Origin of the sequence: Marinobacter sp. CP1 (genome assembly GCF_001266795.1) — a bacterium.
Taxonomy (GTDB): domain Bacteria; phylum Pseudomonadota; class Gammaproteobacteria; order Pseudomonadales; family Oleiphilaceae; genus Marinobacter; species Marinobacter flavimaris.
In genome coordinates this window covers 287,065-745,682 of the sequence record NZ_CP011929.1, presented here as the reverse complement: position 1 = coordinate 745,682, position 458,618 = coordinate 287,065, and the positions used below count along the sequence as shown (strand labels likewise).

Sequence of the window (458,618 nt, the reverse complement as noted above, 5' to 3'; positions counted from 1 at the left end):
TACGGATGTCGACATTTCTCCTCCTCGGCAACGGGTTGGCCGGTTCGTGGACCCGTTGTCCGTTTGTTGTTTTTGGCATTCGGTGGTTGTATGTGTCATTACCGATGTCTAAAAAGTAGACAGATAATCTCAAGCGCGCCGTTGTAAAAAAGTTACTGCTTTGTAACGGCCGGTAAGCAGCCAGACCAGGGGCAGGAAGAGCGTCATGAATCAGGACAATGGCTTCGAGTTGCAGAGAGCGTCCATGGTGGATTATCAGCTTCGAGCCCGTGGAATCGGGTCGCCGCTGGTGCTGGAGGCCATGGGTCGGGTGCCGCGTGAGCGCTTCATTCCAGAACGTATGAAGGACTGCGCCTACGATGATGGTCCTCTTCCGATCGGTGCGGGGCAGACCATTTCACAGCCTTACATCGTGGCGTTGATGACGGAAGCACTGGATCTGGAGGGTGGAGAAAGGGTTCTGGATATCGGCACAGGTTCGGGTTACGCGGCTGCCGTTCTGGGCTGTATTGCAAGCGAGGTGTTCAGCATCGAACGGGTTCGGGAACTGGCCGATCGCGCAGCCCGAACGCTGGCCGCCGAGGGTTTTGACAATGTCCGGGTTCGCTGTGGCGATGGCACAATAGGTTGGTCCGAGCACCAGCCTTTCGATGGCATCATCGTGGCTGCCGGTGCGCCATCGGTGCCGGAATCATTGAAGCATCAGCTGGCGGTTGGCGGGCACCTGGTCATACCGGTGGGGTCGGAGCATTCGGTTCAGTCGCTGGAACGTATTACCCGGCTGACAGAGAACGAATTCCGGACCGAGGACCTCGGCGCAGTCCGGTTCGTTCCCCTGATCGGTGAACAGGGGTGGTCGTGACCGCGAGTCTTTGCACGCAGACTCAGCTGCCGGCGTTCGTGCTCTCGAAGATCTTGTCGGCCGATGCCGCTACGAAGCCCGAGTAGAGCCGGCCATCCGGTTTCGGATAACGCAGGGCAAATTCGTAGAAACAACTGGGTATGGTTACCGTCTCGTCGGTAAAGGTAACCGGCACCCGGTCGGCCATGGTTGAGGACTGCTCCAGCAAGTCTTCCGGGGAGCCTTTTACTTCACCGCCGGATGAATTCACCGTATAGCCATGATCTTTCAGCAACTGATTGATTTCCGGAACCGAACCGAACTGTTCCAGATGGTTGATGCTGACCGTGAAATGGTTTGCGCGGTAGCCCCAGGCGGCCATCCAGGCGGCGTACTCGCTTTCCTTCATCAGCTGGCGGTAGGTGTCGTAGTCGACCGCCCAATGGCGACCCGAATAGAGAAAATCATCGGCAGTAACCGCCTCCGGCTTTACCTGGCCGACAAGACTTTTAACCACCGATTGCAGCTCCGGCGAGCATTGCTCTACAAGCAGCTCGGAAATAAACACCTTGGGCAGTTCCCGGGAGGGGTGCTCATAGTGGCGGGCATAAAGCTTTTTGGCCTCGAAGTGGTATTCGCCACCTTCTTCATAGCCGAGGCTGAGAAAATGCTCTGCCAGAGCGTCCAGCCGAACAGGGTCCAGGTTGAAGGTGCGAAGCGCAATGTGGTCGTTGACGATGGCCTGCCCCTCTTCGGCGCCCAGGATTTTATGTATGCGATCGGCCGAAGGGGTTACCTGGCGGTACGACTCCCAGAGTCTCGCAAACAGGGTGTCCGGATCAGTGTGCATAGCGAATCTCCTCAGTAACCGGTTTTTGGCAGGGCTGTTGACGCCCCTGTGACTCTTCCCTGGACTGGCTCAGTGGCAGATAGCAGGCCAGGCTATATCCGCCAAGGTTCAGTTCGTTCGCCAGTTGCTCTGGCACTGACAGGCTATTGGCATCGGGGTTCGGCAGGACCTGCTCGGTTACCGTAGCCCTGAAGCCTGAACAGCCAGCATTGGCAACTATAGCGGATCCAGCGGTGTTTCCAGCAATATTCCAGGAACTCCGGTTGCCTTTCTGTAGCCTTGCGCGGGTAAGAAGGGTATCGCGCACGCTGGCGATGTCCGATCTGGCGCACTCCAGTGTTGGCCCCCCGTCCAGAAGATCCACTAAGCCCCGGTGGCGAAAACCTTCGCGCTCCAGCATGTGCCGGGCAGGGCGCGTATCTTCATGGACCTGGCCGATAACCGCCCGGGCTGCATCGGTCATCTGCCGGGTAAACAATGGCGTTGCGGGGATAAAGCGTTCAACAAAACCGCTCTGGCCACAGCAGGCCAGCTGTGTGGCAGACATGAAATCAAGATCTGCTACGTGATGTTTGAGCCAGTCCCAGAACGGGGATTGGCCGGCATGGTCTGAAACGCCGCGCATTTCTGCAATAACGGTGTCCGCAAAACGCTCCGGGTGCAGTGCCATGAACAGAAAGCGAACCCGTGACAGGAGCTTGCCCGCATTGGCCCGGCGAAATCCGGGCCGAAGATACAGCGAGCATACCTCGGTGCAGCCGGTGTAATGCTGGCATCGGGTAAGGCTTTCCTCGACGTGACGTTTCCGGGGATCTTCCTCGTGATGGATAACCGCGTTACGGCGGAAATGCTCGAGCGGGCGGGATAAGCCAGCAGCAGCTTCTATGCCGGTGGTCCCCATAATCTGGCCGGTCGCACTGTCTTCAAGCACAAAAAGATAATGCTCATCGCCGGGAGTGGTCACAGTCCGTGCGAAGCTCTCAACCGAATGATCGATCTTGCGGCTCAGGGCATCGCGATCCGGCATCAGCGAGGTGAAGCCGGGGCCGGATTCCACTGCGATCTGCATCAGGGCGTCAAGATCTTTGGGGGTAATCGGTCGAATAATCATGGCGATCTTCCTGGGAATTGTTTTGGGCCCAGTATGAAAGCCGTCAGCGCCATAATGCAGCTGCAGAATGATCGAAATGATCTACAATGGATGCAAATTGTAAAGTAGGTTTGGCAATATGATCAATTCACGGGACCAGAAACTGCTAATGCTGCTGCGGCAGAATGCCCGGACCAGTGTCACCGAGCTCGCCAAAGCCATGCATGTGTCACGGTCGACGGTGCAGAACCGTATCGCGCGGCTGGAGGCCAGCGGTGTCATCCGTGGTTACTCGGTTCAGTTGGGGGGTGAGTTTTCGGCGAGCCAGGTGGAGGCTCACGTGTCGATCAAGGTGTTCCAGAAGCTCACCGGCAGAACCAATGCTGCCCTGGAGCAAATCAGCCAGGTATCGCAGCTGTTTTCCGTCAGTGGGGAGTACGACCTTATTGCCATTGTGCAAGCCCAGTCCCTGGAGGAACTGAGCGCCGTGCTGGATGACATTGGCAACCTTGAGGGAGTTGAGAGGACCAACTCTGCCGTTGTCCTCGAAACCCGGTTTCGGCGTTAAAACGGTTTTCCCGGGTCAGGTGCCCAGCATGCCCGCATAGGCGCTGTAGAAAAAGGCACCGGAACCCAGAAGAATGATGCCCCAGGCCGGAAAGATTAAAAACGAACGTTTTGGTTTGCTCATGGCTACATCCAATTTGCTCGAAAAGAAGGGTGTACACCCTTCACACTAGCTCAAACTTGACAAATGTTACGAAAAATTTTGAGTAACAGTTCTCGGGCGAGGATTAATTTGCCAATGGCGCGGGCACTAATTGCTATTGAGCAGGTCTGAAATGACGCTAGTATGAATCGCAATGGCATGACCTAAACACGAAGGACAATAACAAAAAGGAGCCGTTTATGGCGGTAGACCCCCGGAAGCAGACCTCACTCCATTGCCTGTATTACTGGGCAGAGGAAACCCCCGACAACGTTTACCTTACTCAGCCTTACCCGGATGGCCGGGTGGAAGATATTACCTGGAGAGAAGCAGCCGATCAGGTATCCCGCATGGCGGCTTACCTGGACAGCCTGAAGCTTCCGGAACCCAGCAATATCAGTATCCTCGGAAAAAACAGCGCGCACTGGATCCTGGCCGATCTGGCGATCTGGGCGGCAGGCCATGTTTCGGTGCCACTTTATCCCACGCTCAACGGAGATACTGCTGCCTACGTTCTCGAGCACAGTGAGGCAAAGCTCCTGTTCCTCGGAAAACTGGACGGGACCGCGGACGGCTGGAACGACATCAAGAACCACATTCCGGCAGACTTGCCGCTCATTTCCCTGCCCCTGTCGCCACGGGACGATACGCCCAAGTGGTCGGAGATTGTGGCCGAACAGTCGCCTGCGCAGCCCAAGCTGCCGGATCCGGATAACCTGGCCACGATTGTCTATACCTCCGGCAGCACCGGCCGCCCCAAGGGCGTCATGCACAGCTTCCGGACCATGATTTCAGTAGCTGATGGCCTGCAGCAGCTGTTCCCGGTTTCCTCTGACGAGCGCATGCTTTCTTACCTGCCCCTGGCTCACGTGGCTGAGCGGGCAGCTGTCGAAACGCAGTCCCTCTACTATGGCTTTCATCTCTATTTTGCGAATTCCCTGGATACCTTCCAGGAGGACCTGCAGCGGGCAAGGCCGACGCTGTTTTTCTCGGTCCCGCGCCTGTGGATGAAGTTCTATCTTGGTGTAAACGCCAAACTGCCGCCCAAAAAGCAGAAGCTGCTCTTCAGTCTCCCCATTATCAGCGGCCTTGTGAAGAAGAAGGTCTTGAAACAGCTGGGGCTGGATTATTGTCGGGCAGCCCTGACCGGCGCAGCGCCGCTGTCAGCGGACATCGTTAACTGGTATCGCAACCTTGGGCTCGAGCTGCTGGAAGTGTACGGGATGTCGGAAAACTTCGGCTATTCCCACGCCAACCGACCAGGCCAGGCTCGCGCCGGTTCGGTAGGTATGGCGAATCCAGGGGTCGAGCACCGCATCGGAGAGGGCGGAGAAGTCCAGGTGAAAAGCCCGGGCCAGATGCTGGGTTACTACAAGAATGAGGAGAAAACCAAGGAGGACCTCACCGAGGATGGCTTCCTGAAAACCGGAGATATGGGCGAGATCGACCGGGACGGCACCCTCCGTATCACAGGCCGGGTAAAGGATCTGTTCAAAACCTCCAAAGGCAAATACGTGGTACCGGTGCCCATCGAAAACCGGTTTAATCATCCAAAGGCCGAAGGGGTCTGTGTGGCCGGTGCCAACCAGCCGCAGCCTTGCCTGATGGTCCTGCTGTCGGAAGAGGCCAGGGATGAACTGGAGACCGGAATGGATCGCGGTGAGCTCGAGCAGGAACTTGCGGCCGAACTGGAGGCGGTGAACGCGGAGTGCGAGTCCCACGAGAAGGTAGCTTTTGTCGTGGTGGTTCGGGAGCCCTGGACTATGGAAAACGGCATGCTGACGCCGACCATGAAGATCAAGCGGAATGTGATAGAAGATTTCTACAACCAGAAGATGGACGACTGGTTCAGCCAGAAGAAAAAAGTCGTTTGGGAATTCTGATCCGCTAACGTAAAACGCCGTTGGTTCCCTGGGAGCCAACGGCGTTTTCAAATCCTTATGTTCTTTCTGTTCTCAGCCTGAGCGATCTCCCCGCTCATGCCAGATTCGGCTGCCGTTTTAGTGGCCGCCCTGCATCTGGCTCATGTCCGGAGCAACGTTTGCTGCTTTCCGGTTGAAGCTCCGCATCTTGCGACTGAAAAACTGTACCGCCTGCTTTGCCGCAGCACGGGTATACTGGCGCCTGACCTCAGCACTGTTGTGGAGGATACTGGACGGCAGCGGGTTTACGGTTGCGATATGGTTCTGAGTCATAGCGCCTTCCTCCTTTTTAATGAGTGTATTGATTTTGGTAGGTAGGTTAGTTAGGGATCTACCTTTAATTTAAAAGCGATTCTAAGGGTTCTTATTTGCAGTTTGAATACGTTAAAATCCGTACTCACGTTGCAAATATGCAGTAACTATGGATTGGGATTATCTTCGATATATACGGGCGCTGGCAATAGGCGGAACGCTAGCCAAGGCCGGCGAATTACTGGGTGTGCACCAAACCACAGTTTTACGGCGACTCGACCAGATGGAAGAGTCGATGGGTGTACAGTTTTTTGAACGCAGCCGGGATGGACTACAGCTCACCCCCGTGGGGGAGACCGCGTTCCGGGAGGCGGATCGGCTGGCCATCGAGATGGAAAATCTCGAGCGCAAACTGGTCGGGCAGGATTCGGCGCCGGTGGGTAAAGTCAGGCTGGCGGCTGAAGACGCAATGATGAGCGCGCTGCTTAGCCCGATCCTGGCCGAGCTGGTTCGGGAGTTCCCGGATATCGAGCTGGAGACGCTTACTGATAACGATGTGGCGAACCTCAGCCATCGGGAAGCGGATCTCACCTTGCGGCCCGAGAACAAGCCGCAGGCAACTCTGGAAGGCGAGCGAATCGCCTCCATCGAATCCGCCGTTTACGGGTCGGCCCGCTATTGCCGGCGGCATCGTGACATGGACGTGGAAAACCGTCCGGAAGGTTGCCTCTGGATCATACCGGATGAAACCTTCAGCCATCTGGCGACGGGCCGGTGGTACAGAAAACAGTTGAAGAACGTTACCTCTTTCATTCGCTGCAACAGCCTGCAATCCATGCACGCGCTGGCGAAAGCCGGTGCCGGCCTGGCGGTTTTGCCCTGCTACCTGGGGGAGAGCACTCGTGAACTCCGCCGCCTGTCGGACCCGCTGGAGGGTGAGAGCGTGGATCTCTGGCTGCACGTCAACCAGGATACCCAGCAAATGGCCCGGGTCCGTATCGTTATGGAGTATCTGGTGGAGCGCCTGCAGTCACTGGAGTCCCAGATGGAGATTTCTTCCGCTTTCTGACGAGCGTCAGCCGCAGAACGGCCAGAACTGGTACCAGCGCCAGCACTGGAATTCCTGCTCGCAGGTTTTCAGCTGATTGTCGTATCGGAAAGCCCGGGTCTGTACCCGGGCGGCCAGATCCATCACGTCCGGTTTCTCTTCGAAGCTTCTGCGGGCATATCCGCCCCGGCCTTCGTGGTAGGCAAGGTACAGCTTTCTGGGGGCCGAGAAGGGAATGCCAAGCTGCCGGTGGCTTAGCTGGTTGTACCAGCCCACGAAATCCAGCGCGTGTTCCATGTCGGTGCGAACGGTGAACCAGCCTTCGCCATTGGCCTGCAGGTATTCCCGCCACGCCGGGTCGAGGGCCTGGGCATAACCGTATGCGGTTGTGGGCCTGGTCCAGGGAATAAAGCCCCAGAGCAGTGTGCGTGGTGGACGCGCATGGCTGCGGAATGACGACTCGTAATAGACAAACGCTAACTGGGTGGCGATGGGTGTGCCCCAGCGTTGCCTGGAGTCGTTGGCGTAGTCATACCACACCGGGTGTTCCCGGAAGATTTCACAGATGTTCTCCGGGTTTGCCGGAGGATCCGGTGCCAACAGGCTGAAGCGGAGCGTTGCCCAGAGACCCATCAGCAGCCCCAGCATTGGAAGCCCATACCATCTTGCCCGGCTTTTCCAGGTTTCCAGAGCCAGTTGCCGACTTTTGGTCTTGCGGGTACGTTTCTTTCGCATTCCTACCAAACCGTCATCTCCAGGGCCGCGGGATTGCTTGCTGCCTGCCTCGAACCCATGGCATAAGGGAATCAATGATTCACTCGGGATGATAGGTAAATGACGCGATTTCCCATAATTAAACCTCTTTTAATCACAGCACTTCTTGTTAATGGTAATGCCCAGGCAGCGCCGGATGCCCGCCAGGTGCTGGAAGTATCGCCTGTTGACGATATCGTGGCCCGTTACCCGGCCATGATGAGCCAGGGAATCCGGGAAGGACTCAAACAGAATGGTCAGCTTCCTCCAATGATGGCCAATACCATCGGGAACATCGTGAGCAGCGGTTTCAATTCCGTGGATATCGAGCAGCAGATCATTAAAGATCTGCAAGCCAAACTCACGGATTCGCAGCTCCAGGCAGTTCATGACTGGTACGAAACCCCTGTGGCCAGAAAGATTTCTTCGGCCGAGATTGCAGCTTCGGAACCCTCGGCCTGGCCGAAAATCCAGTCCAGTGCCATGGAATTGAACAGCCGGTACAAGGGCACGCGCAAAGCGGAAATGTTCGATCGGTTTGATCGGGCTGCGCGGGCCACAGAAAGCGCGGTGGATACAACGATCGCAGTGCAGCTCGGCCTGGCAACGGCAATGGCGGCGTTCAGCAGTGATTCGGCCAATTACGAGCAGCTGCGCCAACGCATTGAAAGCCAGCGCAGCATGCTCAGGGGCGTGGTGGGTCAGCAGGTTTACGACAGCTATCTGTATACCTACCAGAACATCGGTGGCCAGGAGATGGATCTCTACCTGGAGTTCCTGGAGAGCTCTGCCGGCTCGGCTTTCTCGAAAGTTGTAACCAACAGCATCCAGCAGGCGATTACCGAGCCGGTGGAAAGCATAGGCAAGCAGATGTCGCGGTTCTTCAGTCCGGAATCACCAGGCGGTCAGTGAATCCCCTCGGTTGCCGTTCTGAGTCAATGTGATGCTGGAATAATTTCTTGCTCGGGGTTTGTGCAAAGCCAGAATAGGGTCCAATCTCCCTAGTATATGCGAGTGAGGAGTGTCGTTATGGATTTCAATGCCTATCAGGAAGCCTTGTCCTCACAACTGAGGGGGCTGGAGTGTCCGTTTCCGGAGCAGGAGTTCGACGAGCGTCTTGCTCGTGTCCGGGACGGGATGGCCCGGGAGGATTTTGGCGCCCTGCTGTTGACCGATCCTTCGGATATTTTTTACCTGACCGGCTATAGCACTTTTGAAGTATCCGTTCACGTGGCCCTGGTGGTTACCCAGGAGGACCTGCTTTTGCAGGTGCCGTCTATCGAGATGGGGCCTGCGATGATGACAACCCGGGTCGCCCGGGTCAGCGGATACCGGTGGGAAGGCATCGGCGAGGTATTGGAACCACTGGTTCAGGCCCTGAACGACGGCGTGGAGACCGTGGGTATTGATGCCTGGCATGGCTCTCTGCGCCAGGGCGTGCTGGAAGGCCTGCAAGCTCGGATGCCCGGAGTAAGATTTCTGAATAACGGCGGTCTGTTGAAGCAGATCCGGATCGTCAAGTCCGATGCCGAAATCCGTTGCCTGCGTGAAAGCGCCCGGATAACAGCCGAAGGTTTCAGGGCGGCCGTGGCCGCGGTCCAGCCGGGCGTAACTGATAATGACATTGCCGCCGAAGGCGCGAGGGCGCTGCTGGCGGCCGGCAGTGAATTCATGAGCATGCAGCCAATTGTTGTTACCGGCCGTCGCAGCAGCGTGATCCACTGCAATCACAAACGTACGGTGGTGCAGAAAGGCGACCCTGTTTTTCTGGAATTCGGCTCGGCCTGGAACCGCTACACCGCACCCATGATGCAGACCGTGGTTGCTGGTGGCGAGCCATCGGCTGAAATGCGTCGGGTCCATGACGGCTGCCGTCGGATTGTGGATACCCTGCTGACGTCGATCCGCCCGGGAGTCACTTTCGACCAGGCCGCCCAGAACGCCGAGAAGGCGCTTCAGCCATTGGCCGGAAAGGTGTTTTTCTCCGGGGTATTTGGCTACACGGTGGGCGCGCAGTTCCCGCCATCCTGGGTGGAGGGCTCGGGCTTCATCGCCAGGGGTGGCAATGTGGAATTTCGACCGGGCATGGTTTTCCACCTGCCCATCTGTTTGCGTATTCCCGGGCAATGGGGCATTGGGTGTAGCGAAACGATTCTGGTCACCGACGCTGGCGCCGAACCGATAACCGATAATCCCTGGACGCTCGGTTAGTCCAGTCTCAGATCCAACAGATAAACAGTGCGTGGCTCGGGCAGGCGAACCGCAAAAAGCCCCATTCTTCTGACTTGGGACATATCCATGGACCGGCCATCGGGAGCGTTTTCGATGTCGGCCAGTTTCCGGGTGAAGGTATTGGAACCAGGACCCAGTGTCAGGCGGGTGTTGTAGCGGTCGTTGTAGGCATGATCGCTGCGGTCATGGGCTACGTCATTGATTCGAAGCGTCAGCGTCAGGGGAGCGGTAGAGGGATTGAACAGGGTAATGCTCAGTGTTTCGTAATCACGCCAATCGGGCGGGAGATTGTTGAGTGAGACCCCCGAGTAGGTTTCAGTGCCCAGATCAAGTTTCAGGCTCTGCGCATTATTCAGCGAGTGGTCGGCAGAGACCGTGAGCCTGCCGGTCCAGAATGCGCCGGGATCCCGATGGGTGAAATCGTACAGCAGAGGAAGTTGTTGGTGTACCTGCCATTGCCGGGCAGCCACCATGCCGGTAGCTCCCAGCTCAAAACACATTAGCAGCGCAACGGATGCGGCCACCAAGCCTTCGCCGAGAGAGTTTCGCCGCTCTGATGTAAGCAAGGGGCGCCATGCGATAACCAGCCAACTGCCAATCAGGTTGCGCAGGAGGTCCCGCCCATCCATGTCGCGATTGTGTCCGCCCTGGATCAACTCGATACCAATTCCGAGCACCAGCAAGACGACGGTAACCGCGAGCCAGAGACGCCAGCCACTTAGCCACTGCCAGGGTCTGACCGCCAGAGTGAGTAGTGCAAACAGAAGGATGTGGCCAAGGTTCCAGGCCGATTTGAGGAGTGGCCCCGAGGCCCAGTCAGGCCCGCCGACAAACAGGAAAGGCGCGATGAGCAGAGAAGCGGCACCGGCCAGCAGCGGTAGCCGCCGGCCGGTGGTTTGCAGTCCCGGTATGGAACCAGGAATCATCAGCTGCGGCTGGTCACTTCCAGCAGGTGATAACCAAACTGGGTCTTGACCGGACCGATAACGGTGTTCAGTTCACCGTTGAAAACCGCCTTGTCGAACTCGGGAACCATCTGGCCCGGGCCAAAGGAGCCAAGATCTCCGCCGTTGCGACCGGAGGGGCAGGAGGAGTGCTGCTTTGCCACTTCGGCAAAGTCCTGTCCGCCTTCAATCGCCTTTTTCAGTTCTTCGCATTTCGCTTCGCTGTCTACCAGAATGTGACGCGCTGTAGCCTGTGCCATGATCAATGTCCTTGTGTCGGATGAATGTATACATCAGAACCGGAATGCTGCCCGCAGAGCTCGTCAGAGGCAAGCCCTTTTTATCCGTGTTTCTGCGGCCTCACAGTCCACCGGGCAAACCTGTACAATGCCGGCTTTCTTTTCGCCGGCGCATGCCCGGCCCCACATCGACAGGTTTGTTTCTTGATCTCCACCGCCAATATCACCATGCAATTCGGGGCTAAACCCCTGTTTGAAAACGTCTCCGCCAAATTTGGTAACGGTAATCGCTATGGCCTGATCGGGGCCAATGGCTGTGGCAAGTCCACACTGATGAAAATCCTGGGTGGCGATCTCGAGCCCTCCGCCGGCCAGGTCATGCTGGAGCCCAATGTCCGTCTGGGTAAACTGCGCCAGGACCAGTTTGCCTATGAGGATTGCTCGGTGATCGATACCGTGATCATGGGCCATGAGGAACTCTGGAACGTCAAGAAAGAGCGTGATCGGATCTATTCCCTGCCCGAGATGAGCGAAGAAGACGGGATGGCGGTCGCGGACCTGGAAGTCCAGTTCGCTGAAATGGACGGCTATACCGCCGATGCCCGCGCCGGCGAGCTGTTGCTTGGCCTGGATATTCCGCTGGAGCAACACAACGGCCCAATGAGCGCGCTGGCACCGGGCTGGAAGCTGCGGGTGTTGCTGGCCCAGGCGCTGTTCTCCGATCCTGATGTGTTGCTGTTGGACGAGCCCACCAACCACCTGGACATCAACACCATCCGCTGGCTGGAAAACATACTGGTGGCCCGCAACAGCACCATGATTATCATTTCCCACGACCGCCACTTCCTGAACAGCGTGTGCACCCACATGGCGGATCTGGACTATGGCGAACTGCGCCTGTTCCCGGGCAACTACGACGAATACATGACCGCCGCCACCCAGGCTCGCGAGCGTATGCTGTCGGACAACGCCAAGAAAAAGGCGCAGATTGCCGAACTGCAGCAGTTTGTCAGCCGCTTTTCGGCCAACGCCTCCAAGGCCAAGCAGGCTACCTCCCGTGCCCGCCAGATCGACAAGATCCAGCTGGAAGAGGTGAAGCCCTCAAGTCGGGTGAGCCCGTTTATCCGTTTTGAACAGGGCAAGAAACTTCACCGTCAGGCGGTGACTCTCAAGAACATGACCAAGGGCTTTGATGATAAGCCCCTGTTTAAGAATCTGAACCTGCAGGTAGAAGCCGGTGAGCGAATCGCCATCATTGGTCCCAACGGCATCGGCAAAACCACGCTTCTGCAATGCATGTCAGGGGCCTACACGCCCGACAGTGGCGAGGTGAAGTGGACCGACAGCGCGGAAGTGGGCTACTTCGCCCAGGACCACACGGCGGACTTTGCCGAGGATGAAACCCTGACCGACTGGATGGCCCAGTGGACCAAGGGTGGCGAACAGCTGGTGCGCGGCACCCTGGGCCGCATGCTGTTCTCCGGTGACGATATCGGGAAATCGGTGCGGGTGATCTCGGGCGGCGAGCAGGGCAGGATGCTGTTCGGCAAGCTGATTCTGCAGAAGCCCAATGTGATGCTGATGGATGAGCCCACGAACCACCTGGATATGGAGTCCATCGAGGCATTGAACCTGGCGCTGGAGAACTATCCGGGTACACTGATTTTCGTCAGCCATGATCGGGAGTTTGTTTCTTCGCTGGCTACGCGAATTATTGAGCTTAAGGCTGATGGGGTGACTGATTTCAGTGGCTCTTATGATGATTATCTTCGGAGCCAGGGGTACTTCTAAGGCTCAGGGTTTGGTGCAGGCGGTCATGTGGGACTGGCTTTCCAAAACACGCTCCTTGCGGCCCATCCATGGGGCGCTTGGGCTCCGCCCCTCTGCGCTTATTGCTCCTGCGTCGCGCAGAGGGTCCTGGGCAGGCCGTCCATGGCCTGCCCGTGAAGAGCTTTTCGCTCTTCACCCCTGGCTCCGCACAGTTTTGGAAAGGCCTACCCGCCCATCCGCTCGTGCCTATGAGTGGCCTTCGAATAACTGAGGAAAAGAACATGGGCGAGACCGAAATTATTGCAGCAACCCGAAAATGGGTCGAAGACGTTGTCGTCGGCTATAACCTGTGCCCGTTCGCCAAACGGGAACTGGTCCGGAACCGGGTTCGGTTTGTGGTGTCGGAAGCCGAAACGGAAGACGAGCTGTTACAGGCCTTGCACTCGGAGCTCCAGCGTCTGGAAGATGAGCCGGAGATTGAAACCACGCTGTTGATCCATCCGGGTGTATTGCAGGATTTCGGGCCCTACAATGAATTCCTTGATGCGGCTGATGGTTTGCTGGCGTATCTGGATATGGAAGGCGTTTACCAAATCGCCAGTTTCCACCCGGATTACCAGTTTGCGGGCACCGAGCCCGATGCGGCGGAGAACTACACCAATCGTTCGCCATTTCCCATGCTGCACCTCTTGCGGGAAGCCAGTCTGGAAGCGGCGATTGACAGTTATCCTGATGTGGATGGGATCCCGCAGAGAAACATTGAACTGATGAACGAGCTGGGCTCGGAGAAGATGCGGAGTATTCTGCGTTCCTGTCTTGATGAATCCACTCGCAAGGTCTGAACAGATGGGACTGCTTTTCGAACAGATTGACAGCCAGCCTTCGGTGATTGGTGAGATCACGCTTCGCAGACGCCGGATTCCGGCGATTGGCGACAGGGATATCTACGAGGTGAAGCTGGGCGAGGAATTCCTGATGTCCAGCATGTTCGTGGATGCCGAAGTGGCTCTCTCTGATATCGGGCTGGGCGAAACCGAGGGCGATGATCTCCGGGTAGTTGTTGGTGGCCTGGGCCTGGGTTACACCGCGGTGGCGGCGCTCAGGCACGAGCGTGTTGCCGAACTGCTGGTGGTTGAGTATCTGAAACCCGTTATCGGATGGCATCAGCAGGAGCTGGTGCCTCTTGGTAAAGATCTGAATGCCGATCCCCGGAACCGCTACGTCCATGGCAGTTTCTTCGACCTGGCAATTGCCGATCCGGCAGAGGGTGGTTTCGATCCGAAGAACCCCGGCAAGCCATTCGATGCCATTCTCCTGGACATCGACCATTCACCCCGGGCGCTGCTGCACGATTCCAGTGCCAGCTTCTACACCGCCAAAAACCTGCGGCTGATGGCGCGGCAACTGAAGCCCCGAGGGGTGTTTGCCATGTGGTCAAACGAGGGCGAGGACGACGAGTTCATGGCCGTTCTCAACGAGGTGTTCACCGATGTGGCCTGCCATGTCGTATCCTTCTTCAATCCATTTCAGAACAGGGAATCGTTCAACACCGTGTATGTGGCCCGCAAGCCGGGTTGAGAAACCGGAGTCTGTATGTCTTTAACCACGCACCGCAGCCGACCCTTCAGCTCCAGCCAGCGTCTGCCTGAGCCGGATCAGCCGCCGGTGCTGCATGAACCGAACGAGGCCGGGGCGTTGCTGGCGGAGTTTATCCATCGCCACCCTCGCTTGCTGATACTGACCGGCGCCGGGGTCAGTACCGATTCCGGTATTCCGGATTACCGGGATGGCGATGGCGCCTGGAAGCGCAAACAGCCGGTTCAGCACAAGGCGTTCATGGAAGATGTGTACACCCGGCAACGCTATTGGGGGCGCAGCCTGATTGGCTGGCCGGTGATGCGTAATGCCAGGCCCAACCCTTCCCATCATTACATCTCTGACCTGGAACTGCTCAACCACAGCAGCCTGGTGGTTACCCAGAACGTTGACCGTCTGCACCAGAAGGCCGGCACCCGGGCGGTGACGGACCTGCACGGACGGGCCGATGAGGTGGTGTGCATGACTTGCGGTTACCGTTGCCCTCGGGATGAGGTACACGACCGCTGCGCGGATCTGAACCCTGGATTCCAGAAATATACCGCCGATACGGCACCGGATGGCGATGCCGATCTGGATGTGGATTTCGAGGATTTCCGGCTGGCGGACTGTCCGAAGTGCGAGGGGATTCTGAAGCCGGATGTGGTGTTCTTCGGTGACTTTGTTCCCAAAGACCGGGTGTATTCGGCCCTGGATACGCTCAAAGCCAGTGATGGCCTTCTGGTGATTGGTTCGTCGTTGATGGTGTATTCCGGCTTCCGTTTCTGCCGGTACGCCAACGAGTGGAACAAGCCCATTGCCACCCTGAACTTGGGGCGGACTCGGGCTGAAGATCTGGTGGATCTGAAGTTGAACGCAAGGATCGGGGAGACCCTGAAGGCCTCCCTCGATCAGTTATAGCGGTGGTTACATCAGGTTGTAGATAAACACCACAGCCACGGCCACCGGAGTCACAAAGCGCACGGTGATCAGCCAAAGATTGAACATGCCCGGTGACAGGGCCAGTTCCTTCTCCATGGCCTCGCGCGACATCACCCAGCCTGCAAACAGGGCAACCAGCAAACCACCCAGCGGCAGCATGATGTTGGCGGTGAAGAAGTCCAGCAGATCGAAGATGGTCTTGCCTTCCAGCATGGGCACAAAGCCGAGGGGAGCGAAGTCAGCCCAGAGGTTCAGGGACAGAATCGAGGCGATACCCAGTCCCCAGCAGACAAAACCTGCGCCCAGTGTGCTGACGGTGCGGTTCATGCCTTTACGCTCCTCAAGCCATTCCACGATCGGTTCCAGCAGTGAAATCCCGGATGTCCAGGCGGCGAAGATGAGCAGCACGAAAAACAGGGTGCCGAACAGGGAACCCATGGGCATCTGACCGAAGGCCAACGGCAGGGTCTGGAAGATCAGGCCCGGGCCGGCGCCCGGCTCAAGGCCATTGGCGAACACAATCGGGAAAATGGCCAGACCCGCAAGCAGTGCCACACCGGTGTCGATGACCGACACAGTTATGGAGGTCTTGGCGATGGAAATATTCTTGGGCAGGTAGGAGCCGTAGGCCATCATCACCGCCATACCCAGGCTCAGGGTGAAGAATGCGTGGCCCAGCGCCACCAGGATCCCGGACGTTGTGAGCTTGGAGAAATCCGGCTGGAACAGGAACGCAGCAGCCTGGCCAAAGTGCCCTGTTGTCATCGCATAGCCCACGACAATCAGCAGGAGCACGAACAGGGCTGGCATCAGGATGCTGACCGCCCGCTCAAGGCCCGAGCGAACCCCCCGCACAACCACAACCATCACCAGCGCCATGAACAGCGTATGCCAGGCGAGCAGGGTGGTGGGATCACTGAGAAGGCCGGAGAAGATCGCGCCGATGGCATCTGCCGACTGACCGGCAATCTGGCCGCTGGCGGTTGTGCCCACGTAGGAAATCGCCCAACCGCCAATGACCGAATAGAACGAGAGAATCAGGAAACCCGCCAGAATGCCGATGGCACCGACCACCTTCCAGACCGGGTTTAGGCCGTCCCGTTCGGCAATCAGGCTCAGGCTCTTGACGGGGCTTCAACCACCGCGACGGCCGATCATGACTTCCGCCATCATGATCGGAATACCGACGACCGCGATGCACAGCAGATAAACCAGAACAAAGGCGCCGCCCCCGTTCTCACCGGTCACATAGGGGAATTTCCAGATATTACCCAGGCCTACGGCGGAGCCGGTGGCGGCAAGAATAAAGGCAAGACGTGATGACCAGAGCCCGCGTTGGGCGTTTGAACCTTCAAGCGCTCCTGAATGGCTGGCGGCATCTGATGAAGTGACAGACATAACTATCTCCCGGAGTATTTGTTTTTGTGTCAGGGTTTGAGAAGGAAGCTGCAGTCAGCCACAGCTTCCTGAGGGGTGCGCCGGTGTCAGCTCAGCCGGTGCGAGCCAACCGCTCGGGTGCCAGGCGGGCTCCGGCGGTGTGCTTTTTGAACCGTTCCTCGGCCAGTTCGTTGGCGATCTCCCCGGTGGGGCGCCCCGAGCGGTCGGAACGGTTGAAGATTTCGGTCAGGGTGTCGCCGATGGTCTCGACGTGGGCACGAACCGTTTCTGGTGTGGCCCCGGTGCGCTCGTAGAACACGTCGATGATGCCGCCGGCGTTGATGGCAAAATCCGGCGCATAGAGAATGCCCCGGTCCCGCAGCATGGCATCATGCTCCGGGTGTTCCAGCAGATTGTTGGCGGCGCCGGCGACAATGCGGGCCTTCAGTTGGGGAATGCTGTCATCGTTCAGTACTGCCCCCATGGCACAGGGCGCTACCACGTCCACAGGCAGTGACAATATGTCTTCGGCAGCCGCTGGCTTGGCTCCCAGCTGATCCACGGCCCGCCGCATATTGTCGTCATGGATGTCATAGACCCAGAGATCAGCGCCGGCATCCTTCAGGTGTCTGGCCAACCGGAAACCGACATTACCGATGCCCTGAATGGCTACCTTCAAACCGTTGAGGTCGTCCCGCCCAAGTTTGTGTTTTACCGCTGCTTTGAGGCCGATAAAGGTGCCGTAGGCTGTCGCCGGTGACGGGTCGCCGTTGCTTGGGTTGCCGTCGAAGCCGGTGCGCGAGGCAATTCCCGCAACGTGGCTGGTGTGTCGGCCCATGACCTTGAGGTCGGGTACGCTGGTGCCCGAGTCTTCCGCCGCAATGTACTGCCCGCCAAGACTTTCCAGATGCCGGCCCATGGCCTCCATCAGCGCTTCGGTTTTCTGTTTGCGCGGGTCGCCAATAATCACTGACTTGCCGCCACCCAGATCCAGGTTGGCGAGGGCCGATTTGTAGGTCATGCCCCGCGAAAGGCGCAAGACATCGCGAACCGCCTCTTCATCGGAGGCATAGGGAAACATTCGGCAGCCTCCCAATGCGGGGCCGCGGGAAGTGTTATGGATGGCAACGATGGCCTTCAGGCCGGTTTCGGGATCGCAGAAAAAGGACAGATGTTCGTGGTTATCGAACTCGGGATGGCTGAATAGCATTGTGAAATCCTCTCCCACCGGCCGGATCTCGGCATGAGCGGGTATCTTGTTCTTGTCTGCCGGCTTGTGGCCGGCGTTCCGATTTCAGGTGTCCGGTATATCCGCTGGGGGGTGGCCCACCGAAAGTGCCCTTTTGGGGCTGGACGAAAAACAAACTAGCGGCAATTGACGTTAACGTCAACATGCGAAAGTGAACTATCCGATACAAGGCTCATCCCCGGATTCGGGCGCCTCCCCGGTAAACATTTGGGGCAATCATGAGGTTAAATGCCCTCTTGCGTTGCGCGGATCTGGTCCATTAGTCGCAGATATGCCCCTTTCTGCGGAAACTACCTATACGCGGATCGGAGAAACTGACCTAGCTTCCCCGGATGTCTGTCGCTTCCTATTCTTATCAGCTACAGCCGGCCCGGGTACGGGTGGAGTTTTTCCGGCTGCTTCCCATCTCGTTATTCGTGGTGGCATTTGGCGCTGCCTTTGGATTGGCAGCTACCCAGAAAGGCCTTGAGCCGCTCCAGGCGGTGCTGATGAGTGCGACGGTGTTTGCCGGGGCCTCCCAGTTTGCCGCCGTCGATATGTGGGGCACCGAGGTATCTGTACTTCCGATGATCGCGGTGGTCTTTGCCATCAATTCCCGCCATCTGCTTATGGGCGCTTCGCTGTACCCGATGCTGAAAGATGTATCGCCGGGCAAGCGCTATGGTCTCTTGCTGTTGCTGACCGATGCCAACTGGGCGGTTTCGGCCCAGGAATACCAGAGTGGCCGACGAAACCTGGAGGTTATCCTTGGTGGCGGGTTGGCTCTTTGGCTGGCCTGGATCATCGGGACCGGTCTGGGCGTCTATTTTGGTGGCCTTCTGCAGGATCCCAAATCCCTGGGCCTGGACATGGTTCTCGGCTGCTTCCTCCTGGCCATGGCACTGGGCGGCAAGAAATCCCCGAGAGTGCTCGTGGCCTGGACCGTCACAGCGCTGGCTTCATTGGCGGCCTGGAAATGGTTGCCGGCGAATACCCACGTCGTCGTGGGCGCGCTCGCCGGTGGTGCGATCGGGTTCTTCTGGCTCGAGCGAAAGCCTGCGCCTGCTTCTGACGCGGAGGACAGCACCCATGACCGTTGAGACCACCACAGCCGGTATTCTGTTCCTGATTGCGATCATGACCGCCGTTACACTGGTAACCCGTTTTGGCGGCGTGTTCATCATGTCGTTCGTGAAGATCAATCCTCGTATCGAGAGCTTTATCAACACCATGGCCAGCTCGGTCCTGATTGCCATCATTGTGCCCATGGCCGTGACGGGGGACGCTGGTGCGCTGGCGGCCCTGACCACGACGGCGGTTACCATGCTGGCGTTGCGTAAACCTCTCCCGGCCATTGCCGCCGGGATTGCCGCTGCCGGAATCGTGCGGTTTCTGGCCTAACCTCTCGAATCTGAAGTGATTAAAAAGTGCTCAAGTCCGGGGGGCTGCGGCCGATATACCTGTGTAGTAATTACAGGTGCCCAAAGCCATGATTTCCTCCAGCCAGATTTCGCTTTTCCAGGACAGTTCCCGCCAGGTATCGGCTTTCGACAGCACGCAGCTCCGCATCAACCGGCAATCTGCCGCTGCGCCGCAGGCCAATGAGAACGCGGTTGGCTCAGAGTTAACGCTCATGCGCCAGGCTGCCTATCGTTACAGCAGCCAGGAGCAGCTCGCCTTCAGCGGCAGCAGCACCGTGACGGATGGCGGTCAGCAGAGCGTCTTTACCAGTGCGCAGCTTGCCGAGAAAACCTCGGAGTTGTTTCTGATGGGCCAGCAGGCACTGAGCGTTAGCCGTGCCGCGCTCGGTGGTGATGCGGGTGTTGAGGGTCGGGGCAGTGTCTCGGTTTCTGCCGGACGCTATATGTTTTACTCGGAGAGCGAATCCAGAAGCTTTGCCTCCACTGGCACCATCGCATTGGAGAATGGTGAGACCATCGACTTCACCCTGTCACTGCGACAGTCCCAGTCCCGGACCTACGAGTACTCGGAACTGGTGCAGATTCAGGAACGGCCACTCACCGACCCTCTGGTGATCAACTTCGGCTCTGCCACAGCCCGCCTGACCGATACCCTCTTCGAGTTCGACCTGAACGGTAACGGTGAAACCGGGCAGTTTGCCACCCTGGGCAGCGGTAGCGGCTACCTGGTGCTGGACCGAAATGGCAACGGCAAAGTGGACGACGGCTCCGAACTGTTTGGTCCCCGGAGCGGCTCCGGCTTTGGCGAGCTGGCCCGGTTCGATGACGACGGTAACCGCTGGATTGATGCCAGTGATGAGATCTTTAAATCGCTGTCCGTGTGGGTGCAAACCGCGGACGGCTCCCAGGCTTTGAAATCCCTGGAGGAAGTCGGGGTTCAGGCGCTGTACGTGGACAATGTAGAAGACCGCTTCACGCTGGCCAACAGTCAAGGTGTGCCGCTGGGCCAGATCAAGGGTTCGGGAATCTATCTGACGACCGACGGTGAGGTTCGCACCCTGGAAGAAATTGATCTTGCCGAGCAGAACACCGCCGACGCGCCGGCCGCCGAGACGGTACTGAGTCGCGACAGTGGCTCGCCGGATCGCGGTGGTAACGGTCTGGTTGAGGCCCGGGTGGAAGCGATCCGCTCCGCGCTTGAGAAGCTCAATGAAATCCGCGAGAAGCAGAAGGCATTTATCGAAGAGTCAAAGGATTCCGGTAAGCCGGAATCTCCCATCGTCGATTACCTGAAACTGATCGACAAGATGCGCTTGGAGATGCTGAACAGCCAGGATGAGAAGAAGCAGGCGGCGAGCCGGTATCTGGAGTTTGCCAGCTTGTAGGGATTGACTCCGAGGCAGGTCCGGTCGGGGGCAAGGCTCCCAAAAATGTGCGGAGCCAGGGATGGCGGAGCCAAGCGTACACGGACGTATTCACAGCGTTTTTTGGGAGCCTTGCCCCCGGCCGGGCCGTCTGTTTACTCCATGGAGGGCTTGGTCATTGGATTGGTATTTATCAGGGCCAGCTCTCCAATGCCGGGTAGTTTTACCCCCAACGCCAACGGGTTAATACCGAAAGAGAGGCCTAGAAGGTTCAATTCCAGTCCCTCGCGAATGCCTGCCAATACGCCAAAATACCCGCCCAGCGAGACCTGATAACCCGCGCCACCCGGAACCTCTGCGATAATACGGTCGCCGAGGTAGTCCTTGCCGATCGCGTGGTTCGGCAGAGCCACATCGAGACCCTCAACCTCCCTGATTACCCAGGCCACGAAGGTGTTGCTGTTGGGGCCGGGCCAGGCTTCGTATTCGGTCGGGTAGGGGTAGGACGCCACTGCCTGGTAGATGTCGGGAATCAGCTTTTCGGCTTCTTCGCCGCGGATATCGGCATAGAGGTCCGGCTTTGCACCGTACCAGTGTCTGTCGGGCTCACCGGGCCGTGAATTTACCACGTAGCTGCGCCAGCCAGTCACCTCATGAACCCGATAATGGCTGGCCCCTTTTTCCTTGGTGGCTATCCAGGTATGGACAGCAAAGTAACCTCGCCAACTCCAGGCCCGGGCGCCGTATACCTGAACGATGGCTTCCTCGGCCTGTTCTGGCAGAGGGGCAATTCGGGCGCTTTCCCGGGTGGCTGTTTGCCAGCTCTCGGCTCCCTGCAGGCTGCCACTGGTGGCCAGCAGAATCGGGCCAGCCAGCAGCAGGAGCACGGCGCCGAAGAACCAGCCGGTGTATCTGAAAAATCGTTTCATGAACTCAGTCCGAAGCGTGGGGTAGACGGGACCCTCTGAGTGACAGAAAGTTCCTCACGACTACCTGGATTATAGGGGACAGATACGCCAGCCGTGGGTTGGCGGATGAGGCTTGTACCGGTCTGTGGTTTGCCGTGAGGACGCTTGTCTTCTAGGCTCAGAAATACAAATCGCAATTCCCAGGAGGCTTTAATGTCTGACCATCACGTGTACAAAAAAGTGGAAATTGTCGGGTCTTCCAAGAAAAGCATTGAAGACGCCATTGAGAATGCACTTGAGGAATGTGGTAAAAGCGTTCGCAACATGGAGTGGTTTGAGGTAACCGAAACCCGCGGCCATATCGTTGATGGCAAGGTGGGCCATTATCAGGTCGTAATGAAAGTCGGTTTCCGTATCGCCAACAGCTGAACAGGCGCTCCCTAGTTACTGCGAATTGCCCGGTGCCGAATGGACGAGACCAGCTGGTTCATCAGCTCCCGGGCCTCGCCCTCGTGCAGGCTTTGGCATTTGTCCTGCAAGACCCGGCGATCGTGATTGGATGAGTCGCTAGGGACATCTTTTAGCAGGTCCAGATACTGGCAGGCCGCAAGGTGCGCCTTGATCTCGGCATCAATCAGCCGGGTAACCAGTTCATCGACGGACTCTGTGCAGAAGGGGCGGTTCCGGTTAAGCAGCTCTCGGGCCTCCAGGGCCGCATTGCGAGCTTCCAGTCTGAGTTCGCCGGCCGCTTCGCCGCCTTCAACCGCCCTCAGGAACATGCCCAGGCGTTCATGAAGATTCCATACCTGTGGCCAGATCCTGGCGTAGGCTTCCACTTCTTTCTGATAGCGGGCTTCTTCAACTGGGGAGCCTGAAGCGCCATTGCCGGACTCACCCGGACGATTGAATTGTGCTACCCGTATGTCGTCAACTTCCCGCCACAGCGTATCGGAACGCTCCCGTAATGCGGTCAACTGGTCCTCGCTACGCCGGCGAGCGCCCGATCCGATGAACAGGGCAATCACGGCCAGGCCCAGGGCGGCCGCTGAAAGCAGAAGCGGCAGGCCGCCTGCCGATAACATGCTCCACAATGGGTCTGTATCCATGGTGTCTGACCCCCGCGTAAATCCAGTCTGGGTCTATCAGTATAGAAGTTAATCCGGCGTCTGCTGTCGGAAGGGCAGGGCGGATTCCGCATCGCTGAAATAAGCACGCACGTGGTCCGCCTCCTCTCGGGTGAGGTTTTCTATGGCTTCGCGGAAGCCGGGGTGCAGAACGCCATGCCAGGAGTGGGTGATTACCGGCTCAAAGCCACGTACCAGTTTGTGTTCGCCCTGGGCGCCGGCATCAATATGGCTGAGGCCGAGGTCCATCGCCAGTTCGATGCCCTGGTAGTAGCAGGTTTCAAAGTGCAGGTGGTTATATTCGTCAAGGCAACCCCAGTAACGCCCGTAGAGGGTGGTTTTGCCCGCCAGGAACAGGGCACCGGCAATCATTTCGCCCTCGCGCACTGCCATCACCAGATGTACGTGTTCGGGTAGCTGTTCCAGAAGCAGCTCAAAGAATCGCTTGTTGAGGTAAGGTCGTTGGCCCCGTTTCAGATAAGTCGCCTGGTAAAACACATAGAACGCGGAAAGCACGTGCTCCGGAATATCCCGGCCATGAAAGCGTGTAAAGGAAATTCCCTGGTCCGCAACCTGGCGACGTTCCTTGCGGATGGACTTGCGCTTGCGGGAAGTCAGCGCCGCCAGGAAGTCCTCGAAATTACGGTAATCATGGTTATGCCAGTGGAACTGGCATCCGATGCGATGTAAGGCCTGCTCGTGTTGAAGCAGCTCCTGGTCCTCTTTGCCGGGAAACAGCAGGTGCCAGGAGTGGGCTCCAAGTTCATCGGTCAGCCTGTCCAACAGGTGATGAACCTGTTCCGGTACCAGCTGTTGTCGAATGTCCGGATCCAGCAGCAGCCTTGGGCCTGAGGATGGCGTGAAGGGAATGGCGATCAGTAATTTTGGATAGTACGCCAGCCCATGCCGCTGGTATGCATCGGCCCAGGCCCAGTCAAACACATATTCCCCCATGGAGTGGCTCTTCAGAAAAGCCGGCGCAAGGCCGACGATTCTGCCAGCCTTTCGGAACACGAGGTGACGTGGCGACCACCCGGTCTCCGGGGATGTGCATCCGGACGCTTCCAGTGCCTGGAAAAACTCGTAACGAAGAAATGGATTGCTATGCCCAGCCAGCCGCTCCCACTCAGGGGCGGGAATATCATTGATGCTGGTGCAGGTTTCCAGTGTGAGAGTCGCTGGTCCGGGTTCTGACATGGTGAGGGAAAACTCCTTTATGTACCCGATACCATACGTCAGAAGACGGCTTTTGATCACCCCGGGGTCAGTGTAAAGGTTCTGCAAAGTGGCCTGGCCCGAATCAGTGGTTTGCGGGTAGCGTGTTAGACTTCAGCAGCAACTGTGGTCGGCACGACAGGTGGAGAAGCGACATGCAGAACAGGGTGTTACTGGTCGAGGACGATGATGAATTGCGGGAATTGCTTGCCCGTTACCTGACCAATCAGGGATTTACCATTCGGGAAGCTGCCAATGGCCGGGACGGCCTCGCCCTGGCGCTGGGTCAGGACTGCGATATTGTCGTGCTGGACATCATGCTGCCGGATATCAGTGGCCTCGAGGTGTTGCGGGAACTGAGGGCAGAGACCCATCTGCCCGTGGTATTACTGACCGCCCGGGGCGACGAAACGGATCGAATCGTCGGTTTCGAGGTTGGTGCCGATGACTATATTCCCAAACCCTGTAATCCGCGCGAGCTGGTGGCCCGGCTGCAGGCGCTTTTGCGGCGGATTGCCTGGGACCAGAAAACCGAAGTCAATGCGGCCCGGACCTATGGCGACCTACGTGTCGAGCCGGGCCATCGCCGAATTTACCAGAATGATGTGGCGATGGAGTTGACCGCCACCGAGTACGAGGTTCTGCAGGTTCTTCTGGCACACGCAGGCAGCGTGGTCCGCAAAACCGATCTCATGCAATGGGCGCTGGGCCGGCGCCTTGAAGCTTACGACCGCACCCTTGATATGCACATCAGTAACCTTCGCAAAAAACTGGGCAACGACGACCCGCCCCGTATCGAAACCGTTAGGGGGCTGGGGTACAGCTATCGGGTGCCAGAATGAAACAGCGGCCCATGTTCCCTCTGTTCTGGCGGATCTTCCTGTCGATCTGGCTGGCTATGGCGGTCACCGTGGTGGCCAGTAACCTTGCAACCAGGATGCTTCTGGACCGGGAGCGGGAAGCCATCGAGCGCCAGGCAGGTCTAAGGGATCTGGCCGAAGAAGCTATCGCAATTCGCGAGGCCGGCGACCGTGGCGAAGCGTGGCGTTTTCTGCGGGACGAAGGCGAGCGTCTTGAACTGTTTCTGGTGTTGCTCGAACAGGATGAAAACGATGGCAAGCTGCCCTCGTTCATCCGCGACCGCATGAAATCCGGCTGGTACCCGCAGAAACCCGCGGTACTGGACGTTGGCGGCGGTTACCGGTTGGTGGCCTGGCCACGGGTGCAGGGCGCCGGCTGGCTCAACCCGAGATTCTTCAGGGCCATCGAGCTCGGGCTGGCCCTGCTGATGATTTCACTGGCGTGCTGGTGGATCGCCCGCCTGGTATCGCGACCGTTGAAACACATGGAAAGCACCGCCCAGGCGATTGCGGCCGGTGATAATTCTCTGAGAGTCAGCGAAAAGATCGCCCAACGCCGGGATGAGGTGGGGCAACTGGCCACGGCTTTCAATGCCATGACCGAACAGCTCTGCAGTCTGCTGGAACGCCAGAAACATCTGCTTCGGGATATTTCCCACGATTTGCGAACGCCGCTCACCCGCCAGCGTATAGCCATTGAGCTGGCAAACGAGGCCGGTGCAGATGAAGAGCTGATGGCCAGCATTCTGCGCCAGAACGAACGGCTTGAAACCATGACCGGTCAGATACTGACGTTATACCGGGTTACCGAAGCCGGCGGCGATATCGAGCGCGAGCCCCTCCGGCTGGTGCATGTGATCAATCAGGTTCTCAAGGATGCAGCGGACTATGCCGAACACCAGGGTGTGGACTGCAAACTCGTGGTGTCGCCGGAAAGTTCAAGGGCGTCGGTGCTGGGTGATGAAGGGCTTTTACAGCGAGCCATCGACAACATCCTGCAGAATGCCCTCGACCACACGCCACCTGGCAGGGCTGTTCATCTGGCCGTGACGGTGGCCGATGACTGGTTGACGCTAACGGTTGATGACGAGGGGCCGGGCGTTCCGGATGAGCTGATCGGCCAGCTTTTCGAGCCGTTCTTCCGCGCAGACAAGTCTCGCGGGGGCACGGGCTGGGGGCTTGGCCTGGCCATTGCCAGAGACATCGTAGCGGCCCACGATGGCGTGATCGGGGCAGCAGCGGGAGAAACTGGCGGCTTACGGGTGACGCTTCGCCTTCCGGTGTTTTTCGGGGGCGGCTGACTCCGGCTCCGGGTCGGAAGGTTTCAGTTTTTCGGCGCCGGAAAAGTCGATACCCTCCTGCAGCTCGTCTTCGTCAAAGCGGATTCCGCAGGCCGCTTTCCGAATCTTCGCGGGCTTTGCCGTGCCCGGGTTGTTGTATTCGTCTTCAGAGGCCATAGGTCGTTGTCCATGAAAAAAGATTACCCCGTTCCGGCAGGATACCTTGAGCGTGAAACGGAAGTGAAGAAAAGCCGGTTCATTGCCCGGGTAGCCCCGGTGAGTTCGCGGGAGGAGGTGAAGGACTGGCTGGAACAGGCCCACCAGGACCACCCGGACGCCCGGCATATCTGCTGGGCCTACCAGATCGGGCGTCCCGGTTCTGCCGCCGAAGCTGGTATGAACGATGATGGTGAACCGTCCGGAACGGCCGGAAAGCCGATTCTCAACGTGATTCAGCACAAGGATATGGGGGATGTGCTGGTGATGGTGGTCCGGTACTTTGGTGGCATCAAACTGGGCGCAGGTGGCCTGGTGCGAGCCTATGCCGGAGCTGCAGAGAGCGTGCTGTCGGCTGTTGATCGGGTGGTCCAGAAGCCCATGGTGGACGTGCTGGTGCTCCTGTCATTTGCTGACGAGCAACCGCTGCGGCACTGGTGTGAGATGAACGGGGCATCGGTGGAATCGGTGGATTACGGGGCCTCGGTACGGGCTGGTGTTCTGGTCCCCGAGGATCAGGTCGAGGCATTCGGAGCCTTCTGCGATGCCCATAAACTGGATTACAGTTTAGAAAGGTGACGGATCCCGGGGGCATCGTTGTGCGTCTGCGAGGCGTATACTGTTCGTAAATCTGAGTCTCAATCGAGGACAGGAATCATGATGCGTTTTCTGATGTTAGCGGTTGTTGCACTGGCCATGACCGGTTGTGCCAGCAACGTGGTGACCGACTACAACTCTTCCGTGGTTTTCGGTAATTATGCCTCCTGGGCGTTTGCCGGTGGCACCGATTCGTCTTCCTTTACCTCACTCGACGGCACTCGGGTGCGCAGTGCCGTTGAGCGAGAGTTGAATCGCAAAGCGCTGAAACAGGTCCCTGAAGCAGAGGCCGACTTGCTGGTGAGCTGGCAGATCGTGCCCGAGGAGCGTCTTGAGCAGACGGGGCTGGGACTCGGATTTGGTTTTGGTAGCGGGAATTTCGGCTGGGCCCTGTCTGCGCCGCCACCCGTACGTGAAATTGAAGAGGGAAAGCTGGTTGTAGAGCTGGCAGACAGCAAGTCGAAAGAAGTTGTCTGGCGCGCCGCCAGTCGGCGCTATCTCAATGAAAACCAGTCACCCGAGACCCGAAGAGAACTGATCGACGAGGTCGTGGCCGAAATGTTTACCAAGTATCCTCCTGGTCTCGATTGAAGGCGTTACAAGACAGGAATAGCACGGAGACAGAATGAAGAAGCGATCTGAGGGCGGTCTGGTTTTTTCGACCGAGCAGGGGCGTATGTGCCCGGATTGCCGTAACCCCGTGAATGAATGTACCTGCGTTACATCATCACGGCCTGCCGGGGATGGCATTGTCAGAGTGAGCCGGGAGACCAAGGGTCGCAAGGGTAAGGGTGTCACCCTGATTACCGGCATTCCACTGGACGACAAAGAACTGAAAGCCTATGCCAAGGTGTTGAAAGCCAAATGCGGCACCGGTGGCACGGTAAAAGATGGTGTGGTCGAAATCCAGGGCGACCAGCGGGATCTTCTGGTTCCGCTGCTTGAGCAGAAGGGGTGGACGGTTAAGCGCGCCGGTGGCTGATGGTATAACACGCAAATCCCCCACGCTCACGTTACAATAGAGCCCGCGTTAACAAATCCCGAGTTTCATACCAACCGGAATCTGCCCAGAAATCCCTGCAATTATGCCGTTGGATGGCGGATTCTGTTCGACCGGAGGCAAGCATGCATATACTGGTTTTGGGCGCAGGCGTTGTGGGTACTACCACGGCCTGGTATCTGCAGAAGCAGGGGCACCAGGTAACTGTGGTTGATCGCCAGAACCAGGCCGGCCTGGAAACCAGTTATGCCAACGGCGGTCAGATCTCCGTTTCCCATGCGGAGCCGTGGGCCAACCCGTCCGCCCCTCTGAAAGTCATGAAATGGCTGTTCCAGCCCGACGCGCCCCTGCTGTTCCGGCCAAGACTGGATCCCGCCCAGTGGCGCTGGGCGCTCTCTTTTCTGGGACAGTGCACCTCGGCCCGGGCTGCCCACAACATCCGCCAGATGGTGAATCTCGGCACCTACAGCCGCAGCCAGTTGCAGGCTCTGCGTAACGAAGCGGGCATCGAGTACAACCATCTCGAGAAGGGTATCCTGCACTTCTACACCAATCCTGCGGAGTTTGATGGTGCCATGGAGCCGACCCGGATCATGCAGGATCTGGGGTGTGACCGTCAGATTATCGATGCAGACCGGGCGGTAGAGTTGGAGCCGGCACTCAAGCCGATCCGCAACCGGATTGCCGGGGCAACCTACACCTCGGAAGACGAATCCGGTGATGCCCGGATGTTTACCCAGAACCTTGCAAAACGCTGCGCGGAGGCCGGCGTAGAGTTCCGGTACGGCACTGAAATCCTGGGCTTCGAACGCGCCGGCGAGCGGGTACTCGGTATCCAGACGCTCCGGGACGGCCATCATGAGACGCTGCGCGCGGATGCCTACGTGCTGAGCATGGGCAGCTTCAGTGCGGCGCTCGCCAGTCAGCTCGGTATTTTCCTCAACATCTATCCGGCCAAAGGCTATTCGATTACGGTACCGGTGAAGAACGAGGAGGCGGCGTTCAATGTCAGCCTCACTGACGACGAGTACAAGCTGGTTTATTCCCGCCTGGGTGATCGCATGCGCGTGGCGGGCACGGCCGAACTGAACGGCTACAGCCGGAAACTGAACTATACCCGCTGCCGCGCTATCGTGCGCCGCACAGCGGAAGTCATGCCCGAAGCAGGTTACTGGGATCAGGCGGAGTTCTGGACCGGCTTACGGCCTGCGACGCCTTCCAACGTGCCGTACATCGGAAAAAGCCACTTCGCCAACCTCTACCTGAATACCGGACACGGCACCCTTGGATGGACCCATTCCTGTGGTTCCGCCGCGGCCCTTGCGGACATTATTGACGGCCGCAAGCCTGAAGTGGATTTTACGTTTTCCGGGCTATAAAAAAGGGGCCAGATGAGGTGTGTCATCTGGCCCCTTCCCAAACGCCTCACTGATTACTGCAACTGATCCCGAATCAGTTTCTTGTTGATCTTGCCAACACTGGTCTTCGGAATATCTTCCACGAAATCAATATGCTCCGGGATCGCCCATTTATTGATCTCGCCGCTTTCCACAAACTGCTTCAGATGGTTCTGGATATCCTCGGCACTGGCTTGCTCGCCCGGCTTCAGGGTGACCAGAGCATGCGGGCGTTCGCCCCATTTCTCATCGGGCACGCCAACGACCGCAGCACCGGCGACAGCGGAATGCTGGCTGATCAGGTTTTCCAGATCCAGTGAAGACAGCCACTCACCACCGGTCTTGATCACGTCCTTGATGCGATCCTTGATGGTGATGGTGTTGTCCGGCTCCATGGAAGCTACGTCGCCGGTGTGTAGCCAGCCACCTTCCCAGAGCTGTTCGCCTTTCTCGGGCTCCTTGAAGTAACCCTGGGTCAGCCATGGCGCGCGGGCCACGATCTCTCCCTTGGCCTCGCCATCATGGGGGACCGGATTGCCTTCGGGGTCCACAATTTCCAGCTCAACCATGGGCGTCGCAATACCGGTCTTCACCCGGATCGCAGTTTGCTGCTCAAGAGGCAGTTCCAGGTCTTCGGGTTTCAGGTGCGACGCGCAGAGCAGCGGACAGGTCTCAGACATGCCGTAGGCGGTGTAAAGTTTGATGCCGAGCTTGGCCCCGGCGTCGCAAAGCCCTTTGGTAAGCGCGCTGCCGCCAATCAAGACGTGCCAGTTGCTCAGATCAGCCGTCTTGATGGATTCGGTGGCCATCATCATCTGCATGATGGTGGGCACGCAGTGAGAGAAAGTCACTTTGTGTTCCTTGAGCAGATCCACCAGCAGCTCCGGCTCATAGCGGCCCGGATATACTTGCTTGATGCCCATCATGGTGGCGGCATAGGGCACGCCCCAGGCATGCACATGGAACATGGGCGTCACTGGCATGTAGACCGACGAGGAACGCATCAGCGGCATCTCGTCGAATGACGCAACGGTGCCCGTCATGGCCAGCGTGTGCAGCACCAGCTGGCGGTGGCTAAAGTAGACGCCTTTGGGATTGCCGGTTGTGCCCGTGGTGTAGAAGGTGGTCGCTACACTGTTTTCGTCGAAATCGGGGAAGTCGAACTTGTCATTGGCCCTGGCGAGAAGGTCCTCATACTCCCCGACAGCCTCAACAGGTGCCTGTTGTGCGGTATTGCTGTCGGTGAGCTGAATCCAGGTCTTGACCGTTTTGATCTCGTCTTTGACCGCCTCAATGATCGGGAGGAAGTCGTCGTGAACCAGAACCACATCGTCTTCGGCGTGGTTCATGGTGTAAACGATCTGGTCCGGCGACAACCGGATGTTGACGGTGTGCAGAATGGCGCCAATCATCGGAATGGCAAAGAAGCACTCCAGGTACCGGGGGGTATCCCAGTCCATGACCGCAACGGTATCGCCCGGTTTCACGCCGGCATCGGTCAATGCGTTTGCCAGGCGGTGAATGCGTTCGACGAGATCCGTATAGGTGTACTTGCTGCGGTTGGAGTAGACAATTTCCTGGTCTGGATTGTACCTGGGGCCCGAGAGCAGGAGTCGTTTGATCAGCAGCGGGTACTCATAGGCGTTTTCAGCCGGGGGTAGAATGCGTGTCTGTGCCATTACGTGTGTCCTCTTTCCCAGTTGTTGGTGTTATCGCGAGAAACAGGGATAAATCTGACACAGTTTGGCTGAAACAGGAACCGGTAATAGTGAAAAAATGCAGAGCGAACGGTGGCTTAGGTGCGAAGTCCGTTTCGCTCTGCGGACGCGCCCGTCAGGGGCGGGGATATTACTCGTAGGTGCAGAGGTAAGCCGTGTCGATGTCGGTCTTTGCCTTGAAGCTGGCCTGGCCCGCTACATCAAAACTCTCGCCGGCACCGTAGGTCATCCACTCTTCCATGCCTGGGAGCAGCACAGTGAGGGCTCCGCTGATGACGGTCATGGTTTCTTTCTTGCTGGTACCGAACTCGTACTCGCCCGGGCTGATCACACCAACGGTGGCTGGCAGAGTCGAGGTCTGGAAGGAGATGGATTTTGCCTTGCCGTCGAAATATTCGTTCACTTTCAGCATTGGCTGAGCTCCGTTAATTGATGGGGAGGCTACTATACGGGAATTTCATGCACTTCCAATGACAAATCACGAATCGATTCGATCTGACTCCTTGCTTGACCCGTCCGGTTTGTCCTGATTCTCAAGACCGCTTTCCAACGTGTGCAGGTGAGTATCGTAGCGCTCCCTAAGCTCATCCTTGACCGTGCCTTCCCAAAGCTCAATGCCGGTAAAGTACCCGGCACGCCCTATCACGTGGGCGGCAATCGGCGCTGTCAGGAAAATGAAGACCACAATGGCAATTGCCCTGGCCGCCACGGTACTGTCGCCGAAGTGGAACGCCACGCTAGCCATGATCAGCATGGCGCCCAGCGCACCGGCTTTGGTGGTGGCGTGCATGCGGGTGGGCAGGTCCGGTAGCCTCAGGACCCCGATGGAGGCCAGAACCATGAACGCAGCGCCCAGGATCAACAGGAAGGAAACCAGCAGCTCACTCATCCTTAACCCCTCCACGTTCGACAAACCGGGCGAAACCAATAGCCGCCAGAAAGGCTGTCAGCGCAATCACAATGGCCACGTCCAGAAGGCTGGCGACGCCTGTTTCTATCGCATGAACGCCCACGTAGCCAACCACAATTGAGGTGATCAGCTCCAGCGCTACCACACGGTCCGGCAACGAAGGCCCTCGGGTCAGGCGAATAAACGCGAACAAAAGCGCGAGAGACAGCATGAAATAGACAACGTTTATTGATACGGAAAGCATTGCAACCCCCTAGCGCATGACCTTCAGCACACGGCGCTCCAGCTCCCTGAGATCATCTCTCAGTTGCTCTTCATCGTGCAGGAACATGGTGTGTATGAACAGTACCTTTCGGTCGTCGGAGACATCCAGGCTGAGCGTGCCAGGTGTTAGTGAAATCACGCTGCTGACAAACAGGATCTCCATGTCGGTTTCCGCGTTCAGAGGAAACGCAATCACGCCTGGCCTCATGTGCCACACTGGTGTGGCCACGTCGTAGGCCACCTTAAGATTGGACTTGACCAGCTCCTTGAGAAAGAAAACGAGAAAAGCCGCAAGGCGGGGGATTCTCCGGGAATAGCCTTTCAGTGCCGGCACCTGCTTTTGCAGCACCATCAGTGCAGCGTAGCCAAACAGTAGGCCGGCCAACAGGTTCATGGCCGTCACGCTGCCGGTGAGGGTGACCCATGCCAGCGCCAGCAGCAAATTCCAGAACAGACCAATCACTGTGACTGCCCTCCAAGCACTGCTTCAATATAAAGCTGTGGATTCATCAGCTGGTCCGCCGCCGTTTCCGCCAGAACGTAAATCGGCTGGCCATATAAACCAATAATCAACGTACACACTGCAAGGCCTGCGACCGGCAGGTACAGGGCCCAGCTTCTCGGCTCCTTCATCTCGCCTTTGAGCGCGCTGTCATCGGTGACGTGCTCCGGCAGCTTCTTCCAGAACACTTCCGCCCAGATCTTGATCATCGAATACAGTGTTAGCAAGCCAACGAGGAGCGCAATCCCCGCAACCAGATACTCGCTTGCCTCAAGACTCGCTCGGACGACGATGAACTTGGCGAAGAAGCCGGACAGTGGCGGAATGCCCGCCAGCGACAGGGCAGGAATCAGGAACAGCAACGCCAGATAGGGGCGCTGGCGGTAGACACCGCCGAGGTCTTTAAGCTCGTAGCTGCCCAGTAGGCGGTAGGTAATGCCGCTGACCAGGAACAGGTTCGTCTTAACAATGATGTGGTGCATGATATAGAACACTCCGCCGATGAGGGCGAGGGGTGTAAACAGGGCGAGCCCCAGGATCATGTAGCCGATCTGGCTGATGATGTGGAAGGATAGTATGCGCCGGAATTCGAACTGCGCGGCCGCTCCCAGAACCCCGGTGAGCATGGTCAGCGTGGCTCCCCAGAGCAGTATCGTATGGGTATAGCCGACATCCTGGGTAAATATCAGCGTAAACACCCGGTAGAGCGCATATACGCCCACCTTGGTCAATAGTCCGGCAAACAGGGCGGAGACGGCCACCTGGGGCGTGTGGTAGGACGCTGGGAGCCAGAAAAAAAGTGGAAACGCCGCAGCTTTGATACCAAAGGAAATCATGAACATCATCGAGACCACGGTCACCATGCCCGGGTCGTCGACGCTGCTCACCTTCTGGGCGATATCGGCCATGTTCAGGGTGCCCACCATGCCATAGAGCAGGCCCACTGCGGACAGGAACATGGCCGATGAGAACAGGTTAAGGGTGACATATTTGATGGCACCTTCCATCTGCGCCCGCTCGCCCCCGAGGGTCAGCAGGGCGAACGACGCCAGCAGCATTACCTCGAACCAGACGAACAGATTGAAGATGTCGCCGGTGAGGAAGGCGCCACCGACACCGGCCAGGAGCAAGTGCATCAGGGGAAAGTAGCCGAACCTCTGGTGCCCGTTGGGAATGGACGCCAGGGAGTAGATGGCAATAGCCAGGCCGATAATACCGGTCAGTACGATCATGATGGCGCTGAGTACGTCGGCCACGAACACAATGCTGAACGGTGCGGGCCAACTGCCCATTTCTACCACCAGGAAGCCTTGGTCCACTGTGAGCAGCAACAGCCAGATACTTGCTGCCAGCAGCAGGCCGGTGGCTACTACGCCAATCAGCCGCTGGAGCCGGATGGAACGCCAGCATGCCAGTGACAGCGCGCCGGCGACCAATGGAATAAGGATCGGGAGAACAGGTGCCAGGTTCAAGTATCAGTATCCTTCATCTGGTCCAGGTCATCGGTGCCAACCACCTCGTATGCGCGCCGTATCAGAACCACGGCAAAAGCGAGAACACTGAAGGCGATCACGATGGCGGTCAGGATGAGCGCCTGAGGCAATGGGTCAGCGACTGTCCCGGTGATTTGCTGTGCGCCCTCGGCAATCAGCGGCGGAGCGCCGCGGGTAAGGCCGGCGACCACGAAGATCAGAAGGTTGGCTGCGTTGCTAAGGATGATCAGACCAATCACCAGTTTGACGATGGACCGTCGGAGCATCATGTAGATGCTGGCTGTGAACAGCAATCCAATCACATAGGCCATCAAGGTTGCCATCTCAGAGCCTCCCCGGGATCAATGGACAGACATGAAAGATGATTAGGCTCATTCTCTGACCTCCATCAGACTGATTACAAAGGTCATCAGCGTGCCCAAAACCGCGAGGTACACGCCAATGTCGAAGATCAGCACCGTTGACAGCTTCAGGTAGCTCTCTCCGGGTAGGGGAAACTGCCACCAGTGGGCCGTTAGCAGTGGTTGGCCCGACAGCAGAGCGGGAATAGTGGACGCCAAGGCAAATAGCAGCCCGGCGGCGAGGATATCTCGGGGACTGACGCGCAGCAGTCGAAGAGTTGACCGGGCGCCGAAGGCGAAGGCATAGAGCACGAAGGCGCTGGCCGCAACCAGCCCACCGATGAATCCGCCGCCGGGCTCGTCATGGCCGCGCAGCAGCAAAAACACCGAAAACATCAACTGAAGCGGGACAATAGCCAGGGCGGCTGTGTTCAGAATCAGGGAGCTGGATCTCATGGTCTGTGCTGGTCCTCCGCCCTAAATTTGATCATGGAAAAGACGCCGATGGCAGCCAGGCCAAGCACGAAGATTTCACCCAGTGTATCGAGCTGTCGGAAGTCAACCAGGATCACGTTCACAATGTTTTTGCCGAAGGCCAGTTCCGAGCTGTTTTCGATGTAGTAGCTGGAAATGCTTTCAAAGAACTGTATATCCATTGCAGCCAGAATCAGCAGGGTCATCACTATGCCCGCGAAAACGGCCACCGCCAGGTCCCGATAGCGTTCCAATGGGGACGAAAGGTTGACGAAAGGCGGCAGTTTGAAGAGCACCAACACCAGAAGAATTACGGTCAGGGTCTCCACCAGCAGCTGGGTAATACCCAGGTCCGGGGCGCTGAAGTGGATGAAGATGAGGGCGACGCCAAAGCCAGTGACCCCAACGGAGGCAACTGAACCCAGGCGGGACCTGGTGGCGCAGGCGAAGAGCGTGGAAACCACCAGCAACAGAGCAATACCGAATTCATAGAAATAGCCGTCGCTGAAATCAAAACTCAGTTCGAAGCCGTGACGCGTGAGCAAGGTGTAGCCGGTCAGACCGAAGGTCACCAGCACAAGAATCAGCAGGTAAATCCCGAGGACGCCGTTCTGCAGAAGCCGGGTTTGCCAGTCGGCCACCTGGGTGATGCCCAGCATGAACCGAAAATAGCCAGCCTCCGGACCAAAGCGGCTGCCGGCGGTGTTAAGGGCGCAGAGATTGGGTTGCAGGCGCTGCCACTTGTAGAGCAGCAGCGAACCGATCAGCAGACTGACCACTGAAAGAATCAGCGGTACGTTCACCCCGTGCCACAAGGCGAGGGCGGTCTCAACCGCTGCGCCATGAACTGACGAAATCGCGGCGTCCAGCAGGATGCCAGCTGGTACAAAGGGAACCACGCCAAAAATCAATGCCAGGAGCGACAGCACGGCGGGGCCAATCAGCATGGCAAAAGGCGCCTCGTGGGGCTGCTTCGGGGTCTTGAGTACTTCGCCAAAAAACGGCTTGATGGCAACCAGCCCTGCGACCGCAACCACCAACATGGCAGACGCGACGGCCACCACCAGGAGGCCCAAGGACCACGCCGGAGCCTTGAGCAGTGATTCGAGCATTAGTTCCTTGGCAACGAAACCAAACAGGGGCGGCAAGCCTGCCAGCGAGAGCGCGGCCAGGCAGGTGATTGCCGCGGTAAGAGGCATGCTTTGCCTGAGACCTCCCATTTTTGTGATGTCCTTGGTGCCGGTCTCATGGTCCAGTGCACCGGCGAGCATGAACAAGGCGCCCTTGTAAAGGGAATGGGCAAGGAGGAAACAGATGAAAGCGGTGATAGCCAGCTCTGTACCGACCCCGATCAGCATGGTCAGGGTACCCAGGGCCATGACCGTGGAGTAGGCCAGTACCTTTTTGATACCAGTGCTGCTGAACGCCAGATAAGCACCGGTCAGCATAGTTGCAGCACCGAAAAGCATCAGTGAGCCACTCCAAAGCGCATCTCCGCCCAAGGATGGATTGAGACGGGCCAACAGATAAACGCCCGCTTTGACCATCGTTGCCGAGTGTAGGTAAGCAGAAACCGGCGTAGGGGCCGCCATGGCATTGGGCAACCAGAAATGGAAAGGCACTTGAGCTGATTTCGTGAAAGCGCCGATGAGAATGCAAATCGTCGCTGCGGTGTAAAAGGCGTGTTCTTGAATTTGCAGATCGGAAGCAAGTATTTCAGTAAACGAGTAACTTCCGGTAATGAAGCCGAGCAATATCAAACCTGCCATCAGGACGAGCCCGCCCCCGGCGGTAACGAAAAGCCCCTGAAGTGCACACTTGCGCGCTTCCTCGTCCTCGTGGTTGAAGCCAATCAGCATGTAGGAGGTGATGCTGGTTAACTCCCAGAAAACGAAAAACGCGATGAGGTTATCGGATAAAACCAGCCCCAGCATCGACGCCATGAACGACAGCATGATGACGTAGAATCGTCCCAGATCTTTGTGGCCTTTCAGATAGGAGCCGGCATAAATCAGGATGAATGTACCGATGCCACTGATTAGAAGGGCAAAAACCAGAGACAGGCCGTCTACCATGAAATCGAGGGTTATGCCGAGGCCCGGCATCCACTGGTTCTCAATCAGAAGGATTTCACCACGGCTGATTGAGGGAACAAGGCTGGCAAAGTATACGGTAAGCGATGCCGGAAGAAGCGCCAGAAGCCATCCAATGTGTTGGCCGGCGAAGCGGCGGAGCGCCGGCACGGCAAATGCCATTAAAAAACCCGATAGTACAGCCAGTAACATCATTTAAGGGTGCTCCGTTAGAACCCAGTTCTTAGCGTTATGCAGTTATCAGATTCCGGCCTTTGCACTTGGATCATACGCTGTTAAGCGGCAATCGACTCAACAACTCTTTGGGTTGAACCTTTTATTGATCCCAGGTCTGGCCGCGGGTGTTTTCTGTGGTTTTGACCTCCAGGTGCATGGCGGCTTTGGCCAGGAAATTAGCGCTGACGGGTGCCGTCATGAACAGAAAGGCTGTGATCAGAACCTCTTCAATGCCGATGCCCCTGCCGAGGGTACTGAAATAAATCACCGAGCTGACAACAATGGCGCCCACGCCGACCGTGGTTGCCTTGGTCGGGCCATGCAGGCGGGTGTAAAAATCCGGCAGGCGGGCCAGGCCAATCGCTCCGATCAGGGTAAAGGCGCCGCCTACAAGCAGCAAAGCGGAAACGGCATATTCGGCGAAGGTGCTCATCAGGTTTTCTCCGGGTTACTCAATAACGCTGCCGCGCTTGAGGTATTTTGCCATTGCAACGGTTCCGACGAATCCCATCACCGCAATGAGCAGGGCGGACTCGAGGTACATCCGTGTTTGTAGCGTTATACCAAGCAGCACGATAAGTGCGATGGCATTGACGTAAAGAGTATCGAGTGCCAACACTCTATCGGGCGCATCCGGCCCCTTGATCACGCGATAGACGTTCAGTAAGGCTGCCAGCGTGACCATGGCGATGGTGATGTAGAGCGCAATAAGAATCATCGGAACATCTCCAGCAGTGGCCTCTCATAACGGGCTCGAATCGTGTCGATGACTTCCTGCTCATCCTCGGCGTCCAGTGAATGGATGAGAATCAGTTTGTTGTCATCACTGACATCGGCGCCGACCGTTCCGGGCGTCAATGAAATAGTGCTGACCAGTATGCTGATGGCGAGTGGGTGATCCAGCTCAAGAGGATAACAGATGAACATCGGGCGAGGCTGCCGCGGGCTGAGTATGAGCTTTGCTACTTCAACACTGGCAACAATAATATCCCAGAGAACCCGCAACGCGTAGGCTGGCGCCCGCCAGCCCCTGATTACAGCGGGGCGGTCGGGCCAGAACCCCCGGGTCAGTTGGGGTATGCCCCAGGCAAGTACAATGCCCAGGACGACACTGCCCCCGCTTATGCCGTCACTCAGAAACTGCCAGGTGGCGAACAAGGTAAGACTTAGCCAGGGCTGAGGAAAACTGAGGCGATCGAGCATTAACTGCCCTCCCTGACCATGGGTGTTTGCAAGATTTCGATGTAAGCGTCGCTGTTGTGCAATTGCGCTGCAGTTGCATCGGTATAGTTCATAATGGGGCCAGCCAGCACTACCATGACAATGGCCATGGCAGTGAGTGCTCCCGCTGCCACGGAAATTCGGCCATTGAGCGGATCCGGTTTTTCCAGATGACCATCCACGGTGCGCCAGAACACGATGCTACCAGCGCGGCTGTAGGCAATGAGGGTCAGGAAGCTGCCGATCAGCAGTACTGACCATAGCCAGGCCATCTCGGTTCCCGATTCAACAGACTGCAAAATCAGCACCTTGCCAAAGAAACCGCTCAGGGGCGGCAGGCCGGCCGCTGCCACGGCACCCACCAGGAAGAGGACACTGAGGAAGGTGCGGCTCTGCATTTTAGGCGCTGTAACAATGCGGTCTTTCGCCGAACCGCGCTGGTTAGCGACCAGCTCAGAAACAAGGAACAGGCCGCCCACCGTCCACGTTGTGCTTAGCAGGTAGAAAAGCGCCGCAGACAATCCGGCCTGAGAACCAAGTGCAATCGGCGCCAGCAAGGTGCCCACCGAAATGATGACCTGCCAGGCGACCAGGGTCTTCAGAGTGCCGGAGCCCAGTGCGCCGATAACGCCCATGGCCAGGGTGGCCAGGGCGATCGGGAACAGCCAGTCCATGCCGAGATTGGCGAGCTCGCCTGCATCGTCGCCGAAGATAAGCAGATAGACCCGTAAAATGGCGTAGATGCCAACTTTGGTCATAACCGCAAACAATGCCGCAACCGGCGCCGTCGCTTTTGAGTAGGCCCGTGGTAGCCAGAAGCAAAGGGGCAGAATGGCTGCTTTAAGGCCGAAGACCACCAGTAACATCATGCCTCCGGCCTTGACGATGTTCAGGCCTTCTCCGGAGATTTGCGGAACCTTGACCGCGAGATCTGCCATGTTCAGAGTGCCGGTAACGCTGTAGATCATGCCGACGCTGATCAGGAACACGGCAGAGCCGATCAGGTTAAGCACGACATAGTGCAGGCCCGGAACGGTTCTGACTGTCCCGCCGCCATGCATCAGCAGACCATATGAGGCGATGAGCAGAACCTCGAAAGCAACAAACAGGTTGAACAGGTCGCCGGTGAGGAAAGCAATGTTTAGCCCCATGAGCTGGAAGAGGAACAGGCCATGGAACTGACGGTTTCCTTCATCGGCACCGCCTATGGCGAAGAGGTGGCAGAAAAGGGCCAGAATGGCAGTCATTATCAGCATCAGGGCGGCCAGTCGATCCAGCACCAGCACGATCCCGAAAGGTGGTTGCCAGTTACCGAATGCATAGATCCGATAACTGCCATCGTTTGCCATTACGAGGAGCACAACGGCGGATACTAGCATCAATACCGTTGTGGCCAGCGCCAGCGTCCGCCTCAGGTGGATAGGCGCGTAGCCCATAAAAGCCTGGAGAATGCCGCCGAGCAGGGGAATAAGAACAGGAGCGGTAAGCCAGTGGTTCATTTACCGGTAACCTCCGATTCTTCCTCCGGTGCGGGTGATTTGTAAGGCTGCTTCCCATCCACATGATCGTCCTCATTGTCCGCCAGGTTGCGCAGGGAGAGCACTACAACAAACGCAGTCATTGCAAAGCCAATCACAATGGCTGTAAGTACAAGGGCTTGTGGTAGAGGGTCAGAGTAACTGGCTGCAGTGCCGATGATCGGCTGCTGACCGGTCGCCAGGCGTCCACTGGAGAACAGAAACAGGTTGACGCCATAAGAAAGAAGCGTCAGGCCGACCACTACCGGAAAGGTCCGAGCACGCAGAATCAGATAGACGCCGGACGACGTCAGTGCGCCAATAACCAGTGCGAAAACGAGCTCCATTACGCACTCTCCTGTTTGGGTTTAATCGCAGAATGGGGCGACAACCGGCCGACAGTCACCAGCGACAGAAGGGTAGCACCGATAACTGCCAGGTAGACGCCGAGATCAAAGATCAGGGCCGAGGCAACCTCGAACTTGCCCACCACCGGCCAGGTGATGTAATCGAAGGTGGATGTGAGGAACGGGTAGCCGAAGGCGAAACTGCCAAGCCCGGCAACCGTTGCGAACAGCAGGCCCAGCCCGATGACGTTGTGGTAGCGCAGACGGATTCGATCCTCTGTCCACTCCATGCCGCTGGCAATGTATTGGAGAATCAGCGCAATCGAGGTAATAAGACCGGCGATAAACCCGCCGCCCGGCAGGTTGTGGCCGCGCAGGAAAATGAATGCGGACACCATCAGGGCAAGCGGTAACATTGGCCGGGCAATCAGGCTCAACATCAGCGGGTGCGCATCCCGGGCCCATGCGTGGCCGGCGCCATCGCTGGGCGGTGGCGTCAATACGGTGTCTTTGAGCATGGCGTAGATGCCCAGGGCGGCAATGGCCAGGACCGTGATCTCGCCCAGGGTATCGAAGCCCCGGAAGTCCACGAGAATGACGTTGACCACGTTAGTGCCGCCTCCGCCCGGCTTGCTGTTCTCCAGGAAGAACTCGGAGATCGAGCTGAATGGCTGGGTCAGCATGGCAAGCGTCACCAGTGTCATGCCAATACCTGCGACCGCCGCAATGGCCACATCGCGGAGACGACGTTTGAGAGGTGTTTCGACTGGCGTCCAGGGATGCATGTAGTAGATGGCCAGCATCAACAGAACAATCGTCACCACCTCCACAGAGAGCTGGGTCATGGCCAGGTCCGGTGCCGAAAAGCGGGCGAAGGCCAAAGCTACGACCAGTCCTACAACGCTCAACAGTACCAGTGCATAGAAACGCTGTCGGTGCAGTCCTGCCGTTGCAAAAGCGCAGAGTATCAGCACAGCGGCCGCAATCGCCGTTGGCGCATCCACCGGGCTCAGGCCGTTCTCACCGACAAAGACCCCCAGATCAAGCAATGGCATTGCTGCAACAGCGATCACACTGACAAACAGCAGCAGAGCGTAGCGCTGTAGCGAGCCGTTCTCCAGCCGTGAAGTCACGCTGTTGGCAAAGTCTACAATCCGCAGAACAACGCTCTCGAATACGGCCTTTTCATCGATTTCCCGGAACCGTGCGTGAAAATCGAAAAAGCGCTGGCGTTGGCTGTACATGAGCAAACCGCCGGCAAAAGCGAAAAAACTCATCATCAGCGGGAGGTTGAAACCGTGGAACGCCGCGAGTTGGTAATCCGGCACATTGCCGCCAAATGTGGCGGATGCCGCCATGTAAAGCAGCGGGCCGACCGAGATGGCCGGAAAGATGCCGATCATGACGAGCGCAAACACGAGAATCTCCGCCGGGATCTTCATGTAACGGGGAGGCTCGTGTGGAGGGTAGATCGGAAGATCAACCGGCTTGCCGTTGAAGAAAACGTCGTGGATAAAACGTGCGGAGTAAGCCACCGTGAAGACGCCCGCCAGGGTCGCCACGATTGGTGGCAGCCAGGCCCAGAGCCCCGGCAGGTTCAGCGCCAGTGATTCGGCGAAGAACATTTCCTTGCTCAGAAAGCCGTTCAGCAGCGGCACCCCGGCGTTCGATGCGGCAGCAACCATGGCCAGGGTGGCCGTGTGCGGCATGAAACGCCAGAGCCCGTTAATGCGGCGCATATCCCGGGTGCCGGTTTCATGGTCGATGATACCGGCGGCCATAAACAGGGAGGCTTTGAACGTGGCGTGGTTGATCACGTGGAAAATCGCCGCAACGGCCGCAAGCTGGGTGCCCATGCCGAACAGCAGGGTAATAAGGCCCAGTTGACTCACCGTTGAATAGGCCAGCAGGCCTTTCAGATCGTGCTTGAACATGGCGGTGTAGGCGCCCAGCAGCATGGTGGCCATGCCGGTAAAGCTGACCATGTAGAACCACTGTTCAGTACCTGCCAGGGCCGGATACAGCCGGGCCATGAGAAAGATGCCGGCTTTGACCATGGTAGCCGAGTGCAGGTAGGCAGATACCGGTGTCGGTGCCTGCATGGCGTGAGGCAGCCAGAAATGGAACGGGAACTGGGCCGATTTGGTGAACGCGCCCAGCAGAACCAGGGTCAGGGCGACCGGATACATGGCATGAGCCTTTATCTGGTCTCCGGCTGCCAGCACGTCATCAAGCTCGAAGCTGCCAACAATGTTGCCGATGATCAGGATGCCGGCGAGCAGTGCAAGGCCGCCGCCGCCGGTTACCGCGAGTGCCATCCGGGCGCCACGGCGGGCGTCCTGTTTATGGGTCCAGAAACTGATCAGCAGGAACGAGGTCAGGCTGGTCAGTTCCCAGAAAATCATCATCAGGAGGAGGTTGCTTGAGAGCACGATGCCGAGCATCGATCCCTTGAAGCACAGCAGCAGGGCGTAGAACTTGCCGACGTTTTCATGGGCTTTCAGGTAATAGCGGGCGTAAAGAATGATCAGCAGCCCGATGATCAGGATCAGCAGAGCGAACAGCAGGGACAGCCCGTCCAGACGAAAACTGAAGGAGAGGCCGAGCGCGGGGAGCCATTCGTAGCTGTGCAGCACAACGCCGCCGTCAGCAAGGGTTTCCCAATGGGGGAAAAGGGCAGCGAGTGCGATCAACGCGGGTACAGAAGATGCAACGGCAATCGCCGTTCTGCCGCCCTGGGCGAACAGCGGTGCGGCTAAAGCACCCAGAAAAGGCAGTAAAACAACCAGCGGTAGCGACATCGCAACCTCGTTATTGGTTTTCTTTTACGTGAGTATTGAAGGCATGTTTGCCTGAGTCTAGTCTCCGGCCGGCCACCCTGCACATTGAGCACCGATGCCCTTACGGCATGGAAGGTGGGGTGGATCAGCAGAAAACAGGCGGGTCCGGGAAGTACGGTAAACGTCCCCGGTGCCGCGCTATGTCAGCGGTCACAGGTGGGCGGGTAACTCTTGTGCAGCCGAAGGACCTTGCGGTCATGGTTGCTCCGTCAATGAAACTTGATTGCCGATGATACGTGCCCCGTCTGGAAGGTCAAGTCAACTTGCCATTGATCAAGTGTATACTCGCGATAAATATTTACTGAGAGAGTCCCATGAGCGACATCTATCCCAACCTTCTGAAACCCCTGGATCTCGGCTTCACTGAACTTAAGAACCGAGTGCTGATGGGGTCCATGCACACGGGCCTGGAAGACAGGTTCTGGAACATCCACAAGTTCGCGCGGTACTTTGCCGAGCGCGCAGAAGGTGGCGTGGGGCTCATGGTGACGGGCGGTTTCTCGCCCAATCTGGTTGGGCAGCTGGCCCCGCTTGCCTCAACCATGAACAATCGGGCAACGGCTCTTTTGCATCGTCATGTGACCGGTGCGGTGCATGAGGCAGGCGGTAAGATCTGTATGCAGATCCTGCACGCAGGGCGTTATGGCTATCAGCCGTTGATTGTCTCGGCATCGGCAACCAAGGCCCCGATAAGCCCGTTCAAGGCCCGCGCCCTTTCCTCGAAAGGGGTTGAAAGGCAGATCAACGATTTCGTCAGTGCCGCGAAGCTCGCCAAATTTGCGGGTTATGATGGCGTTGAGGTGATGGGCTCCGAAGGCTATTTCATCAACCAGTTTTTGTGTGAGCGGACCAACAAGAGAACGGACAAGTGGGGTGGCCCTTACGAGAACCGTATGCGCCTGCCCGTGGAGATTGTCCGCCGTATGCGCGAAGCTGTTGGGCCTGAATTCATCATTATCTACCGGCTGTCCATGCTGGACCTGGTCGAGGGTGGCCAGACCTGGGAACAGATTGTGACACTGGGCAAGGCCATTGAGCGGGCAGGAGCCACCATCATCAATACCGGGATTGGCTGGCATGAAGCCCGGGTGCCCACCATTGTTACCTCGGTGCCCCGTGGCGGCTTTGCCGATGTCACCGCCAAGTTCTATGGCGAAGTGGATATCCCGGTGTGCACGACCAATCGAATCAACACCCCGGAGAAAGGCGAAGAGATTCTGGCGGCGGGCAAGGCGGACATGGTGTCCATGGCCCGGCCTCTGTTGGCGGATAGCGAGTTTGTTCGCAAGGCCGAGCAGGGCCGTAGCGACGAAATCAACACCTGCATTGCCTGTAACCAGGCCTGTCTGGACCATGCGTTCCAGGCCAAGCGGGCTTCTTGCCTGGTGAACCCCCGAGCCTGTCACGAAACCGAGCTGGTATTGACGGTAGCGCCTGTTGTTCGTTGGGTTGCCGTTGTAGGTGCCGGGCCGGCGGGACTGGCGGCGGCGACAACCGCTGCGAAACGGGGCCACAAAGTGACCCTGTTCGAAGCGGATGACCAGATCGGCGGCCAGTTCAACTACGCCAAGCGCATCCCGGGCAAGGAAGAGTTTTACGAAACCCTTCGCTATTTCCAGCGCCAGATCGAGCTGCTGGAGATTGACCTCAAGCTCGGCACTCGTGTGGATGCCGAGTCACTTAAGGCGCAGGGTTTCGACGATGTCGTCATCGCCACCGGCGTGAAGCCGAGAACTCCGTCCATTGAAGGCATTGATCATCCCAAGGTGCTCGGCTACCTCGATGTACTTCGCCATAACAAACCCGTTGGCAAGAATGTGGCGGTTATCGGCGCCGGCGGCATCGGTTTTGATGTCAGCGAATTCCTGACCCATGACTTCAGCCATCATCCCGAAGGCGAGCAGGTCAGCGTTGCCGACTGGCAGGCAGAGTGGGGCGTTCATCCGGATTTTGATGGCCCCGGAGGCTTGGCCGAGCGCCAGCCAACACCGTCGCCCCGAAAGATTTACCTGATGCAGCGAAAAACCGGCAAGGTCGGCGGCGGTCTGGGCAAGACGTCGGGTTGGGTGCACCGCAACAGCCTGAAGCACCGTGAAGTCGAGATGCTGAGGGGCTGTCGCTATGAGCGGATTGACGACCAGGGGCTGCATATCTCCCTGACCGACAAAGATGGCAAGGTCACGGAGAGCCGGGTGTTGGCCGTGGACAATGTGATTATTTGTGCAGGCCAGGAACCTTATCGGGAACTTTTCGACGAGTTATCGGACTCTGGGGTGACCGCGCATCTGATCGGCGGTGCAGACGTCGCCGAAGAACTGGACGCCAAACGGGCCATCCGGCAGGGAACGGAAGTCGCAGCCAAATTATGACATTACTAATTGCCTTCGCAGTGCTCTCGATTGGCTTCTCCTTTTTATGCTCCATTCTAGAGGCGGCCCTGCTTTCGGTGACTCCGAGCTACATCGCCTCACTGAAAAAAGAGAAGCCGAAGCTTTTCGCCCGGTTGCGAAAACTGAAAGACGATGTGGACGATCCCCTGTCTGCAATCCTTACACTGAACACGGTTGCCCACACCGTGGGCGCCACCGGCGTTGGCGCCCAGGTGACGGTGGTTTTTGGGGAAGCGTGGCTCGGAATTGCCTCTGCGGTAATGACCCTGGCTATCCTGATATTCTCGGAAATTATTCCCAAAACCATTGGCGCCAAATACTGGCGGAGTATTGCGCCACGGCTGCCAGCTATTCTGGGATTCATGATCAAGGCGCTGCTGCCGTTCATCTGGTTGTCCAAACAGGTCACCCGTCGAATTGGGTCTGGTGAGGCCGACGTTGATATCCGTGCGGAGATCAGCGCCCTGGCGGAGATCGGCAAGGATCAGCAGGCCCTGGACGAAGACGAACGGCGCATGATTCACAACGTCCTGCGATTCCACGAGATCAAGGTCAGTTCTGTGATGACACCAAGGACGGTCTGCAAATACGTTGATCCGGGAATCACTTACGACCAGTTCCGGGAGCAGGTCAGCAAATCACCGTTCTCCCGATACCCTGTAATCGATGAGGAAGGCGAGGCGCTCGGGTACCTGCATCGGGCAGACCTGATCAACCTCGATTCCGATGTCGACCTGCTCGACCACATGCGCAAGATCAAGCGAGTGAAAGGCAACACCAACATCGAATTCCTGTTTTCGGACATGCTGCGAGAGCGGCAACACCTGGCCGTCGTCTATGACGAATTGGGAACCTGGCTGGGAATAGTGACGCTGGAGGACATACTGGAGACACTTTTGGGCACGGAAATCATGGATGAAACCGATAATGTCTCGAACCTCCGCCGGTATGCGAAGCAGCGCTGGAGCCGGCGTTTGAAGAAGTATGGCTCCGGATAGAAGGGTTTGGTTAGCGGGAGGCTTTCAAGGCATTTGAAATCGCCTCGGCTTCAGCTTCAAGTACCTGACTTCGAAGGCTGTTTCCCTGCTGCAGTGCCTGCTCGATCTGCTTGCGCTTCATGTCGTACAGCCTGCTCAGAATCTCTGCCTGGCTTTGTCTGATCGGTGCATTCATGGCGGACCTCCCCATAGTGACACCTGTCGGTATTCTTTACGTTTCAGGCCGAACATTGGCCTTCACTGGAAACCAATGCATAACCCGGGCCAGTCAGGACCGACCAGACATTACCTGACAAAGCGAGAGCGGTAGGCACCCGGTGAAAGCCCGGTATGTTTGCGGAACAGACGCGTGAAGGAACTCACGTCTTCGTAGCCCACCAACTGAGTGATTTCATCAATCGGTAGCCGCGATTTCTCCAAATGCTGACGTGCCACCTCAATCCTGAGAAGTTGTAGATACCCGGTGGGCGTGTCGCCAGTGGCTGCCTTGAATCGGCGAATCAGAGAACGCTCGGTGAGTCCGCTGAGTGAAGCCAGGCGTTGCAGGGTAACAGGGTCCCGGTAATGACTGTCCAGCCAGTCCTGCAGCTTCAGAATGGCGGCATCAGAATGGTAACGGCGAGCCTGCAAGGCACTATAAGGCGCCTGACTGGTCCGCCCCGCATCAATCACAAACGCCTTCGCCAGCTCCCGCGCCACCTGAGCCCCCGCGTAACGTTCGACCAGATAGATCCCCAGATCCCACCAGGCCATGCCGCCCCCGGCACAGGCGATGTCGCCGTCCACCGTTACCAGCTTGTCCGGCTGAAGGTTCACCGCCGGAAAGCGCTGGCGGAACTGATGGCTGAAGCCCCAATGCGTCGTCGCCTGACGACCATCCAGCAGCCCCGCCTCGGCCAGCATGAACGCCCCGGTACAGTTACTGGCTACCCGCACCTGCCCGGCGTCTGAAGACCGAAATGCGCTCAGCCATTCAATAAGCTCCGAATTCCCCGCCAGAACGACTTCGATAGGACCACCAATAGTCGGTATCACCACCAGATCGCTGTCGTCGCCACCCGGTAACAAATCGTTCCAGGCTCCGTCTGGCTGAATGGTCAGTCCGTTAATGCAGCGGCAGGGCGCTCCGTCCTTCGTCAGAAGCCGGGTTGTGAACCGGGGTGTCGGCGCTTCATCGTTAATCCGCGCCCAGGTAACGCCGGCAAGACGGAAAAGATCAATAATGCCAGTGATGGCGCTGGCTAAAGCGCCATCAAAACCGATAACAGAGACCGTTCGCATGCAAACTCCAAATTAGGTCATCAGTGGCAATGTTGACCATAATTATGTCATAAACGCCGGTTTCCAGGAAAAACCAGTTGTGAGAGGCTAACGACATCAAACAGGAGACCAAGCATGACCGACACCCTGATCGACCGCCGCGACCTGGCGTTCCAGCTCTACGAAGTTCTCGATACCGAAAACCTCACCACCCGCGAGCGCTTCAGCGAACACAACCGCGACACCTTCGATGCCGTCATTGAAACCGCCGACAAGATGGCACGGGAAAAGTTTGCCACCCATAACAGCGCCGCCGACAAGGACGAACCAAAGTTCGTCAACGGCCAGGTCGAGATGCTGCCGCAAGTGAAGGAAGCCTTCGACGCCTATGCGCAGGCCGGCTTTATCGCAGGACGTTACGACTATGAACTGGGTGGCATGCAGTTGCCTGAATCGGTCATGGCCGCCTGCAACGGTTTCTTCACAGCTGCCAACCCCGGCACCGCCGGTTACCCGTTTCTGACCACAGCTGCCGCCAACCTCATCCGGGTTTTTGGCAACGAACAGCAGAAAACCACCTTCCTTCCGAACATGCTCAGCGGTCGTTTCAGCGGCACCATGGCCCTGACCGAGCCCCACGCCGGGTCCTCCCTCGCGGATATTCGGACATCGGCGTCGCCCACAGATGAAGGTCACTACCTGATCAAGGGCGCGAAGATTTATATCTCCGGTGGCGAGCAGTCCATCACTGACAACATCGTTCACATGGTGCTGGCCAAGATCAAAGGGGCGCCGGCGGGCGTGAAAGGTATCTCCCTGTTTATCGTGCCCAAGTTTCTGGTGGATGACGAAGGCAATCCCACTGAACGCAATGGCGTCAGCCTCGCTGGCCTGATTCACAAGCTGGGCTACCGTGGAACCACCTCCACCGCCCTGAGCTTCGGTGATGATGCTCCCTGTCACGGCTATCTGGTTGGCGAGCCCCACCAGGGCCTGAAGTATATGTTCCAGATGATGAACGAAGCGCGGGTTGGCGTGGGTTTCGGCGCCGCTGTGATCGGTTATCGCGGCTACATGCACAGCCTCGAATACGCCAAAGATCGCCTGCAGGGCCGTAGGGCCAGCGAGAAGAACCCGGAATCCCCACAGGTGCCGATTATTGATCACGCCGATGTCCGTCGCATGCTGCTGGCCCAGAAAGCCTACAGTGAGGGTGGTTTGGCTTTGTGCCTCTACGGCGCCCGGTTGATGGATGACCAGCACACCCATCCCGATGAACAGAAACGCCAGGAAGCCGGAAAGCTGCTGGACCTCCTCACTCCGGTGATCAAAGCATGGCCTTCCGAATATGGCCCCAAGGCTAACGACCTGGCTATCCAGGTATATGGCGGTGCGGGTTACACCCGAGAGTATCCGGTAGAGCAGTGCTGGCGTGACAACCGTCTGAACCCGATTCACGAAGGCACCAACGGTATCCAGGCCATGGACCTGCTGGGCCGTAAGATCTGGCAGGATCAGAGCCACGGTTTGCAGCTGCTCATGCAGGAGATGCAGGTAGATCTGCAGGCAGCCACCACCGATCGTTGCCAGCAATGGGCCCTGTCCCTGAGTGAAACCCTGCAGCAGGCAGTGAAGGTTACCCAAAGCCTGGGTAAATCCCTGATGGAAGGCGATCCCGACAAAACCCTGGCCAATGCCTCCTGCTACCTGCACCTGTTCGGGCACATTATGGTGGCCTGGATGTGGCTGCGTCAGGCCAATGCCGCCTCCCATGCCCTGGGTTCCGCGAATACCGATGATGAACGCAATTTCTACCAGGGCAAACTGCAGGCGGCCCAATACTTCTTCCACTGGGAATTGCCAACCGTGGCTCAGGATCTGGTGCTGCTGCGCAATCAGGACGATACCTGCCTGAACATGAAATCGGAGTGGTTCTGATGGCTCTGGTAAATGTTGAGAAGAAAAATTACATCTTGCTGATCGGGCTGAACCGCCCGGAAAAAATGAACGCCATGAACCGCGAGATGTACCACCAGATTGCGGCGGCCTACCACCAGCTGGAAAACGACCCGGAGCTACGGGTCGGGCTGATGTACGCCGAGGGCGACCACTTCACCAGCGGCCTGCAACTGGACGACTGGGCGGGTGTGTTTGCCAACGGCAAGGGCATTGAACCGGGTGAGGGCGAACTGGATCCCTTCCACATTACCGGTCAGGCGCTGACCAAACCCGTGGTCTTCGCCGCCCAGGGCATCTGCTTCACCTGCGGCGTTGAGATGATGCTCAACACCGACGTGCGCGTCGCGGCCAAAGGCACTCGCTTTGCCCAACTGGAAGTCAAACGCGGCATCTTTGCCTGCGGTGGTGCCACCATCCGCCTCCAGCGTGAAATCGGCTGGGGCAATGCCCAGCGTTACCTTCTGACTGGCGATGAGTGGACCGCCGATCAGGCGTATCAGTGGGGGTTGATTCAGGAACTGGTGGAACCCGGCGAGCAGTTCAACGTCGCGTTGGAAATTGCCGAGAAAATTGCCAGGGCGGCGCCATTGGGTGTCCAGGGCAGTCTTAAATCCTCAAAAATTGCTGTCAGCGAAGGGCAGGAGGCTGCGAAGCAGCGTTTGTTCCCGGACCTTCAGCCGGTTATGGCCAGTGAGGATGTAAAGGAGGGAATTCAGTCATTCCTGGAACGTCGAGAGGCCGCTTTCAAAGGTAAGTAACGGCTCAACTTGGTCAGAAATCACGGGTTTTAGTGCTTATAAAGAAACCTGACTATATCGCCAGAGCTCAGGGCAGCCGACCGGGGTCTTCCTTCCGGGAGTGTGAGCAGCAAGGATGCTGCGATCAAGCCCCCATGGATGGGTTCACGGCGTCTCCCGGAAGGAAGACTCCGGTTGGCTGCATGCTCTATAACGTCAAGGCTTGGGGGCAAGACTTCAGGCGGCCTCGGAATTCCCGGGTTCGCGACGAGCCTTCGCTTCAGCCGCTACCTCCGCAGCATAATCCGAATACTTGGCCATCAGCTCCTCCTTCCGATCCGGATCCCAATTGATTTTACTCAGATCCCCCTCGTAGTGGTCAATCACCCGCTTATCCATGGTTTCATACCACCATTGCGGCAGGTAAGCCGGCAACAGCATCGACGCATAACCACCCGGCAACTGCGGCGCCTTCTCGAAATGCCTCAGGGCCTGGAAGCTGCGTTGTGGGTGGGCATGATGATCCGAATGCCGCTGCAACTGGTACAGGAACAGGTTGGTCACAATATGATTGCTGTTCCAGCTGTGCTCCGGCTGGGTACGCTCGTACTTGCCGTTCTTGTCCTTCTGACGGAGCAGGCCATAGTGCTCAATGTAATTCACACTCTCCAGCAGGCTTGCGCCATACACCGCCTGGGCCGCCAGGAATGGTACTGCCCGTGGGCCGCAAACCAAGGTTGTCGCGCCAAAGAACCCGGCGCTCATGGCCCAGCCCTGCAACAACTCATTATCCAGGCTCCAGAAGCCCTTGCCTTTGCGGGCAAGCCGCGCCTTCTCAATCCTGATGGAGGATTTGATGCCACCCAGCACCGTACGGGGAAGGAACTTCCAGAAACTCTCGCCCATGCGGCTGCTGGCCGGATCCTCCGGTGTGGCCACCCGCTTATGGTGGCCGAAGTTGTGTTCGACAACGAAGTGGGTATACCCGGTGGGCGCCAGAGCCGCCATCGCCAACAGCTTGTTCAGTCTGTTCGATTTGTGACCCAGCTCATGGGCCGTGTTGATGCCTACGCCATTGATGGCACCAACGGTAAGCGTCAGGCCGATTTTATCGTCCAGGGGCGTATCCTTGCGGCTGGCCAGCCAGGCGCCCATGAGGGTCATGGCGTACTGGGTCGGAATAAAGGCCTTCACGATCCGGTCGTAGTACTTGTCCCGTTCCAGGGTCTCCACTGCGGATTCCGGCGGGTTGCTCTGGTCCTCACCAATGGCCCTGTCCAGCGCCGGAATGATGCCGTGCACCAGAGCAGGGCCGGTCCAGGCCAGGGCTTTCAGTTTTTTGGGGGCCAGGGCGTAACCGGTCAGGGCCGCGAGCCCGATGCCCGGCAGGACAGGGCCGAGTAACCACATATAGCGTTTCGGATCCTTCCAGTTGCCAGTGGAGCCGGATTCGGCGGGGGAAACGACATTATGCGATTCCGGGTTGTCGTGGGTCTTGGCGTTCATTGTGTTCTCCCGTTCGGTGCGCGTAATGTCAATTTATGTCGGACAATCTGGCAATGCAACGACCGTCCGGCAGAGCGGGGTAGCTTGGCGCAAAATGACAAATATCATTCTTTTGGCGAAATCCCGTTTTCTGAGCCAGACTTCGGGGAAAACAAGAATTCGACGGTAGTGAAGAATCAGCTATGCCAAATTTTCCCTCCACTCCCTCCGCTACGGCTTCGTACTCAGTTCAGGGTATGCTTCAGGAGTATCTGGGCTCAGGGCAACTGACCGAGGTGGTTTACCGGGACAGCGCCGGCCAGATATGCACGGTGCACGATGTTATTCGTGAGCTTTGCAGTCGCGCAGGGCAGGATTTCCTGCTGCTCGGACGAGGCACCATGCTCCCGCTCGATCATGTCATCACCATTAATGGCCGGCTGCTGGCAGGCAGCACAGGCTAACCAAAGGGTAATCGCCGGGTAATTGCCTTTGGGCCGGGCCTCGCCGTACCCTGTTTCGCGTTGTAAATATTTATCAACAGAGGGATATGGTATGAACAAGCTCACGCTGGGTGCGCTTTTGGTGGTTCTGACACTGGGCCTTGCTGCCTGCGGTTCGGAGGACAACGAAGGCGTGGATGTCGAGCAGGCTGCGGACAACGCCGGAAACATGATGGAAGAGGCTGGCGATTCAGTCGAGGAAACCTACGAGGATGCTACTGGCCAGAACGAAAGCGTCATGGGAGAGTTACAGGAAGGAGCGGAAAACGCAGCTGAGGAGATGGGAGATGCCGCTGAGGAAGCGGGTGACAGGGTAGAGGAGGCTACTCAATAACTCTCCGATAACTCTCCGATAACTCTCTAATTTCCGCCGGCGCGCCTCTGTTTGCGCTGGCGGGTCCTGGTCATCAGCGTCCGGGGAGGAGAGTGAGTCGAATCTTTTGCGGCCAGACAACCTTAATGCCTGAGTAACACAAATGTAGGATTAACGTCATAACCAGCCCCTATCTTTTTAGCGGAGTCGATCCGGAATTCTGTTCGATGAACAGGTTGTACCGGAGTGGCAGACAACAACACCGTTGAAAGGATATGCGCTATGAATCTGGAAAGAGCGTTAATTTCCGTGGCGATCGGGCTGGCATTGTCCGCCAGTGTCGTCGCAGAGATACTACCGACCTCACAAAAGGGCAATACCTGGTTTATTAACGCCGCGGCACAGCTTCAGCAGAAGCTCTCCCTGAAGTCCTCGGATAAGGCGAAAAACGTCATTCTGTTTGTGGGCGATGGCATGGGGGTGTCCACCCTTACCGCTGCGCGCATTCTGGAAGGCCAGAGGCAGGGCAGTCCGGGCGAGGAAAATCTGCTGAGCTTTGAGAGTTTCCCCTTCACGACACTCGTGAAAACCTATAACACCGATGCCCAGGTTCCGGATTCAGCGGGCACCATGACCGCCATGATGTCTGGTTTGAAAACCGATGCGGGCGTGCTGGGCGTGGACGAGGATGTCCAGCGGGGTGATTGCAGCACGGTTGCAGGCAATGAAGTAGTAACCGCTCTGGAGCTTGCGGAAATCAAGGGTTTATCCACTGGTGTGGTCTCCACCGCACGCATTACCCACGCCACACCCGCCGCTGCCTATGCCAAATCGGCAGATCGCAACTGGGAAGACATTTCGGATATGCCTGCTGAAGCGGTTCAGGCCGGTTGCAAGGACATTGCCGATCAGCTGGTCAGTTTCGAGCAACTTCTGGAACAACGTTACGCTGGCGTGGATACCGATGGGATTGACGTGGTCATGGGCGGCGGCCGTCGCCACTTCCTGCCAAATGATGCCAGGTTCAACAGCCCGGATGCGCGATCCAGTGTCGAAGGCGACCGCACCGATGGCCGCAACCTGGTCACCGAGTGGCAGGCTCAGTATCCACAAGGCGTATACGTGTATGACAAGGCCGGTTTCGACAGCGTCAACGCCGCAACCACGTCCAGGTTGTTCGGCCTGTTCAACGAGTCGCACATGCAGTACGAGGCTGACCGTGGCAACGATGTTGCCGGTGAGCCGTCACTGAGTGAGATGACTGCCAAGGCCATCGACATTCTGGATAACGATCCGGACGGGTTTTTCCTGACCGTCGAAGCGGGCCGCGTTGACCACGCCCACCACGCCGGCAGTGCCAATGGCGCCTTAACCGATACCATTGAACTGGCCGAAGCCGTAAAAGTGGCCGCGGATCAAACCAACCCGGAGGATACCCTGATTATTGTCACCGCTGATCACAGCCATGTGTTCACGATGGCCGGTTATCCGAAGCGGGGCAACCCGATTCTGGGCAAGGTGGTTAATGTTGGCGAGACGCAGCCGGCACTGGCCGCCGATGGCATGCCCTACACCACCCTGGGGTACGCCAACGGACTCGGTTTCCGTAATCTTGGTATGGAAACGGATTCAGACGTGGCCTACAGCCAGGCACCTAACGCCGGACGTCAGAATCTTACTGGCGTGGATACCACCACCACTGGTTATCACCAGGAGGCGCTGGTTCCGCTTGGTAGCGAGACCCATTCCGGTGAGGACGTCAGTCTGCATGCAAAAGGACCGGGTGCTCATCTGGCGCAGGGAACCATCGAACAAAGCACGGTTTTTCACCTGATCGACCAGGCTCTGGGCTTAATCGAAGAATAAGGAGCAAGGCAATGAACAAATTCTTTTACAGCGCACTGACGGCTTCAATGTTTGTCCTGACCGGGTGCACGGATGACGACGATAACAGCCCCGTGCAGCCAGCCGATGAGGCTGTGACCAGCCTTTCCTCGCAACAACTGGAAACGTCGCTGACCAACCCCTGGTTCCAGCAGGGCCAACAGGATATCGAAGCGGCGAAAGCGGCCTGGGCCGAGGTTACCGGTACCGTGGCCCCTGTCACTCAATCGGGCTCCCTGCAGGCGGCCATCGCCGATGCACGGGGCAAGGCAAAGAACGTTATCCTGTTCGTGGGCGATGGCATGGGCGTTTCAACCGTCACAGCGGCGCGTATTCTGGATGGCCAGAATCAGGGCAAGCCGGGGGAAGAGCATCAACTGAGCTTCGAGCGTTTTCCGTTCGCCGGCTTGGCCAAAACTTATAACGTAGATGCGCAAGTGCCCGACTCCGCTGGCACAATGACAGCCATGGTGTCTGGTGTAAAAACCGATGTAGGCGTGCTTGGCGTGGACGAAGACGTTAGCCGGGGCGATTGTGGTTCGGCCACGGGTAACGAGCTGATGACACTGACGGAGCTGGCGGAACTTGCTGGCAAGGCCACCGGGGTGGTATCGACTGCCCGTATCACTCACGCCACGCCGGCAGCCACCTACGCCAAGTCGGCAGATCGTAACTGGGAAGACATCTCCGATATGCCTCCCGAGGCAGTTACCGACGGCTGCCAGGATATTGCCGACCAACTGGTGAACTTTGAAGCAAACCTCGAAGCACGCACCGGCGCGGATATTGACGGCCTTGATGTGGTCATGGGCGGCGGCCGTCGCCACTTCCTGCCAAATGATGCCAGGTTCAACAGCCCGGATGCGCGATCCAGTGTCGAAGGCGACCGCACCGATGGCCGCAACCTGGTCACCGAGTGGCAGGCTCAGTATCCACAAGGCGTATACGTGTATGACAATGCCGGTTTCGACAGCGTCAACGCCGCAACCACGTCCAGGTTGTTCGGCCTGTTCAACGAGTCGCACATGCAGTACGAGGCTGACCGTGGCAATGATGTTGCCGGTGAGCCGTCACTGAGTGAGATGACTGCCAAGGCCATCGACATTCTGGATAACGATCCGGACGGGTTTTTCCTGACCGTCGAAGCGGGCCGCGTTGACCACGCCCACCACGCCGGCAGTGCCAATGGCGCCTTAACCGATACCATTGAACTGGCCGAAGCCGTAAAAGTGGCCGCGGATCAAACCAACCCGGAGGATACCCTGATTATTGTCACCGCTGATCACAGCCATGTGTTCACGATGGCCGGTTATCCCAAGCGCGGCAACCCCATTCTCGGTAAGGTGGTGAGCATTGGGGCGGAGCAGCCTGAACTGGCGTCGGATGATCTGCCATACACCACCCTGGGGTATGCCAATGGCCTCGGCATGCGCGACTATGGAAGCGAGACCGATGCGGACCGTACCTATGGCGACCCCATCAACGCCGGCCGAAAGGACCTGACCAACGTTGACACCACCACGCCGGGCTTCCACCAGGAGTCATTGGTGCCACTGGGCAGCGAGACACATGCCGGTGAGGATGTGGGCATTTATGCCAGGGGGCCGGGTGCCCATCTGGTAACGGGCACCAACGAGCAGAACATGATCTATCACATAATGGATTATGCCTCGGATATCAGCGGGGCTGCCAACCTGGCTGTGCGATAAATCCCGGGATTAATAGCTAAAAACGCGCTAAACACCGCAAGCCCTGCCCACTTGGTAACAGAGTGAGTCGGGTTTGCGGTTTTTTGTTTCAGAAACCCCTTTTCCTGCCGATAAGCCAGTTACATACACTAAAGTATGAGTTATAAACTCATATCAATTTATTAGTCTCCATGATGGCCTTAAATAACAAAATATTGGTAGAAGCAACGATAAAGAAGAGGTTCCTATGGGGTTGCTGGATCGGGCTTCAATAATATTGGGGGTGGTGAGTGCTGTTGTTCTTGCGGTCATCAGTGCAGTGGTGGCGCCTTTGCTAGGCCTTGAACCGGCATCAATACTGGTTGGACTGGTGGTTGGCCTTGCAGCCGCCGCCGGCTTTCTGGTCATCCGGGTGCTGGAGCCTGCCGAACGCGGTCTCAGGGCTCTGGATAAGGGCACCCTGGCAGAAGATCATCCGCTCCGGGCCCATTGCCGGCAGCTGCTTTCCGATGCGAAAGCCGGGCGGGCTCTGGTGGAAACCCTCTCCGGAAGCGCTGACAGGAACGCTATTTCCGCCGCCCAGGTCTCCTTTGCCGCAGACCAGCTCAAGATCCGGCTGGACCGTCAGGTTGAAGAAACCGCCCAGATGGCCGATTACGCGGGCCAGATTACCGAGACCGTGCGGGAATCCTCCGAGCAGGCGACCGATGCCGCCACCATGGCTCTCCAGAATAAGCAGGTCAGTACCGAGGGGCGCGAAGCGCTGGTCTCGGCCATCGATAGTGTGCGCGCGGTACACCAGCAGTCCGGTGAGAATCTCCGGCTGATCCAGGAGCTGAACGAGAAATCCAACAAGATCCAGGGCGTGACCGCCACCATTCAGGGTATTGCCGAGCAAACCAATCTGCTTGCACTCAATGCGGCCATTGAGGCCGCCCGTGCGGGTGATCAGGGTCGCGGATTTGCCGTGGTGGCGGATGAGGTGCGTCAGCTGGCGGGCCGCACGGCCCAGGCGACCGGTGAAGTGGCGGAAACCCTCGAGGAAATACGGTCCGATACCACACTGATTGTATCCCGCATTGAAGATCTTGCCCGCAGCATTGAGGAGGGCCTGACGTCTGTGGAAAGCGTGGGTGAGCGTCTGGAACAGATCAGCGAACAATCTGATCGGGTCCAGCAGCAGGTTGCCCGGATAGCCGAAATAGATCAGAACAACGAGCAGAGTCTGGCCCAGGTGTTCTCCGCCATTGAAACGGTGCGTGACCAGATTTCCGAGAGCGATACCAGCGTTTCCTCGCTGGCGGAGCAGGCTGCTACTTTGATGGAGCTTGCGGAAAAAGCCAATGCTTCATTTGCCCTGAACAGCGAAGCCAGTTATCACCGGCCGTTCTTCGATCAGGCCAGAGCGGGCGCTGACCAGATCGGCCAGATGTTCGAGCAGGCAATCCGGGATGGCAAGCTCTCAGAAAGCGCGCTGTTCGACAAGAGCCGGACTCCCATCCCGAACACGCACCCGCCAAAGTACTCAAGCAGCTTTGACAAATTTACCGATCAATACCTGCCGACCATCCAGGAGCAGGTGAAAAACGCCCATGAGGCCATTGTCTTTGCCATAGCCGCTGCGCCTGACGGGTATGTACCGACCCACAACAGGGATTTCGCCCACGCACCGACCGGAGATCCGAAGGTGGATCTGGTCAAGAGCCGGAGCAAGCGGCTGTTCAACGACCGAACGGGCATTCGTTGTGGCACGCACACCGAGAACATGCTTTTGCAAACCTATCGCAGGGATACCGGCGAAATCATGCATGATCTCTCCGTACCTATTTATGTGAATGGCAAGCATTGGGGCGGTTTCCGCCTGGGCTACCGTCCGGACAATCACTGACCGCGGCGGGATTTTCGGCCACGGGGGCTGTGGTAGACTCCGATTAATAGATCAATAGGAGACTTGTCTTGGCTGAACCGGAGTTTATTCCTGCCGACACGGACCCCGCCTCCCGCCGAAGTGATCCGGCGCGTAACCTGGCGGTGGTGGTCTACATCCTTCAGGCGCTGTCGTTTTTCGTAGGAGGCATTACCGGTCTGGTGGGCGTGATCATCAATTACGTCAAACTGGACGACGTCCGTAATACCTGGGTGGAGCGGCACTTCCGCTGGCAGATTCGCACCTTCTGGATCGGCCTGCTCTGGACCGTGATTGGCATAGTGACCACGCCGATCATCATCGGATGGTTTATTCTCCTTGGTATTTCTATCTGGATCATCTACCGGATCGTGAAAGGGGCTCTGGCCCTGAATGACGGCAAGGCGCCCTCCTGAACGGGCGACCGTTATCAGTCTTCGGTCACTTCCTTCAGCCCCATGGCACTGAACATCCCAGCCAGCCCCATCAGGCCCAGAACGATGATGACCGCCACTTCTGAGATCATTGACACGAGGGCGGTGAGGCCGCCGGTAACAAGCAGCAGAACACCGATGACCGTGTTGCTCACCGCCGTGTAATCGGTACGCTTGTTGCCCCCTGCCATGTCCACCAGATAGGTTTTACGCCCCAGCCTGACGCCCGCATGGGCAATGCTCAGTACGAAAAACGCAATCGGGTAAAACCAGACGCTGCCGATTTCCGTCCCGATAAACAGCGCGGTGAAGCCGACGATCAGGCACACACCGCTGGCCATTGCCGCCCCACGGATCATGACTCTCCGACTGGAGGTGTCTGCAGCCCAGCCCCAGAAGCTGGCACTGAGCGAGCTGGCGAGGCTGCTGGCCAGCAGGAAAACGCCCAACATCCAGCCAATGTCGGATTCTTTCTGTGCCAGTACGACCAAATAGGGTGAAGCCAGTGCCGAGCTGAGCAGCAGGGCCCGGGTAATCACGAAGTTCCGGAACGGAACGTCATCCCGGAGCAGGGACAGGCTTCGAAATGCCTCGTTGATGGCATTTCCGCCGCCACCGGTTTCACCGTCGTATTCTTCCACTCCGGCAAACAGCAGGCCGGCGATCACCCAGAGTGCCGCGGCCAGAAGTAATAATACGGTGTAAAAGGCGAGGGTGGGGTCGCCGCGTTCCCAGAACAGCAGCGCGGTCAACACAACGGTGGCGGTGCCGCCAATGGTGGAGGCGAGCCCGCCGAGCCTTCCCCGGCGGGTTTTCGGGATGCATTTGCCCTGTACATCTTTCATGGATACGGAGCAGAATCCACGGGCGAGGGAAAATACAATGAGGGCTGCAATGATCCCGGAACCTGCGGCATACCCCTCGAAAAACCAGATGCTGGCCGCCATGGCCACAACACTGGCGGCCTGTCCGAAGCTTCCAAGAGTCCAGAACCACTTGCGAACAGGTTTGCGGCGGACCCAGGCCGCAATGACCATCTGTGGGACGAGGGAACCGGATTCCCGGATCGGCACCAGCCAGGCCACCAGCGCGGGTGCACCAATGGCGCTCATCAACCAGGCCAATACGGTTTTGGGACTGATCAGCAGGTCGCCCAGTTTGGTCAGGACGTTGCTGGCAAGAATCAGAAAGAAATTGCGCGGCACTTCGCGACAGGCGTCATCGGAGATGTCGGTACAGACCCGTGCATCCTCTTCGTTGGCAATCAGGCCATAAAGTTGTTCGATGGTGTCCTTTCCGCTCTCAGGCAAACCGCTATCCTCCGGAAAATGTGTCGAAAGGATACCAGTGTGGCGCGGTATCCTTAAGTCCGGATTACGGCAACTGCGAGCGATCAGACCAGATGGTGGTCCCAGTGAACGGATAGATCTGCGAGTTCTCTGGCGGGTTTGCCGGCGCCGAGCCGGATAAGTTTTCCCCGTCCGGAGGAAACAAGAAAATCCCCTCCGGCAAGGGTCTGGATGCCCGCGCAATCGGCGATGTGTGCGCGGCTGACCAGCTCACCGGTCTTGCCCCGAAAGATAATGGCCGTTCCACCAATCGGCGAAGCCGCAGCCACGAGGTCGTTTTCCGGATGCGCAACCACGCTGGAGATGTAGTTGGCCAACGCTGTCCGGGTATCCTCATCGAACCGGTATTCCCGCAAAGTTCCCTCTTCAAGACGTGCCAACAAAGGCGGCGTTTCGTAGAGTGGGCCCTGGTGCTGATAGGCCACATACACGCGGCCATCGCCGCTGACGCTGACATGGCGGGCGCTTTGCTGGTGGTGGGGCGGCCTGAAACGGCCAACGATTTTGCCGGAGTGACGATTCATAAGTACCAGGGCTGGATCCATGGTGTCCAGATTCAGTTTCATGCGGTCGTAATCCGGGTGAGTGAGGATGCCTCCGAGACCGATCACCAGGGTTTCGCCGTCGGGGTGCAAGGTCAGCTCATGGGGGCCGATTCCCGCCAGATCAAAGGTTTTTGTCCGCCGATAACCCTTTTCGGCATCGTAGACTGCGATGATCCCCGCGCCCTGATCGTACCGGCTGGCGGTGACGTAGAGGCGTCGGCCATCGGTCGAGAACACACCGTGGCCAACAAAGTGTTCGCCCGGCTCGGCTGAAATATGGTGTTTCCGGGCACCTGTAGTGCTATCGAAAACGTAGAATGACCAACCCGGGCGGCGCTCGAAAAACAGGGTCTCTTGCTGGTGCGGTCGGTTGCAGCCGCTATGGCAGCGGGAATCGACAGGCGCCTGCCACACTATCCGGCCGTTGCGGTTGAATGCGCTGACTCCAAAACTGCCATCCGGGAACCCGACGGCGCCGGCATAGCCATCAGGTTGGACTGACGCTTTTCGGGGCAGCAGGGAACAGCCGGTCAGGCCCACGGCAACGCCGCCGGCAATGGACACCTTGAGAAGGGCTCTCCGGTTCAAAAGCATAGGATCAGGTTCCTCAGTCGCCATCGCTCGAGTTGAAGCCTCGTACTACGCCAAGTGCCACTGCCGCCTGGTCATTCACCAGCGTGGTCAACTGGGAAATATCAACGTAAAGGCTCTGCAGAGCCCGGAACTGGTCTTCTTCTTTCAAAGCCGTTGCCAGGGGTAGGTGGGCTCCGGGAAAGTTCTGCTGAACCTCGTTGAATTGTTTGCGAATGCGGTCTGCCAGGTCGGACGCCCCCTTTGCTTCCAGCGAAATTTCGAGCCCTGGTAAAAAGTACCGGTTCAGGCCGTCGACAGTCGCCGCGACAGTCTGCAGGCTTTTGCCGCTGCGCCAGGCGTCCGCGATGTAAGGATTGCGTTTGTTACTGCCGCGAAGACCCATGGGTTGGGCCAGCCTTCTTTCTTCCAGAATTTCCAGTGTTGCCATACCCGCTCGGATAGTGGTGTCGAAGTACTGCTCGGTCTCCAGATAGTGCGGTCTGAAAGCCTGCCAGCCAGCCATCAATGCGTCACTGTTGCTTTTCAAGTGTCCCGCGACGTTCGTTAGCAGCTCGCAGGTCCGGGCGACTGGGAGTGAAGTTTCCCCGGCATTGAACTCTTGGTCGAACAGCAGATATTCGATCATCGGGAAGCCTTGCACAGCGACACCGGACTGATTGATCACGCTCGGGGTGATCGGTTCGTCGTTTCCGATCAGGTAAGCCGCTTTCCGTGCAATCAGATTCTTCGGATCCGGCCAGAACTGGAACTGCCAGGAAAGGTTGTTGTTTTCGACCGGGCCGAAATCGACTAAGCGCACCTTCTGCCAGGCCAGGAAGGCATTCAGCCAGGCGGCTTCCACGTGTTCCCGGCTTCCCTCGGCTGGATTCTGGCAGTAGTCACGGGCGGATTCAGCCAGCTCTCCCGCTTCTGTGGTCAACGATTGATAGCCGGTCGCAATGCCTTCATACCACTGCTGGCGGGCCTGGGTGTTGGCATCGCTTGCCCACGCCAGGGGCGAGGTTAGTGTCAGGATAGATGTGCACAGCAGTCTGGTGATCCCTTGCATGGCTGATCCTCAGAGTGAATTCAGGAAATCGATCAGAGCGGATCGATCTTCGGGCGACATCTGGCGGTATCGGTCGGCGGCCGCCTGAGCCTCGCCACCGTGCCAGAGCACGGCTTCTTCCAGAGTTCGGGCGCGGCCGTCGTGCAGGAACCCGGCTTGCGGATTCACCACTTGGGCCAGGCCAATGCCCCAGAGCGGCGGGGTTCGCCATTCATTGCCATTGGCCAGGAATTCATCGCGGCCGTCGGCCAGGGCAGGACCCATGTCGTGCAGCAACAGATCCGAATAGGGCCAGATAGTCTGATTGCTAAGGTCCGGGCGATCGGCAACCTCGCCGGTCTGATGTCTCGGCGTATGGCAGCCAGCGCAGCCACTTTCGTTGAACAGCCTTGCTCCCTGCCGGACGGATTCAGACTCAATATCTCGACGCGCGGGTATTGCCAGACTCTTGGCGTAGAAGGTCACGAAGTTGGCGACCTTGTCGCTTACTTCCGGTTCACCGCCATGGGTAAACCGCTCACAATTCTGCTCGGGCATGCAGTCGGTTTTAGGTTTCAGAGTAGAGGTCAGTCCCATATCTCCGGCGAACGCACCCATGCTTTGCTGGTGGACATCGGGCTCGGCTGCCTTCCAGCCGAATCGACCGGGCACTGTCTGTTCCGTTGCCAGATCCCAGACCTGGTTAAGCTTTCCGGAGATGCCGTTTCCGTCCGCATCATCAGTGTCTTGGAGGGCTTGCAAATCTTCGATGGGGATGGCTTCCAGCAGACCCATTCCGATCATCTGCGGTGCTACCCGGGGCGATACCAGAAGGTCCTCGGGCAGTGGCCCATAATTTGGGTTCTCAATGCGGTACACGGGCTTGCGCAGTTCCACCACCGTCCCATCCGCGAGTGTTTCCTTCACTGGCGTCCATTCGACTATCAAATCAGCCTCTGGTTTGGCTGCAGGAAGCGCGGCTGTCTGGAGCTGGCTGCCATATACTGGCGCCGGTTTAAAACCGTGTTTGCGCAGAATGTCCGCGTCCAGCTCCGGATCAGCAGGGACTGCCAGTCTCAAAAACAGGGAGACCGGCGGCTCGTCGACACCGGGTGGGTGTCCGCGACCATCCTTGATATGACATCCCTGGCAGGAGTTGGTATTGAACAGCGGGCCCAGGCCGTCACGGGCGTCAGTGCTTGCCGGGGCTTCGACCCAGGGGTTCCGGAAGAAACTGTTGCCGACACTGAAGTCCAGACGTTTGGTCATGGACAGATTGCCCTGGGGAAGCGAGTAGGCATTGGTGTCTGACTGTTGTACGGTGCCCTCACCACCAGAGGCCGGAGATGTCTGGATCGGATAGCCCTCGTGAGTCTGGGCACAAACGTGGGCGCTGGCGATCGCCAGCGCCCCGATTAAGGCAAGCGGTTTCATCATGCTCAGGACGCGTGGCCGGCATCATCGGGAGACAGGGCTTCAATGCCCAGGTCGCGCGCAGCCTGCTCAATGGAACCGGTCTGTGCGACGAGCGCCATGATAGCGCCGTTGACGATACGAGTGCCCTCGGCATTCCCGGGTGCAATCATGGTGTCAAAAGCCATGGGATTTTCGCTGCTCTCCGCGCGGGCCTTCATTAGCGCCAGGGCTTCCATGGAGGCGTCCAGCTGGTTGTTAAGACGCGCGTCCAGCTCTGGGTCGCTCTGCTGAACCAGATCAGACAGGGAAGGGCCGGTCACCAGGCTGCCATCCACGCGACGATAGGTACCCGTGTAGACGTTCTGGATACCCTGGCCGTTGTAGTAGTGCGAATTGTGGGTATTGTCGCTGAAGCAGTCGTGCTCGTCCTCATAGGAGTTGGCTTCCAGAGCAACCTTCATTCGCTCGCCGGCCAGCTCGCCCAGAGACAGTGAACCCATGCCGAACAGCATTTTCTGAACACCCTGATTGGCGTCTGCAGCGGTCAATTGCGCCCGGTAGTTGTCACTGTCGCCCGGGGCCCACTGGGCCACCATCCACTCGAGGTCGGATACCAGAAGGTCTGTTACCGCATCCAGGTATTCGCCACGACGCTCACAATTGCCATTGGTGCAATCAGCGCCCTTCGCGTAATCCGTGACCGGACGCTCACCGGCGCCGCTTTCAAAACCGTGGAGATCCTGACCCCAAAGCAGGAATTCAACCGCGTGGTAGCCGGTAGCAACGTTGGCTTCAGAGCCGCCAACTTCGTTCAGATCTGCGAGCAGTGCAGGGGAAAGAGATGCCACATTCAGAGTCTCACCACCCACATTGATACTGTTGCTTGCGATGATGTTTGCGTTGGCACCGGCGTTGCCCAGCTCGTGCTGGTACCCGTCTGCCTTCACATAATCGATCAGGCCTTCATCGAGCGGCCAGGCGTTCAGCTGGCCTTCCCAGTCATCGACAATAGCATTGCCGAACCGGAACACTTCTGTTTGCTGATAAGGAACCCGCGCTGCCAGCCAGGCTTCTTTTGCGGTCGCCAGATTGGCTTCGGTCGGATTGGCGATCAAGTGGTCAGTTGCTTCGTCCAGCGCGCGGGCGGTGATCAGCGCATCTTCGTAGTTGGCATGAGCCAGATCGGCGTAGTGATCGACCACTGAGTCTTTGGTTGCTGGCTGATGGTCCTTGGTGAACCAGGGATGATTAGCGCAGCCTGCAGTGAGCAGAGCGGTTACTGTCAATGCCAGGGGGGCTGGACGAAACATGGACGTCATTCCTTTCTCCAAGTTCTGTTAATAGTGGTAATAATAAGAAGCATTATCGTTAAATATTATGAGTTCCGTTTTATCGAAACGCAAGCGGGAAACGGACTCGATCGATCAGGTTTGACGATTGTGCTCTTGCCCCGGGCAACCGTGATCGGGCTTAATGGCCCCGTCACCAGGGAGCTATTCTTGTATGTTGAGTTATTTGCACGCCTTCCACGCCGGCAATTTCGCCGATGTCCAGAAACATGGAGCCCTGGCACTGGTCCAGACCATGATGCGGGCGAAGGCCTCCGGTATTGCCTGTTTCGATACCCATGCCGGCAGTGCCATATACGACCTGCGAAGTGAGCGGGCCCGCAAGACTGGAGAAGCCGACCACGGAGTTCAGAGACTTTGGGGCGCCAGAGATCGGTTGCTGTCCGGGGACTGGAAGCCGTTTCTGGACGTGCTGACGGGATTCAATGCCGGCGGTGGTGAGCTGTCCGTTTACCCCGGTTCTCCTGCGTGGTTTCAGCATTTTCTACGGGATGGAGATGCGCTGACACTGTTTGAACTGCATCCGTCTGAGGGCGAGCAACTGGCGGACTGGGCTTCCGAGGCTCCCATTCGCGTGCTCAGACAGGACGGCCTGGCAGGTCTGCTAAGACAGTTGCCTCCCAGACAGCCGCGCCTGCTGACGCTGATTGATCCCTCTTACGAGGTCAAAACCGACTACATTGAAGTGGCGCACACTTTGGGGAAAGCATGGCATAAGTGTCGTCATGGCATTTTTCTTGTCTGGTATCCGATATTGACCAGTGGCCTGCAGGAACAGTTGAAAGATGCGGTCAGGGGCACTGATGCGCGCAAGATACTCTGCAGTGAGGTGCATCTGAATAATTCGCCGGAGCGAGGCATGGTCGGATCGGGCATGCTGGTGGTAAACCCACCCTGGGGTTTTGACTCCCGGTTTGGCGCAATGATGAGCGATGTTGCCGGGTCGGACGTTTTGAATTTGTCTCACGATATTGGTTGGCTGGTTCCTGAGTAATTGAAGGGACGGCAAGCAAGGGAGCGATGAGGTTGAAGGATAAGCCAGTAAACAAGGCAGGATCCGTGTGGATGCCCGGCGGCCTGATTCCGGTTGAGCAGTGGAAAGTGCCTGAAACGTCCGTGAGACGTTCACTCAAAGATGCGTTGCGCCATGCCCTGGCCCAGATTCGGGCGGGCGTGGTTGCAGAAAAGGAAGTGTTTGAAAGCCTCGATAACCTTCCGGAACTTTCAGCCGCCCGGCTTGAATCCTTTGCACCGCGGCCAGATCCAAGCGTGCTGGCGGAAGTGCTATCAAGGGCCCTTGAAGAGCTTGGGCTAAACCATGATTCCGGCAAGAGAGTTGCGTTACTGGTGGCTCCACCGTTCTCGGGTATTCGTTCTGCCCTTGAGTGTTTTCCCGAGTTTGAATTGCAGCAAGAGGGCGAGGCGGGCCGGTGGTCGCTGATCCTGCCACCCGAGAATCTGCTTCTTGATGAACAGGGCGCCAGGGAGTGGTGGGACACGCAGGATCTTTCCAGGCCGTGGGTGATTCCGGAACTGGCTGATTTCTGGCTGCGCCATCTGTCCGGACTGGCTCTGGTTCGGGAATTACTCCGTCGGGTTGCCGCGGGAGGCACTGCTCCTGGTGCTATTGGTTGCTCGAGCTGGTGTTGGCAATTCTGGTCCTCTTACTTCAGGGATGCGCACTTTTCGCCGATGACACCTTCGCCGATGGCAGCAGTCGAACTTGGTGAATGGTTCGAATCCCTTGCTGCCGGTGATAGTGATTACTCAATCACGGCCCGAATGGCAGACGATGGCCTTTGGGTATTGCCGATGACGGAAGGAAATGACGGGAAAAAGCGCAAACACAGTGGCTTTCTCCGGGATCTCGCCTCAGTAGCAAGAGGTAATCCCGGTGTTGCGCTGGCCATATGGCGACGCGCGCTGAGAGCCCGCCCTGAAGAAGAGGCGGGCACGGAGGAATCCGGCCCGGGTTCTTCAGACGGCGGTTCAGTCACCCGGGCCTGGGTTATCCCTTTTGATCAACTGGGTTTGCCAGCGGTCCCCCAGAGCCAGGGCGACAACATTGGCCTGCTATTGCACGCCCTGCTGTTGCACGATGGACTGGACGCCTCTCATCTGCAGTTGGTAACAGGGGTCGCGGAACATGAGGCAGGGTTTGTGCTGGCACGTCTGGCCCGCGCGGATCTGATTGAGCAGCAGTCATCTGGTGGTCGCTGGCAAGTCACCGCTCAGGGATACCCCTCGATTCGTCGGCATTTGCAGAGCTGGGGATTTCCGGTCGACACTTTCTAGGAGATGAGTGATGGGTGATCTTGGCATTCGGGAGGCGTTTTCAGCGATCACGTCGGAAGCGTTGCTGGAATCGTTGATGGTTGTGCTGCTGGCGACGGGCCTGATCATCGTAATACAGAAGCTGTTTCCGAGAATCGCAGTGAAACTCGGGGGCAAGCCCCGGTTTTATATCCTGGCGTCGGTGCCCTTGCTGCGATTGATCATTATCGTGGTGACCATCATCGTTGTGGTTCCGATCCTGGTGGAACCTTCGTTCGAGAACATGGTTGCCATTTTCGGAGCCCTGGGACTGGCTCTCGGGTTTGCCTTCAAGGATTACGCGAACAGCCTGATTGCCGGAATCGTAACCCTCTACGAAATGCCGTATCGGCCCGGCGACTGGATCGAGGTGGACGGGCAGTACGGAGAGGTCCGTTCGATTGGCACCAGAGCCGCGGAACTTGTTACGCCGGATGATACCGTGGTGGTGATACCCCACGGCAAACTCTGGGCGTCCCTCATTGCCAACGCCAACAACGGAACGGATAACCTGATGTGCGTGGCGGAGTTCAACCTTGAACCCCACCATGACGTCAGCCGGGTTATGGCGCTCTTGCGGGATGTGGCCTACACCTGTCCTCTTACCCGCACGTTCCGGCCTGTCGTGGTGGTGGTCTCCAACAAACCCTGGGGCATGTGTTATCGGCTGAAGGCATACCCGATCGAGTTGAAGGATCAGTTCCGGTTTATTTCCGAGCTCACTGCAAAGGGCGCAAGTGCGTTGGCTTCAGAGGGCGTCAGGTTTGTCTCAGTCCCCGTCACCGGAAACCTCTGAGCTTTGCTTGCGGGTTTCCGTTTGCTCAATCAATTGATTCAACCTGCCGAGAATACGCTGCCCGCTTTCACCGGTGCGCTCGAGGTAAATGTCACGCACCGGCATGCTGGCTTCCCGAAACGCCTCGCGTTCTGAATCGGTCAGGCGGACCACTTTCATGTGGCCCCCTTCCAGCATCTGCTCGAGCCGGGTCTGATTTAGCTCCTCCTGAGTCTCCCAGGCGATCTGCGCGACGTCCTTGAGTCCGTTGTCGAGCCATTGTTGCTGGTTTTCGGGCAAGGCGTCGTACCACTCAAGATTCGAGACCACTGAAGCGACGAACTGGGCCGGTCGCGCCAGGGTCATGGTGGTCTGCACTTCGTAGAAATCCATTTCCTCGATGGCGAAAACCGGATTGCTCTGGCCATCGATCTTGCGCAGCTGCAGGTCACTGTATACCTGGGAATAGGGGATCTGGCTGGGCTCGGCACCATAGGCCCGGAAGGTTTCTTCCGCCATGTCGGAGGTCATGGTTCGGATTCGCTGTCCGGTGAAGTCTTCCGGCGACCGCAGCGCCTTGTTAGCTGTCCAGGCCATCCAGCCTTCAGGCACGAAACCCAGCAGTTTCATGTTCTGGTTGGCATAGGGCGATTCAAACAATTCGAGCAATTCTGCGCTGGCCAGAATCTCTCGTGTAACGTCGGCGTCGTCCGGAAGAACATAGTGCAGCGTGAAGAGACCGACTTCAGGGATGGTGTTGGCAAGATGCCCGGGGGAGGCGAACGCCAGGCTTATGGAACCATTGCGAACCAGTTCAGTAAGCTGTGCCGAGGTTCCCAGAGAACCGTAGGGAAAAATATCGATTTCAATCCTGCCGTCGGAACGCTCCTCAATCCGTTCCTTCAACGCTTCGGCATAAGCATGCTGAACGCTACCCTCGATCTCCTCAAGGGCAAAACGCCAGGTAACCGGGTAATCGGGGGGTTCCGGGACATCGGCGGTCTCGTCCTCACCGCTGGTCTGGCTGTCTGAACAACCGGTCAGTGCAATGGCCAATGCCAGGCTCAATGGCCAGAACCTGAAACGGACGGTGGGCATAACGGGAACTCCAGTTTTCTCGATCCTTGGTTGATATTGCCATACAAGGTAACACAAGAATGCGCACTGCCGTGGGTTACGGGGTTGGATTGAATTACACTGTCGACCCAGACGATCAAGTGCATATAGGAGACAGTTCATGGAGTTTCAGTGTTGGGCAGGAGGCCGGGAATGACAAACCAGAAGCAGGCGATGCTCTATGGCCTTGGCACGGTGCTGTTGTGGTCTACCGTGGCAACCGCGTTCAAGCTCTCCCTCAGAGAGCTCGCGCCCGTTCAGATGCTGCTGATTGCGTGCAGTGCGTCGGTGGTTGTGATGGCCGTCATCCTGATGCTTCAGGGGCGCTGGCACCTGGTGTTCTCGCTCAGTCGCAAACAGTATGCCCAGTCTTTTGGCATGGGGCTGATCAATCCCTGTCTGTACTATTTCCTGTTGTTCGGTGCCTTTGACCGACTACCCGCCCAGGAAGCGCAACCGCTGAACTACACCTGGGCTCTGGTGCTGGCCTATATGTCGGTACCCTTTCTGGGGCACCGGCTACGCAAACTGGATATTGTCGCGGGCCTGATCTGTTATGCCGGGGTCGTGGTGATTGCCACCCGCGGGGCTGTCACTTCGCTGAGCTTCGAGGATCCACTTGGCGTTTCTCTCGCCCTCGGAAGCACAGTGGTCTGGGCGTCCTACTGGATTATCGCCACACGGGATACCCGGGATCCGGTGGTTGGCCTGTTCCTGAATTTCCTGTGTGGATTGCCGGTGATTCTGCTGATTTGCTGGTGGACAGAGGGGCTCAGTTTTGCCCCGGGCACGTCGCTGGTTGCAGCGCTCTATGTAGGCGTGTTCGAGATGGGTATCGCTTTCGTGCTCTGGTCCTATGCCATGAAAAAAGCGGAGAATACTTCGAAAGTCAGCAACCTGATTTTTATCTCTCCGTTCCTTTCGCTGGTGTTCATCTACTTTATTCTGGGCGAGCATATCCTGCCCTCCACATACATTGGCCTGGTTCTGATCATGATGGGGCTATGGATTCAGCAGAAAAAAGTGAAGGATCGGGAAGAGGCCCTGAACCTTGGCTGACTGGTTTGTCTACATGGTTCGAACCGCCAGAGGTTCGCTCTATACCGGCATAACCACTGACGTTGAGCGGCGGTTCAATGAACATCAGGGAGGCGCTCCCCGGGGGGCGCGTAGTCTGAGGGGGAAGGGGCCACTGGAACTGGTGTTCAGCGCGCCAGCCGGAGACAGAAGCCGGGCTTCACGGTTGGAGTGGCGCATCAAGCAATGGCCCCGGCCCAGGAAAGAGGCCCTGGCCCGGGGCGAGCTCAGTCTGCCAGATGACGTTTGATGTGTTCGCCTGCGGTTTCCAGCGCGGCAGTGGCTCGATCCAGCTGACCACTGTGTACCTGGAAAACGTGCCAAAGACTGTTATAGACCTCAAGGCGGGTTTCCACATCGTTCCGGCTTGCGGCCTCGGCCAGCCGTTCGGCGTCGTTCAGCAGGATTTCCTGGCTGCCTACCTGGATCAACAAGGGTGGCAGGCCGCTTAAATCCCCGAAGATCGGCGAGATCAACGGGTTGGTAAGGGGTTCCTTTCCGGCGTAAAGCCTCGCGGCCTTACTGGTCCAGCTGGCCTGAAGTACCGGCTCAATTTCCGGCGCATAAAGCTGCTCCTGGGTGAGGTCTATCCAGGGTGAAAACGCCGTGAGCGATGCCGGAAGCTGCAGGCCCTTATCGCGCAGTCGCATCGCCAGGGCAACAGAGAGCCCCCCGCCAGCGGAATCGCCGGCGACGGCAATCTGGTCCGGTTTCAGGCCAGCCTCCAGAAGCCCGTTCCAACAGGCTTCGGCATCATCCAGCGCAGCGGGAAACGGAAACTCGGGCGCCAGCCGGTATTCCGGCGTAACGATGGCGCAGCCGGTTGTTTTCGCCAGATGCCCGGTTATGCCACGGTGGGTACTAGAGGACCCGATGATGTAGCCTCCGCCGTGGAGATAGAGAACGGCGCCCCGGGGGTCATTGCCAAAGGTTGTCCGGGTTGCTGGCACTCCCCCAATGGTTATGTTCTCGAATTTCGCGCCTCTCGGTGGTGTCGAACTCCGATAAGCCTGGCGCACAATGCGTCGCTGAAGTGGCACCGGTACCGCCGGGTTGAGAACCGGTCTGACCAGCCGGTTCATGGTCTGGCGCAACGCACTCTCTAAAACGTGTTGCAACATCTGTGTCTTTCCCCTGCTATGGGTTAGGCCCGCTATAGGTTAGGATTGAAACCCCGAAATAGATAACTCATTCATGACAGGCGTTTAACTCTACGTGTACTGGAAAACGGATACCATAGAAATACCGGATTGGGACAGGCACTCACTTCTGGACAGACTCGAACCCTTCGACCCGACCCGCTCGCGTGATCTTAGTGATGAAATGGTGGCCTATTGTCGTTTTTATGGGCTGGATCTCTGGGTGGAACATCCGGACGTTGCTTATCATCAGGGTTACGTCAAAGCCTGCGGTCATGAAGTCATGGTGCATTATTTCCGATTGCCGGACCAGTCAACAGAGCGTGGCACGGTGTTCATTCTGCACGGCTATTTCGACCACGTCGGGTTGTACAGTCAGTTGATCGATCGGTGCCTGGGAGCCGGGTTTGATGTGCTGGCCTACGATCAGCCTGGCCATGGCCTTTCCAGCGGCACGCCCGCAGCCATTGGCAGTTTTCTTGAGTATCAGGGCGTTCTGTCAGACGTGATGGCTCAGGTCAGGGGCAAGTTGCGTCAGCCCTGGTTCGCGGTTGGGCAGAGCACCGGTGGAGCGATCCTGATTGATTATCTGTTGTCCAACCATCACAGCCAGCAAACCTCCGACTTCCGGAAAGTGGTGCTTCTGGCGCCCCTGGTGAGGCCGGCCGGCTGGTTGGGCGCAAAAATACTGCATAGCATGGTGAAGCCGTTTATTTCCCGCTGGCGCAGGGTATTTGCAGAGAACAGTGGCAACGGTCGTTTCCTCAGGTTCTTGCGGGAGTACGACCCGCTTCAGGCGAGGGCAGTGCATGTCGACTGGGTGAGTGCACTCCGAAAATGGGTCCCCCATATTGAATCTGCGCGGCCGGTCGACTTTCCTGTGACCGTCGTGCAAGGTGAGAAGGATCTGACAGTCGACTGGCAACACAATTTGCGTATTATCCGGAATAAATTTTCCTCGGTTGAGGAACGGAAAATCCCTGACGGACGTCATCATCTTGTGAACGAAGCTCAGGATTTGCAGGCAACCGTATTCAATACCATTATTGATACATTCACGAACTCGGCGGAAAAGACCCGTTAGACGGGTTGGCTGAAGAAACCAGGCACAGGAGAAAGCTGTGAAGAAGATGATTCTTGTATTTATGGTGGCAACTTTCGGTCTCGGCGGTTGTATGACCTATGACCCCTACACCGGTGAAGAGAAAACTTCGAATGCGACCAAGGGAAGCATCATCGGCGCGATTGGCGGTGCGGCTATCGGTGCGGCAACCTCCAGCAAGAGTGACCGCGGAAAAGGTGCCCTGATTGGTGCGGCCAGCGGCGCGGCCATTGGCGGTGGTGTTGGTTACTACATGGACAAACAGGAAGCCGAGCTGCGTCGCCAGCTGGAGGGCACTGGTGTTCGCGTGGTGCGCAACGGCGATGAGATTGAACTGGTGATGCCAGGCAATATCACCTTTGATCTGAATGAATCGAGCATCAAGCCGTCATTCAGCGGAACACTGGAATCCGTGGCTCTGGTGCTGAAGGAGTATGACAAGACCATCATCCAGATTGAGGGGCACACCGACAGCTCCGGCTCTGACAGCTACAACCAGCTGCTCAGTGAGCGTCGCGCCTCATCCGTGCGTGACTTCCTCCTGAACCAGGGTATTGAGCCGAAGCGTACCCGTGCTGTCGGTTACGGTGAGCGCTACCCGGTGGCCTCCAACGATACCGCAGCGGGTCGTGAGCAGAATCGTCGCGTTGAGCTGACGCTGGTGCCCATGCAGTAAGCTGGCTGCTCTACCGACATAAAAAAACCGGAGCAAATGCTCCGGTTTTTTTATGTCAGGCCGTGAATCAGAACAGGACGCGGCAGCGAATCGTTCCTTTCACCTTGAGCAACTTTTCCAGAGCCAGTTCGCCGTACTCTTTGTCCACATCCACGACCACGTAACCGATGTCTTCCTTGGTCTGCAGGTACTGCCCGCATACGTTGATGCCGTTCTCGGAGAATACCTGGTTGATTTCGGACATCACACCCGGCACGTTCTCGTGAATGTGCAGCAGGCGGTGCTGGTTCGGGTGGGACGGCAGTGCCACTTCCGGGAAGTTCACGGAAGAAACGGACGTGCCGTTGTCGCTGTACATGGCCAGCTTTTCTGCCACTTCCCGACCGATGTTTTCCTGGGCTTCGATGGTGGAACCGCCCACGTGGGGGGTCAGGATCACATTGTCGAATTCCCGCAACGGAGAAACAAACTCCTCATCGTTGGATTTGGGCTCAACCGGGAATACGTCGATGGCAGCGCCCAGCAGCTTGCCGCTGCCCAGCGCGTCGGCCAGGGCGTCGATGTCGACAACCGTACCACGGGAAGCGTTCATCAGAATGCTGCCGGGTTTCATTTGAGCGAACTGTTCAGCCTTGAACATGTACTTGGTGGCGGGGGTTTCCGGCACGTGCAGGCTGACCACATCGGCAATGTTCAGCAGCTCCTGGAGCGTACCAACCTGGGTGGCGTTGCCGATCGACAGTTTGGAGACCACATCGTAGAAATACACATCCATGCCCAGACCTTCGGCCAGGACACTGAACTGGGTGCCGATGTTGCCGTAACCGATGATGCCCAGCTTCTTGCCACGGATCTCGTAGCTGTCCTTGGCGGACTTCAGCCACTCGCCGCGGTGGGCCTTGGCGTTCTTCTCCGGAACACCGCGCAGGAGCAGGATAGCCTGGGCCAGAACCAGCTCCGCGACGCTCCGGGTGTTGGAGAAGGGCGCATTGAATACGGCAATGCCGCGGCGGGTAGCTGCCTGCAGATCCACCTGGTTGGTGCCAATACAGAAACAGCCCACGGCCACCAGCTTGTTGGCGGCTTCAAATACTTTCTCGGTCAGCTGGGTGCGCGAGCGGATGCCGATGAAGTGCGCATCGGCAATCTTCTCGATAAGCTCTTCCTCAGCCAGCGAGTGAGTCAGATACTCGATGTTGGTATAGCCCGCAGCATTCAGCGTATCAATGGCAGATTGATGCACGCCTTCCAGCAGCAGGATACGGATTTTGCTCTTCTCAAGAGACGTATTTGACATGGGCTTGCTTCCGAACCTTTCGTCACGTGAAATGACCTGTAGCCAGTGATCGTCGGGGCTGGCTCACAGAACAGGGGCGGTATGATACCATAAACGCAGATTTTCACAGCGCGCCGGTTCGCCTGAATCAACTGTCTGTGATTCCTGTTGCAGGATGCTCCGGCCCAAACCTGACGAGACCGAAAAATCCATGAATCCCGAACAGATCATTGCTTCCCTCAGAGACCTCATGGCTTCCGGTGACGCCCCCGGTAAAGTACTGACCGATCCGGCGGATCTGGACACCTACGGCAAGGACTGGACCAAGATCTACCCGCCCAAGCCCCTGGCGATCGCGTTGCCCAAGACCACCGAGCAGGTGCAGGCGCTGGTGAAGTTCGCCAACGAGAATCAGGTGGCACTGGTGCCCTCTGGCGGCCGAACAGGTCTGAGTGCCGGTGCTGTGGCCGCCAATGGTGAGGTGGTTGTGGCGTTCGACAATATGAACCAGATTCTGGACTTCAATGCCAGCGACAGGACGGTTCGGTGTCAGGCCGGTGTTGTGACCGAGCAGTTGCAGAATTGTGCTGAAGACAACGGTCTTTACTATCCGGTTGATTTTGCCTCCGCCGGTTCCAGCCAGCTCGGTGGCAACCTCTCCACCAACGCCGGCGGTATCAAGGTAATTCGCTATGGTATGAGCCGGGACTGGGTTGCCGGCCTCAAGGTCGTGACCGGCAAGGGCGATATTCTGGATCTGAACAAGGATCTTGAGAAGAACAACACGGGTTACGATCTGCGTCATCTGTTCATCGGCGCTGAGGGCACACTGGGCTTTATTACCGAAGCCACCATGAAATTGTCCCGGAAGCCGGATAACCTGACGGTGCTGGTGCTGGGTCTGAATGACCTGACCAACACCATGGATGTGCTGCAGACTTTCCAGAAAAAGATTGATCTCACCGCCTACGAGTTTTTCTCCCATCAAGCCATGGGACACGTGCTGGCCCACGGTCAGGTTCAGGCGCCGTTTGAAACCGAGGCGCCGTATTATGCGCTGCTGGAGTTCGAATCTGTCTCCGATCAGGTGATGGACGATGCCATGGCTCTGTTTGAACAATGCGTGGAGAACGGTTGGGTGCTGGATGGCGTGATCAGCCAGAGCGAAACCCAGGCCCAGAACCTCTGGCAACTGCGCGAGCGCATTTCCGAGTCCATCGCGCCCCGCACGCCCTACAAGAATGATATTTCCGTGGTCGTATCCAAGGTGCCGGGCTTCCTGCAGGAAATTGATGCCGTGGTCACCGAGCACTATCCGGATTTCGAGATTATCTGGTTCGGGCACATCGGCGATGGCAACCTGCACCTGAATATCCTCAAGCCAGAGGACATGGCCAACGAGGATTTCTTCGAGAAGTGCCAACAGGTCAACAAATGGGTGTTCGAGATTGTCGAGCGCTATCAGGGCAGCGTGTCAGCCGAGCACGGCGTGGGTATGACCAAGAAGCCTTATCTGCAGTACACCCGTAGCGAGGCAGAAATCGCTTACCTGAGGGGAATCAAGCAGGTATTCGATCCCAACGGAATCATGAACCCGGGCAAGATTTTCGACTGATGCAGGATCATATCGTAGTGCTGACAGGCGCGGGCATAAGCGCCGAAAGCGGTCTCTCCACCTTCCGGGACAACGGTGGGTTGTGGGAGCAGCACAGCGTCTACGATGTGGCTACGCCCGAGGCGTTTGCGCGCAATCAGGAGCTGGTGCTGCGGTTCTACAATGACCGACGCCGCCAGCTCGCCTCTGCCCAGCCGAACCGGGCCCATCAGCTGCTGGCGGAGCTTGAGCAGCGCTACCGGGTCACCGTGGTCACCCAGAACGTGGACGATCTTCACGAACGGGGTGGCGCGAGCAACGTCATTCACCTTCACGGTGAGCTTACCAAGGCGCGCAGTTCAAAATATCCGGAGCTGGTTTATGACATCGGTTATCGTGATATTAACCCTGGCGACACCTGCGACCGTGGCGCCCAGCTTCGTCCTCATATTGTCTGGTTTGGCGAGGAAGTGCCCATGCTGGACAAGGCTGCAGAAGTTGTCCGCACGGCCGATCACCTGCTGATCGTGGGAACGTCTCTGCAGGTATACCCGGCTGCAGGACTGGTTTACGAAGTGGACAGAGATGTCCCCATCACCGTGATTGACCCGGGCGAGCCGGCGTCAGTGTCACGGGCCCGGTTTATTCGCAAGGGTGCCGTCGAGGGTGTTGCCGAATGGGTTGCCCATTACCTGTAGGGTTCAGGCTTTCAGGTACCTTTCCAGTTCTTCCCTGAACGCAGCCTGAACACCCAGCCGCTTCAGCATCCAGTAATGACCGGCAATCATCCGGTCGATAAAGATGCTTTCCACCGGCGGCTTGAAGTAGTCGAGGTATTTGAACACGGTGCTGGTTTTCTCGGCCACGCGCTTGTGGATGTCGGCTTCTGCGAAGTTATAGGGCACCTCCCGATCCTCGAAGGGCACCACCAGAATGTCCCGCCACATAGCGTAGTAGGCTTCATCCACGGCTGGCTGGCTTCCGACACGCGCGCCCAGGTCAATCAGATGACGGTCAAGCGCTTCGTAGTCTTCCTCGAGGGCAGAAACCAGGGCGTTGCGGTAGGCGGCGATGATTTCCGGTTTCAGCTTCTTTACGCAGCCGAAGTCGTACATGACGATGGAGCCATCAGGCCGGTAGGCGAAGTTGCCGGCGTGGGGATCGCCATGGATGCACTGGAAACGGAAAAGCTGGTCCGCCATGAGCATGAAGATCCGGTGACCTATCAGGTTGATGGTGTCCTGGTCGTACCGGTCTCTCGTAACCTTGCTGACGTGATCTCCCTCAACCAGTTCCATCGTCAGGACACGTCGGGTTGAGTGGCTCTTCGCCACGGAAGGGATGAGCACCCAGGGCTGATCCTTGTGAAACTCCCGAAAGAGTTCGATATTTCGTGCTTCGTTCTCGTAATCCAGTTCTTCTTTCAGTCGCTCCCGGATTTCGGCGAACAGCCGGTCGACCGACTCCTTGGGCATTTTCAGCAGGCCGCCCAATCTCAGTGCCATGCGCAGTTGCTTGAGATCTGAATCGCAGGATTCGTCCACGCCGGGGTACTGGATTTTCACAATAACATCGGTGCCATCGTGGAGTCTGGCGCGATGCACCTGGCCGATGGAAGCCGCAGCGTAGGGTGTCTCCTGCAGGTACTCGAAAAGCTCGGAGACCGGTTTGCCCAGTTCCGATTCGATCTGCCCCACGATGACCTCAAAAGGCATGGGCGGGGCTTCTTTCTGAAGCTTCTCGAGCGCGTCCGAGAATTCCTTGGGCAGAAAGTCCTGGGTCTGGGAAGCGATTTGCCCGACTTTCATGACCGCCCCTTTCAGCTCGCCCAGGGTATCGGCGATCTGGTCGGCCATGCGTGTGTAGCTTTCGCTCTGCGCGCCCTCGTCATTTTCTGAGCGGAACAGGCGGCGCGCACGCTGGCCGGCATATTGCCCTGCCACAGAGGCAGTCATGCCAGCGAGTTTGAAGAAGCGACCACGTCGGGAGGTTACCGGTTTCTTTGCCATAAACAGATGTACGCCTTTGACCGGATTTGGGTTTAGCCGGCCCTGCACGTTAAACCACTTTGGTCTCCACGAACAGCAGGTCTTCCAGTTCAAGCGACAGGGTCTGGCCAGAAACCAGCGGGCCCACGCCTTTTGGTGTTCCTGTCAGCACCACATCGCCGGGCAGCAGAGTGAACTGGCTGCTGATGTGAGCGATCAGGGGAATGATGGGGTTGAGCATATCGCCGGTATCGCCGGTTTGCTGGCGGTTGCCATCAATGTCCATTGTGAAGTGAATGGGGGCATCGGGAAACTTATCGGCCGCGACAAACGGCGAAAGCGGACAGGCACCATCGAACCCCTTCGCTCTTTCCCATGGCTGGCCTTTTTCTTTGAGTTTGCCCTGTAGATCCCGCAGAGTCAGGTCCAGTGCCAGACCGTAGCCCAGTATTGCGGATTCGGCTTCGCTGGCTGAAGCTCGGGTCAAGGGGCGACCGATCAGAACCGCCAGTTCGGTCTCGAAGTGAACCGCCCCCTGGTCTCTTGGAAAATCCAGGGGACGGGTGATATGCACCGCCGAGGTTGCGGGTTTGATGAACAGCAGCGGTTCATCCGGCACCGGGTTATTGAGCTCCCGGGCATGCTCGGCGTAGTTGCGACCAATGCAGACGATCTTTCCCAGTGGCAGATGGACGGGTGTGCCATCCTTCCAGTGGTGTTGGTAATCCGGCATGGTCGCCTCCTGATTGCTGTTGATTATTCCCCTTCAAACGAGCAAACAGTATAAACCTGAAGGCCTTCGTCCTGCAGCTTGCGGGAGCCGCCGAGATCGGGCAGATCAATCATGGCTGCCACTTCCACAATTTCCGCGCCAATCCTGCGGATCAGACGGGTCGCGGCGAGCATCGTGCCGCCAGTGGCAATCAGATCATCCACCAGAACCACGTTGTCGCCCGGCTTGAACGCGTCCTTGTGTAGCTCCACGGAGGCGGTACCGTATTCAAGCTCGTAGTCCTCCACCAGCGTATCGAACGGCAGCTTGCCTTTTTTGCGGACAAGTACCAGGGACGCGTTGAGCTCATAGGCCAGTGCCGAGCCAATGATAAAGCCGCGCGCATCCACCGCTGCCACGGCATCAATCTTGTGGCCGTGGTAGCGGTGTACGAAGGCATCAATCAGTTTACGGAAGGCAGTCTTGTCCTGCAGTACCGTGGTTATATCGCGAAAGGCCACGCCCGGCTTTGGCCAGTCCGGGACCGTGCGAATGGCCTTTTTGATGCTTTCAGAAAAATAATCCATAAACGTTCCGTTTAATGCCCTGGAAGCGGATCAGGCCGCATCCAGGAAAATGAATTTCAGAACAAACACAACCGCAATGATAACAACACTGGCGTTCAGATCTGCCCAGCGGCCACTGAGTGCCTTCAGAATGGCGTAGGTGATGAATCCCAGGGCGATGCCGTTGGCAATGGAGAAGGTCAAAGGCATCATCAGGGCGGTGACAACAGCCGGGGCCGCATCAGTGACATCCTCCCAATCAATCAGTTTGAGGCCGCTGGCCATCAGAACCGCCACGTAAAGCAGTGCCGGTGCGGTGGCGTAGGCAGGGATGATGCTGGCGATCGGTGACAGCAGCAAACAAGCAAGAAACAGCGCGGCAACCACGACAGCGGTCAGGCCGGTTCGGCCGCCGGCGGAGATGCCCGCGGTGGATTCGATGTAGCTGGTGGTGGTTGAGGTGCCGAGGGCGGCACCGGACATGGTCGCAACCGAGTCCGACATCAGGGCCCGGCCGAGGCGCGGCAGTTTGCCGTCCTTGTCGAGGAGACCACCGCGCTGTGCGGCGCCGATCAGGGTGCCGGATGTATCAAACAGATCGACGAACAGAAACGCAAAGATCACGCTGATCATGCCGATATTCAGGGCGCCCGCCAGGTCCAGCTGCATGAACGTCGGCGCTATGCTCGGGGGTGCTGAAACCAGACCGTTGTACTCCACCATTCCCAGTGCCATGGCTACGCCGGTAACCGCAATAATACCAATCATGACGGCGCCGGTTACCTGGCGGAAGGACAGTGCGCAAATCAGCACGAAGCCGCCGAAAAACAGCAGGCTCTCTGCCACTTTCACTTCACCCAGCCCCACAAGCGTGGCGGGGTGATCCACAACAATGCCGGCATTCTTCAGGGCGATCAGGGCCAGGAAGAAGCCAATGCCCGCGGAGATGCCGAAGCGCAGGGACATGGGAATGCTGTTGATGATCCATTCCCGCACCTTGAAGATGCTCAGCAGGAAGAACAGGAAGCCGGAAATGAACACCGCTCCGAGCGCTATCTGCCAGCTGTAGCCCATGCTGCCGACGACCGTGAAGGAGAAAAAGGCGTTGAGCCCCATGCCTGGTGCCATGGCGATCGGGTAATTGGCCCATAGCCCCATGATCAGGGTGCCGATCACGGCTGCAAGACAGGTAGCAACAAAGACAGCCCCGAAATCCATGCCGGTCGATGACAGGATGCTCGGGTTGACCACGATGATGTACGCCATGGTCAGGAAGGTGGTAATGCCCGCAACCACTTCTTTACGAACAGTGGTGCCGTGGGCCTGGAGTTGGAACAGTCGTTCAAGCATGACGGGTGTCTGCCTCACAGGATGCTGAAAGTTTGTGTTTGGGGGTCTGGTCTGGACGGAATTCTTGAATTGCGTGAAAAAACGGCAATATTACCGGCTCAGCCTCCTGAGGCCAAGGGATGATTGACAGTTCGTCAAAGCGAATGTGGCGTTAGTTGCTGTGAGAGTCACGCTGGAGCCGGATATCGAAGCGGACCGCCAACATCCGCACGATGACGATAAAAAGCAGGCCAATGGTCAGCGGCAGGACCTCGTTGTCGAGGAACCACTGGCAGACAAAGTACAGCCAGCATCCGGCAAATGAAATCGAGGCGTAGATCTGGTCTTTGCGAAAAATATAGGGGACCTCGTTACAGAGGGTGTCCCGCAGGGCGCCGCCAAAGGTGCCTGTCATCACTCCCAGCAGGGAAGCGACAAACCAGGAATGTCCCAGATCCAGGGCCAGTTGGGCGCCAAGGATGGAAAAAACGCCGAGTCCGATGGCGTCGGGGAACACAATTCTTGACTCCCGCAGCCGCTCTGCTTTTTTCCAATAGCTGAAGACAACCGCCATGGCCAGAATCAGCATCGGTTGCTCTTCGTGCTTGATCCAGTAAAGAGGGTGGTTGTCCATGATCAGGTCGCGCAGGGTGCCACCCCCGAGTGCCGTGATGAAGCCGATGGTAAATACGCCCACAGGATCCATATTTTTGGAGCGCGCCACGATCATGCCGGAAATCGCAAACGCGACGATTCCAACCATTTCAAGCACGTAGATGATGTCGATCATGGCGAGCCCCGAGATAGGCCAGGAGTGGCCGGATGCCTAAAGTCAAAGCGCGCAGGATAGCGAAAAAGCGGATGGCTTTCACCTGAGGCCAGATAGGTGTCAGGAAGCGCGGGCCTCCGGACTGTGATCCATAGCGACAGTTCTGAACGTATCTTGCATTCAACTTACCTGTATCCTGTTGTACGGAGTTGCTATGTCCCTGATGCGCCTGGCCTATGCCAGTGAAGCCACGTTTGAAGCCAAACCGGTGGAAAAGGGTGTTGAACCCCACGTTGCACGAATTCTGATGACCTCCCGTAAGAACAATGCCAAAGACCAGTTGGTCGGTGGCCTCTACTACGGAAACGACCGGTTTTTCCAGTATCTGGAAGGTGAAGAGGACGCCGTCCGTCGCACGTATGACAGGATCCTGAAGGATGACCGCCACCGCAACATCGTCACCTTGATAGAAGAGCCCCTGAAGAGCCGAACGTTCAGTAACTGGTCCATGAAATACGTGCCGCTTTCGAGGGACGTTCGGGCATTTCTGGATGATCAGGGACTTGAATCCTTTGATCCGGCCGCGTTCACCTCTGAACAGTGCGAGAAAATGATCGAGCTCGTTCGCAACTCCAGCCAGGAACAGAATCTGTCTACCCGTGATGATCCTAAATCTGTCGGCGACGCGCCTCAGGTGCTGTCCTCAGGAATGAAAACTGGCCTGATTGTGGCCGGGGTGGTTTTGGTTGGCGCTCTCGTGATCGGCGGGACCATGCTCTGAATGGACTCGCTCTGAGAAATAAGCGCCGCTTATGCGCTTAGATAAAAGAACTTTATTTGCTTCATGTTAAGACTCTGTTTAGCTTGACGGATAACAATCACAGGCGCCTGTCGCCTGGAATCCGATCGAACAAAAACGGAGCACTCATGAAAGCCATCCTCTGCAAGGAATATGGTCCGGCCGAGAAGCTGGTCATCGAAGAAGTTCCCAGCCCCGAAGTGAAAGGCCGCGGTGTCAAAGTGCGCGTTAAAGCCGCCGGCCTGAATTTTCCGGACACCCTCATCATCGAGAACAAATATCAGTTGAAGCCAAGCCTGCCTTTTTCCCCGGGTGGCGAAATGGCGGGTGAGGTTATCGAGGTTGGCGACAAGGTAACCCGCTTCAAGGTAGGCGACCGTGTTGCTGGGCTGACAGGTTATGGCGCCTTTGCCGAAGAAGTCATCGTGCCGGAGCAGAATCTTCTCCCCGTCCCCGATGGCATGTCCGACGAGAAGGCTGCGGCCTTCACCATGGTTTATGGGACTTCCTATTATGCCCTCAAGCAGCGCGGCAACCTTCAGCCTGGCGAATCGCTTCTGGTTCTGGGCGCCAGCGGTGGCGTGGGCCTGGCAACGGTTGAGCTCGGCAAGGCCATGGGCGCAAAGGTTATTGCAGCCGCCAGTTCGGCGGAAAAGCTAGCGGTTGCCAAGGAAGCTGGCGCCGATGAGCTTATCAATTATGCCGAAGAGCCTCTTAAAGACGCGGTGAAGAAGCTTACTCACAGCAAAGGCGTGGATGTCATCTACGACCCCGTAGGCGGTGACTTCACCGAACAGGCTCTCCGCGCCATGGCCTGGAATGGCCGCCACCTGATCATCGGCTTCGCGGCCGGCGAGATTCCGAAAATCCCGGCAAATTTGACTCTTCTGAAAGGTTGTTCCGTTGTTGGCGTATTCTGGGGCAGTTTCACTCAACGCGAGCCGGAAGCCAGCGCCCAGAACATGATGGAGCTGATGAAGCTCTATGCCGAGGGCAAGATTGATCCGAAGATCAGTGCCGTCTATGACTTCGAGGATTACGCCTCTGCCCTTGGAGCCCTTACTGAACGCAAAGCGACTGGCAAGGTTGTGCTTAAAGTCGGCTCCTGAGTTTTATCGAAGCCTGAAAGCTTTGGGAGGTTGCCGGTTGGAAGCACCTCCCAAAAACCGCTACGAGCACATCCATGTGCGCTTGGCGTCGGCCATCCATGGCCGCCGACATTTTTGGGAAGTGCTTCCAACCGGCAACTTCTGGAATCAGTGGTATCTCTGAGTATCAAGACTATAACGCAATAGCCCGGTGGTGAGGGTGGGCACCTCCTCCCAAAAATGTAGAGGGCCATGGACGGCCCGAAACAAGCGCACACGGACGTGCTTGTAGCGGTTTTTGGGAGGAGGTGCCCACCCTCACCAATCCGCTAATCCATAAGGCTAGGGCCCAGACAAAAGGCCAATCATCAAAACCGGACCGAACCCGAGTCAATCTCCGAAACCAGCTCCGGCGTCAGCAGGGTATACCCATCAGTCCCGGGCAACCAGGCATAGACTTCCTCGCCGTCCCTAAGCGAATAGCCCAGCTTCTGGATATCCACCTTGCGGTATTTGAAGGTTCCGGTTTTCTCGATGGCGTGGGTGATGCGCACAAACACCGGTACTGCATAGGCCGGCAGATTGTCCCGCAGATAGGCGAATAATCTGTTCACATCGAACTCTTGGCCATTACTGTGGGGAACCAGGGTCACCATGCCGGCCTTACCGTTGGAGCCGGGGATCTCGACGCCGTAGACGATGGCTTCCTCGACCATCCCCGAGCCGTCGATGATGTTTTCCACTTCCGTCGTTGAGACGTTTTCGCCCTTCCAGCGGTAGGTATCGCCCATACGGTCGACGAACTGCAGGTGGCCGCACCCGATTTCCTTCAGGACATCGCCAGTGTTGAACCAGGCGTCCCCCTTCTTGAAAGCGTTGCGGAGGATCGATTTTTCCGTGGCCTCTTTCTGGGTGTAACCCTCGAACGACCATTTCTTGGTGATCTCGCCGATCAACAGGCCGGGCTCGCCTTTTGCGACTTCCTGCATGAAGCCTTTTTCGTTACGAACTGGATCCCGTGTGCCGTCGTGGAATTTCACCAGCTTGTAGGGGGCGGTGGAAAAGCCCACGGTGTTGTCCATATTGAAAAAGTTGCTGAAGCCGATGTTGCCTTCGCTGGAGGCGTAGAGCTCTGCGACTGTCTCTATCCCGAAGCGCTGCTTGAATTCCTTCCAGATGGAGGGGCGGAGGCCGTTGCCGATCATTTTGGTGAGGCTGTGGTTCCGGTCCTGTTTGCTGGGTGGCTGGTTCAGCAGGTAGCGGCAGAGTTCGCCGACGTAGCCGAAGGTGGTGGCGTGGTAATAGCGAACGTCGTCCCAGAAGGCGCTGGCGGAGAACTTGCGGCGCAGGGCAATGGCGGAGCCGCCGGCCAGGACGGACCCCCAGCAGACCAGCAGAGCGGTGCCGTGATAAAGGGGGAGCGTGCAGTAAAGAACGTCCTCCGGCTTCATGGCCAGAGACATCAGGCCAAACCCGCCGTAGGCCATTATAAATTTGCGGTGTGAGCCCGGGGCGGCCTTGGGCAGGCCGGTGGTGCCGGAGGTGAACAGGTAGATGGCGGTATCGCCCATTTTCGGCGCATCGCTCAGAACCGGGGCGTCGCTGTTGAAGGTGCTGACCTGCGCGGCCATGTTGGCGTAACCGGTCGGTGCGTCCCCAAAGGCGTTCAGCGTGTTGGTGTCTGCCAGAAACTGGAATGGCTGGGGATGGGCGGTCTTGAGATCTGTCTTTATGCCGTCGAACGCTTCGATCAGTTCCTCGCCAACCACCACCATTTTGGGCTCGATCAGGTTGATGCTGTGTTCGAGTACCTTGCCTCTCTGGGAGGTGTTGAGCATGGCGCAGGCGACCCCGAGTTTGGCTGCGCCGGCTACCACGGCCAGCAATTCGGGGCGGTTTTCAAGGAAGATCGCAATGGCATCCCCTTTGGCAAGCCCCTGGTCCTGCAGGTAGCGGGCGATGCGGTTAGCCCAGCCATTCAATTCGCTCCATGTGATCGAGCGGTCTTCAAACAGAATGGCGGGCCGGCTGCCCAGGTTCCGGGCGTTGTTCTCGATGAGTGTGCCGAGCGTAAGCTCACGGTTCTCGTTTTTCAGGGCATAGTAATACAGCCCCCGGGTTATGGCCGGCAAACGCCGGAATATTCCGGGCAGGCTGCGGGCAATGTCCAGTGCGGATACGTTGTCTTGGCTCATGGTGTTTCCATTGGTCCCTTTTATTGTGTGGACGTTGAACCCGGAACAACGCATGCCTCGGGTTCAGTCCAGAAACAGGTCCGGCATCAGGGGCTTATCGCCCGGCTCATACCGGTAATGCTCGAAGTCGGTGATACCGTCCTGCCGTAGCAGGTCCTCGTCGATCAGGGTCTGACCAGTCATAGTCTCAGACGACCGGTTGAGGATGCTGACAGCAGCATCGGCCATGATGTCCGGCTTCCTGCCCTGGGCCATCATCTGGGGCCCGCCAACTTCAAATTCGATGGCTGCCGTGGCAATCAGCGTTTTCGGCCACAGCGTGTTAACCGCAATGCCGTACCGCCTGAACTCCTCCGCCATGCCCAGGCTCAGCATGGTCATGGCGTATTTTGTGGTGGTATAGGGGCCATATTGGGCGAACCACCGGGTATTCAGATTCAGAGGCGGCGACAGGCTCAGGATGTGAGCCCGGTCCGACTGTTTCAGCCAGGGCAGTGCGGCCTGGCTGCAGGCCATGACGGCCCGGGCATTGACCTGATGCATCAGGTCGTACCGGCTGACCTTAAGGTTTTCCACACCGGTTAGCCGAATGGCGCCTGCGTTGTTTACCAGTGCGTCGATGCCGCCAAAATGCTCGCCGGCCTCATCAATGCGCTGGCGGATCTGCTTTTCATCCCGGACATCCAGAACCAGCGGTAGCGCTTTGCCTCCAGCATCCCGAACTTCCTCCGCCACCGTATGGATCGTGCCTGGCAGCTTCGGATGAGGCGTGTCTGATTTGGCGGCAATCACTACGTTCGCGCCCTGACGGGCGGCGGCGAGGGCGATGGCCCGGCCGATGCCACGGCTGGCGCCGGTGATAAAAACGGTACGATCACGCATGGTACTCATGCCTCGTTCTCCTGTTCGGCCGTCTCGTTGGCGGTTATCTGGACCAGTAACTGACTGCGTTTTACCTGGTCGCCTTTGCTCGCAAGAATCTCGGCGACTCTGCCGTCGCGGTCTGCTTTTACCGGATGCTCCATCTTCATGGCTTCCAGTATCACCAGCGTATCGCCCTGGTGAACGCTCTGACCAGCTTCAACTAACACATCAATGATGGCACCATCCATGGTCGCCTGGATGCGACCGCTGCCCGCGCCACCAGCAGTCCTGGCTGGTTGGTGGGTAACATCGCGCACCGACCAGGATTGCCCGAACGCCTGCAAATATAGGGAATCGCCCTGGCGGTGATATTGGCAGGCCTGACGAACGCCGCTGTCGATAATGCACAAATGGCCATCCCTCTGGCTCTCAAGTACCAGGGAATGCCGGGTTTCGCCCATACTGACAGACAACCGGCTGCCGCTGCGGGTCACCAGTAGCTCGACAGTGGTGTCGCCGGTTTCCAGCTTGATGGGGGTCATGGTGGCCGGCGCATTGCTCCAGGCGCTCTGGCCCGAAATGTCATGGTCGAGCACGCAGGCGGCCAGGGCCAACTGGCGAATGGTCAGGTTTTGCGGCTGAAGGGACGGATCGTCCTTGAAGGCCTGCTGCAGGAAGGCCGTGGTCGCCCCGCCGGCCCCGAAAGTCTCGTCTGCGATAATCCGGCTCAGGAAATGGCGGTTGGTGGTCACGCCGAACACGGTTGTGTCCTCAAGCGAGCGGATCAGCCGCCGGCGGGCTTCATCCCGGTTTTGGCCCCAGGCAATTACTTTTGCCAGCATCGGGTCGTAGTGGGGAGTGATAGCATCTCCAGATCGTACCCCGGTATCAAACCTTAAACCTTCGCCTTCGGCTGGTTCAAAGGCGTATAGCGGTCCGGTCTGGGGTGTGAATCCGTGGGCAGGGTCTTCTGCATAGAGTCGAACCTCAATGGCATGGCCATTCAGGTGAATATCGTCCTGGCCGAGCGGCAGCGGGCGTCCCTCAGCCACGTTGAGCTGCCAGGCGACCAAGTCCTGGCCGGTAATGAGTTCGGTGACCGGATGCTCTACCTGCAGGCGGGTGTTCATTTCCAGAAAGTAGAAGTTTCGGTGCTTGTCGACCAGGAACTCGACGGTGCCGGCGCCTTCGTAGTTGCAGGCCAGAGCCGCTTTGACTGCAGCCTCACCCATGGCCTGTCGTAGTTCCGGCGTGACAAAGGGGGAGGGTGCTTCTTCCACTACTTTCTGGTGTCGGCGCTGTACTGAGCAGTCCCGTTCGCCGAGGTAGACCGCATTGCCGTGGCGATCCGCAAACACCTGGATTTCCACGTGGCGGGGCTCAATCACGGCTTTTTCCAGGATCAGTTCGTCGTCGCCGAAGGCCTGTTTTGATTCGGAACGGGCCCGTTTGATGTTGTCGGCCAGTTCGGATTCACTCTCAACCAGGCGCATGCCGCGGCCACCACCGCCGGCAGAGGCTTTGATCATGAGGGGGTAGCCGATGTCTTTGGCGGCGGTGATCAGTTCGTCGTCGTTGGCGTTGTCGCCTTCATAGCCAGGCACCACTGGCACGCCGGCCTCCTGCATGGCGATTTTGGATCGGCGCTTGCTGCCCATGAGTTCGATGGCCGAGGCGGGAGGGCCAACAAACACCAGGCCGGCGTCTTTGCAGGCGTTGGCGAAGGCGGCATTCTCGGAGAGGAAGCCGTAACCCGGGTGGATGCAGTCGGCGCCGGTTTTGCGGGCGGCTTCAAGAATTGCATCGCTGTTCAGGTAGGAGGCGGATACCTGTGCCGGGCCAATGCAGACGGCCTCGTCGGCCAGTTCCACGTGCATGGCCCTGGCGTCGGCCTCGGAGTAGACAGCTACGGTGCGGTAACCAAGGGCTTTCGCGGTGCGGATGACGCGGACTGCGATTTCGCCGCGGTTGGCTACTAGTAGTTTCTTTAACATGTTCTTGTTCTCTCCTTTGGAGTAAGCCGCGAGGCTGAGTGCCGTCTGGCTTCCAGAAAACCGCTACGAGCACATCCATGTGCGCTTGGCGTCGGCCATCCATGGCCGCCGACATTTTCTGGAAGCCAGACGGCACTCACCCTCGCTCCGCATCAGTCCGATTCGCTTGCCCAGGCTGGTGGACGTTTTTGCATGAAGGCCATGGTGCCCTCCGTTCCTTCGCTTCCCCGGATGGCTTCCGCAAATTTTTCAGCCGCGCTGTCCAGCAAACCGCTCATGGGTTCATGGCCAACCCTGTGTAGCAACGCTTTGGTTTCTGCCGTGGCAACCGGTGCGCAGTGGCGGACACGATCCAGAGCGCTTGTCAGCATCTCTTCCAGTTCATCCTCTGAAGAAGCCGCCTGGTGAACGATGCCAAGACTGCATGCTTCGTTCGCATCGATTCTCAAACCGAGCAGGGCCAGCCGCCGGGCCTGAGTGAGGCCGATTCGTTCAACCACAAACGGCGCAATCTGGGCTGGAATCACGCCGAGGGAGGTTTCCGGCATGCCGAACTTGGCGCTCGGCCCGGCGATGGCGACGTCGGAAACGCAGGCCAAACCGAATCCACCGCCCATGACGGCGCCTTCGGTGATCGCGATGACCACTTTCGAGGATTCGTTGACCTGTTGAATCATCTGACCGAAAGCGCGGTTCAGACGATAGAACGGGTCCGCCTCACCCTCGGCCGCTTTCTGGCCGCGGGCTCCGGCCATGTCTTTGATATCACCACCGGCGCAGAAGTGCCCACCGACGCCCCGGATGACGACGGCGCGAATGTGCAGGTCGTTTTCAATCTGGGTGAACACCGCGGACAGTTCCGCCACCATCTCGAGGCTCATGGCGTTGCGCACGTCTGGTCGGTTGATGGTGATAAACAGGGTGGGGCCCTGTTTTTCCAGAATCAGTGTTTCGCAATGTGGTACTTGGTCCATAAGTGACTCCACCGTCCGTTTGTTAGTCGCGCTTCTTGCCCGGAAGGGTGCCCATCATCTTGCAGATAATTCCCAGCATGATTTCGTCGGCACCACCGCCGATGGAGACCAGCCGAACATCCCGATGCGCCCGGGAGATCGGGTTGTCCCACATGTAACCGTTACCGCCCCAGTACTGCAGGCAGCTGTCTGTAACCTCACGTCCAAGACGCCCGGCCTTGAGCTTGGCCATGGAGGCAAGGCGAGTCACATCCTTGCCTTCGACGTGCAGCTCGCAGGCCTGGTAGGTGAGGGCGCGCAGGGCCTCGACTTCGGTTTGCAGTTCGGCCAGGCGGAAGTGGATTACCTGGTTGTCGATCAGTGGCTGGCCGAAGGTCTTCCGCTCGCGACAGTACTCGATGGTCTTGGTGATGCAGTTCTCCAGCGCCTTGATAACGTTCGCCGCGCCCCAGATCCGCTCCTCCTGGAACTGCAGCATCTGCATCATAAAGCCGGTGCCCTCGGCGCCGATCCGGTAGCGCTGGGGCACACGGACGTCGTCAAAGAAAATCTGCGCGGTTTCGGAAGAGCGCATGCCGAGCTTGTTCAGATGCGGGCTGAAGGAGATGCCCGGCGTTTTCGTGGGCACGATAATCAGGGACTTGTTCTTGTGGGGCTTGTCGTCCGAGGTGTTGGCCAGCAGGCAGATAAAATCCGATTTGGGGCTGTTGGTAATCCACATCTTGGAGCCGTTGATGATGTAGTCGTCGCCGTCTTTCTTGGCAGTGGTTTTCATTCCCGCTACATCAGAACCTGCGCCAACTTCACTGACGCCAATACATCCCACCATGTCGCCGGCAATGGCCGGCGCGAGGAAACTGCGTTTCAGTTCATCGGAACCAAACCGGGAAATGGCCGGGGTACACATATCGGTCTGAACCCCGATGGCCAGCGGCACACCACCACAATGGGCCATGCCAAGCTCTTCCGCAGCCACGAGGTTGTAGCTGTAATCCAGCCCCATACCACCGTATTCTTCGGGCTTCTGGATCCCGAGGATTCCGAGGTTTCCGAGCTTTTTGAACAGTTCATGAATCGGGAATTCCCCGGCGGCTTCCCATTCGTCGCAGTGGGGATTGATTTCCTTCTCGACGAAATCGCGGATGGTTTTTCGAAGGGCTTCGTGTTCGGCTGTGAATTTCACGTTCTTGTTCTCCTGCTTTTAGAGAGTTCGTGCCTTATTTTGTTAGGTGCACGTTCTTTAGCTTGGGTGGCAGGTGGGTGGGGCCGCTTCCAGAAAACCGCTACGAGCACATCCATGTGCGCTTGGCGTCGGCCATCCTTGGCCGCCGACATTTTCTGGAAGCGGCCCCACACACCTGCCTATGTCTGTAAATTTGATGCTGCCTGCTGGCAGTTTTGTTCTTCCAAAACGATAACTCGTGGTTGACCCGAACCGGGGCGGAGGGCTTCCCAAAAACGTGGAGCGCCAGGGATGGCGCGACCGAGCCCTACAGGGACGTATTTACGGGCGTTTTTTGGGAAGCCCTCCGCCCCGGTTCCAGCCCCAAAGCTCGAAGGCCTACAGGCGGGCCACACCAAAGGTATTGGGCCGCAACTGCCGAGCCTCGGCTTCCCGGCAAACGTCCAGAACCAGGGACAGAACGCGCCGCGTATCCCGCGGGTCGATTAGCCCGTCATCCCACAATCTGGCCGTTCCGAACAGCGCCGTTGAGCCTTCCTCCAGTTTCTTCGCCGTGGCCTGCTCCAGAAAATCCAGTGTCTTCGGATCCGGCTCCATGCCGCCGCGGCGCTGCTTGTCTTCAGCTACGATACGCATCACCTTGCCTGCCTGTGCCGGCCCCATAACCGCGGTTCGGCTGTTGGGCCAGGCGAAGATGAACCTCGGGTCCAGGCCACGTCCGCACATGGCGTAGTTACCTGCACCATAGGAACCGCCGATGACAATTGCGACCTTTGGCACCCGACAGTTGGCCACAGCCTGGATCATTTTCGAGCCGTGTTTGATGATGCCGTTCTGCTCTGAGTGAGTACCCACCATGAAACCGGTGGTGTTATGCAGGAACAAAAGGGGCGTTCCGGCCTGGTCGCAGAGCTGGATGAACTGGGCGGCCTTGGCGGATCCAGCCGGGGTGATCGGGCCGTTGTTGCCGATGATGCCGACTGAATGACCTTCAATTCGGATGGTGCCGCAGACGGTCTGGTCGTCGAACTCGTTCTTGAAGTCCATGAACTTTGAACCGTCGGCAATGCGGGCGAGGATTTCGCGCACATCGTAGGGCTTTTTGGAATCCGCCGGGATGACACCCAACAGCTCCTCGGCCGGGTAGAGCGGTTCCTCCCATTGAAGTTCGCGCCGGGGTGGCAGCTGCTCGTTCCAGGGCAGGGCTTCGAGGATGTTTCTGGCCTGGCGGATGCCATCGGCGTCGTCTTCGGCCAGGTACTCTGCCGTTCCTGCCACGGTCGCATGCATCTCCGCGCCGCCAAGTTCCTCATCGGTGGCAACTTCGCCGGTTGCTGCCTTCAGCAGTGGTGGGCCGGCCAGGAACATCTTGGCTTGTTCGCGCACCACGATCACGTAGTCGGACAGGCCCGGCTGGTAGGCGCCGCCAGCCGTGGCGTTGCCGTGGACCACGGTGACCTGGGGAATGCCGGCCGCGGACATCCGCGCCTGATTGGCAAAGCCCCGGGCACCTAGCACGAAAATATCAGTGGCGTAGTTCAGGTTGGCGCCGCCGCTCTCGGAAAGGGATACCACCGGCAGCTTGTTTTCCATGGCGATCTGCTGCAGGCGCAGCGTCTTGTCCAGGCCGGCAGGGGTAATGGTGCCGCCTTTGATGGCGCTGTTGCTGGCCACCACCAGACAGCGGATGCCGCTCACATAACCGATACCGGCGATGATCCCGCCGCCGGCGAGGCTGCCGTCCTTGTCGTCGTGCATCTTGTAGCCTGCCAGGGAGCAGAGTTCCAGAAAGGGCGTGCCGCGGTCCAGCAACCGGTTAATACGGTCCCTCGGGAGCAGCTTGCCCCGTTTGATGAACTTCTCCCGGGCGGCTTCCGCCAAATCCAGAACCTTTTGCTCAACGTCCCGGAACGTGGTGATGTGGGCGTCCATGGCTTCGGCGTTGGTGCGGAAGTCCTCGGACGTGGAGCTTACCGTGGATTCAAGTACCTGCATGGTCGGCTCCTCAGTCGTCGCTCAGAACTTTCGGGGTGATGGCCCGGTGAAAGCCGTTGTAGGGTTCGTTGTTCTTGGCTTTCGGTAGCGGCCAGACCCGACCTCCCTGTGACGCACCGCCGTCGATCCGCAGACAATCCCCGCTGATAAACGCTGCGCCAGGGCTGAGTAAAAAACAGATGGCCGAGCTGACTTCGGATTCGGTGCCCATGCGTTTGATCGGGACGTTATCACCAAGGCTGCGAATCCACTGCTTCATGTGTTCGGGGTAGTTATCCATGCCACTGGAGGCAATCCAGCCCGGAGCGACTGCGTTTACACGAACCCCGGACGCGCCCCACTCAACGGCGGCTGTCTGGGTAAAGTTCACCATGCCGGCCCTGGCGGCGCCGGAGTGTCCCATGCCGGGCATACCACCCCACATATCGGCCACGATATTTACAATAGCGCCCCCGGTTTTTGACAGCGCCTGGGTGTAGGATTCCCGTGCCATCAGGAAGCCGCCGGTCAGATTGGTTCGAACCACCGTCTCCCAGCCCTTCTGGTTGATCCCGGTCAGCGGCGCCTGGAACTGCCCGCCGGCATTGTTCACCAAACCATTCAGGCCTCCGTGTTCGGCAATGATCGCCTTCACCGTGGCCTTGACCGAGTCCTCTTCACGGATATCACAGACATGGGCGGACGCAATGCCGCCGTCCTCGGTGATCTCTGCTTTCACAGATTCCACTTTCTCGGCCTTGCGGCCGACCAGGGCAACCCGTGCGCCCAGGGCAGCGAGTTCATGGGCCGTACACCGGCCAATACCAGAACCGCCGCCGGTAACAATATACACCTGGCCCTTAAACAAGTCGGGATGAAACACAGACTGATAGCTCATAGTAACGAAGACCCTTTCAAAGTTCTGGCGCTCTGGTTGGTAGCGCGTTTCGGGACTGTGAGCAGCAAGGATGCTGCGATCAAGCCTACATGGATGTATTCACGGCGTGTCCCGGAACGCGCTATCAACCAGAGTGCATGCACCAATAAATCAATCTTTAACCAGACCAGAAGGAACAGGCACCGGAAACTCCAATAGCTGCTGCGCAAACGCCTTCCCTTGTGGATCAATCCGCAGGCTGGCCACGCCACCGCCGCCAAGGCTGTGCTCCAGCAGGAAATTGATGGCCTTCAGCCCGGGCATGGCCCAGCGGGTCACCCGGCCGGTTTCCGGATTCAGGGTATGGGCCATCCAGTCCGCAACCGCCGCTTCCGTTAGCGCGGTTTCAATGAACGGCAAAAATTCCGGTTTGCGGGCGATTATGCCAATGTTGGTGTGGTCGCCCTTGTCGCCGCTGCGGGCCCAGGCAAGCTTCACCAGCGGCACAGTGGTATCTGTTTCGTCTGTCTCGTGTGTGAACGACTGGGGCTGGAGGTCGCTGTTATCGAAACCGCCGCTGGTTTCGACTCCAACGGTTTGCCGCTCGCCGCCCAGATCCACGGACACATCGACTTCCGTTTTCGGCACCAGGCATGAATACAACCGGATCTTCGGCCACACGGTCGGTCGGCCACCCACAATCCCGGTGATGCCCGGTGCCATACCCGTGGCTGCCTGGGCAATCTCGCGGGAAAACAGTACAAGGGCCTCTTTCTTGGCATGGGCGGTGCTGATCTTGACCACTACTTCGCGGCAATCCTCGCCACGGCCATGAGCACCGTAGGTCGTTTCCGTACCCAGAAGCTCAATACTGGTTTCGCTGTAATCAGGCAGGCCACGTTCGCTGAACATGCGTGAGGTCTTGGCCAGAATGGCCTGTGCGACAGTCTGGGCCTTGGCCCTGGCATTCATGCCTGCCAGCAGGAAGGTAACCGTGCACTTGAAACCATCCGGCCAGGTGCCCGATACCTTGTAACTGTCGGTGGGTGGTAGCCCCCGTGCGCCCCGCACCTGTACACGGTCTTTACCGGTTTCCTCCAGCTCTACACCTGTGAAATCGCAGGTAACGTCAGGCAGCAGGTAGGCCCTTGGGTCACCGATTTCGTAGACCAGCTGTTCCGCAACTGTGCCACGACTAACCAGCCCGCCGGTGTCTTCGGGCTTGGTGATAAAAAAGTCGCCGTTGGCACTCACTTCGGCTATCGGGAATCCCATGTTGGCGTAGCCGCCAGCTACCGCTTCCCAGTCGGTAAAGTTGCCGCCGGTGGCCTGGGCACCGCACTCGAGCAGATGCCCGGCCAGGCTGCCCTGCGCCAGTTTGTCGTAGTCTTGCCAGCTCCAGCCGAACTCGTGCACCAGCGGTGCCAATACCAGAGCACTGTCTGCCACCCGGCCGGTAATAACGATGTCCGCGCCCTGTTCCAGAGCCGCAACCAGACCTGGCGCTCCCAGATAGGCATTCAGGCTGACCATCATTGCGGGCATCGGTTGGCCGGAACCCATCTCCTTGACGCCCATATCTGCGAGATTTTTCTTTTTCATCAGAAGGTCGTCGCCCAGAACCAGGGCGATCTTCATGTCCACGCCGGCTTTTTCACAGAGAGCCTGAAGGGCGTCACGACAGGCCACCGGGTTGACGCCGCCGGCGTTGGCCAGCACCCGAATGCCCTTTTCCTTGATGTCACCGAGCAAGGGGCCCATGACCGTCTGTACGAAATCCCGCGCATACCCCTGGGACGGGTCCTTCATTTTCTGGCCCGCCATGATCGACATGGTGATTTCGGCCAGATAATCGGCCACCAGATAGTCGATATTGCCCTTGTGGACCAGCTGCGCGGCAGCCGTTTCCGTGTCGCCCCAGAAGGCGGCGGAGCATCCGATGCGAACAGTGTTGGGGGATTCAGCCATCTTCCTGTGCCCTGTAAATGATTGCTGATTGAAAACGGGAGCGGTGGCGGTTTTGCCACACGATGGAGATGACAATACCAAGCAAGCGCTTGGTTTGTAAACAGGCATGTTTCAGGTAGAATTAAAGGCCTCTTATGCCAACCGGGTAGCCGTAGTGAGCCAGAACCAGATCCTCCAGTCCCTGATCGCAGAAAACCTTGTGTCAGACCCCAAAGGCGCTCGCGGCCGTCTGCTCACTGAAGCGGCACGGCTTTTCCGGGAAAAAGGCTACGAGCGCACTACAGTTCGTGATCTTGCCGCTGCCGTGGGTATTCAGTCAGGCAGCCTGTTCCACCACTTTCGAACCAAGGAAGAGATTCTCAAGGCAGTGATGGTAGAAACCATCCGGCTGAACACCGCGCTGATGCAGGCGGCTCTGGAGGCCGCCGATACCAGCAGGCAGAAGCTTCGTGGACTGATCCGCGCGGAACTTGAATCTATCAATGGCCAGACCGGCGAAGCGATGGCGGTCCTGGTATTTGAATGGCGGAGCCTGTCGGCCCCGTCCCAGGGCGAAGTGCTGGAGCTTCGGGACATCTACGAGAAACTGTGGCTGGATGTGCTGGAATCATTGAAGCGCGAGGGCGCGCTGGAGGCGGATCCCTTCGTTGTTCGACGGATGTTGACTGGCGCTCTCAGCTGGACAGTAACCTGGTACAAACCGGAGCGGGGAGGGCTGACACTGGATGGCCTGACCGATCAGGTAATGGCAATGATGGCTCTGTAAGCGGATTGCCGTTTTCAAAAGTCATTGTTTTATATCAATAATATTCTGGCAAATTCCTTTCCTTCTGGGCCATTGGCCCGATCGGCATAACAAAATCGGCATTCGAGCCATTTTTGTAGGACAGTTTTCACCGCATTCTTGCACCCGTTGACAAAAACCGACTTCAGATCGGGCAAACAAAAACAACGTGATGCAGGGTGAAATATGATCTCCTCTCTGGCAAAGCTCGGACCGCATGTCTTTGCGGCTCGCCTCAAAGCTCTCTCGCTGGCAGCCGTTGCCATACTCACAGGTTGCTCGGCCAACCCCATCTACACCACCACCGGCGTTGTGCTCTCCAATTATTCGGAGGGCGAAGCCACGCCCTACGTGTTGCAGATGTCCGACACCCAGATGGCGTGTGCGCTGGGCGAGGGCGTGGATCCGCTGCTCTATTCCTTCTCGCGGGTCACCGATGCACCTGACACCACCGGCTCCCTGTTGATGCTTCTGGCAGGCAACTGTGCCGAGTACAAGGCCTGGGAAGCTGAGCTCGCCTATCTCAGAGCGGATTATGAGGGAGATGTGGAAGCGGCAAAGGACGCCAGGGAAGTGGCAAAGCGATTGAATGCGCTGACCGCGAAACGCCGGTATGCTTCCTTCAAACGAGCAATGGCCGCCTACGAGTTTGATCCCACTGCTGAGCCCCTCGAGTGCCCCTTTCTGTTCACCGAACAGGACGAAATCACCTTCCTGCTGGGCTTGCTGACCGGTATGCAGGCAATCGTAAACGATGCCAATTCCGGCGCCATGGCCGGAGTCCCCAGGAACATCGCTCCCCAGGCCGAGCGTGCCGCTACCTGTCTGGACAATGAAAAGTGGGGCGGTATGCCAAACGCCATCCGGGCCCTGGTCTGGCTGCTCCTGCCCGACACCCGTCCGGCTCTGGCGCCGGACCCCTGGCAGGTGCTTGAGCACAGCCGGGAACTGGGGGTTGAAAAAGGCATGCGGGTTCCGCACGCGCTTCAAGCGGTCGCCGCCGAAACCTTTGGTCGCCCGGAAAAGCTTGAGCAAGCCATCGCCAGTTTCGCCGAGGCCGATGCAACTATGGAGGTCTGGGACGAGTACCGTCTGGTGGATGAAGTCGCGGCGGGTGTGGTGCGCTTTTCCTCTGACAAACACTGGACCGCCAATTTCGGCTATCGGACGCCGCAATCCTTCTTCGGCAGGATGAGCCCCGAGCGGCAAACCGACAACGTCGAAACCATGAATCTGGACGACCTGCTGTGAGGCAGGTTGCCGACATCCTCTGAAAACTGACAAACACAAGAATGACCCGGAGGTCGATATGATCCGCAAATCCCTCGCTGCCATGGCCCTTGTGGCCGCCGCTCCGCTGGCATCGGCACAGTCTGTTTCCATGTGCGTGTTCGATGTGATCGGCGCCAATGGCGACTTCTACAACTTCGTCAAAGACTATGCGCTTGAGATGAAGGGCCACGGCGTGGATTTCGAGCTTAAACCCTACACCGATGAGGGCGTGGCGATCGGTGATTTTAACGCCGGACAATGCGATGCCGTTGCCGCCACGGACATTCGGATTCGTCCATTCAACAAGTTCACGGGCAGCATCAGCGCTGTGGGAGCGCTGCCCACCTACGACAACCTGAAAACCTTGTTGGCCACGCTGGCACAACCGAAAGCCGCGCCATTGATGAAGGATAACGGGTACGAAGTGCTCGGGATCATACCAGTGGGTGCCGGTTACCTGTTTGTAAATGATCGCAGTATTGATACCGCCGGCGAGCTGGCGGGCAAGCGAATGGCGACCCTCGACTATCAGAAAGACGCGATTCACATGGTGAATTACGTCAAGGCCACGGTCGTGCCCTCCGACATCACCAACTTCGCCGGCAAGTTTAACAACGGTTCGGTGGATACCGCCTATGCGCCGGCTTTTGCTTACGAAGCTCTGGAACTCTATAAGGGCATCGGCGAGAGCGGCGGGGTTGTGGACTATCCGCTGGCACAGCTGACGCTTCAGATGGTTGCCCGTGATGACGTGCTGGACGACGACACAGCCCAGAAAGCCCGTGAAGTTGCCTGGAATATGTTTCCTCAGGCCATGGGGCTGATTGAAGGCCAGGAAGCAGCCATTCCCGAAGAAAAATGGGTGCGCATTCCTGAAAAAGACATCCGCGGCTATCAGGAGATGTTCCGGGAGAACCGGATCGAGATGCGCGATGGCCTGAACGGGGCGCCGGATGTGTATCACCCGAAAATGATGGGGCTGCTCAGCAAGATCCGCTGTGCAAGTAACCCTGCTGCAGCCGAGTGCACCGCGGACAACCGCGAATAACGGGGCGGAACCATCATGAACTGGCGAGCAATTACCGCTCCGGCAGCACGGACCCTATACCCCGTACATCGCATGTACGGGGCGGTTCTGCTGCTTCTCCTGCTGTTTACCCTGCTGCTGGGGATGGGCAACTCGCTCCATTCCCGGTTGCTCTGGGTCGGAGAACAGACCTGGCCGAACTATTATCTGCTGAATCCCGATGCGACAGAGCCGTCCTGTCAGCTGGAAATGGATGTTGATGCCGAAGTGGCTCGCCGGGTGGCCAATTACAAGCCTGACCCCGATGATCTGTTCAGCTCACCGCCCAATCCCGATGCCATCCGCAAATCGCTACAGAGCAATCTGGAACTCTGCCAGCAGCAATACGACGTCTATGAACAGAACCTGGCCCACGCTACGCCAGCCCTAGGGGCGTTCAAGACGCTAGAGCAGGGACTTGCGAACTTCCTGCTGGAGAACATTGAGCTGACCAAGTACCTGTTCATTGCGATGTTCGCGATGGCTGCGGCAATCGCTGCGCTGGACACGGACCACATAGCGTTGCGCCTGCCCCGCAATCGAGCTGAATGGCGGCTGAGCCAGGGTGTGCAGTTTGTGGTTAATGGTCTGATGGTGCTGTCGCTGAATGCTTACCTGGGCAAGCTGGCCACGTCGCCGGGTTCGGAGGGTACGATGAGCCTTCAATATGCCTGGGGCGGGGTCTTCGGCCTCTTTATGGTGATCAATGCAGTGCGTTTCCTGAACGTTCCGGAACGTATCCGCCCCGGCGGTCTTTCCGCTTCGTCCGGTCTGGTGATTCCTCTGTACTGTGCCATGGGCCTGATCGCCATAAGTTATTTCTTCCTGGTAGACGGGTATGCCTCGGGCCTGGCGATCTACTTTGGAATGATGTCCAACCTGTCATCCATGTTCATCAATATCGGCCTTTACGTGCTGGTGGGCATGATGCTGAAGCAGACCAGAATTCCCGAGCTCCTGCTCAATCTCATCAAACCTTTTAATCTGCCAGCGCCGATGCTGGCTTCGGTGATTATCTTCGCAACGGCGTTTCCGACAGCGTTCACCGGCGCATCGGGCATTTTCATCCTGGCCGTGGGTGGTGTTGTGTATGACGAGCTGCGCCGAGCCGGGGCAGGGCGGCAGCTTTCCCTGGCAACGACTGCCATGTCCGGAAGCCTCGGCGTGGTGCTCAACCCGTGCCTGCTGATCGTTGTTGTGGCGGCTCTCAATAAGGAAGTGACAACCACTGAGATGTACAGCTGGGGCTTCTGGGTCTTCCTCATGTCGGCAACGCTGTTTTCTCTGATTGTGTGCAAGACCCAAGGAAACTGGAAGCCCCGTCCGGCGCCGGGCGCCTTCCGCGCGGCTCTCTCGGAAAGCCGGGCCCTGCTGCCTTATGTGGCGGTGGCAGCTCTGGTTATCCTGTCGATCTGGGTTGTTCTCGGCTTGAAGTTCAACGAGTACAGCGCTCCTATGATACTGCCGCTGGTAATGCTCGCGCTGGTGTTGCTGGATTCCGGCCGGAGTCGTGGTGAGCAGGGCCAGACCCGTTCCCAGGTGTTCTGGGCACGCAGCTCGGCCGCTGCCAGCGATTCGGCAGTGCACATTGGCGCGCTGCTGGCGTTGATCGGGTTTTCCATCTGCCTGGGGGGAATCCTGGAGCGCTCCGATATCGTTCACGCGCTCTTCCCGGAGGACCTGACCAGCCCGTGGATCGCCATGCTGGTGATCGTCGTGATGCTCACAGTAATAGGCATGGTCATGGACCCGTTCGGCGCGGTAATCCTGGTGTCGGCGACCATTGCCCAGCCGGCGATCCAGCTGGGTATTGATCCGCTGCACTTCTGGATTGTGTGTCTGGTGGCATTTGAGCTCGGTTACCTGAGCCCGCCAGTGGCGCTGAACCACCTGCTCACCCGCCAGGTGGTGGGCGAGACCGAAGTGCTGGCGGCAGAGCGCACAGGTTCCTTCTGGCATCGCTGTGAGCGACTGCTGCTGCCCCTGGCCGTGATGGGCCCCACACTGTTGTTCGTGGCCTTTGTGCCGATGCTGTTCTACGCGTTGTAATGTTGAAGTGAGATAAAGAGGGCCGCCTGAGGAAACTCAGGCGGCTTTTTTGCATCTGGAATACAAGAGGAAACGTAGTTTCAACAGACACTGACACAGCCGGCAAGTGACTATAAGCTATTCTCACTTATCGTGAATTTTGGGTGGTTCCTATTCATATGATTATTCAAAATCGCTGCAGACACCTTCTGTTGGCCGCCGGCATAGCCTTTTTGACCGGCTGCGGAGGTGGGGGCGGTGAAGCCAGTTCTGAACCCTTGCCGGTAGCACCGGGCAGGCCGCTCGCGGGCCAAATAAATATTGAGGCCGGTAGCCGAATAGATCAGGACACCATGGATGAGCTGGGTTTGTCTGGCGCGCAACCGGCAACCAGTCCACAGTCTCTGCCACTGAACTTTGTTCTTGCTGGCTATGTCAGTGGTGATTCGGGCAGTTACGAGGCCATTAGCGGGCAAATCTTTAGTTACAGTGCAGACGCTTCTGATCAGTTTTTAGTGCCTCTTGCGCCCGGTGAAGTCGTCCGATTGGTCAGTCTTGGTAGCCGCGCGGGCAATCCCCAACTCACGCTCACATTGTTTGATGGATCCGGGATGCCGCCCTCGGCGACAACGGACCGAGAGTCAGATCCCGCCGAAGTCACGCTTGGCGATGGCTTTTCCGAAGACGATTATCTGCTGGAGGTCGAGGCCACCGGCAGTCTTCCAGCACGTTATGTTCTGGTGAAAGCGTCAACTGGACAGCTTGGCTCGTTCAGCCTCGATTGGCCGGCCCATGAGTTCATGCCTGGAGAAGCTATTGTCAGAATGAACAGTGCAGGCTCTCCGGGGCTATCCGGTCAGTCGGCCACTCCAGGGCGGCATCTGGGTAACGAGGACTGGCTGATCAAAATGCCTTTGAAAGCTGCGGCTGCCAGTACCGAGGCTACGAAAACCGAAACCCTCGATTGGATCAGAGGGTTACGCAAGCGAACCGATGTCGCATCTGTATCGCCCAATTACCTGTTTTCAAGCGCCAACACACCAGTTGGCGAGGAATTGTATGGTCTTCAATGGCACTACGATCTCATAAACGGTCCTGAAGCCTGGCAATTGGCACCGGACGGAGGCGCCGGGGTTTCGGTGGCGGTCCTGGATAGCGGGCTCTTTAGCCCTGATCCGGCGAGCCGAAGCTGGCATCCGGACCTGGAAGACAATGTGCTCCCGGGCCGTGATTTCGTGGACGGTGATGATTTTCCCCAGGATCCGGGAAGTAGCGTTGCTGCCAGTGTCTTTCATGGCACCCACGTGGCTGGCACCATTGGTGCTGTGCTCAATGGCCAGGGCATCGGCGGTGTCGCTTTCGGAGGACGTATTCTGCCGGTCAGGGTGCTTGGCGAGGGCGGAACCGGGTCTTCGGACGATCTGATTGATGCTATTCGGTGGGTCACCGGGGAGACTGACGGTGTTGCCGCGAGAGCTCAGGTGGTAAACCTTAGCCTCGGTGGTTTGCCTGAAATTCCCCAATTGGAGGCAGCCATCGAATTCGGCGTCAATGAACGAGATATGCTTTTTGTCGGTGCCGCGGGCAACTCGGCCACTTCGTCACCCTCATACCCGGCCGCGTCGCCCAATGTCCTTGCGGTCAGCTCGGTGGATGCGGGAGGGCAATTGGCATCGTATTCGAATTTTGGCAGCTGGATCGATCTTGCCGGACCGGGCGGCGATGCCAGCCGTGATGGCAACAACGACGGGCGGGCAGATGTAGTCTGGAGTACCAGTGCGGTTGCAGGTGCCAATGGTTTTGAGGCCAGCTATACCGGGCTCCAGGGCACCTCCATGGCGGCACCTCATGTCTCGGGAGTTCTTGCTTTGCTGAAGACGCAGGATAGCTCGTTGAACTATGAGGGGTTAAGAGCGCTGCTTGAGTCCGGCGGGCTAACCGACTTCTCTGGTAGCCGGTCGGACCAGCTTGGCTTTGGCATTCTTGATGCCTCCGGGGCGCTGCAGGCGAATCTGAGTGGTGATATCACTATTCTTTCACCCTCCCCATCCCAGGTTATTCTGGGGTCTGAAACGGGGAGCGAACAGATTGTCCGTCTGAATCAGATCGGTAACGGAGCCATCAGCAACGTCAGCATTTCGGATACGCCTCCCTGGTTTACGGTAATCCGCAGCGACATCGACAGTACAATCGCTCTGAATGTTGCGCTGGTTGACTCGGCAATTGAAGAAAACGTGGCTTATCGCGATGTGATACGTGTTGACTACCAGGCTGGCAGTGAGCTTCGGTCTCTGGATATTCCCGTAGTAGCCCAAGTACTTTCAGATGAATTTGCGAGGACTGCCGGGGTCCATTTCGTGCTCCTCGTGAACACTACCCCGGTAGACGGATTTTATGAGGCGGAGGCACAACTGGCGGTTGAGCCGGAAAATGGGCATTACACGTTCCGGTTCGAGTCGGATGATGGCGTGGCACCGAAACGGTTGAGCGAGGTTTCACCAGGCTCCTATTACCTCGTTGCGGGCACCGATATCGATGGAGACGGGATCATTTGCCAGCCAGGCGAGGCCTGTGCGGAATACCCGATAGCCGGGCTTCGAGAGATCATCACCATTGAAGAAGGGCAGTCGCTGGAGGAAGTAATCATGACCACCAGCTTTTCGCGACCGACGATCTCAGCGTCAACTCCAGATATCCTGCCTCGACCAGACTTTTCCGGTTATCGCCTGCTGGAAGCCGGTGAGCGCAGAGAGTCTCTCGAATACACGAGGAAAACGACGCGATGAGCTTATCGAATTCGGGGTTGATAACGGCTTTTCTGGTTCTGATTCTGACGGCTTGCACATCTCCCGCAAGGAATGCCTCCCCGGCACCATTGGCTCGCCAAATTACCCAGTCGCCTTATTGTGGTTTGAGCGGGCCGGGTGTGGCTTATGTGAAATCGTCCGATGAACTCGACAGATTCCTGGGCGTGTCCGGACAGAACCTGACCACAGCGGCGATCAGAAGCGTCAGCTTCGATCGGGAACAGTTGGTGTTTGTGACTCTCGGCCAACAGCCAACGGCCGGTTTCAGTGTTGGGCTGCGGGACGCCAATGCAACTGGTGATACGCTTCTTCTGGACATGGCGGTTATCACGCCTGAGCCCGATGCGATGGTTGCACAGGTTATTACCACACCCTGTGCAGTGCTGGCGGTTTCCAAAGACAAATGGCAAAGACTTGAAGTAACGGGGCTTTCCGATCGACCTCTGATAAAAATCGTCGGGAAGTGAAAGTGGTCGCTGGACAGACAAAACAACCGTTGATCTTTCCTCACGAATCCCTAAGCTATGGCTCAGCTTTTCATATCAATCGCGGAGTCAGTTCCTGCCCATGAGCCAGCAACAATATAACGCCGATGCTATTGAAGTACTGAGCGGCCTGGACCCGGTGCGCAAGCGGCCGGGGATGTATACAGACACCAGTCGGCCCAATCACCTGGCGCAGGAAGTTATCGACAACAGTGTGGATGAGGCGCTGGCAGGGCACGCCAAACGCATCGACGTGGTGTTGTACAGCGATGGCTCGCTGAGCGTTGAAGATGACGGCCGCGGCATGCCCGTGGATTTGCACAAAGAGGAAGGCCTGCCTGGCGTTGAACTGATCCTTACCCGCCTGCACGCCGGCGGCAAATTCTCTCAGGGCAACTACAACTTTTCCGGTGGTCTCCACGGTGTCGGTGTATCCGTAGTCAACGCACTGTCCACCCATCTGGAAGTAACCATCAAGCGCGATGGCCAATTGCACCGGATGACGTTCGCCAATGGCGACAAAGCGTCCGAGCTTGAAGTGATCGATACCGTGGGCAAGCGCAACACAGGTACCCGTCTGAAGTTCAAGCCCGACGTAACCTATTTCGACAGCCCCAATTTTTCTGTTAGCCGGCTGCGCCATAACCTGAGGGCAAAGGCGGTTCTGTGTCCGGGCCTCACGGTTACCTTCCTCCAGGAAAAAACCGGCGAAAAAGACGAATGGTTTTACGAGGACGGGTTGCGGGACTACCTGCGCACGGCCCTGGCCGATATCGAGGTTGTGCCGCTTGAGCCGTTTACCGGCAGCTTTTCCGGAAACAAGGAAGCGGTGGACTGGGCCATCCAGTGGCTGCCCGAGGGCGGCGAAGCGATCATGGAAAGCTACGTAAACCTGATTCCCACGGCCCAGGGCGGCACCCATGTGAACGGGCTGCGTACCGGCCTGCTTGAAGCCATGCGCGAGTTCTGCGAGTTCCGCAACCTGCTACCCCGTGGCGTGAAGCTCTCTCCGGAAGATATCTGGGAACGGGCAGCCTATGTCCTGTCCTTCAAGATGCAGGAGCCCCAGTTCTCAGGGCAGACCAAAGAGCGTCTGTCTTCCCGTGAGGCCGCGGCCTTCATCTCCGGCGTGGTCAAGGATGCCTTCAGCCTTTGGCTCAACCAGCACACCGATGTGGCAGAAGCACTAGCTGAGCTCTTCATCAGCAATGCCCAGCGTCGGCTGCGAGCCAGCAAAAAGGTGGCCCGCAAGAAAGTCACCTCGGGCCCCGCACTCCCGGGTAAGCTGGCGGACTGTTCCGGTGGGGATACCGCCCGGTCCGAGCTGTTCCTGGTAGAAGGTGATTCTGCAGGCGGTTCCGCCAAGCAGGCCCGGGACCGGGAGTTCCAGGCGGTGATGCCGCTTCGGGGGAAAATCCTCAATACCTGGGAGGTTGATTCGGGCGAGATCCTGGCGTCCCAGGAAGTTCACGATATTGCCGTTGCGATTGGTGTAGATCCCGGTTCTGACCAGCTGGATGGCCTTCGGTACAACAAGATCTGCATCCTTGCTGATGCGGACTCGGATGGCCTTCACATTGCCACGCTGCTGTGCGCGTTGTTCGTCAAACACTTCCGCCCTGTGGTTGCCGCCGGCCATGTGTTCGTTGCCATGCCGCCGCTGTATCGGGTAGATCTGGGCAAGGAAACCTTGTACGCCCTGGATGAACATGAAAAGCAGGGCATTATCGACCGTATTGCCGCGGAGAAGCGCAAGGGCAAGATTTCGGTGACCCGCTTCAAGGGTCTGGGTGAGATGAACCCGCTTCAGCTGCGTGAGACCACCATGGCCCCGGACACCCGTCGCCTGGTCATGCTGACCATCGAAGACGGGGATGATACCGATAGCCGGATGGACATGTTGCTGGGCAAGAAGCGCGCATCCGATCGAAGGGCGTGGCTCGAGACCTACGGCAACATGGCGGACATCGAAGTTTAATATTCTATAAGATGCTATAAAAAGCATCCTTTATTCTTTCTCTGTCTTCTGCAAAGTCGTTATCCTGCCAGTTTTCTGATCGGGAAGAACCGTTGATGGACTGGCAGGGCTGGTTTGCGCTGGGCCTCGCAGGCACCGCGTTGATACTGATGAGTGCAGGGCGATTTGCGCCCCATCTGGTGATGATGGGTGTGCTCGTGGTGCTCAGTGCCAGCGGGATTGTGTCCGCGGACCAGGCGCTCGCCGGGTTCAGCAACAGTGGTCTGATCACCGTGGTTGCCATGTTTGTGGTGGCTGCGGGCATTCATCATTCCGGCGGTGTCGATCTGCTGGTGCACCACCTGCTTCGCAATCCCAAGACCGTTCGTTCTGCCCAGGCACGGATTGCCCTCCCGGTATCCCTTCTCAGTGGTTTTCTCAACAACACCCCGGTTGTCGCCACCATGATCCCGGCGGTGCATGCGTGGTCCCGCAAGATCGGTATCTCACCGTCCAAATTGATGATTCCCCTGAGCTACTCCGCCATTCTCGGGGGTACCCTGACACTGATCGGCACCAGCACGAATCTGGTCGTCAACGGCCAGTACCAGCAGCTAACCGGCGAAGAGGGCTTCTCCATTTTCTCGATCACGGCGGTCGGGCTGCCGGTGGCGGTGATCGGCGTGGCCGCTTTGCTGCTTGTTATGCCCCGTGTGCTTCCGGATCGTAAGGATCAGCAGAAATTTGGCTCCATGAGGGAGTTTACCCTGGAGGTCGCGGTGTCGTTTGACGGGCCGCTGGTCGGCAAGACTGTTGGTGAAGCCGGGCTCCGGGAGCTTGAGCGATTGTATCTGGTTGAGATCGAACGCGATGGCAGCGTGGTTACGGCGGTGCCCTCGGAGGAGCGACTCAGGGGTGGCGATCGTCTGGTGTTTGCCGGTGATACCCAGGCCATTTCCGACCTCCTGCGGATAAACGGTATCGTCCCGTCAGTCCATGAAGACGAGCCGAGCTTGAGCAAGGATCGGGCGGAACGGCGTCTGGTTGAAGCGGCATTGTCGCCCCAGTCCGATGTGTTGGGGCTGACCATTCGCGACGCCCGGTTCCGGGACCGTTACGGTGCGGTTGTGCTGGCCGTTGCCAGGGGTGGGGAGCGTGTTTCCGGCAACCTTGGGAATATCCGCCTCAAACCTGGCGATGTGCTGCTTCTCGAGGCCCGCCCCGCGTTTGTCAGCCGACAGCGCTATAACAAGGACTTTCTGCTTATTAATGACCTGGAAACCGAGACACCCCGGCATGACCGGGCGTGGCTGTCCTGGGGAATCCTGTTGGTGCTGGTGGGTCTCGCTGCCTGTGGCACCCTGAGCATGCTTAACGCGGCCCTGCTGGGCGCCGCAGGAATGATTCTGACTGGCTGCTGCTCGGTGGGCCAGGCCCAGAAGTCCGTGGATGTGCCGGTGATCCTTACCATTGCGGCCTCCTTTGCCATGGGCGCGGCTCTGGAACAGACCGGCGCGGCAGGCTTTGTGGCTGCAGGCATCCTTGAATTCAGTCAGGGCGACGTACTGTTAACGATCCTGCTGGTTTATCTCGTGGTGTCGGTCCTGACCGAGGTTATTACCAACAATGCGGCGGCGGTCCTGGTCATTCCCATCGTTCTGTCGATGACGAACAGTATGGGGGTGGCCGCCGAGCCGTTTGTGATTGCGGTGATGATGGCCGCGTCCGCCAGTTTTGCCACGCCGCTTGGGTACCAGACCAACATGATGGTATTCGGGCCTGGTGGTTACCGGTTCGGTGATTTCGTGCGGGTCGGTTTACCCATGAACGTGTTTGTTGGCGCCGTTACCGTTGTGGTTATTGCCGTGGTCTACGACATCACTCCCGGTCTATGAGCGCTGTTCGGTCGGGTTGGCGAGAATGTCGCAGCACAGCACCTGAAGCTTGCCGTCCTGGTAGTACCCCAGTGACAGGGTCACGCACATATAGGCTCCGGTGACGCAAAGGTAGGGGGCGGTTACGTGCAGGCTTTCCGGTTGAGCCAGCGCCTGGCGAAGGAACTGCTGGCGAAACCAGTCGGCGCTGCTGGTGCTCTCCAGGGGTTTGAAACGCGGGTCCATACTGCGTGTGCCCGCATCGGAAACCAGGGTGTCGTCCATCTGAACGCCCTTGTCGTCGACCAGGTAGCAGCGGGAAACGGCTGGGTGGTTCAACAATTCCAGACAGGATTGCTGCATGCTCATCCCGCTGCGAAGCTTCGTGATTGCGTGGTCGAAGAAGCCACTGAAAAAGTCCACCAGTTGCCGGGTCGGATCCAGGGTAACCTGGTTGCGGGTTTTGTATTCCTGCAACAGATGATCGAAATCGGCGGGTGAGTGACTCAGTTGGTCGAGGTCTGTGCTCGGTCTGCGGAAATAGAACCCCTGAACGAAATCCACGCCCGCATCGATCGCAATCATTGCCTGATCACGGGTTTCCACGCCTTCCAGAAGAACCAGGCAGCCGGACTGGTGCAGCAGTGACACGATGCCGTTCAGAATCTGGCGTGCCTTGTGATCATCTGTCGCACGGGTAAGCAGTTGTCGATCCAGTTTCACGATGTCGGGTGACAGGTTCCAGATTCGCTCGAAATTGGAGTGGCCGGCACCGAAATCATCAATGGCCGTCAGACAGCCCAGTTTCTTGTAGTAGGCAACCGTTTCCCGAAGCCTTTCGGCGTCGTCTGTGGGTTGCTCAACTATTTCCATAACAATCCGGTGTGGAGGTAGGCCGGTTTTGGCCAGAAGCTGTCCGAAGAACGAATCGGCCTGGCTGCCGCTGGTTACCACCTGGGGCGAAACGTTGAGGAACAGCCAGTTCAGCTGATCGCGGATGCCGCTGTAATTGCGTATGTGCAGATAGCGGCAAAGCCGGTCAAGGAGAAGGTTCTCCGCCTCGGAGGCCGGTAGCTGGAACAGGTGCAGCGGCAGTACCGCGGAGTTATCCGTATCAAAGGCCCGGATCAGGGCCTCATAGCCGACGATACGCTTGTGTGAAATGCTGTAGATCGGCTGGAGCGCTGTTCTCAACGTCAGTCCGCGAAAATCTGCGGTCCATGTGTCACCGTCCCTGTTCAGCATAGGAGACAACAGGTCCACTTCCGGAGCTGTCAGCTTTTCAGGGAGGCGTCTCGACATAGATGATTCTGGTTGATTTAACGAACGCATCAGTCGCCCCAGTTTGGCGCCTGAACTGTCTTTTATCAGTACAGGTTTCGCCAGAAAAATCGGGAAGTTACTGATAATTGGAAGGAAGATTGCCAAAAAAACGCGTTTATTACCACTGTTTCATGTAGAAACTGGAAACGGTTTGTATCTTTGAGGGTCTGCAAGAGGAAAGAAGAGAGGGGAGCCCGGCGGTCCGGACGGACCGCCAGAGAATCAGTTATTACTGGGTACAACCACGCTTTCGTCGAATTCGAGTTCCATGTCCTGTCCTCTCGGTCAATGAGGCCCCAGACGGGGCATTCAAGTATGGGCCAATCTTATCGTTACTATAATTTTGAACAATCCGTAAAACCCCTATGCGACCAAAGGCAAAAGCCCCGGCGGATGGTCAGAATTTCTGATGTAGCGCTGCAAAAGATTTTGATTTTCTTCATCGGGCCAAGTTTCTAGACTTGGTTGCATTGTTTGAACCAGGGAACAGGGTGATTTCTCGTCATGCAAATCAGGAACACGTCAGCCAGCTACGGTCTCGTGGCGATTATTATCCACTGGCTTGTAGCGCTGGTTGTCTTTGGCCTGTTCGGGCTTGGCTATTGGATGGTGGAACTGTCCTATTACGATGACTGGTATCGCAGAGCCCCGGACATCCACCGAAGTATCGGTATTCTGCTGTTGATGGTGATGGTTTTCCGGGTGGTCTGGCGAGCGGCGAATGTTTCGCCGGAGCCGTTGCCTGGCCACACACGCTGGGAAGTGCGCAGTGCCCACATGGCGCATTTTCTGCTCTATGTGCTGATTTTCGTCGCCATGGTGAGTGGCTACCTGATATCCACCGCGGATGGCTCTTCAATCAGTGTGTTCGATTGGTTTGAGGTGCCTTCAGTCACTGGCCAGATCAAGGGTATGGAAGACACCGCGGGGACTGTTCACTATTGGTCCACCTGGGCAATTGTTGGCCTCGCCGCAGTTCATGCGGCGGGCGCTTTGAAACACCATTTGCTTGATCGCGACCGAACATTGCGGCGTATGTTAGGGAAGTGATCCGACTGCGGCCTGTGTATTCATCTTGTAACGTCCGGAAGCCGGGCACCAATGAAATAAGGGAGATAACCATGAGAAAAGTACTGCTTGCCTCTGCCGTGTCGATGGCACTTGTCGGTGCAGTCCAGGCCAACGAGCACAGCGGCACCTATGCGTTTGATACCAAGGGCACTCACCAGTTCATTACCTTCAAGATTTCCCACCTTGGCTACAGCTGGCTGTACGGTCGTTTTAACGATTTCGACGGCGAGTTTGTCTACGACGCCGAGAATCCGGAGAACAGCACTGTCAACGTGACGATCGATACTGCGAGTGTGGATTCCAATCACGCCGAGCGCGACAAGCATCTGCGCAGCGAAGATTTCCTGTATGTGGACGAATTTCCGCAAGCAACGTTCAAGAGCAAGCGCGTGGTGCTGGATGAAGAAGGCGAGGCCGATATCATCGGCGACTTCACCCTCCGAGGTGTGACAAAAGAAGTGACCCTCGATGCCGAAATGCTGGGCCACGGGGACGATCCCTGGGGTGGCTACCGTATGGGTTTTGAAGCGGAAACCGAGCTTCGCCTGACAGACTTTGGCATCCCGATGGATCTCGGCAAGGCCTCCGAGACTGTCGAGATCATCATTTCTGTCGAAGGTATCCGGCAGTAAAACTGGCTGACCCTGTCAGAGGGGGTTCCGGGCGCAGGCCCGGAACCTCACTTCAGGATTCCCCTCTACGATGCATCATGATTGTCCGTGAATACAAATGCCGCATTCTGGCTGGTTCAGAGCGTGGATTCGCTCTGTGGATGATCTGACGATGACCTGTCTGTTTCACAAGATTTGCACAGGTGCCTTTGGCGCCAGAATTGTCCCGCGAAGATGACCAGCCAGATCAGCAAACCCGCCCAAAGGTAGGGCTCGGGAATCTGGAAGCTGCCGCTGATTGCAAACTCCACGAGGAGCATCAGTGCCACCGCCAGAACCGCATTTACCATGGCTGTCACCATGGCTTGCCCGCAGGCTTTGATGTTGGGTTTCATAGTGTTCCGCTTGTCAGAGAAGTAAAACGGTCTTCTATTCACTTCGACGGAGCATACGGCTCACCTTACGGACTCTCCATGCGGGAATTCCGCTATTGGAATCAGACGTCTGTGCGACACCTCGGCAGTTTTGGCCAATAAATCCGCAGGTTGTTGGTGTATCGGCGCCTTGCTCCATATAATGTGCGCTCCTGCTAACCGGTGATTATTCCGGGGCCAGGGCGTAGCATCACCGACGGTATTCAAATCAGGCAACACAGGCAATCAAAGAGGCATCCATGCCAGAGTTTCAGACAACGGATGAAGGCTTCGAGCGGGTTTCGCTCCGGGATTACACGGAAAAGGCCTATCTCGATTATTCCATGTACGTCATTCTCGACCGGGCACTTCCGAATGTCGGCGATGGCCTGAAACCGGTTCAGCGGCGAATCGTCTATGCCATGTCCGAGTTGGGGCTCAAATCTACCTCGAAGTACAAGAAGTCTGCTCGTACCGTGGGTGATGTGCTGGGTAAATTCCATCCCCATGGCGACAGCGCCTGTTATGAGGCCATGGTGCTCATGGCTCAGCCTTTTTCCTACCGCTACCCTCTTGTAGACGGGCAGGGTAACTGGGGCTCTCCGGACGATCCCAAGTCCTTTGCTGCCATGCGCTATACCGAATCTCGCCTGGCGCCGTTTGCGGAAGTTCTACTGGGAGAGCTGGGGCAGGGAACGGTGGACTGGGTGCCCAACTTTGATGGCACCATGGATGAGCCGTCAGTGCTTCCGGCCCGGTTGCCCCATGTTCTGCTTAATGGCACCACCGGTATCGCCGTTGGTATGGCCACGGATATCCCGCCGCATAACGTTCGGGAAGTCACCGCAGCCTGCATACGCTTGCTGGATCAGCCGGAGTCGACGGTTGATGAACTCTGCGAGCACATCAAGGGCCCGGATTTTCCGACTGAGGCAGAAATCATCACCCCCCGGAAAGACATCCGGCAGATGTACGAAACCGGCCGCGGGTCGCTGCGGATGCGGGCCCGCTGGATCCGCGAGAGTGGTGAGATCGTGGTTACGGATCTGCCGCACCAGGTCTCTGGCAACCGGGTTCTGGAGCAGATTGCCCATCAGATGCAGACCAAGAAGCTACCGATGGTGGCGGACCTTCGTGACGAATCCGATCATGAAAACCCGACCCGCCTGGTGATCGTGCCCCGATCCAACCGGGTTGATCTGGATGGTTTGATGGCGCACCTGTTTGCCAGCACCGATCTGGAGAAAACCTATCGGGTGAACATCAACGTGATCGGTAACGATGGCAGGCCTGGCGTGAAGGGATTGCACCAGATCCTTACCGAGTGGCTGACCTTCCGACGCACCACTGTCATCCGCCGGCTCCAGCACCGTCTGGACAAGGTTCTCGCTCGCCTGCATATCCTGGAAGGCTTGCTGATTGCCTATCTCAATATTGATGAAGTGATCGAGATCATCCGTACCGAAGACAAACCCAAGGCCGAGCTGATGGCCCGTTTCGGGTTGTCCGCCGATCAGGCCGAAGCCATCCTCGAACTGAAGCTGCGTCACCTGGCCAAGCTTGAGGAGATGAAAATCCGGGGCGAGCAGGATGAGCTCGCGGCTGAACGGGATGAGCTCCAATCCATTCTGGGTTCCGAGGATCGCCTGCGAGAACTTATCAAGAGCGAGATGCAAGCCGATGCCGAGACCTTTGGCGATGACCGTCGCTCACCGATAGTCGAGCGTGAGGAGGCCAAGGCATTCAGTGAAGTGGACCTGATCTCGAACGATCCCGTTACGGTTGTGCTGTCTGAAAAAGGCTGGGTTCGCGCTGCCAAGGGGCATGACATTGAGCCGGAAGGTCTGAGTTATAAAGCCGGTGACCGTTTCTCCCTCGCGGCTCGGGGACGGAACAACCAGCAGGCGATATTCCTGGATTCTACCGGGCGGGCCTATTCCTTGATGGCTCACAGTTTTCCATCTGCCAGAGGCCAGGGTGAGCCGCTGACGGGGCGCATCAACCCGCCCTCCGGTGCCAGCTTCTCAGGCCTGTTGATGGGAGATCCGTCCCGTAAGGCGTTGCTGGTTACCGACGGTGGCTACGGGTTTGTTACGTCGCTGAACGACATGATCAGCAAGAACCGCAATGGCAAGGCAGTAGTCAGTGTCCCCAGGGGCGCGAGGATCATGCCCCCACTGACCATACCGACGACCGAGAAAACGCTGTATCTGGGGGCGGTGTCCAACGAGGGACGGATGCTCGTGTTCCCGCTGAGCGAATTGCCGGAACTGGCCAAGGGTAAAGGCAACAAGATCATCAGCATTCCCTCGGCCAGGGTTCAGAGCCGTGAAGAATATGTGGTGGCAGTAGCAGTCTTTGCCGAGGATGACCAGCTGGAGATACGCGCTGGTAAGCGCAAGATGGGGCTACAGTTCAGTGATCTCGAACACTACCTCGGTGAACGAGGCCGTCGCGGCCACAAACTGCCCAGGGGGCTGCAGCGGGTGGATGGCATTGACGTGATTCCTTCCGCCGCCCGAGCGCAGGAAGACGCGGGCTCTGACAGCGAGGGTACCGATAGTGAGTGAACTCGTACTGATTAACGTCTCAGGGCGTGACAAGCCTGGTCTGACGTCGGAAATCACCGGCATCATGGGGCGCTACGATGTGCGTATCCTGGATATCGGCCAGGCGGTAATCCACGACCACCTGACGTGGGGCATCCTGATCGAGATTCCGGATGAGTCCAAATCCTCGCCCGTCATTCGTGACCTGCTGTTCCGGCTACACGCTCTGGATCTGCAGGTCAGGTTCGCGCCGATCACCGTCGAGGAGTACCAATCCTGGGCCGCGGCACGGAACCGGGCCTGCTACATCGTGACGCTGCTTGCCAGGGATATCAAAGCGGAGCAGATTGCCCGGGTTTCCGCCATCACGGCGCGTCATGGTCTGAACATCGATAACATCTCACGCCTGTCTGCCAGGCCCTCGCTGAATGCCGCAGACAATCGTATCGCCTGTGTCGAGTTCTCGGTAAGAGGCACACCATCAGATCTTGAGAAACTTCGGGCGGATTTCCTGCACATCGCTGGCGAAATGAATGTGGATATCGCCTTCCAGGAAGATTCCATTTTCCGCCGCAATCGCCGGCTGGTGGTCTTTGACATGGATTCCACGTTGATCGAAGCCGAAGTGATCGACGAGCTGGCTGCGGAGGCCGGAGTCGGTGAGCAGGTGGCAGAGATTACCGAAAGGGCCATGCAGGGCGAGCTGGATTTCAGCCAGAGTTTTGCCGAGCGCCTGGGACTTTTGAAAGGCCTGGATGAATCGGTCCTCGAGGGAATCGCCTCGCGTTTGCGGATGACCGAGGGTGCAGAGCACCTGATCCTCAGTCTCAAGGCGCTGGGATATCGCACTGCAATCCTGTCGGGCGGCTTCACCTACTTTGCGCGCCACCTTCAGCGCAAACTCGGTATCGATTACATCTACGCCAATGAACTCGAGATTGAGGGTGGCAAGGTCACAGGCAAGGTTTCCGGGCAGATTGTCGACGGCAAGCGAAAGGCGGAACTGCTTTTGGAAATCGCCGAGAAAGAGCATATTTCCCGGGAACAGGTTATTGCTGTCGGTGATGGCGCCAACGACCTTCCGATGCTGAGCCAAGCCGGCCTGGGTGTGGCTTTCCGCGCGAAGCCCCTAGTCAAGGAATCAGCGCGCCACGCGATTTCGACGCTGGGGTTGGATGCCATCCTGTACTTGATTGGTTTCCGTGAGAGCGAAACCAATCAGAGTCTGGAAAACGCCGACTTCTGAGCCGTTCAGGCTCAGTTGTCGCCGAAGTCGTAGTTCATTTCAGGTACTGGTGCCTGCAGGTAGTAGCCCTGAATATAGTTCACGCCAGCCTGCCACAGGGTGGCGAGAACGCCGGCATTCTCCACCAGGGGGATGATGGTGAGCTTGCCGCTGGACTGCAGGCTCTTGACCATTTCCTTGACCCGTTCTTTGGCCTCGTCGCTCTTCTGGATTTCTTCCGTGAAGGAGCCATCGATCTTCACATAGTCCGTATCGATGTGTTTCAGGGTGTTGAACGGATTGAGGGCGCAGCCGAACTGGGAGATGGATACCTTGCAGTGAAGCTCATGAACCGCCTTGGTGAAGTCTTTCGCCTGCTTCATGTAATTGTTGGCATCGCCTTCCCGGATCTGGAAGATCAGGGAATCGCCCGGCAGCCGTGCGGCTTTCAGGGCAACGCTCAGCCAGGGAGTGAAGGTTTTATCCTGCAGGGTTTCGGCCGTCACATTGAGGAACAGGCGGGTATCGTGGCCCCGTGAGCGATGGCTGGACAGCTGTTTGATGGTCTGCAGGATGACCCAGCGGTCGATTTTGATGGCGGTGTCGCTCGGGCCCATCGGCGGCAAGAAATCATAGGGTGAAACTTCCTGGTCGTCCTTGTCGAGCATGCGCACGAAGGCTTCGTAATGTTCCTCGCCTTCCCCGCGCAGGTTGATGATGGGCTGGAATAGAAGCCGGAAGCGGTTTTCCTCCAAGGCCTTCTGAATCGCCTGCACTGAATTGTTTTTATCCAGTGTTTCGAAATCGGCCGGGTTATACACCACCACACCGTTGCCCTCGGCATGACCCTCAAGCTTGCGCACTTCCGCCGATGCCGTGTGCGCCCTGGCCATGAGTTCCTCTGCCTTTGGCGAATTCTCGGTAATCGCGGCAACACCTATGCTCACGGTCAGCTGGACCGTGCGGCCATTGATATCAAACAAATGGTCCTCAACCGCCTTGCGGATGCGCTCGGCGTGTCCTGCCATAGTAGACTCATCGCAGGGCTTGCTCAGCAGACTGAAGGCATCATCGCTCAATCGGGCCAGGGCAAGGTCTTCGCCAGCCTGCTCCTTGAGCAGGTTTGCCAGATCGCCAAGCAGTAGGTCGGTTCCGGAAATGCCCACCTGGCCCTTCATGCTCATGAAGTTATCAAGGGCGATGTAGGCGAGTGCACCGGTTTCATTCTTCTTGCCGGCGTTGGCAATTGCTTCAGCGAGTGCATCCATCAGGTACTGACGATTATACAGCCCGGTCAGTAGGTCCTGGCTGCTGATCTGGCGCAGCTTGTCTTCCAGCTCTGCATCGCTGTGCTCTGGCTGCAGAACGATCTGCGTGCATTCCTCACCGTCGTAGGTAGCGGCCGAGACTGACATGGTCACGTTCAGTTCGTGGTCGTCGCTGCGTCGAGCCGTGCAATTCATGGTCATGCCGTCTTCGCCCTTTTCGGCAAACGACTTCATGAATTCCTTATACTTCTCCTGGCTTTCCGGGGTGAGGGTGTCCAGCACCGGAACGCAGATTAGATCGTCGATGTCATCGTACCCGAGAAACTCCATGTACGACTGGTTGGCGTAGATGTACATGCCATCATTGATGTAGGCAATCGCATCCTTGGAGCTTTCCAACAGCAACTGGCACCGCTGTTCCGCTTCCCGCAGATGGGACTCCAGAACACGGCGCCGGCGACGTTCGTCTAGAGCTGCCAGCTCACGATTGACCTTCAGCACAATAAGATCGGTGTGCTCGAACGACACCGTATCCTGGGCGCCTGCCTTCATCATTCCTACTGTGCGCTCCCGGCTTTCTTCTTCCGTCAGGAGAATGAACGGAATGTCCTTGTCCATCCGGCGGATCATGGCGAGGGCGTCGTCGGCCGAAAATTCCTGCTCCAGGTCGCGGGCCAGAAGCAGATCCCAGTTTCCGGCCTTGAGCGTTTCTTCCAGATCTTCTTCCGAGGTGATTCTGTGGGCTCGGGTAGCCTTGCCGGAATTGCGGAGCAGGCTGACCAGCGATTCGGCATCGTTTTGCGATGGATCCAGAATCAGCAGGTGTACGGTCGCGTTCTTTTTCTGCATTCGAAGGGCATCTCGTGATACACGGTTCATTCACTAACGCTGAATGATGCAGGGGTTGCCGATCAATAACAACCCTCTGCGGGCTTCCGGTGTCTCAGTTTGGAGACCTTATAGAGATGGCCAGAGCGAGTCGAATTCGTCCTCGCTGGCTCCGGATGATGCAGGCGGCGCGCCAGCATTCAGCGTTGCCGCGTTCTGCAGCTTGAGTTCGAACTGGCTGATGCTGCCAGTGGAGGACACCTTGCGAGACAACTGCCCCTGATCTTCCCGGCCATCATGGAGCAGGGAGATGCGGCTCCCCGATTGGAATGGCAGGCGAGGCGTGATCAGTGTGGCTGACTGGTTGACCACGCTGATTTCCGGTAACAGCAGGCCGCGCAGGTATTCACTGCTGTTGCCCACTTTCTGGATCAGGCGCACACCGCAGGGTGAAGCGCTCGGTGCGAGCAGCTCAATGCCCACCTGGGTGCCCTGGTTCTTGATCTGTCGAATCCAGCGCACCACCGCCACGCTCCAGGGATGTGAGCTTTGCTCACGAACGCCAAGAACCTCGCCGGCCTGCAATGACGGAGGCACATTGCTTTCCCATGCAACGCAGTAGCCACCGGGGCTGGTGTTGATCAGGAGAGAGTGGTGTGACTTTGGTCGGTTTCGGTCGGTCGACGGGGCCTGGGAGTTGCCGTAGGAGCCCTTGAAGTTGATCGGCGTGTCGCCGGCGTGAAGTCGGTCGTCGCTGGGACTGGCGTCGTGTGCGCCTGACCAGGCGTCCTGCTTCTGGCGCGAAGCCCTTACGAACAGGTTTTCTTCCTCATCATGGCCGTTATCGTTGCCATTCACGAATTCCGTAAAGGTTTTCTCGCCCGCAATGAAGTAGTGCGCGGCTGTGAGGCCCACGCAGACTTCAAGGGACCCCTGGCTCGCGATGCGGTTGAAGTTCCGCTTCGCGAGAATGCCGAGGGCCTGGCTGAGGTGAGTGAGCAGGGTGTCGCTTACCTTTGCCGGCACCTGAAGTTCGTGATCGGTATCTTTGTGCTCGCGACGGGCATGGAGCGTCTCCGACAGCATCGCCGAGAGATCCCGGGTATCAAAGCCGAAGCTGTCGTCACCTGGTTTCTGTTCGAGAAGGCTGCGGTAAACCGGCGGGTTGTCCCGTTCCATGTTGATTACAAACAGGCTGTCGTCCTCAACATCCGGTCCGCACCGGGTATGGTCCGTCCAGGATTCGAAGAGTTCATAGACGTGCAGAAGCTCAGCCTGTCGCAGCTGATTCGGGCGCGCACAGCCCAGCAGGAGGATACGCTTGTAGCTGTCGGCGACCGAGCTGGTGCGGCGATGCTGAAGTGTGTCGTCCTCCACCTGTACTACTGAGAGCTTGTTGCGGTGTGCAAACCGGAATAGACGGTGGCACTCCAGCCAGCTCTGGGCGGGGCTCGGGCAGTAGAGCTGGTGCGATCTCAGAATAGTTGCCGACAGCTCGGAAATGGCCCGGTGTGCGGCTGTGGCAATCTGGCGCCGATTCTTGTCCAGACCCCCGTTGTCGATAAACTCCAGAACGCACAGTTTGTAGCCGCCAGCCAGATGTAGTTGGAGCGCCTGGGACAGATTTGCGATCTTCCTTTGTTTTTCGGGCAGCGCCACGGCAAGACCGAGGTAGTGGCGGGAGAGCTCATTACAGACAAAATGAATCTTTTCCCGAATCAATTCCAGGAACTGCATGCGCTGCTGGGGCGCCAGGAAAAGGTGATTCAGTTCGATAATGGCGTGGTAAAGCTGTCGTGACACCTCGCCGATATTGGCCATCGGCAATTGGTCTATCCAGACCCGGAACGCCTTGGGCGTCGTGTCACAGAACGACAGGCTGGCCGTTTTCTGTTCGGGAACGCGGAGATCAGGTTTCAGGGTCTTACCTTCCATGAATGCATGCCGATGTCTGGACCACAGGTGGTATTCCGGGGTTGGCCCTGCCTGGCTGGCGGTTACCGGTTGTCCGCCGGCCTGTCAGGAAAACGCCGTAAATACATGTTTTTATCGTTAACGGTACTGGACTTTAAAGTAGCAAACCAGTCGTAAAAAGCGAGAAGATCATGAGTTGACAATCTTTGACAAGTGAATTTGGGCCGTTTTTTGCGAAACCGGTCACGGGAACAGGTTGATCGGGGTCTTGCTTTCCTTGCCAGGCTCTTCTCTCACCAGCTTCGGCACCAGAAAACCGGGCAGGCGCGCCAGCAGCTCACGCACCAGATTTCGGGCCTCATCATCGGATACGTCGAAATGGTGAGCGCCTGTCACTGGATCAAATGCATGCAGGTAATAGGGCAGGACGCCCGCATCAAACAGGGTCTCGCTCAACTCTTCAAGCACCGCCGTTCGATCATTTACACCCCTGAGGATCACGCTCTGGTTCAGGAGCGTTGCGCCTGCGGCCCGGAGGTATCCGAGCGCACGGCGAGTGGGGCCGTCGATCTCTGCCGGGTGGTTGATGTGCAGGACAATCACTACCTGGAGCGGAGTCGTCGACAGCCACTTCAGTAACTCGTCGCAAACCCTCTGGGGAATCACAACTGGCAAGCGGGTATGCAGGCGCAGCCGGCGGATGTGGGGTATGCCGCTGATAGCGCTTGCCCACTGACTGAGCAGGCGATCATTGACGGCCAGGGGATCGCCGCCGCTGAAGATGACTTCGTTGATTTCCGGGCTGGCGCCAAGGGTATCAATTACCCGCTGCCGGTCGTGAGGGCTCAGGCGTTGCTCGTCGTAGGGAAAGTGCCTGCGGAAGCAGTACCGGCAATTGATCGCGCACTGTCCGGTCACCATGAGCAGGGCCCGGCTGCGGTACTTGCGGATAAGCCCGGTGGTGGCAATGGCGCCGGATTCTTGGAGAGGATCGCTGACAAAACCGGGCGCGTGGCCGGCTTCGTCGGCCAGCGGAAGGACCTGTCTGAGCAAAGGGTCGGCCGGATTGCCCTTCTCCATCCGGTTGAGGAAGGGTTCAGGTACCCGGATCTGAAAAAGCCTGTGGCCTTGTTCTGCCCCTGCAAGCCACGGTTCCTCGGGCAACTCCAGGCGGCGGAGCAGCTCCTTCGGCGACGTAACAGCGCCCGACAGCAGTTGCTGCCAGCTGCGTTGTTCGTGGTCGGAAAGGTGGGCTTCTATACGGGCGGGGGTTCGCTGTATCATAACGCCCTTCGAATTCTAAACAGCATTTTGTCAGGTGGACATTTCATGGCTTCATATTCTACCAACGAATTTCGCGGCGGTCTTAAGGTTTTGCTGGATGGCGACCCCTGCATCATTCTCGAGAACGAGTTTGTAAAGCCCGGTAAGGGGCAGGCCTTCAACCGCGTCAAGCTGCGCAACCTCATGACCAACCGGGTCTGGGAGCGCACGTTCAAGTCCGGCGAAAGTCTTGAAGCTGCGGATGTCATTGATCAGGATATGGAATACCTATATACCGACGGTGAATTCTGGCACTTCATGCTGACTGACGGTTCCTTCGAGCAGTACCCGGCTGACGCCAAAGCGGTTGGCGATGCGCTGAAGTGGCTGAAAGAGCAGGACGTTTACACGGTAACGCTCTACAACGGCTCGCCGCTGTCCGTAACGCCCCCCAACTTCGTTGAACTTGAGGTGGTTGATACCGATCCGGGTATGAAGGGTGACACCGCCCAGGGTGGTTCCAAGCCGGCAACACTTTCCACCGGTGCGGTTGTTAACGTACCCCTCTTCATCACCATCGGCGAAGTCCTGAAAGTTGATACCCGCTCTGGCGAGTACGTGAGCCGGGTAAAGAGCAGTTGATCCGGTCATGAACCGCGAACCTGTCTGGCAGCCCTCTGCCTCGCAGGCTGCCCTGAAAAGCCGCGCACAACAACTGGCGTTTGTGCGCGGCTTTTTTGCGAAGCGAGAAGTGCTGGAGGTCGAAACCCCGGTGCTTGGGCGATGTGGCGTAACTGATGTCAATCTTGACGGCATCCCCGCGCAGGTTTCTGCCGGCACACGCAAAGGCGGGTGGCTCCAGACGTCTCCCGAGTACCACATGAAGCGCTTGCTTGCGGCCGGCTGTGGATCCATTTTTCAGATCTCCAGGGTGTTCCGCAATGGCGAACAGGGGCGTCGTCACAACCCCGAATTCTCCATGCTCGAATGGTATCGGACAGGCTTTGATGATGTGACGCTCATGGCTGAGGTGTCAGACCTTGTCTGCGGCTGGCTGGGATGCGAGCGCCCGGAAAAAATTCAGTATCGCGATGCACTCAGGCGATGGGCGCACATTGACCCGTTCGCAGCGACGGACCGTGAACTGATGCGCCGCTGTGAGGAGTGGCTGGAGCCAGAGCAATTGGCTGACCTTGGTCGGGATGGCTGCCTCGATCTGCTGATGAGTTTTGCCGTGGAGCCGAATCTGGGACGGGGCAGGCCCGTATTTATAACGGGATATCCGGCCTCGCAGGCTTCACTGGCCAGAGTTTCGAAGTCTGACGGCTATGAGACCGCGCATCGTTTTGAACTCTATGTTGATGGTCTGGAGCTCTGTAACGGTTACTGGGAATTAACCGATCCAGGAGAACAGAGGCTGCGCTTTGAGGCTGATAACGAGCTGCGCAGGCGATCCGGAAAGCCTGAAATGGGGCTGGATGAGGCTTTTCTCGCTGCGCTTGATCAGGGCTTGCCCGAGTGCTCCGGTGTCGCACTCGGGCTGGACAGGTTGCTGATGCTCAAGCTGGGAGTCCAGGACATCCGTGAGGTCTTGGCGTTTCCGTTCGAGCTGGCTTGAGCCTGCCGAACGTGATCACGCCAGGGCGCCGAATGCCTCGCCCATGCGAACGGTTTTGCCGGCCACCTGATCGCTGTTCCAACTGACGGAGCCTTTTGGCATAACCATAATCACAGTGGAGCCCAGGCGGAACCGGCCCATTTCTTCACCCTTATCGAAGCTGATGGCCTGCTCGCCTTCGTACCGTGTTGATGTGACCTGCCGACTGCCGGGCACAACAACGCCTGCCCAGCGGGTTTCCACGCTGCCGACAATCATGGCGCCAACCAGTACCAGGGCCATGGGGCCGGAAGCGGTGTCGAAGATGCAGACAACCCGCTCATTGCGGGCGAACAGATTCGGGACATTTTCGGCGGTTACCGGGTTGACCGAAAAAAGCTTGCCGGGAACATGGATCATCTGTCGAAGCGTGCCGGCCATCGGCATGTGGATCCGGTGATAGTCCTTGGGCGAGAGGTAGATTGTAGAAAATTCGCCATCGGCAAACGGGGCTGTGGTCGCCTCTTCGCCACCGAGCAGCTCGCTCAGGCTGAACGACTGGCCCTTTGCCTGGAAAACCCGGTCTCCGGTGACCTGGCCGAGCTGGCTGATGGCGCCGTCAACGGGGCTGACCAGGGTTTTTTCGCCGTCCGCCAGGGGGCGGATGCCAGGCTTCAGCTCCCGGGTGAAGAAATCGTTGAACGTGGCGTAAGCTTCAGGGTTAGGCTCGGCGGCTTCGCTCATGTCAACGCCATAGCGGCCGATAAACCATTTTATAACCCGGTTCTTGAGCGCAGGGGAGCGGTCATTGTCCGCCAGGCGGCCGGCGAGGTTGGATACCCCCAGTTGCGGCGTTATGTACTGGCTAAGAACAAAAAGCTTGTCGAACATTAGATGTGATCCTTTGCGCTCAAAGGCGCGAAGTTTACCAAAGACTGCTACCTGTATAGAAATTGTTTCACGGCTTCGCGGTTATGACGCGGCCTTGCTATTATCGTGTCACCTTTTGCGTGACAGCTTCCGGCTCCGGCCGATAACCAATAAAATAAGGCGTGCGTAGATTCTATGTTACTGATCGTCGGTTCGATTATTGTTCTGGCCAGCGTACTGACTGGCTATGTTCTCCACGGCGGCAATCTGATGGTGCTCTGGCAGCCAACCGAAGTGTTAATCATTTTCGGGGCAGCTCTGGGCTCGTTCATCATTGCTAACCCCGTCCATACGCTCAAAGAGGTCTTTGGTAAGGGAGTCCAGTTACTGACAGGCTCACCCTACAAAAAGGCGTTCTACATGGATCTGCTGAGTCTGCTTTACGAGATCTTCGATAAATCCCGTAAACAAGGCGTCATGGCGATCGAGGAGGACATCGATAATCCCGAGGCAAGCCAGATTTTCAGTCGATATCCAGCCGTCATGAAGTCCAAGGAACTGCTCGCGTTCATCACGGACTATCTTCGCATCATCAGCTCCGGAAATATGGCGACCCACGAGCTGGAAGGCATGATGGAGAATGAGATCGACAGTCGTCAGCACGAGCTTGAGGAGCCTGCTCACGCGGTCAACAAAATCGCCGATGCGCTGCCGGGGCTTGGTATTGTAGCTGCGGTGCTGGGTATCGTAATTACCATGAACTTTCTCACTGAAGGCCCGGAAAAGATTGGTCTCAGTGTGGCTGCAGCACTGGTGGGTACCTTTCTGGGTATTTTCATGGGGTATGGTTTTGTGGGTCCTGCGTCTATCGCCATGGAGCACGCTGCGAAGTACGAATTGAAGGCTTACGAGTGCGTCAAATCAGCGATTGTGGCGACGGTTTCCGGGCAAGCGCCGCAAATGGCCATTGAGTTTGGCCGCAAGGCGTTGCCCACGGATAAGCGCCCTGGGTTCCAGGAGCTTAATGATCACGTTCGTTCCAAGTAATACCGCCCTCATCTGAACCCGGAGCCGATTCGTGGAAGAACAGCCGATCATCATCAAACGGAAAAAGGTTGTTGCAGGTGGCCATCACGGTGGCTCCTGGAAGGTCGCGTTTGCCGATTTCGCCACCGCCATGATGGCTTTCTTTCTGGTTCTCTGGTTAACCGCTACGGCATCGCCGGAGCAAAAAAAAGCGGTTGAGGGTTACTTTCGGGATCCCGTTGGCTTCACCGAGGGTGGTTCTCCAAACCCTGTGGATCTTGAGGGCAGTGCCTCGGTCGTCAACGAGGCGAGTCCGGATATCGAATCGAGCCAGATCCAGATTGAAGACGAAGTGGTGGATGAGCTCTCTGAAACTCTTGAACAGCGACGTATGCAGGAGTTGTTTCAGGAGCTGAAGGAGCAAATCAAGCAGGATGAGACTTTGCAGGAGTTCAAGGATCAGTTGCTGATCGATATAACCGACGAGGGCCTGCGCATCCAGATCGTCGATCGCTCCGGTCGCCCCATGTTCGACAGCGGCCGGGCCGAGCTGAAGTACTACTCTCAGGATATTCTGTTTGAGCTTGCGAAAACTCTGGGTTCAGTGAACAACAAGCTCAGTATTACCGGGCACACCGACTCCACGCCATTTAGCGGCCGGCCGGGTTACACGAACTGGGAATTATCGGCAGACCGGGCAAATACCGCCCGAAGAGCGCTGGTTGCAGGGGGTGTGCGTCAGCAGCAGATTGCTCGCGTGGTTGGCCTGAGTGATTCCGTACTGTTCGACAAGGAAGATCCGAACGCGCCGGTGAATCGCCGCATCTCCATTATCGTTCTGAACAAGAAGACCGTCGATAATATTCAGAGCACTGCCGGCCAGTCCGATGAGCCCTTGATTGATCTGACCCAGCCGACCGAGGCGGAGCGTGAGGCGGCCCGTGAGCGTCTGGAAAGCGGGGAATGGTTGCAGGAAAAAGAAGAGCCGGCCCCTGGCGAGCTCAACTGGTAAGGCCGTTCGGGTCCGTCAGTCCAGCTTCAGCCCGCGGGCCTGCTGCTCCGTCATATCCTGAAGGATTCGGTGGAAGCTTTTCAGCCGCTCCGGGCTGATTTTCCCTTCCTCCGCAGCTCTGTCGATGGCGCAACCGGGGTCACCCATGTGCCGGCAGTTGCGGAACTTGCAGGTGCCGATCACCTCCCGAATTTCCCGAAAGCCATACTCGATCTCCTGCGCTGTCATATGCCAGAGCCCAAACTCACGGATCCCCGGCGAGTCAATCAGATCGCCTCCGAGCGGCAGGTGGAACAGTTTAGCCGTGGTTGTCGTGTGAATCCCCTTGCCGGTGCTCTCCGACACAGCCCCCACGCGAATGGCCTCATCGGGCATCAGGGTCTGGATAATGGATGACTTGCCCACCCCGGATTGCCCCACAAACACACTGGTCTGATCTTTCACCAATGCCTCAACCTCTGGCGAAGGTTTGTCGCCGGACTCAGCGGCAGACGTTCGAACCACCTCATAGCCCAGAGCCTCATACCGGCCCAGAAGCGCGTCGATGTACTCCCGGTTGCTCTCGTTGATCAGATCGGTCTTGTTCAACAGAATCACCGCCGGAATGTCTGTGATCTCGGATGCCACCAGATACCGGTCAATCAGGTTATCGTGAGGTTCCGGCTCCGGCGCAATCACAAGAATAATATGATCAATGTTTGCGGCCACCGGCTTCAGGGCACCAAAATTATCCGGCCGCTGCAGCAGATTGCGGCGCTCACTGCGGGCAACGATAACCCCCGTCTCATTCTTCCCCGGCCGCCAGACAACCTTGTCGCCAGTTACCAGGCTATCGATATTGGCCCGAACAAAGCAGCGAACCACATCGCCTTCCTGGTCACCTTCAAGCGCTTCGACATCCAGCTGTTGCCCGTAGTGAGCAATGACCAACCCTTCCTGCTCTGGCCCGAGCTCGCCGGCGTCGGCCTGCTCCTGAACCTTCCTCTCCTTGCGCGCCGCGCGGGCCGCACGCTCTTCCTGGACTTTCTTGATACGGAATTGTTGCTGCTTGTTCAGTCGCCGTTTTGCCATTTATGTCCCGGATAACCAGATGAAAGTTTCGCCTTTGGTGTGCCATCATACTGCAATCGTAGCTACTCGGCTTGGGCAATGCCGAGACGTTGAGGGTATATCACCTGATTTCGCAGTGGGGCTGGGCCCGGCTTTCCGGAAATGTCGGCGGCCATGGATGGCCGACGCCAAGCGCACATGGATGTGCTCGTAGCGGTTTCCGGAAAGCCGGACCCAGTCCCACTACCACCGCACTCAGAAGGCTGGTAACAAAATGGCAGAAAGCAATCGCCTCGTATGGATCGATCTGGAAATGACAGGCCTGGATCCGGAAAAAGAACGGATCATCGAAATGGCCACAATCATCACCGATTCGGAACTCAATATTGTCGCGGAAGGACCGGTTATTGCCGTTCATCAGCCACAATCCTTTCTGGACTCCATGGACGAATGGTGCACCCGTACCCATGGTGAAAGCGGACTGACCAAACGCGTTCAGGAAAGCGATATCTCCGAGTCTCAAGCCGAACAGCAGACCATCGAATTCCTGAAAAAACACGTAGAAAAGGGCCAGTCACCCCTGTGCGGCAACAGCATTGGCCAGGATCGCCGGTTCCTCGTCAAATACATGCCCGAACTGGAAGACTTCTTCCATTACCGGAATCTTGACGTATCCACAGTGAAAGAACTTGCCCGCCGCTGGCGCCCGGATGTCCTCGCTGGCGTAAAAAAGAAAGGTAGCCACCTTGCACTCGACGACATCCGGGACTCCATCAACGAACTGCGTCATTACCGGGAACAGTTCTTCAAGCTATAGGCCATGCCGCTTCAGAGCCCACTGGACGTGCTCGCGGACCATCTCGGAAGGGTGGTCCGCGCGTTTTTTCAGGGCCTCAATTACCGGAATGGTTGACGGCGCATTGCCCAGCCCGACCGCCAGGTTGCGGAGCCAGCCCTCGTAGCCTGTGCGCCGAATCGCAGAGCCCTCGGTGCGTTTGAGGAACTGCTCCTCGGTCCAGAGAAAAAGCTCTGCCAGGGAGCTGTTGTCCAGCCCATGCCTCGGTTGAAAGTCCTTTTCGCTGGTCGGTTTGCTGAACTTCTGCCATGGACACACCAGCTGGCAGTCATCGCAACCGAAAACCCGGTTGCCCATTAGCGGTCGCAGCTCCTCTGGGATACTCCCTTTCAGCTCGATGGTGAGATAGCTGATGCAACGTCGGGCATCAAGCTTGTGCGAGCCAACAAAGGCGTCCGTCGGGCAAAGGTCGAGGCAGGCCGAACAGCTGCCGCAATGATCCGTTTCAAAGGGTTCATCGATGGGCAGGGGGGCGCTGGTGAAGATTTCCCCGAGGAAAAAGAACGAGCCGGCCTTCGGGTGAATCAGCATATTGTTCTTGCCGATCCAGCCGAGACCAGCTCTCTGCGCCAGTGCGCGTTCCAGCACCGGAGCGCTGTCTACAAAAGCCCGGTAATCGTATCCGCTAACGGCCTCATCAATCTTCGCTGCCAGCTGTGCAAGACGCTTACGGATAAGTTTGTGGTAATCCCGACCCAGCGCATAACGCGTGACATAAGCACCCTCCCGGTTAGTAAGCGCTTCTTTAGGACTGTCTGGTGAGGGCAAATAGTCCATTCTCACGGATATAACCCGCGTGGTGCCCGGCACCAGAGAGGCAGGCGTATAGCGCTTGTCACCGTGGTGGGCCATGTAATCCATTTCGCCCTGGTAACCTGCCGCAAGCCAGTCCTTCAGATGGTCGGCGTGCTCGCCCGTGTCCGCGTTGGTAATGCCCACATCGGCAAACCCGAATTCAGCTGCCCACTGGCGGATGAGCGACGGCAGATCCGCAAGTTCCGGGTGTGTCGTGGTACAGGTTGCTGTGGTGCTCATAGTGACTGCCGATGCTGGAATTTGGTGCTGAACCCGTGTACGGATATTTAATCTGATTAAGTTATGACCTTTTCTACTGTTTTGCTATGCTTTACAGGTATCTGGCCAATTTTCTTAAACCGGTTTCTGTAACGGGAGCAAAGGTTCATGCCGCCGTCCGCTGGGCACAGTCTACCAGACGCACTGTTTTCCGCCGATGCGGTGAGGCAGATCGATCGCTATGTGATTGATCAGCAAGGTGTTGATGGTTTTGAGCTGATGCAGTCCGCCGCCCACGCCGCTTTTCGCTGCCTGGTACGGCATTGGCCAAACTGCGGCTCGGTGCTGGTCCTGTGCGGTGCGGGTAACAACGGTGGTGACGGTTACCTGGTCGCGGCAAGTGCGAAAAGGCACGGTCTGGACGTCAGCTGTGTCGCAGTTGCGCCAACCGGCAAATTGTCCGGCGACGCCCGTAAAGCCTGGCAAAAGGCCCTGGCGGACGGTGTAGATGTTCTTGACCTCGAGGCTCTCGGCGAGTCATCGCTGGACGATCTGTTTGCCAGCGCGGGCCTGATTGTTGATGCCATGCTCGGTACTGGCGTGTCCGGTGCCCCCCGGGAACCGTTTGCGACTCTGATAGGCCGATGTAATAGCGCTTCAGCGCCAGTCCTTGCGGTGGATCTGCCCTCCGGGCTTAATGCGACCACGGGAGCGGCCGAGGGGGATGTGGTTAACGCAGCCAGGACAGTGACCTTTATCGGGCTCAAGGCTGGCTTGTTCACGGGGCAAGGTGCGGCAGTGTGCGGCGAGGTGGTTTTCGAATCTCTGGATACCGACGAGGGTATCGCCGGTAGCGGCCAGAAGCCCATCGCCCGCCGTCGTGACTGGGGTTCTGTGATGCCCTGGCTACCACCCCGGCCTGCCAACGCTCACAAGGGAAGATTCGGGCATGTGCTGGTGGTTGCGGGTGATCGCGGATTCGGTGGGGCCGGTCTGCTGGCGGCAGAGGCTGCGGCGCGATCGGGTGCCGGGCTCGTGTCGTTGGCGACCCGCCCCGAGCATGTGACAGCGGCCCTGGCAAGATGTCCATCCGTCATGGTTCATGGCCTGATCCATGGCTCGGAGTTGCCGACGTTGCTTGATGCTGCCTCGGTTGTCGTGTGTGGCCCGGGTATCGGGCGAAGCGCCTGGGGCCAGCAGATGCTCGAGCAGGTGGTTGCCAGCGGCAAGCCGCGGGTGCTGGATGCGGATGCGCTGAACCTTTTGTCTGGTCGGGTAGCCATCCCGGCGGATAATCACATCCTGACTCCTCATCCGGGCGAGGCGGCCAGGTTGCTGAATTGCCTGGTACCCGAGGTTGAGGCAGACAGGATGGCCGCCGCCAGAAATCTGCAGGCGCTGTACGGCGGCACGGTGCTTTTGAAAGGCGCCGGCACCGTTGTCGCGTCTGAGGACGGCGGCCTGGATATCATCAGTGGCAGCAATCCCGGAATGGCGACTGGCGGAATGGGAGATGTGCTTTCAGGTATTGTTGCGGCTGTTCTGGCTCAGATTGGCGACGGACAGAAAGCGGCCGTGCTGGGCGCATCCGTGCACCTTGCTGCGGCTGACCGGGCTGCGAGAACCACGGGGTTTATCGGGCTGATACCGACCGATGTCATCGATGCGCTGCCGTTGGTGTTTCGGGAATCTGAAAGGAGTCCGGGGGCTGAATCGTTATGAGCATAATGGGTAACGAGCGTCGGGTTTTTCTGGAGAACGAGGCCGAAACCGAGCATCTCGGTCGGGAGCTGGCCAGGACCGTCGTGGAGTCTGGCCATGGCCTGGTTGTTTATCTGGATGGTGAGCTTGGCATGGGTAAAACCACCATCAGTCGGGGCGTCATGCGCGGATTGGGTCATGAGGGGGCCGTAAAGAGCCCGACCTATACCCTGGTAGAGCCCTACGAGACTCTGAATCCACCGACATACCATTTTGATCTTTATCGCCTGGGCGACGCCGAAGAACTGGAATACATGGGCATCCGCGATTATTTTTCCGCCGAAAACCTGTGCCTGATCGAGTGGCCCGAGAGAGGCAAGGGCATATTGCCCGAGCCGGACCTGGAGGTTCATCTCGAAACCCGGGGAGAGGGGCGCTCTGTAGTCCTCAGGGCCCGCTCAGAGCTGGGCGCCGGGGTGCTGAACGAACTGGAGTTGATTGGTCCGGCGTCATAGTGAGCTCGGAACCGGGAATAAACTGGCAGGTAAGCTTTATGAATTGTGCAAAGCTGAGTAAACAACTGGTCTGGCCGATTGCGCTATTGCTTGTGACATTGGCGTTTCACGGTTCGGCGGCGACACAGGTCGAGAGTGCCCGTATCTGGCCCGCGCCCGATCATACCCGGCTGGTGCTGGACACTGGCGGGCAGGTGGAGCACAACATTTTCTCCCTGAGCGGCCCGGCGCGGCTGGTGATCGATCTCAAGAATGCCAACCTGAAGACCGATTTTTCCGGTCTGGACCTTTCCGGCAGTCCGATCAAGAGAATCCGCAGTGCCCCCAGAAACGGCACCGATTTGCGCGTCGTTCTGGATCTCAAGGCTGACATTAAACCGCGGAGTTTTCAGCTGGAGCCGAATCAGCAGTACGGCCACAGACTAGTGGTCGACCTGATTGATGAAAGCGGTAGCCGGCTGGAAAAGGCGACAACGCCCACCGTGACCCAGGATTCATCCGGGAAGCGAGACGTTATTGTGGTCATTGATGCAGGGCACGGCGGGGAAGATCCGGGTGCTATTGGTCCGCGGGGAACCCGTGAAAAGGACGTGGTTCTGAAAATGGCGAAAACCCTGGCCAACCTCATCAATGATCGGCCGGGTTATACCGCCAAGCTGACCAGAACCGGGGACTATTACATTGGCCTTCGCAATCGCACGATTCTGGCCAGGAAATACAGCGCTGACCTGTTCGTCTCGGTCCATGCCGACGCCTTCCGTACACCACAACCCAAAGGTGCCTCGGTCTTCGCCCTTTCCCAACGCGGCGCCACCAGTGAAACTGCCCGTTGGCTGGCCAATAGTGAGAACCGGTCGGATCTGATCGGCGGTGCCGGCGGGCTGTCCCTTGATGGCCGTGACGACATGCTTGCCGGTGTTCTGCTGGACCTCTCCATGACGGCCAGTATCAACGCCAGTCTGGGGGTTGGCAGTTCGGTCCTGGGCAAATTGGGCGGCGTGGCGAAGTTGCACAAGCCTGGCGTTGAGCAGGCCGCTTTTGCGGTTCTGAAATCACCGGATATTCCCTCCATCCTCGTGGAAGCAGGCTTCATATCGAATCCCCAGGAAGAGAAAAACCTGGCCACTGAGTGGTACCGCAACAAGCTGGCCGGCGCCATCATGAAAGGCATAGATGACTACTTCCAGAAAACGCCCCCGCCTGGAACCCTGCTGGCGTGGCAAAAACAGAATCGCCAGGGTGGAAACAGCATCAGCCACTACCGGATACAGCGTGGAGACACGCTATCCGGCGTGGCCCGGAAAAATCAGACGACCGTCAGTGAGCTGATGCAGTTTAACGACCTTCGGGACGACCGTGTTATGGTAGGGCAAACCATTCGTATCCCCGCGTCCTGATCAAGAGGTTTTTCTGTAACATGCCCCCCATTCGATTGCTGTCACCGCGGCTCGCGAACCAGATTGCCGCGGGTGAGGTGGTTGAGCGCCCCGCGTCTGTCGTCAAAGAACTGGTTGAAAATGCCCTGGATGCCGGCGCCAACCGCGTCGATGTTGAGGTGGAGCAGGGCGGCGTTAAGCTGATTCGAGTTCGGGATGACGGCAGTGGTATTGAGGAAGACGATCTTCCCCTGGCGCTAAGCCGCCATGCGACCAGCAAGATTGCCAGTCTGGACGATCTGGAAGCCGTGGCGTCCCTGGGTTTCCGGGGAGAAGCGCTTGCCAGTATCAGCTCTGTCTCCCGTCTTACCCTGACCTCAAGGACCGAGTCCCAGGAAGCGGCCTCTCGGGTCGAGGTCGAGGGCCGGGAAATGGACGCGAGAATTTCGCCTGCAGCGCACCCTGTCGGAACGACCGTTGAAGTGCGCGACCTGTTTTTTAACACCCCGGCTCGCCGCAAATTCCTGCGTACTGAAAAGACAGAATTCAATCACGTCGAAGAATGCGTGCGGCGCCAGGCGCTGAGCCGTTTCGATGCTGGCTTCACGTTGCGCCATAACCAGCGTGTCGTTCAAAGCCTCAGGCCAGCGGAATCGGCCCTCGATCGCGAGCGTCGGATTGGATCCCTGTGCGGCCAGCAGTTTATCGATAACGCGGTGGTTATTGATGCGGAGGCCACCGGGCTGCGGCTCTGGGGTTGGGTCGCTCTTCCCACATTTTCGCGCAGCCAGGCCGATCTTCAGTATTTCTTCGTCAACGGCCGCGTTATTCGTGACCGCCTGGTAGCTCATGCCGTGCGCCAGGCTTATCGGGATGTACTCTACAATAACCGGCACCCGGCGTTTGTATTGTATCTGGAAGTCGACCCCGCCACCGTCGATGTAAACGTCCACCCGACCAAGCACGAGGTCCGGTTCCGGGATGGTCGGCTGGTTCACGATTTCATTTTCAGAACCCTGCACAAGGCGCTGGCCGATGTCCGGCCGGACGATCATTTCCGCGGCGCGGTGGCGCAGTCCTTTGGTCGCGAAGCAGTCACCCAGGGTCAGGAAGCCGTTCCGGCCACCGGTGCGTCTGCAGAGGCGGGCTGGAACGGCCAGCCATCGGTATCCAGCTATGGTTACCCCGGCGGCTCAGGCGCCGGCTTTGGCGGACAGTCGCAGCCCCAACAGGAGTGGCGCGCCAGCGATCAGATGGCGTTTTATCAGTCCCTGAATGCCGGTGGCGGAAGCGACGGACAGCAGGCTATGCCCGTAAGCGATCGCGCCGCCACGCCAATGCCAACACCGCCTGCAGACAGTGACCAGGAGCCGCCGCTCGGATATGCCATCGCCCAGCTGCACGGGATCTATATTCTTGCCCAGGGTCGTGCGGGGCTCATTGTTGTGGACATGCACGCGGCCCACGAGCGCATTACCTATGAGCGAATGAAGCGGGCGCTTGCCGAGCAGGACCTTAAAAGCCAGCCGTTGCTGGTGCCGCTGTCGCTGGCGGTTAGCCAGAAAGAAGCCGCCCTGACCGAGAGTCACGGTGAAGAACTGCAGAAGCTTGGTCTCCAGATTGAGCGGATTGGTCCGGAAACCCTCGCTGTGCGACAGGTGCCCGCGCTTCTGCGGGGTGCTGACACAGAACAGCTGGTGCGTGACGTTCTGGCGGATCTCATTGAGCATGGTCAGAGTGATCGTGTCGAGGCGGTGACGCATGAGCTGCTCGGCACCATGGCATGCCATGGTTCAGTGCGTGCCAACCGGCAGTTGACCATTCCGGAGATGAATTCGCTGCTCAGGGACATGGAGGCGACCGAGCGCAGTGGCCAGTGCAACCATGGCCGGCCGACATGGACCCTGGTGACCATGTCTGAGCTGGACAAGCTGTTTCTCCGGGGGCGCTGAGGTGTCACTGCCTCCTGCCATCTTTCTGATGGGGCCCACGGCTTCCGGAAAGACAGACCTGGCCATGGCGCTCTGCGACCACCTGCCTTGCGACATCATCAGCGTAGATTCCGCAATGATCTATCGGGGTATGGATATCGGAACGGCCAAACCCACGGCCGCAGAGCTCGCGCGGGCGCCCCACAGGCTGATTGATATCTGCGATCCGGCGGAAACATACTCCGCTGCGGATTTCCGTCGGGACGCGCTGACCGCCATGGCCGAAATAACGGCCGCAGGCAGGATCCCGCTTCTAGTCGGCGGCACCATGATGTATTTCAAAGCGTTGCTGCATGGAATGCCCGGTCTGCCATCCGCCAGCCCCGACGTACGACAGGCGCTGGAGCAGGAGGCAGAGGAGCGGGGTTGGGAGGCTTTGCATGAAGAGCTGCGGGCCAGTGATCCGGTGGCAGCCGAGCGGATCCATCCGAACAACCGGCAGCGTCTGATGCGGGCCCTGGAGGTATTGCGCCTTACCGGCAAGCCGATTTCGGAGTTCTGGCGAGCCGATCAGGGTGGCTGTGAGCAAACGACGGCAGTGGCGCAGGTCGGCGACATTGAGGATTACACCTATTTCACTCGCTGGCAGGCAGACGAAACATCTTTGCTTCCGTATACTGTAATTCAACTTGCCATGACGCCGCCTGAGCGGCGGGTGCTTCATGAGCGGATTCGCCTGCGGTTTCTGAAAATGCTGGAGGCGGGGTTCGTTGATGAAGTTCGGGCTCTGATGATCCGGGACGACCTGCACCCTGATCTCCCTTCCATGCGTTGTGTCGGATATCGCCAGGCCTGGAGCTATTTGTCCGGGGAAGACGACTACGAGACATTTGTCAGCAAGGGAGTGGCAGCAACACGCCAACTGGCGAAGCGGCAGTTGACCTGGTTGCGCAAGTGGTCAGATGTGGACTGGCTGGACAGCGGCGACAAACATATCGCTGAGGTAGCCTTGAAAAAAATCCGACTTCGCACCACATTTAATTTTGACAAATGACGATCTGCATTTACTAAAAACAGGAGAAAACACATGTCAAAAGGGCATTCGTTACAAGACCCTTACCTCAATGCATTGCGCAAGGAACGCATTCCGGTTTCCATCTTTCTGGTCAACGGTATCAAGCTTCAGGGCCAGATTGAGTCTTTCGACCAGTTCGTGATTTTGCTGAAAAATACTGTCAGCCAGATGGTCTACAAGCACGCTATTTCCACTGTGGTTCCTGCCCGAAATGTCCGCATTCCGCAGCAGGCTCCGGGAGGAGAGGGCGAGTCTGAAGACTGATCCATCCGTTTCCCGATCTTGCCACCCGCGTTCCAGAGGATCCCGACAAGGGGTCTTGTGGCCGCGGGTGTTTGTTTTTATGACCCTCATCATGTGTTTACCCCGGAGTTGATGCCAATTGTTTGAACGTCCTGATGTCGGTGAGCGCGCGGTCCTCGTCCACATCGATTTTACTGCCCACGATGGTACCGAAGACCCCGGCGAGTTCCGGGAGCTGGTCACCTCTGCCGGTGTTGAGCCTGTCTCAACCGTTACCGGGTCCCGCAAGCAGCCCAGCCCCAGATTTTTCGTTGGTGAGGGCAAGCTGGAAGAAATTCGTGATGCAGTAGCGGCGAACGAAGCGGATGTGGTGTTGTTCAACCATGCCCTGAGCCCACGCCAGGAGCGCAACATTGAGCACGAGCTCAAGTGCCGTGTGCTGGACCGCACCGGTGTGATTCTTGATATCTTCGCTCAGCGGGCACGGACTCACGAAGGTAAGCTTCAGGTAGAGTTGGCGCAGCTCGAGCATATGTCCACGCGACTGGTTCGGGGCTGGACCCACCTTGAGCGACAGAAAGGTGGTATCGGGCTGCGCGGGCCTGGTGAAACCCAGCTGGAAACCGACCGCCGGCTCTTGCGGGAGCGCATCAAGTCTATCCACAAGCGTCTGGAAAAGGTTCGTCGCCAGCGCAACCAGGGCCGCAGGGCCCGTCAGCGGGCTGACATCCCCACCGTATCGCTGGTTGGATATACCAACGCCGGTAAATCCACTTTATTCAACCGTATTACCACTTCCTCCGTATATGCTGCAGACCAGCTGTTCGCCACGCTGGATCCGACGTTGCGGCGGCTGGAACTTCCGGATGTCGGGCCGGTCGTAATGGCGGACACCGTGGGCTTCATCCGGCATCTGCCGCACAAGCTGGTTGAGGCGTTCCGGGCGACGCTTGAGGAAACAACGCAGGCGACGTTGCTGCTTCACATCATCGACAGCCATGACCCGCGCCGCGAGGAGAACATTGAGCAGGTTGAGGAAGTGCTTGCGGAGATCGGGGCGGACGACATTCCCATGCTGCAGGTGTTCAACAAGATTGATCTGCTTGAAAATTTCACGCCTCGGGTTGAGCGCAACGAAGAGGGTATCCCGGTGAGAGCGTGGGTTTCCGCGGTTACTGGCGAAGGCCTGGACGGCTTATTCGATGCGATCGTGGAGCGTGTGGCCGAAGACGTCGTTCACCACTTTGTCCTGCTGGGTCCCGCGGATGGCAAACTGCGTGCACTTTTGCATGAGGCAGGATCGGTGATCAGCGAGGAATACCGGGATACCGGCGACACGGTGGTTGAGGTGCGCCTGCAGAACCGGGATTGGCATCAGCTGCTGAGCCGCGCCGGTGTGAATGAAAAGTCAGTCAGGCTGGACGTGGGTCACGCCTGAAACCGCAGCGGCTATTGCCGGGGCGGAGATAAATCCCTAGTATTTGCAGCCATTCTATTTATAAGTCAGTAACGGAGAGCACTATGGCCTGGAACGAACCGGGTGGAAACCGTAACGACAATGACCCCTGGGGTACCGGTGGTGGTCGACGCGGCAATGATCAGGGGCCGCCAGACCTCGATGAGGCGCTGAAAAAAGGTCTCGACAAGCTCAACAAGATGCTGGGCGGCAAGGGTGGCAAGTCCGGCGGCAGCGGCGGCAGTAGCGGCGGCAGCGCCGGTGGTTTTGGTGCGATTCTCGCACTGGCAGCCATACTGGTGGTCGGCTATGTCATCTTCCAGTCCTTCTATACCGTGGACGAACAGGAGCGGGCGGTGGTTCTCCGTTTCGGTGAATACCACCAGACCGAGAATCCTGGCCTGAGATTCAAGGTGCCACTGATCGATAGCGTCACCAAGGTCCGCGTGACTAACGTGCGTACCGCTGAGTCCAGTGGCCAGATGCTGACCCAGGACGAAAACCTGGTAACGGTTGACCTTCAGGTTCAGTACCGCGTTGGCGACGCTGAAGCCTACGTGCTGAATGTGCGTGACTCCAACCAGGCACTGGCTTTTGCAACGGATAGTGCGATCCGTCACGAGGTCGGTAGCTCGACACTCGACGACGTACTGACCGAAGGTCGTGCAGAACTGGCCGTGCGGGTCGAGCAAAGGCTGCAGATGTTCCTGCGGGAATACGGCACTGGCCTGGAGTTGGTGCGGGTTAACGTTGAAAGCACCCAGCCACCACCAGCGGTCCAGGATGCCTTCCGTGAAGTCCAGAGGGCCCGTGAGGACGAGCAGCGGGTGAAGGAAGAAGCTGAAACCTACCGCAACCGGATCGTTCCGGAGGCTCGTGGTGAGGCCCAGCGCATGATCGAAGAAGCCAACGCCTACAAGGAAGAGGTGATCGAGCGGGCACGTGGTGAGACCTCGCGTTTCCTTGAGCTTCTGGCCGTCTATCAGATGTCTCCGACAGTCACTCGCGAACGTTTGTACCTACAGACGGTCGAAGAAGTCCTTGCTAACAGCAGCAAGATCCTGGTTGACACGGAGAGCAGTGGCAACATGATGTACCTGCCGCTTGATCGACTGACCCAGGGCTCGCTGCCCCGTACCGGTGGATCATCCTCCGGCAACAACCAGGGCAACGTGGACATCCAGACCCTGACTGATCAGGTTCTTCAGGAACTGCGAAGCAGGCAGGATACTACCGTTCGGAGGAGCAGATAATTATGGGACCTAAAGGTGTAGTGGGCCTTGCAGGCGCCCTGATCGTTGTCCTGCTGGTACTGTCCAGTGTGTACATCATTCCGGAAACCCATCGGGGTGTTCTGCTCCGGTTCGGTGAGCTGGTAGAGACCGATATCCAGGCCGGTATCCATTTCAAGGTTCCGGTCATCGACCAGGTTCGTGAATTCGACATCCGGGTTCTCACCATGGATCTGCCCTCACGGCAGTATCTGACCGTGGAGAAGAAACCGCTGGATGTGGATTCGTATATTGCCTGGAAGATCCGTGATGTGGACCAGTTCTATCGGGCGACCGGCGGTGACGAGTTCCGCGCTCAGTCCCTGTTGTCCTCCCGTGTTGATAACGGCCTGCGGGACGAGTTTGGTATCCGGACCATGGTCGAAGTGGTCTCGGGCCAGCGGGATGAGCTGATGCACACTCTGCGGGATCGCGTAAACCAGACCGCCCAGAATGAATTCGGGATCGAGGTCCTGGACATTCGTGTCAAGGCTATCGAATTCCCGGGTCAGGTGAGCGAAAACGTCTACCGTCGGATGGCGACCGAGCGTGAGAAACTGGCTCAGGAATTCCGTTCGCGGGGTCGGGAGTTGGCCGAAGGTATTCGTGCCGATGCGGATCGTCAGAGAACCGTTATTTTGGCTGAAGCCTTTGCCCAGTCAGAAGAAACCCGGGGTGAAGGTGACGGTCAAGCGGCCAGAATCTACGCCGATGCCTACGGCTCCGACGCGGAATTCTACAGCTTCTACCGAAGCCTGCAGGCTTACCGCAATACCTTCATGAGCAAGGATGACATCATGGTGATTGATTCCAACAGCGCGTTCATGAAGTTCCTGAACGATCCGCAGGGTGCCCGTTAACCCTGCACGTCGAGACCAAAAACCGGAATACCTCTGTATTCCGGTTTTTTTGTGCCCGGCAACCGTGTAAAATTCTGCCGGTTTTGTGTCGGGCTTTTGCCGAGTGCCGCCTTAAATCCTGTGTGATCCCCCCAGCCACCTGTGGCGGAGCGGATATAACGGACAACGGAATCTCATGACAGTATCTGATCGCTGGTTACTGCCAGACGGGGTAGAGGACATTCTTCCCCCATTGGCCGGACGGATCGAATCCCTGCGTCGGGATGTAATGGATACCTGCCAGCGCTGGGGCTACCAGCTGGTAATCCCACCGCTCATTGAATATCTCGAATCCCTGTTTACCGGAACCGGAAACGATCTGGAGCTTCAGACCTTCAAGCTCACCGATCAGTTGACCGGGCGGATGATGGGTGTTCGCGCCGATATGACGCCTCAGGCGGCGCGCATTGATGCCCATACCCTGGGCCAGGAAGGGATCACCCGTCTTTGCTATGCCGGGCATGTACTCCACACCCGCCCAAGGCACATGCTGACAGGTCGAACACCGATTCAGGCCGGCTGCGAACTGTTTGGCAGTGGCTCTGAAGCGGCGGATATGGAAGTGATCAGCCTGATGCTGGAAACCCTCAGGGTGGCCGGCTTGCCCCGTATCCATCTGGATCTGGCTCACGTTGCCATCTATGAGAGCCTGATCGGCGAGGCGGACTTTGATCGGGATACGGAGAGCGCCATTTTTGATGCCATGGCCCGTAAATCGGTGCCGGAGCTTGATCAACTGCTCGGTCAATGCCCTCCAGGCTCTGCGGGTGCTCGTTTGCGTGAGCTTGCCCGGGTCAGTGGTGGCCCGGAAGCCTTGAACGAGGCCCGTCGGATCCTACAAGGGGCGTCTGACAGCCTGGACGCGGCACTCGACCAGCTTGGGCGTGTGTCTGACATGCTGGGAAGAGATTACCCGGATATCAGCTTCGGATTCGATTTCTGTGAGCTTCGTGGCTACAACTACCACACGGGCCTGGTGTTTGCAGCCTACGTGCCGGGCCATGGCGATTCCGTGGCCAAGGGTGGCCGTTATGATGCCATCGGAAGTGACTTTGGCCGCGCCCGCCCGGCAACGGGGTTCAGTCTTGATATTCGCTCGCTCGTCTCTCTTGGCGAGCGCGTGACTCGCAGTGCCGGCGCTGTCTGGGCGCCGGCGGATGACGACCCCGCCCTGGAGGGCGTGATCTCCGGTCTGAGAATGACGGAAACCGTTGTTCGTGCCCTTCCCGAAGACGAGGGCGTTAACCCTGCCGCCAGAGGCTGTGACCGTGAGCTGGTCAAACAGAGTGGCCAATGGGTTGTGCAGAAGCTGGGCTGATGCCCCCGGGGCCTCGGTGAATTCATTTACAGGTAAACTTGCGAAACGCCTGTCCTGCGGGGCAGCCGCATTGAGAGAGAATCATGGGTAAAAATGTTGTTGTGCTGGGCACCCAGTGGGGTGATGAAGGCAAGGGTAAGATTGTTGACCTGCTGACCGACAAGGTTGCAGCGGTTGTCCGCTTCCAGGGCGGGCACAATGCCGGTCATACCCTGGTAATTGACGGCAAGAAAACAGCGCTTCACCTGATTCCTTCCGGCATTCTGCGGCAACACGTCTATTGCCTCATCGGCAACGGTGTTGTCCTGTCGCCCGAGGCTTTGCTGAAAGAAGTGCGTGAGCTGGAAGCCAATGACGTGGCGGTTCGCGATCGCCTCCGCATCAGTCTGGCGTGCCCGATCATTCTGCGTACTCATGTTCGAATTGATCAGGCCCGTGAAAGGGCTCGTGGTGTCGACAAGATCGGCACAACCGGTCGCGGTATTGGCCCGGCCTATGAAGACAAGGTTTCCCGTCGTGGCCTGCGCCTGGGCGATCTGTGCAATCCCGCCGACTTCGAAATGAAGCTCCGGGAGATCATGTCGTACCACAACTTCATCCTGACAGAGTACTTCAAGGAAGAGGCTGAGGACATTGATGCCGCACTGGAAGAGCTGAAGCAGATGGGCGAGGAAATTTTGCCCATGGCGGCAGACGTGACTGACATGCTGCATGATTTCCGTAAGCGTGGAGAGAATATCCTGTTCGAGGGTGCCCAGGGCTCGCTGCTGGATATCGATCTTGGCACCTATCCGTATGTGACTTCTTCCAACACCACCGCTGGCGGCACGGCCACCGGTTCCGGCTTCGGCCCGCTGTTCCTCGACTATGTGCTGGGGATCACCAAGGCGTATACCACCCGTGTAGGCTCCGGACCGTTCCCGACCGAACTGTTCGACGATATGGGCAACCACCTGGCGGTGAAGGGCAACGAAGTCGGCACTACAACCGGGCGCGCCCGCCGTTGTGGCTGGTTCGATGCGGTGGCTCTGCGCCACGCCATCCAGATCAACAGTGTGTCCGGTATCTGTCTGACCAAGCTGGACGTGCTGGACGGACTGGAAACCGTGAAGGTTTGCGTAGGCTACAAGACGCCTAACGGCGAGATTTTCCGGCCGCCCATCGGCTGCGACAGCTACAAGGACATCGAGCCGGTTTATGAGGAACTGCCCGGCTGGAGCGAAAGCACCGTTGGCCTGACCAGTGTCGATCAGTTGCCGGAGAACGCCAAGGCCTACATCCGTTTCCTGGAAGAGCAGATCGAAGCGCCGATCGATGTGATATCTACTGGTCCGGATCGTATCGAGACGATTACATTGCGTCACCCGTTCGGCGAGTAATCGCCAACGTTAAAAAAACCGCCCTGCTTAAAAGGCACGGCGGTTTTTTTGTGTTCAGGGCTTCTCGGCAATCACGGTAGCACGCAACGGCCCCGGGTATCCTTCCACGGTTTTTGAGGGGTCGTTCGGATCCAGAAAATCCTGGAGGGAGTTGAAACGCATCCAGTCGGTGCTTCGCTGTTCGTCTGAGGTCGTAGGGGTGACATCGACCACCCGGGCATTCCGGAAGCCGGTGCGGTCCAGCCAGCGCAGCAGTGTGTCGCAGGACGGGAGGAACCAGACGTTCCGCATCTGCCCATAGCGATCCTCGGGCATCAGGCTGAAGCCCTCAGGGCCTTCAACGACAAGTGTTTCCAGCACCAGTTCCCCGCCCCTGCGAAGTGTTCCCTTCAGTTCAAGCAGATGATCGAGCGGTGAGCGCCGATGATAGAGAACCCCCATGGAAAAGGTGGTGTCGAAGGTTTCAAGGTCGGCGGGGAGGTCTTCCATCCGAACGGGCAGCAGGTCTATCGGGACATCACCGAGGTAGTCCTTGACGCTGAAGAACTGGAACAGGAACAGCAACCCCGGGTCGATGCCGATCACCCGACCCGCGCCTTCGCCCAGCATGCGCCAGCAGTGATACCCGGAGCCACAACCCACATCCAGTATGCGACGACCGGAAAGGTCTGAAAGGTAAGGCGACACGCGGTCCCATTTCCAGTCAGAGCGCCATTCGGTATCGATGTAGGTACCGAAGAAGTCGAAGGGGCCTTTGCGCCAGGGCATCAGGCCGCGTAATCCGAGTTCCAGTTGCTCCCGTTGTGCCACGGTCAGGGGCTGTCTGGAGGTCAGGGTTACCGCGGATTGGTCCAGTTGCGCGTCTACCTGAGTCAGACCGGGTAGCTGGTCAAGGGCAGCTTGCCAGCGATCGAGATCGCCGTGGGGGCGGTCCTCAAAGCGGTGGGTCAGTTGCTGTTGGAGTTGCGTCGCCCAGTGCTCCAGGCCGTCTTTCTCAAGTTCATCGATGATAGGCCCGAACCGGGCTTTCCAGTCAAAGTCTGCCATGGTCATTCGGTGGTTTGGTTGGCCTTTATGGCGAGCATGGAAACAAAGTTGAAGCACTGATACCACACCACCACGTCATCGAAACCTGCCGACAACAGGCGCGCCTTGTGCGCAGCCAGTGTTTCGGGAATCAGCACCTGTTCGATCGCCGTGCGTTTCTGGCTTATTTCAAGATCCGAATAGCCGTTGGCGCGCTTGAATTCGTGATGCAGTCGGGTCTGAATGGCTTGCTCGTCGTCAGATTCAAAGCGAACTTTCTCCGACAGGATCAGGACACCGCCAGGACGCGTGGCATCAGCAATGCGCGCGAGCAGGCCGGCCCGCTTCTCCGGATCGACAAACTGCAAGGTGAAATTCAGAGTGGTCACCGAGGCATTACTCAGCTCGGTGTCCAGAATATCCTCGCACCTGAGGGTAACGGGGAGCGCACTGTCGTCCAGTGCAATGTAATGCTCGCAGCGTTCGATCATGGCGCTCGAGTTATCCACTCCGATCAGGTTGCAGTCCGCATGGGCGATACCATGGCGCATTGCCAGCGTGGAAGCGCCGAGTGAGCAGCCCAGGTCATAGCAGTTGGTGGCGGGCTGGGCATATTGCTCCGAGATAACCTCGATCATCGGAATGATGGTGGTGTAGCCCGGCACCGAGCGCCGGATCATATCCGGAAACACCCTTGCCACCGATGCGTCGAATCGGAAGTCCTCCGGCCGGCGCTCTGTGGCAAACAGCCGGTCCGTGATCTGCTCGGGTGCCTCCGACGGCTTGCGGGATTTATTCATTGGTGTCCGGAGTCTCGGGGGCGGGCAGAACGGCAGGCCCGGTCGGGGAGGGCCTTGAGCAGCGTACGCCGCGATTTTTATAGTCCACCAGGATTCCCCGGAACGAGGGATCCACATCGGCGGCAATTGCCAGGTAACCATTTTCGCACACGGCGTGCAGTTCCGAGGCTTTGGGCGACATGCGAAACGGATCCTCCTCGGTTACATGGATGGCTTGGAAATCGCCAACAGGCATGTGATCCTTGTTCTCGCTGTGGTTGATCCTGCCGCTCATCTCCAATACAAGAACGGTGCCAATAGCCGCAACCACAGCGGTTACGATCAGGCTACGGACGGTGTAACGGGCCTCATTCTGGCTCATGCATACCTCAAATCAAACGAATTAAAAGTGTTGGTCAGTATTGTCCCGGCACCGTGATGGCCGGTGACTGCAAGGCTGATAACTGCTCCCGGAGCGACAGAATCTGGTCTGACCAGAACCGTGGCTGGGCAAACCAGGGAAAGAAGCGCGGAAATGCAGGGTCATCCCAGCGCTTTGCCAGCCACGCGCAATGGGCAATCTGCCGGAAGCAGCGTAGCGGCTCAATCAGGTGGCGCTCGCGGCGATTGAAATCACGGAACATTTCATAGCCTTCCAGCAACTCTCCCAGCTGGGCGCCGCGCTCGAAGTCGTCTCCGTTCAGCAGCAACCACATATCCTGAATGGCGGGCCCGGTGCGGCAATCGTCGAGATCCACGAACAGCATCTGTTCGTCCCGGCAGAGAATATTACCGGCATGGCAGTCGCCATGAAGTCGCAGGGTTTCCACCGGGCCGGCTTCGTCAACCCGAGCGGCACAGAGTCTTTGCAGGTCAGGAATCAGGCTGTCCCAGGCTGGCCTGAGATCCGTCGGAATCCAGTCACCCCTTAACAAAAGCCGATTGCTGGCTTCGATGCCATCCAGCAAATCCATGCCCGAGCGATGGGCAAACGGTTTTTTGGCGCCAATATTGTGGATCTGCCCCAGCCATTGCCCCAGCCGGTAAAGGGTATCGGTAACACTGGTGTCTGGTGCTTGCCCGCCACGCTGCGGAAATACCGCAAACAGGAACTCACCATGGCGCCCGAGCGTGTCCCCGGTCGCCAGCCTCATGGGTGCTACAACCGGAATGTCGGCTTCCAGGAGTTCCAGTGTGAATGTATGTTCCTCGCGGATTTCCGCTTCGCTCCATCGGCCCGGCCGATAGAACTTGGTAATTACCGGGGCGCCTTCATCCAGGCCTACCTGATAGACCCGGTTTTCATAGCTGTTCAACGCGAACAGCCGGCCACTTACCGCAAACCCTGCCTCTTCCATCGCATCCAGAATGATATCCGGCGTCAGGGAATCGTAGGGGTGGGTGGATGCCGCAAGTGAGGGGTCATGGGTCATAAAGGGCGTTTCAGAGCCTTGTGTCGTATTTGGATTTCATGGTTTGCAGATGGTACCAGTTTTCGTCCAGCTCCCAGCGGATACGGCTGATGCCCGAAGCCCCAAGAATAACGTCTCCGGCACGGGCCTGAACCTGTGCAAGCTCGCGTTCTGCCCGCTGCCAGTCGCGATGACTGTCCCCAAGATTGCGCATACTCGGAAATACCGCACTCAGCGCCTTGTGGGTGGACGTGGTGTGGGACCGCAGTGAGCTCATAATGGCCGTGTCGCCCTCCACCCTCAGTACCCGGTGCTTGTAGGGGTAGCTGGCAACCACATCATCCGCTTTCAGCCGCTCGTTCAGGCTGATTACTTCAAAGCCCCGCCAGCCTAGCCACCCGACAAAGAGGGCCGCCACCACCATTACCAGAACAAACTGCTTCCTGTCAGACATCATAAGCCGGGCTCCATGCACTACTTTCCGGAGCCAAGTATAACCGGTATGGGCTCTTGAGTAATGTATTGAGCCTGCCGGCGCCCGTTTTCGCCGGGCTGGCGGTATAGGATATGCTCAACGTCTTGTCAGAGGAGCAGGGACAACCATAAGTGTCGACAGAAGTGCTGGAAATCCAAACCGTTGTCATCGGCGCCGGTGTCATTGGGCTGGCTATTGCCCGCGCTCTGGCGAGAGCCGGGCATGAGGTCATAGTTCTAGAAAGCTCAGACCGGTTTGGTGAGGGCATCTCCTCACGAAACAGCGAAGTCATTCATGCCGGCATTTATTACCCCCAAGGGTCACTGAAGGCGGAATTGTGTGTTGAGGGCCGACAGCAGCTTTATGATTACTGCCTGACGCACAAGGTTGGACACCGTAAATGCGGTAAGTGGATTGTTGCCGTCGACGAGGCACAGAATGACAAGCTCTGTGATATTAAGGCTGCGGCAGCCAGCAATGGTGTTGAACTTGAGTTTTATGATGGCGAAAGAGTCGCCCGAGGTGTTCCGGGTATTTGCGCCAGCTCGGGGCTCTGGTCTCCCGAAACCGGTATTGTCGACAGCCACGGGCTGATGCTCTCCTTGCTTGGCGAGCTCCATGATGCCGGCGGCCAGCTCGCTCTACGCTCACCGGTAGCGGCTGCTGAATCGGATAGCCAGCGGCACCGCCTAAACGTGGCAGGCGAAACCCCGCTAATTCTGGAAGCGAAAAATGTCATTAACGCCGCCGGGCTCGGCGCCGTCCCGCTGGCAAAAAACTGGGCAGGTCTGCCCGACGACTGCATTCCCCGGCAATGGTTCGCGAGGGGTGTCTACTTCAGCTACAGCGGACAAACACCTTTCAGGACGCTGATCTATCCGGTTCCTGAACCTGGGGGCCTGGGTATCCACCTGACTCTCGATCTCGCTGGCCAGGCCCGTTTCGGTCCGGATGTAGAGTGGATCGAAAAGGAAGACTACACCGTGGAACCCAGCCGCCAGGAAAGCTTCGCCAGAGGTATCCGCCAATGGTGGCCAGGACTCGACCCGACCCGACTTCAGCCCGCCTATGCCGGCATCCGACCGAAGCTAAGAGGCCCCGATGGTGGCTTCGCGGATTTCCGGATTGATGGTCCAGAGACGCACGGTTTGCCGGGACTGGTTAATCTGTTCGGTATCGAATCGCCGGGTTTAACATCCTGCCTGGCAATTGCTGAACGTGTAAAAGCTTTGCTGTCTTAACCTGGCGTCCGGGCAAGTGCCCAAACCTGAATGTTCCGGGCCCCGGCCTCCCGAAGAGCTGATGATAAAACCCTGACGGTCGCGCCGGTGGTCACCACATCATCGACAATCGCTATTCGCTCTGGCACTGGCGGGATGACCTCAAATACCCCGCGAAGATTCGCCAGTCGGGCCTCCCGATTCAACTCCCGTTGAGACCGGACACGGCGAACCCTTCTGACAAGTCCGTTGGCGACCGGGACGTCCAGGGTGCTGGCAATCGTCTCGGCAATGTCCTGGGCCTGATTGAACCCGCGTTGCCGGCGTCGCCGCGCATCCATTGGCGCGGGTACCAGTACATCTGGCATTGCGATAGCACCATCGAGCCGAGCCTTCTGCACCAACTCAGCAAAATCCGCCATCAATGGTCTTCCGAACTTGCGCTGGCCCCGATACTTGTATCGGCCAATCATGCCGTCGAGTGGGTACTGGTAGCGCCAGGGAATAAAAGAACTATCGAAAGCCGGCGGGTATTTCATACAGTCACCGCAGAGCAGCTCCGAGGAGGGAAAAGCCAGGGGCAGGGCGCAGCAACGACAGTGCCAGCGGTTCACTGGTAGGTCGCCCCGGCAAGGTTGGCATAAGCCGTTGAATGCCTGTGAGGAGAGGCAGGCGACACACAGTCCGCCGTGCCTGATGCTGTTAACCTTTTTGTCCATGAAGGTTGACAGCCAGTTCAGTCCCTTTATCATCTGATTCATCCGTAAACCCAGAGACCGGGAAAGGTTAACAGGACTTTTACATGACCGCTACAGAACTCCGCCACGACTGGACACTGCAGGAAGCTCGCGAGCTTTTTGAACTCCCTTTTAACGATCTACTGTTCCGTGCCCAGAGTGTGCATCGCCAGTATTTTGATCCTAACGAGGTTCAGGTAAGCACCTTGCTGTCGATCAAGACCGGCGCCTGCCCGGAGGATTGCAAATACTGTCCCCAGAGCGGTCATTACAACACCGGCCTTGAGAAAGAGAAGCTGCTGGAAATCGAAAAAGTTGTGGCTGAGGCCAGGGCCGCGAAAGAAAAGGGGGCTTCCCGGTTTTGCATGGGCGCCGCCTGGCGCAGTCCTTCGAAGAAGGACATGCCTTATGTTCTGGACATGGTCAAACAGGTGAAGTCCCTGGGGCTTGAGACCTGCATGACCCTTGGCATGCTCAAAGAGGAGCAGGCGGCAGAACTGGCCGATGCCGGGTTGGATTACTACAACCATAACCTGGATACCTCTGAGAAGTACTACAGCCACATCATCACCACGCGAACCTACCAGGATCGACTGGACACCCTCGACAATGTTCGCAAGGCCGGAATGAAGGTTTGTTGCGGTGGCATTATGGGTATGGGCGAAGACGAGGATGACCGGGTCGGACTGCTGGTTCAGCTCGCGAACCTGCCCCATCATCCGGAAAGTGTGCCGGTGAATATGCTGGTGAAGGTAAAAGGCACGCCTCTGGAGGACGTCGAGGACCTGGATCCGTTCGAGTTCATCCGGATTATTGCGGTGGCGCGGATCTTGATGCCGGCTTCCCACGTTCGCCTGTCGGCTGGGCGTGAAAACATGAATGAGCAGATGCAGGCTCTGTGTTTCATGGCTGGTGCCAACTCGATCTTCTACGGCGAGAAGCTGCTGACCACCGCCAATCCGGAGGCCGATGCCGATATGCTGTTGTTCAAACGCCTGGGTATCCGCCCAGAGCAGCGGGAGCAGTGTGCGTCGGAGGAGCAGGAAGAGGAGGCGATTGCCGAGGCCGTGGAATATGAGGCGACCCGTCACATGTTCTATGACGCTACGCGGGAATCTGTCTGAGTATTTGATCCTGGGGAAGCAACGAGCGGGTAAGGCTCCCCGGGATACGCTACGAGCACATCCATGTGCGCTTGTTTCGGGCCATCCTTGGCCCTCTACAATCCCGGGGAGCCTTACCCGCTCGTTACCCGGACCGTTGAGTTAACCTCCAGGTGCTATCGTGCGGGATTTTGCCCTTGAACTCGAAGAGCGGAAACAGGCCGGTCTGTATCGGACGCGTCGGCATGTGGCCGGTCCTCAGAGGCCCTCTCTCATTGCTGACGGCAAACCTTTGTTGTCGTTCTGCAGTAATGATTACCTTGGTCTTGCCAATAACCCTGCCAATATCGAGGCCCTCCGTGATGCGCTTTTCGAAACAGGCCTTGGGGGCGCGGCTTCCCATCTGATTTGTGGTCACCACGATGCCCATCACCAGTTGGAGCTTCGTCTGGCGGAGTTTACCGGACGCAGTTCGGCGCTGTTTTTCTCCACTGGCTACATGGCGAATATGGGCGTTATTTCGGCACTGGCCGGGCGGGGCGATACGATTTTTTCGGATCGGCTGAATCATGCATCCATCATCGACGGCTGTATCCTGAGCCGGGCCAGGGTTCGCCGTTATGCCCATGGCGATGTCGCGGCGCTGGAAGCGATGCTGGCGGAGACGTCCGGGCACAAGTTGGTGGTGACCGACGGGGTCTTCAGCATGGACGGCGATATTGCGCCCCTGGCGGAGCTGGCCCGGGTCTGCCGGTTCCACGATGCGTTACTGGTGGTTGATGATGCTCACGGAATTGGCGTACTCGGACCAGAAGGGCGGGGCAGCGTCGCTGAAGCGGGGTTGTCTGAAGAGGATGTCCCCGTGTTGATCGGCACCCTGGGCAAGGGGGTCGGAACCAGTGGCGCATTCGTGGCCGGGCCATCGCTGCTGATGGATTATCTGGTTCAGAAAGCCAGAACCTATATCTATACGACGGCGATGCCGCCGGCTCTTGCCATGGCAACCATTTCGAGTCTGGATCTTATTGAGCGGGATCAGGGGCGCCGCGAGCATGTATTGGGTCTGGTTTCGCGGTTTCGTCGGGAGGCCTCGGCCATGGGGTATGAATTGATGCCTTCACATACTCCGATCCAGCCGATCATGGTTGGCGACAATCACGACGCGCTGGCGCTCAGTCAGGCATTGGAGGAGCGCGGCTTGCTGGTCTCGGCCATTCGCCCGCCGACGGTTCCCGCGGGGGAGGCGCGATTGCGGGTTACATTCAGTGCCGCTCATTCCCAGGCGAACCTGGATTGTCTGTTGACCGCGCTGTCAGACTGCCGGCATCTGGTTCAAAAAGCGGACATGGCGGTATGAGTTCCTGCAGGGTCTGTCCGCGTCTGGTGGTGGTTGCTGGCTGGGGCGTTCGTGCAGAGATGTTATCTGGGCTCTATGGCTATTGGCCGGGGGAGGTGGTTCCCGTGTCTCTGGACGATGAGCTGCTGAGCCGCTGCCAGTCGCTCTCGGAGGTGACGGACGAGCTGTTGTCACTTTATCCGGAGCCGTCAGTTTGGATGGGCTGGTCCCTGGGCAGTCAGGTTGTGATGGAGGCCGCCGGGCGTGAGACCGGTGCAGTGTCCTGTGTTATTACCCTCGGTGGTTTTCCGAAGTTCGTGGCCGACGAACGCTGGCTCAATGGTATGGCGGAAAGCGACTTTCGGGCGTTTGCCCGTGGTATCCGCCGGGACCCACAGCGCTACTGGCTGCATTTTCTGTTGTTGATGATCAACGGTTCTGCGGACGAAAAACAGGAGCGCCAGAGGCTCAAGACGTGGCTTGAGAAAGGCACTCTGGTCTCGCATGAACACCTCGTCACGAGTCTTGCCTGGCTGGAAAGCGGAGATCAGAGGGCGTTATGGCGTTCACTCGCCACACCGGCTCTTCATGTGATGGGTGAGAACGATATTGTGGTCAGGTCGTGGGCGGATGATCTCGCTGTCCCGACGTCAAGCCGTCATGCGCTCGTACCGGGTATGGCGCACTGGCCGGGCGGCTGCTCGGCTTCGGATTGCTGGGAGGCGATACAGGCGTTTTTTGCCACTCAAAAGGCGTTGTCATGGGCGTTATGAGCATCTCTACCGACCAGATAGCCCGGGGCATTTCCGACACTTGCAAGTCTGATATTGCCCGGGGCTTTGGCATTGCCAGTGGCACCTATGAAAATGCCTCAAGACTGCAGCGCTTCATGGGCAATACCATGCTGCAGAAGTTTGAGTTCCGGGAAAGTCAGGATCATGATCTAACATTGCTGGACCTGGGGTGTGGCACAGGTTGGTTTACCCGAAAGTTTGCGGATTTCGGGCAGATTGAATCGTTGAGTGGGGTTGATCTGTCGCCTGGCATGTTGGAACAGGCTCGCAAGAATGGGCCTGCGGGAATCAGCTGGATCGTGGGCGATGCCGAATACCTGCCTTTGCCGGATAGCAGTGTCGATGTGATTTTCAGCAATCTCATGATTCAGTGGTGTGATGACCCCGGCGCCGTGCTTCGGGAATGCCGGCGGATCCTGCGGCCAGGTGGGAATCTGATGGTCTCCACACTCCTTGACGGTACGCTCCGTGAGTTGAAATCGGCCTGGCAGGCGGCGGATCCTGGCCATCAGCACGTAAATCGCTTCGAGACTGACCTTGCCTTGCAGGCCAAGGTGCGGGCCGAGTTACCGGATGCCGTTGTTGAAGAGCGCACTATCAGCTTACCCTACGAATCGCCGATGGCCCTGGCGGGTGAGCTTCGCCATCTTGGCGCGGGCTTTCGCGGCGCTGGCCGGCGACGAGCGGCCACGGCACCGGGGCGGATGCGGGAAATGTGCAGGCAGTACCCCAAAGAGCCGGATGGCACTATCATGGCAAGCTATGAGGCTGCCTGGGTTTACTGGCAGAAACCGTAAGAGTCGTTAACTGGAAATACACATGGCCAAGCAATCCTTTTTCGTAACGGGCACCGACACCGGGGTTGGGAAAACCCTGGTATCCGCAGCCATTCTTCAGGCGGCAAAGGCCATGGGTAAGCACACCCTGGCGATGAAGCCCATCGCCTCGGGTTGCGATCGGACGCCGGAAGGCCTTCGCAACGAAGATGCCCTTATTCTGCAGAACGCCATTACTGAGCCACTGGCCTACGAGTTGATCAACCCGGTGGCGCTGGAGCCTGCCATTGCACCGCATGTTGCGGCTGAGCAGGCTGGGCGACACATTACGTCTGATCGTCTGGTTGGATTCTGCCGCGGATTGCAGATTCGTCCGGCGGACCTTCTGCTGGTTGAGGGTGCCGGCGGCTGGCGGGTCCCGCTTAACGATCGGGAAACCTATTCAGAGTTTCCGCGCCAGCTGTCCATGCCGGTCATTCTCGTGGTTTCACTGCGCCTTGGCTGTATTAATCATGCGCTTCTTACGGCAGAGGCCATCAGAAGTGACGGTCTCAGAGTGGCAGGGTGGGTTGCCAATCGCACCGAGCCTGAGCCCATGAGTTGCGAACAGGACACCCTGAACTATCTGGTTAACCACATGGGAGCGCCCTGTTTGGGTATTCTTCCGTGGCTGGAGCAGGCGCGGCCTGAAATGCTGGCTGGTTATCTGAATATCGATGGGCTGTTTGAAAATTGACCAGGTTTGTGGCTTAATGAAGTCAATTTATGGTCATCGGGCAGCGCGGTTATGATCAGTAACACTCTCGCAGTTGGGATTCAGGGCATCCAGGATGGCATGGTGGGTATGGAAAATGCCGCCCGCAAGATTGCTCGTGGTGGTACTGATGGTCCCCAGGGGACCGCGGAAGGCGCGGGCAGCCTCGTTGAGCCCATTGTTGATCTCAAGATTTACGAGCGAAGTGTCGAAGCGTCCGCACAAGTGGTAAAAACCGCTGACGAAACACTCGGAACGCTGCTTGATATCATGGCCTGATTACTGAAAGGGCGCCTGGCTCGTGCTTTCATCTCTCCCCCCTGTTTCCCCAACTATCCCAGCGGCCTCGTTTCAGGGCCAGGTTTCTCCGCGAGTCCAGGCCACGGGCCCAGTATCGGCAAAGCCGGAGGCGCCGACCGCCGGAGCCAGATCTACTGAGGCTGCAGGCAAAGCCGAATCTGCGCGGGAAAATCCCGACTCCGGGCCCCGGAGCGGGGAATCCGACAATCCTCAGGGACTCACAGAGCAAGAGCTGAAACAACTGACCGAGCTGAAAGCGCGGGATCGTGAAGTTCGTGCCCACGAAGCCGCGCACCAGGCGGTTGGCGGCCAGTACGCCGGCGCCATGTCGTTCACCTACCAGCGGGGGCCGGACGGCGCCCAGTATGCGGTGGGAGGTGAAGTCTCCATTGATCTGTCTCCGGTGCAGGGTGATCCCCAGGCCACTATCGAGAAAATGCGAATTGTCCGGGCGGCGGCCATGGCGCCGGCGGAGCCTTCCGGCCAGGATCGAGCGGTGGCTGCCCAGGCGATGCAGATCATGCTCCAGGCCCAGTCGGAGCTGGCCGCCGAAACGGGCGCTTCGTCAAGAACCGCGAGCGATGCTTATCGGGAGGTCTCCGCCATGGGAGAGTCTGATCAGAACGGTGACGAAAACCGAGTTTCCTCTTTCCAACCGGTGTCTGCCTGACCGGTTAATTTCCAACATCCAGGTCCTTTCATAGATATCCGGCACTTAAGATGCGATCCGGCCCCATGCGCTGCTGTGGCGCGTGATCCGGTGACAGTTCGCAACACAAATTTTGCATCCGGCTATTGACAATTCTGTGCCTGTAAACGTATGTTTCAAACAAGTGTTTAATTAAGGCTGCAGCGCATCGCGTTGCGGTGTCTGAGCAAACCCAAGGCCAGAAGCTGTCAAACCTGATTCAGCTGAGCCCGAGAACCGAGGTGGATTCCATGCCTGAGTACAAAGCGCCCCTGCGTGACATCAAATTCGTAATGACCGAGCTGCTGAACAGCGAGCAGCACTACGCCAACCTGGAAGGTGCCGAAGACGCTACTCCGGATATGGTGGATGCCATTATCGGGGAAGGTGCCAAGTTCTGTGAGCAGGTTCTGTCTCCGCTGAACCAGGTGGGTGACAAGGAAGGCTGTACCTGGAGCGAAGACGGTGTGAAGACACCGACTGGCTTCAAAGAAGCTTACCAGCATTATGTGGAAGGCGGCTGGCCGTCCATGACCGCCGATCCCAACTACGGTGGCCAGGGACTGCCGCACTCTCTCGGTCTGGTCATGAGTGAAATGGTGGGCACCGCCAACTGGTCCTTTGGCATGTACCCGGGCCTGAGCCACGGTGCAACCAACACCATTGAAGAGCATGGTACCGAAGAGCAGAAACAGACTTACCTCACCAAGCTGATCAGCGGCGAGTGGACCGGCACCATGTGTCTGACCGAGCCGCACTGCGGTTCCGATCTCGGCACCCTGCGCACCAAGGCCGAGCCGAATGCTGATGGCACCTACGCCATCACCGGTACCAAGATCTTTATCTCTGCGGGTGAGCACGACATGGCCGAGAACATCGTCCATATCGTTCTTGCGCGTCTGCCGGGCGCACCGGAAGGCACCAAGGGCATCTCCCTGTTTATCGTGCCCAAGTGTCTGCCGAACGAAGATGGCTCTGCTGGTGATCGCAACGCCGTTTCCTGTGGTTCCATCGAGCACAAGATGGGTATCCACGGCAACGCCACTTGCGTGATGAACTTCGACGGCGCCAAGGGCTGGCTGATCGGGCCGGAGAACAAGGGCCTGAACTGCATGTTCACCTTCATGAACACCGCCCGTATCGGTACTGCGATCCAGGGGCTGGGTGCCGCCGAGCTGGGCTTCCAGGGTTCACTCGCCTACGCCAAAGAGCGTCTGGCCATGCGTTCACTGAGCGGTCCCAAGAACCCTGAAGGCATTGCTGATCCGATCATTGTTCACCCGGACGTTCGTCGCATGCTGCTGACACAGAAAGCGGTTGCCGAAGGCGCCCGTGCCCTGATTTACCTGACGGCACAGCAGGCAGACGTTGTTCACAGCGGCAAAACCGAAGAAGAGCGCAAGGCAGCCGATGAGGCGCTGGGCTTCCTGACACCGATCGCCAAGGCGTTCCTGACCGAAATCGGTTACGAGGCAGCGAACCTGGGTATGCAGGTCTTTGGTGGTCACGGCTTTATCTCCGAGTGGGGCATGGAGCAGAACGTTCGTGACGCCCGTATCGGCATGATCTATGAAGGCACCACCGGTATTCAGGCGCTGGATCTGTTGGGCCGCAAGGTTCTGATGACCCAGGGCGAATCCCTGAAAGGCTTCACCAAGCAGGTGCATCTGTTCTGCAAGGAAAACGCGGAAGACGAGCAGCTGAAGGAATTCATCGAGCCGTTGGCGGCGATGAATAAGGAATGGGGCGAGCTGACCACCAAAATTGGTATGTCTGCCATGAAGAACCGTGAGGAAGTGGGCGCGGCCTCTGTGGACTACCTGATGTACTCCGGTTACGCAGTGTTTGCCTACCTGTGGGCCCGTATGGCCAAGGTTGCCCTGGACAAGATGGTTGAGGGTACCACTGAAGAGATGTTCTACAACGCCAAGATCCAGACTGCGCGCTTCTACTTCAAGCGTATGTTGCCCCGGGCCAAGGGCCACGCAGAAAGCATGCTGGCTGGCGCTGACAGCCTGATGGACATGCCGGAGGAAGCCTTCGCCATCTAAGGCGCGGGCACCGAAGGACGGTTCCAGAGGACAGAAAGCCCGCGCTCCCCGGAGGCGGGCTTTTTTCATGAGTTGCGGTCCGCTTTTAGGGTAGAATAGGCGCCCATAAAAATAATCTTCAGCGGACACATAGCCCGAGCAGGTGTGACTGGCCCAGACTGAGGCCCTTTTGCCACCTGAACAGACTGACAGAATTTTTGGAGAGTTTTAGATGGCTGATTATCAGGCACCCCTACGTGACATGCGCTTTGTTCTGAATGAGGTTTTCGATGCCCCCGCACTGTGGGCCTCACTGCCCAAGGTTGCCGAGCATGTTGACCCGGAAACGGCGGACGCCATTCTTGAAGAAGCCGGCAAGATCAGCAGTGGTGTACTTGCGCCCCTGAACCGCGAGGGTGACGAGCAGGGCTGCAAATGGAACGACGGTGAGGTGACGTCTCCGGAGGGCTTCAAGGAAGCGTACCAGACCATCGTTGAAGGCGGCTGGAACGGTCTTGGCGGCAACCCGGACTTTGGCGGTATGGGCATGCCCAAGACCCTAGTCGCGCAGTTCGAGGAAATGATGCAGGGCGCCAACATGGCATTCGGGCTGGCCCCCATGCTTACGGCCGGCGCCTGCCTCGCGCTGGACGCCCACGGAAGTGATGAGCTGAAAGAAAAGTACCTGCCTAACATGTATTCCGGTGTCTGGTCCGGCGCCATGGATCTGACCGAGCCTCACGCCGGCACAGACCTCGGGATCATCCGCACCAAGGCGGAACCGAACGATGACGGCTCCTTCAACGTTACAGGTACCAAGATCTTTATCACCTGGGGCGAGCACGACATGGCGGAGAACATCATCCACCTGGTGCTGGCCAAACTGCCGGATGCGCCGAAAGGTCCAAAGGGCATTTCCATGTTCCTGGTACCCAAGTTCCTGGTGAATGACGATGGTTCCCTGGGTGAGCGCAACAGCTTCAGTTGTGGTTCCCTCGAGAAGAAAATGGGCATCAAGGGTTCTGCGACCTGCGTAATGAACTTCGATGGCGCCAAAGGCTGGCTGGTCGGCGAAGAAAACAAGGGTCTGGCGGCGATGTTCACCATGATGAACTACGAGCGCCTGGGCGTTGGTATCCAGGGCATCGGCGCGGCCGAAGCCTCTCTGCAAAGCGCTCGGGAATACGCCCTTGATCGTATCCAGAGCCGTGCACCGACCGGTGCCCAACAGCCTGAGAAGGCGGCAGACCCAATCCTCGTGCACCCGGATGTCCGGCGCATGCTGCTCACGATGAAAGGCTATGTGGAGGGCGGTCGTACTTTCTCAACCTACGTGGCCCAGTGGCTGGATATCGCCAAGTTTGCCGAGGATGATGAGCGTCGCAAACACGCCGAAGGTATGGTGGCGTTGCTGACACCGGTGGCCAAGGCATTTCTCACCGATCGCGGCCTTGATGCCTGCATCATGGGTCAGCAGGTCTTTGGTGGTCATGGTTTCATCCGCGAGTGGGGGCAGGAGCAACTGGTTCGTGACTGTCGCATTACCCAGATCTACGAAGGAACCAATGGTATCCAGGCACTGGATCTGATGGGCCGGAAAGTGGTCGGCACCCAGGGCAAGCTTTACGAGCTGTTTGCACAGGACGTCGCAAACTTCCTGGAGGAGAACAGTGGTAACGAGCATTTGCGCCCGTTCCTTGAGCCGCTTGCTGCTGCGGTTGAGCGTCTTGATGACGTTACCGAGCACGTGATCAAACAGGCTGGCGATAACCCGAATGCCATTGGCGCAGCGTCTGTGGACTATCTGGATCTGTTTGGCCTGACCGCTCTGGGTTATATGTGGGCGAAGATCGTCAAAGCGGCTGCGCCACGGGCGGATTCAGATACCTCCGGATTCTACAGCGGAAAACTGAAGACCGCGCGCTTCTACTTTGACCGCCTGCTGCCTAAGACCGTTTCACTGGCTGAAGGTATTCGCAGCGGCAGCGACTCCATGATGGCGCTGACGGCTGAAGAGTTCTGATTAGCCAGCAAGACTCAGGCATAAAAAAACAGGCCCTCGGGCCTGTTTTTTTATGGTTAACTGGTCAGCAGGGCGAGTTTCCCGGACTCTCAGAGTCGCTCCATTCTCTCCGGGTTGGTAACAAAGGGATTGTCATTACCCTGGATTTCGACAATGCGCCCGTGACGGGTCAGCTCGCTATCATCCGGCGGGTCCAGCCTGTTCCAGCCCTTGAACACCGCCGAGGAGCCAAGCCAGGGCAAATCATAGGTGTCCACCATGTAGGCCACCGTGCGCGCCACATCTCCCTTTACCCGCCCCGGGGGCTCAAAGAACTGGGCGCTCTGGCGAATGCCGCATTCGTCTTCGCTTACTGACGAGCCCAGGTCCTCGTAACGAGCGTTTCGCCGGCCCATCTCGGTCCGGCTGCGCACCGGTACCATGTTGTGCATGTCAGACGCGATCTGACGGTAGCGGTTATCCTGTTCACATTGACGCGAGGTGCCACAGTCGAGTGCGCTGCGGACATCGGCCAATGGATAGACATAACCGTCCGTCAGAACGAATCCTTTGCTTGTAAAGGCGGTGTTGCAGAAGAAGGAATTGCCGCCAATGGCGTAAAGGTCACCCCAGAAGTGATCGGTAACAACGGTTTTTGGATCACTGAACCGGGTATTCTGGCCAATCACGATGGTAGTGGTGAGCAATAGGCCAAGTGCTGTGGGTATCAGTAAGAATCGTTTCATACGCCTTTTATACCTCGCAGTGTGTTCAAGCACCCTGTCAATTCGGGCCTCACTGGTCAGGATCTGATCAAGCGGGTCAAAACTATGACGCTTTGTTCACGGATACTGTGAAGTATGGCACAGAGGCTCCAAACCACGGAGCCTCCAGGCTAGAAATTTGTGGCGTAATGTTAACGGGTTAACAGTATTACTTCAGTTTGTTGCGAATGTTCTGGTAACCGGTTTTCAGGTCTTCGCCAAGTTTTGATGCGGTCTGACGAGCTTCCTGGGACGCGTTGTCGGCATCGTGCAGAACTTCATCGATCTTGCTTCTGAAACGATCCCAATCCTGTTCGAGATCCTCCCATTCGTCCTTAACGTCTTCACGGGCCAGATGCATCTGGACGCGCGCCTCATCCCGGTATTGTTTCACTTTTTCCGACAGCTTCTTGAGTTCTTCTTGAAGACTCATATCAAGCACCTCCTTGGATTGTTGGTGTGCTTACAATGCGCCCGATCGTAAAAAACTGTCAAGGGGCCGGCAGGGCCAACAGGACACAACGAAGGCTGAGTTTGATTCAGATCAGGAACGGCTGGCGAGCAGGGCAGACATATCCCGCAAATAGTGCCAGGGGGAGAGGGAATCGAAGCCTTTCGCCGCGCGGTCGATCTGGCTGCACAGGGTGATGGCCTCATTCAGTTGGTTCCGGTTCAGCCGGCGAGCGGCCTGTTCCATTGCGCGGGCACGTTGCGGCTGGAATACGCCCCGTTTTTTCAGGAATGCGGCGGGATTTTCCGACTGGCCGGCCGCAGATTTCAACTCAAGCAGCAGGTTCAGATCCCGGCTGAGAACGGATAGCAAACCGAGCGGGTTTTCTCCCTCTTGCTGAAGCACAGTGATCATCTTGCCGGCGTGGGGCGCGCGGCCACTGATCAGCTCGGTCACGAGTTCAAAGCCATTGAATCGGGAACTGTCCTGGACCGCCTGTTCAACGGTTTCCTCATCAATGGTATTGCCGTTTGCGAGCAGTGACAGTCTGTCGAGCTCCTGGCTCGCGGCGAGCAGATTGCCCTCGAGGCGTTCGCTCATGATGGCCAGGGCACCCCGGGTCAGGCTGAGGCCGCGGTTGCTGGCCCTCTGCTGCAGCCAACCCTGGAACTTGTCGGCATCGACGGGCCACACCGGTACGTGCACGCCCTTTCCCTGAAGCTCCTTGTACCATTTGCGGCGGGTTTCCGCCGCGTCCAGACGGGCACTGATGAGCACGAGGATGATATCGTCGGGAGGGTCGGCCAGGACTCGTTCCAGTACCGCGCGGCCGTCGCCCAGCTTGCCGGTTGGCAAGTGAATCTCGATGCGCCGTTTTTCCGCGAACAGGGACATGGCACTGAATTCCTCGCCAACGGCGTTCCAGTCCAGTTGGTGGTCAGCGTGAAAGGTCAGGCGGTCATGAAAACCGGCGTCTTTTGCGGCCTTGCGAACCTGGTCACAACACTCCTGAACCAGCAGGGGTTCGTCCCCGGATATAAGATAGACGGGCGAAAGGCCCTTTTTCAGCAGCTGGGATAACTGGCCTGGATTGGTCTTCATGGCTGGCCTGTGGCTGGGGCGTCGGCTTCCTGTTCACGCTGGTAATCCGCCCGGATGGCGTCGATGCGCTGCGGGGTCAATGGTGCCAGCCGGAATATCACCTGCTGCGCAAGACGATCGTCCATTTGCTGGCGGAGGGTCTCTTCTTCCCGCTGTCTTGCCAGCACGTTGGTTTCGTCGTAGCGGTAACTCTCGCTGGTGGTCAGGCGTGTCGTGCCCACCATGGGAATCCGATCCGCGCTGATCACTTCTAGATCAACAGAGTGACGCAGCGTGTATTCCGCGGCTGCGGCCTGGGCGGTGATGGCACTTGCGCGACGGTCACGCTCGAAGTTCTTCAGACGCAGAATGTAGTCGGCCTCCGCCACTGGCGCCACACGGACATTGCCCAGGTCCAGCTGTTCTCGCAAGGAACGGCACAGCGTGTCGGGCACCTGTGAGGAGCAATCCACGGCAAGAGGCTCGAGGGCCGAAGAAACCGGTGGCGCACCCCGCAACTGGAATCCGCAACCACCAAGCAGCGCCGCCATTACAGCGGTCAGCATCAGGCGTGCTGACGATTTCAGAGCGGAGTGCCGGGACATATCAGTTCGCCACCACGTTCACCAGTTTGCCGGGGACCACGATAACCTTGCGCACCGTCGCTCCCTCGGTAAAGCGCATGACATTCTCGTTTTCCAGGGCAAGCTTTTCGAGGTCCGCCTTACTGATGTCGGCAGGCACATCTTCTTTGGCCCGCACCTTGCCATTCACCTGCAGTACCACCTGGATCTGGCTGCGAACCATGGCGGCTTCATCGGCTTTTGGCCAGGGTGCATCAACCACGGGCTCCTGGTGGCCGAGCGCCTGCCAGAGGGTGTGGCAGATGTGCGGGACGATCGGCGACAGCACAAGCACTGCGGTGTCCAGCGCTTCCTGGCGTACCGCCCGGGTCTGGGGTTCGTCACCCTGCAGTTTGCCGACCTCGTTAAGCAGCTCCATCACCGCGGCAATGGCCGTGTTGAAGGTCAGCCGACGGCTGATGTCGTCACTGACTTTGGCAATGGTTTCGTGAGTCTTGCGCCGCAGGTTTTTCTGGTCATCGTTCAGGCTTGCCGCGTCCAGAGCGGGTGCCGGGCCAGCGACGGCGTGTTCGTTCACCAGACGCCAGACCCGCTTGAGGAACCTGTGTGCGCCTTCAACACCGCTATCCGACCACTCCAGGGACTGTTCTGGCGGGGCCGCAAACATCATGAACAGGCGAACCGTATCGGCGCCGTGCTCATCAATAATAGCCTGGGGATCGATACCGTTGTTCTTGGACTTGGACATCTTGGTGACGCCGCCGGAAACCACCGGCTCACCATCTTCCCGGTGTACTGCTCGAACGGGCTGACCCTTTTCGTCACGCTCGACGGTCACGTCGGCGGGCGAAATCCATACCTTGCCGCCTTTGCCATCGTCGCGGTAATAGGTCTCCGCCAGAACCATGCCCTGGCATAGCAGCCGGTTGAATGGCTCTGAACTGGTTACCAGCCCGACATCCCGCAAGAGCTTGTGGAAGAAGCGGGCGTAGAGCAGGTGCAGGATCGCGTGTTCAATGCCACCGATGTACTGATCCACTGGCAACCAATAGTTGGCCGCGGACGGGTCCAGCATGCCCTGGTCGTAATTGGGGCTGCAGAACCGTGCGTAGTACCAGGAGGACTCCATGAACGTATCAAAGGTGTCGGTTTCCAGCGTCGCCGGCTGGCCGTTGAACTCCGTCTTGCACCACTCAGGGTCGGCCTTGATGGGAGACTGGACACCGTCCATTTCCACATCTTCCGGCAGACGTACCGGCAGCTTGTCATCGGGCACCGGCATCTCTGTGCCATCTTCCAGGGTCATCATCGGGATCGGTGCACCCCAGTAACGCTGGCGGGATACGCCCCAGTCGCGCAGGCGGTAGTTGACGGTGCGCTTGCCGATATTCTGTTCTTCCAGGTAGCTGGCAATCTCGTCGAAGGCTTCCTCGCTGGTCAGGCCGCTGTATTTGCCAGAGGACACCAGCGTGCCTTTTTCGGTAAACGCTTCTTCCTGCACATCAATCTCGCGGCCATCGCGGGCGGCAATAACCTGCTTGATGGGCAGCTTGTATTTGCGGGCAAACTCATGGTCCCGCTCGTCGTGGCCAGGAACCGCCATCAGGGCACCGGTGCCGTAGTCAGTCAGCACGAAGTTGGCGACCCAGATCGGGATCTCTTCCTGAGTCAGCGGGTGAATCGCCTTGAAACCGGTGTCGATGCCGCGCTTTTCCATGGTGGCCAGCTCGGCCTCCGCGGTCTTGCTGTTTCGGCACTCCTCGACAAACTCAGCCACGTCCCGATGGCGCTCCGCCGCCTCTTTCGCCAGCGGATGCTCTGCGGCCACGGCCATGTAGCTCACCCCCATCAGGGTGTCGGGGCGCGTGGTGTAAACGGTCAGGCCACTGTCCCGGTCTTTCAGCGGGAAGGTCAGCTCGGTACCTTCAGACTTGCCGATCCAGTTGCGCTGCATGGTCTTGACCTGCTCAGGCCAGTCTTCCAGCTGGTCCAGATCGTTCAGCAGCTCTTCGGCGTAATCGGTAATGCGGATAAACCACTGGGGAATCTTCTTCTGTTCCACCAGGGCCCCGGAACGCCAGCCCCGGCCGTCGACTACCTGCTCGTTGGCCAGAACCGTCTGATCCACCGGATCCCAGTTCACCGTGGACATTTTCTTGTACACCAGGCCCTTTTCGTACAGGCGGGCGAAGAACCACTGCTCCCAACGGTAATAATCCGGCTTGCAGGTAGCCAGCTCCCGGTCCCAGTCGTAACCAAAGCCCAACTGCTTGAGCTGGTTCTTCATATATTCGATGTTGGCGTAGGTCCACTTGGCCGGCGCGGTCTTGTTGGCAATGGCGGCGTTCTCGGCGGGAAGACCAAATGCATCCCAGCCCATGGGCTGCATCACGTTCTTGCCCTGCATGCGCTGATAGCGGGAAATCACATCGCCGATGGTGTAGTTACGGACATGCCCCATGTGCAGCTTGCCACTGGGGTAGGGGAACATGGACAGGCAGTAGTACTTGGGCTTGCCCGGCTCTTCCTTGACCATAAAGGTCTTGTTCTCTTCCCAGAAATCACGGGCATTCTGTTCTACGTCACGGGGATTGTATTGCTCGTCCATTCCTGCCATTACCGAAATTACCTTGTGTGGAAAAATAAAAGCCTGTATCAAAAATCACGTCCGGAGCGGGCCGGACATTCTAACGCACACTAGCCTTTACAGGTAGTCTGCCAATTTTCTGTTCTTGTGCCAGACTTGCTGATATGGGGGTAGCGCTGGCGGCGATGACTCCCCGGGACACGCCGTGAATACGTCCGTGTAGGCTTGATCGCAGCATCCATGCTGCTCACAGTCCCGGGGAGTCATCGCCGCCAGCGCCCCAGGCATAAGCAGTGGAGTCGGCAGGTGTTTTCCCAAGGTTTGGGAGACGGGCTTCGACCTCTCTTTCCGGGACTGTCTGCAGCATGGATGCTGCAGTCAAGCGTACATGGATGTATTCACAGCGTGTCCCGGAAAGAGAGGGCGCAGTCCGGCTCTTGCACCCAGATTTGCGGTATCAAGGAGTCAACATGACACAACCAGAAAGAAGTCATCTCTCAGGCAAGGCACTAGAAGTTTACGACCGTATGCTGGAGCGGGTAAAAACGCGTCTCCATGACCTGGAAGAAACATCGCTCCAGAACCTCGAAGAAGAGGTCCAGAAAGCGGTGGAGTTTGAGTACGAACTCGAGGAAATGACCTGGGATGAGGCAAACCTCCTGGGTGCTTATCTGCAGCGAGATCTTGAACACCTGCTGCATTTTGTCGAGGAGACTGGTGAAGGCCTGAGCGAATGGTTGCAGCTTGATATCGCGCTGCTGGAACACCAGTTGGCGGACAGTTTGTTCTCGGTTGCTGATAAAACCGTCGTCGACTTCCTGGAACTCAGACAGAAACTGGAAAACAAGGAAGTGGGCCAGTACATTTCAGGCGAGGTGGCCACTGCTGGCATGTTCCAGTGCCTGAACTGCGGGCATATGCGCTGCCTGACAGCCACCAGCCACCTTGAACCCTGTGAAGCCTGCGGCTCCCACTACTACGAGCGGGTTACGAGCCGCTGGCCGAAACAGGAGGAATGACCCGCTCCCGGACAAAGACAATCAGAATGACCGCCAGGGTCAGGACGGGCCAGGAGCCGGTCTGCATGTAAGGCGTGCTGCCGGTGGCGGTGAACACCTCGCCAGTCAGGGTGGCGCGCTCGAAATGGGGGATGGTTTCGGTCAGTTGACCGCGGTTGTTAATGATCGCGGTGACGCCATTGTTGGTGCCGCGGAGCATGTAACGACCCGTTTCCAGAGCCCTCATTCTGGCAATCTGCAGGTGTTGCAACGGGCCAATGGAGTCGCCGAACCAGCCATCGTTGCTGATGGTCAGTAGCAGGCCTGCGCCCCGGGCATTGAAGGCGACAAAATCCGGGTAGGCGACCTCGTAGCAAATGAATGGCATCACATTGACGCCATTGGCCTTGAGTGGATCCTGCCACGCCGGTCCCCGGCTGAAATCGCTCATTGGCAAATCGAAGAAACCGATCAGGCCCCGCAGCACGCTTTGCAGTGGCACGTACTCGCCGAAAGGCACGAGTTTCTGCTTGTGGTAGATACCTTCGCCATTGCCGATGGCCATGATGCTGTTGTGAAACGTGAAATCTTCAATACGGTCACTGAAGCCGTACCAGGGTATCCCGGTAATCAGCGTACTGTTGTCGCCCAGCTGTTCACTGATGTGATCAATGATCTTGCCAGCCTGGTCCTGAGGGATCGGAATGGCGGTCTCGGGCCACAGGATCAGATCCGTGTCCCAGTGATCCTCGGTCATGCCGAGGTAGGTAACGATCTGATCCTTCAGGAACTCGGGATCCCATTTGATCTGCTGGGGAATATTGCCCTGCATGGCGGCAAACGAGGTAGGCTCCTCGTTTAGCTCCGTCCACTCGACACGGTTCATGGCCGGGGCAATCAGCCAGGGAATCAGCGCCACCGCAAGAGTGGCGCCCGCAGCAACCGGCTTGGCGTGTTTCAGGAGCCACCAACTCCCGTAGAGTGCGGCCCCTGTGGCCGTTATCCAGAAAGTGATGCCATGCACGCCGGTCAGAGGTGCCAGCCCGGCGAGCGGTCCGTCCGTGTGTGCTGTGCCCAGATACAGCCAGGGAAAACCGGTAAGCAGCCAGCCCCGAAGCCAGTCGCCAAGTATCCAGATAGCGGGAAACAGTATCAGACGCCTGGCGGGACTCTCCTTGGCAAGCTTGCCCCAGAACCAGAACGCCAGACCGTGGAACAGCGCCAGCCCTGCAACAAAGAGAACCGTCAACAAAACGGCAATCGGAATGGCGGTATTACCGTGTTCGCTGATACTGACGTAGACCCAGCTGGCGCCGCTGCCGAACAGCCCCAGGCCAGTAAGCCAACCGGCCCGGAAGAGCTTCTCTGGAGCCAGCGGAATCGTCACGAGGAGAATAAGAAGGACTGAAACCGGTCCCAGCCACCAGAGGTTGAACGGTGAAAAGGTCAGGGTTTGCATGGCGCCGGCAACCAGAAGGGCTGCTGCGCCAAGTAATGCGTTTGAGGAAAGCGGGGTCTTCAGCGCTCTGGTATTTTTCGCGTCACTGTTCACTTCGGGTTACCTGCAGCAGACGGATTACACGGTTATCGGCGTTGGCAATGGTAAAGCGCAAACCGCCGAATTCAACCGATTCGCCCCGTCTGGGCAGGTGTCCGAATTCCTTGAGAACCACGCCACCGATGGTGTCGAATTCCTCTTCGTCCAGTTCGGTCTCGAAGAATTCATTAAAATCATCAATGGGTGTTACCGCTTTTACGGCATAGCTGCCATCGCCCCGGGCCTTGATGTGGGTCTCTTCATCAAAATCATGCTCATCTTCGATTTCGCCCACAATTTGTTCCAGCACGTCTTCAATGGTGATCAGGCCGGCCGTACCACCGTATTCATCGACCACAATCGCCATGTGGTTACGGTTTTCCTTGAATTCCTTGAGCAACTGGTTCAGACGCTTGCTCTCGGGTACGAAAGTGGGCGGGCGCAGAATTTCCCGGATACGATTCCAGTTGAGGTCGTTGTTCAGAGCCAGGGGAAGCAGATCCTTGGCCAGAAGAACGCCAATCACGTCGTCCTGGCTGTCCCCGATGACCGGGAACCGGCTGTGTGCAGAATCCATGATCTCGCCCAGGAACTCCTTGGGCTCCTGGGATGCCTTGACGGTGACCATCTGGGAGCGGGGAATCATGATCTCGTCCACCCGCATGTCGATCACCTGCATGGCACCTTCGATGATGCTCATGGCATCAACATCGATGATGTTCTGGGACTCGGCGTCCCGCAGGATTTCCAGCACGTCCTCAACGGACTCAGGCCCGCTGGAGAAGGCCTGGGATATACGTTCCAGCCAGGACTTGCCGCCCTGACTGCGACTCGACTGATCGTCGCTCATGAGTCTTGTTCCGTTTCCTCTGCTTCGTAGGGATTGCCGAATCCGAGCTGCGCAAGCAGTCGGACTTCGAGGGCTTCCATGACCTCGGCATCTTCGTCTTCAATATGATCAAAACCCTGGAGATGCAACATGCCGTGCACCACCATATGCGCCCAGTGGGCGACCAGGGTTTTTTCCTGTTCCATGGCCTCTTTCTCGACAACCGGTGCACAAATCACCAGATCTCCGGCCAATGGCACCGTTATACCGGCTGGCGCCTCAAATGGGAAGGACAACACGTTGGTCGGGTAGTCCCGCCCCCGGTACTGATGATTCAGGGCCTGGCTTTCTTCGGTTCCGACAATACGGACCGTCACCTCGGACGGATCCTCGCCCTGCCAGGCAAGATGCGCCCATTTTTGAACCTGCGTCTCCGAAGGTATCCCTGGCGCCTCAAAAACCTGCTGAAAATCCACAGTCAGCTTATTCACTGGCCCGTCGCACTCCCGTCGTCAAAGGAATCGTAGGCTTCAACAATCCGCTGTACCAGCGGGTGCCGAACAACGTCCTTTGCTTCGAACCGTGTGAACCCAATACCCGATACCTTGCTCAGAACCCCGGCAGCGTGAATAAGCCCCGAATTCTGACCCCGTGGCAGGTCTACCTGAGTGGTGTCGCCGGTAATCACAGCCGTGGAGCCAAAGCCGATCCGGGTCAGAAACATCTTCATCTGCTCCCGGGTGGTGTTCTGGCTTTCGTCCAGAATGATGAACGAGTTGTTCAGCGTGCGGCCGCGCATGAACGCCAGCGGCGCAATCTCGATCACGCTTTTCTCAATCAGCCGAGTAACCTGGTCAAACCCAAGCATTTCATAGAGAGCGTCGTACAGCGGGCGCAGGTATGGGTCGACCTTTTGCGCGAGATCTCCAGGAAGAAAACCAAGCTTCTCGCCGGCCTCGACCGCGGGCCGAACCAGCAAAATCCGCTTCACCTGCTCGTCTTTCAGAGCCTCAACGGCACAGGCCACCGCCAACCAGGTCTTGCCGGTACCCGCCGGCCCAATCCCGAAGTTGATATCGTGGGTGCGGATATTGTGCACATACTTCTGTTGATTCGCGCCCCTCGGCTTGGCCTGAAGCTTGGGGGTCTTGATGACCGTCACAGCGCCATCGTAGGGCACGTCTTCGGGCAGGCGTTCAAAACCAGTTTCCCGGATAAACAGATGCACGGTATCCGGAGGAAGGTCATCGGTAGCCTCGGTTTCCCGATAAAGATGCCGGATAACCTCAACGGCCGCCGCCACATGTTCGGTCTCACCCTCAACTCGGAAATGATGGCCGCGCCTGCCGACTTTCACGTGCAGGCGTTTTTCAATCATCTTCAGGTTTTCATCAAACTGGCCACAAAGCGTCGCCAGCCGACGCTGGTCCACCGGGTGCAGGTCAAATTGTCTGTGATCGTTGGCGTTCAAAAGTGCTCCGTTTTGATTTACTCCCCCGGGTTTCTCGTTTGGGAGTAGGTGTTTCTAATGTTCGGTTAACGGGCAAGGGCCGGGCGGACTTTCCAAAAAACGCCCGTGAATACGTCCATGTAGGGCTCGGTCGCGCCATCCCTGGCGCTCCACGTTTTTGGAAAGTCCGCCCGGCCCTTGCCCTGATCATTCTATGTGCAGGCCCGATTGTTGAAAAACAAGTAGGTCGATGAGATGGTCTCCTCCCCTCCTAATCGGCGTCGCAATGCGCCAGGATAGGGAAGGAGAATTTTCCTATCAGAAACGAGTGGGAGGAGACCATGAGTAAGGTTACAACGGTTGGCATTGATCTCGCAAAGAACACGTTTGTCCTTTTTGGGCTGGGCCCTAAAGGTCACAGCGGGTGGAAGCGCAAAGTGCGCCGCAAGCAGTTGCTGGAGCAGCTGGTGCGTTTGGAGCCTTGCACAGTCGCTCTTGAGGCGTGTGGGAGCTCGCACTATTGGGCTCGCCAGATACGAGCGTTAGGGCATCAGGTTGAGTTGTTACCGCCTCAACATGTGAAGGGCTATCTTCGAGGTCAGAAAAACGATTACAACGATGCTCAGGCCATTGCGGAGGCCAGTGAACATGGGCGAATTCGCCCGGTGCCGATCAAAGAGGTCGAGCAGCAGGATGATCAGATGCTGCACAAGCTGCGCCAGGGCGTGAGCAAGGATCGGGTACGAATCAGCAATCAGCTTCGAGGATTGCTGGCCGAGTACGGTGTGATCATGCCCCAGGGAATAGCGGCGCTGCGCCGGGAGCTGCCACTGGCACTGGAAGACGCTGACAACGGGTTGAGCGAGCGGGCCCGGCAGTTGTTGCACCGCCAGTATCAGCGTTTTCTGGAAGTAGAGCAGGAACTGGCCTGGTACGACCAACAAGTAAAGCAGAGATCGAGACAGGATGAGACCTGTCGGCGCCTGCAAGCGATACCGGGCGTTGGTGAAGTCGTCGCCAGTCTGCTGAAGGGCTGGATGGGTGATGGCCGCCAATTCCGGCGAGGCCGAGACGCTGGCGCAGCGCTGGGCCTGATCCCCCGTCAGAACAGCACCGGGGGCAAAGACGTCTTACTGGGAATCAGCAAGCGAGGCGACCCGTACGTACGCGCCCAACTGGTTCACGGGGCGAGAGCGGTGGTTGCCCGTGCGGACGGGAAAATGGACCGCCTCAGCCGATGGATCCAGCGACTCAAGGCAGAGCGAGGGTTCAACAAGGCAACCGTCGCATTGGCCAACAAGTTGGTTCGCATTGCCTGGGTGATTATCGCCCGAGGCGAGCACTACCAGCCATCGGAGCAACGGCTGGCGGTATGAATAAGTCAGGGATTGACTGAGCTAAATCACCGACGCGACGTCGGAAAGTAAAGCGGTTACCCTTCCCGCAGGTTGCGAGGGTCACAGCAATCGATGGCATAACAGGTCAGACCGGCCTGCCGAAAACCTGACTAATCCAAGGGCCCCAGAGGCCGTTAGGTCGATAAGGACGGCAGGCGCGGATCTTCCATCAAGGCCAGAGGCGACAAAGCCGCCTCATCAAACAGGCCGGATATACGGGCGCAAACCTGTCCCTGACATTGAGTGCTGAGACCTTGCAAACGGGGAGGAGACCATATACGGATTACGACTTCGTCTGATCCAACCTATGAATGCGCAGTTTCTACCAAGCAGACGGCTGTGCGGCCGACGGAGAGTGGTGCGTTTCCCTTCCCAAAAATGTCGGCGGCCAAGGATGGCCGACGCCAAGCGCACATGGGCGGAGCAAACGCTTTAGAAGCGAAGCTTCGCGTGCCGCGGAGCGACAGCAATCTACGATTGCTGGCTGGACCCGCTTGCGGGTGCTCGTAGCGGTTTTTGGGAGGGGAGCCCCACCACTCGCCAAACTCCAAACCCAAGACGAATAGGATCCGAGCTTTAGTAAAACTCCGAATTCACGGGCACACCGCGAAGTGAGTTGGGATAGGCCTCCACAATATTGACATCAATAAAGTGCCCGACAACCTCCGGATTCTCATGCCGGAAATTCACAATCCGGTTGTTCTCGGTACGCCCTGCGTATTCGCCAGGGTCTTTCTTGGACAGGCCAGTCACCAGAATCCGCTGGGTGCTGCCAACCATCTTGCGGCTGATGTCCATTACATTCTGGTTAAGGCGATCCTGCAGGATGCTAAGCCGCTGTTTCTTGATGTCCATCGGCGTATCGTCCGGCAGATCTGATGCCGGCGTGCCGGGCCGTGCGCTGTAGACGAAGCTGAAGGACATGTCGAAGCCGATGTCGTTGATCAGCTTCATGGTGTCTTCAAAGTCCTTCTCGGTTTCGCCCGGGAAGCCGATGATGAAGTCGGACGAAAAGCTGATGTCCGGGCGGATCTTGCGAAGGCGGCGGAGTTTGGATTTGTACTCCAGCGCTGTATGGCCGCGCTTCATGGCCGCCAGGATGCGGTCGGAACCGCTCTGAACTGGCAGATGCAGATGGCTGACCAGCTCCGGAACGCGCTCATAGACATCAATGAGAGCATCAGAGAACTCCACCGGGTGTGACGTGGTGTACCGGATGCGGTCGATGCCGTCGATGGTGGCGATCAGCTCAATCAGTTCCGCCAGGTCCATCGTGTCGCCGTCGTGGGTTTCGCCACGGTAGGCATTCACGTTCTGGCCCAGCAGGTTAACCTCGCGAACACCCTGGCTGGCGAGGTGGGCCACTTCAGCGATGACGTCATCAGCCGGGCGGCTGACTTCTTCCCCGCGGGTGTAGGGCACCACACAGAACGTGCAGTACTTGCTGCAGCCTTCCATGATTGAAACAAACGCGGAGGGGCCATCGGCGCCGGGCTCGGGGAGGTTGTCGAATTTTTCGATTTCCGGGAAGCTGACGTCCACCACGCCAACACCGTTACCCTTGGCGCGCACTTCGGTAATCATGTCCGGCAGGCGATGCAGGGTCTGGGGGCCGAAGACCATGTCCACGTAAGGTGCGCGGTCAATGATCGCCTGGCCCTCCTGGGAAGCCACACAGCCACCCACGCCGATGATCATTTCCGGCTTTTTGCTTTTCAGCTTTTTCCAGCGGCCAAGCTGGTGGAACACCTTTTCCTGGGCTTTTTCCCGAATGGAGCAGGTGTTCAGCAGCAGGATGTCGGCGTCATCGGGTGAATCGGTCATTTCGACGGTTTCACCGGTTTTGAGCAGGTCTGCCATGCGGGCAGAGTCATACTCGTTCATCTGACAGCCGTGGGTTTTGATGTACAGCTTCTTGGCCATGGGTCTCACGTAATCTGATGGATGTTGCGCCGGGAACTGGTGTTTGAAACGGGGCGCCAGCAAAAAGGAACTGCGTATTATAACGGGGTGCTTAAACTTCAACCACCTTTGTCTCGGCTAGTTGCTAGTTCGGTTGTGGTACTATTTGGCGCTTATGGTTTCGACGAGCCTCACGATAAATCCTTCAACCTAATACCCAAACACCAAAATGACCCCCGAACGCCTCTCCCGGATCAAACAAACCCTGAACACCCGGCAGCCGGACCTGAGCGTCCTAACCGACCAGGTCCACAAGCCCCGGAATCTGTCCGCCATCATCCGCTCCTGCGATGCGTTTGGCTTGGCGAACATGCACGTGGTCTGGCCAAAAGAAGGCTTCCGGGCATTTCGCAAAACCGCCGGTGGCAGCTACAACTGGGTAACAACCCACACCCACCGGAGCATGGACGAAGCGATCCAGAGTCTGAAAGTGCAGGGCCACAAGCTCTATGCGGCGCAGCTCTCCGACCGGGCTATCGATTTCCGGGATGTGGATTACACCCTGCCTTGCACGATAATCCTGGGTAACGAAGTGGATGGCGTCAGCGTCGATGCCGCGGCTCAGGCTGACGAGCACATCGTTATCCCAATGATGGGGATGGTGGAGTCGCTGAACGTATCGTCTGCCTGCGCGATTGTCCTGTCCGAAGCCCAGAGGCAGCGAAAGCTGGCCGGCATGTTCGATCAGCGCCGGATGCCGGATGACGAGTACAACCGCCTTTTATTCTGTTGGTGTCAGCCCACCGTCAAACGCTACTGCGACGACCGTAATTTGCCGTACCCGCCGATAGACCCGGAAACGGGTGAGTTGGTCGACGGTGTGGGCTGGATGCAGGAAGTAAGAAAGTTAAGGGCGAATCGCCCACGGTGGGATGACGAACCCAAAGTCACCGCAGATGAGCAATAAAAAGAAAATTACTCTTCTGTGAGATCGGTCCGGGGGTGGGAGGTCTTTTCTGTCGGGAAAAGATGTCTGAGCGAAGCGAGTTGCTTTTCCCAGAAGAAAAGGCCTCCCACCTCTGGACCAGCCCCCAAATCGAGCAGGCTACTTAGCAAAAGCTAGAGCCCATCACTCCTCGCGAGCCTCAAGATACCGCTGAAGCTGCTCCCGCAAAGCCTTGGGAAGCCGGGTAATCGTCAGGGCATCTTTGTCACGGTCATAGTAAACCGCCTGATTCACCAGGTCGGAAGAGAAGGACACGCTCATTCCGCCTCCGGAGCCTGCAATCCGTACCAGCTTTTTCACTTTCCGATGGTCCGGGTGCAGCACGCCGCTTTCCGGCAGTTCAGCAGTTTTTGAGGCAAACTCCTTGAAGCGTTGCGGCTCACTCTCGTCAAGGTAGCCGGACAATGCCTCGATTTCGACCGGCTCGCCCAGGGCATGCTGCTCCTTACAGAACTCATAGGCCTTGTTGCGCACCTCGCCGGCTTTTTCGGGCTCCGAGGACTTCGCGAAGGCCTCGACCGCGTCCAGGAAGGTCATGGTTTCCTTTTCCACATCCACCTGATTGGTAAACCCGCACAAACGGATAAACAGCTCGCCTGGCTCGCCGGTGCCGCGGCCGTGGACCAGTGTCAGATAGTTTTCCGCCGGGTTGTTACCCCGCCAGTCATCCAGCTCGATGCGAACGGCCAGGTTCAGACGGGAGAGGCTCAGGACGTCGGTCGCATCCAGTGACTGGTTGCCATCGAACCGCATGGCGCTGTCGGTTTCCAGGATAAACAGGTAAACCACCTCGGCGTCCGCTAGGGCATCGTGGACGATCATCAGATGGCCATCGAACTCCTCCTGACTGCCGGTCAGGAGCTCCTGCCACTGTCCGAACAGGCGGTCGGTCATGGCGCCGAAGGTTTGCTTGTCTTCCAGGTAGTCTTTCAGCCAGGCGCTGAACGGGCACTCGCCCAGGTCCTCGGAAAACCGGCCGTATTTCTTGCCGGGCTTGCTGTTGAACAGGCGCTTCATCTGCTTGTGCAGGCCCTCGTAATCGCCACCGGGCTCCTGCAGGGCCTCACCGGTCACAAGGCGGGCAGGCTGGCCCGGCTGGTACTGGCTGGCGAAGGCAGTGCGGAGGTGTTTGATGGCCATTTTTGCAGCTCCTGTTGATTAGTGCGGTTGGCTCAGAGGTGCGGGATTGTGCCATGAGTTGGCTTTCGATTCATTGGTAGCTTTCTGGTTTTGGTGGCGGGCCGCAGGGCAGGTGATTCTTTTTCTTCCGAAAAAACAACTCGCTTTGCTCAGACATTTTTTTCTACAGAAAAAGAATCACCTACCCCACGTCCACGGGCCTCTCAATGGTCCGCCAAAAAAATTAATGTTTGCCGTACTTTTGCTTTGGGAAGTAACGCCAGAGAACGCCGGCGGTGGGGTGGGGGTATCTTTTTCTGCCGGGAAAAGATGTCTGAGCGAAGCGAGTTGCTTTTCACAAAGAAAAAGATACCCCCACCCCGGCGCCAGCCACGAAAGTAGCCAGCCACCGAAGTAGGGGTATCTCCAGTCAGTTAAAAGCTTAGACCCGCTTGCTGCGAATCAACTCCTGAACAAGTTTGCCAACAGCCTCAGGAATCTCCTGCTCGTTGTCGGCGGTTGTTGCGGCGTTGGCGATGTCAGTGCCCAGGTTAACGGCAATGGCAACCAGGCCGTGGGAAGTCAGAAGCTGGGCCACGCGGCGGCGTTCGTCGGCATCGCCGGCGTTTTCTTCGGTGACCACCACGGCGGTTTTGCCCTGGTCGAACAGCGCACGCTCAACGGCGAGGGCCAGTGCCGGCGCCTGGCGACCATTACAGGCAATGATGGCCGGTTTCTGGGCCAGTCGGCGCTCGCGTTCTTCCACCGAAACCGGATCGAGCGATTCGCCGGAATCTGCCAGGCCGGCCACCATGCCTGCACCGATGGTGACGTTGGAGAGCCGGTCGATCACGATGAAGCTGCCGGTGGCGTGGTTGCGCTGGTAGGCGTCGAAGGCGATCGGCTGGTTCAGGGTCAGCTCGCACAGGCCGATTTCGTTCAGCTGGAGCTGGCTTGGGTTGGCCTGCTGTTCCAGGGTGTTTACGTCGGTCTGGTGGTGGATCTTTTTCACCGTACCGGAAGTAAACGTCGGGCCCAGCTTGATGTCGTAAAGGCGGCCGGTTTCCAGGGGTGCGTCAGTCATCCAGACGATATTGGCATTGAAGCGGTTGCCCACTTCGGGCTCATCTTCCACCTTGACCAGCATATCGCCGCGACTGATGTCGATTTCATCGGTCAGGGTGAGGGTGACCGCCTGGTCAATGTAGGCCTCTTCGAGATTGCCATCGAAGGTGACAACTTCCTTGACCGTGCTGGTGCGCCGCGAGGGCAGGGCCATCACTTGTTCGCCCGGGCGGATCACGCCGGAGGCGATGGTGCCGCAGAAGCCCCGGAAATTGAGGTTCGGTCGGGTAACGTACTGAACCGGGAAGCGGAAATGCTCCAGGTTCTTGTCCCGGCCCACTTCCACGGTTTCGAGAATCTCCATCAGGGGCTGGCCGGTGAACCAGGGTGTGTTCTCGCTTTTGTTTACCACGTTGTCGCCTTCAAGGGCGGACAGCGGCACAAAACGGATATCTTTCAGGCCCAGCTTGGCGGCAAACGCCAGGTAATCGTCTTTGATTTCGTTGAAGCGCTCTTCGCTGAAATCCACCAGATCCATCTTGTTCACGGCCACTACGATGTGCCGAATACCCAGCAGAGACGCGATGTAGGAATGGCGCCGGGTTTGGGTGAGAACACCGTGGCGGGCGTCGATCATCAGGATCGCGACCTGGGCGGTCGACGCGCCGGTGGCCATGTTACGGGTGTACTGTTCATGGCCCGGGGTGTCAGCGATGATGAACTTGCGCTTGTCGGTAGAGAAGTACCGGTAGGCCACATCGATTGTGATGCCCTGTTCGCGCTCAGCCTGCAGGCCGTCGACCAAGAGGGCAAGGTCGAGTTTCTCGCCCGTCGTTCCCATCTTGGCGCTGTCGGTTTTCAGGCTGGCCATGTGATCTTCGTAGATCATCTTGGTGTCATGGAGCAGGCGGCCGATCAGGGTGCTCTTGCCGTCATCCACGCTGCCACAGGTGAGCAGGCGCAGGAGTTCCTTGTTTTCGTGCTGCTTCAGGTAGGCCTGAATATCTTCTGCAATCAGATCAGACTGGTGTGACATCTTAGAAATACCCTTCCCGCTTTTTCTGTTCCATGGAGCCGGCTGAATCGTGGTCGATTACCCGACCCTGGCGCTCGGAGCTCTTGGCCAGCAACATTTCCTGGATAATATCAGGAAGCGTGTTGGCTTCGGATTCGATGGCGCCCGTCAGCGGGTAGCAGCCCAGTGTCCGGAAGCGAACCGATTTCATCATTGGTTTCTCGCCGTCCTTCAATGGCATGCGGTCGTCGTCCACCATGATCAGGGTGCCATCGCGCTCAACGACCGGGCGTTCGGCGGCATAGTAGAGCGGAACGATGTCGATGTTCTCAAGGTAGATGTATTGCCAGATATCCAGTTCCGTCCAGTTGGACAGCGGAAACACCCGGATACTCTCGCCCTTGTTGATCTTGCCGTTGTAGATGTTCCACAGCTCGGGACGCTGGTTCTTGGGATCCCAGCGATGGTATTCATCCCGAAACGAATACACGCGTTCCTTGGCCCGGGATTTTTCCTCGTCACGGCGGGCACCGCCGAAGGCTGCATCAAACTTGTACTTGTCGAGCGCCTGTTTCAGGGCCTGGGTCTTCATGACATCGGTATGTTTCGCGCTGCCGTGAGTAAACGGCCCGATTCCCTGATCCACGCCTTCCTGGTTGGTGTGCACAATCAGGTCGAGGCCGAACTTCTCAGCGACGTTGTCCCTGAACTTGATCATGTCCCGGAATTTCCAGGTGGTATCAATGTGCATCAACGGAAAGGGCGGCTTACCCGGGTAAAAGGCCTTCAGGGCCAGGTGAAGCATTACCGCGGAGTCCTTGCCGATGGAATACAGCATTACCGGATTGTCGAACTCGGCTGCCACTTCCCGGATGATGTGGATGCTTTCCGCTTCCAGCTGTTTCAGGTGCGTGAGGTTATATGTGGTCATGATAATCCGTTGCCGCCGTGCGGGCCGTGTTGGCTGTGCGAATGAATACGGCAACTATACCAGAGGGGGTAAGGGCATAAGAAGACGCCCAACTAGAAATTGACGTTATAACAATATAGCAGTGGCAGGCTCTGACCGTGAGTGAGCAGACGGTGACGTTCAGGCCGGATTGCGGGAGTCGGCCAGCAACTTGGCAACGTAGCGATCGACGTAATCGAAGCCGTTACCTTCAAACTCAGCGAACTGGATGCCCAGCTGAAATTCGTCCCTTGCGATGCGTCGCATGTGAACGATGTTGCCGTCGGCAATAATGGAAACCGGTTGCGTTGCAACCACCGGCACGGAGAATCGGGTCTTCACGGCAATCCAGTGTCCTGGAGCCGGGGCCTTTTGCTCGGGAATGAGTTGTTTCACCGTTTCCTGATTACAGGAAATCATAACGCCCGTGCGGGAGAGATTGGATACCGAACAGGTCAGGCAGCAGCCGTCCGATTTCTCAATAGTAATGTCGGTGGCTACGTCCACTCGCTGTTGGTTGCGCAAATTCAATTTGGCGGCGACAGGTTTCATGTTGACTCTTCTGGCGTGTCTGGTTGCGAATGATGCTGCCTTTCCCATAAATCCCTTCCAGAAAAACACTTAAACGCATGATAAGCGAATGAAAGTGTAGTTGTTTACTTTGTGATCAGCAAGAAGCCTGCCGCCTATAGTGGCAGATTTGTTAAATCTTTCTGAACAAGACGTCACAAATTTTGACGTCCGTCAGTTTCCATCCGTTCCAATACTCGTCGGACTTTTGCTGCAGGCGGTCCCTGAGCTGGTGTAAAATATAGCCCTTCATTCATTTGTGGGCTCGCGCTGAGCTCCGGGAATTCCAAGCCTTCTATGACAGATAACACCCAGACCCCTGCCTCGTCCGGCAACGGCAAAGTCGGTTTCATCAGCCTCGGTTGTCCCAAGGCTCTCGTCGACTCCGAGCGCATTCTCACGCAGCTCAGGCTGGACGGCTACGATGTTGTGCCGACCTATGACGACGCTGACATTGTTGTGGTCAACACCTGCGGATTTATCGATGCCGCCAAACAGGAGTCGCTGGATGCGATCGGTGAGGCCATCAGCGAGAACGGCAAGGTGATTGTCACCGGTTGTATGGGTGTAGAGGCCGACAAGATTCGCGATACTCACCCTGGTGTTCTGGCGGTTTCCGGCCCCCACGCCTATGAAGAAGTGGTCGGCGCGGTTCACCAGTTTGTTCCGCAGAAGAAACAGCACGATCCGTTCACCGATCTGGTTCCGCCGCAGGGAATCAAACTGACCCCCCGGCACTACGCCTACCTCAAGATCTCCGAAGGTTGTAACCATCGCTGCACCTTCTGCATCATCCCCTCCATGCGCGGTGATCTGGTCAGCCGGCCCATTGGCGATGTAATGGACGAAGCCCAGCGCCTGGTGGATGCCGGTGTAAAAGAGCTGTTGGTCATCTCCCAGGACACCTCCGCCTACGGCGTCGACACCAAATACCGCACCGGCTTCTGGCAGGGGCGGCCGCTCAAGACCAAGATGCAGTCACTGTGTGAAGCGCTCGGCGAAATGGGCGTGTGGGTTCGCCTGCACTACGTTTACCCCTATCCCCATGTCGACGACATCATTCCGCTGATGGCCGAGGGAAAAATCCTGCCGTACCTGGACATCCCGTTCCAGCACGCCAGCCCGAGAGTACTCAAGGCCATGAAGCGCCCGGCCCACGACAGCAAAACTCTGGAGCGCATCCGCAAATGGCGTGAGATCTGCCCCGAGCTCACCATCCGCTCCACCTTCATCGTCGGCTTCCCCGGTGAAACCGAGGAGGACTTCCAGTACCTGCTGGACTGGCTCGACGAGGCTCAACTGGATCGTGTTGGCGCGTTCAAATACAGCCCGGTGGAAGGCGCCAAAGCCAACGAACTGGAAGGTGCGGTTCCCGAGGAAGTCAAAGAAGAGCGCCTGGCCCGTTTCATGGAAAAACAGGCAGAGATTTCAGCAGCCCGCCTACAGGCCAAAATCGGCCAGACGATTGATGTGCTGATTGACGAGGTCGACGAGGAAGGCGCCATTGGTCGCTCCAAGGCAGACGCGCCGGAGATTGACGGTATGGTTTACCTTAACGACGAGACCGACCTTGTTCCGGGTGAGATTGTTCAGGCGGTTGTTGAGCATGCCGATGAGCATGATCTTTGGGCTCGGCTTCTTTGATGGCTTCCGGCTTGGGCACCTAGCCTGCCGAATTTGGGGGTAGGCCTCGGCGGGGTGTGCCTCCCAAAAACCGCTACGAGCACATCCATGTGCGCTTGGCGTCGGCCATCCATGGCCGCCGACATTTTTGGGAGTCACACCCCGCCAAGGCCTCAGAATCTTCAGGGATAGGGAGCAATCGGGCCGGATAAACAAGGTCAGTAGGTCGGATCAGGTGAAGCCGTAATCCGTATATGGTCTCCTCCCCGTTTGCAAGGTCTCAGCACTCAATGTCAGGGACAGGTTTGCGCCCGTATATCCGGCCTGTTTGATGAGGCGGCTTTGTCGCCTCTGGCCTTGATGGAAGATCCGCGCCTGCCGTCCTTATCGACCTAACGGCCTCTGGGGCCCTTGGATTAGTCAGGTTTTCGGCAGGCCGGTCTGACCTGTTATGCCATCGATTGCTGTGACCCTCGCAACCTGCGGGAAGGGTAACCGCTTTACTTTCCGACGTCGCGTCGGTGATTTAGCTCAGTCAATCCCTGACTTATTCATACCGCCAGCCGTTGCTCCGATGGCTGGTAGTGCTCGCCTCGGGCGATAATCACCCAGGCAATGCGAACCAACTTGTTGGCCAATGCGACGGTTGCCTTGTTGAACCCTCGCTCTGCCTTGAGTCGCTGGATCCATCGGCTGAGGCGGTCCATTTTCCCGTCCGCACGGGCAACCACCGCTCTCGCCCCGTGAACCAGTTGGGCGCGTACGTACGGGTCGCCTCGCTTGCTGATTCCCAGTAAGACGTCTTTGCCCCCGGTGCTGTTCTGACGGGGGATCAGGCCCAGCGCTGCGCCAGCGTCTCGGCCTCGCCGGAATTGGCGGCCATCACCCATCCAGCCCTTCAGCAGACTGGCGACGACTTCACCAACGCCCGGTATCGCTTGCAGGCGCCGACAGGTCTCATCCTGTCTCGATCTCTGCTTTACTTGTTGGTCGTACCAGGCCAGTTCCTGCTCTACTTCCAGAAAACGCTGATACTGGCGGTGCAACAACTGCCGGGCCCGCTCGCTCAACCCGTTGTCAGCGTCTTCCAGTGCCAGTGGCAGCTCCCGGCGCAGCGCCGCTATTCCCTGGGGCATGATCACACCGTACTCGGCCAGCAATCCTCGAAGCTGATTGCTGATTCGTACCCGATCCTTGCTCACGCCCTGGCGCAGCTTGTGCAGTATCTGATCATCCTGCTGCTCGACCTCTTTGATCGGCACCGGGCGAATTCGCCCATGTTCACTGGCCTCCGCAATGGCCTGAGCATCGTTGTAATCGTTTTTCTGACCTCGAAGATAGCCCTTCACATGTTGAGGCGGTAACAACTCAACCTGATGCCCTAACGCTCGTATCTGGCGAGCCCAATAGTGCGAGCTCCCACACGCCTCAAGAGCGACTGTGCAAGGCTCCAAACGCACCAGCTGCTCCAGCAACTGCTTGCGGCGCACTTTGCGCTTCCACCCGCTGTGACCTTTAGGGCCCAGCCCAAAAAGGACAAACGTGTTCTTTGCGAGATCAATGCCAACCGTTGTAACCTTACTCATGGTCTCCTCCCACTCGTTTCTGATAGGAAAATTCTCCTTCCCTATCCTGGCGCATTGCGACGCCGATTAGGAGGGGAGGAGACCATCTCATCGACCTATCATTTTGTTTTGATGGCCTGTCTTCGCGAGGGCACGCCGCCAGCTCGAGTGCCGTGGTGGGTAGAGCCTCCCAAAAATCTGGAGCGCCAGGGATGGCGCGACGAAGCCCTACAGGGATGTATTCACGGGCGTTTTTTGGGAGGCTCTACCCACCATGGCAGTCCCCCCAAGCTAGCAGGCTAGGGCCGCAGTCAGAAACCACGACCCAAGCCAAAAGGGTCACCCCCCAAGCTTGCGAACAAGAATCTCATTAAACAGCTTGGGATTCCCCTGACCTTTGGAGGCCTTCATCAGAGGCCCCATGAAACCCCCAAGCATCTTCTTGCGCTTCTTCGGGTCTTCCTCGTTCTGATACTGCGCCACCTGATCCGGCATGCCCGCCAGAACCTCGTCTACCATGGCTTCCAGGGCGCCGGTGTCAGACACCTGCTTCAGCCCCTTGGCATCGATGATGGCGTCAACGCTGTCGTTCTCACCGGACCACAGCGCCTCGAACACCTTCTTTGCGCCGGCGGATGAAATCGTATTGTCGGCAATCCGTACCACCAGATCGCCCAGCTGAGCACCGCTGATGGGCGAATCGGCAACCGATTTCTCCTCTGCATTCAGGCGCGCAGAGAATTCGCCCTGGATCCAGTTGGCGACCAGCTTTGCGTCTTTGCCCTGGCTGGCCGCTTCTTCAAAGAACGTGGCCAGTTTTGAGTCGCCGCTGAGCAGGCTGGCGTCGTAGTCGTTCAGGCCGTAATGGTCCATAAAGCGGACTTTGCGGGCGTCCGGCAGTTCCGGGAGACTGTTGCGGGCTTCTTCAATGAAGGAATCATCGATTTCTACCGGCAGCAGGTCCGGGCAGGGGAAGTAGCGGTAGTCGTTGGCTTCTTCCTTGGTGCGCATGGAGCGGGATTCGTCACGGTCGCCGTTATACAGGCGGGTTTCCTGCACGATGCTGCCGCCGTCTTCCAGAACGTCCATTTGCCGCTCAACTTCGTGGGCAATGGCCTGCTCCATGAACCGGAACGAGTTCAGGTTCTTGGTTTCGGTACGTGTGCCCAGAGTGTCGGACCCCTTCGGTTTCAACGAAATATTCACGTCGAAACGCATGGAGCCTTGGGACATGTCGCCGTCGCAGATGCCCAGGGATGTCACGATGCTGTGCAGCTTCTTCGCGAAGGCGACGGCTTCTTCCGCGTTGTTCATATCCGGTTCGGTGACCACCTCAATGAGCGGTGTGCCGGCCCGGTTGAGATCCACGCCGGTCATGCCGTGGAAATCCTCATGCAGGGATTTGCCGGCATCCTCTTCCAGGTGGGCGTGGTGAATGCGAACGCGCTTGGTCTCACCGTTCGGCAGATCAATGTCCACGAAACCGGGGCCGACAATCGGGCGCTCCAGCTGGGTGGTCTGGTAGCCCTTGGGCAGGTCCGGGTAAAAGTAGTTCTTCCGCTCGAATACCGAACGGCGCTCGATCTGGGCGTTCACGGCCAGGCCAAACATCACCGCATAGCGGAACGCCTGCTCATTAGGCACCGGCAGAGTGCCGGGCATGGCCAGGTCAACCGCGTTGGCCTGGGTGTTGGGCTCGGCGCCGTAAGAGGTGCTGGAGCCGGAAAAAATCTTGGTCTTGGTGGCGAGCTGAACGTGAATTTCCAGCCCGATCACAATGTCCCACTGCATAGTTGCTCTCTCCTGTAAGGGGCCTGTCCCGGGCTTATTGCGGTTCACGCTGGTGCCAGTCGGTCACCTGCTGGAACTGATGGGCGGCGTTCAGCAGACGCGCCTCGGAGAAATAATCCCCGATGATCTGCAAACCCACTGGAAGACCGTCGACGAAACCAGCCGGTACCGACATGGCCGGAACGCCCGCCAGGTTGATGGCGATGGTGAATACGTCTTCCAGGTACATGGTCACCGGGTCACTGGTCTTCTCGCCCTGGATGAAGGCCGGCGAGGGCGTGGTCGGGCTCATCAGCACATCCACTTCCTTGAAGGCATTGATGAAATCCTGCTGAATCAGCCGCCGAACCTTCTGGGCCTTGAGATAATAGGCATCGAAATAGCCGGCGGAGAGGGCGTAGGTGCCCACGAGAATCCGACGTTTCACCTCGGCACCAAAACCCTCCGCCCGGGAGCGGGTGTACAGATCCATCAGATCCTTCGGATCTTCACAGCGGTAGCCATAACGCACCCCGTCAAAACGAGACAGGTTGGCGGAGGCTTCTGCCGGCGCAATCACGTAATAGGCCGCAATCGCCAGCTTTGCGTTCGGCAGCGACACCTCTTTAACCGTGGCGCCCAGTTTTTCGTATTCGGTTACCGCGTTGCGAACCTGCTGCTCCATCGCCGGGCTGAGCTGGTCGCTGAAGTACTCCTTCGGCAGGCCGATCTTCAGACCTTTCAGCGGCTCGTTCAGTGTGGCCGTGTAATCCGGCACCTCGCGGTCAATCGACGTTGAGTCCTTCGGATCAAAACCTGCCATCACATTCAGCATCAGTGCATTGTCCTCTGCGCTCCGGGCAATAGTGCCGCCCTGGTCGAGACTGGACGCAAAGGCAATCATCCCGTACCGGGACACCCGGCCATAAGTCGGCTTCAGGCCAGTAACACCACACAGTGCCGCCGGCTGACGGATCGAGCCGCCTGTATCCGTGGCGGTAGCCGCCGGAATCAGTCGAGCGGCAACCGCCGCAGCCGACCCGCCAGACGAACCGCCCGGCACCCGCTTGTTGCCTTCACTCAGGCCCCAGGGGTTGGTCACTGCGCCAAAATAACTGTTCTCGTTGGACGACCCCATGGCGAACTCGTCCATGTTGGTTTTGCCCAGGCACACCGCACCGGCCTGGCGGAAATTCGCCGTAACGGTGGCATCATAAGGCGGAACAAAGTTCTCCAACATCTTCGAACCGCAAGTGGTCCGAACGCCGTTGGTACAGAAAATGTCCTTGTGCGCAAACGGGATCCCCGTCCAGGGCGTCGCATTCCCCGCCGCACGCTGGTCATCCGCGACCCGGGCATCGGCCAGGGCCTGCTCTTCGGTCACGGTAATAAAGCTGTTGTACTTCGAATCTTCCCGCTTGATGCGGTCGAGGAACTCCTGGGTCAGCTCCACGCTGGAAACCTGGCCGCTCTCCAGCTCCCGGGAAAGCTCTGCTACGGATTTGTTATGCATGACTTGTCCTTTCACTCAATCACTCTGGGAACCAGATAAAGCCCGTTCTCGGTAGCCGGCGCAATCGCCTGGAACGCCTCACGCTGATTGGTCTCGGTTACCTCGTCAGCGCGCAGGCGCTGCACTGCATTCAGCGGATGGGCCATGGGCTCAACCGAATCGGTGTCGGCAGCACCCAACTGATCCACCAGATCCAGGATGTTGCCCAGATCCTTCTCCAGAGCCGAAACCTGCTCGTCATCCACACGAATGCGGGCGAGCACAGCGACTTTCTCAATGTCCTCACGGGAAATGGTCACGCATTGCCTCCCAGATAAATGAAATGTCATTAATAAATGTTTTGAAAAAAGAGGGCCGCTCTGAACTGCGGGGACGTTCGGAGATCCCTTTTCAAAACTGTAGAGGGCCAAGGATGGCCCGAAACAAGCGCACATGGACGTGCTCGTAGCGTGTTTTGAAAAGGGATCTCCGAGCGGCCCTACACCGAAGCCGGAAAATCAGGTGGACCATGGTAACAGATTCGAACAATGGCGGGAGGCCCCAGCCCATAAGGTAAATGTGTGAACCGTAAGGCTTGAGGCCCGTTAGCGCCTTGCCTGCAGGGGTGCTCACTGCTAAAGTTGCCGCATCTTTTCTTTGCGACTGCAACTCTCAGGTTGAAACTACACGAATGTTGATAAAAAGACTCCGAGGCATCTTCTCCAGCGATCTGTCCATCGACCTGGGCACCGCCAACACCCTGATCTACGTGCGTGAGCGCGGAATCGTGCTGAACGAGCCCTCGGTAGTGGCCATTCGCACCAACAATTCCCAGAAAATGGTTGCCGCTGTTGGCGCTGAAGCCAAGCGCATGCTCGGCCGTACCCCGGGCAACATCACCGCGATCCGCCCCATGAAGGACGGCGTGATTGCAGATTTTGTGGTAACCGAAAAAATGCTCCAGCACTTTATTCATAAGGTGCATGAGAACAGCTTCATTACCCCGAGCCCGAGAGTACTGGTGTGCGTGCCCAGCAAGTCTACCCAGGTAGAGCGCAAGGCCATTCGAGAGTCCGCGCTTGGCGCCGGCGCCCGGGAAGTCTTCCTGATCGAAGAGCCCATGGCCGCCGCCATTGGTGCCGGTCTGCCGGTTGAAGAAGCCAGCGGCTCCATGATCGTGGACATCGGCGGTGGTACCACCGAGATCGCCATTATTTCCCTGAATGGCATCGTTTACGCAGAGTCTGTGCGGGTGGGCGGTGACAAATTCGACGAAGCCATCGTAACCTACGTGCGTCGCAACTACGGCAGCCTGATCGGTGATTCTACCGCCGAGCGTATCAAGCACGAAATCGGTTGCGCATACGAAGGCCTCGAAATCCGCGAGATCGATGTGCGCGGTCGCAACCTCGCCGAAGGTGTGCCCCGGGCATTTACCCTCAACAGCGAAGAGATTCTCGACGCGCTGCAGGAATCCCTGGCGCAGATCGTTCAGACCGTCAAGAGTGCTCTGGAACAGTCTCCGCCCGAGCTGGCGTCCGACATTGCCGAGCGCGGTATTGTTCTGACCGGCGGCGGCGCACTGCTGCGCGGGCTGGACAAACTGATCAGCGAGGAAACCGGCCTGCCGGTGATTATCGCTGAAGACCCGCTGACCTGTGTGGCCCGTGGTGGCGGCAAGGCGCTGGAAGTGATTGACCGGGGTGGCATCGGAATGTTCTCCCAGGAGGGATAATCCTGTGGGGAGGGCTCGCCATTAAAACCATCTTTGTCCAGGGGCCTGTTCCCGGCTTCAGACTCCTCATTGTTCTTCTCGTATCGGCAGCCCTGGTGGTTGCCGATGCGCGTTTCGACAAGCTCTCAACGGTGCGAAGTACCATTGCAACCGGTCTGGCACCCGTGTACTGGCTGGGGAATGCGCCCTACGAATTTTCCGACTGGTTCGCCGGGCTGTTTGAAAATAAACAGGATCTTCAGGAAGAGAATGAAGATCTCCGGGCTCGTTTGCTGATCCTCGAGCGTCGCGCCCTGAAATACGCCGCGCTTGCTTCCGAGAACAACGAGCTGCGCCGCCTGATGAACTCATCAGAAGTATTGGATGACCGCGTCATCGTTGGCGAGGTGGTCGGTGTCTCCCCGGATCCCTTTTCCCACGAAATTATTATCAACAAAGGGCGCAGTGACGGCTTGTCGCCGGGCCAGGCCATTCTGGACGCCCATGGTCTGATGGGCCAGGTGGTGCAGAGCAGCCAGATTACCTCCCGCGTCTTGCTCGTCTCCGACAGCAGCCACGCCGTTCCGGTGGAGGTTGTGCGTAACGGTTTGCGCGCCATCCTGCTGGGTACCGGCGATACGGATACCCTGGATCTCGTTCATGTGCCGGATACGGCGGATATTCGCGAGGGCGACCTGCTCGTCAGTTCCGGTCTTGGTGGCCGTTTTCCGAGGGGCTACCCGGTCGCGGAAGTCAGTCGAATATCCAAAGAGCCGGGCGAACCTTTTGTCTCCATTGAAGCCACACCCAAGGCGCAACTCAACCAGAGCCGTCTGGTGCTGGTAGTATTCCCTGCGGAAAATGCCGCGCCGATCGAAACCGACGAGGGTGAGGACGCATCCGCTGCCAACGTCGCCGAAGATGCCAGCCAGGGAGGGCAGGACTGATGTTGTCCGTAATCAGCTATCCGGTCTTTGTGCTTTCCGTGATCGTTGCCCTGGTGTTCAGTATTTCCCTGTTTCCTGTGGGCTGGTTCGAGTTCCGCCCGGAGTGGTTGGGGCTGGTTGTTTTCTACTGGACATTCCGGGCTCCGGCCCAGTTCGGCATCCTGCTGGCCTGGTGTCTGGGCCTGCTTCTGGATGTGCTGGAAGCCACGCCTCTTGGCGTGAATGCCATGGCGATGGCCTTGATCGCTTTTCTGGTGCTTACTATCCACCAGCGTTTGCGCATGTATCCAATGCCCCAGCAGTGCCTGATGGTGTTCCTGTTGTTGGGCATCAATCAGATGCTGGTGCATTTTGTAAAGCAATTGCTGGGGGCTGATGATGCTGGCTTCAGCTACCTCTGGCCGGCCCTGACCAGCGCCCTGGTATGGCCGGTATTCTGTATCCTGCTGGACAACATTAACCGCAAACTGGGTTAGCCATGCCATCAATCATTCTCGCCTCGGCTTCGCCGCGCCGGGCGGAGCTGTTGCAGCAAATCGGCCTGAATTTTTCGGTTCGTCCGGCGGACATCGACGAAACACCGGAGCCCGATGAATCCCCGGAACGCTATGTGGAACGTTTGGCCCGGGAGAAGGCGCTGGTTGTGGCTGGGTCCTCACCGGAATGCCTGGTACTTGGGTCGGATACATCGGTGGTGCTCGATGGCGAGATACTCGGTAAGCCGTCAGACTTCACCGAAGCCCGGGAAACATTGGCCCGCCTCTCCGGCGCCACTCATCAAGTCATGACTGCCGTGGCGTTGGCCTCAGAAGGGCAATGCCAGTCTGTTCTGGTCATCACCGAAGTTTGTTTCAGGCAGCTTTCCAGCGCAGAGATCGACGCCTATGTGGCCAGCGGCGAACCCATGGACAAGGCCGGGAGTTATGGAATTCAGGGCCTTGGTGGTATTTTTGTTAATGAGCTCCGGGGTAGCTACAGTGCCGTGGTTGGTCTGCCGCTGCAGGAAACCGCCGCATTGCTGGCTGGTGCCGGTTACCCGGTCTGGAAAAACTGGCCGCGCAGTCTGGAGAGCCAAACATTATGAGCGAAGAGATTCTGATCAACGTCACCCCGGTGGAAACGAGGGTGGCCCTGGTTGAAAACGGCATGCTGCAGGAAGCCTATATAGAGCGCACCAGCAGGAAAGGCATTGTCGGCAACATCTACAAGGGCAAGGTGGTGCGCGTTCTACCGGGCATGGAAGCGGCGTTCGTCGATATTGGTCTGGAACGGGCCGCATTCATTCATGCGTCCGATGTGGTTCCGAGTCAGTCCAATGGCGATGAGCCCGCCGATATTCCCAAAACCGTTCCCGATATTCGAAGCCTGCTTCGGGAAGGGCAGTCACTGGTCGTCCAGGTTACCAAGGATCCGATCGGTACAAAGGGGGCCCGCCTGACCACCCAGCTTTCAATTCCGTCGCGGTATCTGGTGTTTATGCCAGGCGTTAGCCACGTTGGTATTTCGCAGCGAATTGAGGACGACACCGAGCGGGCCCGGCTGAAAACGCTCGTTGAGGAGGCCGCCGCCGAGGATCCGGATGTTCAGGGCGGCTATATTATCCGGACGGCCGCGGAAGCGGCGTCACCTGAGGATCTGATTGGCGACATGGCTTATCTGCACCGGTTAAGTCAGTCCATACACGAGCGAATTGCCCGGGTTCAGGCGCCGGCGGTTGTGTATCAGGATCTGCCGTTGTTCATTCGCACCATCCGTGACCTGATCCGGCCCCAGACCGAAAAGGTGCGTATCGACAGCCGCGAGAGTCATCAGCGGGTGATGGAGTTTGTCGAGGAGTTCGTTACGGAATTTGCCGACAAGGTCGAGTACTACCCGGGCGAGCGCCCTATATTTGACCTCTACTCGGTCGAGGACGAAATCCAGAAGGCCCTGAGCCGAAAGGTCCAGCTCAAGTCCGGTGGTTATGTGATTATCGACCAGACCGAAGCCATGACCACGATTGATATCAATACCGGGGCGTTCGTCGGGCACCGGAATCTGGAAGAAACCATCTTCAAGACCAACCTGGAAGCGGCTCGGGCCATCAGTCGTCAGCTGCGCCTGCGAAACCTGGGCGGCATTATCATCATCGATTTTATCGACATGGAAGATCCCGAGCACCAGCGCCAGGTCCACCGGATGCTGGAGAAGATGCTGGAGCGGGATCACGCCAAGACCAAGATCACCGGCGTCTCCGAGTTGGGCCTGGTGGAAATGACCCGCAAACGAACCACCGAGAGCCTTGGTCAGGTGCTCTGCGAACCTTGCCCCATCTGCGATGGACGGGGTTTTCTGAAAACCACCGAGACCGTTTGCTATGAGGTTTTCCGGGAAATTCTCCGGGTTAATCGCGCCTATGATGCCGAGAGCTATCTGGTGATGGCCTCCCAGAGCGTGGTGGATCGCCTGCTGGATGAGGAATCCGATAACGTGGCCGATCTTGAAACCTTCATCAGCAAGACCATTCGCTTCCAGGTGGAGCCCTTCTACAGCCAGGAGCAGTATGATGTTGTTCTGCTCTGATGCCGGGAAACTGCGCCGGTTACCGGGTTAAGGGGTCTGAATGTCCTCCGCTGACCACGAACCGCCGCTTCCGGAGAACCTGCCCGAGAGCCCTCCGGTTCGGCTTTTGGCGCGGCTCGCCAGCCTGATCTGGTGGATGCTGCTGACACTTCTGGTGCTGCTGGCCTTATACGCCGGTCTTGGCCGCCAACTGACCCAGAATGTGGACAGCTTTCGCGATGATCTGGCTCGTGAGCTGTCAGACCGACTGGGCCATGATGTCAGCATCGGTGGCCTTTCATCCCAGTGGTACTGGCTCGACCCCGCCTTTACGGCCAGCGACATTCAGGTCACTCACCCTGACACCGGAATTGTCGTTGCCAACCTTCAGCATCTGAATATCCGCTTTGCTGCACTGGCCTCGCTGATGCGTCTGAGGATTGTCTTTGAGGACTTCCAGGCAGACGGTCTGGAACTGACCGTGAATCAGGAGCGCGGCGGTGATGTCGCGGTGAGAGGCGCAGAAATACCGGAACCGGTCAGCAATCAGTTGCAGGAGTGGCTGGAGCTTGCCGGTGACTGGCTCTCTGATCCTTACGTCAAGATTACCCGCGTCAATCTTGGTATCCGGGATAACCAGGGCAACCTGCGCCACCTGGATATCCCCCAGCTGGATCTCGACTACCGCCGTGGATTGTTCCACGCATCCGGCCGTGCCATGCAGTCTGGTACTACCCAGCAGCTGGCCAGTTTTGCCCTCGTGGGCCAGCATTTTTTCCGGGGTGACTTTACCGGCCAGTTGTACCTTGGCGTCGATTCCGGCCGGCTGTTCGACGGACTGGTTGACGAGTACCAGTGGCGATCCCTCCGGGTGGAAGGCTTCGATCTTGGTGGTGAAGCCTGGCTTACGTTCCGCAACGGTTTGCTGCAACAGGTGACCGGTACGGTGCGGACCCCCTATCTGCAGTTGGGTGTAGGCTCTCAATCCCTGGCGCCACTGGAAGACATCCGCGCGAGATTTGGCTGGCGTCGCCACGATACGGTGATGACCGACGAGACTGTGGTCGAATCCGGGGCCTTCGCCCTTGGCGAGTGGCATCTGAAGCAGCTCCAGTGGACCTGGGACGGCGATGTGGTTTCACCTTTCAGTCTGAGGTTGGCGCCGTCGGAGGGAGGCATGTCCGTCATTGCCGACGCCCTTCCGCTAGCGCCCACACGTCGCCTCGCTGCGCGGCTTCCGTTATTGCCGGAGCGTGCACTCCGGGCCCTTCAGGACTATAGGCCCGGTGGCTTTCTGGACCAGTTGAGAATCTTCTTCCCCGAGGGCGCCCCGGAAGACTTTCAGCTTTCCGGCCGGTTGCGTGACGTTAGTGTTCGGGCCCACGGCGGCGCGCCCGGCGTTACCTCTGTAAACGGAGACATCGCTCTGGACCGGCAACGAGGCTATGTCCGGATTGCCGCCGGCGAGTCGCCCGTTTCTCTGGATTTTCCCCAGCTTTTCGGGGGCGCCTGGTCATTCCCCGTACTTGAGGGCGAAGTGGCCTGGCTGCTGGATGGCGCTATTACCCGTGTGTTTTCGGATGGCGTACGGATGCGTTACGGCGAGGCCACCGAACTGGACGGTGCTTTTGACCTCAGGATGGATCGAGAGGGTGAAGACAATCTGGGGCTCAAAGTGTCGGTGAAAAACGGCAACGCCGACATGCTGGCAGATTTCGTTCCGGTTAAGGCGGTAAACCCCGGTTTGTACGATTGGCTCACGACCGCCATTCTCGAGGCCGATATTACCTCAGGGACGTTTTTCGGCCATGGTCAGATAGGTTTTGGTGCACCCCGGGGCTCCTTCGTCACCTCAATGATCTATGAATTCGATCAGGCATCTGTCCGCTACGATGACGCCTGGCCGGAGGTCACAGGTGCCCGGGGCAGTGTCAGGGTTCACAATGGCGACACGCTGGTTCGACTCGAAGCAGGTCAGACCGGTGGCCTGGATCTCGATCCCGGGACGGTTCGCGTGGAGCCCTCCGATCAAGGCACACGGATAAGGGTGGATACCTCGGCACGGGTGCCCGGCGAATCGGTCGGGTTCTGGATGGAAAATAGCCCCCTGGGTGATATGGCAGGCACAGAGGCCCAGAAGCTTGAATATGGTGGTGAGTATCAGCTGGACCTTGGTGTCGACTTGCCATTGGGGACGGAGCAGCCAACCGTGGTTGAGGCAAAAATTGCCGCACAGGAAGGCACCGTCTCCTACCCCTCGGCAGGGTTGGCCTGGCGGTCGGTTCAGGGTGAACTGACCTACCACAGCGAAAACGGCTTCTCCGGTGGCCCTTTGACTGCCGAATTTTTCGATGAACCGGTAACCATTGCCTTCAGCAAGTCCCGGGCGGGCAATGCCCTTACCATCCGGCAGTCGGGAACGCTACCGGTGCCCGGGGTGTTTGAGCAGGCGGGACTTGAGACCAGTTCGGGTTTTGGTTTGCAGGGCAATGTTACCTATACCGCGGACCTGGACGTGGGATCGGATTCAACGTCGGGCATCCGCGTGCGGTCCACTCTTGAGGGGCTGGCGGTTGACTGGCCGGAGCCACTGTCAAAAACGGCGGATGAGGCAGCACCGCTGCGGGCAACCATCAATCCCTCGGCCGCCGGCGGGCTTGGCATTACGGGCGACTGGGAAAACCGCGCAACGTTCGATCTGTTATGGAAAGAGACCGGGTTTGATTTGCGTCTTGGCCGCCTGCACCTTGGCCCGCAGGTGTTGAACGATATTGATATCAATGCCCTCGATCTTGGTGACCGGTGGGTGGTGACCACCAGCTCGCAACGCGCCGAAGGCCGACTGACAATTCCGCAAAATGGCGACACGGTGAAGGCCGATTTTCAGGTGTTACGGCTCGTGCGCAGTGAAACACCCCCTGAGGATTCGCCGGAATTACTCACCCTCGAAGAGCAGCTTGAGGCGTTCCGCGCGCTGGATATGGGAAACTGGCCGGATATCGATGTCTCGATTGCGGAACTGCAACTGAACGACGAATCGTTGGGACAGTGGGCCTTCCGGCTCCGCCCCGAACCTTTTCGGTTGCAGGTAAATGACATCGAGGGGCGCCTGAATTCCCTGACACTGCTGGGCGACATGAGCTGGAGCATCGTCGGAGACCGGGAAACCAGCCGGTTTACAGGTTCCATCAGCGGGGGTGCGCTCGCGGATCTGAACGAGCTCCTCGACACTGAAATGCCGGTCACTAACGAGGGGACCAACATAGAGCTGGATCTGGACTGGCCCGGCCGTCCGGATGAGCTTTCCATACCGGAGCTCAGTGGCTCGGTCAGTCTAAGGCTGGATGAGGGTGTGATCCTGGAGCGAAACAACACGGCGCAACTGTTCCGGGTGTTCAATCTGCTGAACTCTGACACCCTATGGCGCCGGTTGAAGCTCGACTTTTCCGATCTGTATGAGCGTGGGGTGGCATTCGACGCGATCTCGGGCAAGGCGCAGATCATCAATGGCTTGCTGACCATGGATCCCGAACTGCAAATAGTGGGCCCATCCGGCGCCTTCAAACTCAGTGGCACGACCAATATGGCCAGCGAGGAGCTGGATATGCGGCTTGTGGTTGTGTTGCCCCTGACTCAGAATCTGCCATTGGCGGCGCTGCTCATGGGTGCCGGTGCGCCGATCGGCGGCGCCTTGTTTGTGCTGGACAAGATTCTGGGCGATCCTTTGAGCAGGCTGACAAGCGCAACCTACAGCGTGACCGGCTCATGGGACGAGCCGGAAGTGAATCTGCAACGGGTTTTTGACACCGGCGAATAACTTTTCTGTTTGGCAATATCGGAGGCAGTCATGAACAAGCGTGTTTCCAACCGGGTCGCAGCCATCCAGATGGTCAGCGGTCATGACATTGACGCCAATCTGCGCGAAGCGGAACAGCTGCTGGCCCGGGCTGCCGAGCAGGGCGCCTCGGTCGCCGTACTGCCTGAGAATTTTGCGGTTCTGGCCACCAGTCAGATGATTGATCGTGGTCGCCAGGAGGCGGGGGCCGAGCCTGTCATAAGAACCTTCCTGGCCGAACAGGCCCGGAAACTGGGGCTCTGGATCGTTGGCGGATCGATGCCCGTGGCCAAACGACCGGACGGCTCAGATCTGGAGGATCGGGTCAGGGCAACCTGCATTGTCTTTGATGACCAGGGTGAGGAAGTTGCCCGTTACGACAAGATTCACCTGTTTGATGCCATGGTGGAAGACGCCCATGGTCAATACCGTGAATCGGACACCTTCGAGCCCGGCGAACAGATAGTGACCGTGGATACGCCCGCGGGCAAGCTGGGGTTGGCGATCTGCTACGATCTTCGCTTTCCGGAGCTGTTCAGGCTGCTGCGTGAGCAGGATGTCGACTGGATTTGCCTTCCGAGCGCTTTCACCTGGCAGACCGGTGATGCCCACTGGTACCCCCTGATCCGGGCCCGCGCGATCGAGAACCAGGTATGGTTAGTGGCACCTGGCCAGGGTGGCCAGAACAGCGAGCGCCGTCGCACCTATGGCCACAGCCTGATCTGTGATCCCTGGGGGCGGATCGTGACGGAAATGGGGGAAGGCCCGGGCCTGGTCACCGCCGAACTGGACGCCGATCAGGTAGCCAATCTGCGCGCCCGGATGCCGGTGTGGGAGCACCGCCGGCTCAAAGGTTGAACCAACGGCTCACATGGCCTCGGCGTCATCGATGCACTCCCTGAGATAACGGAACAGTTTCCGGGCCTGGCCGGTGTTCTTCTGTTTTTCGACGTCTTTTCGGGCGTTTCGAGCAAGGTTTCGCAGGTGCTGCATATCGGCAGTGGGGCAGTAGCTGAAGAACTCGCCAACAACGGAATCGCCTTCGGCAATCATCCGGTCCCGCCAGCGTTCCGCCAGGTGGTGTCTGCGGGTGTGTTCTTCGCTACCGGCATCGAAGGCGTCGATGGCTTTCGCCAGGGCTTCAGGATCATCTTCCTGTCGGATGACCTTACCGATGTATTGCAGGTGCCGTCGTTTGGCCTCGTTCTGGCGGATACGGCGGGATTCCTCGATCGCGGCGCGGAGGGTCTCGCTGATTGGCAAGGTTTCCAGCTGATCGTTGCTCAGGTCCAGCATCCGCTTGCCCAGATCCTGCAGGGCATGCATTTCCCGTTTCAGCTGGGATTTGCTCGGGCCGTCGTATTCCGGCGCGTCGTTGTCTTGATGGTCTTTCATAAATCCGAGATCCGCTTAAGCGTAGAAAATCGTCGCGAGGCCAAGAAAGGCCATGAACCCGACTACATCGGTCACAGTCGTGAGAATCACGCTGCCTGCCAGGGCCGGATCAATATTGCGAGATTTGAGAAACAGTGGCAGAACCGTGCCAACCAGCGCTGCGGCGACAAGATTGATCACCAGCGCGGCAGCAATGATCGCGCCGATCATCACATCCTGGAACCAGAGCATGGCTGCACCCGCCACCACGGCGGCCCAGAGCAGGCCGTTCAGTATCCCTGACAGAAATTCCCGGTTCAGCAGCCAGCCTACGTTGGCGCCGCTGATCTGCCCCACGGCCATACCGCGAATCACCAGTGTAAGCGTCTGACTACCAGCAATGCCGCCCATACTGGCAACAATTGGCATCAGCACTGCGAGCGCCACCACTTTGGCGATCGTGTCTTCAAATAGCCCGATGACGGCGGAGGCGGTCAGTGCCGTAATCAGGTTGATGCCCAGCCAGACGGCACGGCGACGGGTGGTTTTCCACACCGGCGCAAAGGTGTCCTCGTCTTCGTCCAGACCCGCCATACTCATCAGTGAGTGGTCCGCATCCTCCCGGATAACGTCAACCACGTCATCGATGGTGATCCGACCCAGCAGGCGGCCCTCCTCGTTTACCACCGGCGCCGAGATCAGGTCGTAGCGTTCAAACAATGTCGCTACCTTGGTGTCGGAGAGGCTCACGGGAATGGGCTCGATGTCGGTATCCATGACTTCCCGCACGGTGGAGGCGGGGTTGGAGACCAGCATTTTCGTGATGGGCAGCATGCCAATGAAATCGTCCCGGCGGCTGACCACGATCAGGCTGTCGGTCATGGGTGGCAGGGTGCGGTGCCTGCGAAGGTAGCGGAGCACAACATCGATACTGATGTCCGGGCGCACCGTAATGGTGTCCGTGTTCATCAGACCGCCGGCGGTGTCCTCCGGATAGGAGAGAACTTCCTCCACCCGTTGCCGGTCCTGCTCGTCCATGGTCTCCAGGACTTCCTGGATGACCGTATCCGGCAGCTGCTGCAGCAGGTCGGCCAGGTCGTCTGACTCGAAATCCTCGATGATGTCCGCCAGTTCCTGAGCGTTCAGCTGGCTCAGGAAGTAGCCTCGGATATCATCACTGAGATACTGGAGAACCTCGCCTTCGAGGTCTTTGTCCACCAGGTTCCACAGCAGGGCCCGCTGCCGGGGCGGTGAGGACTCCAGCAAATGGGCAATATCACTGGGGCTCAGGCCACCGTTCAGGATGCGGGCAACCTGCTTCAGTGCGCCACTGTCCAGCGCTTCGCTCAGGGAACGAAGACGCTGGCGGGCCTGGCTTTTTTCCAGAATATCGGTCATGTGTTTATTTTACTCACCCTCACCGAAATAGTCGTTAATCAGTTCCACCAATGCTTCGATGGCCTGTTCCTCATCCGGTCCGTCGGCAATGAGCTCCACATCGGTTCCTTTGCTGGCGGCCAGCATCATCACCTGCATGATGTTCTTCGCGTCCACATCCCGGCCTTTGCCGCTGATACGCACGCTGCTGTCGTATTCCGATGCCGTGTTGACCAGCTTCGCAGTGGCGCGCGCATGCAGGCCCAGTTTGTTGATGATGGTAATGGGGCGGCGAATCATGGCTTGATCAGATCTCTTCCCGGGTCTGCAGGTGTGGCAGCTCGGTGTGCCGCACTTGCACATTGCTGTACCGTTGCCGGAAGTACTCACCCAACTGCTCGCACACATACACCGACCGGTGCTGGCCGCCGGTACAGCCAATGGAAATGGTCATATAGCTGCGGTTACTGTCTGCAAAGGAGGGCAGCCAGGTATCCAGAAATGATTTCAGGTCCTCGATCATCTTCCGGCTTGCCGGTTCTTTTTCCAGAAACTCGATAACCGGCTGATCCGTCCCGACATACTTGCGGAGGCTGGTATCCCAGTAGGGGTTGGGCAGGCAGCGGACATCGAAAACGTAGTCGGAATCCAGCGGCACGCCGTGTTTGAAGCCGAATGACTGAAACAGGAGAGCCAGTTCCTGATCTTTTCGACCGACCACGCGCTGCTTGACCATGTCCCGCAGCTCGTACATGGACATGCCGGTGGTATTTACGTAAAGATCGGAAAGCTTGGAGAGGGGCTCCAGCAGTTTCTTCTCGCTGGTAATGGCTTCCCGGAGAGAGGTCCTGTCGTCACTCAACGGATGCTTTCTGCGGGTGGCGTGAAAACGCTGCAGAAGCGACTGCTCGTCGGCGTCCAGGAAGATGATTTCAACGGTAACCCCGGTTTCCTGGAGGCGCCGGTAGATCTCCTCGAAATTGGCCAGCTCGCCGGAAAGGTTCCGCGCATCGATACTGACGGCCATCTTGCCCAGTCGACCAGGCCTGGTCTGGCTGGCGGCTTCCCGTGTGAGGGGGAAGAGCAGGCCAATAGGAAGATTGTCGATGCAATAAAACCCGAGGTCCTCCAGCACATGAAGTGCGGTACTCTTGCCCGAACCGGACCTGCCACTGACGATAATCAGCTTCATGACCACCTTACCTCCACTGCAGTGAATATCAGCCGCCTGAGGCGGTCATGCGCTGGTACAGCGTGCTGGCGTCCTCGGATTGCCGGAGGCGATCACAGAACGACCGCTCATTGAACTTTTCAGCCAGTTGGCTGAGCAGCTCCAGGTGTTCGCTCGTTGCTTCCTTCGGGACGATCAGGGCGAAAATCAGATCCACCGGCTGATTGTCGATAGCATCGAATTCGACGCTTTCTTCCAGCGTCATCAGCACGCCCACCACGTGATCAAGTCCTTCCAGACGGCAGTGGGGAATGGCGATTCCCTGGCCAATGCCGGTGCTGCCCAGGCGCTCGCGGGAAATCAGGTTGTTGAAGAGCTGGGTCTCGCTGAGCGTGTTGTCCTGATGGTTTATCTGCTCGGCAATAAACTCCAGGGCCCGTTTCTTGCTGGACGCAGCTACCCTGCAGAGGGTGAGCTCCGGAGCAAGAATGTTCTCTATGGTCAGGGATGTGTCGCTCATGGATCGACTGCGTTTCCGTTAAAAAAAAGGCTGCGACACGTTACTCATGTCGCAGCTCGATTAGATGAATTGCATGAAAACAGTCAGTTAGCGAGAGCCGTTTCCGTGCATCCGGTCTACATTCTTTTCCTTGTGCTTGAGGATCTGACGGTCAAGCTTGTCGATCAGGGCATCGATGGCTGCGTACATATCCTCATTTTCTGCCTTTGCGTGAATCTCACCACCAACCACATGCAACGTGGCTTCCGCAATCTGGCGCACCTTTTCCACTTCCAGGGTCACCTGGCAGTTACTGATGTGGTCAAAGTGACGCTCGAGCTTCTCGAACTTCTCTGAAACATAATCCTTCAGTGCGGGAGTCAGTTCTACGTGATGGCCTGAAATATTGAGTTGCATAGGCGTCTCCTGTTGTCATCGTGCCGGCTCCCGGGAGCCGGTCTGGGTGCTGGCGCATTATGCGCCGGCGAATACGGTGTTGCGTCCCGGCCCCCGGGTATTCAGACCAGCCGCTTGCGCTCGTTGGACGGCGGAATGTGCATGGCCTCCCGGTACTTGGCAACGGTGCGTCGCGCAACCTTGATACCCTGTTCCCCTAGCATGGCTGCAATTTTGCTGTCGCTCAACGGCTTTTTGGGCGTTTCCGCCGCAATCAGCTTCTTGATCATCGCGCGTATGGCCGTGGAGGAGCATTCTCCACCCTCGTCAGTGCTGACATGGCTGGAGAAGAAGTACTTCAGCTCGAAAATGCCACGGGGGGTATGCATGTATTTCTGGGTGGTTACCCGTGAAATGGTCGATTCATGCATCTCTACCGCCTGGGCGATGTCTGAAAGAATCAACGGTTTCATGGCTTCTTCACCGTGATCCAGGAATCCCTGCTGGTGCTCGACAATACGGGTCGCGACTTTCAGCAAGGTCTCATTGCGGCTCTGCAGGCTCTTGATGAACCACTTGGCCTCCTGCAACTGGTCGCGCAGGTAGGTGTTGTCTGCGCTGCTGTCCGCACGCCTTATAAGTGAAGCATAGCTGGCATTGACCCGGATGCGCGGTGCAATTTCAGGATTCAGCTCAACACGCCAGCGGCCATTGTGTTTGCGAACGATCACGTCCGGAATCACATAATCGGGTTCGGCCCGGTCAATGACATCGCCCGGCCGCGGATTCAGGCCGGTGATCAGCGCCAGGACATCCCGCAACTGGTCTTCTTTCAGGCGGCTGCGGCGCAGCAACTGGGCGTAATCGCGGTTGCCCAGCAGGTTGATGTAATGGGTAATTACAAGGCGTGCCTGGGCCAGCCAGGGTGTTTCCGGCGGCAGCTGGTTGAGCTGGATCAGCAGGCATTCCTGTAGGTCCCGGGCAAACACGCCGGGCGGATCAAAGTGTTGCAGGCGGTGAAGCACGGCTTCCACTTCATCCAGTTCAAGGGGGTCTTCATCGTTCTCATCCAGCAGTCCGGCGTGGATTTCCTCCAGCGGGCTGGTGATATAGCCCCGTTCGTCCACTGCATCCATCAGGGCATGGGCAATGGCCTGGTCCCGTTCACTGAGGGGCGTCAGATTGAGCTGCCATTCCAGGTGATCCTGAAGCGTTTCGGTCGGGGAATTACGGGTTTCGAAATCGTGATCGTTTTCGTCGTCGTTGCGGGCTGCCGGCGCTGGTGCGGACTGGTAGATGTCGTCCCAGGCGGTATCAACCGGCAGATCGTCCGGAATGTTGTCAGGAATCTCGTTCTCCGAGGACCAGTCCGGGCCGTTCTCGGATTCATCCCAGTCGCTGGCCGGTTCCGGGGCAGCTTCAGCGGCGGACTCGGTGGCGTTGGCCTCGCGCTCGTCGTTTTCGCTGGCTGCGTCGGTCTGGTCATCGTCCTCGGAGGTCTCCAGCATGGGGTTGGATTCCAGTGCCTGCTGGATTTCCTGCTGGAGGTCGAGAGTGGAGAGCTGGAGAAGCCGGATCGCCTGTTGCAGCTGGGGCGTCATGGTCAGGCTTTGACCCAGCTTTAACTGTAAGGAGGCTTTCATAACCATGGTTCAGGATCCGTCACTCATCAGCGCGTTGTGTCATAAGTCGTGAAAAAATCTTTATATGCCGGTTACTTGCCGTGATTTTAATTTACCCTAGCAAGTTCTTTGCCGAGTTTACTTGCTACAGATCATCAAAACAATCAGCCATTGGGTGTCAGAGTCTGAATTCGTCGCCGAGATAGACTTCCTTGACCTGCTGGTTGGCCAGGATGGCGTCGGCATTGCCGGAGGCGATGATGTGGCCGCCGGAAACAATGTAGGCATTCTCGCAGATGTCCAGGGTCTCACGCACGTTGTGGTCGGTGATCAAAACGCCAATGCCTTTGTCCCGAAGGTGCCGGATGATGTGTTTGATGTCACTGACGGATATGGGGTCCACACCGGCGAAGGGTTCATCCAGCAGGATAAAAGCCGGCTCCATGGCCAGTGCCCGGGCAATCTCCACCCGTCGGCGTTCACCGCCGGACAATGCCATGCCAACACTGTCCCGGATATGGGTGATGTGGAATTCTTCCAATAAACCCTCGAGCTTCTTCTCCCGCTCTGCCTTGCCCAGCCCCGGCCGGGTTTCGAGGATGGCCATGATGTTGTCGCGTACGGACAGTTTGCGGAAGACCGAGGCTTCCTGGGGCAGGTAACCGATGCCCTGGCGGGCCCGACCATGCATGGGCAGGGGGGTGATATCCCGGCTGTCGATCGTGATCCGCCCGCGATCAGCGGGGACGAGCCCAACGATCATATAGAAGCAGGTGGTTTTCCCGGCACCGTTGGGACCAAGCAGCCCGACAATTTCCCCACTGCGGATTTCCAGGGAAACGTCGATCACCACTTTTTTCTGTTTGTAACTCTTTGCCAGGTTACTGGCTCTCAGAACTGCCATCGGATCCCTGTCTGTCTGTACTGCGTGGCTGAATCACCATCTCTACCCGGCCGCTGCCCTCGCCGGTGTCTGCGCCGCCCTCAGCGGTGACAACCCGGCCGACGGTATCATAATGAATGACATCACCCCGGAACAGGTTGCCATTCTGCTCGATGACTGCTTCCCGTTCAAAGGTCAGCTGGCTGTCGGTGGCAGACCAGGTAATGTTCAGGGCACGGGCATCGGTTTCGCCTTCCCCCTCGCGCGCCGGTTGACGGTATATAGCGGGCGTACCAGAGGCTTCGATCCGGCTCAGGCCGTCCTCGGTCCGGTACAGGACGACCCGCTCGGCAGTCAGGCGGGTATTGCCCTGCTCAAGTTCCACAGCGCCGGTGTAGGTGGCAATGCCCTGGCCGTCATCCAGGCGGGCGGTATCTGCGGTGACCTTGATAGGAGTGTCAGAATCAAGGTCAAATGCAGCCGCCGGGCCGATCATCACGACCGTTAGCAGGGCAGCCATCAGGCGCCGGTATCGGTTAGTTTCCGGTTTCATAGAGTCCTTCCACCTGGGAGTTCAGTTCCAGAATTCGTTCGTCTATCCACGCTTTCATGCCCGTGGCCCGGGTTATGCCGGTAACATCACGTATTTCTACGGGCGCGTCTGTATATACCATGCCCCGGTCGTTATCCAGGGTCAGGCTTGATGTTGTCAGGACGGCGTCCCGTTCGCCAATCGTGCGCTGAACCCGGACATTGTCCGTCAGGTACACCAGATTCTGGTTTTGCAGCAAGCTGCCATTGTCGGCCTCGACAATCCACGGCAGGGCCTCCTGGTCCCCGTACAGCTCGGCCCGGGGAGATTCCATGGTGGCCAGGTTGCCTTCCTCGAACTGCTCAATTCGGGGGCTGGAAAACCGGATCTTGAGATTGCCCGCTTCATCGAAGGAGGTGTACTGACCATTCACCACGAAACCGTCTGGTTCGGCGTCTCCCCGTAGGGCCGCTGCCTCGTCATCAATCACAGGGGGTTCATCGCTGCGCCAGAGCAGGAATACGGCTGCCACCACGGTAGCAGCCAGTGCCAGTGCTCGCAGCCAGGGTCTGTCCAGCAGCCAGTTCATGCCTCGGGCTCCAGATAGGGGGCAAGTGCTGCGTCAAGCCTGCCATGGGCCGTCAGCAGCAAGTCGCAGGCTTCGCGGACCGCCCCTTCGCCGCCCCGGGCAATGGTGCAGTAGTCGGCATGCTGCTGCACCAGCCAGTAACCGTTGGGCACGGTGATGCCCAGTCCGGCGAACCTCAGTGCCGGGAGATCTGGCAGATCGTCCCCCATGTATGCGATGGCCTCGGGGCTGATATCCATGGTGCTGACCAGTTCCTGAAGGGCTACCTTCTTGTCCTCTCGCCCCTGCATCAGGTGGGGAATGCCAAGATCCCGCATGCGCTTCTCGGTCAGGGGGGACTTTCGTCCGGTGATCACGGCCACGGTAATCCCGGCTGCCATCAGTTGTTTCAAACCCAGGCCATCCAGAATGTTAAAAGCCTTGAGCTCATCACCAGTGGCGCTGAAATAAAGCTTGCCGTCGCTCATGATGCCGTCGACATCCAGTGCGATCAGGCGGATCTTTACGGCCTTTGCCAACAGGGAATCCGGCCATTGGTGCTTCATATCAAACAGCTCCTCATAGCCCCTAGATAACGCCGGCACGCAGCAGGTCGTGCATATTGATGGCGCCAATCAGACCCCCCTGGTCGTCAGTAACGGGGAGGGCGTTGATCTTCATCTCCTCCATTATGTTCAGCGCTTCCGCCGCCAGATGATCGGCCTGGATCGTTTTACCATGCCGGGTCATGACCTCGTTGATGGGCGTATTGTGAATGTCCACCGATCGATCCAGAGTCCGTCGAAGGTCACCGTCCGTAAATATTCCGGTAAGAGTGCCTTTATCATTGACGACGGTGGTCATACCGAGACCCTTTCGGGACATCTCAAGAAGAGCACCGCTCAAGGGGGTATCCTCGTTGACGACTGGAATCTGATCACCGCTGTGCATGATGTCGGAGACCCTGAGCAGCAGCCGACGCCCGAGGCTGCCGCCGGGGTGAGAGATAGCGAAATCCTCGGCACTGAAGCCCCGGGCCTCAAGGAGTGCAACGGCGAGGGCATCGCCCATCACCAGGGTGGCCGTTGTGGAGGAGGTGGGCGCCAAACCCAGTGGGCAGGCTTCCACCATAACGCTGACGTCCAGATTGGCGACGGCTTCCCGGGCCAGTGTGGAGCTGGCATTGCCGGTCATGCTGATCAGCGGAGCGCCCATGCGTTTGATCAACGGCAGAATGGTGACCACCTCGCTGGTGTTGCCGCTGTTGGAAATGGCGATGACCACATCCTGGGAGGTGATCATACCCATGTCACCGTGGCTTGCCTCGCCCGGGTGCACGAAAAACGATGGCGTTCCAGTGCTGGCCAGGGTGGCGGCAATTTTGTTGCCAATGTGGCCGGATTTTCCCATGCCGGTCACAACCACGCGGCCCTTGCAGTTCATGATAACTTCGCAGGCCCGCGTGAACTGGTCGTCGATTCGGCCTTCAAGGGCATCAATGGCGTCGCGCTCAATGCGGATGGCGCGGATGGCAGAAGATCGGAAATCGCTGGGAGTCTGTTCGGTCATCGGGCTTTGGGCCTGGCTGTCGGGACGTTGTAAATGTTGGGCAGAGTATACCATTTTCACCCGGCAACGATGCCCGGTTACCGAAAGTTCAGTCAAACTGATCATTGCTATCAGTACATTTTGGGCACTTTGGATTGAGCTTGCGCGCTCCTTGGCATAATGTAGCCCCTCTTTGAAAGGTAAGGACTATGAATTCACCGGCTTACATATCGCTCAAGGACGTCGTGTTCTCCCGCTCAGGGCGCCGTATCTTCGACGGTGTCAGCCTGGACATCCCCCGCGGAAAAATCACCGCCATCATGGGGCCCAGCGGAACCGGGAAAACCACGCTGCTTCGCCTTATTGGCGGCCAGCTCAGGCCGGATTCGGGCAGTGTTGTGGTGGACGGCCATGAAGTGCCGAAGCTCAAGCGCAAAGCCCTCTACAGCCTTCGGGAAAAGATGGGCATGCTGTTCCAGAGTGGGGCGCTGTTCACCGATCTGAGCGTGTTCGAGAACGTGGCCTTCCCGTTGCGGGTGCACACAAAGCTGCCGGAAGACATGATTCGTGATGTCGTGCTAATGAAGCTTGAAGCCGTCGGATTGCGAGGCGCACGCCAACTGATGCCGTCGGAACTGTCCGGAGGTATGACCCGCCGGGTTGCTCTTGCCCGAAGTATTGCCCTGGATCCCGAGCTGATCATGTACGACGAGCCGTTCGCCGGCCAGGACCCGATTGCCATGGGCGTTCTGGTAAAGCTGATCCGCGATCTGAACAGCTCCATGGGGCTGACCAGCGTTCTGGTTTCCCACGATGTGCCCGAATCCCTGAGCATTTGCCATTACGCCTGCATCATCTCGGACGGCAAGGTGATCGGGGAGGGCACGCCTGAAGAGCTCCGGGCGCATCCTTCCGGGAAGGTCCAGCAGTTTCTCCAGGGGCAGCCGGATGGCCCGGTGCCGTTTCACTACCCGGCCGAGGGCGCCGCCCAGGACTTTGGGTTGTCCGGGGGTGTGTCTTGATTGGCAGAATTGCGGCATTCGGGCGGCTCGGTCTTGATATCGTCTCGTCATTCGGCCGTTCAGGCCGTTTCCTTGCAGGCGTTCTGGGCGGTGTGCCCAGGCCGGCGACCGGTTTCCCCCTTCTGGTGAAGCAGCTGTACGCCGTTGGCGTTCTGTCCCTGGCCATTATCGTGGTTTCTGGCCTGTTTATTGGCATGGTGCTGGGGCTGCAGGGGTATACAATTCTGAGTGATTACGGTTCCGAGGCCGCTATCGGCCAGATGATTGCCCTGACCCTGGTGCGCGAACTCGGGCCGGTGGTAACCGCGTTGCTCTTCGCGGGCCGGGCCGGTTCGGCGCTGACAGCGGAAATAGGCCTGATGAAAGCCACCGAGCAGCTGTCTAGCATGGAAATGATGGGTGTGGACCCGCTTCGGCGCGTCATTGCGCCCCGCCTCTGGGCCGGGTTTATCGCCATGCCGGTACTGGCGGTCATTTTCTCGGTGGTCGGCATCTGGGGCGGTATGCTGGTGGGTGTAGACTGGCTGGGCGTGTTCGAAGGCTCCTTCTGGGGCAATATGCAGTCGTCGGTGGATTTTGTTGATGATGTCCTGAACGGTGTCATCAAGAGCGTTGTTTTCGGCTTTGTCTGCGCCTGGATTGCGGTCTACCAGGGGTATGACTGTGTGCCGACATCGGCAGGGATCAGCTCGGCGACCACCAAGACCGTGGTGTACTCATCGCTGGCGGTGCTGGGGCTGGATTTCGTGCTGACCGCTGTCATGTTTGGCGATTTCTGAATCAACGATTAACGAGATAATACCGGAGCCTGAAATGGCGCAGAGAACCACTGAAATCATCGTTGGCCTGTTCATGATCGCAGGCTGTGCAGCTTTGCTGGTCCTGGCGCTTCAGGTGAGCGGGCTGTCGCCGAAATCGGCCGAGAGCACCTACACCATATATGCCAATTTCAACGATACGGGCGGGCTCACGCCCCGCGGTCGGGTCTCGATGGCCGGGGTAACGGTTGGCACCATCGAATCCATCAGCCTGAACACGGAAACCTTCCAGGCTCGGGTCGAGATGTCGATTCATTCGGATGTGGACAATATCCCGTCGGACAGTTCCGCAGTTATACGTACATCCGGCCTGCTCGGCGAGCAGTACATTGATATATCGATTGGCGCCGAGATGGATTCGCTGAAAGAGGGCGATACCTTCTATTCGACACAGTCGGCCATGAACCTGGAACGGCTGATCAGCAACTTTGCATCGGGCCGTTGATTCGGGCCGGAAAGATCAAACAGGAGATCCTGATGTTTGCACTGAGACACCACATTCTGATCGGCCTCTTCATGGCCCTGGCTCTGGTCGCGCCGACCCAGGCGAGTGAAGCGGAGGAGCTTCGCAAGTATGTGGATGCCAACACCCAGCGGCTCGTGGACAAGCTGAACGAGGAGCGCGGACTCTACGAGCGGGATCCAGAGGCTTTTTATAAAAGCATGGATGAGGCTCTGACCGATTTTGTCGACTTCCGCCGCATCGCTGCCAGGGTGATGGGCCGTTACGCACGCCAAACGACGCCTGAGCAACGAGACGAGTTCGTGGCCAAGTTCAAGCGCAGTCTGTTTGACAGCTACGCCCAGGCGCTGGTTAATGCCGAGAATTTCGAGATCCAGGTCAAGGAGGCGACCATCAACCCCCAGAGTGACGATCGAGCCTCTGTGCAGATGGAAGTGATCAGTGCCTCCGGTAATCGCTACCCGGTGACCTATTCAATGTACAAGACGGCGGAAGGCAAGTGGCTGATGGAAAATGTCATTGTTGAGGGCGTCAACATAGGCCTGGCTTTCCGGGATCGATTCGGCCAGGAGATGGAAGAAAACCGCGGCCAGATCCAGGCGGTGATTGATGGGTGGAGCGACGCTGTTGAAAGTCTGAACCTCGATCAGGAAGTCAACCAATCATGACCAGCGGCTCGCCTGTGGTTCAGCTCCTGGACGGCGTGCTCGTCGTTACCGGTGAAGTGAACACAGACACCGTGGTCGGCTTGAGAAAGCAGGGTGAGAAGCTGATCCGTTTGGCTTCTGCCGATCTTGTCGTCGATCTCGATGGACTGGTGACGGCCCACAGTGCTGTTCTCTCAATGCTGTTCTGCTGGCAGCGCCTGGCGCATCAGGCGGGCGTTGCCCTTTCGTTTCGTGGCGTCAGCGGCCGTCTGGCCTCGCTGGCAGCCCTGAGCAATCTTGATGATCAGCTTGAGGGGTTTGGCCCGGAAGCCGTCCATCCCGCCCACTGATTATTCCGGTTTAGCTCCCTTTGTTGACCGGACGCTAAAGCTGACCCGAGCGCCGGAATTGGTTACAATCTCGCCCCTGATTTCAAAACACCCGAGGATTTTCTATGGATGCCGCCCAAGTCACCGAGCTGGTCAAAGAAGCGTTGCCCGGCTGTGAAGTTCAGGTACAGGTTGATGGTACCCATTACCTGGTCGTCGTGGTGGGTGACGTATTCGAAGGCCTGCCGACTATCAAGCGCCAGCAGTTGATCAACAAGGCGCTGTTCCAGCAGATCATGGATGGCTCGATTCACGCCCTTCATCCAAAAGCATTTACTCCGGCCGAATGGGCTGAGCGCCAGGGCTGAACGGTCCGGACAAAACAGGATATTTATTGTGGATAAACTTCTGATCAGAGGGCGCAAGCCTCTGGATGGTGAAATCCGGATTTCCGGTGCCAAGAACGCCGCACTGCCGATCCTCGCAGCAACTCTGCTGGCGGATGAGCCGGTAACCGTAGGCAATCTACCGCACCTGCACGACGTAACCACCATGATCGAGCTTCTGGGTCGCATGGGTGTTGAAGTGATCATTGATGAGAAGATGAGCGTGGAAATCCACGCCAACACCATCAAACACTTCCATGCCCCTTACGAGCTGGTGAAAACCATGCGGGCCTCCATTCTGGTGCTGGGTCCTCTGGTCGCTCACTTCGGCGAAGCAGAAGTATCCCTGCCCGGCGGTTGTGCGATCGGTAGTCGCCCGGTGAACCTGCACATCCATGGCCTGGAAATGATGGGCGCGGACATCAAGGTCGAGAATGGCTACATCAAGGCCAAGACCAACGGTCGTCTGAAAGGCGCGCACATTTTCCTGGATACGGTCACCGTAACCGGTACCGAGAATCTTATGATGGCGGCTGCCCTGGCCGACGGAAAAACCATCCTGGAAAACGCGGCCCGCGAGCCGGAGGTTGTTGACCTCGCCGAGTGTCTGATCGCCATGGGCGCAGACATCAAAGGTCACGGCACCGCCACCATCGAAATCAACGGTGTTGAGCGCCTGCACGGTTGCCATTACAACGTGCTGCCAGACCGTGTTGAAACCGGTACCTATCTCGTCGCTGCGGCTGCAACCGGCGGTAGGGTAAAACTGAAGGATACCCGGGAAGACCTGCTGGAAGCTGTTGTCCTCAAGCTCCAAGAGGCCGGCGCCCACATCAACACCGGCCCGGACTGGATTGAACTGGACATGAAGGGTAACCGCCCGAAAGCGGTTAGCCTGCGTACAGCGCCATATCCGGCCTTCCCGACCGACATGCAGGCCCAGTTCGCTGCAATGAACGCCGTGGCCGAAGGCACCGGTACCATTGTGGAAACCGTGTTCGAGAACCGGTTCATGCACCTTCAGGAACTGATCCGCATGGGTGCGGATATCACGCTTGAGGGCAATGCCGCGATCATCAAGGGCGTGGATCACCTAACCGGTGCGCCGGTTATGGCCACGGACCTCAGGGCCTCGGCAAGCCTTGTCATCGCCGGCCTCATGGCCGACGGCGATACCATCGTAGATCGCATCTATCACATAGACCGCGGGTACGAGTGTATCGAAGAGAAACTGCAGTTGCTGGGTGCCACCATCCGCCGCCTGCCAGCGTGAAAGACATCTATCCAGACACTACGGGAAACCGGAAGAATCCATGACAGATTCCATAACCATCGCCTTGTCGAAGGGACGAATCCTGGAAGAAACCCTGCCGCTGTTGGCGGAAGCAGGAATCGAACTGATCGACGACGTCAAAAAGTCGCGCAAACTGGTGTTCCCGACAACGGACCCCAATGTTCGGGTTCTGATTATCCGGGCCACAGACGTGCCGACTTATGTTCAGTACGGCGGCGCGGACCTTGGTGTGACCGGCAAGGACGTGCTGATGGAGCATGGTGGGGAAGGGCTGTATGAGCCACTGGATCTGAACATTTCCCGGTGTCGCCTTATGACCGCCGGCCCGAAAGATCAGACTCCGCCATCCGGTCGTATCAAGGTGGCTACAAAGTTCGTCAACCTGGCTCGCCGGTACTACTCGGCCCAGGGTCGCCAGGCAGACATCATCAAGCTCTACGGCGCTATGGAGCTGGCTCCGATTCTCGGGCTGGCCGACGAGATCGTCGACATTGTCGACACCGGCAACACGCTGAAGGCGAACGGCCTCGAGGCCCGGGAACTGATTGAACACATCAGCAGCCGGCTGGTGGTCAATCGTGCCTCCATGAAGATGAAACACGAGCGTATTAACCCCATAATCGAAAAGATGTCCGCAGCTGTGGATAAACGCCGGACCTGATGTCAGGGCCGGCCAGAGTCAGTTAGTCGTTAATCCCATACAGGATTTGAGTTATGACCGCCAAGATCACCCGATTGAACGCTTCCCAAAGTGACTTTAATGATGCGTTGGCCAAACTTTTGGCCTGGGACGACAGCGTTGATCATCAGGTGAACGAGTCGGTGCGCCACATCCTGCATGAGGTGAAAACCCGGGGTGACCAGGCGGTTCTGGAATTTACCGAGAAATTCGATCGCCTGAAGGTTGGGTCCGTCGCCGAGTTGGAAATGGACCAAAGCCGTTTGCAGCAGGCCCTGGACGCGATTCCCCAGGACCAGCGGGTTGCCCTTGAAAAAGCGGCTGAGCGAATTCGCGACTACCACGAACGCCAGAACCAGAAGTCCTGGCAGTATGAAGACGAAGACGGAACCGTGCTCGGCCAGAAGGTAACGCCGCTGGATCGGGCGGGTCTTTACGTGCCCGGCGGGAAAGCCGCTTATCCGTCATCCGTGCTCATGAACGCCATTCCCGCAAAGGTCGCGGGTGTCAGTGAAGTCGTGATGGTTGTTCCGACACCGGATGGTGTGGTGAATGACATGGTCCTGGCCTCCGCAGCGATTGCCGGTGTTGACCGGGTCTTCACCGTTGGCGGTGCCCAGGCCGTGGGCGCGCTCGCCTATGGCACAGAAACCATTCCTGCCGTTGATAAAATCGTCGGCCCCGGCAACATTTTCGTCGCCACCGCCAAGCGCGAAGTCTTCGGCGTTGTCGGCATCGACATGATCGCCGGCCCCTCGGAAATCCTCGTGATCAGCGACGGCAAAACCGACCCCGACTGGATCGCCATGGACCTGTTCTCCCAGGCAGAACACGACGAGCAGGCCCAGTCCATCCTGATCAGCCCGGATGCCGAATTCCTGGATGCCGTCGAAGCCAGCATCAACAAACTGCTGCCAACCATGGAGCGCGCCGACATCATCCGCACCTCCATGACCGACCGCGCCGCGCTGATCCAGGTCGCCGATCTGAAACAAGCCGCCGAAGTCTCCAACCGCATCGCCCCGGAGCACCTGGAGCTGTCGGTCGAAGACCCCGAGGCCATGCTCGAAGACATTCGCCACGCCGGCGCCATCTTCATGGGCCGCTACACCGCCGAAGCCCTCGGCGACTACTGCGCCGGCCCGAACCACGTGTTGCCCACCAGCGGCACAGCACGGTTCTCTTCCCCGCTGGGCGTCTACGACTTCCAGAAACGGTCTTCCATCATCGGCTTCAGCGCTGCCGGTGCTGACCGCATGGGGCGTGTGGCGTCGGTTCTTGCACGTGGCGAAGGCTTAACCGCCCACGCCCGGTCGGCGGAATATCGTATTAAAGATTAAAAGACTTCACCCCCTATGTATGCAGGGCGGCGGGCAGGTCACTCTCCGAGAATGTCGGCGGCCATGGATGGCCGACGCCAAGCGCACATGGGTGTGGCAGAGCGATGATGAAGCGGAGCTTCATGCGATAGCCACACGACAGCAATCTGAGATTGCTGGCCGGACCCGCTTGCGGGTGCTCGTAGCGGTTCTCGGAGATTGAGCTGCCCGTCGCCCGTCTGCACCAAACGGAGTGCAAAAGCTATGAGCAAATTCTGGAGCCCCCTGGTAAACGACCTGGTTCCGTACGTACCAGGCGAACAGCCAAAAATGGCCAACCTGGTGAAGCTGAACACCAACGAAAACCCCTTCGGCCCCTCACCAAAAGTCATCGAAGCCATCCAGGCCGAACTGAACGACGGCTTGCGCCTCTATCCGGATCCGGAAGGCGAAAGCCTGCGCCAGACTATCGCGGCGTACCACAAGGTAAAGCCGGAACAGATCTTCCTCGGCAACGGCTCCGATGAAGTCCTCGCACACATCTTCTTCGGTCTGTTTCAGCACGGCGAACCGATCCTGTTTCCGGACATCACCTACAGCTTCTATCCGGTTTACTGTGGCCTCTATAACATCGAGAGCCAAAAAGTCCCGCTGACAGAAAGCTTTGAAATCAACCCGGACGACTTCAAGCAACCCAACGGCGGCGTCATCTTCCCGAACCCGAACGCGCCAACCGGTCGGTATCTTGAGCTGCAATATGTTGAAGAAATCCTGGCTGCCAACCCGGATCGTGTCGTTGTTGTGGATGAAGCCTACATCGATTTCGGTGGCGAGTCGGCGATTACCCTGGTCGACAAGTACCCGAACCTGCTGGTCTCCCAGACGCTCTCCAAGGCGCGGTCACTGGCCGGTTTGCGGGTAGGTTTCGCCGTCGGCCACCCAGACCTGATCGAGGCCCTGAACCGGGTGAAGAACAGCTTCAACAGCTACCCGCTGGACCGCCTGGCCCTGGCCGGCGCGAAGGCGGCCTACGAGGATGAAGCCTGGTTCCGGAAGTGCTGCGAGGGCGTGATCTCCGAGCGCGAGCGTGTAATTACCGCCCTCGAAGATCTTGGATTCGAGGTGTTACCCTCCAAGGCAAACTTCATCTTTGCCCGTCATAAAGATCAGCCGGGCGAGGTTTTGGCCAAAGGCCTGAGGGAGCAGGGTATTATCGTCCGGCACTTCAATAAGCCCCGAATTAGCGAATTTCTGCGAATCACTATTGGCACTGTTGAGCAGAATGATGCTTTGATTGAGGGGCTCCGGTCCCTCTAGCCTGCTAAGTTGGCGGGTAGAGTGAGGCAGACGCCCCTTCCCGGGAACCGCTACGAGCACATCCATGTGCGCTTGGCGTCGGCCATCCTTGGCCGCCGACATTCCCGGGAAGGGGCGTCTGCCTCACTCCTCGAGCTTCTCTGAAATAGTCCGGAGTGGAGTTTTTATGGCAAATCGAAGCGACATCCTTGAGAAAATCAACGAATGGCTCCAACCCGATAATTTCCAGGATTACTGTCCCAATGGCCTGCAAGTTGAAGGCACGCCTGAAATTAAAACCGTCATCTCTGGCGTAACGGCCTCAAAGGCTCTGATCGAAGCTGCGATCGAAGCAAACGCCGATATGATCCTGGTCCACCACGGTTACTTCTGGAAAGGCGAGGATCAGCGCATTCAGGGGATGAAACGAGAACGTTTGAAGCAACTCCTGGACAACGATATCAATCTTGTCGCCTACCACCTCCCGCTGGATGACCATCCCGAATACGGCAACAATCGTCAGCTTGCGAACATTCTCAACATCAAGAACCCGCGCCCGTTAGGTGGTTTGGTGTGGGAAGGCGAGCTGGAAGAAGCAATGTCTCCCGAGAAGTTCGGTCTTCACATTGCCAGACAGCTTCACCGTGAACCGCTCTGGGTGGGCGAAGGTCCGACTGCGATCAAGCGGGTAGGGTGGTGTACCGGTGCTGCACAGGGGTTTATTAACATTGCTCTGGATGCGGGGCTCGATGCCTATATCAGCGGTGAAATCTCCGAGCCGACGACGCACACGGCAAGGGAGTGTGGTATCCACTACTATGCGGCTGGTCATCACGCGACTGAGCGTTATGGTGTGCAAGCGCTCGGGAAAGCGTTAGCCGAGGAATTTGGGGTGAGTCACAAGTTTATTGATTGCGACAACCCTGTCTAATCAGGAATAGATGGTTAGATGAAGGCTTAGTGCGAATTGCACAGAGTCGACGGAGCGGGGTAGTCACCCCTTTCCGAGAATGTCGGCGGCCAAGGATGGCCGACGTCAAGCGCAGATGGGTGAGGCCGAGCGTTTATGAAGCGAAGCTTCATGCGACAGCCGAACGCCAGCAATCTGTGATTGCTGGCCGGACCCGCGTGCGGGTGCTCGTAGCGGTTCCCGGACAGGGGTGTCCGACCCGCCCACTCACTGAAATTAGAAGTCTTACAATGGCCCGACCGCCGAATTAAGGTCAGGCCTTGAACGAATCAGGCCTGCTGAGCCTTATCACCCTTCTTGAGCCCAAAGTCCTCAGCAAGCGTGCCGGAATCCTTAGGATCTGTCTTGGGCGCATAATCCCGCGGCGGCTCGGAAGCGTCCTCGCGAACCTCTTCCAGGCGCTTCTTGGAAGTCTCCTGCGCCAACTCCTCCATCCAGTCTTCGTCATTGCAAAGACGGTTGGCGCCGCGTGCCATATGCTGGTTCACGTCGCGGTAGGCATCGTTGAAGCGGCGCAGCAAATGGGCCGACTCCATGAAATGCTCGTTCACCTGGGCCTGGTAGCGGGTATATTCGCTTCTCAGTTCCTCAATCTGCTGTTCCGCCCGGCGCTGCCGAAGCGACGTTCCCTGCCCGGAACGGCCAACAAATACCCCGATGACAATGCCAACAACCAATGCGGCAATCGCTGCCAGAATCAGGTTTGTCATATGCTGTGTCGTCCTTTTACCTAGAAGTGAGCCAAGCCCCTGTTCGACGAGTATAACGCCCCAGGCTCCATCATCCCATGATTGTGGCCTGCGCCAATCGTCGTATTGCTGCCGAGGCGGCCAACGTGGCGAAAAATCGCCAAATGCGAGACAATATGGCGCCCAAATTTACGATCAACTTCCGGGAATACCTTGATGACAGCTGCGATGTCCTCCGAAACCAGTGCGACCATGACCCCTTGGCAACGTTACCAGAAGGATCTTGAACGCCCGGATTTCCAGAAGGACTCGGCCCAGGAAGATGCGGTCAAGCGCCTTCAGTCACTGTACGACAAACTGGTGGAAGCCGAAAGGGATCGCAGCAAGCCCAAGGCCAAACTTTTGCGCAAGCTCAAGAAAGGCAAAGAAGAGCCGGTCAAGGGCCTGTATTTCTGGGGTGGGGTAGGCCGGGGAAAAACCTACCTGATGGATACCTTCTACGAGTCGCTGCCCTTTGATCGCAAGATGCGGGTCCACTTCCACCGCTTCATGCAGCGGGTACACAGCGAGCTCAGATCCCTCAAGGGCGAGAAGAATCCACTCGAGCTGGTCTCGAAAAAGTTTGCCGATGAAGCCCGGGTTATCTGTTTCGATGAGTTTTTCGTGTCCGACATTGGCGATGCCATGATTCTCGCCACCCTGATGGACGGCTTGTTTAGCCGTGGCGTCACGCTGGTGTGCACTTCTAATATCGTCCCGGATGGTCTTTACAAGGATGGTCTCCAGCGGGCCCGCTTCCTGCCGGCTATCGAGCTGGTCAAGAAGCACACCGACGTGGTCAACGTGGATGGCGGGGTAGATTACCGGTTAAGAACCCTCGAGCAGGCGGAGCTCTTTCACTCGCCACTGGATGAAGAAGCGGACGTCAGCCTTCGCAAGAGCTTTGATGCCCTGGCAGTTGAGGCAGCGAAACACAGTAAAACCATGGAAATCAACGGCCGCAAAATTCCGGCCCAGGCCCACGCTGACGACGTAGTCTGGTTTGATTTCAAAGACGTCTGCGACGGCCCCCGAAGCCAGAACGATTACATCGAAATGGCCCGCCAGTTCCACGCCATTATCGTCAGCAACGTGCCCATCCTGGGCAAAGAGAAAGACGACCAGGCTCGCCGATTCATCAACATGATTGACGAATTCTACGACCGCAACGTCAAAGTCATTATCTCGGCAGCCGCCCCGATTACCGAGCTCTATACCGGCGGCCGCCTCGGCTTTGAATTCGAGCGCACTGAATCCCGCCTGCTGGAGATGCAGTCCCGGGAATACCTTGAAGCGCCGCATAAGCCATAAAAAAAACTACCAGACAACCAACAGAGAGATTCAGAAATGAGTACAGAGAACGTCGTCATCGTAAGCGGTGTCCGCACCCCCATGGGCGGATTTCAGGGTAGCCTGGCCAGTGTCAGCGCCACCGACCTGGGCGCGCTTACCATCGCCGAAGCCGTAAAACGCGCTGGTCTGCAGCCCGCGGACGTGCAGGAAGTCATTATGGGCAACGTCCTGCCTGCCGGCCTAAAACAGGGCCCGGCCCGCCAGGCCATGCGCAAGGCTGGTCTTCCGGACCACACTGGAGCCACCACCATCAATAAACTCTGCGGCTCCGGCATGAAAGCCGCCATGTTCGCCCATGATCTGATTAAAGCCGGCAGCAATGACATCATGGTAGCTGGTGGTATGGAAAGCATGTCGAACGCTCCCTACATCCTGCAGGGCGTTCGCAGCGGCTACCGCATGGGCCCGGGCCAGGCACCCCAGGATCACATGTTCCTGGATGGCCTGGAAGACGCCGAAACCGGTCGCCTGATGGGCGCCTTCGCCCAGGAAATGGCCGACAAGAAAGGCTACACCCGGGAAGAGATGGACGAGTATGCCATCACCTCTCTGACCCGGGCCAAGAAAGCCATCGAAGAAGGCCTGTTGAAAGACGAGATCGTCCCGGTAACCGTTAAAAGCCGCAAAGGCGAAGTAGTTGTCGAGGACGACGAGCAACCCCACAACGCCAACATCGACAAGATCCCGAGCCTCCGCCCGGCCTTCGCCAAAGATGGCACCGTCACAGCGGCAAATGCCTCTTCGATCTCAGACGGCGCTTCTGCGTTGCTCCTGATGCGCGAGTCCGAAGCTGAAAAGCGCGGCCTCAAACCCCTGGCGCGAATCGTCGGTCACAGCACCCAGTCCCAGCATCCTGCCGAGTTTACCTGCGCGCCGGTTGGCGCTATCGAAACCCTATTCGGCAAAACCGGTTGGAGCAAAGACGACGTCGACCTCTTCGAGATCAACGAAGCCTTCGCCATGGTCGCCATGATGCCGATCCGCGAACTCGGCCTCGACCCCGAAAAAGTCAACATCCACGGCGGCGCCTGCGCCCAGGGTCACCCCGTCGGTTCCACCGGCTCCCGCCTGCTGGTCACCCTCATGTATGCTCTTCAGCGTTACGGCAAAAAGAAGGGCATTGCAGCTCTTTGCATTGGTGGCGGCGAGGCTACGGCCATGGCTATTGAGATGCTTTAAGCAGGAATCCTGTATAGCTCTTTTGCTTCGGTTGTTGGACAAGGGGCGGTCGTCTTTCTGAAACACGCCGTAAATACGTCCCTGTAGGCTTGACGGCAGCATCCATGCTGCCGACAGTTTCAGAAAGACGACCGCCCCTTGCCCCTGACAATACGAGAAGGCTTTTCGAGGCACTGGTGCCGAAGCTTCCTTTTGTCGTGAATCTGGTGACATCTGAGTCGCAGATTACATCGGAACTATGGGCGCTGACGTCGGGGTGAGCCTTCCGGGAATGTAGAGGGCCATGGATGGCCCGAAACAAGCGCACATGGATGTGCTCGTAGCGGTTCCCGGAAGGCTCACCCCGGCGGCAGTGCTTGCTCCCAAGTTTAAAGCGAAAAAAACCACCAAAACCAAAGTGGTTGCATCTAATTTTGTTGTCTATAGTGATTCTGTGCGACGGAACCCGGCGGCAAACGGCGTTTACAGGGGGATGATAGCAAAATCATACTTTTGACTGATCAAAGCGCCCGAAGGCGTTAGCTATAGTGCCAATATCACGAGCACTGTGCACGAAGCCTCCAATACATCGTGAACACCAATAATCAGAGCAGCGACTCAGAACAACAATGGAGTAGCCTTCCAATGACAAGAAAAACACATCAATGGCAGCGTTGGACCAAATTACCGCTTGCCGTGGCAGTTGCGGCGGGAGTGTCCGGTCACGCAGCCGCCTATTCGTTCTACGTGGGAGATGTGGAAGCCCAGTTCAACACCACGCTGTCCGCAGGTGCCGGTTGGCGGGTCGAAGATCGCGACAAACGCCTTATCGCCCAGGGTAACCTTGGCCCCGAGTACGCTCCGGGCGGTGCTCTGGAAAACATCGGCGCCTCCACCAACAACTACGACGACGGCAACCTCAACTTCGAAAGTGGCGATACCTACTCCAAAATCGTCAAGGGTAACAGCGAGCTTTACCTCAATTACAACGTCGACAGCTCTTTCCTTACCCGTGTTGGTGGTTTGCTTCGAGGCCGCTACTGGTATGATTTTGAACTGAAAGATGAAAGCCGTGCCGTTGATTTTGTCGGTCAGCGCCGCGAGCTGAATCAACATGCCAAGGACTATGCTTCCGGTGGTGAAATTCTGGATGCCTATGTATTCTCGGACTGGTACTTTGGCCAGATTCCGGTCAGCCTGCGTTATGGCAAGCAGGTTCTCAGCTGGGGCGAAAGTACGTTTATTCAGGGCGGTATCAATATCATCAACCCTGTAGACGTTCCCGCCTTCCGGGCGCCGGGCTCTGAACTGAAAGACGCGCTTCTCCCGGTCGAGATGTTCTACATGTCTGCGGGTATCACAGAGAACGTCACCGTTGAGACCTTCGTACAGGCAGACTGGGAGCCGGTTCGTCCGGACGACTGTGGTACCTTCTTCTCCACCAACGATTTCGCAGCTGATGGTTGCGGCCCGGTACTTCTCGCTGGCCAGCTACCGGATTCCCAGGCCTTTGCACAGGGCTTCATCGCGCCTCGGATTGGAGACCAGGAAGCGGATTCCAAAGACCAGTTTGGTGTGGCCGTGCGCTGGTATGTACCTGAGCTGAATGACTCAGAGCTGGGTTTCTACTACATCAAGTACAACAGTCGTCTGCCATACGTCAGTGGTCTGGTGAACAACCCATCCAGCCCGACTTCGACGCAGCAGAACGATCCGAGCCTGCCGTTCTCCAGCTTCCCGAGCTACTTCATCGAGTACCCGGAGAACATCAACCTGTACGGCATCAGCATCAACACCACCACACCCGGTGGCTGGTCGCTGGGCGCTGAATACAGCTTCCGCGACAACGTGCCTTTGCAGTGGAACGCTTTTGAATTGATCTTTGGTGGCTTGCAGCAGCGTGATCCAGCAGGTGACCCACTTAGTAAGCTGGAAGCGCAGCGTCTTGCAGAAAATCCGGGTGCAAACCTGGCTGGCAAGCCGGTCGCCGGATACGATCGTTTCAATGTGTCCCAGGCTCAGTTTACGCTGATCAAGTTCTTCGATCAGGTAATGGGCGCCAGTCGGCTGTCTTTGATCACGGAGTTCGGTGCAACTTATGTGCATGACCTGCCGGATTACGACGAAGCTCGTTACGGTCGTTCAGGCACCTTCGGTATTGGTACTCTCCCGTTCGGCCCAATCGACATCTGTTCCGACGGTGGTGCCAACATCAACACCAACTACTGTAACAACGAAGGCTTCACAACCGACTTCTCGTGGGGTTACCGTACCCGTCTGGTTTGGGATTACCTGGACGCCGTGGCCGGTGTTAACCTGTCACCTCAGCTGGCCTGGAGCCACGATGTTGAGGGTTACAGCCCGCAGCCGGGCGGTGCTTTCAACGAAGGCAGCAAGGCTATCGGTCTGTCTCTGCAGGCGGTTTACCAGAACAAGATTACCGGCAACATCGGTTACACAAACTTTTTCGGCGGCAAGCCGTATAACGAGTTGACTGACCGCGATTTCGTGAGTGCTAGCGTTTCATACTCATTCTGAACCCGGAAAGTATTCGTTGAACGAGGGAATTTAAATGAAACTAAACAAGAAACTACTGGCCACAGGCGTTCTGGCAGCGAGCATGTTTGCCGGCCAGGCCTGGGGTGCGGTTTCTGCTGAAGAAGCGGCCAAGCTGGGTAACTCGCTGACACCGATGGGTGCAGAAAAAGCCGGTAACGGCGGTGCCATTCCCCCCTGGACCGGTGGTCTGACAACGCCGCCTCCCGGCTACAATAATGACGGCATCTACGTGAATCCGTTCGCGGATGAGCAGCCCAAGTTCACCATCGATCAGAACAACGTCGAGCAGTACAAAGACAACCTGTCCCCTGGCCAGGTGGCTATGATCGAGCGCTACGATGACTACTTCATGCCGGTGTACGAAACCCATCGTACTGCTGCTTATCCTGAAGAGGTCATGGAGCAGACCGTTGAAAACGCGACCACGGTTGAGCTGATCAAGGACGGTAACGGTCTGGGCAACTATCAGTCTGCCACCCCGTTCCCGATTCCCCAGAATGGTCTGGAGGCAATCTGGAACCACATTACCCGTTATAGAGGTGGTTCTGTACAGCGTACCGTTGGTCAGGTGACGCCGACTGAAGGTGGTGAATTCTCTGTTGTGAAATTCCAGGACGAGCTTACCTGGCGTACCTACCTCTCGGATTACAATCCGGACGAGGATGCGAACGTTCTATTTTACTTCAAGCAGGCCATTACCGCTCCGGCACGTCTCGCCGGTAACGTACTGCTGGTACACGAGACCATCGACCAGGTTGCCGAGCCTCGCCGTGCGTGGGTTTACAACGCCGGTCAGCGTCGGGTTCGTCGGGCGCCTCAGGTAGCGTATGACGGACCGGGTACCGCGTCTGACGGTATGCGTACTTCGGATAACTTCGACATGTTCAACGGTGCTCCGGATCGCTACAACTGGGAGCTGGTTGGCAAGAAGGAAATGTACATTCCGTACAACTCCTACAAGCTGACCGATCGCAGTCTGAGCTATGACCAGATTATTCAGGCTGGTCATATCAATCAGGATTACACTCGCTACGAGCTGCACCGTGTATGGCATGTTCGCGCAACCCTGAAAGAAGGGGCCCGCCACATCTATGCCCAGCGTGACTTCTACATTGATGAGGACTCCTGGCAGGCATCTGTCATTGATCACTACGACGGCCGTGGCGAACTCTGGCGTGTTGCAGAAGCCCACAATATGCAGTTCTATGATCAGAACGTGCCCTGGTACGCCATTGAGACGCTGTACGACCTGCTCTCTGGCCGCTACCTCGCGCTTGGTCTGACCAACGAGGAAGAGAACCCGTATGAGTTTGGCGTTGAGCGCCGCTCCAGGGATTACACGCCGGCCGCACTGCGCCGCGCCGGTACCCGGTAAGGGTTCTGAAGAAGACCAAAAAACGGCGGGCCTCATGGCCCGCCGTTTTTTTTACACCCTGGAAAACCCTTTCACGTCAAAATTTTGCAGCCCACCCCTCAATTGGTTTAACCTTCTTATCATACTAAAGGCGTACCCGATGTCGGTCGCCATTGAAAAGTCAGTGCAAGATCCACTTTTCCGGCGGTGCAAGGCAGTGCGAGCCGGAGCTAAATGGGGCAGTGCGTGAAACCATTCAATGATGGCTGTGCAGCCAACGACGAATTCCAGTCAGCGAACAGTGGTCTTCAACGGGGCGAGTTAATCAGGGACCTGCTCAGACAACGGGTTCATATTCCCCCGGTTCCGTCCGATTCAATGGTTCGGCCAAAGCTTGATACCAGGATTGCCGAAGCACTGACTTCCAGAGGTGTTCTTTTTCTGGAGGCGCCCTGTGGTTACGGCAAATCCCACGCTGTGGTCAGCGGCCTCGTCAGCGCTCAAATGGCTGCCGATCAAGTCCGCTGGATTACGCTGAACTCCCAGGATAATGCACCATCCCGCTTCCTGACCTTGCTTGCCATTGCCCTGGATCTGCCTGAAACCCCGGAGCAGGGGCTCCAGAGCGGCGCCACCTTCTCGGATACCCTTTCGATGATGCAGGTCGCTTTGGCGCGTGAGGGTTCCGGCCAGCCACGGGTCCTGGTGCTCGACAACCTCCAAAATCTCAGCAATCCCGCCGTAGTGGACCTGCTTCAACAGCTGGTGATGGAATTTCCGAGTGGTTCGTCCATCGTTCTTATCTCCCGTAAGGCGCTACCTTTCGAAACGCACAGCCTCGAGCTGGAAAACCGTTTCACCCGCATCGGGTCTGAAACGCTTGAGTTTTCCCGTTCAGAAACCTTCGAGTTTTTCCGGTCCGCCACGACGAAGAGCGAACTCACCAGCGTTGCTGTCGATAACCTCTACTATATGACCGAGGGCTGGGCGACGCCGTTGGCGCTGTATCGTCGGGAGGTTGCTCAGAATATCGAGCGCAAACCCATTCAGGAAACACCGAGCGTTGAAAGGTTTTTGAAGGAGTCGGTGCTTGGCAATCTGACCCCGGGGCAGATGCGGTCCATGCGGGGTATTGCAGAACTTGAACTGTGCTCCGATGAACTGTTCCTGGCGCTTGAGCGACTCCTGCCTGAAGCTGGCTTTGTTCCCTCTCAGGCTGCCGAGCGGGGGCTGCCCCTGAAGCCGATGCCGGGCCGTGGTCGCTGGTTCCGTGTAAACCCGTTGTTGCAGGAATGGCTGAAGTCGCCCGTAATGGCCGGTTATTCGGAGCGGATGCTGCAGGCGAGCCGATGGTTTGGCGTGCGCGACCAGTTCCCGGAAGCATTGAAATACGCGCTACTGTCTGGAGATGCCGAGGAAGTCATCCGCATAGCCGCTGAGGGATCAGAGGCTTTGCTGTTGGGTCAGGATACCGCATCGCTCCTGCGCCTTCGAAAGAGTCTGCCGGCCCAGCTCCTGGAACGAAGCGTGCGTCTCAGAATTGTCTATAGCTGGGTTCATGCAATTGGCGGCCAGTTCCGCCAGGCTCGAGCGCTGATTGATGGTCTGGCTGTGACCGACCGACAGGAGCAGGCTGCACGGATTCGTGCCTTGAAAGCGTTTATCCTGCGGGGCGAGGGCAGTGTTGGGCCGGCTTTGGACATGGCTGATGAGGCCCTGGCTGACGGGGAACTCAGTACTCAGGGCCAGCTTGTCACGCAGATGGTCCGTTCCAGTGCATTGTGCGCCGCGGGTCGATTCCCGGAGGCCCGGGAAGCAAACCGGGCTGCGTCGAGACTGGCAAGAGAAGCGGGCGATTCCGGTTCGGAAGCACTGGCGGTTTATGCCCATGCCCGGATCGAACTGGGCAAAGGCGCCCTGAAACATGCAGAGCAATTGTTGCGCACCGGTCTCGATACCGCCATGCAGGAGCTCTCGCGTCCTGCCCGGATTGGTGAAACCCGCCTGCAACTGAATCTGGTGCTTGTGCTTTGGCATCAGGGCCGTGAAGCGGAAGCAGATCGCCTGTTGGTCACCTGTGGGCGACATGCTGAACAGACCAGGGATCTTGGACTGCTGCTGGCGATGACCATTCGTGTCTTGATGTGTCGGGCCCAGGGGCGATTGGAGGATGCGTTTGTCTGGATTGGTCGGGCCGAGCGTACCATGCATTCCTGGCAAGTCGACGAATCCCTGTTCGTACCTGTTCTCGAGGCCCTGAAAGCCAACTGCTGGTTGTCGCAGAATCAGATCGACAGTGCCGATCAGGCGGTTCGAAAGCTTGCTCCTTACCGGGAAGCGGGCTGCGTACCGGAGCTTTTCCCCATGATGCCGGGCTTGCTGGACTGCCTTCAGGTTCGGGTCGACCTGGCCCGCGGTGATCTGATAAAAGCCCGGGAAACACTCCAGGGTATCCGTGAACGATATGAGGGAGCCATTCCATGGGGCGTAGAGCTCCACATGCGCTTGCTTGAGGCTGTGATCGTTCTGGATGAAAAGGGACCGGTGGTTGCCCTGAAGATTCTGTCTACCGTCGTCAATGAGGCTGCTGCAGAGCATTTCATCAGTCCTTTCCGGGAGCTCAGGAACGAATTGCAGGAGCTAATGACGAAGGGCTTTGGTCAGCTTCCCGAGAGTGCGTTTAAAGAGGCGCTGGGCGAGGTGTTCGAGCTGCGTGAGGTCGCGGGTACCCTGGACACCCTGGCAGAACCCATCAGTGAGCGGGAGCAGGGCGTGCTTGAGCTGATTGCAAAAGGGCTTTCAAACCAGGAAATAGCTGACAAGCTGCATATTTCCCTGCACACGGTGAAAACCCACGCGCGTCGAATCAATGCCAAGCTGGAAGTGAAATCCCGAACCCAGGCTATTGTCCGGGCCCGGGAGCTTGGGCTGCTTTAAGCTCATCGATTCGCGCATCTTTTTCGGCCCAAATCTGGCTCACCCAGCGCTGGAACGCAATCCGGGTCTCCCGGTTGTTTTCGTAATCCATTCCCAGAAACTCGCCTGGAATTTCCCGCGTCCGAACGTCAATAATAATCCTTCGGATTCGCCCGCAAAGGTAATCCCAAAAGCCGGCCCTGCCTTCGGGATACACGATCGTGACATCCAGCATGGTGTGAATCATGTCGCCCATCGCGTCCAGTACAAAAGCCGTTCCGCCTGCTCTCGGTTTCAAGAGGTGCTTGTAGGGTGAATTCTGGCGATCATGCTTCTCGGGTGTAAAACGGGTGCCTTCCATGAAGTTGAAGATCGTTACCGGGGTGTAGCGAAACTTCTCGCAGGCAGCCTGGGTGGCCGCTACATCCTTTCCCTTGAGCTCAGGGCGTTTGGCAATCTGTTCCTTGGTGTGGCGATGCATGAACGGAAAATCCAGCGCCCACCAGGCAACGCCAAGAAACGGCACCCAGATCAGCTGTCTTTTCAGGAAGAATTTCAGCAGGGGAATCCGGCTGTTGAGCACATACTGAATGGCGGGTATGTCCGCCCAGCTCTGGTGGTTGCAGGTAACAAAGTACCAGTGCTCCCGGCTGAGGTTCTCCACCCCGCGAACGTCCCAGTCGACTTTGTGAAGGAAATCCATCAGCAGGTTGTTAAAGCCGATCCACACCCACGCGATGTTGTTCAGGATCACCGTGCAGCCCTTGCGCACGGAGGTAATCGGCAGCACGAGTTTAAGCAGCGCGAACACCAGAAGAACGGGAAACAGCACGAGGGTGTTACACAGGATGGCCAGGGCCGCCAAAGTCCCCTTCAGCGGCGCAGGGAGAAAATAGAGCATGTGGTCGGGTCTCTAGCCTTCAGCCGGGTTGGTGTTCAGTGAGGATTGGCGGGGTAACAACCCGGCTTCCGCTTTCGTTGAGGCCAGTTGCTCAAGGCGGCTGGGGTCGATATCCCGGACCACGCTGCGGAAATCGTCGTCGTAGAACTCCAGGTTGTTGTAATGAATCATGGCCCGGATTTCTTCGATATATTCCTCGCCGCGCTCGGAATAGCCGAGCAGGCCTTCTGCCAGTTCCAGTCCGGACAGTGCCGAATTGTTGCGGCGGTCTTTCAGCCGAACGTCCCTCAGCAACTGGTAGGTGGGGTGGCGGTTCAGGTTCTGGATGTAGGCCCGAACCGACCGGTAGGGCGAAGAGAACTTCGCTACTTCATGGCTGGCGCCTTCGGCACGACCGAGGGGAACCAGGCCGCAGCCCTTGGAAAAACACCACTGGCCGAACAGGTTGTTGCCCTTGGTGGCAAAACGGGAGGTGCCCCAGGCAGATTCGTTGGCAGCCTGAGCCAGGATCAGGGACGGAGGAATCACGTCCAGGCGCTTGCGTAGCAGGGCAAATTGCTCGTCGCTGCCGGGCTCGGCATCCACTCTTAATCGCTCCGACTGCTGCGCCAGCCAGTTGTACTCCTTGCTGGTCAGGCTTTCCTTGTTGGCCAGACTGTCCAGGTAGTCGCGCTCAATCAGAATCCTGGAATTGGCCAGAACAATTCTCGGGTACAGAAACGAAAAGAACGCGGCTTTTTTCTCGGTGGTGTCCTGGTACTGCGAGAAATCCGGCAGATCGTCATTGGCCCAGGTCGGCAGAGGCGGCAGGGAGGAAAGGGCAGGCTCGGAACCCGAGTTGGCAGAATCGCCCTGGTCAACACTCGCCTGTGGTGTATAGAAACCGCCCCCGATCGCAAACGCAATCAATGGAACCATCAGCATGACCGCCCGTTTACCCGCAGACATAAAACCTCTCGTTAAAGTCGATACAGCAACAATTATAACAGGTTATACGAGAGCGTCTGCCTCTTGGGTTTTGTCCTGTGCTGCCGCGCTCAGGGCAGGCGTGTAGCCATCACCAGGCCGATCTGTTCCTCATTGCCCTCGGTGGTTTGCAAACGCAGGTAGAACTGGTCCTGGCTGGCGGTGTGGAAGCCCTCCAGTGCGAGGTTCCCGGCACTGAACTGCACCCGGCCGTCACCGGACTGACTGTAGGTCAGGGCGATGTCGGGAGTGTTCTCAAGAGCGGGCTTCGTTACAGTTTCGTTGTCGACCGAATGGGTACTGGTCAACTCGACCGGGGACAGCGTCGCGGCACTGGAGGAATCAATGGTCAGCAGTGCATTGTCAAAATGCCGGAGCCGGTTCGTGCCCGGCGCCAATGCCAGGGCTACACCCTGAAGCCGGAACTGGCCCGTAGCGGGTGCGCTGTTGGCGGTTTGCTCGGCCGCAATCAGGATGCCGTCTCCCAGGGGGCTGTCGTCCAGATTGAACGCCATCAGGCTGCCGTCCGGCGTGCTGGCACCGATGCCGATATCCGGCTGCTGGAAATCACCGGAGGCGGTGGTAATGTCCAGGTTCAGCCGGCCGATATCCACATCGCCTTTGCTGAGCCGGGAGGTTCGGTTGCTCAGGGCCCAGGATTCCGTTCGGGTGCCGGTGGGATCAGTGGTGACAGTGCCTGAGCTACCGCGCTGCACCGTTGTAAAGCTCTGGGATTGGCTAACCGTGCCGCCGTTAATCTGCCACTGGCCAACGCCTGCTTCAATGGCCAGGGGTGTTGTTTCATCGCTGAACCGGGTTCCCAGGTACAAGATGTTGTATTCGCGGCCATTCACGGTGTCCGCGTCGAAACCTTCCTTTCGAAGCAGGTTGATTTCAAGAACCGAAAGATACTGGTCTTCCAGAGTCCCCAGCCGCAACAACGAATCCCCATCAGCCTCCAGCTCGATCGCCTTGCCCGCACTGAAATAGCCGCTGATCACCCGGTCCGGGCCCGTGGTTTCATCCACGGGGGCGCTGGTGAAGGCGTCCAGGTAGTAGGGATTGCGAGTCCAACCAATGATTTTCGAACTGCCCCGGCCGGTAATGCTCTGGTACAGGGCCCGGCCGGCCAGCAAACGGGTATCTTCCAGCAGGGTGGCTGCTCCGGGCGAGGATGAGTGGGTGTTCCGATCCCACCGATCCGATCCCCGCACAAAGAACTCGTTCCCGGCCTGATGAATCAGCGCCTCCCGATCATAGGGAATGTCGTTGGCCAGAGAGGTAACGCGGATATTGAACGCATCGAAACTGGTGAGCGTCAGGGCCGGGTAAACATAGCCGGTGCCGTTCTCATCCGTCAGCACCTCTTCCTGTGCGGTACGAACACCCCATTGCCCCGACCCACTGATGGAAGGCTCCACAAACGTCTGCCCCAACTCAATGCCCAGGAATACCGAATTGTAGTCCGCGGAACTGGCGCTGATCTTGCCCGAAGAGGTCTCGTCCAGCACCGCGTAGTCGGCCATGGCGCTGACGTATCGGGCAAAATCTCCCCGATTCTCCAGAACATCCAGGGCACCGCCCAGGCCAACATTGGCGGGAATATCAATTTCAAAGTCGTGCACCTGGTCGGCGAGGGTAGACCATACATACTTGTTCAGGCACAGCTCGCCGCCCTCATCGGCAACGCAGTCCATAATGGTCTGGAACTCGCCTGCCGTGTAGTTGCTGAGGGTATTGCGCACCAGGTACTCGGAGAAGGGGTTCACCTTCACATCCCGGTCGGCATCGGCGGCCAGGGCACGCATGCGGGTGTTGCCGTAAGTGGCATCGATGATCACGTCCGGCCCCAGGGGCAGGCCGTTGGTGAATTCGATAATGGTGAAGCCTTCGCTGTCGGTGCGCGTGGAAATCGCGGGTTCATCAAGCACCGACAGGGCCTGATTGGTGTAGTAAACACTCACCCTGTCCGGCTGTACGATTCTCAGGTTACGCCGGGTCGGCTCGCCCTCGCTGGTGACACCACCTGGTACCTCCATGGTTACCCGGACTTCGTTGCTGGCGAGGCCCCCGGTGTTGGTGGAATCGCCGGTGCTGCCGGAGCTGAAATCGTCCACCGGGTTCTTGTTGCCTGCGAAGTCATTGGGCTGACTGGCCGCCCCCTCAATGGCATCGTCACCGCCACCACATCCGGCGGTAAGTAATAGAGTCGAGGAGAGCAGTAAACCGAGAGAGAATCGCATGCCTGGCTATCCGTGCAGAGAATACAGGCAAACAGTCTAACAGTGGGATTCTCGGGAAAGCGTGAGGAAAAGCACGAAAGGGTTATGGAGGGAACACGAAACGGGCCCCACCGGGCCCGTTTCAGAAAAGGCAGGAATCAGAAGAAAATCTTCATGCCCGCCATAACGCCTTCATCGAGATTGACGTCTCGTGAGGAGTTCTCGATATCGGTGTTCAGATAGCGATAGCCGGCGAAAATCTCGGCGTTGCGGATAACCCGATAGCTACCACGCAGCTCAAGGCTGGTCATATCATCGGAATCGCCAAACGAGAGAATGCTGGGGGCGTAGTGCAGGCCACCGGTGAACGACAGGCCCGGCACGTTCGGGATGTTGACGGTTGCGAAACCGCCGAGACCAAGAGCTCCACCATCGGCACGGCTCTGATCCCAGAATATGCCGCGCATGCCGATGCCGGCGGTAGTCGGCAGGTTACCGATCGCAGTGCGGCCCTGGGCGTGGAAATCGGCGTTGAAAATATCGCGGCCACCTTCGTGGTAGGTGTAACCGGTGCCAAGCTGGATATCGTTGTTGGTACCGAAGAAGTTTACCTGGCCCTTCACGGAATCGTTTGTAAGGCTAAGATCCACGTCACCTGCGAAGGCAGGCGCGGCAGCCAGTGAGAGAACCATCAGAGAAATCCGGGACGCTTTCATAGTTGTGCACCTTCGTTACGTTTTTAGCAGAATTGCCGGTATGTTAACGGGGTGTTCCGGGCCACTCAACTTAAATGCCGGTAAGTCCCCGTTAACTTTCATTTTTCGCAGATCAGTGCCGGGTGGTCTCGCCGCCCTGGTCCAGATCCTCCGGTGATGCGTTCTCTGCGGGTACCCGGTATTCCTCGTTGGCCCAGGCCCCCAGGTCGATCAGTTTGCAGCGCTCGGAACAGAAAGGGCGCCAGGGGTTGGTCTCGGTCCATTCCACGGACTTTTTACAGGTTGGGCATTCAACGTTCATGGTTGCCTTCGGGTAGTGGAAACGTGTCTGGATGTCTGTGCCCTGATTTTAGAAAACAGCTTTCAGGAGGCAGCAGACGCCTGACAATATTGTTCCAGTACTGCCCGCAGCATTTCAATATTGACAGGCTTGGCAACAAAAGAATCCATACCGCACCGGCGGCAGCGCTCCTCGTCTTCTTCCATGGCACTGGCGGTCAGAGCGACCACGGGGATGGGCGCGCGGTTGTGGGTTTTTTCCCACTCCCGCAGGCGTCGGGTGGCTTCGAAACCGTCCACGCGGGGCATCACACAGTCCATGAACACCAGGTCGAAGGGGTGCCACTGCCACAGGCTGGCGGCGGCCTCGCCGTCGTTGGCGGTCATCACGTCACAACCGAGTTTCTCCAGCAGCCGGCGGGTCAGGGTACGGTTGACGGGGTTGTCTTCCACCAGCAACACCTTCATCCGGCCACAGGGAAGCTCCCGGCGCCGGGCGGTATCGGTAACCGCCTGCAGGGAAAACCGGGTCAGGAAGCGCCGTTCCTGTTTGGCGGCATCGGCAAACAACTGGTTCAGAATCGGCGTCAGGCAGGATTCCCGCAGCGATTTGCTCAGGAAGGCATCGGCGCCGGCCTGCCGGAAATGTTCGGCATCGCCCCTTTGCGGGTTGGATGACAGAATCAGCAGGCGCATATCTGACCACAGGGGATTGCTGCGGATCTGCCGGCACAGCAGGTCGCTGTCCATATCCGGCACGAAGCCGTCCAGGATAATCGCGTCGAAGGGCTGCTGGCCATCGAACGCCGTGCGCAGGGACGTCAGCGCCTCTCCAGCGGATTTCACCGCTTCGATGTGCACTTCGTGCCGGGACAGCATTTCCAGAGTGATCTTGCGGGATAGCTCATAGGAATCCACTACCAGAATTCTGCGATTCTTCACCATCCGGGTATCCGGCCGAACTCGTGCGGCGTTCTCCGGGGCCACGGGCAGAGTCAGTTCCATCCAGAAGGTCGAGCCCTCACCGGGGCGGCTTTCGAGATCCATCGACCCGTCCATCAGGCCCACCAGTTGACGGCAGATGGTGAGGCCAAGGCCTGCACCGGGCAGTTGACGCTGGAACTGTTGGCCAAGCTGCACGTAGGGCTCGTAAACCAGGGGAACATCTTCCGGGTTGATGCCCACGCCGGTGTCTTCCACGGCAATACGCAGGCGTGCCTTGTCGTCCCGGCGGCCCAACACCTCGATACTGATCAGCACATGGCCGGAATCGGTAAACTTGATGGCGTTGGAGGTCAGGTTCAACAATATCTGGCGAATGCGAACCGGGTCGCCCTTCAGCGCCCAGGGCAGGTTTTCGTCGATCCGAAGTTCCAGTGCGAGGCCTTTCTCCCGGGCGCGAGAGCCAAGCATGTGCACCAGGTCATTGAGGGTTTCCCTGAGGTCAAAGGGAATGTCTTCGAGTACCAGCTTGCCCGCTTCCATGCTGGAGATATCCAGCAGGTCGTTGATGATGGCCGAGAGGCTTTCCGAGGCGCTCAACAGGGTCAGCACGTATTCCCGCTGTTCCTGATCCAGCGGCGTATCGGTGAGCAGGTTGGCGTAGCCCAGCACTGATTGCAGAGGAATACGCAGTTCGTGGCTGACATTTGCGAGGAACTGGTTCTTGGCGTGATTGGCCCGCACCGCCTCGTCCCGCTCACCCTGGGACTGGATCGTGGTTTGGCGCAAGGAGCGGGTGTCCTCTAGGATTTGCAGGCGCATCTTGTTAAGCGCCTGCTCCAGCTCCGAGAGTTCATCTGGCGTTTTTCGGGGTTTGCGCTTGAGCTCCAGCGGGTCTACCAGCGCGTCGAGATTCAGCCGGGCGGCGTAATCGGCCATGGATTCCAGGTGCCGGGTAAGCGTTAAACGAACGATCACCAGCAAGCCCAGGGTGCCCAGCATGACAACAATGGATTGAAACAAAAGGTTCAGGAACGCGCGGTTACGCAGGTCTGTGTAGATCTGGTCTATGGAGGAGGTGACGGTGAGTGTGCCAACGTTTTCAGGACTGCGGTTGTTGGAGCGGTCGAAAACCAGTGGAAAGGTCTGCGATATGACCCGGCCCTCAGGGTAAGTGCCGGTGCTGAAGGTTTCGCCGGTGCTGGTCACCACCCGCCCGTACTGGACAGCGGGCACTGCTTTCATATCATCCAGGCTGTTGGCCACCTCGCTGAAATTCATCAGCCAGATGTTGTTGCTCATGCTCCCGGAAACCAACTCCGCGGCCCGTGTCTGGTCATTCAGCAGATCGTTCTTGCGCCGCTCGAATTCTCCGATCAGCTGAACGCCCGTTGCCACCAGAGACAGAAAAAGGCTGAACAGCAATACGTAGGCGAGCAACCTTGCCGCCAGTGGTCGTATTCCCAATCGTTTGAAGAACCGCTTTGAAGGCAAGGCACATATTCCCTGTGTCGACTACAAAATCACCAAAAGCAGTTTAACAGACCGTCAGCACTTCGACACGTTTCCGTGAATGATCATTCACGAATCGGAATCGCACGTTCAAATCGTACAGATGCGCTCCGTAAATGCGCTCTTCTTCCCGTCCTCTGCGAAAGGAGGGGCGTGGATCGTAAGCCACCACATCCTCGATCAGCGCTCGCAGTTCCGGATACTCTTCGGGTGACAGCTTGCCAATCTGGGCCTCCGCTTCCGGCTGAAAAACCACGTCGAGTTTTTCCGTGGGTGGCGAGTCTGCCCAGCCCAATGTCGCTTCAGGAACTGAATCGGCAAATGGCAGATAGGGTTTGATATCCAGTATCGGTGTGCCCTCGATGAGGTCATGATCACTGATGCGGAGAATGAGCTGTCCATCTTTGCGCACCAATCCCTCATTGCGAACGACCGAGAGGCCGAGGCTGTTTGGGCGAAACGGAGACCGGCTGGCAAACACACCCATCTTGCGATTGCCGCCCAGGCGGGGAGGGCGCACCACGGGCCGCCAGTCTGCCCGCACCGCCTCATGAAACTGAAAGGTCAGCCAAAGGTGGCTGGCGGTCTCCAGCCCACGGAAGGCATCTTCCCGGTCAAACGGTGGCTGGATAATCAGCTCGGCCCGGGCATGACGGGTCAGCCCGGGCTGTCGAGGCACCCCGAACTTGTCCTGAAAGCAGGAGCGCGTAATGGCGATAGGCGTGAGAGTAAGGGCCTCGGTCGCGGGTTTCGAGGGGTGTCTAGGCATTACAAACGATCATCCTCAATGATACCGGAGAAAAACATTTCCACCCGAAACACCACAGAAGCACGGTCTTTAAAGCTCTCCTCCCGGGGGAATTCCAGTGCTGGAATCAGCTCCGCATAGAGCCAGTTGCTGTGTAGACGGTAGCGGAACGTGAGATCCCCGAACGCTGATGTGGTGCGCCAGGAAGGTTTGCTTTCCCCAAGTACGCCCAGCCGGGGCGTTACAATCAAGCGGTTATTCATGCGCTTACGCATGCTGAATATCTGAGCCGCAACAAATTCCTTATCGTTGTGCACCCACTCCAGCTCTGAAGACGAGCGAAAATACCAGTCATTGCCCACCGGGCGCCCAACGCCAATCCAGGTTCGCTCGCCCCAGCCATCCTGATGAAAATAATAGAACCGTTGCTGAGCGTTCAGAATCCACTTGTCGTCCAGCCGCCAACGTTTCTCAGCCGTTGCCCGCCAGAACGCGTCTGGAGGAAGTCGCAGGCGCACACCCACGTCGTTGGAAAAGTTGATAGCGTCACCAATCTGGGTCAGGTAACGCAGTGCACCTGTGGCTTCCGTATCGGAACGCTCGGGCTCCGTAAGCTGCCGGTCCCGCTGGCGCTCCCCGAGAGGAATCAGGTCTTCGCTCTCGCTCTCGATCACCAGGCGCAGTTTCCGACGAGTGGTGGGAATATCCAGCCGGAACCGAGCCTCAGGCTCAAATTGTGCCGGATCGCCGTATTCGGATTCCGTTGCAAAGCCAATGCGCAGGTAGCTCTCGTTGTTGGGAAGGCTCTGGGCGCTGCCCGATAAGGTACGGTCTGCCCACTGGCCCACCGACTGGATCTTTTGCCCGTGAAGACGCTCCTGCCGCAGCACCCAGTTGCTGAATTTGAGCCAGTAGGAATCCCGGGGATCGGCCCAGTATTCGTCCGGCTCAAACGTATAGAATCCGATCGGAAGCTGACCCGGCGAGAGAATCTCAGCCACTGAACGCTCCCGAACCTCAAACACCGGCTCAATGCTGTAGCTTGGAGAAGAGACCGTCAGAGAAAGAACAGCCGCAAGGGCTGCCATACGATAGCGGGAAAACCAGTCAGCCAAAGTCCACCAGCAACCTTTCATGCAGCTCCCGCACCTGACGCGTTACTTCATCCAGAGGGCGGTCATTATCAATCACCTCATCCGCCCGCGCCAGCCGATCTTCGCGCGACATCTGAGCCGCAATGATCCGCTCAACCTGCTCCCGGGAATTGGTGTCCCGGGCCATGGTACGCTCAATCTGGGTTTCTTCAGGCACGTCGATCACGATGATGCGGTCAACCAGTTCGTGCTGGTCGGTCTCGAGAAGAAGAGGGGAAACCAAAAGCACGTAGGGAAGCTGGTAGTTCTCCGGGTTCAACTGCCGAATCAATTCCTCGCGGATGATTGGATGCAGCAGCGACTCCAGCCAAACACGCTCTTCCGGCTTCTCAAAGACAATCCCACGAAGCTGCGCCCGATCCAACGCACCCTCAGAAGTGAGGATCTTTTTCCCAAAATGCTCTGAAATCCGTTCCAGTGCAGGCGTTCCCGGCTCAACCACCTCGCGGGCAACATCATCGGCGTCCACCCAGTGCACGCCGTGCTCACCAAACAAGCGAGCCACAGTGGATTTTCCGGAACCAATTCCGCCGGTGAGGCCAACAATCTTCATGAATCAGACTCCCAGGAATCCGTACCAGAATGCCTGAATCTCACTGCCAAACCACAGACAAATCAACCCCGCTGTCGCGAGGTATGGCCCAAACGGAATCGGAACTTCCCGCCCATGCTTCTTGAACACCATCAGGCTGATACCCACAACGGCACCTACAACCGAGGAAAGCAGAATCACCGCTGGCAACAACTGCCACCCTAGCCAGGCGCCGAGTGCGGCAAGCAGTTTGAAGTCTCCGTGGCCCATGCCCTCCTTGCCGGTTACCAGCTTGAAGAGCCAGTAAACAGACCACAAGGAGAGATAACCTGCCACCGCACCCCAAAAGGCACTGTTGAAGTCCGTCAGCACGCCAAAAAAATTCAACACGAGGCCCAGCCACATCAGGGGCAGCGTAATGCTGTCTGGTAGGAGCTGGGTGTCGAAATCGATAACGGTCAGGGCCACCAGAGCCCACACCAGCAACAAGGCCCAGAGGGCGGATTCGTTCGGCCCGATGACTGCAATGGTCACCACCGAGAAAATTGCCGTTAGCGCCTCAATGATTGGATAGCGTGGCGAGATAGGCGCCTTGCAGGATGCGCATTTGCCCCGAAGAACCAGCCAGCTGACTACAGGGATGTTCTCCCAGGCGCGAATGCCATGGCCGCAGGAAGGGCAGGTGGAGGCCGGTTTGGACAGGGTAATCCGCTCTTCATCTTTTCGCTGTGTTTCAGGCAGCTCAAGGAATTCCTCGCACTGGCAGCGCCAGTCCTGATGCATCATTTTTGGCAGTCGCAGAATCAAAACATTCAGGAAACTGCCGATGCAGAGGGACACGAAGGTAACGGTGAGAAAAAGGAGCCACGGAGTGGCAAGAAAGGTTTCGAGACTTAACATCAAATTGCTCAGTTATCGGCAGTAAAGCCTCCTCCCCTTGCGGGAGAGGAGGTGGGAGAGAGGAGATTAACCAACAACCTGCCCCATCTGGAAGATCGGCAGATACATCGCAACGATCAGACCACCAACAAGAACACCAAGAACAACCATAATCATGGGTTCCATGAGTGCTGTAAGGTTGTCGACCATGTCATCCACAACTCCCTCGTAGTGCTCTGCTACTTTCGAGAGCATTTCGTCAAGATTACCCGATTCCTCGCCAATTGCGGTTAACTGTACAGCCATAACTGGGAAGATATCTTGCTGACGCATGGCGGCCTGCAACTGCGTGCCGCTGGATACATCAGTTTTGATCTGTTGAATAGCATCTCGATAGACAGCGTTGCCAGTTGCCCCGGATACCGAGTCGAGTGCGTCAACAAGGGGAACGCCCGCTGCAAAGGTTGTCGAGAGGACTCGCCCAAACTTCGCCACAGCGGACTTGTCGAGAATTTCGCCCACAACAGGTAGCTTCAAAGTGTATTTATCGACAAAATCGGAAAAGGTTTGGGATCTCCGGATTGCTTCCTTGAAGAGAAAAATGGTCCCAGTAATTCCTAACAAAACGACAAACCACCAGGACTGCATCCATTCAGAGAGCCGTATAACCATCTGGGTGAATACTGGCAGCTCAGCACCAAAGCCACCGAATAGACTTTCGAATTGGGGAACAACCTTCACGAGCAGAATGGCTGTAACAATGATTGCCACAACTACTACGGCAATCGGGTAGGTCATTGCCTTTTTGACTTTCTTCTTGAGCAACTCTGTTTTTTCAAGGTAGGTGGCGATTCGGTCTAGCATCTGTTCGAGGGCACCGGCCTTCTCGCCTGAATCCACAAGGTTGCAGTACAGATCGTCAAAGTGCCTTGGATACTTACGAAGAGCCCCGGCAAAGCTGGTGCCGGAGGCAATGTCGTTGCGAATACCCATAACCAGTTCCTGAAGCCCCTTGTTTTCGAGGCCATCGGCAACGATGTCGAAGCTCTGCACAAGTGGTACGCCTGCCTTCATCATTGTCGCAAGCTGGCGCGTCAACATGGCAACGTCAAAGGGTGTTATCTTCTTGCTGCCACCGAACAATGGCTTGGGCTTCTTCTTCACCTTGTCCGGAATAATACCTTGTTTGCGAAGCTGCGCTTTCACCAGCGCAAGGTTAGAACCGGTGAGTTCACCTTTGGATTTATTACCCTTACGGTCCTTCCCTTCCCAAATATACGATTCCAGCTTCTGTGCTTTCTCTGCCATGCTTAATCCTTCGTCACGCGATTGGCTTCCTCAAGGCTTGTCACGCCCTCGATCACTTTCATGAGTGCGGACTGTCGCAAGTTGCGGAAGCCGTCAGCCTGAGCCTGCTTTGCAATTTTGATGGAGCTGGCTTCTTCCATAATCATGTTCGCCAGCTCGTCGGTAATCTTGACCACCTCGTAAATACCAACGCGGCCTTTATAGCCTCCATTGCATTTATCACAGCCCTTGGGGCGGTACAACGTGAAGCCTGTATCAATTTGTTCCTGTGTGAACCCCTCCTCCAAAAGTACGTCCTTGGGAACGTCGAAGGCTTGCTTACAGGAATTGCAGAGTCGCCGGCCAAGACGCTGGGCAATAATCAGGCTTACTGAGGTAGCGATGTTGAACGAGGGCACGCCCATATTCATCATCCGGGTGAGCGTTTCAGCCGCACTGTTGGTATGCAGGGTTGAAAGAACCAGGTGGCCGGTCTGCGCAGCCTTGATCGCAATGTTGGCCGTTTCAAGATCCCGAATCTCACCCACCATGATCACGTCGGGGTCTTGACGCAGGAAGGCTCTCAGGGCCTCCGCGAAACCGAGCCCGACCCTGGTGTTCACATTTACCTGGTTGATGCCCTCCAAATTGATTTCCGCCGGGTCTTCCGCGGTGGAAATATTGATTCCGGGGGTGTTCAGGATGTTCAGGCCGGTGTACAGGGAAACGGTCTTACCAGAACCAGTTGGGCCCGTTACCAGAATCATGCCCTGGGGTTGAGCAAGGGAGTCCATATACAGCTTCTTCTGGTCTTCCTCGTACCCGAGCACGTCGATGCCCAGTTTTGCCTGACTCGGGTCCAGAATCCGAAGCACGATCTTCTCGCCCCAGAGAGTAGGGAGCGTGTTTACCCGGAAATCGATCGCCTTGGTTTTGGACAGCTTCATCTTGATACGACCGTCCTGAGGCACCCGTCTCTCTGAAATATCAAGTTGAGCCATGATCTTTACGCGGGCGGAGATTTTCGGTGCCAGCTTGATAGAGGGGCGGGAGACTTCCTTGAGAATGCCATCCGTACGGTAGCGAACGCGGTAGGTCTTTTCGTACGGCTCAAAGTGGATGTCTGACGCGCCACCGCGAATGGCGTCGAGCAGCATCTTATTGACGTATTTGACGATCGGCGCGTCATCGACATCACTGGCAGATACAGCGCCGTCGTCATCTTCCTGTTCGCCCCCCTCCGTCTCGACGCCCTCGAGGTCGGCATCGTCAAGATCTCCCATCGTCGTATCATGGGATTCCAGATACTTGTCGATTGCTTCTCGCAGTTTTGCGTCATCTACCAGAATGCCATCTGTGCTCAGGCCGGTATTGAACTTGATCTCATCAAGTGCCTGGATATTGGTCGGGTCCGAAACCGCAATAAACAAACGATTCCCGCGTTTATAGAGGGGAAGCGCGTTGTGTTTGCGGATCAGTTTCTCATCTACCACCTTGTCCGGCATCATTTCCGGCATGAATGCCGAGAGATCCAGTACTGAAACCCCGAACTCCATGGCAGCGGAAAAAGCAAGCTTCGAGCTATCCGCCAGGTTGTTCTGGGTCAGGTAAGTAATCAGTGGAATGCGATTTTGCGAAGCCTGGAGGAATGCGTCCTTAGCGGTGGATTCATCAAGAAGCCCATCATCGACGAAGCGCCTCGCCAGCCCGGTTAGAGTCACGTTGGTTTTATTGGTAGACATATTTTGACTAAAGAATGCTGCCTAAGTTGCTGAATCGGGTGTTTTGTCAATGTCACTGAGTTTAGATGTCTGGTGTTGGTTTGGAAAGGCGCTTTCTGTATTCATTAAGTGACGATTATCCGGAATGAATGAATTGAAAGCTCCGTGGAACTGACAAAAATCGTCACCTGGTGACGTATCCTGTCGCTGTGAATCCGATTTGATTGGGTCATGTTCGGCGACACTGGAGAGCGTAGGGGGCTGAAAATAAAGCCTTAAAGCAGTGAGTTTCAAAACTGGCACGCCAACTGCTTTACATCGTTCAGGCTCAAAGACCGGTCGCGGGGCACGGCTCCACCGGGCCCGGGCCATTGAGAGTTGATAATCGTCAAATACAGAGGTCGACTAATGAAGAACATCCAAATCAATCACGCCCAGAAGGGTTTTACACTGATCGAACTGATGATCGTAGTTGCGATCATCGGTATCCTGGCCGCTGTTGCTATTCCGCAGTATCAGGATTACACCGCCCGTACACAGGTTTCTCGTGTGGTTGGTGAAGTTAACGCGCTGAAATCCAACGCTGAAAGCATTTTCAACAATGGCGGTACTGTTGCTACTGCTGACAACCTTGGCGTGAATCCGCGTCAGATCAACATTGGCTGGACTGGCTCTAATTTGACTGACCCGGGCTATGGCGTTAACGGTCTTCAGATCGATAGAGGCGACCAAGCGGACATGGCGTGGTCTGTCCAGCTCGGCCAGGACGCGTCTAGTGCTGTTCGTGGCGTAACAATTACCGTCAGCCGCAGTCTGGCTGGTGCATACAGCTGCAGCATGACAGGTGGTGATCCTACTGCGGGCTGGAAGGATTCTTACGCTCCGGCAAGCTGTGAGCACAGCTAATATTCCATCGATCGTGGCCTGATTGGGCCGCGGGTCAGGAATAGTCGAAAACCCCGCTGCTCGGCGGGGTTTTTGTTATTGTGCCGAGGGAACTTTCCTGTCTAATTGAGGGCTCGATGTGATCAAAGAAAAGCGCGATGCAATTGGAGTTTTCGCTGAGTCTGGATGTTCGCGCCTTTTTCATGTTGGCCTCCTCATACCTGTCTTTATTTGTGTAATTTTCGTTTCGTTATTCTCTGATTTCCTGCCGGTATGGCTTGGCAGCTACGCGGATCAGCGCTTTTTTCAGGCCGCTCTGTTGGTTCTCGTCACTTTCTTTGTCCTCCTGGTTCCCGCCAGAGATGGCCAGATTAATCTGTATTTGAACGGCTGGCCTGCCTTTCTGGTTACCGCTGGTTTTCTCGTGCTCGCGCTTCCCGCATCAGCGAGCGATTACCGCTGGGTCGAACCAGGACTGTTCGGGTTTTTCTTTCTGGCGTTTCCAGTGCTGGGTTGGGGAATTCGCGCCCAGCAATGTACGGAAGAGGCTGCACAAGCGTTCGTTTTCCTTATCGTAGTTGGTTGTTTTTTCTATGCAGCCATGAGTCTGACGATGTATGGGTTTGCCATCACGGACGACTTTTCCAAACTTGTGGACGTGATTCCCTGGGGCTTCGTAAATATGCGCTACTGGAGCCACCTGGCCACCTGGTTTATTCCGCTTTTTCCATTGGCTTTATTGTGTGGCCCGCTCCGAAACCAAAAGCTATGGCGGGCTGCCGTTTTCCTGACGGCCGGAGTCTGGTGGTGGGTGGTGTTGCTCACTTCCTCGAGGGGTTCGATGATTAGCCTGTTTATCGCAGTTCTTATGGTTCTGGTTCTTTTCGGTAGGGCTGTATTGCCCTGGCTGGCACTGTCATTGAAATTTGCGCTTTTGGGAGCGGTCCTCTGGTGTGTGCTTTCATGGGCAATTCCAGAACTGGTTTTCGAAAAAACCGTAATTCGCAGTTTGCATGCCGGGACATCCGGTCGTTTGCCACTATGGATAGAAGCGTGGCAAATGAGCCTGCAGAACTTCCCTTGGGGGATGGGTTCTCAATCCTGGCTTACGCACTCCTCACTGAGCATTGAATACATGTCTGCGAAGACTCTGGGGCACCCTCACAACATGTACCTTTTTTGGGCGGCAGAGTATGGCTGGGCCCTAGTCGCGTTAGTGGCTGTTCTTATGGCTGTGGCGTTCAAGCGTCTTGTCTCACTTCGTGAAATTGCTGAATCGGGATCGCAGCAGCATGCCATGTTAATCGTCGCCTTTACGGCATCCTGTTTAGCGGGACTTTCACATGCGGGTGTGTCCGCGGTTTTTCTTGTTCCTGCTTCAATGGCTGTCGCCTTTCTTGTGCTCGGTATCTTTTGGGCCTTGGTCAGCGAGTCCAGACCTGATGCTCCGGTCCCGGAGGTTGGTAGCAATGGAGTGGCATCGAGCCGAGTGCGCTCGCATCTGGTCATTGCATTTCTTGTCCTGGTCTTGGGGGTTGGCTGGCTTCAGGAAATATGGCGTTACCACCAGGCGATGGAGGAAGATCTAATCATCTATGCTGAGAGTTCGAATGCGCCACTACTGCCACGTTTTTGGTTGCATGGTTACTTCCCGCGCCCTGGCAGCTGATAACATTGGTCTGGGTTTTGCTTTGAACAGGTAGGTTCTATTAGTTTGGAATATATACCATGCCTGGAAAAAACAGCGGCTTTACCCTGATCGAGCTTATGATAGTCGTCGCCATTATTGGCATTATTGCAAGTATTGCCATACCTACCTATCAAGGGTATGTAATGCAATCCCAAATAAATCGGGCACTTGGGGAGCTATCTGCCTATAAGTCTGCCGTAGAAGAGCGACTCGCCCAGAACGGTGCGCTGGTTAATGCGGATATCGGTTATTCCCCTTCACCCTTGACTACCGGTACCCCTGCAACTGATGTCGCAGTGTTAAATGCTGACGGTTCTGGTCACCTCCAAGTGACCATGGGTGGCAACGCCCACGGAAATCTCACCGGGGTGGTGTTGAGACTCGAGCGTTCAGTTGGCGGAACGTGGAATTGCGTGGTTGATACAAGTGGTGCAGCCGACTGGAGTGACCGGTACAGCCCGTCAGGTTGCACGGTTATTTAAATCTCAACCTCCTCAAACAACTCAGGTACCTCAACATCCCAACCAAACTTATCCCGAATCCTCTTGCGCATGATGTCACTCGCGACCATCTCCCCGTGAGTGACGTACACTTTCTCCGGCTCAATAGAACCCTGTTCCAGCCAGGCTAGAATCTCGTTGTAATCCCCGTGTGCAGAGAGAGAATCCAGGTTATGAATCTCGGCCTTTACCGGCCAATACTCACCATGAATCTTCACCGATTCCGCACCATTCACCAACGCGTCCCCACGAGTACCCGGTGCCTGGAAGCCCGCAAAAACTATGCTGTTTCGAGGATTCGGTAGCAGTGTTTTCAGGTGGTGCAGCACCCGCCCACCACTGGCCATCCCGCTGGCAGATATAATCACGCAGGGGTAGCGCACCGCGTCCAGTTCGATCGATTCTTCCACCTTACGAACAAACTGGGTTTTCTCATCAATCAGTTCACATTGGGCCGCATTGAGCTTGTGCTCCTTGTGGTGCTTGCAGAAGATCTCTGTAGCCTTAATGGCCATTGGGCTGTTCAGGAACACGGGCAGCTTGGGGATTTTCCCGTCTCCCATAATCTTGTGTATCACATAAAGCAGCATCTGCGCCCGGCCAACGGCGAACGCCGGTAAAAGCACAATGCCGCCGCGCCCGGCGGTTTTCGTGATGATTTCGGCCAGCTCCGCTTCCGGATCTGTTTCACCATGGGCGCGATCCCCGTACGTGGATTCGCACACCAGCACGTCGGCTTTCTGCAGCGGCTCCGGCGGCCGCATGATGATGTCGTTTTGTCGCCCCACGTCCCCGCTGAACACAACCGTTCTGTCCGCGCCCTGGTGATGAACGTGCACACAGGATGACCCCAGAATATGCCCTGCCGGGGTAAAGGTTACCTGGAACCCTTTTGCCGGTTCGAACGTCTCATGGTAGTGCAGGGACTCAAAATGTTTGAGGGCTTCCCACGCATCTTTCTCGGTAAACAGCGGCTCCGGTTTTTCGTGTTTGGAGAATTTTTTGCGGAAGGCGTATTTCGCATCTTCCTCCTGCAGGAAGCCGGCATCCGGCAGAAGTACCTTGCACAGTTCATGGGTGGCCTTGGTGCAGTATACCTTGCCTTTGAAGCCGTTTTTTACGAGGGCTGGCAGATAGCCGGAATGGTCAATATGAGCGTGGGTAAGCACCACCGCATCGATGGTGGAAGGATCCACCGGAAACTTCGCCCAGTTACGCCGGCGCAGGGTTTTCACGCCCTGGTACATGCCGCAGTCTACCAGTACCCGGTGCTTCTCGTCCGAGAGCAGGTAGCGTGAGCCAGTAACTGTTCCTGTGCCGCCAAGGAAGCGAAGTTTCATAGAGGCGTCCTTCTGGTTCTTTGTTAAGGGAGTGTTACTATTACCCATCATAGTTCATAACGTTTTGATCTGAAGCAGGAAGCGAACCGCATGCATTACAGCTCCGTTCTCCCGGATGTCATCAAGGTAGCAGACGAAGCCAGCGACAAAGTGCTGCATATCTACCAGTCTGATTTCAAGGTGAGCTACAAAGCAGACGATTCTCCGGTCACGGCCGCAGACACCGCCGCCCACGACATCATCACCCATGGCCTGCGCAGCATCAGTCGGGATATCCCCATTCTTTCGGAAGAGGGGGAGGATATCCCCTGGGAAGAGCGCAAACACTGGCGCCGGTTCTGGCTGGTGGACCCTGTCGACGGTACCAAGGACTTCACTCAACGCACGGGTGAGTTCACCGTCAACATCGCCATGATTGAGGATGGTGAGCCGGTTATGGGTGTGGTCATCGCGCCGGCCCTGAAAGAAGCTTACTGGGGAGTGGTAGGTGAGGGTGCCCACATGCGTGATCGAACTGGCAAAGTTCACCGAATTCGGGTGGCGGAGCCCAAAGAAGTAAAACGTGTGGTGGCTAGCAAGAACCACCTCAACCCGGAAACCAGAGCATTTATCGACAAGCTTGGCGATCACGAGTTGGTGCAGGCAGGCAGCTCGCTCAAGTTTTGCCGTATTGCCGAGGGCCACGCCGATATATACCCGCGTATGGGGCCAACCTGCGAGTGGGACACGGGCGCAGCGCAGGCGGTGCTGGTGGCTGCCGGCGGGAAAGTGCAAACGGTAGATGGCCAGCCATTGAAATACGGTAAACAAGATGTGTTAAATCCGTATTTCATTGCGGCGGGAAGTTGGTACCTTCCACAGCCATGACATGGTACGCACTTCAGTACAAGCCCGCGCAGGGTGACCGCGCCCTGCAGCATCTTCAAAATCAGGACATTACCTGTTTCTACCCGAAAATTACGGTGGAGAAAATCAAGGCTGGCAAGCGCACCAAGAAGCTTGAGCCGTTGTTTCCGGGTTACCTGTTCGTGAATCTGGAACAATCGGATCCCGTGTGGGCAAAACTGCGCTCTACTCGCGGTGTGTTGAGGATTGTGGGTTTTGCTAACAAGCCCGCGGCCATCGGTGACGATGTGATCCATCATATAAAGGATAGTCTCGATTCCGTAGCAGAGCAGGGCGGTATCAAACCTGGCCAGGCCGTGCAGCTGCATGAAGGGCCATTTGAAGGCATCAATGCCATTTTTCAGGCTTACGACGGTGAGGCGCGTGCCATAGTGCTCATCAACTTTATGCAGAAGCAGCAGAGGGTAAGAGTTCCGATCTCTGCTATAAAAAATTAAAGGTAATGCCATGCAAGCGCCACTCTGAGTGTGGGAGCCCCGGGCAATACCCATCTATGGGTTGCCCGGATAATAATAAAAAGGATGAACCGATATGGAAGAAAGGCAGCGTTCAGCTCAACACATCCCTAACGACGAGATCAGCCTTGTGGACCTGGCCTCCACTTTTCTGAAGCGTCGACGAATCTTCTATATTGTGTTTCTGATTTCACTCGCTGCGGGCGTTCTGTATGCCATTCTGATTCCGGAGAAATATGATTACGTCAGCCTGTTCAAATTAGCGGAAAAGGAAGCAGGGAGCTTTGTTGAAAAGCCTGCCACAGTTATAGCCACGCTTGAAAATCGTTGGCTCCCTGAAATTCAGGCCAAATACCGTGCAGAGCAGGATCAGTCAATTGCTTTCGATGTGATCTTTTCTAATCCCGAGAATACGGGCCTTGTCCGAATTGTCTCTGAAGCTTCGCCAGCGAGTGCTGATGACGTTAAGCAGATTCACGGCCAACTTATCGAGAAACTGGAGCAGACCCAATCTGTTGCGGTGGCTACCCTCAAAAGTAACCTGGAAAGACAAATCGAATCTTTGACCTCAACTATCGAGAGGTTGGAAGGTTCTCAGGATGTGGGGGCAGCCATAGCCGACGCAGTGAATAAACGCCTCTCCCTTGAAATGCTTCTCCATTCAATTCAGCCTGCAGAACTTCTGGTGCTTAATCGCCAAATGGCAGAACGAAAAGGGCCCGCACGGAGCCTGATCGTGGTTTTGGCTGCCATGTTGGGTTTGATGGGCGGTATATTTCTTTCGTTTTTTGCCGAGTTTGTAAGCTTGGTTAGAACAAACCTGAACGAAATGTAGACGGAAAAATTGAGATTCCGAACCTTTAACAATTCTTTACCCCCCATAACCTCCTGATAACCCATGTGTCAGACTTTTTGTCACTTGCTTGTCATAGACATTGCCGTAAAATCGTCACGCTTCTGAAACAGTACATTCATCTACCGACAAGGATACAGTTGGGAGTCAGTTGTCCCCTTCCTTTTGCCTGTTTCCTGTCGCTTTTCAGATAATCCAATTTTATGACCTTAAAACACTGGGCCCTGGTCGGTGGGGCGGTAGCGTGTCTGACAAGTGTTGCTTTATCGGCTGCACCTTGGCTCGAGCCGGGAGATTCGCGGGCGCGATTTGCGGCCCAGAAACTGGCAGACCGCGGCCATATGGATCGCACCATCAGCACCTGGCCAATGATGTGGAGCACGGTCCACAGTGGTCTGGAGGACAGCGTTAGCTCTGACCAGTCTTCGGTGGGCTCCGCTGCAGCCTACCTGCGCTTCGAAAAAGAACAGCAGGCCCAGCAGGGTTTCCGAGGCGAGTACAGCCTCTATGGCAGCAGCGAGATACCCGGAGTTCGCGGTTTTGATCAGAACCCGCTTGCGAAAGCCGGAACGGCGATTAATCTCCAGTGGCAAGGCGAAGTATGGGCCTTGGGGCTCAAGCCTTCATACGCCTATGAAAGCGATGATGACGAAGAGCTTCGCCTGGATGGCAGCTACCTGGCTGCGGCTGCAGGTAACTGGGTGTTCGGCGCTGGGGCCATTGACCGGTGGTGGGGGCCCGGCTGGCAGTCCAGCCTCATTCTCTCCAACAACGCCCGCCCCATGCCGGCGCTTTGGATTAATCGGAACAATACCCACGCTTTTGAAACCCCTTGGTTAAGTTGGGTCGGACCCTGGCAGTTCACAGCGCTAGCCGGCCAGTATGAAAGTGACCGTGCGGTGCCCGATGCCAAACTGATTGGCATGCGCTTCACGTTCCGCCCGATCGATGGCCTGGATATTGGTCTTTCACGGGCCATCATGTTTGGAGGAGAAGGGCGACCTGAAGGCGCGTCGACCATATGGAACGCGCTGATCGGCCGCGATAACGGCCAGCTCGAAGAAGATGACCCGGGCAACCAGCTTGCCAGCATTGATGCGCGCTACGGATTCGCAATTGGTGAGCAATCCATGGGGCTATACGCCCAGATGATGGGCGAAGACGAAGCTGGCGCTTTCCCGGCCCGTAAGTCCTGGCTTTTGGGCACGGACTGGACCACGCAGCTATTCAACGCTGATCAGCAATGGTTTGTAGAATATACCAACACCCTGGCGGACGACTTCCTGGGCGATGCCATGCCCAACATCACCTACGATCATTCTCGTTATCGCTCCGGCTACCGCTATTACGGCCGCAGCATGGCCGCAAGTTTTGATGGCGACTCTGAAGTGCTCACTCTGGGTGCCTTAAACTTTCTCGACAGCGGCACCAACATCAGTGCCAGGGTGAGTTTCGCGAGACTCAATAAAGAAGGCGTCATCCGCAGTGAAGCACCGAACGACGATATCTTTTATACCGTGCCCGACGTCGATCAGAATGTAACCATTCTCGATGTAGGCTATGGAACGCGATTGCTTAGCGGCTGGCTGGATCTGAACTTCCAGGCCTCCGATAAGAAAATTCAGTATCAGGGTGGCGAGAAAGACCTGTGGTCTCTCGGCGCCACCTGGACTTACCGCTTCTGAACCCTGTTTATATTTAAACGTCCGTAAGCGTACGTGGCATACATTTCAAGACTTAAACCGGAACATAACCAGTGAACCTGAAATCCCTGCTCATTCCTCTGGCCATGCTGCTCCCCATGGCAGTAACCGCCCAGTCCATCAGCCAGTCCCAGATCGAACAGTTTCAGAGCCTGCCCCGGGCCCAACAGGAAGCCTTGGCCAGCCAGTACGGTCTCGATCTGGACGATATACAATCCTCGGGGCAACGCAATCAGCGCCCTCAAGACGTTCAGGTAGTAGAGCCAGTCGCGAGTATTACCGACGAAGACAGGGAACAGGCGCGCAGAGAGAAGGAAGAAGACAAGAGGGAGCAGGAAGCTGCGGATAAAAATGGAGGCCTGAAACCATTCGGCTATGATCTCTTCAGAGGCAGCCCAACAACCTTCGCTCCTGTGACGGAGATCCCTGTTCCCTCCGAGTACACGTTAGGCCCGGGTGACGTATTGCGAATCCAGCTCTGGGGTAAGGAAAACCAGAGCCTGGAACTGCCCGTCAGCCGGGATGGCACCATCAGCTTTCCCCAATCCGGCCCTATGAGCGTGGCAGGGCTGAGCTTTGATGAAGCGCGGCAGCAAATTCGCAAACAGGTATCTGAGCAATACATCGGCGTGCAGGCCAGTGTCTCCCTGGGCGAATTGCGCAGCATGCGAGTATTCGTGCTTGGAGAGGCTCGTAACCCCGGTTCTTATTCAGTGAGTTCACTCTCTACCATCACCAATGCCCTGTACGTCTCTGGTGGCATCAAACAAACCGGCTCCTTGCGAAACCTTCAGCACAAACGTGACGGCAAGCTGGTGGGCACGCTGGATCTTTATGAACTACTGCTCCAGGGCGACAGCTCCAACGATAACCGCTTGCAGCCGGGCGACGTAATCTTTATTCCCCCGGTGGGCGAGCGCGCTGGCATTGATGGTGAAGTATATCGCCCCGCACTGTACGAGCTTAAGAACGAGAACAGCCTGGCAGATCTGGTTAGCATGGCTGGTGGCCTTACCTCCCAGGCCTATCCCCAGCGTATAAATATAGAGCGGACTAACGAAGATTTTCTCAGGATCATCGCTGAGGCCGATTACACAGCCGCCAAAGGAAAGAAAGCAAGAATCCAGGCCGGTGACAGAGTGAATATTCCGTCAATTTCGGATATCACGGGTCAATACGTTGAGATCGCCGGTGCGGCCACACGCCCGGGCCGTTTTGCCTGGATGCCTGGTATGCGGGTGAGTTCAATTATCGGGAATATTGATGCGGATTTGATGCCCAGTGCTGACAAGCGCTACGCGGCTATCGTTCGCACCGACAAATCCACTGATACGATTTCAGTGCTGAACCTAAGGTTGAGAAAAGCCATCCAAAATCCGGGTAGTGAGTTCGATTTCCAGCTGGAGGAAAAAGACAAGCTGCTGATCTTCTCAGATGCCGGAAAAGTAGTGCGCGAAGAGGAGCTTCCCGAGAAGAGCGACGAGATTGAGGATGAAGATCGGCGCGAGTTCACTCGTGAACGTCTTTTTGAGCCAGTGATTCGTCGCTTGAAGAGCCAGGCAACACCTTCATCGCCACAAAGGACCATTCAGATAACCGGGCCCGTTCGATATCCTGGTGAATATCCCCTACCTGCCTCCAGACAGCTTGCGGATGCAGTTTTCGTAGCCGGAGGTTTGAAGGACTCGGCATCGCTCTTCAATGCAGAAGTGGCGCGCTACACCACCGATGACGATGGCATCGGCAAGACCCGGATCCTCAACGTGAATCTGGCCGATGCCATGGCCGGCAACGGCAACCTGGCGCTGCAAAGCCGGGACCGGATTCTGATTAAATCCATTCCGGAGTTCGCGAAAACCAGCACCATTGAACTGCAAGGTGAAGTGCGTTATCCCGGCGTATACACCTTTCGCAATGGTGAAACGCTCAAACAAGTCATCGAGCGCGCTGGTGGCCTCACCGGGAACGCCTTCCCCAGAGGTGCGGTATTTACCCGTGAAAAGCTGCGCCAGTTGGAGGCACAACGTCTGCGTGAAGCGGAAGAGCGCCTGCAGGGAGATCTTCTCGGCGTTCAGCTTGAAGGCGATGGGCTAGGCGGCGAGAGTGCTGATCGGGCGCAGCAGGTCGAGGAGCTGCTCGAAGATGTTCAAAGCAGCCGACCGGTTGGTCGTATGGTGGTTGACCTTGAGGCGGTCGTGAACGATGAAAGCTATCAGGCGATCCGCCTTCAGGATGGCGATAGGCTCACCATTCCAACGGTTCCCCAGTCCGTCACCGTATTCGGCGAAGTGCAATTTCCCACCAGCCACCTGCACCAGGCCGGCTTGACCGTGGATGACTACCTTGATCGTTCTGGCGGGCCGACGCGCCAGGCCGATGAGAGTCGGGTGTATGTTGTAAAAGCAGACGGTTCGGTAATGCTTCCTGAGAAAAGCCGCTGGTTTGGAAGCCGGAGCCAACAGTTGGAACCGGGGGATACGATCATCATGCCGATTGATGTGGACCGCCTGAATCAGCTTGAACTTTGGTCCAATGTGAGCCAAATCGTTTATCAAATGGCCTTGGGTGCAGCAGCGGTAGGAAACCTGTAATGACTAAATACGAACCCCACACGTATGAGCCAACAAAGGAAGTGGCCCATTACCCGGATGACGAAATAGATCTGCGGGAACTGTTCCTGACGCTTTGGCGGGGCAAATGGATAATTCTGGCCACTACAATCGCCTTTGCAGCCGCAGGTGTGTTCTATGCCTTAAGCCAGCCCAACATTTATCAGGCCAGTGTGCTCCTCGCTCCCACTCAGGAGGAAGGCGTCGCAAACGGGATTAGTGGTCAACTGGGTGGATTGGCAAGCTTGGCGGGTATTAACTTAGGCGGTGGAGGGACCAATAAGACAGTCATGGCAAAAGAAATCTTGAAGTCTCGCGCCTTTCTCACAGATTTTATTCATCGGCACGATCTGGTAATTCCTCTAATGGCAACAAAAGCCTGGGACATGAGAGAAAATCAGTGGGTGATTGACCGAGAACTCTACAGCCCGAGCAACAGTCAGTGGCGCACCAATGAAGACGGTGAGGTTTTGGAGCCTACTGATTGGGATATGGTAAACAAGTTTAAAGCCAGCCATCTTAGTATTTCTGAGAATAAAGAGAATGGCATGGTGACGTTGAGTGTCAAAAGCCAATCTCCCCCAGTTGCCAAGGCCTGGGCTGATATGTTGGTTAAAGACATTAACGAACACATGCGTCAGCAGGATGTAAGAGAATCAGAGGCTCGCATTGCCTATCTGGAAGAAAAGCTCAGTGAAACCAATATTGCGGGGATGCAGCAAGTGTTCTATCAGCTTATTGAAAGCGAAACCCGCACGGTAATGCTCGCCAATGCGCGGGATGAATACATATTCAAAACTGTGGACCCCGCAGTAATACCCCAGGAAAAGAGCGGCCCCAAACGCGCTTTGATCGCAATTGTTGCGGCCATGTTGGGTGGCATGCTGGGAATTTTTATGGTGTTCCTAATTGCGTTCATTCGAAACAGTAAAACGCCGGTCACATAAGAGATCTGTTCAAGTACCAGAGCACCAGTGATGCAGCGTCTAAGCCCTCACATTTCAATTCACTAACTGAAATCGTTAATCAAGATGCAAAAAGATCAGCTCACCATCGCCGTTATAGGTCTGGGCTACGTAGGCCTTCCTTTAGCTGTTGAATTTGGAAAAAAACGCAACGTAATTGGCTTTGATATTGACCAGAGCCGAATTAATGAACTTCAGGCCGGGCACGATTCCACTCTTGAGGTGGAAGACGAGCTTCTGTCTAAAGCAAATGGCCTTAGCTTTACCACGAACCTCGCAGATTTGGCGGCCGCGAATGTGTACATCGTTACGGTTCCGACTCCGATTACCGAGCACAAAACACCGGATCTTACGCCACTGGTCAAAGCCAGCGAAACAATTGGCAAGACACTTAAAAAGGGTGATGTCGTTGTTTACGAATCGACAGTATACCCAGGGGCTACAGAAGAGGATTGCGTGCCCGTTCTAGAGAAAGTGTCTGGCCTTAAATTCAACCAGGATTTTTATGTTGGTTACAGCCCTGAGCGAATCAACCCTGGGGACAAAGAGCATCGGGTTACCAACATAAAAAAAGTCACTTCGGGCTCTACACCTGAAATCGCCGAGCTGGTAGATGACCTTTACAACGAAATCATCACGGCCGGCACTCACAAAGCCAGCACCATTAAGGTGGCTGAAGCTGCCAAGGTTATCGAGAATACCCAGCGCGACCTGAATATTGCTCTTATCAATGAATTGGCGGTTATATTTAATCGAATGGATATTGATACTGAAGCCGTATTGGAAGCTGCTGGCACGAAATGGAACTTTCTTCCGTTTCGACCCGGGCTCGTTGGCGGCCATTGCATCGGGGTTGACCCGTACTACCTGACCCATAAAGCGCAGGCCATTGGTTACCACCCTGAAATAATTCTGGCAGGCCGACGCCTGAATGACAGTATGGGGGAGTATGTAGTATCCCAACTGGTAAAAGGCATGCTCAAAAAACGCATTCACGTTGAAGGCTCGCGGGTGCTTGTTATGGGGCTGACCTTCAAGGAAAATTGCCCTGATTTACGCAACACCCGTGTTATCGACATTGTGCGCGAACTAAAGGAATACAACACTCAGGTAGACGTGTATGACCCCTGGGTGTCGAAAGAAGAGGCTGAGCACGAATACGGAATCGCGCCAGTAAGCGAGCTTGAGCACGGTGTTTACGATGCGATTATTATTGCCGTTGGCCACCAGCAGTTCGCAGCAATGGGCATGGGGAGCATCCGCAAATTAGGTAAACAAGATGACCACCTTGTTTACGACTTGAAGTATCTGTTTCCTTCGAACCAGACCGATCTGCGTCTCTGACCATCCTTGGAAAATTTACACACATCGTTATTGGAGTAATTGAAGCGTGAGCAAAAAGTTTGCACTTATCGGCGCCGCCGGCTACATCGCCCCTCGACACATGAAAGCCATCAAGGAAACCGGAAATGATCTGGTGGCGGCATTGGACAAGAATGACTCGGTTGGCATTATCGACAGCTTCTTCCCGGACGCGGATTTTTTTACAGAGTTCGAGCGATTTGACCGGCATATCGACAAGCTGAGAAGAGCAAACGGCGGTCGCGCGGTGGACTATGTTGGCATCTGTTCGCCGAACTACCTCCACGACTCCCACATGCGTTTTGCGCTGCGCTCCGGTGCTGATGCCATTTGCGAAAAGCCGTTGGTTCTGAACCCCTGGAATATCGATGGTCTCCAGGAAATCGAGCGGGACACGGGGCAGAAGGTAAACACCATACTTCAATTGCGTCTGCACCCTTCCATTATCGCGTTGCGGGAAAAAGTGCAGAAGGAACAGAAAGCTACCAAACACGAAGTGGACCTCACTTATATCACCTCTCGTGGTCACTGGTATCTGCAGTCCTGGAAGGGCGACGAACACAAGTCCGGTGGCATTGCCACCAACATCGGTGTTCACTTCTACGATATGCTGCATTTTATCTTTGGCGAGCTGCAGGAGAACGTGGTCCATCACAGTGACGACACTATGGCTGCCGGCTATTTGGAATATGAGAAAGCCCGGGTTCGCTGGTTCCTGTCGGTGGACTACAAATATGTTCCTGAGAGCGCGAAGGCGGATGGCCAGCGCACCTACCGTTCGATAACAGTAGACGGCGAGGAAATCGAATTCTCTGGGGGCTTCACAGACCTCCACACCCGTAGCTACGAAGAAATTCTCAAAGGCAACGGGTTTGGTTTGGAAGAAAACCGCGTAGCGATCGAGACCGTTGCCACCATCAGAAATGCCACACTCGCAAGCCTGACCGGCGATTATCACCCCTTCCTCAAAAAAGTCTGATCGCCCACTCTCTTTTCCCCAGCGGAAGGGGGAGTGCTTCACCCGGCTTCACAATAAGAGGATAAGTTATGCCCGTAACCATCCACCCCAGCGCCATAGTTGACGAAGGCGCTCAAATTGGCGAAGGCTCTCGTGTATGGCACTTCGTTCACGTATGTGGTGGCGCCAGAGTTGGTCAAAATGTCTCCATGGGCCAGAATGTTTTCATTGGTAATAAGGTAACCATTGGCGACAACTGCAAAATCCAGAACAACGTTTCCGTGTACGACAATGTTCACCTTGAAGAGGGCGTATTCTGCGGCCCTAGCATGGTATTCACGAACGTCTACAACCCACGCTCCCTCATTGAGCGTAAGGACGAATATCGTGACACGCTGATTAAAAAAGGGGCTACCCTGGGGGCCAACTGCACCATAGTATGCGGTGTAACCGTTGGCGAATATGCGTTCGTTGGCGCTGGAGCAGTTATTAATAAGGATGTCCCGGCATACGCGTTGATGGTTGGTGTACCTGCCAAACAGATCGGTTGGATGAGCGAATTCGGCGAACAACTGGATCTGCCCGTGCAAGGGGAGGGGGAAACTACATGCCCTCACACCGGCAGCCGATACGTGCTTAAAGACAACCAATTGGTCAAATCCTGAGAGTGCTCTCAGATAGTTCAAGTAAAAAGGTACCTGCCAAATGCAATTCGTAGACCTGGCCGCGCAACAAGCCCGAATTAAAGACCAGATAGATCAGAACATCCAGAAAGTGCTTGCCCATGGTAAATATATCCTGGGCCCTGAGGTGGCTGAACTGGAGGAGAAGCTAGCCGCTCACTGCGGAGCCAAACACTGTATCTCGGTGGCAAATGGGACAGATGCGCTGCAAATTGCCCAGATGGCCCTTGGCGTGGGGCACGGCGATGAGGTGATCGTGCCGGGCTTCAGCTACATCGCTACAGCCGAGACCCCTGCTGTCTTGGGCGCCAAACCTGTATACGTGGACATTGACCCAAAAACGTACAACCTGAACCCAGAGAAACTGGAAGCAGCGATTACCCCGAGCACCAAAGCGATCATTCCGGTGTCGCTCTACGGCCAGTGTGCCGACTTTGACACCATTAATGCGATTGCTGAAAAGCACGGGATTCCCGTAATTGAGGACGGTGCGCAAAGCTTCGGCGCCAGCTACAAAGGCCGAAAATCGTGCAGCCTGACGACGATCGGCTGCACCAGCTTCTTCCCGAGTAAACCACTGGGTTGTTACGGAGATGGTGGTGCAATCTTTACAAACGACGATGAGTTGGCCACCATCCTTCGCCAAATTTCCCGCCATGGCCAGGACAGGCGTTATCACCATCTACGCGTCGGCGTAAATAGCCGGCTTGATACATTACAAGCGGCAATTTTATTGCCAAAACTGGAGTTACTGGAGGAAGAGATTCAGTTGCGGAGTCAGGTCGCTATCCGTTACACCCAGATGCTGAATGAGTCGGGCATAAATACTACGCCCATCCTGGAACAGCACAACGTATCTGCATGGGCGCAGTACACCATCCGGATTGATGATCGGGAAGCAGTCCAGGCGAAACTGAAGGAGGCCGGCATTCCTACTGCTGTGCACTATCCCATTCCGCTGAATAAACAGCCGGCAGTTGCAGATGAGGGTGCCAATTTGCCGGTGGGTGATGATATGGCCAAAAAGGTGATGAGTTTGCCCATGCATCCTTACATGGTAAGCGATGAATTGGAGAGCGTCGTAGGAGCTCTGAAGGCCTCATTAACCCTTTAAATGGATAGAGTGAAAGCTCTCCCCCTGCCAGCCTTGCAGGCCCACCCTGAGTCTCTGTTTTGAAAAGAAAAATAGCCAATTTTTTCGGCGCACAGTCTGATTTCACAAAGAATGTGATGAGGTTGGCGGGCTCAAGTACCGTGGCAATCGCTATAACGCTTGTCAGTTTGCCCATTATCACAAGAATCTACTCGCCCGAGGACTTCGGTCAGTTTCAGATTCTCCTTTCTACGATAGGCGTGCTTTCGGTAATTACCTCGTTTCGCTATGAAATGGCGATCGTTATGCCGAAAGGCAGAAATGAAGCCAGTGCAGTTTATACCCTTGCGCTGATTTTCCTCATACTGACGACGTTCCTCATTTCAATTGCCTTCTTTTTCTTAGGTGGAGCCTTTCTCCAGCTGTTGAATGCCGAGGTTCTTGAACCCTATCTGTTCCTGATGTGCGTTGCGATCTTCCTTGCTGGTTTGGTGCAGGTGCTTAGGTACGCCATTACCAGAGAAAAACGCTTTAAGGAACTGGGAAGTAATAAGGTAATTGAGACGGCATCCGCTCAGGGAATGAAAATCAGCCTCGGCCTCTTGTCACCAACATTTCTGTCGTTATTTGTGAGTCAGGTAGTTGGATATATTTTAAGCATTGTACTAGCTGTGAAGTACAAGCAAACAAACCTGAGTTTTTCAAGGCGGAAGCTTGGCTGGGCACTAAAGAAATATCACCGGTTCATTTTATACAGTACGCCAGCAGTGTTGTTGAACACGGTGGCGCTGCAGTTGCCAGTATTCATGATAGCCAGATATTTTGGTCCGGAATTGGTTGGCTACTATGTTCTTGCGATCAAGTTGATTGAAGTTCCGTTAAAAATTGTAGGCAATGCAATCAGTCAAGTTTACTTTAAGCAGGCAGCTGACATATTTCATTCGGGCCCTGAAAACCTATTGAGGTTGTACCGACGAACGGTTGCAAAGCTCGCGTTGGCCATGAGTCTCCCTACCATCCTCGTGTTCGTATTAGCCGAGCCGGTTGTTCCTTATATTTTGGGACAAAACTGGTCAGAAGTGGGGAGTATCATGATGTTTGTGGTGGTTTGGAAATTTTTTGAGTTCATTAATTACCCGGTGAGTTCAACCTTAACAGTCATTAATGAGCAGCATATTGACCTCGGCCTGAAAGCAGTTTTCTCACTGGGACTTCGTTTTTCTGCATTAGCACTGTTCAATGAGAGCCAACATGAGTTTTTGATCGCCTTGGTGGCTTCAGCAAGTTTTTATTACATTATCTTCAACCTTGTGGCCTACCAGAGAGTTAAGAGAAGGATATGACCACTACTATTGCGCTGGGGAATTGTCCCAGCTCCGGAAGCACGTTTCTTGCCGACCTGTTGGATAGCACTGCCTATTCAGCTGTGGGGCCGGAACTAAATTTATTCAGTATCGAAGCGTTGTACGAAGAAGAAAGTTTTCGGCAATTTTTCCTGGAAAGGAGTCGTTGCGCTTCAGTATACCTGCGCAGGAATGGCCTGGTTTTTAATGACCTATGTGCATTTGGTCTGAATGGCCAACGTCTCGAGCAGATGGTGGCTGGTTCTGAGGGCTTACGTGACTTCCTGTCAAAGTTTGCTAGAAGTTTCCTTGCGCTGAGAGGGAAGAGTCTCGATGGAGTCGTGTTTGAAAAGAGCCCTCAGAACATCCATTGCGTTAGGCAGTATCTCGAGAAAACAGATAATCCGTTCGTCCACATTGTGAGGGACCCTGTAGACGTATTCCTGTCTTTGAAAAAGAGGGGGTTCTTATCTGGTATCGCCCTCATTACCTGGCTGATTGACGAGGCCAAGATCTTCGAATTTGCCGATAATAATCGTGTCAAGATTGTTCGTTACGAGGATCTGACCGAGCGCCCATTTGAAATTGCGGCGGACATACTGCGATCTGTTGGTTCATTTAATGTTGATGTAGCAGAGGTCGAGGCAGGCTTTAAAAGCAACCCTTATCGAAAATATCACACTGTAAAGCTGGCTTCCTGGAATCAGAAAGAATTTGGGAAAACCGAAGCGCGTAAAAGAAGGGAACTTTCCGATGAAGAAAAACGTTCACTGGCAGCTCTGAAAAACCTGAAAGTTAGTAGAGCCTACGCTGAGATTTTTGACCTGCCAGAGGTATCCTTTGTTCAGCTTCTGTCGAAGCTAGGCTATGAGGAAAGCTTCGATTCTGCCATTGGCAGTATGGAAAGTGATTTTGAGCTCTCCAGAAGCGAACAATATAAACTTTCTCGTAAATTTACTGGCGACTTGAAGCACGGTGATGCGCGTTTGAAAGATTTAGGAACCTATATAAAGCCAGTGGAAAAAATTTAAATGTGCGGAATAGTCGGAATCGTCTCGACATCAGAGGTTTGTCCAGAAAATCTGAGAGCGATGAGCGATACGATGGTGCACCGGGGGCCGGATGGAGAGGGTATTTACATCTCTAACGGAGTTGGCCTGGCGCACAGAAGGTTGGCGATTGTAGACCTTTCTGAGGCCGGCAAACAGCCAATGCAATACCTCGATCGCTACGTGATTACATACAATGGAGAGATTTATAACCACCCTGAGCTCAGACTGGAATTGGAGGAGAAAGGATACGAATTTTGCTCTCAGACAGATACTGAAGTAATCATGGCCGCATACGATTATTGGGGCACTGGTTGTTTCAATAAATTTAATGGAATGTGGGCATTTTGCATCTATGACCGCGTTGAAGACCGATTTGTATTGAGCAGGGATCGCTTTGGTATAAAACCTCTGTATTTCTGGCGCGATGGTAAGAGCTTTGTTTTCGCAAGCGAGATAAAGGCTCTTCTAGCTTATGAGCATTTTGGGAAACCGAGGCCGAACCTCGAATACCTCAACTGCTATCTGCGTGAGGGTCCGAATGAGCAGTTGCCCGAAACGGCATTTGAGGGGGTCTATAAGTTTGGGGTTAGTTCGTTTGCTGTATGCAGCAGAGATGAGCTATTGGAAGGACGGATACCAGAAACGAGCTACTGGACGGTTCGCCCAAATCTTTCTTCAGAAGCCTTCGACCACCAAAAACTCGAGGAATTTTCAGAAAAGTATCGAGAGCTATTGAGAGATGCCGTCCGGTTGAGACTTCGTTCGGACGTCAAGGTTGGCTCGGCTCTATCTGGCGGGATAGACAGTAGCAGCATTGTAAGTCTCGTGAACGACCTTCACGCCGGAGAGGGGAGTGAGGGGCGCCAGGAAACCTTTTCCAGTGTTTATAAAGCCCCAGGAACCATTTCCTGCGACGAGAGCGAATACATTGATCAACTGGCGCAACACCTTAAAGTCCACTCCAATCAGATTGAACCAGACGAGAAAGACATCCCGGACGAACATGCGCAGATGATCTATCATCTTGAGACGCCACCCACGGGGACATTGATGTCCAGTTGGCATACATTCAAGCTCGTGGGCCGCTCTGACGTGACAGTTACTCTTGATGGACAGGGAGCGGATGAGCAGCTGGCTGGGTATGACGGCTACGTTACCAACTATGTTGCAAATCTTAGCCTCAGCGCTGCGATTCAGGAGTGCGGTTTCACAGGGCGAAGCCAACGAAGGAGGGCGCTGAAGGGACTAGTTATCAAAGTAGCCTCTATGATTTTGGGAAGAAAGCTGGCTCTTCGATTTCTTGAGAAAGTCTCAAAATCAATCAGCCTCCAGGCAATGCCTTTAAATCAGAAGCTGGCGCTAGATCTTAGAAATAATCTGATTACGCTTCTGCATTACGCAGACAAGACATCAATGGCTTACAGTGTTGAGTCTAGGATGCCCTTTATGGATTTCCGACTTGTGGAATTTCTCTTTGAAGTCCCAGCCGGCTATAAATTCCGCAAGGGATGGAGCAAGTATCTCTCGAGGGTCGCAATGCGAGATAAGCTCCCGAAGAACATCTTATGGCGTCGAGACAAGATGGGTTGGCCAATCCCTGAAGAGTACTGGTTCAATGGGGGGCTTAAAGATTGGCTCGATAGAAAAGTTTACGACTCTGCATTTTTGCGAAAGTACTTCGATACTCAAGTCAGATCTTATGAAAGTCTGAGCGTCAGACAAAAGCTCAACCTTCTGAACCTTGCCGTATGGAGCGATACATTCGAGATCGAATAATGACCCGCATCGTATTTATTATTACATCAAAAGGAAAGCCTGGAGGAGTAGAGCGTCGTTTTCTAAGAGTCGCCGAATTCCTCAATGACCAACCCGGTACAGAATGTGTCGTTCTAGCCTCCGCCTCTTTTTTCTCAGGTTTTAAGCTTGATCAGGTAAAAACGGTCGAGCTTGAGGCAACCGGTTTGGTGAGGCGGGCGGTCGAGATCACCGATTTCGTAAGGCAATACGGTATCAGTCATGTTCATATTGCTTCTAACCCTGGGCTATTATCGGCTTTTCTATGCGGTATAATAAGAGTGCTTGGAAAAAAAGTTTCTATCTCTTCTGTCAATTCAAGTAAAGTGAATCGTCAGCATTTTGAAATTAGGTCTAGAATTGCGCATCGAGTAGCCTATAAGTTTGCAAATAAGGTAGATTTTCTTTCGGATTCAATTTTAGAAAAACATCAAGAGTTATTTGGAGTCCCGAAATCGAAAGGCAGGGTTTCTGAGTGTTCGTTTCTCGCCAATAAATTGGAGACAGTAAATTCGGGTGAGCGCAATATTGATATTTGTTTTGTTGCCAGATTAGTTCCACTAAAGGGTATTGAATTGCTTCTCGATGCGTTGTCAGAAATCCAACCTACTCTCAACGTTCGTATTTGTGGAGATGGGCCAATGAAGTCCTATATCCATTCCAGGGTTGATGTCCTCAAGAGTCACAATATAACTGTCGGTTATTGCGAAAATCCTATCGATATCTTGTCAAAATCAAAAATTTTTGTATCTTTGCAAACATATAATAATTATCCCTCGCAGAGCGTTTTTGAGGCAATTAAAAGCGGTTGCCTAGTTATAGCAACAGATGTAGGAGAGACAAGAAAGATTCTAAATGATGAAAATAGTATTCTGATAAAAGACAGAGCTATGTTGATAAGTGCTATAAACACAGCACTGAAGAATGATGACTTCCGTGACTCACTGATCAGTGAGTCACGGAAAGTTTTCCGTAAACATAATATCAAAAATTTTTCAGATTATTTTGCAACTGAAATTCTCGAGGTGGAGCCTTCTAATTGAAAATTTTGGTAATTGCAGCAAACTTTCCAAGTGAATCGAGACCCCAAAACGGTATCTTTGTAAAGAATCTCCTGGTTGAGTTTGTCCGCTTGGGGCATGAAGTTATCGTAATATCGCCTCAGAAATTCATAGGTGACTCTATGCCCAAAAAAAAATCAGAGAATGGGTATGAAGTATACCGACCAAGGTTTATGTCGTTTGGTAACAAGAAATTCTTTGGGCTTAAAACAAGATGGTTTTCTCACTTGTCTTTCAAGTTAGCGATCTATTTTTTTTCATTAAGACAAAAATTCAGCTTCGATGCAATATATTCGCATTTCCTTTTTCCGTCTGGCGCAACTGCGGTTATGCTTTCGGAGCGTTCGGGTAAGCCGGCATTCTGCTCTTTGGGCGAGAGCACGTTTGAGGCATATGAGGAAATATACTCGCGAAAGTATATCAGAAAGACGCTGGACGGGTTTAACCAAGTCTTTCCCAACTCTCGCGATAAAACTGAATTTTTGGCTCAGACATACGGGGGGGATGTGAAACACCGATACGTGCCCAATGGGGTAGATACGAAAGTTTTTTTTCCGGCATCGAAAGCAGAGGCTCGGAAAAGGTTGGGACTGAGCCCGACAGCTCAAATCGTACTTTTTGTTGGTGGTTTCATCGATAGGAAGGGGCCTCTAAGGGTCTTGGCGGCCTGTGAGCGGTTGCAGAGAGTTCCGAATATGGTCTTTATTGGTGAAGGGCCGCAGCGACTCGAACATGCACAAATTGTGTTCTGTGGAAAAGCCGAGCAAAACGAGTTACGCCACTACCTTAATGCTGCAGACGTATTCGTAACTCCCTCTAGGAAGGAAGGCATGCCGAATGCGTTGCTGGAGGCTATGGCGTGCTCGTGTCGAATTGTTGCTTCCGATATTCCGGTGCACCGCGAGCTTTTAGGGGATTACTCGCGAGGAACTTTGTGTGACGGAGAGGATCCGGGTTCGCTATCAAGTGCTATCCAGAAAATGCTTTTATCCGGTGAAAGCCCTAACCCAAGTGAGTTCCAGTATTCTTTGGAGAACAGGGCCCAAACTATTCTCGGGAACATAGGCGCAGCGCTCTGACAGGGGGAGGGGCAGCCAGAAAAATCCTTCAATTTTAAGAAAAACGAAAATTGTGAATTTTAGAACTACTGACGTCATTGATGGGGCAACGAGTTCCGAATTAGAGGGGGATATAGTTCCGCGTGGATAAATTGATTGCGATACCATTCGGGATAGCAGGCCCAGATGAACGCATGGCGACGTTATTATTAATGCACAGTGCGACCGAATGTAAGCTGATCGATCTCAGTCTCATTGGCACATATTGTGGTTTGGCATTGATTAGATAGGGTGAATGAGAATTCTGAGAATCGAATATATTTTATAGGCTTTCGTGCTCCTCTGGATAAAATAGTGCTACCATCGTTAGGTTTTTCGTTTCTTTTAGGTTTTCACTTCAATTTATTATTTTTTCTTTAGAGAGTGGGAAGGTAGTTCGAAGGACGCGTGGTTAAGTCATCGGTTTTTTGATTTCTCAATAAGTTTTGGTTTTTAGGCTTTTATTAATTTGATGGTTTCTAATCCGAGGTAGAAATGGGTGTGACAAATTGATTTTTTTGTACTTCGGTTTGTTTTTTATTGTTGTTCTATTCGAGCTTCTTCGAAAGCGGGACTTTACCATAGATTTTCTTTCTATTTTTAACTTCTTTTTCTCTTTGTATTATATTTTTGTACCCATCGTTTTTCATATACACTCAACCTCTGAATGGGTATATATGTCGCGATATAGTGAGGCTGCTGATTCGTTATATTTGTATTTTTCTATTATGATATCTTTGGTGTTGGTGAATGTTTTTTATATAATTTTCAATGTAAGGTCGAAGTGGGAAGGGGTTCTTAGGGTAAATAATAAAAGATTTATTCGTTTCATTGTTTTCGGACTGTTTATGGGGTGTCTTTTAATATATTTGAAGTCGATCGGCTATGGCGGAATTGTCAAATTTGCGATGTCTGGATATTTGAGCAGGGCAGGCGAAATTGACGGCGGGGTCTTTGATTACGTTACGCCGTTCGTGAAGGTCATCGTTCCTTTCTTTTTTATTTTCGTTGCCTTTTTTGTTAGTTTTCCCTCGCTGAGAAATTTCGTAATACTGACAATAGCGGCGTCTTTTTACGGCGCTTGGGCAATGAGCACTGGTGGACGAGGTAATCTAATACTTACGTTACTTCCCGTTTTCTTTATATATGTTAATTCGAAAGGTATTAACGCAAGAGTTATTGCTCTTGCATGCACTTTAGCTGCAATTGGGCTGGCAGTTATTGCATATGGTAGATCTTTTTTCTACGCCCTCGCATTATCCAATGCCGGAGCCGGTGATTTTTTCTCTCTATTTATGAAGAATCAAGAAAGTTTCTCTGGCCAGGGCGCGGATCCTCTGGTAGCCATATTCAGACATTTCGACCATTCCCTTGTAAGCGCTTTTTTGATTTTGGAAGATCTCGATAAATATGGTGGGTTCAGATATATTTTTGATTACCCGCGAGTTGTTTTAGATGCATTGCCTGGTTTATCTGTTGTTGGAGGCGGCTTGGATGCAATTAATGCCTCCATTCCAGCCCAAATAAATAAAGAATTAATTGGTTTGAGCGATGGGTATGTTCCAGTTGGTTGGGTGGGTTTGATGCTCTTGAATGGTGGTGTCATTTTTCTTGCAATCGCCTCTTCTGTATCGGGGTTAGTTGGTGGAAAACTCAGCTCCTTAATTGTTTCGCTAGAAATTCCGGGAAAGTGCGGTATCTATATTTTCTTTGCATTCTTTTGGTTTTGGTTTTTCTTTCACACTGATCCACTAAATCTGATAATTCCAATGGTTTCATATTATATTTTTATTTTTTTCTTTCTTTATTTGATTAAATTTAGAAGATATCGAATAGTTGGGTAATTTTTGATCGTCTCTTGAGTTATCATAAAAGAGATAAATTTTCGAGATAAGCCTGATAGGTTTAAAAGAGCAATGCTGGATATAGACTGTATTCGCAGTATCTTGTTGTTGAATAGGTTTCTAAGCGTTCATAACTCCATAGGTTTTCTATGATTTCAGTGGTTCATTTGAGTTCTGCGCATCCGAGATCTGATATCCGAATTTTCGTGAAAGAATGCAAATCGCTGGTTAAGGGTGGTTATTCCGTATCGCTGGTAGTAGCTGATGGTAAAGGCGATGGGGAGAATGCTGGCGTGGCAATCTACGATGTCGGTGCATCTAGAGGCCGTTTCGATCGTATTCGCACTGCACCGAGCAGGGTGTTGGCTAAAGCAGTGGCGCTGGATGCTGATATCTATCACCTGCACGATCCAGAGCTGATTCCGGTTGGCCTAAAACTTAAAAAATACGGCAAAAAAGTAATCTTCGACTCCCATGAGGATGTTCCCAAGCAGCTTTTGGGCAAGCCCTACTTGAATAAACCAGCTAGATGGCTTTTATCCAAGACGTTCGCGGTTTATGAAAAGTACGCTTGCGCAGAGCTAGATGTAGTTATTGGAGCTACCCCACACATACGCACTAAGTTTGCGTCTATGGGTGTCCGCTCGGTGGATATTAACAACTATCCTTTGCTGGATGAGTTCTCCGTTGGAACCGTGGATCGGTCAAAAAAGAGGGAACAAGTCGCTTATGTTGGTGGGCTTGACCGCATTCGTGGAATTCACGAAATGGTTAAGTCTTTTGGCTTGGTTGAGACGGATGTCCGATTTTCGTTAGCGGGTAGTTTCGGCCAACCGGATTTCGAGGCACAAGTCCGGGCCGAACCTGGTTGGCAACGAGTGGACTACCGTGGTTGGTTAGATCGCCAGGGTGTTAAGACAGTACTGAATGAGTCCTTCGCGGGCCTAGTGACACTGCACCCTATTGTTAATTATCTTGATGCATTGCCAGTAAAAATGTTTGAGTATATGGCAGCCGGGTTGCCGGTAATCGCCTCGAATTTCGCCCTGTGGAAGCAGATCATTGAGGGAAACCAATGCGGCCTATGCGTCGACCCGCTCAACCCCAAGGCCATTGCTGAGGCCATCGACTACCTTGTTACGCACCCCGAAGAAGCGGAGAAAATGGGGCTCAATGGACAACGCGCGGTCCAGGAGCTGTACAACTGGGGTAATGAAGAGCGGAAACTTATTCAACTCTATGAATCTCTTACGGACTGAGGATCAAAGCAAAGAAATTTGACCATTATTGGTGCGCGCCCTCAGTTCATAAAGGCAAGCGTTGTCTCTCGTGCTATTCAAGAGGTGCGAGGATTGGAGGAAATCGTGCTCCACACCGGGCAGCATTTTGATGCCAATATGTCGGATGTTTTCTTTAATCAGTTGAATATACCGCGGCCCGATATTCAGCTTGATATCCATGGGGGCAATCATGGAGAAATGACGGGGAGAATGCTGATCGAAATTGAGCAGGCGTTACTCGAACACAAGCCGGACAGGGTGTTGGTTTACGGTGATACAAATTCAACCCTTGCAGGCGCATTGGCAGCGGCAAAGCTACATATACCGGTTGCCCACGTGGAGGCAGGCTTGCGAAGCTTCAACATGCGGATGCCTGAGGAGATCAACCGCATTCTCACTGACCAGATCAGCGACCTGCTTTTTTGCCCAACGGATACCGCAGTAAAAAATCTCGAAAATGAAGGCTTCGAAGTCAAATCCGCGAAAGTAGTGCAGTCTGGTGACGTCATGCAAGACGCTGCCCTGATGTTTGCCGAAAAGGCGATTGCGCCTACAAATGTTCTACCGGAAACGTTTATTTTGGCGACGCTTCATCGGGCTGAAAACACCGATTGCCCCCGGCGTCTTGCAAGCATTGTAAATGCGTTGAATAAGACTCACCGTGAAAAGGCTCCGGTGGTTTTGCCTTTACACCCTCGCACCAGAAACCTGATCGCTCAGCAGGGGCTGACGCTTGACATACACATCATTGATCCTGTCGGGTACTTTGAGATGGTTTGGTTACTTGATCATTGCCAATTAGTACTGACTGATAGTGGCAGTGTGCAGAAAGAAGCTTTTTTCTTTGGTAAGGCTTGCGTGACGATGCGCGACCAAACTGAATGGGTAGAGTTGGTTGATGTCGGGGCCAATGAGCTTGTCGGTGCAGATGAATCCAGGATTTTTGAAGCGGCTGAGCGAAATCTTGGACGACGAATCCAAGATTCAGATCAATTGTATGGTGGTGGTGAAGCCTCCAACAGAATTGTGAGGGAGTTGTTGCGGGCGGATGCATGAATAAGAAAAGAGTTTGGATAATAAATCAATATGCATCTCTTCCTTCTACAGGTATTGGAGGGAGACACCGAGACTTGTCACGAGAGCTTGTCAAGTTAGGCTATGAAGTGACGTTGGTTGCTTCACGTTGGACTCATCTGATCAGAGATGCGGTAGTTGCTGGTTGCGCGCCTGAGAGTGAGGTTTTTGAAGGCTTTCGATTTCTCCGTCTGCCTTCCTCTCAATATGAACACGCTCACGATAAACGTCGGATTTGGAATTGGTTTGTGTTTGCTTTTCAGGTCAGGCAGCTTGACAAAAGGCTTGGGCAAAAACCTGATATTATTGTTTATTCATCTCCTTCCCTTATCGGATATCTGGGCGCCTACCGGCTGGCAAGGCGTTGTGGTGCCAAACTGATTTTTGAAGTCCGTGATATCTGGCCACTGACATTTATGGAAGTCGGCGGGTACTCACGCCGGCATCCTTTCATCCGTTTTTTGCAGTGGATTGAAAACTTTGCCTACAGGACGGCCGACCACACGACCTCTAATCTTGAGGGGCTGGGTCACACATGCGTGAACGAGGATTGCCCGCGAGCCGTTTCAGCTGGATACCTAACGGCTTTTCCTTAGAGGAGTTACGTCAGGTAGAAGCTCTGCCTGAAGAAGTAGCGTCTCGCATTCCCCAGCATGGATTCAGAATTGCCTACGCTGGAACAATGGGAACCGCGAATGCCCTTGAGTCCCTGGTTGCAGCTGCCAAGCTGCTATTGGATAAGGGGGCAAATATTCACTTTGTATTGGTTGGTAATGGAAGGAGTAAGTCTGATCTTGAGGCGCAGGCAAAGGCGGCTAGGCTTGGCAATATAGTCTTTCTGGATGCTGTCTCTAGAACCCAGGTTCAGTCGGTACTCCAAAGGTGTGATGCCTGCTTTATTGGATGGAAAGACTCTAGCCTTTACGACCATGGCATTGCTGCGAACAAGTTGTTTGACTATCTGTATTCCGGCAAACCGATTCTTCATGCGTTTTCTGGAAGATTTGACCCCGTAGCAAGTTATGGTGCTGGGATTACGGTACCCGCCGAGAATTCGGAGGCCATAGCTGGCGGTGCGTTACAGCTCAGCCATATGTCTGAAGAAGAACTGCAGGCAATGGGTGAAAGCGGGCGTCAAGCGGCGATCAATTGTCACGAATATGCTGTGCTAGCGAAGAAATATGATGACCTTTTCAATCAGTTGCTACGTGGTCGAGGTCACTAGTCGTATATGTCTAAACGTTTTTTCGATTTGATCGTGTCGCTTATCGCGTTGATCGTATTGCTGCCAGTGATTTTCCTTGTGGCAGTCCAAATCCGTCGGAAGCTCGGCTCCCCGATCTTCTTTCGCCAAACTCGGCCCGGCAAAAACGGTAAACCTTTTGAGATGATCAAGTTTCGGACCATGCTGGATGCGGTCGATAGCAAGCGCAATCCACTTCCGGACGACCAGAGGATGACTCCCTTTGGAAAGCTTTTGCGCTCAACCAGTCTGGATGAGTTGCCGGAACTTTGGAACGTGCTGAAAGGAGAAATGAGCTTGGTGGGACCCCGCCCATTGTTGATGGAATATCTACCCCTGTATTCTGAAGAGCAATATCGGCGCCATGACGTTCGTCCAGGTGTCACGGGGTGGGCTCAGGTGAATGGCCGAAATGCGATCTCGTGGGAGGACAAGTTCAGGCTGGATGTTTGGTATGTGGATAACCAATCATTCCTGCTGGATCTGAAGATTTTGTTTCTTACCATTAAAAAAGTGCTGGTTCGCGATGGCATTAGCGGTGAAGGAGAAGCGACTATGTCCAAGTTTACCGGGAATAAGAATTGATGCGTTTAGCCATTCTGGGCGCCAGCGGCCACGGTAAGGTAGTGGCTGATGCAGCCGAGTGCTCGGGTTGGCTAGAGGTTATTTTCTTTGATGATGCTTGGCCGGAACTCACGGTTAATGGTCCTTGGAATGTGCAAGGCGATACTACTGCATTAATCGATCGTCTTGATGAGTTTGATGGTGTGGTTGTTGGTATCGGTAGCAACGCTATCAGGGCCGCTAAACAGGCACAGCTTAGAAATGCTGGCGCAAATGTTGTGAGTGTTGTCCATCCTGCCGCGAGGATTAGTGCTCATTCTCCAGTAGGTGAGGGCTCTGTGGTTTTTGCAAACGCAGTTATAAACGCCTGCGCCATTGTTGGGGCTGGTGTGATATTGAACACCGGAGCAGTGGTTGAGCATGATTGTATGATTGGCGATTTTGCTCATATCAGCCCCAATGCCGTACTGGCCGGTGGTGTTACGCTCAACGAGCAAAGCTGGGTAGGTGCTTGTGCGTCTGTGCGGCAGTTGCTGGAGATCGGCGAGGCCGCAGTTGTCGGTATGGGAGCTGTTGTTACGAAGAATGTTCCGCCTCGTTCGGTAGTTGCCGGAAATCCCGCCAAGATTTTGAAATCCTGAAATTCGATGAAAATCGAGCATTCAATGCTTGACGGATTCTTCTCTACCAGGCCTACGAACGGCTGAGTTCTCGCCACTCCTCTTTCACCAAGGAATGAGGAGGCGCAATACAAAAGGGTAGGTATGGCAACTTACGACGTCTTCAACGGAGATGCCGATGGCATCTGCGCTCTTATTCAGCTCCGCTTGGCGGAGCCCATGGAAACAGAGCTAATCACTGGGGTAAAGCGGGATATTTCCTTGGTGCAGCAGGTACATGCTGGAAAGCGGGATCACGTTAATGTTCTTGATATCAGTCTCGATAAAAACCGTGAAGCGGTGGACAACTTGCTCGCCGCAGGTTGTTCCGTTTTTTATGTTGATCACCACTTTCCCGGCGATAAATTGCCTGATGCTCCTACCTTCACTTGCCTGATTGATACTCAAGCTACTACCTGCACGAGCCTGTTGGTCGATAGACACCTCCGCGGCCGTTTCCATCGCTGGGCCATTGTTGCTGCATTCGGCGACAATCTGAATGCGGTTGGCGAAGAGCTTGCCGCGAAGGCGGGTATGTCAGCCCGGCAGACTGAGTCGCTAAAAACTCTTGGTGTGTGTATGAACTACAACGGGTATGGGGCCACTTTTGAAGACCTGCACTTCCACCCAGGAGATCTGTACAGGGAGTTTGTGAGGTTTGCGGACCCGTTAGAACTGATTGGTTCGGCCCCCGTTGCCTGGAAAAGACTGAGCGAAGGCTATGAGGATGATATGGCCCGGGGGTTGGAAGCCCCTGTGCTTTCAGAATCTGGTAAATCGCTGGTGCTAAAGCTGCCAGATGAGGCCTGGGCCCGTCGGGTAAGTGGTGTGCTGGGCAATGAGCTTACCAATCGTAATCCGGACACAGCTTGTGGGATTGTTACGGAGAAGGCAGATAACACCTATCAGGTTAGTATTCGTGCGCCTTTGAACAATCGCATTGGTGCTGATGAAGTGGCTCGCCAGTTCCCCTCCGGTGGCGGGCGTAAGGCGGCAGCCGGTATCAATACACTTCCTGCCGGTCAGTTAGATGAATTCTTGGGCGTAATGTGCTCTTTCTGGGCTTGACGGCCTGCGTGTCGGATTACGAGGCGTTGCCTCTAGTGCGACCTTCTTTCAATTCGAGCGTTTCTTTGTTGGATAAGTCAACGGCCGAATCCAACAAGCCAGACTGGAAATACCAATGACCTTAACTCCCCCAAAAAAAACTCACCTCAAACAGCTCGAGGCAGAGTCCATTCATATTATTAGAGAAGTAGCCGCCGAGTTTGATAACCCGGTAATGCTGTACTCCATTGGCAAGGATTCAGCGGTAATGCTGCACCTCGCCATGAAAGCGTTTGCGCCCGGTAAACCGCCGTTCCCGCTGATGCATGTGGACACTACCTGGAAATTCCGGGAGATGATCAAGTTCCGGGACGAATTGACTGAGCGGCTGGGGCTGAAACTGATTGTGCACACCAATCAGGAAGGTGTGGCCCAGGGCATTGGCCCATTTACCCACGGCAGTGCCAAGCATACAGACGTGATGAAAACCCAGGCGCTGAAGCAGGCTTTGGACAAGTATGGCTTTGATGCAGCCTTCGGTGGTGCCCGTCGCGATGAGGAAAAATCCCGGGCCAAGGAACGGGTATATTCTTTCCGGGATAAGTTCCATCGCTGGGATCCGAAGAACCAGCGCCCAGAGCTGTGGAATCTATTCAACGGCAAGGTAAACAAGGGCGAAAGTATTCGTGTGTTCCCGCTTTCCAACTGGACGGAGCTGGATATCTGGCAGTACATCTATCTGGAGAACATCGACATTGTGCCGCTCTATTACGCAGCAGAACGCCCGGTAGTCGAGCGCGACGGCACTCTAATTATGGTGGATGATGATCGGATGCCACTGGAACCTGGCGAAAAGCCGGAAATGAAGATGGTGCGATTCCGTACGCTTGGGTGCTATCCGTTGACCGGGGCGGTTGAGTCCGAGGCGGCGACATTGCCAGAGATTATTCAGGAGATGTTGTTGACCAAGACGTCCGAACGGCAGGGGCGGGTGATCGACCATGATTCTGCTGCTTCCATGGAACAGAAAAAGCGCGAAGGGTATTTCTAAGGAGTTGTTATGTCTCACGCATCTGAATTGATTGAATCCGATATCCTCGCGTACCTGGATCAGCACGAGAACAAGGACCTGCTGCGCTTTTTAACTTGCGGTAGCGTTGATGATGGCAAGTCCACCCTGATTGGTCGCCTTTTGTTCGACTCCAAGTTGATCTTTGAAGACCACCTTGCGACCTTGCACAAAGACAGCGAGCGCCAGGGCAATGCCGGTGAAGCGCTGGACCTGGCCTTGCTGGTGGATGGCCTGGCTTCTGAACGGGAGCAGGGTATTACCATTGATGTAGCTTACCGGTATTTCTCTACAGACAAGCGCAAGTTCATCATTGCCGACTGCCCGGGCCATGAGCAGTACACCCGTAATATGGCTACCGGTGCCTCTACCTGTGATCTGGCGGTGGTGATGATCGATGCCCGTAAGGGAGTGCTCACACAGTCTCGCAGGCACAGCTTTATTGTCAGCCTGCTTGGCCTCAAGCATGTTGTGGTCGCGATCAACAAAATGGATCTGGTGGACTTCTCGGAGGAGGTGTTCAACAACATCCGCGAGGAATACCAGAAGCTGGCTGCTCAACTTGGTCTGGAGGATGTCTACTACGTGCCAATTTCGGCGTTGAATGGCGATAACGTAGTGAACCGCAGCGAGCAAACGCCCTGGTACCACGGCGAGACCTTGATGAACATTCTCGAGCAGGTGGAAGTTCTGGAAGATCAGAACGTAACCGACCTTCGCTTCCCGGTGCAGTATGTGAACCGTCCGAACCTGGATTTCCGGGGCTATTGCGGCACGCTGGCCAGTGGTGTAGTGCACAAGGGTGATGAGGTGGCAGTGCTGCCTTCTGGAAAGACTTCCAGGGTAAAAGGCATTCACAATTATGACGGGGAGATTGATCGGGCCTGGCCGGGGGATGCCATTACGTTGACCCTGGAAGATGAAGTGGATATTTCCCGTGGCGATCTCCTGGTGCATGCCAACAGCAGGCCTGCTTTGGGCAATCGCTTTGCCGCCCACATTGTCTGGATGAATGAGCAGGCGTTGAAACCCGGCCGTGAATACGGCATCAAAATCGGCACCCGCGTGACGAACTGCTACGTCAACGAGGTGCTTGAAGAGATTGATGTGAATACTCTGGAGCACTACCCGGAGGCGAAGAGCGGCCTTGAGCTGAATTCGATTGGACTTTGTGATGTGGAGCTGTCCGAGCCGGTGGTGGTTGAGGATTATCAGCGGCACCCGGGAACCGGTAGCTTTATCCTGATAGACAAGCTGACGAATGTGACTGTGGCAGCCGGTATGGTGGATAAGGCGATAGATGGCGCGGGCGCCGTGACTGAGCGGGAATATACCGAGGCTGAGCGCAATCTGAACCGATTTATCCGAGAGAATTATCCGGAGTGGGGGTGTAAACCGGTTTGAACAGTTGTCGGATTACGAGGCTTCGCCTCTAATCCGTATATGGTCTCCTCCCCGTTTGCAAGGTCTCAGCACTCAATGTCAGGGACAGGTTTGCGCCCGTATATCCGGCCTGTTTGATGAGGCGGCTTTGTCGCCTCTGGCCTTGATGGAAGATCCGCGCCTGCCGTCCTTATCGACCTAACGGCCTCTGGGGCCCTTGGATTAGTCAGGTTTTCGGCAGGCCGGTCTGACCTGTTATGCCATCGATTGCTGTGACCCTCGCAACCTGCGGGAAGGGTAACCGCTTTACTTTCCGACGTCGCGTCGGTGATTTAGCTCAGTCAATCCCTGACTTATTCATACCGCCAGCCGTTGCTCCGATGGCTGGTAGTGCTCGCCTCGGGCGATAATCACCCAGGCAATGCGAACCAACTTGTTGGCCAATGCGACGGTTGCCTTGTTGAACCCTCGCTCTGCCTTGAGTCGCTGGATCCATCGGCTGAGGCGGTCCATTTTCCCGTCCGCACGGGCAACCACCGCTCTCGCCCCGTGAACCAGTTGGGCGCGTACGTACGGGTCGCCTCGCTTGCTGATTCCCAGTAAGACGTCTTTGCCCCCGGTGCTGTTCTGACGGGGGATCAGGCCCAGCGCTGCGCCAGCGTCTCGGCCTCGCCGGAATTGGCGGCCATCACCCATCCAGCCCTTCAGCAGACTGGCGACGACTTCACCAACGCCCGGTATCGCTTGCAGGCGCCGACAGGTCTCATCCTGTCTCGATCTCTGCTTTACTTGTTGGTCGTACCAGGCCAGTTCCTGCTCTACTTCCAGAAAACGCTGATACTGGCGGTGCAACAACTGCCGGGCCCGCTCGCTCAACCCGTTGTCAGCGTCTTCCAGTGCCAGTGGCAGCTCCCGGCGCAGCGCCGCTATTCCCTGGGGCATGATCACACCGTACTCGGCCAGCAATCCTCGAAGCTGATTGCTGATTCGTACCCGATCCTTGCTCACGCCCTGGCGCAGCTTGTGCAGTATCTGATCATCCTGCTGCTCGACCTCTTTGATCGGCACCGGGCGAATTCGCCCATGTTCACTGGCCTCCGCAATGGCCTGAGCATCGTTGTAATCGTTTTTCTGACCTCGAAGATAGCCCTTCACATGTTGAGGCGGTAACAACTCAACCTGATGCCCTAACGCTCGTATCTGGCGAGCCCAATAGTGCGAGCTCCCACACGCCTCAAGAGCGACTGTGCAAGGCTCCAAACGCACCAGCTGCTCCAGCAACTGCTTGCGGCGCACTTTGCGCTTCCACCCGCTGTGACCTTTAGGGCCCAGCCCAAAAAGGACAAACGTGTTCTTTGCGAGATCAATGCCAACCGTTGTAACCTTACTCATGGTCTCCTCCCACTCGTTTCTGATAGGAAAATTCTCCTTCCCTATCCTGGCGCATTGCGACGCCGATTAGGAGGGGAGGAGACCATCTCATCGACCTACAATTCAACCCAAGCCTACGTAGGTCGGATTAGCAAAGCGTAATCCGACAAACAAATCCAGATTCGAGGGAAAGAACCTTGGCTGATCATATTGTCTGGCACGATCACAAAATCACCCGTGCCGAGCGTTCGGTAAACAAAAACCAGAAACCCTGCCTGCTGTGGTTTACCGGTCTGAGCGGTTCCGGCAAATCCACCATTGCCAACGCCCTTGACGTTGCTCTGCACAGGCGCGGATATCACACCTTCCTGCTGGATGGCGACAACGTCCGCCACGGGCTGTGTAGCGATCTTGGTTTCTCGGACGATGACCGCGAAGAGAATATCCGCCGGGTAGGCGAGGTCTGCAAGCTGTTTGCAGACGCGGGCCTGATTGTAATGAGTGCTTTTATATCACCGTTCACCAGCGACCGCCGCATGGTTCGCAAGCTGTTCCCGGCAGGCGAGTTCATTGAAGTGTTTATGGATACGCCCCTGGAAACCTGTGAAGAACGTGATCCCAAAGGGCTTTATCGGAAAGCCCGCTCCGGTGAGATCAAACATTTCACCGGGATTGACTCGCCCTATGAGATTCCTTCCCACCCTGAACTTCGCCTGGATACGTCAACCATGTCCGTGGAAGCTTGTGTGGATACCCTTATTGCCTATCTGCTTGAGCGGAACCTGATTATCCGCAGGGATTAATTCCATGGAGTGGCAAGGCATAGTGACGCTGATAACGCTGTTTGTAGTGTTATCTTCGCTAGCACTGACTCGCGTTTCCGCCGACCTGATCCTGATGGCGGCTCTGGCATTCCTGCTGATTTCAGGCATCCTGGGTCCGGTTGAGGCTTTGGCAGGGTTCGGAAACCCCGGGGTGATCACAATCGCAACTCTCTATGTTGTTGCTGCCGGCCTCAAGGAAACGGGGGCTGTGCAGTGGATTGCCCGTCAATTGCTGGGACACCCGAAAACGGAGAAGGGAGCCCAGCTTAGAATGATTGCGCCCACGGGTATCCTGAGTGGCTTTATGAACAACACGGCCGTTGTTGCCATGTTCATTCCCGCCATTCAGGACTGGGCCCAGCGCCTGGGCGTTCCTGCCTCCAAGCTCCTGTTACCTCTTAGCTATGCAGCGATTCTGGGTGGTACCTGCACTCTGATCGGCACCAGCACCAACCTGGTGGTGGACGGTATGCTTCAGAGCCGTCTTGGTATCAATCTGGGGCTGTTTGAGCTGGCCTGGATTGGAATTCCTCTGTTGTTGGTGGGCGGTACTTTTCTGGTTCTTTTCGCCTCGCGAATCTTGCCGGACCGCGGTGGTGTCACTGAAGAGCTCGACCAGGTGCGGGAGTATGGGGTTGAGGTTGAGGTGATGGCGCCCGGGCCTTTGGTGGGTAAAACCATTGCTCAGGCCGGATTGCGGGCCCTGAATTATGGCTATCTCACCGAAATTGATCGCGGTGGGCGGCTGATCACCGCTGTAGAGCCGGACCGGACCCTTCAGGGCGGTGACCGGCTGTACTTTGTTGGCGCGCCGGAATGTGCCAGCGAGCTTCGTCGCATCCAGGGTCTGAAGCCGGCCAATGGCAGTGTTCACAAGCTGGATGTGGCAAACCACCAGCGATGCCTGGTGGAGGTGGTTCTTGGTCCCGAGTTTCCAGCGCTGAACAAGACCATTCGAGACAGCCGGTTCCGAACCCGTTTTAATGCGGTTATTCTTTCCCTCTCCCGTGAAGGCAAGCGGGTGCCGGGCAAGCTGGGTGATATCACCTTTCGAATGGGGGATACCTTGCTTCTGGAGGCGAGCCACCAGTTTGTAGAGCAATACCGTTTCCGGCGGGATTTCCTTCTGGTTAGTGCCCTGAATGACTCCACGCCTCCTGATTTTCACAGGGCACCGAGAGCACTTGGAATACTTGCCTTGATGGTTCTTGTAAGTGCTTCCGGCGTGTTGCAGATCATGGAGGCGGCGTTCCTGGCCGCCGGGGCAATGATTGTCTCTGGGTGTATTACGGCAAGCCGTGCAAGACGTAGTGTGGATCTGCCTGTTCTGGTGGTTATAGCCGCATCGTTCGCGTTGGGCAACGCGATGACTGAAACTGGCGCGGCTACTTGGGTTGCCGACGGGCTTCTGGGATTTGGTCCACTTACCCCTTGGGTCGCGTTGGCAATGGTTTATTGCCTTACCGCAGTTTTCACTGAATTAATTACCAACAACGCTGCCGCTGTTTTAATGTTCCCCATTGCTCTTGCAGTATCTGAACAGCTAGGGGTAAGTTTTCTGCCTTTTGCTGTTGCGGTGATTTTCGCAGCATCTGCTTCTTTCATAACGCCACTTGGCTATCAGACAAACCTCATGGTTTATGGCCCCGGGCGATATCGCTTTTCGGATTATATGCGGTTGGGCTTTCCGCTCAGCATACTCGCAGGAATAGTAATATTGGCTTTGGTCCCACTGGTTTGGCAGTTCTGATGCCGGTTCCATTTCACGTGCGAATGAGTATCCAATGTTAAATACCCCTTTTTCTCCCTGGCCATCTTTCACGAACGAGGAAGCCGATGCCGTTTCAGCGGTATTGCTCTCTAATAAGGTGAACTATTGGACTGGGCAGGAATGCCGGGAGTTTGAATGTGAGTTCGCAGGTTTTGCAGACTCTGAGTATGCCATTGCGGTTGCCAATGGCACGGTCGCCCTGGACCTTGCGTTAAAGTCGCTTGGAATAGGCGAAGGAGACGAGGTAGTTGTCACGCCCCGGACCTTCCTTGCGTCTGTTTCGAGTATTGTAACGGCCGGTGCAACGCCGGTTTTCGCGGAAATTGACCCGAACTCCCAGAACATAACGCCGGAAACGGTTCGCAAGGTTCTTTCATCCCGAACCCGGGCCATTTTATGTGTTCACCTGGCGGGCTGGCCTTGCGATATGGACGGCTTCATGGGGCTGGTGGAAGAGCGTGGATTGTTCGTGATTGAAGATTGTGCCCAGGCTCACGGCGCCCGGTATAGAGGGCGTTCCGTGGGTTCCATCGGTCATGTTGGCTGCTGGTCGTTTTGCCAGGACAAGATTATGACTACCGGTGGCGAGGGTGGCATGGTAACGACGAACGATAGAGACCTTTGGAGCCGGATGTGGTCCTACAAAGACCATGGTAAGAGCTGGGAGGCGGTCTACGAACGTGAACACCCACCTGGCTTTCGGTGGTTGCATGAGAGCTTCGGCACCAATTGGCGCATGACTGAAATGCAGGCGGCCATTGGCCGTATACAGCTGAAGCGTATGGCTGATTGGCACTCTGAGCGGCTGGCAAACGCCGAGCGGATATGGGAATGTGCCCGGTCGTTGCCTGGCTTAAGGGTACCGAAGACTACCGAGGATATAGAGCATGCGGCCTACAAATGTTACGTCTTTGTGGAGCCTGAAAGGCTGAACGATGGTTGGGATCGGGATCGCATTCTCAATGAAATAGTTTCGGCTGGCGTGCCCTGTTTTTCAGGTTCCTGTTCCGAGGTTTATCTGGAGAAAGCCTTTGACGATACCGGTTTCCGGCCGGAAAAACCGTTTCCGGTTGCCCGCGAGCTGGGCGAAACCAGCCTCATGTTCCTAGTGCATCCCACGCTGAAAACTTCGGAGATTGAGAAGACCTGCGCTGTTCTGCGATCTGTGATGAAACAGGCAGCCCACGATTGAGCCTTTGCTCGGTAATGGTTCTGATGTGGACAACCCTCGCAATCTGGCCGAAAGTATTACTGTTGAATGACATTGGCGATCATCTTTTCTGGTAAAGGAACACCATGTTCGAAAAATTCCTGAATCTGTCTCGGGTCCACAAGCGGCTAGTGTCCGTGTTTGCCGATGTGGTGGTCCTGTTTTTTGCCTTGTGGGCGGCATTTTCCCTGCGTCTGGAGCAGCAGTTCTGGGTGCCCGACCAGGGGCAACTGATTGTTTCGGGGCTAACGGTTGTCTTCACAATCGCCGTGTTCATTAAGCTGGGTCTTTACCGGGCGGTCATTCGCTACCTGAGCGACAGGGCCTTTATTACGGTGATAACCGGGGTGGTGATTTCGTCGATCACCCTGATCTTGTTGGGATACTGGCTTGAAGTACAGGTTCCCCGTTCCGTACCTATCATATACGGCGCCCTGGCATTCATCTTCGTTAGCCCGGATTTCTCATGAAGAAGGTAGCATGAGGAAGGAAGAAGCGGCTTAAAGTGTTAGAATTCAAGTTCCTACACAAAAACCCACACTAAAAGCCGCTATCCAAAATGGTACCTCAAAAACTGACCTTCTCGCCACTCTCCCGCCGCCAGATTGAAGCCGATTTCTCCGGAGGCCATATCACCTCGGATGCCGGTGTGTTGTTACTGCGCGAAGTCGATAAACAACACCGGCTAACCCAGCGACTGGCCGAGACGCTGACCGACCAGCGGGATGCCCGCATGATTCGTCATGGGCTCAACACCATGATCCGGCAGCGCGTCTACGGCGTGGCCAGCGGCTACGAAGATCTGAATGATCATGAAGCGCTTCGCTTTGATCAGGCACTACAAACCGCCACGGGGAATGCCTCGACTCTGGCCGGCAAGTCCACGCTTTGTCGAATGGAGCAGGCGATGGATCGGCAAACCATTGTCAAAGCGCATGAGTTGCTCTGGCACCACTTTATCGAGCAGCATGAGAAGCCGCCCAAGGAAATCGTGCTGGATTTTGACGGCACCGATATTCCGGTGCACGGCGACCAGCCGGGTAAGTTCTTTAACCGGTATTACGACCATCACTGCTACTTCCCGCTTTACGTCTTCTGCGGTAGGCACTTGCTGGTGAGCTATCTGCGCACCAGCAATCGAGGTGATGCCCGGCACAGCTGGGCCATTCTGGCGCTGCTGGTGCGATTTATTCGCGAGTATTGGCCACAGACCCGGATCGTGTTCCGGGGCGACTCCCACTTCAGCAAGCCCCGACTGCTGGCCTGGTGCGATCGCAACCAGGTGGATTACATCGTAGGCATGGCCCGCAACCAGCGGCTGGAGGCGCTTGCCGCCCCAGCCATGGACAAAGTCCGGACCTACTACGAGGCTCATGGCCATAAGCTCGCCAGCACCTTCCGCTTCCGCTACAAAGCCCGAAGCTGGCATAAGCCACGCTGGGTGGTTGCGCGCCTGGAATATGGCCCTCAAGGCCCGAACCCCCGGTTCGTTATCAGCTCCCGCTACGATGACGGATTCAAGCTCTACTACGAACAGTATTGCGCACGGGGTGATATGGAGAACCGGATCAAGGATCAACAACTGGATCTGTTTGCCGGTCGCACCTCCAGCACACACTGGTGGACCAACCAGTGGCGGCTGATCTTATCCGGCTTCGCCTACACCCTGTTCGAGCGTTTGCGGGTGCATCTGAAAAACACGCCCTTCGAACGTATGAGTGCCGGCACCTTGCGCTTGAAGCTGATCAAGGTTGGCGCAGTCATCATCCGCAACACCCGCCGAATACGGGTGTTGATGAGTGATAGCTATCCACACAAGAACGATCTCTCAGCACTGGTTCAGCGCTTGGTGCCCCAGTAGATAATCGGGCTCCCCCGGCCCGATACCAATGGGGGAAAGGGGGAGTTGTGCCTGAATGCCGGAAACTGGCTAAATAATCGCCAACTTCGACCATGACCACTCGGATCTGGCACTACCAGGCTTGGTCTGCGAAGGTTGTTGGAGCACTATGAGAAATCCGGGTTAGCGGCACCAGAATGACGGTCCGAATGCTTGTCAATCGGCCGAGGCATCGCAACAAACAGTTCGTAGCAATTGTTGGTGCTGGCGAGACTGGTCTCCAGCTTGCAAACGCGTTGGACCAGGGCACTGAATATCATCCTGCCGCTTTCATCACACTGCTGAAAGCAAACCATCGGGCTTTGATCAATGGAATCCCGGTGTACGACATCAGTCATATTGAGCGTGTGGTGAAAGAGCATCGCATCAAGCGTTTATTGTTAGCTTTGGATGCCGATTCCGGTATTGATCGTAAGCGCTTGCTGAAAAAGCTGGAGCCGCTCGCCATTCCGGTGCAGACCGTTCCAACCATGTCCGAACTGGTAGCGGGCCAGGCACGCATCAATGATATCCGGGATCTGGAGCTTGAGGATTTGTTGGGTCGGGACCCTGTTCAGCCAGACAATGCTCAGGTGGCCGCGAGTCTGTATGACCGTGTAGTAATGGTAACCGGCGCCGGAGGCTCAATAGGTTCGGAACTCTGTCGCCAGATCATTCTGCATCGTCCTTCCAAATTGGTGCTTTTTGAACAGTCCGAATTTTCACTCTACGCAATCGAGCGTGAGCTTCAGGCGATCAATCAAATTGAGGCACTTGGGGTAGAAATCCACCCGTTGTTGGGTAGTGTTACTCATCGTAGGCGTTGTGAGACTGCGATGCGGAGTTTTGGCATAGAGACGGTATACCACGCCGCGGCTTACAAGCATGTGCCGCTGGTAGAGCACAATATTATTGAAGGTGTTCAGAATAATGTTTTCGGCACCTTCAATGTTGCGGAAGCGGCTATCGCGGCTGGGGTGAAGCGCTTTGTGCTGATTTCTACCGATAAGGCGGTGCGCCCCACCAATGTGATGGGCGCCAGCAAACGCCTTGCTGAGCTTGTGCTTCAGGGCCTGGCTCAGCGGCAGTCAGACACCATCTTTTCCATGGTGCGATTCGGTAACGTACTTGGCTCTTCCGGCTCTGTTGTGCCTCTATTCCGGGACCAGATTCGCGATGGTGGGCCAGTTACGGTCACTCACCCGGACATTATCCGGTACTTCATGACCATTCCCGAGGCCAGCCAGCTCGTTCTTCAGGCTGGCAGTATGGGGCAGGGGGGCGAAGTGTTCGTTCTGGATATGGGCGAGCCCGTAAAAATCGCCGACCTGGCCCGCAAGATGATTCACCTGATGGGGTTGATGGAGAAAACCGACGATCGACCGGATGGGGACATCGAAATTATATTCTCCGGGTTGCGACCGGGTGAAAAGCTGTATGAGGAGTTATTGATTGGCGACAACCCGCAGGGTACGGCTCACCCCCGGATCATGATGGCGAGGGAGGTTTCGATGCCTTGGGATGAGGTAGAGCAAACCTTGAATCGGTTGATGCGGGCAAGCCATGAATTTGACTGCGATGAGATTATGAAGATCCTCAAAACGGCGCCCACAGGATTTGCCCATAATGGGGATGTGGCCGATCTGGTTTGGTGCAATGGTAATAGACAGTTAAACGTGGCTTCCCAAGAGTCGGAGAAGATAAGGCGCTTCCCGGCCTGAAGCGGTTTGCTCGTTGAGGCCGGCCAGGTTTTTAAAGAAGGGGCAGATCGGGAAGATCTTGCCCCTTTTTTCTTCTATCATTCAGATGCAGTCTATGGGTCGTTGTACCCGGAATAAACAAATCAAGGCAATCGAAACCTAATGTTTGAAAACAGCTCCATACTGATCACCGGCGGTACAGGCTCCTTTGGCCATACCTTCGTTCCCATGCTCCTCGAGAAGTTCAATCCGCGAAAAGTGATTATTTTCTCGCGGGATGAGATGAAGCAGTGGGAGATGGCCAAGAAGTTTGCCGGCGACCAACGCGTGCGCTTTTTTATTGGCGATGTGCGCGATAAAGACCGGCTCTACCGGGCCCTGGATGGCGTGGACTATGTGGTGCATGCAGCAGCCACCAAGATTGTTCCGACCGCGGAATACAATCCCTTCGAGTGCATCAAGACGAATATCAATGGGGCCATGAACCTGATCGATGCCTGTATCGATAAAGGCGTGAAACGCGTTGTTGCACTTTCGACGGATAAAGCCAGTAGCCCGATCAATCTGTATGGCGCTACCAAGCTGGCCTCAGACAAATTGTTTGTGTCTGGTAACTCCTACGCGGGTGGCCATGATACCCGCTTTGCGGTTGTGCGCTATGGCAATGTGATGGGTTCCCGTGGGTCGGTCATTCCGTTTTTCATGTCGGTTAAGGACCAGGGAGTGTTGCCCATTACCGACGAGCGGATGACCCGCTTTATGATTTCGTTGGAGGAGGGCGTGGAGTTGGTGTGGCACGCCTTTGAGGATATGGAGGGCGGGGAAATCTACGTGAAGAAGATCCCTTCCATGAGGGTGACCGACCTTGCCCGTGCGGTCGCTCCAGATGCCAAACACGAGATCGTTGGCATCCGCCCCGGCGAGAAGCTGCATGAGCAGATGATTGGCGCCGAGGATTCCTATTACACCTATGAGTATCCGGAACACTTCAAGATCCTGCCGGCCATTCATGGCTGGAGCGCCGATGCAGCTCGTATCAAGGATGGCAAGAAAGTTCCTGAAGGATTCATTTATTCAAGTGACAACAACTCGGAATGGATGTCTGAGGATCAACTGCAGGCCTGGATCGACGCCAATCGGGAAAAAATCGGGAGTATCTGATTGATGATTCCTTACGGGCGCCAGGAGATTACCCAACAGGATATTGATGCCGTTGTTGAAGTGCTTGAATCGGACTTCCTGACCCAGGGCCCGAAAGTGCCAGAGTTTGAGAAGACGGTGGCCAGCCATGTGGGTGCCAGATTCGGCGTGGCCGTTAACAGCGCAACGTCAGCCTTGCACATTGCCTGCGCGGCTCTCGGCCTGAGAGAAGGGGACTGGCTGTGGACCTCGCCGGTCACGTTTGTGGCCTCGGCCAACTGTGGTCTTTATTGCGGTGCAAAGGTGGATTTCGTCGATATCGACCCCCGCACTTACAACCTCTGCCCGGATGCGCTTGAGCGAAAGCTGGAACAGGCCAGGGAGCAAGATCGTCTGCCCAAGGTGGTTGTGCCTGTTCACCTGTGTGGCCAGCCTTGCGACATGGAACGGATCAAGGCGTTGTCTGAGCGTTATGGCTTTCGCATTGTCGAGGACGCGTCCCACGCCATTGGTGGCAAGTATCAGGGCGAGTTCATTGGCAGCGGCCGGTACAGCGATATCACGGTGTTCAGTTTTCATCCGGTAAAAATTGTGACAACTGCGGAAGGTGGCATGGCTGTCACCAATGATGCAGAACTGGCGCAGCGCATGGAGATGCTCCGCAGCCATGGCATAACCCGGGACCCTGCCCGCATGACCCACGAGCCAGACGGCCCCTGGTACTATCAGCAGGTGGACCTGGGCTTTAACTACCGTATGACCGAGTTGCAGGCGGCCCTGGGGGTAAGCCAGATGGCACGGCTGGACGACTTCGTGAAGCGTCGGCATGAACTGGCCCGGCGATACGATGAACTGTTGGCGGATTTGCCGGTGGTGACGCCATGGCAGCATCCGGACAGCTATTCCGGCCTTCACCTTTACGTGATCCGACTGAAATTGGGAGAGATTCGTGCCAGCCACCGGGAGGTATTCGAGTCGCTGAGGGAGCAGGGAATCGGCATTAACCTGCATTACATCCCCGTCCACACTCAGCCTTTCTACGAGGCTATGGGGTTCGCGCCCGATGATTTTCCGGAATCCATGCGCTATTACAACGAAGCGATCAGCATTCCCATGTACCACGGCCTGACGTTCGAACAGCAGGACGCGGTGGTTGAAGCGCTGAAGCAGGCCCTCTCGGCATGAAGGTTGCGATCATTCCGGCCCGGGGAGGCAGCAAGCGGATTCCGGGCAAGAATATCCGGGATTTCTGCGGCAAACCGATGATTGCCTGGTCCATTGAAGCGGCTCGAGCGAGTGGCTGTTTTGACGAGGTGATCGTTTCAACCGATGACGAAAAGATCGCCGAAGTAGCGAGGCAGTGCGGAGCGATAGTTCCTTTTATGCGTCCTGAGCATCTTTCAGACGATTATACGGGAACACTTCCGGTTATCCGGCACGCGGTTGAGTGGTTTATAAGCGCCGGCCATGTCGTCGATCTCGCTTGCTGCATCTACGCCACGGCCCCTTTCACCATGCCTGAGGACATTCGGGAAGGCGTAAGGGAGCTGCAAGCCGCCGGCTGCAGCTTCGCGTTTTCTGTGACCAGCTATGCCTTTCCCATTCAGCGTGCACTTCGCCTTGCCGATGGCGGGCGGGTGGAGATGATGCATCCCGGGCAGTTTTCGACTCGATCCCAGGATCTGGAAGAAGCTTGGCACGATGCCGGTCAGTTCTATTGGGGAACCGCGGACGCCTGGCTTGAGGAACGGATGATCTTCGGGCGGGACTCTATCGGGATCCCGATTCCCCGTTACCGTGTTCAGGATGTTGATACTCCTGAGGATTGGAAGACGGCTGAGTATATGTTCGAAGCGTTGAGAGCCAGGGCGCGCAATGGCTGAATCGCTTGCAGTGGCTTTTCGGGTCGATGCATCCACCCTTATAGGCTCTGGTCATGTGATGCGCTGCCTCACTCTTGCAGACGCGCTGGCGGAATCAGGTGCCCGATGTTTTTTCGTAATGCGGCACAAGCCGGGAAATCTCGAAAGCGCGGTGTGCAGCCGGGGGCACCAGGTATTAATGCTTTCATCGGGCGGGGCGGAGCAAAGCGCGAGCTATTCTGAAGATGAGCCACCCCACGCCGGCTGGCTGGGAGAGAGCTGGGAAGCCGATGCCTCTGACACTCTAAAGGCACTGAAAGGCATCGAGTTGGACTGGCTGGTGGTAGACCACTATGCACTCGATCATCGCTGGGAGTCTCAGGTTTTTGGTTCTTGCCGGCGCCTGATGGCTATTGATGACCTTGCAGACCGAAAGCATCAGTGTGATTTGCTTCTGGACCAGAATCTGGGGCGTGAACCGCACGATTACGATGGTCGTGTACCGATCCATGCCGAACGGCTCATTGGCTCTGATTACGCGTTGCTTAGGCCCGAGTTCTCACGGGCACGTGCCCTGTCTGTTGAAGAAAGGAAAGCCCGGGAGCCCGGGAACATACTTGTTAGTATGGGGGGCGTGGATGCGGCTAATGTTACCGGCGTTGTTTTGAGGGTATTGGATGGCATCGAGGTTGTTTCCGCGTATCGGGTTACCGTCGTTCTCGGGGCCGCCTGTCCTCATATCGATGAGGTGACAGAACAGGCGGAATCAATGCGCCTGGCTACGCGGGTGGTCGTAAATGCCAACAACATGGCGGAGCTGATGAGCCAGGCAGATCTTGCCATTGGTGCCGCTGGGGGCTCTGCCTGGGAGCGCTGCTGCCTTGGTTTGCCCAGCTTGCTTGTGGTGATGGCCGACAACCAGCGGCCGGGCGCTGAGGCGCTGAAACATGCTGGCGCATCACTCAGTTTGGGGTGGCCGGGCGCTCTTGAAGAGACATTGCCCAGGGCGATGCGTGAAGTACTCGCGGCTGGAAGGTTGCTTGAGATGAGCCAGAATGCTGCCGCAATCTGCGATGGTCTGGGTGTGCAGCGTGTGGCTGACGCCCTCCGGGAGGGTTCGGATGAGTAGTGGGCGGCTGAGGCTTATGCGCTCCGGGGACCTTGCGCGGGTTCTCAATTGGCGGAATCATCCCGATGTGCGCCGGTTCATGTACACCAGCCATGAAATCTCTCCCGAAGAGCATGAGCAGTGGTTTGCCCGGAACAGTGAAGCCCCCGGTGTGTGGCTGCTGATCTACGAGGTTGATTCGGCCCCTGTAGGCTTCGTTAATATCTCCTCGACCCGCTGTGCCCAGGTTGCGGATTGGGGCTTCTATCTGGCGCCGGATTCAGAGCCTGGAACAGGGCGGTCGCTTGGTGAAGCTGCCTTGAGGTACGCCTTTGAAGAGTTGGAATTGCATAAACTCTGTGGCCAGGCGCTCGGTTATAATGAGCGGTCAGTCCGCTTCCATGAGCGTCTCGGGTTTACCCGGGAAGGTGTCCTCAGAGAGCAACACTGCGACGGAGAACGTTATCACGACGTTATCTGTTTTGGCCTTCTGGCTGCCGAGTGGAAAAATTCGAAGTAAAGGTTCAAGGGCGTGTTTATGAGTGAAGCGAAAATTGTCATTGATGGTCGTGAAATTTCATCATCTCAGCCGCCTTACATAATTGCGGAGCTCTCAGCCAATCATAACGGCAAGCTCGAAACGGCTCTGAAGATCATTGATGAAGCGGTTGAAGCCGGAGCGGACGCGGTAAAATTGCAGACCTACCGGCCCGACACCATTACCCTGAATTCGGATGCCGATGATTTCAAAATCAAAGGCGGGCTTTGGGACGGTCGTACCCTCTATGAGTTATACGAAGAGGCCCACATGCCCTGGGAGTGGCATAAGCCTCTATTTGAGCGGGCCCGGGAGCGGGGCATCACCATTTTCAGCTCGCCGTTTGATACCACCGCTGTTGATCTGCTTGAGGAGCTCGGCGCTCCAGCCTATAAGATCGCATCATTTGAGGCTGTGGATCTGCCATTGATTGAGTATGTGGCCCGGACTGGTAAACCGATGATCATTTCCACCGGGATGGCGGATGCGGAGGAAATTCAGGAAGCCATTGATGCGGCGCGCGGAGCTGGCTGTAACCAGCTGGCGATTCTGCATTGTGTAAGTGGCTATCCGGCGCCAGCGGAAGACTATAATCTGCGAACCATTGTGGACATGAAGCAGCGTTTCGGCCTGGTGACAGGGCTTTCGGATCACACCCTGGATAACACAACGGCGATCGCCAGCGTCGTGTTGGGCGCGGCGATCATTGAAAAGCACTTCACGCTCGATCGCTCTGGCGGTGGGCCGGATGATAGCTTTTCCCTGGAGCCTGAGGATCTCAAAGCGCTTTGCCGGGATAGCAAGACAGCCTGGAGGGCACTTGGCGAGGTGAATTACGGTCGAAAATCCAGCGAGCAGGGTAACGCGCTGTTTCGCCGTTCCTTATACTTTGTGAATGATATCAAGGCGGGGGACGTCATATCCGGCGAAGATGTAAGGAGTGTTCGCCCGGGTTTCGGGTTGGCGCCCAAGCACCTGAAAGCCGTTGTTGGCAAGGTGGCCGCACATGACATAAACAGGAACTCCCCGGTCAGGAAAGAAGACTTTCAGTAACCGGTGCTCAAACAAGAAATTTGCCCAAGGACTGGGGCAGTTTCAAAACTATCAACAAGGACGTTCAGCATGATCTCGATATCTCACCACGGCGCCACCTCTGGCGTAACCGGCTCCTGCCACGAACTCACCGTTGGTCACGCGGCCGAAAAGAGCGGCATCCTCATAGACTGCGGCCTGTTCCAGGGCCAGGACGAGGGCCGCGGTGCTTCCGCGTCTGATCTCTCCATTGATTTTCCCATTGATCATATCCGGGCCCTGGTGGTCACCCACGTGCATATCGACCACGTGGGGCGCATTCCCTATTTGCTGGCTGCGGGGTTCGATGGGCCCATTATTTGTTCCGAACCTTCAGCCATTATGCTGCCGGAGATTCTGGAGGATGCCCTGAAGATCGGCTTCACCCGAGACCGGCAGCTGATTGAACTGGTTCTGGGAGTGATCCGTTCCCGCCTGGTGCCGGTGCCTTATGGCCAGTGGCATTCGGTGTTCGCGGGGGATGATTGCTCGCTGTCGGTTCGGCTGCAGAGGGCTGGGCATATTCTGGGCTCGGCCTATGTTGAGTGTGATGCACGTGCGGGCGAATCTGAAGAACGGGTTGTGTTCAGTGGCGACCTCGGCGCGCCCCATGCTCCGTTGCTGCCCGCCCCCCAATCCCCCGAGCGAGCAGATCGGTTGGTGATCGAGAGCACTTATGGAGACAAAGACCACGAGGACCGGGAAATGCGGCGTTACCGGTTGAAGGCGGTTCTGGAGCACGCGCTGGAAGATGGTGGAACGGTGTTGGTACCGGCGTTCAGTATTGGGCGCACGCAGGAGTTGCTTTATGAGATTGAGGGCCTTATCAATGAGTTTGGTGGAGAGCTCTGGAGCAACCTGGAAATTGTTGTGGATTCGCCGCTGGCGGCTGAATTCACTCGAATCTATCGAGACCTGAAGCCCTACTGGGATGCTGAGGCCACAGACTTGGTGCGCCAGGGCCGGCATCCGCTTTCTTTCGCGCAACTCACGGTTATCAACTCCCATGAAGACCACCTGAATGCTGTGGATTACCTTGCCCGTTCCCACCGCCCTTGTGTGGTTCTGGCCGGTTCCGGCATGTGCGCCGGTGGTCGTGTGGTGAATTACCTTAAAGCGATGCTGGGGGATAAGCGGAACGATGTGCTGTTTGTGGGCTACCAGGCCGCGGGCACGCCAGGTCGGGATATTCTGACTTATGGTCCCCGTGGTGGCTGGGTGGAGCTGGATGGTGACCGCTATGATATCCGGGCCCGGATTCATCTGGTTGGCGGCTATTCGGCCCATGCTGGGCAGAGTGATTTGCTTCGGTTTGTTGAAGGTATTCCTGGAGCACCTACGGAAATTCGGGTGGTGCATGGGGATGAGGATGCGAAGGCGGCATTTCAGGTAAGGCTTCAACGGGTGTTGCCTGGCTCCCAAGTGCTGATCCCGGCGTAGCGAGGTTTTGATGCGCGCACGATTCGGGTATTGTTGGAAGTAACAGAACAGAACCGACAACGGTTTGAGGATGCTTGGCATGACTACTTCGCCTGAAAAAGTCTGGTTTGATGAAGATAATCTTTGGGTCATTCTCTCGGATGGTCGAACAATTGGTGCCCCGCTGGCCTGGTTCCCGCGTCTGCTGCACGCGGAACAAAAAGCCAGGGATGACTTTGAACTGAGTGTTCATGGTATTCACTGGGATTCGTTGGATGAGGATATCAGTATCCAGGGGTTGCTGGCTGGCCAAGGCGACCAAACCCACCCAAAACGTGATCACGCGGCCTGACATGGAAAAGATAAAGATTTTTGCCACTAAATCCACGAAAGAACACGAACAAAGACTGACTGATTAAAAGTCAGGGCTTCCTTGTCTTTCCCTTTCGTGTTCTTTCGTGGATTTAGTGGCAAAAATGTTCTTAAAAATAAGGATATAAGATGCTCAAGGAAAAAGAGCTTTGCTACCGTATTACCGGCTGTGTGTATGAGGTATACCGGCATCTGGGAGCAGATCACAAAGGCGAGCCCATTGCCGAACACCGGGTCGATCTTTTGGTCGAGAACGCCGTCATCATCGAACTTAAAGCCCAGAAGCAAATGCCGATATCGGCGGAGCCGCAGTTAATCAACTACCTCAAAGCCACAGGGAAAGAGCTTGGTCTGTTGGTTAATTTTTCGTTTCCAAAGGCTGTGGTAAAGCGGGTGGTGTTATGACCAGGCCGGGTTTTTTCATGGGAGGGCAGACCCCTCCTTCACCAGGGATCTCTGGAAATTGTCGTCGATTCTTCTCTGGCGGCGGAATTCCCCCGGATATACCGGGATCTGAAGCCCTACTGGGACGCCATTGCCAGATATATATCGTGACCGGCACCTGCTAGAATTGTTTTTTCTGAAAAGCTGGCAGTTTTAATCGTTTTTTTGGCAGGATAATCATTTTGAGCACGATGGCGGGTGATGAAATTGGCTATGCATGGTTGGCAGCACGTTACGACGTGCAGGCAATCCAGCCGCTGCCGCTGGAGAGCCGTATCGGGCGTAGGCGCCAAACCTACGACCAGGCCGGCCGCCGCCTGGAATACTACACAGAGGCGATGCGCCCGCAAGGCACGCTGGGCGCGCACCTGACCTTCGCTTTAAAACACGAAGGGGTGGCGCTGGAGTTTCTGGCAAGGTTGTTTGGGGCATTGCCCGCAGAGGCGCTTGCTGACTGGATACGCTCTGAACCTACCGGCCAGTATGCCCGGCGTGCTGGTTTTCTCTACGAATGGCTAACCGGCAAGACTCTGGCAGTGGAGGGTGTCGGTGGCAACTATCGTGATGCGCTGGATCCCGAAGTGTATGTTACGGCGGCTAACGGGGGGTGTCGTAACCGCCGCTGGCGGATTAATGACAACCTGCCGGGAACCCCTGAATTCTGCCCCCTTGTTCGTCGCACGACTTCAGTGTTGGAAGCCCGTCAATATGGAATCGCTGACAGGCTTTTAGCGATGGAAGGGGAGTTTGGACCGGATATTTTGCGTCGCAGTGCAGTGTGGCTGACTATTAAAGAGAGCCGTGCCAGTTTCGCGATCGAGCACGAAGGGCAGCATCAGGATCGCATACGCCGTTTTGCCACCGCCATGGAACAGTATTGTGGCCGGCTGGATTCCCCCCTTGATGATGACGCCCTGAGTGAGTTTCAGTCAGCTATCCTGGGAACCACCACGATCCGGACGGGCCTTCGGCAATCGCCTGTGTTTGTTGGGAGTAGTTCGATCGATTACGGTGCAGTTGTTCATTACGTCTGCCCGCACTGGGAGTGGTTGCCAGGCATGCTGGAGGGATTGCAGCGTTTTCTGGCGCAAACCGATCCGGGGGATGCAGTGGTTCGCGCTGCTGTGGCAAGTTTCGGGTTCGTCTTCATTCATCCGCTGGCTGATGGTAATGGACGAATCTCCCGTTTTCTGGTGAATGATACTCTTCGCCGCGACGGCGTGGTGCCTGAGCCTTTTATTTTGCCGGTTTCAGCGGCGATAACGTCCTCGGCGGTCAGGCGGGCCGACTATGATCGAATTCTTGAACGTTACTCCCGGCCATTGATGTCGGCTTACCGTGATGCGGTCGATTTCACCCAGGAACGCGTGGCCTACGCAGATGGTATTGAATCGGACTTTGTTTTTAATGCCTATGAGGAGGCAGCACCTGTCTGGAGCTATCCGGACTTGACCGAACATACGGAATATCTGTTCGCGATCATTCGGCATACGTTGGAGCACGAGATGCACCATCAGGCCGCCTTTCAGCGGGCGTGGTATCGCACACGCGAGGCGATCAAGGATTGGGTTGAAGGCCCCGATGAGCACATTGATCGGATGATCCGGGCGATACGCCAGCATGGCCGGGTCAGTGGCAAATTGATGAAGGAATTTCCGGTGCTGGCGCAATCCGACATTGCATCGGAGCTAGAGCAGGCCGTAGCCGAAGGTTTTGCCGATCTGCCGGATGTGAATCAACGATGATTTTGGTGAGGGCATATCTCTGTGTAGTGCAGTTATTCGCCGCTGGCCGCTCGATCGAAGGCCATCCAAATGCCGTGGATTACCTGGCCCGGATGCATCATAAAAGGTGTTTTCAATCCCTGGCTGGTACAGACATAATTATTCCATCAGAGTAGGGCGTATGGTCGCCGTATTGAGCTTCCTCGCAAAGGATTTCAAATGAAGAAGATTGCAGTTATTGGTCTTGGTTACGTGGGGCTGCCTCTTGCCGCGGCCTTCGGCGAAAAACGTGAGATTGTTGGTTTTGATATCAACAGCAAACGCATTGCCGAGCTGAAGGATGGCGTTGATTTTACCCGGGAGGTTTCCCGGGAAGAATTGGCTGCGGCGCCTGGTTTGTCTTTTACCGATGATCTTGAAGGCATTCGCGATTGCCAGATTTACATTGTGACTGTGCCCACCCCCATTGATGAGTTCAAAACGCCGGACTTAACGCCTCTGGTAAAAGCCAGTGAAACGGTTGGGCAGGTTCTGAAGCAGGGCGATATCGTGATTTACGAATCCACGGTATATCCCGGCGCCACGGAAGAAGTTTGTGTTCCGGTATTGGAGAAAGTCTCCGGCCTTACGTTTAACAAGGATTTCTTTGCTGGCTACAGTCCTGAACGAATTAATCCGGGCGATAAAGAGCATCGGGTAACCAGCATTATAAAGGTTACCTCAGGCTCCACTCCGGATATTGCCGATGAAGTGGATGCGCTTTATGCCAGTGTTATTACGGCAGGCACCCATAAAGCCAGTTCCATTAAAGTGGCCGAAGCGGCGAAGGTTATCGAAAATACCCAGCGTGATTTGAATATCGCGCTGATGAACGAGCTTTCAATGATTTTCTCGCGCCTGAAAATTGATACCCACGAAGTGCTGGCGGCAGCGGGCACAAAATGGAATTTCCTGCCGTTTAAACCGGGGCTTGTTGGTGGCCACTGTATTGGTGTGGATCCGTATTATCTCACTCATAAAGCCCAGGCTATTGGCTATCATCCGGAAATTATTCTGTCCGGCCGGCGGGTAAACGACAATATGGGCCCGTATGCGGCGGCCGAGCTGGTTAAAGCAATGATTAAAACCGGGCATACCGTGGCATCGTCAAAAGTGTTGGTGATGGGGCTGGCCTTCAAGGAAAATTGCCCGGATTTGCGGAACACCCGGGTGATTGATGTTATCCGTGAATTGCAGGATTTCGGCTGTTCCGTGGATGTGACAGACTGCTGGGCGGATAATACGGAAGCCGAGCATGAATATGGGATTTCACTGGTGCAGGCTCCGAAAGCCGGTGACTACGATGCGCTGTTTCTGGCTGTGCCTCATCGTGAATACGCCGCCAAATCGTCGAAAGAGTTGCGTGCTTATTTGAAAGATAATGGGGTTCTGTTTGATCTGAAGGGTGTTTTGCCGTTGGGCGAGGCGGATCTCAGGTTGTAAGTACAATTTTCGTACAGCGTGTATTTTAAAAGCCGGTCAAGTTGATCGGCTTTTTTATTAAGGGCTCGTAAATAAATAATTTTGCCAGACTACATTTATTTTATTATTATTGTCCCTGACTTTTAGTCAACTCCACTTAAGTTTTTAAAACCCCTATTTGAATAAGGTTTTAATTCCATGGCAAAGATTAACGATTACTACCAGAAGAAACAGCTTATGGAAAAGCTTTCTGCAGAGCTGGAACAGCTTGAAAAAGACCAGGCTCTGAAAGGCGAACTGGAGTTTGAAAACAAGGTTCGCGCATTGATGAAGGAGTATGACAAGTCACCGAAGGATGTTCTTCAGATTCTTTCTGCAATTGATCCCTCAGTGTCCGGGGCAAAGGCTGACACAACCGCTGGCAGCCGCCCGAAGCGCCCGATGAAGACCTACAAGAACCCGCACACCGGTGAAGTGGTCAAGACCCGTGGTGGCAATCATAAGACGCTGAATGAGTGGCGTCAGAAGCATGGTAAGGAAGCTGTGCAGAGCTGGCAGCAGGACTGATTCAGGCCTGCATTTGCTTCCCCCCTCTCCCCCGGCCCCTCTCCCGCAGGGGGAGAGGGGAGCTCAAAATCAAAGTTCTTCTTTAGCCCCTCTCCCGCAGGGGGAGAGGGGAGCTCAAAATCAAAGTTCTTCTTTAGCCCCTCTCCCGCAGGGGGAGAGGGGAGCTCAAAATCAAAGTTCTTCTTTAGCCCCTCTCCCCTGGTGGGAGAGGGGTTGGGGAGAGGGGGAAATTAACCAACCACCACTCTGTTTCTTCCCCCCTCCTTGGCGGCATACAGCGCCTCATCCGCCTTCTGCATCCACTGCATATAGTTCTCAGGCTTTTCCGTTAACTGGGCAATGCCAATGCTGATGGTATAGCGGATCGGCGCCACGCTGGTTTCCACCACGCTCTGTTCAATGCTCTCTCGTATCCGTTCGCAGATGATACGTGCGCCTTCTGCGTCGGTTTCCGGTAGGATGATGCCGAATTCCTCGCCGCCATAGCGGCCGGCGCTGTCGGATTGGCGTATAGCATTGCGGGTGACGCTAGCGGTGTGTTTGATCACTTCGTCCCCGGCCAGGTGGCCGTGGGTGTCGTTCACCGGCTTGAAGTGGTCTATATCGAGCATCACCAGGCTTGTGGTGTGGCCGTAGCGGCGGAAACGTTCGAACTCGGCGTCCACCAGGTTTTCCCAGGTGCCACGGTTGAGCAGCCCGGTTAGGCGGTCTGTCATGCTCAGTTTGGCCAGCTGTTCGTTGGCCCGTTCCAGGGCCATTTTGCTGCTGGCGATGTCGGTTACGTCATACACCATCAGGCACACTTTCTCGACTTCGCCGGTTGTGCCAGAGAGCGGGCTGATGGTGAGGTTCTGGAACATGTACTCTTCAGTACCGGTGATGGGCCGGGTATTGCGGAACTGGAACAGGTAAGGGCGTTGCTCCCAGGACGTAAACGCCTTGGTGTTGAGTAGGGCTACGGCGTCTACTTTGCGGGTCAGCCACGCTTTGGGGATATCGGGGAATACATCGAATAATACCTGGCCCTGGATCCTGCTCGCGGTGATGCCGCTGTGGTTTTCCATGAAGCCGTTCCAGACTTCGACTCTGAAATCCAGATCCAGGACCACCAGGCCCACTTCCACGGATTCCAGCATGTCCATCAGCCAGTGAAAGGAGTTGGCTTCCGATTCTTCTATGGCCATGAGTCAGTCCACCAGATATTGCAGGCGATCTTCGAGAAAAGGCACTGAATCCTCGGTGAGGAGAATCAGCATGTCGCATTCGATGTCGCGGTCTTCCAGGGTGTAGCAGATTTCAATGCACAGCAGCTGCTCTTCGCGGGCGCTGTGGTGTTCCAGCAGTTCGTAGATTTGCCGGTGCTGGCCGAGCACGGTGGGGTGGCCCAGGCCAAGTTTCAGATCCAGCTGGTCGCCAATGCCTTTAAGGAAGGCGCCAAACAGAATGCTGGACATGTCCATCAGCACTTCCACATTCACCGCTTCGCCCTCAAGGGTGTCGTAGTGAAGCATCTCCGCCATTTCCTTGAAGCTCGCGTCTGCGAACAAAAGCAGTGCTTCCCCGGCAATACCGGCTCCAGTGAACCCCTGGCACACAGCCGAATAGGTATCGCTGTCGCTGACGGAGGAAATGGCCATGTGCAGTTCGGAGTTGGCCAGGAAGGCGACCTTGGGAATCGGCTGCTTGACGAACACACGCAACAGGCGAGCCAGCAGATCCGAGGACCGGCCCATGGCGACGTTGGAAATTTCCTGCAGGTAGTCGTTCAGCGAAACGGAGATTTCCGGGGCGGGGCTGCCTGTGTTTTTCAGGCTACTGTCATTTAGTGCAGAGTCTTCGAGTTCCCCGGGCCGGTACAGGCCGTACTCCACCAACAGATCAAGGACAATGCACGTTTCGGTTGGCTTTTTGATGAAGTCGAGGGCGCCGAGCCTTTTTACCCGCTCCCGTGCTTCGGGCTGGATGTCGCCGGAAACCACGATGGTCATGACCGGCAAATCTTCCTTGCGAATCTGCTCCAGCACCTGATAGCCGTCCATCTCCGGCATGTTCAGGTCGAGGAACATCAGCTCCGCCTCGTGCCTGCGCAATTTCTCCAGTGCTTCCAAACCGTCTTTCGCGTAGCTGACATCGCCACGCAATTCTTCTGGCAGGGCTCGGGCCATTTGCTTTCTGGCAAGGGCAGAGTCGTCGCAGATGAGTATGCGGGTGGTCATTGGTGGGGCCGTAGAGGGTTCGTCATAAGATGCGAAAGTATACCAGCAGTCTTCTTTGTGTACACGTTTGCTACAGCATTCGTAACATTCGGTAAGAGGCTGTAAGTATAATAGGCCAAAGGTTTTGTGACTGTATTCAAAGTTGGTTGAGTATTACTGAATTGTAAACGGTGATTGTGACTCTGCTCACTCTATTGGCCGATCTGCCTTGGTTATAGTGTGTTTGCGGCAAATAAAAAATAATGCAAAACCCTGCCGCCTGTGAGCACCGGAAAATCAAAAATAAACCGGGCTGCAGTGGAGTCGGGCGTCGGAAACTGACTCAAAAATAATACTATTTCAGAGACGCAAAATTATGAGACAGCAGGCGTATGGATACGCTGCCGTCACCCTGTTCTGCCTGGGTATTGCGCCCGTTGCCCAGGCCGAGCTGAAGCCCATTTCTGAGGAAAGAATGGGTGAGGTGACCGGGCAGGCTTTTATGCAGATCGAGAACATTGACGGTGGGGTCGATGGGCTTCAGTTTACCCGAATGACTCTAGGGATGGATGTTGAGACCCGAGTCAATATCGACGATGTGACAGCCGGCGAAATCGACGGAGGCGTGGACTTTGCCGCCCAGCACGTTGCGCTGGGGCATATTGCCCGCAATGACGGTAAGCAGTTCAACGGCCGTACCTATAGTGCCGGAGATACTGTTCATTTCGAGGCGTTCAAACCTTATATCGAGCTGGCGGAAGACCCTGCAGAGGGTAAGCTTTCTGGCTTTCGTATGGGGTTCGGGCAGGCGAGAGGGTCGGTTTCCTCGCTGACCAGCAGTTTCAGTGGCGATATTGGCCTGAAACTTGATGATGGGTCCGGCACGATATACGACGCCACGCTGATGGATCAAAACGCCCAACCAACTCGTCGCCGCGCCAGTCATATTGGGATAGTCGATCCTGCTGCTGCTCCCGCTGACTGCACTTCAGGTGCGGCCACTAACTGTGCGCCCCTGACCCGTCTGCAATCCCTTATTGTTGGTCAAGAGGGCACGGATGGCGTTACCGATTTCACCAATGATTTCTTCATCGGTTTTCAGCGGGAAGATGTAAATTGGCAAAGCCCTGATGGCGCCAACGTGATCAGCGCCGAGCAGGGTGTTTTCATCAACCTGCCCACGAGCATGACGGTTGATATGGACCAATTGATAACCCAGGGCGTGCAGCGATTGCAGACCCACCGCAATGACATGGGTAAGCAGCTCTTTTAAGGGTGTCTCTCGTTTTGTTTTCGAATAAAAGTTTTGGCTCATGGGATCATGGAGTGATCATTGCCAACCCTTCTTTACCTGAATGGCTTCAAGTTCTTCTTTTACGCCAACGATCACTGGCCTGCGCACGTCCATGTACTTAAAGGCGAGCGATGGGCTAAAATCCAGTTAAGTGATTTAAAGGTGGTGCACAGTTCACTGAAACATCAGGAGCTGCGAGCCTGCCTTGGAATTATTGAAAGCCATAGGTCGGAGTTTCTGGAGCGTTGGAATGCCTGGTTTGAAGGGTAAATCCGTTCATATAGACGATCGCCATCTCCACGTAGAGCTGGAGGACGGCCGCGTGATATCGACACCTATTCATTGGTATCCAGAGCTGGAGCGCGCCTCGATTGAGGAATTTCGCAAGTATCGTTTCATTTGTGATGCAACAGGCATCGAGTGGGAAGATATCGACTATCACCTGAGTATTGAGGCGATGTTGTCGGTCAATGCCCGGCAAAGTGCTGCCTGATCGTCCCTCCTTCTGAGCTGGCGGTCAGTTGAAAATTTCATCTGTCCCCAATTTCATCTGACCCCGATTTCGCGAACGCAGGAGCTTCTGTTTTGATCCGCTCGTTTTACTGGCACGATTACGAAACCTTCGGGGTAGACCCGGTTCACGACAGGCCTTCCCAGTTTGCCGGGGTGCGAACGGATGCGGATCTCAACATCATTGAAGAGCCGCTGGTGATTTACTGCAAACCGGCAGACGATTACCTGCCATCGCCGGAGGCCTGCCTGATTACCGGTATTACTCCTCAGAAAGCGCTGGAAGACGGCTTCCCGGAAGCGGAGTTTATTACCCAGATCAACGAGGTCTTCAGCCAGCCCGGTACGTGTGCGGTGGGGTACAACAGCCTGCGTTTCGACGACGAAGTGACCCGCCATACCCTGTACCGCAACCTGCGTGATCCCTACGCCCGTGAATGGCAGAACGGCAATTCCCGCTGGGACATCATCGATATGGTGCGCCTGACCTATGCGCTACGCCCGGAGGGTATCAACTGGCCCCGGAAGGAAGATGGCAGCCCCAGTTTCAAGCTGGAGGAGCTGACCGTTGCCAACGGCATCGCCCACGAAGCGGCCCACGACGCCATGTCGGATGTTGAGGCAACCATTGCGGTAGCCAAACTGATCAAGGAGAAACAGCCAAAGCTCTTTGATTTTGTGCTCCAGAACAAGGACAAACACTCGGCACGGGCCATGCTGGATACGGCCACTATGAAGCCGGTGTTCCACGTGTCCGCCAAGTACCCGGCCAGCCGGGGTTGCTGTGCCCTGGTCGCACCCGTAGCCGAGCATCCCACCAACAAGAACCTGGTGATTGTCTACGACCTGCGGGAAGACCCCAGCGAGCTGATCAACGCCAGTGCTGAGCAGATTCGTGAGCGGGTATTTACTTCCCAGGCGGAATTGGGGGAGGGGGTGAGCCGCTTTCCGCTGAAGGGGGTGCAGCTGAACAAATGCCCGGTGTTGGCGCCGGCGAACATGCTTTCCACCCTTTCACAGGAACGCCTGGAAGAACTGGCCTTGGATGGTGATACTTTGCGGGCCAACCTGGCCATGCTGCGCAAGGCTCCGGATCTACCAGCCAGGATTGCCGAGGCCTTCGACCAGCCCCACGAAAGCCACCTTACAGATCCGGATGAACAGCTCTATGCTGGCGGCTTTATCAGCAAAACCGACCGCGAGAAGCTGAACTGGGTGCTGGAGCAGCCGGTGGAAACACTCGGCGAGCTGGATGTGACCTTTGAAGATGATCGCCTGCAGGAGCTGCTGTTTCGCTATCGGGCCAGGAATTATCCGGGCAGCCTGATGGGTGAGGAACTGGAGCGATGGGAGGAGTTTCGCAGCCAGAGGTTAATGCATCCGAAGAAGGGCTGGCGGTCTTTGGAGGCGTATGCTCAGGAGCTACAGCGCCTGGCGGCGGACCCGGAACTGACGCCGGAGCGGCGGCATATCCTGGAGGATTTGCATTTGTATGGGGAATCTTTGATTCCTTATATCTGAGGATAAGGATGTTGGCTCCGTTGGAGCCGCCGTAAGGGCTTGCCCCCCCCCCTCTCCCCAACCCCTCTCCCGCGAGGGGAGAGGGGCTAAATGGAGTTGCTCGGAGATTTGATTAAGAATCTCGCCTCTGTGCTGGCCTGCGAGTTGGGCAAGGCAGAGTCATCCGGAGAATTTGATCCAAAAGCCCCCCTCTCCCCTTTGTGGGAGAGGGGCCGGGGGAGAGGGGGGGTATCGAGCGCGAGACCATTGCATCCCCCGCAAAACGGGCAGGAAGCCCACCACAAACCCAGGGACGAACCATGAACCAAACAACCTTCGCCAAACACCTCCGCAAAAATATGACCGACGCCGAAAGGCGCCTCTGGTTCCACCTCCGTGCCTACCGACTCAATGGAAAACGCTTCCGCCGACAGCAACCGTTGGGACCCTTTATTGTGGATTTCGTGCATTTCGGTTCAAAAGTCATCGTTGAGGCTGATGGTGGGCAGCACAGTGAGTCAGCAACTGACGAACGAAGAGACGCTTGGTTGAAAGCGCAGGGTTATAGGGTGCTTCGGTTCTGGAACCACGAGATTCTACGACAGACCGATGTGGTGCTCTCGGTTATTCACAAAGCAGTTGAAGGCCGAGGGGAATGAAGGAGTAACAATTTAACCACCCCCTCTACCGCAAGGGCTCGGGCTGCAGTACTTTTGCTGGGCAAAGCCTTCTCCGCGAGGGACTGGGGGTGCAGGACTTCTGTTAGTAAAGCCCCTCTCCCGCCAGGGGAGGGGGGCTTTGCTGGTATTCTCCTCATATCTTTACCCATTATCTCCCCTCTCCCCAACCCCTCTCCCGCCGGGGGAGAGGGGCTTTGATGGTGTTGTCCTCATTTCTGTACCCCTAATCTCCCCTCTCCCCTGGCGGGAGAGGGGTCGGGGGAGAGGGGGAGAGGGGGAGAGGCGGAGAGGCGGAAGCGTCCTGGCCTCCACAATCCAAATCGCCGCCGCTTCAAAAAATAAACACTCAAATTCTGCCCCATCAAACTCTGCACCTCACTGCCCAGTGCCTCCGCCTGAATTTGCTTCTGCACCGGTCCGGTTGCCAGGCTGTGGCCATCCACATCCCGTGCTTTCACGAGCTTCCATTCCACCTCATTACTCGCCATAGCCATCAACTCTTTCAGCTGGGCGGTATCCTGCGGCCGGAACCATCTGTCGCGGCAGCCGCCGAGGCTGTAGAAATCGGCGTCGGCGGTCAGGTCCTGCCAGGCAGTATCGTTTCGGTTGGCGAGAACCATCCGGCGGAGCTGGCGCAGCGTCTGACGGGTGGGTTGAAGCTTGTGCTCGGCAACCAGTTTGCGAATCTGTTTGTCGCCGGAGGTTTGCTCGGCAATGGCGGTGTGCATGTGCACTACAGCGCCGGAGCCGGTGGCTTGATTAACCAGGGCCGCCAGAGACAGGGTGGTCATGGCCGGGGAGGGCAGTCGACCGACTTCGATCCAGTGCACCTGTTGGCCATCAATGTTTTAAGGCTGCTTTCGGTGCGGTAGGCCAACCGAGACCAGGACGGCCATGCCTGGGGAGCATCGGTCTTATCCAGACAGAGTTCCTCGGCCTTCTCATCGAACTTCTGTTTGATGGCCTCTTCTTCGGCCCGATCGTAATAGCTGGCGGCCAGAACGGGCTGCAATGCCAGGGGCCAGTCCACGAGGTTCCATTGGCCAAGTTGCACTGCGAAGGGCTGGTGGAAGAGAGCGCCGTACATGGCGCTGGTCATCAGTGAGCCGATGAGTCCGTCCTGTTCCTCGCCAAGGACAAACTGGGCCTGGATGCTGTCGTTGATGGCAGAGACCAGCCGTTCTTCATCGTCTTCAACTGCCAGGGCATAGCCGGTTCTGTCCGCATACTGGGCAATGGCCAGCGTCAGGCGCTGGAGTTCGTCCCGAAGTTCAACGGTTTGTGCGACTTCGGCGATGATCGCCCGACGCAGCAGGGTAACCAGCTCTTCCATCGCAGGATTGGGCATCAGGGTTTTCTGGGGGGCAAGGATCAGCAGTTCGTCTTCGCTGGCGGCTTCAGATAGCCCCGGCATTCCTGCCGGGCCCTCAGCCGCTGGATATGGCTGAGCCCGTTGCTGTTGGACTCCCCGTAGGCAAGGTTGGCCTGCAGAAGCAGGCGGGCAACCTGGGCCTGTTGGGATTGGGATACCTGGACTTGATGCTTGGCTTGCATGGTACACCTCGTGAATACAGCCGCAGTTGGGAGCGGCAAAGGTCTGCAGTTTTGACGGTTTGCCGTGCTTTGAGGGAGGTGTTGCGAAAGGTGTGCCAGTTCTCTAAATCAACCGAACAGGCCCCGGATAGCGTGCAACCAGCTCATCGGAGGTAAGTAGCAAGAAACCCTCTGTCTCTGCCTGGGCGACCAGAATCCGGTCGAAAGGATCCTTGTGTATGTCCGGAAGGTGGCTTACGGCAAGTGCGTGTTGCGAGGTGATCGGTAATTCCGAATAGCCGTTATCGACAAGGCCGCGCCTCAGTAGATGCGGATCAACGTGAAAATCCGGTCGGCCCAGCCCATTCTTGATAACCACTTCCCAAAGACTTGCGGCGCTGAAATACAGGCGGTTGCTTTCGTTGCTGATCAGGGTTGCCGCCTCGGGTGACAGCTTATCCGGCTCGGCCGCTGCCCATAGCAGAATGTGGGTATCCAGAAGCAGGTTCACCTCAGGCTCCGAACATTTTGGCTATTTCCTCCTGCCCCATCCGGTCGAAATCGTCCGGCACGGCGAATTCACCCGCCAGAAAGCCGAGCCTTCTTTGCTGGCCCGCTTCCGGGGAATCGTAAGCGGTTACACGGGCAACCGGCTTTCCCGCTTTGGCGATGATGAATGCCTCGCCCTTGGCGGCACGGGCCACCAGTTGTGACAGGCGGGTTTTTGCTTCGTGCATGTTGACGGATTCCATTTTTCCTCCATAGACTTAGGTCTTTGAACTTAGTCTATCACTGGCGAGGTAGTTGGGCTACCTTCCGGCGCATTTCTGATTAGGCAATGCCGCAACAGGGTAGAGTGCCGGGAAGGTGTGGGTTAGACTTTTGGGAAAGCGACTTATTTATAAGGGAGCGGGAATGGCTAAATCCGGATTGCCAGGTGTCCTGAGGGATCGACACGGAGAACTGAACCAGCTTTGCCGTAAGTACAATGATTGCGTTTAGAAATGTGCTCATGAAGTGGACCCCAAACTACCGGAGCCCTTATGCCCCCGCCAGCCAACAAAGCCTACCAACTCAAAGTATCACTTCTAGGCGCCCGGCCGCCGATCTGGCGCCGGTTGCTGATTGCGCCGGATACCACGTTTCAGGATCTTCACCGGATTATCCAGTTGGCGATGGGCTGGCAGGCCTGTCATCTGCATATGTTTCAGGCGGGTGATGACCGGTTGATTGGTGATCCGGCGGAGGATTTCGATGGCATGCTGGATTTTCAGGATGAAACCATGGTGGCGGTGTCTGCTGTGCTCAACAAGGAAGGGCAGGCTCTGACGTATGACTATGATTTCGGCGACAGCTGGGAGCACGAGGTACGGCTTGAAAAGGTCCTGCCGGGCGATCAGGGCGAGCCGTTGCCCCGCTGCATAAAAGCCGTGCGCCAGTGCCCGCCAGAGGATGTCGGTGGCTTGCCCGGATTCTACGATTTTCTGGAAGCCATGGAAGATGCCGCTCATCCGGAGCATGTGGCAGTGCGCGAGTGGATGGGTGGCGAATGGTTCGAGCCGGAGTTTGTGGATCTTGATGACATCAACCAGGCGCTCGCCGAGCGGGATGCCCTGTTTTCCGAAACCGAATCCGAACCCGATATCCCGCCGGCCAGAGACTTCTTCGGCCTTAGCCCCAGCCAGGTTTATGAGCTGCTGCAGAACCCACTGAATTGCCCCTCTGTGTTCAAGCCGCTGATCGATGCCGAAGCCGTAAACCGCGAACTCGACACCGCGCCGGTCATCCGGATGGCGAAAGTTCTGGTTGAGGCCATGAAAGGCAAGGGCATCCGCCTCACCGGCAAGGGCAACCTGCCTCTCAAACAGGTCAAGGCCATGATTGAAGCCGGTGGAGAAGAGATTGTGGCACCGATGGCGAGATATTCTCCGATTCGCTCCGAGGAGCACATTCTGGCCGTGATTCTCACCCGCGTGTTGCTGGAAATTGCCGGCTATACCAAAAAGCAGAAAGGTGTACTTTCACTCAAAAAAACCGCCGAAACCAGGCTTGAGAAAAAAGGCTGGTTAATGGTTTACAGGGATCTGCTCTCCACCGCGTTCTCGCGGCTCAGCTGGGCTTCCATGGACCACTACGATGGCCTGGATGAAATACAGTACACCGCACCATTCTGCTTCTGGCTGCTGTCAGAGAAAGGCGAGCAGTGGCGCCCGGTGGACGACTACCTGGAGGACATGCTCAAGGCCTTTCCCCGGCTGCCGCTTGCCGCCTACCCGGTGGTCTACATGAGCGATGAGGAGCAGGCACGATCTGCGATGCGCTCAAGAATGTTGACGCTGTACCAGCTACTTGGCCTGATCGAGCTGGATCCTGAGCATGCACGGTTGCGGGATGAGGGTGAGCAGATGATGCGGCGGACGGCGTTGTTTGAGGGGCTATTTACCAGAGTATAAGTTTCGGGGCTGGCTCCAAAGTAGTGGCGGTGCATTCTTTGGCAATTTTTGCCATTATCTGACCATTAGAGGGCTTAATTATGGCAACGATGAATATATCCCTGCCCGATGCGATGAAAACCTGGGCAGAGCAACAGGCCGAATCTGGTAGGTATTCCAATACCAGCGATTATGTTCGTGATCTTATTCGTAAAGATCAGGACCGGCGACACAAAATCGACCAGTTACAAAGTCTCGTTACAGCGGGAATTGCCAGTGGCAAAGGGACTTGTTCAATGGATGAACTGAGAGTTTCTGCAAAGAAACCAGCCAGGGATTCATCCACCGCGATCACTTCCACATCGTCCAGATAGCTGGCCAGTTCCATGGCCCGTTGGCCGGACTGGGCGCCGCAGACCATGATGCGCAGAGTGGCCGGGAGATTGTCGGTGTCCAGCCCCAGTTCGGTGACCATCGCGGCCTTCTCATCGAAATTCTGTTTGATCGCCTCTTCTTCTGCCCGATCGTAATAGCTGGCGGCCAGAACTGGCTGCAATGCCAGAGGCCAGTCCACCAGGTTCCACTGGCCAAGTTGTACCGCGAATGGCTGGTGGAAAAGGGCGCCATACATCGCGCTGGTCATCAGTGAGCCGATGAGCCCGTCCTTTTTCTCACCAAGGGCAAACATCGCAGGATTGGGCATCAGGGTTTTCTGGGGGCAAGGATCAGCAAATCGTTTTCACTGGCGGCCTCAGATAGCCCCGGCATTCCTGCCGGGCCCTCAGCCGCTGGATATGGCTGAGGCCATTGCTGTTGGACTCCCCATAGGCAAGATTGGTCTGCAAACTCCACCGTCCATAGTCGAGCCATCGGGTGATCGGCCTGCCAAGGCTGCGGTAAGTTTTGTCCTCAGTCTACCTGGACCAGCCGCACAGGCCCCGGGTGCGCGCCACCAGCTCATTCGAGGTAAGTAGCAAGAAGCCCTCAGTCTCCAGAGGCTGGCAGCACTGAAAAACAGGCGGTTATCTTCATTGCCGATCAGCTCTGTCGCCCGAGGGGATAACTTGGAGGGCTCACCTTTGGCTGCACGGGCAACCAGTTGCTGCAAGCGGGTTTTCGCTTCCTGCAAATTGACAGATTTCATGATTGACCTGACCGGCCATCTAAACTTGTTCAAAAGAACTTAGGGAGACTCTGAATAAGTCTCAAAATCAGCGATAATACGGCCATCGTCAACCGCACAGGATTCATCACCACCATGGATCAGATTACCGTCTCCGAAGCCGAGTACCAGAACAAGAAGCGTAAAACCCGCCGCGAGATTTTTCTGGAACGGATGGACAAGCTGATTCCGTGGAAGCAGTTGGAGAAGAAGGTAGCCCGATATTACCCCAAGGGGCCAGACTGGCCGGCCACCGTATCCGCTGCCGACCATGCTGCGTGAAGGCAGCATTGTGGATGCTTCCATCATTTCTGCACCAAGCTCCACGAAGAATGAAAGCGGCCAGCGCGACCCTGAGATGCGACAAACCAGAAAAGGCAACCAGTGGTACTTTGGCATGAAGATGCATATCGGCGTGGACGATACGCTCGGCTTGATCCACAGCATCGATACCACCGCTGCCAATGTCCACGACATCGTGTCCGCCGGCAACCTTCTTCACGGTGACGAGCAGCGCGTGTTCGGTGATGCCGGTTATCTTGGCATTCAAAGGCGGGATAAGCATAAAGATCGCCAAAATGTATCCTGGTTCATTGCCAAGCGCCCCGATGTTGGCCGTTCCGGCCGCCGTTTTCTTTATTGTTTGGGGGGCAAGGTTTAAACTCCAAACACATACCTGCAAGTGATTGAGTAAAGTATGGCTGCAGCTAATGCACTGGAAATGCTGAAAGAAAAACAGGACGAGATTCGGCGGCTTTGTGAACAGCACCGGGTAATGTCGTTTGGTGTTTTTGGTTCAGCCGCCACAGGCCATTTCAATGAGAACAGTGATCTGGATTTTCTTGTGGATTTTGATCCGGCGCTAACGGCCTCACAAAAAGCCGCGGCGTTTTTCGGACTAAAAGAAGATCTTGAAGTGATGTTTTCTCGCTCCGTCGATCTGGTCACTGTGTCCTCCTTGACCAACCCTTATTTCAGAGCCTCGGTTCTTGAAGAGCGGCATTCCTTGTATGCAGCGTGAGGCTCTCAAGTACCTTTACGATATTCTTGCAGCTGCTGAGAAGGTTCAGCGTTTTGTTGCTGGTAGCAGTGAAGACGATTATCTGAGTGATGAGTTGTTGCAGTCTGCTGTTGAGCGCCAGTTCGAAATCATCGGAGAGGCAATAGGTAAGTTACACAAGATTGCTCCGGACGAGGCTGAGCGGTTTGTCGATTATAAAAAGATGATCGCATTTCGGAACGTGCTTATCCACGGCTATGCGACTATCGATCCGGTGATTGTTTGGGGTGTGGTGGAAAGCAATCTGAATGACGTTTTGAATCAGGCGCGGGAAGCTCTGAGCGCTGATTAATCATCGACAGTTGATATTGCAGGAATGCGTTAAAAACGGGGTCAGATGAGAACTTCATCTGACCCCAAGTTCAATCTCACCGCCGCTTCACAAAATAAACACTCAAATTCTGCCCCATCAGACTCTGCACCTCACTGCCCAGCGCCTCCGCCTGAATCTGCTTCTGAACCGGCCCGGTTGCCAGGCTGTGGCCATCCACATCCCGCGCTTTTACGAGCTTCCATTCCACCTCGTTGCTGGCCATCGCCATCAAATCTTTTAGCTGGGCAGTGTCCTGCGGCCGGAACCATCTGTCCCGGCAGCCGCCGAGGCTGTAGAAATCGGCGTCGGCGGTCAGTTCCTGCCAGGCGGCATCGTTTCTGTTGGCAAGAACCATCCTGCGTAACTGACGCAGCGTCTGACGGGTGGGTTGAAGCTTGTGCTCGGCAACCAGTTTGCGAATCTGTTTGTCGCCGGAGGTTTGCTCGGCAATGGCGGTGTGCATGTGTACCACGGCGCCGGAGCCGGTGGCCTGGTTAACCAGAGCCGCCAGAGACAGGGTGGTCATGGCCGGTGAGGGCAGGCGACCGACTTCAATCCAGTGCACCTGATGGCCATCGGCCACGAAACGCTGGGCAACGGACCAGGGCCAGAACACAATATTGTCCCTGCCCATGTCGTTAGCCATGCGGGTGGCCTTGGCGATATTGGCGAGGGATTCATCCACCGCGATCACTTCCACATCGTCCAGGTAACTGGCCAGTTCCATGGCGCGCTGGCCGGACTGGGCGCCGCAGACCATGAGGCGAAGAGTGGCAGGCAGGTTGTCGATGCGCCGCCCCAGCTCCGTTGCCATCAGGGTTTTCAAGCTGCTTTCTGTGCGGCAGGCCAGCTGTGACCAGGCAGGCCATGCCTGGGGAACATCGGTCTTATCCAGGCAGAGTTCCTCGGCCTTCTCATCGAAATTTTGTTTGATGGCCTCTTCTTCGGCCCGATCGTAATAGCTGGCGGCCAGAACTGGCTGCAGTGCCAGGGGCCAGTCCACCAGGTTCCACTGGCCAAGTTGCACCGCGAAGGGCTGGTGGAAGAGGGCGCCATACATTGCGCTGATCATCAGTGAGCCGATGAGCCCGTCCTGTTCCTCACCAAGGGCGAACTGGGCCTGGATGCTGTCGTTGATAGCAGAGGCCAGTCGTTCTTCATCGTCTTCAGCTGCCAGGGCATAGCCGGTTCTGTCGGCGTATTGAGCGAGGGCCAGTGTCAGGCGTTGCAGTTCGTCGCGAAGTTCAACGGTTTGTGCGACTTCGGCAATGATTGCCCGACGCAGCAGGGTAACCAGCTCTTCCACCGCAGGATTGGGCATCAGGGTTTTCTGGAGGGCCAGGATCAGCAGTTCGTCTTCACTGGCAGCCTCAAGGGAAATCTGTGCGTCCGGGTTATCCAGGCCATATTGGTGATTAATAATGGCGCTGACAAACCGGCCCAATTCCTGATGTGGCAGACCATCCCGCTGGAGAAGGGCGATAGCATCCTGGGCCAGGGCGGAATCCGCCTTGTTTACTTCCAGGTGTTGGGCGCAAGTGAGCATCCCGCTGTATACGGAATCCCATTCAGCGCCGGTTTCCAGAAGCTTGCGATAATGCAAATAAGCCACATCAAACTGCCCCTGCAGTCGCTTGGAATGGGCAACGCCACAGAAAGCGGCGGCAGATTGCCGGTCACACTCCAGGGCCTGCAGGAAATACTGCTCCGCAAGCGCCGGTCGCTCGGTTTTAAGTGCCCAGTAACCCAGGTTGCAATACTGCTGAACCTGGCCCGGCTGATGGTCCAGGCTGGCGTTGAACAGGGTGTGTGCCTTCTCAAGCTGCCCGTCGTCCATCTCCACACGGCCAAGCAATCCCAGCCCACCGGCATTCTGCGGCTCCAGAGCCAGCGCCTCGTTCAGATAGCCCCGGCATTCCTGCCGGGCCTTTAGCCGCCGGATATGGCTGAGGCCGTTGCTGTTGGATTCCCCATAGGCGAGATTGGCCTGCAGCAGCAGGCGGGCAACCTGGGCCTGTTGGGATTGGGATACCTGGACTTGATGCTTGGCTTGCATGGGACACCTCGTGAATACAGCCGCCATCAGGAGCGGCAAAGGTCTGCAGTTATTGGGCGGTTTGCCGTGCTTTGAGGGAGGTGTTGCGAAAGGTGTGCCAGTTCTCTAAATCAACCGAACAGGCCCTGGATAGCGTGCAACCAGCTCATCAGAGGTAAGTAGCAAGAAACCCTCTGCCTGGGCAACCTGCCGCTTAAGTGCGAATTTCACAGATTAAAGGTGTTCCCTGAAATCCATGGATTCATGCAAGATGCGTACGATAACGATTTTCTGCTCATGCTCCTTGAAAAAGAGAATGTGCCTGGCCTTCTTCCCGGCCCTCTGCACCTGCATACTTAGGATACCGGGAAGCACTTCCGATCGCTCTTTGGCTAATGGATGTGCAGGGCCTGACCGGGATAGCTCCTGGAGCGCGTTACCTATTAAGGCGCTGTAACGAACCGCCTGGTCACGCCCGAAGTTTTCCTCTGTGTGGAGGATTACTTGATCGAGATCCTCACTTGCCTTTTGTGCAAGCTCTACCGTCCATAGTTGAGCCATCTGCTTCAATCCTTGCGAGCGAGGTCAGCGGCGCGGCTTTTAAAATAGTCTGTAATTTCTTCGCCGACTCCAAGGCTTACAGTGCGCCCATTCTCGATGTCATCCAGACCTTCGGCCAATGCCTCGCGCAGTTTCAGGAGTTTGTTCTGGTATTGCAGTTCTTGCTCTTCTACCAGACGCAATCCTTCACGCAGAATTTCGCTTACATTCTGGTAGCGCCCCGTTTTTACAAGGGCGCCAACCAACTGCTCCTGGTGGTTGGTCAAAACGATATTTCGGGTTGCCATAGGAAGTCTCCCTCTAATGTGCATTGGCATATAATGCCATCGGGTGATCTGCCTGCCAAGACTCGGGTAACTTTCTTCGTCAGTTACCCTGGACCAGCCGCACTGGCCCCGGATAACGTGCAACCAGCTCATCAGAGGTAAATAGCAAAAAGCCCTCAGTCTCTGCCTGGGCAACCAGAATCCGGTCGAAATCGTCTGGCATTGTGAACTCACCAGCCATGAAGCCGATTCTCTTTTGCTGGCCTGCTTCCGGGGAATTGTAAGCTGTTACGCGGGCAACCGGTTTGCCGGCTTTTGCAATAATGAAGGCTTCACCTTTGGCTGCACGGGCAACCAGTTGTGACAGCCGGGTTTTTGCTTCATGCATGTTGATGGATTCCATGGATTGCGCCCCTGAGCTTAGCTAATAAGACTTAGTCTAACGTCCAGTTTTTGTGCGAGCCACCGTGAAAAAAACAGCAATCTAAAACCAAAACCGCCGGGCTATTAGCCCGGCGGTTTTGGTTTCACTGTCTAGTTTAGCGCCGTTATCCCTGCAGTAACTGCAACACCTGCTGTGGCCTTGCGTTCGCCTGGGCCAGTACCGACAGGCCAGCCTGCTGGAGGACCTGGGTTCGGGCCAGTTCGGCGGATTCCGCTGCGAAGTCTGCGTCCCGGATTCGGCTCAGGGATGCTGAAAGGTTCTCAGATGTAGTTGCTAAGTTTGCGATGGTTGATTCGAAACGGTTTTGGACGGCGCCGAGTTCGGCACGGAAGCCGTTGATTGAATCGATAGCGTAGTCAACTGCAATCATGGCGAGGTCTGCACCCTCGCGTGTAGAGATATCGATATCGATCATTGAAACCGTATCGTTCTCGACTGTTGAAACGACAGACTGGATCGTTTCAGTAGCCGGGTCGAACGCGCCGTCTCTATCAAGGTCGGCCTGAATGTTGATGTTGAACGGTTCACCGAATTGTGAGGAGAAGAAAATCTCATCATTATCAGCATTAAGGTTTGCCTGAATTCCGGTATCGTTGGATTTCGCATTCACCTGGCTAACGATATCGTTGATGGATGTTACATTCTCGAAAGAATAGATCTCTCCATTGATATCGACATTGAAGTTGTATGCCTCTCCCTCGTTAAAGCGGTCAACCAGGGTGATCGATTCAACAGCGGGTATAGGGCTTGTGCTGGATACCGAGTTGTTGGGTTCTCCACCGTCTGCGGCGTTGAAGCCTGTGACTGAGTAAGAGTTGCCTGTGTCACTATTGTTTATCTCTAGCACATTCCCATTAGCTGTGACACTGAGGTTTGTAAAACCTTCATTTGTCAGTGCATTGCTGATGCTGCTTGCCAGATTGCCGATGCCGAGCGATGTGCCCGCACTCAATTCGAAGTTCACGGGTGTGCCGTCAATACTGAGAGAGCCGGTTACGCCTGAGTCGAAATTTAGACTGGAGATGTCTGTGGTTATGGCTTGAGTTGTACTCGTTGTGGTCCCAGCAGTGGCGTTTACTGTGCCGGTGTTTATTGTATTGGCAGTAGGGGTTACATTATCACTGACCGAAACGCTCGTTAGTGTGTAAGCGGTGTCGTCCGTCTTGTTCCGGATATCGATCGCTGTACCGTTAACAACGGCTTCCAAATCGCCGTCAAGCCCCTCGCCCTGAAGGCTGCTGTTTATTTCCCCCGCTAGAGTGGAGAGGTCATTAGCGACATTGCCCGTGAGGGAAAAGTTAACTGTCCCGGTACCGCCGTTACCGTCGTCATACCCAAAGGAGCCGGAGACATCGGTGTCAAGATCCAGAGTGTTTGCACCAGCATAGAGTTCAGTATCTTGCGGAGCGAAAGCTGCTGCATTAAGTGGGTCGACGTCAAGGCCTGTAACTGAAACCTGCGTGCCCGTATCATCACTAATCGAAATATCTGCGGTGACAGGAGTATCTCCTGTGTTGGCGAATACAATCGAGTTGCCGTCAGTCGACAGTTCTGCTGTCACACCCGTAAGGGTTGTGGTATTGGCGATCCCACTATTAATAGCTGTTGCTAAGGAACCAGGATCGGATACTGAACTAGTATCCACTGTCACCGATTGCCCGCCCAATGTAATGTTTACCGTCAGCCCGGCGTTCAAATCTATATCGGAGACGTTCACCAACGTTTCACCCGGATCCCCCTGAGCGACTTCGAACTCAGAAAAACCGACGGTTTCCTTTAATACTGAGCCAATCTGACTGCCCCGAGAATCAAGCCCACTAATGGCAATAGTCTCCCCAGTATTCGCCCCTACCTGAAAAGTTTGTGTCTCAAACGTGCCATCAAGCACCTTCAAGCCGTTGAATGAAGTCTGAGCAGCAATCCGGTTGATTTCCTCAATCCGCTGCTGAACTTCCTGGTTCAGAGCCTGACGGTCCGAGATACTGTTGGTTGCGTTGGCAGACTGAACCGCCAGCTCACGAATCCGCTGCAGGTTGTTGGTGATCTCATCCATTGCGCCTTCTGCAGTCTGAGCGAGAGAAATGCCGTCATTGGCATTCCGCTGTGCCTGGTTCAAACCAGCAATTTGCGACTGAAAGCGCTCAGAGATCGCGAGGCCAGCGGCATCGTCCTTGGCAGAGTTGATGCGCAAGCCGGAGGATAAGCGTTCTAAAGCCACATTTGCCTGACTCTGCGAGGCGTTCAGATTGCGTTGTGCATTCAGCGAAGCAATGTTGGTATTAATGACCTGAGGCATATCTATTCTCCCTGCTCAGAGGTGCCGGAAGCCTGGTGCCCGATCGTTAATGGGAACCCTTGCCGGCTGAAATTCGTTAAATTGCCGTTTTGCAGGGTGATAAGCGAAGGGTGTGCCAGTTTTTGTGATCTAAACTTATCTTTATGTTTTTAAATGGGTTTTCAGTTCTGGTGACCGTTTCAGGAAAACATTGCGCGCCAAAGTGCTGCCGCTTGAAAGGAATCGAATTGCCGGTTTTACATTTGTTAACAAAAACAGCGAAATTTTTTCTAAAGCAACCGGAGGTGGCGCCGTTAAGCGGAGTAACAGGGCGGCGCTCCCAAACTGAAAACGGGCGCCAGACCTTTTCCATGAAATAACGACACCAGTCGAAGGAGAAGCATTATGGCTCTCGGTATTAACACTAACGTGGCGTCACTGTCCGCTCAGAATCAGCTCAGCAAGTCGCAGGGCATGAACGATCAGGCGTTGGAGCGTCTTTCCTCAGGCCTGCGCATCAACTCTGCCAAAGACGATGCCGCCGGTCTGGCCATTTCTACGCGTTTCAGCTCACAGATCTCCGGTTTGAACGTGGCAACCCGTAACGCCAATGATGCGATTTCTTTGTCCCAGACCGCCGAAGGCGCGCTGGACGAGATCACCAACAACCTGCAGCGTATTCGTGAGCTGGCCGTTCAGTCTGCCAACTCCACCAACAGTTCTTCCGATCGTGATGCGCTGAACCAGGAAGTGCAGCAGCGGATTCAGGAAGTGAACCGTATTGCGGGGCAGACTGCATTTAACGGTCTGAAAGTGCTCGACGGCAGCTTTGGTGACGCAGTTTTCCAGGTTGGCGCCAACGTCGGTGAGACGATTGGTCTTGACCTGAGCACTAGTGTTCGTACCAGCGCTGTTGGTGGTATTGCTCAGTCGGATTCGGTAGATCTGAGTACTGTTATCACCGAGGGGCAAGATGCGGTCGCAGGCTCCTACACGACCGGTGATCTATCTAGTCTCAACTTCTCGACAGCTGGCTCCGGTGCAGTGGCCGAAGTTTACACGGCTACAACGGCTATCGCGAGTGCGACCAACTTTGATAGTACCAACTATGATTTCTCGGCGGAGCAGGTTTCCTTTGACGTATCAGCAGATGGTGGAACAACAACCGATAACGTTACTTTAGATGACAACTATGGTAATGAAGCAGATTTCTTGACCGCCCTTAATGGCCAACTAACAGATGTTACTGCCACTGTTGAAAGTGGTAACTTAGTTTTCACAGCGAATAATGCTGGTGCAGCTGAGATTTCCGTAAGCAATTACAACGGCAATGCGGCTGGTTCTACCACCATCGGCGATTTTGTCACCGGCTCGGTTACGACAGAGGGCGCGGATGCTGTTGCCACCAGCAACCTCGTATTCGACGTTGACGGCAACACCGTAACTCTCAACAGTGACTACACTGGCGATATCGCCAGTGCCGTAAATGATATTCAAAGCCAACTGGATAGTGCTACATCTTCTGGACTTTACACCGTTGAAGCCGTAGATGCCGACAGCTTCAGCATCACCAGCTCCACTCCAGGTGCAACACCTGCCACAGTGGTTAATAATTTCCAGACCTCGTCAATTACGGGCGCGAGCGGCGGAACTCAGGTGACAGCAGCAGATGCTTTGCTCGCTGAAGACATCACTCTGGGTGCTGACGAGCTGACTTTCCAGTTTGGCGATGCAGATCCTTTGGCAGTTGCGGCGGGTACCTACACCACAGCGGAATCGTTCGTTGATGCGGTAAATGCAACGCTGGGTGGTAACGCAAGTGCTGTTCTGGGTGATGACAATGTACTGACGATCACGTCCGGTGAGGACTTCAGTGTTGCCACGACGGGTGCCGAAGCATCCAGTGTCTTTACCGCCGGTGACGTTACTGCATCAGGCAGCCTTAACGATGCGAACGTCTCTACCGTTGATGGTGCGAACGAAGCCATCCAGCGAGTGGATGCAGCGTTGACCTCCGTAAGCGACCTGCGCAGCACCTTCGGTGCAATCCAGAACCGCTTCGAGTCCACCATCGCGAACCTGAGTACCTCTGTAGAGAACCTCAGCGCCTCCAATAGCCGTATCCTGGACGCTGACTTCGCGGCAGAAACTGCTAACCTGGCTAAATCCCAGGTGCTGCAGCAGGCCGGTATCTCCGTTCTGGCGCAGGCAAATGCCCGTCCGCAGCAGGTTCTGTCCCTCCTGCAGTAAGGGGCTAGCGGTAACGGCCGGAACCTTCGGGTTCCGGCTTAACGCCGTTTGAGGATAGCGAGGTAAAGCTATGAATGACGTTAACCTGAACAGCCCGGATCTGAAGCTGGTTCGTGCCACTGAACAAGCACCGGCTCGGGCAATTTCGTCATCTCAGGCCGAAGGCAGGAATGCCTCCGACCTTGCTGGTTCGTCTGCCGCGGTCGGCCAGGTTCAGAATCCCGAGGCAGCTTCAGATGTGTCGAAAGCTGAAAAGCTTCAGGCCCGGAATGAAGCTCAGCGGGAACAACTGGATGATGCGGTGAGCCAGCTGAACGACTTTGTTCAGAGTGTGCAGCGGGATCTGCAGTTTGAAGTGGATAATGATCTTGGTCAGACCATCGTAAAAGTCGTTGATCAGTCGACCAAAGAAGTTATCCGCCAGATTCCGGATGAACTGGCATTGAGGTTGGCAGAAAACTTGCAGCAGGATGAACCGCTGACGTTGTTTAATATTAAAGTGTAAAGGCGTTCGCTTTTACGCAGATATAAACGACGGTATTTCAGCACCGCCGCACCCGTTAAGGGCCGGCGGTGTTCTGCGTTTTGGCGTACAGGTAAAAATGGGGTCAGAAGAAGGCTTTCTTCTGACCCCGGAGTAGCCCATTTTGTTACATGGTGTTACAAATCGGCAGAAGAAAAAGGCAAAGTTTTGCCGCTTTTTGCCGATAAACTGAACAATGAAGAGATTCGCCCCCTCGAGGAGGCATGAGTATGGCAAGTATTTCATCGTTGGGTATTGGTTCAGGTGTTCTGACCTCTGATCTTGTGGATCAGCTGGTGGCAGCAGAGCGCGCGCCTACTGAAAACCGATTGAACCAGAAAACCGAGCGTACGGATGCGCTTATTTCTGCCTATGGCAAATTGCGCAGTGCGGTGACTGAGTTGCGTTTGCCTATGAGGCAGTTGGGCTCGGCCGATGCGATGAAATCTTTTTCCGCCACCTCGTCCGGAAGTAATGTTGAGGTGTCGGTGGATGCGGGTAAGGCTGCCCGCGGTTCCTATAGTGTGGATGTGGTGAGCCTGGCGGAATCTCAGGCGTTGGCAAGTGCTGAAGCATTTGCGGACCGCGATGCCACTAGTGTTGGCCGTGGCACTATGACGCTCCAGGTGGGTGACAAGACCACCGAGATCACCATTGATTCCAGCAACGACACACTGCAGGGCTTGGCGAATGCTATTAATGAGGCAAACGCGGGTGTTTCTGCCGGTGTGATTGATACCGGAGACGGGTACCGGCTTACGCTATCAGCTGATGAAACCGGCACGGCCAACGCGGTGAAGATCACGGCGACTGAAGAAGCTGGCGCGGAAGGTCTCGCACGATTTGAGTTTGATCCGGCGGATGCTGCTGCCAATCCGGGCATGGAGCAGACCATCGCTGCTGCAGATGCGGTGATGAAGATTAACGGCGTTCAGGTCAGCCGCTCTACAAACACGATCGAAAACGTGGTTGATGGGCTGACCTTCAACGTAACGGACACCGGCAAGTCCACTGTTAAGGTGGAGCAGGACACGGCCGCAGTCGCCGAGCGGGTTCAGGCTTTTGTTGATAAATTCAATGAACTGCAGCAGACCATAACCGAGTTGTCCTCCTTCGACAGCGAATCGGGCCAGGGCAGCATTCTGACCGGTGATGCCACCGTTCGTAATATCCAGGCCCAGCTCAGGCGGGTACTGACCGACATCGTCCCCGGGCTTGAGAATGCCAGTGTTCGGAGTATGGCTGATGTTGGTATCAGCACCGATTTCCGTACTGGCCAATTACAGTTCGATAGCCAAAGGTTTCAGCAGGAGCTCCGCGAAAATCCGGATGATGTTACCGCTCTTTTTGCTGAGCAGGGGCGTACCGATGATTCCCAGGTAGAGTTTGTCCGCAGTGGCTCGAATACCCTGGCTGGTAGTTACGATATCAATGTAACCCAGATGGCCAGTCGCGGAGCTTTGAACTATGGCGTTGGCGCTGCAGATACCATTGGTGTCCAGGCGGATAACAGTTTCACGTTTCAGGTTGACGGAGAGACCAGCGCAACGGTTTCGATTGCGGTAGGTAACTATTCCGGCAGCGATTTTGCGGCCGCAATCCAGCAGGCTCTGGCTGATAACTCCGCGCTCAGTGCTGCGGGGCGATCTGTCCAGGTTGATTACAGTGATACGGACGGTCTCACGTTTACTTCCAATCGGTTTGGAGGTGAGTCCAACGTAAGTATTACTGGCTTGAGCAATGTGACAGGCCTGTCCACAGCCTCCGGAAATGCCGGCCAGGATGTTGAGGGCACGATTAATGGCCAGGCCGCCGAAGGTGATGGCCAGGTTCTGTTTCTGTCAAATAATTCCGGTGGCAACGCCGCTGGATTGCAGGTACGAATCACCGGCGGCGACGTTGGTAATCGTGGGTCTGTGAACTTTATTGAAGGCGTGAGTGAGCGTGCGGTTGATGCCATTACCGGTATTTTGGCCGCCGATGGTTCCCTGAGCAATCGTACAGAGGCACTGAATCGTGAGCTTGGGCGGATTGAGGAAGACCGCCAGCGCCTGGAGTTGAGGATTCAGTCCTATCAAGAGCGGTTGGTTAGCCAGTTCAGCGCCGCTGATTCTCTGATTGCACAGCTGAACAGCACTCGGGATTATGTCAGCCAGCAGCTGGCGGCCCTGGCACCAAATTCAAGTAATGAATAACGCGGCTTTTCTGCAAAGTAGAGCTCGACAAAGTAAGGCAAGACCGCTAACACGGTAAATTGAGGTTAAATATGAACGGTTTGCAGGCTTATCAGCGCGTCAGTAACCAGACCAGTACTATGGATGCGGATCCGCACAGGCTGATTCAGCTGCTGTATAACGGCGCGATTGAGCGCATCAATATGGCCAAGGCCCGGATTCAGGCCAAGGATTATGCGGGAAAGGGTAAGCTGATCAATAAGGCCATTGAGATCATTGGCGGGCTTCGTTCATTCCTGGACTTTGAGAAAGGTGGTGAACTGGCTGCCCGCCTTGAGGCGCTTTATGACTACATGGAGCGGACTCTCCTGGAAGCCAGTGCAAAGAATGATACGGCCAAGCTGGATGAAGTGCTGAATCTGCTTCGTTCCGTTAAAGAGGGTTGGGACGGTATTCGGGAAGAGGCTATTGGTCAGCAAGCGGCTGGCTGATTAATAACCCCCTCTCCCCAACCCCTCTCCCGCCAGGGGAGAGGGGCTTTATAGCCATTCCCCCCGCTCTCCCGTACAATACTGCCCTTATTTTCAACACATCCATTCTGTTCAGTCTGGAGCAAGGGCATGTCTGATATCAAAAAGGTGGTGCTGGCCTATTCCGGTGGCCTGGATACTTCCGTCATCGTGCGGTGGTTGCAGGATACCTACAACTGTGAGGTGGTGACCTTCACTGCCGACATCGGCCAGGGCGAGGAAGTTGAGCCGGCGCGGGCGAAAGCCGAGGCGTTGGGCGTCAAGGAAATCTACATCGAGGATCTGCGCGAGGAGTTTGTGCGCGATTACGTGTTCCCGATGTTCCGCGCGAACACCATCTACGAGGGTGAGTACCTGCTGGGTACGTCCATTGCCCGTCCTCTGATTGCCAAGCGTTTGATCGATATCGCCAACGAGACTGGGGCCGATGCGATTTCCCACGGTGCGACCGGCAAGGGTAATGACCAGGTGCGTTTCGAGCTCGGTGCCTACGCGCTGAAGCCAGGTGTGAAGGTGATTGCGCCCTGGCGTGAGTGGGATCTGAATTCCCGCGAGAAGCTGCTGGCCTACTGCGATGAGCGCAACATTCCGGTGGAGAAGAAGAAGGGCAAGAGCCCGTACTCCATGGATGCTAACTTGCTGCACATTTCCTACGAAGGCATCAATCTGGAAGATCCCTGGGCGGAAGCCGAGGAAGATATGTGGCGCTGGAGTGTGTCTCCGGAAGCCGCGCCGGATGAGCCGACCTACGTTGAGCTGACCTACAAGAAGGGCGACATTGTTGCCATTGATGGTCAGGACATGAAGCCCCACGTGGTTCTGGAAACCCTGAACAAGTTGGCCGGTGCCAATGGTATTGGCCGTCTGGATATCGTTGAGAACCGCTATGTGGGCATGAAGTCCCGCGGCTGTTACGAAACCCCGGGCGGCACCATCATGCTGCGTGCCCACCGTGCCATTGAGTCCATCACCCTGGACCGCGAAGTGGCGCACCTGAAAGACAGCATCATGCCGCGCTACGCCGAGGTGATTTACAACGGTTACTGGTGGTCCCCGGAGCGTGAGGCTTTGCAGGCTCTGATTGATCAGACCCAGCACTATGTAAACGGCACTGTTCGCCTGAAGCTCTACAAGGGCAATGTGGATGTGGTTGGCCGTAAGTCTGAGGATTCTCTGTTCGACGAGAAGATTGCTACCTTTGAGGAAGATCAGGGTGCATACGATCAGAAGGATGCGGAAGGCTTCATCAAGCTGAATGCCCTGCGTCTGCGAATTGCTGCTGGCAAAGGCCGCAAGCTTTAGAGCGTGAACTTGGGGTCAGATGAAAATGGGATGAAAAGTCATCTGACCCCATTTTCATCTGACCCCGTTTTCATCCACAATCCGGCGTTTTTGGTTATACTCTTCGACAAAATGCCAACAACGATTTAAGTCACCATGCCCCCTCTCGGAACCGCTTCCGTCTCTGCCCTGCGCCAATATGTTCGCTACGCCGATGCCAAAGGCATTGATACCACCCGTCTTTTCAGCAAAGCGGGCCTTGAGCTGAACATTCTCGATACCGGTGACGGTCGCCTGAACGGCGAGCAGTTTCAAATCTTTATCCGCCTGCTTGCCGAAACAACGGGTAATCCTATTCTCGGCCTGGAAACCGGTGATTACGTGCAGCCGGGCTCCTATAGCGTGCTTGGTTACATAACGATGAGTTGTGTGACGCTTGGAGAGGCTGTCACTCGAATTGCACCCTATGAAAAGTTGGTGGGAGATATGGGCACCACGGGGCTGCGGATGAATGGTGATGAAGTGTCTCTGGTGTGGACCTGCAACTTTACGGATCCGCTGGTATGGCCCCAGGTAGTGGACAATGTGTTTGCCTCATGGATCAACTATGCCCGTTGGCTGGCGGATAACCGGAAGGCTTCGCCGCTGCGGGTACAGCTTCGGCGTTCCTCCCCGGGGAGCGATTACGAGAAGGCCTATGCAGAGCGTTGGCAGTGCCCGGTGGAATTTAGTGCCGAAGAGGACTGCGTAATCCTGCGCCAGAGTCTTCTGTCCACACGCCTGCGCCAGCCAGACCCGCTGTTGCGCAAGACCCTGGAAACTCATGCGTTATCACAGTTGGCCCTGCTGGATTCTGATACGGATCTGACCAGCCGGGTAAAACAGAGTATTCAGAAACAACTTGCGGATGGAGTCACCCGGCAGGATATGATTGCTGAAGATCTGGGTATGACCAGCCGCACCCTGCAACGCAAGCTGGGTCAGGAGGGGGTGTCCTACCAGAAGCTGTTGGATGAAGTCCGCCAGCAGATGGCTGAAGACTACCTGCGAAACACCGAAATGAGTATTCCCGATATCGCCTTCCGGCTGGGGTACAGCGAGACGACATCCTTCCACCGCAAGTTCAAGGCGGTGATGGGCCAGACTCCGGGGGATTTTCGTAAAAACTGAATGTGGATGGCAAGCCAAGGAGAGCAAAAATGCCAGTAATCTCGATGTTCTATGGCATTCTGATAAGAATGTACCTGTTGGATAATAATCATCACAATCTTCCACACATTCATGCTCGGTACGCAGAGTTTGAAGCATCGGTGAGTCTGCATGATGGAGAGTTGCTCGCCGGTACCCTACCGAGAAAACAGCTCCGTCTCGTTCAGGCATGGATTGAGCTTCACAGGGAAGAATTGCTGGTAGACTGGGATTTGGCTGTTCATGGGGAGCTACCCTTCAGGGTTGCTCCGCTCTAGGAGGTGCGGATGTATTGGGATATAAAGAGTGTTGAGGCGCTGGATGACTATAAGCTGAAGGTAGTACGTGTTGATGGCCTGGAAGGTGTTCTGGATATGTCGCCTTACCTTGAAAAAGGCATTTTTCGTGAGTTGAAAGATACGGATTATTTCCGGCAGGCAGGCATCACCTATGGTGCAATCACCTGGCCCAATGGTCAGGATATTGCCCCGGAGACGGTTGAGCAGGAGTTAAAGCGGTCGGCGTTATTGAAAGTTTCCGAAGGGTAATGGGTGTCAGGCTTATAATAAAAAGGCCAGCTAAAAAGCTGGCCCAAAAAACAAGGAAAGAACGAAAGTGCCTGAAAAATTCGTTAATCCGGTGGATTCGATTCCCCATATGGCGGCGGAGGTACTGCACTGCTCCTCCACCATGGGGGATACTGCTTAAATCCACAATTGCAGAATAAGTCGTCCGGCCTTTCCTGTCTGTTTGTGAAGTGTGTATCAGTGTTACCGAGTGTGTCGCCGCTTCAGGCGGTCGCTCCGATCTCCGGCGCAGTCTCGGTAAACCGACGCGTATCATAGGCATCCACCAGCCCCTGCACCGCGGCCCGTTCCATATCCTGGATCGAGGGCGTGCCGTTCTGGGCGTCGGCTTTGCAAAGTACCATGCCGGCTTCCACGGAAATATAGCCGGCGGTGGTTTTCAGAGCCTTGTGGTTGATGCCGTCGAACACGCGCCGGAAGGCGGTGGTTGTGCAATGGTCGCTGTTCGGGAAGTAGGCAATGATGGCGAACTGGTTGTCGCCGACGCGGCACAGGGCATCAATAGGGCGTATCAGGGTGCTCAGGCGGCGGGCGATGCCGATGCCCAGCTCACTCATCACCGTGGGCGGGTGTTTGCGCTTGAGCTCCTGCCAGTTTCGAATGCCGCACAGGACGTAAGCAGAGCAGCCGCCGCGGGATTCAGCGTGGCGCAGCATCTTGGTCAGCCGCTCGCGGCCGTATTTGGTGTTGCAGAGGCCGGTTTCCAGATCAATGATGTTGGTGGATTCCAGTTCCCGGTTGTTCTCGATCAGCAGTGAGTTTGCCTTCAACAGGGTATTCTGGCGGTCGGCCATTCGGTCTGCCGCGAAGATACGGGGGATCAGTTGCTTGGTCATGTCGGACTTGTATATGAAGTCGTCCACGCCCCGGTCGAAGGCTTCCGAGAGGGCCTCGACGCTTTCCCTTGCGGTGAGCAGGATCACGTAGGTGTAATGGTTGTTCTGTTCGTCCTGCTGGCGGACCTGATCGGTCAGTTCCAGGCCATCCATCTCAGGCATCAGCCAGTCGGCGATCAGCACGCTCACCGGTCGCTGTTCGATCAGTTGAAGGGCTTCCGGGGCATCGTTGACGATGCGCACGTCGCGATATCCGGCCTTTCGCAGGGTGCGTCCTACCACCATACTGCTGAATTTCGCGTCGTCTACTACGAGGATGGGAAGGTCCAGATTTGGCATTGTTATCTACTTTTTACCAGTCCATTGTCAGGTGCGGTATAAGCTGCAGGTTGGTATGATCCCCTGCAAATCAAACGGGCGCAGAATGCGAACCCGGGGTCAGATGAAAGCTTGCATCTGACCCCTTTTTCAGCTTTTCCCAAGTATACCCGCTTAGCTTAACGGAGAATAACGACCATGCCGTCTTTTGACATTGTTTCAGAAATCGATATGCACGAAGTCACCAATGCGGTCGACCAGGCCAAGCGCGAACTGGGCAATCGCTGGGACTTCAAGAACGTTGAAGCCGACATTGAGCTGGACGACAAGGGCATTACTATCAGCGCCGAGCAGGAGTTCCAGCTCGAGCAGTTGCTGGATATGCTGCGGATGGCGTTTGCCAAGCGCAATATCGATGCCCGCGCGCTGGCCGAGGACGGCGACAGCAAGTCCGGCAAGCTGGTCAAACAGCACCTGCTGCTGAAGCAGGGCATTGAAACCGATATGGCCAAGAAGATCGTGAAGATGATCAAGGACCAGAAGATGAAGGTCCAGGCCAGTATCCAGGGCGACAAAGTGCGAGTGACCGGCAAGAAGCGGGATGATCTTCAGGAAGCGATCGCCATGCTGCGCGAAGCTGAGCTGGATATCCCGCTGCAGTTCAATAATTTCCGCGACTGATCCGGAGGCTTCACCATCTTAACCGGCACCCGCCTGACCCTGATTCGGGATACGCTTTACACCTACACCCGTTGGCAGGTGATCGCCCTGTTATTCCTGGGGTTCTCGGCGGGTTTGCCGTTTCTGCTGGTGTTTTCCACCCTTAACGCCCGGCTGGCGGATGTCGGGGTGGAAACCGCCACCATCGGTTTTTTCAGCTGGCTGGGTATTACCTATTCCATCAAGGTGTTCTGGGCACCGGTTGTGGACCGCCTGAAACTGCCGTTGCTCGACCGGCTTTTGGGCAAGCGGCGGAGCTGGATTATCTTTGCGCAGGCGGGTATTGCTACGGGGCTGTATCTGATGGCTCACGTGGATGCCACGGCAGCGCCTGAAATGATGGCTCTTTGCGGCCTGCTGGTGGCCTTTTCCTCCGCCACTCAGGATGTGGCCATTGATGCCTACCGCATCGAGATTGCCGAGGAGCGGCTGCAGGCGGCGCTGGCCGCAACGTATATCTTCGGTTACCGTCTGGCGCTTCTGGTGGCCGGCGCCGGGGCTCTTTACCTGGCGGAATTCTGGTCCTGGCAGGTGTCCTATGAGGTGATGGCGGCCCTCGTAGGCGTTGGCGCACTCACCGTTCTCATCGTTCGCGAGCCCAGCGTGAACCACTTTGCTGCCGCCCAGGACATTGCTCACAAGATTGAGCAGGAGGCCGCCAGGCGCACCCATCTGAATCCGCGCCTGGCGAGACTGGTTGGCTGGTTCTACGCTGCTGTCGCAGGCCCGTTCCTGGATTTTTTCAGGCGGTACAAGGAGCTGGCGCTGGTCATCCTGCTCATGGTTGCCGTGTACCGTATCTCGGACATTGCCATGGGCGTCATGGCCAATCCCTTTTACCTGGACTTCATGGGGTTCAGCAAAACCCAGGTGGCTGATGTGACCAAGATCTTCGGCTTCTTCATGACCATAGCCGGTTCGCTGGTTGGTGGGGTTATGGTGGTTCGCTACGGGGTTCGTCGAATTCTTCTGCTGGGGGCGATCATGACGGCCGCCACCAATCTTCTGTTCGTCGTTCTGGCCCAGTACCCGCCCAACATCGTTACCCTGGCCGCGGTGGTCAGCGCCGATAACCTCAGTGGCGGTATTGCCAACGTGGCCCTGATTGCCTGGCTCTCCAGTATGACCAGTGCCTCGTTTACGGCAACGCAGTACGCCCTGTTCAGTTCCCTGATGACCCTGCCAGGCAAGTTCTTGGGGGGCTTCTCCGGCATTGTCGTCGCGGGCTTCGGATATGCGGAATTTTTCCTGGTGGCCGGCATAATGGGCGTCCCTGCTATTTTGTTGGCCATGTTCATGATCCGAAATGGCCATCGATTGGATGCGCTAGCGCCGCGGAATGAATCAAAGCCTGATGCAGAACCGGTGAGCCCTTGATGCCCGAACCAACCAAAGATCAGAAGATCTGGCAAGTTGTACTGGCTGTCCCGGAGGGGAGGGTGGTCAGTTACGGTCAGGTTGCGGAGATGGCGGGATTAGGCCGGCAGGCGAGATATATCGGAAAGGCGTTGGGCAAGCTGCCAGAAGGGCATGCGGTGCCCTGGTATCGGGTGATTCGCAGTAACGGCCAGATTGCATTTCCCGCGGGGTCCGAGAAATATCGGGAGCAGGTAAGCCGGCTTGAAGCCGAGGGTGTCGAAGTCACCGACGGGCGGGTTTCGATGTCGCGATATTGTTGGCAATGAGCGTCTGGAGGTGAGCCAACAGCTCCGCTTTTTCTCCGGCAGGTTCCCGTGAAAGCCGGTCCGCGATATAGAGGTGAACCGTTGCAATTGCCCTCAGGCACTCCTCGTACAACTCTCTGGCTTTGATCGCACTCAGGTCACAGACCTGAACTCCAAACCGCTCCATATGTTTTCTCGGCCACCATTTCTTGCTGCCCATGAGGGTGAGAGCGGAGATATCCTGCCTGATATAGGCGGTTGTGCACACGACATCGTAGGCGGGCGCCAGTCTGATGGAATCAATGCTCTCGTAGACCAGGCCAAAGTTCTTCAGGTGGGCGTCGCCATTTTGCAGGATATTGTTCAGGACCATCATCTTGAAAAACTGTTCAAGGGAGGCCTTCTTGTTCTCTGCGCTAACAAACGTTTTGATGGTTTTGGCAATTTGCTCGTAGCTGCCGGTGTACTTTTCTTCCCGCTGTTTTGCCTGAAGCACACACATGTCTTCAAAGCCAAGCGCCTCGCCGCTGTCTTTCAAATCGAACCGCTTCATGATGAACAGGGATTCGTCATCCGATAGATAGAATTCGGGAACGGGAATTCCGGCGTACTGGCAGGCGAGCATGCAGCAGTATTCGTTGAGAGCCAGTTCGGGATAGTCAGGGCCCCAGGCTTTGACGATGTAGTCTTCAAGGCGGAGTGTCGCCTTGTTTTCCAGTGTCGCGAGGACTTTGGGCTGTACCCCACTCAAAGCAGAGCGAAGCGCAAACCGTGACACCAGCTCCTCGAACAGGTCGGGGTTGTCAGAGTGCAAGAGTTTTTCGAGGCTCAATGAAGTCTCGCCAGAGTGGTCATCAGGGTTGAACTCGACCCTGCCACGAATATTCGGCGCCAGGAGTCGAAGAAGCCCAAAGTCGCCGGTATCCGTAAGTTTGGCAAACTGCTTTTTGATTACCGAGAGCAGGTAGCCCTCCGGCAGATGCATCTCGAAAACCGGGTGCAGCTGGGGATGGCTATAATCTTTTTTTCGGACCGGCATGGTCAGCGAGACGAAGGCGTCAGGATTGGCTTTCTCGGAATAGCTGAAGACAAATTCGCCTGACTCGCGGAACAGTTTCCCGGCAGGTCTGTGATTCACATGAACGTCCAACTCATCGCTCATCACGCAGCTCCTCCAGGGTCGGGAACGGAGACTTCTCCCGGATGGCTAGCTCCTTACCCAGGTAGTCGAGTATTTTCATAACCTTGCGGATGCCGATGTCGCCAGATCGCCCGTTTTCCAGCGCATTTATGGTGGCGCGAGAGATGCCGAGGTGGTCTGCCATTTTTTGCTGGGAGACGCCTTGTTGTTGGCGGAATGCAGAGATTTCGTGTCCGAGGGTCTGAAAATCCATTGCCGGCCTGTTCTGACTAAAATAATTTACATTATTGTCTCTATCTTTCGATATGTAAAGTATTTTAGCTGTATGCTGGCTCGTCCCTGAGCTGGCCTCACTTCTCTGATGGATCTGAGGGATTACAGTCTCAGAGCTCCATCCACCTCAAGCATGCGCCCGGACATATAGTCGTTCTCAAAGATGAACGCCGCGGCCGAGGCAATCTCTTCCGGCTTGCCCATACGCTTCAGCGGAATGCCGGCGGTCATTTTTTCCAGGGCTTCCGGTTTCATGGAGGCGGTCATTTCGGTTTCGATGAAGCCCGGGGCGATACCGGCACAGCGGATGCCGTGGCGGGCGAGTTCCCTGGCCCAGACCGGAACCAGGGCGGAGACGCCGGCTTTGGCGGCGGAGTAGTTGCTCTGGCCCATGTTGCCGGCGCGGGAGATGGAGGCAATGTTGATGATCGCGCCCTGGTCGCCGTTCTTGATCATCCGGGTGGCGGCTTCGCGGCCGCAGAGGAAGACGCCGGTGAGGTTGACGTCGATCACGGCCTGCCACTGGGACAGCTCCATTCGGCGCTCAACTTCGCCATCCTTCACTTTGACCATCAGGCCGTCCCGCAGGATGCCGGCGTTGTTAATCAGGCCATTGAGGTAGCCGAAGTCTTTGATGATGGCTTCAAAGGTTCTTTCCACGTCTTCTTCTTTGGCGACGTTGCAGACGTAGCTTCTGGCCTCTGAGCCCGCGGCCACGCAGGCGGTGACGGCGTCGTCCAGCTTCTCCGGCATCAGGTCGATGAGCGCGACTTTTGCCCCTCTGGCGGCAAGGTATTCGCCCATGGCGCGGCCAAGGCCCTGGCCGCCGCCGGTAATTGCAATCACGGAATCTTGAAGTTTCATGTTTTGCCCTAACTACTGTTATCAGGTGGTTTTACGGTTGCTGTGCGTCTGTGCGGTTATTTTTGTGCGCGGAGTATACCAAATACGACTATGGTGGGGTTTTATCCTTGTTGGGTTAGCGAAGCGTAGCCCGACAAGATCCGAAACAATGGAGGCACTTTGTCCGTTTTCCTTTTTCTCTTCATTGTCATGCCCATCGCCGAGATGGCGGTCCTGATCCAGGTCGGCGGCATGATTGGTGTGCTCAATACCATCGGGCTGGTGCTGCTGACCGCCGTGATTGGTGCGTGGCTGCTTCGCCAGCAGGGGTTGGCAACGCTTTTGAAAGCCAATCAGCGACTGAACAGTGGCGAACTGCCGGCCAAGGAGGTTGCCGAGGGGCTGATTCTTGCGATTGGTGGTGCACTGTTGCTGACACCTGGCTTTATTACCGACACGGTCGGGTTTCTGTGCCTGATCCCGGGCACTCGCCACTGGCTCGCAGCACAGGCGCTCAAGCGCATGGTCGTTGCTGGTCAAAGCCGTGGCAGCAGTTTCTATTTTCGCGCCGGTGGCGGTTCCAATCCGTTCGGGCAGGATCCGTTTGGTGGCCGGGAGAACCCGTTCGGCCGGCAGCGGCCTTTTGATCGGGACAGCAATGGCGACATTATCGAAGGCGAGTACCAGGATGAGACGGAATCCGATCGGGACCGGATCGAAAAAAAGTGAAAAAATTTTCTCTCCGGGGTGTTGAAAACATCTACCAGCTACCCCAGATAGAAACCACAAGTTCGCTGCGGGCTGATTTCCACTGAAAACAGTTGGTTATCCAGCCGGGCAATTTGTCGGACCAGGCGTTGCCTGTCCGACCTACATCAACAATGTCATTGCCACATTAATCTGACTATTGGAGAAACCGAGCAATGAAAATTCGTCCGCTACACGATCGTGTTGTCGTGCGCCGTAAGGAAGAAGAAGAGAAAACTGCGGGTGGCATCGTGCTGCCGGGTAACGCCAAAGAGAAGCCTTCCCAGGGCGAGGTGATTGCCGTTGGTAACGGTCGCATCCTGGATAATGGCGAAACCCGCTCACTGGCGGTCAAGGTGGGTGACACCGTGGTCTTCGGCCAGTACGCCGGTAACACCGTCAAGATCGACGGCGAAGAGCTTCTCATCATGAGCGAGAGCGACATCTACGGCGTGCTTGAGTGATCGCTGAGGCGAATCGCACGAACTCTCATTAATCCGATTGATTCAACGACTTCGGTTTAACGAACAGGAATAGAAGACATGGCAGCAAAAGACGTTAAATTCGGTGATAGCGCGCGTAAGCGCATGGTCGCGGGCGTCAACGTTCTGGCAGACGCGGTTAGAGTGACCCTTGGCCCGAAAGGCCGTAACGTGGTTCTGGAAAAATCCTTCGGCGCGCCGACCATCACCAAAGATGGTGTTTCCGTGGCCAAGGAAATCGAACTGTCTGACAAGTTCGAGAACATGGGCGCCCAGATGGTGAAAGAAGTGGCATCCCAGGCCAACGACACAGCTGGTGACGGTACCACCACTGCAACCGTTCTGGCTCAGTCCATCGTTAACGAGGGCGTGAAGGCTGTTACTGCCGGCATGAACCCGATGGATCTGAAGCGTGGCATCGACAAGGCCACGACCGAAGCTGTGAAGGCGATCCGCGAGATGGCCAAGCCCTGCGACGACAGCAAGATGATTGCCCAGGTTGGCACCATCTCTGCCAACGGCGACGAGACCATCGGCAAGATCATCGCCGATGCGATGCAGAAGGTTGGCAAGGAAGGCGTCATCACCGTTGAGGAAGGCCGTGGCCTGGAAGACGAGCTGGACGTGGTTGAAGGTATGCAGTTCGACCGTGGCTTCCTGTCTCCGTACTTCATCAACAACCAGGACAACATGTCTGCCGAGCTGGAAGACCCTTACATCCTGCTGGTAGACAAGAAGATCTCCAACATCCGCGAACTGTTGCCGGTGCTGGAGTCTGTTGCCAAGGCTGGCAAGCCGCTGCAGATCATCGCTGAAGATATCGAAGGCGAAGCGCTTGCGACTCTGGTAGTGAACAACATGCGTGGCATCGTGAAAGTCAACGCCGTGAAGGCACCTGGCTTTGGTGACCGTCGCAAGGAAATGCTGCAGGACATCGCGATTCTGTCCGGCGGTACAGTAATCTCTGAAGAAGTCGGCCTGACTCTTGAGAACACTACCCTGGATGACCTGGGCACTGCCAAGCGCGTGAACGTCACCAAGGAAAACACCACCATCATCGGCGGTGCTGGTGCGCAGGCGGACATCGAAGCTCGCGTAGAGCAGATCCGCAAGCAGATCGAAGACAGCTCTTCCGACTACGACAAGGAAAAGCTGCAGGAGCGTGTTGCCAAGCTGGCTGGCGGTGTTGCCGTTATCAAGGTTGGTGCCGGTTCCGAAGTGGAAATGAAAGAGAAGAAGGCCCGCGTTGAAGACGCGCTGCACTCTACCCGCGCTGCGGTTGAAGAGGGCATTGTGCCGGGCGGCGGCGTTACCCTGATCCGTGCCATCGCGGCTCTGGACAAGGTCGATGCCATTAACGAAGAGCAGAAAGCCGGTGTGAACATCCTGCGCCGCGCCATGGAAGCTCCCCTGCGCCAGATCGTTTACAACGCAGGCGGTGAGTCTTCTGTAGTGGTTGCCAAGGTTCGCGAAGGCGAAGGCTCCTTCGGCTACAACGCTGCTACCGAAGCCTACGGCGACATGCTGGAAATGGGTATCCTGGATCCTGCCAAGGTCACCCGTTCCGCGCTGCAGGCGGCCGCTTCCGTGGCTTCCCTGATCATCACCACCGAGGCGATGGTTGCGGATGAGCCGCAGGACGAGTCTGCCGGCGGTGGTATGCCGGACATGGGTGGCATGGGCGGAATGGGAGGCATGGGTGGCATGATGTAATGCCGGCCTGATCCCAGGCGCGCTCCACACTTCGGGGCGCTGCCCGATCACCCCTGAAAACCCCGCGTTGGTTCACGCTAACGCGGGGTTTTTGTTTTTTTGTCATGAACTTGCCCCATGCGTTTGCTAGACTCGGCTTCCGGTCCATTATCTGTGCAACGCTGAATGAGTGACGCTGAACCCAAGTCCTTTCTTCGCCCCGGCAAGGTATTTTTACTCCTGCTGCTGGGCGCTCTGGTTTATCTGCTGTCACTGGTCTTTCTGGTACCTGCCGGTTGGGTCTGGCAGCAGGCCTCTGCCCAGGTGCCTTTGCCGCCTCAGGTGCAGGTACGACAGGTCGCCGGTAAACTCTGGGACGGTGAGGCCGGAGTCGTCGTGGCCGGGTTTCCGCTGCGAGTTGATTGGCGCCTTCACATGCCTTCTGTCACCAACCTCGAATGGCCCGCCAGAATTTCTGTCGAATCATCACAATCTTCGCTCAACGGCAATGTTACGATCGGCTGGCCCGCCAGCGCTCAGTTGGATGCCAATGGGCGGATCATGGTGGCCGAGTTTGAGGACCTGATTCGCCAGAGCGGCGGCGCCATGATCGAAGGCGAAGTGGTTATTGACCGGCTGGAGATGGCCTGGGCCGACAACCGGATTACCCGGGCCGAAGGCCTTGGGCGCTGGGATGGTGGCCTTGTAACCTGGCCAATGGGTGATCAGCGGGGACAGGCAGAATTTCCGCCCATGCAGGCGACCATGGACACCACTCAGGGTGGTGTTGCCTTGACCGTTTCCGAGCAGGGCGGGCAGGGGCCGGCGGCGGATGCGACGGTAATGTGGAACGGAATGATGGAACTGCGTGTCTACAAGCGGATGGTGGATCTGGCCGGCCAGCCCTGGCCGGATTCTGCCAGCGCCGGCGATGTGGTGTTCCGGGTACGCCAGCCTCTCGTACCGGGGGCACGATAATGGCGCTCTTGAGTACACCGGCTCAGCGCCGGATATCGCGGACCCTGGCGAACCTGTTGCTGCTGGTGCTGGTGGTGTACCTGGCTGTGAGTCTCGCCCGTATGACCTGGTTGTTCGCCTGGGACGACAGGCCGGTTCCCAGCGCGCTGGCCACAGATGGCGCCGGCAATATGGCAGGGGCCAACGGCCTGACGACCTCCATGGCAGTGTATGATTTTTTCGGGCGTTCAGAGCGGCCGGCTGAAGTGGCGGAAGCCGTTCGCCGCTCGGCGCCGGAAACCCGGCTTCGGCTCCGGCTGGAAGGGGTACTTGTCGCACAGCGCCCGGAGGACTCCGGTGCTATAGTTGCTGGGAGCAATGGAGAAACCGCATATTACCGGGTAGGGGAGATGCTACCCGGCAATGCCGAGCTGGCGGAAGTGGAACCAGGGCGTATTCTGATTCGTCGGGGTGGGCGATACGAATCCCTGACTTTCGAGGAACAGTCGTCTGAACTGGTTGCAGAAGTGACCGAGGAGCCTGCAGAATCATCACCGGATGAGTTCCTGGCCAGCGCCCGTGAACAGATTGACAGCCAGGGCATTGCCGCACTGGCGCCTTTCGGGTTGAGCCCGGTGGACAATAGCGGCATGTCCGGTTACGTGTATGACGGCTCTAACGCCATGCTCAACGCCGTCAACCTGCAGGCCGGGGACGTGATAACGGCTATCAACGGTCAGCGGCTGGGCGATATCAGCCAGGATAAGGCCCTGCTTGAGAACTGGCGCGGCCAGGCCCAGCTGGAGATAGAAATCGAGCGTGACGGATCCATCCTCACCATCAGTTATGCCATACCCGAGCAGTGGCGCTGACCGGGTTCATCGAAACAGGACGAAATCGCCAGATGTATAACCACAAGATCAATGTTTTGCGGGCCATTGTCCTGCTTTTTCTCCTTCCCTTTATGTCCATGGCGCATGGGCAGGAAGCCGAGACATGGCGGCTGAACCTGAAAGACGCCGATATCCGTGCGTTCGTGACCCAGGTCGCGGACATTACCGGGTACAGTTTTGTGGTGGATCCCAGGGTGAAGGGCAAGGTAACGGTGCTCTCCAGCGCGCCCATGAACAAGGACGAAATTTACGATCTGTTCCTGGCGGTCTTGAATGTTCACGGTTTTACCGCCATCCCGGGCGCAGAAGTGATCAAGGTGGTGCAGCAGGTTGATGCCAAACAGTCGGCAGAGATTCTGGAGCGCTTTCCCGAAACCCCCTCCGAGCAGCTGATCACGCGGGTTATCCAGATCGACAACGCCAACGCCCTGGAGCTGGTGCCGATTCTGCGCCCCCTGGTGGCGAAATACGGCCATCTGGCCGGGGTGGCCGCCGCCAACGCCCTGATCATCAGTGATCATTCTTCCAATATCCAGCGCATCGAGCAGATTGTCCGGGAGCTGGATAGCCCGTCCAAATACGAAGTGGAAGTCATTCAGCTTCAGGAAGCCTGGGTTGGCGACATGGTGACTCTGCTGCAGGAATTGGCCCCGGATGAACTGGGTCGGGCCGGTGGTGACAATGCCGCCAGAAAGTACAGCATTACCGCGGACGAGCGCAGTAACCGACTGATTCTACGGGGTGATGAGACCTTCCGGGACAAGATGCGCGGTCTGATCCGGCAGTTGGATCAGCCGTCAGCCACCGGTGGCGCTACCAAGGTGCTGCGGCTGAAGCACGCCGATGCCAAGAATCTCACTGAAATTCTCAAGGGTGTGATGGGCGAGCTGGTCAAAGAAGGCTCAGGGTCAGGGGGCTCTGCTGGAGGCTCACGGCCGCAGAGCAATTTCGCGGTCTTCGCCGATGAAGGGCTGAACGCCTTGGTGGTTCGGGGCGAGCCGTCCCTGATGCAGGAAGCCGAACAGATTGTGGCTGCGCTGGATGTGCGTCGTGCCCAGGTGATGATTGAGGCAGCGATTGTCGAGATCAGTGACGAGCTGGGACAGGATCTGGGCGTCCAGGTTGCCGTCGGTGACGAGTCTGGTGAATCCTCACCAGTGGCCGGCACCAACTTCGGCAACGTGGGGCGCAGCCTGGGTGAGGTATTGAGCGCGATTCTGACTGAATCCGCCATTACCCCCGCAACAGGTGGTATCACCATCGGCGCCGGCCAGCGTAACGAGGATGGTGTCAGTTGGGGGATTCTCCTGCAGGCGCTTTCCACCTCGGCGGCGGCAAACCTGCTTTCCACGCCGAGCATCATCACCCTGGACAACCAGGAATCGGAGATCATCGTGGGCCAGAATGTCCCGTTCCGCACTGGCCAGTCGACGGTTGTCGGTGACGGCACCACCAATCCATTCACCACCATCGAGCGTCGCGATATCGGTCTGACCCTCAAGGTTACCCCGACCATCAGTGCCGACGGCCTGGTGCGTCTGGTGGTGGAGCAGACCACAGAGAACGTGGCAGACAGCATCGAGGACGCCTCGGATATCGTCACCAACAAGCGGGAAATCAAGACCACAGTGCTTGCAGATGACGGTGAGACCATCGTGCTGGGCGGTTTGACCCGGGATGATTACCAGGTCAACAGGAGCAAGGTGCCCCTGCTGGGTGACATCCCGTTCGTTGGTCGCCTGTTCTCCTCCGAATCGGAGCGCCGGGTGAAGCGCAACCTGCTGGTGTTCCTGCGCCCCAAAATCATGCTGGGCAAGGAAGAGGCCGTTGCGGCTACTTCCGACAAGTTCAATCAGCTTTGGGACGTCAATCTGAACATCCGGGAGAAGCTGGGTATCCCCACCGAAGAGCAGCGTCCGACAGTGGACGCGCTGTTTGAAGACGGCAGCACCCGGGTAAAGTAAGCGCTCAGACAGCCAGTGGCGGCATCGGGCAATCCATCTGGTCCGCCACCAGCCGCATCAGTTCGTACTCCCGGGTTTCCACTTTCCCGTCGCGGGTAATGCAGTGCCCACAGGCATCGATGATTGCCGGTTTCAGCAGCGGTGAAAGACCGTTCAACGCGGTCAACGCTTCCCGTAGCTGGCGCATGGTGACTTTTTCCAGAACTGGCTCCACTCCATCCTTCGCATTCATGAAGCCGGCCATGGCCTCCCGATAGAGCTTCTCGGCGTCAGATTGGGACTCAGACCCAGCCCTTGCCATCAAGCTCAGGAGCCTCTGGAGGGCCGGCATGACCGGTTTGTAGCTCTTATAGCGCACCGGTACCACTCTGGCTGCTTCGTCGCCCAGGTGGCGTGACAGGAAGCTTGTCAGAGCGAGTTCAAACAGGGTAACCCGGTTATCCGCCGCCACAAGTTTCTGGACATTGGTAATGAGCAACTCCCGCTCTTCCGGGTCCAGCTTGCGAAGGGCAGGCATGGCCAGCTCCAGGGCAGGGAAACGGACGCCATCGCCGATGGTTTTCAGTGCCGGCAGCAGTTTCTCGAGTAGATCCGGCTGGCTGCCCAATACCGGATGTGCCGGCACCAGGTTCAGCCGTTCCGTTTGCTGTGGACGCGGCAGCTCGCTGATCAGCATGGCATAGCAGAGCTGCGTGGCCCCGGCCCGGGTGTACAGCAGGTTTCGGAAGGTGGCTGGCAGGCGTTCCAGAAAACGCAGGGCGAAATCTTCGCTTTGCCGGTTGATAGTGCCGACCTGATCTGAAAATTTCCGAGCCGGTTTTATGGTTTTTTCCGGGCTGGACGCAAGCGGTGAGGTTCTGCCACTCCTGCCGGTAACCGGCCCGAGTATGTCGGTTGCCGCGCCACTAAACCCGGACGCGCCCGCTTCTGGTGCTCCAGAGCCTCCCCGGTAGAGATCGGCGCCTGGTTCGGTATCCCTGAGCCGGCTTCGCAATCTGGCCAGCATGCCAGGCTGAATGGCATTGATTCGCTCATCTATGGGCGGGTGGGATGCCAGCAAAGAGGTGAACTTCATCCGCGCACTTTCGCCAAAGCACATGTGATTCATGTCGCTGGCGTGGCTGGTTGTGTCCAGGTAACCGCCCTTCATTCCGATCTTGAACAGCGCTCCGGCAATGCCTTCGGGATTGCGGGTAAATTGCACGGAGGATGCGTCTGCCAGCATTTCGCGTTGCCTGGAGACCGCTGCCTGTATCAGCCGGCCAAAGAAAACGCCCACATAGCCAATCACAAAAAGGGCCAGACCAATGATGCCCATGGCTGCCTGGGCCCGACCGTCCCGTGATCGACCCACCCGGTGGCCGCGGTAGAAGGATGCGCGCAGTAGAAAGCCGCCAATCTGTCCGATCATCAGGATGCCGGCAAGCAGGGCAATGAGCCGAACGTTCAGCCGCATGTCGCCGTTGAAAATATGGCTGAATTCATGGGCGACTACCCCTTGGAGTTCGTCTCGCGATAATTGGGTAATAGCACCGTGGGTGACGACCATAACAGCCTCGCCCGGCGTATAGCCGGCCACAAAAGCGTTGATGCCGGTTTCCTGATCCATCACATAGAGTTCCGGCACCGAAACACCACTGGCAATAGCCATTTCCTCAACGATGTTGCGCAGTTTGCGCTCGTCACTGTCGCGGGTATCGGGGTCAATGGGCCTGGCGCCAACCATTTTGGCGACCCGGTCGCCACCTCCCGCCAGATCAACCCAGCGGAGCAGGGAACCCAGAACAATCAGGGAAACAACCGTAACGGCGGTCAGCAGGCCATGATTGGAGAGCAGCCAGTGGTGGAACGCAAGACCGGAGGATTCACTACGGGTTACAAAATAACCCACAAGGCAGACGGCAAGCGTGATAAACGCGACCGCCGTCAGGAAAAGAAAAACCAGCAGAGTGGTGTTGCGCCGGGCGTGGGCCTGGCGCTGAAAGAAACCGGGATGAGCCATGATTCAGGGCCTCAGAAGGCCACTTTCGGTGCCTGACGGGCTTCCGGTGATTCCAGTTCCAGTTGCGACGTTTCCTTGAACGCAAACATGCCGGCGATAACATTATTCGGGAACTGCTCCCGGAAAATGTTGTAGCTCATGACGCCATCGTTATAGGCCTGGCGGGCAAAGGCGACCCGGTTCTCGGTGCTGGAGAGTTCTTCCATCAGTTGCTGAATGGTTTCGTTGGCCTTCAGCTCCGGATAGTTCTCGGCCACGGCGTAGAAATTTGCGAGCGCCTTGGTGAGCAGGTTTTCGGCGCTGCCCAGGCGTTGGATCTTGGTTCCATCGCCGGGATCCTTGGCGGCGTCTTTTTGGGCGCTGACCGCATTGTTGCGGGCTTCCATCACCTGGGTGAGGGTGCTTTTTTCGTGGGTCAGATAGGCTTTTGCCGCTTCCACAAGATTCGGAATAAGGTCGTGCCGACGCTGCAGTTGAACATCAATCTGGGCAAACCCGTTTTTGAACTGGTTGCGCAGGGAAACCAGGCGGTTGTAGATAAAGACCAGATAGAAAACAATGACGGCGATAACGATCAGGCCGATAACAGTGGTTCCCATGGCAACTCCTAGAGGTAGTGGTTCAGAGGTTATTTTCCACGATCTGCTCGTGAAAACCTTTAACGAAGGTCTCAAATTCACGCGGCGGCAACGGTTTGCTGAAGAAATAGCCCTGGGCGAGCTTGCAGCCACGCTGGCTCAGGTAATATTCCTGCTCTGCCGTTTCCACCCCTTCAGCAACCACTGACAGGTTCAGACTCTTGCCAAGGTCGATGATGGTATTGGCGATTCGGGTATCTTCCTCATTGACCAGCAGATCGCGGATAAACTGTTTGTCGATCTTCAGATGCTGTACCGGCATCTGTTTGAGGTAGGTCAGTGACGAGTAGCCGGTTCCAAAGTCGTCCACCGCGATGCTTATTCCCGCTTTGTTGAGTCTGTGGAGTTTGGCTACGGCGTCTGACAGGTTGGTCATGAAGCTGGTTTCTGTTACCTCCAGCTCCAGCCGCCCGGCCGGTATCTTGTGTCGTCGCAGGGTATCGAGAATATCATCGACAATGCTTTCCTGGCGCAGCTGAACGGCCGAGAGATTAACAGCAATACGAAGCGGCGAGCCGTCCGAGGCCCAGCGAGCTGCCTGCCAACAAGCCTGGTCCAGAACCCACTGGCCAATTTCCACGATAGAGCCGTTTGCTTCGGCCACCGGGATAAAGAAGTCGGGGGGAACCGTGCCACGAGTCGGGTGCTCCCAACGTAACAATGCCTCTGCCCCGATTACCCGTTTGCTCTCCAGATTAATCTGGGGCTGGTAAACCAGATGAAATTGGTGATTACCAAGAGCCTGGGACAAATCCTTTTCCAGTTGCTTCCGGTCCCGGATTTCCTGGTCAATGCTGGCGACATAGAACTGGAAGTGGTTGTGACCGTTCTGCTTGGCCAGGGTCATGGTCTGTTCGGCACTCTGAAGCAGTCGGTCTGCCTTGCTGGTGTCGGAGGGGTAAAGAGCAACCCCCAGGGTGGCGCTGATTGAGATGTTCTGGTCTTCGACCAGCATGGGCTCATTGACACAGGCCAGGATTCGCTCAGCTGTGTCTGCTGCTTGAAACCCGTCCCGAAGTCCTTTCTGGACAACCACGAACTGGTCGCTGCCGAGGCGTGCAATGGTGAAGCGGGCATTGTCCAGTTTGTTGGTCAGGCGGTCGGCAACGGTCTGTAGAATAAGGTCCCCGGACCGGAAACCGCACTGCTCGTTCACCGATTTGAAATCGTCGATGCCGCAGACAATCAGCGACAGTTGGGCGTTGCGCCTGGCGGCATCCTCAATATCCCGCACCAGCAACTCCATGAAGGTATCCCGGCTGGGCAGGCCAGTGAGCTGGTCGTAACGTGAGAGACGGCTCACCCGGTCCTCCGCCTCGCGATGACGTTTCTGGCTGTCACCAATGGCCACCAGGAGGTTATTGGTTGCGTTGACCCAGAGGCCAAGTTCGTCGCTCTGGTGGCCGGATGGCGTGGTGACCAGGCGGTCATCCGGGTGCGCAGGATCCACCTGCCTCACGGAATTGACAATTCGGAGGAGGGGGCGCGTCAGGAGCAGGTGGAATACATAGAACAACACCATGCCGAGAATGAGAGCTGTGGCCATGCCGGAAGCGAAAGTGACAGCCGCCCTGTCCAACCAGGTGCGGGCCGCTGCTGCAGTGTCGTAGTGAACGTCAAGAAAGCCGTAGACGTCTTCCGGATTACCCTCGCGGAAAAGCGGTTCCCGATAGAGCCGGTCGGCGTCGAAAATCGGATCGGTGACCGGGCGGAAAGCGGTTTCCTGGAGTGGACGGCTGCGATCTCCCAGTGGGTCGCCGTCAGGGTGGACGATGCGGGCCATGTGGACCGCTTCCTTGGCGAAGAGGCCGTCCACGACTTGTTGCGCGAGTTCGGCGTCGATGCTGAACACCGCCTGGGTGGCTGCGTCTTTCACCATCGCGATGGTTTGCTTGGCATCGCTATCCAGCCCTCTGGACACGCGTTGGGCGTCCAGGATGACCTGTATGGCACTGACAACGACGCCACTGGCAAGGGCCACCGCAAGAATCCACCGTAAGATTCGATAGCCCAGGCGATGTTCAACCTCGAAGGAGTTTTGCATTCAAGCCTGTCTTGTTCCGGTTTTTGCAGAGCCGCTGATCTGCAAGGTTCAGGGCAAAGGTGTCGCACTTTGGGTGATGTGCGTGGGGGCTCACCCTGATGGTTGTTTCCAAGTATGGTTCAGGTTCGCGATATCTTCATGGAGTATCGGCGATTTTTCCAAAGATTTCAGAGTGTGCTTGTATCAAATTGTAATTGCTTGGGTATCGCAGACACAAAAACGCCCGCCAGAGGCGGGCGCTTGATCACAGTCGTTTTAGACTGTGTCTGGAAGCGAGGCCGGGATCAGGCCAGGTTTTCGTTTACGAAATCCCAGTTCACCAGGTTCCAGAAAGCTTCCAGGTAGTTCGGGCGGGAGTTGCGATAGTCGATGTAATACGCGTGCTCCCAGACGTCGACGGTCAGTACCGGCTTATCGGCACCGGTCAACGGGGTTTCAGCATTGCTGGTATTTGCGATGGCAACGGTGCCGTCCGCTTTTTTCACCAGCCAGGTCCAGCCAGAACCGAAGTTGTTGGCTGCTTTATCATTGAATTCTTTCTTGAAATCTTCGAAAGAACCGAACGCCTTCTCGATCGCTTCCTTGGCAGCACCGGTGGGTTCACCACCGCCGTTCGGGCTCAGGCAGTGCCAGTAGAAGGTGTGGTTCCAGACCTGTGCGGCGTTGTTGAACAGCGGGCCGCTGGCACTCTTGATGATGTCTTCAAGCGATTTGTTGGCGTTGTCCGTACCTTCGATCAGGCCATTGAGCTTGGTGACGTAGGTGTTGTGATGCTTGCCGTAATGGTACTCGAGCGTTTCCTGAGAGATGTGCGGTTCCAGTGCGTTCTTTTCGTAGGGCAGTGCGGGAAGTTCAAATGCCATGAGGTCGTTCTCCCTGTCTCTCTGTTTATGTTGATGTTCGTTACCCCAATATAGGGTCGATTTGAGTCAGATCAACCCTTTGGTGTTAAAGAACTTTTAAACTCTGGGCTGCCCGGCAGGAACTGGGCGCAGTTCTTCACCCGCCAGACGAGCTCTTCGTAGCTGTCGGCCAGAATGTTTACGTGGCCCAGCTTCCGACCCGGTCGTTCACCCTTATTATAGAGATGAACATGGGCGTAGGGCAGTTCGAGGATTCGCTCGATGTCGCCGTGCTCTCCGATGATATTGATCATGCAGCTCAACCCACGTGGAGCAACGTTGCCAAGAGGGTGTCCGCTAACAGCGCGAATATGATTCTCGAACTGGCTGGTCATCGCGCCTTCGATGGTCCAGTGCCCCGAGTTGTGAACCCTCGGCGCCATCTCGTTGGCGACCAGGCCATCGGTTGTCTCGAACAACTCAAGCGTTAATACGCCGACATAGTCCAATTCGTTCAGTAGTGCCTTGATGTACCGCTCCGCATCTTCCTGAACGTGCTTCTCGAGCTTCGGAGCAGGCGCAATGGAGTAGCGCAGAATCCCCTCGTGGTGGGTGTTCTCCGCCATCGGGTAGAAGGCCAGCTCACCGTCTTCAGCGCGAACGGCGATAATCGACACTTCCCGGTGGAAGTCGACGAACTTTTCCACGATAAGGCGGGGGTGGCCGATGGAGGTCCAGGCGGCCTCGGCGTCCTCAGGCGATTTGAGTACGGCCTGGCCTTTGCCGTCGTATCCTTCGGTGTTGGACTTCGCTACCACCGGGCAGCCAAGTTCCTCGGCCGCGGCTTTCAACGAGGCGGCGCTATCGGCAATTTTCCATTCTGGCGTGGGGATGCCCAGCTCGCCGAACAGAGTCTTTTCCGCTTCCCGGTTCTGACACACCTGCAATGCCCGGGGGCAGGGGTGAACCGGTTTGTGAGCAGCAATTTTCTCGGCCACGTTTACTGGCAGGTGTTCGAACTCATAGGTAACACGGTCGACCCGGGAGAGGAAATCATCCAGGTACTGGCCCTCGCGGTCGATGATGACTTCACCAAGGCCGGCACTGGGGCTGCCGGACATGTCATAGAAAACAAAGGTCTTGGCCAGTGGGTATCCGGCCAGTGCCAGCATTCTTCCCAGTTGGCCGGCGCCCAGTACACCAATTCTCATTCGAGTTCTCCTGCCTGTTACTGGTCCCGAGGATCAGGATTGTCCAGAATCGTTTCGGTCTGTGTGGCCCGGAACTGCTCAACCGCTTTGCGTACGCTGTCGTCTGAGGTGCCAATAATCTGCGCTGCCAGCAGGCCAGCGTTGGTTGCACCGGCTTTACCAATAGCGAGGGTGCCGACAGCGATGCCGCCTGGCATCTGGACGATGGAGAGCAATGAATCCAGACCATTCAGGGTTTTGGACTGAACAGGAACACCGAGGACCGGCAGGGCGGTTTGTGAGGCAACCATGCCCGGCAGGTGCGCTGCGCCGCCGGCGCCCGCAATAATGACTTTCAAACCGCGGTCTGCGGCCGTTTTGGCGTAGTCAAAAAGCAGATCCGGTGTGCGATGGGCCGAGACGACTTTGGTTTCATAGGGCACGCCAAGTTTTTCGAGCATGGTGGCGGCGTGTTCCATGGTGGGCCAGTCGGATTTGGAGCCCATGATGAGTCCTACAAGCGGCTGCATATGCAACAGTCCTGTGATAATTGGAAAGCCGGCCATTGTATGTTTTGGCTACTTACCATGCAACAAACCTTGGTGGAAGGCGCAGTTGAGAGGCCTTTTCCGGAAACCGCTACGAGCACATCCATGTGCGCTTGACTGAAGCCATCCTTGGCTTCAGACATTTCCGGAAAAGGCCTCTCAACTCCGCCCCGAACGCTCTGGAAGATTTGGCATGAGCGCGGCTTCATTTTTACCTGCGGGTAAGTACAGGTATTATCAGACCTTATTATTTTAACCGTCCATACTCAGGAGCTGTAATGGAACCGATCCGTCCAGATGATGATGAGTTGAGGGCTGAACGACCGATTGGTAGTGCCGAGCCGAAGAAGGCGGCGGAAAGAAAGTCCAGGCCAGCGTCCGGAGGGAAAGGCGAATCGTCGACATCAACGAAGCCGCCCAAAGGTGGCAAGGGCGGTAACGGTAGTGGCGGCGGCAATGGTCGCGGTAGCTCGGCAATGCTTTGGGTGTTGTTGATTGTGCTGGCCGTTGCCGCGGGTGTTGGCTGGTACTCCCAGGAGCAGCGGGTTCAGGCGTTGGAAGGGCAGCTTGAAGAAGCGGATTACTGGGCGCGGCAGAGCAAGCTGGCGCTTGCTCGGTTTGAGGGCGAGCTTTCGGAAACGGGGGAAAACCTTCAAGAGCGGGGCGCTACTCTGGAGGAGCAGATCGCGGCGCATACCAAGCGTCTGGATACGGCAGACAGTGAGATCCGGAAACTCTGGGCCATTGCCAATGAACGCAACAAGAAGCGTCTCGATGAGCAGCAGGAACGAATTGCCGCCTTGGAATCCGGCCTTGCGGAGGGCAAGCAGGCCATTGGTTCGCTTGAGACGTCGGTTGAAAAGGTCCGGTCCTCGCTTTCCGCCGATATTGCAGCCCTGAAACAACAAACGGAGACGTCGATTTCAGCGCTGCAGGATGCCAACCGGCAGGCGACGGATCAGTTGACGAAATTGAGCCAGCAGCTGGCGGATGTGGATCAGGTGATCGAGAGCCGTATCCGGCGTTTTGAGCAGGAGCAGAAGCTGGGAATCAGCGGCATGGAGGGTCGGATCTCGGCCCTGGAGCGGGAGACCGATGAGCTGGCCGATGATGGCCGGGTTCAGGCGCTCCGTAATGAGGTGGCCAGTCTCAAGCGCACGGTTGAGTCTATCGATGCCTCGCGGTCACAACTGACCTCCCGTCTGGTTCGGCTGTCTGAAGAGGTGAATCAGTTACGGAGCCAGATCAGCGGGCAGTAACTGCCCGTAGCGTGGTCCAGCAATCGGCATTTCGGGTTTTGTAACGGTTTGTAGCCATCCCTTGCGGTAGCTCTCATTTCTGTTTTTGTGCAGTTGTTAAGATCAGGCAACTCGCAATCAGGATGAAGAGTTAACAACAATGAAAACCCGAGTGCCTTCCGTTTTTCTTGTTCCCCGGCTTCTGGCAGCGATGTGGCTGTTGCTGGCGTTGCCGGGCTGTACGGTTTATCAGTCCATCGGCAAAAGCGTCGGGTCGTTCCTGCATCCGGTTTCCGGGCATGACTTCGTTCATATCGACAACGATAGCTGGGATCGGCGCAACGCGGTGCTGTACTTCTACAGGACACACTCCCAATGGGCGGCTGATGAAATTGAAGCGCCCAGTGTCTACATAGATGACACCCACTATTTCAACATTCGCAACGACAGCTTCACCTGGCTTGAGGTAAGCCCCGGAGAGCGCCACATTGCCATGCGCCGACCTTTGCTTGGTCTGGAGGGCATGAACTCCTTCAGTCTTAGCCTGATCGCCGATGCCACGCTGGACGTTGAGCCAGGACAGATCTATTACCTGCGTTATAACGAGCTTTCGGAACCGGGCCAACGGCATCCGGACCTGGATCCGGATCATTCGCTGAATCAGGGCGACCTCCAGCTGGTGACGCGGGAATATGCCATGCAGGCAGAGGAGATTGTTTCCACCCGTTTTCTGAACAGTGATCTGTTGGCGCCAAACCACGCGGCTACCTCCATTGTGGAAGTGAATGAAGACCTGGATTACGAGCGGCAACTGGTGCTGCTGGAGGAGGAGCGTGAGCTCGAGATCGAGCGCCTGAAGCAGGAGGGCAAGTACGAATCCACGTCCTGGTTCTGGCCGTTCGGCGGTGGTCCCACGGTTCCCCTGGAAACGGATCGGAAAATCGACAGGTTGGAGCGTGAGTACGCCAAGTTGGAGCAGGAACGTGAGCGTCGGGAAGAAGCAGAATCCGGTGGTGGCTGGTGGATTTTCTGAGTGCTGACTACACTGACGGCAGGTGAAGGACTCGGGAAATTAAAACAATGGCTCTCAAGGATTCTCTTCGACTCAGATTTGAAAAACTGGCCGATGATGTGGTCCCCCAACTACTCGATAGCTGGGGCGATCTGCAGAAACGGCTTGATGACCTGAACTGCTCCCTGGCCAATCGGGCGGTTCCGGAAGACAGGCGCAGTCGTGTCAGTGAATTGTCCCTGCAGGAGAAGGCTCAGCAGGCGGGCCAGAATCGCCCGGCCATACGGGCAGTCAAAACCGCTAGCAAGACCTCGGGTAAAAACTGAATTTGCTTAAAAACTGTACGCTTTTGAATGGCTTGCAGGTTTTTTTATAAAATTGCCGGAAAATATTTGACACCGTCAGCCAAATGCTTAAAATGCGCCTCTCACTTGGTTGAGACAGCACGGCTGGCAAGCAAGTGAATGCCTTTTTAGATTAGATAGGAAGGCTTGAAAGTGGGTGGTTAGCTCAGCTGGGAGAGCATCGCCCTTACAAGGCGAGGGTCACTGGTTCGATCCCAGTACCACCCACCACTTTCAGTTGCATCACCGGATCACCCCATCCGGTTTCAGGTTCGGGCCCAAGGGCCGGAATTGATGCGGAGCGGTAGTTCAGTTGGTTAGAATACCGGCCTGTCACGCCGGGGGTCGCGGGTTCGAGTCCCGTCCGCTCCGCCACTTTTATTTATGAAGTATTCCCGGGTGGTTAGCTCAGCTGGGAGAGCATCGCCCTTACAAGGCGAGGGTCACTGGTTCGATCCCAGTACCACCCACCAAAATTCCAAAAAAGGGCCGATCCGCGAGGATCGGCCCTTTTTTACTTTCCAATCAAAGACTGCCCACAAACGCGCACAACATTGCCATTCACTCCATTGGAGGCAGGGCTGCAGTACCAGGCGATGGCCTCGGCCACATCCACCGGTTGCCCGCCCTGGGACAAGCTGTTCATCCGACGACCGGCCTCTCGGATGGTGACCGGCATGGCGGCGGTCATCCGGGTTTCGATAAACCCGGGGGCGACGGCGTTGATGGTGATGCCGTTTTTCAGTTGCCGGGCCATGGCTTCCACGTAGCCGATCACTCCGCACTTGGCGGTTGAGTAGTTGGTCTGTCCGAAGTTGCCGGCGATGCCGCTGATGGAGGAAATACAGACAATGCGTCCGTTTTCTTTCATGAGCTCCCGCTTTGCCAGTTCCTCGTCGATCAACTCCTCCGCGGTCAGATTGACTGCGATGGTCATATCCCAGAAGTGCTCCGGCATGTTGCCAAGGGTCTTGTCGCGGGTGATGCCGGCATTGTGAATGACCAGGTCGACGCCGCCGAAATGCTCTTCGATGAAGTCGGCGATCAACTTTGGTGCTTTGTCGTCGGTAATGTCGCAGGCCAGAGCCTTCCCGTTGATAGCGGATGTGACCTTTTCCAGTTCTTCCATGGCCGGCGGAATGTCGAGGCCGATCACGGTGGCGCCGTCCCGGGCGAGGGTTTCAGAAATGGCAGCACCGATACCCCTGGACGCTCCGGTGACCAGTGCCACCTTTCCAGTCAGTGGTGCGACGGGATTGGTGGCAGGGGCAGCGTTGCCTTTGCCGACCTTCACGACCTGGCCGGACACATAGGCAGAGCGGGCAGACAGGAAGAACCGAACGCTGGAATCCAGTTGCTTCTCTGCCCCTGGGGCCATCCACAGTAGGTTCGCCGTGGAGCCTTTCTTGCCGATTTCCTTGCCAACGCTGCGTACGAAGCCTTCGAGTGCCCGTTGCGCGGCGGCCTGCGGCGCCTTGCGACAACTGGCGGGATTCTGGCCGATTACCAGAACGCGGGCGTTGCTGCCCAGTTTTTTGATGGTGGGGTGGAAGAAGTCGTATAGTGCCCGCAGGTCGGCCGGACCTTTCAGGCCGGTGGCGTCAAACACCAGCGCCGAAAACTGCTGGTTGATGTCGGAGGCCAGGTCCAGCGGCCGGGCTTTGTTGCCGGCTTTCGATGAGTCCGCCAGGCGATTGCTTTCGCTGGCGTGATGAAGGGTGGCCGCGCTGGCGCCGAGAATACTGCCTAAAGTGGCAATGGCTTTTCCGCCGTTGGCGGCGCCGATGAGCACCTTGCCTTCGATAAATGGCTGGTCGGTGCGCTTCAGGCGCTTCAGTGGCGCGGGCGCGGGGAGACCAAGGGATTGTGCGGCGGTTCTACCAACGGGGGTGTTTACCAGTCTAAGATAGAGGTCGGACATGGGGGCTTCCTTGTGGTTGCAATCGGTTCTCTGGATGCGGATTGTCTACAGGGTAAAGAATCGGACAGTTTTTGGATTGACTCAATGCCTGTAGGGTGTTGTCAGGGGTGCCAATGAGGCATTGTGCGTTGTCGCTACACTTGTTGCCAGCCTGGGTGCAGGGAGCATTGGGGGCTGGCCTCCCAAAACACGCTGTGAATACGTCCTTGTACGCTCGGCTCCGCCATCCATGGCTCCGCACGGTTTTGGGAGGCCAGCCCCCAATGCTCCATCCGGCAATGAAATTTTCCGCAAAAGGATTGGATTGATCATGGCAGAAGCATCGAAAACTCCACGCAAGAAAACCGCTACTTCAAAAAAGACCAGCACAGCCCCTTCGGGTATTCGCCGCGTAGCAGTGCTGGGTGGTAACCGGGTTCCGTTTGCGCGGTCCAATACCGCCTACAGCAAGATCAGTAACCAGGAGTTGCTGACATCCGCGCTGCGGGGGCTGGTGGATCGGTACAGTCTTCAGGGCAAGCGCCTCGGGGAAGTGGCGGCAGGGGCGGTGATCAAGCATTCCCGGGATTTTAACCTTACCCGGGAGTCGGCGATGAGTTGTGGTCTGGCGCCGGAGACACCGGCTTATGATATTCAGCTGGCCTGCGGGACGGGGCTGGAGGCAGCCATTCTGGTGGCCAACAGGATTGCCCTGGGGCAGATCGAATGTGGTATTGCCGGTGGTACCGATACCACGTCCGATGCGCCGATTGGTGTAAGCGAGGGGCTTCGGGAGATTCTGCTGGATCTGAACCGGGCCAAAACCACCGGCGAGCGGTTGAAGATTCTGGCGCGGTTCCGGCCCGCGCACCTCGTGCCCTTGGTTCCGGAGAACCGGGAGCCTCGCACCGGCATGTCCATGGGGGAGCATGCCCAGGTGATGGCCAGGGAGTGGGACATTCCCCGGGAAGATCAGGACAGGCTGGCCTGGGAGAGTCATCAGAAGCTTGCCAAGGCCTATGAAGAGGGGTTCTTTAAAGATTTGCTGACGCCGCTGGCGGGGCTGGACAAGGACAATATTCTGCGGCCGGATACAACCCTTGAGAAGCTGGCGACGCTCAAGCCGGTGTTTGACCGGGACAACGGCACCATGACGGCGGCCAACAGCACGGCGCTGACTGATGGCGCCTCCTGCGTGCTGCTGGCCAGTGAGGAGTGGGCGAAAGAGAATAACCATGAGGTGAAGGCGTGGCTGACGTTCTCCGAGGTGGCAGCGGTGGATTTTGTGGACAAGAAAGAGGGGCTGCTGATGGCGCCAGCTTACGCCGTACCCCGGATGCTGGAAAAAGCGGGGCTGACACTTCAGGATTTCGATTTCTACGAGATCCACGAAGCCTTCGCCTCGCAGGTGCTGTGTACTCTGAAAGCCTGGCAGGATCCCGCCTTCTGCAAGGACCGTCTGGGGCTGGACAAGCCGGTGGGCAGCATCGACCGGGACAAACTCAATGTAAAAGGCAGCAGCCTGGCCACCGGCCATCCGTTCGCCGCCACCGGCGGGCGCATCATTGCGACCCTGGCCAAGTTGCTGGAGGAAAAGGGCAGTGGCCGCGGCCTGATCTCCATCTGCACCGCAGGCGGGCAGGGGGTAACAGCGATTCTGGAGCGGTAAGTTTCCGGAAAACCGGAACTTTCCTTTGACAGTGCCAGGCTCAGCCCTTATCATGCGCGCCACGTTGATCAGGGGTTCCCTGAGCAACAACCAGTTTGATGCGGGGTAGAGCAGTCTGGTAGCTCGTCGGGCTCATAACCCGGAGGTCGTTGGTTCGAATCCAGCCCCCGCTACCATCTAAGAGAAAGGCAGATCAGTAAGCTACTGGTCTGCCTTTTTTATTTGTCCGCAGAAAGTTTCCCATTCCTGACTTGATTGAGGTCAAATCCCGATCCGGTTCGCTCCAATAATTCAGGTTGAACTCAGGTGACTGTGGTTTGCTTATCTCGCTGGAGATGCATGCCCGCTCCGGAGATCACACAATGGCAGTCGGGCGCAACCGCAGACGGAGGAGGGTTATATGGAATGGTTAGCGGAAAACTGGTTCTGGGTGGTTATCGGCATCCTGTTCGTGGCCATGCACATGTTCGGTCACGGTGGGCATGGTGGTCACGGCGGAGGCGGGCACGGCGGACATGGCGCGTCCGACAAGACGGACAAGCCGGACAAACCGGACAGCAATCAGGACCGACCCTCGGGTCATCGCCATTGATGGGAGTGGAACATGCTTAACACGAAACTGGTTACCTGGGCGCTGGGGTTGTTCGCAGCGGTCACCTTCATTGTCTGCGTTATCTATGGACTGGTAACGCCCCAAAGCCTGCATATGCATGCGTTTCTTGAGCAGGTATTGCCGGGATTCAAGTGGCTGACCTGGTGGGGATTTGTGGTCGGCCTGATTGAGAGTTTCCTATATGGCGCCTATGCCGGGCTGGTGTTCTGCCCGATCTACAATCGACTTCACCGTTACTTCGATGCCAAGCAAAGTGGGGACTGAGTTCGTGCCTGCCCGGATTGCGAGCACGTCGGGGGGGTGCCGGTGAGTTCCGGTGCTTCGTCGCGCCTGCAGCTCATCGCGGGCCTGATGACGCTCGCGGCGATGCTGCTTGCGCTGCTGATCGACAATTCTCCCGCGCAAGCCTGGTATGACATAGTCCACCATTTACCGGTGTCCTTGCGCGTGGGTGAGTTTGCCATCGACAAGCCAATCATCCTCTGGATCAATGATGGGCTGATGGTATTCTTTTTCCTGCTCATTGCCCTGGAGCTGAAACGTGAGGTGCTGGAAGGGCAACTGGCGACACCCAAGGCGATTGCCACACCCGGTTTCGCCGCCCTGGGTGGCATGGCTGTCCCTGCGCTGATCTACACAGCGTTCAACGCCGGCGATCCGGAGGCCATGCGCGGCTGGGCGATTCCCGCCGCAACCGACGCGGTGCTGGCGCTGACCGTGCTGGTACTGCTTGGCCCGCGTGTGCCGGTCTCGCTCAAGGTGTTTCTGACGGCGGTCGCGATTTTCGACGACCTGGGGGCAATCGTCATCATCGCGTTGTTCTATACGGAGCAGCTTGCCACAACATCACTGGTGCTGGCGGCCCTGGGGATTGTGGCCCTGGTAACGCTCAATATCTTCAAGGTCACGCGTACCGGGGCTTACGTCGTCGTGGGTGTGTTTCTCTGGGTCGCAGTGCTTAAGTCCGGCGTTCACGCGACGCTCGCCGGGGTGGCCATAGGTCTTGCGATTCCCATGCGGGCCAGACAGGGCGCTCGCTCTTTCTCGCCGCTGAAAGATGCGGAACAGGCGCTTCAGCCGTGGGTGGCGCTCGGCGTGGTACCGATCTTCGCGTTCTTCAACTCGGGCATTGTGCTAACGCTGGCGAGTGCAGCCACGCTTGCCTCTCCGACGTCGCTGGGGATCTTGCTAGGGCTGTTCGCCGGGAAACCGCTGGGTATTTTTGGCTTCACCTGGCTTGCGGTGCGACTCGGGGTGGCAAGACTTCCAGAGTCGGTGAGTTGGGGCCAGCTCGCCGGCGTGGCCCTTGTCGCCGGCATCGGTTTCACTATGAGCCTGTTCATCGCCGGCCTCGCCTTTCCCGATCCGGAGGTATTTCGCAATGCCCGTCTCAGTGTGATTGCAGGCTCGCTGCTGTCGGCGGTTGTCGGCGTGGTGGTCCTGATGAAGACCACGCAACCGCGGTTTAATCCCCCGGAGCACAACTGACCCTGGCAGGGGCACCACTCTGGTGAGCCGCGGCGCAGGTGAGCGGCGGCGCAAGGGCTATCAACGGGCGCAGGCCCCGGTCTTAATAAGGAAGGAGACCCCATGAACAATGAAACCCCTGTCAGCCAGCTGCTATACGGCCCGCTGCATACGGATGTCGAGGGATTTGATGCCCTGGCCGAGCTGGCCCTGGATATGCGTTCGTCATGGAATCATGCGACCGACCAGGTGTGGCGGCAGCTGGATCCCGAGTTGTGGCAAGCCACACGTAACCCCTGGGTCGTTCTGCAGACGGTCTCGCGGGAGAAGCTCCAGGGACTTCTGGCCGATCCGGCGTTCCGTAAAGACGTCGGGGACCTGGTGCAGGCCAGGCGAGATGCCGCTCGGGCGCCGGCGTGGTTTCAGCAAACCTACCCGCGGCCGCCTTTAACCTGTGCCGCTTATTTCAGCATGGAGTTCATGCTGAGCGAGGCCCTGCCCATTTATTCCGGCGGGCTGGGCAACGTGGCGGGCGATCAGCTCAAGGCCGCCAGCGATCTGGGTGTTCCGGTGATTGGCGTGGGGCTTCTCTACCAGCAAGGCTATTTTCGCCAGCTGATCGACCGGGACGGTGCACAGCAGGCGCTTTACCCGTATAACGATCCCGGCCAGTTGCCAATCATGCCGTTGCGTCATTCCAACGGGGAGTGGCTGCGGATACAGCTCGGCCTGCCCGGCCACCCGATCTGGCTGCGCGCCTGGCAGGTCCAGGTGGGCCGTGTGAAGCTTTACCTCCTGGACAGCAACGATGCGGCGAACTACCCGCCGTACCGGGGAATAACCAGTGAGCTTTACGGGGGCGCGCCGGATCAACGCCTGATGCAGGAGGTGATCCTCGGGATTGGCGGCTGGCGGTTGCTCGCCGCGCTCGGTATCGAACCGGAAGTCTGCCACCTGAACGAAGGGCATGCGGCTCTGGCCGTGCTGGAGCGCGCCCGCCACTTCATGCAGCGGACCGGTCAGCCGTTCGGCGTTGCGCTGGCCGCCACGCGCGCGGGCAATCTCTTCACCACCCACACGGCGGTGGCCGCTGGCTTCGACCGTTTCCCACCAGGCCTCATCGAGCACTGCCTGGGTGGCTACGCAAGCAACCAGCTCGGCATTACGCTCGACGATTTGCTGGCGCTGGGCCGCCGGAATCCGGACGATCCGGCCGAGGATTTCAATATGGCGTACCTGGCGATCCGCGGCAGCGGGGGCGGTGAATGGCGTAAGTCGCCTGCACGGCAAGGTGAGCCGGCACCTGTTTGCGCCGCTGTTCCCGCGCTGGCCCGTGGATGAGGTGCCGGTTACGCACGTGACCAACGGCGTTCACATGCCGACCTGGGACTCGGCGGCGGCGGATGATCTTTGGACCGAGGCCTGTGGCAAGGAACGCTGGCTGGGGACCACGGAAACCCATGAGCAGCACATTCGCGCCCTCTCTGACGCCCGTCTCTGGCAATTCCGCACGGCGGCCAGTAAGGCGTTGGTTGACTACGTCCGTGATCGATTGTCCCGGCAACTGGCCGCCTCCGGCGAGGCGCCCGAGGCCGCTGATACTGCGAACCAGCTGTTTGATCCCGGGGTATTGACGCTGGGTTTTGCCCGCCGCTTCGCCACCTATAAGAGGCCGAACCTGCTGCTGCATGACCCGGAGCGCCTGCTGCGCCTGCTGACTGACCCGCAGCGCCCGGTGCAGCTCATTATGGCCGGCAAGGCTCATCCGCAGGACCGGGCGGGCCAGGCCCTGATCCGGCAATGGATGCAATTCATCCAGCGGCCCGAGGTGCGCGCCCGTGTGATCTTCCTGAGCGACTATGACATGCACTTGGGTGAGCACCTGGTGCAGGGCGTGGATGTCTGGCTCAACACGCCGCGCCGGCCCTGGGAGGCGAGTGGCACCAGTGGCATGAAGGTGCTTGTCAATGGTGGTATCAATCTGTCGGAATTGGACGGCTGGTGGGCGGAAGCCTACACTCCGGATGTGGGCTGGGCACTGGGGGACGGCCAGGAACATGGCGATGATCCGTTCCGGGATGCGGCTGAAGCCGATGCGCTGTACGACCTGCTCGAACGCGAAGTGATCCCCGAGTTCTATACGCGTGATGAACAAGGCATTCCCTCCGCCTGGGTGAACCGGATGCGCGAGAGCATGGCGCGGTTGACACCGCGCTTTTCTACCAACCGTACGGTGCGCGAATACACCGAGCAACACTACCTCCCGGCTGCCGCTGCATACCGTGAGCGGGCCGCTGGCAAAGGGGGAGTCGGCGCGGAACTGGTTGAATGGCGGCACGCGCTGGATCACAAATGGGCCGCGATACGCTTCGGCGACGTTGAGGTCGAGCCTGACGGTGAACAACACCTCTTCGAGGTTCAGGTCTACCTCGGAGACCTTGATCCGGAGGCCGTGCGGGTTGAGCTCTACGCCGACGGCAGGGACGGTAGCGCACCTGAACGGGTGGAGATGCAGCGCCTGCGGCAACCGACGGACGGCGAAAGCGGCTACAGCTATCGCGCAGCAGCCCCTGCGGCCCGCCCGGCGACAGACTATACCGCGCGACTCATGCCGCATCACAATGGTGTGGCGATCCCCCTGGAAGCTGCTCACATCCTTTGGCAACGGTGAGCGGGCGGGTATCGCGCATCCAGGAAGATCGCGAGTCGGGTTGGTGTCCTGGCGCGCAGGAGACACTCAGGAGAGATGAAAGCACGTATGACCAGGGAACACAGGTTTTCATGGCCGGTGCGCAGGCTTGCGCTGCTGGGGCTGGCGGGGGTTGCGGTGTTCGGGGCGGCAATTATCGCCCTGCACCTGACCGGCAGCGGGGTCGACTGGACCAGCGATTATGTCAGCGACCTGGCTAACCAGCCGTTTGGCTGGCTGTTCATGGTTGGCGCCTTCGTGCATGGCTGGGGTAACCTGGCGCTGACCCTGGCCCTGCGCGGCGCGCTGCGCCCGGGGCCGCTGCGGACCTGGTCGGTACTGCTGTTCGGCCTGGCCGCGGTCGGTATCCTGCTGGCGGCGTTGTTTCCCATCGAGGCACCCGGCCAGGCGCCGAACCTGCCCGGGCAGATACACCGGGGGGCAGCCAGCCTGGCGTTTGCACTGGAACTCGCCGCGCTGTTCGTGTTTTCAGCGGCCTTTCGCCGTCAGCTCGACTGGCGCCGCCAGCGCGCCGCCTCGCTGGTGCTGTCGGTGATCGCGGCGACGGCGGTGACGGCGTTCGTGATCGCCATTCAACTGGATATCGCGCCGGGCCTGGCGGAGCGTGTCGCGCTGGCGGTTTTCCTGGTCTGGGAAGTTTGGGCTTGCCTGCAGGTCATCCGGCCGCAACAGAAACCTGAGCCTGACCTGAAGCACTCCTATCCCTGACTTTGTGGAGGACCTGATCTTGAAAAACCTATACAAACCGAACAAGCCAGTGCCGGGCCGAGCCCGCCGGCGACGTGCCGACTCTGGAGATCCTGGCGGCGGTGGATATCCTGCGCCGCCACCTGCCCGAGCTCAGGGTGCGTGTGATCAACGTGGTGGATCTCATGACCCTGCAGGACCAGGCGGAACACCCGAACGGGCTGTCACACAAGGACTTCGACACCCTGTTCACGACCGATAAACCGATCATCTTCGCCTATCACGGGTATCCCTGGCTGATCCATCGCCTGACCTACCGGCGCATCAATCACAAGAACCTCCACGTGCGTGGCTACAAGGAGGAAGGCACCACCACGCCGTTCGACATGGTGGTGCGCAATGACATGGACCGTTTCCACCTGGTGGCGGATGTCATTGATCGGGTTCCGCAACTGGGGTCACGGGCCGCCTATCTCAAGCAATGGCTGCGTGACCGGCTGATCGAGCATCGGCATCACATCATCGAGCACGGCGTGGATATGCCGGAGATTACCCAATGGCGCTGGGGGGCAACCGCGGACCCCACCCGAAGTCAAGAATAATTCCCATGGCTACAGGCTCCCATGCCTGCAGCCAATAACGCTCGTCGCTGCGGAAAAGCCGGGTCGCTACTCCCGGCTTAACTCCACCTGCATCACATTGATACCTCCGGCGCGAAACATACCGGCACAGCTGGCCAGGTAAAACCGCCACTTTCGCACGAACATCTCGCTGTACCCGAGCGCCCGTATCGCCGGTATCTGTTCGTCGACGTTCGCCAGCCACTTTTCCAGCGTAATGGCGTAATCCTGCCCGAATTCGAACACATCGTTCACCACCAGGCCGCTATCGGCGGCAACAGCTTCAAAACGCTTTCTGGAAGGCAGCATACCACCGGGGAAAATATGTTCCCTCAAAAAGTCGTTGCCGGAGCGATATCGCTCAAATCGCTCCTCGGCAATGGTAATGGTCTGTATCATTGCCTTGCCGCCAGGTCTCAGGTAGTCGTGCACATCCCTCATGTAGGCGGGCCAGTACGATTCGCCAACGTGCTCAAACATCCCGATTGATACCAGGTAATCAAAGGGGCCGGACAGCTCCCGGTAGTCCTGTAAACGAACCTCGGCATTTTCCGCCAGTCCGGCGGACTCGAGTCGCTGGCGGGCATAATCCGCCTGTTCGCCGGACAGGGTCGCACCGGTCACATGGCATCCGTGTGTGGCTGCGATTTCCATGAAACCACCCCAGCCACAGCCTATTTCCAGAATGCGGCTTCCCGGTTCCGGTGCCAGTCGCTGAAGGATGCGTTCATATTTCGCTTTCTGGGCCTCGTAAAGCGAGAGGGACGTATTGCCGTCAAACAGGGCGCAGGAGTATGTCATGCTCCGGTCCAGCCAGAGCTGATAAAAGTCGTTGCCTAAATCATAGTGCTCCTGGACGTTCTTACGGCTGCGTTTCAGTGTATTGGAAGACAACCGGTGCCTGCACCAGTGCCATAACCTGAGCCATACGCTGGTGTGCAAAACCCGATCAAAAACAACGATATTGCCTGCGGCGAGGCGCATCAGGGCAAGCAAGTCGGGTGTGGACCATTTGCCTGCCATGTAGTCTTCGCCCAATCCCACGTCACCGTGGGTGATCAGGTGATCGATGACATCCCACTGCAGCAATGCCATTTCCGCATGCACACCGTCTTGTTTTCCTTCATGGCGGGTCGTCTTTCCATCCGGCCATGTAAGCGATAACGAACCGAACTGAAGAGATTTCAGCGCCTGCAGGAAAAGATTACGGTGAATTGCGCTCGTCTTTCCCGTTGGCTTTTCCCGGGACCCCAGGTGCCCGCCTTCCGGCAAGGATTCCCTGCTCATGCCTTTCCATCCTTACGCTGTTCCCAGCAAGTTTCAGTGGGTTAAAAAGTAGGTGGACTATCATTTATTAGGCAACTGCTGTTCGTCAAACCTTATCGGAAACTGGGACGCTTGCAGGAGTTACCGGAACTATGGAAGTCTTTTCCGGCCATCCGGACGTACTCCTGTATTTCCGGATGATCTTGGCTTACTTCGGCCCGGATCGATATCCAGGTTCACCAGGGCGCCCCTGTCGGCCAGGGAGTTGCCCAGGGTGCGATAACCCCCGGTGAGCTCATGCTCCACCGGGCACAGCGGATCCTCCAGCCATAAACCGACCCGGGCATTGCGGGCCATGGGGCCGCCCTCGACCAGATCCGGTCGGGACTGGGTGCCGGGCGGGCCGGGGATGTGGCCGCGGAAGGAAACCAGCGAGCGCGCGTTGCTTATCCGCTTCGCGGGCGCTGGCCAGTGCGCTGTGTTCATCCAGCGCCACAATCGCGTTGATGGCAGGGTTCTGGTCCCGGATTCTTTCCAGTAAGGCGGTAATCAGTGCCTCGCTGGTCAGGGTGCCGGCCTCCAGTTGTTTCAGGAGCTCATGGGCCGGCTGATAATGAGTCGGGGTGTCTTGTACATCCATGGATGTTCTCTTTTTTTGTTGGTCTTAAGGCCTGTCGCCAGCGAGTCACGGCAGCTCTGATCGCCAGTGTTTTACGTTCACCTGGTCCTTGACTGCGTCGATAATTTCGATAATCAGGTTAATCAACGCCTCGTTCTGGGCGTCGTCGGCCTTCACTTCACCGGGTGTCGGCAGGAAAACATTCACGATGTCTTCAATGAAGGCATGATTGGAGGCTGAGGCCAGGTCTTCGAGGATCTGGTGGATCACGTGGGCAACGATGTCGCCGACCGCTTCTTCCAGGGTTTCCTGAATGGTGGGGCCCACCACCGGAAGATATTTCAGTCGTGACAGCTCCAGGTTCTGTTTGAGGGCATTATCCACCCTGTCTTCCAGGTAGCTCCTGAGGGCTCCGCGATTGGGTACGTAGCCTTCCTGGGCCGCCTCGGCAACCCGTTTGGAAATCCAGTCGGAGAGCATGTCCCGTCGGGGATAGAGAATGTCCTTCTGGATCTTGTCGAACAGCGGAGAGCCCAGTTTGACCTCCTGCTGCACGCCGCTCAGCACCTTCAGCACAATGCGATCAGAGAGCTCTTCCATAAAGGCTTCGTAATAGAAATTCACGAAGCGGTAGATCTTGGTGTTCGTAACGTCAATGATCTTGTACTGGTGCAGTCGATAGATGATGGAGATCACCCGCAGGATACGGAGGAAGCGCAGGCTTCCCACCGGAATACAGCCCACCAGGTCATACCAGTGAATAAACGGGTAGAAGTACCAGCGGTCGTAGACCTTTGCCTTTATGGCGTAACCCCAGCGAACAAAGAACTCGGTCAGGAAGATGCTGACGAAGATCAGATCGTAAAAGATGAAGCGTTCATGGATGGGGTGGTAGGCCGACTGTATGGCCGGAGCATGCTCTTTCAGCAGATTCTGAACGGCTACAAAGTTATAGATCGAGTCCCAGATGATGAACGCCAGGTTGATGATCAGCAGGCCCAGCATCAGGAAATCAATGATGAACCAGACAAGCTGGTGGCTGGATTTCAGGTTTTCTCGATTTATCTTCAGCATTCGCCAGGGTCCGGTCTGTTGCTAAGTATCTGACAGGTTAGCTTATTTCAACGCCACAAACGACTCGCCCTTGAGCCGCTCAAGGCAGTCCGAAAGGCCAACCATGGATTAACTTGACCGTCTGCCATTAAACTCCCACGCTTGAACGGAAATCCTTCTTGTTACCACCAACACTGAAATAGCCGGATGCTATCAATCTATCAAGTCGTGAATTCGGGCCGGGTCCGGCTTTTGATCTTGTTGCTCTGCTGGCTGCCGTCGTGGGTTTGCGCGCAACAGGTCGTCGTGAACATGGAGGGAGACTACCCGGATCTGAAATCAAATGCCCAGGCGTTTATCGGGGAGGTTGAAGGCCGCAGTGCCAGTAATCTCAGGCGTTATGCCCCCACGGCCGTTGGTCAGGCCGAGGAGGCATTGCGGGCGCTCGGGTATTACAGCCCGTTGATTGATTGGCGGATTGAAGAGGGTGGTTCCGACACAACGGCAACGCTCGTTCTGTCCATTACACCGGGGGAGCCGGTGCGAGTTACGTCCCGGACCGTGGAGATCAGGGGGGCAGCTGCGTCAGATGAACGGTTTAACGCCGATCTGCCAGAGCACCCGGCGGAAGGCGACATTCTCAACCACGGTCAATATGCCAGCCTGCGAGACACCATCCAGACCCGTGCCCGACGGCGTGGCTATTTCGACGGCACATTTGTTACCCGTACCCTGGAAGTGGATCCGGCAACCCGAAGCGCTGCGGTTACGCTTATCTATGATAGCGGCGAAAGGTACCGGCTCGGAGAGGTAACCTTTGCCGAGGGACACTGGTTCGAGATCGGTCTACTGGAGCAGTTCGTTTCTTTCGAGCCAGGTATACCCTTCCATGCTGATGAAGTAGCAAGGCTCAACCGGGATCTCCTGAACAGCGGCTATTTCAGCAGTGTTGATATCGATGCCTCACCGGGTAGTGCCGAGGACGGCGTGATTCCGGTCCGCGTTGATCTCACCCGGCGCGAGGCCCGCTCTGTGGCGGCGGGCGTGGGGTTTTCGACCGATGTCGGACCCAGGTTCCGTGGAAACTGGCGGGAACACTGGATCAATCCCATGGGGCACAAGCGGGGCGCCGAGACAGAACTCTCGGTACCCAGGCAGAACCTGAGTACCTGGTACGAGCTGCCCCTGGATCCGCCCATGACCGACCTGATCCGCCTGAGCGCCGGTTACCAGCGCGAGGACATCGAGAATGTGGAATCGGAACTTCTGAGCCTGGGGCAGCAGTGGCAGCATCAGTTGGATAACGGCTGGCTACAGATATTGTCGCTGCGTTGGGAAGGTGAGCGCTTTAACATCGGCAATGACGAGAAAGGCACAAGCACACTCCTGCTGCCCGGTGCGGGATACTCGAAAATACACACGGACTCGCCACTGGACCCATCCCGGGGCTATCGCCTGCAGTTCGATGTTACCGGTTCGCATCGGGCGGCGCTGTCCGATGTGGATATCCTTCATGTAAACGCACTGGTCAAGGGGCTGTTTACGCTGGCGGACAAGCACCGGTTTCTGGGTCGTCTGCAGGCGGGGGCTGTGGCAACCAACCGGTTTGAAGATGTGCCTCCATCCCTGCGTTTCTTCGCTGGCGGTGACCAGAGTGTGCGAGGGTATGGCTATGAAACCCTGTCGCCAGAGAATGATAACGGCGTGCCGGTGGGCGGACGCTTCCTGATGGTTGGCAGTGCCGAGTATCAGTATCAGTTTGCGGACAAATGGCGTGCCGCCATGTTCGTCGACCACGGCAACGCGATCAACAATCCGAGCGACCCGCTGGCCACCGGCGCTGGTGTCGGCATACGCTGGATCAGCCCGGTCGGGCCGTTGAGGCTGGACATCGCCAAAGGGTTGGATCGTGAATTTGGCGGGGATTGGCGCATTCACTTTTCCATGGGGCCTGAGCTGTGACGAGGACACCGGAAACTTCGGACGACAGGCCGCACAAGCCATCGGCACGCCCGCGCCGCCTCCGGTTTTGGCTGTTGGTAGGGCTGGCGGTATTGATTCTCGTGCCTGTCCTTGTGGTGGCCGCTGTTTTGCTGGCCCTGCGCTCTGAGACGGGAACCGCCTGGGTTATAGAACAGGTGCCAGGGCTTCAGGTGGAAAATGACCGGGGATCTCTGTTTGGTCGGTGGCAGGCCGACCACTTGCAATGGCGTGGTTACGGGGTCGAAGTGGTCGTTGAGTCGCCACTCGTGGACTGGTCCCCTTCCTGTCTGTTCCGAAAACAGCTCTGTATTGAGAATCTGGAAGCAGAGACGCTCGAAGTCTCGCAGTTGCCCCCGGCGGACAAAGCCGAAGGCGGGAGCCCCATTACACTGCCGGGCGTGGACCTGCCGCTGGCGCTGAATATCAGTGGCGTCCGGCTCGGGCCTTTTACCTTCAACGGCAACAGAGTCTGGGACCGGTTTGAGCTGGACGCCGGAGGGTCGGGCGCCGCCTGGAACATAAAGCGCGCCTGGTATCAGCTGGGTGAGTACACGGTGTCCGCCGCTGGCCGGATAGAAACCCGCCGGGACTGGCCTGTCAATCTGGAAGTCAAAGCGGACATCCCGCCGCCTTATGGAGACGAGTGGCTTCTCGACGCCCGGCTCTCCGGCAGCGTTCGGGACCTGATGGTCGCTGCATCCAGCCGTGGCTACCTGGATGCTGAACTCTCGGGGGAAGTCGAGCCGCTCGATCCGGCCCTGCCGGCACAGTTGAGGCTAACCTCGGATCAGTTCCGCGCAGCGCAGGCGCTGCCGGAGACCCTTGTGTTCAATGATTGGTCTGTGGACGCCAGGGGTAGCCTTCAGCAGGGTTTTCGCACCCGGGGGCAAGCTACGCTTCCGGGCACGACAGGCCCGGTACGGCTGACGCTGGAGGGCCTGGCGACGACTCGTGCGGCGGAGAACATCCGGATCGAGTTGGCCGCAGACAAGGAGAATGGTGCAGGGCAAGACACTGTGGTGGCCAATGGCAATGTCTCCTGGAGCGAGGGCCTCGAAGCCAGTGCCGACATCCGTTTGCGCGGATTTCCCTGGTATACGCTGATCCCGGGCTTTGAGCCGCCAGTGGTAACCCTTCGTTCCCTGGATGGCACCGTGTCCTGGCGTGAGGGGAACTACCATGCAGAGCTTCAAGCCGGTGTCGAGGGTCCCCAGGGCAACGCGGAACTGACCACCACGGTGGATGGCGATGCCGGGCAGACCACACTGACCAACCTGACCGTCAGCACAGGCGCCGGGTCTCTTACCGGCAACGGCTCGGTGAACTTTTCCGGGCCGCTTTCCTGGCAGGCGGCCTTGCGCCTGAAGGACTTCAATCCCGGTTATTGGGTACCTGTACTGGAAGCCAGTCTCAGCGGTGATGTGACGACCGAGGGACAACTCGGGGATGGACCGGTACCTGCCATGAATGCCGGATGGGATCTTGAGGGCGACTGGCGTTCCAATCCCGCGTCTCTGCAGGGACGGCTAGATACCTCATCAGGCAGTTGGGAGCTATCCGACCTGCAGTTGTTGGTGGGTGACAACCGTATTGAGGGTAGCGGTACCTGGGGCGACGTTCTGCGTGGTGATCTGGCTCTGAACCTGCCCGCGCCGGAAATTGTCCTGCCTGGCCTGACGGGGAATCTGCAAGCCACTCTGACGGCGGAGGGAACACCAGAGCGCCCGAGGGGCGAGCTGAGTGCAAGTGGCAAAAACCTGGGCTGGCAGGATAAGCTCGCCATTGAAACCCTCAGTCTTGAGGCCGATCTGCAGGACGGCATGCGCCTTGTCAGCCGTTTGCAGGCGGAGAACCTCAACGGGTTCGGGCAAGAGCTTGAAACGCTCACTCTGGAAGCCAATGGCACCCAGGGAAAGCACACCGTGAGCATCGGTGCACGTCATGCCGAGGCTGACCTTGAGCTGGTTTTCGCAGGAGAGGCCGGCGCTGACTGGAGAACCTGGCAGGGAGAGCTGTCCCGCGGCCTGATTGACCTTCCGGAACAGTCCCAGCAATGGCGGCTTCAGGCCCCGGCGACCCTGGCATACAAAGCCGATGGTGAGCTCACATTTGGCAATCATTGCTGGCGCTGGGAGGAGAGTACGGTTTGTGCCGAGGACCAGACACTGCTCCCGGTTCCCCGCATTGCCTATCGTATCGACCGCTTCCCAACCGTTGCCCTCGCTCCCTTGCTGCCAGAGACATTACGTTGGGACGGTTGGATCAACGGAGAGGTTGATTTCACCACCACCGGCGACGGTCCGGACGGACGCCTTTTCCTGGACGCCGGTGAGGGACAATTCCAGTTGCTGGTGGACGGCGAGTGGGAGTCGCTCGCCTACAATACCCTGACAAGCGAGGTCGCCCTGAAGCCGAACCAGGCCGACCTTGCGGTCCGTCTTTCCGGACCGGAGCTTGGCGATTTCACGCTGGACATGAACCTGGATCCGAACTCGGACGACCGCAACGTTGAGGGTTCCTTCAGTCTCGAGGGTCTGGATATTGCCCTTGCAGGACTGCTTTCCGGGCTGGACGAAGTTGCCGGTCGGGTGAACGGCCATGGCCAGCTCTCCGGCCCGCTGATGAAGCCCGCGGTGACCGGCGAACTGCACCTGGTGAATGGACGGGTTTCCGATCCCCGCTTGCCGGTACCAATCGAGGAAGTGATCGCCAGCGTTCAGTTTGGCGGTTACTCGGCCGAGATCAGTGGCAGGATCCGGAGCAATGCGCGAAGCCAGACCATTGTGGATGGGGAAATCGACTGGCAACAGTCTCCCCGGGGGGAAATCACGATTTCCGGCAGCCGTGTGCCATTCAACCTGGAGCCTTATGCGCAGCTTGAGGTGGAGCCGGATCTGACCATCGTTTTCAGTGAGGGGGCCCTGGAGGTAACCGGACAGGTCGGAGTGCCAAGAGGCGATATCGAGATACAGGGTTTGCCGGACCAGGCCGTGTCGGTCTCGGAGGATGAGGTCATTGTCGGCGTGGAACGGGAAGAGCCCGTTGTCCGATCGCTGAATATGGATGTGACCGTGGTTGTTGGAGAAGATCAGGTGACTTTTGCCGCCTTCGGCGTGACCGGTGATCTGGAGGGATCTCTTCGCATTGGCAATGACATGGATACCCGTGGCACGCTCCAACTGGTCAATGGCCAGTATGAAGCCTATGGTCAGGAGCTCAAGCTCAGGCGGGCAAGACTGTTGTTCGTGGGCAACCTTACCCAACCCTACCTGGACATCGAGGCCGTCCGCACCGTGGATACCGTCGTGGCCGGTATTCGTCTGACCGGCCCTGTGCAGTCGCCCCAGACGGAAGTATTCTCCAACCCCGACATGCCTCAGACGGAGGCGCTTTCCTATGTCATTCTTGGCCGGGCGCCCCAGAGCCGGGGTGATGAGGGCCAGATGAGCCGGGCGGCGCTGTCCCTGGGACTGACCCAGGCCAACAAGGTGACGGGGCAAATTGGCGAAGAGTTCGGTATTCGCCAGCTCACCCTGGAAGCGGAGGGTTCCGGCGATCAGACCTCGGTGGTGGCGAGCGGGTATCTGACGGATGAGCTGAGTGTCCGCTACGGTGTCGGCATCTTCGAGCCGATCACCACGGTCGCCCTGCGCTACGATCTGGGCCGTTACTTCTATCTGGAGGCTGCCAGCGGGCTGGCGGCCTCCCTGGATATCTTCTACACCCGGGATTTCTGAGTTCAGTCCAGCTCGAAGGTGGCGCTCACTGAGGCCCGGATTTCCCGCTCACCCACGCTCGAGACCGTATCCGACATGGATTTGGCCTCCGCCATCATCATTGGTACCGGGCGGTGCCCGCCATTGATGTTGATGGTGACTACATCACCACAGCTCTGGTCGAGCTGACTGGCCACGAATCGGCAGCGGGCCTGGGCGTCTGCGATGGCTCTGGCCAGAGCTTCCTGTTCCATACCGGTCTCATCCGAGTGGAAGAACTGGTGAGGGCCCAGGTGGTAATCCAGGCCCACAGCCTGGGCCTGCTGGAGCAGGGGGTTGAGCAGAGTAAGATCACTGATGCTGAAGCTGACGGTCTGGGAGGCGACGGCCTGCTTGCGGGGCTGCTCCTCTCTTTCAGATGCGGGCAGAGTTCGGGTGTAAAGGTTTACCGACGCGTCTGAGTAATCATTGAGCTGATCCTGATACTCGGTAATACCCTCGCGCCACTGCGCCATCAGGGCCGCTACCCGTTCGGTGGCCTTCTGGGGAAGCTCGTGCTCGGCACTGGCTGTGAACTGGAGTCTGGCGCTGTCGGGCTCGTATCGGACACTGCCCTCGCCAGTGAGCGTAACTTCACCTGCCATTGTCAGAGCAGGTACTGTGAGCGCGAGAGGGAGAATAAAACCGGACTTCAGGTTTAAACGGAGCTTTCGGTTCCGTCCGTTCATGGTAGTGCCTCCTTTGGAAACCGTTAATGGATCAGGCGTCGTCGGAATCCGGTTCCAGGCGCGCCAGTTTGTATCGGCGGGCAGCATCCACGAACTGGCCAAAGATGCGTCGGTGTCCGCCATGGTAGAGCAGGTATTCCGGGTGCCATTGGATGCCCGTTAGCCATTGGCGTCCGGTGCTTTCAATAGCCTGTACAAACAGATCATTGTCCACGGCGGTCACGCGCAGGTTGCGGCCCAGGCGCTTGATGGCCTGGCTGTGAATCCGGTTGGCGCCGATCACCGGGGAGCGCATGGCTTGCTCAAGCCGGCTGTGCGTTACCAGTCGCACGGTTTGCAGGGGCAAGAGCAGTGGGCGATGCCGGGTATTGACCCTCAGCGGTGTCACGTTCTGGCACAGGGACCCGCCGTGGAAAACGTTGATGAACTGGGCGCCGCGGCAAATCCCGAGCACGGGAATGCCAATGGCTTCAGCCTGCTCAAGCAGTGACTGATCGGTTTTATCCCGCTTGCGGTCATAGTTGGCGGTAACCTGTGGCTCCTGCCCATAACGTTCAGGATGGACGTGGGTGCCGCCTGACAGCACCAGGCCATCAAGCATCGGTACGGCAACCCGTGAACCGGGGCGAATATAGTGGGTCCGGGCACCGTGGAGGCGCAGACCCAGGCTGATCAGGCGATGGGCAAGGCTTTTTCGAGCGGGACCACTGATGCCGATCGTCAGGCCCGGAACCTCAAGTTCCTGTTCTTTGGACTCTTCAGACATACCCGTTTTTGGCCAGCCAGTCGTCAGTGGTTTCCCGCCAGCTGTGGGTCAGGTTGTGAAGATTCAGTTTGCGCCGCTCCCGGAACAGTTGCCGCATGTCGGCCAGGTCGTCGGGATTGTTGGCCAGTTGCTCCAGGACGACCCAGTCGTTCCAAACGGTTGAGAAATGCCAGCCGGGATTGTCGATGTCGCAATCCGGCAACCGGTAATGCAGGGTTGGCCTGCTTTTTATCCTGGGATCCTGAACATGGCGTTCCAGCCGTTCCTTGTCCAGGTGGGCAAACAGTGGAAGCAGGTCAAGCGCGCGATTGCGGGTAGGATTGAACTCCAGGTAATCCTCCATGAGCTCCCCGAGGTTTGGTTGATAGTTATCCTCCATCAGGAGCTCGGTGTAGCGGCCGTGCCAGGGTTCGATGTACGTAGTGAATTTGCGGCTGACGTCCAGTTGATGCCGGTGCTTGAGCCATTCATACAGGGCCGCGAACGCTTGGAAATAACGAACCAGGGTCTCCGGGCTGAGGTCGGGCAACTCAGGATTAAGCTGCAGGCCAAACGCAAAATAGATGGCGTCCCGGCTGCCCAGTGCCCCGGCGTTCCTGAGCTTGTCGACGAGCGTTTCAATCACCTCGACGCTGGAAAACTTCAGGGGTGGGCTTATGATCTCAAGGGGTACCACGCGTTCGGCCGCGGCGTCGATCACATCCATCGCCTGTCCACCGAGTTCACGAATGGACTCGGGGAGGCGCTCATCCGCCAGATCAAGATCCTTGATCGGATCGGAATCAAGCTCAACCGTGAAGTCGCCAAGAGCTGTCTGCAAGGTTGTCACATAGCGTGACTTGAGCTCAGGTGTGCCCTCCAGCATCTTCGCCGCCAATGTAACCAGCTCATCGTAGCCCAGACCAGACAGTTCGATCTCGACGCCAACCCGGCGTTCCTTCCCTTCGTTCGTCTCTAGGATTTCAGGCATCCTGCAGGCACTGACTTGAGTCATGGTGCTCCCTGGTTCGTGAGGAATATTGCCCTAACCATATCACACCGCTGTTGATCCTCATTATTAAGCGGATGCAAGAAAATCAGGGAGCCGACTTTACACTGGATAAAACACTGTATATAGTCAGTTTACTGTATAAAAAAACAGGGCCACCGGAGCCACTCTTACGAGAGGCTGATGTTTGCAGCGGCCCGATCCCGATATAGCGGAGTAGCTTGATGAAGCTGACAGCAAGGCAGTCCCAGGTACTGGATATTATTCGCCGATACGTCGACGAGACCGGCTATCCGCCAACCCGTGCTGAAATCGCAGCAGAACTGGGCTTCCGTTCGGCCAACGCCGCGGAAGAACATCTCCGGGCATTGGCAAGGAAAGGTGCCATCGAGATGGTGCCGGGAGCGAGCCGCGGCATCCGTCTGCCTGAGGCGGAAGAGGATCTGGGCCTCCCGGTCATTGGTCAGGTCGCTGCCGGTAGTCCGATCCTTGCTCAGGAGCACATCGAGGACCACTGCACACTGCAGCCAGAATTCTTTTCGCCGTCTGCAGATTATCTTCTGCGGGTCCGGGGCATGAGCATGAAAGACATCGGTATTCTCGATGGCGACCTGCTGGCAGTTCACAGTACCCAGGATGTTCACAACGGCCAGGTGGTTGTTGCCCGGGTTGGCGATGAGGTCACGGTAAAGCGTTTCCGCAAGGAAGGCTCGAAAGTCTACCTGATTGCCGAAAACGAAGAATTCGCACCGATCGAAGTGGACCTGACCGAACAGGAGCTGTTCATCGAGGGTCTGGGTGTTGGTGTTATCCGCCGCTCTGACCTGCACTGAGCGGTTCGGATAGCCTCAGATAGTTTGAATAACGGGTGAATTATGGAACAAATGAGCTTTAATCAGAATCTGGCCTACAACCCCAATGCTCTGTCCTGTTCAGTGTCGGCAACCGCCGCCCGCGAGCGACGTTCCGTCATTCGCGCCCGACGCGCTCCGGAAACCACCGAACCCAAAGTCTGTGGCAATGTGACGGAGATCATTCTGCCGGAAGGCCAGGTAGAAAATTTCCAGCTGCTGTTGCCAATGCTGACCCAGCTGAATCAAGAGAAGCGCTGGCTGGCCTGGATCGACCCGCCCCAGGCGCTGGTTAGCAAGTGGCAAAAAATGCACGGGATTGTCGCCGGCGAATTGCTGGTGCTGCGTTCAACACCGGACTATCCTGCCCAGGACCTGGCAGAGCGAGCCCTCAGTGCCGGCACCTGTCACGCGGTGGTCATGTGGACCCGTAAACTGGGGCGAGTTGCCTTCGAATCCCTGCAAAGAGCCTCGGCCGAGGGCAATAGCCACGGCGTCGTTCTCAGGCAGCGTTAACCGATCAATGCAAAGTGTAGGAGGGCTGGGCGTCTGAGGCGTCCAGTTCGTCATCTTCCCAGTCGATATCGTGGGCAACATTGCCTACAGCCTCAATGCCAGCTGCAATCATGGCTTTGGCAACCGACATATCCCGATCTTCCATCATTTCCCGGGCTTCTTCCGAAAAAGAGATTTTTACCAGTGGCGCACTGTCATCATCAATGCGGCGCAGAGCGTAATCGCCATTGGTCAATTGCACGATTTCAAAAAACGATGGTGACATTCAATAAACCTTCAAGTTAATACGATTTGAATAACCGGAGCTGGGAGTGGCTTACCACTCGCTGTGCTGCTCTTCCAGATCGTCGGCAAAATGTTTGACGGCGGTCAGCGTTTTCATCAAAGCAGCCGACGATCGATCCGGGCCGGAATCGGCCGATACCGCAATGATGTTTTCCTCGCTCACGGTTTTTTTGGTCGCCGGGGGTCTGCTTTGGGCGCGCTCGAGTTGCTCCAGATGGTTCCACCAACTCCCGGATCGCTGTTCCAGCTCCTTCAGGCGCCCAACTTCACTCGGTTCCGGTCCAATAAGAGCGACCAGCTCATCAAGGTTTGAAGGTTCCTCTGATTTTCTCTGGTATAGCCTCGCAACCATGACCAGCAAGAGTTTTCGAGACCGCAGAAGCAGCTCGATCGCCCCCTGGATAGCGGCTTCCCGGCGCAGCGCCTGTTCCGCCTCATTGGGACGTTGTTCCTGAGCCTCGTCTGTGGGCCGGTCGAGTGGCTGAAGCAGCGTGCGGGCGAGAAAGAGCTTTTGAGAAACCAGTGAGTGCCATTGCGAGGCCATGGAATACCTTCAATCCCCCAGCGCGGGTGTAACCCCGAAAAATTAATTCGTTACTATATCATTTTCGCTATCAAATTTCTTCCATTCTCTGTGCGGTGAGGTTTCACAATAAAACACAAACATTCACTTGAAACGACCGTTTGAATTTGGCAAAAAGGCGCCCGGCTGTGCGAGTTCTGCTCGTGGCGGCTACCCAACAGCATGAATTTCTGGAGGTGTAAGGGATGCGAAGCCAACTCGTTGCAGGTGTCGCACTGGTTTTTCTCGGGTTTTCCGGACAGGCCCTGTCCAAGGTCACGGCCGCCGAGGCCGAGCGGCTGGGTAGTGAACTGACCCCAGTCGGAGCCGAAAAGGCGGGCAACCGCTCAGGCAGCATACCCGAATGGACCGGAGGTTTGGCCACGCCGCCGGACGGCTGGCGTGAGGGGCAGGTGGAAATTAACCCGTTTCCCGAAGACGAGGCTCTTTTCGTTGTTACCTCCAACAACCTGGAGCTGTACAGGGACAAGCTTTCAGACGGTCACATTGCCATGCTGGAGAAGTATGGGCCCGACTTCTTCATGCCGGTTTACCAGACCCGACGGACTGCTGCGTTTCCCGAGCACGTCTACGACAAATTTCGTGAGAACGCGCTGACAGCGCAGTTGCTGGACAACGGTAACGGCGTTCGCGACACCATCATGACCAGTCCCTTCCCGATTCCAAAAAATGGTCTGGAGGTTATCTGGAACCATATCCTGCGCTATCGGGGCGAAGAAATTTCGCTGCGTAGTGCCTCTGCAACGCCCCAGAGGGATGGCTCCTACAACCCGGTGGTCAATGATTACGACTACTTCTTCGCATACAGCCAGAGGGGCGCGGAGCTAGCGGAAATCGATAACAAGATTTTTTACCTGAAGACGGACACTGTCTCACCGTCGTCACTGGCCGGCACCATCACGCTGGTGCATGAAACGCTTGACCAGGTGCGGTCGCCGCGTCTTGCGTGGCGGTACGATTCCGGTTCCCGTCGTCTTCGCCGGTCCCCCAACCTGGCCTACGAAACCGACCTGCCGAATTCATCCTCGCTGCGGTCCGTCGACCAGAAAGACATGTACAACGGTGCGCCTAACCAATACGACTGGGAGCTGAAAGGCAAGCGCGAGCTGTTCGTGCCTTACAATGCCTACAAGCTTCACGGGCCGGAAATCGAAGCCGACGACGTGATTCGTCCGGGCCATATCAATCAGCAGCTTACCCGCTACGAACTGCATCGGGTTTGGGTCGTCGAAGCGAAACGCCGTACCGGTATCAGCCACATATATGACCGCCGCGTGTTTTACTTGGATGAAGACAGCTGGCAGATCCTCGCGTCCGAGGAATACGATGCAGAGGGGAATCTGTGGCGTGTGTCGGAAGCTCACAACATCAGCTATTACAGTGAGCCGGTATTCTGGACTACCATGGAAATGACGTACGACCTGAAGGCGGAGCGTTATTACATTGATGGGCTGGATAATGGATTCCCGGCGTACGATTTCGCCCCGGGGTTCCGCGGCAACGAATTTACTGCCTCCGCCGCCCGTCGTGCCGCTCGCCGCTGATTTCCAAGGAGACTGACATGGCAGACCCGCAAGCTCACCTGGACCACCTGGATAGACTGATGGGGGATCTCGGTCGCGCCCTGGCCGAAAAGGACTGGGACGCGATGGCGGGGCTGAACGAGCAGGTGAAGCCGGCAGTCGAGCCGCTGATGGCTGCCCTGGAAGCGGGAGAGGTTGATGCGGAGCCGGTGAGGCTCCGCTTGCAGGAACTACAGCAGTTTATTGACGCCGCCGATGAATCGGCCCGAATGGCCCGCAAGGAGGCGGAAGATGGGCTGAAGGGTGTAAACAGGAACCGGAGTGCGGCGAAGGCCTACCAGAACGTTTCTTCGAATCGACCAAAATAGCGTCATAAAATTGACTCTGGGGTTCTTACAGTCTTAAATACCGCACAAATCCCCCAAGAGATTCGGTTGAATGTCTAAAAATAACAAAGTGCTGGTGCTGAGCGAGGATGATTCAAGATTGCGGGACATAGTCACCATTCTTGAGTTCATTGGCGAGGAGCAGGTCCTTGCCGGCGATGAAGCCAGGGCACTTTTGAGCAGTGGTGATGAGGAAAGCCTTTCAGATATCGCAGTCGCGGTGGTGAATGGCGAGGAGGCAGGAGCCACCGAGGCGATCACCGCTGTGTGTGATGCCGTTCAGGGCGTACCGTTTCTGGTTGTTGGTCACCCTGAACTCAAGGGACTGTCCGATGAGATCAGCGGTCGCATCATTGCTCGCATGGAATGGCCGCTCAATTACACCAAGTTCGTTGATTCGCTCTACCGGGCCCAGATCTATCGGGATCAGTTCACCCGCTCCCGGGAGCGTGGCCAGCAGCGCGGTTTGCAGCTCTTCCGGAGCCTTGTGGGAACCAGCCGAAAAGTCCAGCAGGTACGCCAGCTGATGGAGCAGGTGGCGGATAAGGACGTCAGCGTTCTCATTACCGGTGAGTCCGGTACCGGCAAGGAGGTGGTCGCCCGCAACCTGCATTACCATTCTTCCCGTCGTGATAAACCATTTGTTCCGGTGAACTGTGGTGCCATTCCGGCGGAGCTGCTGGAAAGCGAGCTGTTCGGCCATGAAAAAGGGGCCTTTACCGGAGCCATCACGGCCCGGGTAGGGCGCTTCGAGATGGCCGAGGGGGGCACTCTGTTTCTCGATGAGATCGGGGACATGCCGCTCAACATGCAGGTCAAGATTCTCCGGGTTCTGCAGGAGCGCACTTTCGAGCGGGTGGGAAGCAATCGCACCCAGTCTGCAGATGTGCGGGTAATCGCCGCCACCCATAAGCACCTGGAAGATATGATTGAATCCGGGGATTTCAGGGAAGACCTCTATTATCGCCTGAATGTGTTCCCCATCGAGATGCCGGCCCTGCGTGACCGGGTGGAAGACATTCCTCTCCTGATTAACGAACTCATTTCCCGGATGGAAAAAGAGAAGCGTGGATCGCTGCGGATGAACTCCGCGGCCATCATGAGTCTGTGCAGGCACGACTGGCCCGGTAACGTGCGTGAACTGGCGAATCTTGTCGAACGCCTGTCGATCATGCATCCCTATGGTGTAATCGGCGTGCAGGAGCTGCCCAAGAAGTTCCGCTACGTTGACGACTATGATGAGAATCGCCCGGTGGAGGACACGGGTATGCCTTCCGGTATTCCTGGCCTGGTGGGCCTGGATGCCCCGGCATTGCTGCCGGTGAACGGTATCGACCTGAAGGATTACCTCTCCAACCTCGAGAAACAGCTGATCCAGCAGGCGCTCGACGAGGCCGGCGGCGTTGTGGCCAGGGCTGCCGAGAAGCTGCGGATCCGACGCACTACTCTGGTAGAGAAGGTTCGAAAGTACGGGCTGCGGGAAGAGGAATCTGAGGAGTCCTGAGCAGGATCGCCCGGAATTTAGAGCTCCCTGAACGGCGTCAAAGGTTCGTAACCTGAGGCGCCGTTTCCGTTTCTGACCGACGTAAAATTGTCATTCTACTCTTTCAAGAATCTCCTTGCCTTTGAAATATATAGAAAAAATCAAGTTGGCACGTTGCTGGCTTACAAACCTGCAAACGAAGTATCCGAACTATGAGGTCCGAACCGACGGGCCGATCGGGGAGTCAGGTTATGAGTCAGGCACAATTTGTTCTTCAGTCCGGCGCGGGCGGCACAAAGACCAACGCTGCGGCGGACGTCAATGACAAGGTTACCGCCCTGTTTCCGGAACAGGACGATGAGGCGGTGGATACCGCCCTGGAATTGTTCAACCGGATGTCGCGGCAGATCACTGACTCCTACCGAACCCTCGAATCCCGGGTCAACCAGCTTTCCGGCGAGCTGAACCAGGAATCGCTCCAGCGTCAGCAGGAGCTTGAAGAAAAAGAGCAGCTGGCAGATCGTCTGTCCACCTTGCTGAACGCACTGCCTGCCGGCGTTGTCGTTCTGGATAGCCAGGGCGTGGTAACGCAGACCAACCCGGCAGCCATTGCGCTTCTGGGGGAGCCCCTCGACGGTGCCCGCTGGGTTGATGTCATCCATCGCTGTTTTGCGCCCCGGCGGGACGATGGTCACGAAGTGTCTCTGAAGGATGGTCGCAGGGTCAGCATCGAGATCCGGACCATGGAAAACCAGCCCGGCCAGTTAATTCTGCTGACAGACCTCACCGAAACTCGGCACCTTCAGGCGCAGCTGGCTCACGCCCAGCGTCTGTCTGCCATGGGGAAGATGGTTGCGTCTCTCGCCCACCAGATCCGTACCCCGCTGTCCGCGGCCATTCTTTACGGTGGCCATCTGAGCCAGGAGGACCTGGACGAAGAAATGCGCCAGCGCTGCGCTTCCCGCCTGATGTCGCGCCTGACCCACCTGGAACAGCAGGTGCGGGATATGCTCATTTTCGCCCGGGGCGAAACCCGGCTGGCCGAGGAGTTATCTGCCGACAAACTGGTCTCGGCACTGGCATCGGCAGTCGAGGGGCTGAAGCCGGCTCCGGGCGCGACAGTGAATCTCGAGAACAAGATCTCCAGCGACTGCCGGCTGATGTGTAATCGGGATGCCCTTGTTGGTGCCTGTACCAATCTGGTGAATAACAGCCTGGAGGCCGGCGCTCGCCATGTGGCGGTTCGGGTAACCGAGGAAACCGGGGAACTGGTCATCCGGGTTGTGGACAACGGCCCTGGTTTTGAACCCTCAGACGCTGCCCGGCTGACCGAAGCTTTTTATACAACCAAGTCCCATGGCACGGGTCTCGGCCTTGCAGTCGTACAGGCCGTTATCAAGGCGCATCAGGGACGGTTTTCCATTGAATCGCCGGAGCAGGGCGGTGCTGTAGCCACCCTGCGTTTGCCGCAATTACGTAACAGACACTGATCGGAGGCAACCATGGCCAAGGCCCAGATTCTGATTGTTGAGGACGACCATGACCTGCGTGAAGCGCTGGTAACCACCCTCGAACTGGCAAAATTCCGGGTTCGGGAAGCATGCAGTGCCAGCGAAGCCCTTGAGCGACTGGCCGAGGCTCCGGTGGATATGGTGGTCAGTGATGTCAACATGCCGGGTCTGTCAGGGCACCAGCTTCTGGCAGAGGTGCAGCGGCTGTACCCGGGCCTGCCGATGATGCTGATCACGGCCTATGGCCAGATCAGCGATGCGGTATCCGCCATGCAGGCCGGTGCTATCGATTATCTGGTGAAGCCATTCGAACCGCGTTTCCTGGTGGATGCCGTCAGCAAGGTTGTTGGCGGCGGGCGTGAGAAAGCCAGTGATGAACCGGTGGCAGAAGACCCGATCAGCAAGCGGATGTTCCAGCTGGCGACCAAAGTGGCCGGAAGCGATTCCACCGTCATGATCTCGGGGGAAAGCGGAACTGGCAAGGAAGTCCTTGCCCGGTTTATTCACCAGCAATCCCCACGGTCAGAGCAGCCATTCGTGGCGATCAACTGTGCTGCAATACCGGAAAACATGCTGGAGGCTATCCTGTTCGGTCACGAGAAAGGTGCCTTTACCGGTGCCGTCGCCTCCTCGCCCGGCAAATTCGAGCAGGCCAACGGCGGCACCATTCTGCTGGACGAGATTTCGGAGATGGATCTGGGGCTTCAGTCCAAGCTTTTGCGGGTATTGCAGGAGCGGGAAGTGGAGCGGGTTGGTGGTCGTAAGACCATCAGCCTGGATGTCCGTGTTGTAGCGACCACCAACCGGGATCTGGCGGATTACGTTCGCGAGGGCAAGTTCCGGGAAGACCTCTATTATCGTCTGACAGTGTTCCCGATGCACTGGCAGCCGCTCAGGGAGCGGCCGCTGGATATCATGCCGCTGGCTACTTCGCTGCTTAAAAAGCATTGCCGCAAAATGAAGCTGACCGGGATTACCTTCGCCCAGGATGCCAGGAGCGCGCTCATGCATCACCAATGGCCGGGGAATGTCCGCGAGCTGGATAATGCCATCCAGCGAGCGCTGGTACTACATCAGGGCAATGTGATTCATTCGGGGGATCTGTGCCTGGAGTTGGGCATTACCGGGCGACCGGAACTTCGTAGCGTGGAGCCGGTTTCCCATGCTGACACCGCTTCGAGCACGGCGGGCGAGCCTGGCTTCTCGGACCGGAGTGTTTCGTCCCTCGAGCAGTCCTGCGATGAACAGGACGGCGAACCGGAAGGGGCGGTTTCCCTGGGCGATGATCTGAGGCAGCAGGAATTCCGTATTATTATTCAGACACTACGGAAAGAGCGTGGGCGTCGCAACAGGGCCGCAGAGCAATTGGGGATCAGCCCCCGCACGCTCAGGTACAAGCTGGCCCAGATGCGCGACGCCGGAATCGATCTGGACGCCGAGATGGCCTTGGTCTGACCCCCTGCAAGACGAACTCCTTCATTGGCACCCCTCGGGGTGCCGTTTTTTTATCTTCGATTCCCCATGCCGGTGGGGTCATCCTGCCCCTCGTCAAAAGTCCGTCATGGAACTTTCAAGATTCCGTCCTTTGGTTCATAACCATCTGATATTTATATCTAAAATCTACTTGGCCTGCCAATTGCTTTACTGGAGCTAAGATCATCCCAAGAGCAATTCCGTCCCTGGGAGGGCGGAGCCAGGAGAGAGTTATGGTTCAGCGTGCCGACATCAACAGTGTTTTGTCCGATATCCGGTCCCTGCGTTCACAGATGATGCAGAACCAGCGGGTCGAGCAGGATCAATCGGTTCGTGGTCGCATAGACGGCCCTCGCCAGGTTCAGGAAACCCAGGAGACGCCCAGCTTCAATGACATGCTTAGCAACGCGGTGAACAACGTGAACGACCTCCAGAAAACGGCTGGGGATCTGCGAACAGCCTACGACATGGGCGATCCGAACGTAGACATCACCCGCGTGATGATTGCCGCCCAGAAATCCTCTGTCTCCTTCGAAGCGCTGACCCAGGTACGTAACCGGGTGGTTAGGGCCTACGAAGACATTATGAACATGCCGATCTGATAACGGAGCAGAGTCATGGCCAGCGTACCTGCAGAAACCAATGCCTCCAACATGCCCGCAGCCCGGGAGGGAGACGCGCCAGAGAGCCGTAGCGACCTGTTCATGGGGTTCAACCGGCTCAACCTGCTGCGCCAGATCGGGCTTATGGTGGGGCTTGCCGCCAGCGTAGCGCTGGGGCTGGCGGTCGTGCTCTGGGCTCAGGAGCCGAACTATCAGCCGGTGGTGGGTGATCTTTCATCCTACAATCCCCAGGATGTGACCACTATCCTCGAAAGCAACGGTATCGACTACAAGATGGATCCGCGCACCGGCGCATTGCTGGTTCCCTCGGATCAGGTCTACAACGCCCGTTTGAAGCTGGCGGCCGAAGGTGTCACCGATCGTCAAACCATGGGCTACGAACTGCTGGACCAGGAACGTGGTCTCGGCACGTCCCAGTTTATGGAAACCATCTCATACCGGCGCGGGCTTGAGGGTGAGCTTGCCCGCACCGTTGCCAGCATGCGTGGCGTTCGGAATGCCCGTGTGCACCTGGCTATCCCGGAGCGCTCTGTCTTTGTTCGCGATGCCCGTGATCCCTCTGCCTCGGTGTTTCTTGAAGTTTTCGCTGGTCGCCGGCCAGAACAGGAACAGATTAACGCTATTGTGAATCTGGTTGCCGGCAGTGTTCCCATGATGAGCAAGGAACACGTAACCGTTGTCGATCAAAACGGCAATCTGTTGACGGGCAAGCAAAGTCAGAGCGGTGCGGATCAGATGGCGGACCAATACGAATACACCGCCAAAGTCGAGGAGCGTCTGACACGTCGGGTTGCCTCTCTCATCGGACCCATCGTGGGTGATGGCCGCTATCGTGCCGAAGTGTCGGCGGATCTCGATTTCTCCTCGGTGGAGCAGGCAGAGGAATTGTTCAACCCCGAACAGCAGGCGGTGCGCAGTGAGCGTGAGCTGACCGAACGGCGCACTGCCGGCGCACAGGGCGGCATTCCCGGTGCGCTGGCAAACCAGCCGCCGGCTAATGCTACGGTGCCAGAGCAGGCTGCCGGCGGTGATGGTGAGCAGGCGGTGCCAGAACCGGTCAACGTGCGAAGTGAATCCACGCGAAATTATGAAATGGATCGTACTGTCAGCTACCGACGTCAGGAGCTGGGCAGAGTCAAGCGGGTGACCGTGGCTCTGGCGGTGGACGACATGAAAGTAGTGGATCCACAAACGGGCGAAGTCAGCTACGAGCCCTGGCCGGAGCAGGAGCTGCAGCGGCTCAGCATGCTGGTTCGGGACGCCGTGGGCTATTCAGCTGCCCGGGGTGACAGTGTTACGGTGATGAATACCGCATTTGCGCAGGAAGAATCCGTTGAATTCGAGGCTCCGGCGTTCTGGGAACAGCCCTGGTTCTGGGATCTGATGAAGCAAGTGCTCGCAGGCCTGGTGATTCTGGTGCTCGTGCTGGGGCTGCTGCGCCCAACGCTTAAAAGCCTGTCCGGCGGTGGCCAGCGGGAACGCGGCCTGGATTCCGGCTCCGGCAGTGGCGGTGGTTACGGGGGCCTTGATGACATCGAGGGTGGAGATGAGCTCCGCAAGGCCATGTCCGCCCAGGATGATCTGCTTTTGCCGGGTGCCACAGACGGTTATGATAGGCAGCTGAACGCATTGAAAGGGCTGATTGCCGAAGACCCGGCGCGGGTCGCACAGGTAATGCGCCAGTGGGTGAACGTCGATGACTGAGCAAGCCAATCAACAGGGTGGCGGTGAGCCGTCAAAGCCGCAGCGGAAAATTCCGCGTGTGGAGCAGGCTGCGATTCTGCTCATGTCACTGGGCGAAGCGGATGCTGCAGAAATCCTAAAGCACATGGGGCCCAAAGAGGTCCAGCGTGTGGGTGTAGCCATGGCCCAGATGAAGGATGTCAGCAAGGACGAAGTGACCTACGTGATGAACCAGTTTGTTGATGCCGTAGGCGGGCAGACCGGGCTTGGCGTAGGCAATGACGAGTACATCCGGACGATGCTCACCCAGGCGCTCGGCGACGACAAGGCATCCAGCCTGATCGATCGCATCCTGATTGGCGGCAATACCACCGGCCTCGATACCCTCAAGTGGATGGAGCCCCGGGCCGTTGGCGACATCATTCGCTATGAACACCCGCAAATCCAGGCCATTGTTATTTCCTACCTGGATCCGGATCAGGCCGCTGAAATTCTTGGCACCCTGGATGAGAAGGTCCGCCTTGATGTGATGATGCGTGTTGCGTCACTGGAGAGTATCCAGCCCCAGGCCTTGCAGGAACTCAACGATATCCTGGAGAAGCAGTTCTCGGGTGGCGCCGCCTCCCAGACCAGCCGCATTGGCGGGGTCAAGCGGGCAGCGGACATCATGAACTTCATGGATCGGAGCATCGAAGGCAATCTGATGGATTCCATAAAGGATATGGATCCGGACCTTGCCAGCACCATCGAAGACCTGATGTTCGTGTTCGATAACCTCAAGGAAGTGGACGACCGCGGAATCCAGGCGCTGTTGCGGGAAGTGTCCTCGGAAGTGCTGGTGGTGGCCCTCAAGGGCGCCGACGAGGAGGTTCAGAACAAGATCTTCAAGAACATGTCCAAACGCGCTGCGGAATTGCTGCAGGATGATCTTGAGGCCAAGGGGCCGGTCAAGGTCAGCGAAGTTGAATCCGCCCAGAAAGACATTATCACCATTGCACGCCGTATGGCCGAGGCCGGTGAAATCTCCCTCGGCGGTGCCGGCGAAGAAATGATGTGATGAAAGATTCCACCCGTGACGTCAATCGCATTCCCAAGGAACAGCTGACCGCCTATGAACGGTGGGAGCTGCCCCTGCTGGATGCCCGTGGCAATGAAGTAGCGCGGGAAGAGGAGCGCGAGGTCAAGCCCCTCACCGCCGCCGACATTGACGAGATTCGCGAGGCGGCCCGGGAAGACGGCTATAACGAGGGCCGGGAACAGGGTTACCAGGATGGCCTGAAGGCCGGCAAAGAGGAAGGCCACCAGGATGGGCTGGAAACCGGCCTGGCAGAGGGCAGGGAGCAAGGCAAAAGTCAGGGCTACGACGATACCCGCAAGGAAATCGACACCAAGCTTGACCGTCTCGAACATCTACTCGGTGAGTTACTGCTGCCGATCAAGCGCCACGAGGACGAACTTGAAACCTCTCTGGTCAACCTGACCACGGTTCTGGCCCGGGCGGTGGTCTATCGTGAACTGACCATCGACTCCTCCCAGATCCGTCACGTGGTTCGCCGCGCCATGGAGGCGCTACCCTCCACCGCGGAAAACATCCGCATCCATATAAACCCGGAAGACTGTGAAATGGTTCGCGAGGTGACCGCCCGCCTCGAAGCGTCCGCTTCCGTCATTGAAGACGCCAGTATTCTGCCCGGTGGCTGTAAGGTGGAAACCCGTCACAGCCTGGTGGATTTCACGGTTGAGAAACGTTTCCAGCGGGCCGTGCAGAGCATGCTGGACCAGCAGATGAGCGACAGTGAGGGCGGAGAAACCGAGGAACTGGACTCCATGATGGAAGACTTGACCGGTTTCCATCGGGACGTGCTGGATTCCCCGGAGACCGGGGATTCCTCAGACGATCCGAAGCCGGCGCAAAATACAGGTGACGGTGATGACCTCGAGCCTCGCTGATCGCCTCAACCGCTTTCAGGAGTTTCTGGGAAGCGAGCCCGAGCCTGAACTTTCCGGCCGACTGACCCGCATGGTGGGCCTTACCCTCGAATGTGTCGGCTGCCCCATGGTGGTCGGTGACCGCTGTGTCATTTTTGGCCAGAACACCGGTAATGTTGAGGCGGAAGTGGTGGGCTTTGAGGACGACCGGGTGTATCTGATGCCCCTGACAGCAATCGAGGGGCTCAAGCCCGGTGCCAGGGTTGTGCCTCTGTCTGCCGCAAGCCGGGTGCCGGTTGGCCCCCAGCTGCTTGGCCGGGTGGTCGATGGCAGTGGCGAGCCCCTGGACGGAAAAGGCCCCTTGCAGGCCGAAGCCCGCGTGGCGCTCACCGGCGATATTATCAACCCGCTGAACCGCGCCCCGGTGCGGCAGTCGATGGATGTGGGTATTCGGGCGATCAATGCGTTGATGACCGTCGGCCAGGGGCAGCGCCTGGGTCTGTTTGCCGGCAGCGGCGTGGGCAAGAGTATGTTGCTGGGCATGATGACCCGCTTTACCGATGCCGACATCACCGTGGTGGGCCTGATTGGTGAGCGGGGCCGCGAGGTAAAGGAGTTTATCGAAGACATCCTGGGCGAAGAGGGCCTTTCCCGCTCGGTGGTGGTGGCCGCGCCCGCGGACGATTCGCCACTGATGCGGTTGCGCGCCGCCATGCTGACCACCCGGATTGCCGAGTATTACCGGGATCAGGGCAAACGCGTGCTCCTGTTGATGGATTCTCTTACCCGTTACGCCCAGGCCCAGCGGGAAATTGCGCTGGCCGTGGGTGAGCCGCCGGCGACCAAAGGCTACCCGCCCTCGGTATTTGCCAAACTGCCCCAGTTGGTGGAGCGAACCGGCAATGGTCGCCCCGGAGGTGGTTCTATCACGGCGTTCTACACCGTACTGACCGAAGGCGATGACCAGCAGGATCCGATTGCAGACGCTGCCCGGGCGATTCTGGATGGCCACATCGTACTCTCCCGCCGGCTTGCCGAAGAGGGACACTACCCCGCCATTGATGTGGAAGCGTCGATCAGCCGGGTGATGCCGCAGGTAACCGAGACCGAACATTTTTCCAGGGCCCAGCGATTCAAGCAGGTGTACTCACGGTACCAGCAGGCCCGGGATCTGATCTCTGTCGGCGCTTACGTGAAGGGTTCCGATCCCGAGACCGATTTTGCCATCACTCACATCGGTAATATGCGCCAGTTCCTGCAGCAGGGCCTGAATGAGAGTGCACCACTGAAGGAAAGTGTTGACCAGTTGCTGGCGGTGGTGCCAGAGCGTCGATCCCCCGATCGGCGTAAGTCGGCCGTGCCGAATCCGGCAGCTGGCGGCGGAGGTGATGCCTGATGCTGCGTTCCCGGCGTCTGGAAGTGGTTCTTTCCCTGGAGGAGCGCAAGGAGCAGGAAGCCCTGGAGCGAATGGGAGAGGCCAGGAAGCTGGCGGAGCAGCAGCGCGAACAGGTCCAGAACCTGAATCGCTACCAGCAGGAGTACCGGGATCAGATTCGCAACAGCCAACAGGGGATTGTGCAGGTGTCCAGGCTCCAGGCGTGGCAGGCCTTTATTGCGCAACTGGATCAGGTAATCCGGCAGCAACAGACGCAGCTGGAGCAGGCGGAAAAGGTCTTCGAGGCGCGCAAAAAGGAATGGCAGCACGCCTGGGAGCGCCGGCGTGGCATGGAAAAATACATAGAAACCTGCCGCCAGCAGGAGCAGAGGGAGCAGGATCTCCGGGAACAGAAGCTTTCGGATGAGGCCGCGGGGCGGGCTTTTAACCAACGTCGACGCTGAATCTTGCTCCGCATCAAGCAAATACAGATGCAAAATCAGACCACTCAGCTATCCTTATCGGATGTAGGGCTGGTAGTACACGCCGGTCAAATGCTGCTCTTGATAGCCCGGGAGGTTTTGGAATGCCGATCCAGACGCGCCGCGATGATGACGGTCAGACTCTTGTTATCAGGATAGAGGGGCGTTTCGACTTCAGCACCCATCAGGCGTTCCGTGATGCTTACGAGCACGGTGATCCGCACATCCGGAATTACATTGTGGATCTGTCTGACACCACCTACCTCGATAGCTCGGCGCTGGGAATGCTGTTGTTGCTCCGTGATTATGCCGGAGGTGACAGTGCCGGAATCGTCATCGAAAACTGCAATAACGATGTCCGTCGTATCCTTTCAATCTCCAATTTCGAGCAACTTTTCAATATCCGCTGATGCTCGCGGACTGCCGGAGTACTCATGGATGATTCCGTTGCAGAACATAGCCGTCCCCTGAGAATACTGATCGCTGACGATTCAGACAGCGATCGCCTGATCCTCAAAACACTGCTGAAGCGACTGGGGCACGAAGTCCTTGATGTTGCAAACGGACTGGACGCGGTCTCTGTTTTCCAGCGGGAGGCGCCGGATCTGGTGCTGCTGGACGCCCTGATGCCTGTCATGGATGGCATGGAAGCGGCCCGTCAGATCAAGCTCCTGGCTGGCGAACGGCTGGTCCCCCTGATTTTCCTGACCTCCCTGTCTGAAGCCGGTGCCCTGGCCCGATGTCTGGAGGCCGGTGGCGATGACTTCCTGGGAAAGCCCTATAACCGGATCATCATTGAAGCCAAGATCAAGGCTTTCAACCGAATGCGATTGATGCACCGGACCCTCTCGGATCAGCGGGATCTCATTCGTGAGCGCAACCGACAACTTACCGAAGAGCAGGAAATCGCCAAACGGGTCTTCGATAACGTGGCTCATTCCGGCTGCCTGGATGCCTCCAATATTCGTTATCACGCTTCGCCCCTGTCCATTTTCAATGGTGATGTGTTGTTTGCCTCGCCCCGGCCGGCGGGCGGGATGCTGATCTTCATGGGGGATTTCACCGGCCATGGTCTGCCGGCTGCCATCGGCGCCATGCCTGTAGCCGAGATCTTCTACGGCATGGCCAATAAGGGTTTTAACGGCCAGGACGTGTTGCGCGAGATCAACCAGAAACTCAAACGGATTCTGCCGACGGGCATGTTCTGCTGTGGCGCCATGATTGAGGCGGATTTCAAACTTAATCAGTTGCAGATCTGGAACGGCGGTCTGCCGGATGGCTGGCTGATCCGGACCACCGGAGAACTCCTGGCATTGCCATCGCGGCATCTTCCCCTCGGTATCCTTGCACCAGATCAGTTCAATGCCGATTTCGAGAGGGTTGGTGCCGCCCCTGGCGACAGAGTGCTGATGATGACCGACGGCTTTCTGGAATCTGCCGACAGCGCCGGCAACGTGTTCGGTGAGCAGGGCGTTACCGGCACGCTTGACCGGCTGGACGATGGGGACCATCCGTTCGATGCCATGATGTCCGCGGTTCACCGGTTCACCGGCAACTTTGAGGATGGCGATGACCTGACGCTCTGTTGTCTGGAAATGATGGACGAGGCGGGGCTGGCTACCCTGCCAGATCGTGCCGCACCGTCTGCTCTTGCCGGGCCGGCGGAATGGCGCTGCAGCTATGAAATCCGGGAAAGGACCCTCGGAGAGTTCAGTCCCCTGCCTCTGTTGCTTCATATCTGTATGGAGGTGCCGGGTCTTCGACGGAAGAGCGGCGAAATCTATACCCTGCTGGCGGAACTCTACAACAACGCGCTGGAGCACGGTGTTCTGGAACTCCCGTCAGAATGGAAGCACTCACCGGAGGGCTTTGGCCGCTACTACGCGGAGCGCAATCGGCGCCTGGCCAACGTGGAGGGTCACTACATCCGGTTCACACTGCACCATTCCCTGAAACCGGATGGAGGTCGGCTTCGTGTTATCTGTGAGGACAGCGGCCAAGGGTTTGATTTTCACAATCATCCCAGCGTGGCCCCCGGTAATTCCCCAACCATGAGCGGGCGCTATGCAGGGCGGGGCCTGCTGCTGTTGAAACGTCTGGCGGAGACCATCAGGTTTCATGAACAGGGCAATCATGTTGAAATTGTCTACGATTGGCAGTTCGCCCGTACAGCGGAGAATCGAGATGACTGATAAACCACACCTGGACGAGGAGGCACTGGCTGAGCTTCGAGACGTCATGGAGGACGAATTCGAAGTGCTGATACAGACCTATGTTGCAGATTCCCGCGACAGGATTCGGGGATTGCAAGAAGCCCTGAGGGCTGACGATAGTGACGCCTTTGCCAAGACGGCCCATAGCTTCAAGGGCAGTTGTATCAATATTGGCGCCCCACGACTTGGCGATCTCTGCCTGAGGGCGGAAATCGCAGGAAAGGAATCCCGGCTGGACGATGCCTCGGGATTACTGGATGACATCGCCCGGGAATTCGAACAGGTAATCGCAGGCCTGGATGGCTTGATGGTGGGGTGAATCAGGTCTATTCAGGCCGTTTGTCAGGCGAAGCAGGTGTGCGCTGGCATCACAATTGCTTTGTCCTTCGCATTGAGTGGATTAACCGCCCATGCACCGGCCAAGTCCGGCAAGGTGAGGGCGACAATGCGATAAAAGCGGCAAGAGGTTGCCATGGCCCAGATGGTTCTTCCCCAAACCCCCGCGCCCGGGACGCAACAAGATCCCGGCCCGTCAAAATCCGGAGCCAGCCGAGATCCGGCTGACAGGAAAAGCGATTTCGACTCTGTCTCCCAGGCTGAGCAAAAGCGGCTCGATCGCCAGAAGGCGGATCGGGCCGCTGAGGCCAGATCTGCCGATGAATCCCGGGCGGCCCGGGACACACCTTCAGAGACGAAAACGGAAGCAAACGCGAACGCTGATCCAAAGGGTGGCGAAAAAGCCAACGCTGCCACGGATGCTGAATCACAGGACGCGGACTGGGCCGCTGTAGCAGGTGATGGCAAATCAGAGCCGACGGCGCTTCCCCTTACCTTTGTCGAGTTGCAGTCCTGGCTGAATCCAAAAGCCGGAGGTGCCGGTGAGTCCGCCATGTCAGCTACAATGCCGGGAGTCGGCGTCAATGCTGCCAACGGTGTTTCGGGCCAAGCGAATTCCGTTGCCGGATTGTTCAGTGGCCTTCTCACAGGGGCCTCGGGTCAGAAAGCTCAGTCCGGATCCGGCGGTGTTTCCGGCGATGCGACACTGACAGATGTCATGAAGGCCTCAGTGCTCACCGACTCCGGCCGCAATGCGGATTCCGGCTCGTTGATCAATTCTGGCCGCTTCCAGTCCGCCATGGATCTGGTGTCCCAGCAAGCGGCCAATAATGCCAATGGGGCAGCAAAACTGACGGCCGAGAACGCTGCGCCATTACGAGGTTATGCTACGTCCATTGATGTGCCGGTAGGCCATGCAGAGTGGGGCGACAAACTGGTGGGCAAGCTCAGCTGGCTGACTGCCCGTAACATGTCGGTTGCCGAAATCCACCTGACACCACCGGACATGGGCCCCATGGAGGTCAAGGTCCGGGTGCAGAACGAGCAGGCGAGTATTACGGTCCATTCGGCCAATCCCGTGGTCCGTGACCAGCTTGAACTGCATTCCCACCGGCTCAGGGATATGCTGGGTGAGCAGGGAATGTCGTTGGCAGGCTTCGATGTTTCCGATTCGCCTCGCCAGCAGACCGGCGAGCAGGGCACCGGAAACGATAATGGCTCCGGTGGCGGTTCGGCATCGCTGGTCGCTGGCGATCAGGACGATGAAGGCATCAGCTCCGGCAGCCTTGATCTCAGCTGGAAAGGCGAAGTAGACATCTTCGCCTGATACCCTTCGATATTCTCTTCCAATCTCCTTTGCCCATCCTTCCCGGCAACGCTAAACTGCTGTTCTGAACGGGAAGGTTGGGTGTTCTGGCCCGCCCTTTGCATCCAATCCTGAAAAGTCGCGGAAAATTGCTCCCCGTGACGGATTTCTGGCAAAGCGAACATTATGGCTGAAAATAACGAATCTGAAGCGGCTCCTGCCAAGAAGGGAAAACTGAAACTGATCATCATGCTGGTTGTGGTGGTGATCCTGGCCATTGTGCTGTCTGTGGTGGGTACCCTGTGGTTCCTGGGCGGCGGTCTTCCGGGCATGGGGGAGGAAGAGGGTGACGCAACCGAGGTTGCAGAGGAAACCTTTATTCCCAGCAGCTACTACCAGATGGAAAAAGCCATCGTTACCACGGTTCAGGCTGAGGGTCGCCAACGCTACGCCCAGGCTTATCTGGCGCTGGAGTCCACCGATCCACAGGCGCTTGAAGCTGCCAAGCTGCACATGCCTCTCATTCGAAGCCAGCTGGTGACAGTCCTTGGTAGCAGTAACTTCAACGAGCTGCAGACGCCCGAGGGCCGCAGTGGCCTGGCCGAGCGGATGCTGACCACGGTGAATCAGGTTCTGGAGCAGGAAGGCGAGCCCGCCATCAAACGGGTGTTATTCAGAAATTTTGTCGTGCAATAGCGCACGGGCCAAGGTACTTCACGGGCAGGACTACGTATGCAGGACTTGTTGTCACAGGATGAAATCGATGCCCTCCTCCACGGGGTGGATGACGGTGACATTGATACCTATGAAGAGACTGACGATACCGGCATAAAGAACTACGACCTTGCCAGTCAGGACCGCATCGTTCGGGGCCGGATGCCGACCCTGGAGATGATCAACGAGCGCTTTGCCCGTTACACCCGGATCAGCCTGTTCAACCTGATGCGTCGCAACGCCGATGTCTCCACCGGAGGCGTCCAGATCATGAAATTCGGCGAGTATATCCACACCCTGTACGTGCCCACCAGCCTGAACCTGTGCAAAGTCCGCCCGTTGCGCGGCACTTCGCTGTTCGTGCTGGATGCCAAGCTGGTCTTCAAACTGGTGGACAACTTCTTCGGTGGGGAGGGGCGGCACGCCAAGATCGAGGGTCGCGAGTTCACCCCGACCGAGACCCGCATCGTGCAGATGGTTCTGGATCAGGTGTTCCACGATATGAAGGAAGCCTGGCACGCGGTCCTCAAGGTGGATTTCGAGTACCTGAGCTCAGAAGTGAACCCGGCCATGGCCAACATCGTCAGCCCCAGTGAGGTGGTCGTGGTCAGCACCTTCCACATTGAACTCGACGGCGGCGGCGGTGAGCTGCATTTTGCCTTGCCCTATTCCATGATCGAGCCCATCCGCGACGTGCTCGATGCCGGGGTTCAGAGTGATATTGACGATGTTGATGAGCGCTGGGTGAACGCGCTCCAGGAAGACATCAAAGAGGTCAACGTTCCGATCAACACGACGGTCTGTCGCCGTCGGATCTCGTTGCGGGACATCGCCAAGATGAAAGCCGGTGACATTATCCCGGTGGAGGTGCCCGAGCATTTGACGGTCACCGCCAACGGCATCCCCGTTTACAAGGCAACTCTGGGGACCCGTGACGGGAAACTGGCACTGCGGATTCATGAGCGGGCATCAAGGCCCAAGGTAAAGAAACAATTGAAGGTGGGAAACAATGGCTGACGACGACAAGAAAGACGAGCAGGAGCTCAGCGAAGACGAAAAGCTGGCTGCCGAGTGGGAAGCCGCCATGGAAGAGTCCGGTGATGAGGGCGAACGCGAGGACGAGTGGGCCGCTGCGATGGCAGAGGCCGGCGAGGCCGAGGATGATGTTCAGGCTGCCCCCATGGAGGAGTTTGAAACCGGAAGCGAACCCACGAAAGGGGGAGGCCCGGCTCCGGATATCGACGTTATTCTCGATATTCCGGTCACCATTTCCATGGAAGTGGGCAACACTGAGATTCCGATAAGGAACCTGCTGCAGCTCAACCAGGGCTCGGTTATCGAGCTTGACCGGCTGGCGGGCGAGCCGCTGGACGTGCTGGTAAACGGTACCCTGATCGCCCATGGCGAGGTGGTCATGGTGAATGAAAAGTTCGGCATCCGTCTCACCGATGTGATCAGCCCGGGCGAACGTATCAAGCGGTTGCAGAAGTAACATGTGGTCCAGAGTGACTGCGGCACTGGCGCTGCTTGTGATCAATCCGGTTGTTGCCCAGGAAACGGCAAAGACTGCTGCGCCTGATTCGCCGGTGCGAGCCCCGGATACCCTCGGAACCATTCTCAGCCTGGGGCTGGGTCTGGTGGCCGTGGTTGCCGTGATCTATGGCTGCGCCTGGATCATCCGCCGGATGAACGGCATGACCGGCATGAACAGTAACGCCATCAAGGTGGTGTCGGTGATGGCCATTGGAGCTCGCGAGCGTATTGCCCTGATTGAGGTGGGCGGCCAACAGATCCTGTTGGGTATTACCCCATCGGCGATCCGGACTCTGCATGTGTTTGACGAGCCGGTTGTCGAGGCCGGGAGCGCCGGTTCCGGTGATTTTGCCCGTCGCCTGCAGGGCATGATCGGCAAATCCTGGACCTCCCCGACAAGGAATGATTAGGCCCATGCTTGACGCAACCATCAAGCGACTGCTTCCACCCCTGATTGTTTTGGCCGGCATGGCCTGGGCACCTCTGGCCCTGGCCCAGGAGCCGTCGGGCATCCCGGGTATACCGGCGTTTACCGTAACGCCCGGAGAAGGCGAAGGCGCGCAGGAATACTCGGTAACCCTGCAGATCCTGGCGCTGATGACTGCGCTCACCTTCCTGCCGGCGATGCTCATGATGATGACCTCGTTTACCCGAATCATCGTTGTGTTTGCGATCCTGCGTCAGGCCATCGGCCTGCAGTCCACGCCCTCGAACCAGATTCTTCTGGGGCTGGCCCTGTTTCTGAGTATCTTCATCATGAAACCGGTGCTGGAGGAGGCCAATCGCGTCGCCTTGCAACCCTACATGCAGGAAGAGGTGACCTCCCTGGAGGCGGTTGAGCTTGCCAGCCAGCCGTTCCGGAAATTCATGCTGGAACAGACCCGCGAGAGTGATCTGGCCCTGTTCATGCGGATCTCCGACACACAGTACGATACACCGCAGGACGTGTCCTTCTGGATACTGATGCCGGCATTCGTAACCAGTGAGCTCAAAACCGCGTTCCAGATCGGGTTTATCCTGTTCATCCCGTTCCTGATTATCGATATGGTGGTGGCCAGTGTTCTCATGGCCATGGGTATGCTGATGCTGTCGCCGATCATCATTTCCCTGCCGTTCAAGATCATGCTCTTTGTGCTGGTGGACGGCTGGGCCCTGGTCATGGGCACCCTGGCTGCCAGTTACGGAATATAGGAGGCCTTATGACTCCGGAAACGGTTATCGACATCCTGCGCGAAGCACTCTGGTTGATAGTCCTGCTGGCGTCCGTAATCATCGGACCGGGTCTGATTATCGGTCTGGTTGTCAGCACCTTCCAGGCGGCGACCCAGATAAACGAGCAGACCCTGAGCTTCCTGCCACGCCTGCTGGTCACGCTTGTCGTTATCATCGTCTGGGGACCCTGGATGCTGACCCAACTGCTGGACCATGCCAACCGCCTGATCTCCAGCATCCCTTACCTGATCGGCTGACGGATGATACCGGCGGAAATCAGCGCGGACGTTATCGGCCAATGGGTCGGCCAGCACCTCTGGCCGCTGTTCCGCCTGGCCAGCTTCCTGATGGTGATCCCCATTTTCGGTGCCCAGCTGGTGCCGGCCCGGATCCGTCTCGGGCTGGCCTTGCTGATGACCATACTCATCGCGCCCATGATACCGCCCGTTCCTCAGGTGGAAGCCCTGAGCGCCGATGCCGTGGTCATTACCCTGCAGCAGATACTCATCGGCGTCGGCATGGGCTTTGCGCTGACCGCACTCTGGCAGTTGTTCGTGATTGCCGGCCAGATGATCGCCATGCAGATGGGGCTGGGCTTTGCCTCAATGGTCGATCCGGCCAACGGTGTGAACGTGCCCGTACTGTCCCAGATCTACACCATCACCATCACCCTGTTGTTCCTGGCCATGAACGGACACCTTGTTGCCTTCGAAGTCTTTATCGAAAGCTTCCGGACCCTGCCTATCGGCATGGAAGGCCTGGGCCAGAACGGCGTCTGGGAACTGGCCCACCGGATCAGCTGGATGTTTGCCTCCGCCATGCTCCTGGCGTTGCCGGCGGTTACCGCCGTGCTGATCGTCAACATCTCCTTCGGCGTGATGACCCGTGCGGCACCGCAGATGAACATCTTCGCCCTCGGTTTCCCGATTGGCCTGATTTTTGGATTGTTTGCCATATGGGTGCTGCACGCCAATTTTCTGCCGCACTTCGATCAGTACGCCCGGGAAACCTTTGATTTCATGCGGGGACTGCAGGGGCAGCCGTAAAGACTCATGGCCGAAGAAGACGACAACAGTCAGGAAAAAACGGAAGAGGCCACCCCCCGAAGGCTCGAAAAGGCCAAGGAGGAGGGCCAGACTGCGCGCTCAAAAGAGCTGGCCACCATGGCCGTCCTCCTGGCAGGCGCCGGCGGCATGCTGATGTTCGGCGCCAGCCTGGGAGCCTCGTTGGAGGCGATCATGCGAGATAGCTTCGTTATCGAACGCTCCGCCATCTTCGACATGCGCCACATGAGCGTGCAGCTCATTGAATCCTCCAAGGAAGCGGCCTGGGCTCTCTCTCCCATTCTGGTATTACTGCTGATCGCCGCTATCTTCGGCTCCATCGGCATCGGCGGCCTTCTGATCAGCGGCAAAGCCGTGGCCCCGAAACTCAATCGCATGGACCCCATCAAGGGCCTCGGGCGCATGTTCTCAATGCGCTCCCTTATCGAGCTGGTAAAGGCCATTGCCAAGGTCGGTCTGGTAATGGCCTTGGCCATTCTGATCCTCGATCTGCGCACGGAAGACTTGTTGGCCATTGCCGAGGAGCCGGTGGTGCCGGCCATGGAACATGTACTCTGGACCATCGCCTGGAGCTTTTTCCTGCTTTCCTGCGCCACCATCATCATCGCGGCGATCGACGTACCCTTCCAGATCTACGATCACCAGAAAAAACTGCGCATGACCAAGCAGGAGGTGAAAGACGAATACAAGGACACCGAGGGCAAACCCGAGGTCAAAGGCAAGATCCGCCAACTCCAGCGTGAAATGGCCCAGCGCCGCATGATGCAGGACGTGCCTACGGCAGATGTGGTGATCACTAACCCGACCCATTACGCCGTTGCCCTGAAATACGATCAGAAGGCGATGGCCGCGCCGATAGTGGTGGCCAAGGGCGCCGATGAGGTAGCCTTCAAGATCATGGAAATTGCCCGTGAGAACAAAGTCGAGATTCTGAGAACGCCGCCGCTGACCCGGGCGGTGTACCACAACACCGACATCGGCGAGGAGATTCCCGATGGCCTCTACATGGCCATTGCCCAGGTGCTCGCCTATGTGTTCCAGCTGCGTCAGTTCCGCAAGGGGCGTGGGCCTAAGCCCGGTATGCCTGATTTCCCGATTCCCTCGGACTTGCGGCGCGACGTCTAGTTTGGAGTTGGGTTCCTTTTGGTAGCCTGCGGGTTTGGGAGTTAGCGCGGTTGTGGGTGGCCTTTTCAGGACACGCTACGAGCACATCCATGTGCGCTTGACTGTGGCCATCCATGGCCACAGACAGTCCTTAAAAGGCCACCCACAACCACTTATCAACCCCCCCCCTCGATATCGCTGAAAAATACTCATCCAACTCACGATCTTTTGGCGGATTCCCGTCAGGTTTGCGAGGTTTGTGGGGCTGCCTCCCAAAAATGTCGGCGGCCATGGATGGCCGACGCCAAGCGCACATGGATGTGCTCGTAGCGGTTTTTGGGAGGCAGCCCCACAAACCTCTTCCCGCTAAATCATCAGGCTGGGGCAGGAGTGGAAGGCGAGATCAGCAACCAGCCTCGATAACCCGAACCATCGGCTCCCCGCGGCTTTCCGGAATCGGCAGTATCCCATACGAGGCCCGCGGGTCATGGACCGTGGTCGAGGTAAAGCCGCAGGACAGGAAGTGCTTGCGGGCCTGCTCGTCGGTCTGGAAGTGGAACGGTACCTCGCTACGGGTAACGGCCCCGAGGACGCCACCGAGCACTTTGAGGGTAGTGTTCAGCACCGGCTGGCGGGGTTGGTAGTAGCTTTCGGAGAGGTAAACCGAGCCCGGGCGTTTGGCCATGGCGGCGGCCAGTCGGCCGGTGGCCATCAGGCGGAGGGCCTTGCGGGCGGCCATGTCGGGCAGATCGGCTTCGACCATGTGGAGCAGAGGGTGTTTCTGCCGTAACCGAATGCCGCGGGGGGGCATGCCGGAGCTGTCAGTCGGCTTTCTGCTCATAGACGGCTTTACCCCATGCCTCGCGGCTGCCGGGCAGTATCAGGTTCAGGATGATGGCAGCCACCGCACAGAGCGCGATGCCTTCGAGATGCCCGAGCACCATGCCGCCAATACCGAACACCAGGGTAACGCCCACGATAACCAGGTTGCGAGACTGCGAAAGATCTACCTGGTGGCGGATCAGTGTGTTCAGGCCAACGACGGCAATGGAACCGAACAGCAGGCAGAGGATGCCGCCCATGACGGGCACCGGGATGGTTTGCAGTGCTGCGCCGAACTTGCCAACGAAAGCCAGAACAATGGCGATGCAGGCAGCCCACCACATGACCTTGGGGTTGAAGTTCTTGGTGAGCATAACGGCGCCGGTGACTTCCGAGTAGGTGGTGTTGGGCGGTCCTCCAAGCATGGAGGCGGCGCTGGTGGCCAGGCCGTCACCCAGCAGGGTGCGGTGCAGGCCCGGTTTTTCCAGGTAGTTCTTTCGGGTCACGTTGCCGATGGCCAGCACGTCACCGATGTGTTCGATGGCCGGCGCAATGGCGACCGGGATCATGAACAGCACGGCGCCCCAGCTGAACTCCGGCGCAACAAAGTTGGGAACGGCGAACCAGGCGGCTTCCCGGATTGGCGTGGTATCCACGATACCGGCAAACGCGGAGAGGATGTAGCCGGTTATAACGCCGAACATGATCGGAATCAGCCGGAAAATGCCTTTCGACCAGACCGACATGATGATGGTCACGGCCAGAGAGATCATGGCGATCCAGATGGCGGTGTCGTAGGGGATCAACTGAGTGGCGCCGTCACCGGTGCGACCCGAGGCCATGTGAACCGCAACCGGTGCCAGGCCGAGGCCGATGGTCATGATCACCGGGCCGATGACCACGGGCGGCAGCAAGCGACGGACAAAACCGGTGCCCCGCAGGCGTACCAGGCCACTCAGGAAAATGTAGAGAATACCCGCGGCCATCAGCCCGCCGAGGGTTTCTTCCATGCCAAACCGGCCTTTGGAGGCAATCACCGGGGCAATGAAGGCGAAGGACGAGGCCAGGAAGATCGGGATCTGGCCGCCGGTGACTATGTGGAAAATCAGGGTGCCCAGACCGGCGGTAAACAGCGCCACGTTGGGATCCAGTCCGGTAATCAGGGGCATCAGAACCAGTGCGCCGAACGCCACCAGCAGCATCTGGGAGCCAGCAATGGCCTGTTTCCAGACCGGGTCGTTGGTATGGTCCTGCATTCTTAAACGTCCTTTTGCTTGGTGCCGAAGATTTTGTCGCCGGCATCGCCGAGACCCGGAAGGATGTAGCCTTTGTCGTTGAGGCGCTCATCAACGGAGGCGGTGTAGATAGATACGTCCGGATGTTTCTCCAGAACCTTTTCAACGCCTTCGGGCGCGGCGACCAGAACCAGGGCCCGGATCTCGGTGCTGCCAGCCTTCTTGAGCAGGTCAATGGTGGAGATCATTGAGCCGCCGGTGGCGAGCATCGGATCGACAATCATGGCCATACGCTGGTCCAGTTCGCCCACCAGCTTTTCAAGGTAGGTGCTGGCCTCGAGGGTTTCCTCGTTGCGGATCTGGCCGACAACACTGACTCGGGCCACCGGAATCAGGCTGAGGACACCGTCAAGCATGCCAAGGCCGGCCCGCAGGATCGGCACTATGGTGACCTTCTTGCCGTGAATCTGTTCCACGTTAACCGGCCCTGCCCAGCCTTCGATGGTCTTTTCCTGCAGATTGAAGTCTTTGGTGGCCTCGTAGGTCAGGAGTGCACCGACTTCCTGTGCCAGCTCCCGGAAATTCTTGGTGCTGATATCCGCACGGCGCATGATGCCGAGCTTGTGGCGGATCAGAGGGTGTTTTACCTCGTGGATTGGCATGGGGTCACCTGTGTGTCTGGTTGGAATTTTGGCGTCGCGATCAAATGGCGCAAGGATACCGCATCTGGCAAGGCGAGTCAGGCCGCAAATGGCTGCTTAACGGAAATCCCCTAAGGGGTGGTACGGATCTTGCGATAACCCTTCCAAACGACGCTCCGGTGTCAGATTTTCGACCTTCAAAACGCCTGCAGGCACGGCCAATCGGAGAAGTATCCGGCATGGACAGAGCTTTAGTCCTCAATAACGTCAAAACCCTGACGCGGGGCAACCTGGGCATACCCATCATGCTGATGGGCTTGCTGGGCATGATGATTCTGCCCATGCCGGCGTTCCTCCTGGACGTGTTCTTTACTTTCAACATCACCCTGTCCATTGTCATTCTGCTGGTGTGTGTCTACGCCCTGCGGCCGATGGAGTTTGCGTCCTTCCCGACAGTCCTGCTGGTAGCCACACTTTTGCGTCTCGCCCTGAACGTGGCGTCCACCCGGATTGTTCTGCTGAACGGCCACGAAGGCGGCGATGCCGCCGGTAAAGTGATCGAATCCTTCGGCGCCGTTCTGATCGGCGGCAATTACGCCGTGGGTCTGGTGGTGTTTGCGATCCTGATGATCATCAACTTCCTGGTCGTGACCAAGGGTGCCGGCCGGGTCTCCGAGGTGAGCGCCCGTTTCACGCTGGATGCCATGCCAGGCAAGCAGATGGCGATTGATGCGGACCTGAACGCCGGCCTGATCAATCAGGATGAGGCCAAGCATCGACGTGCCGAAATCGCCCAGGAAGCGGATTTCTACGGCTCCATGGACGGTGCGTCCAAGTTTGTGAAGGGCGACGCCATTGCCGGCCTGCTGATTCTTGCGATCAACATCATTGGCGGTATTGCCATTGGTATGCTGCAGCACGGCCTGGATTTCGGGCTGGCCATGGAGCGATATGCGCTGCTGACCATTGGCGACGGCCTGGTGGCACAGATTCCCTCGCTGCTGCTGTCCACGTCTGCTGCAATCATGGTAACGCGGGTTACCTCCAGCCAGGACATGGGCGGCCAGATCCTCCAGCAAATGTTCAGTGCGCCCAAGGCGCTGTCCATTGCCGCCGCTATCCTGATCATTCTCGGTCTGATTCCCGGAATGCCCCACGTGGCCTTCCTGGGTCTGGGTGCACTGGCCGCCGGCGCTGCCTGGTATATCTGGAAGCACCAGAGACAGACCGTCGAAGAAGATGGCGCATTCCCGGCTAGGGGCGCGGGCGGGGCGGCTCCACGGCCGGCGGGTCGTGATCTGCCTCCAGGCGGTGATGCTGGCGGCGATCAGGGGCGTCAACTACCGGCCCCCGGAGAGACCAAGGAGCTGGGTTGGGACGATGTGTCCACTGTCGATATTGTCGGTCTGGAAGTGGGTTACCGGTTGATCCCGCTGGTGGACAAGTCACAGGGTGGCCAGTTGCTCAGTCGTATCAAGGGCGTTCGTAAAAAGCTGTCCCAGGATCTCGGCTTCCTGATGCCCTCGGTCCACATTCGAGACAACCTCGATCTGATGCCCAATGTCTACCGCATCACCCTGATGGGCGTGACCATTGCCGAAGCGGAAATCCATCCGGACCGCGAACTGGCCATCGACCCCGGTCAGGTATTCGGAAAGATAGAAGGCATTGAAGGCAAGGATCCGGCGTTCGGTCTGGACGCCAGCTGGATTGAGCCAGACAAGAAAGACCAGGCCCAGACGCTCGGCTATACCGTGGTCGATGCCAGTACGGTGGTCGCGACCCACCTTAACCAGGTACTGCAGAAACACGCCCACGAGCTGCTGGGCCATGAGGAAGTCCAGAAATGGCTGGATCAGCTTGAAAAGATTTCTCCGAAGCTGGCCGAGGAACTGGTACCCACCACCGTATCCATCAGTCTGCTGCTGAAAGTGCTGCAGAACCTCCTGAAGGAAGAAGTGCCGATCCGAGACATGCGGTCCATTGCCGAGGCCATCGTGAACGTGCATCCGAAGAGTCAGGATCCGAAGCTGTTGACCACCGTTGCGCGGCAGTCCCTGCGCCGGATGATTGTCCAGAGTATCTGCGGCAACGAATCGGAGATACCGGTGATCACCCTGGATCCGGATCTGGAACAGTTATTGCTGAAGTCTGTTCAACAGAGTCAACAATCCGGCGGACAGGAAGATATTGGCCTGGTCCTGGAGCCGAATATGGTTGAAAAACTCCAGCGCTCGCTTCAGGAGAGCGTCCAGCGTCAGGAGATGCTCGGCAAGCCAGCCATTCTGCTGGTGTCCGGGCCCCTGAGGCCGGTGCTGGCGAAGTTCGCCAGCTACGGGGTAGAGCGGCTCCATGTGCTCTCGTACCAGGAAATTCCGGATAACAAACAGATTACGATCGTGGCGTCCGTTGGCCAGTAACGGCGCGGATGACAGAGCGGACAGCGCCGGCACGGCGTTGCCGGTGGAGGAAGAGGCATCATGAAAGTAAAACGGTTTTTTGCTCAGACCATGGCCGAGGCGCTCAAGCAGGTCAGTGAACAGATGGGGCCGGACGCCGTGATCCTTTCCAATCGTCGGGTCGACGGCGGTGTCGAAATTGTGACGGCGCTGGACTATGACGAGAATATGGCGCGCCAGCGACTGGGCAACCAGGCAGAAGAAGCCACCAACGGGTCCCGCTTGGCCGAGATGCAGGCCGACCAGCACAGGCGTCTTGAGGACGAGCTGAGCCGGTCCCGGGACCGCATCCGTGAAGTACGGGAAAAGCGGGCATCGCAGGGCGCGAGCTACGCCGGTTCGTTCGCTGCCATTCAGGAAGAGGTGAGCGGTGGTTTTGGTGATATTGAACCTCTGCCACAGGCGCCGAGGGAAGCCTATTCCGATGAGCTGGCGCAGATGCGGGCCGAGATCAGCTCGCTCAAAGACATGATGCAGGGCCATCGGCCGCAACAGGAGCCGGAGGTTTCTGCGACCACCGCCGTGCAGCAGAGGCTTGCCGAGCGCTTGCAGGAGTTCGGCCTCGGCAGTGATCTGGCGGGGTCAATTTCCCGTCGTCACAAGGCGGGGCGCCTGGAAGACGGTTGGAAGCAGTCCCTGAAAATGCTGTGTACCGGGGTTCGGACCTCCCGAATGGAGTGGCTGGATGAGGGCGGCGCCTATGCGTTGGTGGGTCCGACAGGGTCCGGGAAAACCACCACCATCGGAAAACTCGCCGCTCGTTACGTGCTCAAGCATGGCTCCGATTCCGTGGCCCTGGTTACCACGGATCGCTATCGGGTGGCGGCGCACGAGCAGTTATTCGTGTTCGGTCGGATCCTGAATGTGCCGGTTCGGGTCGTGGATGAAAGTCACAGTCTGGACGATATTCTGGACGAACTGTCAGACCGTCATCTGGTGCTGATTGATACCGCCGGACTGACCAGTGCGGACAAAGGCTACCAGGAACAGCTGGCCGAACTGGCTCGCAGCCATCACAATATCAAAACCCATCTGGTGGTCTCGGCAACCAGTCAGCCTCGCATCATGAAATCCGTGTGGCATTGCTATAAGATGGCAAATCTTGCGGGCTGTGTGATGACCAAAATCGACGAGGCCCTGACGCTGGGCGAGTCTCTCGGGTTTGTGATGGAAACCGGTCTGCCGGTAGCCTATTACACAGACGGCCAGAAGATTCCTGAAGACCTGCACCACGCAGAAGCCGTTCCGCTGGTGCGGTTGGCCGTGGATCGGCTGAAAACACTCCAGCAACAGCAAGCGGTCGCAGAGGGCCTGAAAGAGCACGCCTGAGACCGGACAGATTGACAGCAGGCGTCGGAGACAAAGCCGGCGAAACGTGGCGAGAGACCAAAAACAGTATGAGCAGAGCACATCCGGTACAGGTGATTGCAGTTTCCGGCGGAAAGGGTGGTGTCGGCAAGAGTAACGTGTCGGTGAACCTCGGAATCGCCCTGGCGCAGAAAGGCCGGAGAGTGGTGCTGCTCGACGCCGATCTGGGGCTCGCCAATATCGACGTCTTGCTGGGCATCACTGCCAATCGCAACCTCCAGGATGTTCTGGCGGGCGACTGTGATCTGAAGGACGTTCTGGTGAATGGTCCCGGTGGCATCAAGATTGTCCCCGCCTCTTCCGGTACCCAACGAATGACCCAGCTCAGCCCCATGGAACATGCCGGGCTGATTAATGCGTTCAGCGAACTGGGTGATCAGATCGATGTCCTGATCGTTGATACCGCCGCCGGTATTTCCGAGTCAGTGGTCAGTTTTCTGAGAGCGTCGCAGGAGCTGCTGCTGGTTGTCTGCGACGAGCCGACCTCGATCACCGATGCCTATGCCCTGATCAAGCTGATGAACCGTGATTATGGAACCAACCGCTTCCGTATTCTTGCCAATCAGGTCCGGAATGAGCAGGAAGGCCGGCATCTGTTTGAAAAACTGACCCGGGTCACCGAGCGCTTCCTCGATGTGGCACTACAATACGTAGGAATAGTCCCCTACGATGAGGCCGTGAAGAAAGCGGTTCAGCGGCAGCGTGCGGTGCTGGACGCCTATCCCAGGGCGAAAGCTTCACTGGCCATCAAGGCGCTGGCGGACAAGGTAGATAGCTGGCCGTTGCCGTCCTCTCCCCGCGGGCATCTGGAATTTTTTGTGGAGCGGCTCGTCGAAGTCTGAATCGGATCCAGTCAAACAAAAAACCGGATACATGACATTGGCGAAAAACCTCGGAATCTATAACCAGTCAAGTGCGCAGAAGCCGGCTCAGCTCATTGAGCAGCACGCGCCGCTGGTCAAGAAAATTGCCCTTCACCTGATGGCTCGCCTGCCGGCGTCCGTCCAGCTTGAAGACCTGATGCAGGCCGGCATGATTGGTCTGCTCGAGGCCGCCCAGCGTTACAGCTCCACCAAAGGTGCTACCTTCGAGACTTACGCCGGTATCCGTATTCGCGGCGCCATGGTGGACGAAATCCGCAAGGGTGACTGGGTGCCACGTTCTGTTCATCGCAACGCCCGTCGCATTTCCCAGGCCATCAAAGCCGTTGAAGATCGACTTGGCCGCGAAGCCCACGATCAGGAAGTGGCCGAAGAGCTGGGCATGGGGCTGCCCGAATACCACTCCTACCTTTCCGATTCCAACAGCGGTCGACTTTTTAGCCTCGACGAGCTCAATGAATCCGGAGAGCTGCCGATAGAACAGACAGAGACGCAGGATAATCCCCTTGAGGGTTTGTCCTCCGATGCCTTCCGGCGGAGCCTCGCTGAGGCGATTGAAGACCTGCCGGAGCGGGAAAAGCTGGTGTTGAGCCTTTACTACCAGGAAGAACTGAACCTCAAGGAGATTGGCGCGGTGCTCGGCGTCAGTGAGAGCAGGGTAAGCCAGATTCACAGCCAGGCAGCCCTGCGCCTTCGGGGGCGGCTCTCGGATTGGCGTCAGGAATCGGACAACTGACCGCGTTCAGTCTGTGTCGCCAACGAGGTGGTCTGTAGTTTTTGGTAACCGATGCTTTACAACCGAAGCAAAGGTCCGACAATAAGCGGTTAAAACAGCGGCCTGCTAGACTTTGAACGCAAAGGTCAAACGAATTCCGGGTGTTACTAACTGGAGGTCCCATTGGACAAAAACATGAAAATCCTCATTGTGGACGACTTCTCCACAATGCGACGGATCATCAAGAACCTGCTGCGTGATCTTGGCTTCACCAACACCGATGAAGCTGACGACGGCAACACGGCACTGCCAATGCTCAAAAGCGGCAAATACGATTTTCTGGTGACCGACTGGAACATGCCTGGCATGTCAGGCTTCGACCTGCTCAAGGCCGTTCGGGCGGACGAGAATCTGAAAACCCTGCCGGTATTGATGGTAACTGCTGAGGCCAAGCGCGACCAGATCGTTGCCGCTGCCCAGGCAGGCGTAAACGGGTATGTGGTCAAGCCGTTCACCGCTGCCGTGCTCAAGGAAAAGATTGAGAAAATCTTTGAAAGAATCCAGTAACCAGAGGTCGGATGGCTCTCATGAGCGATAGCAAAAAGAACCATCGGGGCCTTGAACCGGAGGTGACGGAAAAGCTCCAGCGGCAGGCAGCGGAACTGGCCGAGAGTGTTGATGCGGGTGATTATGCCAAAGCCATGACCCTGATCAATGAACTCAGCGAGGTCAGGGATCAGAGTCTGTACCGTGAGGTAGGGCGGCTGACGCGGAGCCTGCACGAAGCAATCCGGAACTTCCAGATTGATCCCCGTAACGCCGAGCAGCAGGAAGCACTGTCAAAGATGACTGATGCCTCTGATCGTCTCGAATACGTTGTGCAGATGACCGGTGAAGCAGCCAACCGGACCATGGACCTGGTTGAGGAAACCATGCCGGTGGCCAATGCCCTCAGAGACGAGGCCGCCGCGTTGCGTGATGAGTGGCAGCGCCTGCGTCGCCGGGAAATGCAGCCGGCTGAGTTTCGCGAGCTGTACGGCCGGATTGATCGTTTTTTTGTCAGCATGGCAACCGATGCCGACACCATGTACAGCAACCTGTCGGAAATCCTGCTGGCTCAGGACTATCAGGATCTGACAGGTCAGGTCATCCAGAAGGTCACCGCCCTGGTGAAAGAGGTTGAGGAGCAGATGCTCAGCCTGGTGGTGATGGCCAGTCATGTGGACCAGCTCACGGGCACGGTGCACCAGATTGAAGAAAAAGAAGAGTCTGCAGAGAAGGGCGTCGGGCCCCAGATCAAGGCCGATGAGCGTGAAGATGTAGTTTCGGGGCAGGACGACGTAGACGACCTGTTGTCCAGTCTCGGTTTCTGAATAATGAGGGTAACGCATGGCGTTTGATGCTGATGAAGAGATTTTGCAGGACTTCCTGGTAGAAGCCGGCGAGATCCTCGAAAAGCTGTCAGAGCAGTTGGTAGATCTTGAGCGACATCCTGACGACAGTGATCTGCTCAACGCCATCTTCCGTGGTTTCCATACCGTGAAAGGCGGAGCCGGCTTCCTTCAGCTTGAAGCGCTGGTGAACTGCTGCCATTCCGCGGAAAACGTTTTCGACATCTTGCGTAATCACAAGCGCAAGGTGGATTCCGAACTGATGGACGTGGTTCTAGAAGCACTCGACTACGTCAATGCCATGTTTGAGCAGGTCCGCAATCATGAGGAGCTGACGCCGGCTCCGGACGAACTGATTGCCCGTCTGGATGCCCTGGCCCAGCCTGAAGGCGAGGGGGCACCGCCCGCTGCCGCTCAACCTGAGCAGGAAGAGAGCGAACCGGCAGAAGACGGTGGCGACATCACCGACGACGAGTTCGAACAGCTTCTGGACGCACTGCAGGACGAGAAATCAGCGGAGGTTTCCTCGGCTTCGAGCGCCGGATCGGCCGGCGGTGACCAGGAAAGTTCTGGAGACGACGAAATAACCGACGACGAATTCGAAGCGCTACTGGACCAACTGCACGGAAAAGGTCAGTTTGCCGGTGCGCCAGCTGGCGAGGAAGAGGCTTCTGGTAAAGAAGAAAAGCCGGCTGCCAAGGCCGGATCTGCTGGCGGCGATGACCTGATCACCGACGACGAATTCGAGAAACTGCTGGACGATCTTCACGGCAAGGGCGGAAGCCCGACCGCGGGCGGAGAGCCTTCAGCCTCGAAAGAGCCTGCAGCTCCAAAACAGCCCTCAGCGCCGAAACAGCCTGCATCTTCAAAAGAACCAGCTTCAGCGAAAGCAAACGCGTCAAAACCCGAAAAGTCGAAGCCGGCCGAGAAGCCGGAGGCCAAAGGCGCTGCCGCACCGGCGATGCCTGCTCGCGAGAATGCCCCGGCCGCGGAAACGACGGTTCGTGTCGACACCAAGCGGCTCGATGACATCATGAATATGGTGGGTGAGCTGGTGCTGGTGCGTAACCGCTTGCAGCGTCTGGGTGCTGAAAGTGAAGACGAACACATGCACAAGGCGGTATCCAACCTGGATGTGGTTACGACTGATCTCCAGTCCGCCGTCATGCAGACCCGCATGCAGCCGATCAAAAAGGTGTTCGGCAGGTTCCCCCGCGTTGTGCGCGATCTCGCCAGAAACCTCAAGAAAGAGGTGAACCTGGTGATGCATGGCGAGGAAACCGATCTCGACAAGAACCTGGTTGAAGCGCTGTCTGATCCGCTGGTTCACCTGGTGCGGAATTCGGTGGACCACGGGATCGAGGCTCCGGAAGTCCGCGAGAAGGCCGGGAAGCCACGCCAGGGCACGGTTACCCTCTCTGCCGAGCAGGAGGGAGACCATATTCTGCTGTTTATCGAGGATGACGGCGCGGGCATGGATCCGGAAGTCCTGCGCCGCAAAGCAGTCGAAAAGGGTATCTACGACCAGGACGCCGCGGACCGGCTGACCAATTCGGAGTGTTACAACCTTATTTTTGCCGCCGGATTCTCCACCAAGGAGCAGATTTCGGATGTGTCCGGACGTGGCGTCGGCATGGATGTGGTGAAAACCAAGATTGGCCAGCTCAATGGCCAGTTGAGCATCGAATCCGAGCTGGGCAAGGGCTCTCGCATTGTCATCAAGGTTCCGCTGACGCTCGCCATCATGCCCACCCTGATGATCATGCTGGGCGATCAATCCTTTGCGTTGCCGCTGGTCAACGTGGTCGAGATTTTCCATCTGGACCTGACCAAGACCAACATCGTCGATGGGCGCGAGTGCATTGTGGTTCGGGATAAAGTCTTCCCGCTATTCCATATCAAGCGCTGGCTGGTTCGTGGCGGTGCTGGCCAGGAGGTGCCCGATAACGCCCATGTTGTCATTGTGGCCATGGGTCCAAGCAGGTCGGGTTCGTGGTCGACCAGCTGGTTGGTCAGGAAGAAGTGGTTATCAAGCCCCTTGGGCGAGCGCTCCAGGGTACGCCAGGCATGGCCGGTGCCACTATTACCGGCGATGGCCGGATTGCACTCATTATTGATGTGCCAAGCCTGTTGCAACATTACGGTTGAGCCGGGCCTTCCGGCGCTTTTTGCCAGAGAAGGCCGAAGAACGATGGATTGGGTAGGAGAAGTGGATGACAGTTTCTGTCCTGGTCGTTGACGATTCAGGGTTTTTTCGCAAGCGGCTGACGGAAATCCTGACCAGCTCCGGCCAGATCAAAGTGGTAGGTGCTGCGACCAATGGTCGGGAAGGCGTTGAGCTGGCCGAGAAACTGCGTCCCGACGTGATTACCATGGATTATGAGATGCCCGTGATGGATGGCATCTCTGCCGTGCGCGAAATCATGCGCAAACATCCGATACCGGTGCTCATGTTCTCATCGCTCACCTATGAGGGCGCCCGGGTCACACTGGATGCGCTCGAGGCCGGCGCCGTTGATTTTCTGCCCAAGAATTTCGAAGAAATTGCCCGGGACAACAGTCAGCTTCAGAAAATCTTGATTGAGCGGATTCTGGATGTAGCCCGCAGTCGTCCCGGCAACCGTTCTCCTGCGCCTTCCCGCGCGGAACCTTCAGCTCCGGCCTCCCGGGCGCCGGAGCCTGCAGGGCGCCCGCGTCCGGAACCAGCACCGCGTCAGCGTCCTGACACCCGGGCTCCGGCAGCGTCGGCAGGTTCTCCGGGCGAAACCGAGGCCCCCAGGCGCCATGGCCGCCGTGGGCCGGCCAAGCATTACGCCGTTGTTGGCATTGGTACTTCAACCGGCGGCCCGGTTGCCCTGTAGCGGGTACTGACGGTGTTGCCCGCGACCTTCCCGGCACCGATTGTTCTGGTGCAGCATATGCCGGCGAGTTTTACGCCTGCCTTCGCCGAACGCCTTAACAAGCTCTGCCGGATTGAAGTCCGGCAGGCTGAGGATGGTGAAGTGTTGCGGCCCGGCCTGGCTTTGCTGGCGCCCGGCGGCAAACAGATGATGGTCGAGAATCGGGGCGGACAGCCCAGGATCCGTATTCTGCCCGGAGACGAGCGGCTCAATTACAAACCCTGCGTGGACGTTACCTTCGGTTCTCTTGCCCGCAGCTTTCCGGGCAAGACGCTGGGCGTCATTCTTACCGGGATGGGCTCGGACGGCAAAGAAGGCTGTCGGATGATGAAGCAGAGCGGTTCCGATATATGGTCCCAGGATGAAAAATCGTCTGTGATCTACGGCATGCCGATGGCCGTCGCCAAGGCAGGGCTGACGGATGATGTATTGTCCCTGGACGAGATCGGGCCACGCCTCGCGGAAGGTGTGTGCTGATGGATATCCTGAGCCTGCTCGGGGTCATACTGGCCTTTGCCGCAATTCTTGGCGGTAACCTGCTGGAAGGCGGAGCGGTTGGCTCACTGTTTAATGGGCCGGCGGCCATCATCGTCATCGGTGGCACTCTGGCCGCGACTATCCTGCAGACCTCGTGGCCCATGCTGAAGCGGGCTTTCACTCAGGTGCGCTGGGTCTTTTTCCCGCCGTTTATCAACCTTGAAGACGGTATCGGAAAAGTCATTGACTGGAGTGTAAAAGCCCGCAAGCAGGGCTTGCTGGGTCTTGAAGGGCTTGCCGAGCGCGAGCCGGAGCCCTTTGCCCGCAAGGGGTTGCAGTTGCTGGTGGACGGTGCCGAAACCGAGACCATCAGGGGCATCATGGAAGTTGATCTGGAATCCCGTGAGCAGAGGGATCTGGAGTCGGCCAAGGTGTTCGAGGCCATGGGTGGTTATTCGCCAACCATCGGCATTATCGGGGCTGTCATGGGCCTGATCCAGGTGATGACCAACCTTGAGGATCCCCAATCCCTGGGTAGCGGGATCGCAACCGCCTTTGTAGCCACCATCTACGGTGTGGCGCTGGCCAACCTCCTGTTCTTCCCGGTCGCCAACAAGATGCGCGGTATCGTGCGGGAGCGCACCCGCTATGAGGACATGATGATCGATGGCCTGATTGCCATCGCCGAGGGTGAAAACCCGAAATCCATCGAATTGCGGCTGCGGGGCTTCCTGCAGTAAGCATGCGCAGGCCAACTTATGCGGCGCCGTAGGCAACCCCAGGATGATCTGCACAACAAGGAGCGGTGGCTGATTTCCTACGCGGATTTCATCACCCTGCTGTTCGCCTTTTTCGTCGTGATGTACTCGGTATCGTCCGTTAACGAAGGCAAATACAAAGTCCTTTCTGAAACCCTGACCGGCGTGTTCAATGCACCCCAGCGCTCCTTCCAGCCAATCGAGATTGGCGACCAGCCCCAGAGATCGCTGAATGCGCCTGCCGAGAACGTAATCCCGCCGGCGGTGACCGAAGCGCCCCGAAATCCGGAGATGGACGCGCAGGCGCGGACCGAAGCGCTGCGAGCCATGGCTGACCAGCTTTCCATGGAGTTTGATGAGCTGATCAACCAGGGCGTGGTTTCGCTTGAGACCAGCGACCAGTGGCTGGAGCTGAATCTGCCCAACAGTCTGTTGTTTGGCAGCGGCGATGCCGAGCCCCATTACGATGCGTTCGAGGTGGTCGAGAAAATCGCCACGGTTCTGAACAACCGGGACAACGCTGTCAAAGTGGAAGGCTTCACCGATAATCAGCCGATCAGTACCTCCCGTTTTCCGTCAAACTGGGAATTGTCAGCCGCCCGGGCGGCTGCCATGGTCCGGATGCTGGTGATGGAGGGCATCGAGCCGGAACGTCTGGCGGCTGTCGGCTATGGCCAGTATCAGCCGGTTGCCCGGAATGACACTGAGGAAGGGCGCCGCAGAAACCGCCGGGTGGTATTGCTGATCTCCCGTGACGCCAGTATTCGCGGTGCCATGCGCTGACCCGATCGTCGGCAGATGCGTATAGAGCCATTGGCATGGTTCCTGTATTACTCCCCGTTAACAATAAGGCGCCGGCAACAGCTTGCCGGATTTTCCGAGGACTGGTTCAAGTTGCCCGGGGAATGGCCGATAAACGGGACTGTGGCAACGGTTAATTGCCGGCCACACCGATGTATTCTCTGGAGAATCAAAGCGTGCGAATCTGGGCAGTAGCCAATCAAAAAGGTGGTGTCGGTAAAACCACGAGTGTGGTCGCCCTGGGCGGCTTGCTTGCCGAACGCGGCAAGCGTGTTCTCGTTGTGGATCTGGACCCGCATGGCTCGCTCACCAGCTGGTTCGGTTACGATCCGGATACAATCGCGCACAGTGTTTTCGACCTGTTCCAGCACCAGGGCAAGGTTCCGGAAGGGCTACCCGCCCAACTGATTACGGAGACCAGCTGCAAGGGCCTGTCCCTTTTGCCGGCGAGTGCAGCCCTGGCTACCCTTGAGCGACGAATGATCGGCGTGGAAGGCATGGGGCTGATCATTTCCCGGGCCCTGACTCAGCTTTGGGACGACTTTGATTATGTCCTGCTCGACAATACTCCCTCTCTGGGGGTTCTGATGGTTAACGCCCTTGCGGCAGCCCAGCATCTGATCATTCCCGTGCAAACCGAATTTCTGGCCATCAAGGGCCTGGAGCGCATGCTCCACACCCTGAAGATGATCATGCGTTCCCAGAAAAACGAACTTTCTTACACCATTGTGCCCACCTTGTATGACCGGCGGACACAGGCGTCGGTGAAAAGCCTGAACCTGTTGCGGAAGACCTACCGCGAGTCCCTCTGGCAGTTTGCGATTCCGGTGGACACCAAGTTTCGGGATGCCAGCCAGGGCGGCATAACACCGTCCGCGCTGGATGCCGAAACCCATGGTGTCCGCGCCTACAGCCATCTGCTGGATGATCTCATGGCCCGGGTGGGCAGGGTGAAGGAGCGTCAGCATGGCTGACGATAAATTGACACGGCTGGCGGATCCGGAAACTGCCATTGCCAGTTATCTTGACGAACTGCTGCACACGGCCACTGATACGGCGCTTCGGGAGGAAATCGAAGCGCCGGAACCGGTGAAACCTGCACCTCCGGAACCGCGGGTGGCAACCCGCACGAAACCGGCATCTGTGCCAAGCGTCGAAAAACCGCCGGCAAGACCTGAACCACCCAAACGGGTCCGGGAAACGCCGGCGGAACCTGAGAGGCCAGTGGTGCGACAGGTGCCGGAAGCGCCGGTGCCGAAGGCAAGGATTGAAGCTCAGCCTGCGCCGGAGCCGGCCGCGCCGCCGTCCCGCCCGGAGTGGTCAGAACAGCCCTTTGAGTGCCTCATTTTCACGGTGGCCGGTCTGCAGCTGGCGGTGCCTCTGATTCTGCTCGGTGCCATTCACCGCATTGAAGAAGAGATCCGGCCCATCCCGGGAAGTCCACGCTGGTACATGGGAATCCGCCCGGACCGGGATCAGAACCTGAGGGTGGTGGATACCGCCGAATGGATCATGGCAGGGCGGGTGCCGCCCGATGCCCGGGACAACTACCGGTTCGTGATCCGGCTGGATAACAGCGACTGGGGGCTCGCCTGTGATGACGTCGCCCAGTCCTTTACCCTCCGGCCGGACGAAGTGCGTTGGCGCACAGCCCGAAGCAAGCGTCCGTGGCTGGCCGGCACTGTGATTGACCACATGTGTGCGCTGATTGATGTGCGCACCATGGCAGACTTGCTGGTGAGGGCGGAAAGAGAGCACCATCTGGATCTGAGCTGACGCAAACAATGGTTACTGAATGAAACCGAGCCGTGCTGGCACGGTTTGTGCCCTTAACTATAGTATTGGGCACTGATGATATTTTTTTGACGATCAGGTTGCCCGCCGGGCAGCCCAAGAGGAGAAACATCGCTATGGCATCCCCGAGCGGACAAACCAATCAGGCCCAGGACGATCAGGTACTGCAGTACGTTACCTTCCGGCTGGATGATGAGACCTACGGTCTGAACGTCATGCAGATTCAGGAAGTGCTGAGATACACGGAGATTGCTCCGGTTCCGGGGGCCCCGGATTATGTGCTCGGCATCATCAACCTTCGGGGTAACGTGGTTACCGTTATCGACACCCGCCGGCGCTTTGGCCTGGCCGATGCCGAAGTAACCGATGCCACCCGGATTGTGGTTATGGAATCTGCCAACCAGGTTATGGGCATTCTGGTGGATTCTGTCGCCGAGGTGGTGTACCTGAAAGCCAGCGAAATTGAAACTGCACCGAACGTGGGTAACGAGGAAAGTGCCAAATTTATCCAGGGCGTGTGCAACAAGGATGGCGAACTGATCATTCTGGTTGAGTTCGACAAGATGCTGTCAGACCACGAGTGGGCTGAAATCGCGGCACTGTGATCCGGGGCAACCCGCTACAGGCCTCACGATGGATGCCTTCCGTGGCAATTAACTGGAGACATCCGTCATGTTTGCAGAAATTCCTTCATACCTTCCCTGGGCGCTGACTGTTGCGGCCCTGTCTCTGGTTTTCGTTCAGGGCCTGGTTCTCGGGCGCCAGGTACGTAGCCTCCGAGCAACGCTGAAAGAGCGCTGTGATACCCTTGGCCGGGAACTGCATGCCACCACCAGTGGCAGCATGGGGGTAGGGCAGCGGTTGGTTAGCTGTGAGCGTCAGTTGCACGAGCTGAGGACCACGCTCGACGAAATGCGCCAGAACGATCCGCTGCGAATCTCTTACGATGAAGCCTCTCGACTGGTTGATCTCGGCGCCGATATCGACGATCTTATGAACACGTGCGGAATTTCCCGTCCCGAGGCCGAGCTGGTGTCAGCACTCAGAAAACGTCAGGCGGCCTGATACCAAGCCGTTACGGACGTTGTTGAATGAAGAGAGTCTATCCGAGGGCCCTTGAGGCCCTTCGATCTGTATCCCGCCATGATTTTGTTTCCGGTTCCGACCTGGTTGCCTCGATAACCGGCCACTCCATTCCCCGCGAAGAAACTGTCAGCCACATTCTCTCCCTGCTCCCGGAAATAGAACCGGATCAGATGGTGATGCACGTGGGCGGTGGCTCAGGCTATTTTGCCGCTGTGCTGTCCGGGCTCGCCCATCGGGTCCTGTACGTGGAGCGGAATGCCGTTGTCGCCGAGGCTGCCAGAGAGCGGTTTGTCCGTCTGGGTATGCACAATGTGGATGTCGTTGTTGCCCGTGCGGAAGAGGCGCCCGAGCCTGATCCACTCTGTGATCTCGTTTTGTGTACCTCGTTTGTCAGGGACCAGACTGCCCTGGCGCACCTGGTTCGTGAGGGGGGGCGCCTGGTGTGTCTTGAAGGGCGAGCGGGACCCGTCCCGAGCCTGGCCATGTTCGAAAAACAGGGTGCCAAGCTCAAGCGTGTGCGCACCCTGGGCTGGGTCGACTTCAACCGTAACGTCGAGCAGATCCTCATTGATCAGGGTGTCGTGGACGAAGCGGTCCTGGCCGAGGCAAAGGCGGAGGCAGCGAAGCAGAATTGCCGGCTGCTGGACGTGCTCCGCCGGAAACTGAATCTTGAAGAGATTGATCTCTACCGTTCTCTTGCCCGTCAGCGGGGCATGACCTTCACCGATGCGGACGAGCTTCTGCCGGATCTCCATCCGGCGCTTTTCCGGCGATTTTCCCGAACGTTTCTGGATCTCTCACGACTGATACCCATCGCCGAGGAAGATGGTCGGATCACGGTTGTGACCGACGATCCCGATGCGCGCACTGATCAGCTCGAGCGGTTGAGTCCTAACCAGGTGGTTGACTGCCTGCTGGTTACACCGACGGACTTTCGTCGGCTCTGGTCAGCTCTTGATCTGACTGCCAAAGGGCGCCGCTTTGCAGCGGATCAGGAACCAACCCCGAACCAGGCGGCGGACCCGACTGGCAGCAAGGATCAGCTTCTGGGCAAGGATCCGAAAAACAAGCACGTCAGCCCCTATCTGGTGTCTGTCTACGAAGCCATTCTGATGGACGCTGTAAGTGAAAAAGCCAGCGACATCCATATAGAACAGTACGGTGACCGGATTCGCATTCGCCTTCGGGTGGATGGCGATCTCCATGATCTGCCCCAGTACCAGCTGTCGGCCCGGGAGATGAAAGGGGTGATTAACGTCATCAAGCTGCGGGCAGAGCTGAACATCGCCGAGCACCGGCTGCCCCAGGGTGGGCGGTCCCGGCTGCAGCTCGGCGATATGGCCTACGATCTGCGGATACAGACCCAGCCTTCGCTCCATGGCGAACATGCCGTTATACGTCTGCTGCCGCAGACCGGCCGCGCCATGACCATTGCCGAACTTGGCATGTCATCCATGATCGGTGCCCGTTATCAGCGCTTGCTGGATAACCCGGCGGGACTGGTGCTGGTGGTCGGTCCGACCGGGTCAGGCAAGTCCACCACGCTGTATGCGGGGCTGCAGACCCTTGCCGATGACGGCCGCCGGAAAGTTATCACGGTGGAAGACCCCATCGAGTACTCCATCGACAACATTCAACAAACCCGGGTCAGATCAGAAATTGGCTTTGGTTTCGCCGATGCCATGAGGGCGTTTGTCCGGGAAGATCCGGATGTCATTCTGGTGGGCGAGATCCGTGACCAGGAAACCGCTCTGGAGGCGATACGGGCCTCCCAGACCGGCCACGTGGTTCTGTCCACGCTGCACTGCAACGACGCGGTGGATTCACTGCAGCGCTTGTATGATCTGGGTATCCACCCGAATTCCATTGCCGGTGAGCTGCTGGCTGTCATCGCCCAGCGGCTGGCCAAGCGCATCTGCAAGCATTGTTGCCAGCCTGCAGAGCCGGACCCGGTGATTCTGTCCGAGGTGTTTCCCGACGGCCCGCCCGCGGATTTCCGGTGTTTTCAGGGCGCCGGTTGTGACAAATGCAACGGCCGCGGCACCCAGGGGCGAGTGGCGATCGTCGAGTATATGGAAGTTGATTCGGACATCCGGAATGCCATTTCCAGCCAACCGCCCATCGGTGAGCTTCGCTGGCGCGCTCTCGATGCCGGACTGGTGACCATGCGGGACAGTGCTCTGGACCATGTTATTGAAGGCATAATTCCGCTGTCCGAACTGCCCCGTATTCTCCCGAGAGAGCGCATGGCACCGGAAGTTCGCGGCGGCCGCAGGAGTCAGGAATGAGCAACAAGCAATCGGTTACAAAGGCAGCCCAGCGGGAACCGGCAGAAGTGGTCTATGCCGCTGAGCTGGACAAGCTGAGAGGGATGGATCATGGCCCGGTGCCACCAGGCTGGCAGATGTCGCCGCGGGCGGTGGAAAAGTTCGTCATGGGGGATGAGAAACTCGGCATTGAGCGGAAGTTCGTTGCCGACCGGGCCATGGTGGTCCGGATCATCATTTCCCTGTGCACCAGCCGCGGCTGCCTTCTGGTCGGCGAGCCGGGTACCGCCAAATCCTGGTTGTCGGAGTTGCTGGCCGCCGCCATTTCGGGAAGCTCCACGTTAACCTTGCAGGGTGGGGCGGTGAGCAGCGTCGGGCAACTGCTGTATAGCTGGAACGAAGCGGTACTGCATACCGAGGGCCCCTGCCTGAAGGCGTTGGTACCCAGCCCCTTGCTGCGGGGCATGATGGAAGGGCAAATGGTCCGGTTTGAAGAGATCGCCCGCTGCCCACAGGCGCTGCAGGATGCGCTGCTCTCTGTGCTGTCCGACAGGGTGGTGGTGATTCCCGAGCTGGCGGGCGAGGACGGTGTGGTGCTCGCGCGGGAAGGTTTTAACGTTATCGCCACGTCCAACAGTATCGACGAGGGTGTGCACCGGATGAGCGCTGCCCTGAAGCGGCGAATGGACTTCGAGGAAATCCGGCCTATCCGTCATCTGGCCGACGAGATGGATGTTGTGCTCCGGGAGGTCCGCAGGGCCAACAGTCGGGCTGGCATCGAGGTGGCGCTGGAAGAATCGGTGGTCGAGATTCTGGTGACCATGTTCCACGAGCTGCGCAATGGCCAGACCCTGGACGGACGCAGCACCGATCGCCTCGCCGGTTCGGCTCTTTCCACCGCGGAAGCCGTGTCGGTCGCTCACGCGGCCAGCCTCAACGCCTGGTATTACGGTGGCGGAAGCATCACGGTTGAGCAGCTGATGCACCACATCATCGGCTCGGCCCTGAAGGACCAGCCGGAGGATCGGCGCCGGCTGCGTCATTACTTTGAAACCACGGTGGCGCCAAGGCGTGGCGACAACTGGCAGCAGGCCTGGGCGCTGCGCTCACTGATTCACTGAATCATCCGGTGCGCCGGGTTTGCGATCTTCTGGGGTGAGCCCGCGAATGTGGAAGGCAAACGCCAGGATCTCCGCAATTACCCGGTAGAGCGATTCGGGAATCTCTTCGTTCAGTGACAGGCGGGCCAGAATGCTGGCCAGCTCCGCATTTTCGTAAAGGGGAACGTTGTGCTCCCGGGCGATTCGGATGATCTCCTCCGCCAGCTCGTGGGTGCCAGTGGCGCTGATGGTGGGCGCTTTCTCACCGTCGTACTTGAGCGCAACGGCGGCCCTGCTTTGCTGTTGTGTTTCTGATGTCATGCCCGTGTATCCACCAGTCTGTGTTCGAGTCGGGTGACGCTGCTTTGCGGCGTGCCGCGGCGGCAATCCAGGTCTGTCACTTCCAGGCCCAGATCGGTTAGGCTCTGTCGCAACGCGGGAAGCTCCTGGTTCACCTGACGCAGGGTTGTCTGTTTTTCTGCCCAGACCCGGGCGCTCACTGCCTGTTGGCGAAGGGCAACATCGAAATGCAGGGAGCCAGCCTCATCCAGGTCCATGGTCAGTGAAAGCCGCCACTCGGCTGTGGTGGTTTTCGCGGATCGGGTTTCCGATTCCCGGTCTTCGGGATATTGTTCGATCCGGACCTGCGCCAGCCTCGGTTCATTCTGTGGCGTCAGCCATGGCAGATCGAGTACGAGGGTAGAGGCAGGTGCGGGCCCTGCTGCATCGCCGCCACCACGGGCAGTAAGTACCTGGCTGTGCAACTGGTTGACGGTGATCCGGTTGAGCATTCCGGCCAGCAGGCGGAGCATCTGCCCGACGCTGGGCGCTTCGCCACTGCCGGGGGCCTGGGGTGTGGCCAGCGGTTGGGGAAATTGCAGCGGCGCCTGCATGAGCTCTGGCGTCGAGATAGGTGTCAGCCGGTTGAAGTGTTCTGGTGTACTGCCCTGTTGGGCAAGCAAGGCGGTGATCACTCTACCGAGCGCCAGCTTGAGATCGGGCAACTGGGCAGAGGGTGCCTGGGCCAGTCGCGACTCGGCGAACAGGCCACTTTCTGAAAGCCATTGCCGGACCTGTTGCGATGTCGTGTCCTGGCTGCCAGAACCGGGAGTCAGACTGTTCCCCGAAGGCAGCCTCGCCATCATTTGTTCAATAGCCTGTCTGGCGGCCTCCGGCAGAGGTTGGGGGCCTCGCGATGAGGGCAGTTGGCCCGGTAGCGGGTCTTGCCGGAGGCCTTGTGTGAGAGTGCCCAGCAGCCTTGCCAGTCCACCATCCAGGGTTTGCTGCCAGGGCAGTCGCTGGGCCAGCGCTCGGGCGATACCGGCTTCGGGTGCGGGTGCCAGTTTGCCCATCAGCTGCAGCTCATTGCCGGCCCGCATCACTTTTACCCAGTCACCGGTTGCCAGTTCAGTCTTGCCGACGGCCGCCTGAACCAGAAGAGACTTGCCGCGAATGTCCAGTAACAGGTCCGCGCTGTTACCGCCCTGACGGTTGATGATCTCGGCCACCCGGGCCAGGGTGGTTTCCCGGTTCGTCAGCTGCAGCTGATCGAGCAGTTGCCGCGCTGATGCGGCCACGGGCTCCCGGGCCGCTTCGGTTGAGACTGAAGGCCGGGACGTCTGTGTTGCAGGCTGGGCTGGAGGTGTCGGGGGCTGTTGTCCGTTGGGTAGTTTCATCGTCACTGATTTGATGTTGGACAAGAGTAATCAGCCGGCGCTTTTGTTATAATACGCCGCGCCGGCAGGTCATGCGCGAACAATGTTCATGGTCGCCGCTGTCACGAATGCACCCGATGCCGTCTTCACGCGCATCGTCCTGGTTACGGGGTCCTGATGTCTGAGCCGTTATTACAGGCTGTCGATCTGCAGTGCGAGCGGGATGAACGGATCCTGTTCCGTGACCTGTCGTTCTCCATACTGCCCGGTACGGTCGCCCGTGTCGAGGGGCCGAACGGCTCCGGCAAGACCACGCTGCTGCGAATGCTGGCCGGCCTGAACGACGCCTGGTCCGGCAATCTGCTCTGGTGCGGCAAGTCCAGGTCTGCCCAGCGGGAAGAATTCCTCCGCAATACCCTGTATCTTGGCCACCGGCCTGGCATAAAGCCGTTGCTGACACCGATGGAGAATCTCCGGGCACTGACGGCCGGGCGGCGGCCGCTGCCAGATCCCGTTCTGCGTCAGGCGCTTGATGGCACCGGATTGACCGGGTTCCAGGATGTGCCCTGTCGCAATCTTTCGGCGGGGCAGCAAAGACGGGTTGCCCTGGCGCGCCTGTTGATTGCCGACGAGCCGCTCTGGCTGCTGGATGAAGTTTTTACCGCCATTGATGCCAGCGGTGTCAGCGCCATTGAACAGCTGCTTCAACAACGGGCTGCCGAGGGAGGTGCGGTGGTAGTGACGACCCATCACGATCTCAGATTGCCCGGTATGCAACGCATTGTGTTGGGCGGAGGGTCGACCGATGAATGCTGATTGCAGGCCGGCACTGACTTTGCGGCAAGACACCGTCGGTGCGCTGGCGGCAATGCAGACCGTGTTTGCCCGGGATATGAAGGTGGCCTTCCGGCAGCGCCAGGATCTGCTCAATCCGCTGTTGTTTTTTGTCATGGTCGTAACCCTTTTTCCCCTGGGGGTTAGCCCGGAAGTGTCATTTCTGCGGGAGGCCGGGGCCGGTATCCTGTGGGTAGCGGCGTTGCTATCGGTGTTGTTGTCGCTGGACCACCTGTTTCGCCATGATTTTGACGACGGCACGCTCGAGCAACTTGTGCTTCAGCCCCAGCCCCTGTTTCTGCTGGTACTGGCGAAAACAGCGGCGCACTGGGTGTTAACAGGCTTGCCGCTGGTGGTACTAACGCCGGTTTTGGGCGTAATGGTCCATCTTGACGGGAACTCCATCGGAGTTTTGTGTCTAACGCTGCTGATCGGTACACCGGTGCTGAGTCTGATCGGGTCAATCGGCGCGGCGCTGACGCTTGGATTACGGTCGGCAGGGGTGCTCTTGTCCCTGTTGATCATTCCGCTGTACATTCCCGTCCTGATTTTCGGAACAGGTACGGTGGCTTCGGCCGCAGAGGGCGCTCCCGCGGGAGCCTATCTGGCCCTGATGGGCGCGTTTCTGGTGCTGGCACTGACCCTGGCACCCTTTGCATCGGCAGCGGCGCTGCGTATCAGCCTGTTCAACGGGTAAAACAAGGTAACGGTAGGACGGTAACCATCTGATGTGGCAATTTTTTCACAAGCTGGGTTCTCCCAAATGGTTCTTCGGGATTGCAGCCCGGCTGATGCCCTGGCTACTGGCAGGTGGCATCCTGCTGTTGATGGCAGGCATTGTCTGGGGGCTGGCCTATGCTCCCAAGGATTACCTGCAAGGCAACAGCTACCGCATTATTTTCATCCACGTCCCCACGGCCTTTCTCGCCCAGTCGGTCTACGTGATGATGGCGGTGGCGGCTGTCGTCACTCTGGTCTGGCGCATGAAGCTGGCGGATGTATTCGTCAAGTCGGTCGCACCGGTGGGGCTGGTACTGACCTTTCTTTCCCTGTTTACCGGAGCGGTCTGGGGTAAGCCCACCTGGGGTACCTGGTGGGTCTGGGATGCCCGGCTGACCTCGATGCTGATTCTTCTGTTCCTGTACGGTGGTGTCATTGCTCTGGACAGGGCAATCAACGACGAAAAATCCGCGGCGCGGGCTGTATCGGTGCTGGTTCTGGTCGGGGTGGTGAATATACCGATTATCCAGTACTCCGTTGAATGGTGGAATACGTTACATCAGCCGTCGACGTTCAAACTGACTGAAAAGCCGTCCATGCCGGCGGAAATGTGGGTACCGCTGCTCCTTTCGGTACTCGGGCTGTACCTGCTGTTCGGCTGGCTGGCCTGTTTGCGTATGCAGACCGAGATTCTTCTGCGCGAGCAGAGAACGCGCTGGGTTAAAGATTATGTGTTGGCCGGGAGGGGCTGAAGCATGGCATTTGAATCCTTTTCGGCATTTATGGTGATGGAAGGTCACGGGCCCTATGTCTGGGCCTGTTACGCCGTATTTTTCCTGCTGATGATCGGCCTTATGGTATGGTCTCTGCGTCGCCGCAACGCCGCTATTGAGGCCTGCCGTCGCGGTTATGAGTTTCAGGCAGGCCGGCAGGACCCGCAGGCTGCGTCAGCTTCGGCAGCGTCCTTCACCCGCGTCAAGGTTTCCCAAGACTGAAAGGCAGATATCTGATGCATCCAATCCGAAAAAAGCGACTGACTATTGTCCTGTTCCTGCTGGTGGGGCTGGCCATCGCTGTGGGTCTGACCACCTATGCGCTGCGACAGAACATCAATCTGTTCTACGACCCCACCCAGATTTCCGCAGGCGAGGCGCCGGTGGATGTCAGAATCCGCGCCGGTGGCATGGTCGAGGAGGGATCGGTCCTCCGTGATCCGGACAGCCTGATGGTTGAGTTCAAGGTGACCGACTTCAACGCGTCCGTGCCGATCCAGTACACCGGTATCCTTCCGGATCTGTTTGCCGAGGGGCAGGGTGTGGTTGCCATGGGCAGGCTGAATGAAAGTGGCCGCTTTGTGGCCGATCAAGTGCTGGCCAAGCACGATGAAAACTATATGCCGCCGGAAGTCGCGGATGCGCTGGAGAAGGCCTCGAAGGGTCGGCATGCAGCCAGTGGCAGTGCGGAAACCGTGTCCTACTAACCGATTTATCTAACAGCCTGGTTTCTGGAGGCCTTTAATGTATCCCGAACTCGGACAGCTTGCACTGATTCTCGCACTGTTGTTGGCAGTGCTTCTATCCGTAGTCCCTTTGGCCGGTTCTTTGACCGGCAGAAACAATCTTCAGGCGTTCGCCAGGCCGCTGGCGTCCGGCGTGTTTGTCTTCGTGGGGCTTGCTTTTGCCGTCTTGACCCATGCCTTCGTGACTGACGACTTTTCGGTGGCCTATGTGGCCAATAACAGTAACAGCCTGTTGCCCTGGTATTACAAGTTCAGCGCTGTTTGGGGCGGTCACGAGGGCTCGCTGCTACTCTGGATACTGATGCTGGCGGGCTGGACGTTGGCGGTCGCTATTTTCAGCCGTCGCCTGCCGGCGGTGATGATCTCCCAGGTGCTCTCGGTGCTGGGCATGGTCTGCGTCGGCTTCCTACTGTTTATCGTGATTACCTCCAATCCGTTCGACCGTTTGTTGCCCAATGTGCCCGCCGATGGCGCAGATCTGAACCCCTTGCTCCAGGATTTCGGGCTGATCGTGCATCCGCCGATGCTCTACATGGGCTATGTCGGCTTTGCCGTTGCTTTCGCTTTTGCCATTGCTGCGCTGATCAATGGCCGCCTCGATGCCGCCTGGGCCCGTTGGTCGCGCCCCTGGACCACGGTTGCCTGGGCCTTTCTCTCTCTGGGTATCGCCCTCGGGAGCTGGTGGGCCTACTACGAGCTGGGCTGGGGCGGCTGGTGGTTCTGGGATCCGGTCGAAAATGCATCGTTGCTGCCCTGGTTGTCGGGGACTGCACTCATGCACTCGCTGGCCGTTACCGAGAAGCGCGGCGTGTTCAAGAGCTGGACCGTACTGCTTGCCATTGTCACCTTTTCACTAAGTCTGCTGGGCGCTTTCCTGGTCCGTTCCGGCGTGCTCACCTCTGTGCATTCTTTTGCGGCGGACCCGGAGCGGGGCACCTTCCTGCTGGGCCTGCTGGCAGTAACGGTGATCGCAAGCCTGGCGCTCTATGCGTTCCGGGCGCCGGTGGTTCACGTCCGGTCGCGCTACGGCTCGTTTTCCCGAGAGGTTTTCCTGCTTCTTAACAACGTACTGTTGGTTTCCGCCACGATTCTGGTGGCGGTCGGCACACTGTATCCGCTGGTTCTTGATTATCTGGAACTGGGCAAACTGTCGATCGGTGAACCGTTCTTCAATCTGACGTTCAGCCCACTGGCCGTCGCAACGGGCCTGTTGCTGGGCGCTGGTATCTTCTCCCGCTGGAAGAAAACCGATGGTGGCTGGCTGGCGCGCAAACTGCTGTGGCCCTTGGCAATCAGCATCGTTGCCACCACGGCGGTCCTGATCGGCTATGGTGGATTCAAGCCCTGGGCTTTCCTCGGCGTGTTTTCTGCCATGTGGGTAACCGTTGCTACTTTCTGGGATCTCTGGGAAAAATCATCGTCCCGAAAAGGCCGTCTGCACGGCCTCAAGCGGCAGTCCCGCAGCTATTACGGCATGGTGCTCGGGCATCTGGGCCTGGCCATTACCATGGCGGGGGCTACGGTGGTTTCCAACTACGGCATTGAGCGTGATGTTCGCATGGTGCCGGGCGATGTCGCGACCGTCGGCGATTATCATTTTGTATTCAGGGATATCGGCGCGCGCCAGGGCGCTAACTTTACGGCTCAATATGGCACCTTCGATGTCATGTTGGATGGCGAGCGTGTTTCCGTGCTTCATCCCGAGAAGCGCCAATACTCCGTGGGGATGAGCGTCATGACCGAGGCCGATATCGACGCCGGTCTGTTCCGGGACATCTTCGTGGCCATTGGTGAGCGCATCACCGACGAGGCTTGGGCCATCCGGCTGCAATACAAGCCGCTTGTTCGCTGGCTCTGGCTGGGCTCGCTGTTTATGGCAGCCGGCGGCTTCCTGGCTATCGCTGATCGCCGCTACCGCATCCGGGAGGGAGCTGACACGAAGGTGCAGACCGATACTGTCGCGCCTGAGCCAGGTTCTGCGACGTCCGCTGGAGTTACCTCATGAAGCGGTTCCTGCTCTTTCTGCCACTGCTGATTGCCCTTGTTGTTGGTGTCGTGCTGTTCGCGGGTATCGGCAAGGATCCGACCAAACTGGAATCGGCTCTGGTTGGCAAACCGGTGCCAGAGTTCAGTCTGAAAGATTTGCACAACGCTGATGTCGTGCTCGATCAGAGCCTGTTTCGTGGCCAGGTCACTCTGCTGAATGTCTGGGGCACTTGGTGCCCCGCCTGCAAGGACGAGCACGACGACCTGATGTGGCTGGCCGAAGAGAAAGGCGTCAACATCATTGGTCTCAACTACAAGGACAACCGCGAGGATGCGCTGTTGTGGCTTGACCGTTTGGGCGACCCTTACCGGAAAATCATCTATGACCCCCGGGGCACACTCGGGTTTGATCTGGGGGTATACGGCGCGCCGGAAACCTTCGTGATTGATGCCGAAGGCGTGGTTCGCTATCGCCATGTGGGTGTGGTCAATAAGGAGGTCTGGGAACAAACGCTGCTGCCTGTGTTCAATGACGCTCAGGGGAATGGCTGATGGTCCGGATCGTTTATTTGATGTTGGTGCTTCTGCTTTCCGGTGCCGCTGCAGCCGAGGTGGCCGACGTATACGATTTTTCGGATCGGGCTCAGGAGCAGCGTTACCAAAACCTGATCGCGGAATTACGCTGCCCGAAATGCCAGAACCAGAACATCGCCGATTCCAACGCGCCTATCTCCAAGGATATGCGCGATGCGGTCTACCGGATGATGAAAGACGGCGCCAGCAACGAGGAAATCGTTGAATCTCTCGTTGGCAGATTTGGTGAGTTTGTTCGCTACAAACCCGAGCTGGACAGCCGGACATTCCTGCTCTGGGCGACACCTGCGATTGCGGTGTTCGGCGGGTTTCTGGTGGTTGCCGGTGTGGTGATTCGTTCCCGGCGAGCGGGGCCGTCAGGCCCGGCGTTGAGCACTGAAGAGAAAGCCCGTGTCGACAAAATGCTGGCAGAGCAGGACAGATCTTCCTGAAGCCGGCACTTTCTGGCATGTCCTGGCCGCAACCTCATTCTTAATTCTGAACCTGTGACTGAAATTCCATGACTGACACTTTCTGGATTGCCGCAACGGTACTGATTGTTCTTGCCCTGTTGTTTGTCTTGTACCCCGTCTTTTTCCATCGGCTCGGCACGAGGAAGCAGACGGACCTGAAAAACCAGAATCTGATGGCCTATCGCTCCAGGATGAAGGAGCTCGACAATGAATACGAGGCCGGTATTCTGGACGACGAAAATTACCGGCAACTCAAGGAGGAGCTTGCGGGAAGCATGCTCGATGACGTTCCGGAGCAGGACCAGGTGAGGCCCGTGATCAGTGGCGGCAGGAGTGCCATGGCAGTGGCCCTGGTCTCGATTCTACTGATCCCGGCTGCCACGGTTTATCTGTATGAGCGCTGGGGCGCGATGGACCGGGTTGAACAGTTCATTACCATGCAGCAAATGGGAACCACCGAAGGATCGAGGCAGGCCCAGATGACCGAGCTCTCAGGGCAGCTCCGGGAACGGCTGGAAGCCAGCCCGGATAATCCGGACGGCTGGGCAATGCTGGGACGCACCTACATGCGTCTGGAACGCTTCGACGATGCAGCCTGGGCGTTCCGGCAACTGGCCGGCAGTGTTAATGACGATAGTCGGGCGCGAGCCGTTGCTTATGGTCTGTCTGCCCAGGCGTTGTTCTTCGGGAGCCAGGGCGCCATGACGAAAGAGGTTACGGCGGCCATTGAGCAGGCCCGTGAGCTGAACCCGGATGAAGTGAATGCCCTCGGTTTGCTGGGGATCAACGCCTTCAGCCAGCAGAACTATCGGGAAGCCATCGAGTACTGGGAGCGAATCGAAACCGTAGCACCCGACCACCCCCAGATTGGCTCCATTCGGGAAGGTATTCGTGAAGCCTACACGCGTCTCGGCGAGGAACCACCGGCACAGGTGGCTGCAGCCGAAACCTCTGGTGCTGGGGTTACCGTTCGGGTAACGCTTTCCGAGGATTTCCAGAATCAGGTGCCTGCAGATACCACTCTGTTCCTGTTTGCTCGCCAGCCCAATGTCCAGCAGGGCCCGCCTCTGGCAGTAGCCCGGCTGACGGCAGATCAGTTGCCGGTGGAGATCCGGCTGGACGACCGGTACGCCATGTCACCGCAGGCTACCATTTCCAGTGTTGACGAGGTGGTTGTAACCGCCCGTCTCAGTCGTTCCGGCAATGTGGCCGCCCAGGCAGGAGACTGGCAGGGCAGCACCGACGTTCCTGTAGCCGTTAACGAGAGCCAGGAAGCGCCGGTAGCGGTTGTGATCGATCAGCAACTGATTGACTGATCCTCAGGAGAGACCCTCGGGATAAAGCGGAGGCAGATCGGCGTTTGCCCGCGTCTGTTTTCGCTTCCGAATGGCCTCAAGAGTCCGGGCCAGTGGCCGTCCATCCCAGTCTTCGTTGCCATGGTCTGGCGCAAAGAACCGGGCCTGGAGCTTGCCGAGCTCTGTTGCCATGGTCTCGTCCTGGAAGTGGTGCACAACGTCAGACGCGGAACGGAAGTGTTCGCCGGGTCTGTGCCGATTGGCCCATGCTACCAGCAGCTCCGGTGTCTGGGCTGAACCGCTTCTCACGGCCGTGATCAGGTGCTCGAAGGCGACATCTTCATCGTCATTGTGCTGAGTAAAGGCGGGGGCGTTCTTGGCGCCTTTGCGCGACCACCACCATGCCATCAAGGTTCCGGCCCAGAGTATGCCGAACGCCAGGGTGAGCCACTGCCACGGCCCGGCCTCCGGTGCTGTCCGGTCAGTCGATGATTCCGGGCTAATCGTGTCCGGTTCAGGGGCCGGTTCTCCATTCGCGGGTTGCGGCGGTTCGGCGGCGACGGTATTCGGGTCCGTCACCGTCAGGGTTTTTTCCGGGATGACGGCAACGCGTTCCCGATCCGCTTCGGTATCCCACCAGTAAATGCGAATGGCTGGCAACGTCATCTGTCCCGCCTCAACCGGTACCAGAGCCACGGATTGCTTCAGCGAAGAGGTCAGGCCTGCCGGCGTTGTTTCGGTCTGCCTCTCTGGCTCTTCCGGGTAACTTCTCAGTCCGTCCGGGACCGTATCGGGTAAGGGTGGCAGTGCCTCCCCGGGCAAGCCCGCCGCCGTCAGCCTGATCTCTCGGGTAATGTTTTCGCCGGTCGCGACTTCCAGTGACGGAGGAAGCCCGGACTCCTCAAGCGACAAGCCTGTTGCCGGCAGCCAGGTATCGCCACTGAACTGGGCCGGGACATCCTTGACCGGCACCTCAAAAAGCTCCTCACTGTCCCTCAGGAAACGGAGGCTGCCAGAGGCATCTCTGGCCTGTCCCTCGAAGCGTACGGGGGGCAGCTTCAAGGTTCCCGGTCGTTGGGGGAAGATCGCGTAGCGCCGCTCCACCACGCGGTATCGCACACCGTCGCGATAGCGTGAAAATTCCTGCTGCCTGCCCAGGGATTCGATAATCACATGGGGATGGGTCGGCTCAGACAGCTCGCCGCGAATGAGGTTGCCCCTGAAGAAAAGCCGTACTGTCAGGATCAGTTGCTCCTGCACATAGACTTCATCCTTATCGGCGGACAGCTCGATAAAGCTGTCCCTTCCAGGCGCGGCCTGGTCTGGCGGCGAGCCGTCGACGACTTCCACGGTAACCGGCTCCGAAACAGCATCCTTGAAGGTGAGTGCAGGAATGGTCAGTTCGCCGGTGGTTTTCGGTGCCAACTGGTAGGTCCAGGTGATTTCACCCACCATCTGACTGTTTACGGTGCGGATACTGTACTGCTGGTTCTGGGCCAGGATCTCAAAATCTGGTTCCACTTTCTCTATATCAGGCTTGGGCAAGCTCGACATGTCGAAGTCGAACAGGTTGCCGAGATTGATGTCTATCTCCATGCTGCCTTTTACGGTCAGGGTCAGAACCTCACCCTCATAGAGGCGGGTCCGGTCCGGCTCGACTGTCAGTTGCCGGGCCTGCGTATGGGGTTGTGCCTGGGCCGGCAGCCAGAGTGCCGTCAGAAGAAACAGACAGACGGCGGGAATCATCAGCCGTTTTACCATGGTGTATCGCCCTCATCGGATGGAGTCTGGCGTTGTTGATACTGCTGCAGAAATTTGCGCTGTAATAATCCGCCCGGATTGTCAGGGACGCGCCTGAGCCACTGCTCCTGGCTCTGGGTCAGCGGCGTTTCAGAGATAGGGGCGGGTGCCGGGGACTGGCCGGACGGGGTTTCCTGCTCCCCGGAAGCCTGCTCGGGATCTCCGCGCTCGCCCGCCTGCTGTTGATTCTGTTCAGCCGTCTGGCCGCCTTGCTGATTCTCCGTGTCGGAAGAAGACTCGTTGTTTTCCGGGTTCTGCTGCTGACTGTTCCCCTGACTGCCGGGATTCTCGCTTTCACTGTTTCCGTTCTGGTCCTGACGGTTTTGTTGCTGATTACTGCCGTCGCCCTGGGAGTCCCGGGAATCCTGTTGGTTGTTATCCTGATTGCCGTTCTGGTTCTGCTGTTTTTGATTCAGAAGTTCCTCGACAATTCTCCGGTTGTGAAGGGCGTCTTCCATGTCGGGCGCTGCGTTCAGCGCCGCATCATAGGCAGCCAGGGCCTCTTCCAGTTTTCCGGCACGGGCCAGGGCATTGCCCCGGTTGTAACTGGCACGGGGACCCTGATTGCGCGCAAACGCTTCGGCGGCGCTGTCGAACTTGCCGGAACGATAGAGCGCAGAGCCCCGCCATTCCGGGTCTTCAAGCTGGCGGGCGGCTGATTCCGGGTTGTCCTGAATCAAGGCGGGAGCTCGCTGATCTTCCCTCTGCCAGAGTTCTTCCCAGCTTATGGCGGCTGCCGGCTGCGGCCAGACCGGCAGCAGGATCAAAGCAAGCGCACTGAGAGCCCCCCGGCGCCACCCCACCAAAACCAGCGGCAGCGCGAGCCAGAGCAACCAGTAACCGTCATCCTGCCAGCGATTGACCGTCAGGCCGTCCTCGGAATCCTGCCAGTCGTCACTGTCCCGCGGGCTCAGGTCGAGCGCTTCAATATCGGTGTCGTCCAGGGTCAGCTCATGGCTCTGGCCGCCGCTGCTGCGGGCGAGTGCCGCCAGCGCTTCGGGTTCAGCACGACTGATGACAATGTCGCCGTTCTCCCTTATGAAACCGCGCCGGGCGAGGGGAATGGGGCCTCCGTTCTCGGTGCCGACGACCAGGGTATTGAGCGCGTATCCGGTGCCGGAAAGCGTGTCCCGAATGGTACCTTCGTAGTCGTCATTGATGCTGTCCGTGATTAACAGGATGCGACCTTCGCCCGGTGCGCCTTGTTCCAGCAATGCCTTTGCGCGGGCAACGGCGAGATCGGCCCGGTTGCCTGTCGCCGGCATGATCACCGGGTCCAGCACGTTGAGCATGCCCTCAATCGTACGGCCATCATCGGTCAGCGGTGTCACCACGTGGGCATCGCCGGAAAAGACGAGCAGGCCGGTCAGGCTGCCTTCCCGAAGTTCGAGAATATCCCGGATCTTCCGTTTGGCCCGGGTCAGTCGATCAGGTTCCACGTCCGTTGCCAGCATGGACAGTGAAAGGTCCAGTGCGATCACGAGGCTGTCGCCGGGTTGTTTCAGCGGTGTCGGTGCCTCCCGCCAGGCCGGTCCGGCCAGGGCCAGGGACAGAATGATCAGAGCCAAAGAGGCCGGAACCAGAGGTGACTTGTTCGACTGGCCCGAGCTGCCGTTGTGACGAATCAGGGGCGAGAGCAGGCGGGCCGGAATAAGCCGGGACCATCCGCTGTCGCCCATGCGGAGTTGCCGGAATGCAAGATACAGTATCGGTATCAGCAGGATTAACAGCAGCCAGAGCGGGCGCAGGAAATGGAAGTCAGCCCACATGCGTTTCCTCCTCCTTGCTCCGGCGGGTTTCAGCAACAAGTTCCCGCCCGTGGCGGACGAGGAACAGCGCCAGCCACAGAATGACCGCGAGCCCGGCAGGCCAGACATAGAGCTCGGTTACCGGCCGATAGAACTTGCCTTCAAGCTCGATCGGTTCCAGTCGATCAATGCTCTCGTAGATAAGCTCCAGCTCGGGCAGGCTGCGCGCCCGGAAATACTCCCCGCCGGTCTGCTGGGCCATGCGGGTTAGCAGGTTTTCGTCCAGATCCCTGGATGGGTTGACCCGGCGCGAACCCAGCAGCCCACGCTGGACCATGGACTCGGCGCCAATACCAATGGTGTACAGGCGAATGCTGGCGGCCGCGGCGATTTCGGTAGCTTTGTCTGGGGTGATTTCGCCCGCAGTATTGGCGCCATCAGTCAGCAGGACCACAACGCGCTGATCCTGGGGCCGGTTTCTCAGGCGTTTCGTTGCCAGGCCCACGGCGTCGCCAATGGCCGTGGCGCGCCCGGCCATGCCAAGGCCCGCCTCACGCATCAGGGTTCTGACCGTCTCCAGATCGAAGGTGAGCGGCGCCTGTACGTAGGGCTCGGTGCCGAACAGGATCAGACCTAACCGGTCACCCTGGCGGCGGGAGATAAAGTCATCAAGCACGCGCTTGACCGCCTGCAATCGATTAATACTCCGGCCCTGAAGGACCATATCCTGTTCATCCATGCTGGGGGAGATGTCGACGACCAGCATGAGATCCCGGCCGGAAACGGGCATCTGGACCTGCTCGCCCACATGCTGCGGCCGTGCCAGAGCAACCACCAGAAGCGTCCACATCAGGAACAGCAACAGTTGCTGCCAGAGCGGTACGGCATTGCCACGACGACTGACACCGGGCAGGTCCGACAGCCAGTGGCCAACCGGCAACACGGGCGCGTCGACCGATTGCGCTCCGGGCTTGCGCCATTTGAGAATCAGGGGCAAGAGCACCAGAACCAGAGCCCAGGGCCAGGCGAGATTCAGCATTTCTGACCTCCCAGCCACAAACGGGCGAACGCCAGGGCGTCGGCCGGCTTGGTTGAAACCTCAGGTCGCCAGGCACTGTGAACCAGCGCTTCGGCGACCGGTCTGGACGCAACCCGGTCCTTCGGGGCGGTCTTTAACAGGAATTCCACCCAGGCATCGCCGGTCAGCGCTTCCGGGTGCTGTTCCGGGTAGCGCTCGCGGGCGGCCTGCTTCAGCAGGGTGTTCAGTTGTGTGAACCACGCGGGGGTCGTGGCTGCTGATCGTTCCAGTCTGGCGAGTTCGGCCCGAGCGGAGCGGAACCACCGGTTTCTTTGTCTCCGCCGGATAAACAGCCAGACCAGGGCAGCAAGCACAGCAATGAGCAAAATGGCCAATACCCACCAACCTGGCGCCGGAGGCCAGAGGCCCCCTGTTTCAGGCAGGTGAATGTCCCGAAGCTGGCTGAGTGGATCCTGCGGGTTCATCCTATGCGGCCTCCGGGTCCCAGCAGCAATTTGAGGGTCGCTGCGGGGTCATTCGCCGTGGACACTTCTGCCATGGTAACGCCGGAGGTACGGAAACACTCTGCCAGCCGGCGTTCATGGTTGGTGACTTTCTCGTGCCAGGCCTTCTGGAACCGGAGGTTTCCGGCATCGAACCACACCGGTCCGTCCGGGCCGGCCACCGCAAAGCGTCCGCTTTTCGGCAACTCTTTTTCCAATGGATCCACGATCCTCAGGGCGCTAACGCCGTTATGGCGGGCGAGCGCGCCGAGCAGGGTGCCCGTCTCCTCTGAGATATCCAGGAAATCGCTGATCACGAAAATCCGGCTACCGGTATGGGCCACCCTGCGAGCCTCGGTCAGTGCCATGTCCAGGCGGCTCTGGCCGGACGGCTCGTTTTGTTCCGGCCCTCGATTATCACTTCTTTGCAGTTCATCGAGAGTATCCAGCAGTCGCAGCACTGATTTCTTCCGCCGCGCCGGGCGAAGCACTCTCAGGGCCTCGTCGTTAAAGACAATGCCACCTACCTGATCGCCCGACCAGAGTGCCAGCCAGGCCAGAATGGAGGCGATCTGTGCGCAACGAACCTGCTTGAAGGCGCCGGTACTGGCAAAAAACAGGCTTGGGCCGAGATCGCAAAGAAGAAGAACGGGCCGTTCCCGTTCCTCCTCATAAAGCTTGGTATGGGGCTCCTGACGCCGCGCCGTTACCCGCCAGTCGATGCTACGGATGTCGTCCCCGGGCTGGTACAACCGTACCTCGGCAAACGCCATGCCCCGGCCGCGTTGCGGCGAGCGCTGCAAGCCGGCCTGACGCGTCCGAACCGGGCGGGCAGAGGGCAGTTTCAGTGCCCGTGCGTCTGCCTGCAGGCGGATCAGATCCGGTAGGCCGATGTGCGTTATTGCGTCGGTGTTGCCCATGCCTGACGGCTCCCGTGTCTTGCTTCCGTCGATGGCTTCAGGCGCTCACCGGAACACGTTCGATCAGCCGTTCGATAACCGTGTCAGCGGTCATGCCTTCGGCCTCTGCTTCGAACGTGAGGAGGATGCGGTGTCGTAGCACATCGAAGGCCATGGCTCGGACATCGTCGGGTGTTACGTAATCCCGGCCGTCTAGCCAGGCCAACGCCCGGGCGCAGCGGTCCAGGGCGATGGTGCCACGGGGGCTGGCGCCGAAGGCTGTCCACCGGGCCAGTTCCGGGTCCAGTGCCGCCGGGTCGCGGGTTGCCAGCACCAGGGCCAACAAATATTGCTCTACGGGTTCCGCCATGTAGATGTTCGCGACTTCCGCGCGGGCATCAAACACCTGGTCTGGCGTCAGGCGAAGGTCCGTTTTCGGAAGGCCGTGACGATAATCGTTACGGGCCAGTTGCAGGATGGCCTTCTCCGCTTCCGCCGACGGGTAGTGGATAACCACGTGCATCAGAAAGCGGTCCAGCTGGGCTTCGGGCAGCGGGTAGGTACCTTCCTGCTCAATGGGATTCTGGGTGGCCATCACCAGGAACAGCCGGTCCAGCGGAAACGTGCGCATCCCGACGCTGATCTGGCGTTCACCCATGGCCTCGAGAAGGGCAGACTGCACCTTGGCAGGCGCACGGTTGATTTCATCCGCAAGCACCAGGTTGTGGAAGATGGGGCCGCGCTGGAATTCGAACTGCCCGGTTTCCGGGCGGTAGATTTCACTGCCCATAACGTCTGAGGGCAGCAGGTCTGGCGTAAACTGGATTCTGTGAAAGTCGCCTTCCAGATGGTCGGCAAGCGCCTTGATCGCCGTGGTTTTTGCCAGCCCCGGGGCGCCTTCTACAAGCAGGTGGCCGTCGGCAAGAAGCGCGATCAGCAGACGATCCACCAGTTTTTCCTGCCCGATTATCCGTTTGGCTAACTGTTCCCGTAACTCACCGAACGTATGCTGTAGCGACATTGGAAATGACTGCTCTCTGTATCTGAGGATTTTCCGGAGAAACCCGTATCGTGCGTAGGTAGTTGCCGAAGTTTTGGCGTCTGGCCGGCAAAAATCAAGGGTTTGACTATGCTTATGTGACGATACGCCGATTACGTTTATTTCACACTAACTGAGGTCGACCATGAATGCGCTGACAGTGGCCAGCAAGGATCAATTCTTTGAACAGTTGGCTGACGCTTTCGCTAAGAAGATTTCCAAAACCGAAGCCAAGAAAATCAGCGAATTTGCCAAGCAGCATTATGCTCATATTCCCCTTGAAGAGTTGGTCAGTCGACGATTTGCGGATACCTACGGCGCCGTTCTGGCCGCCTGGCAGTTTCTGCAGAAGCGGTCTGCCGAGGAAACTCCGGTTGCTGTTTTCAACCCCGACCTGGAGAGTGACGGTTGGCAATCGACCCACACCGTTGTTTTTATCCTGCATCCGAACATTCCGTTTCTGATCGATTCCCTGCGCATTGCGATCAACCACCGGGAGATCGGTACCCATTCTATCCAGCACTCGATCCTGCAGGTGAACCGCGACCAGAATGGCAAACTCGAGAAGCTGCACACGTCTAAAAAGAAAGCCTCCGGTTCGGACTACGAGGCGTTCATTGTCCTCGAGATTGATCGGCACAGTAATCCCGAGGATCTCCGTGATCTGGAAGATACCCTGCAGAACGTGCTTCATGAGGTGCGGATCGCTGTCAGCGACTTCCCGGTAGTTACCGAGAAAGTGAACGAGATTCTCGGTGAGCTGGACAACACCACGGCGGGCATTAACGAGGAGCAGAAAGAAGAGGCCAGGGCGTTTCTGGAATGGCTCGCCCGGGACCATTTTACGTTCCTTGGCTACGATGAGTACGACTTTGCCAAGGACAAGAGTGGCATGGTGGTGCGTCGGGTAGAGAATTCCGAACTGGGTATCCTCCGGGTCAATAACGAGCGCCCGGACCGGGTTCGCCTGAACGAACTGCCGCAGCGCACGCGCCACGAGATGACCCGAAGCGATGATATTTTCATCTTCGCCAAATCGGCCCAGCGCTCGCGGGTGCATCGGCCCGCCTACCCGGACTACATCGCAGTCAAGAAATTCAACAGCAAAGGCGAGGTAGTCGGTGAGCGGCGGTTCCTGGGCCTTTACACCGCCCGCGTCTATAACGAGCGGCCGGACGAGATTCCCCTGCTGCGCCGTAAATTCCAGAGCGTGATGAAACGGTCCGGTTTTCTGCGTGACGACTACGCCGGTAAAGAACTCGAACAGATCCTGACAGTGTATCCCCGGGACGAACTGTTCCAGATCGAGCAGGATGAACTGCTCAAGGTGGCCAAAAGTATCCTGTACATCCAGGAGCGTCGCCGGATCGAATTGTTCCTGCGGGAAGACGTTTATGGGCAGTTCGTTACCTGTCTGGCGTTCTTTCCGAGGGACATCTACAACACCGAACTACGGCTGAAAGTCGAGCAGGTGCTGGTTGACCGGTTGGGAGCGGAAGACGTCGAGTTTGTCACCCACTTTTCCGAGTCGGTCCTTGCGCGGGTCCAGTTCACCATCCGGGTACCCCAGGTCGAGAACCGCCAACTGCCCACGGCGGAGATCCGGGAAAAGGTTATCGAGCTTGCCCAGTCCTGGCGTGATGGGTTGTCTGAAGCCCTGAGTGAGGCCTGGGGCGAAGAGCAGGGCAATGAGCTCTATCGCTTGTGGGCGGGCGGTTTTCCGGCCAGCTACACCGATATGTTCTCGCCCAGGCGAGCGGCGATCGACCTGGAGCATATCGCTTCATCGGCGAACAATCATGACCTTGCCATGAGCTTCTACCGGGCTCTGGAAGAAGACGAGAGCACGCTGCATTTCAAGCTTTTCTACCCGGACGAACCGTTGCCGCTTTCCGATGTGATGCCGATCTTCGACAACCTCGGCTTCCGGGTTATCGGCGAACACCCCTTCGAGGTCACCGACCGGCACAACAAAACGGTGTGGATTCACGACTTCACGCTCCAGGCTCACCAGGGAACTGTTGTCGATATTCATCGTATCCGTCCGATCTTTGAGGAGCTGTTCCGCCGGGTGTGGTACGGAGAAGCGGAAAACGACGCCTTCAACCGGATGCTGCTCTCTTCCTACATGAGCTGGCGGGAAATCGCGCTGCTGCGGACCTACGCCCGGTATATGCGCCAGATACGCTTTTCCAACAGTCAGACCTTTATCTCCAACACGCTGGTGAACCACGTTGAGCTGACCCGCCTGCTGCTGGAATTTTTCGAAATACGTTTCAATCCGGAGCGTTACCAGAGCCCCGGGAAGAGCCAGGCGGCCCAGCAGAAACTGGAAATCGAATTCAATGCCGGCCTCGAAAATGTGGAGAACCTCAGTGAAGACCGGGTGCTTCGGCTCTACCTGGAATTGATCCAGGCGACACTGCGTACCAACTACTACCAGCATGGCGAGTCCGGTGGTCCCAAGCCCTACATCAGCGTGAAATTTGATCCATCCCGGATTCCGGACATGCCATTGCCCATGCCGATGTTCGAGATTTTCGTGTACTCGCCGCGCGTCGAAGGCGTACACCTGCGGGGTGGCAAGGTCGCCCGCGGCGGCTTGCGCTGGTCAGACCGGTTTGAGGATTACCGCACCGAGATTCTTGGGCTGGTCAAGGCTCAGCAGGTCAAGAATGCGGTTATCGTGCCGGTTGGCGCCAAAGGTGGCTTTGTGGCCAAGCGCCTGCCGGATCCGTCGGACAGGGAGGCTTTCCAGGCCGAGGGCATCGAAGCCTATAAGACATTTATCCGGGGGTTGCTGGATATCACCGACAATCTGGTGGATGCCGGCATTGCGCCGCCGGAACGGGTGATCCGTCATGACGACGACGACCATTACCTGGTTGTGGCGGCTGACAAGGGTACGGCAACCTTCTCGGACATCGCCAATGGTCTGGCCTCGGAATACGGTTTCTGGATGGGCGATGCCTTCGCCTCCGGCGGAAGTAATGGTTACGACCACAAGAAAATGGGCATCACGGCCCGGGGTGCCTGGGTCTCTGTAGAGCGGCATTTCCGGGAAATGGGCATCAACCCCGGGCTGGACGAGTTCACCGCCATCGGCATTGGCGACATGGGTGGTGATGTCTTCGGCAATGGCATGTTGTGCTCAGAGAAGACCAAGCTGGTCGCTGCTTTCAACCACGTGCATATCTTTGTCGACCCTTCACCGGATCCGGAGAAGAGCTACAAGGAACGGATGCGTCTGTTCGGACTTCCGCGATCCGCCTGGACCGATTACGACAGCAAGCTGATTTCCAAGGGAGGCGGGGTTTTCAGCCGGAATTCAAAATCTATCCCGGTCAGCCCGGAAATGAAGAAACTGCTGGGTATCAAATCGGATCGGGTGCCACCAAACATGCTGATCTCGCACATCCTCAAGGCCCAGGTCGACCTGCTCTGGGTCGGTGGCATTGGCACCTATGTGAAGGCCGCCAGTGAATCCCACAGTGATGTGGGCGACAAGGCCAACGACGGTCTGCGGATCAACGGTTCGGATCTTCGCTGCAAGGTGGTCGGTGAGGGCGGCAACCTTGGGCTTACCCAGCTCGGTCGCATTGAATTTGCGCTCAAGGGCGGACGCCTGAACACGGACTTTATCGACAACTCCGGCGGTGTGGATTGTTCTGACCACGAGGTCAACATGAAGATCCTGCTCAACCGGGCCGTTGCCATGGGTGATCTCACTAACAAGCAGCGCAACATCATGCTTGAGGAGATGACCGATGACGTCGCGGAGTTGGTGCTCAAGAACAACTACCGGCAGACCCAGGCCATCAGTATTGCCAGCGAGGATGCAGCGACCCGGCTGGAAGAGTATCGCCGGCTGATGAATACCTTTGAGAGCGAGGGCAAGCTCAACCGTGCCCTGGAGTTCCTGCCCGATGACGAGACCCTGTCCGAGCGCAAGCTGGACAAGAAAGGGCTGACCCGGCCGGAACTGTCGGTTCTCATTTCCTATGTGAAGGGCGACCTGAAGCAGACCTTGATCGACAGCACCCTGCCTGACGATCCCCTGCTGGCCGGTGAAATGTACAAGGTGTTTCCCAGGGATCTGACCCAGAAATTCTCGAAGGAGCTGGGAGAGCATCAGCTGCGGCGTGAAATCATCGCGACACAGATTGCCAATGACATGGTCAACCACATGGGGATTACCTTTGTGGAGCGTTTGAACCAGTCTACTGGGGCCGATGCCGCCTCTATTGCTCTGGCCTGGATTATCGCCCGTGACGTGTTCCGCATTGATAACTGGTGGGACAGGATTGAAGCTCTGGATTTCCATGTCTCAGCCCAGCTACAGATGGAGCTGATGCAGGACCTGATGCGCCTGATGCGCCGTTCGGTGCGCTGGCTGTTACGCAACCGTCGGGCGGAGCTGAGCATTCAGCACCACATGGAGCGCTTTGCCGACAGCGTCTGGGCGATTACAGCGGGGCTGCCCGAGTATCTTGGTGATCAGGCGAAAACCACCTGGGAGAAACGGCATCAGGCTCTGGTGGATGCCGGGCTGCCATCAGAGCTGGCGTCCGTGGTTTCGGGTACCGGCCACCTGTACTCGTCTCTGGGTATCATCGAGGCCCACGAAGCCTCTGGCATGCCACTGAAGACGGTGGCCAATCTCTACTATGAGCTGGGTGACCGCCTGGATCTGAACTGGTTCGCGAGCGCCATTGCATCGCTGCAGCCCGGCTCACACTGGCAGGCCCTGGCCCGGGAAAGTTTCCGGGAAGATCTCGACTGGCAGCAGCGGGCGCTAACCACCGGTGTCTTGAAGCTGGCAGACAAGCCGGAAGACGTGCCGGCCTGCGTGGAGGCGTGGCTGTCCCGCCATCAGCAGATGATCGACCGCTGGAAATCCATGCTTTCCGAGCTCAAGGGTGTGCGGGAGCCGGAGTACGCCATGTTCTCTGTGGCCCTGCGTGAGTTGCTGGATCTGGCCCAGAGCACCATGCATCAGCCTCATGCGGAGGTGGAAGTGCAGACCAACTGAGTATTGCTTTGGGATGCGTATTCCCGTTCAATCGCCGGACGGGAATCATCAAACGGAGTGGGATAATGGGTCAGCTTGACCATCTTCTGGAAAAAAACCGGGCCTGGGCAGACGGTATCAAGGCCCAGGATCCGCAGTTTTTTACCCGCCTGTCGAATCAGCAGGCACCGGAATACCTGTGGATTGGTTGCGCAGACAGCCGCGTGCCCGCCAACCAGATCGTCGATCTTCTGCCGGGGGAGCTTTTTGTTCACCGGAACGTGGCCAACGTGGTTGTCCACACGGATTTTAACTGTCTGTCGGTACTGCAGTTCGCCATCGAAGTATTGAAGGTCAAACATGTCCTGGTGGTTGGCCACTATGGCTGTGGCGGCGTCAGGGCGGCATTGCTCAATGAAGGATTTGGACTGATCAGCAACTGGCTTCGACACGTTCAGGATGTCCGTGACCGGCATCAGCAAGTACTCGATGCCCTGCCGGGCGTTCAGGATCGGGTCGACCGTCTGTGCGAACTCAACGTGGTTGAGCAGGTGGGGCATGTTTGCCAGAACAGCATTGTTCAGGAAGCCTGGCGGCGGGGTCAGCCGCTCACGGTTCATGGCTTTGTCTACGATGTCTCGGATGGGGTTCTGCGGGATATGGGGTTGTCGGTAGCCTGCGAGGAAGATCGTGAGCGGGTACGGCAGAACAGCATCGATGAGCTGGTTCAGAGGCCGGTACGCTCTGGACGCCAGAAAATCATGCAGTGAAGAATGTAAAATTGCGTCAAAAATTCGTGAAGGGCGTCACTTCCTGACCCTCGGCGTCATCACAGTTGGTCACCTCCTGCTTTGCTAGAGTAGATACTGCAGTAAGCGAGGAGTGTGACCATGAAAGAATTGATGCAAAAAGCCCTGACAGTTCTGAACCAGAGGAAAGATGCCACGGCCAGCGCGGAGTCACGGGGTCGGGGGCGGAAATCGTCTGATGCCGGTCAGGCTGAGGACTGGGGTATGTCACCGGAGGACGCCCTGAGGGTTGGAACGGTTGCCCGTTACAAGTGATTGAAGATTTGATGGTATTTCCTCTCTGAAGGCCCTCCGGTCTCCGTCTTTCAAGGGAGACGCGAGGGCTCATTCCGGTTAGCATATCCCGTCTTTGAACTACCCACTCGGGATAAGCCCATCAATGTCATTGCCCAATTCCCATGAAGTCCTGTTGCGAAACCGCCACCTTGTGCAGGGGAGGCTGGCCCTTTTGGGCGTATCCGCTGGTGAGCTGCTGACGGATTTGCCCGCTGGCGGTATGGCAATGAGTGAGCATGCCGGTGTGTGTGCCTCACTCAGCGGGCGCGACGGCTGGCAGATCTGTTTTGGCTACGACGATCCTGCTCTGGCTGCCGATACCTTTGACACACTCGTGGTTTTTCTTCCCAAGGCCCGGGCGGAGCTTGACCTGCGTCTTGCCCTGGCACGCTGGCTGGCAGCACCCCGCGCTCGACTGGTGCTGGTAGGTGAGAAGAAAGAAGGCATTGCCGGGGCCGTGAAACAACTCAAGGCCGTGGCGCCGCAGGCTACCAAGACCGATAGCGCCCGGCATTGCCAGGTCTGGTGTGCTGAGAATATCGAACCTCTTCCAGAATTCTCGCTTCGGGAGTGGATGACCTGGACCGGGATTGACTGCCAGTCGGTTCACCTGGATGTTGCCGGACTGCCCGGTATTTTCAGTCTTGGTGAGCTGGACGACGGTACCCGCTTGCTGATGGAAACGCTGGACAGGGCGCCTCTGCGGTCTGGCCCGGTTCTGGATTTTGCCTGTGGTGCGGGTGTCCTCGGTGCCTGGCTCCATCGCTGGCAAGAGCGGCAGGACCTTCCCCGGCTGACGATCGACGGGATTGATGTTCAGTCCCAGGCCGTTATCTGTGCAAGGGCCACCTATGAGCGCAATGGCGTTTCCGGGCGGATCATGGCTTCGGACGGCCTTCCGGGCATCGAGGGTTCATGGCCCGTTATTCTCAGTAATCCACCCTTTCACTCTGGTGTCAGAACAGACCTGTCGATGACTGAGCGTTTTCTTCGGGAGGTAGTGCGCCATCTGGCGCCGGGTGGTGAGGTGCGCCTGGTGGCGAACAGTTTTCTGCCCTACGAGCCATTGATGAAGCGCTGTATCGGCCCGGTTGAACGATTGCGGGAGAATCAGCGTTTTACCGTTTATCGCGCTTTTCGACGTTCCTGAACGAAAAAAGCCCCTGGGGTGAGGGGCAAGAGGTTCGCGTCCAGAACAACGGAGCCAACCGGAAAAGGGATGTTCAGCGTGAACACCTTCCACGTTAGGGTTAATTTCTAGAATAAACAGCCTAGAATGGCGCTTTTGTGACAAAAGGCCTCCAGCATGCCCGAAATGACAACCGCCCAACTTGATTTCTCCGGAGGCTCACTGATTCTTGCCCGGCCAGGCACAGGTGATCCGACGCTGAGGGCATGGGATGCGGCGGACGAGCTTCTGCTTGAGGAAGCCATTTGCGCGGCGGCAGCCCTGGGTGAGCCCCGTGTTCTGGTGGTGGATGATCAGTTCGGGGCTCTTTCACTGGGGCTGGCAGCGCTCTCTCCGACCGTGGTGGCCGACAGTGCTGTGTTGCCCGCTGCCCTGGCACATAATGCTTCTTTGAATCCGGAAGTCACGCCACCTGAATCTGTTTTCAGCTGGATTAATGCGCCCGAGGGCCCGTTTGACCTGGTGGTATTGAGAATACCCCGCCAGGCCGACTATCTGGCCTGGTTGCTGCGCTGGCTCAATCGCGTGATGGCGGATTCCGGCGTGTTGCTGGCAGGCGGCATGATCAAGCATCTACCGGCAAGAAGCGTTGATGTGTTCGCCGAAGCTGTACGGACAGAGCAGGTGCTGCCGGCGCGAAAGAAAGCGCGGGTGATTCGATGTAACAGGGGCGCTGCGACTCTCGCGGATTGGTCAGCGACCTGGAAAGGTTACCGATTGGGCGACCGAAAAGGTGATGTGGGCATAGAGGCATTGCCGGCGGTGTTTGCCCGGGAAAAGCTGGATATCGGCACCCGCCTGATGTTGCCACATGTGGTCAACGAGGTGTCGACGGCCAGGGCTGGCGATTCGGTGCTTGATCTGGCCTGCGGTAACGGCGTATTGGGCCTGGCGGCGCTGTCGGAGCGACGGGATCTGCAGTTGGTTTTCAGCGATGTTTCAAGCCAGGCCGTGCTCAGTGCCCGTCGTAATGTTGAAAAAGCCTTTCCGGATGCCAAAGCCGCTTTCTCCCATCGCGATGGTATTGAGTCCGATCCGGGAGCCTTTGATCTGATACTACTGAACCCGCCGTTCCACGAGGGTGGTGTGGTCGGTGATCACATCGCACTTCGGTTATTCGAGCAGGCGTCGCAACACCTGAGGCCGGGCGGTCGCCTGCTCCTGGTAGGAAATCGACACCTCGGCTATCACCGAAGCCTGCGCCGGTACTTTTCGTCAGTGCAGCAGCTGGACGCCAGCCCCAAGTTCGTGGTGTTTCGGGCTGGCAACCGCTGAATAACCTGTCAGATTACAATGTTGGCGCCGGGCGGTCATACCCGAGCCGGGCCAGGGTATCCACGATGGTCTGGGTCTGGCTGTCTATTTCAATATTCACCCGCTGGCCCTCTTCACAGGACCCAAAGGTTGTGGCCCGCAGCGTCTCCGGGATCAGATGGATGTTGAACCGGTTGCCCCGTACCTCGCCAATAGTCAGGCTGGCGCCATTGATGGCGATGTAGCCTTTGGGGAAGATGTAGCGGGCCCATTCCTCGGGCACCTCAAACCATAGCGTGACGTTGTTTTCCGTACGCCGTATTTCGACAATGTTGGCCGCCGTATGTATATGGCCAGAAAGCAGGTGGCCACCAATTTCATCCCCAATGCGGGCGGCGCGCTCGAAATTCACCTGGTCCCCGGTAGTCAGCTCACCCAGCGTGGTAAGTCTCAGGGTTTCCTGCATGGCATCGAAATAGAGCACGCTGTCTTCCTGGCGTGTGACGGTCAGGCAGGTTCCGTTGATTGCCACCGAGGCGCCGATGGAAACGCCATCTGCCTTTTCTGCGGGGAGGCGAATGGCAAAAGTGCTGAGCCCGGGCTCTGCGGTGACGTTTTCAATGGTTGCAATGCCCTGGACAATGCCTGTGAACATAAGCCTGACCTCATTCAATGTGGTATGGGGCGCCTTTCCGGCAGGTGCGCCAAGGATAGCGAGCGGGCTGACTGATGCCAAGGCCCGACTGATGTCGGTATACCGGGGTAAACATTCAAGTATCCTGCATCATGGTCGATACCCTTCATAACCCCTGAATGCGGACAATCTGCCATGGCTGAAAATCAGAGTAAGGCCGCCACCCGGGCAAACAGTCCGGCGCAGGCCCCCGTGCTGCGCCCTGGTCGGGCGGCCGATCCTGTGCCCGCACCCGTGGAGGCGGGAAGCCAGCCTTCTGAGCCGGCTGCAGGTGCGGATGCCGCAAAAGGCGCGGAAACGCTGCCCGTTGATCAGGCGCCGGATACCGCAACCGGGTCCGAAGAAGCCTCGGGCGGTGATCAGCATCGGGACGCTGGTAGCAGCAAGCCCGAGAGGATTCTGGCGGAATCCCGGCAACGCAAACTCCGGTTGATGCTTCGTCAATGCGACCGGGTGCTGCTGATGGACTTTGAGCTGCTGGCGATGAACGGTTGGCCGGACAACTTTACGATGGCCGAGGCGCGTCGGGGCCGAGACCTCTGGTTATTCAGTGCCTTGATTGCGGCAGCCATCTTTCTGAGTGGGCTGACCGGGTTTGTGCCAGCCTGGATTGCAGGCGGCGGTTTCGGTGCGTTTGTGATCATCCTGCTGCTCGGGATTCCGGCGGTGCGCCGAATCTACACAACAAAACCTTCCTATCTTGATCTGCTTATGACCCGGCAGCGGATGCTCCGCGAGGCAAGGCAGCACGTTGCCCACCTGGAGGGCTCTGATGGCCTTATCTGGCAATGTGCCAGGATGTCGGATTTTAACCCTGCGCTGAAGAACACGCGTTTTGGCCACCTGTTGCGACTGTCGGAGAACCGGGTCCTGGCACGCCAGTTGACTCGCCGGGAGCACGTGCGCCTTTACCTGATTTACCTGCTGGAGGCAGAGAAGGCGTACAGCCGCGTTCAGAAAGCCTTTTTCGAGGGTAATCAGGAAGCGATTGATCAGGGGTGGGAAGAAGTCGCCGCAGAGCCTGAGCCGAGAACTTGACACAGATGCGCTTCAAACGTATGTTTCAAACAGACGTTTGCTAGAGGCATTGATAACAAAATGGCGCAGTCTGATACCGTTGACCGGATTCTCGATGCAGCCGAAGAGCTGTTCGCCGACCGGGGTTTTTCGGAAACCTCGCTCCGAATGATTACCAGTAAGGCTAAAGTAAATCTGGCCGCTGTCAATTACCACTTTGGTTCAAAGAACGCACTGATTCATGCGGTGTTTGCGCGCTTTCTGACACCGTTTTCCGCCACACTGGAAAACGCGTTCGATGAGCTGGAAGAGCGGTGCAGCGGTAAGCCTCCAACCTTGAATCAGACGCTCTGGGCGCTTACCGAGAGTGCGGTGCGTATGCCCCAGCGTAACGAAAAGGGTATCTCGATCTTCATGCGCCTGCTTGGGCTTGCCTATACCCAGTCACAGGGCCATCTGCGCAAGTTCCTTGAGCAAGAGTACAGCGAGCCCTTCAGCCGGTTCATGCGCCTGCTCAAGGAAGCAACGCCTCAGCTTTCCTCGGTGGATCGCTACTGGCGTATCCAGTTCATGCTGGGGGCAACGGCGTTTACCATGTCCAGCAGCGATGCGCTTCGCGATATTCTTCAGAACAAGTTGGGCGTGGAAACCACCGTCCAGGAAATTGCTGCCCGCCTGGTGCCTTTCCTGGCAGCCGGCATGCAGGCCGAAGACGCCATGCTGATCCCGCCAGCTGGCAGCAAGGTCTCGGTTGCCTGAATTCCTCTCTCTCGGTTAGGCTTCCCTCTTAACCTCCAAGGGAGCCTGGCCGGTTTTGACGCACCCCGCATCTGTTCGAATCGATATTGACCTGACCCTTCAGCGCCTGCAGCTGAAAAGCGAAGGCGGAGAGATTGTTGCCACCTATCCGGTTTCCACCGGCCTGAACGGGCCGGGAGAGAGCGATGGCAGTGGCTGCACTCCGCGTGGTGAGCACTATGTCCGGGCCAGTATTGGCGCCGGTCTTCCTGTTGGGGCAGTATTCCGTGCCCGGCGCCCCACCGGCGAAACCTACAGCGTGGATCTCGCCCGGCTTCATCCCGAACGCGACTGGATACTGAGCCGGATTCTCTGGCTATGCGGTCGCGAGTGGGGCAAAAACAGGGGCCCGGGTGTCGATACTTTCCGCCGCTTCATATACATTCACGGCACACCGGACAGCGAGCCCATGGGCGTGCCGTTGTCCCATGGCTGCGTGCGGATGCGCAACGCAGACATTATTGATCTGTTTGATCGCGTCAGGCCGGGAACGGCCGTTTCTATTCGATAAAACTGTCTAGACCAGAGGAATCCGATGATCGGGGATGTTATGGCCATGGTGAATGGCTGGATCGAGAATTTCGGGCTGCTGTCTGAAGCCTGGCGTGTCGGAATTGTTGTCTTTGCGCTGGTTTTTGGAACGGCCACGGTCGCCTACATTGCCAGCCATATAATTGCGGCTCTTGAGCGCAAATTCAGCCAGACCAAAAACCTGTTCGACGATGCCTTGCTGCATGCGGCTCGCAAGCCGGTGGTCGCCTTTGTCTGGCTGCAGGGGGTCTATTGGGCTGCCGAAGTGGCTCACAAATACTCGGAAGCGGAGATCTTCAAGGCCAATGAGTCGGTGCTGCAGATTGGTTTCATCTTCGTACTGGTCTGGGCGATTCTGCGATTGATCAAAGAAGCGGAGGGGATTCTCGTATCTCCTCTGAAAATGAAACAGCCCATGGACTACACCACCGTCAACGCGGTGAGCAAACTGTCCCGGGCCGTTGTCCTCATTACGGCCGTGCTCATTGCCATGCAGTCCATGGGCTACAGCATTTCGGGGGTACTGGCCTTCGGCGGCGTGGGCGGTATTGCGGTTGGTTTTGCCGCCAAGGACCTGCTGGCGAACTTTTTCGGCGGTTTTATCATCCACCTGGATCGACCCTTCAAGGTCGGGGACTGGGTGCGATCGCCCGATCGGAACATCGAGGGTACGGTTGAGCATATCGGCTGGCGTCTGACGACCATCCGTACCTTCGATAAGCGTCCTCTTTACGTGCCGAATGCGGCGTTTACCACCATTGCGGTAGAAAACCCCTCGCGCATGAGCAATCGTCGGATCTACGAGACCATTGGCATCCGCTATGCGGATGTCGCACAGATGGCAACGATCGTTGACGATATCAGAGCCATGCTTCAGCAGCATGAGGATATCGAGAGCGATGAGACCCTGATTGTGAATTTCCTGGCCTTCAATGCCTCGTCACTGGACATCATGGTGTATTGCTTTACCAAGACAACCCAGTGGATTCCATTCCACGAAGTGAAACAGGATGTGCTGCTGAAGATCAGCGATATTATTGAAGGCTACGGAGCTGAGGTCGCCTTCCCGACCCGGACTCTGCACTTGCCCGAAGGGGTTCGGCTGTCCGGATCGCAATCGGACGACTCGGAAGATAAGCGTGGGGAAGCCTCCTCCGGGAAAAGTGCGCAGAAATCGCAGAATCGCCAGACCACCGGAGATGTAGAAGATTCAGGAGAGTCAGAATGACGTCACCGGAGAAAATGCACCCTGTCGGGATTATCGGGGGTACAGGCCTGACCACATTGTCTGGCCTGGAAATCACCGGCGAGAATAAAGCCGGAACGCCCTGGGGCATGCCTTCAGCGCCCTTGGTAGAGGGGCGCTTGGGTGATCAGCCGGTGATGTTCCTGTCGCGCCATGGTAACCCACACCGTATTCCACCCCATCAGGTGAATTACCGGGCGAACCTCAAGGCCCTTTACGATGCCGGTGTGCGAACGGTCGTTGGTGTCAACGCCGTGGGCGGTATTCATGCAGATATGGGACCTGCCCATGTGGTTATTCCCGACCAGATTGTTGACTACACATGGGGGCGTGCCAGCACCTTTTTCGGGGGCAGTCTGGACTCGGTGACCCACATTGATTTCACCTGGCCCTACGACGAGAGCGCGCGGCAGATCCTGATTGATGCCGCCGGAGCAGAAAACGTCCCGTTTTCCGGTTTCGGAGTGTATGGCGCAACCCAGGGCCCGAGGCTGGAAACCGCGGCTGAAATCATCCGGATGGAGCGGGACGGCTGCGACCTGGTAGGAATGACCGGTATGCCGGAAGCCGCGCTGGCGGCGGAACTTGGAATGCGTTACGTCTGTCTGGGTTTGGTGGTGAACTGGGCGGCTGGAAAATCCGACCATATCATCACCATGGAAGAAATTGAGGCGGCCATCGAGCAGGGAATGTCCGGGGTCAAGCGGATCCTCGAAGTCTCGATGGCTGGCCTTGGGGTGCTTACTCCGTTGCCTCAATCTTCTTGAAAAACACCAGCACGCCGATCGTGGGGGAATCGAGGAAGTGGATTTCCTCACTGCGCATCCGGCGGGTTTCCCGAATCCAGGTCAACAATTCCAGGGGCGCGGGTTCAGCCAGAACAGGTAGTTGCTGACCGGCTGTTTCTCCGGTTGCTGCTGACATTGGGGCGGAGTCACTTGCTCCGGATGCGTCCGGAGCGGGGGGTGTTTCTTCAGAGAGCTCGGTCGCAGCCTCTACAGGCGGCTCCGATGTCTCTTCTGCCAGTTGCCAGTGGTTCAGATGCACATTGACGTGCAAATAGCGTTGCCGGTCGATGGTGATGTGTCCCTCAACCTCCCGGGTGCGAGCCTCATTCAGCCAGTCACCTGCTTCAACCCGCAAGGGTGTCCCCTCGTAATCTGGTGGAAACGCCTCGTACCAACCGGCAGCCACAAGCACACGGTAACGGCCACTGCGTTCGAGTCTGGCGGCGGCACTGGCAAGATGGAGATCCTTTCGGGGCGCCAATTCCAGTGTGGTTTCCGTGGTGCCATTCTCCAACGATGACCAGAGAACCTCTTCGGTCTCAAGGGGCGGCTCTACCGAGCGATCAGACATCCGTTCGTTCACAGCTTCCGGCTCTACGATCCGCTCAAGAATGACAAACTCCGCCCGGTAGTAGTCATCCGGAACCGGCGTGCCGGGCTCAAGAGGCAAGGTTGCCCTGTCAAGCTGCTGTGCGGCGCCTGTTAGAGAAAAGCTCAGAAGCAGAGCTGCCAGGATGGCCCGGGTCGGGTATCGGCACCAGCGAATTCCATCAATTTGCAAGGGTCGTACTCCACTTGTTGGTCGGCCGTTCATGAGCCGGACGCGTCATTTTTTGCTGGCTCCAGCTCGCCAAGCATCCGGGAAATGCCGTCGAGTTTACCACCGGTTGTGGCATCCTTCAGCCGAAAACGGAAGCTGTTGGCGCCTTCGAGCCGGTACTGGTCAGGTGCGGATTGCACTTTTTTAACCAGAACCAGCGGATCCACCGGTGTCGAGCTGCCAAACTCGATCCGCGCCCACTCCTTGCCGGCATCGACTTTCACGATGCCCAGGGCTTCTGCACGCAATCGAAGCTCGGTCTGGCGGATCAGGTTTTTGGCCGGATCCGGTAATAATCCGAACCGATCGATCATTTCAACCTGAAGTTCTTTTAATGCTTCCGGGCTGTCCACGCTGGCAATCCGTTTGTAGAGCATCAGGCGGTTATGGACATCCGGCAGATAATCCTCGGGGATCAGAGCCGGGATTCTCAGGTTCATTTCGGTGCCGTGGCTAAGTGGCAGGTCGGCATTCGGGGTTCGGCCCTCGCGAATGGCCTTGACGGCCTCGTCCAGCAGCTGCATGTAAAGGGTGAAGCCGATGCTTTCGATCTGCCCGCTCTGTTCTTCCCCCAATAACTCCCCGGCACCGCGGATTTCCAGGTCGTGAGTGGCCAGCATGAAGCCGGCACCCAGGTCCTGCGCCTCCGAAATCGCATCCAGACGCTTTTTGGCGTCCGCCGTGATGGATTTCGGCGGTGGCGTGAGCAGGTAGGCATAGGCCTGGTGGTGCGAACGGCCGACCCGGCCCCGAAGCTGATGCAGTTGCGCCAGGCCGAACTTGTCTGCCCGCTCGATAATAATGGTGTTGGCGCTGGGAACGTCGATGCCGGTCTCAATGATGGTTGTGCACACCAGCACGTTGAAGCGTTTGTGGTAGAAGTCGGACATGATCTTTTCCAGATCACGCTCTCTCATCTGCCCGTGGGCGACGCCCACCCGCGCTTCCGGAATCAGCGAACGTAGATCCTCTGCCGTCTTCTCGATGGTGGCCACGTCGTTGTGGAGGAAGTAGACCTGACCGCCCCGGAGAATCTCCCGCAGTATGGCTTCCTTGACCATGGCGTTGTCTTTCTGGCGCACAAAAGTTCTCACCGAGAGCCGCCGGGCCGGAGGAGTGGCGATAATCGAGAGATCCCGCAGATGCCCCATGGCCATGTTCAGCGTCCGCGGAATCGGGGTGGCGGTCAGGTTGAGCATGTCCACTTCGGCCCGCAGTGCTTTCAGTCTTTCCTTCTGCTGAACGCCAAAGCGATGCTCTTCGTCGATGATAACCAGGCCAAGATTCTTGAATTTGATGTCGCCCTGTAGCAGTTTGTGGGTGCCGATGACGATGTCGGCCCGGCCGTTCTCCACCGCCTCCAACGCCTTGCTGGTCTGGCCAGCCGTGCGGAACCGGCTGAGCAGCTCGACCTGCACAGGGGTATCCGAGAAACGGTCCCGGAAGGATTCATAATGCTGCTGGGCGAGCAGGGTAGTGGGGACCAGAACCGCCACCTGCTTGCCCGACCAAGTAGCCAGGAACGCCGCGCGCATGGCAACCTCGGTTTTCCCGAAACCGACATCGCCACACACCAGGCGATCCATGGGCTGCTCGCTGGTCATGTCCTCGAACACCGACTGGATAGCAACCTGCTGGTCTGGTGTCTCCTCGAACGGAAAGCCGGCAGCAAAGGCACGATAGGCTTCCTTGGGATCCTCGAAGCTGAAGCCTTTGCGCGCCTCCCGGCGGGCGTACACATCCAGCAGCTCGGCGGCAGTGTCCCGGATCTTCTCAAGGGCTTTCTGTTTCGCTGTGCTCCAGCGGTCCGTCCCGAGTTTGTGCAGCGGCGCGTGTTCGGTGTCATTGCCGGCATAGCGGGAAATCAGGTGCAGGCTGGAGACCGGAACATACAGCTTTGAGCCCCCGGCGTACTCAAGCATCAGGAATTCGCTCGCTTCGCCCTCTACGGTGATGGTCTCCAGGCCCAGGTAACGGCCAACACCGTGGTCGATATGAACCACCGGCGCACCAATCCGCAATTCGGACAGATCCCGGAAGCCGGCATCGTCCGTTTCCGTAGGCTTCTCGCGGCGCCGCCGCTGTAGTACCCGCTCGCCGAACAGGGCGGTCTCGGTGATCAGGGCAACGGAATGCTCGGGCAGAACCAGGCCTTGCTCCATCGGGGCAATGGTGATGGCGACCGAGCTTTCCTTATCGTCGAGAAAAGCCTGCCAGCCGGACAGGGTTTTCAATTCAACACCCTGTTCGCCAAGATTCTCCATCAGCGCCTCGCGCCGACCGGACGATTCGGCGCATATCAGCACGTGGCCGTCGAACTCTCCCAGAAACCGCTTGAGGCGACCGGCAGGGTCTGCGGCCCGACCGTCCATGGCGATATCCGGCAAGGTTGTCGTGGGGCAGTTAACTGATCCCGCGGCATCCTTTGTCTCCGCGGAGACGGTTACCCTCGGGAAGGCCTTCAGTTGTCCGAACAGCTCTTCCTGCTGCAGGAAGAGGAGCTTGGGCGGCAGAATCGGCCGCAGGCGATCGTGACGACGATCTTCGTACCGGTTGCGGGTTTCACTGTCAAAGTGGCTGACCGCATCGTTCAGTCCGTCCGCAGTAAAAACGTGAGTGGCGCCTGGCAGATAGTCAAACAGGGTTGCCGTCTCGTCGAAGAACAGCGGCAGGTAGTACTCAATGCCCGGCGGGGTAATGCCGTGAGTCACGTCCTGGTAGATGGGGGTGTCTTTGTCGGCATCCGGGAACTGCTCGAACCAGCGGCTGCGGAATCCGGAGCGCGCCTCTTTGTGCCAGGGGAATTCAAAGGCGGGCAGCAGTTCGATGCGTTCGATCCGGTCGATTGAGCGCTGAGTCTCGGGGTCGAAAGTCCGGAGCGTTTCGATCTCATCATCGAATAGGTCAATCCGATAGGGCTGGCTGGCGCCCATGGGGAAAATGTCCAGTATGGCGCCCCGGACCGCGTATTCGCCGTGCTCGTAGACGTTCTCGGCATGCCGGTAGCCTGCCGCCTCAAGCTGCATTCGCCAGCTCTTGATATCCAGGGACTGTCCCACTTCCAGAAGCAGGGTGTTGCCCTGGAGGTAATTTACTGGCGGCAGCCTGTGCATCAGCGTGCGTGCAGGAACCACGAGAACCCCATGGCTGGTTGCGGGCAGGCGGTGCAGGGTCCGGATTCGCCGGGAAATAATGTCCTGGTGGGGCGAAAACAGATCGTAGGGCAAGGTTTCCCAGTCGGGCAGCGACAGCAGTTCCAGCCCGTCGTCGCTGACCGCCGGGCCGTCTTCTTCCGGGGGTAGCCCCAGGAAGAAGCGCATGGCCTGCTCAAGCCGGATGGCATCGGCGGTGCTGCGGGTAATGACCAGGGTCAGACCCTTGTGCGCGCGCGCACTTTCGCAGATGGCCAGCGCCTCACTGCTGCCGTGCAGTTGACCCCATGTTCGGTGATCGGCCGGCCGAGACGGAAATTCGGGGGCAATCAGGGGGAGGGGTGACGGGCGTGTGCTGGCACCTTGGCTCATGGGCGGTCAGGTTCTCCTGCTGTGGATGTCCGGGAGCGGTGAGGCGCGTATTCTAACGCTCGCGCCCCTCACTGTCATGGCGCCGGCGCCATGGTCGGCGTTTGCGTTATTAGCCGGCGCGACCTATACGAAGGTCATGGCCCGCCGTATTTGCGGTCGACCGGATTAAATTGGATAATGTGCGCCCCAATTTCCAAGTGCCAATTGCAGAGGTCCAAGCGTGAGTCACGAACAGATCAATCAGCACCTGTCCAACTGGACAGAAAGAGAATCCACCGCGGAAGCCATGATTCCGCTGATCGGCCGCCTCTACCGCAAAAACAATGTGGTTACTTCTGTATACGGCCGCGCCATCATCAACCAGTCGGTTATCGATATCATCCGTGCCCACCGATTTGTGCGCCAGGTTGAAGACAGCGAGCTTTCTGTTCACGACACCCTGCCGATCCTCCAGGCCATGGACAAACTTGAACTCGGTCGTGCCCACGTGGATATCGGCAAGCTGGCGGTCAAGTTCAAAGAGGAAGGCGGCGACCTGACCGAATTCCTGAAGCGTGAAATCGGCCCGGTTGTGGGGCAGTACGCTGCCCAGTCCGAGGAAGATGCCAACAATGACACCAAAGACGTCGTTCTGTACGGTTTTGGCCGGATTGGTCGTCTGCTGGCTCGTATCCTGATCGAGAAGGCCGGGGGTGGCAACAACCTGCGTCTGCGTGCGATTGTGGTTCGCCAGGGCGGTGCGGAAAATGATCTCGAGAAGCGCGCCAGTCTGCTTCGCCGTGATTCCGTGCACGGTCCGTTCGATGGCACCATTACCGTTGATGAGAAGGAATCCGCCCTGATTGCCAACGGCAACTATATCAAGGTTATCTACTCTGATGGGCCGGACAAGGTGGATTACACGGATTACGGCATCAACAACGCCATCGTGATCGACAACACCGGTAAGTGGCGTGATGAAGCCGGTCTTGGCCTGCACCTGAAATCAAAAGGCGTCAGCCGCGTTATCCTGACGGCGCCGGGTAAGGGCGATATCAAGAACATCGTTTATGGTATCAACAACGACTGGATTACTGACGAAGACAGGATCCTGTCAGCCGCCTCCTGTACCACCAATGCCATCACACCGGTATTGAAGGCGATTGAAGACGAATACGGCATCGAAGATGGTCACGTGGAGACGGTGCACTCCTACACCAACGACCAGAACCTGATCGATAACTACCACAAGGGCAGCCGCCGCGGGCGCAGCGCCGCCCTGAACATGGTAATTACCGAGACGGGGGCCGCCAAGGCTGTCTCCAAGGCGCTGCCGGTTCTGAAGGGCAAGCTGACCGGTAATGCGATCCGGGTGCCAACGCCGAACGTGTCCATGGCGATCCTGAATCTCAACCTCAAGAAAGACGTTGATGTGGAAGGTGTTAACGAATACCTGCGGGATATGGCGCTGCACTCGGAGCTGCAGAAGCAGATCGACTTCGTGAACTCTCCGGAAGTGGTTTCCACCGACTTTGTCGGTTCCCGCCATGCCGGCATCGTTGATGCCCAGGCAACCATCACCAGTGGCAAGCGTCTGATCCTGTATGTTTGGTACGACAACGAGTTCGGCTACAGCGCGCAGGTGATTCGTGTGGTCAACCAGATGGCCGGCGTAAATTACCCGATCTTCCCCAAACGTGCGAGAGACTGAGCGAATCGCGCCGATCTGGTGAAGTAATGGTGTTCAGAACCCCGATAGCGATTGCTGTCGGGGTTTTTTGTTTTTACGGTCAGCTAAACGACTGGTTTGGCTGTCGACGCACAACCGGTTCCGGTTTCTGGTGGAAATAGGATTCCTTAATCTCTATAATTGGCGCGATTTTGGGTACGTCTGGCACTCCGTTTCTCATGGTTTTTCTGGGCCGCAGGTGTCGGGCGTTACGAATCCATTGAAAAGTTTCTGATGATTGGATGAGGCTAATGATCAAGATCAAAAAAGGCCTGGATCTTCCCATCAGCGGCGCTCCCGAACAGACCATTACAGACGGCAAACCCGTTCGCCACGTTGCGTTGATCGGTTTTGACTATATCGGCATGAAGCCGACGATGGCTGTGAAAGAGGGGGACCGTGTCAAGCGCGGTACGCTGCTGTTCACGGACAAGAAGACCGAGGGCGTTCGTTATACTTCACCCGCCGCGGGCGTTGTGAAAGAGATCAACCGTGGTGAGCGTCGGGTATTCCAGTCGATCGTTATCGAAGTCGATGGCGATGAGGCTGAGACCTTTGCGCGCTACAGCGAAGCGGATCTTGCCGGCCTGGAACGCCAGCAGGTAGTCGATAATCTGGTGGAATCCGGGCTCTGGACTGCATTCAAGACGCGTCCGTACAGCAAGGTTCCGGAGATTGATTCCGCTCCCCACTCAATTTTCGTGTCGGTCATGGATACCAACCCGCTGGCAGCGGACCCGACGGTCATCATTGGCGAAAACAGCCAGGCGTTCGAGAAAGGCCTTGAGATCCTTACCAAACTGACCACCGGCAAGGTGTTTGTCACTGGCAAGCCAGGATCCAACGTCGCTGTTCCCAGGTCCGACGCCGTTGAGGTGCACCAGTTCGATGGCAAGCATCCGGCCGGCAACGTGGGAACCCATATCCATCACCTGGATCCGGTTTCTGGCAGCAAGACGGTCTGGAGTATCAATTATCAGGACGTTATCGACATTGCCAAGCTGTTTGAATCCGGTGAAGTCCCTGTTGAGCGTGTCGTGGCGATCGGTGGCCCCAAGGCCCTGAAACCCCGTCTCGTGCGTACTCGTCTGGGTGCCAGTCTTGAGGAGCTTCTCGACGGTGAAGTTGCCACAGATTGCGAGATCCGGGCGATTTCCGGCTCCGTGTTCGGCGGTCGCCGTGGCGATGGTCCCTGCGCCTATCTTGGCCGGTTTGCCAATCAGGTGTCCGTGCTTGAGGAAGGTAACAAGCGCGAGTTCATGGGCTGGCTGTCGCCGGGTGCGAACAAGTTCTCCGTCATGAATATTTACCTGTCCAAGCTGGTCGGTGGCAAACGGTTCGATATGACCACCACCACCAATGGCAGCGAGCGGGCGATGGTGCCGGTGGGTGTTTACGAAAAGATCATGCCGCTGGACATTCTGCCCACGCAGTTGCTGCGTTCCCTGATTGTCGGCGACACAGAGATGGCACAGAAGCTTGGCGCACTGGAGTTGGATGAAGAAGATCTGGCGCTGTGCACCTTTGTGTGCCCCGGCAAATATGAATATGGTCCGATTCTCCGCGAGAACCTGACCCGAATCGAGATCGAGGGCTAATACGATGGCTATCAGACAGTTTCTCGATGGAATCGAGCATCACTTTGAAAAGGGTGGCAAGTACGAGCGCTGGTATGCGCTTTACGAGGCGGTGGATACTATTTTCTACTCGCCGGCGAGTGTCACCTCCACCACCGCCCATGTGCGTGACGGGATTGACCTCAAGCGCATCATGATCACGGTTTGGTTGTGCACCTTCCCGGCAATGTTCTTCGGAATGTGGAACATCGGCTACCAGGCCAACAGTTTCCTGGCGTCCAACCCGGATGCCATGATTGCTGACGGCGGCCTGCGGACTGCCTTTATCCAGGCACTTGCCATCACCGGTTCCGGTGCGGGCGTATGGGACAACTTCGTTTACGGCATGGCGTACTTCGTGCCCATTTACTTCGTGACCTTCGTGGTCGGTGGTTTCTGGGAAGTGCTGTTTGCCACCGTGCGCCGTCACGAAGTGAACGAGGGTTTCTTTGTCACATCGGTCCTGTTTGCACTGATCTGCCCGCCCACCATTCCTCTCTGGCAGGTGGCCCTGGGCATCACCTTCGGCGTCGTGATCGGCAAGGAAGTGTTCGGCGGTACCGGCAAGAACTTCCTGAACCCGGCCCTGACCGGTCGTGCCTTCCTGTACTTCGCCTATCCGGCGCAGATTTCCGGCGACACCGTCTGGACTGCGGTTGACGGCTTCAGTGGCGCCACGGCGCTGAGCTGGGCCGCCAGTGGTGGTCTGGAAGCTCTGGAAGCTCAAATTGGCTGGATGAGCGCCTTCATGGGCACCATTCAGGGCTCGATGGGTGAGACCTCGACACTGGCCATTCTGATTGGTGGCCTGATCCTGTTGGGGATGAAGATTGCCTCCTATCGCATCGTCGGAGGTGTGTTGATCGGTATGATCGGCATGTCGCTGCTGCTAAACATCATAGGTTCCGAGACCAATCCGATGTTCGCGGTTCCGGCGCATTGGCATCTGGTCATGGGCGGGTTTGCCTTTGGCATGATGTTCATGGCGACGGATCCGGTGTCCGCCGCGATGACTGACACGGGTCGCTGGTGTTTCGGTATTCTGGTAGGCGTGATGACTGTGCTGATCCGCGTGATCAATCCGGCGTTCCCGGAAGGCATCATGCTTGCCATCCTGTTCGCAAACCTGTTCGCGCCATTGATGGACCATTACGTGGTTCAGGCCAACATCAAACGGAGGCTTGCTCGTGGCTAAAGCTAAAGAAACCGTCTCCCGCACGCTGATCGTTGCGCTGGTGCTGAGTATCGTGTTCTCTGTCGTGGTATCCACCGCGGCGGTCATGCTCAGACCTGCCCAGGTCAAGAATCAGCATCTTGATATGACAACGAACATTCTCTCTGCCGCAGGTATGCTGGATCAAGGCGATACTGCAGAGCAGATTTTGCAGAAATTCGAGAGTTTCGATGTTCGCCTGGTGGATTTGGATACTGGTAAATTTGTAAAGCCTTCCGCCGTTGGTGTTGCTGAGCCCATGAAATATGATATGTACAAGGCTGCCTCGGACCCTCAGTTGTCTACGGATATTCCTTCCTCGGAAGACAAGGCTGGCATCAAGCGCCGGCCGAATGTTGCCAGGGTGTATACGCTGAGCGAGAACGGAGAGCTAGTGCGTGTGGTACTGCCAATTCATGGTTATGGCCTCTGGTCTACATTGTATGGCTTCATTTCGCTGGAAGGTGATTTGAACACCATTGAAGGGCTTGGCTTTTACTCCCACGCCGAAACTCCGGGCCTCGGTGGGGAGGTAGACAATCCACGCTGGAAGTCGCAGTGGGTGGGGAAGAAAGTTTATGATGGTGATCGCACTGAACCGCAGATCAAACTGGTTAAAGGTGGCGTAAACGTTGATGCAAAAAAAAGGCAGCATAAAGTGGATGCTCTGTCCGGGGCAACGTTGACCAGTCGCGGCGTTGAGCAACTGGTTAACTACTGGATGGGCGACCGCGGATACGCGCCGTTCCTGCAAAAACTTCGTGAAGGGGAGGTCTGATCATGGCAGATGCATCAGCCAAACAGGTTCTCTTCGAACCGATCTTCAGCAATAACCCGATTGCCCTGCAGATCCTGGGCATCTGTTCAGCGCTGGCGGTTACCACCAGCATGAACGTTACACTTGTTATGTGCGCGGCGGTTATTGCCGTTACCGCATTTTCCAACCTGGCTGTGTCCCTGGTACGCACCCAGATTCCGGGCAGTATCCGGATCATCGTGCAGATGACCATTATCGCCTCCCTGGTAATCGTGGTTGACCAGGTGCTCAAGGCCTATGCCTACGAGATTTCCAAGCAGCTCTCAGTGTTCGTTGGTCTGATTATCACCAACTGCATCGTTATGGGCCGCGCGGAAGGCTTTGCCATGAAGAACGGCCCCTGGCTGAGCTTCCTGGACGGCGTTGGTAACGGTCTGGGCTACTCGGTACTCCTGATCTTCGTTGCCTTCTTCCGTGAATTGCTGGGCGCCGGCTCACTGTTCGGTGTCTCCCTGATGCCGGTGGTGAACGAAGGTGGCTGGTACATTCCTAACGGCTTGTTGCTGCTGCCGCCGAGTGCGTTCTTTATTATCGGCCTGGCGATCTGGGGTCTGCGGACCTGGAAGCCGGAGCAGGTTGAAGAGCCGGACTATAAAATGTCTCGCCATGTCGCCAAGGAGGCCTTCTGATGGAGCATTATATCAGCTTGATTCTGAAGGCTGTTTTTGTTGAAAACATGGCGCTGGCCTTCTTCCTGGGGATGTGTACCTTCCTGGCCATCTCCAAGAAGATCGAGGCCGCAACCGGTCTTGGCATTGCCGTGGTGGTCGTGCTGACGGTCACCGTTCCGGTGAACAACCTTCTGTACAACAGCGTTCTGCGCGAAGGCGCCCTGGATTGGGCTGGCCTGCCGAACGTAGACCTGAGCTTTCTCGGATTGCTGACGTATATCGGGGTAATCGCGGCGATTGTTCAGATCATGGAAATGGTACTGGACAAGTATATCCCGGCGCTCTATGCCGCTCTGGGTGTGTTCCTGCCACTGATTACAGTGAACTGCGCCATTCTGGGTGCCTCGCTGTTCATGGTTGAGCGTGACTACACCTTCGGCGAGAGTGTGGTTTACGGCTTTGGTGCCGGCCTCGGCTGGGCACTGGCAATCATTGCCCTGGCGGGTATCCGCGAGAAGCTGAAGTACAGTGACGTTCCGGAAGGCCTGCGTGGCCTGGGTATCACCTTCATTACTGTTGGTCTGATGTCCCTGGGCTTCATGTCCTTCTCCGGTATCTCACTGTAATTCACCCGGTGATTCGGTTTAACGAAAAGGCGAGACCATGAATACAGAAATTATTCTCGGCGTGGTCATGTTCACCGTTATCGTTCTGGCCCTGGTCGCAGTGATTCTTGCGGCCCGGTCCAGGCTGGTAAGCACCGGTGATGTGACCATTGAGATCAACGATGATCCAGAACACACGCTGAAGACCGAAGCCGGCGGCAAGCTGCTCGGTACTCTGGCAAACAGTGGTATTTTCCTCTCCTCTGCCTGCGGTGGCGGCGGTACCTGCGCCCAGTGCAAGTGCAAGGTTCTGGAGGGCGGCGGTGCCATGCTGCCGACGGAAAAGACCCACTTCACCAATCGTGAAGAGAAAGAGGGCTGGCGCCTGTCCTGCCAGGTTCCTGTAAAACAGGACATGAAGGTGGAAGTGCCGGAAGAGTTCTTTGGCGTCAAGAAGTGGGAATGCGAGGTTGTCTCCAACCACAACGTCGCCACCTTCATCAAAGAGCTGGTGCTCAAGCTGCCGGAAGGCGAGGAAGTTGACTTCCGGGCCGGCGGTTACGTTCAGCTCGAGTGTCCTCCCTACGAGATCGACTTCAAGGATTTCGATATCGAGGAAGAGTTCCACGAAGACTGGGACAAGCACAACATCTGGCGCTACAAGGCGGTCAACAAGGAAGAGACCATCCGGGCCTATTCCATGGCAAACTATCCGGAAGAGAAGGGTGTTCTCAAGTTCAACATCCGTATCGCCACGCCGCCTCCGGGCACTGACCACAATCCGGGCATCATGTCGAGCTACGTGTTCAACCTGAAGCCGGGCGACAAGGTCACCGTTATGGGGCCGTTCGGTGAGTTCTTCGCCAAGAAGACCGATGCCGAAATGGTATTCATTGGTGGCGGTGCCGGTATGGCGCCTATGCGTTCCCACATCTTCGATCAGCTCAAGCGTCTGAACTCCAAGCGCAAGATCAGCTTCTGGTATGGCGCACGAAGTGTTCGCGAGATGTTCTATGTGGAAGATTTCGACGGGCTTCAGGAAGAAAACGACAACTTCGAGTGGCATGTCGCACTTTCCGATGCGTTGCCCGAGGACAATTGGCAGGGCCCGACCGGGTTTATTCATAACGTGTTGTATGAAAACTATCTGAAGGACCACCCGGCTCCGGAAGACTGTGAATACTACATGTGTGGGCCCCCCATCATGAACGCCTCCTGCATCAAGATGCTCAAGGATCTGGGTGTTGAGGATGAAAACATCATGCTGGATGACTTTGGAGGCTAAGCAGTTCTGATGACATTCAGCATGGTACGACCCGCCAGGGTGGCCCTGGCCAGCGCTTTTACAGCGCTGGCCTTTGCCGTTCTGGCGGGTTGTTCGTTTGAGCCAGAGGAAAAAATCTGGGAAATCTCCGGACCTGTCTTCGGCACCAGCTACCACATCAATGTCGTATTGACCGAGGATCAGGAGAGGCTTGAAACTCTGGCCAGCGGTATCGATGAGGTGCTCGAAGGGGTTGATGCGTCAATGTCGACCTGGCGCGAGGATTCGGAGCTGTCCCGTTTCAATCAACGATCCGATCAATCCGAGTGGGTTCCGGTGTCAGCGGACTTGCTCCGTGTTCTTCAGAAGGCTGAAGAGATCTCAACGATGACCGCTGGTGCCTTTGATGTGACCATCGGCCCGGTGGTAAATCTTTGGGGGTTCGGCCCCGAGGCGCGCCCGGAGCAGATTCCGTCAGAAGAATCTCTCTCCAGGGCTCTTGCCGCCACTGGCTTCGAGAAGCTCGAGCTGCGGGTCGATCCGCCCGCCGTGCGTGCGACACCACCGCAATATGTGGATCTGTCGGCTATCGCCAAGGGATACGGTGTAGATGCGGTTGCCCGTTTTCTTGAGAGCGAAGGCGTGGAGGCGTACCTGGTGGAGATTGGCGGAGAGGTTAGCGTCAATGGCCGTAAACCTGATGGCAGCACCTGGCGACTGGCCATAGAACAGCCGATGGCGGAAGGGCGCGCGGTAAACCGCGTGGTGGCGCTGGAATCACGTGCTATGGCAACATCAGGTGATTATCGTAATTATTACGAATCGGAAGGGCGTCGGTATTCCCATACAATAGATCCTGAAACGGGTGAGCCAATTGCTCACAAGCTGGCATCAGTAACCGTTATCGCGGACGATTGTATGACGGCAGATGCTCTGGCAACCGGTTTTAATGTGATGGGCTACGAGCGGGCAAATGAGCTCGCGGTAAGGGAAAATATCCCGGCCTATTTTATTGTCAGGACGGATGAAGGCTTCGAGACGCACCAGACGCCGGCCTTTTCGTCCTACGTGACTCAATGAGGGGAGGGCAACATGGGTACCTTTCTTTTGGTTCTTTTCATCGTGGTTTTGCTGGTTGCAGCCATGTCTATTGGCGTGATCCTCGGGCGCAAGCCCATCAGCGGAACCTGCGGCGGTATTGGCGCGCTTGGTATCAGCCAGTCCTGTGATATCTGCGGTGGTAATACCCAGAAGTGCGAAGAAGAAAACGAACGGTTGGCCAACGAGGGTAAAGAGCCCGAGGCTCTGGCTTACGACGCCAGCAAGGCCAGCAAGCACTGATCTGTTTTTGACAATTACAACCATCTTTTCACGACGTAGATAAGGAGTCACTGCGCGCATGGCAGAACATCATTACGACGTCGTCGTTATCGGCGCCGGTCCGTCCGGCGAAGGCGCGGCGATGAATGCGACGAAACACGGCAAACGTGTCGCGATCATCGAAGACAAGCCTACCGTTGGCGGGAACTGCACCCACTGGGGCACCATTCCTTCCAAGGCGCTGCGCCACTCCGTCAAACAGATCATTACGTTCAACACCAACCAGATGTTCCGGGATATCGGGGAGCCTCGCTGGTTCTCTTTCCCGCGAGTGCTTCAGAATGCCCAGAAGGTCATCGGCAAGCAGGTCAAGCTCCGGACGCAGTTCTACTCTCGCAATCGCGTGGATTTGATAAACGGCCGGGCCTTTTTTGTCGACCAGAACCGCATAGAAGTCCGGGGTAGCAAGTCCTCCGAGACGCTGCACTTCAAGCAGGCGATCATCGCCACCGGTTCCAGGCCCTACCTGCCACCCGATGTGGACTTCCGTCATCACCGTATCTATAACTCCGACACCATTCTGAACCTGTCTCACACGCCTCGCACACTGATTATTTATGGCGCTGGCGTCATAGGGTCAGAGTACGCCTCGATCTTTGCGGGCCTGGGTGTAAAAGTCGACCTGATCAACCCGGGTAGCCGGCTGTTGTCCTTCCTGGATGACGAGATCTCCGACGCCCTGAGTTACCACCTGCGGAATAATGGCGTTCTGGTTCGCCACAACGAGCAGTACGAGTCGGTTGTGGGCGACGACCACGGTGTGGTGTTGTCGCTTCAATCGGGCAAGAAAATCCGTGCGGATGCATTCCTGTGGTGCAATGGTCGCAGCGGGAACACCGAGAAGCTGGGCCTCGAAAATATCGGTCTGGAACCCAATGGCCGTGGGCAACTGGCCGTTGACGAGCACTATCGCACCGAAGTGGACAACATCTACGCGGCGGGCGACGTGATCGGCTGGCCAAGTCTGGCAAGCGCCGCTTATGACCAGGGCCGCTCTGCATCCTCGGATATTGTGGATGACGCATACTTCCGCTTTGTGTCGGATGTGCCGACCGGGATCTACACCATTCCGGAAATCAGTTCCGTTGGTAAAACCGAGCGCGAACTGACGGAAGCCAAGGTGCCCTACGAGGTTGGACAGGCGTTCTTCAAGGATCTTGCCCGTGCCCAGATTACCGGAGAAGCGGTAGGAATGCTGAAAATTCTGTTTCACCGGGAAACCCGTCAGATTCTGGGTATCCACTGTTTCGGTGACCAGGCGGCGGAAATCGTCCACATCGGCCAGGCGATCATGAATCAGGAAGGAGAGGCCAACTCCCTGAACTACTTCATCAATACCACGTTCAACTATCCGACCATGGCGGAAGCCTACCGTGTCGCGGCGTTGAACGGTCTGAACCGGATCTTTTAACGGGGCAGGCCACACCAGGGGTCAGAAGAAAGCCTACGACTGACCCCGGCTTAACCTTCCATATCCCGAATTCAGCCCGCTGACAGGGCCTCTTTACTGGCCGACACCCCGGCGTGACTCTGTGGCAATGACAGGGCTGACCTGGCCCTGTTGTCGAAGAATATGCGGGTGCTGGTGGGATAGTCAGTGATGATGCTGTCCACGCCCATTTCTTCCAGTTGCAACATGTCGTGAATCCGGTTCACCGTCCAGGTGGACACGTGCATGCCCTTTCGATGGGCTTTTTCAACCAGCGCTTTCGAGCAAAGCTTCCAGTTGATGCAGAGATACTCACAGCCGAGTTGGCCCGCAATGCTCAAGGGGCGCGGGAATTTGCGCTCTGCGACCAGGCCGATGCGGATGTTCTTGTTCCGCCGCCGGATCTGTTTCAGAAACCAGGTGTCGGAAGAGGTTATGGCCACCGTCTGATACAGATTGCGTCGCTGTATAACCTCTGTCAGGCGATTGCTGAGAATGTTCAGGCGCTGACGCGTGTCTTTTTTGACTTCCAGTTGCAGGTGTTCGAGGTCGTCGAACCGGTCCAGAAGGTCTTCCAGCGCGGGAATTCCCGTGGGTGTGGGCCAGGAGCTGGTGTTTCTTCGCGCATCCATGGCAGCCAGTTCGGCGGCCGTGTACTGACTGATACTGCCTTTCTGGCTGGTCGTGCGGTCAACCGAAAGATCGTGCACCAATACCGGCTTGCCGTCCTTTGACAATACGAGATCCAGTTCAAAATGCCGGATACCGTGCCGGTAAGCATGCGTAAATCCCGGAAGGGTGTTTTCGGGAGCTTCTCCCTTGGCGCCTCTGTGTCCGTAGACAATCATTCCGCTGCATCATCCTTCAGGCGTTGGTAAATGGCCTGGCGCTTCTTCCAGGTGTCGTGGCAAAGGCGTATGTCTTCGAGGTACGCCGGCAGCTCGTTCATCAGCAGGGCCTGGGGGCCGTCCACCAGGGCTCTTTCCGGCTTGGGGTGGAAATCCACGAGCACCATGTTGGCACCGGCGACGACGCCCTGGGCGGTCGCGTGCATGACATCAAGGATGCCGTCCGGAGACTGCTCGCGGCTGCCCACCGAATGGGAAGGATCCACACAGACTGGCATACGGGTAAGGCGCTTGACCGCCGGCACATGGGCGAAATCCACCATGTTCCGATGGGGCTGGCCGGCTTCGGTTTTCATGCCCCTCAGGCAGAAGATGACATTAGCGTTGCCTTCGCTGGCCAGATACTCGGCAGCGTTGAGGGATTCATTCAGGGTAATCCCGAACCCGCGTTTGAGCAGTACCGGATAGGTACTCTGGCGGCCAATGGCCTTGAGCAGCTCGAAGTTCTGGGTATTGCGGGTGCCCACCTGCAGCATTACACCGGTGGGACGGCCAAGCTTTTCGAGGCAGTTGTCGATTTCCTCAATGTGGCTCTCATGAGTGATCTCCATGGCGATAACCTTGATGCCGTGTTTCCCCGCCTTTTCAAACACCCAGGGGAGGCAGCCCTTGCCGTGGCCCTGGAATGAATAAGGGTTGGTGCGCGGCTTGTAGGCGCCCATTCGTGTGCAGACTTCCCCATGGCCTTCCAGGGCCTTCATCATCATGTCGACGTGTTCGGGCACATCAACCGCGCACAGCCCGGCAAAGATGTTCAGGTTGGATTGACTGAACTCGACACCGTTGTAGGTGAAGCCGCTTTGCCGTCGATCGTCCCGGTGGCGCCCAAGAATACGGTAGTCGTCCGAAATGCGTATGGCCCGTTCGACCGCAGGTAGGGCTTCGATCTCTTCCTTGTTCAGGGGCTTGGTGTCCCCGAGAAGATAGATTTCGGTCAGCCTCTGGGTGGCGCCCTGAACCTCATGAACCCGAACCGACACGTTCGGGAGATTCTCGAGGTAGTGCATGGTCTGTCGGTATTCTTCGCTGTCCAGAGCGGTATTCGGATGAAGAATCGCTAGCATGCTGTCTCCTTTTAAGAACCTGCGTCTTGCGCCCGGTGCCGCGCCTGCATGAACTCCCGATGATTAAGATGCAGCAGGTCTGCCATGCGGCGAATAAGGTGTTCTTCGTACTTGTCGATGCGGCCATCCGCAAAGGCCACGCGCCAGATACTTTCCAGCAGGGCCTGTTTTCCTTCCTGGTCCAGGTACTCGTTGATCTGGCCGGTAAATTCATAGAGCGACGTGGCATCGTCTGCGTGGCTAAGGGCGTCTTCCAGAATTTCCTCGGCTTCGGCCCGGGTTACCTGATGTGCTTTTACTGCGCCATCAACAATGGCCTGCAGTTCGCGCTCGTCTTCATCCTGGTCGACACGGGAAAGCTGAACCATCAATGCCGTGGCAGCCACTGCGAGCTGATGGTTATCGGGCTTCTCGCGTTCAGCTTCCGGTGCCGCAAACAATTTTTTCAGGCGCTCGATCATGATCGGACAGTCCCACTTCTGTGTTTGGTTTGAGGCGCCGCGTCAGGCCGCCCTGGCCAGCTGCCGGACCCGGTTCTCCAGTTCAATCTGGTCGGCTGTGAACCGGCGGATACCATCGGCCAGCTTCTCGGTAGCCATAGCGTCCTCGTTGGATTCCCAGCGGAACAGTTTCTCGTCGATGGTGCCAAACTGATCCGGTGAGCTGGCGGTGTCGGCGACCAGTCGACGCGGCAGATCGCCCAGGTCGTCCTGCAACTCCTGCAGCAGGGTAGGGCTTATGGTCAGGCGGTCACAGCCAGCCAGCATTTCAATTTCGCCGGTGTTCCGGAAACTGGCGCCCATCACCACCGTTTTAAAGCCGTTGGCCTTGTAGTAATTGTAGATACGGGATACCGAAAGCACCCCCGGATCCTCTGCAGCCGGGTAGCTGTCCCGGCCAGTGCTGGCCAGGTGCCAGTCCAGAATTCGACCAACAAAGGGCGAGATCAGGAATGCACCGGCCTGGGCACAGGCGGCGGCCTGAATGAAAGAAAACAGCAACGTCAGGTTGCAGTGAATGCCTTCTTTCTCCAGTTGCTCGGCCGCCCGGATGCCTTCCCAGGTAGAAGCAATCTTGATCAGTACGCGACTGGTGTCGACGCCCTGCTTGTCGTACAGCTCAACCAGGCGGCGGGCGCGCTCAAGCGTACCGGCGGTATCAAAGGACAAACGGGCATCCACCTCCGTCGAAACCACACCGGGAATCAGGTTCAGGATTTCTCGGCCGGCGAGTACGGCCAGCATATCAGTGGCCATGGTCAGCTGCTCGGCGTCTGAGCCGCCATGCCGCCGGGCTTCTGCCACAGCCTTGTCCAGCATCGGCCGGTAAGCGTCAGAAGCGGCAGCTTTGAGTAGCAGGGATGGATTAGTGGTGGCATCTTCCGGCCGCCACTTCGCAATGGCTTCGATATCGCCGGTATCCGCTACCACCGTGGTCATGGTCTTCAGTTGGTCGAGCTTGCTGGTCATTCGTCCTGTCGTCCCGGTTGATCTGTTATTGGTGCGCCCGAATCCCGGGCGCTGGCTATATGCCTACAATAACGGGCCGCTCTGACAGGAACAAGACAACAAAAGGTATGGTGGCAATTGCCTGCGATTAAGCTTCGGCAATCTCCGGCGCCGCCGGTTCACGAACCTTTTCCAGAGCGGTTTCGATCACTTCCAGGCCAGCACCGGATTTATGGGCGTTCTCGCTGATATAGCGACGGAACTGCCGACCGCCAGGTTGGCCGTGGAACAGGCCGAGAAGGTGCCTGGACATGTGAGTCAGGAATACGCCGCGCTCAAGTTCGCTCCCTATGAACGGAAGCATGGCCCGAAGTGCCTGATGCCGGGTTTCTACCGGCGCTGCCTCCCCGAAGAACTCCGGATCGACGCCTGCCAGCAGCCAGGGATTGTGGTACGCCTCCCGACCCAGCATCACGCCGTCGGTATGCCGGAGATGCTCGTGGCACTCATCGAAGGTCTTGATGCCGCCGTTGATGATGATTTCCAGGTGCGGGTATTTCGCTTTCAGCCGGTAGACCCAGTCGTATTTAAGCGGAGGGACTTCCCGGTTTTCCTTGGGGCTCAGGCCTTCAAGAATCGCGATCCGGGCGTGTACGATAAAGGTCCGGCAGCCAGCTTCCGACACTTTTTCCACGAATTCGCAGAGATCGTCCCAGGACTCCCGCCCATCAATACCGATTCGATGCTTCACGGTGACTGGCAGCTCGGTTGCTTCAATCATGGCGCGCACGCCCTCTGCCACCTTGTCCGGATGGCCCATCAGGCAGGCACCGATCATGTTGTTCTGAACACGATCGCTGGGGCAACCGACGTTCAGGTTAACCTCATCGAAGCCGTATTGCTGTGCCAGCCTGGCACAGTGGGCAAGTTCGCCGGCATCGCTGCCACCCAGCTGAAGGGCCAGTGGGTACTCGGCCTCATCGTGGCGCAGAAAGCGCGCGGTGTCGCCATGAATCAGTGCGCCGGTGGTGACCATCTCGGTGTAGAGCAGGGTATGCCGGCTAAGCTGGCGCGCCAGATAACGGTAGTGACTGGTGGTCCAGTCCATCATCGGGGCCACGCAGAAGCGGCGGGAGGGGCCGGAGTTGTGCAGCAGGGTGTCCTCAGATGGTATTCCAGACATTGCGATACCTGTTGTCGACGAAAAACGGGTGACGAAAAGAACTACGTTGAAACCAAGAGTCGTAGTTTAACAGGCATTGGTTTCCGATTTCCGTAAGGCTTTGGCGAAATCCATAACAGGCTTCAGGCTGCTCGTTTCAAATAGTTGCGGAGAAAATTGAAGTAGATTAGAGCGTCTCGAGTGGAGAACAGCTGGGGCTTGAATCCACCATAGAGTTTGTTGATGTAATTGCCCGGAACCTCGGGAAGCTTCGCCAGAGCCATTGCCCAATCGTCAAACTGGCGATGATCGATTTGCTCGTACTGAATCAGGCGAACATCCTGGTGGCGAGGATCGGCAGTGATGCCAAGGTAAAGTCTGTTGACAGCCTCTTCCTCACCTTCCAAAACCTGCATGAAATTGAACTGATCATAAGCCAGCAGGCCGGTGATGCCGTCCCGCTCGTTTCTTTTGATGGATTCCGCGAGGATGTCGTCTAAATCGGATTCCTGCAGATGCGAAGAAACGCTGCTGAAATAGATAAGCCTGCAAAGTCTGGGCTTCGATGCGTCGATAGCAAAAAACCTCCCTGAAGGAGAAGCACTCCTTCTGCTATGATCTCATGCTTGTTTAACTGTACTCCCATAAAACCCAAGTAAACAACCTTGCCCTGGAGTTTGAACGTATGCCCCTGATGGTGCAGGCTCTGCTGCCGGTATTTGTCCTGATCATGCTGGGGCATGTGTTCCGCCGCATTGACTTTCCGGGCGGCGATTTCTGGCCCCAGGCGGAGCGGTTTACCTACTACGTGCTGTTTCCGGCCATGTTGGTCTTCAAGCTGGGGCAGGCCAGGTTGCCGGCTTCCGCTTATGGTGACATTGCATTGCTCATTGGCGCCATGCTGATCGCGATGACGCTGATCCTGGCGATTGCCCAATGGTTCTGGCGCTGGTCCGGCCCGGTTTTTTCTTCGGTTTACCAGGGGGCTATCCGGTTCAATTCCTACGTGGGCCTGGCGGCTGGCGGCATGCTGCTCGGCGATCAGGGCCTGTCCCTCTCGGCGATCGCAGTTGCCATCATGGTGCCGTTGCTGAATCTGCTGTGCATACTGATGTTTTCACTGGTGGCCACGGAAGGGCCGGTGAGGCTGGTGCCAGTATTCAAGGCGATTGTGACCAATCCTCTTATAGTGGGCTCGGTGATTGGCGTGGTCTGGAGTTTCTTCGAAATCGGATTTCATCCGCTGATCGGCGGCATTCTCGAGCCGCTAAGCAATCTGGCGTTGCCGATGGGTTTGATGACGGTTGGCGCCGGGCTTCAGCTCAAGGCCCTCAGAGGCGCTTCACTGCCGTTTATTGTGTCATCGGCGCTGAAGTTGGTCGGATTTCCGCTGATGACTGCGGGGCTGGCCTCGTTGCTGGGTCTTGAGGGAATGATGGTTCAGGTGGTCGTGCTGTTGTCGGCGCTCCCCACGGCCACCTCTGCCTACATTCTGGCTCGACAGCTTGGTGGCGATGCCCCCCTGATGGCGGGCATCATCAGTGGTCAGACCTTGCTGGCCATCGTCACCATACCTTTAATGCTCAGTATTCTCTGGTAGGCACTTGAGCACCGCGTCGACAATGCTGTGCTGGAAGTTGTTGTAACCTTCTGGCGTTGCCGCGATGTCAGTGGCCAGAGGGTCCCAGGTGCTGAAGGTCACGTCCAGGCTCTCGGTGATCGAGCGCCACCACTGCCGGTTGAACTGCGGTTCGGTCAGGAGGCAGGGATGGTTTGCGTTGCGCAGTTTTTCCTGCACTTCCGCGATATGCCGGGCCCCTGGCGACAGCTCCGGGTTCAGTGTCAGAACGCCCTCGAGTTTCAGTTCATAGTGTTCGGCAAATCGGGTAAAGGCGTCGTGATAGGCGAACAGGCTGATTTCGTGCGCCGGTGCAAGGCGGTCCCGGATAGTGGCATCGGTTTCTCGAACGCTGGCTTTGAACTGCTCGAAATTCTCGTTTAACGCGCCAGCGTCAACACCTTTCAGTCCTGAGAGAGCATCCCGGATCGTCCCGGCCATTTCGATGGCCAGTTCGGGATCCAGCCAGATGTGCGGGTCTTCGCCGTCTCCGTGATCATGGCCGTGTCCGTGCCCCTCGTTGTGGTGTTCTTCCTCCTTGGCCTCCTCTTCGTGGGCATGGCCATGGTGATCGTCCGCGTGGTCGTCGTGCGCGTGTTCATCGTGGTTAACTTCCCCGGGTTCGTGCTCGGCATCCATGAGCGCGACCGTTCGACCGCTGAATTCCTGCCCTGCCAGAAGGCGATTAAGGAAGGTTTCCATGTCGGGCCCGACCCAGAAAATCACGTCGGCGTTTTCCAGGGCCCGGCGCTGGGATGGCTTCATGGTGTAATTGTGGGGGCTGGAGCCGGGCGGGACGAGACTCGTTGTCTGCATGTCTTCCGTGGCGATCGCACTGACGATCAGCTCAACCGGTTTGATGGAAGTAACAATGCGGGTCTCGGCCTGCAGGGCACTGTGAAACAAAAGGGTGCCGGCTCCGAGTGCAATAGAAAGTGCTTTTCCGGTAACGCGCATGATAAAAGAGATCCTGCGATGCTGATGTGTAATGTTATAATATAACAAACTCGGCCGGGGCCGGCAAAAGAAACTTCTTACTTAGTATTTCTGGTGTGCTCGTTAACTTCCTGATCATGCGAAACCTGCCGTTGGCCGGTATAATGCCCGCTTTATCAAACGGCCACCGATTTTTCAGGAAGGTTTCATGACTGTACGTACCCGAATTGCTCCGTCACCCACGGGAGACCCTCACGTTGGTACCGCCTACGTGGCCCTGTTCAACCTGTGCTTTGCCCGTCAGCACGGCGGCCAGTTTATCCTGCGTATCGAAGACACCGACCAGGCCCGCAGTACCGCAGAATCCGAGCAGGACATTCTCAAGGCGCTGCGCTGGCTCGGTCTGAACTGGGACGAAGGCCCCGACGTGGGTGGTCCTCATGGCCCCTATCGCCAGTCCGAGCGCAAGCACTCGTACCGGCAGTATGCCGAGGATCTGGTGACGGCCGGCCACGCATTTTATTGCTTCCGCACACCGGATGAGCTGGAAGCCATTCGGGAAGAACGCAAGGCCCAGGGTCTGAACCCGGGTATCAAGGGCGATCTGGAGCTGCCCGAGGACGAAGTGAAGCGCCGCCTCGATGCAGGTGAACCATACGTGATTCGTATGAAAGTGCCCGATGAGGGCGTCTGCGAGATCGACGACATGCTTCGGGGCACCATTGAGATCGACTGGGCTCAGGTGGACTGCCAGATTCTGCTCAAGTCCGATGGCATGCCCACTTATCACCTGGCGAATGTGGTTGATGATCACCTGATGGAAATCACCCACGTTCTGCGCGGTGAGGAGTGGATCAACTCGGCGCCCAAGCACAAGCTGCTGTACCAGTATTTTGGCTGGGATATGCCGGTGCTGTGTCACCTTCCGCTGCTGCGCAACCCGGACAAGAGCAAGCTGTCCAAACGCAAGAACCCGACCAGCATCAATTTCTATGAGCGCATGGGCTTTCTGCCGGAGGCCGTCACCAACTACCTGGGGCGCATGGGCTGGTCCATGCCGGACGAGCGGGAAAAGTTCACCCTGGATGAGATGATCGAGAACTTCGACATCCAGCGAGTTTCCCTTGGTGGCCCGGTGTTTGACGTGGAGAAGCTCCGCTGGCTGAACGGCCAGTGGCTGCGCGAAGAGCTGACTGAAGAGCAGTTCATGGAGCGCATGCGCCAGTGGTGGTTCAATGAGGATGCCCTGTGTGCTCTGGTGCCCCACATCAAGGGCAGGGCAGAGGTGTTTTCGGATGTGGCGCCCATGGCCCAGTTCATGTTCTCCGGCATGCTCAACCTGAGGCCGGAAGACTTTGTCCACAACAAGCTGGAGGAAGCCCAGATCAAGCGGGTTCTTCAGTTCACGCTCTGGAAGCTTGAAGCGCAGCGACACTGGAGCAAGGAGACCATCTTCGCGGATATCAAGGCGTTGGCCAAAGCCATGGACCTGAAGATGGGTGACTTCATGTTCTCCATTTTTGTGGCGGTTGCTGGCACTCCGAATTCCTGGTCTGTCATGGATTCCATGGCGCTGCTGGGCCCGGACATGACCCGTTCAAGGCTTCGGCATGCCCTGGAAGTGATAGGTGGTTTCTCCAAGAAGGAAACCAAGAAGGTGGAAAAGGAATACGCGGCTCTGGGTATTCATTAACCGCTTTGGTGAATTAATAAACGGCTTGAACAGGGATGTTCAGAAAACTGAAAAAAAGTGTGTTTCAGAGGTTGACGCCCATAGGGCGGATCCTTAATATACGCAGCCGTTGAGGGGCCATAGCTCAGCTGGGAGAGCGCAACACTGGCAGTGTTGAGGTCGGCGGTTCGATCCCGCCTGGCTCCACCAATTTCTAGTCCCCTTCGTCTAGTGGCCTAGGACTCCGCCCTTTCACGGCGGCAACAGGGGTTCGAACCCCCTAGGGGACGCCAATACGGCTTGACGGTTTAGTCCACCGGAAAGCCATCAAAAAAACCGCCTTCTGGCGGTTTTTTTGTGTCTGAATGTCGGGTCAGACAACAATGGGGTCAAATGAAATTTCCATCTGACCCCGGATTTATTCAGCGCTCGGCAATGGCACCCTTCCCAACACCCTCATAAGCCTTCACCCGGATGGTGTCTGTCGCGAACTCCACCTTGAGCTTGTCGGCCATGTGGGCGGCAATCAGCTCCACCGTGGTGTCGGTATCCAGCATGTACACGCGATCCTCTGGCAGGGTCAGTGCAAACTCGCCCTGGTTGGCCTCGTATTCGAAGGTCACATAGCGAACGCCGTCTTCGCCAACATGGCGACGCACCACATCCTCCTCGGACCCCACGTAGATATCCCGCCAGAGCTTGGCCCAGCGGCGCTCCAGATCGTAATCGCGGTGGCCGTTCCGGTCGATACGAATCGGTGATCGATGGCCGTGGGCGATGCGCTGGCAGTTGCCCAGGTGTTTCTTAAGGCCGTGGACATAGTGGTAGTAAGCACCATCGATTTCCTCTTCCCGGAGATTGATCTCCACGGAAATCACGTTGGCCGGAAGCACGGTCTTTATTTCCTGTTCCAGCAAAGAGGCCACGGCCGAGGGCACAACCCGGTCGGCGGACAACCAGACAATGGCCTCGTCCGGTGAGCGGTGAATGATCTGGCTGCCGTCCGTGAGTGCCCAGGTAAAAGTGTCTGGCTGCTCCTCACTCCAGGACAGCCCCTGGTAGCCGCGGGGAATCACCAGGCGATGGTCAACACGCTCATCGATCACTCGCTTGATGGTGCGTTTTACGTTACTGAAGTCGAACACCATGCCCTGTTCGTCCAGCTCCCCGCCAAGCACCACATCCGCAATCCAGCTTTCACCCACCAGCCCACGGGTCGGGTCCAGGTAGGCAAAATCGATAACGGTCAGGTTGTCTACAAACAAATGGTTCATCAAATTTCCAGGCGGGTATGGTTGATTGATGGCCGAATTCTAGCAAAAATCACCGAATACAGCAGTCTGGCGGTTAGCCACTGCTTCATTTCTTTTTGCTATCGGACTCATCATTTTAAACCTCGACTCGCACATTGATCAGCAATTTCCGGCACTGATACTGGCGGCCGGTGCCTCGAGCCGCCTCGGTCGGCCGAAAGCCCTCCTGCCGCTGGCTTCTGGTGACGGGACAGACACGGACTGCCGTAACCGCACATTGTTGGACGCCGCCATTGCCCAGGGCCGAATCCTCAGCCCGGAAGTTCGAGTGGTGTGTGGGGCCTGGTACCCGCTCATACGCTTTCGTTGTCGGAGGCAACCTTCTTCCTGGTTGCGGGCGCCGGATTGGCAGGAGGGCATCTCGGCATCTCTGTCAGCGGGGCTTCGCAGCCTGGGGCCAGCGGTAAAGGGCGTATTTGTTCTTGTGGCGGACCAGCCGTTACTGGATCTGAACGCCCTCGAGGCCTTTGGCAAGGCGGCCCGCTCTGTACCGGAACAGCCCATCGCTGCAGATTACGGTGGCCGGCCGGGTGTGCCCGCCTATTTGCCCAGATGGCTCTGGCCGCTGGTGTTGGATCTGGAGGGGGATAGGGGCGCCGGGCGACTGCTTGCAGAGGTGCGTGCAACCCGGGTAGATATTCCGGGGATCCACGATGATGTGGACACCCCGGCAGACTGGCAGAGGATCAGGGCCCTGCTCAACCGAACAGGCCAGACAGCCAGGCAATCCCGACGCTGAAGATGCCTAGACTTATGGCAAGACCAATGGTGTAGACCCGGGACGATGCCGAGCGCTGCTGCGCAACAAAAAGGTCGATTGTGCGCTGGGCTATGTCTTCAGCGGTTTCCCTCGAGATCTCGTGGGCTTGCTGAATAGCCTCGGACTGAAGGGTTTGCCAGAACTCGGTATCAATCGTCTGCACACTCGTGATGTGATCTTTCAGCTCGGCCATATGCTCGCTCGTGAAGCCGGAGTTCTTTTTCAGCTCCTTCTTGAGCACGGCAAGTTCGCTGCCAAGGTTCAGGTTGACCTCCGCGGCAACTTCGTCCCGCAGATTTTTGGTCCGTTCGTCGACCATTTCGGTGACGGCGTTCAGGCGTTCCTCAATCACCGCGTCCTGTTTGCTTCGGGATTCATCCAGAGCCCGCTTCAGGTGATCGAACTGCTCGTCAAAGAGGGAGCTGAGCAGTTCGTGGAGGCGGTTGTTGATGTGAGTTTTGACTGCGGAACGGGCGATCTGCTCAATCAACTCGCTGGTCAAGGGCACCACATTGGCTTGCGGGTTGCTCCGGCTGGCTGAATCGCCCGTCTTGGGCGACAGTTCCACCGACGCATCTGCAGGTACGTTCAGCAGTTCGTCCTCTTCCGCGGCAGCCGGCTCAGATTGCAGCGGTGGCTCCGGCAAGTTTCCGCCTGTGACATCACTGGCCAGCTGGTCCAAAACTTCTTTGAGGCCCTCCGTTTGCGGCGGTTTAGTGAGGATGTTGTAAACACCGAAGTTCCTGGCCTCCTCCATGAATGATGACGATTTTTTGGATGTGCACATGATGATGGGGATGCCGGCGGTCTCCGGGTTGCCCTTGATGGCTTTGGTCGCCTCTACGCCATTCATCCCCGGCATTAGATGGTCCATGAAGATGACATCCGGACGCCCCTGGCTGTTCAGGAAATCGAGGGCCTCCTCGGCCGAGCCAGCCATATTGACTTCCATATCGCGACTTTCCAGCAGTTTGCTCAGGGCAAATCGGGCCACCTTGGAGTCATCTACCAGCAGAGCGTTCTTGATCGCCATGTCACTACCTCAATCGTTTACTGCAAACGCGTTTGTTATCGGGCCGTTATGATTACCAGCCTTCCAGTTTCGGGCACTCTGTGGCCCGGTAGCTCTTGTCCCGATAACAGACACCGGGTTCAGTGGTTCGGGCAGTGAAAATTTCCCCTGCCGCTGTGGTCAGGCGTACCTGTCCGTAAGGCTCGCCATGACGGAATGTCGCTTCGATCGAGCTGCCGTTGGGATTCTTCAGCAAGCCCTTACCGTGGAACTTTCCTTCAATGTATTCGCCCTCGTAT

Annotated in this window: 429 protein-coding genes, 6 tRNA genes and 6 pseudogenes (2 of these 441 only partly in view); 273 read left to right on the top strand and 168 right to left on the bottom strand. The window is 57.2% G+C overall.

The window, feature by feature from the left end:
- On the bottom strand, positions 1–15 hold the 5' portion of the coding sequence (locus ACP86_RS03470; RefSeq protein WP_008173893.1) for a hypothetical protein. The gene continues 651 nt to the left of window position 1, outside the view; the window shows 15 of its 666 coding nt (coding positions 1–15); the start codon lies at positions 13–15; the stop codon falls past the left edge of the window.
- A 190-nt stretch (positions 16–205) separates the two neighbouring features.
- Here ACP86_RS03470 and ACP86_RS03465 point away from each other — a divergent pair, with 190 nt between their 5' ends.
- Positions 206–862, top strand: a complete 657-nt coding sequence (locus ACP86_RS03465) for a protein-L-isoaspartate(D-aspartate) O-methyltransferase (RefSeq protein ID WP_053112769.1) — start codon at positions 206–208, stop codon at positions 860–862.
- 22 nt (positions 863–884) lie between these two features.
- Here the strand turns inward: ACP86_RS03465 and ACP86_RS03460 are convergent, their stop codons facing one another.
- Positions 885–1,691 (bottom strand): DUF1338 domain-containing protein, encoded by an 807-nt coding sequence (locus tag ACP86_RS03460; RefSeq protein WP_008173898.1) that lies wholly within the window; start codon positions 1,689–1,691, stop codon positions 885–887.
- Positions 1,681–2,802: an arginine N-succinyltransferase gene (locus ACP86_RS03455; protein WP_008173901.1), complete on the bottom strand. Its 1,122-nt coding sequence runs from the start codon at positions 2,800–2,802 to the stop codon at positions 1,681–1,683. Before ACP86_RS03455 ends, ACP86_RS03460 begins: the two co-directional genes overlap by 11 nt.
- A gap of 118 nt (positions 2,803–2,920) precedes the next feature.
- On the opposite strand from ACP86_RS03455, the gene ACP86_RS03450 reads away from it, so the two are divergent.
- Together ACP86_RS03450 and ACP86_RS03445 are read left to right on the top strand one after the other, a co-directional pair.
- Positions 2,921–3,349, top strand: a complete 429-nt coding sequence (locus ACP86_RS03450) for an Lrp/AsnC family transcriptional regulator (protein ID WP_008173902.1) — start codon at positions 2,921–2,923, stop codon at positions 3,347–3,349.
- A 341-nt stretch (positions 3,350–3,690) separates the two neighbouring features.
- A complete protein-coding gene (locus ACP86_RS03445) occupies positions 3,691–5,373 on the top strand; it encodes an AMP-binding protein (protein ID WP_053112768.1) in 1,683 nt (560 codons plus the stop codon).
- A 117-nt stretch (positions 5,374–5,490) separates the two neighbouring features.
- On the opposite strand, the gene ACP86_RS03440 is transcribed toward ACP86_RS03445, so the two are convergent.
- Positions 5,491–5,685 carry a hypothetical protein gene (locus tag ACP86_RS03440; RefSeq protein ID WP_039882018.1) on the bottom strand — a complete coding sequence of 65 codons (195 nt, stop codon included), beginning with the start codon at positions 5,683–5,685 and terminating at the stop codon, positions 5,491–5,493.
- Positions 5,686–5,833: 148 nt separating this feature from the next.
- On the opposite strand from ACP86_RS03440, the gene ACP86_RS03435 reads away from it, so the two are divergent.
- Positions 5,834–6,733 (top strand): LysR family transcriptional regulator, encoded by a 900-nt coding sequence (locus ACP86_RS03435; protein WP_014577912.1) that lies wholly within the window; start codon positions 5,834–5,836, stop codon positions 6,731–6,733.
- A 6-nt stretch (positions 6,734–6,739) separates the two neighbouring features.
- Here the strand turns inward: ACP86_RS03435 and ACP86_RS03430 are convergent, their stop codons facing one another.
- Entirely contained in the window at positions 6,740–7,447 is a 708-nt protein-coding gene (locus ACP86_RS03430; protein WP_008173907.1) for a hypothetical protein, read from the bottom strand.
- Positions 7,448–7,546: 99 nt separating this feature from the next.
- Here ACP86_RS03430 and ACP86_RS03425 point away from each other — a divergent pair, with 99 nt between their 5' ends.
- Together ACP86_RS03425 and ACP86_RS03420 are read left to right on the top strand one after the other, a co-directional pair.
- Positions 7,547–8,377, top strand: coding sequence for a DUF2059 domain-containing protein (locus tag ACP86_RS03425; protein ID WP_053112767.1), 831 nt, complete (start codon positions 7,547–7,549; stop codon positions 8,375–8,377).
- A gap of 117 nt (positions 8,378–8,494) precedes the next feature.
- A complete protein-coding gene (locus tag ACP86_RS03420) occupies positions 8,495–9,676 on the top strand; it encodes a M24 family metallopeptidase (RefSeq protein ID WP_053112766.1) in 1,182 nt (393 codons plus the stop codon).
- On the opposite strand, the gene ACP86_RS03415 is transcribed toward ACP86_RS03420, so the two are convergent.
- Both ACP86_RS03415 and ACP86_RS03410 read right to left on the bottom strand, forming a co-directional pair.
- Positions 9,673–10,623: a hypothetical protein gene (locus ACP86_RS03415; RefSeq protein ID WP_053112765.1), complete on the bottom strand. Its 951-nt coding sequence runs from the start codon at positions 10,621–10,623 to the stop codon at positions 9,673–9,675. The genes ACP86_RS03420 and ACP86_RS03415 overlap by 4 nt on opposite strands.
- Positions 10,623–10,901: a peptidylprolyl isomerase gene (locus ACP86_RS03410; RefSeq protein ID WP_008173912.1), complete on the bottom strand. Its 279-nt coding sequence runs from the start codon at positions 10,899–10,901 to the stop codon at positions 10,623–10,625. Before ACP86_RS03410 ends, ACP86_RS03415 begins: the two co-directional genes overlap by 1 nt.
- A gap of 183 nt (positions 10,902–11,084) precedes the next feature.
- On the opposite strand from ACP86_RS03410, the gene ACP86_RS03405 reads away from it, so the two are divergent.
- The 4 genes from ACP86_RS03405 (at position 11,085) to ACP86_RS03390 (ending at position 15,146) form a co-directional block, all read left to right on the top strand.
- The gene (locus tag ACP86_RS03405) at positions 11,085–12,671 is read left to right on the top strand and encodes an ABC-F family ATPase (RefSeq protein WP_008173914.1); all 1,587 of its coding nucleotides are present in this window, start codon (positions 11,085–11,087) and stop codon (positions 12,669–12,671) included.
- A gap of 260 nt (positions 12,672–12,931) precedes the next feature.
- Positions 12,932–13,492 carry a DUF1415 domain-containing protein gene (locus tag ACP86_RS03400; protein ID WP_053112764.1) on the top strand — a complete coding sequence of 187 codons (561 nt, stop codon included), beginning with the start codon at positions 12,932–12,934 and terminating at the stop codon, positions 13,490–13,492.
- A gap of 4 nt (positions 13,493–13,496) precedes the next feature.
- Entirely contained in the window at positions 13,497–14,228 is a 732-nt protein-coding gene (locus ACP86_RS03395) for a spermidine synthase (protein WP_053112763.1), read from the top strand.
- Between the two features lie 15 nt (positions 14,229–14,243).
- Positions 14,244–15,146, top strand: a complete 903-nt coding sequence (locus ACP86_RS03390) for an NAD-dependent protein deacetylase (RefSeq protein ID WP_053112762.1) — start codon at positions 14,244–14,246, stop codon at positions 15,144–15,146.
- A 6-nt stretch (positions 15,147–15,152) separates the two neighbouring features.
- On the opposite strand, the pseudogene ACP86_RS03385 reads toward ACP86_RS03390, so the two are convergent.
- A pseudogene (locus tag ACP86_RS03385) lies at positions 15,153–16,565 on the bottom strand (sodium-dependent transporter).
- Positions 16,566–16,656: 91 nt separating this feature from the next.
- Positions 16,657–17,754 carry a Glu/Leu/Phe/Val family dehydrogenase gene (locus ACP86_RS03380; RefSeq protein WP_053112761.1) on the bottom strand — a complete coding sequence of 366 codons (1,098 nt, stop codon included), beginning with the start codon at positions 17,752–17,754 and terminating at the stop codon, positions 16,657–16,659.
- 371 nt (positions 17,755–18,125) lie between these two features.
- Here ACP86_RS03380 and ACP86_RS03375 point away from each other — a divergent pair, with 371 nt between their 5' ends.
- The 3 genes from ACP86_RS03375 (at position 18,126) to ACP86_RS03365 (ending at position 20,578) form a co-directional block, all read left to right on the top strand.
- A complete protein-coding gene (locus ACP86_RS03375) occupies positions 18,126–18,872 on the top strand; it encodes an AzlC family ABC transporter permease (protein ID WP_008173926.1) in 747 nt (248 codons plus the stop codon).
- Positions 18,862–19,173, top strand: a complete 312-nt coding sequence (locus ACP86_RS03370) for an AzlD family protein (protein WP_008173928.1) — start codon at positions 18,862–18,864, stop codon at positions 19,171–19,173. The genes ACP86_RS03375 and ACP86_RS03370 overlap by 11 nt, the downstream gene beginning before the upstream one ends.
- 88 nt (positions 19,174–19,261) lie before the next feature.
- Entirely contained in the window at positions 19,262–20,578 is a 1,317-nt protein-coding gene (locus ACP86_RS03365; protein ID WP_053112760.1) for a hypothetical protein, read from the top strand.
- 134 nt (positions 20,579–20,712) lie between these two features.
- Here ACP86_RS03365 and ACP86_RS03360 read toward each other — a convergent pair whose 3' ends face one another.
- On the bottom strand, positions 20,713–21,486 hold the full coding sequence (locus tag ACP86_RS03360; protein WP_008173932.1) for a DUF3750 domain-containing protein: 774 nt from the start codon (positions 21,484–21,486) through the stop codon (positions 20,713–20,715).
- Positions 21,487–21,678: 192 nt separating this feature from the next.
- Between ACP86_RS03360 and ACP86_RS03355 the strand changes: the two genes are divergently transcribed.
- Positions 21,679–21,894 carry a dodecin gene (locus tag ACP86_RS03355; RefSeq protein ID WP_008173934.1) on the top strand — a complete coding sequence of 72 codons (216 nt, stop codon included), beginning with the start codon at positions 21,679–21,681 and terminating at the stop codon, positions 21,892–21,894.
- Between the two features lie 11 nt (positions 21,895–21,905).
- On the opposite strand, the gene ACP86_RS03350 is transcribed toward ACP86_RS03355, so the two are convergent.
- Entirely contained in the window at positions 21,906–22,571 is a 666-nt protein-coding gene (locus ACP86_RS03350; RefSeq protein ID WP_053112759.1) for a hypothetical protein, read from the bottom strand.
- Positions 22,572–22,619: 48 nt separating this feature from the next.
- Positions 22,620–23,786, bottom strand: coding sequence for a GNAT family N-acetyltransferase (locus ACP86_RS03345; protein ID WP_053112758.1), 1,167 nt, complete (start codon positions 23,784–23,786; stop codon positions 22,620–22,622).
- Positions 23,787–23,959: 173 nt separating this feature from the next.
- Here ACP86_RS03345 and ACP86_RS03340 point away from each other — a divergent pair, with 173 nt between their 5' ends.
- Both ACP86_RS03340 and ACP86_RS03335 read left to right on the top strand, forming a co-directional pair.
- The gene (locus ACP86_RS03340; RefSeq protein WP_008173941.1) at positions 23,960–24,646 is read left to right on the top strand and encodes a response regulator transcription factor; all 687 of its coding nucleotides are present in this window, start codon (positions 23,960–23,962) and stop codon (positions 24,644–24,646) included.
- Complete coding sequence (locus ACP86_RS03335; protein ID WP_008173942.1) at positions 24,643–25,965, top strand: sensor histidine kinase; 1,323 nt, start codon at positions 24,643–24,645, stop codon at positions 25,963–25,965. The genes ACP86_RS03340 and ACP86_RS03335 overlap by 4 nt, the downstream gene beginning before the upstream one ends.
- On the opposite strand, the gene ACP86_RS03330 is transcribed toward ACP86_RS03335, so the two are convergent.
- A complete protein-coding gene (locus ACP86_RS03330) occupies positions 25,921–26,121 on the bottom strand; it encodes a hypothetical protein (RefSeq protein ID WP_008173944.1) in 201 nt (66 codons plus the stop codon). The genes ACP86_RS03335 and ACP86_RS03330 overlap by 45 nt on opposite strands.
- Before the next feature lie 12 nt (positions 26,122–26,133).
- Here ACP86_RS03330 and ACP86_RS03325 point away from each other — a divergent pair, with 12 nt between their 5' ends.
- The 4 genes from ACP86_RS03325 (at position 26,134) to ACP86_RS03310 (ending at position 29,136) form a co-directional block, all read left to right on the top strand.
- Positions 26,134–26,739: a YigZ family protein gene (locus tag ACP86_RS03325; protein WP_008173946.1), complete on the top strand. Its 606-nt coding sequence runs from the start codon at positions 26,134–26,136 to the stop codon at positions 26,737–26,739.
- Positions 26,740–26,820: 81 nt separating this feature from the next.
- The gene (locus tag ACP86_RS03320; RefSeq protein ID WP_176443056.1) at positions 26,821–27,348 is read left to right on the top strand and encodes a DUF4136 domain-containing protein; all 528 of its coding nucleotides are present in this window, start codon (positions 26,821–26,823) and stop codon (positions 27,346–27,348) included.
- A gap of 34 nt (positions 27,349–27,382) precedes the next feature.
- Positions 27,383–27,739 (top strand): translation initiation factor Sui1, encoded by a 357-nt coding sequence (locus tag ACP86_RS03315; protein ID WP_008173950.1) that lies wholly within the window; start codon positions 27,383–27,385, stop codon positions 27,737–27,739.
- 143 nt (positions 27,740–27,882) lie between these two features.
- Complete coding sequence (locus ACP86_RS03310; protein WP_008173952.1) at positions 27,883–29,136, top strand: D-amino acid dehydrogenase; 1,254 nt, start codon at positions 27,883–27,885, stop codon at positions 29,134–29,136.
- Between the two features lie 53 nt (positions 29,137–29,189).
- On the opposite strand, the gene ACP86_RS03305 is transcribed toward ACP86_RS03310, so the two are convergent.
- The 15 genes from ACP86_RS03305 to ACP86_RS03235 all read right to left on the bottom strand — a co-directional run bounded on the left by ACP86_RS03305 (position 29,190) and on the right by ACP86_RS03235 (position 43,051).
- Positions 29,190–30,833, bottom strand: a complete 1,644-nt coding sequence (locus ACP86_RS03305) for a fatty acid--CoA ligase (protein WP_008173954.1) — start codon at positions 30,831–30,833, stop codon at positions 29,190–29,192.
- Positions 30,834–31,002: 169 nt separating this feature from the next.
- Positions 31,003–31,284 (bottom strand): pyrimidine/purine nucleoside phosphorylase, encoded by a 282-nt coding sequence (locus ACP86_RS03300; RefSeq protein WP_008173956.1) that lies wholly within the window; start codon positions 31,282–31,284, stop codon positions 31,003–31,005.
- Between the two features lie 66 nt (positions 31,285–31,350).
- Complete coding sequence (mnhG, locus tag ACP86_RS03295; RefSeq protein ID WP_053112757.1) at positions 31,351–31,761, bottom strand: monovalent cation/H(+) antiporter subunit G; 411 nt, start codon at positions 31,759–31,761, stop codon at positions 31,351–31,353.
- Positions 31,754–32,026 carry a monovalent cation/H+ antiporter complex subunit F gene (locus ACP86_RS03290; protein WP_008173960.1) on the bottom strand — a complete coding sequence of 91 codons (273 nt, stop codon included), beginning with the start codon at positions 32,024–32,026 and terminating at the stop codon, positions 31,754–31,756. Before ACP86_RS03290 ends, mnhG begins: the two co-directional genes overlap by 8 nt.
- Positions 32,027–32,035: 9 nt before the next feature.
- Positions 32,036–32,509 (bottom strand): Na+/H+ antiporter subunit E, encoded by a 474-nt coding sequence (locus ACP86_RS03285; protein WP_008173963.1) that lies wholly within the window; start codon positions 32,507–32,509, stop codon positions 32,036–32,038.
- Positions 32,506–34,020 carry a Na+/H+ antiporter subunit D gene (locus tag ACP86_RS03280; protein WP_008173965.1) on the bottom strand — a complete coding sequence of 505 codons (1,515 nt, stop codon included), beginning with the start codon at positions 34,018–34,020 and terminating at the stop codon, positions 32,506–32,508. Before ACP86_RS03280 ends, ACP86_RS03285 begins: the two co-directional genes overlap by 4 nt.
- Positions 34,017–34,364 carry a Na+/H+ antiporter subunit C gene (locus tag ACP86_RS03275; RefSeq protein ID WP_008173967.1) on the bottom strand — a complete coding sequence of 116 codons (348 nt, stop codon included), beginning with the start codon at positions 34,362–34,364 and terminating at the stop codon, positions 34,017–34,019. The genes ACP86_RS03280 and ACP86_RS03275 overlap by 4 nt, the downstream gene beginning before the upstream one ends.
- A gap of 48 nt (positions 34,365–34,412) precedes the next feature.
- Positions 34,413–34,838, bottom strand: a complete 426-nt coding sequence (locus ACP86_RS03270; protein WP_008173968.1) for a Na+/H+ antiporter subunit B — start codon at positions 34,836–34,838, stop codon at positions 34,413–34,415.
- The gene (locus ACP86_RS03265) at positions 34,835–37,141 is read right to left on the bottom strand and encodes a putative monovalent cation/H+ antiporter subunit A (protein WP_039882029.1); all 2,307 of its coding nucleotides are present in this window, start codon (positions 37,139–37,141) and stop codon (positions 34,835–34,837) included. Before ACP86_RS03265 ends, ACP86_RS03270 begins: the two co-directional genes overlap by 4 nt.
- A gap of 124 nt (positions 37,142–37,265) precedes the next feature.
- A complete protein-coding gene (locus ACP86_RS03260; protein ID WP_008173971.1) occupies positions 37,266–37,598 on the bottom strand; it encodes a Na+/H+ antiporter subunit G in 333 nt (110 codons plus the stop codon).
- A gap of 15 nt (positions 37,599–37,613) precedes the next feature.
- Entirely contained in the window at positions 37,614–37,883 is a 270-nt protein-coding gene (locus ACP86_RS03255) for a K+/H+ antiporter subunit F (RefSeq protein WP_008173972.1), read from the bottom strand.
- Positions 37,880–38,368 (bottom strand): Na+/H+ antiporter subunit E, encoded by a 489-nt coding sequence (locus tag ACP86_RS03250; RefSeq protein WP_008173975.1) that lies wholly within the window; start codon positions 38,366–38,368, stop codon positions 37,880–37,882. Before ACP86_RS03250 ends, ACP86_RS03255 begins: the two co-directional genes overlap by 4 nt.
- A complete protein-coding gene (locus tag ACP86_RS03245) occupies positions 38,368–39,885 on the bottom strand; it encodes a monovalent cation/H+ antiporter subunit D (protein WP_008173978.1) in 1,518 nt (505 codons plus the stop codon). The genes ACP86_RS03250 and ACP86_RS03245 overlap by 1 nt, the downstream gene beginning before the upstream one ends.
- Positions 39,882–40,250 carry a Na+/H+ antiporter subunit C gene (locus tag ACP86_RS03240; protein WP_008173979.1) on the bottom strand — a complete coding sequence of 123 codons (369 nt, stop codon included), beginning with the start codon at positions 40,248–40,250 and terminating at the stop codon, positions 39,882–39,884. The genes ACP86_RS03245 and ACP86_RS03240 overlap by 4 nt, the downstream gene beginning before the upstream one ends.
- The gene (locus ACP86_RS03235) at positions 40,250–43,051 is read right to left on the bottom strand and encodes a monovalent cation/H+ antiporter subunit A (protein WP_008173981.1); all 2,802 of its coding nucleotides are present in this window, start codon (positions 43,049–43,051) and stop codon (positions 40,250–40,252) included. Before ACP86_RS03235 ends, ACP86_RS03240 begins: the two co-directional genes overlap by 1 nt.
- 353 nt (positions 43,052–43,404) lie before the next feature.
- On the opposite strand from ACP86_RS03235, the gene ACP86_RS03230 reads away from it, so the two are divergent.
- Positions 43,405–45,459: an NADPH-dependent 2,4-dienoyl-CoA reductase gene (locus tag ACP86_RS03230; RefSeq protein ID WP_053112756.1), complete on the top strand. Its 2,055-nt coding sequence runs from the start codon at positions 43,405–43,407 to the stop codon at positions 45,457–45,459.
- Complete coding sequence (locus ACP86_RS03225) at positions 45,456–46,478, top strand: CNNM domain-containing protein (RefSeq protein ID WP_008173984.1); 1,023 nt, start codon at positions 45,456–45,458, stop codon at positions 46,476–46,478. Before ACP86_RS03230 ends, ACP86_RS03225 begins: the two co-directional genes overlap by 4 nt.
- A 10-nt stretch (positions 46,479–46,488) precedes the next feature.
- Here the strand turns inward: ACP86_RS03225 and ACP86_RS22945 are convergent, their stop codons facing one another.
- Both ACP86_RS22945 and ACP86_RS03220 read right to left on the bottom strand, forming a co-directional pair.
- On the bottom strand, positions 46,489–46,653 hold the full coding sequence (locus ACP86_RS22945; protein ID WP_008173988.1) for a hypothetical protein: 165 nt from the start codon (positions 46,651–46,653) through the stop codon (positions 46,489–46,491).
- 110 nt (positions 46,654–46,763) lie between these two features.
- Positions 46,764–47,759: a GlxA family transcriptional regulator gene (locus ACP86_RS03220; RefSeq protein WP_053112755.1), complete on the bottom strand. Its 996-nt coding sequence runs from the start codon at positions 47,757–47,759 to the stop codon at positions 46,764–46,766.
- A gap of 114 nt (positions 47,760–47,873) precedes the next feature.
- Between ACP86_RS03220 and ACP86_RS03215 the strand changes: the two genes are divergently transcribed.
- Positions 47,874–49,676, top strand: a complete 1,803-nt coding sequence (locus tag ACP86_RS03215; RefSeq protein ID WP_008173994.1) for an acyl-CoA dehydrogenase — start codon at positions 47,874–47,876, stop codon at positions 49,674–49,676.
- Positions 49,676–50,455, top strand: a complete 780-nt coding sequence (locus ACP86_RS03210) for a crotonase/enoyl-CoA hydratase family protein (protein ID WP_008173996.1) — start codon at positions 49,676–49,678, stop codon at positions 50,453–50,455. The genes ACP86_RS03215 and ACP86_RS03210 overlap by 1 nt, the downstream gene beginning before the upstream one ends.
- Positions 50,456–50,671: 216 nt before the next feature.
- Here ACP86_RS03210 and ACP86_RS03205 read toward each other — a convergent pair whose 3' ends face one another.
- Positions 50,672–51,940, bottom strand: a complete 1,269-nt coding sequence (locus ACP86_RS03205; RefSeq protein ID WP_053112754.1) for an alkane 1-monooxygenase — start codon at positions 51,938–51,940, stop codon at positions 50,672–50,674.
- Positions 51,941–52,122: 182 nt separating this feature from the next.
- Between ACP86_RS03205 and ACP86_RS03200 the strand changes: the two genes are divergently transcribed.
- The 6 genes from ACP86_RS03200 to ACP86_RS03175 all read left to right on the top strand — a co-directional run bounded on the left by ACP86_RS03200 (position 52,123) and on the right by ACP86_RS03175 (position 58,629).
- Positions 52,123–52,383 carry a hypothetical protein gene (locus ACP86_RS03200; protein ID WP_053112753.1) on the top strand — a complete coding sequence of 87 codons (261 nt, stop codon included), beginning with the start codon at positions 52,123–52,125 and terminating at the stop codon, positions 52,381–52,383.
- Between the two features lie 91 nt (positions 52,384–52,474).
- Entirely contained in the window at positions 52,475–52,756 is a 282-nt protein-coding gene (locus ACP86_RS03195) for a hypothetical protein (RefSeq protein ID WP_008174002.1), read from the top strand.
- A gap of 261 nt (positions 52,757–53,017) precedes the next feature.
- Positions 53,018–54,601: an alkaline phosphatase gene (locus ACP86_RS03190; RefSeq protein WP_053112752.1), complete on the top strand. Its 1,584-nt coding sequence runs from the start codon at positions 53,018–53,020 to the stop codon at positions 54,599–54,601.
- A gap of 11 nt (positions 54,602–54,612) precedes the next feature.
- The gene (locus ACP86_RS03185; protein WP_008174007.1) at positions 54,613–56,328 is read left to right on the top strand and encodes an alkaline phosphatase; all 1,716 of its coding nucleotides are present in this window, start codon (positions 54,613–54,615) and stop codon (positions 56,326–56,328) included.
- A gap of 226 nt (positions 56,329–56,554) precedes the next feature.
- Complete coding sequence (locus ACP86_RS03180) at positions 56,555–58,195, top strand: methyl-accepting chemotaxis protein (RefSeq protein ID WP_053112751.1); 1,641 nt, start codon at positions 56,555–56,557, stop codon at positions 58,193–58,195.
- Positions 58,196–58,263: 68 nt separating this feature from the next.
- Entirely contained in the window at positions 58,264–58,629 is a 366-nt protein-coding gene (locus tag ACP86_RS03175) for a DUF4870 family protein (protein WP_053112750.1), read from the top strand.
- Between the two features lie 14 nt (positions 58,630–58,643).
- Here ACP86_RS03175 and ACP86_RS03170 read toward each other — a convergent pair whose 3' ends face one another.
- The 5 genes from ACP86_RS03170 to ACP86_RS03150 form a co-directional block, all read right to left on the bottom strand.
- The gene (locus ACP86_RS03170; protein WP_053112749.1) at positions 58,644–59,957 is read right to left on the bottom strand and encodes an MFS transporter; all 1,314 of its coding nucleotides are present in this window, start codon (positions 59,955–59,957) and stop codon (positions 58,644–58,646) included.
- A gap of 83 nt (positions 59,958–60,040) precedes the next feature.
- On the bottom strand, positions 60,041–61,135 hold the full coding sequence (locus ACP86_RS03165; protein ID WP_053112748.1) for a DUF1513 domain-containing protein: 1,095 nt from the start codon (positions 61,133–61,135) through the stop codon (positions 60,041–60,043).
- Positions 61,136–61,148: 13 nt separating this feature from the next.
- Positions 61,149–62,183, bottom strand: a complete 1,035-nt coding sequence (locus ACP86_RS03160) for an imelysin family protein (RefSeq protein ID WP_053112747.1) — start codon at positions 62,181–62,183, stop codon at positions 61,149–61,151.
- 9 nt (positions 62,184–62,192) lie between these two features.
- Positions 62,193–63,599, bottom strand: coding sequence for a di-heme oxidoredictase family protein (locus ACP86_RS03155; RefSeq protein ID WP_053112746.1), 1,407 nt, complete (start codon positions 63,597–63,599; stop codon positions 62,193–62,195).
- Between the two features lie 2 nt (positions 63,600–63,601).
- On the bottom strand, positions 63,602–64,888 hold the full coding sequence (locus ACP86_RS03150) for an imelysin family protein (RefSeq protein ID WP_053112745.1): 1,287 nt from the start codon (positions 64,886–64,888) through the stop codon (positions 63,602–63,604).
- A gap of 193 nt (positions 64,889–65,081) precedes the next feature.
- Between ACP86_RS03150 and ACP86_RS03145 the strand changes: the two genes are divergently transcribed.
- The 3 genes from ACP86_RS03145 to ACP86_RS03135 are packed head-to-tail and all read left to right on the top strand — an operon-like array spanning position 65,082 to position 68,036.
- Entirely contained in the window at positions 65,082–65,921 is an 840-nt protein-coding gene (locus ACP86_RS03145; RefSeq protein ID WP_053112744.1) for a 23S rRNA (adenine(2030)-N(6))-methyltransferase RlmJ, read from the top strand.
- 26 nt (positions 65,922–65,947) lie between these two features.
- Positions 65,948–67,222 carry a hypothetical protein gene (locus ACP86_RS03140; protein ID WP_075267577.1) on the top strand — a complete coding sequence of 425 codons (1,275 nt, stop codon included), beginning with the start codon at positions 65,948–65,950 and terminating at the stop codon, positions 67,220–67,222.
- A 10-nt stretch (positions 67,223–67,232) separates the two neighbouring features.
- The gene (locus ACP86_RS03135; RefSeq protein WP_053112743.1) at positions 67,233–68,036 is read left to right on the top strand and encodes a mechanosensitive ion channel family protein; all 804 of its coding nucleotides are present in this window, start codon (positions 67,233–67,235) and stop codon (positions 68,034–68,036) included.
- Here the strand turns inward: ACP86_RS03135 and dctP are convergent.
- Positions 68,010–69,113, bottom strand: coding sequence for a TRAP transporter substrate-binding protein DctP (gene dctP / locus ACP86_RS03130; RefSeq protein ID WP_053112742.1), 1,104 nt, complete (start codon positions 69,111–69,113; stop codon positions 68,010–68,012). The genes ACP86_RS03135 and dctP overlap by 27 nt on opposite strands.
- Before the next feature lie 171 nt (positions 69,114–69,284).
- Here dctP and ACP86_RS03125 point away from each other — a divergent pair, with 171 nt between their 5' ends.
- Complete coding sequence (locus ACP86_RS03125) at positions 69,285–70,190, top strand: DMT family transporter (protein ID WP_053112741.1); 906 nt, start codon at positions 69,285–69,287, stop codon at positions 70,188–70,190.
- A 13-nt stretch (positions 70,191–70,203) separates the two neighbouring features.
- Positions 70,204–70,458 (top strand): GIY-YIG nuclease family protein, encoded by a 255-nt coding sequence (locus tag ACP86_RS21975; protein ID WP_014577843.1) that lies wholly within the window; start codon positions 70,204–70,206, stop codon positions 70,456–70,458.
- On the opposite strand, the gene ACP86_RS03120 is transcribed toward ACP86_RS21975, so the two are convergent.
- On the bottom strand, positions 70,436–71,329 hold the full coding sequence (locus ACP86_RS03120; RefSeq protein ID WP_053112740.1) for an alpha/beta hydrolase: 894 nt from the start codon (positions 71,327–71,329) through the stop codon (positions 70,436–70,438). The genes ACP86_RS21975 and ACP86_RS03120 overlap by 23 nt on opposite strands.
- A gap of 94 nt (positions 71,330–71,423) precedes the next feature.
- On the opposite strand from ACP86_RS03120, the gene ACP86_RS03115 reads away from it, so the two are divergent.
- The gene (locus ACP86_RS03115; RefSeq protein ID WP_053112739.1) at positions 71,424–72,431 is read left to right on the top strand and encodes an alpha/beta hydrolase; all 1,008 of its coding nucleotides are present in this window, start codon (positions 71,424–71,426) and stop codon (positions 72,429–72,431) included.
- A 46-nt stretch (positions 72,432–72,477) separates the two neighbouring features.
- Positions 72,478–73,125: an OmpA family protein gene (locus ACP86_RS03110; RefSeq protein WP_227507921.1), complete on the top strand. Its 648-nt coding sequence runs from the start codon at positions 72,478–72,480 to the stop codon at positions 73,123–73,125.
- Positions 73,126–73,192: 67 nt separating this feature from the next.
- On the opposite strand, the gene serA is transcribed toward ACP86_RS03110, so the two are convergent.
- Positions 73,193–74,422, bottom strand: coding sequence for a phosphoglycerate dehydrogenase (gene serA / locus ACP86_RS03105; RefSeq protein WP_053112737.1), 1,230 nt, complete (start codon positions 74,420–74,422; stop codon positions 73,193–73,195).
- A gap of 190 nt (positions 74,423–74,612) precedes the next feature.
- On the opposite strand from serA, the gene ACP86_RS03100 reads away from it, so the two are divergent.
- Positions 74,613–76,016, top strand: coding sequence for an FAD-binding oxidoreductase (locus ACP86_RS03100; protein ID WP_053115447.1), 1,404 nt, complete (start codon positions 74,613–74,615; stop codon positions 76,014–76,016).
- Positions 76,016–76,693 carry an SIR2 family NAD-dependent protein deacylase gene (locus tag ACP86_RS03095; RefSeq protein WP_008174047.1) on the top strand — a complete coding sequence of 226 codons (678 nt, stop codon included), beginning with the start codon at positions 76,016–76,018 and terminating at the stop codon, positions 76,691–76,693. The genes ACP86_RS03100 and ACP86_RS03095 overlap by 1 nt, the downstream gene beginning before the upstream one ends.
- A 3-nt stretch (positions 76,694–76,696) precedes the next feature.
- Here the strand turns inward: ACP86_RS03095 and ACP86_RS03090 are convergent, their stop codons facing one another.
- The 5 genes from ACP86_RS03090 to ACP86_RS03070 all read right to left on the bottom strand — a co-directional run bounded on the left by ACP86_RS03090 (position 76,697) and on the right by ACP86_RS03070 (position 81,380).
- Complete coding sequence (locus tag ACP86_RS03090; protein ID WP_008174049.1) at positions 76,697–78,004, bottom strand: ABC1 kinase family protein; 1,308 nt, start codon at positions 78,002–78,004, stop codon at positions 76,697–76,699.
- A 49-nt stretch (positions 78,005–78,053) separates the two neighbouring features.
- A complete protein-coding gene (locus ACP86_RS03085) occupies positions 78,054–78,716 on the bottom strand; it encodes a fumarylacetoacetate hydrolase family protein (protein ID WP_053112736.1) in 663 nt (220 codons plus the stop codon).
- A 23-nt stretch (positions 78,717–78,739) separates the two neighbouring features.
- Positions 78,740–79,282 carry an adenine phosphoribosyltransferase gene (locus ACP86_RS03080; protein WP_008174054.1) on the bottom strand — a complete coding sequence of 181 codons (543 nt, stop codon included), beginning with the start codon at positions 79,280–79,282 and terminating at the stop codon, positions 78,740–78,742.
- 30 nt (positions 79,283–79,312) lie between these two features.
- Positions 79,313–80,611, bottom strand: a complete 1,299-nt coding sequence (locus ACP86_RS03075) for an NCS2 family permease (RefSeq protein ID WP_008174056.1) — start codon at positions 80,609–80,611, stop codon at positions 79,313–79,315.
- 151 nt (positions 80,612–80,762) lie between these two features.
- Positions 80,763–81,380: a trimeric intracellular cation channel family protein gene (locus tag ACP86_RS03070; protein WP_008174057.1), complete on the bottom strand. Its 618-nt coding sequence runs from the start codon at positions 81,378–81,380 to the stop codon at positions 80,763–80,765.
- A gap of 193 nt (positions 81,381–81,573) precedes the next feature.
- On the opposite strand from ACP86_RS03070, the gene ACP86_RS03065 reads away from it, so the two are divergent.
- Together ACP86_RS03065 and ACP86_RS03060 are read left to right on the top strand one after the other, a co-directional pair.
- Entirely contained in the window at positions 81,574–82,140 is a 567-nt protein-coding gene (locus tag ACP86_RS03065; RefSeq protein WP_008174059.1) for a BLUF domain-containing protein, read from the top strand.
- Between the two features lie 146 nt (positions 82,141–82,286).
- On the top strand, positions 82,287–83,267 hold the full coding sequence (locus ACP86_RS03060) for an NADPH:quinone oxidoreductase family protein (RefSeq protein ID WP_008174060.1): 981 nt from the start codon (positions 82,287–82,289) through the stop codon (positions 83,265–83,267).
- Positions 83,268–83,614: 347 nt separating this feature from the next.
- On the opposite strand, the gene ACP86_RS03055 is transcribed toward ACP86_RS03060, so the two are convergent.
- The 8 genes from ACP86_RS03055 to ACP86_RS03020 form a co-directional block, all read right to left on the bottom strand.
- Positions 83,615–85,441, bottom strand: a complete 1,827-nt coding sequence (locus tag ACP86_RS03055) for a long-chain-acyl-CoA synthetase (RefSeq protein WP_053112735.1) — start codon at positions 85,439–85,441, stop codon at positions 83,615–83,617.
- Positions 85,442–85,504: 63 nt separating this feature from the next.
- On the bottom strand, positions 85,505–86,332 hold the full coding sequence (locus ACP86_RS03050; protein WP_008174063.1) for an SDR family oxidoreductase: 828 nt from the start codon (positions 86,330–86,332) through the stop codon (positions 85,505–85,507).
- The gene (locus tag ACP86_RS03045; RefSeq protein WP_053112734.1) at positions 86,329–88,299 is read right to left on the bottom strand and encodes an acetyl/propionyl/methylcrotonyl-CoA carboxylase subunit alpha; all 1,971 of its coding nucleotides are present in this window, start codon (positions 88,297–88,299) and stop codon (positions 86,329–86,331) included. The genes ACP86_RS03050 and ACP86_RS03045 overlap by 4 nt, the downstream gene beginning before the upstream one ends.
- A gap of 152 nt (positions 88,300–88,451) precedes the next feature.
- On the bottom strand, positions 88,452–89,273 hold the full coding sequence (locus ACP86_RS03040; protein WP_053112733.1) for an enoyl-CoA hydratase/isomerase family protein: 822 nt from the start codon (positions 89,271–89,273) through the stop codon (positions 88,452–88,454).
- A 22-nt stretch (positions 89,274–89,295) separates the two neighbouring features.
- Entirely contained in the window at positions 89,296–90,456 is a 1,161-nt protein-coding gene (locus ACP86_RS03035; RefSeq protein ID WP_053112732.1) for an acyl-CoA dehydrogenase family protein, read from the bottom strand.
- 378 nt (positions 90,457–90,834) lie between these two features.
- Positions 90,835–92,451: an acyl-CoA carboxylase subunit beta gene (locus ACP86_RS03030; protein WP_008174071.1), complete on the bottom strand. Its 1,617-nt coding sequence runs from the start codon at positions 92,449–92,451 to the stop codon at positions 90,835–90,837.
- A 10-nt stretch (positions 92,452–92,461) separates the two neighbouring features.
- Positions 92,462–93,328: an SDR family oxidoreductase gene (locus tag ACP86_RS03025; RefSeq protein WP_008174073.1), complete on the bottom strand. Its 867-nt coding sequence runs from the start codon at positions 93,326–93,328 to the stop codon at positions 92,462–92,464.
- Between the two features lie 150 nt (positions 93,329–93,478).
- Complete coding sequence (locus ACP86_RS03020; RefSeq protein ID WP_053112731.1) at positions 93,479–95,275, bottom strand: acyclic terpene utilization AtuA family protein; 1,797 nt, start codon at positions 95,273–95,275, stop codon at positions 93,479–93,481.
- A 106-nt stretch (positions 95,276–95,381) separates the two neighbouring features.
- Here ACP86_RS03020 and ACP86_RS03015 point away from each other — a divergent pair, with 106 nt between their 5' ends.
- From ACP86_RS03015 to ACP86_RS02980, 8 genes are all read left to right on the top strand, one after another.
- A complete protein-coding gene (locus tag ACP86_RS03015) occupies positions 95,382–96,041 on the top strand; it encodes a TetR/AcrR family transcriptional regulator (RefSeq protein ID WP_014577825.1) in 660 nt (219 codons plus the stop codon).
- Between the two features lie 204 nt (positions 96,042–96,245).
- Entirely contained in the window at positions 96,246–97,310 is a 1,065-nt protein-coding gene (locus ACP86_RS03010) for a hypothetical protein (RefSeq protein WP_053112730.1), read from the top strand.
- 58 nt (positions 97,311–97,368) lie between these two features.
- Entirely contained in the window at positions 97,369–98,379 is a 1,011-nt protein-coding gene (locus ACP86_RS03005) for a putative solute-binding protein (RefSeq protein WP_053112729.1), read from the top strand.
- 15 nt (positions 98,380–98,394) lie between these two features.
- The gene (locus ACP86_RS03000; RefSeq protein WP_053112728.1) at positions 98,395–100,446 is read left to right on the top strand and encodes a TRAP transporter large permease subunit; all 2,052 of its coding nucleotides are present in this window, start codon (positions 98,395–98,397) and stop codon (positions 100,444–100,446) included.
- A 332-nt stretch (positions 100,447–100,778) separates the two neighbouring features.
- Positions 100,779–103,211, top strand: coding sequence for a S8 family serine peptidase (locus tag ACP86_RS02995; protein ID WP_227507808.1), 2,433 nt, complete (start codon positions 100,779–100,781; stop codon positions 103,209–103,211).
- On the top strand, positions 103,208–103,699 hold the full coding sequence (locus tag ACP86_RS02990; protein WP_039882021.1) for a protease complex subunit PrcB family protein: 492 nt from the start codon (positions 103,208–103,210) through the stop codon (positions 103,697–103,699). Before ACP86_RS02995 ends, ACP86_RS02990 begins: the two co-directional genes overlap by 4 nt.
- A gap of 100 nt (positions 103,700–103,799) precedes the next feature.
- Positions 103,800–105,695, top strand: coding sequence for a DNA topoisomerase IV subunit B (parE, locus tag ACP86_RS02985; protein ID WP_053112726.1), 1,896 nt, complete (start codon positions 103,800–103,802; stop codon positions 105,693–105,695).
- A 95-nt stretch (positions 105,696–105,790) separates the two neighbouring features.
- Positions 105,791–107,569: an SLC13 family permease gene (locus ACP86_RS02980; protein ID WP_053112725.1), complete on the top strand. Its 1,779-nt coding sequence runs from the start codon at positions 105,791–105,793 to the stop codon at positions 107,567–107,569.
- Here the strand turns inward: ACP86_RS02980 and ACP86_RS02975 are convergent.
- Positions 107,564–108,850, bottom strand: a complete 1,287-nt coding sequence (locus ACP86_RS02975; protein ID WP_053112724.1) for an EAL domain-containing protein — start codon at positions 108,848–108,850, stop codon at positions 107,564–107,566. The two genes, ACP86_RS02980 and ACP86_RS02975, sit on opposite strands and share 6 nt — an antisense overlap.
- A 525-nt stretch (positions 108,851–109,375) precedes the next feature.
- Here ACP86_RS02975 and ACP86_RS02970 point away from each other — a divergent pair.
- Positions 109,376–109,921 carry a cytochrome b gene (locus ACP86_RS02970; protein WP_053112723.1) on the top strand — a complete coding sequence of 182 codons (546 nt, stop codon included), beginning with the start codon at positions 109,376–109,378 and terminating at the stop codon, positions 109,919–109,921.
- 71 nt (positions 109,922–109,992) lie between these two features.
- Positions 109,993–110,574, top strand: coding sequence for a YceI family protein (locus tag ACP86_RS02965; protein WP_053112722.1), 582 nt, complete (start codon positions 109,993–109,995; stop codon positions 110,572–110,574).
- Between the two features lie 116 nt (positions 110,575–110,690).
- On the opposite strand, the gene ACP86_RS02960 is transcribed toward ACP86_RS02965, so the two are convergent.
- The gene (locus ACP86_RS02960; RefSeq protein ID WP_053112721.1) at positions 110,691–110,948 is read right to left on the bottom strand and encodes a hypothetical protein; all 258 of its coding nucleotides are present in this window, start codon (positions 110,946–110,948) and stop codon (positions 110,691–110,693) included.
- A 278-nt stretch (positions 110,949–111,226) separates the two neighbouring features.
- Between ACP86_RS02960 and parC the strand changes: the two genes are divergently transcribed.
- Both parC and serB read left to right on the top strand, forming a co-directional pair.
- Positions 111,227–113,536, top strand: coding sequence for a DNA topoisomerase IV subunit A (gene parC / locus ACP86_RS02955; RefSeq protein WP_053112720.1), 2,310 nt, complete (start codon positions 111,227–111,229; stop codon positions 113,534–113,536).
- On the top strand, positions 113,529–114,761 hold the full coding sequence (serB, locus tag ACP86_RS02950) for a phosphoserine phosphatase SerB (RefSeq protein ID WP_053112719.1): 1,233 nt from the start codon (positions 113,529–113,531) through the stop codon (positions 114,759–114,761). The genes parC and serB overlap by 8 nt, the downstream gene beginning before the upstream one ends.
- A gap of 11 nt (positions 114,762–114,772) precedes the next feature.
- Here serB and ACP86_RS02945 read toward each other — a convergent pair whose 3' ends face one another.
- The 3 genes from ACP86_RS02945 to epmB all read right to left on the bottom strand — a co-directional run bounded on the left by ACP86_RS02945 (position 114,773) and on the right by epmB (position 120,034).
- Positions 114,773–116,857 (bottom strand): EAL domain-containing protein, encoded by a 2,085-nt coding sequence (locus ACP86_RS02945; RefSeq protein WP_053112718.1) that lies wholly within the window; start codon positions 116,855–116,857, stop codon positions 114,773–114,775.
- A gap of 108 nt (positions 116,858–116,965) precedes the next feature.
- Positions 116,966–118,771: a hypothetical protein gene (locus ACP86_RS02940; RefSeq protein ID WP_053112717.1), complete on the bottom strand. Its 1,806-nt coding sequence runs from the start codon at positions 118,769–118,771 to the stop codon at positions 116,966–116,968.
- 222 nt (positions 118,772–118,993) lie between these two features.
- Positions 118,994–120,034: an EF-P beta-lysylation protein EpmB gene (gene epmB / locus ACP86_RS02935; protein WP_053112716.1), complete on the bottom strand. Its 1,041-nt coding sequence runs from the start codon at positions 120,032–120,034 to the stop codon at positions 118,994–118,996.
- 45 nt (positions 120,035–120,079) lie between these two features.
- On the opposite strand from epmB, the gene efp reads away from it, so the two are divergent.
- Both efp and epmA read left to right on the top strand, forming a co-directional pair.
- Entirely contained in the window at positions 120,080–120,655 is a 576-nt protein-coding gene (gene efp, locus ACP86_RS02930) for an elongation factor P (RefSeq protein ID WP_041645387.1), read from the top strand.
- A 7-nt stretch (positions 120,656–120,662) separates the two neighbouring features.
- Entirely contained in the window at positions 120,663–121,631 is a 969-nt protein-coding gene (gene epmA, locus ACP86_RS02925) for an EF-P lysine aminoacylase EpmA (protein WP_053112715.1), read from the top strand.
- A 15-nt stretch (positions 121,632–121,646) separates the two neighbouring features.
- Here the strand turns inward: epmA and asd are convergent, their stop codons facing one another.
- Positions 121,647–122,501, bottom strand: coding sequence for an archaetidylserine decarboxylase (gene asd, locus ACP86_RS02920; protein ID WP_014577803.1), 855 nt, complete (start codon positions 122,499–122,501; stop codon positions 121,647–121,649).
- Between the two features lie 174 nt (positions 122,502–122,675).
- Between asd and motA the strand changes: the two genes are divergently transcribed.
- On the top strand, positions 122,676–123,527 hold the full coding sequence (gene motA / locus ACP86_RS02915; RefSeq protein WP_008174118.1) for a flagellar motor stator protein MotA: 852 nt from the start codon (positions 122,676–122,678) through the stop codon (positions 123,525–123,527).
- A 31-nt stretch (positions 123,528–123,558) separates the two neighbouring features.
- The gene (motB, locus tag ACP86_RS02910; RefSeq protein WP_053112714.1) at positions 123,559–124,518 is read left to right on the top strand and encodes a flagellar motor protein MotB; all 960 of its coding nucleotides are present in this window, start codon (positions 123,559–123,561) and stop codon (positions 124,516–124,518) included.
- A gap of 15 nt (positions 124,519–124,533) precedes the next feature.
- On the opposite strand, the gene rsgA is transcribed toward motB, so the two are convergent.
- The gene (gene rsgA, locus ACP86_RS02905; protein WP_053112713.1) at positions 124,534–125,589 is read right to left on the bottom strand and encodes a small ribosomal subunit biogenesis GTPase RsgA; all 1,056 of its coding nucleotides are present in this window, start codon (positions 125,587–125,589) and stop codon (positions 124,534–124,536) included.
- A gap of 253 nt (positions 125,590–125,842) precedes the next feature.
- Here rsgA and orn point away from each other — a divergent pair, with 253 nt between their 5' ends.
- Positions 125,843–126,385: an oligoribonuclease gene (orn, locus tag ACP86_RS02900; RefSeq protein WP_008174128.1), complete on the top strand. Its 543-nt coding sequence runs from the start codon at positions 125,843–125,845 to the stop codon at positions 126,383–126,385.
- Here the strand turns inward: orn and queG are convergent.
- Positions 126,380–127,459, bottom strand: coding sequence for a tRNA epoxyqueuosine(34) reductase QueG (gene queG / locus ACP86_RS02895; RefSeq protein WP_053112712.1), 1,080 nt, complete (start codon positions 127,457–127,459; stop codon positions 126,380–126,382). The two genes, orn and queG, sit on opposite strands and share 6 nt — an antisense overlap.
- 147 nt (positions 127,460–127,606) lie before the next feature.
- Here queG and ACP86_RS02890 point away from each other — a divergent pair, with 147 nt between their 5' ends.
- The 11 genes from ACP86_RS02890 to ACP86_RS02840 all read left to right on the top strand — a co-directional run bounded on the left by ACP86_RS02890 (position 127,607) and on the right by ACP86_RS02840 (position 140,602).
- On the top strand, positions 127,607–129,160 hold the full coding sequence (locus ACP86_RS02890; protein WP_053112711.1) for a bifunctional ADP-dependent NAD(P)H-hydrate dehydratase/NAD(P)H-hydrate epimerase: 1,554 nt from the start codon (positions 127,607–127,609) through the stop codon (positions 129,158–129,160).
- Positions 129,157–129,654: a tRNA (adenosine(37)-N6)-threonylcarbamoyltransferase complex ATPase subunit type 1 TsaE gene (gene tsaE / locus ACP86_RS02885; protein ID WP_041645383.1), complete on the top strand. Its 498-nt coding sequence runs from the start codon at positions 129,157–129,159 to the stop codon at positions 129,652–129,654. Before ACP86_RS02890 ends, tsaE begins: the two co-directional genes overlap by 4 nt.
- Positions 129,655–129,692: 38 nt before the next feature.
- The gene (locus ACP86_RS02880; protein ID WP_053112710.1) at positions 129,693–131,051 is read left to right on the top strand and encodes an N-acetylmuramoyl-L-alanine amidase; all 1,359 of its coding nucleotides are present in this window, start codon (positions 129,693–129,695) and stop codon (positions 131,049–131,051) included.
- A 20-nt stretch (positions 131,052–131,071) separates the two neighbouring features.
- Positions 131,072–132,982 (top strand): DNA mismatch repair endonuclease MutL, encoded by a 1,911-nt coding sequence (mutL, locus tag ACP86_RS02875; RefSeq protein WP_053112709.1) that lies wholly within the window; start codon positions 131,072–131,074, stop codon positions 132,980–132,982.
- Between the two features lie 28 nt (positions 132,983–133,010).
- Entirely contained in the window at positions 133,011–134,015 is a 1,005-nt protein-coding gene (gene miaA / locus ACP86_RS02870; RefSeq protein WP_227507920.1) for a tRNA (adenosine(37)-N6)-dimethylallyltransferase MiaA, read from the top strand.
- 33 nt (positions 134,016–134,048) lie between these two features.
- Positions 134,049–134,300: an RNA chaperone Hfq gene (gene hfq / locus ACP86_RS02865; protein WP_008170056.1), complete on the top strand. Its 252-nt coding sequence runs from the start codon at positions 134,049–134,051 to the stop codon at positions 134,298–134,300.
- Between the two features lie 118 nt (positions 134,301–134,418).
- Positions 134,419–135,717, top strand: coding sequence for a ribosome rescue GTPase HflX (gene hflX, locus ACP86_RS02860; RefSeq protein ID WP_008170060.1), 1,299 nt, complete (start codon positions 134,419–134,421; stop codon positions 135,715–135,717).
- Positions 135,718–135,800: 83 nt separating this feature from the next.
- The gene (gene hflK / locus ACP86_RS02855; RefSeq protein WP_053112707.1) at positions 135,801–136,988 is read left to right on the top strand and encodes an FtsH protease activity modulator HflK; all 1,188 of its coding nucleotides are present in this window, start codon (positions 135,801–135,803) and stop codon (positions 136,986–136,988) included.
- A 2-nt stretch (positions 136,989–136,990) separates the two neighbouring features.
- The gene (gene hflC / locus ACP86_RS02850; protein WP_008170064.1) at positions 136,991–137,866 is read left to right on the top strand and encodes a protease modulator HflC; all 876 of its coding nucleotides are present in this window, start codon (positions 136,991–136,993) and stop codon (positions 137,864–137,866) included.
- A gap of 175 nt (positions 137,867–138,041) precedes the next feature.
- Positions 138,042–139,223 (top strand): ATP phosphoribosyltransferase regulatory subunit, encoded by a 1,182-nt coding sequence (locus ACP86_RS02845; protein WP_053112706.1) that lies wholly within the window; start codon positions 138,042–138,044, stop codon positions 139,221–139,223.
- Positions 139,224–139,306: 83 nt separating this feature from the next.
- The gene (locus ACP86_RS02840; protein WP_008170068.1) at positions 139,307–140,602 is read left to right on the top strand and encodes an adenylosuccinate synthase; all 1,296 of its coding nucleotides are present in this window, start codon (positions 139,307–139,309) and stop codon (positions 140,600–140,602) included.
- A gap of 54 nt (positions 140,603–140,656) precedes the next feature.
- On the opposite strand, the gene cmoB is transcribed toward ACP86_RS02840, so the two are convergent.
- From cmoB to ACP86_RS02815, 5 genes are read right to left on the bottom strand one after another with little or no spacing between them, the layout of a single operon-like run.
- Positions 140,657–141,649, bottom strand: coding sequence for a tRNA 5-methoxyuridine(34)/uridine 5-oxyacetic acid(34) synthase CmoB (gene cmoB / locus ACP86_RS02835; protein ID WP_176443072.1), 993 nt, complete (start codon positions 141,647–141,649; stop codon positions 140,657–140,659).
- A 2-nt stretch (positions 141,650–141,651) separates the two neighbouring features.
- The gene (cmoA, locus tag ACP86_RS02830; RefSeq protein ID WP_053112704.1) at positions 141,652–142,428 is read right to left on the bottom strand and encodes a carboxy-S-adenosyl-L-methionine synthase CmoA; all 777 of its coding nucleotides are present in this window, start codon (positions 142,426–142,428) and stop codon (positions 141,652–141,654) included.
- Positions 142,421–142,789, bottom strand: coding sequence for a hypothetical protein (locus ACP86_RS02825; RefSeq protein WP_008170074.1), 369 nt, complete (start codon positions 142,787–142,789; stop codon positions 142,421–142,423). Before ACP86_RS02825 ends, cmoA begins: the two co-directional genes overlap by 8 nt.
- A gap of 34 nt (positions 142,790–142,823) precedes the next feature.
- Positions 142,824–143,840, bottom strand: coding sequence for a serine/threonine protein kinase (locus tag ACP86_RS02820; RefSeq protein ID WP_053112703.1), 1,017 nt, complete (start codon positions 143,838–143,840; stop codon positions 142,824–142,826).
- Between the two features lie 10 nt (positions 143,841–143,850).
- On the bottom strand, positions 143,851–144,276 hold the full coding sequence (locus tag ACP86_RS02815; RefSeq protein WP_082220539.1) for a hypothetical protein: 426 nt from the start codon (positions 144,274–144,276) through the stop codon (positions 143,851–143,853).
- Positions 144,277–144,437: 161 nt separating this feature from the next.
- On the opposite strand from ACP86_RS02815, the gene ACP86_RS02810 reads away from it, so the two are divergent.
- The gene (locus ACP86_RS02810; protein WP_094182584.1) at positions 144,438–145,535 is read left to right on the top strand and encodes an NAD(P)/FAD-dependent oxidoreductase; all 1,098 of its coding nucleotides are present in this window, start codon (positions 144,438–144,440) and stop codon (positions 145,533–145,535) included.
- On the opposite strand, the gene ACP86_RS02805 is transcribed toward ACP86_RS02810, so the two are convergent.
- On the bottom strand, positions 145,532–146,053 hold the full coding sequence (locus ACP86_RS02805) for a ComF family protein (RefSeq protein ID WP_227507807.1): 522 nt from the start codon (positions 146,051–146,053) through the stop codon (positions 145,532–145,534). The two genes, ACP86_RS02810 and ACP86_RS02805, sit on opposite strands and share 4 nt — an antisense overlap.
- Positions 146,054–146,316: 263 nt before the next feature.
- Between ACP86_RS02805 and bioB the strand changes: the two genes are divergently transcribed.
- The 9 genes from bioB to ACP86_RS02760 all read left to right on the top strand — a co-directional run bounded on the left by bioB (position 146,317) and on the right by ACP86_RS02760 (position 156,055).
- Complete coding sequence (bioB, locus tag ACP86_RS02800) at positions 146,317–147,375, top strand: biotin synthase BioB (protein WP_053112700.1); 1,059 nt, start codon at positions 146,317–146,319, stop codon at positions 147,373–147,375.
- Between the two features lie 160 nt (positions 147,376–147,535).
- Positions 147,536–148,711 carry an 8-amino-7-oxononanoate synthase gene (gene bioF / locus ACP86_RS02795; protein ID WP_053112699.1) on the top strand — a complete coding sequence of 392 codons (1,176 nt, stop codon included), beginning with the start codon at positions 147,536–147,538 and terminating at the stop codon, positions 148,709–148,711.
- Entirely contained in the window at positions 148,708–149,463 is a 756-nt protein-coding gene (locus tag ACP86_RS02790; RefSeq protein WP_053112698.1) for an alpha/beta fold hydrolase, read from the top strand. The genes bioF and ACP86_RS02790 overlap by 4 nt, the downstream gene beginning before the upstream one ends.
- Positions 149,451–150,281 (top strand): malonyl-ACP O-methyltransferase BioC, encoded by an 831-nt coding sequence (bioC, locus tag ACP86_RS02785; RefSeq protein WP_227507806.1) that lies wholly within the window; start codon positions 149,451–149,453, stop codon positions 150,279–150,281. The genes ACP86_RS02790 and bioC overlap by 13 nt, the downstream gene beginning before the upstream one ends.
- Positions 150,282–150,303: 22 nt before the next feature.
- The gene (gene bioD / locus ACP86_RS02780) at positions 150,304–150,996 is read left to right on the top strand and encodes a dethiobiotin synthase (RefSeq protein WP_053112697.1); all 693 of its coding nucleotides are present in this window, start codon (positions 150,304–150,306) and stop codon (positions 150,994–150,996) included.
- A gap of 51 nt (positions 150,997–151,047) precedes the next feature.
- Positions 151,048–151,293, top strand: coding sequence for a flagellar basal body rod C-terminal domain-containing protein (locus tag ACP86_RS02775; protein WP_014577776.1), 246 nt, complete (start codon positions 151,048–151,050; stop codon positions 151,291–151,293).
- 22 nt (positions 151,294–151,315) lie between these two features.
- Positions 151,316–151,984: a putative metalloprotease CJM1_0395 family protein gene (locus tag ACP86_RS02770; RefSeq protein ID WP_053112696.1), complete on the top strand. Its 669-nt coding sequence runs from the start codon at positions 151,316–151,318 to the stop codon at positions 151,982–151,984.
- Positions 151,985–152,253: 269 nt separating this feature from the next.
- Positions 152,254–154,053 carry an acyl-CoA dehydrogenase C-terminal domain-containing protein gene (locus tag ACP86_RS02765; RefSeq protein WP_053115444.1) on the top strand — a complete coding sequence of 600 codons (1,800 nt, stop codon included), beginning with the start codon at positions 152,254–152,256 and terminating at the stop codon, positions 154,051–154,053.
- Between the two features lie 211 nt (positions 154,054–154,264).
- Positions 154,265–156,055 (top strand): acyl-CoA dehydrogenase C-terminal domain-containing protein, encoded by a 1,791-nt coding sequence (locus ACP86_RS02760; RefSeq protein WP_053112695.1) that lies wholly within the window; start codon positions 154,265–154,267, stop codon positions 156,053–156,055.
- Between the two features lie 89 nt (positions 156,056–156,144).
- Here the strand turns inward: ACP86_RS02760 and ACP86_RS02755 are convergent, their stop codons facing one another.
- The 5 genes from ACP86_RS02755 to leuS form a co-directional block, all read right to left on the bottom strand.
- On the bottom strand, positions 156,145–156,780 hold the full coding sequence (locus tag ACP86_RS02755) for an endonuclease (protein WP_053112694.1): 636 nt from the start codon (positions 156,778–156,780) through the stop codon (positions 156,145–156,147).
- A gap of 187 nt (positions 156,781–156,967) precedes the next feature.
- On the bottom strand, positions 156,968–157,231 hold the full coding sequence (locus ACP86_RS02750; protein WP_053112693.1) for a hypothetical protein: 264 nt from the start codon (positions 157,229–157,231) through the stop codon (positions 156,968–156,970).
- Positions 157,232–157,342: 111 nt separating this feature from the next.
- Positions 157,343–158,350 carry a DNA polymerase III subunit delta gene (gene holA, locus ACP86_RS02745; RefSeq protein WP_053112692.1) on the bottom strand — a complete coding sequence of 336 codons (1,008 nt, stop codon included), beginning with the start codon at positions 158,348–158,350 and terminating at the stop codon, positions 157,343–157,345.
- On the bottom strand, positions 158,347–158,934 hold the full coding sequence (gene lptE, locus ACP86_RS02740) for an LPS assembly lipoprotein LptE (protein ID WP_053112691.1): 588 nt from the start codon (positions 158,932–158,934) through the stop codon (positions 158,347–158,349). Before lptE ends, holA begins: the two co-directional genes overlap by 4 nt.
- Before the next feature lies 1 nt (position 158,935).
- Positions 158,936–161,521 (bottom strand): leucine--tRNA ligase, encoded by a 2,586-nt coding sequence (leuS, locus tag ACP86_RS02735; RefSeq protein WP_053115443.1) that lies wholly within the window; start codon positions 161,519–161,521, stop codon positions 158,936–158,938.
- 449 nt (positions 161,522–161,970) lie between these two features.
- Between leuS and ACP86_RS02730 the strand changes: the two genes are divergently transcribed.
- Complete coding sequence (locus ACP86_RS02730; protein ID WP_053112690.1) at positions 161,971–162,519, top strand: zinc ribbon-containing protein; 549 nt, start codon at positions 161,971–161,973, stop codon at positions 162,517–162,519.
- On the opposite strand, the gene lnt is transcribed toward ACP86_RS02730, so the two are convergent.
- The 4 genes from lnt to ACP86_RS02710 are packed head-to-tail and all read right to left on the bottom strand — an operon-like array spanning position 162,488 to position 166,335.
- A complete protein-coding gene (gene lnt / locus ACP86_RS02725; RefSeq protein ID WP_053112689.1) occupies positions 162,488–164,050 on the bottom strand; it encodes an apolipoprotein N-acyltransferase in 1,563 nt (520 codons plus the stop codon). The two genes, ACP86_RS02730 and lnt, sit on opposite strands and share 32 nt — an antisense overlap.
- The gene (locus ACP86_RS02720) at positions 164,040–164,885 is read right to left on the bottom strand and encodes an HlyC/CorC family transporter (RefSeq protein ID WP_008170107.1); all 846 of its coding nucleotides are present in this window, start codon (positions 164,883–164,885) and stop codon (positions 164,040–164,042) included. The genes lnt and ACP86_RS02720 overlap by 11 nt, the downstream gene beginning before the upstream one ends.
- Positions 164,882–165,355, bottom strand: coding sequence for an rRNA maturation RNase YbeY (gene ybeY / locus ACP86_RS02715; protein ID WP_053112688.1), 474 nt, complete (start codon positions 165,353–165,355; stop codon positions 164,882–164,884). Before ybeY ends, ACP86_RS02720 begins: the two co-directional genes overlap by 4 nt.
- The gene (locus ACP86_RS02710) at positions 165,352–166,335 is read right to left on the bottom strand and encodes a PhoH family protein (RefSeq protein ID WP_008170111.1); all 984 of its coding nucleotides are present in this window, start codon (positions 166,333–166,335) and stop codon (positions 165,352–165,354) included. The genes ybeY and ACP86_RS02710 overlap by 4 nt, the downstream gene beginning before the upstream one ends.
- Positions 166,336–166,655: 320 nt before the next feature.
- Here ACP86_RS02710 and ACP86_RS02705 point away from each other — a divergent pair, with 320 nt between their 5' ends.
- The gene (locus ACP86_RS02705) at positions 166,656–167,690 is read left to right on the top strand and encodes an IS110 family transposase (protein ID WP_008172057.1); all 1,035 of its coding nucleotides are present in this window, start codon (positions 166,656–166,658) and stop codon (positions 167,688–167,690) included.
- 597 nt (positions 167,691–168,287) lie between these two features.
- On the opposite strand, the gene miaB is transcribed toward ACP86_RS02705, so the two are convergent.
- Positions 168,288–169,634 (bottom strand): tRNA (N6-isopentenyl adenosine(37)-C2)-methylthiotransferase MiaB, encoded by a 1,347-nt coding sequence (miaB, locus tag ACP86_RS02700; protein ID WP_053112687.1) that lies wholly within the window; start codon positions 169,632–169,634, stop codon positions 168,288–168,290.
- Positions 169,635–169,842: 208 nt separating this feature from the next.
- Between miaB and trmH the strand changes: the two genes are divergently transcribed.
- Complete coding sequence (gene trmH / locus ACP86_RS02695; RefSeq protein WP_053112686.1) at positions 169,843–170,580, top strand: tRNA (guanosine(18)-2'-O)-methyltransferase TrmH; 738 nt, start codon at positions 169,843–169,845, stop codon at positions 170,578–170,580.
- A 162-nt stretch (positions 170,581–170,742) separates the two neighbouring features.
- Here the strand turns inward: trmH and ACP86_RS02690 are convergent, their stop codons facing one another.
- The 4 genes from ACP86_RS02690 to ACP86_RS02675 form a co-directional block, all read right to left on the bottom strand.
- Positions 170,743–171,759, bottom strand: coding sequence for a nucleoid-associated protein (locus ACP86_RS02690; protein WP_053112685.1), 1,017 nt, complete (start codon positions 171,757–171,759; stop codon positions 170,743–170,745).
- Positions 171,760–172,180: 421 nt separating this feature from the next.
- The gene (gene cysN, locus ACP86_RS02685; RefSeq protein ID WP_053112684.1) at positions 172,181–173,839 is read right to left on the bottom strand and encodes a sulfate adenylyltransferase subunit CysN; all 1,659 of its coding nucleotides are present in this window, start codon (positions 173,837–173,839) and stop codon (positions 172,181–172,183) included.
- A 1-nt stretch (position 173,840) separates the two neighbouring features.
- A complete protein-coding gene (gene cysD, locus ACP86_RS02680; RefSeq protein ID WP_053112683.1) occupies positions 173,841–174,749 on the bottom strand; it encodes a sulfate adenylyltransferase subunit CysD in 909 nt (302 codons plus the stop codon).
- A 159-nt stretch (positions 174,750–174,908) separates the two neighbouring features.
- Complete coding sequence (locus ACP86_RS02675) at positions 174,909–175,319, bottom strand: PilZ domain-containing protein (protein WP_008170127.1); 411 nt, start codon at positions 175,317–175,319, stop codon at positions 174,909–174,911.
- Positions 175,320–175,634: 315 nt separating this feature from the next.
- On the opposite strand from ACP86_RS02675, the gene rimO reads away from it, so the two are divergent.
- The gene (gene rimO, locus ACP86_RS02670) at positions 175,635–176,981 is read left to right on the top strand and encodes a 30S ribosomal protein S12 methylthiotransferase RimO (RefSeq protein ID WP_053112682.1); all 1,347 of its coding nucleotides are present in this window, start codon (positions 175,635–175,637) and stop codon (positions 176,979–176,981) included.
- A 530-nt stretch (positions 176,982–177,511) separates the two neighbouring features.
- Here rimO and ACP86_RS02665 read toward each other — a convergent pair.
- The 4 genes from ACP86_RS02665 to gatC form a co-directional block, all read right to left on the bottom strand.
- Positions 177,512–178,546: an IS110 family transposase gene (locus tag ACP86_RS02665; RefSeq protein WP_053112620.1), complete on the bottom strand. Its 1,035-nt coding sequence runs from the start codon at positions 178,544–178,546 to the stop codon at positions 177,512–177,514.
- Between the two features lie 318 nt (positions 178,547–178,864).
- Entirely contained in the window at positions 178,865–180,316 is a 1,452-nt protein-coding gene (gatB, locus tag ACP86_RS02660; protein ID WP_008170130.1) for an Asp-tRNA(Asn)/Glu-tRNA(Gln) amidotransferase subunit GatB, read from the bottom strand.
- Between the two features lie 34 nt (positions 180,317–180,350).
- Positions 180,351–181,808 (bottom strand): Asp-tRNA(Asn)/Glu-tRNA(Gln) amidotransferase subunit GatA, encoded by a 1,458-nt coding sequence (gene gatA / locus ACP86_RS02655; RefSeq protein ID WP_053112681.1) that lies wholly within the window; start codon positions 181,806–181,808, stop codon positions 180,351–180,353.
- A gap of 11 nt (positions 181,809–181,819) precedes the next feature.
- Positions 181,820–182,107 carry an Asp-tRNA(Asn)/Glu-tRNA(Gln) amidotransferase subunit GatC gene (gatC, locus tag ACP86_RS02650; protein WP_008170132.1) on the bottom strand — a complete coding sequence of 96 codons (288 nt, stop codon included), beginning with the start codon at positions 182,105–182,107 and terminating at the stop codon, positions 181,820–181,822.
- Between the two features lie 374 nt (positions 182,108–182,481).
- On the opposite strand from gatC, the gene ACP86_RS02645 reads away from it, so the two are divergent.
- From ACP86_RS02645 to ACP86_RS02615, 7 genes are read left to right on the top strand one after another with little or no spacing between them, the layout of a single operon-like run.
- Complete coding sequence (locus ACP86_RS02645) at positions 182,482–183,522, top strand: rod shape-determining protein (protein ID WP_008170134.1); 1,041 nt, start codon at positions 182,482–182,484, stop codon at positions 183,520–183,522.
- A gap of 29 nt (positions 183,523–183,551) precedes the next feature.
- The gene (mreC, locus tag ACP86_RS02640) at positions 183,552–184,448 is read left to right on the top strand and encodes a rod shape-determining protein MreC (protein WP_082220538.1); all 897 of its coding nucleotides are present in this window, start codon (positions 183,552–183,554) and stop codon (positions 184,446–184,448) included.
- Positions 184,448–184,924, top strand: coding sequence for a rod shape-determining protein MreD (gene mreD / locus ACP86_RS02635; protein ID WP_053112679.1), 477 nt, complete (start codon positions 184,448–184,450; stop codon positions 184,922–184,924). Before mreC ends, mreD begins: the two co-directional genes overlap by 1 nt.
- Before the next feature lie 2 nt (positions 184,925–184,926).
- Positions 184,927–185,532 carry a Maf family protein gene (locus ACP86_RS02630; protein ID WP_053112678.1) on the top strand — a complete coding sequence of 202 codons (606 nt, stop codon included), beginning with the start codon at positions 184,927–184,929 and terminating at the stop codon, positions 185,530–185,532.
- Entirely contained in the window at positions 185,529–187,010 is a 1,482-nt protein-coding gene (rng, locus tag ACP86_RS02625; protein WP_053112677.1) for a ribonuclease G, read from the top strand. Before ACP86_RS02630 ends, rng begins: the two co-directional genes overlap by 4 nt.
- 40 nt (positions 187,011–187,050) lie before the next feature.
- Positions 187,051–190,806, top strand: a complete 3,756-nt coding sequence (locus tag ACP86_RS02620) for a YhdP family protein (protein ID WP_053112676.1) — start codon at positions 187,051–187,053, stop codon at positions 190,804–190,806.
- A gap of 30 nt (positions 190,807–190,836) precedes the next feature.
- The gene (locus ACP86_RS02615) at positions 190,837–191,682 is read left to right on the top strand and encodes a carbon-nitrogen hydrolase family protein (RefSeq protein ID WP_008170148.1); all 846 of its coding nucleotides are present in this window, start codon (positions 190,837–190,839) and stop codon (positions 191,680–191,682) included.
- A 9-nt stretch (positions 191,683–191,691) separates the two neighbouring features.
- On the opposite strand, the gene yjgA is transcribed toward ACP86_RS02615, so the two are convergent.
- From yjgA to ACP86_RS02555, 12 genes are all read right to left on the bottom strand, one after another.
- Positions 191,692–192,219 carry a ribosome biogenesis factor YjgA gene (yjgA, locus tag ACP86_RS02610; protein WP_008170149.1) on the bottom strand — a complete coding sequence of 176 codons (528 nt, stop codon included), beginning with the start codon at positions 192,217–192,219 and terminating at the stop codon, positions 191,692–191,694.
- Positions 192,220–192,234: 15 nt separating this feature from the next.
- On the bottom strand, positions 192,235–193,596 hold the full coding sequence (gene mgtE / locus ACP86_RS02605; RefSeq protein WP_008170150.1) for a magnesium transporter: 1,362 nt from the start codon (positions 193,594–193,596) through the stop codon (positions 192,235–192,237).
- 9 nt (positions 193,597–193,605) lie between these two features.
- Positions 193,606–193,875 (bottom strand): HPr family phosphocarrier protein, encoded by a 270-nt coding sequence (locus tag ACP86_RS02600; protein ID WP_008170151.1) that lies wholly within the window; start codon positions 193,873–193,875, stop codon positions 193,606–193,608.
- 7 nt (positions 193,876–193,882) lie between these two features.
- Positions 193,883–194,767 (bottom strand): RNase adapter RapZ, encoded by an 885-nt coding sequence (gene rapZ, locus ACP86_RS02595; protein WP_008170152.1) that lies wholly within the window; start codon positions 194,765–194,767, stop codon positions 193,883–193,885.
- A gap of 28 nt (positions 194,768–194,795) precedes the next feature.
- Entirely contained in the window at positions 194,796–195,266 is a 471-nt protein-coding gene (ptsN, locus tag ACP86_RS02590) for a PTS IIA-like nitrogen regulatory protein PtsN (RefSeq protein WP_008170153.1), read from the bottom strand.
- An 87-nt stretch (positions 195,267–195,353) separates the two neighbouring features.
- Positions 195,354–195,662: a ribosome hibernation promoting factor gene (gene hpf, locus ACP86_RS02585; RefSeq protein ID WP_008170154.1), complete on the bottom strand. Its 309-nt coding sequence runs from the start codon at positions 195,660–195,662 to the stop codon at positions 195,354–195,356.
- Positions 195,663–195,763: 101 nt separating this feature from the next.
- A complete protein-coding gene (locus ACP86_RS02580) occupies positions 195,764–197,290 on the bottom strand; it encodes an RNA polymerase factor sigma-54 (RefSeq protein ID WP_176443020.1) in 1,527 nt (508 codons plus the stop codon).
- A gap of 151 nt (positions 197,291–197,441) precedes the next feature.
- Positions 197,442–198,167: an LPS export ABC transporter ATP-binding protein gene (lptB, locus tag ACP86_RS02575; RefSeq protein WP_008170158.1), complete on the bottom strand. Its 726-nt coding sequence runs from the start codon at positions 198,165–198,167 to the stop codon at positions 197,442–197,444.
- On the bottom strand, positions 198,145–198,699 hold the full coding sequence (lptA, locus tag ACP86_RS02570) for a lipopolysaccharide transport periplasmic protein LptA (RefSeq protein ID WP_008170160.1): 555 nt from the start codon (positions 198,697–198,699) through the stop codon (positions 198,145–198,147). Before lptA ends, lptB begins: the two co-directional genes overlap by 23 nt.
- Positions 198,683–199,267: an LPS export ABC transporter periplasmic protein LptC gene (gene lptC / locus ACP86_RS02565; protein ID WP_008170163.1), complete on the bottom strand. Its 585-nt coding sequence runs from the start codon at positions 199,265–199,267 to the stop codon at positions 198,683–198,685. The genes lptA and lptC overlap by 17 nt, the downstream gene beginning before the upstream one ends.
- Positions 199,264–199,812: a KdsC family phosphatase gene (locus ACP86_RS02560; protein ID WP_008170166.1), complete on the bottom strand. Its 549-nt coding sequence runs from the start codon at positions 199,810–199,812 to the stop codon at positions 199,264–199,266. The genes lptC and ACP86_RS02560 overlap by 4 nt, the downstream gene beginning before the upstream one ends.
- A gap of 22 nt (positions 199,813–199,834) precedes the next feature.
- The gene (locus tag ACP86_RS02555; protein ID WP_008170168.1) at positions 199,835–200,815 is read right to left on the bottom strand and encodes a KpsF/GutQ family sugar-phosphate isomerase; all 981 of its coding nucleotides are present in this window, start codon (positions 200,813–200,815) and stop codon (positions 199,835–199,837) included.
- 188 nt (positions 200,816–201,003) lie between these two features.
- Between ACP86_RS02555 and ACP86_RS02550 the strand changes: the two genes are divergently transcribed.
- From ACP86_RS02550 to ACP86_RS02500, 12 genes are all read left to right on the top strand, one after another.
- On the top strand, positions 201,004–201,816 hold the full coding sequence (locus ACP86_RS02550) for an ATP-binding cassette domain-containing protein (protein ID WP_053112675.1): 813 nt from the start codon (positions 201,004–201,006) through the stop codon (positions 201,814–201,816).
- Positions 201,813–202,595, top strand: a complete 783-nt coding sequence (gene mlaE / locus ACP86_RS02545; protein WP_053112674.1) for a lipid asymmetry maintenance ABC transporter permease subunit MlaE — start codon at positions 201,813–201,815, stop codon at positions 202,593–202,595. The genes ACP86_RS02550 and mlaE overlap by 4 nt, the downstream gene beginning before the upstream one ends.
- A gap of 34 nt (positions 202,596–202,629) precedes the next feature.
- A complete protein-coding gene (mlaD, locus tag ACP86_RS02540) occupies positions 202,630–203,079 on the top strand; it encodes an outer membrane lipid asymmetry maintenance protein MlaD (protein ID WP_053112673.1) in 450 nt (149 codons plus the stop codon).
- A 32-nt stretch (positions 203,080–203,111) separates the two neighbouring features.
- Positions 203,112–203,765 (top strand): phospholipid-binding protein MlaC, encoded by a 654-nt coding sequence (locus tag ACP86_RS02535; protein ID WP_008170176.1) that lies wholly within the window; start codon positions 203,112–203,114, stop codon positions 203,763–203,765.
- Positions 203,762–204,094: a lipid asymmetry maintenance protein MlaB gene (locus ACP86_RS02530; RefSeq protein ID WP_053112672.1), complete on the top strand. Its 333-nt coding sequence runs from the start codon at positions 203,762–203,764 to the stop codon at positions 204,092–204,094. Before ACP86_RS02535 ends, ACP86_RS02530 begins: the two co-directional genes overlap by 4 nt.
- Before the next feature lie 104 nt (positions 204,095–204,198).
- On the top strand, positions 204,199–204,441 hold the full coding sequence (locus ACP86_RS02525) for a BolA family protein (protein ID WP_008170179.1): 243 nt from the start codon (positions 204,199–204,201) through the stop codon (positions 204,439–204,441).
- A 28-nt stretch (positions 204,442–204,469) separates the two neighbouring features.
- Positions 204,470–205,732 (top strand): UDP-N-acetylglucosamine 1-carboxyvinyltransferase, encoded by a 1,263-nt coding sequence (murA, locus tag ACP86_RS02520; protein ID WP_053112671.1) that lies wholly within the window; start codon positions 204,470–204,472, stop codon positions 205,730–205,732.
- A 40-nt stretch (positions 205,733–205,772) separates the two neighbouring features.
- The gene (hisG, locus tag ACP86_RS02515) at positions 205,773–206,414 is read left to right on the top strand and encodes an ATP phosphoribosyltransferase (protein WP_014577730.1); all 642 of its coding nucleotides are present in this window, start codon (positions 205,773–205,775) and stop codon (positions 206,412–206,414) included.
- 53 nt (positions 206,415–206,467) lie between these two features.
- Positions 206,468–207,772: a histidinol dehydrogenase gene (hisD, locus tag ACP86_RS02510; protein ID WP_053112670.1), complete on the top strand. Its 1,305-nt coding sequence runs from the start codon at positions 206,468–206,470 to the stop codon at positions 207,770–207,772.
- Positions 207,773–207,839: 67 nt separating this feature from the next.
- Positions 207,840–207,974 (top strand): hypothetical protein, encoded by a 135-nt coding sequence (locus ACP86_RS23420; protein WP_264752570.1) that lies wholly within the window; start codon positions 207,840–207,842, stop codon positions 207,972–207,974.
- Between the two features lie 41 nt (positions 207,975–208,015).
- Positions 208,016–209,068, top strand: coding sequence for a histidinol-phosphate transaminase (gene hisC, locus ACP86_RS02505; RefSeq protein ID WP_053112669.1), 1,053 nt, complete (start codon positions 208,016–208,018; stop codon positions 209,066–209,068).
- Positions 209,069–209,234: 166 nt separating this feature from the next.
- Complete coding sequence (locus ACP86_RS02500; RefSeq protein WP_053112668.1) at positions 209,235–209,978, top strand: Nif3-like dinuclear metal center hexameric protein; 744 nt, start codon at positions 209,235–209,237, stop codon at positions 209,976–209,978.
- A gap of 308 nt (positions 209,979–210,286) precedes the next feature.
- Here ACP86_RS02500 and ACP86_RS02495 read toward each other — a convergent pair whose 3' ends face one another.
- On the bottom strand, positions 210,287–210,727 hold the full coding sequence (locus ACP86_RS02495; RefSeq protein WP_008170195.1) for a YhcB family protein: 441 nt from the start codon (positions 210,725–210,727) through the stop codon (positions 210,287–210,289).
- 231 nt (positions 210,728–210,958) lie between these two features.
- Here ACP86_RS02495 and zapE point away from each other — a divergent pair, with 231 nt between their 5' ends.
- The 6 genes from zapE (at position 210,959) to ACP86_RS02465 (ending at position 220,106) form a co-directional block, all read left to right on the top strand.
- A complete protein-coding gene (gene zapE, locus ACP86_RS02490) occupies positions 210,959–212,056 on the top strand; it encodes a cell division protein ZapE (protein WP_176443022.1) in 1,098 nt (365 codons plus the stop codon).
- A gap of 36 nt (positions 212,057–212,092) precedes the next feature.
- Positions 212,093–213,277 carry a thiolase family protein gene (locus ACP86_RS02485; protein ID WP_053112666.1) on the top strand — a complete coding sequence of 395 codons (1,185 nt, stop codon included), beginning with the start codon at positions 212,093–212,095 and terminating at the stop codon, positions 213,275–213,277.
- Between the two features lie 283 nt (positions 213,278–213,560).
- Complete coding sequence (locus ACP86_RS02480; protein WP_008170200.1) at positions 213,561–213,773, top strand: hypothetical protein; 213 nt, start codon at positions 213,561–213,563, stop codon at positions 213,771–213,773.
- Between the two features lie 128 nt (positions 213,774–213,901).
- On the top strand, positions 213,902–215,794 hold the full coding sequence (locus tag ACP86_RS02475) for a DUF1302 domain-containing protein (protein WP_053112665.1): 1,893 nt from the start codon (positions 213,902–213,904) through the stop codon (positions 215,792–215,794).
- A gap of 34 nt (positions 215,795–215,828) precedes the next feature.
- Positions 215,829–217,190 carry a DUF1329 domain-containing protein gene (locus ACP86_RS02470; RefSeq protein WP_053112664.1) on the top strand — a complete coding sequence of 454 codons (1,362 nt, stop codon included), beginning with the start codon at positions 215,829–215,831 and terminating at the stop codon, positions 217,188–217,190.
- Positions 217,191–217,403: 213 nt separating this feature from the next.
- Complete coding sequence (locus tag ACP86_RS02465) at positions 217,404–220,106, top strand: LuxR C-terminal-related transcriptional regulator (protein WP_053112663.1); 2,703 nt, start codon at positions 217,404–217,406, stop codon at positions 220,104–220,106.
- Here ACP86_RS02465 and ACP86_RS02460 read toward each other — a convergent pair.
- From ACP86_RS02460 to pilB, 12 genes are all read right to left on the bottom strand, one after another.
- On the bottom strand, positions 220,072–220,986 hold the full coding sequence (locus tag ACP86_RS02460) for an acyltransferase (RefSeq protein ID WP_053112662.1): 915 nt from the start codon (positions 220,984–220,986) through the stop codon (positions 220,072–220,074). The two genes, ACP86_RS02465 and ACP86_RS02460, sit on opposite strands and share 35 nt — an antisense overlap.
- 12 nt (positions 220,987–220,998) lie before the next feature.
- On the bottom strand, positions 220,999–221,934 hold the full coding sequence (locus ACP86_RS02455; protein ID WP_053112661.1) for a glucosaminidase domain-containing protein: 936 nt from the start codon (positions 221,932–221,934) through the stop codon (positions 220,999–221,001).
- An 89-nt stretch (positions 221,935–222,023) separates the two neighbouring features.
- Entirely contained in the window at positions 222,024–224,195 is a 2,172-nt protein-coding gene (locus tag ACP86_RS02450) for a hypothetical protein (protein ID WP_053112660.1), read from the bottom strand.
- A 137-nt stretch (positions 224,196–224,332) separates the two neighbouring features.
- Positions 224,333–224,890 carry a YfaZ family outer membrane protein gene (locus ACP86_RS02445; RefSeq protein ID WP_053112659.1) on the bottom strand — a complete coding sequence of 186 codons (558 nt, stop codon included), beginning with the start codon at positions 224,888–224,890 and terminating at the stop codon, positions 224,333–224,335.
- 112 nt (positions 224,891–225,002) lie between these two features.
- Positions 225,003–225,191: a DNA gyrase inhibitor YacG gene (gene yacG / locus ACP86_RS02440; RefSeq protein ID WP_008170214.1), complete on the bottom strand. Its 189-nt coding sequence runs from the start codon at positions 225,189–225,191 to the stop codon at positions 225,003–225,005.
- A 62-nt stretch (positions 225,192–225,253) separates the two neighbouring features.
- Positions 225,254–227,605: a response regulator gene (locus ACP86_RS02435; RefSeq protein WP_053112658.1), complete on the bottom strand. Its 2,352-nt coding sequence runs from the start codon at positions 227,603–227,605 to the stop codon at positions 225,254–225,256.
- A gap of 43 nt (positions 227,606–227,648) precedes the next feature.
- Positions 227,649–228,392: a tRNA (N6-threonylcarbamoyladenosine(37)-N6)-methyltransferase TrmO gene (gene tsaA, locus ACP86_RS02430; RefSeq protein WP_053112657.1), complete on the bottom strand. Its 744-nt coding sequence runs from the start codon at positions 228,390–228,392 to the stop codon at positions 227,649–227,651.
- Positions 228,392–229,486 (bottom strand): hypothetical protein, encoded by a 1,095-nt coding sequence (locus ACP86_RS02425; RefSeq protein WP_053112656.1) that lies wholly within the window; start codon positions 229,484–229,486, stop codon positions 228,392–228,394. The genes tsaA and ACP86_RS02425 overlap by 1 nt, the downstream gene beginning before the upstream one ends.
- Positions 229,479–230,078: a dephospho-CoA kinase gene (coaE, locus tag ACP86_RS02420; RefSeq protein WP_053112655.1), complete on the bottom strand. Its 600-nt coding sequence runs from the start codon at positions 230,076–230,078 to the stop codon at positions 229,479–229,481. The genes ACP86_RS02425 and coaE overlap by 8 nt, the downstream gene beginning before the upstream one ends.
- A gap of 3 nt (positions 230,079–230,081) precedes the next feature.
- A complete protein-coding gene (locus tag ACP86_RS02415) occupies positions 230,082–230,957 on the bottom strand; it encodes a prepilin peptidase (protein WP_053112654.1) in 876 nt (291 codons plus the stop codon).
- A gap of 66 nt (positions 230,958–231,023) precedes the next feature.
- Entirely contained in the window at positions 231,024–232,244 is a 1,221-nt protein-coding gene (locus ACP86_RS02410) for a type II secretion system F family protein (protein ID WP_053112653.1), read from the bottom strand.
- Positions 232,245–232,246: 2 nt separating this feature from the next.
- Complete coding sequence (gene pilB, locus ACP86_RS02405) at positions 232,247–233,965, bottom strand: type IV-A pilus assembly ATPase PilB (protein WP_053112652.1); 1,719 nt, start codon at positions 233,963–233,965, stop codon at positions 232,247–232,249.
- A gap of 387 nt (positions 233,966–234,352) precedes the next feature.
- On the opposite strand from pilB, the gene ACP86_RS02400 reads away from it, so the two are divergent.
- The 3 genes from ACP86_RS02400 (at position 234,353) to ACP86_RS02390 (ending at position 237,001) form a co-directional block, all read left to right on the top strand.
- Positions 234,353–234,850, top strand: coding sequence for a pilin (locus tag ACP86_RS02400; RefSeq protein WP_053112651.1), 498 nt, complete (start codon positions 234,353–234,355; stop codon positions 234,848–234,850).
- A 118-nt stretch (positions 234,851–234,968) separates the two neighbouring features.
- Entirely contained in the window at positions 234,969–236,498 is a 1,530-nt protein-coding gene (locus ACP86_RS02395; protein ID WP_053112650.1) for an O-antigen ligase family protein, read from the top strand.
- A gap of 59 nt (positions 236,499–236,557) precedes the next feature.
- The gene (locus ACP86_RS02390) at positions 236,558–237,001 is read left to right on the top strand and encodes a pilin (protein WP_053112649.1); all 444 of its coding nucleotides are present in this window, start codon (positions 236,558–236,560) and stop codon (positions 236,999–237,001) included.
- On the opposite strand, the gene ACP86_RS02385 is transcribed toward ACP86_RS02390, so the two are convergent.
- Positions 236,998–238,359: an MBL fold metallo-hydrolase gene (locus tag ACP86_RS02385; protein WP_053112648.1), complete on the bottom strand. Its 1,362-nt coding sequence runs from the start codon at positions 238,357–238,359 to the stop codon at positions 236,998–237,000. The two genes, ACP86_RS02390 and ACP86_RS02385, sit on opposite strands and share 4 nt — an antisense overlap.
- Before the next feature lie 90 nt (positions 238,360–238,449).
- Between ACP86_RS02385 and cysQ the strand changes: the two genes are divergently transcribed.
- The 25 genes from cysQ (at position 238,450) to cysN (ACP86_RS02265) (ending at position 266,477) form a co-directional block, all read left to right on the top strand.
- On the top strand, positions 238,450–239,226 hold the full coding sequence (gene cysQ, locus ACP86_RS02380; protein ID WP_053112647.1) for a 3'(2'),5'-bisphosphate nucleotidase CysQ: 777 nt from the start codon (positions 238,450–238,452) through the stop codon (positions 239,224–239,226).
- Positions 239,223–239,702, top strand: coding sequence for a transcription/translation regulatory transformer protein RfaH (gene rfaH, locus ACP86_RS02375; protein ID WP_053112646.1), 480 nt, complete (start codon positions 239,223–239,225; stop codon positions 239,700–239,702). The genes cysQ and rfaH overlap by 4 nt, the downstream gene beginning before the upstream one ends.
- A 94-nt stretch (positions 239,703–239,796) precedes the next feature.
- The gene (locus ACP86_RS02370) at positions 239,797–240,555 is read left to right on the top strand and encodes a Wzz/FepE/Etk N-terminal domain-containing protein (protein ID WP_053112645.1); all 759 of its coding nucleotides are present in this window, start codon (positions 239,797–239,799) and stop codon (positions 240,553–240,555) included.
- A gap of 221 nt (positions 240,556–240,776) precedes the next feature.
- Positions 240,777–242,258 (top strand): capsule assembly Wzi family protein, encoded by a 1,482-nt coding sequence (locus ACP86_RS02365; RefSeq protein WP_053112644.1) that lies wholly within the window; start codon positions 240,777–240,779, stop codon positions 242,256–242,258.
- A gap of 71 nt (positions 242,259–242,329) precedes the next feature.
- Entirely contained in the window at positions 242,330–244,867 is a 2,538-nt protein-coding gene (locus tag ACP86_RS02360; RefSeq protein ID WP_053112643.1) for an SLBB domain-containing protein, read from the top strand.
- Positions 244,867–245,832 carry a Wzz/FepE/Etk N-terminal domain-containing protein gene (locus ACP86_RS02355; RefSeq protein ID WP_053112642.1) on the top strand — a complete coding sequence of 322 codons (966 nt, stop codon included), beginning with the start codon at positions 244,867–244,869 and terminating at the stop codon, positions 245,830–245,832. Before ACP86_RS02360 ends, ACP86_RS02355 begins: the two co-directional genes overlap by 1 nt.
- Before the next feature lie 84 nt (positions 245,833–245,916).
- Entirely contained in the window at positions 245,917–247,194 is a 1,278-nt protein-coding gene (tviB, locus tag ACP86_RS02350) for a Vi polysaccharide biosynthesis UDP-N-acetylglucosamine C-6 dehydrogenase TviB (RefSeq protein ID WP_053112641.1), read from the top strand.
- A gap of 46 nt (positions 247,195–247,240) precedes the next feature.
- On the top strand, positions 247,241–248,191 hold the full coding sequence (locus ACP86_RS02345) for a Gfo/Idh/MocA family protein (RefSeq protein WP_227507802.1): 951 nt from the start codon (positions 247,241–247,243) through the stop codon (positions 248,189–248,191).
- A gap of 68 nt (positions 248,192–248,259) precedes the next feature.
- Entirely contained in the window at positions 248,260–248,835 is a 576-nt protein-coding gene (wbpD, locus tag ACP86_RS02340) for a UDP-2-acetamido-3-amino-2,3-dideoxy-D-glucuronate N-acetyltransferase (protein WP_053112640.1), read from the top strand.
- A gap of 40 nt (positions 248,836–248,875) precedes the next feature.
- Positions 248,876–249,967 carry a DegT/DnrJ/EryC1/StrS family aminotransferase gene (locus tag ACP86_RS02335; RefSeq protein ID WP_053112639.1) on the top strand — a complete coding sequence of 364 codons (1,092 nt, stop codon included), beginning with the start codon at positions 248,876–248,878 and terminating at the stop codon, positions 249,965–249,967.
- Positions 249,968–250,026: 59 nt separating this feature from the next.
- Complete coding sequence (locus ACP86_RS02330; RefSeq protein WP_053112638.1) at positions 250,027–251,289, top strand: oligosaccharide flippase family protein; 1,263 nt, start codon at positions 250,027–250,029, stop codon at positions 251,287–251,289.
- Positions 251,286–252,320, top strand: a complete 1,035-nt coding sequence (locus ACP86_RS02325; protein WP_053112637.1) for a sulfotransferase — start codon at positions 251,286–251,288, stop codon at positions 252,318–252,320. Before ACP86_RS02330 ends, ACP86_RS02325 begins: the two co-directional genes overlap by 4 nt.
- Positions 252,321–254,117 carry an asparagine synthase (glutamine-hydrolyzing) gene (gene asnB / locus ACP86_RS02320; protein ID WP_053112636.1) on the top strand — a complete coding sequence of 599 codons (1,797 nt, stop codon included), beginning with the start codon at positions 252,321–252,323 and terminating at the stop codon, positions 254,115–254,117.
- Positions 254,117–255,178, top strand: coding sequence for a glycosyltransferase family 4 protein (locus tag ACP86_RS02315; protein ID WP_053112635.1), 1,062 nt, complete (start codon positions 254,117–254,119; stop codon positions 255,176–255,178). The genes asnB and ACP86_RS02315 overlap by 1 nt, the downstream gene beginning before the upstream one ends.
- A complete protein-coding gene (locus tag ACP86_RS02310; protein WP_053112634.1) occupies positions 255,175–256,275 on the top strand; it encodes a glycosyltransferase in 1,101 nt (366 codons plus the stop codon). Before ACP86_RS02315 ends, ACP86_RS02310 begins: the two co-directional genes overlap by 4 nt.
- Positions 256,276–257,033: 758 nt before the next feature.
- A complete protein-coding gene (locus tag ACP86_RS02305; RefSeq protein ID WP_144422716.1) occupies positions 257,034–258,137 on the top strand; it encodes a hypothetical protein in 1,104 nt (367 codons plus the stop codon).
- A gap of 149 nt (positions 258,138–258,286) precedes the next feature.
- The gene (locus ACP86_RS02300; protein ID WP_082220536.1) at positions 258,287–259,396 is read left to right on the top strand and encodes a glycosyltransferase family 4 protein; all 1,110 of its coding nucleotides are present in this window, start codon (positions 258,287–258,289) and stop codon (positions 259,394–259,396) included.
- Positions 259,397–259,414: 18 nt separating this feature from the next.
- Entirely contained in the window at positions 259,415–260,473 is a 1,059-nt protein-coding gene (gene wecB, locus ACP86_RS02295; RefSeq protein ID WP_053112632.1) for a non-hydrolyzing UDP-N-acetylglucosamine 2-epimerase, read from the top strand.
- Positions 260,470–261,087, top strand: a complete 618-nt coding sequence (locus tag ACP86_RS22410) for a glycosyltransferase (protein WP_082220535.1) — start codon at positions 260,470–260,472, stop codon at positions 261,085–261,087. The genes wecB and ACP86_RS22410 overlap by 4 nt, the downstream gene beginning before the upstream one ends.
- On the top strand, positions 261,027–261,716 hold the full coding sequence (locus ACP86_RS22405) for a glycosyltransferase family 4 protein (RefSeq protein WP_082220534.1): 690 nt from the start codon (positions 261,027–261,029) through the stop codon (positions 261,714–261,716). The genes ACP86_RS22410 and ACP86_RS22405 overlap by 61 nt, the downstream gene beginning before the upstream one ends.
- 6 nt (positions 261,717–261,722) lie before the next feature.
- Positions 261,723–262,319 (top strand): sugar transferase, encoded by a 597-nt coding sequence (locus ACP86_RS02285; protein WP_053112630.1) that lies wholly within the window; start codon positions 261,723–261,725, stop codon positions 262,317–262,319.
- Positions 262,319–262,939, top strand: a complete 621-nt coding sequence (locus tag ACP86_RS02280) for an acetyltransferase (protein ID WP_176443021.1) — start codon at positions 262,319–262,321, stop codon at positions 262,937–262,939. Before ACP86_RS02285 ends, ACP86_RS02280 begins: the two co-directional genes overlap by 1 nt.
- A 123-nt stretch (positions 262,940–263,062) precedes the next feature.
- On the top strand, positions 263,063–264,025 hold the full coding sequence (locus ACP86_RS02275; RefSeq protein ID WP_053112626.1) for a DHH family phosphoesterase: 963 nt from the start codon (positions 263,063–263,065) through the stop codon (positions 264,023–264,025).
- Positions 264,026–264,140: 115 nt separating this feature from the next.
- Entirely contained in the window at positions 264,141–265,055 is a 915-nt protein-coding gene (gene cysD, locus ACP86_RS02270; protein ID WP_053112624.1) for a sulfate adenylyltransferase subunit CysD, read from the top strand.
- A 9-nt stretch (positions 265,056–265,064) separates the two neighbouring features.
- Positions 265,065–266,477: a sulfate adenylyltransferase subunit CysN gene (gene cysN / locus ACP86_RS02265; protein ID WP_053112622.1), complete on the top strand. Its 1,413-nt coding sequence runs from the start codon at positions 265,065–265,067 to the stop codon at positions 266,475–266,477.
- A 336-nt stretch (positions 266,478–266,813) separates the two neighbouring features.
- Here the strand turns inward: cysN (ACP86_RS02265) and ACP86_RS02260 are convergent, their stop codons facing one another.
- Complete coding sequence (locus ACP86_RS02260; RefSeq protein ID WP_053112620.1) at positions 266,814–267,848, bottom strand: IS110 family transposase; 1,035 nt, start codon at positions 267,846–267,848, stop codon at positions 266,814–266,816.
- Between the two features lie 176 nt (positions 267,849–268,024).
- Between ACP86_RS02260 and cysC the strand changes: the two genes are divergently transcribed.
- From cysC to ACP86_RS02170, 18 genes and pseudogenes are all read left to right on the top strand, one after another.
- A complete protein-coding gene (cysC, locus tag ACP86_RS02255) occupies positions 268,025–268,630 on the top strand; it encodes an adenylyl-sulfate kinase (protein WP_053112618.1) in 606 nt (201 codons plus the stop codon).
- A 4-nt stretch (positions 268,631–268,634) separates the two neighbouring features.
- Complete coding sequence (locus tag ACP86_RS02250) at positions 268,635–270,401, top strand: SLC13 family permease (protein WP_053112616.1); 1,767 nt, start codon at positions 268,635–268,637, stop codon at positions 270,399–270,401.
- A 34-nt stretch (positions 270,402–270,435) separates the two neighbouring features.
- Positions 270,436–271,614, top strand: a complete 1,179-nt coding sequence (locus ACP86_RS02245) for a DegT/DnrJ/EryC1/StrS family aminotransferase (RefSeq protein ID WP_053112614.1) — start codon at positions 270,436–270,438, stop codon at positions 271,612–271,614.
- A 104-nt stretch (positions 271,615–271,718) separates the two neighbouring features.
- Positions 271,719–272,087: pseudogene (locus tag ACP86_RS02240) on the top strand (polysaccharide biosynthesis protein); the annotation flags it as partial.
- A 104-nt stretch (positions 272,088–272,191) separates the two neighbouring features.
- Positions 272,192–273,493: an IS1380 family transposase gene (locus ACP86_RS02235; RefSeq protein ID WP_041336316.1), complete on the top strand. Its 1,302-nt coding sequence runs from the start codon at positions 272,192–272,194 to the stop codon at positions 273,491–273,493.
- Positions 273,494–273,681: 188 nt separating this feature from the next.
- The gene (locus ACP86_RS02230; protein WP_227507801.1) at positions 273,682–275,232 is read left to right on the top strand and encodes a nucleoside-diphosphate sugar epimerase/dehydratase; all 1,551 of its coding nucleotides are present in this window, start codon (positions 273,682–273,684) and stop codon (positions 275,230–275,232) included.
- 141 nt (positions 275,233–275,373) lie between these two features.
- The gene (pseB, locus tag ACP86_RS02225) at positions 275,374–276,372 is read left to right on the top strand and encodes a UDP-N-acetylglucosamine 4,6-dehydratase (inverting) (RefSeq protein WP_053112607.1); all 999 of its coding nucleotides are present in this window, start codon (positions 275,374–275,376) and stop codon (positions 276,370–276,372) included.
- Between the two features lie 3 nt (positions 276,373–276,375).
- Positions 276,376–277,536, top strand: a complete 1,161-nt coding sequence (gene pseC / locus ACP86_RS02220; protein ID WP_053112606.1) for a UDP-4-amino-4,6-dideoxy-N-acetyl-beta-L-altrosamine transaminase — start codon at positions 276,376–276,378, stop codon at positions 277,534–277,536.
- Positions 277,533–278,234 carry a pseudaminic acid cytidylyltransferase gene (gene pseF, locus ACP86_RS02215; protein ID WP_008170283.1) on the top strand — a complete coding sequence of 234 codons (702 nt, stop codon included), beginning with the start codon at positions 277,533–277,535 and terminating at the stop codon, positions 278,232–278,234. Before pseC ends, pseF begins: the two co-directional genes overlap by 4 nt.
- The gene (gene pseG / locus ACP86_RS02210; protein WP_053112604.1) at positions 278,227–279,342 is read left to right on the top strand and encodes a UDP-2,4-diacetamido-2,4,6-trideoxy-beta-L-altropyranose hydrolase; all 1,116 of its coding nucleotides are present in this window, start codon (positions 278,227–278,229) and stop codon (positions 279,340–279,342) included. Before pseF ends, pseG begins: the two co-directional genes overlap by 8 nt.
- Positions 279,335–279,841: a UDP-4-amino-4,6-dideoxy-N-acetyl-beta-L-altrosamine N-acetyltransferase gene (gene pseH, locus ACP86_RS02205; protein WP_227507800.1), complete on the top strand. Its 507-nt coding sequence runs from the start codon at positions 279,335–279,337 to the stop codon at positions 279,839–279,841. Before pseG ends, pseH begins: the two co-directional genes overlap by 8 nt.
- 18 nt (positions 279,842–279,859) lie before the next feature.
- On the top strand, positions 279,860–280,912 hold the full coding sequence (pseI, locus tag ACP86_RS02200; RefSeq protein ID WP_053112600.1) for a pseudaminic acid synthase: 1,053 nt from the start codon (positions 279,860–279,862) through the stop codon (positions 280,910–280,912).
- 69 nt (positions 280,913–280,981) lie between these two features.
- On the top strand, positions 280,982–282,370 hold the full coding sequence (locus tag ACP86_RS02195; protein WP_053112598.1) for an MBL fold metallo-hydrolase RNA specificity domain-containing protein: 1,389 nt from the start codon (positions 280,982–280,984) through the stop codon (positions 282,368–282,370).
- A 79-nt stretch (positions 282,371–282,449) separates the two neighbouring features.
- On the top strand, positions 282,450–282,701 hold the full coding sequence (locus ACP86_RS02190) for a DUF2442 domain-containing protein (protein ID WP_053112596.1): 252 nt from the start codon (positions 282,450–282,452) through the stop codon (positions 282,699–282,701).
- A 149-nt stretch (positions 282,702–282,850) separates the two neighbouring features.
- Positions 282,851–283,126, top strand: a complete 276-nt coding sequence (locus ACP86_RS02185; RefSeq protein WP_075267575.1) for a GxxExxY protein — start codon at positions 282,851–282,853, stop codon at positions 283,124–283,126.
- Between the two features lie 230 nt (positions 283,127–283,356).
- On the top strand, positions 283,357–284,910 hold the full coding sequence (locus tag ACP86_RS02180) for a Fic family protein (protein WP_053112594.1): 1,554 nt from the start codon (positions 283,357–283,359) through the stop codon (positions 284,908–284,910).
- 198 nt (positions 284,911–285,108) lie between these two features.
- Positions 285,109–286,371, top strand: a complete 1,263-nt coding sequence (tviB, locus tag ACP86_RS02175) for a Vi polysaccharide biosynthesis UDP-N-acetylglucosamine C-6 dehydrogenase TviB (protein ID WP_053112592.1) — start codon at positions 285,109–285,111, stop codon at positions 286,369–286,371.
- A gap of 177 nt (positions 286,372–286,548) precedes the next feature.
- On the top strand, positions 286,549–286,917 hold the full coding sequence (locus tag ACP86_RS02170) for a histone-like nucleoid-structuring protein, MvaT/MvaU family (protein WP_053112590.1): 369 nt from the start codon (positions 286,549–286,551) through the stop codon (positions 286,915–286,917).
- 230 nt (positions 286,918–287,147) lie between these two features.
- Here the strand turns inward: ACP86_RS02170 and ACP86_RS02165 are convergent, their stop codons facing one another.
- Positions 287,148–288,101, bottom strand: coding sequence for a GGDEF domain-containing protein (locus tag ACP86_RS02165; protein WP_053112588.1), 954 nt, complete (start codon positions 288,099–288,101; stop codon positions 287,148–287,150).
- A 3-nt stretch (positions 288,102–288,104) separates the two neighbouring features.
- Entirely contained in the window at positions 288,105–289,133 is a 1,029-nt protein-coding gene (locus ACP86_RS02160) for a response regulator (RefSeq protein WP_053112587.1), read from the bottom strand.
- 454 nt (positions 289,134–289,587) lie between these two features.
- Between ACP86_RS02160 and ACP86_RS02155 the strand changes: the two genes are divergently transcribed.
- The 5 genes from ACP86_RS02155 (at position 289,588) to ACP86_RS02135 (ending at position 293,075) form a co-directional block, all read left to right on the top strand.
- Positions 289,588–290,385 (top strand): hypothetical protein, encoded by a 798-nt coding sequence (locus tag ACP86_RS02155; RefSeq protein ID WP_227507799.1) that lies wholly within the window; start codon positions 289,588–289,590, stop codon positions 290,383–290,385.
- Positions 290,386–290,445: 60 nt separating this feature from the next.
- Positions 290,446–290,676, top strand: a complete 231-nt coding sequence (locus ACP86_RS02150) for a DUF4160 domain-containing protein (RefSeq protein ID WP_053112583.1) — start codon at positions 290,446–290,448, stop codon at positions 290,674–290,676.
- On the top strand, positions 290,657–290,899 hold the full coding sequence (locus ACP86_RS02145) for a DUF2442 domain-containing protein (protein WP_053112581.1): 243 nt from the start codon (positions 290,657–290,659) through the stop codon (positions 290,897–290,899). Before ACP86_RS02150 ends, ACP86_RS02145 begins: the two co-directional genes overlap by 20 nt.
- Before the next feature lie 92 nt (positions 290,900–290,991).
- The gene (gene sbcB / locus ACP86_RS02140; protein WP_053112578.1) at positions 290,992–292,437 is read left to right on the top strand and encodes an exodeoxyribonuclease I; all 1,446 of its coding nucleotides are present in this window, start codon (positions 290,992–290,994) and stop codon (positions 292,435–292,437) included.
- 299 nt (positions 292,438–292,736) lie between these two features.
- Positions 292,737–293,075 carry an endonuclease domain-containing protein gene (locus ACP86_RS02135; RefSeq protein WP_053112576.1) on the top strand — a complete coding sequence of 113 codons (339 nt, stop codon included), beginning with the start codon at positions 292,737–292,739 and terminating at the stop codon, positions 293,073–293,075.
- A 230-nt stretch (positions 293,076–293,305) separates the two neighbouring features.
- On the opposite strand, the gene ACP86_RS23115 is transcribed toward ACP86_RS02135, so the two are convergent.
- The 5 genes from ACP86_RS23115 to ACP86_RS02120 form a co-directional block, all read right to left on the bottom strand.
- The gene (locus ACP86_RS23115; RefSeq protein ID WP_227507798.1) at positions 293,306–293,926 is read right to left on the bottom strand and encodes a hypothetical protein; all 621 of its coding nucleotides are present in this window, start codon (positions 293,924–293,926) and stop codon (positions 293,306–293,308) included.
- A complete protein-coding gene (locus ACP86_RS23110; protein ID WP_075267573.1) occupies positions 293,884–294,510 on the bottom strand; it encodes a hypothetical protein in 627 nt (208 codons plus the stop codon). Before ACP86_RS23110 ends, ACP86_RS23115 begins: the two co-directional genes overlap by 43 nt.
- Entirely contained in the window at positions 294,468–294,650 is a 183-nt protein-coding gene (locus ACP86_RS23105) for a hypothetical protein (RefSeq protein WP_008171310.1), read from the bottom strand. Before ACP86_RS23105 ends, ACP86_RS23110 begins: the two co-directional genes overlap by 43 nt.
- 103 nt (positions 294,651–294,753) lie before the next feature.
- Positions 294,754–295,140 carry a type II toxin-antitoxin system VapC family toxin gene (locus tag ACP86_RS02125; protein ID WP_008171312.1) on the bottom strand — a complete coding sequence of 129 codons (387 nt, stop codon included), beginning with the start codon at positions 295,138–295,140 and terminating at the stop codon, positions 294,754–294,756.
- 1 nt (position 295,141) lies between these two features.
- Positions 295,142–295,381: a type II toxin-antitoxin system Phd/YefM family antitoxin gene (locus tag ACP86_RS02120; protein WP_053112574.1), complete on the bottom strand. Its 240-nt coding sequence runs from the start codon at positions 295,379–295,381 to the stop codon at positions 295,142–295,144.
- Positions 295,382–295,672: 291 nt separating this feature from the next.
- On the opposite strand from ACP86_RS02120, the gene ACP86_RS02115 reads away from it, so the two are divergent.
- Positions 295,673–297,082: a plasmid pRiA4b ORF-3 family protein gene (locus ACP86_RS02115; protein ID WP_053112572.1), complete on the top strand. Its 1,410-nt coding sequence runs from the start codon at positions 295,673–295,675 to the stop codon at positions 297,080–297,082.
- Positions 297,083–297,162: 80 nt separating this feature from the next.
- Positions 297,163–297,435, top strand: coding sequence for a type II toxin-antitoxin system ParD family antitoxin (locus ACP86_RS21950; RefSeq protein ID WP_075267572.1), 273 nt, complete (start codon positions 297,163–297,165; stop codon positions 297,433–297,435).
- Here the strand turns inward: ACP86_RS21950 and ACP86_RS23590 are convergent.
- Positions 297,390–297,752 (bottom strand): annotated as a pseudogene (locus ACP86_RS23590) (hypothetical protein); the annotation flags it as partial. The gene ACP86_RS21950 and the pseudogene ACP86_RS23590 sit on opposite strands and share 46 nt — an antisense overlap.
- A gap of 567 nt (positions 297,753–298,319) precedes the next feature.
- On the opposite strand from ACP86_RS23590, the gene ACP86_RS23095 reads away from it, so the two are divergent.
- From ACP86_RS23095 to ACP86_RS02090, 4 genes are read left to right on the top strand one after another with little or no spacing between them, the layout of a single operon-like run.
- On the top strand, positions 298,320–298,505 hold the full coding sequence (locus ACP86_RS23095; RefSeq protein WP_050898262.1) for a hypothetical protein: 186 nt from the start codon (positions 298,320–298,322) through the stop codon (positions 298,503–298,505).
- Complete coding sequence (locus ACP86_RS23090; protein WP_053112568.1) at positions 298,495–298,884, top strand: IS5/IS1182 family transposase; 390 nt, start codon at positions 298,495–298,497, stop codon at positions 298,882–298,884. Before ACP86_RS23095 ends, ACP86_RS23090 begins: the two co-directional genes overlap by 11 nt.
- Positions 298,885–298,920: 36 nt before the next feature.
- The gene (locus ACP86_RS02095; RefSeq protein WP_053112566.1) at positions 298,921–299,244 is read left to right on the top strand and encodes a nucleotidyltransferase family protein; all 324 of its coding nucleotides are present in this window, start codon (positions 298,921–298,923) and stop codon (positions 299,242–299,244) included.
- Positions 299,234–299,575 carry a DUF86 domain-containing protein gene (locus ACP86_RS02090; RefSeq protein WP_053112564.1) on the top strand — a complete coding sequence of 114 codons (342 nt, stop codon included), beginning with the start codon at positions 299,234–299,236 and terminating at the stop codon, positions 299,573–299,575. The genes ACP86_RS02095 and ACP86_RS02090 overlap by 11 nt, the downstream gene beginning before the upstream one ends.
- A 76-nt stretch (positions 299,576–299,651) precedes the next feature.
- On the opposite strand, the gene ACP86_RS02085 is transcribed toward ACP86_RS02090, so the two are convergent.
- The 6 genes from ACP86_RS02085 to ACP86_RS22540 form a co-directional block, all read right to left on the bottom strand.
- Positions 299,652–301,652, bottom strand: a complete 2,001-nt coding sequence (locus tag ACP86_RS02085) for a hypothetical protein (RefSeq protein WP_053112562.1) — start codon at positions 301,650–301,652, stop codon at positions 299,652–299,654.
- A gap of 213 nt (positions 301,653–301,865) precedes the next feature.
- Complete coding sequence (locus tag ACP86_RS02080) at positions 301,866–302,192, bottom strand: type II toxin-antitoxin system RelE/ParE family toxin (protein ID WP_008171327.1); 327 nt, start codon at positions 302,190–302,192, stop codon at positions 301,866–301,868.
- A 5-nt stretch (positions 302,193–302,197) separates the two neighbouring features.
- Positions 302,198–302,479: a type II toxin-antitoxin system ParD family antitoxin gene (locus ACP86_RS02075; protein ID WP_008171329.1), complete on the bottom strand. Its 282-nt coding sequence runs from the start codon at positions 302,477–302,479 to the stop codon at positions 302,198–302,200.
- A 79-nt stretch (positions 302,480–302,558) separates the two neighbouring features.
- The gene (locus ACP86_RS02070; RefSeq protein ID WP_008171331.1) at positions 302,559–302,861 is read right to left on the bottom strand and encodes a type II toxin-antitoxin system prevent-host-death family antitoxin; all 303 of its coding nucleotides are present in this window, start codon (positions 302,859–302,861) and stop codon (positions 302,559–302,561) included.
- A 145-nt stretch (positions 302,862–303,006) separates the two neighbouring features.
- The gene (locus ACP86_RS23585; RefSeq protein WP_053112560.1) at positions 303,007–305,199 is read right to left on the bottom strand and encodes a flagellin; all 2,193 of its coding nucleotides are present in this window, start codon (positions 305,197–305,199) and stop codon (positions 303,007–303,009) included.
- Between the two features lie 76 nt (positions 305,200–305,275).
- On the bottom strand, positions 305,276–305,551 hold the full coding sequence (locus tag ACP86_RS22540) for a hypothetical protein (RefSeq protein ID WP_141201821.1): 276 nt from the start codon (positions 305,549–305,551) through the stop codon (positions 305,276–305,278).
- Between the two features lie 32 nt (positions 305,552–305,583).
- On the opposite strand from ACP86_RS22540, the gene ACP86_RS23415 reads away from it, so the two are divergent.
- From ACP86_RS23415 to ACP86_RS02025, 8 genes are all read left to right on the top strand, one after another.
- On the top strand, positions 305,584–307,428 hold the full coding sequence (locus ACP86_RS23415) for a flagellin (protein ID WP_053112559.1): 1,845 nt from the start codon (positions 305,584–305,586) through the stop codon (positions 307,426–307,428).
- A 70-nt stretch (positions 307,429–307,498) separates the two neighbouring features.
- Positions 307,499–307,933 (top strand): flagellar protein FlaG, encoded by a 435-nt coding sequence (locus ACP86_RS02055; RefSeq protein WP_053112557.1) that lies wholly within the window; start codon positions 307,499–307,501, stop codon positions 307,931–307,933.
- A gap of 248 nt (positions 307,934–308,181) precedes the next feature.
- Positions 308,182–310,146: a flagellar filament capping protein FliD gene (gene fliD, locus ACP86_RS02050; protein ID WP_053112555.1), complete on the top strand. Its 1,965-nt coding sequence runs from the start codon at positions 308,182–308,184 to the stop codon at positions 310,144–310,146.
- 71 nt (positions 310,147–310,217) lie between these two features.
- A complete protein-coding gene (fliS, locus tag ACP86_RS02045) occupies positions 310,218–310,616 on the top strand; it encodes a flagellar export chaperone FliS (RefSeq protein WP_053112554.1) in 399 nt (132 codons plus the stop codon).
- A 129-nt stretch (positions 310,617–310,745) separates the two neighbouring features.
- Positions 310,746–311,957, top strand: a complete 1,212-nt coding sequence (locus ACP86_RS02040; RefSeq protein ID WP_053112552.1) for an argininosuccinate synthase — start codon at positions 310,746–310,748, stop codon at positions 311,955–311,957.
- Between the two features lie 135 nt (positions 311,958–312,092).
- Positions 312,093–313,106: an AraC family transcriptional regulator gene (locus tag ACP86_RS02035; RefSeq protein ID WP_053112551.1), complete on the top strand. Its 1,014-nt coding sequence runs from the start codon at positions 312,093–312,095 to the stop codon at positions 313,104–313,106.
- A gap of 29 nt (positions 313,107–313,135) precedes the next feature.
- Complete coding sequence (locus ACP86_RS02030; RefSeq protein ID WP_053112549.1) at positions 313,136–313,402, top strand: DUF4160 domain-containing protein; 267 nt, start codon at positions 313,136–313,138, stop codon at positions 313,400–313,402.
- Between the two features lie 9 nt (positions 313,403–313,411).
- A complete protein-coding gene (locus tag ACP86_RS02025; RefSeq protein ID WP_053112546.1) occupies positions 313,412–313,672 on the top strand; it encodes a DUF2442 domain-containing protein in 261 nt (86 codons plus the stop codon).
- 242 nt (positions 313,673–313,914) lie between these two features.
- Here the strand turns inward: ACP86_RS02025 and ACP86_RS02020 are convergent, their stop codons facing one another.
- On the bottom strand, positions 313,915–314,886 hold the full coding sequence (locus ACP86_RS02020; protein WP_053112544.1) for a response regulator: 972 nt from the start codon (positions 314,884–314,886) through the stop codon (positions 313,915–313,917).
- Positions 314,887–315,063: 177 nt separating this feature from the next.
- Here ACP86_RS02020 and ACP86_RS02015 point away from each other — a divergent pair, with 177 nt between their 5' ends.
- From ACP86_RS02015 to ACP86_RS21940, 3 genes are all read left to right on the top strand, one after another.
- A complete protein-coding gene (locus ACP86_RS02015) occupies positions 315,064–315,546 on the top strand; it encodes a YajQ family cyclic di-GMP-binding protein (RefSeq protein WP_008171349.1) in 483 nt (160 codons plus the stop codon).
- 78 nt (positions 315,547–315,624) lie between these two features.
- On the top strand, positions 315,625–316,962 hold the full coding sequence (locus ACP86_RS02010; protein WP_008171351.1) for an AmpG family muropeptide MFS transporter: 1,338 nt from the start codon (positions 315,625–315,627) through the stop codon (positions 316,960–316,962).
- The gene (locus ACP86_RS21940) at positions 316,962–317,270 is read left to right on the top strand and encodes an MGMT family protein (protein ID WP_008171353.1); all 309 of its coding nucleotides are present in this window, start codon (positions 316,962–316,964) and stop codon (positions 317,268–317,270) included. Before ACP86_RS02010 ends, ACP86_RS21940 begins: the two co-directional genes overlap by 1 nt.
- On the opposite strand, the gene ACP86_RS02005 is transcribed toward ACP86_RS21940, so the two are convergent.
- The 3 genes from ACP86_RS02005 to ACP86_RS01995 all read right to left on the bottom strand — a co-directional run bounded on the left by ACP86_RS02005 (position 317,227) and on the right by ACP86_RS01995 (position 319,527).
- A complete protein-coding gene (locus ACP86_RS02005) occupies positions 317,227–318,411 on the bottom strand; it encodes a type II toxin-antitoxin system HipA family toxin (RefSeq protein WP_053112542.1) in 1,185 nt (394 codons plus the stop codon). The genes ACP86_RS21940 and ACP86_RS02005 overlap by 44 nt on opposite strands.
- Positions 318,401–318,643 (bottom strand): helix-turn-helix transcriptional regulator, encoded by a 243-nt coding sequence (locus ACP86_RS02000; protein WP_053112540.1) that lies wholly within the window; start codon positions 318,641–318,643, stop codon positions 318,401–318,403. The genes ACP86_RS02005 and ACP86_RS02000 overlap by 11 nt, the downstream gene beginning before the upstream one ends.
- 122 nt (positions 318,644–318,765) lie before the next feature.
- Complete coding sequence (locus ACP86_RS01995) at positions 318,766–319,527, bottom strand: SDR family oxidoreductase (protein ID WP_053112537.1); 762 nt, start codon at positions 319,525–319,527, stop codon at positions 318,766–318,768.
- A gap of 159 nt (positions 319,528–319,686) precedes the next feature.
- Between ACP86_RS01995 and ACP86_RS01990 the strand changes: the two genes are divergently transcribed.
- The 6 genes from ACP86_RS01990 (at position 319,687) to gspD (ending at position 326,241) form a co-directional block, all read left to right on the top strand.
- Positions 319,687–320,235 carry an FxsA family protein gene (locus ACP86_RS01990; protein WP_053112535.1) on the top strand — a complete coding sequence of 183 codons (549 nt, stop codon included), beginning with the start codon at positions 319,687–319,689 and terminating at the stop codon, positions 320,233–320,235.
- A 194-nt stretch (positions 320,236–320,429) separates the two neighbouring features.
- Complete coding sequence (groES, locus tag ACP86_RS01985; RefSeq protein WP_053112533.1) at positions 320,430–320,717, top strand: co-chaperone GroES; 288 nt, start codon at positions 320,430–320,432, stop codon at positions 320,715–320,717.
- A 78-nt stretch (positions 320,718–320,795) separates the two neighbouring features.
- On the top strand, positions 320,796–322,448 hold the full coding sequence (groL, locus tag ACP86_RS01980) for a chaperonin GroEL (protein WP_053112530.1): 1,653 nt from the start codon (positions 320,796–320,798) through the stop codon (positions 322,446–322,448).
- Between the two features lie 165 nt (positions 322,449–322,613).
- Entirely contained in the window at positions 322,614–323,405 is a 792-nt protein-coding gene (gspN, locus tag ACP86_RS01975; protein ID WP_053112529.1) for a type II secretion system protein N, read from the top strand.
- Complete coding sequence (locus ACP86_RS01970) at positions 323,405–324,256, top strand: type II secretion system protein N (RefSeq protein WP_053112527.1); 852 nt, start codon at positions 323,405–323,407, stop codon at positions 324,254–324,256. The genes gspN and ACP86_RS01970 overlap by 1 nt, the downstream gene beginning before the upstream one ends.
- A 32-nt stretch (positions 324,257–324,288) precedes the next feature.
- The gene (gene gspD / locus ACP86_RS01965) at positions 324,289–326,241 is read left to right on the top strand and encodes a type II secretion system secretin GspD (RefSeq protein WP_053115439.1); all 1,953 of its coding nucleotides are present in this window, start codon (positions 324,289–324,291) and stop codon (positions 326,239–326,241) included.
- A gap of 4 nt (positions 326,242–326,245) precedes the next feature.
- On the opposite strand, the gene ACP86_RS01960 is transcribed toward gspD, so the two are convergent.
- The 6 genes from ACP86_RS01960 to purE form a co-directional block, all read right to left on the bottom strand.
- Complete coding sequence (locus ACP86_RS01960) at positions 326,246–328,243, bottom strand: M48 family metallopeptidase (RefSeq protein ID WP_053112525.1); 1,998 nt, start codon at positions 328,241–328,243, stop codon at positions 326,246–326,248.
- A gap of 11 nt (positions 328,244–328,254) precedes the next feature.
- Positions 328,255–328,842 (bottom strand): LemA family protein, encoded by a 588-nt coding sequence (locus ACP86_RS01955; protein ID WP_053112523.1) that lies wholly within the window; start codon positions 328,840–328,842, stop codon positions 328,255–328,257.
- 22 nt (positions 328,843–328,864) lie between these two features.
- Positions 328,865–330,925: a putative bifunctional diguanylate cyclase/phosphodiesterase gene (locus ACP86_RS01950; protein ID WP_008171375.1), complete on the bottom strand. Its 2,061-nt coding sequence runs from the start codon at positions 330,923–330,925 to the stop codon at positions 328,865–328,867.
- Between the two features lie 284 nt (positions 330,926–331,209).
- Positions 331,210–331,788 carry a superoxide dismutase [Fe] gene (gene sodB / locus ACP86_RS01945; protein ID WP_008171376.1) on the bottom strand — a complete coding sequence of 193 codons (579 nt, stop codon included), beginning with the start codon at positions 331,786–331,788 and terminating at the stop codon, positions 331,210–331,212.
- A gap of 71 nt (positions 331,789–331,859) precedes the next feature.
- Positions 331,860–332,978: a 5-(carboxyamino)imidazole ribonucleotide synthase gene (locus tag ACP86_RS01940; protein WP_053112521.1), complete on the bottom strand. Its 1,119-nt coding sequence runs from the start codon at positions 332,976–332,978 to the stop codon at positions 331,860–331,862.
- A gap of 17 nt (positions 332,979–332,995) precedes the next feature.
- Complete coding sequence (gene purE / locus ACP86_RS01935) at positions 332,996–333,487, bottom strand: 5-(carboxyamino)imidazole ribonucleotide mutase (protein WP_008171382.1); 492 nt, start codon at positions 333,485–333,487, stop codon at positions 332,996–332,998.
- A 296-nt stretch (positions 333,488–333,783) separates the two neighbouring features.
- On the opposite strand from purE, the gene ACP86_RS01930 reads away from it, so the two are divergent.
- The 6 genes from ACP86_RS01930 to ACP86_RS01905 all read left to right on the top strand — a co-directional run bounded on the left by ACP86_RS01930 (position 333,784) and on the right by ACP86_RS01905 (position 336,572).
- Positions 333,784–334,764 carry a hypothetical protein gene (locus ACP86_RS01930; RefSeq protein ID WP_053112519.1) on the top strand — a complete coding sequence of 327 codons (981 nt, stop codon included), beginning with the start codon at positions 333,784–333,786 and terminating at the stop codon, positions 334,762–334,764.
- Positions 334,765–334,903: 139 nt separating this feature from the next.
- On the top strand, positions 334,904–335,776 hold the full coding sequence (locus ACP86_RS01925; protein WP_008171386.1) for a DUF2846 domain-containing protein: 873 nt from the start codon (positions 334,904–334,906) through the stop codon (positions 335,774–335,776).
- Positions 335,777–335,823: 47 nt separating this feature from the next.
- Positions 335,824–336,081, top strand: coding sequence for a hypothetical protein (locus tag ACP86_RS01920; RefSeq protein ID WP_008171388.1), 258 nt, complete (start codon positions 335,824–335,826; stop codon positions 336,079–336,081).
- A gap of 173 nt (positions 336,082–336,254) precedes the next feature.
- Positions 336,255–336,330, top strand: a tRNA-Val gene (locus tag ACP86_RS01915).
- 67 nt (positions 336,331–336,397) lie between these two features.
- Positions 336,398–336,474 (top strand) — tRNA-Asp (locus ACP86_RS01910).
- 22 nt (positions 336,475–336,496) lie between these two features.
- Positions 336,497–336,572, top strand: a tRNA-Val gene (locus ACP86_RS01905).
- Between the two features lie 41 nt (positions 336,573–336,613).
- Here ACP86_RS01905 and ACP86_RS01900 read toward each other — a convergent pair.
- Positions 336,614–338,020: a 3-oxoacyl-ACP reductase gene (locus ACP86_RS01900; protein ID WP_053112517.1), complete on the bottom strand. Its 1,407-nt coding sequence runs from the start codon at positions 338,018–338,020 to the stop codon at positions 336,614–336,616.
- A gap of 310 nt (positions 338,021–338,330) precedes the next feature.
- On the opposite strand from ACP86_RS01900, the gene ACP86_RS01895 reads away from it, so the two are divergent.
- From ACP86_RS01895 to ACP86_RS01860, 8 genes and pseudogenes are all read left to right on the top strand, one after another.
- A complete protein-coding gene (locus tag ACP86_RS01895) occupies positions 338,331–339,668 on the top strand; it encodes an acetyl-CoA C-acetyltransferase (protein ID WP_075267570.1) in 1,338 nt (445 codons plus the stop codon).
- Positions 339,669–339,767: 99 nt separating this feature from the next.
- Positions 339,768–339,844: transfer RNA gene (locus ACP86_RS01890), tRNA-Met, on the top strand.
- A 224-nt stretch (positions 339,845–340,068) separates the two neighbouring features.
- Complete coding sequence (locus tag ACP86_RS01885; RefSeq protein WP_053112515.1) at positions 340,069–340,260, top strand: hypothetical protein; 192 nt, start codon at positions 340,069–340,071, stop codon at positions 340,258–340,260.
- A gap of 12 nt (positions 340,261–340,272) precedes the next feature.
- Positions 340,273–340,545 carry a DUF5676 family membrane protein gene (locus ACP86_RS01880; RefSeq protein WP_053112513.1) on the top strand — a complete coding sequence of 91 codons (273 nt, stop codon included), beginning with the start codon at positions 340,273–340,275 and terminating at the stop codon, positions 340,543–340,545.
- 42 nt (positions 340,546–340,587) lie between these two features.
- Positions 340,588–341,769 (top strand): Na+/H+ antiporter NhaA, encoded by a 1,182-nt coding sequence (nhaA, locus tag ACP86_RS01875; RefSeq protein ID WP_227507797.1) that lies wholly within the window; start codon positions 340,588–340,590, stop codon positions 341,767–341,769.
- A 195-nt stretch (positions 341,770–341,964) separates the two neighbouring features.
- Positions 341,965–344,419 (top strand): annotated as a pseudogene (gene glgP / locus ACP86_RS23645) (alpha-glucan family phosphorylase).
- A gap of 75 nt (positions 344,420–344,494) precedes the next feature.
- Complete coding sequence (locus ACP86_RS01865) at positions 344,495–345,166, top strand: DUF998 domain-containing protein (protein WP_053112512.1); 672 nt, start codon at positions 344,495–344,497, stop codon at positions 345,164–345,166.
- 74 nt (positions 345,167–345,240) lie between these two features.
- A complete protein-coding gene (locus ACP86_RS01860; RefSeq protein ID WP_053112509.1) occupies positions 345,241–345,747 on the top strand; it encodes a hypothetical protein in 507 nt (168 codons plus the stop codon).
- A gap of 66 nt (positions 345,748–345,813) precedes the next feature.
- Here ACP86_RS01860 and ACP86_RS01855 read toward each other — a convergent pair whose 3' ends face one another.
- From ACP86_RS01855 to ACP86_RS01845, 3 genes are all read right to left on the bottom strand, one after another.
- Positions 345,814–347,052: an SAM-dependent methyltransferase gene (locus tag ACP86_RS01855; RefSeq protein ID WP_008177432.1), complete on the bottom strand. Its 1,239-nt coding sequence runs from the start codon at positions 347,050–347,052 to the stop codon at positions 345,814–345,816.
- Positions 347,053–347,181: 129 nt separating this feature from the next.
- Complete coding sequence (locus ACP86_RS23075; RefSeq protein WP_039882193.1) at positions 347,182–347,517, bottom strand: hypothetical protein; 336 nt, start codon at positions 347,515–347,517, stop codon at positions 347,182–347,184.
- Positions 347,518–347,716: 199 nt separating this feature from the next.
- Complete coding sequence (locus ACP86_RS01845; RefSeq protein WP_053112507.1) at positions 347,717–348,724, bottom strand: hypothetical protein; 1,008 nt, start codon at positions 348,722–348,724, stop codon at positions 347,717–347,719.
- 291 nt (positions 348,725–349,015) lie between these two features.
- On the opposite strand from ACP86_RS01845, the gene ACP86_RS01840 reads away from it, so the two are divergent.
- Together ACP86_RS01840 and ACP86_RS01835 are read left to right on the top strand one after the other, a co-directional pair.
- Positions 349,016–350,665, top strand: a complete 1,650-nt coding sequence (locus ACP86_RS01840) for an autotransporter assembly complex protein TamA (RefSeq protein ID WP_008177438.1) — start codon at positions 349,016–349,018, stop codon at positions 350,663–350,665.
- A gap of 74 nt (positions 350,666–350,739) precedes the next feature.
- Positions 350,740–354,423, top strand: coding sequence for a translocation/assembly module TamB domain-containing protein (locus tag ACP86_RS01835; RefSeq protein ID WP_053112505.1), 3,684 nt, complete (start codon positions 350,740–350,742; stop codon positions 354,421–354,423).
- A 2-nt stretch (positions 354,424–354,425) separates the two neighbouring features.
- Here the strand turns inward: ACP86_RS01835 and ACP86_RS01830 are convergent, their stop codons facing one another.
- From ACP86_RS01830 to ACP86_RS01820, 3 genes are read right to left on the bottom strand one after another with little or no spacing between them, the layout of a single operon-like run.
- Entirely contained in the window at positions 354,426–355,130 is a 705-nt protein-coding gene (locus ACP86_RS01830; RefSeq protein WP_014577645.1) for an SIMPL domain-containing protein, read from the bottom strand.
- Positions 355,131–355,161: 31 nt separating this feature from the next.
- Positions 355,162–355,896 carry a gamma-glutamyl-gamma-aminobutyrate hydrolase family protein gene (locus ACP86_RS01825; RefSeq protein WP_008177443.1) on the bottom strand — a complete coding sequence of 245 codons (735 nt, stop codon included), beginning with the start codon at positions 355,894–355,896 and terminating at the stop codon, positions 355,162–355,164.
- Positions 355,889–356,890 carry an amidoligase family protein gene (locus tag ACP86_RS01820; RefSeq protein ID WP_053112503.1) on the bottom strand — a complete coding sequence of 334 codons (1,002 nt, stop codon included), beginning with the start codon at positions 356,888–356,890 and terminating at the stop codon, positions 355,889–355,891. Before ACP86_RS01820 ends, ACP86_RS01825 begins: the two co-directional genes overlap by 8 nt.
- A gap of 215 nt (positions 356,891–357,105) precedes the next feature.
- On the opposite strand from ACP86_RS01820, the gene lexA reads away from it, so the two are divergent.
- Together lexA and ACP86_RS01810 are read left to right on the top strand one after the other, a co-directional pair.
- A complete protein-coding gene (gene lexA / locus ACP86_RS01815) occupies positions 357,106–357,717 on the top strand; it encodes a transcriptional repressor LexA (protein ID WP_008177448.1) in 612 nt (203 codons plus the stop codon).
- Between the two features lie 42 nt (positions 357,718–357,759).
- Positions 357,760–358,251, top strand: coding sequence for a cell division inhibitor SulA (locus ACP86_RS01810; RefSeq protein ID WP_053112501.1), 492 nt, complete (start codon positions 357,760–357,762; stop codon positions 358,249–358,251).
- Between the two features lie 4 nt (positions 358,252–358,255).
- Here the strand turns inward: ACP86_RS01810 and ACP86_RS01805 are convergent, their stop codons facing one another.
- Both ACP86_RS01805 and ACP86_RS01800 read right to left on the bottom strand, forming a co-directional pair.
- A complete protein-coding gene (locus ACP86_RS01805) occupies positions 358,256–358,516 on the bottom strand; it encodes a hypothetical protein (protein ID WP_008177453.1) in 261 nt (86 codons plus the stop codon).
- A gap of 51 nt (positions 358,517–358,567) precedes the next feature.
- On the bottom strand, positions 358,568–359,080 hold the full coding sequence (locus tag ACP86_RS01800) for a DUF6586 family protein (RefSeq protein ID WP_053112499.1): 513 nt from the start codon (positions 359,078–359,080) through the stop codon (positions 358,568–358,570).
- Between the two features lie 224 nt (positions 359,081–359,304).
- Here ACP86_RS01800 and ACP86_RS01795 point away from each other — a divergent pair, with 224 nt between their 5' ends.
- From ACP86_RS01795 to flhB, 23 genes are all read left to right on the top strand, one after another.
- Positions 359,305–360,663 carry a DUF1329 domain-containing protein gene (locus ACP86_RS01795; RefSeq protein WP_053112496.1) on the top strand — a complete coding sequence of 453 codons (1,359 nt, stop codon included), beginning with the start codon at positions 359,305–359,307 and terminating at the stop codon, positions 360,661–360,663.
- Positions 360,664–360,680: 17 nt separating this feature from the next.
- Positions 360,681–361,010, top strand: a complete 330-nt coding sequence (locus ACP86_RS01790; protein WP_008177459.1) for a hypothetical protein — start codon at positions 360,681–360,683, stop codon at positions 361,008–361,010.
- A 70-nt stretch (positions 361,011–361,080) separates the two neighbouring features.
- Positions 361,081–362,532, top strand: a complete 1,452-nt coding sequence (locus ACP86_RS01785) for a sigma-54 dependent transcriptional regulator (protein ID WP_053112494.1) — start codon at positions 361,081–361,083, stop codon at positions 362,530–362,532.
- A gap of 230 nt (positions 362,533–362,762) precedes the next feature.
- A complete protein-coding gene (locus ACP86_RS01780) occupies positions 362,763–364,001 on the top strand; it encodes a sensor histidine kinase (RefSeq protein WP_014577638.1) in 1,239 nt (412 codons plus the stop codon).
- A gap of 12 nt (positions 364,002–364,013) precedes the next feature.
- Positions 364,014–365,477, top strand: a complete 1,464-nt coding sequence (locus ACP86_RS01775) for a sigma-54-dependent transcriptional regulator (protein ID WP_053112493.1) — start codon at positions 364,014–364,016, stop codon at positions 365,475–365,477.
- Positions 365,478–365,728: 251 nt separating this feature from the next.
- Positions 365,729–366,097 (top strand): flagellar hook-basal body complex protein FliE, encoded by a 369-nt coding sequence (fliE, locus tag ACP86_RS01770; RefSeq protein WP_008173058.1) that lies wholly within the window; start codon positions 365,729–365,731, stop codon positions 366,095–366,097.
- Positions 366,098–366,112: 15 nt separating this feature from the next.
- Entirely contained in the window at positions 366,113–367,822 is a 1,710-nt protein-coding gene (fliF, locus tag ACP86_RS01765; protein WP_053112491.1) for a flagellar basal-body MS-ring/collar protein FliF, read from the top strand.
- A complete protein-coding gene (gene fliG, locus ACP86_RS01760) occupies positions 367,815–368,858 on the top strand; it encodes a flagellar motor switch protein FliG (RefSeq protein ID WP_008173060.1) in 1,044 nt (347 codons plus the stop codon). The genes fliF and fliG overlap by 8 nt, the downstream gene beginning before the upstream one ends.
- Positions 368,858–369,751 carry a flagellar assembly protein FliH gene (locus ACP86_RS01755; RefSeq protein ID WP_041645327.1) on the top strand — a complete coding sequence of 298 codons (894 nt, stop codon included), beginning with the start codon at positions 368,858–368,860 and terminating at the stop codon, positions 369,749–369,751. Before fliG ends, ACP86_RS01755 begins: the two co-directional genes overlap by 1 nt.
- Positions 369,732–371,126, top strand: coding sequence for a flagellar protein export ATPase FliI (gene fliI, locus ACP86_RS01750; protein ID WP_053112489.1), 1,395 nt, complete (start codon positions 369,732–369,734; stop codon positions 371,124–371,126). Before ACP86_RS01755 ends, fliI begins: the two co-directional genes overlap by 20 nt.
- Entirely contained in the window at positions 371,126–371,569 is a 444-nt protein-coding gene (fliJ, locus tag ACP86_RS01745) for a flagellar export protein FliJ (protein WP_008173065.1), read from the top strand. The genes fliI and fliJ overlap by 1 nt, the downstream gene beginning before the upstream one ends.
- Before the next feature lie 122 nt (positions 371,570–371,691).
- On the top strand, positions 371,692–371,997 hold the full coding sequence (locus ACP86_RS01740; protein WP_053112487.1) for an STAS domain-containing protein: 306 nt from the start codon (positions 371,692–371,694) through the stop codon (positions 371,995–371,997).
- A 24-nt stretch (positions 371,998–372,021) separates the two neighbouring features.
- Entirely contained in the window at positions 372,022–373,779 is a 1,758-nt protein-coding gene (locus ACP86_RS01735; protein ID WP_008173067.1) for a PP2C family protein-serine/threonine phosphatase, read from the top strand.
- A complete protein-coding gene (locus tag ACP86_RS01730) occupies positions 373,772–374,119 on the top strand; it encodes an Hpt domain-containing protein (RefSeq protein ID WP_008173068.1) in 348 nt (115 codons plus the stop codon). Before ACP86_RS01735 ends, ACP86_RS01730 begins: the two co-directional genes overlap by 8 nt.
- Positions 374,120–374,272: 153 nt before the next feature.
- Entirely contained in the window at positions 374,273–375,463 is a 1,191-nt protein-coding gene (locus ACP86_RS01725) for a flagellar hook-length control protein FliK (RefSeq protein ID WP_008173069.1), read from the top strand.
- Positions 375,464–375,628: 165 nt separating this feature from the next.
- Entirely contained in the window at positions 375,629–376,138 is a 510-nt protein-coding gene (fliL, locus tag ACP86_RS01720) for a flagellar basal body-associated protein FliL (RefSeq protein WP_008173070.1), read from the top strand.
- 36 nt (positions 376,139–376,174) lie between these two features.
- A complete protein-coding gene (fliM, locus tag ACP86_RS01715; RefSeq protein ID WP_053112485.1) occupies positions 376,175–377,173 on the top strand; it encodes a flagellar motor switch protein FliM in 999 nt (332 codons plus the stop codon).
- Positions 377,166–377,648: a flagellar motor switch protein FliN gene (gene fliN / locus ACP86_RS01710; protein WP_053112483.1), complete on the top strand. Its 483-nt coding sequence runs from the start codon at positions 377,166–377,168 to the stop codon at positions 377,646–377,648. Before fliM ends, fliN begins: the two co-directional genes overlap by 8 nt.
- A gap of 1 nt (position 377,649) precedes the next feature.
- Complete coding sequence (gene fliO / locus ACP86_RS01705) at positions 377,650–378,099, top strand: flagellar biosynthetic protein FliO (protein ID WP_053112482.1); 450 nt, start codon at positions 377,650–377,652, stop codon at positions 378,097–378,099.
- 4 nt (positions 378,100–378,103) lie between these two features.
- Positions 378,104–378,880 carry a flagellar type III secretion system pore protein FliP gene (gene fliP, locus ACP86_RS01700; RefSeq protein WP_053112480.1) on the top strand — a complete coding sequence of 259 codons (777 nt, stop codon included), beginning with the start codon at positions 378,104–378,106 and terminating at the stop codon, positions 378,878–378,880.
- 8 nt (positions 378,881–378,888) lie between these two features.
- Positions 378,889–379,158, top strand: a complete 270-nt coding sequence (gene fliQ, locus ACP86_RS01695; protein ID WP_053112477.1) for a flagellar biosynthesis protein FliQ — start codon at positions 378,889–378,891, stop codon at positions 379,156–379,158.
- A 3-nt stretch (positions 379,159–379,161) separates the two neighbouring features.
- Positions 379,162–379,947: a flagellar biosynthetic protein FliR gene (gene fliR / locus ACP86_RS01690; protein WP_053112476.1), complete on the top strand. Its 786-nt coding sequence runs from the start codon at positions 379,162–379,164 to the stop codon at positions 379,945–379,947.
- A gap of 6 nt (positions 379,948–379,953) precedes the next feature.
- Complete coding sequence (gene flhB / locus ACP86_RS01685; RefSeq protein ID WP_053112474.1) at positions 379,954–381,090, top strand: flagellar biosynthesis protein FlhB; 1,137 nt, start codon at positions 379,954–379,956, stop codon at positions 381,088–381,090.
- 382 nt (positions 381,091–381,472) lie between these two features.
- Here flhB and ACP86_RS01680 read toward each other — a convergent pair whose 3' ends face one another.
- Genes ACP86_RS01680 through upp form a run of 3 tightly spaced genes read right to left on the bottom strand, consistent with a single transcriptional unit; the run spans position 381,473 to position 383,788 of the window.
- Positions 381,473–381,910 (bottom strand): hypothetical protein, encoded by a 438-nt coding sequence (locus tag ACP86_RS01680; RefSeq protein ID WP_053112472.1) that lies wholly within the window; start codon positions 381,908–381,910, stop codon positions 381,473–381,475.
- The gene (locus tag ACP86_RS01675; RefSeq protein WP_053112470.1) at positions 381,891–383,147 is read right to left on the bottom strand and encodes a uracil-xanthine permease family protein; all 1,257 of its coding nucleotides are present in this window, start codon (positions 383,145–383,147) and stop codon (positions 381,891–381,893) included. The genes ACP86_RS01680 and ACP86_RS01675 overlap by 20 nt, the downstream gene beginning before the upstream one ends.
- Positions 383,148–383,149: 2 nt before the next feature.
- Positions 383,150–383,788, bottom strand: a complete 639-nt coding sequence (gene upp, locus ACP86_RS01670) for a uracil phosphoribosyltransferase (RefSeq protein WP_008173081.1) — start codon at positions 383,786–383,788, stop codon at positions 383,150–383,152.
- Positions 383,789–384,006: 218 nt separating this feature from the next.
- On the opposite strand from upp, the gene flhA reads away from it, so the two are divergent.
- From flhA to ACP86_RS01590, 16 genes and pseudogenes are all read left to right on the top strand, one after another.
- Positions 384,007–386,187, top strand: coding sequence for a flagellar biosynthesis protein FlhA (flhA, locus tag ACP86_RS01665; RefSeq protein WP_053112468.1), 2,181 nt, complete (start codon positions 384,007–384,009; stop codon positions 386,185–386,187).
- Positions 386,188–386,247: 60 nt separating this feature from the next.
- Positions 386,248–387,555 (top strand): flagellar biosynthesis protein FlhF, encoded by a 1,308-nt coding sequence (gene flhF / locus ACP86_RS01660; RefSeq protein ID WP_053112466.1) that lies wholly within the window; start codon positions 386,248–386,250, stop codon positions 387,553–387,555.
- Between the two features lie 68 nt (positions 387,556–387,623).
- Positions 387,624–388,436, top strand: a complete 813-nt coding sequence (locus tag ACP86_RS01655; protein WP_041646273.1) for a MinD/ParA family protein — start codon at positions 387,624–387,626, stop codon at positions 388,434–388,436.
- A gap of 31 nt (positions 388,437–388,467) precedes the next feature.
- Positions 388,468–389,211, top strand: coding sequence for an RNA polymerase sigma factor FliA (locus tag ACP86_RS01650; protein ID WP_014577616.1), 744 nt, complete (start codon positions 388,468–388,470; stop codon positions 389,209–389,211).
- A gap of 162 nt (positions 389,212–389,373) precedes the next feature.
- Positions 389,374–389,757, top strand: a complete 384-nt coding sequence (gene cheY, locus ACP86_RS01645) for a chemotaxis response regulator CheY (protein ID WP_008173086.1) — start codon at positions 389,374–389,376, stop codon at positions 389,755–389,757.
- Positions 389,758–389,777: 20 nt separating this feature from the next.
- On the top strand, positions 389,778–390,563 hold the full coding sequence (locus ACP86_RS01640; protein ID WP_053115437.1) for a protein phosphatase CheZ: 786 nt from the start codon (positions 389,778–389,780) through the stop codon (positions 390,561–390,563).
- A gap of 16 nt (positions 390,564–390,579) precedes the next feature.
- Positions 390,580–392,729: pseudogene (locus ACP86_RS01635) on the top strand (chemotaxis protein CheW).
- Positions 392,730–392,794: 65 nt separating this feature from the next.
- Positions 392,795–393,958, top strand: a pseudogene (gene cheB / locus ACP86_RS01630) (chemotaxis-specific protein-glutamate methyltransferase CheB).
- On the top strand, positions 393,958–394,698 hold the full coding sequence (locus ACP86_RS01625) for a flagellar motor protein (protein ID WP_008173090.1): 741 nt from the start codon (positions 393,958–393,960) through the stop codon (positions 394,696–394,698). The pseudogene cheB and the gene ACP86_RS01625 overlap by 1 nt, the downstream one beginning before the upstream one ends.
- Positions 394,699–394,716: 18 nt before the next feature.
- Positions 394,717–395,499 (top strand): flagellar motor protein MotD, encoded by a 783-nt coding sequence (gene motD, locus ACP86_RS01620; protein WP_008173091.1) that lies wholly within the window; start codon positions 394,717–394,719, stop codon positions 395,497–395,499.
- Between the two features lie 194 nt (positions 395,500–395,693).
- Positions 395,694–396,491 (top strand): ParA family protein, encoded by a 798-nt coding sequence (locus ACP86_RS01615; protein ID WP_039881985.1) that lies wholly within the window; start codon positions 395,694–395,696, stop codon positions 396,489–396,491.
- Complete coding sequence (locus ACP86_RS01610) at positions 396,484–397,293, top strand: chemotaxis protein CheW (protein ID WP_053112464.1); 810 nt, start codon at positions 396,484–396,486, stop codon at positions 397,291–397,293. Before ACP86_RS01615 ends, ACP86_RS01610 begins: the two co-directional genes overlap by 8 nt.
- A 134-nt stretch (positions 397,294–397,427) precedes the next feature.
- A complete protein-coding gene (locus tag ACP86_RS01605) occupies positions 397,428–397,916 on the top strand; it encodes a chemotaxis protein CheW (protein ID WP_008173094.1) in 489 nt (162 codons plus the stop codon).
- Between the two features lie 67 nt (positions 397,917–397,983).
- Positions 397,984–398,376, top strand: coding sequence for a DUF2802 domain-containing protein (locus ACP86_RS01600; protein ID WP_053112462.1), 393 nt, complete (start codon positions 397,984–397,986; stop codon positions 398,374–398,376).
- 26 nt (positions 398,377–398,402) lie between these two features.
- The gene (locus ACP86_RS01595) at positions 398,403–400,685 is read left to right on the top strand and encodes an ATPase, T2SS/T4P/T4SS family (RefSeq protein ID WP_053112460.1); all 2,283 of its coding nucleotides are present in this window, start codon (positions 398,403–398,405) and stop codon (positions 400,683–400,685) included.
- Entirely contained in the window at positions 400,682–401,785 is a 1,104-nt protein-coding gene (locus ACP86_RS01590) for an ATP-binding protein (RefSeq protein WP_053112458.1), read from the top strand. The genes ACP86_RS01595 and ACP86_RS01590 overlap by 4 nt, the downstream gene beginning before the upstream one ends.
- Here the strand turns inward: ACP86_RS01590 and ACP86_RS01585 are convergent.
- Entirely contained in the window at positions 401,771–402,085 is a 315-nt protein-coding gene (locus tag ACP86_RS01585; protein WP_053112456.1) for an EscU/YscU/HrcU family type III secretion system export apparatus switch protein, read from the bottom strand. The genes ACP86_RS01590 and ACP86_RS01585 overlap by 15 nt on opposite strands.
- Entirely contained in the window at positions 402,082–403,341 is a 1,260-nt protein-coding gene (locus tag ACP86_RS01580) for a flagellar hook-length control protein FliK (protein ID WP_175497411.1), read from the bottom strand. Before ACP86_RS01580 ends, ACP86_RS01585 begins: the two co-directional genes overlap by 4 nt.
- A gap of 255 nt (positions 403,342–403,596) precedes the next feature.
- On the opposite strand from ACP86_RS01580, the gene ccmA reads away from it, so the two are divergent.
- From ccmA to ccmI, 9 genes are all read left to right on the top strand, one after another.
- Complete coding sequence (ccmA, locus tag ACP86_RS01575) at positions 403,597–404,235, top strand: cytochrome c biogenesis heme-transporting ATPase CcmA (protein ID WP_053112454.1); 639 nt, start codon at positions 403,597–403,599, stop codon at positions 404,233–404,235.
- The gene (gene ccmB, locus ACP86_RS01570) at positions 404,225–404,950 is read left to right on the top strand and encodes a heme exporter protein CcmB (RefSeq protein ID WP_008173102.1); all 726 of its coding nucleotides are present in this window, start codon (positions 404,225–404,227) and stop codon (positions 404,948–404,950) included. The genes ccmA and ccmB overlap by 11 nt, the downstream gene beginning before the upstream one ends.
- Before the next feature lie 31 nt (positions 404,951–404,981).
- Positions 404,982–405,725 carry a heme ABC transporter permease CcmC gene (gene ccmC / locus ACP86_RS01565; RefSeq protein ID WP_008173103.1) on the top strand — a complete coding sequence of 248 codons (744 nt, stop codon included), beginning with the start codon at positions 404,982–404,984 and terminating at the stop codon, positions 405,723–405,725.
- 3 nt (positions 405,726–405,728) lie between these two features.
- Positions 405,729–405,968, top strand: coding sequence for a heme exporter protein CcmD (gene ccmD, locus ACP86_RS01560; protein ID WP_053112452.1), 240 nt, complete (start codon positions 405,729–405,731; stop codon positions 405,966–405,968).
- A 14-nt stretch (positions 405,969–405,982) separates the two neighbouring features.
- On the top strand, positions 405,983–406,453 hold the full coding sequence (gene ccmE / locus ACP86_RS01555; protein ID WP_053112451.1) for a cytochrome c maturation protein CcmE: 471 nt from the start codon (positions 405,983–405,985) through the stop codon (positions 406,451–406,453).
- 37 nt (positions 406,454–406,490) lie between these two features.
- Entirely contained in the window at positions 406,491–408,497 is a 2,007-nt protein-coding gene (locus tag ACP86_RS01550) for a heme lyase CcmF/NrfE family subunit (RefSeq protein WP_053112449.1), read from the top strand.
- The gene (locus ACP86_RS01545; RefSeq protein ID WP_053112446.1) at positions 408,494–409,030 is read left to right on the top strand and encodes a DsbE family thiol:disulfide interchange protein; all 537 of its coding nucleotides are present in this window, start codon (positions 408,494–408,496) and stop codon (positions 409,028–409,030) included. Before ACP86_RS01550 ends, ACP86_RS01545 begins: the two co-directional genes overlap by 4 nt.
- Positions 409,030–409,503 carry a cytochrome c-type biogenesis protein gene (locus ACP86_RS01540; protein ID WP_053112444.1) on the top strand — a complete coding sequence of 158 codons (474 nt, stop codon included), beginning with the start codon at positions 409,030–409,032 and terminating at the stop codon, positions 409,501–409,503. Before ACP86_RS01545 ends, ACP86_RS01540 begins: the two co-directional genes overlap by 1 nt.
- Positions 409,504–409,571: 68 nt before the next feature.
- The gene (gene ccmI / locus ACP86_RS01535) at positions 409,572–410,840 is read left to right on the top strand and encodes a c-type cytochrome biogenesis protein CcmI (RefSeq protein WP_053112442.1); all 1,269 of its coding nucleotides are present in this window, start codon (positions 409,572–409,574) and stop codon (positions 410,838–410,840) included.
- A 3-nt stretch (positions 410,841–410,843) separates the two neighbouring features.
- Here the strand turns inward: ccmI and ACP86_RS01530 are convergent, their stop codons facing one another.
- Genes ACP86_RS01530 through ACP86_RS01505 form a run of 6 tightly spaced genes read right to left on the bottom strand, consistent with a single transcriptional unit; the run spans position 410,844 to position 417,808 of the window.
- On the bottom strand, positions 410,844–412,580 hold the full coding sequence (locus ACP86_RS01530; RefSeq protein WP_053112440.1) for a BatD family protein: 1,737 nt from the start codon (positions 412,578–412,580) through the stop codon (positions 410,844–410,846).
- Positions 412,574–414,388 carry a vWA domain-containing protein gene (locus tag ACP86_RS01525; RefSeq protein ID WP_053112438.1) on the bottom strand — a complete coding sequence of 605 codons (1,815 nt, stop codon included), beginning with the start codon at positions 414,386–414,388 and terminating at the stop codon, positions 412,574–412,576. Before ACP86_RS01525 ends, ACP86_RS01530 begins: the two co-directional genes overlap by 7 nt.
- Entirely contained in the window at positions 414,378–415,406 is a 1,029-nt protein-coding gene (locus ACP86_RS01520; protein WP_082220533.1) for a vWA domain-containing protein, read from the bottom strand. The genes ACP86_RS01525 and ACP86_RS01520 overlap by 11 nt, the downstream gene beginning before the upstream one ends.
- On the bottom strand, positions 415,400–415,870 hold the full coding sequence (locus ACP86_RS01515; protein WP_008173120.1) for a DUF4381 domain-containing protein: 471 nt from the start codon (positions 415,868–415,870) through the stop codon (positions 415,400–415,402). The genes ACP86_RS01520 and ACP86_RS01515 overlap by 7 nt, the downstream gene beginning before the upstream one ends.
- Entirely contained in the window at positions 415,867–416,808 is a 942-nt protein-coding gene (locus tag ACP86_RS01510; protein ID WP_053112436.1) for a DUF58 domain-containing protein, read from the bottom strand. Before ACP86_RS01510 ends, ACP86_RS01515 begins: the two co-directional genes overlap by 4 nt.
- A 37-nt stretch (positions 416,809–416,845) precedes the next feature.
- On the bottom strand, positions 416,846–417,808 hold the full coding sequence (locus tag ACP86_RS01505; protein ID WP_008173123.1) for an AAA family ATPase: 963 nt from the start codon (positions 417,806–417,808) through the stop codon (positions 416,846–416,848).
- 163 nt (positions 417,809–417,971) lie between these two features.
- Between ACP86_RS01505 and ACP86_RS01500 the strand changes: the two genes are divergently transcribed.
- From ACP86_RS01500 to ACP86_RS01485, 5 genes are all read left to right on the top strand, one after another.
- Positions 417,972–422,858: an NAD-glutamate dehydrogenase gene (locus tag ACP86_RS01500; protein ID WP_053112434.1), complete on the top strand. Its 4,887-nt coding sequence runs from the start codon at positions 417,972–417,974 to the stop codon at positions 422,856–422,858.
- A gap of 65 nt (positions 422,859–422,923) precedes the next feature.
- Positions 422,924–423,607: a carbonate dehydratase gene (can, locus tag ACP86_RS01495; protein ID WP_008173125.1), complete on the top strand. Its 684-nt coding sequence runs from the start codon at positions 422,924–422,926 to the stop codon at positions 423,605–423,607.
- A gap of 120 nt (positions 423,608–423,727) precedes the next feature.
- Positions 423,728–423,901, top strand: a complete 174-nt coding sequence (locus ACP86_RS22930; RefSeq protein ID WP_008173126.1) for a hypothetical protein — start codon at positions 423,728–423,730, stop codon at positions 423,899–423,901.
- A 124-nt stretch (positions 423,902–424,025) separates the two neighbouring features.
- Positions 424,026–425,072, top strand: coding sequence for a class I SAM-dependent methyltransferase (locus ACP86_RS01490; protein WP_008173127.1), 1,047 nt, complete (start codon positions 424,026–424,028; stop codon positions 425,070–425,072).
- Positions 425,073–425,237: 165 nt separating this feature from the next.
- Positions 425,238–426,386 (top strand): class I SAM-dependent methyltransferase, encoded by a 1,149-nt coding sequence (locus ACP86_RS01485; protein ID WP_053115434.1) that lies wholly within the window; start codon positions 425,238–425,240, stop codon positions 426,384–426,386.
- Between the two features lie 13 nt (positions 426,387–426,399).
- On the opposite strand, the gene ACP86_RS01480 is transcribed toward ACP86_RS01485, so the two are convergent.
- On the bottom strand, positions 426,400–427,020 hold the full coding sequence (locus ACP86_RS01480) for a riboflavin synthase (protein WP_053112432.1): 621 nt from the start codon (positions 427,018–427,020) through the stop codon (positions 426,400–426,402).
- Positions 427,021–427,194: 174 nt separating this feature from the next.
- Between ACP86_RS01480 and ACP86_RS01475 the strand changes: the two genes are divergently transcribed.
- The 5 genes from ACP86_RS01475 to ACP86_RS01455 are packed head-to-tail and all read left to right on the top strand — an operon-like array spanning position 427,195 to position 431,418.
- A complete protein-coding gene (locus ACP86_RS01475) occupies positions 427,195–428,097 on the top strand; it encodes a hypothetical protein (RefSeq protein ID WP_053112430.1) in 903 nt (300 codons plus the stop codon).
- Between the two features lie 60 nt (positions 428,098–428,157).
- Positions 428,158–428,835 (top strand): TetR/AcrR family transcriptional regulator, encoded by a 678-nt coding sequence (locus ACP86_RS01470; RefSeq protein WP_008173132.1) that lies wholly within the window; start codon positions 428,158–428,160, stop codon positions 428,833–428,835.
- A 55-nt stretch (positions 428,836–428,890) separates the two neighbouring features.
- The gene (locus ACP86_RS01465) at positions 428,891–429,385 is read left to right on the top strand and encodes a L,D-transpeptidase (RefSeq protein ID WP_053112429.1); all 495 of its coding nucleotides are present in this window, start codon (positions 428,891–428,893) and stop codon (positions 429,383–429,385) included.
- Between the two features lie 24 nt (positions 429,386–429,409).
- Positions 429,410–430,633, top strand: coding sequence for a mechanosensitive ion channel family protein (locus tag ACP86_RS01460; RefSeq protein ID WP_053112428.1), 1,224 nt, complete (start codon positions 429,410–429,412; stop codon positions 430,631–430,633).
- Positions 430,630–431,418, top strand: coding sequence for an S-methyl-5'-thioinosine phosphorylase (locus tag ACP86_RS01455; RefSeq protein ID WP_053112427.1), 789 nt, complete (start codon positions 430,630–430,632; stop codon positions 431,416–431,418). Before ACP86_RS01460 ends, ACP86_RS01455 begins: the two co-directional genes overlap by 4 nt.
- Here ACP86_RS01455 and ACP86_RS01450 read toward each other — a convergent pair.
- Both ACP86_RS01450 and mfd read right to left on the bottom strand, forming a co-directional pair.
- Complete coding sequence (locus ACP86_RS01450) at positions 431,393–432,220, bottom strand: CsiV family protein (RefSeq protein WP_008175078.1); 828 nt, start codon at positions 432,218–432,220, stop codon at positions 431,393–431,395. The two genes, ACP86_RS01455 and ACP86_RS01450, sit on opposite strands and share 26 nt — an antisense overlap.
- A gap of 29 nt (positions 432,221–432,249) precedes the next feature.
- A complete protein-coding gene (gene mfd, locus ACP86_RS01445) occupies positions 432,250–435,783 on the bottom strand; it encodes a transcription-repair coupling factor (RefSeq protein WP_053112425.1) in 3,534 nt (1,177 codons plus the stop codon).
- Between the two features lie 235 nt (positions 435,784–436,018).
- Here mfd and ACP86_RS01440 point away from each other — a divergent pair, with 235 nt between their 5' ends.
- The 10 genes from ACP86_RS01440 to sthA all read left to right on the top strand — a co-directional run bounded on the left by ACP86_RS01440 (position 436,019) and on the right by sthA (position 446,408).
- Positions 436,019–437,473: a glyceraldehyde-3-phosphate dehydrogenase gene (locus ACP86_RS01440; RefSeq protein ID WP_413540232.1), complete on the top strand. Its 1,455-nt coding sequence runs from the start codon at positions 436,019–436,021 to the stop codon at positions 437,471–437,473.
- 269 nt (positions 437,474–437,742) lie between these two features.
- Positions 437,743–439,089, top strand: coding sequence for a Na(+)-translocating NADH-quinone reductase subunit A (locus ACP86_RS01435; RefSeq protein ID WP_008175071.1), 1,347 nt, complete (start codon positions 437,743–437,745; stop codon positions 439,087–439,089).
- Between the two features lie 4 nt (positions 439,090–439,093).
- Complete coding sequence (locus ACP86_RS01430; RefSeq protein ID WP_008175069.1) at positions 439,094–440,302, top strand: NADH:ubiquinone reductase (Na(+)-transporting) subunit B; 1,209 nt, start codon at positions 439,094–439,096, stop codon at positions 440,300–440,302.
- Entirely contained in the window at positions 440,295–441,098 is an 804-nt protein-coding gene (locus ACP86_RS01425) for a Na(+)-translocating NADH-quinone reductase subunit C (RefSeq protein ID WP_053112423.1), read from the top strand. Before ACP86_RS01430 ends, ACP86_RS01425 begins: the two co-directional genes overlap by 8 nt.
- Positions 441,099–441,100: 2 nt before the next feature.
- On the top strand, positions 441,101–441,766 hold the full coding sequence (locus ACP86_RS01420; RefSeq protein ID WP_008175066.1) for an NADH:ubiquinone reductase (Na(+)-transporting) subunit D: 666 nt from the start codon (positions 441,101–441,103) through the stop codon (positions 441,764–441,766).
- The gene (gene nqrE / locus ACP86_RS01415) at positions 441,766–442,374 is read left to right on the top strand and encodes an NADH:ubiquinone reductase (Na(+)-transporting) subunit E (RefSeq protein ID WP_008175064.1); all 609 of its coding nucleotides are present in this window, start codon (positions 441,766–441,768) and stop codon (positions 442,372–442,374) included. Before ACP86_RS01420 ends, nqrE begins: the two co-directional genes overlap by 1 nt.
- Before the next feature lie 37 nt (positions 442,375–442,411).
- Positions 442,412–443,638 (top strand): NADH:ubiquinone reductase (Na(+)-transporting) subunit F, encoded by a 1,227-nt coding sequence (gene nqrF / locus ACP86_RS01410; protein WP_008175061.1) that lies wholly within the window; start codon positions 442,412–442,414, stop codon positions 443,636–443,638.
- Positions 443,639–443,647: 9 nt separating this feature from the next.
- A complete protein-coding gene (locus ACP86_RS01405; RefSeq protein ID WP_053112421.1) occupies positions 443,648–444,697 on the top strand; it encodes an FAD:protein FMN transferase in 1,050 nt (349 codons plus the stop codon).
- A 12-nt stretch (positions 444,698–444,709) separates the two neighbouring features.
- Entirely contained in the window at positions 444,710–444,958 is a 249-nt protein-coding gene (nqrM, locus tag ACP86_RS01400; protein WP_008175057.1) for a (Na+)-NQR maturation NqrM, read from the top strand.
- Positions 444,959–445,016: 58 nt separating this feature from the next.
- Positions 445,017–446,408, top strand: coding sequence for a Si-specific NAD(P)(+) transhydrogenase (sthA, locus tag ACP86_RS01395; RefSeq protein WP_008175054.1), 1,392 nt, complete (start codon positions 445,017–445,019; stop codon positions 446,406–446,408).
- A gap of 71 nt (positions 446,409–446,479) precedes the next feature.
- Here sthA and ACP86_RS01390 read toward each other — a convergent pair whose 3' ends face one another.
- From ACP86_RS01390 to ACP86_RS01365, 6 genes are all read right to left on the bottom strand, one after another.
- Positions 446,480–447,274, bottom strand: coding sequence for a glycerophosphodiester phosphodiesterase (locus ACP86_RS01390; protein ID WP_008175052.1), 795 nt, complete (start codon positions 447,272–447,274; stop codon positions 446,480–446,482).
- On the bottom strand, positions 447,271–448,398 hold the full coding sequence (locus ACP86_RS01385) for a 3-deoxy-7-phosphoheptulonate synthase (protein ID WP_053112419.1): 1,128 nt from the start codon (positions 448,396–448,398) through the stop codon (positions 447,271–447,273). Before ACP86_RS01385 ends, ACP86_RS01390 begins: the two co-directional genes overlap by 4 nt.
- Positions 448,399–448,409: 11 nt before the next feature.
- Positions 448,410–448,859 (bottom strand): TerB family tellurite resistance protein, encoded by a 450-nt coding sequence (locus ACP86_RS01380; RefSeq protein ID WP_014577563.1) that lies wholly within the window; start codon positions 448,857–448,859, stop codon positions 448,410–448,412.
- Between the two features lie 42 nt (positions 448,860–448,901).
- Entirely contained in the window at positions 448,902–449,867 is a 966-nt protein-coding gene (gene tal / locus ACP86_RS01375) for a transaldolase (protein WP_008175047.1), read from the bottom strand.
- Positions 449,868–449,994: 127 nt separating this feature from the next.
- Positions 449,995–451,029, bottom strand: a complete 1,035-nt coding sequence (dusA, locus tag ACP86_RS01370) for a tRNA dihydrouridine(20/20a) synthase DusA (protein WP_008175046.1) — start codon at positions 451,027–451,029, stop codon at positions 449,995–449,997.
- A gap of 122 nt (positions 451,030–451,151) precedes the next feature.
- Positions 451,152–451,523 carry a BLUF domain-containing protein gene (locus ACP86_RS01365; RefSeq protein ID WP_241956169.1) on the bottom strand — a complete coding sequence of 124 codons (372 nt, stop codon included), beginning with the start codon at positions 451,521–451,523 and terminating at the stop codon, positions 451,152–451,154.
- A 170-nt stretch (positions 451,524–451,693) separates the two neighbouring features.
- On the opposite strand from ACP86_RS01365, the gene ACP86_RS01360 reads away from it, so the two are divergent.
- Positions 451,694–452,608 (top strand): AEC family transporter, encoded by a 915-nt coding sequence (locus tag ACP86_RS01360; protein WP_008175044.1) that lies wholly within the window; start codon positions 451,694–451,696, stop codon positions 452,606–452,608.
- Here the strand turns inward: ACP86_RS01360 and ACP86_RS01355 are convergent.
- Positions 452,585–453,583 carry a zinc ABC transporter substrate-binding protein gene (locus ACP86_RS01355; protein ID WP_053112417.1) on the bottom strand — a complete coding sequence of 333 codons (999 nt, stop codon included), beginning with the start codon at positions 453,581–453,583 and terminating at the stop codon, positions 452,585–452,587. The two genes, ACP86_RS01360 and ACP86_RS01355, sit on opposite strands and share 24 nt — an antisense overlap.
- Before the next feature lie 187 nt (positions 453,584–453,770).
- Here ACP86_RS01355 and gltX point away from each other — a divergent pair, with 187 nt between their 5' ends.
- The 3 genes from gltX (at position 453,771) to ACP86_RS01340 (ending at position 455,527) form a co-directional block, all read left to right on the top strand.
- Positions 453,771–455,255 (top strand): glutamate--tRNA ligase, encoded by a 1,485-nt coding sequence (gene gltX, locus ACP86_RS01350; RefSeq protein ID WP_053112415.1) that lies wholly within the window; start codon positions 453,771–453,773, stop codon positions 455,253–455,255.
- A gap of 113 nt (positions 455,256–455,368) precedes the next feature.
- A tRNA-Ala gene (locus ACP86_RS01345) sits at positions 455,369–455,444 on the top strand.
- Between the two features lie 7 nt (positions 455,445–455,451).
- A tRNA-Glu gene (locus ACP86_RS01340) sits at positions 455,452–455,527 on the top strand.
- Between the two features lie 129 nt (positions 455,528–455,656).
- On the opposite strand, the gene ACP86_RS01335 is transcribed toward ACP86_RS01340, so the two are convergent.
- On the bottom strand, positions 455,657–456,508 hold the full coding sequence (locus ACP86_RS01335; protein WP_053112413.1) for a 6-carboxytetrahydropterin synthase: 852 nt from the start codon (positions 456,506–456,508) through the stop codon (positions 455,657–455,659).
- A 100-nt stretch (positions 456,509–456,608) separates the two neighbouring features.
- Between ACP86_RS01335 and ACP86_RS01330 the strand changes: the two genes are divergently transcribed.
- On the top strand, positions 456,609–457,286 hold the full coding sequence (locus ACP86_RS01330; protein WP_082220532.1) for an NTP transferase domain-containing protein: 678 nt from the start codon (positions 456,609–456,611) through the stop codon (positions 457,284–457,286).
- Here ACP86_RS01330 and ACP86_RS01325 read toward each other — a convergent pair.
- Both ACP86_RS01325 and ACP86_RS01320 read right to left on the bottom strand, forming a co-directional pair.
- Entirely contained in the window at positions 457,246–458,340 is a 1,095-nt protein-coding gene (locus ACP86_RS01325) for a response regulator (protein WP_008175032.1), read from the bottom strand. The two genes, ACP86_RS01330 and ACP86_RS01325, sit on opposite strands and share 41 nt — an antisense overlap.
- Positions 458,341–458,392: 52 nt before the next feature.
- Positions 458,393–458,618, bottom strand: partial view of an MORN repeat-containing protein gene (locus ACP86_RS01320; protein WP_053112409.1) — the 3' portion only. 1,088 nt of this gene lie beyond the right edge of the window; the window shows 226 of its 1,314 coding nt (coding positions 1,089–1,314); its start codon lies off the right edge, out of view; the stop codon is at positions 458,393–458,395.

Excerpts from the sequence above, each read along its gene's own strand:
- ACP86_RS03070 (WP_008174057.1), bottom strand. The coding sequence starts at position 81,380 with ATGATCGACATCATCTACGTGCTTGAAATGGTTGGAATCGTCGCGTTT.
- ACP86_RS01675 (WP_053112470.1), bottom strand. The coding sequence starts at position 383,147 with ATGCAGGACCATACCAACGACCCGGTCTGGAAACAGGCCATTGCTGGC.
- pseG (WP_053112604.1), top strand. The coding sequence starts at position 278,227 with ATGGCTGAATCGCTTGCAGTGGCTTTTCGGGTCGATGCATCCACCCTT.
- ACP86_RS01880 (WP_053112513.1), top strand. The coding sequence starts at position 340,273 with ATGCTTAACACGAAACTGGTTACCTGGGCGCTGGGGTTGTTCGCAGCG.
- ACP86_RS03430 (WP_008173907.1), bottom strand. The coding sequence starts at position 7,447 with ATGCGAAAGAAACGTACCCGCAAGACCAAAAGTCGGCAACTGGCTCTG.
- ACP86_RS01590 (WP_053112458.1), top strand. The coding sequence starts at position 400,682 with ATGAGCAACAAGCAATCGGTTACAAAGGCAGCCCAGCGGGAACCGGCA.
- motA (WP_008174118.1), top strand. The coding sequence starts at position 122,676 with ATGTTACTGATCGTCGGTTCGATTATTGTTCTGGCCAGCGTACTGACT.
- ACP86_RS01625 (WP_008173090.1), top strand. The coding sequence starts at position 393,958 with ATGGATATCCTGAGCCTGCTCGGGGTCATACTGGCCTTTGCCGCAATT.
- ACP86_RS22410 (WP_082220535.1), top strand. The coding sequence starts at position 260,470 with ATGAATAAGAAAAGAGTTTGGATAATAAATCAATATGCATCTCTTCCT.
- ACP86_RS03255 (WP_008173972.1), bottom strand. The coding sequence starts at position 37,883 with ATGATTCTTATTGCGCTCTACATCACCATCGCCATGGTCACGCTGGCA.
- ACP86_RS02025 (WP_053112546.1), top strand. The coding sequence starts at position 313,412 with ATGTATTGGGATATAAAGAGTGTTGAGGCGCTGGATGACTATAAGCTG.
- ACP86_RS02335 (WP_053112639.1), top strand. The coding sequence starts at position 248,876 with ATGCAATTCGTAGACCTGGCCGCGCAACAAGCCCGAATTAAAGACCAG.
- wbpD (WP_053112640.1), top strand. The coding sequence starts at position 248,260 with ATGCCCGTAACCATCCACCCCAGCGCCATAGTTGACGAAGGCGCTCAA.
- ACP86_RS01485 (WP_053115434.1), top strand. The coding sequence starts at position 425,238 with ATGACAACCGCCCAACTTGATTTCTCCGGAGGCTCACTGATTCTTGCC.
- ACP86_RS01800 (WP_053112499.1), bottom strand. The coding sequence starts at position 359,080 with ATGGCCTCGCAATGGCACTCACTGGTTTCTCAAAAGCTCTTTCTCGCC.
- ACP86_RS03435 (WP_014577912.1), top strand. The coding sequence starts at position 5,834 with ATGGATTGGGATTATCTTCGATATATACGGGCGCTGGCAATAGGCGGA.
- ccmB (WP_008173102.1), top strand. The coding sequence starts at position 404,225 with ATGAATGCTGATTGCAGGCCGGCACTGACTTTGCGGCAAGACACCGTC.
- ACP86_RS01435 (WP_008175071.1), top strand. The coding sequence starts at position 437,743 with ATGATCAAGATCAAAAAAGGCCTGGATCTTCCCATCAGCGGCGCTCCC.
- ACP86_RS02070 (WP_008171331.1), bottom strand. The coding sequence starts at position 302,861 with ATGGAATCCATCAACATGCATGAAGCAAAAACCCGGCTGTCACAACTG.
- hisC (WP_053112669.1), top strand. The coding sequence starts at position 208,016 with ATGAGCAAATTCTGGAGCCCCCTGGTAAACGACCTGGTTCCGTACGTA.
- ACP86_RS02750 (WP_053112693.1), bottom strand. The coding sequence starts at position 157,231 with ATGAGTCTTCAAGAAGAACTCAAGAAGCTGTCGGAAAAAGTGAAACAA.
- ACP86_RS01825 (WP_008177443.1), bottom strand. The coding sequence starts at position 355,896 with ATGTCTGAAGAGTCCAAAGAACAGGAACTTGAGGTTCCGGGCCTGACG.
- ACP86_RS02485 (WP_053112666.1), top strand. The coding sequence starts at position 212,093 with ATGAGTACAGAGAACGTCGTCATCGTAAGCGGTGTCCGCACCCCCATG.
- ACP86_RS02960 (WP_053112721.1), bottom strand. The coding sequence starts at position 110,948 with ATGAAACCCAACATCAAAGCCTGCGGGCAAGCCATGGTGACAGCCATG.
- ACP86_RS02180 (WP_053112594.1), top strand. The coding sequence starts at position 283,357 with ATGGCGGGTGATGAAATTGGCTATGCATGGTTGGCAGCACGTTACGAC.
- ACP86_RS03390 (WP_053112762.1), top strand. The coding sequence starts at position 14,244 with ATGTCTTTAACCACGCACCGCAGCCGACCCTTCAGCTCCAGCCAGCGT.
- ACP86_RS01520 (WP_082220533.1), bottom strand. The coding sequence starts at position 415,406 with ATGCTGAATCTCGCCTGGCCCTGGGCTCTGGTTCTGGTGCTCTTGCCC.
- ACP86_RS02765 (WP_053115444.1), top strand. The coding sequence starts at position 152,254 with ATGCCTGAGTACAAAGCGCCCCTGCGTGACATCAAATTCGTAATGACC.
- ACP86_RS02365 (WP_053112644.1), top strand. The coding sequence starts at position 240,777 with ATGACCTTAAAACACTGGGCCCTGGTCGGTGGGGCGGTAGCGTGTCTG.
- ACP86_RS02410 (WP_053112653.1), bottom strand. The coding sequence starts at position 232,244 with ATGGCAGAGAAAGCACAGAAGCTGGAATCGTATATTTGGGAAGGGAAG.
- ACP86_RS02675 (WP_008170127.1), bottom strand. The coding sequence starts at position 175,319 with ATGAAACCTGTCGCCGCCAAATTGAATTTGCGCAACCAACAGCGAGTG.
- ACP86_RS21975 (WP_014577843.1), top strand. The coding sequence starts at position 70,204 with ATGGTTCGAACCGCCAGAGGTTCGCTCTATACCGGCATAACCACTGAC.
- ACP86_RS01380 (WP_014577563.1), bottom strand. The coding sequence starts at position 448,859 with ATGATCGAGCGCCTGAAAAAATTGTTTGCGGCACCGGAAGCTGAACGC.
- fliJ (WP_008173065.1), top strand. The coding sequence starts at position 371,126 with ATGCTGCGTTCCCGGCGTCTGGAAGTGGTTCTTTCCCTGGAGGAGCGC.
- gspN (WP_053112529.1), top strand. The coding sequence starts at position 322,614 with ATGAGTGACGCTGAACCCAAGTCCTTTCTTCGCCCCGGCAAGGTATTT.
- ACP86_RS01335 (WP_053112413.1), bottom strand. The coding sequence starts at position 456,508 with ATGAACCATTTGTTTGTAGACAACCTGACCGTTATCGATTTTGCCTAC.
- ACP86_RS03145 (WP_053112744.1), top strand. The coding sequence starts at position 65,082 with ATGTTGAGTTATTTGCACGCCTTCCACGCCGGCAATTTCGCCGATGTC.
- ACP86_RS03300 (WP_008173956.1), bottom strand. The coding sequence starts at position 31,284 with ATGCTGAAAGTGAACGAATATTTCGACGGCAAGGCAAAATCCATCTCC.
- ACP86_RS03425 (WP_053112767.1), top strand. The coding sequence starts at position 7,547 with ATGACGCGATTTCCCATAATTAAACCTCTTTTAATCACAGCACTTCTT.
- ACP86_RS02665 (WP_053112620.1), bottom strand. The coding sequence starts at position 178,546 with ATGAGTAAGGTTACAACGGTTGGCATTGATCTCGCAAAGAACACGTTT.
- ACP86_RS02465 (WP_053112663.1), top strand. The coding sequence starts at position 217,404 with ATGGGGCAGTGCGTGAAACCATTCAATGATGGCTGTGCAGCCAACGAC.
- ACP86_RS01525 (WP_053112438.1), bottom strand. The coding sequence starts at position 414,388 with ATGTGGGCTGACTTCCATTTCCTGCGCCCGCTCTGGCTGCTGTTAATC.
- ACP86_RS03235 (WP_008173981.1), bottom strand. The coding sequence starts at position 43,051 with ATGTCGCTACCGCTGGTTGTTTTACTGCCTTTTCTGGGTGCTTTAGCC.
- ACP86_RS03065 (WP_008174059.1), top strand. The coding sequence starts at position 81,574 with ATGTCCCTGATGCGCCTGGCCTATGCCAGTGAAGCCACGTTTGAAGCC.
- groES (WP_053112533.1), top strand. The coding sequence starts at position 320,430 with ATGAAAATTCGTCCGCTACACGATCGTGTTGTCGTGCGCCGTAAGGAA.
- motD (WP_008173091.1), top strand. The coding sequence starts at position 394,717 with ATGCGGCGCCGTAGGCAACCCCAGGATGATCTGCACAACAAGGAGCGG.
- ACP86_RS03305 (WP_008173954.1), bottom strand. The coding sequence starts at position 30,833 with ATGGCACAGACACGCATTCTACCCCCGGCTGAAAACGCCTATGAGTAC.
- ACP86_RS03325 (WP_008173946.1), top strand. The coding sequence starts at position 26,134 with ATGAAAAAAGATTACCCCGTTCCGGCAGGATACCTTGAGCGTGAAACG.
- cmoA (WP_053112704.1), bottom strand. The coding sequence starts at position 142,428 with ATGAATAAATCCCGCAAGCCGTCGGAGGCACCCGAGCAGATCACGGAC.
- rapZ (WP_008170152.1), bottom strand. The coding sequence starts at position 194,767 with ATGAAGCTGATTATCGTCAGTGGCAGGTCCGGTTCGGGCAAGAGTACC.
- gatA (WP_053112681.1), bottom strand. The coding sequence starts at position 181,808 with ATGCATAACAAATCCGTAGCAGAGCTTTCCCGGGAGCTGGAGAGCGGC.
- ACP86_RS03120 (WP_053112740.1), bottom strand. The coding sequence starts at position 71,329 with ATGTTGCAACACGTTTTAGAGAGTGCGTTGCGCCAGACCATGAACCGG.
- efp (WP_041645387.1), top strand. The coding sequence starts at position 120,080 with ATGGCTTCATATTCTACCAACGAATTTCGCGGCGGTCTTAAGGTTTTG.
- yacG (WP_008170214.1), bottom strand. The coding sequence starts at position 225,191 with ATGAACGTTGAATGCCCAACCTGTAAAAAGTCCGTGGAATGGACCGAG.
- ACP86_RS01820 (WP_053112503.1), bottom strand. The coding sequence starts at position 356,890 with ATGACTCAAGTCAGTGCCTGCAGGATGCCTGAAATCCTAGAGACGAAC.
- ACP86_RS01885 (WP_053112515.1), top strand. The coding sequence starts at position 340,069 with ATGGAATGGTTAGCGGAAAACTGGTTCTGGGTGGTTATCGGCATCCTG.
- ACP86_RS02970 (WP_053112723.1), top strand. The coding sequence starts at position 109,376 with ATGCAAATCAGGAACACGTCAGCCAGCTACGGTCTCGTGGCGATTATT.
- ACP86_RS02400 (WP_053112651.1), top strand. The coding sequence starts at position 234,353 with ATGAAGAACATCCAAATCAATCACGCCCAGAAGGGTTTTACACTGATC.
- ACP86_RS03265 (WP_039882029.1), bottom strand. The coding sequence starts at position 37,141 with ATGTTACTGGCTGTACTATCGGGTTTTTTAATGGCATTTGCCGTGCCG.
- ACP86_RS01925 (WP_008171386.1), top strand. The coding sequence starts at position 334,904 with ATGAAAACCCGAGTGCCTTCCGTTTTTCTTGTTCCCCGGCTTCTGGCA.
- ACP86_RS01655 (WP_041646273.1), top strand. The coding sequence starts at position 387,624 with ATGAGCAGAGCACATCCGGTACAGGTGATTGCAGTTTCCGGCGGAAAG.
- ACP86_RS03125 (WP_053112741.1), top strand. The coding sequence starts at position 69,285 with ATGACAAACCAGAAGCAGGCGATGCTCTATGGCCTTGGCACGGTGCTG.
- ACP86_RS02450 (WP_053112660.1), bottom strand. The coding sequence starts at position 224,195 with ATGCGATTCTCTCTCGGTTTACTGCTCTCCTCGACTCTATTACTTACC.
- ACP86_RS02145 (WP_053112581.1), top strand. The coding sequence starts at position 290,657 with ATGCCTGGTTTGAAGGGTAAATCCGTTCATATAGACGATCGCCATCTC.
- fliM (WP_053112485.1), top strand. The coding sequence starts at position 376,175 with ATGCAGGACTTGTTGTCACAGGATGAAATCGATGCCCTCCTCCACGGG.
- ACP86_RS02995 (WP_227507808.1), top strand. The coding sequence starts at position 100,779 with ATGGATGAGCTGGGTTTGTCTGGCGCGCAACCGGCAACCAGTCCACAG.
- ACP86_RS02615 (WP_008170148.1), top strand. The coding sequence starts at position 190,837 with ATGAACAAGCGTGTTTCCAACCGGGTCGCAGCCATCCAGATGGTCAGC.
- ACP86_RS02115 (WP_053112572.1), top strand. The coding sequence starts at position 295,673 with ATGCCCCCGCCAGCCAACAAAGCCTACCAACTCAAAGTATCACTTCTA.
- ACP86_RS23110 (WP_075267573.1), bottom strand. The coding sequence starts at position 294,510 with ATGCCGGGGCTATCTGAAGCCGCCAGCGAAGACGAACTGCTGATCCTT.
- dusA (WP_008175046.1), bottom strand. The coding sequence starts at position 451,029 with ATGTCTGGAATACCATCTGAGGACACCCTGCTGCACAACTCCGGCCCC.
- ACP86_RS03195 (WP_008174002.1), top strand. The coding sequence starts at position 52,475 with ATGAACAAGCTCACGCTGGGTGCGCTTTTGGTGGTTCTGACACTGGGC.
- ACP86_RS03220 (WP_053112755.1), bottom strand. The coding sequence starts at position 47,759 with ATGCGAACGGTCTCTGTTATCGGTTTTGATGGCGCTTTAGCCAGCGCC.
- ACP86_RS01515 (WP_008173120.1), bottom strand. The coding sequence starts at position 415,870 with ATGAACCCGCAGGATCCACTCAGCCAGCTTCGGGACATTCACCTGCCT.
- ACP86_RS02630 (WP_053112678.1), top strand. The coding sequence starts at position 184,927 with ATGCCATCAATCATTCTCGCCTCGGCTTCGCCGCGCCGGGCGGAGCTG.
- fliG (WP_008173060.1), top strand. The coding sequence starts at position 367,815 with ATGACTGAGCAAGCCAATCAACAGGGTGGCGGTGAGCCGTCAAAGCCG.
- ACP86_RS01605 (WP_008173094.1), top strand. The coding sequence starts at position 397,428 with ATGGCATCCCCGAGCGGACAAACCAATCAGGCCCAGGACGATCAGGTA.
- ACP86_RS03320 (WP_176443056.1), top strand. The coding sequence starts at position 26,821 with ATGCGTTTTCTGATGTTAGCGGTTGTTGCACTGGCCATGACCGGTTGT.
- ACP86_RS03455 (WP_008173901.1), bottom strand. The coding sequence starts at position 2,802 with ATGATTATTCGACCGATTACCCCCAAAGATCTTGACGCCCTGATGCAG.
- ACP86_RS01740 (WP_053112487.1), top strand. The coding sequence starts at position 371,692 with ATGCCGATCCAGACGCGCCGCGATGATGACGGTCAGACTCTTGTTATC.
- ACP86_RS02235 (WP_041336316.1), top strand. The coding sequence starts at position 272,192 with ATGGTACCTCAAAAACTGACCTTCTCGCCACTCTCCCGCCGCCAGATT.
- ACP86_RS01855 (WP_008177432.1), bottom strand. The coding sequence starts at position 347,052 with ATGAGCAGGGAATCCTTGCCGGAAGGCGGGCACCTGGGGTCCCGGGAA.
- tsaA (WP_053112657.1), bottom strand. The coding sequence starts at position 228,392 with ATGCCTAGACACCCCTCGAAACCCGCGACCGAGGCCCTTACTCTCACG.
- ACP86_RS03190 (WP_053112752.1), top strand. The coding sequence starts at position 53,018 with ATGAATCTGGAAAGAGCGTTAATTTCCGTGGCGATCGGGCTGGCATTG.
- fliE (WP_008173058.1), top strand. The coding sequence starts at position 365,729 with ATGGTTCAGCGTGCCGACATCAACAGTGTTTTGTCCGATATCCGGTCC.
- ACP86_RS03460 (WP_008173898.1), bottom strand. The coding sequence starts at position 1,691 with ATGCACACTGATCCGGACACCCTGTTTGCGAGACTCTGGGAGTCGTAC.
- fliQ (WP_053112477.1), top strand. The coding sequence starts at position 378,889 with ATGACTCCGGAAACGGTTATCGACATCCTGCGCGAAGCACTCTGGTTG.
- flhA (WP_053112468.1), top strand. The coding sequence starts at position 384,007 with ATGGACAGAGCTTTAGTCCTCAATAACGTCAAAACCCTGACGCGGGGC.
- fliL (WP_008173070.1), top strand. The coding sequence starts at position 375,629 with ATGGCTGAAAATAACGAATCTGAAGCGGCTCCTGCCAAGAAGGGAAAA.
- fliI (WP_053112489.1), top strand. The coding sequence starts at position 369,732 with ATGACCTCGAGCCTCGCTGATCGCCTCAACCGCTTTCAGGAGTTTCTG.
- ACP86_RS02815 (WP_082220539.1), bottom strand. The coding sequence starts at position 144,276 with ATGATGTCTGACAGGAAGCAGTTTGTTCTGGTAATGGTGGTGGCGGCC.
- orn (WP_008174128.1), top strand. The coding sequence starts at position 125,843 with ATGGCAGAAAGCAATCGCCTCGTATGGATCGATCTGGAAATGACAGGC.
- ACP86_RS02015 (WP_008171349.1), top strand. The coding sequence starts at position 315,064 with ATGCCGTCTTTTGACATTGTTTCAGAAATCGATATGCACGAAGTCACC.
- ACP86_RS03060 (WP_008174060.1), top strand. The coding sequence starts at position 82,287 with ATGAAAGCCATCCTCTGCAAGGAATATGGTCCGGCCGAGAAGCTGGTC.
- ACP86_RS01960 (WP_053112525.1), bottom strand. The coding sequence starts at position 328,243 with ATGGCTCATCCCGGTTTCTTTCAGCGCCAGGCCCACGCCCGGCGCAAC.
- cysQ (WP_053112647.1), top strand. The coding sequence starts at position 238,450 with ATGCATTACAGCTCCGTTCTCCCGGATGTCATCAAGGTAGCAGACGAA.
- ACP86_RS03165 (WP_053112748.1), bottom strand. The coding sequence starts at position 61,135 with ATGCTTTTGAACCGGAGAGCCCTTCTCAAGGTGTCCATTGCCGGCGGC.
- ACP86_RS02460 (WP_053112662.1), bottom strand. The coding sequence starts at position 220,986 with ATGCTCTATTTTCTCCCTGCGCCGCTGAAGGGGACTTTGGCGGCCCTG.
- ACP86_RS02940 (WP_053112717.1), bottom strand. The coding sequence starts at position 118,771 with ATGGAAGGTAAGACCCTGAAACCTGATCTCCGCGTTCCCGAACAGAAA.
- upp (WP_008173081.1), bottom strand. The coding sequence starts at position 383,788 with ATGCCAATCCACGAGGTAAAACACCCTCTGATCCGCCACAAGCTCGGC.
- rimO (WP_053112682.1), top strand. The coding sequence starts at position 175,635 with ATGACAGATAACACCCAGACCCCTGCCTCGTCCGGCAACGGCAAAGTC.
- mgtE (WP_008170150.1), bottom strand. The coding sequence starts at position 193,596 with ATGACCGATATTCTGGAAAAAAGCCAGGCCCGCCAGCGTCTTCGTTCC.
- tviB (WP_053112592.1), top strand. The coding sequence starts at position 285,109 with ATGAAGAAGATTGCAGTTATTGGTCTTGGTTACGTGGGGCTGCCTCTT.
- cysD (WP_053112624.1), top strand. The coding sequence starts at position 264,141 with ATGACCTTAACTCCCCCAAAAAAAACTCACCTCAAACAGCTCGAGGCA.
- bioC (WP_227507806.1), top strand. The coding sequence starts at position 149,451 with ATGGGCGTTATGAGCATCTCTACCGACCAGATAGCCCGGGGCATTTCC.
- ACP86_RS01805 (WP_008177453.1), bottom strand. The coding sequence starts at position 358,516 with ATGTCACCATCGTTTTTTGAAATCGTGCAATTGACCAATGGCGATTAC.
- ACP86_RS02530 (WP_053112672.1), top strand. The coding sequence starts at position 203,762 with ATGACCAGCGGCTCGCCTGTGGTTCAGCTCCTGGACGGCGTGCTCGTC.
- ACP86_RS01970 (WP_053112527.1), top strand. The coding sequence starts at position 323,405 with ATGGCGCTCTTGAGTACACCGGCTCAGCGCCGGATATCGCGGACCCTG.
- ACP86_RS01455 (WP_053112427.1), top strand. The coding sequence starts at position 430,630 with ATGACGTCACCGGAGAAAATGCACCCTGTCGGGATTATCGGGGGTACA.
- ACP86_RS02475 (WP_053112665.1), top strand. The coding sequence starts at position 213,902 with ATGACAAGAAAAACACATCAATGGCAGCGTTGGACCAAATTACCGCTT.
- ACP86_RS02550 (WP_053112675.1), top strand. The coding sequence starts at position 201,004 with ATGAATTCACCGGCTTACATATCGCTCAAGGACGTCGTGTTCTCCCGC.
- ACP86_RS03185 (WP_008174007.1), top strand. The coding sequence starts at position 54,613 with ATGAACAAATTCTTTTACAGCGCACTGACGGCTTCAATGTTTGTCCTG.
- dctP (WP_053112742.1), bottom strand. The coding sequence starts at position 69,113 with ATGCCCACCGTCCGTTTCAGGTTCTGGCCATTGAGCCTGGCATTGGCC.
- tsaE (WP_041645383.1), top strand. The coding sequence starts at position 129,157 with ATGAGCATAATGGGTAACGAGCGTCGGGTTTTTCTGGAGAACGAGGCC.
- ACP86_RS03205 (WP_053112754.1), bottom strand. The coding sequence starts at position 51,940 with ATGAACGCCAAGACCCACGACAACCCGGAATCGCATAATGTCGTTTCC.
- fliS (WP_053112554.1), top strand. The coding sequence starts at position 310,218 with ATGAACGGTTTGCAGGCTTATCAGCGCGTCAGTAACCAGACCAGTACT.
- ACP86_RS03025 (WP_008174073.1), bottom strand. The coding sequence starts at position 93,328 with ATGAGCTATCAGTCTGTGTTTCATCCCGACTTGTTTAAGGGCCAGGTG.
- sthA (WP_008175054.1), top strand. The coding sequence starts at position 445,017 with ATGGCAGAACATCATTACGACGTCGTCGTTATCGGCGCCGGTCCGTCC.
- ACP86_RS02945 (WP_053112718.1), bottom strand. The coding sequence starts at position 116,857 with ATGCAGAAAAAGAACGCGACCGTACACCTGCTGATTCTGGATCCATCG.
- mutL (WP_053112709.1), top strand. The coding sequence starts at position 131,072 with ATGCCCCCCATTCGATTGCTGTCACCGCGGCTCGCGAACCAGATTGCC.
- ccmC (WP_008173103.1), top strand. The coding sequence starts at position 404,982 with ATGTGGCAATTTTTTCACAAGCTGGGTTCTCCCAAATGGTTCTTCGGG.
- ACP86_RS01895 (WP_075267570.1), top strand. The coding sequence starts at position 338,331 with ATGGCAGAAGCATCGAAAACTCCACGCAAGAAAACCGCTACTTCAAAA.
- miaA (WP_227507920.1), top strand. The coding sequence starts at position 133,011 with ATGGGGCCCACGGCTTCCGGAAAGACAGACCTGGCCATGGCGCTCTGC.
- ACP86_RS01840 (WP_008177438.1), top strand. The coding sequence starts at position 349,016 with ATGGAGGGAGACTACCCGGATCTGAAATCAAATGCCCAGGCGTTTATC.
- ACP86_RS03225 (WP_008173984.1), top strand. The coding sequence starts at position 45,456 with ATGACATTACTAATTGCCTTCGCAGTGCTCTCGATTGGCTTCTCCTTT.
- ACP86_RS01480 (WP_053112432.1), bottom strand. The coding sequence starts at position 427,020 with ATGTTCACAGGCATTGTCCAGGGCATTGCAACCATTGAAAACGTCACC.
- ACP86_RS03450 (WP_008173902.1), top strand. The coding sequence starts at position 2,921 with ATGATCAATTCACGGGACCAGAAACTGCTAATGCTGCTGCGGCAGAAT.
- ACP86_RS02880 (WP_053112710.1), top strand. The coding sequence starts at position 129,693 with ATGAATTGTGCAAAGCTGAGTAAACAACTGGTCTGGCCGATTGCGCTA.
- ACP86_RS02030 (WP_053112549.1), top strand. The coding sequence starts at position 313,136 with ATGCCAGTAATCTCGATGTTCTATGGCATTCTGATAAGAATGTACCTG.
- fliO (WP_053112482.1), top strand. The coding sequence starts at position 377,650 with ATGTGGTCCAGAGTGACTGCGGCACTGGCGCTGCTTGTGATCAATCCG.
- ACP86_RS03345 (WP_053112758.1), bottom strand. The coding sequence starts at position 23,786 with ATGTCAGAACCCGGACCAGCGACTCTCACACTGGAAACCTGCACCAGC.
- ACP86_RS03075 (WP_008174056.1), bottom strand. The coding sequence starts at position 80,611 with ATGCTTGAACGACTGTTCCAACTCCAGGCCCACGGCACCACTGTTCGT.
- nqrE (WP_008175064.1), top strand. The coding sequence starts at position 441,766 with ATGGAGCATTATATCAGCTTGATTCTGAAGGCTGTTTTTGTTGAAAAC.
- ACP86_RS03140 (WP_075267577.1), top strand. The coding sequence starts at position 65,948 with ATGAGGTTGAAGGATAAGCCAGTAAACAAGGCAGGATCCGTGTGGATG.
- ACP86_RS02890 (WP_053112711.1), top strand. The coding sequence starts at position 127,607 with ATGCCGCCGTCCGCTGGGCACAGTCTACCAGACGCACTGTTTTCCGCC.
- ACP86_RS03290 (WP_008173960.1), bottom strand. The coding sequence starts at position 32,026 with ATGCTTTCCGTATCAATAAACGTTGTCTATTTCATGCTGTCTCTCGCG.
- ACP86_RS03050 (WP_008174063.1), bottom strand. The coding sequence starts at position 86,332 with ATGAGTACCATGCGTGATCGTACCGTTTTTATCACCGGCGCCAGCCGT.
- ACP86_RS01735 (WP_008173067.1), top strand. The coding sequence starts at position 372,022 with ATGGATGATTCCGTTGCAGAACATAGCCGTCCCCTGAGAATACTGATC.
- ACP86_RS02760 (WP_053112695.1), top strand. The coding sequence starts at position 154,265 with ATGGCTGATTATCAGGCACCCCTACGTGACATGCGCTTTGTTCTGAAT.
- ACP86_RS02480 (WP_008170200.1), top strand. The coding sequence starts at position 213,561 with ATGGATGGCCCGAAACAAGCGCACATGGATGTGCTCGTAGCGGTTCCC.
- ACP86_RS01650 (WP_014577616.1), top strand. The coding sequence starts at position 388,468 with ATGACATTGGCGAAAAACCTCGGAATCTATAACCAGTCAAGTGCGCAG.
- ACP86_RS02840 (WP_008170068.1), top strand. The coding sequence starts at position 139,307 with ATGGGTAAAAATGTTGTTGTGCTGGGCACCCAGTGGGGTGATGAAGGC.
- ACP86_RS02370 (WP_053112645.1), top strand. The coding sequence starts at position 239,797 with ATGGAAGAAAGGCAGCGTTCAGCTCAACACATCCCTAACGACGAGATC.
- ACP86_RS02280 (WP_176443021.1), top strand. The coding sequence starts at position 262,319 with ATGCGTTTAGCCATTCTGGGCGCCAGCGGCCACGGTAAGGTAGTGGCT.
- ACP86_RS03030 (WP_008174071.1), bottom strand. The coding sequence starts at position 92,451 with ATGCAGGTACTTGAATCCACGGTAAGCTCCACGTCCGAGGACTTCCGC.
- sodB (WP_008171376.1), bottom strand. The coding sequence starts at position 331,788 with ATGGCATTTGAACTTCCCGCACTGCCCTACGAAAAGAACGCACTGGAA.
- ACP86_RS03465 (WP_053112769.1), top strand. The coding sequence starts at position 206 with ATGAATCAGGACAATGGCTTCGAGTTGCAGAGAGCGTCCATGGTGGAT.
- ACP86_RS02775 (WP_014577776.1), top strand. The coding sequence starts at position 151,048 with ATGATCAGTAACACTCTCGCAGTTGGGATTCAGGGCATCCAGGATGGC.
- ACP86_RS01360 (WP_008175044.1), top strand. The coding sequence starts at position 451,694 with ATGCCCCTGATGGTGCAGGCTCTGCTGCCGGTATTTGTCCTGATCATG.
- ACP86_RS02495 (WP_008170195.1), bottom strand. The coding sequence starts at position 210,727 with ATGACAAACCTGATTCTGGCAGCGATTGCCGCATTGGTTGTTGGCATT.
- ACP86_RS02245 (WP_053112614.1), top strand. The coding sequence starts at position 270,436 with ATGTTAAATACCCCTTTTTCTCCCTGGCCATCTTTCACGAACGAGGAA.
- ACP86_RS01510 (WP_053112436.1), bottom strand. The coding sequence starts at position 416,808 with ATGGGCAACACCGACGCAATAACGCACATCGGCCTACCGGATCTGATC.
- ACP86_RS03005 (WP_053112729.1), top strand. The coding sequence starts at position 97,369 with ATGATCCGCAAATCCCTCGCTGCCATGGCCCTTGTGGCCGCCGCTCCG.
- gspD (WP_053115439.1), top strand. The coding sequence starts at position 324,289 with ATGTATAACCACAAGATCAATGTTTTGCGGGCCATTGTCCTGCTTTTT.
- ccmE (WP_053112451.1), top strand. The coding sequence starts at position 405,983 with ATGCATCCAATCCGAAAAAAGCGACTGACTATTGTCCTGTTCCTGCTG.
- ACP86_RS02790 (WP_053112698.1), top strand. The coding sequence starts at position 148,708 with ATGAGTTCCTGCAGGGTCTGTCCGCGTCTGGTGGTGGTTGCTGGCTGG.
- holA (WP_053112692.1), bottom strand. The coding sequence starts at position 158,350 with ATGAAGACCAATCCAGGCCAGTTATCCCAGCTGCTGAAAAAGGGCCTT.
- ACP86_RS03100 (WP_053115447.1), top strand. The coding sequence starts at position 74,613 with ATGAATCCCGAACAGATCATTGCTTCCCTCAGAGACCTCATGGCTTCC.
- ACP86_RS03150 (WP_053112745.1), bottom strand. The coding sequence starts at position 64,888 with ATGTTTCGTCCAGCCCCCCTGGCATTGACAGTAACCGCTCTGCTCACT.
- ACP86_RS03010 (WP_053112730.1), top strand. The coding sequence starts at position 96,246 with ATGATCTCCTCTCTGGCAAAGCTCGGACCGCATGTCTTTGCGGCTCGC.
- miaB (WP_053112687.1), bottom strand. The coding sequence starts at position 169,634 with ATGGCCAAGAAGCTGTACATCAAAACCCACGGCTGTCAGATGAACGAG.
- ACP86_RS03365 (WP_053112760.1), top strand. The coding sequence starts at position 19,262 with ATGATTTCCTCCAGCCAGATTTCGCTTTTCCAGGACAGTTCCCGCCAG.
- groL (WP_053112530.1), top strand. The coding sequence starts at position 320,796 with ATGGCAGCAAAAGACGTTAAATTCGGTGATAGCGCGCGTAAGCGCATG.
- ACP86_RS01355 (WP_053112417.1), bottom strand. The coding sequence starts at position 453,583 with ATGCGCGTTACCGGAAAAGCACTTTCTATTGCACTCGGAGCCGGCACC.
- ACP86_RS01995 (WP_053112537.1), bottom strand. The coding sequence starts at position 319,527 with ATGAAACTTCAAGATTCCGTGATTGCAATTACCGGCGGCGGCCAGGGC.
- ccmA (WP_053112454.1), top strand. The coding sequence starts at position 403,597 with ATGTCTGAGCCGTTATTACAGGCTGTCGATCTGCAGTGCGAGCGGGAT.
- mfd (WP_053112425.1), bottom strand. The coding sequence starts at position 435,783 with ATGAGCCAAGGTGCCAGCACACGCCCGTCACCCCTCCCCCTGATTGCC.
- cmoB (WP_176443072.1), bottom strand. The coding sequence starts at position 141,649 with ATGGCAGACTTTGACTGGAAAGCCCGGTTCGGGCCTATCATCGATGAA.
- ACP86_RS03360 (WP_008173932.1), bottom strand. The coding sequence starts at position 21,486 with ATGAAACGATTTTTCAGATACACCGGCTGGTTCTTCGGCGCCGTGCTC.
- ACP86_RS03395 (WP_053112763.1), top strand. The coding sequence starts at position 13,497 with ATGGGACTGCTTTTCGAACAGATTGACAGCCAGCCTTCGGTGATTGGT.
- asnB (WP_053112636.1), top strand. The coding sequence starts at position 252,321 with ATGTGCGGAATAGTCGGAATCGTCTCGACATCAGAGGTTTGTCCAGAA.
- ACP86_RS02165 (WP_053112588.1), bottom strand. The coding sequence starts at position 288,101 with ATGGCCATAGAAGAATCGGAAGCCAACTCCTTTCACTGGCTGATGGAC.
- parE (WP_053112726.1), top strand. The coding sequence starts at position 103,800 with ATGAGCCAGCAACAATATAACGCCGATGCTATTGAAGTACTGAGCGGC.
- pseF (WP_008170283.1), top strand. The coding sequence starts at position 277,533 with ATGAAGGTTGCGATCATTCCGGCCCGGGGAGGCAGCAAGCGGATTCCG.
- bioB (WP_053112700.1), top strand. The coding sequence starts at position 146,317 with ATGACCGCTACAGAACTCCGCCACGACTGGACACTGCAGGAAGCTCGC.
- ACP86_RS02470 (WP_053112664.1), top strand. The coding sequence starts at position 215,829 with ATGAAACTAAACAAGAAACTACTGGCCACAGGCGTTCTGGCAGCGAGC.
- ACP86_RS01385 (WP_053112419.1), bottom strand. The coding sequence starts at position 448,398 with ATGCTAGCGATTCTTCATCCGAATACCGCTCTGGACAGCGAAGAATAC.
- ACP86_RS01640 (WP_053115437.1), top strand. The coding sequence starts at position 389,778 with ATGAGCGATAGCAAAAAGAACCATCGGGGCCTTGAACCGGAGGTGACG.
- ACP86_RS01785 (WP_053112494.1), top strand. The coding sequence starts at position 361,081 with ATGTCTAAAAATAACAAAGTGCTGGTGCTGAGCGAGGATGATTCAAGA.
- tal (WP_008175047.1), bottom strand. The coding sequence starts at position 449,867 with ATGACCAGCAAGCTCGACCAACTGAAGACCATGACCACGGTGGTAGCG.
- ACP86_RS02445 (WP_053112659.1), bottom strand. The coding sequence starts at position 224,890 with ATGAAAGCGTCCCGGATTTCTCTGATGGTTCTCTCACTGGCTGCCGCG.
- ACP86_RS02415 (WP_053112654.1), bottom strand. The coding sequence starts at position 230,957 with ATGTTAAGTCTCGAAACCTTTCTTGCCACTCCGTGGCTCCTTTTTCTC.
- asd (WP_014577803.1), bottom strand. The coding sequence starts at position 122,501 with ATGTTCGACAAGCTTTTTGTTCTTAGCCAGTACATAACGCCGCAACTG.
- rsgA (WP_053112713.1), bottom strand. The coding sequence starts at position 125,589 with ATGGCAAAACGGCGACTGAACAAGCAGCAACAATTCCGTATCAAGAAA.
- lptC (WP_008170163.1), bottom strand. The coding sequence starts at position 199,267 with ATGAACTGGCTGCTGGACAGACCCTGGCTGCGAGCACTGGCACTGGCT.
- gatB (WP_008170130.1), bottom strand. The coding sequence starts at position 180,316 with ATGCAGTGGGACATTGTGATCGGGCTGGAAATTCACGTTCAGCTCGCC.
- parC (WP_053112720.1), top strand. The coding sequence starts at position 111,227 with ATGCCAGAGTTTCAGACAACGGATGAAGGCTTCGAGCGGGTTTCGCTC.
- ACP86_RS03230 (WP_053112756.1), top strand. The coding sequence starts at position 43,405 with ATGAGCGACATCTATCCCAACCTTCTGAAACCCCTGGATCTCGGCTTC.
- ACP86_RS02095 (WP_053112566.1), top strand. The coding sequence starts at position 298,921 with ATGGCTGCAGCTAATGCACTGGAAATGCTGAAAGAAAAACAGGACGAG.
- ACP86_RS02525 (WP_008170179.1), top strand. The coding sequence starts at position 204,199 with ATGGATGCCGCCCAAGTCACCGAGCTGGTCAAAGAAGCGTTGCCCGGC.
- ccmI (WP_053112442.1), top strand. The coding sequence starts at position 409,572 with ATGACTGACACTTTCTGGATTGCCGCAACGGTACTGATTGTTCTTGCC.
- ACP86_RS02285 (WP_053112630.1), top strand. The coding sequence starts at position 261,723 with ATGTCTAAACGTTTTTTCGATTTGATCGTGTCGCTTATCGCGTTGATC.
- ACP86_RS03270 (WP_008173968.1), bottom strand. The coding sequence starts at position 34,838 with ATGAGATCCAGCTCCCTGATTCTGAACACAGCCGCCCTGGCTATTGTC.
- ACP86_RS03420 (WP_053112766.1), top strand. The coding sequence starts at position 8,495 with ATGGATTTCAATGCCTATCAGGAAGCCTTGTCCTCACAACTGAGGGGG.
- ACP86_RS23420 (WP_264752570.1), top strand. The coding sequence starts at position 207,840 with ATGGCCGACGCCAAGCGCACATGGGTGTGGCAGAGCGATGATGAAGCG.
- ACP86_RS03410 (WP_008173912.1), bottom strand. The coding sequence starts at position 10,901 with ATGGCACAGGCTACAGCGCGTCACATTCTGGTAGACAGCGAAGCGAAA.
- ACP86_RS03015 (WP_014577825.1), top strand. The coding sequence starts at position 95,382 with ATGTTTCAGGTAGAATTAAAGGCCTCTTATGCCAACCGGGTAGCCGTA.
- pilB (WP_053112652.1), bottom strand. The coding sequence starts at position 233,965 with ATGTCTACCAATAAAACCAACGTGACTCTAACCGGGCTGGCGAGGCGC.
- ACP86_RS02820 (WP_053112703.1), bottom strand. The coding sequence starts at position 143,840 with ATGACCCATGACCCCTCACTTGCGGCATCCACCCACCCCTACGATTCC.
- ACP86_RS03085 (WP_053112736.1), bottom strand. The coding sequence starts at position 78,716 with ATGCCGGATTACCAACACCACTGGAAGGATGGCACACCCGTCCATCTG.
- ACP86_RS02730 (WP_053112690.1), top strand. The coding sequence starts at position 161,971 with ATGACACAACCAGAAAGAAGTCATCTCTCAGGCAAGGCACTAGAAGTT.
- lptA (WP_008170160.1), bottom strand. The coding sequence starts at position 198,699 with ATGAAACCGGAAACTAACCGATACCGGCGCCTGATGGCTGCCCTGCTA.
- ACP86_RS03110 (WP_227507921.1), top strand. The coding sequence starts at position 72,478 with ATGATTCTTGTATTTATGGTGGCAACTTTCGGTCTCGGCGGTTGTATG.
- ACP86_RS01900 (WP_053112517.1), bottom strand. The coding sequence starts at position 338,020 with ATGTCCGACCTCTATCTTAGACTGGTAAACACCCCCGTTGGTAGAACC.
- coaE (WP_053112655.1), bottom strand. The coding sequence starts at position 230,078 with ATGAAGATTGTTGGCCTCACCGGCGGAATTGGTTCCGGAAAATCCACT.
- ACP86_RS02135 (WP_053112576.1), top strand. The coding sequence starts at position 292,737 with ATGAACCAAACAACCTTCGCCAAACACCTCCGCAAAAATATGACCGAC.
- ACP86_RS01940 (WP_053112521.1), bottom strand. The coding sequence starts at position 332,978 with ATGAGAATTGGTGTACTGGGCGCCGGCCAACTGGGAAGAATGCTGGCA.
- ACP86_RS02965 (WP_053112722.1), top strand. The coding sequence starts at position 109,993 with ATGAGAAAAGTACTGCTTGCCTCTGCCGTGTCGATGGCACTTGTCGGT.
- leuS (WP_053115443.1), bottom strand. The coding sequence starts at position 161,521 with ATGGACGAGCAATACAATCCCCGTGACGTAGAACAGAATGCCCGTGAT.
- bioD (WP_053112697.1), top strand. The coding sequence starts at position 150,304 with ATGGCCAAGCAATCCTTTTTCGTAACGGGCACCGACACCGGGGTTGGG.
- ACP86_RS02300 (WP_082220536.1), top strand. The coding sequence starts at position 258,287 with ATGATTTCAGTGGTTCATTTGAGTTCTGCGCATCCGAGATCTGATATC.
- hflC (WP_008170064.1), top strand. The coding sequence starts at position 136,991 with ATGGGACCTAAAGGTGTAGTGGGCCTTGCAGGCGCCCTGATCGTTGTC.
- ACP86_RS02845 (WP_053112706.1), top strand. The coding sequence starts at position 138,042 with ATGACAGTATCTGATCGCTGGTTACTGCCAGACGGGGTAGAGGACATT.
- ACP86_RS03200 (WP_053112753.1), top strand. The coding sequence starts at position 52,123 with ATGCCAAATTTTCCCTCCACTCCCTCCGCTACGGCTTCGTACTCAGTT.
- mnhG (WP_053112757.1), bottom strand. The coding sequence starts at position 31,761 with ATGAGTGAGCTGCTGGTTTCCTTCCTGTTGATCCTGGGCGCTGCGTTC.
- ACP86_RS02620 (WP_053112676.1), top strand. The coding sequence starts at position 187,051 with ATGTCCTCCGCTGACCACGAACCGCCGCTTCCGGAGAACCTGCCCGAG.
- purE (WP_008171382.1), bottom strand. The coding sequence starts at position 333,487 with ATGCAGCCGCTTGTAGGACTCATCATGGGCTCCAAATCCGACTGGCCC.
- ACP86_RS03275 (WP_008173967.1), bottom strand. The coding sequence starts at position 34,364 with ATGGCAACCTTGATGGCCTATGTGATTGGATTGCTGTTCACAGCCAGC.
- ccmD (WP_053112452.1), top strand. The coding sequence starts at position 405,729 with ATGGCATTTGAATCCTTTTCGGCATTTATGGTGATGGAAGGTCACGGG.
- cysD (WP_053112683.1), bottom strand. The coding sequence starts at position 174,749 with ATGACCACATATAACCTCACGCACCTGAAACAGCTGGAAGCGGAAAGC.
- ACP86_RS02000 (WP_053112540.1), bottom strand. The coding sequence starts at position 318,643 with ATGGATTTTCAGACCCTCGGACACGAAATCTCTGCATTCCGCCAACAA.
- ACP86_RS01405 (WP_053112421.1), top strand. The coding sequence starts at position 443,648 with ATGACATTCAGCATGGTACGACCCGCCAGGGTGGCCCTGGCCAGCGCT.
- ACP86_RS02230 (WP_227507801.1), top strand. The coding sequence starts at position 273,682 with ATGCTTGTCAATCGGCCGAGGCATCGCAACAAACAGTTCGTAGCAATT.
- ACP86_RS01680 (WP_053112472.1), bottom strand. The coding sequence starts at position 381,910 with ATGAGCAGAAAGCCGACTGACAGCTCCGGCATGCCCCCCCGCGGCATT.
- ACP86_RS01390 (WP_008175052.1), bottom strand. The coding sequence starts at position 447,274 with ATGATTGTCTACGGACACAGAGGCGCCAAGGGAGAAGCTCCCGAAAAC.
- ACP86_RS01470 (WP_008173132.1), top strand. The coding sequence starts at position 428,158 with ATGGCGCAGTCTGATACCGTTGACCGGATTCTCGATGCAGCCGAAGAG.
- pseC (WP_053112606.1), top strand. The coding sequence starts at position 276,376 with ATGATTCCTTACGGGCGCCAGGAGATTACCCAACAGGATATTGATGCC.
- mreD (WP_053112679.1), top strand. The coding sequence starts at position 184,448 with ATGTTGTCCGTAATCAGCTATCCGGTCTTTGTGCTTTCCGTGATCGTT.
- ACP86_RS03245 (WP_008173978.1), bottom strand. The coding sequence starts at position 39,885 with ATGAACCACTGGCTTACCGCTCCTGTTCTTATTCCCCTGCTCGGCGGC.
- ACP86_RS02805 (WP_227507807.1), bottom strand. The coding sequence starts at position 146,053 with ATGAAATACCCGCCGGCTTTCGATAGTTCTTTTATTCCCTGGCGCTAC.
- ACP86_RS01490 (WP_008173127.1), top strand. The coding sequence starts at position 424,026 with ATGTCATTGCCCAATTCCCATGAAGTCCTGTTGCGAAACCGCCACCTT.
- ACP86_RS03090 (WP_008174049.1), bottom strand. The coding sequence starts at position 78,004 with ATGGCAAAGAAACCGGTAACCTCCCGACGTGGTCGCTTCTTCAAACTC.
- ACP86_RS01530 (WP_053112440.1), bottom strand. The coding sequence starts at position 412,580 with ATGGTAAAACGGCTGATGATTCCCGCCGTCTGTCTGTTTCTTCTGACG.
- ACP86_RS03445 (WP_053112768.1), top strand. The coding sequence starts at position 3,691 with ATGGCGGTAGACCCCCGGAAGCAGACCTCACTCCATTGCCTGTATTAC.
- nqrF (WP_008175061.1), top strand. The coding sequence starts at position 442,412 with ATGAATACAGAAATTATTCTCGGCGTGGTCATGTTCACCGTTATCGTT.
- fliR (WP_053112476.1), top strand. The coding sequence starts at position 379,162 with ATGATACCGGCGGAAATCAGCGCGGACGTTATCGGCCAATGGGTCGGC.
- ACP86_RS02035 (WP_053112551.1), top strand. The coding sequence starts at position 312,093 with ATGCCCCCTCTCGGAACCGCTTCCGTCTCTGCCCTGCGCCAATATGTT.
- ACP86_RS23415 (WP_053112559.1), top strand. The coding sequence starts at position 305,584 with ATGGCTCTCGGTATTAACACTAACGTGGCGTCACTGTCCGCTCAGAAT.
- ACP86_RS02580 (WP_176443020.1), bottom strand. The coding sequence starts at position 197,290 with ATGGTTATGAAAGCCTCCTTACAGTTAAAGCTGGGTCAAAGCCTGACC.
- ACP86_RS01610 (WP_053112464.1), top strand. The coding sequence starts at position 396,484 with ATGGCTGACGATAAATTGACACGGCTGGCGGATCCGGAAACTGCCATT.
- queG (WP_053112712.1), bottom strand. The coding sequence starts at position 127,459 with ATGAGCACCACAGCAACCTGTACCACGACACACCCGGAACTTGCGGAT.
- cysN (WP_053112684.1), bottom strand. The coding sequence starts at position 173,839 with ATGTCACACCAGTCTGATCTGATTGCAGAAGATATTCAGGCCTACCTG.
- gltX (WP_053112415.1), top strand. The coding sequence starts at position 453,771 with ATGACTGTACGTACCCGAATTGCTCCGTCACCCACGGGAGACCCTCAC.
- ACP86_RS21950 (WP_075267572.1), top strand. The coding sequence starts at position 297,163 with ATGGCAACGATGAATATATCCCTGCCCGATGCGATGAAAACCTGGGCA.
- ACP86_RS03020 (WP_053112731.1), bottom strand. The coding sequence starts at position 95,275 with ATGGCTGAATCCCCCAACACTGTTCGCATCGGATGCTCCGCCGCCTTC.
- epmB (WP_053112716.1), bottom strand. The coding sequence starts at position 120,034 with ATGATACAGCGAACCCCCGCCCGTATAGAAGCCCACCTTTCCGACCAC.
- ACP86_RS02250 (WP_053112616.1), top strand. The coding sequence starts at position 268,635 with ATGGAGTGGCAAGGCATAGTGACGCTGATAACGCTGTTTGTAGTGTTA.
- ACP86_RS01730 (WP_008173068.1), top strand. The coding sequence starts at position 373,772 with ATGACTGATAAACCACACCTGGACGAGGAGGCACTGGCTGAGCTTCGA.
- ACP86_RS23075 (WP_039882193.1), bottom strand. The coding sequence starts at position 347,517 with ATGAACACAGCGCACTGGCCAGCGCCCGCGAAGCGGATAAGCAACGCG.
- ACP86_RS02080 (WP_008171327.1), bottom strand. The coding sequence starts at position 302,192 with ATGGCTCAACTATGGACGGTAGAGCTTGCACAAAAGGCAAGTGAGGAT.
- ACP86_RS02020 (WP_053112544.1), bottom strand. The coding sequence starts at position 314,886 with ATGCCAAATCTGGACCTTCCCATCCTCGTAGTAGACGACGCGAAATTC.
- ACP86_RS02705 (WP_008172057.1), top strand. The coding sequence starts at position 166,656 with ATGAGTAAGGTTACAACGGTTGGCATTGATCTCGCAAAGAACACGTTT.
- rfaH (WP_053112646.1), top strand. The coding sequence starts at position 239,223 with ATGACATGGTACGCACTTCAGTACAAGCCCGCGCAGGGTGACCGCGCC.
- ACP86_RS01325 (WP_008175032.1), bottom strand. The coding sequence starts at position 458,340 with ATGGCGATCAAGAACGCTCTGCTGGTAGATGACTCCAAGGTGGCCCGA.
- ACP86_RS01955 (WP_053112523.1), bottom strand. The coding sequence starts at position 328,842 with ATGGGAACCACTGTTATCGGCCTGATCGTTATCGCCGTCATTGTTTTC.
- ACP86_RS02385 (WP_053112648.1), bottom strand. The coding sequence starts at position 238,359 with ATGAAACTTCGCTTCCTTGGCGGCACAGGAACAGTTACTGGCTCACGC.
- hisD (WP_053112670.1), top strand. The coding sequence starts at position 206,468 with ATGACCGCCAAGATCACCCGATTGAACGCTTCCCAAAGTGACTTTAAT.
- hpf (WP_008170154.1), bottom strand. The coding sequence starts at position 195,662 with ATGCAACTCAATATTTCAGGCCATCACGTAGAACTGACTCCCGCACTG.
- ACP86_RS01585 (WP_053112456.1), bottom strand. The coding sequence starts at position 402,085 with ATGACATCAGAAACACAACAGCAAAGCAGGGCCGCCGTTGCGCTCAAG.
- ACP86_RS03440 (WP_039882018.1), bottom strand. The coding sequence starts at position 5,685 with ATGACTCAGAACCATATCGCAACCGTAAACCCGCTGCCGTCCAGTATC.
- ACP86_RS02325 (WP_053112637.1), top strand. The coding sequence starts at position 251,286 with ATGACCACTACTATTGCGCTGGGGAATTGTCCCAGCTCCGGAAGCACG.
- ACP86_RS03040 (WP_053112733.1), bottom strand. The coding sequence starts at position 89,273 with ATGGACCAAGTACCACATTGCGAAACACTGATTCTGGAAAAACAGGGC.
- ACP86_RS02690 (WP_053112685.1), bottom strand. The coding sequence starts at position 171,759 with ATGGCCATCAAACACCTCCGCACTGCCTTCGCCAGCCAGTACCAGCCG.
- ACP86_RS23585 (WP_053112560.1), bottom strand. The coding sequence starts at position 305,199 with ATGCCTCAGGTCATTAATACCAACATTGCTTCGCTGAATGCACAACGC.
- ACP86_RS01725 (WP_008173069.1), top strand. The coding sequence starts at position 374,273 with ATGGCCCAGATGGTTCTTCCCCAAACCCCCGCGCCCGGGACGCAACAA.
- ACP86_RS03370 (WP_008173928.1), top strand. The coding sequence starts at position 18,862 with ATGACCGTTGAGACCACCACAGCCGGTATTCTGTTCCTGATTGCGATC.
- zapE (WP_176443022.1), top strand. The coding sequence starts at position 210,959 with ATGACCCCTTGGCAACGTTACCAGAAGGATCTTGAACGCCCGGATTTC.
- ACP86_RS03330 (WP_008173944.1), bottom strand. The coding sequence starts at position 26,121 with ATGGCCTCTGAAGACGAATACAACAACCCGGGCACGGCAAAGCCCGCG.
- ACP86_RS03095 (WP_008174047.1), top strand. The coding sequence starts at position 76,016 with ATGCAGGATCATATCGTAGTGCTGACAGGCGCGGGCATAAGCGCCGAA.
- ACP86_RS02990 (WP_039882021.1), top strand. The coding sequence starts at position 103,208 with ATGAGCTTATCGAATTCGGGGTTGATAACGGCTTTTCTGGTTCTGATT.
- ACP86_RS01550 (WP_053112449.1), top strand. The coding sequence starts at position 406,491 with ATGTATCCCGAACTCGGACAGCTTGCACTGATTCTCGCACTGTTGTTG.
- ACP86_RS03415 (WP_053112765.1), bottom strand. The coding sequence starts at position 10,623 with ATGATTCCTGGTTCCATACCGGGACTGCAAACCACCGGCCGGCGGCTA.
- fliF (WP_053112491.1), top strand. The coding sequence starts at position 366,113 with ATGGCCAGCGTACCTGCAGAAACCAATGCCTCCAACATGCCCGCAGCC.
- ACP86_RS03355 (WP_008173934.1), top strand. The coding sequence starts at position 21,679 with ATGTCTGACCATCACGTGTACAAAAAAGTGGAAATTGTCGGGTCTTCC.
- ACP86_RS02185 (WP_075267575.1), top strand. The coding sequence starts at position 282,851 with ATGCTCAAGGAAAAAGAGCTTTGCTACCGTATTACCGGCTGTGTGTAT.
- ACP86_RS01755 (WP_041645327.1), top strand. The coding sequence starts at position 368,858 with ATGAAAGATTCCACCCGTGACGTCAATCGCATTCCCAAGGAACAGCTG.
- ACP86_RS02260 (WP_053112620.1), bottom strand. The coding sequence starts at position 267,848 with ATGAGTAAGGTTACAACGGTTGGCATTGATCTCGCAAAGAACACGTTT.
- pseI (WP_053112600.1), top strand. The coding sequence starts at position 279,860 with ATGAGTGAAGCGAAAATTGTCATTGATGGTCGTGAAATTTCATCATCT.
- pseH (WP_227507800.1), top strand. The coding sequence starts at position 279,335 with ATGAGTAGTGGGCGGCTGAGGCTTATGCGCTCCGGGGACCTTGCGCGG.
- ACP86_RS02190 (WP_053112596.1), top strand. The coding sequence starts at position 282,450 with ATGACTACTTCGCCTGAAAAAGTCTGGTTTGATGAAGATAATCTTTGG.
- can (WP_008173125.1), top strand. The coding sequence starts at position 422,924 with ATGGGTCAGCTTGACCATCTTCTGGAAAAAAACCGGGCCTGGGCAGAC.
- ACP86_RS02755 (WP_053112694.1), bottom strand. The coding sequence starts at position 156,780 with ATGAAACGATTCTTACTGATACCCACAGCACTTGGCCTATTGCTCACC.
- ACP86_RS03045 (WP_053112734.1), bottom strand. The coding sequence starts at position 88,299 with ATGTTAAAGAAACTACTAGTAGCCAACCGCGGCGAAATCGCAGTCCGC.
- ACP86_RS03260 (WP_008173971.1), bottom strand. The coding sequence starts at position 37,598 with ATGAGCACCTTCGCCGAATATGCCGTTTCCGCTTTGCTGCTTGTAGGC.
- ACP86_RS03240 (WP_008173979.1), bottom strand. The coding sequence starts at position 40,250 with ATGGAGCTCGTTTTCGCACTGGTTATTGGCGCACTGACGTCGTCCGGC.
- ACP86_RS03180 (WP_053112751.1), top strand. The coding sequence starts at position 56,555 with ATGGGGTTGCTGGATCGGGCTTCAATAATATTGGGGGTGGTGAGTGCT.
- ACP86_RS03080 (WP_008174054.1), bottom strand. The coding sequence starts at position 79,282 with ATGGATTATTTTTCTGAAAGCATCAAAAAGGCCATTCGCACGGTCCCG.
- ACP86_RS02090 (WP_053112564.1), top strand. The coding sequence starts at position 299,234 with ATGCAGCGTGAGGCTCTCAAGTACCTTTACGATATTCTTGCAGCTGCT.
- ACP86_RS02975 (WP_053112724.1), bottom strand. The coding sequence starts at position 108,850 with ATGTCGAGACGCCTCCCTGAAAAGCTGACAGCTCCGGAAGTGGACCTG.
- ACP86_RS22945 (WP_008173988.1), bottom strand. The coding sequence starts at position 46,653 with ATGAATGCACCGATCAGACAAAGCCAGGCAGAGATTCTGAGCAGGCTG.
- ACP86_RS02720 (WP_008170107.1), bottom strand. The coding sequence starts at position 164,885 with ATGAGCGACGATCAGTCGAGTCGCAGTCAGGGCGGCAAGTCCTGGCTG.
- ACP86_RS02535 (WP_008170176.1), top strand. The coding sequence starts at position 203,112 with ATGTTTGCACTGAGACACCACATTCTGATCGGCCTCTTCATGGCCCTG.
- ACP86_RS01420 (WP_008175066.1), top strand. The coding sequence starts at position 441,101 with ATGGCAGATGCATCAGCCAAACAGGTTCTCTTCGAACCGATCTTCAGC.
- ACP86_RS01865 (WP_053112512.1), top strand. The coding sequence starts at position 344,495 with ATGAAAGCACGTATGACCAGGGAACACAGGTTTTCATGGCCGGTGCGC.
- ACP86_RS02195 (WP_053112598.1), top strand. The coding sequence starts at position 280,982 with ATGATCTCGATATCTCACCACGGCGCCACCTCTGGCGTAACCGGCTCC.
- ACP86_RS03315 (WP_008173950.1), top strand. The coding sequence starts at position 27,383 with ATGAAGAAGCGATCTGAGGGCGGTCTGGTTTTTTCGACCGAGCAGGGG.
- ACP86_RS01810 (WP_053112501.1), top strand. The coding sequence starts at position 357,760 with ATGGAACAAATGAGCTTTAATCAGAATCTGGCCTACAACCCCAATGCT.
- ACP86_RS01775 (WP_053112493.1), top strand. The coding sequence starts at position 364,014 with ATGGCCAAGGCCCAGATTCTGATTGTTGAGGACGACCATGACCTGCGT.
- ACP86_RS03135 (WP_053112743.1), top strand. The coding sequence starts at position 67,233 with ATGGGTGATCTTGGCATTCGGGAGGCGTTTTCAGCGATCACGTCGGAA.
- trmH (WP_053112686.1), top strand. The coding sequence starts at position 169,843 with ATGACCCCCGAACGCCTCTCCCGGATCAAACAAACCCTGAACACCCGG.
- ACP86_RS01930 (WP_053112519.1), top strand. The coding sequence starts at position 333,784 with ATGGAACCGATCCGTCCAGATGATGATGAGTTGAGGGCTGAACGACCG.
- ACP86_RS01920 (WP_008171388.1), top strand. The coding sequence starts at position 335,824 with ATGGCTCTCAAGGATTCTCTTCGACTCAGATTTGAAAAACTGGCCGAT.
- ACP86_RS02085 (WP_053112562.1), bottom strand. The coding sequence starts at position 301,652 with ATGCAAGCCAAGCATCAAGTCCAGGTATCCCAATCCCAACAGGCCCAG.
- fliP (WP_053112480.1), top strand. The coding sequence starts at position 378,104 with ATGCTTGACGCAACCATCAAGCGACTGCTTCCACCCCTGATTGTTTTG.
- ACP86_RS02155 (WP_227507799.1), top strand. The coding sequence starts at position 289,588 with ATGGGTGAGGTGACCGGGCAGGCTTTTATGCAGATCGAGAACATTGAC.
- ACP86_RS03055 (WP_053112735.1), bottom strand. The coding sequence starts at position 85,441 with ATGAGCCAAGACAACGTATCCGCACTGGACATTGCCCGCAGCCTGCCC.
- ACP86_RS02120 (WP_053112574.1), bottom strand. The coding sequence starts at position 295,381 with ATGGAATCCGTCAACATGCACGAAGCAAAAACCCGCCTGTCACAACTG.
- hfq (WP_008170056.1), top strand. The coding sequence starts at position 134,049 with ATGTCAAAAGGGCATTCGTTACAAGACCCTTACCTCAATGCATTGCGC.
- ACP86_RS03335 (WP_008173942.1), top strand. The coding sequence starts at position 24,643 with ATGAAACAGCGGCCCATGTTCCCTCTGTTCTGGCGGATCTTCCTGTCG.
- ACP86_RS23105 (WP_008171310.1), bottom strand. The coding sequence starts at position 294,650 with ATGCAAGCCAAGCATCAAGTCCAGGTATCCCAATCCCAACAGGCCCAG.
- ACP86_RS03210 (WP_008173996.1), top strand. The coding sequence starts at position 49,676 with ATGGCTCTGGTAAATGTTGAGAAGAAAAATTACATCTTGCTGATCGGG.
- fliN (WP_053112483.1), top strand. The coding sequence starts at position 377,166 with ATGGCTGACGACGACAAGAAAGACGAGCAGGAGCTCAGCGAAGACGAA.
- flhF (WP_053112466.1), top strand. The coding sequence starts at position 386,248 with ATGAAAGTAAAACGGTTTTTTGCTCAGACCATGGCCGAGGCGCTCAAG.
- cysN (WP_053112622.1), top strand. The coding sequence starts at position 265,065 with ATGTCTCACGCATCTGAATTGATTGAATCCGATATCCTCGCGTACCTG.
- hflK (WP_053112707.1), top strand. The coding sequence starts at position 135,801 with ATGGCCTGGAACGAACCGGGTGGAAACCGTAACGACAATGACCCCTGG.
- ACP86_RS03310 (WP_008173952.1), top strand. The coding sequence starts at position 27,883 with ATGCATATACTGGTTTTGGGCGCAGGCGTTGTGGGTACTACCACGGCC.
- ACP86_RS01950 (WP_008171375.1), bottom strand. The coding sequence starts at position 330,925 with ATGCAAAACTCCTTCGAGGTTGAACATCGCCTGGGCTATCGAATCTTA.
- ACP86_RS02005 (WP_053112542.1), bottom strand. The coding sequence starts at position 318,411 with ATGAGCGATGAGTTGGACGTTCATGTGAATCACAGACCTGCCGGGAAA.
- ACP86_RS01790 (WP_008177459.1), top strand. The coding sequence starts at position 360,681 with ATGGCAGACCCGCAAGCTCACCTGGACCACCTGGATAGACTGATGGGG.
- ACP86_RS23095 (WP_050898262.1), top strand. The coding sequence starts at position 298,320 with ATGGATCAGATTACCGTCTCCGAAGCCGAGTACCAGAACAAGAAGCGT.
- ACP86_RS01460 (WP_053112428.1), top strand. The coding sequence starts at position 429,410 with ATGATCGGGGATGTTATGGCCATGGTGAATGGCTGGATCGAGAATTTC.
- ACP86_RS02170 (WP_053112590.1), top strand. The coding sequence starts at position 286,549 with ATGGCAAAGATTAACGATTACTACCAGAAGAAACAGCTTATGGAAAAG.
- ACP86_RS01600 (WP_053112462.1), top strand. The coding sequence starts at position 397,984 with ATGTTTGCAGAAATTCCTTCATACCTTCCCTGGGCGCTGACTGTTGCG.
- ACP86_RS01595 (WP_053112460.1), top strand. The coding sequence starts at position 398,403 with ATGAAGAGAGTCTATCCGAGGGCCCTTGAGGCCCTTCGATCTGTATCC.
- flhB (WP_053112474.1), top strand. The coding sequence starts at position 379,954 with ATGGCCGAAGAAGACGACAACAGTCAGGAAAAAACGGAAGAGGCCACC.
- ACP86_RS02275 (WP_053112626.1), top strand. The coding sequence starts at position 263,063 with ATGGCAACTTACGACGTCTTCAACGGAGATGCCGATGGCATCTGCGCT.
- ACP86_RS01430 (WP_008175069.1), top strand. The coding sequence starts at position 439,094 with ATGGCTATCAGACAGTTTCTCGATGGAATCGAGCATCACTTTGAAAAG.
- ACP86_RS23090 (WP_053112568.1), top strand. The coding sequence starts at position 298,495 with ATGCTGCGTGAAGGCAGCATTGTGGATGCTTCCATCATTTCTGCACCA.
- ACP86_RS22540 (WP_141201821.1), bottom strand. The coding sequence starts at position 305,551 with ATGGAAAAGGTCTGGCGCCCGTTTTCAGTTTGGGAGCGCCGCCCTGTT.
- ACP86_RS02980 (WP_053112725.1), top strand. The coding sequence starts at position 105,791 with ATGGACTGGCAGGGCTGGTTTGCGCTGGGCCTCGCAGGCACCGCGTTG.
- ACP86_RS03000 (WP_053112728.1), top strand. The coding sequence starts at position 98,395 with ATGAACTGGCGAGCAATTACCGCTCCGGCAGCACGGACCCTATACCCC.
- ACP86_RS02315 (WP_053112635.1), top strand. The coding sequence starts at position 254,117 with ATGACCCGCATCGTATTTATTATTACATCAAAAGGAAAGCCTGGAGGA.
- rng (WP_053112677.1), top strand. The coding sequence starts at position 185,529 with ATGAGCGAAGAGATTCTGATCAACGTCACCCCGGTGGAAACGAGGGTG.
- ACP86_RS02555 (WP_008170168.1), bottom strand. The coding sequence starts at position 200,815 with ATGACCGAACAGACTCCCAGCGATTTCCGATCTTCTGCCATCCGCGCC.
- ACP86_RS03400 (WP_053112764.1), top strand. The coding sequence starts at position 12,932 with ATGGGCGAGACCGAAATTATTGCAGCAACCCGAAAATGGGTCGAAGAC.
- mlaD (WP_053112673.1), top strand. The coding sequence starts at position 202,630 with ATGGCGCAGAGAACCACTGAAATCATCGTTGGCCTGTTCATGATCGCA.
- ACP86_RS03350 (WP_053112759.1), bottom strand. The coding sequence starts at position 22,571 with ATGGATACAGACCCATTGTGGAGCATGTTATCGGCAGGCGGCCTGCCG.
- ACP86_RS03380 (WP_053112761.1), bottom strand. The coding sequence starts at position 17,754 with ATGCTATTCAGCCATCCCGAGTTCGATAACCACGAACATCTGTCCTTT.
- hisG (WP_014577730.1), top strand. The coding sequence starts at position 205,773 with ATGACAGATTCCATAACCATCGCCTTGTCGAAGGGACGAATCCTGGAA.
- ACP86_RS22405 (WP_082220534.1), top strand. The coding sequence starts at position 261,027 with ATGCGTGAACGAGGATTGCCCGCGAGCCGTTTCAGCTGGATACCTAAC.
- ACP86_RS02600 (WP_008170151.1), bottom strand. The coding sequence starts at position 193,875 with ATGATTCGCCGCCCCATTACCATCATCAACAAACTGGGCCTGCATGCG.
- ACP86_RS01780 (WP_014577638.1), top strand. The coding sequence starts at position 362,763 with ATGAGTCAGGCACAATTTGTTCTTCAGTCCGGCGCGGGCGGCACAAAG.
- ACP86_RS21940 (WP_008171353.1), top strand. The coding sequence starts at position 316,962 with ATGCCCGAACCAACCAAAGATCAGAAGATCTGGCAAGTTGTACTGGCT.
- ACP86_RS01845 (WP_053112507.1), bottom strand. The coding sequence starts at position 348,724 with ATGCTGAAGATAAATCGAGAAAACCTGAAATCCAGCCACCAGCTTGTC.
- ACP86_RS01545 (WP_053112446.1), top strand. The coding sequence starts at position 408,494 with ATGAAGCGGTTCCTGCTCTTTCTGCCACTGCTGATTGCCCTTGTTGTT.
- ACP86_RS02355 (WP_053112642.1), top strand. The coding sequence starts at position 244,867 with ATGACTAAATACGAACCCCACACGTATGAGCCAACAAAGGAAGTGGCC.
- tviB (WP_053112641.1), top strand. The coding sequence starts at position 245,917 with ATGCAAAAAGATCAGCTCACCATCGCCGTTATAGGTCTGGGCTACGTA.
- ACP86_RS01830 (WP_014577645.1), bottom strand. The coding sequence starts at position 355,130 with ATGAACGGACGGAACCGAAAGCTCCGTTTAAACCTGAAGTCCGGTTTT.
- pseB (WP_053112607.1), top strand. The coding sequence starts at position 275,374 with ATGTTTGAAAACAGCTCCATACTGATCACCGGCGGTACAGGCTCCTTT.
- ACP86_RS02055 (WP_053112557.1), top strand. The coding sequence starts at position 307,499 with ATGAATGACGTTAACCTGAACAGCCCGGATCTGAAGCTGGTTCGTGCC.
- ACP86_RS02075 (WP_008171329.1), bottom strand. The coding sequence starts at position 302,479 with ATGGCAACCCGAAATATCGTTTTGACCAACCACCAGGAGCAGTTGGTT.
- ACP86_RS02500 (WP_053112668.1), top strand. The coding sequence starts at position 209,235 with ATGGCAAATCGAAGCGACATCCTTGAGAAAATCAACGAATGGCTCCAA.
- ACP86_RS01500 (WP_053112434.1), top strand. The coding sequence starts at position 417,972 with ATGAATGCGCTGACAGTGGCCAGCAAGGATCAATTCTTTGAACAGTTG.
- ACP86_RS03375 (WP_008173926.1), top strand. The coding sequence starts at position 18,126 with ATGTCTGTCGCTTCCTATTCTTATCAGCTACAGCCGGCCCGGGTACGG.
- yjgA (WP_008170149.1), bottom strand. The coding sequence starts at position 192,219 with ATGAAAGACCATCAAGACAACGACGCGCCGGAATACGACGGCCCGAGC.
- ptsN (WP_008170153.1), bottom strand. The coding sequence starts at position 195,266 with ATGAGCGACACATCCCTGACCATAGAGAACATTCTTGCTCCGGAGCTC.
- ACP86_RS02390 (WP_053112649.1), top strand. The coding sequence starts at position 236,558 with ATGCCTGGAAAAAACAGCGGCTTTACCCTGATCGAGCTTATGATAGTC.
- ACP86_RS01505 (WP_008173123.1), bottom strand. The coding sequence starts at position 417,808 with ATGTCGCTACAGCATACGTTCGGTGAGTTACGGGAACAGTTAGCCAAA.
- ACP86_RS03160 (WP_053112747.1), bottom strand. The coding sequence starts at position 62,183 with ATGCAAGGGATCACCAGACTGCTGTGCACATCTATCCTGACACTAACC.
- nqrM (WP_008175057.1), top strand. The coding sequence starts at position 444,710 with ATGGGTACCTTTCTTTTGGTTCTTTTCATCGTGGTTTTGCTGGTTGCA.
- lptE (WP_053112691.1), bottom strand. The coding sequence starts at position 158,934 with ATGTCCCGGCACTCCGCTCTGAAATCGTCAGCACGCCTGATGCTGACC.
- ACP86_RS01475 (WP_053112430.1), top strand. The coding sequence starts at position 427,195 with ATGGCTGAAAATCAGAGTAAGGCCGCCACCCGGGCAAACAGTCCGGCG.
- serA (WP_053112737.1), bottom strand. The coding sequence starts at position 74,422 with ATGTCAAATACGTCTCTTGAGAAGAGCAAAATCCGTATCCTGCTGCTG.
- ACP86_RS03340 (WP_008173941.1), top strand. The coding sequence starts at position 23,960 with ATGCAGAACAGGGTGTTACTGGTCGAGGACGATGATGAATTGCGGGAA.
- lptB (WP_008170158.1), bottom strand. The coding sequence starts at position 198,167 with ATGGCAGTTCTGAGAGCCAGTAACCTGGCAAAGAGTTACAAACAGAAA.
- ACP86_RS01795 (WP_053112496.1), top strand. The coding sequence starts at position 359,305 with ATGCGAAGCCAACTCGTTGCAGGTGTCGCACTGGTTTTTCTCGGGTTT.
- ACP86_RS03215 (WP_008173994.1), top strand. The coding sequence starts at position 47,874 with ATGACCGACACCCTGATCGACCGCCGCGACCTGGCGTTCCAGCTCTAC.
- epmA (WP_053112715.1), top strand. The coding sequence starts at position 120,663 with ATGAACCGCGAACCTGTCTGGCAGCCCTCTGCCTCGCAGGCTGCCCTG.
- ACP86_RS03155 (WP_053112746.1), bottom strand. The coding sequence starts at position 63,599 with ATGATGAAACCGCTTGCCTTAATCGGGGCGCTGGCGATCGCCAGCGCC.
- ACP86_RS22930 (WP_008173126.1), top strand. The coding sequence starts at position 423,728 with ATGAAAGAATTGATGCAAAAAGCCCTGACAGTTCTGAACCAGAGGAAA.
- fliD (WP_053112555.1), top strand. The coding sequence starts at position 308,182 with ATGGCAAGTATTTCATCGTTGGGTATTGGTTCAGGTGTTCTGACCTCT.
- ACP86_RS02825 (WP_008170074.1), bottom strand. The coding sequence starts at position 142,789 with ATGAGCCAGAATGAGGCCCGTTACACCGTCCGTAGCCTGATCGTAACC.
- ACP86_RS02040 (WP_053112552.1), top strand. The coding sequence starts at position 310,746 with ATGTCTGATATCAAAAAGGTGGTGCTGGCCTATTCCGGTGGCCTGGAT.
- ACP86_RS02560 (WP_008170166.1), bottom strand. The coding sequence starts at position 199,812 with ATGAAGCACCAATGGCCGGATTCCCTGTTGGCAAAGGCCGTAAAGATC.
- ACP86_RS01540 (WP_053112444.1), top strand. The coding sequence starts at position 409,030 with ATGGTCCGGATCGTTTATTTGATGTTGGTGCTTCTGCTTTCCGGTGCC.
- ACP86_RS02455 (WP_053112661.1), bottom strand. The coding sequence starts at position 221,934 with ATGTCTGCGGGTAAACGGGCGGTCATGCTGATGGTTCCATTGATTGCG.
- ACP86_RS03250 (WP_008173975.1), bottom strand. The coding sequence starts at position 38,368 with ATGCTCGATCGCCTCAGTTTTCCTCAGCCCTGGCTAAGTCTTACCTTG.
- ACP86_RS02160 (WP_053112587.1), bottom strand. The coding sequence starts at position 289,133 with ATGACCACCCGCATACTCATCTGCGACGACTCTGCCCTTGCCAGAAAG.